This window comes from Pectobacterium peruviense, from assembly GCF_003312355.2.
GTDB lineage: Bacteria > Pseudomonadota > Gammaproteobacteria > Enterobacterales > Enterobacteriaceae > Pectobacterium > Pectobacterium peruviense.
In genome coordinates this window covers 1,843,831-2,305,203 of sequence record NZ_CP161826.1, presented here as the reverse complement: position 1 = coordinate 2,305,203, position 461,373 = coordinate 1,843,831, and the positions used below count along the sequence as shown (strand labels likewise).

Annotated in this window: 404 protein-coding genes, 2 tRNA genes, 1 other RNA gene, 1 pseudogene and 1 riboswitch (1 of these 409 only partly in view); of the genes and pseudogenes, 157 read left to right on the top strand and 251 right to left on the bottom strand. The window is 51.9% G+C overall.

Annotation, left to right across the window (positions count from 1 at the left end):
- Positions 1-794, bottom strand: the 5' portion of a protein-coding gene (ascF, locus tag DUT67_RS10410; protein ID WP_048260028.1) for a PTS cellobiose/arbutin/salicin transporter subunit IIBC. The gene continues 667 nt to the left of window position 1, outside the view; 794 of the gene's 1,461 nt are visible here — the first part of the coding sequence; its start codon is at positions 792-794; its stop codon lies beyond the left edge, outside the window.
- A 485-nt stretch (positions 795-1,279) separates the two neighbouring features.
- On the opposite strand from ascF, the gene DUT67_RS10405 reads away from it, so the two are divergent.
- Entirely contained in the window at positions 1,280-2,293 is a 1,014-nt protein-coding gene (locus DUT67_RS10405) for a LacI family DNA-binding transcriptional regulator (protein ID WP_113628093.1), read from the top strand.
- A gap of 97 nt (positions 2,294-2,390) precedes the next feature.
- On the opposite strand, the gene DUT67_RS10400 is transcribed toward DUT67_RS10405, so the two are convergent.
- The 4 genes from DUT67_RS10400 to DUT67_RS10385 form a co-directional block, all read right to left on the bottom strand.
- Entirely contained in the window at positions 2,391-4,343 is a 1,953-nt protein-coding gene (locus tag DUT67_RS10400) for an autotransporter domain-containing protein (protein WP_113628092.1), read from the bottom strand.
- A 486-nt stretch (positions 4,344-4,829) separates the two neighbouring features.
- Positions 4,830-5,057, bottom strand: coding sequence for a hypothetical protein (locus DUT67_RS10395; RefSeq protein ID WP_048260025.1), 228 nt, complete (start codon positions 5,055-5,057; stop codon positions 4,830-4,832).
- A gap of 173 nt (positions 5,058-5,230) precedes the next feature.
- Complete coding sequence (locus DUT67_RS10390) at positions 5,231-5,737, bottom strand: ClbS/DfsB family four-helix bundle protein (RefSeq protein ID WP_113628091.1); 507 nt, start codon at positions 5,735-5,737, stop codon at positions 5,231-5,233.
- A gap of 110 nt (positions 5,738-5,847) precedes the next feature.
- Complete coding sequence (locus DUT67_RS10385; RefSeq protein ID WP_048260023.1) at positions 5,848-6,828, bottom strand: LLM class flavin-dependent oxidoreductase; 981 nt, start codon at positions 6,826-6,828, stop codon at positions 5,848-5,850.
- Positions 6,829-7,111: 283 nt separating this feature from the next.
- On the opposite strand from DUT67_RS10385, the gene DUT67_RS10380 reads away from it, so the two are divergent.
- Entirely contained in the window at positions 7,112-8,308 is a 1,197-nt protein-coding gene (locus DUT67_RS10380) for a M20 peptidase aminoacylase family protein (RefSeq protein WP_048260022.1), read from the top strand.
- A 260-nt stretch (positions 8,309-8,568) separates the two neighbouring features.
- Here DUT67_RS10380 and DUT67_RS10375 read toward each other — a convergent pair whose 3' ends face one another.
- On the bottom strand, positions 8,569-9,114 hold the full coding sequence (locus tag DUT67_RS10375) for a flavin reductase (protein ID WP_048260021.1): 546 nt from the start codon (positions 9,112-9,114) through the stop codon (positions 8,569-8,571).
- 301 nt (positions 9,115-9,415) lie between these two features.
- Between DUT67_RS10375 and DUT67_RS10370 the strand changes: the two genes are divergently transcribed.
- The 6 genes from DUT67_RS10370 (at position 9,416) to DUT67_RS10345 (ending at position 15,275) form a co-directional block, all read left to right on the top strand.
- Positions 9,416-10,744, top strand: coding sequence for an LLM class flavin-dependent oxidoreductase (locus tag DUT67_RS10370; RefSeq protein ID WP_048260020.1), 1,329 nt, complete (start codon positions 9,416-9,418; stop codon positions 10,742-10,744).
- Between the two features lie 22 nt (positions 10,745-10,766).
- On the top strand, positions 10,767-11,702 hold the full coding sequence (locus tag DUT67_RS10365) for a transporter substrate-binding domain-containing protein (protein WP_113628089.1): 936 nt from the start codon (positions 10,767-10,769) through the stop codon (positions 11,700-11,702).
- A 78-nt stretch (positions 11,703-11,780) separates the two neighbouring features.
- Positions 11,781-12,764: an ABC transporter substrate-binding protein gene (locus tag DUT67_RS10360; protein ID WP_113628088.1), complete on the top strand. Its 984-nt coding sequence runs from the start codon at positions 11,781-11,783 to the stop codon at positions 12,762-12,764.
- A gap of 85 nt (positions 12,765-12,849) precedes the next feature.
- On the top strand, positions 12,850-13,404 hold the full coding sequence (locus tag DUT67_RS10355) for a GNAT family N-acetyltransferase (protein WP_113628087.1): 555 nt from the start codon (positions 12,850-12,852) through the stop codon (positions 13,402-13,404).
- 78 nt (positions 13,405-13,482) lie between these two features.
- Positions 13,483-14,427 (top strand): amino acid ABC transporter permease, encoded by a 945-nt coding sequence (locus tag DUT67_RS10350; protein WP_048260016.1) that lies wholly within the window; start codon positions 13,483-13,485, stop codon positions 14,425-14,427.
- A gap of 23 nt (positions 14,428-14,450) precedes the next feature.
- Entirely contained in the window at positions 14,451-15,275 is an 825-nt protein-coding gene (locus DUT67_RS10345) for an amino acid ABC transporter ATP-binding protein (RefSeq protein WP_113628086.1), read from the top strand.
- A 35-nt stretch (positions 15,276-15,310) separates the two neighbouring features.
- Here DUT67_RS10345 and arsC read toward each other — a convergent pair whose 3' ends face one another.
- The 14 genes from arsC to DUT67_RS10275 all read right to left on the bottom strand — a co-directional run bounded on the left by arsC (position 15,311) and on the right by DUT67_RS10275 (position 33,576).
- Positions 15,311-15,736, bottom strand: coding sequence for a glutaredoxin-dependent arsenate reductase (arsC, locus tag DUT67_RS10340; protein ID WP_048260014.1), 426 nt, complete (start codon positions 15,734-15,736; stop codon positions 15,311-15,313).
- A 12-nt stretch (positions 15,737-15,748) separates the two neighbouring features.
- The gene (locus DUT67_RS10335; protein ID WP_113628085.1) at positions 15,749-17,038 is read right to left on the bottom strand and encodes an arsenic transporter; all 1,290 of its coding nucleotides are present in this window, start codon (positions 17,036-17,038) and stop codon (positions 15,749-15,751) included.
- A 46-nt stretch (positions 17,039-17,084) separates the two neighbouring features.
- Positions 17,085-17,405: a metalloregulator ArsR/SmtB family transcription factor gene (locus DUT67_RS10330; RefSeq protein WP_113628084.1), complete on the bottom strand. Its 321-nt coding sequence runs from the start codon at positions 17,403-17,405 to the stop codon at positions 17,085-17,087.
- A gap of 142 nt (positions 17,406-17,547) precedes the next feature.
- Complete coding sequence (locus DUT67_RS10325; protein WP_113628083.1) at positions 17,548-17,997, bottom strand: hypothetical protein; 450 nt, start codon at positions 17,995-17,997, stop codon at positions 17,548-17,550.
- Positions 17,998-18,125: 128 nt separating this feature from the next.
- Positions 18,126-18,824: an urea ABC transporter ATP-binding subunit UrtE gene (urtE, locus tag DUT67_RS10320; protein ID WP_113628082.1), complete on the bottom strand. Its 699-nt coding sequence runs from the start codon at positions 18,822-18,824 to the stop codon at positions 18,126-18,128.
- Between the two features lies 1 nt (position 18,825).
- Entirely contained in the window at positions 18,826-19,662 is an 837-nt protein-coding gene (gene urtD, locus DUT67_RS10315) for an urea ABC transporter ATP-binding protein UrtD (RefSeq protein WP_048260010.1), read from the bottom strand.
- The gene (gene urtC / locus DUT67_RS10310) at positions 19,655-20,731 is read right to left on the bottom strand and encodes an urea ABC transporter permease subunit UrtC (protein ID WP_048260566.1); all 1,077 of its coding nucleotides are present in this window, start codon (positions 20,729-20,731) and stop codon (positions 19,655-19,657) included. The genes urtD and urtC overlap by 8 nt, the downstream gene beginning before the upstream one ends.
- Before the next feature lie 23 nt (positions 20,732-20,754).
- A complete protein-coding gene (urtB, locus tag DUT67_RS10305) occupies positions 20,755-22,344 on the bottom strand; it encodes an urea ABC transporter permease subunit UrtB (protein WP_048260009.1) in 1,590 nt (529 codons plus the stop codon).
- A 367-nt stretch (positions 22,345-22,711) separates the two neighbouring features.
- On the bottom strand, positions 22,712-23,980 hold the full coding sequence (gene urtA, locus DUT67_RS10300) for an urea ABC transporter substrate-binding protein (protein WP_113628081.1): 1,269 nt from the start codon (positions 23,978-23,980) through the stop codon (positions 22,712-22,714).
- A complete protein-coding gene (locus DUT67_RS10295) occupies positions 23,977-24,750 on the bottom strand; it encodes a GntR family transcriptional regulator (RefSeq protein WP_113632963.1) in 774 nt (257 codons plus the stop codon). The genes urtA and DUT67_RS10295 overlap by 4 nt, the downstream gene beginning before the upstream one ends.
- 73 nt (positions 24,751-24,823) lie before the next feature.
- Positions 24,824-28,438: an urea carboxylase gene (gene uca / locus DUT67_RS10290; protein ID WP_048260006.1), complete on the bottom strand. Its 3,615-nt coding sequence runs from the start codon at positions 28,436-28,438 to the stop codon at positions 24,824-24,826.
- Positions 28,431-30,233, bottom strand: a complete 1,803-nt coding sequence (gene atzF / locus DUT67_RS10285; protein ID WP_113628080.1) for an allophanate hydrolase — start codon at positions 30,231-30,233, stop codon at positions 28,431-28,433. The genes uca (DUT67_RS10290) and atzF overlap by 8 nt, the downstream gene beginning before the upstream one ends.
- 219 nt (positions 30,234-30,452) lie before the next feature.
- A complete protein-coding gene (locus DUT67_RS10280) occupies positions 30,453-32,144 on the bottom strand; it encodes a glycoside hydrolase family 43 protein (protein ID WP_113632962.1) in 1,692 nt (563 codons plus the stop codon).
- A gap of 103 nt (positions 32,145-32,247) precedes the next feature.
- Positions 32,248-33,576, bottom strand: a complete 1,329-nt coding sequence (locus DUT67_RS10275; RefSeq protein ID WP_113632961.1) for a glycoside-pentoside-hexuronide (GPH):cation symporter — start codon at positions 33,574-33,576, stop codon at positions 32,248-32,250.
- A 143-nt stretch (positions 33,577-33,719) separates the two neighbouring features.
- Here DUT67_RS10275 and DUT67_RS10270 point away from each other — a divergent pair, with 143 nt between their 5' ends.
- The gene (locus DUT67_RS10270) at positions 33,720-34,616 is read left to right on the top strand and encodes a helix-turn-helix domain-containing protein (protein WP_223254651.1); all 897 of its coding nucleotides are present in this window, start codon (positions 33,720-33,722) and stop codon (positions 34,614-34,616) included.
- A gap of 21 nt (positions 34,617-34,637) precedes the next feature.
- Here DUT67_RS10270 and DUT67_RS10265 read toward each other — a convergent pair whose 3' ends face one another.
- Positions 34,638-35,645, bottom strand: coding sequence for a Gfo/Idh/MocA family protein (locus tag DUT67_RS10265; RefSeq protein ID WP_113628076.1), 1,008 nt, complete (start codon positions 35,643-35,645; stop codon positions 34,638-34,640).
- Positions 35,646-35,795: 150 nt separating this feature from the next.
- Between DUT67_RS10265 and DUT67_RS10260 the strand changes: the two genes are divergently transcribed.
- The gene (locus DUT67_RS10260; protein ID WP_011093700.1) at positions 35,796-35,972 is read left to right on the top strand and encodes a hypothetical protein; all 177 of its coding nucleotides are present in this window, start codon (positions 35,796-35,798) and stop codon (positions 35,970-35,972) included.
- A gap of 9 nt (positions 35,973-35,981) precedes the next feature.
- Here DUT67_RS10260 and DUT67_RS10255 read toward each other — a convergent pair whose 3' ends face one another.
- Positions 35,982-37,733, bottom strand: a complete 1,752-nt coding sequence (locus DUT67_RS10255; RefSeq protein ID WP_113632960.1) for a type III effector HrpK domain-containing protein — start codon at positions 37,731-37,733, stop codon at positions 35,982-35,984.
- Between the two features lie 684 nt (positions 37,734-38,417).
- On the opposite strand from DUT67_RS10255, the gene DUT67_RS10250 reads away from it, so the two are divergent.
- From DUT67_RS10250 to DUT67_RS10240, 3 genes are all read left to right on the top strand, one after another.
- Positions 38,418-39,236 (top strand): oligogalacturonate-specific porin KdgM family protein, encoded by an 819-nt coding sequence (locus tag DUT67_RS10250; RefSeq protein ID WP_113628074.1) that lies wholly within the window; start codon positions 38,418-38,420, stop codon positions 39,234-39,236.
- A gap of 130 nt (positions 39,237-39,366) precedes the next feature.
- Positions 39,367-40,119: an oligogalacturonate-specific porin KdgM family protein gene (locus DUT67_RS10245; RefSeq protein WP_113628073.1), complete on the top strand. Its 753-nt coding sequence runs from the start codon at positions 39,367-39,369 to the stop codon at positions 40,117-40,119.
- 99 nt (positions 40,120-40,218) lie between these two features.
- Positions 40,219-41,925 (top strand): pectate lyase, encoded by a 1,707-nt coding sequence (locus DUT67_RS10240; RefSeq protein WP_113628072.1) that lies wholly within the window; start codon positions 40,219-40,221, stop codon positions 41,923-41,925.
- Positions 41,926-42,094: 169 nt separating this feature from the next.
- Here the strand turns inward: DUT67_RS10240 and DUT67_RS10235 are convergent, their stop codons facing one another.
- The 3 genes from DUT67_RS10235 to DUT67_RS10225 all read right to left on the bottom strand — a co-directional run bounded on the left by DUT67_RS10235 (position 42,095) and on the right by DUT67_RS10225 (position 45,269).
- Positions 42,095-43,216, bottom strand: coding sequence for an ABC transporter substrate-binding protein (locus DUT67_RS10235; RefSeq protein WP_048259997.1), 1,122 nt, complete (start codon positions 43,214-43,216; stop codon positions 42,095-42,097).
- Between the two features lie 564 nt (positions 43,217-43,780).
- The gene (locus DUT67_RS10230; protein ID WP_113628071.1) at positions 43,781-44,527 is read right to left on the bottom strand and encodes a carbon-nitrogen hydrolase family protein; all 747 of its coding nucleotides are present in this window, start codon (positions 44,525-44,527) and stop codon (positions 43,781-43,783) included.
- Between the two features lie 337 nt (positions 44,528-44,864).
- Positions 44,865-45,269 (bottom strand): DUF4279 domain-containing protein, encoded by a 405-nt coding sequence (locus DUT67_RS10225; protein ID WP_113628070.1) that lies wholly within the window; start codon positions 45,267-45,269, stop codon positions 44,865-44,867.
- Positions 45,270-45,357: 88 nt separating this feature from the next.
- On the opposite strand from DUT67_RS10225, the gene DUT67_RS10220 reads away from it, so the two are divergent.
- Positions 45,358-45,501 carry a SymE family type I addiction module toxin gene (locus tag DUT67_RS10220; RefSeq protein WP_223254650.1) on the top strand — a complete coding sequence of 48 codons (144 nt, stop codon included), beginning with the start codon at positions 45,358-45,360 and terminating at the stop codon, positions 45,499-45,501.
- A 44-nt stretch (positions 45,502-45,545) separates the two neighbouring features.
- Here the strand turns inward: DUT67_RS10220 and DUT67_RS10215 are convergent, their stop codons facing one another.
- From DUT67_RS10215 to DUT67_RS10205, 3 genes are all read right to left on the bottom strand, one after another.
- Complete coding sequence (locus DUT67_RS10215) at positions 45,546-45,935, bottom strand: contact-dependent growth inhibition system immunity protein (protein ID WP_113628068.1); 390 nt, start codon at positions 45,933-45,935, stop codon at positions 45,546-45,548.
- Between the two features lie 78 nt (positions 45,936-46,013).
- The gene (locus DUT67_RS10210) at positions 46,014-47,456 is read right to left on the bottom strand and encodes a VENN motif pre-toxin domain-containing protein (RefSeq protein ID WP_368350129.1); all 1,443 of its coding nucleotides are present in this window, start codon (positions 47,454-47,456) and stop codon (positions 46,014-46,016) included.
- A gap of 435 nt (positions 47,457-47,891) precedes the next feature.
- Positions 47,892-49,109: a VENN motif pre-toxin domain-containing protein gene (locus DUT67_RS10205; protein ID WP_368350128.1), complete on the bottom strand. Its 1,218-nt coding sequence runs from the start codon at positions 49,107-49,109 to the stop codon at positions 47,892-47,894.
- Positions 49,110-49,179: 70 nt separating this feature from the next.
- Here DUT67_RS10205 and DUT67_RS10200 point away from each other — a divergent pair.
- A pseudogene (locus DUT67_RS10200) lies at positions 49,180-49,326 on the top strand (SymE family type I addiction module toxin); the annotation flags it as partial.
- A 62-nt stretch (positions 49,327-49,388) separates the two neighbouring features.
- Here the strand turns inward: DUT67_RS10200 and DUT67_RS10195 are convergent.
- The 15 genes from DUT67_RS10195 to DUT67_RS10125 all read right to left on the bottom strand — a co-directional run bounded on the left by DUT67_RS10195 (position 49,389) and on the right by DUT67_RS10125 (position 58,780).
- A complete protein-coding gene (locus tag DUT67_RS10195) occupies positions 49,389-49,751 on the bottom strand; it encodes a hypothetical protein (RefSeq protein ID WP_113628143.1) in 363 nt (120 codons plus the stop codon).
- Positions 49,752-49,760: 9 nt separating this feature from the next.
- Positions 49,761-51,431 (bottom strand): VENN motif pre-toxin domain-containing protein, encoded by a 1,671-nt coding sequence (locus tag DUT67_RS10190; protein WP_368350127.1) that lies wholly within the window; start codon positions 51,429-51,431, stop codon positions 49,761-49,763.
- 304 nt (positions 51,432-51,735) lie between these two features.
- Positions 51,736-52,761, bottom strand: coding sequence for a VENN motif pre-toxin domain-containing protein (locus tag DUT67_RS10185; protein WP_368350126.1), 1,026 nt, complete (start codon positions 52,759-52,761; stop codon positions 51,736-51,738).
- A gap of 64 nt (positions 52,762-52,825) precedes the next feature.
- The gene (locus DUT67_RS10180) at positions 52,826-53,281 is read right to left on the bottom strand and encodes a hypothetical protein (protein WP_368350125.1); all 456 of its coding nucleotides are present in this window, start codon (positions 53,279-53,281) and stop codon (positions 52,826-52,828) included.
- A gap of 279 nt (positions 53,282-53,560) precedes the next feature.
- A complete protein-coding gene (locus tag DUT67_RS10175) occupies positions 53,561-53,752 on the bottom strand; it encodes a DUF4926 domain-containing protein (RefSeq protein ID WP_113628154.1) in 192 nt (63 codons plus the stop codon).
- Between the two features lie 46 nt (positions 53,753-53,798).
- On the bottom strand, positions 53,799-54,032 hold the full coding sequence (locus DUT67_RS10170; protein ID WP_113628153.1) for a hypothetical protein: 234 nt from the start codon (positions 54,030-54,032) through the stop codon (positions 53,799-53,801).
- Positions 54,022-54,210, bottom strand: a complete 189-nt coding sequence (locus tag DUT67_RS10165; RefSeq protein WP_145962319.1) for a hypothetical protein — start codon at positions 54,208-54,210, stop codon at positions 54,022-54,024. The genes DUT67_RS10170 and DUT67_RS10165 overlap by 11 nt, the downstream gene beginning before the upstream one ends.
- A 292-nt stretch (positions 54,211-54,502) precedes the next feature.
- Complete coding sequence (locus tag DUT67_RS10160; protein ID WP_113628152.1) at positions 54,503-54,964, bottom strand: hypothetical protein; 462 nt, start codon at positions 54,962-54,964, stop codon at positions 54,503-54,505.
- A gap of 4 nt (positions 54,965-54,968) precedes the next feature.
- Positions 54,969-55,442 (bottom strand): polymorphic toxin type 25 domain-containing protein, encoded by a 474-nt coding sequence (locus DUT67_RS10155; RefSeq protein ID WP_113633210.1) that lies wholly within the window; start codon positions 55,440-55,442, stop codon positions 54,969-54,971.
- Positions 55,443-55,510: 68 nt separating this feature from the next.
- Positions 55,511-55,795, bottom strand: coding sequence for a barstar family protein (locus tag DUT67_RS10150; RefSeq protein ID WP_113633209.1), 285 nt, complete (start codon positions 55,793-55,795; stop codon positions 55,511-55,513).
- Between the two features lie 3 nt (positions 55,796-55,798).
- Positions 55,799-56,023, bottom strand: coding sequence for a ribonuclease domain-containing protein (locus tag DUT67_RS10145; protein ID WP_223254666.1), 225 nt, complete (start codon positions 56,021-56,023; stop codon positions 55,799-55,801).
- Between the two features lie 27 nt (positions 56,024-56,050).
- Positions 56,051-56,263 carry a hypothetical protein gene (locus DUT67_RS10140; protein ID WP_223254665.1) on the bottom strand — a complete coding sequence of 71 codons (213 nt, stop codon included), beginning with the start codon at positions 56,261-56,263 and terminating at the stop codon, positions 56,051-56,053.
- Entirely contained in the window at positions 56,241-56,456 is a 216-nt protein-coding gene (locus tag DUT67_RS10135; RefSeq protein WP_145984886.1) for a hypothetical protein, read from the bottom strand. The genes DUT67_RS10140 and DUT67_RS10135 overlap by 23 nt, the downstream gene beginning before the upstream one ends.
- The gene (locus tag DUT67_RS10130; protein WP_368350124.1) at positions 56,414-57,187 is read right to left on the bottom strand and encodes a VENN motif pre-toxin domain-containing protein; all 774 of its coding nucleotides are present in this window, start codon (positions 57,185-57,187) and stop codon (positions 56,414-56,416) included. The genes DUT67_RS10135 and DUT67_RS10130 overlap by 43 nt, the downstream gene beginning before the upstream one ends.
- Before the next feature lie 471 nt (positions 57,188-57,658).
- Positions 57,659-58,780 (bottom strand): VENN motif pre-toxin domain-containing protein, encoded by a 1,122-nt coding sequence (locus DUT67_RS10125; RefSeq protein ID WP_368350123.1) that lies wholly within the window; start codon positions 58,778-58,780, stop codon positions 57,659-57,661.
- On the opposite strand from DUT67_RS10125, the gene DUT67_RS10120 reads away from it, so the two are divergent.
- Positions 58,718-58,906, top strand: a complete 189-nt coding sequence (locus tag DUT67_RS10120; RefSeq protein ID WP_368350140.1) for a SymE family type I addiction module toxin — start codon at positions 58,718-58,720, stop codon at positions 58,904-58,906. The genes DUT67_RS10125 and DUT67_RS10120 overlap by 63 nt on opposite strands.
- Before the next feature lie 40 nt (positions 58,907-58,946).
- Here the strand turns inward: DUT67_RS10120 and DUT67_RS10115 are convergent, their stop codons facing one another.
- The 3 genes from DUT67_RS10115 to DUT67_RS10105 are packed head-to-tail and all read right to left on the bottom strand — an operon-like array spanning position 58,947 to position 78,569.
- Positions 58,947-59,228, bottom strand: coding sequence for a hypothetical protein (locus DUT67_RS10115; RefSeq protein WP_053075308.1), 282 nt, complete (start codon positions 59,226-59,228; stop codon positions 58,947-58,949).
- Positions 59,225-76,852 (bottom strand): hemagglutinin repeat-containing protein, encoded by a 17,628-nt coding sequence (locus tag DUT67_RS10110; RefSeq protein WP_368350122.1) that lies wholly within the window; start codon positions 76,850-76,852, stop codon positions 59,225-59,227. The genes DUT67_RS10115 and DUT67_RS10110 overlap by 4 nt, the downstream gene beginning before the upstream one ends.
- A 43-nt stretch (positions 76,853-76,895) precedes the next feature.
- Positions 76,896-78,569, bottom strand: coding sequence for a ShlB/FhaC/HecB family hemolysin secretion/activation protein (locus DUT67_RS10105; RefSeq protein ID WP_113632356.1), 1,674 nt, complete (start codon positions 78,567-78,569; stop codon positions 76,896-76,898).
- A gap of 338 nt (positions 78,570-78,907) precedes the next feature.
- Between DUT67_RS10105 and DUT67_RS10100 the strand changes: the two genes are divergently transcribed.
- Positions 78,908-79,573 carry a GntR family transcriptional regulator gene (locus tag DUT67_RS10100; protein ID WP_048259990.1) on the top strand — a complete coding sequence of 222 codons (666 nt, stop codon included), beginning with the start codon at positions 78,908-78,910 and terminating at the stop codon, positions 79,571-79,573.
- Between the two features lie 9 nt (positions 79,574-79,582).
- On the opposite strand, the gene DUT67_RS10095 is transcribed toward DUT67_RS10100, so the two are convergent.
- A complete protein-coding gene (locus DUT67_RS10095) occupies positions 79,583-80,005 on the bottom strand; it encodes a type III secretion system chaperone (protein ID WP_101781723.1) in 423 nt (140 codons plus the stop codon).
- Between the two features lie 20 nt (positions 80,006-80,025).
- Entirely contained in the window at positions 80,026-84,921 is a 4,896-nt protein-coding gene (locus tag DUT67_RS10090) for an AvrE-family type 3 secretion system effector (protein ID WP_113632357.1), read from the bottom strand.
- A gap of 176 nt (positions 84,922-85,097) precedes the next feature.
- On the opposite strand from DUT67_RS10090, the gene DUT67_RS10085 reads away from it, so the two are divergent.
- Positions 85,098-86,549: a pectate lyase gene (locus DUT67_RS10085; RefSeq protein WP_113632358.1), complete on the top strand. Its 1,452-nt coding sequence runs from the start codon at positions 85,098-85,100 to the stop codon at positions 86,547-86,549.
- Between the two features lies 1 nt (position 86,550).
- The gene (locus tag DUT67_RS10080; RefSeq protein WP_101781718.1) at positions 86,551-86,874 is read left to right on the top strand and encodes a DNA-binding protein; all 324 of its coding nucleotides are present in this window, start codon (positions 86,551-86,553) and stop codon (positions 86,872-86,874) included.
- A 98-nt stretch (positions 86,875-86,972) separates the two neighbouring features.
- Here DUT67_RS10080 and DUT67_RS10075 read toward each other — a convergent pair whose 3' ends face one another.
- The 18 genes from DUT67_RS10075 to DUT67_RS09990 form a co-directional block, all read right to left on the bottom strand.
- Positions 86,973-87,239: a type VI secretion system PAAR protein gene (locus tag DUT67_RS10075; RefSeq protein WP_048259985.1), complete on the bottom strand. Its 267-nt coding sequence runs from the start codon at positions 87,237-87,239 to the stop codon at positions 86,973-86,975.
- Positions 87,240-87,287: 48 nt separating this feature from the next.
- Entirely contained in the window at positions 87,288-87,998 is a 711-nt protein-coding gene (locus DUT67_RS10070) for a DUF2931 family protein (RefSeq protein WP_368350121.1), read from the bottom strand.
- Between the two features lie 51 nt (positions 87,999-88,049).
- The gene (locus tag DUT67_RS10065) at positions 88,050-88,751 is read right to left on the bottom strand and encodes a DUF2931 family protein (RefSeq protein ID WP_368350120.1); all 702 of its coding nucleotides are present in this window, start codon (positions 88,749-88,751) and stop codon (positions 88,050-88,052) included.
- A gap of 51 nt (positions 88,752-88,802) precedes the next feature.
- Positions 88,803-89,507 (bottom strand): DUF2931 family protein, encoded by a 705-nt coding sequence (locus DUT67_RS10060; protein WP_368350119.1) that lies wholly within the window; start codon positions 89,505-89,507, stop codon positions 88,803-88,805.
- On the bottom strand, positions 89,504-91,498 hold the full coding sequence (locus tag DUT67_RS10055) for a DUF2235 domain-containing protein (protein ID WP_113632359.1): 1,995 nt from the start codon (positions 91,496-91,498) through the stop codon (positions 89,504-89,506). Before DUT67_RS10055 ends, DUT67_RS10060 begins: the two co-directional genes overlap by 4 nt.
- Positions 91,498-92,295, bottom strand: coding sequence for a DUF4123 domain-containing protein (locus DUT67_RS10050; protein ID WP_113632360.1), 798 nt, complete (start codon positions 92,293-92,295; stop codon positions 91,498-91,500). The genes DUT67_RS10055 and DUT67_RS10050 overlap by 1 nt, the downstream gene beginning before the upstream one ends.
- On the bottom strand, positions 92,292-94,319 hold the full coding sequence (locus DUT67_RS10045) for a type VI secretion system tip protein VgrG (protein ID WP_113632361.1): 2,028 nt from the start codon (positions 94,317-94,319) through the stop codon (positions 92,292-92,294). Before DUT67_RS10045 ends, DUT67_RS10050 begins: the two co-directional genes overlap by 4 nt.
- A 465-nt stretch (positions 94,320-94,784) precedes the next feature.
- Positions 94,785-95,888: a harpin HrpZ family protein gene (locus DUT67_RS10040; protein WP_113632362.1), complete on the bottom strand. Its 1,104-nt coding sequence runs from the start codon at positions 95,886-95,888 to the stop codon at positions 94,785-94,787.
- 145 nt (positions 95,889-96,033) lie between these two features.
- Complete coding sequence (locus DUT67_RS10035) at positions 96,034-96,381, bottom strand: type III secretion protein (RefSeq protein WP_113632363.1); 348 nt, start codon at positions 96,379-96,381, stop codon at positions 96,034-96,036.
- Positions 96,374-96,565 carry an HrpT family type III secretion system protein gene (gene hrpT / locus DUT67_RS10030; protein ID WP_113626125.1) on the bottom strand — a complete coding sequence of 64 codons (192 nt, stop codon included), beginning with the start codon at positions 96,563-96,565 and terminating at the stop codon, positions 96,374-96,376. Before hrpT ends, DUT67_RS10035 begins: the two co-directional genes overlap by 8 nt.
- 27 nt (positions 96,566-96,592) lie before the next feature.
- On the bottom strand, positions 96,593-98,662 hold the full coding sequence (gene sctC, locus DUT67_RS10025) for a type III secretion system outer membrane ring subunit SctC (RefSeq protein WP_113632364.1): 2,070 nt from the start codon (positions 98,660-98,662) through the stop codon (positions 96,593-96,595).
- Positions 98,655-99,089 carry a type III secretion system chaperone gene (locus DUT67_RS10020; protein ID WP_113632365.1) on the bottom strand — a complete coding sequence of 145 codons (435 nt, stop codon included), beginning with the start codon at positions 99,087-99,089 and terminating at the stop codon, positions 98,655-98,657. Before DUT67_RS10020 ends, sctC begins: the two co-directional genes overlap by 8 nt.
- Positions 99,076-99,300 (bottom strand): type III secretion protein HrpF, encoded by a 225-nt coding sequence (locus tag DUT67_RS10015; RefSeq protein ID WP_048259974.1) that lies wholly within the window; start codon positions 99,298-99,300, stop codon positions 99,076-99,078. Before DUT67_RS10015 ends, DUT67_RS10020 begins: the two co-directional genes overlap by 14 nt.
- 147 nt (positions 99,301-99,447) lie before the next feature.
- Positions 99,448-100,047, bottom strand: a complete 600-nt coding sequence (gene sctL / locus DUT67_RS10010) for a type III secretion system stator protein SctL (protein WP_113626122.1) — start codon at positions 100,045-100,047, stop codon at positions 99,448-99,450.
- Between the two features lie 36 nt (positions 100,048-100,083).
- A complete protein-coding gene (locus DUT67_RS10005) occupies positions 100,084-100,704 on the bottom strand; it encodes a type III secretion protein (RefSeq protein ID WP_113632397.1) in 621 nt (206 codons plus the stop codon).
- On the bottom strand, positions 100,701-101,468 hold the full coding sequence (sctJ, locus tag DUT67_RS10000) for a type III secretion system inner membrane ring lipoprotein SctJ (protein WP_048259972.1): 768 nt from the start codon (positions 101,466-101,468) through the stop codon (positions 100,701-100,703). Before sctJ ends, DUT67_RS10005 begins: the two co-directional genes overlap by 4 nt.
- 6 nt (positions 101,469-101,474) lie before the next feature.
- Positions 101,475-101,846, bottom strand: a complete 372-nt coding sequence (locus tag DUT67_RS09995; protein WP_048259971.1) for an EscI/YscI/HrpB family type III secretion system inner rod protein — start codon at positions 101,844-101,846, stop codon at positions 101,475-101,477.
- A 67-nt stretch (positions 101,847-101,913) separates the two neighbouring features.
- Positions 101,914-102,120, bottom strand: a complete 207-nt coding sequence (locus DUT67_RS09990; RefSeq protein WP_048259970.1) for a membrane protein — start codon at positions 102,118-102,120, stop codon at positions 101,914-101,916.
- 378 nt (positions 102,121-102,498) lie between these two features.
- Between DUT67_RS09990 and DUT67_RS09985 the strand changes: the two genes are divergently transcribed.
- Positions 102,499-104,079 (top strand): EAL domain-containing protein, encoded by a 1,581-nt coding sequence (locus DUT67_RS09985; RefSeq protein WP_113632398.1) that lies wholly within the window; start codon positions 102,499-102,501, stop codon positions 104,077-104,079.
- A gap of 96 nt (positions 104,080-104,175) precedes the next feature.
- On the opposite strand, the gene DUT67_RS09980 is transcribed toward DUT67_RS09985, so the two are convergent.
- The 4 genes from DUT67_RS09980 to DUT67_RS09965 all read right to left on the bottom strand — a co-directional run bounded on the left by DUT67_RS09980 (position 104,176) and on the right by DUT67_RS09965 (position 108,541).
- A complete protein-coding gene (locus DUT67_RS09980; RefSeq protein ID WP_113632366.1) occupies positions 104,176-105,255 on the bottom strand; it encodes a sigma 54-interacting transcriptional regulator in 1,080 nt (359 codons plus the stop codon).
- A gap of 352 nt (positions 105,256-105,607) precedes the next feature.
- A complete protein-coding gene (locus DUT67_RS09975) occupies positions 105,608-106,249 on the bottom strand; it encodes a response regulator transcription factor (protein ID WP_048259968.1) in 642 nt (213 codons plus the stop codon).
- Between the two features lie 36 nt (positions 106,250-106,285).
- On the bottom strand, positions 106,286-107,755 hold the full coding sequence (locus DUT67_RS09970; protein WP_113632367.1) for a PAS domain S-box protein: 1,470 nt from the start codon (positions 107,753-107,755) through the stop codon (positions 106,286-106,288).
- 240 nt (positions 107,756-107,995) lie between these two features.
- Positions 107,996-108,541, bottom strand: coding sequence for an RNA polymerase sigma factor (locus tag DUT67_RS09965; protein ID WP_048259966.1), 546 nt, complete (start codon positions 108,539-108,541; stop codon positions 107,996-107,998).
- A 327-nt stretch (positions 108,542-108,868) separates the two neighbouring features.
- On the opposite strand from DUT67_RS09965, the gene sctW reads away from it, so the two are divergent.
- Genes sctW through sctU form a run of 11 tightly spaced genes read left to right on the top strand, consistent with a single transcriptional unit; the run spans position 108,869 to position 119,474 of the window.
- The gene (sctW, locus tag DUT67_RS09960; protein WP_113632399.1) at positions 108,869-110,059 is read left to right on the top strand and encodes a type III secretion system gatekeeper subunit SctW; all 1,191 of its coding nucleotides are present in this window, start codon (positions 108,869-108,871) and stop codon (positions 110,057-110,059) included.
- A complete protein-coding gene (sctV, locus tag DUT67_RS09955; RefSeq protein WP_113632368.1) occupies positions 110,056-112,158 on the top strand; it encodes a type III secretion system export apparatus subunit SctV in 2,103 nt (700 codons plus the stop codon). The genes sctW and sctV overlap by 4 nt, the downstream gene beginning before the upstream one ends.
- A gap of 9 nt (positions 112,159-112,167) precedes the next feature.
- On the top strand, positions 112,168-113,100 hold the full coding sequence (locus DUT67_RS09950) for an FHA domain-containing protein (RefSeq protein ID WP_113632369.1): 933 nt from the start codon (positions 112,168-112,170) through the stop codon (positions 113,098-113,100).
- Positions 113,100-114,467 carry a type III secretion system ATPase SctN gene (gene sctN, locus DUT67_RS09945; protein WP_113632370.1) on the top strand — a complete coding sequence of 456 codons (1,368 nt, stop codon included), beginning with the start codon at positions 113,100-113,102 and terminating at the stop codon, positions 114,465-114,467. The genes DUT67_RS09950 and sctN overlap by 1 nt, the downstream gene beginning before the upstream one ends.
- Complete coding sequence (locus tag DUT67_RS09940; protein WP_113632371.1) at positions 114,457-114,894, top strand: type III secretion protein; 438 nt, start codon at positions 114,457-114,459, stop codon at positions 114,892-114,894. The genes sctN and DUT67_RS09940 overlap by 11 nt, the downstream gene beginning before the upstream one ends.
- Complete coding sequence (locus tag DUT67_RS09935) at positions 114,891-115,412, top strand: type III secretion system HrpP C-terminal domain-containing protein (RefSeq protein ID WP_113632372.1); 522 nt, start codon at positions 114,891-114,893, stop codon at positions 115,410-115,412. Before DUT67_RS09940 ends, DUT67_RS09935 begins: the two co-directional genes overlap by 4 nt.
- Positions 115,409-116,656 (top strand): type III secretion system cytoplasmic ring protein SctQ, encoded by a 1,248-nt coding sequence (sctQ, locus tag DUT67_RS09930; protein WP_113632373.1) that lies wholly within the window; start codon positions 115,409-115,411, stop codon positions 116,654-116,656. The genes DUT67_RS09935 and sctQ overlap by 4 nt, the downstream gene beginning before the upstream one ends.
- Positions 116,653-117,306: a type III secretion system export apparatus subunit SctR gene (gene sctR / locus DUT67_RS09925; RefSeq protein WP_048259959.1), complete on the top strand. Its 654-nt coding sequence runs from the start codon at positions 116,653-116,655 to the stop codon at positions 117,304-117,306. The genes sctQ and sctR overlap by 4 nt, the downstream gene beginning before the upstream one ends.
- Before the next feature lie 7 nt (positions 117,307-117,313).
- Positions 117,314-117,574, top strand: coding sequence for a type III secretion system export apparatus subunit SctS (sctS, locus tag DUT67_RS09920; protein WP_009112548.1), 261 nt, complete (start codon positions 117,314-117,316; stop codon positions 117,572-117,574).
- 6 nt (positions 117,575-117,580) lie between these two features.
- On the top strand, positions 117,581-118,381 hold the full coding sequence (sctT, locus tag DUT67_RS09915) for a type III secretion system export apparatus subunit SctT (protein WP_113632374.1): 801 nt from the start codon (positions 117,581-117,583) through the stop codon (positions 118,379-118,381).
- 13 nt (positions 118,382-118,394) lie between these two features.
- Entirely contained in the window at positions 118,395-119,474 is a 1,080-nt protein-coding gene (gene sctU, locus DUT67_RS09910) for a type III secretion system export apparatus subunit SctU (RefSeq protein ID WP_113632375.1), read from the top strand.
- 18 nt (positions 119,475-119,492) lie between these two features.
- Here the strand turns inward: sctU and DUT67_RS09905 are convergent, their stop codons facing one another.
- On the bottom strand, positions 119,493-120,419 hold the full coding sequence (locus DUT67_RS09905) for a LysR family transcriptional regulator (RefSeq protein WP_113632376.1): 927 nt from the start codon (positions 120,417-120,419) through the stop codon (positions 119,493-119,495).
- 144 nt (positions 120,420-120,563) lie between these two features.
- Here DUT67_RS09905 and DUT67_RS09900 point away from each other — a divergent pair, with 144 nt between their 5' ends.
- Complete coding sequence (locus tag DUT67_RS09900) at positions 120,564-121,982, top strand: M20 family metallopeptidase (protein ID WP_113632377.1); 1,419 nt, start codon at positions 120,564-120,566, stop codon at positions 121,980-121,982.
- Positions 121,983-122,082: 100 nt separating this feature from the next.
- Here DUT67_RS09900 and DUT67_RS09895 read toward each other — a convergent pair whose 3' ends face one another.
- From DUT67_RS09895 to DUT67_RS09870, 6 genes are all read right to left on the bottom strand, one after another.
- Positions 122,083-122,403, bottom strand: a complete 321-nt coding sequence (locus DUT67_RS09895) for a DNA-binding transcriptional regulator (RefSeq protein ID WP_113632378.1) — start codon at positions 122,401-122,403, stop codon at positions 122,083-122,085.
- A 3-nt stretch (positions 122,404-122,406) separates the two neighbouring features.
- Positions 122,407-122,784: a type II toxin-antitoxin system RelE/ParE family toxin gene (locus DUT67_RS09890; RefSeq protein WP_113632400.1), complete on the bottom strand. Its 378-nt coding sequence runs from the start codon at positions 122,782-122,784 to the stop codon at positions 122,407-122,409.
- Positions 122,785-122,861: 77 nt separating this feature from the next.
- Complete coding sequence (locus DUT67_RS09885) at positions 122,862-123,683, bottom strand: MetQ/NlpA family ABC transporter substrate-binding protein (protein WP_048259951.1); 822 nt, start codon at positions 123,681-123,683, stop codon at positions 122,862-122,864.
- Positions 123,684-123,965: 282 nt separating this feature from the next.
- Entirely contained in the window at positions 123,966-125,078 is a 1,113-nt protein-coding gene (gene menC / locus DUT67_RS09880; RefSeq protein WP_113632379.1) for an o-succinylbenzoate synthase, read from the bottom strand.
- Between the two features lie 41 nt (positions 125,079-125,119).
- Complete coding sequence (locus DUT67_RS09875; protein ID WP_048259949.1) at positions 125,120-125,779, bottom strand: methionine ABC transporter permease; 660 nt, start codon at positions 125,777-125,779, stop codon at positions 125,120-125,122.
- Entirely contained in the window at positions 125,772-126,794 is a 1,023-nt protein-coding gene (locus DUT67_RS09870) for a methionine ABC transporter ATP-binding protein (RefSeq protein ID WP_113632380.1), read from the bottom strand. The genes DUT67_RS09875 and DUT67_RS09870 overlap by 8 nt, the downstream gene beginning before the upstream one ends.
- 559 nt (positions 126,795-127,353) lie before the next feature.
- Between DUT67_RS09870 and DUT67_RS09865 the strand changes: the two genes are divergently transcribed.
- Together DUT67_RS09865 and DUT67_RS09860 are read left to right on the top strand one after the other, a co-directional pair.
- Positions 127,354-128,661, top strand: a complete 1,308-nt coding sequence (locus DUT67_RS09865; RefSeq protein ID WP_113632381.1) for a phosphatase PAP2 family protein — start codon at positions 127,354-127,356, stop codon at positions 128,659-128,661.
- A gap of 484 nt (positions 128,662-129,145) precedes the next feature.
- A complete protein-coding gene (locus DUT67_RS09860) occupies positions 129,146-130,633 on the top strand; it encodes a methyl-accepting chemotaxis protein (protein ID WP_262983988.1) in 1,488 nt (495 codons plus the stop codon).
- Positions 130,634-130,667: 34 nt separating this feature from the next.
- Here DUT67_RS09860 and DUT67_RS09855 read toward each other — a convergent pair whose 3' ends face one another.
- The 8 genes from DUT67_RS09855 to DUT67_RS09820 all read right to left on the bottom strand — a co-directional run bounded on the left by DUT67_RS09855 (position 130,668) and on the right by DUT67_RS09820 (position 140,591).
- Positions 130,668-131,969, bottom strand: coding sequence for an aspartate aminotransferase family protein (locus DUT67_RS09855; RefSeq protein WP_113632383.1), 1,302 nt, complete (start codon positions 131,967-131,969; stop codon positions 130,668-130,670).
- Entirely contained in the window at positions 131,966-133,090 is a 1,125-nt protein-coding gene (locus DUT67_RS09850; RefSeq protein ID WP_113632384.1) for a phosphotransferase, read from the bottom strand. Before DUT67_RS09850 ends, DUT67_RS09855 begins: the two co-directional genes overlap by 4 nt.
- Positions 133,083-133,817 carry an SDR family NAD(P)-dependent oxidoreductase gene (locus DUT67_RS09845; protein ID WP_113632385.1) on the bottom strand — a complete coding sequence of 245 codons (735 nt, stop codon included), beginning with the start codon at positions 133,815-133,817 and terminating at the stop codon, positions 133,083-133,085. The genes DUT67_RS09850 and DUT67_RS09845 overlap by 8 nt, the downstream gene beginning before the upstream one ends.
- 395 nt (positions 133,818-134,212) lie before the next feature.
- On the bottom strand, positions 134,213-135,031 hold the full coding sequence (locus DUT67_RS09840; RefSeq protein ID WP_011093619.1) for an ABC transporter permease: 819 nt from the start codon (positions 135,029-135,031) through the stop codon (positions 134,213-134,215).
- Positions 135,032-135,068: 37 nt separating this feature from the next.
- Entirely contained in the window at positions 135,069-136,337 is a 1,269-nt protein-coding gene (locus DUT67_RS09835) for an ABC transporter permease (RefSeq protein WP_113632386.1), read from the bottom strand.
- 42 nt (positions 136,338-136,379) lie between these two features.
- Complete coding sequence (locus tag DUT67_RS09830) at positions 136,380-137,459, bottom strand: ABC transporter substrate-binding protein (RefSeq protein ID WP_048259941.1); 1,080 nt, start codon at positions 137,457-137,459, stop codon at positions 136,380-136,382.
- 365 nt (positions 137,460-137,824) lie between these two features.
- Positions 137,825-139,315: an NAD-dependent succinate-semialdehyde dehydrogenase gene (locus DUT67_RS09825; protein ID WP_113632387.1), complete on the bottom strand. Its 1,491-nt coding sequence runs from the start codon at positions 139,313-139,315 to the stop codon at positions 137,825-137,827.
- Between the two features lie 10 nt (positions 139,316-139,325).
- On the bottom strand, positions 139,326-140,591 hold the full coding sequence (locus tag DUT67_RS09820; RefSeq protein ID WP_113632388.1) for a 4-aminobutyrate--2-oxoglutarate transaminase: 1,266 nt from the start codon (positions 140,589-140,591) through the stop codon (positions 139,326-139,328).
- Positions 140,592-140,737: 146 nt separating this feature from the next.
- Between DUT67_RS09820 and DUT67_RS09815 the strand changes: the two genes are divergently transcribed.
- From DUT67_RS09815 to DUT67_RS09780, 8 genes are all read left to right on the top strand, one after another.
- Entirely contained in the window at positions 140,738-142,231 is a 1,494-nt protein-coding gene (locus tag DUT67_RS09815; RefSeq protein ID WP_113632389.1) for a PLP-dependent aminotransferase family protein, read from the top strand.
- A 205-nt stretch (positions 142,232-142,436) separates the two neighbouring features.
- Positions 142,437-143,531: an ABC transporter ATP-binding protein gene (locus DUT67_RS09810; protein WP_113632390.1), complete on the top strand. Its 1,095-nt coding sequence runs from the start codon at positions 142,437-142,439 to the stop codon at positions 143,529-143,531.
- Between the two features lie 402 nt (positions 143,532-143,933).
- Complete coding sequence (locus DUT67_RS09805; RefSeq protein ID WP_113632391.1) at positions 143,934-144,713, top strand: SDR family oxidoreductase; 780 nt, start codon at positions 143,934-143,936, stop codon at positions 144,711-144,713.
- 154 nt (positions 144,714-144,867) lie between these two features.
- The gene (locus tag DUT67_RS09800) at positions 144,868-145,683 is read left to right on the top strand and encodes a TauD/TfdA family dioxygenase (protein ID WP_113632392.1); all 816 of its coding nucleotides are present in this window, start codon (positions 144,868-144,870) and stop codon (positions 145,681-145,683) included.
- A gap of 13 nt (positions 145,684-145,696) precedes the next feature.
- Positions 145,697-146,746 carry a sulfotransferase family protein gene (locus DUT67_RS09795; protein WP_113632393.1) on the top strand — a complete coding sequence of 350 codons (1,050 nt, stop codon included), beginning with the start codon at positions 145,697-145,699 and terminating at the stop codon, positions 146,744-146,746.
- Positions 146,730-147,974 (top strand): aspartate aminotransferase family protein, encoded by a 1,245-nt coding sequence (locus DUT67_RS09790; RefSeq protein WP_113632394.1) that lies wholly within the window; start codon positions 146,730-146,732, stop codon positions 147,972-147,974. The genes DUT67_RS09795 and DUT67_RS09790 overlap by 17 nt, the downstream gene beginning before the upstream one ends.
- Before the next feature lie 74 nt (positions 147,975-148,048).
- Positions 148,049-148,702: a 2OG-Fe(II) oxygenase gene (locus tag DUT67_RS09785; RefSeq protein ID WP_113632395.1), complete on the top strand. Its 654-nt coding sequence runs from the start codon at positions 148,049-148,051 to the stop codon at positions 148,700-148,702.
- Entirely contained in the window at positions 148,699-148,899 is a 201-nt protein-coding gene (locus tag DUT67_RS09780) for an AAA family ATPase (protein ID WP_223254619.1), read from the top strand. Before DUT67_RS09785 ends, DUT67_RS09780 begins: the two co-directional genes overlap by 4 nt.
- Before the next feature lie 12 nt (positions 148,900-148,911).
- Here DUT67_RS09780 and DUT67_RS09775 read toward each other — a convergent pair whose 3' ends face one another.
- Positions 148,912-149,910 carry an IS110 family transposase gene (locus tag DUT67_RS09775; RefSeq protein WP_113628142.1) on the bottom strand — a complete coding sequence of 333 codons (999 nt, stop codon included), beginning with the start codon at positions 149,908-149,910 and terminating at the stop codon, positions 148,912-148,914.
- A 303-nt stretch (positions 149,911-150,213) separates the two neighbouring features.
- Between DUT67_RS09775 and DUT67_RS09770 the strand changes: the two genes are divergently transcribed.
- Positions 150,214-150,462 carry a hypothetical protein gene (locus tag DUT67_RS09770; protein WP_223254657.1) on the top strand — a complete coding sequence of 83 codons (249 nt, stop codon included), beginning with the start codon at positions 150,214-150,216 and terminating at the stop codon, positions 150,460-150,462.
- A 388-nt stretch (positions 150,463-150,850) separates the two neighbouring features.
- On the opposite strand, the gene DUT67_RS09765 is transcribed toward DUT67_RS09770, so the two are convergent.
- On the bottom strand, positions 150,851-151,099 hold the full coding sequence (locus DUT67_RS09765; RefSeq protein WP_113626088.1) for a GlsB/YeaQ/YmgE family stress response membrane protein: 249 nt from the start codon (positions 151,097-151,099) through the stop codon (positions 150,851-150,853).
- Between the two features lie 711 nt (positions 151,100-151,810).
- Here DUT67_RS09765 and DUT67_RS09760 point away from each other — a divergent pair.
- Positions 151,811-152,836: a methyltransferase gene (locus DUT67_RS09760; protein WP_113626087.1), complete on the top strand. Its 1,026-nt coding sequence runs from the start codon at positions 151,811-151,813 to the stop codon at positions 152,834-152,836.
- A 101-nt stretch (positions 152,837-152,937) separates the two neighbouring features.
- Here DUT67_RS09760 and DUT67_RS09755 read toward each other — a convergent pair whose 3' ends face one another.
- Positions 152,938-153,558: a transcriptional regulator gene (locus tag DUT67_RS09755; RefSeq protein WP_113633054.1), complete on the bottom strand. Its 621-nt coding sequence runs from the start codon at positions 153,556-153,558 to the stop codon at positions 152,938-152,940.
- A 261-nt stretch (positions 153,559-153,819) separates the two neighbouring features.
- Between DUT67_RS09755 and DUT67_RS09750 the strand changes: the two genes are divergently transcribed.
- The 3 genes from DUT67_RS09750 to DUT67_RS09740 are packed head-to-tail and all read left to right on the top strand — an operon-like array spanning position 153,820 to position 156,885.
- Positions 153,820-154,794: a threo-3-hydroxy-L-aspartate ammonia-lyase gene (locus tag DUT67_RS09750; RefSeq protein ID WP_113633053.1), complete on the top strand. Its 975-nt coding sequence runs from the start codon at positions 153,820-153,822 to the stop codon at positions 154,792-154,794.
- Positions 154,795-154,804: 10 nt separating this feature from the next.
- Positions 154,805-155,746 carry an ornithine cyclodeaminase family protein gene (locus DUT67_RS09745; protein ID WP_113633052.1) on the top strand — a complete coding sequence of 314 codons (942 nt, stop codon included), beginning with the start codon at positions 154,805-154,807 and terminating at the stop codon, positions 155,744-155,746.
- Complete coding sequence (locus tag DUT67_RS09740; RefSeq protein ID WP_113633051.1) at positions 155,743-156,885, top strand: DSD1 family PLP-dependent enzyme; 1,143 nt, start codon at positions 155,743-155,745, stop codon at positions 156,883-156,885. Before DUT67_RS09745 ends, DUT67_RS09740 begins: the two co-directional genes overlap by 4 nt.
- Before the next feature lie 91 nt (positions 156,886-156,976).
- Here DUT67_RS09740 and DUT67_RS09735 read toward each other — a convergent pair whose 3' ends face one another.
- A complete protein-coding gene (locus DUT67_RS09735) occupies positions 156,977-157,453 on the bottom strand; it encodes an OsmC family protein (protein ID WP_113633050.1) in 477 nt (158 codons plus the stop codon).
- Positions 157,454-157,456: 3 nt separating this feature from the next.
- Positions 157,457-157,984 carry a MarR family winged helix-turn-helix transcriptional regulator gene (locus tag DUT67_RS09730; protein WP_113633049.1) on the bottom strand — a complete coding sequence of 176 codons (528 nt, stop codon included), beginning with the start codon at positions 157,982-157,984 and terminating at the stop codon, positions 157,457-157,459.
- Between the two features lie 62 nt (positions 157,985-158,046).
- Between DUT67_RS09730 and DUT67_RS09725 the strand changes: the two genes are divergently transcribed.
- Positions 158,047-158,919 carry an EamA family transporter gene (locus DUT67_RS09725; protein WP_113633048.1) on the top strand — a complete coding sequence of 291 codons (873 nt, stop codon included), beginning with the start codon at positions 158,047-158,049 and terminating at the stop codon, positions 158,917-158,919.
- 300 nt (positions 158,920-159,219) lie between these two features.
- Here the strand turns inward: DUT67_RS09725 and narI are convergent, their stop codons facing one another.
- Genes narI through DUT67_RS09705 form a run of 4 tightly spaced genes read right to left on the bottom strand, consistent with a single transcriptional unit; the run spans position 159,220 to position 165,962 of the window.
- Positions 159,220-159,909 carry a respiratory nitrate reductase subunit gamma gene (gene narI / locus DUT67_RS09720; protein WP_113633047.1) on the bottom strand — a complete coding sequence of 230 codons (690 nt, stop codon included), beginning with the start codon at positions 159,907-159,909 and terminating at the stop codon, positions 159,220-159,222.
- Positions 159,909-160,628: a nitrate reductase molybdenum cofactor assembly chaperone gene (gene narJ / locus DUT67_RS09715; RefSeq protein ID WP_113633046.1), complete on the bottom strand. Its 720-nt coding sequence runs from the start codon at positions 160,626-160,628 to the stop codon at positions 159,909-159,911. The genes narI and narJ overlap by 1 nt, the downstream gene beginning before the upstream one ends.
- The gene (narH, locus tag DUT67_RS09710; protein WP_113633045.1) at positions 160,621-162,201 is read right to left on the bottom strand and encodes a nitrate reductase subunit beta; all 1,581 of its coding nucleotides are present in this window, start codon (positions 162,199-162,201) and stop codon (positions 160,621-160,623) included. Before narH ends, narJ begins: the two co-directional genes overlap by 8 nt.
- Positions 162,201-165,962, bottom strand: a complete 3,762-nt coding sequence (locus DUT67_RS09705; RefSeq protein ID WP_113633044.1) for a nitrate reductase subunit alpha — start codon at positions 165,960-165,962, stop codon at positions 162,201-162,203. The genes narH and DUT67_RS09705 overlap by 1 nt, the downstream gene beginning before the upstream one ends.
- Before the next feature lie 686 nt (positions 165,963-166,648).
- Here DUT67_RS09705 and DUT67_RS09700 point away from each other — a divergent pair.
- Complete coding sequence (locus tag DUT67_RS09700; RefSeq protein ID WP_113628142.1) at positions 166,649-167,647, top strand: IS110 family transposase; 999 nt, start codon at positions 166,649-166,651, stop codon at positions 167,645-167,647.
- Positions 167,648-167,883: 236 nt separating this feature from the next.
- Here the strand turns inward: DUT67_RS09700 and DUT67_RS09695 are convergent, their stop codons facing one another.
- Positions 167,884-169,272: a NarK family nitrate/nitrite MFS transporter gene (locus DUT67_RS09695; protein ID WP_113631649.1), complete on the bottom strand. Its 1,389-nt coding sequence runs from the start codon at positions 169,270-169,272 to the stop codon at positions 167,884-167,886.
- Positions 169,273-169,609: 337 nt separating this feature from the next.
- Here DUT67_RS09695 and narX point away from each other — a divergent pair, with 337 nt between their 5' ends.
- The 4 genes from narX to DUT67_RS09675 all read left to right on the top strand — a co-directional run bounded on the left by narX (position 169,610) and on the right by DUT67_RS09675 (position 174,938).
- Entirely contained in the window at positions 169,610-171,418 is a 1,809-nt protein-coding gene (gene narX / locus DUT67_RS09690; RefSeq protein ID WP_189339465.1) for a nitrate/nitrite two-component system sensor histidine kinase NarX, read from the top strand.
- Entirely contained in the window at positions 171,411-172,061 is a 651-nt protein-coding gene (gene narL / locus DUT67_RS09685; RefSeq protein WP_010276892.1) for a two-component system response regulator NarL, read from the top strand. Before narX ends, narL begins: the two co-directional genes overlap by 8 nt.
- Before the next feature lie 262 nt (positions 172,062-172,323).
- The gene (locus DUT67_RS09680; RefSeq protein WP_113626076.1) at positions 172,324-173,598 is read left to right on the top strand and encodes an acyltransferase; all 1,275 of its coding nucleotides are present in this window, start codon (positions 172,324-172,326) and stop codon (positions 173,596-173,598) included.
- Positions 173,599-173,897: 299 nt separating this feature from the next.
- A complete protein-coding gene (locus DUT67_RS09675; protein ID WP_048259922.1) occupies positions 173,898-174,938 on the top strand; it encodes a DUF481 domain-containing protein in 1,041 nt (346 codons plus the stop codon).
- 74 nt (positions 174,939-175,012) lie between these two features.
- Here the strand turns inward: DUT67_RS09675 and DUT67_RS09670 are convergent, their stop codons facing one another.
- Positions 175,013-175,699, bottom strand: coding sequence for a gamma-glutamylcyclotransferase (locus tag DUT67_RS09670; RefSeq protein ID WP_113626075.1), 687 nt, complete (start codon positions 175,697-175,699; stop codon positions 175,013-175,015).
- A 572-nt stretch (positions 175,700-176,271) separates the two neighbouring features.
- Between DUT67_RS09670 and DUT67_RS09665 the strand changes: the two genes are divergently transcribed.
- The 3 genes from DUT67_RS09665 (at position 176,272) to dauA (ending at position 180,384) form a co-directional block, all read left to right on the top strand.
- A complete protein-coding gene (locus DUT67_RS09665) occupies positions 176,272-177,075 on the top strand; it encodes a siderophore-interacting protein (protein ID WP_113626074.1) in 804 nt (267 codons plus the stop codon).
- 329 nt (positions 177,076-177,404) lie between these two features.
- Positions 177,405-178,505: a sodium-potassium/proton antiporter ChaA gene (chaA, locus tag DUT67_RS09660; protein ID WP_113626073.1), complete on the top strand. Its 1,101-nt coding sequence runs from the start codon at positions 177,405-177,407 to the stop codon at positions 178,503-178,505.
- Between the two features lie 163 nt (positions 178,506-178,668).
- On the top strand, positions 178,669-180,384 hold the full coding sequence (dauA, locus tag DUT67_RS09655) for a C4-dicarboxylic acid transporter DauA (RefSeq protein ID WP_113626072.1): 1,716 nt from the start codon (positions 178,669-178,671) through the stop codon (positions 180,382-180,384).
- 24 nt (positions 180,385-180,408) lie between these two features.
- On the opposite strand, the gene DUT67_RS09650 is transcribed toward dauA, so the two are convergent.
- The gene (locus DUT67_RS09650; protein WP_113626071.1) at positions 180,409-180,825 is read right to left on the bottom strand and encodes a hypothetical protein; all 417 of its coding nucleotides are present in this window, start codon (positions 180,823-180,825) and stop codon (positions 180,409-180,411) included.
- Between the two features lie 135 nt (positions 180,826-180,960).
- Between DUT67_RS09650 and folM the strand changes: the two genes are divergently transcribed.
- The 3 genes from folM (at position 180,961) to DUT67_RS09635 (ending at position 183,029) form a co-directional block, all read left to right on the top strand.
- Positions 180,961-181,683 (top strand): dihydromonapterin reductase, encoded by a 723-nt coding sequence (folM, locus tag DUT67_RS09645; RefSeq protein ID WP_113626070.1) that lies wholly within the window; start codon positions 180,961-180,963, stop codon positions 181,681-181,683.
- A gap of 78 nt (positions 181,684-181,761) precedes the next feature.
- A complete protein-coding gene (locus DUT67_RS09640; protein WP_241771508.1) occupies positions 181,762-182,229 on the top strand; it encodes a sigma-70 family RNA polymerase sigma factor in 468 nt (155 codons plus the stop codon).
- Positions 182,226-183,029 (top strand): anti-sigma factor, encoded by an 804-nt coding sequence (locus tag DUT67_RS09635; RefSeq protein ID WP_113626068.1) that lies wholly within the window; start codon positions 182,226-182,228, stop codon positions 183,027-183,029. Before DUT67_RS09640 ends, DUT67_RS09635 begins: the two co-directional genes overlap by 4 nt.
- Before the next feature lie 55 nt (positions 183,030-183,084).
- Here DUT67_RS09635 and DUT67_RS09630 read toward each other — a convergent pair whose 3' ends face one another.
- Both DUT67_RS09630 and DUT67_RS09625 read right to left on the bottom strand, forming a co-directional pair.
- On the bottom strand, positions 183,085-183,660 hold the full coding sequence (locus DUT67_RS09630; RefSeq protein ID WP_113626067.1) for a YceI family protein: 576 nt from the start codon (positions 183,658-183,660) through the stop codon (positions 183,085-183,087).
- Positions 183,661-183,805: 145 nt separating this feature from the next.
- A complete protein-coding gene (locus DUT67_RS09625) occupies positions 183,806-185,005 on the bottom strand; it encodes an immunity 26/phosphotriesterase HocA family protein (RefSeq protein ID WP_113626066.1) in 1,200 nt (399 codons plus the stop codon).
- Positions 185,006-185,226: 221 nt separating this feature from the next.
- Between DUT67_RS09625 and rstA the strand changes: the two genes are divergently transcribed.
- The 7 genes from rstA to DUT67_RS09590 all read left to right on the top strand — a co-directional run bounded on the left by rstA (position 185,227) and on the right by DUT67_RS09590 (position 192,935).
- Entirely contained in the window at positions 185,227-185,964 is a 738-nt protein-coding gene (rstA, locus tag DUT67_RS09620) for a two-component system response regulator RstA (RefSeq protein ID WP_011093574.1), read from the top strand.
- On the top strand, positions 185,961-187,274 hold the full coding sequence (rstB, locus tag DUT67_RS09615) for a two-component system sensor histidine kinase RstB (RefSeq protein ID WP_113626065.1): 1,314 nt from the start codon (positions 185,961-185,963) through the stop codon (positions 187,272-187,274). The genes rstA and rstB overlap by 4 nt, the downstream gene beginning before the upstream one ends.
- Positions 187,275-187,452: 178 nt before the next feature.
- Positions 187,453-187,923, top strand: a complete 471-nt coding sequence (asr, locus tag DUT67_RS09610) for an acid resistance repetitive basic protein Asr (RefSeq protein WP_113626064.1) — start codon at positions 187,453-187,455, stop codon at positions 187,921-187,923.
- Between the two features lie 506 nt (positions 187,924-188,429).
- Entirely contained in the window at positions 188,430-188,732 is a 303-nt protein-coding gene (locus DUT67_RS09605; protein ID WP_113626063.1) for a type 1 fimbrial protein, read from the top strand.
- Positions 188,733-188,942: 210 nt separating this feature from the next.
- Positions 188,943-189,800, top strand: coding sequence for a serine protease (locus tag DUT67_RS09600; protein ID WP_113631647.1), 858 nt, complete (start codon positions 188,943-188,945; stop codon positions 189,798-189,800).
- A 470-nt stretch (positions 189,801-190,270) separates the two neighbouring features.
- A complete protein-coding gene (locus tag DUT67_RS09595) occupies positions 190,271-192,049 on the top strand; it encodes an EAL domain-containing protein (protein ID WP_048259906.1) in 1,779 nt (592 codons plus the stop codon).
- A gap of 46 nt (positions 192,050-192,095) precedes the next feature.
- Positions 192,096-192,935 (top strand): EcsC family protein, encoded by an 840-nt coding sequence (locus tag DUT67_RS09590; RefSeq protein WP_113631646.1) that lies wholly within the window; start codon positions 192,096-192,098, stop codon positions 192,933-192,935.
- 15 nt (positions 192,936-192,950) lie between these two features.
- Here the strand turns inward: DUT67_RS09590 and hrpA are convergent, their stop codons facing one another.
- Positions 192,951-196,793: an ATP-dependent RNA helicase HrpA gene (gene hrpA, locus DUT67_RS09585; RefSeq protein WP_368350139.1), complete on the bottom strand. Its 3,843-nt coding sequence runs from the start codon at positions 196,791-196,793 to the stop codon at positions 192,951-192,953.
- 378 nt (positions 196,794-197,171) lie between these two features.
- Between hrpA and DUT67_RS09580 the strand changes: the two genes are divergently transcribed.
- Positions 197,172-197,777, top strand: coding sequence for an FMN-dependent NADH-azoreductase (locus DUT67_RS09580; protein ID WP_113626060.1), 606 nt, complete (start codon positions 197,172-197,174; stop codon positions 197,775-197,777).
- A 48-nt stretch (positions 197,778-197,825) separates the two neighbouring features.
- Here DUT67_RS09580 and DUT67_RS09575 read toward each other — a convergent pair whose 3' ends face one another.
- Together DUT67_RS09575 and DUT67_RS09570 are read right to left on the bottom strand one after the other, a co-directional pair.
- The gene (locus tag DUT67_RS09575) at positions 197,826-198,056 is read right to left on the bottom strand and encodes a YnbE family lipoprotein (protein ID WP_011093566.1); all 231 of its coding nucleotides are present in this window, start codon (positions 198,054-198,056) and stop codon (positions 197,826-197,828) included.
- Between the two features lie 15 nt (positions 198,057-198,071).
- Complete coding sequence (locus DUT67_RS09570) at positions 198,072-200,663, bottom strand: YdbH family protein (protein ID WP_113631644.1); 2,592 nt, start codon at positions 200,661-200,663, stop codon at positions 198,072-198,074.
- Positions 200,664-201,035: 372 nt separating this feature from the next.
- Between DUT67_RS09570 and DUT67_RS09565 the strand changes: the two genes are divergently transcribed.
- The 3 genes from DUT67_RS09565 to DUT67_RS09555 all read left to right on the top strand — a co-directional run bounded on the left by DUT67_RS09565 (position 201,036) and on the right by DUT67_RS09555 (position 205,740).
- Positions 201,036-202,589 (top strand): PAS domain-containing methyl-accepting chemotaxis protein, encoded by a 1,554-nt coding sequence (locus DUT67_RS09565; protein WP_113626057.1) that lies wholly within the window; start codon positions 201,036-201,038, stop codon positions 202,587-202,589.
- A gap of 485 nt (positions 202,590-203,074) precedes the next feature.
- Positions 203,075-204,628, top strand: coding sequence for a PAS domain-containing methyl-accepting chemotaxis protein (locus DUT67_RS09560; protein ID WP_113631643.1), 1,554 nt, complete (start codon positions 203,075-203,077; stop codon positions 204,626-204,628).
- A 119-nt stretch (positions 204,629-204,747) separates the two neighbouring features.
- A complete protein-coding gene (locus DUT67_RS09555) occupies positions 204,748-205,740 on the top strand; it encodes a 2-hydroxyacid dehydrogenase (protein WP_113631642.1) in 993 nt (330 codons plus the stop codon).
- A gap of 32 nt (positions 205,741-205,772) precedes the next feature.
- Here DUT67_RS09555 and DUT67_RS09550 read toward each other — a convergent pair whose 3' ends face one another.
- The gene (locus DUT67_RS09550) at positions 205,773-206,063 is read right to left on the bottom strand and encodes a DUF333 domain-containing protein (protein WP_113631641.1); all 291 of its coding nucleotides are present in this window, start codon (positions 206,061-206,063) and stop codon (positions 205,773-205,775) included.
- 570 nt (positions 206,064-206,633) lie between these two features.
- Between DUT67_RS09550 and DUT67_RS09545 the strand changes: the two genes are divergently transcribed.
- Positions 206,634-206,906 carry a hypothetical protein gene (locus tag DUT67_RS09545; protein ID WP_113626055.1) on the top strand — a complete coding sequence of 91 codons (273 nt, stop codon included), beginning with the start codon at positions 206,634-206,636 and terminating at the stop codon, positions 206,904-206,906.
- Positions 206,907-207,083: 177 nt separating this feature from the next.
- Here DUT67_RS09545 and DUT67_RS09540 read toward each other — a convergent pair whose 3' ends face one another.
- Positions 207,084-207,332, bottom strand: coding sequence for an immunity protein (locus DUT67_RS09540; RefSeq protein WP_223254566.1), 249 nt, complete (start codon positions 207,330-207,332; stop codon positions 207,084-207,086).
- A gap of 367 nt (positions 207,333-207,699) precedes the next feature.
- On the opposite strand from DUT67_RS09540, the gene ttcA reads away from it, so the two are divergent.
- Entirely contained in the window at positions 207,700-208,635 is a 936-nt protein-coding gene (gene ttcA / locus DUT67_RS09535) for a tRNA 2-thiocytidine(32) synthetase TtcA (RefSeq protein WP_113631639.1), read from the top strand.
- A 119-nt stretch (positions 208,636-208,754) separates the two neighbouring features.
- On the opposite strand, the gene DUT67_RS09530 is transcribed toward ttcA, so the two are convergent.
- From DUT67_RS09530 to DUT67_RS09520, 3 genes are all read right to left on the bottom strand, one after another.
- Positions 208,755-208,931, bottom strand: a complete 177-nt coding sequence (locus DUT67_RS09530; protein ID WP_189339464.1) for a hypothetical protein — start codon at positions 208,929-208,931, stop codon at positions 208,755-208,757.
- Between the two features lie 494 nt (positions 208,932-209,425).
- Positions 209,426-210,409 carry a zinc transporter ZntB gene (zntB, locus tag DUT67_RS09525; RefSeq protein ID WP_113631638.1) on the bottom strand — a complete coding sequence of 328 codons (984 nt, stop codon included), beginning with the start codon at positions 210,407-210,409 and terminating at the stop codon, positions 209,426-209,428.
- Between the two features lie 151 nt (positions 210,410-210,560).
- Entirely contained in the window at positions 210,561-212,177 is a 1,617-nt protein-coding gene (locus DUT67_RS09520; RefSeq protein WP_113626051.1) for an ABC transporter substrate-binding protein, read from the bottom strand.
- A gap of 165 nt (positions 212,178-212,342) precedes the next feature.
- Here DUT67_RS09520 and mpaA point away from each other — a divergent pair, with 165 nt between their 5' ends.
- From mpaA to DUT67_RS09500, 4 genes are all read left to right on the top strand, one after another.
- Complete coding sequence (mpaA, locus tag DUT67_RS09515) at positions 212,343-213,062, top strand: murein tripeptide amidase MpaA (protein ID WP_113626050.1); 720 nt, start codon at positions 212,343-212,345, stop codon at positions 213,060-213,062.
- 79 nt (positions 213,063-213,141) lie between these two features.
- Positions 213,142-213,645, top strand: a complete 504-nt coding sequence (tpx, locus tag DUT67_RS09510) for a thiol peroxidase (protein WP_005972398.1) — start codon at positions 213,142-213,144, stop codon at positions 213,643-213,645.
- Between the two features lie 377 nt (positions 213,646-214,022).
- Complete coding sequence (locus tag DUT67_RS09505; RefSeq protein WP_145984872.1) at positions 214,023-214,802, top strand: hypothetical protein; 780 nt, start codon at positions 214,023-214,025, stop codon at positions 214,800-214,802.
- Positions 214,803-214,832: 30 nt separating this feature from the next.
- On the top strand, positions 214,833-216,947 hold the full coding sequence (locus DUT67_RS09500; RefSeq protein WP_113631636.1) for a calcium-binding protein: 2,115 nt from the start codon (positions 214,833-214,835) through the stop codon (positions 216,945-216,947).
- A 55-nt stretch (positions 216,948-217,002) separates the two neighbouring features.
- On the opposite strand, the gene tyrR is transcribed toward DUT67_RS09500, so the two are convergent.
- The 9 genes from tyrR to DUT67_RS09455 all read right to left on the bottom strand — a co-directional run bounded on the left by tyrR (position 217,003) and on the right by DUT67_RS09455 (position 227,251).
- Entirely contained in the window at positions 217,003-218,571 is a 1,569-nt protein-coding gene (tyrR, locus tag DUT67_RS09495) for a transcriptional regulator TyrR (protein ID WP_113631635.1), read from the bottom strand.
- 136 nt (positions 218,572-218,707) lie between these two features.
- The gene (locus DUT67_RS09490; RefSeq protein ID WP_113631634.1) at positions 218,708-220,252 is read right to left on the bottom strand and encodes a M20/M25/M40 family metallo-hydrolase; all 1,545 of its coding nucleotides are present in this window, start codon (positions 220,250-220,252) and stop codon (positions 218,708-218,710) included.
- A 139-nt stretch (positions 220,253-220,391) separates the two neighbouring features.
- Positions 220,392-221,393 carry a LacI family DNA-binding transcriptional regulator gene (locus DUT67_RS09485; protein WP_113631633.1) on the bottom strand — a complete coding sequence of 334 codons (1,002 nt, stop codon included), beginning with the start codon at positions 221,391-221,393 and terminating at the stop codon, positions 220,392-220,394.
- A gap of 72 nt (positions 221,394-221,465) precedes the next feature.
- Positions 221,466-221,771, bottom strand: coding sequence for a PTS lactose/cellobiose transporter subunit IIA (locus tag DUT67_RS09480; protein ID WP_048259887.1), 306 nt, complete (start codon positions 221,769-221,771; stop codon positions 221,466-221,468).
- Positions 221,772-221,803: 32 nt separating this feature from the next.
- On the bottom strand, positions 221,804-223,093 hold the full coding sequence (locus tag DUT67_RS09475) for a PTS sugar transporter subunit IIC (RefSeq protein WP_048259886.1): 1,290 nt from the start codon (positions 223,091-223,093) through the stop codon (positions 221,804-221,806).
- Positions 223,094-223,119: 26 nt separating this feature from the next.
- Complete coding sequence (locus DUT67_RS09470; protein ID WP_048259885.1) at positions 223,120-223,425, bottom strand: PTS sugar transporter subunit IIB; 306 nt, start codon at positions 223,423-223,425, stop codon at positions 223,120-223,122.
- 23 nt (positions 223,426-223,448) lie between these two features.
- Positions 223,449-224,609: a mandelate racemase/muconate lactonizing enzyme family protein gene (locus tag DUT67_RS09465; RefSeq protein WP_113627896.1), complete on the bottom strand. Its 1,161-nt coding sequence runs from the start codon at positions 224,607-224,609 to the stop codon at positions 223,449-223,451.
- Positions 224,610-224,813: 204 nt separating this feature from the next.
- Positions 224,814-225,857: a YcjF family protein gene (locus DUT67_RS09460; RefSeq protein WP_113631632.1), complete on the bottom strand. Its 1,044-nt coding sequence runs from the start codon at positions 225,855-225,857 to the stop codon at positions 224,814-224,816.
- Positions 225,854-227,251, bottom strand: coding sequence for a YcjX family protein (locus DUT67_RS09455; RefSeq protein WP_113627894.1), 1,398 nt, complete (start codon positions 227,249-227,251; stop codon positions 225,854-225,856). The genes DUT67_RS09460 and DUT67_RS09455 overlap by 4 nt, the downstream gene beginning before the upstream one ends.
- Before the next feature lie 33 nt (positions 227,252-227,284).
- On the opposite strand from DUT67_RS09455, the gene DUT67_RS09450 reads away from it, so the two are divergent.
- Positions 227,285-227,419: a hypothetical protein gene (locus tag DUT67_RS09450; RefSeq protein ID WP_262983977.1), complete on the top strand. Its 135-nt coding sequence runs from the start codon at positions 227,285-227,287 to the stop codon at positions 227,417-227,419.
- Positions 227,420-227,433: 14 nt separating this feature from the next.
- On the opposite strand, the gene pspC is transcribed toward DUT67_RS09450, so the two are convergent.
- The 3 genes from pspC to pspA form a co-directional block, all read right to left on the bottom strand.
- On the bottom strand, positions 227,434-227,799 hold the full coding sequence (gene pspC, locus DUT67_RS09445) for an envelope stress response membrane protein PspC (protein ID WP_113631631.1): 366 nt from the start codon (positions 227,797-227,799) through the stop codon (positions 227,434-227,436).
- A complete protein-coding gene (pspB, locus tag DUT67_RS09440; protein WP_113627893.1) occupies positions 227,799-228,023 on the bottom strand; it encodes an envelope stress response membrane protein PspB in 225 nt (74 codons plus the stop codon). The genes pspC and pspB overlap by 1 nt, the downstream gene beginning before the upstream one ends.
- A gap of 100 nt (positions 228,024-228,123) precedes the next feature.
- Positions 228,124-228,789 (bottom strand): phage shock protein PspA, encoded by a 666-nt coding sequence (gene pspA, locus DUT67_RS09435; RefSeq protein ID WP_113631630.1) that lies wholly within the window; start codon positions 228,787-228,789, stop codon positions 228,124-228,126.
- 225 nt (positions 228,790-229,014) lie between these two features.
- Here pspA and pspF point away from each other — a divergent pair, with 225 nt between their 5' ends.
- Positions 229,015-230,004, top strand: coding sequence for a phage shock protein operon transcriptional activator (gene pspF / locus DUT67_RS09430; RefSeq protein WP_113631629.1), 990 nt, complete (start codon positions 229,015-229,017; stop codon positions 230,002-230,004).
- Between the two features lie 71 nt (positions 230,005-230,075).
- Here pspF and DUT67_RS09425 read toward each other — a convergent pair whose 3' ends face one another.
- Positions 230,076-231,593: a cellulase family glycosylhydrolase gene (locus DUT67_RS09425; protein WP_113631628.1), complete on the bottom strand. Its 1,518-nt coding sequence runs from the start codon at positions 231,591-231,593 to the stop codon at positions 230,076-230,078.
- Between the two features lie 548 nt (positions 231,594-232,141).
- Between DUT67_RS09425 and sapA the strand changes: the two genes are divergently transcribed.
- The 7 genes from sapA to DUT67_RS09390 all read left to right on the top strand — a co-directional run bounded on the left by sapA (position 232,142) and on the right by DUT67_RS09390 (position 239,527).
- Positions 232,142-233,830, top strand: coding sequence for an ABC transporter substrate-binding protein SapA (sapA, locus tag DUT67_RS09420; protein ID WP_113631627.1), 1,689 nt, complete (start codon positions 232,142-232,144; stop codon positions 233,828-233,830).
- On the top strand, positions 233,827-234,792 hold the full coding sequence (gene sapB, locus DUT67_RS09415; protein WP_101781561.1) for a putrescine export ABC transporter permease SapB: 966 nt from the start codon (positions 233,827-233,829) through the stop codon (positions 234,790-234,792). The genes sapA and sapB overlap by 4 nt, the downstream gene beginning before the upstream one ends.
- Entirely contained in the window at positions 234,779-235,669 is an 891-nt protein-coding gene (gene sapC, locus DUT67_RS09410; RefSeq protein WP_048259875.1) for a putrescine export ABC transporter permease SapC, read from the top strand. The genes sapB and sapC overlap by 14 nt, the downstream gene beginning before the upstream one ends.
- Before the next feature lie 16 nt (positions 235,670-235,685).
- Positions 235,686-236,678 carry a putrescine export ABC transporter ATP-binding protein SapD gene (gene sapD / locus DUT67_RS09405; protein WP_095994748.1) on the top strand — a complete coding sequence of 331 codons (993 nt, stop codon included), beginning with the start codon at positions 235,686-235,688 and terminating at the stop codon, positions 236,676-236,678.
- Positions 236,678-237,493 carry a putrescine export ABC transporter ATP-binding protein SapF gene (sapF, locus tag DUT67_RS09400; protein WP_048259873.1) on the top strand — a complete coding sequence of 272 codons (816 nt, stop codon included), beginning with the start codon at positions 236,678-236,680 and terminating at the stop codon, positions 237,491-237,493. The genes sapD and sapF overlap by 1 nt, the downstream gene beginning before the upstream one ends.
- 193 nt (positions 237,494-237,686) lie before the next feature.
- On the top strand, positions 237,687-238,475 hold the full coding sequence (gene fabI / locus DUT67_RS09395; RefSeq protein ID WP_048259872.1) for an enoyl-ACP reductase FabI: 789 nt from the start codon (positions 237,687-237,689) through the stop codon (positions 238,473-238,475).
- Between the two features lie 497 nt (positions 238,476-238,972).
- Positions 238,973-239,527, top strand: coding sequence for an inclusion body family protein (locus tag DUT67_RS09390; protein WP_048259871.1), 555 nt, complete (start codon positions 238,973-238,975; stop codon positions 239,525-239,527).
- Between the two features lie 85 nt (positions 239,528-239,612).
- Here the strand turns inward: DUT67_RS09390 and DUT67_RS09385 are convergent, their stop codons facing one another.
- The 4 genes from DUT67_RS09385 to DUT67_RS09370 all read right to left on the bottom strand — a co-directional run bounded on the left by DUT67_RS09385 (position 239,613) and on the right by DUT67_RS09370 (position 247,730).
- The gene (locus DUT67_RS09385; protein ID WP_113631626.1) at positions 239,613-240,584 is read right to left on the bottom strand and encodes an FAD:protein FMN transferase; all 972 of its coding nucleotides are present in this window, start codon (positions 240,582-240,584) and stop codon (positions 239,613-239,615) included.
- 83 nt (positions 240,585-240,667) lie between these two features.
- Complete coding sequence (locus DUT67_RS09380; protein WP_113631625.1) at positions 240,668-243,544, bottom strand: flavocytochrome c; 2,877 nt, start codon at positions 243,542-243,544, stop codon at positions 240,668-240,670.
- Between the two features lie 351 nt (positions 243,545-243,895).
- Complete coding sequence (locus DUT67_RS09375) at positions 243,896-246,262, bottom strand: TIM-barrel domain-containing protein (protein ID WP_113627884.1); 2,367 nt, start codon at positions 246,260-246,262, stop codon at positions 243,896-243,898.
- Between the two features lie 157 nt (positions 246,263-246,419).
- Positions 246,420-247,730 carry an MFS transporter gene (locus tag DUT67_RS09370; RefSeq protein ID WP_113631624.1) on the bottom strand — a complete coding sequence of 437 codons (1,311 nt, stop codon included), beginning with the start codon at positions 247,728-247,730 and terminating at the stop codon, positions 246,420-246,422.
- 321 nt (positions 247,731-248,051) lie between these two features.
- Between DUT67_RS09370 and DUT67_RS09365 the strand changes: the two genes are divergently transcribed.
- On the top strand, positions 248,052-249,122 hold the full coding sequence (locus DUT67_RS09365) for a LacI family DNA-binding transcriptional regulator (protein WP_113627882.1): 1,071 nt from the start codon (positions 248,052-248,054) through the stop codon (positions 249,120-249,122).
- Here the strand turns inward: DUT67_RS09365 and DUT67_RS09360 are convergent.
- Entirely contained in the window at positions 249,113-250,015 is a 903-nt protein-coding gene (locus DUT67_RS09360) for a LysR family transcriptional regulator (protein WP_113627881.1), read from the bottom strand. The two genes, DUT67_RS09365 and DUT67_RS09360, sit on opposite strands and share 10 nt — an antisense overlap.
- A 371-nt stretch (positions 250,016-250,386) precedes the next feature.
- On the opposite strand from DUT67_RS09360, the gene DUT67_RS09355 reads away from it, so the two are divergent.
- The 3 genes from DUT67_RS09355 (at position 250,387) to DUT67_RS09345 (ending at position 255,964) form a co-directional block, all read left to right on the top strand.
- Positions 250,387-252,699 (top strand): FdhF/YdeP family oxidoreductase, encoded by a 2,313-nt coding sequence (locus tag DUT67_RS09355; RefSeq protein ID WP_113627879.1) that lies wholly within the window; start codon positions 250,387-250,389, stop codon positions 252,697-252,699.
- 239 nt (positions 252,700-252,938) lie between these two features.
- A complete protein-coding gene (locus DUT67_RS09350; protein WP_113631623.1) occupies positions 252,939-254,873 on the top strand; it encodes an exoribonuclease II in 1,935 nt (644 codons plus the stop codon).
- Between the two features lie 173 nt (positions 254,874-255,046).
- On the top strand, positions 255,047-255,964 hold the full coding sequence (locus DUT67_RS09345; protein WP_113631622.1) for an aldo/keto reductase family oxidoreductase: 918 nt from the start codon (positions 255,047-255,049) through the stop codon (positions 255,962-255,964).
- Positions 255,965-256,017: 53 nt separating this feature from the next.
- Here the strand turns inward: DUT67_RS09345 and DUT67_RS09340 are convergent, their stop codons facing one another.
- Positions 256,018-256,521, bottom strand: a complete 504-nt coding sequence (locus tag DUT67_RS09340; RefSeq protein WP_113631621.1) for an Lrp/AsnC family transcriptional regulator — start codon at positions 256,519-256,521, stop codon at positions 256,018-256,020.
- A 71-nt stretch (positions 256,522-256,592) separates the two neighbouring features.
- Here DUT67_RS09340 and DUT67_RS09335 point away from each other — a divergent pair, with 71 nt between their 5' ends.
- Both DUT67_RS09335 and DUT67_RS09330 read left to right on the top strand, forming a co-directional pair.
- The gene (locus DUT67_RS09335) at positions 256,593-257,774 is read left to right on the top strand and encodes an MFS transporter (protein ID WP_113631620.1); all 1,182 of its coding nucleotides are present in this window, start codon (positions 256,593-256,595) and stop codon (positions 257,772-257,774) included.
- A 493-nt stretch (positions 257,775-258,267) separates the two neighbouring features.
- On the top strand, positions 258,268-260,331 hold the full coding sequence (locus DUT67_RS09330; RefSeq protein ID WP_113631619.1) for a carbon starvation CstA family protein: 2,064 nt from the start codon (positions 258,268-258,270) through the stop codon (positions 260,329-260,331).
- Positions 260,332-260,505: 174 nt separating this feature from the next.
- Here the strand turns inward: DUT67_RS09330 and araD are convergent, their stop codons facing one another.
- Complete coding sequence (araD, locus tag DUT67_RS09325; RefSeq protein WP_113631618.1) at positions 260,506-261,201, bottom strand: L-ribulose-5-phosphate 4-epimerase; 696 nt, start codon at positions 261,199-261,201, stop codon at positions 260,506-260,508.
- 336 nt (positions 261,202-261,537) lie between these two features.
- Between araD and osmB the strand changes: the two genes are divergently transcribed.
- Positions 261,538-261,753: an osmotically-inducible lipoprotein OsmB gene (gene osmB / locus DUT67_RS09320; RefSeq protein ID WP_048259859.1), complete on the top strand. Its 216-nt coding sequence runs from the start codon at positions 261,538-261,540 to the stop codon at positions 261,751-261,753.
- Positions 261,754-261,811: 58 nt separating this feature from the next.
- On the opposite strand, the gene yciH is transcribed toward osmB, so the two are convergent.
- From yciH to DUT67_RS09300, 4 genes are all read right to left on the bottom strand, one after another.
- Positions 261,812-262,141 carry a stress response translation initiation inhibitor YciH gene (gene yciH, locus DUT67_RS09315; protein WP_113631617.1) on the bottom strand — a complete coding sequence of 110 codons (330 nt, stop codon included), beginning with the start codon at positions 262,139-262,141 and terminating at the stop codon, positions 261,812-261,814.
- Positions 262,138-262,881, bottom strand: a complete 744-nt coding sequence (gene pyrF, locus DUT67_RS09310) for an orotidine-5'-phosphate decarboxylase (protein WP_113631616.1) — start codon at positions 262,879-262,881, stop codon at positions 262,138-262,140. Before pyrF ends, yciH begins: the two co-directional genes overlap by 4 nt.
- A 182-nt stretch (positions 262,882-263,063) precedes the next feature.
- On the bottom strand, positions 263,064-264,233 hold the full coding sequence (gene lapB / locus DUT67_RS09305) for a lipopolysaccharide assembly protein LapB (RefSeq protein WP_113627873.1): 1,170 nt from the start codon (positions 264,231-264,233) through the stop codon (positions 263,064-263,066).
- 12 nt (positions 264,234-264,245) lie between these two features.
- Positions 264,246-264,554, bottom strand: coding sequence for a LapA family protein (locus tag DUT67_RS09300; protein ID WP_113631615.1), 309 nt, complete (start codon positions 264,552-264,554; stop codon positions 264,246-264,248).
- Between the two features lie 184 nt (positions 264,555-264,738).
- Between DUT67_RS09300 and DUT67_RS09295 the strand changes: the two genes are divergently transcribed.
- On the top strand, positions 264,739-265,683 hold the full coding sequence (locus DUT67_RS09295; protein WP_113631614.1) for a sugar-binding transcriptional regulator: 945 nt from the start codon (positions 264,739-264,741) through the stop codon (positions 265,681-265,683).
- 113 nt (positions 265,684-265,796) lie between these two features.
- On the opposite strand, the gene DUT67_RS09290 is transcribed toward DUT67_RS09295, so the two are convergent.
- The 9 genes from DUT67_RS09290 to pgpB all read right to left on the bottom strand — a co-directional run bounded on the left by DUT67_RS09290 (position 265,797) and on the right by pgpB (position 275,744).
- Positions 265,797-266,795, bottom strand: coding sequence for a sugar phosphate isomerase/epimerase (locus DUT67_RS09290; RefSeq protein ID WP_103860499.1), 999 nt, complete (start codon positions 266,793-266,795; stop codon positions 265,797-265,799).
- 98 nt (positions 266,796-266,893) lie between these two features.
- A complete protein-coding gene (locus tag DUT67_RS09285; RefSeq protein ID WP_113631613.1) occupies positions 266,894-268,384 on the bottom strand; it encodes a glycerol kinase in 1,491 nt (496 codons plus the stop codon).
- Positions 268,385-268,386: 2 nt separating this feature from the next.
- The gene (locus tag DUT67_RS09280) at positions 268,387-269,331 is read right to left on the bottom strand and encodes a transketolase family protein (RefSeq protein WP_113631612.1); all 945 of its coding nucleotides are present in this window, start codon (positions 269,329-269,331) and stop codon (positions 268,387-268,389) included.
- The gene (locus DUT67_RS09275; RefSeq protein ID WP_113631611.1) at positions 269,324-270,154 is read right to left on the bottom strand and encodes a transketolase; all 831 of its coding nucleotides are present in this window, start codon (positions 270,152-270,154) and stop codon (positions 269,324-269,326) included. Before DUT67_RS09275 ends, DUT67_RS09280 begins: the two co-directional genes overlap by 8 nt.
- Before the next feature lie 205 nt (positions 270,155-270,359).
- Positions 270,360-271,457, bottom strand: a complete 1,098-nt coding sequence (locus tag DUT67_RS09270; RefSeq protein ID WP_113631610.1) for an ABC transporter permease — start codon at positions 271,455-271,457, stop codon at positions 270,360-270,362.
- A gap of 1 nt (position 271,458) precedes the next feature.
- A complete protein-coding gene (locus DUT67_RS09265; protein ID WP_113631651.1) occupies positions 271,459-273,048 on the bottom strand; it encodes a sugar ABC transporter ATP-binding protein in 1,590 nt (529 codons plus the stop codon).
- Entirely contained in the window at positions 273,048-273,680 is a 633-nt protein-coding gene (locus tag DUT67_RS09260; protein ID WP_113631609.1) for a DUF2291 family protein, read from the bottom strand. The genes DUT67_RS09265 and DUT67_RS09260 overlap by 1 nt, the downstream gene beginning before the upstream one ends.
- A gap of 44 nt (positions 273,681-273,724) precedes the next feature.
- Positions 273,725-274,666, bottom strand: a complete 942-nt coding sequence (locus tag DUT67_RS09255) for a D-ribose ABC transporter substrate-binding protein (protein ID WP_189339463.1) — start codon at positions 274,664-274,666, stop codon at positions 273,725-273,727.
- A gap of 301 nt (positions 274,667-274,967) precedes the next feature.
- Positions 274,968-275,744, bottom strand: a complete 777-nt coding sequence (pgpB, locus tag DUT67_RS09250; protein ID WP_113631608.1) for a phosphatidylglycerophosphatase B — start codon at positions 275,742-275,744, stop codon at positions 274,968-274,970.
- 273 nt (positions 275,745-276,017) lie between these two features.
- On the opposite strand from pgpB, the gene ribA reads away from it, so the two are divergent.
- The gene (gene ribA / locus DUT67_RS09245; protein WP_113631607.1) at positions 276,018-276,611 is read left to right on the top strand and encodes a GTP cyclohydrolase II; all 594 of its coding nucleotides are present in this window, start codon (positions 276,018-276,020) and stop codon (positions 276,609-276,611) included.
- Positions 276,612-276,686: 75 nt separating this feature from the next.
- Here the strand turns inward: ribA and DUT67_RS09240 are convergent, their stop codons facing one another.
- Positions 276,687-278,321: an ABC transporter substrate-binding protein gene (locus DUT67_RS09240; RefSeq protein WP_113631606.1), complete on the bottom strand. Its 1,635-nt coding sequence runs from the start codon at positions 278,319-278,321 to the stop codon at positions 276,687-276,689.
- Between the two features lie 297 nt (positions 278,322-278,618).
- On the opposite strand from DUT67_RS09240, the gene DUT67_RS09235 reads away from it, so the two are divergent.
- The gene (locus tag DUT67_RS09235; protein WP_048259792.1) at positions 278,619-279,149 is read left to right on the top strand and encodes a hypothetical protein; all 531 of its coding nucleotides are present in this window, start codon (positions 278,619-278,621) and stop codon (positions 279,147-279,149) included.
- Between the two features lie 2 nt (positions 279,150-279,151).
- The gene (locus DUT67_RS09230; RefSeq protein WP_113631605.1) at positions 279,152-279,583 is read left to right on the top strand and encodes a putative T6SS immunity periplasmic lipoprotein; all 432 of its coding nucleotides are present in this window, start codon (positions 279,152-279,154) and stop codon (positions 279,581-279,583) included.
- A gap of 107 nt (positions 279,584-279,690) precedes the next feature.
- Here DUT67_RS09230 and acnA read toward each other — a convergent pair whose 3' ends face one another.
- Both acnA and DUT67_RS09220 read right to left on the bottom strand, forming a co-directional pair.
- Positions 279,691-282,363, bottom strand: coding sequence for an aconitate hydratase AcnA (acnA, locus tag DUT67_RS09225; RefSeq protein WP_113631604.1), 2,673 nt, complete (start codon positions 282,361-282,363; stop codon positions 279,691-279,693).
- 495 nt (positions 282,364-282,858) lie between these two features.
- Positions 282,859-284,175 carry a dicarboxylate/amino acid:cation symporter gene (locus tag DUT67_RS09220; protein ID WP_113631603.1) on the bottom strand — a complete coding sequence of 439 codons (1,317 nt, stop codon included), beginning with the start codon at positions 284,173-284,175 and terminating at the stop codon, positions 282,859-282,861.
- Positions 284,176-285,047: 872 nt separating this feature from the next.
- On the opposite strand from DUT67_RS09220, the gene gstA reads away from it, so the two are divergent.
- On the top strand, positions 285,048-285,656 hold the full coding sequence (gstA, locus tag DUT67_RS09215; protein WP_048259789.1) for a glutathione transferase GstA: 609 nt from the start codon (positions 285,048-285,050) through the stop codon (positions 285,654-285,656).
- Positions 285,657-285,718: 62 nt separating this feature from the next.
- Here gstA and pdxY read toward each other — a convergent pair whose 3' ends face one another.
- The 5 genes from pdxY to anmK all read right to left on the bottom strand — a co-directional run bounded on the left by pdxY (position 285,719) and on the right by anmK (position 290,491).
- The gene (pdxY, locus tag DUT67_RS09210; RefSeq protein WP_048259788.1) at positions 285,719-286,579 is read right to left on the bottom strand and encodes a pyridoxal kinase PdxY; all 861 of its coding nucleotides are present in this window, start codon (positions 286,577-286,579) and stop codon (positions 285,719-285,721) included.
- Between the two features lie 84 nt (positions 286,580-286,663).
- On the bottom strand, positions 286,664-287,941 hold the full coding sequence (gene tyrS / locus DUT67_RS09205) for a tyrosine--tRNA ligase (protein WP_048259845.1): 1,278 nt from the start codon (positions 287,939-287,941) through the stop codon (positions 286,664-286,666).
- Positions 287,942-288,174: 233 nt separating this feature from the next.
- On the bottom strand, positions 288,175-288,858 hold the full coding sequence (gene pdxH, locus DUT67_RS09200; RefSeq protein ID WP_113627865.1) for a pyridoxamine 5'-phosphate oxidase: 684 nt from the start codon (positions 288,856-288,858) through the stop codon (positions 288,175-288,177).
- 106 nt (positions 288,859-288,964) lie between these two features.
- Entirely contained in the window at positions 288,965-289,282 is a 318-nt protein-coding gene (locus DUT67_RS09195) for an MliC family protein (protein ID WP_113631602.1), read from the bottom strand.
- A 96-nt stretch (positions 289,283-289,378) separates the two neighbouring features.
- The gene (gene anmK, locus DUT67_RS09190; RefSeq protein ID WP_113627864.1) at positions 289,379-290,491 is read right to left on the bottom strand and encodes an anhydro-N-acetylmuramic acid kinase; all 1,113 of its coding nucleotides are present in this window, start codon (positions 290,489-290,491) and stop codon (positions 289,379-289,381) included.
- Positions 290,492-290,840: 349 nt separating this feature from the next.
- On the opposite strand from anmK, the gene DUT67_RS09185 reads away from it, so the two are divergent.
- The gene (locus DUT67_RS09185) at positions 290,841-291,308 is read left to right on the top strand and encodes a glycine zipper 2TM domain-containing protein (protein ID WP_005972534.1); all 468 of its coding nucleotides are present in this window, start codon (positions 290,841-290,843) and stop codon (positions 291,306-291,308) included.
- Positions 291,309-291,440: 132 nt separating this feature from the next.
- Here the strand turns inward: DUT67_RS09185 and slyA are convergent, their stop codons facing one another.
- Both slyA and DUT67_RS09175 read right to left on the bottom strand, forming a co-directional pair.
- Positions 291,441-291,878 (bottom strand): transcriptional regulator SlyA, encoded by a 438-nt coding sequence (gene slyA / locus DUT67_RS09180; RefSeq protein WP_010276609.1) that lies wholly within the window; start codon positions 291,876-291,878, stop codon positions 291,441-291,443.
- A gap of 230 nt (positions 291,879-292,108) precedes the next feature.
- Positions 292,109-292,348, bottom strand: a complete 240-nt coding sequence (locus DUT67_RS09175; RefSeq protein ID WP_072062016.1) for a DUF1289 domain-containing protein — start codon at positions 292,346-292,348, stop codon at positions 292,109-292,111.
- Positions 292,349-292,636: 288 nt separating this feature from the next.
- On the opposite strand from DUT67_RS09175, the gene gloA reads away from it, so the two are divergent.
- Complete coding sequence (gene gloA / locus DUT67_RS09170; RefSeq protein WP_048259785.1) at positions 292,637-293,044, top strand: lactoylglutathione lyase; 408 nt, start codon at positions 292,637-292,639, stop codon at positions 293,042-293,044.
- Between the two features lie 149 nt (positions 293,045-293,193).
- Entirely contained in the window at positions 293,194-293,865 is a 672-nt protein-coding gene (gene rnt / locus DUT67_RS09165) for a ribonuclease T (protein WP_048259784.1), read from the top strand.
- 111 nt (positions 293,866-293,976) lie between these two features.
- Here the strand turns inward: rnt and DUT67_RS09160 are convergent, their stop codons facing one another.
- On the bottom strand, positions 293,977-294,327 hold the full coding sequence (locus tag DUT67_RS09160; RefSeq protein ID WP_005972539.1) for a Grx4 family monothiol glutaredoxin: 351 nt from the start codon (positions 294,325-294,327) through the stop codon (positions 293,977-293,979).
- Positions 294,328-294,667: 340 nt separating this feature from the next.
- Between DUT67_RS09160 and DUT67_RS09155 the strand changes: the two genes are divergently transcribed.
- Positions 294,668-295,519, top strand: a complete 852-nt coding sequence (locus tag DUT67_RS09155; protein WP_113631601.1) for a C40 family peptidase — start codon at positions 294,668-294,670, stop codon at positions 295,517-295,519.
- A 90-nt stretch (positions 295,520-295,609) separates the two neighbouring features.
- Here the strand turns inward: DUT67_RS09155 and DUT67_RS09150 are convergent, their stop codons facing one another.
- Positions 295,610-295,699 carry a YnhF family membrane protein gene (locus tag DUT67_RS09150; protein ID WP_014915740.1) on the bottom strand — a complete coding sequence of 30 codons (90 nt, stop codon included), beginning with the start codon at positions 295,697-295,699 and terminating at the stop codon, positions 295,610-295,612.
- A gap of 390 nt (positions 295,700-296,089) precedes the next feature.
- Between DUT67_RS09150 and purR the strand changes: the two genes are divergently transcribed.
- Both purR and cfa read left to right on the top strand, forming a co-directional pair.
- On the top strand, positions 296,090-297,115 hold the full coding sequence (purR, locus tag DUT67_RS09145; protein ID WP_048259782.1) for an HTH-type transcriptional repressor PurR: 1,026 nt from the start codon (positions 296,090-296,092) through the stop codon (positions 297,113-297,115).
- Between the two features lie 430 nt (positions 297,116-297,545).
- On the top strand, positions 297,546-298,697 hold the full coding sequence (cfa, locus tag DUT67_RS09140; protein WP_113631600.1) for a cyclopropane fatty acyl phospholipid synthase: 1,152 nt from the start codon (positions 297,546-297,548) through the stop codon (positions 298,695-298,697).
- A 68-nt stretch (positions 298,698-298,765) separates the two neighbouring features.
- On the opposite strand, the gene DUT67_RS09135 is transcribed toward cfa, so the two are convergent.
- Positions 298,766-299,401 (bottom strand): riboflavin synthase subunit alpha, encoded by a 636-nt coding sequence (locus DUT67_RS09135; RefSeq protein WP_113631599.1) that lies wholly within the window; start codon positions 299,399-299,401, stop codon positions 298,766-298,768.
- Positions 299,402-299,649: 248 nt separating this feature from the next.
- Between DUT67_RS09135 and DUT67_RS09130 the strand changes: the two genes are divergently transcribed.
- The 6 genes from DUT67_RS09130 (at position 299,650) to DUT67_RS09105 (ending at position 306,352) form a co-directional block, all read left to right on the top strand.
- Positions 299,650-301,023 carry an MATE family efflux transporter gene (locus DUT67_RS09130; protein ID WP_113631598.1) on the top strand — a complete coding sequence of 458 codons (1,374 nt, stop codon included), beginning with the start codon at positions 299,650-299,652 and terminating at the stop codon, positions 301,021-301,023.
- Positions 301,024-301,522: 499 nt separating this feature from the next.
- Positions 301,523-301,599, top strand: a tRNA-Val gene (locus tag DUT67_RS09125).
- Positions 301,600-301,907: 308 nt separating this feature from the next.
- On the top strand, positions 301,908-303,461 hold the full coding sequence (locus DUT67_RS09120; RefSeq protein WP_113627860.1) for an L-lactate permease: 1,554 nt from the start codon (positions 301,908-301,910) through the stop codon (positions 303,459-303,461).
- A gap of 45 nt (positions 303,462-303,506) precedes the next feature.
- A complete protein-coding gene (locus DUT67_RS09115; RefSeq protein WP_113631597.1) occupies positions 303,507-304,226 on the top strand; it encodes a (Fe-S)-binding protein in 720 nt (239 codons plus the stop codon).
- A gap of 9 nt (positions 304,227-304,235) precedes the next feature.
- Positions 304,236-305,657, top strand: a complete 1,422-nt coding sequence (locus DUT67_RS09110; RefSeq protein ID WP_113631596.1) for a LutB/LldF family L-lactate oxidation iron-sulfur protein — start codon at positions 304,236-304,238, stop codon at positions 305,655-305,657.
- Positions 305,657-306,352 carry a lactate utilization protein C gene (locus tag DUT67_RS09105; RefSeq protein ID WP_113631595.1) on the top strand — a complete coding sequence of 232 codons (696 nt, stop codon included), beginning with the start codon at positions 305,657-305,659 and terminating at the stop codon, positions 306,350-306,352. Before DUT67_RS09110 ends, DUT67_RS09105 begins: the two co-directional genes overlap by 1 nt.
- A gap of 51 nt (positions 306,353-306,403) precedes the next feature.
- Here DUT67_RS09105 and uca (DUT67_RS09100) read toward each other — a convergent pair whose 3' ends face one another.
- The 7 genes from uca (DUT67_RS09100) to DUT67_RS09070 form a co-directional block, all read right to left on the bottom strand.
- Positions 306,404-310,006: an urea carboxylase gene (gene uca / locus DUT67_RS09100; RefSeq protein WP_113631594.1), complete on the bottom strand. Its 3,603-nt coding sequence runs from the start codon at positions 310,004-310,006 to the stop codon at positions 306,404-306,406.
- 242 nt (positions 310,007-310,248) lie between these two features.
- Positions 310,249-310,884, bottom strand: a complete 636-nt coding sequence (locus DUT67_RS09095) for an urea amidolyase associated protein UAAP2 (RefSeq protein WP_048259773.1) — start codon at positions 310,882-310,884, stop codon at positions 310,249-310,251.
- Positions 310,885-310,895: 11 nt separating this feature from the next.
- Positions 310,896-311,642, bottom strand: a complete 747-nt coding sequence (locus DUT67_RS09090) for an urea amidolyase associated protein UAAP1 (protein ID WP_048259772.1) — start codon at positions 311,640-311,642, stop codon at positions 310,896-310,898.
- A 13-nt stretch (positions 311,643-311,655) separates the two neighbouring features.
- Positions 311,656-312,447: an ABC transporter ATP-binding protein gene (locus DUT67_RS09085; protein WP_048259771.1), complete on the bottom strand. Its 792-nt coding sequence runs from the start codon at positions 312,445-312,447 to the stop codon at positions 311,656-311,658.
- Positions 312,444-313,259, bottom strand: a complete 816-nt coding sequence (locus DUT67_RS09080) for an ABC transporter permease (RefSeq protein ID WP_113627852.1) — start codon at positions 313,257-313,259, stop codon at positions 312,444-312,446. Before DUT67_RS09080 ends, DUT67_RS09085 begins: the two co-directional genes overlap by 4 nt.
- Positions 313,260-313,282: 23 nt before the next feature.
- A complete protein-coding gene (locus DUT67_RS09075; RefSeq protein ID WP_113631593.1) occupies positions 313,283-314,341 on the bottom strand; it encodes a putative urea ABC transporter substrate-binding protein in 1,059 nt (352 codons plus the stop codon).
- Between the two features lie 59 nt (positions 314,342-314,400).
- Positions 314,401-314,502, bottom strand: a riboswitch (guanidine-I (ykkC/yxkD leader).
- Positions 314,503-314,687: 185 nt separating this feature from the next.
- Entirely contained in the window at positions 314,688-315,101 is a 414-nt protein-coding gene (locus DUT67_RS09070; RefSeq protein WP_113631592.1) for a MarR family winged helix-turn-helix transcriptional regulator, read from the bottom strand.
- 81 nt (positions 315,102-315,182) lie between these two features.
- Here DUT67_RS09070 and DUT67_RS09065 point away from each other — a divergent pair, with 81 nt between their 5' ends.
- Positions 315,183-315,446 carry a DUF3861 domain-containing protein gene (locus tag DUT67_RS09065; RefSeq protein WP_113631591.1) on the top strand — a complete coding sequence of 88 codons (264 nt, stop codon included), beginning with the start codon at positions 315,183-315,185 and terminating at the stop codon, positions 315,444-315,446.
- Positions 315,447-315,532: 86 nt separating this feature from the next.
- On the opposite strand, the gene katG is transcribed toward DUT67_RS09065, so the two are convergent.
- The gene (gene katG, locus DUT67_RS09060; protein WP_048259766.1) at positions 315,533-317,707 is read right to left on the bottom strand and encodes a catalase/peroxidase HPI; all 2,175 of its coding nucleotides are present in this window, start codon (positions 317,705-317,707) and stop codon (positions 315,533-315,535) included.
- 313 nt (positions 317,708-318,020) lie between these two features.
- Positions 318,021-319,151 carry a metallophosphoesterase gene (locus tag DUT67_RS09055; protein ID WP_113631590.1) on the bottom strand — a complete coding sequence of 377 codons (1,131 nt, stop codon included), beginning with the start codon at positions 319,149-319,151 and terminating at the stop codon, positions 318,021-318,023.
- Between the two features lie 262 nt (positions 319,152-319,413).
- Here DUT67_RS09055 and DUT67_RS09050 point away from each other — a divergent pair, with 262 nt between their 5' ends.
- A complete protein-coding gene (locus DUT67_RS09050) occupies positions 319,414-320,187 on the top strand; it encodes a DeoR/GlpR family DNA-binding transcription regulator (protein WP_113627846.1) in 774 nt (257 codons plus the stop codon).
- A gap of 33 nt (positions 320,188-320,220) precedes the next feature.
- On the opposite strand, the gene DUT67_RS09045 is transcribed toward DUT67_RS09050, so the two are convergent.
- Positions 320,221-321,012, bottom strand: coding sequence for an HAD-IIB family hydrolase (locus tag DUT67_RS09045; RefSeq protein ID WP_113627845.1), 792 nt, complete (start codon positions 321,010-321,012; stop codon positions 320,221-320,223).
- 560 nt (positions 321,013-321,572) lie between these two features.
- Here DUT67_RS09045 and DUT67_RS09040 point away from each other — a divergent pair.
- From DUT67_RS09040 to DUT67_RS09030, 3 genes are all read left to right on the top strand, one after another.
- Positions 321,573-321,649 (top strand) — tRNA-Val (locus DUT67_RS09040).
- 429 nt (positions 321,650-322,078) lie between these two features.
- The gene (locus DUT67_RS09035; protein WP_113627844.1) at positions 322,079-322,867 is read left to right on the top strand and encodes an SDR family oxidoreductase; all 789 of its coding nucleotides are present in this window, start codon (positions 322,079-322,081) and stop codon (positions 322,865-322,867) included.
- 49 nt (positions 322,868-322,916) lie between these two features.
- The gene (locus DUT67_RS09030; RefSeq protein WP_317616495.1) at positions 322,917-323,972 is read left to right on the top strand and encodes an NADP-dependent oxidoreductase; all 1,056 of its coding nucleotides are present in this window, start codon (positions 322,917-322,919) and stop codon (positions 323,970-323,972) included.
- Between the two features lie 176 nt (positions 323,973-324,148).
- On the opposite strand, the gene narP is transcribed toward DUT67_RS09030, so the two are convergent.
- Together narP and narQ are read right to left on the bottom strand one after the other, a co-directional pair.
- Positions 324,149-324,781, bottom strand: coding sequence for a nitrate/nitrite response regulator protein NarP (gene narP, locus DUT67_RS09025; protein ID WP_113627843.1), 633 nt, complete (start codon positions 324,779-324,781; stop codon positions 324,149-324,151).
- Positions 324,782-324,868: 87 nt separating this feature from the next.
- Positions 324,869-326,587, bottom strand: a complete 1,719-nt coding sequence (gene narQ, locus DUT67_RS09020) for a nitrate/nitrite two-component system sensor histidine kinase NarQ (protein WP_113631589.1) — start codon at positions 326,585-326,587, stop codon at positions 324,869-324,871.
- A gap of 355 nt (positions 326,588-326,942) precedes the next feature.
- Here narQ and napF point away from each other — a divergent pair, with 355 nt between their 5' ends.
- Genes napF through napC form a run of 7 tightly spaced genes read left to right on the top strand, consistent with a single transcriptional unit; the run spans position 326,943 to position 332,887 of the window.
- Positions 326,943-327,479, top strand: coding sequence for a ferredoxin-type protein NapF (napF, locus tag DUT67_RS09015; protein WP_048259758.1), 537 nt, complete (start codon positions 326,943-326,945; stop codon positions 327,477-327,479).
- Positions 327,476-327,796: a chaperone NapD gene (gene napD, locus DUT67_RS09010; protein ID WP_048259757.1), complete on the top strand. Its 321-nt coding sequence runs from the start codon at positions 327,476-327,478 to the stop codon at positions 327,794-327,796. Before napF ends, napD begins: the two co-directional genes overlap by 4 nt.
- Positions 327,793-330,279, top strand: coding sequence for a nitrate reductase catalytic subunit NapA (gene napA, locus DUT67_RS09005; RefSeq protein ID WP_113627841.1), 2,487 nt, complete (start codon positions 327,793-327,795; stop codon positions 330,277-330,279). The genes napD and napA overlap by 4 nt, the downstream gene beginning before the upstream one ends.
- The gene (gene napG / locus DUT67_RS09000) at positions 330,276-330,977 is read left to right on the top strand and encodes a ferredoxin-type protein NapG (RefSeq protein ID WP_113627840.1); all 702 of its coding nucleotides are present in this window, start codon (positions 330,276-330,278) and stop codon (positions 330,975-330,977) included. Before napA ends, napG begins: the two co-directional genes overlap by 4 nt.
- Positions 330,964-331,827 carry a quinol dehydrogenase ferredoxin subunit NapH gene (gene napH, locus DUT67_RS08995; protein WP_113627839.1) on the top strand — a complete coding sequence of 288 codons (864 nt, stop codon included), beginning with the start codon at positions 330,964-330,966 and terminating at the stop codon, positions 331,825-331,827. Before napG ends, napH begins: the two co-directional genes overlap by 14 nt.
- Positions 331,824-332,276, top strand: coding sequence for a nitrate reductase cytochrome c-type subunit (napB, locus tag DUT67_RS08990; protein WP_113627838.1), 453 nt, complete (start codon positions 331,824-331,826; stop codon positions 332,274-332,276). Before napH ends, napB begins: the two co-directional genes overlap by 4 nt.
- Positions 332,277-332,284: 8 nt before the next feature.
- On the top strand, positions 332,285-332,887 hold the full coding sequence (gene napC, locus DUT67_RS08985; protein WP_010276503.1) for a cytochrome c-type protein NapC: 603 nt from the start codon (positions 332,285-332,287) through the stop codon (positions 332,885-332,887).
- A gap of 708 nt (positions 332,888-333,595) precedes the next feature.
- Here the strand turns inward: napC and DUT67_RS08980 are convergent.
- The 23 genes from DUT67_RS08980 to licT all read right to left on the bottom strand — a co-directional run bounded on the left by DUT67_RS08980 (position 333,596) and on the right by licT (position 357,784).
- A complete protein-coding gene (locus tag DUT67_RS08980) occupies positions 333,596-334,594 on the bottom strand; it encodes an IS110 family transposase (RefSeq protein ID WP_113628142.1) in 999 nt (332 codons plus the stop codon).
- 347 nt (positions 334,595-334,941) lie between these two features.
- A complete protein-coding gene (gene ccmI / locus DUT67_RS08975) occupies positions 334,942-335,811 on the bottom strand; it encodes a c-type cytochrome biogenesis protein CcmI (RefSeq protein WP_113633111.1) in 870 nt (289 codons plus the stop codon).
- The gene (locus DUT67_RS08970; RefSeq protein WP_113633110.1) at positions 335,808-336,266 is read right to left on the bottom strand and encodes a cytochrome c-type biogenesis protein; all 459 of its coding nucleotides are present in this window, start codon (positions 336,264-336,266) and stop codon (positions 335,808-335,810) included. The genes ccmI and DUT67_RS08970 overlap by 4 nt, the downstream gene beginning before the upstream one ends.
- A complete protein-coding gene (locus DUT67_RS08965) occupies positions 336,263-336,820 on the bottom strand; it encodes a DsbE family thiol:disulfide interchange protein (protein ID WP_113633109.1) in 558 nt (185 codons plus the stop codon). Before DUT67_RS08965 ends, DUT67_RS08970 begins: the two co-directional genes overlap by 4 nt.
- Positions 336,817-338,772 (bottom strand): heme lyase CcmF/NrfE family subunit, encoded by a 1,956-nt coding sequence (locus DUT67_RS08960; RefSeq protein ID WP_113633108.1) that lies wholly within the window; start codon positions 338,770-338,772, stop codon positions 336,817-336,819. The genes DUT67_RS08965 and DUT67_RS08960 overlap by 4 nt, the downstream gene beginning before the upstream one ends.
- On the bottom strand, positions 338,769-339,251 hold the full coding sequence (ccmE, locus tag DUT67_RS08955) for a cytochrome c maturation protein CcmE (RefSeq protein WP_113633107.1): 483 nt from the start codon (positions 339,249-339,251) through the stop codon (positions 338,769-338,771). The genes DUT67_RS08960 and ccmE overlap by 4 nt, the downstream gene beginning before the upstream one ends.
- Positions 339,248-339,466: a heme exporter protein CcmD gene (ccmD, locus tag DUT67_RS08950; RefSeq protein ID WP_113633106.1), complete on the bottom strand. Its 219-nt coding sequence runs from the start codon at positions 339,464-339,466 to the stop codon at positions 339,248-339,250. Before ccmD ends, ccmE begins: the two co-directional genes overlap by 4 nt.
- On the bottom strand, positions 339,463-340,203 hold the full coding sequence (locus DUT67_RS08945; RefSeq protein WP_113633115.1) for a heme ABC transporter permease: 741 nt from the start codon (positions 340,201-340,203) through the stop codon (positions 339,463-339,465). The genes ccmD and DUT67_RS08945 overlap by 4 nt, the downstream gene beginning before the upstream one ends.
- A gap of 68 nt (positions 340,204-340,271) precedes the next feature.
- Positions 340,272-340,928 carry a heme exporter protein CcmB gene (gene ccmB, locus DUT67_RS08940; protein ID WP_005970933.1) on the bottom strand — a complete coding sequence of 219 codons (657 nt, stop codon included), beginning with the start codon at positions 340,926-340,928 and terminating at the stop codon, positions 340,272-340,274.
- A complete protein-coding gene (gene ccmA, locus DUT67_RS08935; RefSeq protein WP_113633105.1) occupies positions 340,928-341,548 on the bottom strand; it encodes a cytochrome c biogenesis heme-transporting ATPase CcmA in 621 nt (206 codons plus the stop codon). Before ccmA ends, ccmB begins: the two co-directional genes overlap by 1 nt.
- Before the next feature lie 190 nt (positions 341,549-341,738).
- On the bottom strand, positions 341,739-342,569 hold the full coding sequence (nrfG, locus tag DUT67_RS08930; RefSeq protein WP_113633104.1) for a heme lyase NrfEFG subunit NrfG: 831 nt from the start codon (positions 342,567-342,569) through the stop codon (positions 341,739-341,741).
- Entirely contained in the window at positions 342,566-342,967 is a 402-nt protein-coding gene (gene nrfF / locus DUT67_RS08925; protein ID WP_113633103.1) for a heme lyase NrfEFG subunit NrfF, read from the bottom strand. The genes nrfG and nrfF overlap by 4 nt, the downstream gene beginning before the upstream one ends.
- Positions 342,960-344,834 (bottom strand): heme lyase CcmF/NrfE family subunit, encoded by a 1,875-nt coding sequence (locus DUT67_RS08920; RefSeq protein ID WP_113633102.1) that lies wholly within the window; start codon positions 344,832-344,834, stop codon positions 342,960-342,962. Before DUT67_RS08920 ends, nrfF begins: the two co-directional genes overlap by 8 nt.
- A 21-nt stretch (positions 344,835-344,855) precedes the next feature.
- Positions 344,856-345,818, bottom strand: coding sequence for a cytochrome c nitrite reductase subunit NrfD (gene nrfD, locus DUT67_RS08915; RefSeq protein ID WP_113633101.1), 963 nt, complete (start codon positions 345,816-345,818; stop codon positions 344,856-344,858).
- Entirely contained in the window at positions 345,815-346,486 is a 672-nt protein-coding gene (gene nrfC, locus DUT67_RS08910) for a cytochrome c nitrite reductase Fe-S protein (protein ID WP_113633100.1), read from the bottom strand. The genes nrfD and nrfC overlap by 4 nt, the downstream gene beginning before the upstream one ends.
- Positions 346,483-347,052 (bottom strand): cytochrome c nitrite reductase pentaheme subunit, encoded by a 570-nt coding sequence (gene nrfB / locus DUT67_RS08905; RefSeq protein WP_113633099.1) that lies wholly within the window; start codon positions 347,050-347,052, stop codon positions 346,483-346,485. The genes nrfC and nrfB overlap by 4 nt, the downstream gene beginning before the upstream one ends.
- A 48-nt stretch (positions 347,053-347,100) precedes the next feature.
- On the bottom strand, positions 347,101-348,474 hold the full coding sequence (gene nrfA / locus DUT67_RS08900; RefSeq protein WP_368350138.1) for an ammonia-forming nitrite reductase cytochrome c552 subunit: 1,374 nt from the start codon (positions 348,472-348,474) through the stop codon (positions 347,101-347,103).
- A gap of 513 nt (positions 348,475-348,987) precedes the next feature.
- A complete protein-coding gene (locus DUT67_RS08895) occupies positions 348,988-350,001 on the bottom strand; it encodes a nucleoside hydrolase (RefSeq protein ID WP_113633097.1) in 1,014 nt (337 codons plus the stop codon).
- A gap of 106 nt (positions 350,002-350,107) precedes the next feature.
- The gene (locus DUT67_RS08890) at positions 350,108-351,298 is read right to left on the bottom strand and encodes an alpha/beta hydrolase-fold protein (RefSeq protein WP_189339560.1); all 1,191 of its coding nucleotides are present in this window, start codon (positions 351,296-351,298) and stop codon (positions 350,108-350,110) included.
- An 86-nt stretch (positions 351,299-351,384) separates the two neighbouring features.
- The gene (locus DUT67_RS08885) at positions 351,385-353,025 is read right to left on the bottom strand and encodes a carbohydrate porin (RefSeq protein WP_113633096.1); all 1,641 of its coding nucleotides are present in this window, start codon (positions 353,023-353,025) and stop codon (positions 351,385-351,387) included.
- Between the two features lie 255 nt (positions 353,026-353,280).
- The gene (locus DUT67_RS08880; protein ID WP_113633095.1) at positions 353,281-354,675 is read right to left on the bottom strand and encodes a glycoside hydrolase family 1 protein; all 1,395 of its coding nucleotides are present in this window, start codon (positions 354,673-354,675) and stop codon (positions 353,281-353,283) included.
- A gap of 35 nt (positions 354,676-354,710) precedes the next feature.
- Positions 354,711-356,612: a PTS beta-glucoside transporter subunit IIABC gene (bglF, locus tag DUT67_RS08875; RefSeq protein ID WP_113633094.1), complete on the bottom strand. Its 1,902-nt coding sequence runs from the start codon at positions 356,610-356,612 to the stop codon at positions 354,711-354,713.
- 308 nt (positions 356,613-356,920) lie between these two features.
- A complete protein-coding gene (licT, locus tag DUT67_RS08870; protein WP_113633093.1) occupies positions 356,921-357,784 on the bottom strand; it encodes a BglG family transcription antiterminator LicT in 864 nt (287 codons plus the stop codon).
- A gap of 645 nt (positions 357,785-358,429) precedes the next feature.
- On the opposite strand from licT, the gene pykF reads away from it, so the two are divergent.
- Together pykF and DUT67_RS08860 are read left to right on the top strand one after the other, a co-directional pair.
- On the top strand, positions 358,430-359,842 hold the full coding sequence (pykF, locus tag DUT67_RS08865) for a pyruvate kinase PykF (RefSeq protein ID WP_048259733.1): 1,413 nt from the start codon (positions 358,430-358,432) through the stop codon (positions 359,840-359,842).
- A 314-nt stretch (positions 359,843-360,156) separates the two neighbouring features.
- Positions 360,157-360,393, top strand: coding sequence for a major outer membrane lipoprotein (locus DUT67_RS08860; RefSeq protein ID WP_005970385.1), 237 nt, complete (start codon positions 360,157-360,159; stop codon positions 360,391-360,393).
- A gap of 191 nt (positions 360,394-360,584) precedes the next feature.
- On the opposite strand, the gene DUT67_RS08855 is transcribed toward DUT67_RS08860, so the two are convergent.
- From DUT67_RS08855 to sufA, 7 genes are all read right to left on the bottom strand, one after another.
- A complete protein-coding gene (locus DUT67_RS08855) occupies positions 360,585-361,607 on the bottom strand; it encodes a L,D-transpeptidase family protein (RefSeq protein WP_113633092.1) in 1,023 nt (340 codons plus the stop codon).
- Between the two features lie 376 nt (positions 361,608-361,983).
- Positions 361,984-362,400, bottom strand: a complete 417-nt coding sequence (gene sufE / locus DUT67_RS08850; RefSeq protein WP_103807807.1) for a cysteine desulfuration protein SufE — start codon at positions 362,398-362,400, stop codon at positions 361,984-361,986.
- Positions 362,401-362,433: 33 nt separating this feature from the next.
- A complete protein-coding gene (gene sufS / locus DUT67_RS08845; RefSeq protein WP_113627817.1) occupies positions 362,434-363,657 on the bottom strand; it encodes a cysteine desulfurase SufS in 1,224 nt (407 codons plus the stop codon).
- Positions 363,657-365,003, bottom strand: a complete 1,347-nt coding sequence (sufD, locus tag DUT67_RS08840; protein WP_113633090.1) for a Fe-S cluster assembly protein SufD — start codon at positions 365,001-365,003, stop codon at positions 363,657-363,659. Before sufD ends, sufS begins: the two co-directional genes overlap by 1 nt.
- On the bottom strand, positions 364,978-365,724 hold the full coding sequence (sufC, locus tag DUT67_RS08835) for a Fe-S cluster assembly ATPase SufC (protein ID WP_005970394.1): 747 nt from the start codon (positions 365,722-365,724) through the stop codon (positions 364,978-364,980). Before sufC ends, sufD begins: the two co-directional genes overlap by 26 nt.
- A gap of 97 nt (positions 365,725-365,821) precedes the next feature.
- Complete coding sequence (sufB, locus tag DUT67_RS08830; RefSeq protein WP_011093431.1) at positions 365,822-367,321, bottom strand: Fe-S cluster assembly protein SufB; 1,500 nt, start codon at positions 367,319-367,321, stop codon at positions 365,822-365,824.
- 13 nt (positions 367,322-367,334) lie between these two features.
- Positions 367,335-367,706: a Fe-S cluster assembly scaffold SufA gene (sufA, locus tag DUT67_RS08825; protein WP_039299022.1), complete on the bottom strand. Its 372-nt coding sequence runs from the start codon at positions 367,704-367,706 to the stop codon at positions 367,335-367,337.
- A 426-nt stretch (positions 367,707-368,132) separates the two neighbouring features.
- Here sufA and DUT67_RS08820 point away from each other — a divergent pair, with 426 nt between their 5' ends.
- The gene (locus DUT67_RS08820) at positions 368,133-368,534 is read left to right on the top strand and encodes a hypothetical protein (protein ID WP_048259728.1); all 402 of its coding nucleotides are present in this window, start codon (positions 368,133-368,135) and stop codon (positions 368,532-368,534) included.
- 67 nt (positions 368,535-368,601) lie between these two features.
- Here the strand turns inward: DUT67_RS08820 and DUT67_RS08815 are convergent, their stop codons facing one another.
- Together DUT67_RS08815 and DUT67_RS08810 are read right to left on the bottom strand one after the other, a co-directional pair.
- Positions 368,602-369,018: a hotdog fold thioesterase gene (locus tag DUT67_RS08815; protein ID WP_048259727.1), complete on the bottom strand. Its 417-nt coding sequence runs from the start codon at positions 369,016-369,018 to the stop codon at positions 368,602-368,604.
- A complete protein-coding gene (locus DUT67_RS08810) occupies positions 369,018-372,071 on the bottom strand; it encodes an FAD-binding and (Fe-S)-binding domain-containing protein (protein WP_113627815.1) in 3,054 nt (1,017 codons plus the stop codon). The genes DUT67_RS08815 and DUT67_RS08810 overlap by 1 nt, the downstream gene beginning before the upstream one ends.
- A 417-nt stretch (positions 372,072-372,488) precedes the next feature.
- Between DUT67_RS08810 and ydiK the strand changes: the two genes are divergently transcribed.
- The 3 genes from ydiK (at position 372,489) to apbE (ending at position 375,137) form a co-directional block, all read left to right on the top strand.
- Positions 372,489-373,607: an AI-2E family transporter YdiK gene (ydiK, locus tag DUT67_RS08805; RefSeq protein WP_113633089.1), complete on the top strand. Its 1,119-nt coding sequence runs from the start codon at positions 372,489-372,491 to the stop codon at positions 373,605-373,607.
- Positions 373,608-373,887: 280 nt separating this feature from the next.
- Positions 373,888-373,999: antisense sRNA RprA (gene rprA, locus DUT67_RS08800), an RNA gene on the top strand.
- A gap of 91 nt (positions 374,000-374,090) precedes the next feature.
- Positions 374,091-375,137, top strand: coding sequence for an FAD:protein FMN transferase ApbE (apbE, locus tag DUT67_RS08795; protein WP_113633088.1), 1,047 nt, complete (start codon positions 374,091-374,093; stop codon positions 375,135-375,137).
- 428 nt (positions 375,138-375,565) lie between these two features.
- Here apbE and ppsA read toward each other — a convergent pair whose 3' ends face one another.
- The gene (gene ppsA / locus DUT67_RS08790; RefSeq protein ID WP_113633086.1) at positions 375,566-377,944 is read right to left on the bottom strand and encodes a phosphoenolpyruvate synthase; all 2,379 of its coding nucleotides are present in this window, start codon (positions 377,942-377,944) and stop codon (positions 375,566-375,568) included.
- A 300-nt stretch (positions 377,945-378,244) separates the two neighbouring features.
- Here ppsA and DUT67_RS08785 point away from each other — a divergent pair, with 300 nt between their 5' ends.
- From DUT67_RS08785 to DUT67_RS08760, 6 genes are all read left to right on the top strand, one after another.
- The gene (locus DUT67_RS08785) at positions 378,245-379,066 is read left to right on the top strand and encodes a pyruvate, water dikinase regulatory protein (RefSeq protein WP_048259723.1); all 822 of its coding nucleotides are present in this window, start codon (positions 378,245-378,247) and stop codon (positions 379,064-379,066) included.
- Between the two features lie 203 nt (positions 379,067-379,269).
- Positions 379,270-380,316, top strand: a complete 1,047-nt coding sequence (locus tag DUT67_RS08780) for a 3-deoxy-7-phosphoheptulonate synthase (protein ID WP_113633113.1) — start codon at positions 379,270-379,272, stop codon at positions 380,314-380,316.
- 221 nt (positions 380,317-380,537) lie between these two features.
- Entirely contained in the window at positions 380,538-381,590 is a 1,053-nt protein-coding gene (locus DUT67_RS08775; protein WP_113633085.1) for a hemin-degrading factor, read from the top strand.
- Entirely contained in the window at positions 381,587-382,405 is an 819-nt protein-coding gene (locus tag DUT67_RS08770) for a hemin ABC transporter substrate-binding protein (protein WP_113633084.1), read from the top strand. Before DUT67_RS08775 ends, DUT67_RS08770 begins: the two co-directional genes overlap by 4 nt.
- On the top strand, positions 382,402-383,406 hold the full coding sequence (locus tag DUT67_RS08765; protein ID WP_113633083.1) for an iron ABC transporter permease: 1,005 nt from the start codon (positions 382,402-382,404) through the stop codon (positions 383,404-383,406). Before DUT67_RS08770 ends, DUT67_RS08765 begins: the two co-directional genes overlap by 4 nt.
- Entirely contained in the window at positions 383,399-384,196 is a 798-nt protein-coding gene (locus DUT67_RS08760; RefSeq protein ID WP_113633082.1) for a heme ABC transporter ATP-binding protein, read from the top strand. The genes DUT67_RS08765 and DUT67_RS08760 overlap by 8 nt, the downstream gene beginning before the upstream one ends.
- A gap of 19 nt (positions 384,197-384,215) precedes the next feature.
- Here DUT67_RS08760 and DUT67_RS08755 read toward each other — a convergent pair whose 3' ends face one another.
- The 10 genes from DUT67_RS08755 to DUT67_RS08710 all read right to left on the bottom strand — a co-directional run bounded on the left by DUT67_RS08755 (position 384,216) and on the right by DUT67_RS08710 (position 392,858).
- On the bottom strand, positions 384,216-385,667 hold the full coding sequence (locus DUT67_RS08755) for a YdiU family protein (RefSeq protein ID WP_113633081.1): 1,452 nt from the start codon (positions 385,665-385,667) through the stop codon (positions 384,216-384,218).
- 185 nt (positions 385,668-385,852) lie between these two features.
- The gene (locus DUT67_RS08750; protein WP_113633080.1) at positions 385,853-386,578 is read right to left on the bottom strand and encodes an EAL domain-containing protein; all 726 of its coding nucleotides are present in this window, start codon (positions 386,576-386,578) and stop codon (positions 385,853-385,855) included.
- Positions 386,579-386,819: 241 nt separating this feature from the next.
- Positions 386,820-387,236 (bottom strand): lysozyme inhibitor LprI family protein, encoded by a 417-nt coding sequence (locus tag DUT67_RS08745; RefSeq protein WP_189339559.1) that lies wholly within the window; start codon positions 387,234-387,236, stop codon positions 386,820-386,822.
- A 43-nt stretch (positions 387,237-387,279) separates the two neighbouring features.
- Positions 387,280-388,302 (bottom strand): lipoate--protein ligase A, encoded by a 1,023-nt coding sequence (locus DUT67_RS08740; RefSeq protein WP_113633112.1) that lies wholly within the window; start codon positions 388,300-388,302, stop codon positions 387,280-387,282.
- Positions 388,303-388,464: 162 nt separating this feature from the next.
- Positions 388,465-388,959, bottom strand: a complete 495-nt coding sequence (locus DUT67_RS08735; RefSeq protein ID WP_113627804.1) for an NlpC/P60 family protein — start codon at positions 388,957-388,959, stop codon at positions 388,465-388,467.
- Between the two features lie 149 nt (positions 388,960-389,108).
- Positions 389,109-389,885, bottom strand: a complete 777-nt coding sequence (btuD, locus tag DUT67_RS08730; protein ID WP_113633078.1) for a vitamin B12 ABC transporter ATP-binding protein BtuD — start codon at positions 389,883-389,885, stop codon at positions 389,109-389,111.
- On the bottom strand, positions 389,886-390,437 hold the full coding sequence (locus tag DUT67_RS08725) for a glutathione peroxidase (RefSeq protein ID WP_048259713.1): 552 nt from the start codon (positions 390,435-390,437) through the stop codon (positions 389,886-389,888).
- A 66-nt stretch (positions 390,438-390,503) separates the two neighbouring features.
- Positions 390,504-391,541, bottom strand: a complete 1,038-nt coding sequence (gene btuC / locus DUT67_RS08720; RefSeq protein WP_113633077.1) for a vitamin B12 ABC transporter permease BtuC — start codon at positions 391,539-391,541, stop codon at positions 390,504-390,506.
- Between the two features lie 172 nt (positions 391,542-391,713).
- Positions 391,714-392,478: a class I SAM-dependent methyltransferase gene (locus DUT67_RS08715; protein ID WP_113633076.1), complete on the bottom strand. Its 765-nt coding sequence runs from the start codon at positions 392,476-392,478 to the stop codon at positions 391,714-391,716.
- Between the two features lie 38 nt (positions 392,479-392,516).
- Positions 392,517-392,858, bottom strand: a complete 342-nt coding sequence (locus DUT67_RS08710; protein ID WP_015730722.1) for a cupin domain-containing protein — start codon at positions 392,856-392,858, stop codon at positions 392,517-392,519.
- A gap of 116 nt (positions 392,859-392,974) precedes the next feature.
- Between DUT67_RS08710 and DUT67_RS08705 the strand changes: the two genes are divergently transcribed.
- Positions 392,975-393,691, top strand: coding sequence for a Crp/Fnr family transcriptional regulator (locus DUT67_RS08705; protein ID WP_113633075.1), 717 nt, complete (start codon positions 392,975-392,977; stop codon positions 393,689-393,691).
- Positions 393,692-394,014: 323 nt separating this feature from the next.
- A complete protein-coding gene (locus DUT67_RS08700; RefSeq protein ID WP_113631652.1) occupies positions 394,015-394,260 on the top strand; it encodes a hypothetical protein in 246 nt (81 codons plus the stop codon).
- 22 nt (positions 394,261-394,282) lie between these two features.
- Here the strand turns inward: DUT67_RS08700 and cobB are convergent, their stop codons facing one another.
- The 5 genes from cobB to lolC form a co-directional block, all read right to left on the bottom strand.
- A complete protein-coding gene (gene cobB, locus DUT67_RS08695) occupies positions 394,283-395,113 on the bottom strand; it encodes a Sir2 family NAD+-dependent deacetylase (protein WP_048259708.1) in 831 nt (276 codons plus the stop codon).
- Positions 395,114-395,124: 11 nt separating this feature from the next.
- Positions 395,125-396,036 carry an N-acetylglucosamine kinase gene (gene nagK, locus DUT67_RS08690; protein ID WP_113627798.1) on the bottom strand — a complete coding sequence of 304 codons (912 nt, stop codon included), beginning with the start codon at positions 396,034-396,036 and terminating at the stop codon, positions 395,125-395,127.
- Between the two features lie 84 nt (positions 396,037-396,120).
- A complete protein-coding gene (gene lolE, locus DUT67_RS08685; protein ID WP_113631653.1) occupies positions 396,121-397,368 on the bottom strand; it encodes a lipoprotein-releasing ABC transporter permease subunit LolE in 1,248 nt (415 codons plus the stop codon).
- Positions 397,365-398,072, bottom strand: coding sequence for a lipoprotein-releasing ABC transporter ATP-binding protein LolD (lolD, locus tag DUT67_RS08680; protein WP_005970460.1), 708 nt, complete (start codon positions 398,070-398,072; stop codon positions 397,365-397,367). The genes lolE and lolD overlap by 4 nt, the downstream gene beginning before the upstream one ends.
- Complete coding sequence (gene lolC / locus DUT67_RS08675) at positions 398,065-399,267, bottom strand: lipoprotein-releasing ABC transporter permease subunit LolC (RefSeq protein WP_113631654.1); 1,203 nt, start codon at positions 399,265-399,267, stop codon at positions 398,065-398,067. Before lolC ends, lolD begins: the two co-directional genes overlap by 8 nt.
- Before the next feature lie 136 nt (positions 399,268-399,403).
- Here lolC and mfd point away from each other — a divergent pair, with 136 nt between their 5' ends.
- Together mfd and yegD are read left to right on the top strand one after the other, a co-directional pair.
- Positions 399,404-402,856, top strand: a complete 3,453-nt coding sequence (gene mfd / locus DUT67_RS08670; RefSeq protein WP_189339466.1) for a transcription-repair coupling factor — start codon at positions 399,404-399,406, stop codon at positions 402,854-402,856.
- Between the two features lie 244 nt (positions 402,857-403,100).
- The gene (gene yegD, locus DUT67_RS08665; protein ID WP_048259836.1) at positions 403,101-404,453 is read left to right on the top strand and encodes a molecular chaperone; all 1,353 of its coding nucleotides are present in this window, start codon (positions 403,101-403,103) and stop codon (positions 404,451-404,453) included.
- A gap of 36 nt (positions 404,454-404,489) precedes the next feature.
- On the opposite strand, the gene DUT67_RS08660 is transcribed toward yegD, so the two are convergent.
- Entirely contained in the window at positions 404,490-405,095 is a 606-nt protein-coding gene (locus DUT67_RS08660) for a TetR/AcrR family transcriptional regulator (protein WP_113631655.1), read from the bottom strand.
- Positions 405,096-405,230: 135 nt separating this feature from the next.
- On the opposite strand from DUT67_RS08660, the gene DUT67_RS08655 reads away from it, so the two are divergent.
- A complete protein-coding gene (locus DUT67_RS08655; RefSeq protein ID WP_113631656.1) occupies positions 405,231-406,439 on the top strand; it encodes an MFS transporter in 1,209 nt (402 codons plus the stop codon).
- Positions 406,440-406,477: 38 nt separating this feature from the next.
- The gene (locus tag DUT67_RS08650; protein WP_113631657.1) at positions 406,478-407,674 is read left to right on the top strand and encodes an MFS transporter; all 1,197 of its coding nucleotides are present in this window, start codon (positions 406,478-406,480) and stop codon (positions 407,672-407,674) included.
- An 82-nt stretch (positions 407,675-407,756) separates the two neighbouring features.
- On the opposite strand, the gene DUT67_RS08645 is transcribed toward DUT67_RS08650, so the two are convergent.
- The 9 genes from DUT67_RS08645 to DUT67_RS08605 form a co-directional block, all read right to left on the bottom strand.
- Entirely contained in the window at positions 407,757-408,296 is a 540-nt protein-coding gene (locus DUT67_RS08645; RefSeq protein WP_005970476.1) for a glycine zipper 2TM domain-containing protein, read from the bottom strand.
- 469 nt (positions 408,297-408,765) lie between these two features.
- Positions 408,766-410,070 (bottom strand): NAD(P)/FAD-dependent oxidoreductase, encoded by a 1,305-nt coding sequence (locus DUT67_RS08640; RefSeq protein WP_048259702.1) that lies wholly within the window; start codon positions 410,068-410,070, stop codon positions 408,766-408,768.
- 369 nt (positions 410,071-410,439) lie between these two features.
- Positions 410,440-410,982, bottom strand: coding sequence for an alpha/beta hydrolase YcfP (ycfP, locus tag DUT67_RS08635; RefSeq protein ID WP_039292423.1), 543 nt, complete (start codon positions 410,980-410,982; stop codon positions 410,440-410,442).
- A gap of 305 nt (positions 410,983-411,287) precedes the next feature.
- Positions 411,288-412,307, bottom strand: coding sequence for a beta-N-acetylhexosaminidase (gene nagZ / locus DUT67_RS08630; protein ID WP_072062014.1), 1,020 nt, complete (start codon positions 412,305-412,307; stop codon positions 411,288-411,290).
- A gap of 62 nt (positions 412,308-412,369) precedes the next feature.
- Positions 412,370-413,263 (bottom strand): thiamine kinase, encoded by an 894-nt coding sequence (gene thiK / locus DUT67_RS08625; RefSeq protein WP_113631658.1) that lies wholly within the window; start codon positions 413,261-413,263, stop codon positions 412,370-412,372.
- Positions 413,244-413,825: a penicillin-binding protein activator LpoB gene (gene lpoB, locus DUT67_RS08620; protein WP_113631659.1), complete on the bottom strand. Its 582-nt coding sequence runs from the start codon at positions 413,823-413,825 to the stop codon at positions 413,244-413,246. Before lpoB ends, thiK begins: the two co-directional genes overlap by 20 nt.
- A gap of 21 nt (positions 413,826-413,846) precedes the next feature.
- Entirely contained in the window at positions 413,847-414,227 is a 381-nt protein-coding gene (locus tag DUT67_RS08615) for a YcfL family protein (protein WP_113631660.1), read from the bottom strand.
- Positions 414,228-414,296: 69 nt separating this feature from the next.
- Positions 414,297-414,647: a purine nucleoside phosphoramidase gene (gene hinT, locus DUT67_RS08610; protein WP_010276226.1), complete on the bottom strand. Its 351-nt coding sequence runs from the start codon at positions 414,645-414,647 to the stop codon at positions 414,297-414,299.
- Between the two features lie 217 nt (positions 414,648-414,864).
- Positions 414,865-416,316: an MFS transporter gene (locus DUT67_RS08605; protein ID WP_113631661.1), complete on the bottom strand. Its 1,452-nt coding sequence runs from the start codon at positions 416,314-416,316 to the stop codon at positions 414,865-414,867.
- 123 nt (positions 416,317-416,439) lie between these two features.
- On the opposite strand from DUT67_RS08605, the gene DUT67_RS08600 reads away from it, so the two are divergent.
- A complete protein-coding gene (locus DUT67_RS08600; protein ID WP_113631662.1) occupies positions 416,440-417,237 on the top strand; it encodes a helix-turn-helix transcriptional regulator in 798 nt (265 codons plus the stop codon).
- A 166-nt stretch (positions 417,238-417,403) separates the two neighbouring features.
- Here the strand turns inward: DUT67_RS08600 and ptsG are convergent, their stop codons facing one another.
- The 14 genes from ptsG to yceD all read right to left on the bottom strand — a co-directional run bounded on the left by ptsG (position 417,404) and on the right by yceD (position 429,743).
- Positions 417,404-418,837 (bottom strand): PTS glucose transporter subunit IIBC, encoded by a 1,434-nt coding sequence (gene ptsG, locus DUT67_RS08595; protein WP_113627786.1) that lies wholly within the window; start codon positions 418,835-418,837, stop codon positions 417,404-417,406.
- Between the two features lie 315 nt (positions 418,838-419,152).
- Positions 419,153-419,950, bottom strand: coding sequence for a metal-dependent hydrolase (locus DUT67_RS08590; RefSeq protein ID WP_113627785.1), 798 nt, complete (start codon positions 419,948-419,950; stop codon positions 419,153-419,155).
- 19 nt (positions 419,951-419,969) lie between these two features.
- The gene (gene holB, locus DUT67_RS08585) at positions 419,970-420,980 is read right to left on the bottom strand and encodes a DNA polymerase III subunit delta' (RefSeq protein WP_113631663.1); all 1,011 of its coding nucleotides are present in this window, start codon (positions 420,978-420,980) and stop codon (positions 419,970-419,972) included.
- Positions 420,980-421,639, bottom strand: a complete 660-nt coding sequence (gene tmk / locus DUT67_RS08580; RefSeq protein WP_113631664.1) for a dTMP kinase — start codon at positions 421,637-421,639, stop codon at positions 420,980-420,982. The genes holB and tmk overlap by 1 nt, the downstream gene beginning before the upstream one ends.
- Complete coding sequence (mltG, locus tag DUT67_RS08575; RefSeq protein ID WP_113631665.1) at positions 421,629-422,648, bottom strand: endolytic transglycosylase MltG; 1,020 nt, start codon at positions 422,646-422,648, stop codon at positions 421,629-421,631. The genes tmk and mltG overlap by 11 nt, the downstream gene beginning before the upstream one ends.
- A gap of 14 nt (positions 422,649-422,662) precedes the next feature.
- Positions 422,663-423,460, bottom strand: coding sequence for an aminodeoxychorismate lyase (pabC, locus tag DUT67_RS08570; RefSeq protein ID WP_113631666.1), 798 nt, complete (start codon positions 423,458-423,460; stop codon positions 422,663-422,665).
- A 128-nt stretch (positions 423,461-423,588) separates the two neighbouring features.
- Entirely contained in the window at positions 423,589-424,830 is a 1,242-nt protein-coding gene (gene fabF, locus DUT67_RS08565; RefSeq protein ID WP_048259690.1) for a beta-ketoacyl-ACP synthase II, read from the bottom strand.
- A gap of 81 nt (positions 424,831-424,911) precedes the next feature.
- The gene (gene acpP, locus DUT67_RS08560; protein WP_005970506.1) at positions 424,912-425,148 is read right to left on the bottom strand and encodes an acyl carrier protein; all 237 of its coding nucleotides are present in this window, start codon (positions 425,146-425,148) and stop codon (positions 424,912-424,914) included.
- A 154-nt stretch (positions 425,149-425,302) separates the two neighbouring features.
- On the bottom strand, positions 425,303-426,037 hold the full coding sequence (gene fabG, locus DUT67_RS08555; RefSeq protein WP_011093373.1) for a 3-oxoacyl-ACP reductase FabG: 735 nt from the start codon (positions 426,035-426,037) through the stop codon (positions 425,303-425,305).
- Positions 426,038-426,051: 14 nt separating this feature from the next.
- Complete coding sequence (fabD, locus tag DUT67_RS08550; protein ID WP_048259689.1) at positions 426,052-426,981, bottom strand: ACP S-malonyltransferase; 930 nt, start codon at positions 426,979-426,981, stop codon at positions 426,052-426,054.
- A gap of 17 nt (positions 426,982-426,998) precedes the next feature.
- A complete protein-coding gene (locus DUT67_RS08545) occupies positions 426,999-427,952 on the bottom strand; it encodes a beta-ketoacyl-ACP synthase III (RefSeq protein ID WP_113627780.1) in 954 nt (317 codons plus the stop codon).
- Between the two features lie 6 nt (positions 427,953-427,958).
- Complete coding sequence (plsX, locus tag DUT67_RS08540) at positions 427,959-429,005, bottom strand: phosphate acyltransferase PlsX (protein ID WP_113627779.1); 1,047 nt, start codon at positions 429,003-429,005, stop codon at positions 427,959-427,961.
- A gap of 29 nt (positions 429,006-429,034) precedes the next feature.
- Complete coding sequence (gene rpmF, locus DUT67_RS08535; protein WP_011093369.1) at positions 429,035-429,205, bottom strand: 50S ribosomal protein L32; 171 nt, start codon at positions 429,203-429,205, stop codon at positions 429,035-429,037.
- A gap of 16 nt (positions 429,206-429,221) precedes the next feature.
- Complete coding sequence (yceD, locus tag DUT67_RS08530) at positions 429,222-429,743, bottom strand: 23S rRNA accumulation protein YceD (RefSeq protein WP_113627778.1); 522 nt, start codon at positions 429,741-429,743, stop codon at positions 429,222-429,224.
- A 140-nt stretch (positions 429,744-429,883) separates the two neighbouring features.
- Between yceD and DUT67_RS08525 the strand changes: the two genes are divergently transcribed.
- A complete protein-coding gene (locus DUT67_RS08525; RefSeq protein ID WP_113627777.1) occupies positions 429,884-430,468 on the top strand; it encodes a nucleoside triphosphate pyrophosphatase in 585 nt (194 codons plus the stop codon).
- 63 nt (positions 430,469-430,531) lie between these two features.
- Here the strand turns inward: DUT67_RS08525 and rluC are convergent, their stop codons facing one another.
- Complete coding sequence (gene rluC, locus DUT67_RS08520) at positions 430,532-431,488, bottom strand: 23S rRNA pseudouridine(955/2504/2580) synthase RluC (protein ID WP_113627776.1); 957 nt, start codon at positions 431,486-431,488, stop codon at positions 430,532-430,534.
- Positions 431,489-432,078: 590 nt separating this feature from the next.
- On the opposite strand from rluC, the gene rne reads away from it, so the two are divergent.
- On the top strand, positions 432,079-435,435 hold the full coding sequence (gene rne, locus DUT67_RS08515; RefSeq protein WP_113631667.1) for a ribonuclease E: 3,357 nt from the start codon (positions 432,079-432,081) through the stop codon (positions 435,433-435,435).
- 62 nt (positions 435,436-435,497) lie between these two features.
- Here the strand turns inward: rne and DUT67_RS08510 are convergent, their stop codons facing one another.
- The gene (locus tag DUT67_RS08510) at positions 435,498-435,785 is read right to left on the bottom strand and encodes a putative quinol monooxygenase (protein ID WP_113627773.1); all 288 of its coding nucleotides are present in this window, start codon (positions 435,783-435,785) and stop codon (positions 435,498-435,500) included.
- Between the two features lie 184 nt (positions 435,786-435,969).
- Between DUT67_RS08510 and pyrC the strand changes: the two genes are divergently transcribed.
- The 7 genes from pyrC (at position 435,970) to DUT67_RS08475 (ending at position 441,185) form a co-directional block, all read left to right on the top strand.
- A complete protein-coding gene (gene pyrC, locus DUT67_RS08505; RefSeq protein WP_113627772.1) occupies positions 435,970-437,013 on the top strand; it encodes a dihydroorotase in 1,044 nt (347 codons plus the stop codon).
- Positions 437,014-437,119: 106 nt separating this feature from the next.
- Positions 437,120-437,359: a DNA damage-inducible protein I gene (gene dinI, locus DUT67_RS08500; RefSeq protein WP_048259675.1), complete on the top strand. Its 240-nt coding sequence runs from the start codon at positions 437,120-437,122 to the stop codon at positions 437,357-437,359.
- A gap of 88 nt (positions 437,360-437,447) precedes the next feature.
- Positions 437,448-437,705: a hypothetical protein gene (locus DUT67_RS08495; RefSeq protein ID WP_048259673.1), complete on the top strand. Its 258-nt coding sequence runs from the start codon at positions 437,448-437,450 to the stop codon at positions 437,703-437,705.
- A 239-nt stretch (positions 437,706-437,944) separates the two neighbouring features.
- On the top strand, positions 437,945-438,199 hold the full coding sequence (gene bssS / locus DUT67_RS08490; RefSeq protein ID WP_005970542.1) for a biofilm formation regulator BssS: 255 nt from the start codon (positions 437,945-437,947) through the stop codon (positions 438,197-438,199).
- A 455-nt stretch (positions 438,200-438,654) separates the two neighbouring features.
- Positions 438,655-439,209 carry a cytochrome b gene (locus tag DUT67_RS08485; protein ID WP_113627771.1) on the top strand — a complete coding sequence of 185 codons (555 nt, stop codon included), beginning with the start codon at positions 438,655-438,657 and terminating at the stop codon, positions 439,207-439,209.
- Between the two features lie 28 nt (positions 439,210-439,237).
- Positions 439,238-439,813: a YceI family protein gene (locus DUT67_RS08480; protein ID WP_101749539.1), complete on the top strand. Its 576-nt coding sequence runs from the start codon at positions 439,238-439,240 to the stop codon at positions 439,811-439,813.
- Positions 439,814-439,929: 116 nt separating this feature from the next.
- Positions 439,930-441,185, top strand: a protein-coding gene (locus tag DUT67_RS08475; RefSeq protein WP_113628139.1) for an IS3 family transposase whose coding sequence is annotated in 2 segments (ribosomal slippage) — positions 439,930-440,281 and positions 440,281-441,185 — 1,257 coding nt in all. Because the reading frame shifts where the segments join, the coding sequence is not laid out codon by codon here.
- Between the two features lie 18 nt (positions 441,186-441,203).
- Here the strand turns inward: DUT67_RS08475 and DUT67_RS08470 are convergent.
- On the bottom strand, positions 441,204-442,271 hold the full coding sequence (locus DUT67_RS08470) for a rhodanese-related sulfurtransferase (protein ID WP_113627770.1): 1,068 nt from the start codon (positions 442,269-442,271) through the stop codon (positions 441,204-441,206).
- A 205-nt stretch (positions 442,272-442,476) separates the two neighbouring features.
- On the opposite strand from DUT67_RS08470, the gene DUT67_RS08465 reads away from it, so the two are divergent.
- Together DUT67_RS08465 and DUT67_RS08460 are read left to right on the top strand one after the other, a co-directional pair.
- Positions 442,477-443,571: an NADH:flavin oxidoreductase/NADH oxidase gene (locus DUT67_RS08465; protein ID WP_113627769.1), complete on the top strand. Its 1,095-nt coding sequence runs from the start codon at positions 442,477-442,479 to the stop codon at positions 443,569-443,571.
- 250 nt (positions 443,572-443,821) lie between these two features.
- Positions 443,822-444,742: a Kdo(2)-lipid IV(A) acyltransferase gene (locus DUT67_RS08460; RefSeq protein ID WP_113627768.1), complete on the top strand. Its 921-nt coding sequence runs from the start codon at positions 443,822-443,824 to the stop codon at positions 444,740-444,742.
- A 126-nt stretch (positions 444,743-444,868) separates the two neighbouring features.
- On the opposite strand, the gene mdoH is transcribed toward DUT67_RS08460, so the two are convergent.
- Both mdoH and DUT67_RS08450 read right to left on the bottom strand, forming a co-directional pair.
- Positions 444,869-447,433 carry a glucans biosynthesis glucosyltransferase MdoH gene (mdoH, locus tag DUT67_RS08455; RefSeq protein WP_113627767.1) on the bottom strand — a complete coding sequence of 855 codons (2,565 nt, stop codon included), beginning with the start codon at positions 447,431-447,433 and terminating at the stop codon, positions 444,869-444,871.
- Positions 447,426-448,928 (bottom strand): glucan biosynthesis protein G, encoded by a 1,503-nt coding sequence (locus tag DUT67_RS08450; RefSeq protein ID WP_101749540.1) that lies wholly within the window; start codon positions 448,926-448,928, stop codon positions 447,426-447,428. Before DUT67_RS08450 ends, mdoH begins: the two co-directional genes overlap by 8 nt.
- 443 nt (positions 448,929-449,371) lie before the next feature.
- Between DUT67_RS08450 and DUT67_RS08445 the strand changes: the two genes are divergently transcribed.
- The 3 genes from DUT67_RS08445 (at position 449,372) to DUT67_RS08435 (ending at position 451,788) form a co-directional block, all read left to right on the top strand.
- Positions 449,372-449,866 (top strand): DUF2946 domain-containing protein, encoded by a 495-nt coding sequence (locus DUT67_RS08445; protein ID WP_072062013.1) that lies wholly within the window; start codon positions 449,372-449,374, stop codon positions 449,864-449,866.
- A gap of 100 nt (positions 449,867-449,966) precedes the next feature.
- Complete coding sequence (locus DUT67_RS08440; protein WP_113632539.1) at positions 449,967-451,493, top strand: PepSY domain-containing protein; 1,527 nt, start codon at positions 449,967-449,969, stop codon at positions 451,491-451,493.
- Between the two features lie 100 nt (positions 451,494-451,593).
- Positions 451,594-451,788 carry a hypothetical protein gene (locus tag DUT67_RS08435; RefSeq protein WP_145984880.1) on the top strand — a complete coding sequence of 65 codons (195 nt, stop codon included), beginning with the start codon at positions 451,594-451,596 and terminating at the stop codon, positions 451,786-451,788.
- A gap of 6 nt (positions 451,789-451,794) precedes the next feature.
- Here DUT67_RS08435 and DUT67_RS08430 read toward each other — a convergent pair whose 3' ends face one another.
- Positions 451,795-452,913, bottom strand: a complete 1,119-nt coding sequence (locus tag DUT67_RS08430; protein ID WP_113627765.1) for an NAD(P)/FAD-dependent oxidoreductase — start codon at positions 452,911-452,913, stop codon at positions 451,795-451,797.
- A 128-nt stretch (positions 452,914-453,041) separates the two neighbouring features.
- On the bottom strand, positions 453,042-453,656 hold the full coding sequence (locus tag DUT67_RS08425; RefSeq protein ID WP_113627764.1) for an FMN-dependent NADH-azoreductase: 615 nt from the start codon (positions 453,654-453,656) through the stop codon (positions 453,042-453,044).
- Between the two features lie 143 nt (positions 453,657-453,799).
- Between DUT67_RS08425 and DUT67_RS08420 the strand changes: the two genes are divergently transcribed.
- Entirely contained in the window at positions 453,800-454,702 is a 903-nt protein-coding gene (locus tag DUT67_RS08420) for a LysR family transcriptional regulator (protein ID WP_113627763.1), read from the top strand.
- Positions 454,703-454,910: 208 nt separating this feature from the next.
- Here the strand turns inward: DUT67_RS08420 and DUT67_RS08415 are convergent, their stop codons facing one another.
- From DUT67_RS08415 to DUT67_RS08405, 3 genes are all read right to left on the bottom strand, one after another.
- Complete coding sequence (locus tag DUT67_RS08415) at positions 454,911-456,575, bottom strand: methyl-accepting chemotaxis protein (RefSeq protein ID WP_113627762.1); 1,665 nt, start codon at positions 456,573-456,575, stop codon at positions 454,911-454,913.
- Between the two features lie 855 nt (positions 456,576-457,430).
- Positions 457,431-457,712: a hypothetical protein gene (locus tag DUT67_RS08410; protein WP_113627761.1), complete on the bottom strand. Its 282-nt coding sequence runs from the start codon at positions 457,710-457,712 to the stop codon at positions 457,431-457,433.
- Positions 457,713-457,869: 157 nt separating this feature from the next.
- Positions 457,870-458,169 carry a hypothetical protein gene (locus tag DUT67_RS08405; RefSeq protein ID WP_113632540.1) on the bottom strand — a complete coding sequence of 100 codons (300 nt, stop codon included), beginning with the start codon at positions 458,167-458,169 and terminating at the stop codon, positions 457,870-457,872.
- A gap of 155 nt (positions 458,170-458,324) precedes the next feature.
- Between DUT67_RS08405 and DUT67_RS08400 the strand changes: the two genes are divergently transcribed.
- Complete coding sequence (locus DUT67_RS08400; RefSeq protein ID WP_113627759.1) at positions 458,325-458,510, top strand: GhoT/OrtT family toxin; 186 nt, start codon at positions 458,325-458,327, stop codon at positions 458,508-458,510.
- A gap of 83 nt (positions 458,511-458,593) precedes the next feature.
- Positions 458,594-459,100, top strand: coding sequence for a DUF523 domain-containing protein (locus DUT67_RS08395; RefSeq protein WP_113632541.1), 507 nt, complete (start codon positions 458,594-458,596; stop codon positions 459,098-459,100).
- A 51-nt stretch (positions 459,101-459,151) separates the two neighbouring features.
- Here the strand turns inward: DUT67_RS08395 and DUT67_RS08390 are convergent, their stop codons facing one another.
- From DUT67_RS08390 to DUT67_RS08375, 4 genes are all read right to left on the bottom strand, one after another.
- Entirely contained in the window at positions 459,152-459,580 is a 429-nt protein-coding gene (locus DUT67_RS08390) for a universal stress protein (RefSeq protein WP_048259649.1), read from the bottom strand.
- A 164-nt stretch (positions 459,581-459,744) separates the two neighbouring features.
- A complete protein-coding gene (locus DUT67_RS08385) occupies positions 459,745-460,200 on the bottom strand; it encodes a GNAT family N-acetyltransferase (protein WP_113632542.1) in 456 nt (151 codons plus the stop codon).
- Positions 460,201-460,204: 4 nt separating this feature from the next.
- The gene (locus tag DUT67_RS08380; protein WP_113632543.1) at positions 460,205-460,729 is read right to left on the bottom strand and encodes an isochorismatase family protein; all 525 of its coding nucleotides are present in this window, start codon (positions 460,727-460,729) and stop codon (positions 460,205-460,207) included.
- Positions 460,730-460,813: 84 nt separating this feature from the next.
- Entirely contained in the window at positions 460,814-461,236 is a 423-nt protein-coding gene (locus DUT67_RS08375; protein WP_113627755.1) for an NUDIX hydrolase, read from the bottom strand.
- Between the last annotated feature and the right edge of the window lie 137 nt (positions 461,237-461,373).

Below are 461,373 nucleotides of genomic sequence, written 5' to 3'. Positions count from 1 at the left end.
ATGGCAATCGGGGATGCAATCAGCACGATTAACATCGGTTTGAGGAAGTTTTTAGTCACGGCTGGCGTAATACGGTCTACCCATTTTTCAATGTAAGACAGAATCCAGGTCATGCACAGCGCCGGAATCACGGTGTAGGTATATTTCACCGCGGTGACCGACAGCCCCATAAACACCACCTGCTGACCCTGTGCTGCTTTTGCCATCAGATCGATGAACGTCGGATGGACCAATACCCCGGCGATAGCAATCGCCAGCGACATATTGGTTTTGAATTTTACCGCCGCAGACGCCGCCACCATGATCGGCAGGAAGAAGAACGCGCCGTCACCAATCACGTTCAGAATCGTGATCGTCGATGCACCCTTCTCAAACAGCCCGGTCATATCCAGAATCATGGCGAGCAGCTTCACCATCGAGCCGCCAATAATCGCCGGAATAAGCGGTGACATCGTACCAATCAGCGCATCCAGAATCCCTGCACCGATGCGTCGCAGCGTAATTTTATTGTTCACCGGCACCGCTTTTTCAGCAGTCGCACCTTCCGGTAACAGCTTCACCACCTCGGCGTAAGCCTGAGAAACGGTATTACCGATGATGACCTGGCACTGGTTATCGTTTTTCACCACACCCAGCACGCCGCCGATCGCCTTCAATTCGGCAACATTCGCAGCATCATTGTCTTTAAGCACAAAACGCAGGCGGGTCATACAATGCGTCACGGCAGCGATGTTATCAGCACCACCGATGGCATCGACGATCGAACGGGATACAGCCGCATAATTCTTTGACATGGATAGACAATCTCTCGTAATCGCGCACGTTACACCCGTTTCAACAAACCGCTCACCGCGAGTTCATTGTTTGGCATACGCACATTTATTATTCAATTTCATACAGTTATGAAAGTATTCATGCCGGTATCCCTGCTCCATGCAACGTGATGAAACGCTGATGGGTAACCGGTTCCACATGATAGTGTTTATATATGAATGTAATTTCAATAATTTTGTTATGAATATTTTTCTTATGTGATCGTGATCGTCATGAATAGCGTGCTATTCCCCTCGATCGCTTCGGTTCTGCACTCATCACCCTGCTACCAGTCCATATCCTAAATAATTCGAGTTTCAGGCAGGCGGCAAGCGAAGGCATTCCGATGAGCTTACTCAAGTAAGTGATTCGGGTGAGTAAGCGTAGCCAACGCACATGCAACTTGAAGTATGACGGATATAAAGTGTGTAAAATGGTGGAAGTACTCAACGTCTCAGGATGTCCCATGTCAACAATGCAGGAAGTGGCGAAGAAAGCAGGCGTATCAAAAGCGACGGTGTCGCGCGTGCTTTCAGGTAAAGGCTATACCAGTGAAGAAACCAAAACGCTGGTCTATCAGGCCATTGAAGAGACGGGATATCAGCCAAATTTACTGGCGCGTAATCTGGCGACCAGCAAGTCAGCCTGCATTGGTTTGGTGGTGACGAATACGCTCTATCACGGCAGCTATTTTAATGAACTACTGTCACAGGCCGCCAAGAAGCTCGAAGACAATGGGCGTCAGTTAATTCTGGTCGACGGTAAACACAGTGCCGCTGAAGAACGCGATGCGATTCAATTCCTGCTCGGTTTACGCTGCGATGCGATTATCATCTACCCTCGTTTTCTCAACGTGGATGAGATGGATGACATCATCGATAAGCACAAGCAGCCGATCATGGTGGTCAACCGTAAACTACGTAAACACCAAAGCCACTGCATCTGCTGCGATCACAAAGGTTCCAGCTATAACGCCACACAGCATCTGATCGCACGCGGTCATAAAGACATCGCGTTTATCACGGGTTCACTGGATTCACCGACCGCTATCGAACGCCTTTCTGGCTATAAAGATGCCCTGACGGCAGCTAACATCGCGGTGAGGGATGAACTGATTGTGAGAGGAAAATGGACGCCGCGCTGTGGATCGCTCGCCATTACTACCCTGCGCGATAGCCAGGTATCGTTCAGCGCCGTGCTTGCCAGTAATGACGATATGGCGATTGGTGCAATAAAAGCGTTGGATGAAGCTGGCGTTGCCGTACCGAACGACGTCTCTGTGGTCGGGTTTGACGATATTCCTACCGCCCCGTTTTTGAAGCCGTCACTCTCCAGCGTAAAAGATCCGGTGAGCGATATGATCAACGAAGTGATTAACCGCTTGGTCGCTATGCTGGATGGCGGCTATTTCTCGAAAGAGAACCTGTTTTTGTCTGAACTTCGGGTCAGGGATTCCATTCAGAACGGGCCATATGGGTAACCAACCTGCCTGATCTCAACTCGGGGTCGTTTCAGACCCCGTTTTAACACCTTATGTCAGCACCAATAGTGATCAAAAATACCCGGTATCAACAGACTCAGAATTGCCACTGTACGCCTACGCTGTAGCGCGTTTGATCGCCATCACGATGACCGAAACGGCTGCCGATTTCGGAGTACAGATTCAGATTCTCTGCCGCAAGCCACTGCACGCCGACCGTCGCCTTGCCGAAATTCTTATCCTGTTCTCCCACCGCAACGCGGCGGTTTGCGCCATCGACATGATCTTTCACGGTAAAGCTGGAATCGAGCCCATCGGCCAATTCACGCACCCACGCCACCGTCGCGTAAGGTTGTAGTGACATCGTGTTGCTGAACTCCACCTTGCCGCGCACGCGCCAGCCCAGACTGGCTTCCAGTGAATCGACATCCTGTTTTTCATACCGCACGCCAGTCCGCAAATTACCCTTGTCATCAAACGCGTTGATGCGATAACGCGCGTAATCCAGCCCAACAACTGGGCCAGTGCGCAGGCCGCTTATCGGGAAGTCATAACCGCCGCTTACGCGGGCACCGATAAACTGCGCTTCGGTATTACCATCCAGCGTGTTGTCCAACAAAACCGGACCGCCCGCAGATTGCAGGTAAACAGAGCGGCGTGACTCAATCGCCGCACGACCCGCCGTCACTTCGCTACCCAGCCAGACGGGCCCGCCCTGATTCAGCAAACCATAGACACCCGCTTGCCAGGTATCGCTTTCAATATGTCCATTGCGCTCCAGCTTATCCTTGCTGCGCAGCAGGCTCAGGCTGCCACCAATAGTGACACCGTCACTTAATTGATAATCCATCAGTGCATAAGCCATCGCCTGCCGAGAGCGCTGCTGCGGTGCGCGATCAAAACCATTTGACGGAATAACATCGCCCTCAACCCCAATCGCCGTATCCAGCGTGCCCACGCTACGAGCGGTATTTTGCAGCAGCAACCAGCGCTGGTTATGTAAATCACTCAATGACTGACGCTGACGCTTCAGACTCTCTTCCATCGCCTGCTGCGTCGCGGCAGCGGAATACGCCGAGTGCAGCAAATCGGTATTGGATATTTCCAGCAGCAGTCGCGTTACCAGTCGTGAAACGTCACGCAGGCGCTGATCGATACGCTCCTGTCCGAACACGCTGGTCAGAAAGGCTTCGTTATCAACGGTGGGATCATGCCATGTCGCGCCGCCCGGCACTGCGGGATTCGTGGTTTGCTCATAGCCATCTTGATCGCCGATATCCCAGTTAGTGGCCTCCATATAAAGCACGGGAATATCAAACGCCGCATTGAAGCTATCGCCGTCGCTGCAACAGCCGGTTCCCGCCGGATAACTCGCATTCAACCCCGGATTGGTAAACAGTTCGATACCCAGTTCATTTGCAATACGCAGCGTCTGTTCACGCAGGCCTGCCTGAGCGGGATTTGCTACGCTGTTATCGCCAGCGTGAGCATAGAGTTTGTCACCAGTGATCATACTGTCCATGTTAATCATGGCCTTAAGATCGCCCGTGTTTCCTTGCGCAATCAGATCGTTAACCATCGCACGCGAACCGCGTAGCCCCTCTTCTTCTGCACCGAAGGCAGCAAAGACCAGCGTTTTTTCCGTCTGGATACCGCTGAAATTACGCGCCACTTCCGTCAGAATGGCGGCACCCGATGCGTTGTCATCCAGCCCTTGCAGCGTTGGCCGCCCAAAGAAGGTATCAAAATGCGCCCCGGTAATGATGTATTCACTGCTCAACCCGACATTAGAGGCCAGCACGTTTTGTGATGAACGCGTCGTACCGCCTGCCGTCCAGGAAAAATCCTGCCTGACCGTGCTATAGCCGGGCGCCATACGCTGCGTCATCCAGTCCGCCGCACCAGCAAAATTTGCCGTATCGCGATAGCGCCCCGGATAATCATTAATGAGCGTATCCACTGTCTCTCGCGCATAGTCACCATAATCATAAGCCCAGGCCGGTACACATAAACACGCCATCCCTACCGCAACAGCTACTTGCTTCAACATACACCCCACTCCCTTTTCTCGTTATATACCCGTAATACGTCAAGCTGCATGTTCGTTGGCTGCGTTCAAATCTGCTCCAGGCAAATTTGTCACCCGAATCACTTACCTGAGATGATCAACAACAGCGCCAGAGGAACCTTATCTAGGTCATGTCTTTGTTAAAGAAAGAAAAATAGCAGCAATATTCATTCCAAGACTATGGGATAGAAGAAAATGTGATGAAATGTGTCAATAAGCAGCAAATCGAAAGGAAATAATCAGAATTGTGTAATGTAGATTAATCATAGGGTTAATTATGAATTAACCTAATTTCATCAGAAGACGAGCGAATGATTAGCAGGGAAGAAAAAAGGTGATGGAAACGCGACAGGTTTGATGAAAATGCGATGAAGAGGCTTTTATGAGGATGCAACAAAGACAAAAAGGGCAAAACACGCACCGAAAACGATCGTTTACAGCACGTGATTACCCATTTTTATAGAAAATTTAAACGTAAACGTTAAGCTGGTTAGTGGCCGTTGGGCGGTTCACCCCATCAGCTATAGGCGGCTTAAAGACTGAACCGCTATTTTCGTACGCTGTCTGCGTCCGGGTAGCGGCGTCCTGATTAGGGTAACCAGACAGTTGCGACGAGCGGGAAATGCCTTGGACATGATCAGGCTTGTCAGGCGCGGCGTAATAGGACACTGGAGAAACTAGGTTGAGACCAATCATTTTCTTTCCCCCTATTCATCTCATCTGCCAAGAAAACTTATCTTGCTTATTACTGAGTATAGAACAGTCAAACAGGGGGAGTATGTAAGGTTTTGTCTGAAAAACCGCCGCTCATGCAGCCCTCATAAGGGGAAAGATAAGACCCAAAATCATTCTGATTTATTATCAAGCCGTTATTTGTTTTTATTCCACGCGCGCAGGCGTCCGGCCGCATTTTTATAAGGCGAGGCGGTATTAAATTGAATCATCCGACCACGCGTCCACTTTCCGTACCAGCATTCGCCATAGAGTTGTTCATCGGTATAGCGTTCAACCAGTGCGATGAGCGACCGTTTATTCGCGGCAAGCAGTGCGACCAGTTCCGCCCAATCGGTAATAGGGGCATAGTCCTGATAGAATTTTTGTGCCAACAGGCCGAGCTGATTCCATTTATAACCAGCCTCTGGAAAATCAATGGTTTTGCCCTGCTCTTCGTGTTCATGCCATTTCAGCACCACATTGCCCCAACCTAGCAAATACGCCACCAGATTTGCCGGGCTCATCAGCGTTCCCTGCGCATGCCCTGCCATTTCTGGCGAAAATGCTCGCTCTGTAGGCACAGCATCGATCTGCTTCATTAATAGCGCAAACTGACTGTTGATCGCCTTAATCAAGGCTTCCTTGCTCTCCGGAACCGCCATCAAATAACCTCATTTTTCTGCTATAGACAGAATCAGGTTACTGCTCACATAGCGGCACAGCGTTGTCATCGCTCACGTTTCTCATCATTGTTCACGCTTCTAGCCGTTGATCAGCGTTGCGCTAACAGCCGAATCGACGCCTCACGTTCACCGGGTGACGTCACGGGCGTATGGATAATGAACTCATCTACGCCAAAGCGCTGATGATAGCTCTCCAAGCGCTGATGAATATCTTCCGGCGTGCCGTAAAGCACATGCCGTGGCTCCTGTTCGATACGGAAATCCGTCACGCCTGCCTGTCTAACGAAATTCTCGGCCTGTTCCTGACTGCCTACCGTTAGCGGCGGCTTGTTTTCAATATAAACCTTATAGTTATGCTGCGTGCTGGCCAGCGCTTCCGCATCCTCATGACGTTCGGCGGCAATCACCGACAGCGACAGCAGCGTTTGTGCACTGGCTGGTTTCAATTCCCGATAGCTCAAGAGTGATTCCGTCAGCAGCGTTTCGCTGGCGTTAATGAACCCAGCGAACACGAAATTCCAGCCCAGCGATGCCGCTAATCTCGCACTCTCCTGACTGGCTCCCAGCAGAAAGCGCTGTGGCTCATGTTCCGGCAGCGGTGTCGCATTCAGGCTATCTGCCGTACCGTCATTGCTATCCAGAAAACGATTGAGCTGATGTAATTTCTCCGTGAAGGCGACCCGCTGCGCCTCACCGATTTCCTGCTGTAACGCCCGTGTCGCCAGCGGCAACCCGCCCGGCGCTTTACCGATACCTAAATCAACACGACCGCCTGCCAACGCGCTGATGACATGGAAATTCTCCGCAACTTTATACGGGCTATAATGCTGTAACATCACGCCGCCGGATCCGATACGCAAAGTTGTCGTATGCGCTAACAGCCAGGTGATTAAAACCTCGGGAGACGACCCCGCCAGCTCATCGGAATTATGATGTTCGGAAACCCAAAAGCGGTAATAGCCAAGCGCTTCAGCCACTTTCGCTAGCGACACGGTTTGTGCCAACGCCTGTGCCGCGCTCATTCCTTCGGCGATAGGGCTTTGATCTAATAAACTGAGCTTATATCCCACGATGTTTCCTTATTTTTATCGGCTATCTGTTAGCGCTATTCATAGCAATAAATAGTCATAACCAAAAAACAGAAATAGCAAAAAACAGAATAAGAAGAATGTTGCATAAAGGTATAAAAAATAAATATCAATAATGAGTTTTGTTAGCAGGAATATTCATAATAAATGAATACAAAAAACACCATCATAAAAAGACATGAAATATAACCAGATGGTATTTATCCATTGAGTTGCTATCGGCTACCTTTATCATGTTTAAATTTTGTTAAGGAGGTGTATTGATATGGCTGAATCTATCCCCTGTTGTGATACGTCATTTGAGCAACAGTTAATTAACTGGCGACGGCACTTGCATCAGTACCCGGAATTGTCCAATCAGGAACACCAAACCACCGCGCACATTACCCGCTGGCTACAAGAGAAAGACATCCGCCTGCTGCCCCTTGCGTTAACCACCGGTGTCGTTGCCGAAATTGGTCACGGCAGTGGACCGACGATTGCGCTACGTGCCGACATTGATGCGTTACCGATTGAAGAGCTGGTCGATGTCGACTTTCGCTCTCAGCACGCTGGCGTCATGCACGCCTGTGGCCACGATTTCCACACCGCCGTGATGCTCGGCGCTGCCTGTCTGCTGAAAAAACGCGAACATGCCTTACCAGGTAAAATCAGGCTATTTTTTCAACCGGCAGAAGAGGTGTCTACCGGTGCCAAACAGCTTATCCGTGCAGGTGCGCTCGCCGATGTTGCCGCCGTTTTTGGCCTGCACAATGCGCCCGAACTCCCCGCGGGCACCTTCGCCACACGTAGCGGCCCGTTTTATGCCAATGTGGATCGCTTCGCTATTCACATTACTGGTAAAGGCGCGCACGCAGCCAAGCCGGAACAGGGTATCGACAGCATCGTGACTGCCTGTAATATCGTCAATGCACTGCAAACACTGCCTAGCCGCAGCTTCAGCTCGCTGGAATCGCTGGTCATCAGCGTCACGCGTATTCAGGGTGGTAACACCTGGAACGTACTACCGCAAACGGTAGAATTGGAAGGTACGGTTCGTACTTACAATGCCGCGATTCGTGCAGAAATACCGGGACGAATTGAACAACTGATTAGCGGGATCGCCCTTGCGCTGGGCGCAAAAGCGGAACTGAAATGGTATCCCGGCCCGCCTGCGGTCGTGAACACCAGCGAATGGGCCGATTTCAGCAAACAAATTGCCCGAGACGCAGGTTATCAGGTGGAAAACGCCGAACTGCAAATGAGCGGCGAGGACTTTGCCCTTTACCTTCAGGAAGTGCCGGGCACGTTCGTCAGTATTGGCTCAAACAGTGAATTTGGCTTGCATCATCCTCAGTTCAATCCAGATGAAAGCGCCATTGCACCCGCATCACGCTACTTTGCACAGCTAGCGGAAGCCGCACTGCATCGCTTGCGCACCACGAAAGTTACCCCACCACAGGCAGTGTTTTCTTCATCTTAATACGTTGATCTACAAATACAATCACCTCCGCTCGATCGATTGGGCGGAGGGGACTATTCCCTAAATCACTCGCGTTGGCAAGCTGGTGAAAAACCTATTTTCAGAACGAAAACGGGGGTAATGGAATAGAAGAGTAAAGCGTCCGCGCCAGGGATGGCGCGGCTCGAGCTTACAGGGAGGTACTTGCAGCGTCTTTACGATCTATCCATTACCACCGCTCAACGCGCGTATATAGTTTAACGTATAGTCAATGTATTTCATTAACCACGAACCGCATGATAACCACGGGAAAAATACACCAGGCCATCGGTACTTTCGCCCTGCTTAATCGCTAACACTCGGCAAATAAAGATATCGTGCGTCGCCGCGCTCACCACTTCCTCAACCCGGCAGTCAAATGCAACCAAGGCATCCTGCAATACGGGTGATCCCGTGTGTAACACGTCCCACTCCGCCGCCGCAAACCGTTCTTCCGTAGACGACCGGCTTCCAAACAGCGACGACAGCGCTTCGTGGTGTGCCGCTAGCGTATTAACGCATAGATGTTCATTCACCTGAAACGTGGGATACACAGATGAACCGCGATTCAGACACACCAGCAGCGTGCCGGGCGTATCACTGACGCTGGACACCGCAGACGCCGTAAACCCAGCCTTACCTGCTGGGCCATCGGTAGTAACGATATTAACCGCCGCGCTCAGCTTTGCCATTGCATCGCGAAACGCCTGCTGGTCAACGGCGGTAACCGTAGCAGAGGGAACGGCGTCATTCACAGTTACGCGTCGTTCAACTGTCAAATCAGACATGAAATTTTATCCTTTAGATACGGCGAGAGGCATAGCCATTAACATCATACTAACAAAATAAGCCGCGCCATCATCTGAATTTTTTGAATTTCATTATACATTTTTGTTGTTTTACATCACTCCTCGCCTCATCAATAGTGAAAACACGCTCTTAACGTCCTATTAACCTTTCATTGAATGCGTGAATATCTATTAATGGTTTTCTCTGTTGATAGCTTGTTGTTGGTTTATTGATAGCCAGCTTATTAATGAATTTTTCACCTTCATGAAAGTATGTTCGATTAATAAAAGGTTTCTCATAATGAGTAAAAAACAAACATCATCAAAACGGCAATTAAGATTAGGTTTAATATTACAAGGCGCGGCGGGGAATATGTCCGCATGGCGACATAAAAACGTCGTCCCCGATGCCAGTATTAATTTTGGTTTTGTTTTAGATGCGGTAAAAAAAGCCGAACAGGGAAAATTCGACTTTGTTTTCGTCGCTGACGGCTTGTATATCAATGAAAAATCCATCCCCCACTTTCTCAACCGTTTCGAGCCGTTAACGCTGCTATCCGCGCTGGCTACCGTCACCAGTCATATTGGTCTGGTCGGCACACTCTCGACGTCGTATTCCGAACCGTTTACCACCGCCCGGCAGTTCGCTAGCCTCGACCATCTCAGCAACGGTCGTGCAGGCTGGAACGTGGTGACATCGCCATTAGAAGGATCGGCAAAAAACTTTTCCCGCGCACAGCACCCGGAACACGCGCTGCGCTACCGCATCGCCGATGAATTCCTTCAGGTGGCGAAAGGTCTGTGGGATTCCTGGGAAGATGATGCCTTTATTCGCGACAAAGCCAGCGGGCAATTCTTCGATTCTGAGAAGTTGCACACGCTGAATCATCAAGGGGAATTCTTCTCGGTACAGGGCCCGCTGAATATTGGCCGCTCTGCGCAGGGTCGCCCGATTGTGTTTCAGGCTGGCGCGTCTGAGGACGGGCAAAAACTTGCCGCTAAACACGCCGATGCCATCTTTACTCATCAACACACGCTGGAAGACTCGCAGCGTTATTACCGCGAAGTGAAGCAGAAGCTAGAAGAAAACGGTCGCCACGCCGATCAACTGCACGTCTTCCAGGGCGTCAGCGTGATTGTCGGCAATGATGCAGAAGACGTCGAGCGCCAGTATCAGGAAACGGCGCAGTTGGTCACGATTAAGGACGCGCTCAATTATCTGGGGCGCTATTTCGAGCACTATGACTTCTCACAACACCCGCTGGATGAGCCCTTCCCTGATATCGGCGAACTGGGGAAAAACAGCTTCCGCAGCACCACCGATGAAATCAAACGCAACGCACAGGAAAAAGGCTTAACGCTGCGACAGGTCGCGCTGGAAGCGGCGTCACCCCGTCCAGTATTCAGCGGCACGCCCGAGCAAGTGGCGGATGGCTTACAGCTCTGGTTTGAAAATGGCGCGGCAGACGGCTTCATCATTCAGGGGGGCACGCCAGATACACTCAATCACTTTGTCGATCGGGTCGTCCCTTTGCTGCAACAGCGCGGCCTATTCCGTCAGGAGTATGCCGGCTACACGCTGCGGGAAAATCTGGCGCTGGATTATCCGGTGAATCAATTCACGCGCTAGTTTGCACCGCAGGAGATTTACCGTGAAACAGACCCCTTTTATCACTGTAACCGTTCTAGCGACGCTACTGAGCGCCACGCTGGCGATAAGTGCACAGGCGCAAGACACGGAATTCGTCAGCCGTATCGATCTCAAGGCCAATCAGGTTCCCATTCGTACTGAGAAAAACGCCGAGGCTATCGCGCAAATCCCGGCTAATTTCAAATTCGTGACGCCGGGTAAGCTGACGATTGCCGTCTCGGCGCTCAGCTCACCACCGCTGTCGTTGTTGGCTGACGATAACAAAACGATTGTCGGCAGCGATGCTGACATCGCGCGGCTGGTGGCCGACAGTCTCGGACTGGAGCTAAAGCTGGTTCCTGCCTCTTGGGAAGATTGGCCGCTGGGCATTACGGCGGGGAAATACGATGCCGCTATTTTTAATATCGCCGTAACGAAGCTGCGCAAAGAGAAGTTCGATTTCGCCACATACCGCATTGATACGCTGGGTTTCTACGTGAAATCGACCAGTAAGATTACCGCAATCAACAAACCGGAAGACGTGGCCGGTCTGAAAGTGATTGTCGGCTCCGGCACCAATCAGGAAAACATTCTTCTGGGCTGGGATCGGCAAAACCGCGCTAACGGCCTCGCCCCCGTACAGCCAGTCTACGTTACCGACGATGCCGCCGCCAATTTGAGCATTCAGTCCGGGCGTGTCGATGCGTTTTTCGGTCCGCACTCCATCGGCGCTTATAAAGCGGCGTTAACAGGCAAAACGCGCATGGTGGGCAAAGGCCCGACGGTCGCTTATGTCGCGGTCACCACGCAAAAAGGTAACGGTTTGGCGCAGCCAATCAGCACCGCCATCAATGGCGCGATCCATAACGGCAGCTATGCGCAAGTGCTAGATCGCTGGGGTGAAGACGATGAAAAGATCACACAGTCCGTGGTGAATCCGCCGGGTATTGGCGATTAATAAAAGAGACATGTCATTAAAAGTGACACGCTCTTAAAAGTGACAATGTCACCATAATAACCTGCAAGGGAAAGATAAATGCAAAAACAGATCGCCTACACCATCGCACATTTGGCCGCGACACCTCGCGTGCTTCCCTCGCTTCTGACAAGGCTACTGACGGGATCGCTGCTGCTCGGCACGCTGTCCGTAACGACTGGCGCACAGGCGGCTATCGACCTGAAAGCCAATCAGCAGCCGATCCATGCGCCGAAGAATCCGGACGCTATCGCACAGATTCCGACTGATTTTAAATTTGTCACGCCGGGAAAATTCACCGTCGCGATTGCTACGTTGGGTTCGTCACCGCCGCTGGCCTTTCTCGCTGACGACAACAAAACCGTAGTCGGCAGTGAACCGGATATCGCCCGACTGGTGGCAGACAGCCTTGGTCTGGAGCTGAACATCGTTCCCACTTCGTGGGAAGACTGGCCGCTCGGCGTGGCCTCCGGTAAATATGACGCCGCCATTATCAATATTACCGTCACCAAAGAGCGTAAAGAAAAGTTCGATTTCGCGACCTATCGTATCGACTCACTCGGCTTCTATGTGAAATCCACCAGTAAAATTCAGTCCATCAAGGAAGCGAAAGACATTGCTGGATTGAAGATTATTGTCGGCTCAGGCACCAATCAGGAAGCCGTGCTGCTGGCGTGGGATAAACAGAATCGCGCTAACGGCCTACCCGCCTTTCAGCCCATTTATGTCACGGACGATGCTGCGGCCAACCTGAGCCTGCAATCCGGTCGTTCTGATGCCTATTTCGGTCCAAACGTGATCGGCGCCTACAAAGCAGAGCTGACTGGAAAGGTTAAGCATGTCGGCACGGTAAATGGCGGTTACCCCAACGTTGCACATATCGCGGTCACCACGCGCAAAGGCAGCGGATTGGTACAGCCGATTAATACGGCGTTGAACGGTGTGATTAAAAGCGGCGAATACGACAAGGTGCTGAACCGCTGGGGAGAAAGCATTGAGCGTATCGAGCGTTCAGAAATCAATCCGCCGGGACTGGGCGATTAATCCCGCCTTATGGCTATCGCGATGCCATAAGCGAAACGCAATGGCTACCGATAGCCCGTATCCCCTAATGAATCAGGAGCATTAAATGTCCGACGATATCTTCATTGTTACCCAGCCAGAAGATCCTATCGTGGCACCCATTATCGACGGCCTGTTCGCGGAGTATGAGCAGCGCTATGGGGATTTTTTCGGTGAGCGGGAAAGCGATCCGCAGGGAATCTACCAGCAGCCACACGGCATTTTTATTGCTCTGCTGCGTCGAGGTATCCCCATCGCCACGGGGGCGTTTAAACGCTACGACAGCACCACCGCCGAGATTAAGCGGGTATGGACGGATAACTCACTGCGCCGTCAGGGACTCGCGGGAAAAGTGATGCAAGAGTTGGAACAACACGCGCGCCGATTAGGCTATGAGCATTTTTTCCTGACCACCGGCTTCCGTCAGCCTGAAGCGGTGCGCTTATACCTGAGCCACGGTTATACGCCTCAGTTCGATACCACCGTCGATCCCGTGACCTATAGTCTTCCACCTTACGACGGGCGTTTACCGTTTAAGAAAGCGCTGTTCGAAACGGCGGCACCACGGGTTGCACGACAAACGGAAGTCGAGCTTATCACCCGCCATTTGAAAGTGTGTTGACCCTTACGCAGCGGTAATAACCCTATGCACTAGCCACAAAACGACATTTTTCAGCATCACATTCAAATGGTATCGATCATGACGCAATCTCTACAAACGTCGTCTCAGCAACCACCACTGAGTCAGGCACAGGAACCACCGTTGAACATTGTTCCGGCGCGTTATCCTTTTCGTTTTGCCGGTGCACTGTTTTCTCTGTTTATTTTTGCCGGGATTATTCAGTCAATCGCGCTGAACCCGCGCTGGGAATGGTCAGTCTTTGCCGAGTGGTTTTTTAATCCGGTCATCCTTGCGGGGCTGGGGCAAACGCTGCTGTTGACCGCGCTGGGTACATTATTCAGCATTTTCTTCGGCACCGCGCTGGCGCTGGCACGGCTTTCACCGTCTTATCTGCTATCCACATTGTCGTGGCTGTATATCTGGCTGTTTCGATCGCTGCCGCTAATTCTGGTACTGATCATTCTCTACAATTTCTCGTATCTCTATGACGAACTGGCGCTGGGGATTCCGTTCACGTCTATCGTCTTCCTGCGCTATCCGACGATTGATCTACTGGATCAATTTTCCGTCGCCGTACTTGGCCTAACGCTGGTGCAGTCCGCGTATACGGCGGAAATTATTCGCGGCGGTATTCTTGGCGTGGATGCGGGTCAGTTTGAAGCCTCCGCTGCGCTCGGCCTGCCCGGAGGTCGTCGTACGGTGCGCATCATTCTGCCGCAAGCGCTGCGTTCGATTCTGCCCACTGGCTTTAACGAGATCATCAGCCTCGCTAAAGGCACCTCGATTGTCTATGTGCTGGCGCTGCCGGAGCTGTTTTACACCGTTCAGGTCATCTACAACCGTACGCAGCAGGTTATTCCTCTGCTGATGGTCGCCACCATCTGGTATCTGCTGATTACCACGGTGCTATCCATCGTCCAATACTACGTGGAGCGCTATGTGTCCCGCGGTGCGGTGCGTGAAATGCCGCTAACGCCGCGCCAGAGACTTGTTCGCGCCCTGACGCGCAAGCGCGCACGTTAACCCCCCGATTCTGGAGATTCACTATGTCTGAAGCTATCGATTATTTTGCTCACGCCCGAACCACCGCACAACCACAGGCAGAAAACGCTCGCGGGCTGATTGAGATCCGCAATGTGGCGAAACATTTTGGTCAGCATAAAGCGCTGGATGATATCAATCTGACGCTAGCACCCGGCTCCGTCACGGTGATCCTAGGTCCGTCTGGTTCGGGAAAATCCACTCTGTTGCGCACCATTAATCATCTTGAACGCGTGGACGACGGTTTTATCCGCATCGACGGCGACTACATCGGCTATCGGCGCAAAGGGAATACGCTCTATGAATTGAAAGAAAAGGACGTGTTACGCCAACGTATCAACGTCGGCTATGTGTTCCAGAATTTCAATCTGTTCCCCCACCTTTCCGTCTTGGAAAATATCATTGAGGCCCCGCTGGCACATAAACTGTACTCCCGTCAGGAAGCCGAAGATGTCGCCTTTACCCTGCTGGAAAGCGTCGGGCTACGCCATAAAGCACAGTCTTATCCACGACACCTGTCCGGTGGTCAGCAACAGCGCGTCGCGATTGCCCGCGCACTAGCGCTCAAACCGAAAGTGATGCTATTTGATGAACCGACATCCGCGCTCGATCCCGAGCTGGTCGGCGAGGTGCTGGATGTGATCAAATCACTCGCCCGCTCCGGCGTGACGCTGGTCGTCGTCACACATGAAATCGGCTTTGCGCGCGAAGTCGCTGATCGTGTGGTGTTTATGGTGGATGGAAAAATTGTCGAAAGCGGCGATTCCTGGCAGGTGCTAAACCATCCCCGTCATCCACGGACAATCAACTTTTTGAATAAGGTGCTGTGAGGAAGCGCATTGAGCCAGATGTCTCCCTTCTGGCTCTATTTCACGCGTTGACCCGATTTATCAGTGACTTTTTCACCATCTTCTTTGGTGAATGCGCCTCGCTGCGGATCGGGGAGAATATCCAGCACCTGCTCTGATGGACGACATAGTCGGGTTCCCAACGGAGTAACGACAATCGGACGGTTTATCAGGATCGGATATTGCAACATGAAATCAATAAGCTGTTCGTCAGTAAAGCTTTCTTCAGCAAGCCCCAGTTGTGTGTAAGGTTCTACGTTTTTGCGCAGCAAGGCTCGAACCGTCATTCCCATGTCACCAATGAGCGTCACCAGTTCATCACGCGAAGGCGGCGTATCAAGATAGTAAATAATCGTGGGTTCTGCGCCGCTATTACGGATCATCTCCAGCGTATTACGCGAGGTACCGCAGTCAGGGTTGTGGTAAATCGTTATTTTGCTCATATCAATATCTCATTACAACGTGATGGATAGCCGCAGTGCCAACGCAACCAGCGTGACAAACAGCACAGGCAGTGTCATGACAATTCCGATACGGAAATAGTATCCCCAACTGATCGTCATGTTTTTCTGTGATAACACATGTAACCAAAGCAGTGTCGCCAGGCTGCCAATAGGAGTAATTTTGGGTCCTAAATCACAACCAATGACGTTGGCATAAATCATTGCGTCTTTAACAACACCAGATGCGGTGCTGCCGTCGATAGATAAGGCACCAATCAACACTGTGGGCATATTGTTCATGATTGAGGAAAGCAGCGCGGCCATAAAGCCAGTGCCAAGTGTGGCAGTCCACAGTCCTTTCTCCGCAAACAGATTCAGAATACTGGAAAGATATTCCGTTAACCCCGCGTTGCGCAGACCATAGACCACTAAATACATACCGAGTGAGAAAATTACGATCTGCCATGGCGCACCACGCAGTACCTTACCCGTATTGATGGCATGACCTTTTTTTGCCACTGCAAGCAAAATAGTTGCGCCCACGGCCGCAATAGCACTGACGGGAATCCCCAAAGGTTCGAGGACGAAAAATCCGGTAAGCAGAAGCACCAAAACAATCCAACCCGCTCTGAACGTTGCCAGATCCTTAATGGCACTTGCCGGTACTTTTAACCGAGATACGTCGTAGGTTGCAGGGATATCCTTCCGAAAAAACAGGTGTAACATAATCAACGTCGCGATAATCGCTGCAATATCGACGGGAACCATAACCGATGCATATTCAGCAAACCCAAGGTTGAAAAAATCGGCAGACACAATGTTAACCAGATTAGAAACAATCAGCGGCAGGCTAGCCGTATCAGCAATAAATCCTGCAGCCATAACGAATGCCAGCGTCGTACCAGTGCTGAACCCCAAAGCCAACAGCATGGCAATCACAATCGGCGTGAGGATCAGCGCGGCGCCGTCGTTGGCAAACAACGCAGAAACGGCAGCGCCCAGTAAAACAATCCAGGTAAACAACAGACGCCCGCGCCCGTTTCCCCATCGGGATACGTGCAATGCCGCCCATTCGAAAAAACCCGATTCATCAAGCAATAGGCTGATGACAATCACCGCAATAAACGTCGCCGTCGCGTTCCAGACAATATTCCAGACAACCGGAATATCATTGAGGTGAATGACCCCGCTGAACAGCGCGAATACGGCCCCGATGCTAGCACTCCATCCGATACTGAGACCTCTGGGTTGCCAAATCACCAGGATCAAGGTCAGTAAAAATATGATTCCTGCCAATAACATATCAAACCTCATCACATATGGAAAAAAGAATATATCTCTTCCTATTTCAGCATGAAGAAGAAGCGGATTTAGCCAGACACCGACGAACGTCATCACGCAGGCATTGCCATGCGGTACTAATCGTTTCTGCGGCCCAAGCAGGCATGTGTGGAGACAATCGATAATGAATCCATTTTCCTTCACGGCGATCAAGAACTAAACCTGATTCACGTAATATTGCCATATGGCGGGAAATTTTAGGCTGAGACTCCGTGGTGGCAGCGCAGATGTCACAGACGCACAATTCTCCCGCATCTCTGAGCAGCAGGATGATGGATAGCCGAGTCTCATCGGAAAGGATTTTGAAAAGTTGGACGGGTTGTAGCATTTTTGGCTCTCAATACACTCCATATACATATATGTTAATTCATATATATTGGAATTAGAATCCTCTAATGCAAAATGTAGTTAAGGAGCAGAAGGAATGACGCTGAAACTTAAGTACAATGGAGCCATTGCGCCTGACATGATTATTTGAGTGGCAATGGCTCACCATACGGGCTGCTATAAACCTGAACCATCACGCTTTTATCGGTATCAAATGTCGCCACCGTCACAACATCATGAGTGCCAACCGCTCGCCAACATTCAGCCTCAACATCGCAACGATCCTGCTTCTCATACCCCACCGAAGTCAGATAGGTGTGAACATTGCGGGTATCGCCAGTGCCATAGAAATTCACCGTCCATACTTTAGCTTCAGGACCTGTTACGTTCGAAAAACTGAAGTCATAACGATCTGTAATACGCGGCATTTTCTTTAGAATATCGGGGGTATAGAACGCATATTCCCTTTTATCCTGTTCGGTATAATGCGCACTGCTGGCAAAATCCATTTTGATATACGGCCATATCGCACCAACCACAACAGCAATAACGATGGTGCCGATCGCAGCAAAAATCTTCAGCGGTTTACTCATCCTTAAGTCTCCTTCCCTTTTTAACTGAAGCTAAACAATGAACTATTTTCTCAAGGTTGTATTTTACACCGCTTGCCTGACCAGTATGAAAATTTTGTACTAACGAAATGAAACCAAGGTCACTGCACTCAAATCGCGACCATTCCCCGTACGTCGTCCTGCTCCATCGTTTCGCCTCGCCCGCGCTGTATGATTTCCCCGCGAGACATCACCAGATAGCTGTCAGCCAGTTCAGCGGCAAAGTCGTAAAATTGCTCAACCAGTAAAATCGCCATGTCGCCACGCTGCGCCAGTTGTCGAATCACTGCGCCGATCTCTTTAATCACCGACGGCTGTATGCCTTCTGTCGGTTCATCCAGAATCAACAGCTGTGGTTTACAGGCCAGCGCACGTCCAATCGCCAGCTGTTGCTGTTGCCCACCGGACAAATCGCCACCGCGCCGCTGTTTCATTTCATCCAATACGGGAAAAAGCTGGTAGATCTCATCCGGTACCTGTCGCGCCTGTTTGCCCGGAAAACGCGACAGCCCCATCAGCAGATTTTCTTCCACCGTCAGACGGGGGAAAATTTCTCGTCCCTGCGGTACATAGGCAATACCTGCTTGCACGCGCTGGTGGGGTTTACGTGTATTAATTGCCTCGCCCTGCCAGCGAATCGTGCCGGACTTCGCCGGAATCAGCCCCATCAGACATTTCAGCAGCGTGGTCTTCCCCACGCCGTTACGCCCTAACAGACAGGTAATCTCGCCGGGATTTACCTCAAACGACAAACCGCGCAGAATGTGGCTGCCGCCGTAATATTGATTCAGTTCTGCAATTTCTAACATGTTAGCGCCCCAGATAAACGTCAATGACCTGCTCATTAGCCTGGACCTCACGCAGCGATCCTTCCGCCAGCACCTGCCCCTGATGCAGCACGGTCACGCGATCGGCAATGCTCTCGACAAATCCCATATCGTGCTCCACCACCATCAGCGAGTGCTTGCCCGCCAGACTGCGGAACAGTTCGGCGGTGTAGGCGGTTTCTGCATCCGTCATCCCGGCGGCGGGTTCATCGAGCAACAGCAGATGCGGTTCCTGAACCAACAGCATGCCAATCTCCAGAAACTGCTTTTGTCCATGCGACAACAACCCTGCTGGTCGCTGCCGTTCGTGACCGAGTCGCAGCAGCGCCAGCGTGTCGTCAATCCGGTCACGTTGCTCGCCGTTCAGCCTGGCACGCAGGCTTGCCCACACCGACTTGTCGGTTTTCAGCGCAATTTCGAGGTTTTCGAACACGGTCAGCGCCTCAAACACGGTCGGCTTTTGGAATTTTCGCCCAATTCCAGCGCGTGCAATGTCCACGGGTGATAACGTCGTCAGATCGGTAAATTGATCGTAAAACACCTTACCGTTATCCGGCCGCGTTTTGCCGGTGATGACATCCATCAGCGTGGTTTTCCCCGCGCCGTTTGGTCCGATGATGCAGCGCAGTTCCCCCACGCCAATCTGCAACGAGAGATCGGTGAGCGCCTGAAAACCGTCAAAACTCACGTTAATCTTGTCGAGTTGCAGCACCGGATCGGTCTGGTGCCGATGGCGATCCGACGGGTGTAGCTGGGCAAACTGGGTCGGTGAAGAAACCGTCAGTGCAGGCACTGACGGTACAGATACAGGTTCAGTCATGTTTCTTCCTCGTCAGCAATCCAATCACACCACGCGGCAAAAACAGCGTGACGAGAATAAACATCAGTCCCAAAAAGAACAGCCAGTATTCAGGAAAGGCCACGGTAAACCAGCTTTTCGCACCGTTGACGATCCCCGCGCCGAGCAATGGCCCAATTAGCGTTCCGCGTCCGCCCAGCGCGACCCAAATAGCGGCTTCGATGGAGTTGGTCGGTGACATTTCACTGGGATTGATGATGCCAACCTGCGGCACATACAGCGCCCCCGCCAGCCCACACAGCACGGCGGAAAGCGTCCAGACAAACAGTTTGAAGCCTTTCGGATCATAGCCGCAGAACATCAGACGGTTTTCCGCATCGCGCACCGCCGTCAACACGCGGCCAAATTTACTGCGCGCCAGCGCAAACCCCGCTAACAGGCTGGCGGTTAGCAGCAGCACGGTGGCGACAAACAGCCCGATACGTGTACCCGTGGCCGTAATGGGGAAGCCCAGCAGCGTAGTAAAACCGGTAAATCCGTTATTCCCACCAAAGCCGGTTTCGTTACGGAAGAACAGCAGCATCCCGGCGTAGGTCAGCGCCTGCGTCATGATCGAGAAATAGACACCCTTGATTTTGGAACGGAACGCGAACCAGCCGAATACAAACGCCAGTATGCCCGGCACCAGTACGATCAGGCACAGCGCCCAGGCGAAATACTGTGTGCCTGCCCAGAACCACGGTAGTTCCGTCCACGACAGGAATGACATAAACGCGGGCATCCCCTCGCCAGCGGCCTGCCGCATCAGATACATGCCCATGGCATAGCCGCCCAGCGCAAAAAACAGACCGTGACCGAGCGATAGCAGCCCCGCGTAGCCCCACACCAGATCCAACGCCACGGCAACAATGGCATAGCACAGAATTTTGCCGATCAGCGTCAGCGTGTAGGTGGAGATAGCCAGCGGGTTCTCTGCGGGCAACAGCGCGAAAAATGGCAGTATCAGCAAGACCAACAGCATGCCCGAACCGAGGCCAAGCATGAGTCGCGGTGCGCGCTGCGTCAGGGTTATCGTCATCGGCTGTTTAATAGAGTGCGTAATAGGTTGCGTCATCAGTCAATCACCCGTCCTTTGAATGCAAACAACCCCTGTGGCCGTTTCTGAATAAACAACACGATCAGTACCAAAATGACGATTTTACCCAGCACTGCGCCGATCTGCGGTTCCAGCACTTTGTTGAGAATGCCGAGGCTAAATGCAGCCACCACTGTCCCTGCAAGCTGTCCGACGCCGCCCAACACAACGACGAGGAAGGAATCGATGATGTAACCCTGTCCCAGTTCCGGCCCGACGTTACCCAACTGAGACAGTGCCACACCACCCAGCCCCGCTATGCCAGATCCGAGACCAAAAGCCAGCATATCGACGCGTCCGGTCGGCACGCCGCAACAGTCCGCCATCGCCCGGTTTTGCGTCACCGCCCGCACATTCATGCCGAGCCGTGTTTTATTGAGTAATAACCAGGTGAGTAACAGCACGCCGAGGACAAACAAGATCACCGCAATACGGTTATACGGCAGCACCAGATTCGGCAACAGGCGCAGCCCGCCGGACAGCCACGCAGGGTTCGCGACTTCCAGATTCTGCGTACCGAACAGCATCCGCACCAGTTGGATCAGCATCAGGCTGATACCCCACGTTGCCAGCAGCGTTTCCAGCGGACGACCATAGAGATGGCGAATCACCGTGCGCTCCAGCGTCATGCCAACACCCGCCGTGATAAAGAAGGCCACAGGCAACGCCAACAGCGGATAATACGGCAGCCAGGCCGGCGCAAACTGCTGGCACAGCGACTGCACCAGCCAAGTCGCGTACGCGCCCAGCATCAACATTTCACCGTGTGCCATGTTGATGACGCCCAATAATCCATAGGTGATCGCCAGCCCCAGCGCCGCCAGCAGCAAAATCGAGCCAAGCGACAGCCCGGTAAACGCCTGCCCTAACAGATCGCCGACGATCAAACTTTGCTTAATCTGATCCAGACTCTCCTGCGCTGCCGCACGCACACCGGTATCTGATTCATTCGGTGCCTGCGTCAACGGCTGTAACAGTGCCTGCATTTGCGGATCGCCGGTCTGTCCTAATCGTTTAACCGCATCAAGACGCACCAGTGGGTCGGCAGCACTTAACTGGCGGGTAGCAATAGCGATATTCAGCGCATCGTGCACCTGTGCGTCTTTCTCTACCTCAAGCCGTTGTACCAATAGCGGCAGTTGCTCCGCACTGCTGTCACCTTGCAATTGCCGCACCGCATTCAGGCGCGTTGCGACCTCATCACTGACTAACTGGTGTGAAGCCAGCGCGGTGGCAATCAGCACGCGCAGACGGTTATTCATAAACAGTTTTTTAGTCGCGCCAGTCGGTTGAGCATGCCCTTCCAGCGGCGTTAACGTGCCTTGCACATCCATAAACGGCTGTTGATTCTGATCGAGTACCACCGATTCGGCGCGCAGTGCCTGTAGCAGCGGCAAGCGCGCAGGCTCCGGCGCAGCGGCCCATTGTTGCAGTAGCTCTGCCTGCTGCGTGCGGCTGGCGGCGGCGAAATCGGCTGCGGGCCCAGCCTGTGCTAACACAGGAAGCATCAGACACAGCGACAGCACAAACGTAGATAATTGACGATTAATCATCGCAATGTCCGCCATATAAGAAAGGGAATATCTATTCGCACCATGTATTTTGCCTTCTATACCCAGCAGTCTCACCACCACACTTTTATGCTGGTGCAGTGAGTATTTCGTGCGCTATAACGCTGCTATTCATATGTAATATCCGTATGCGCGCCCGACGCAGGGCGCTCAGTCGCCGCCGCCCTGCGAACCCAGGCTTCCTGCTAAATTACGCCGCTGCGCGGTGCCATCGGTGTTAATGACCGCTAATCGAGCCGCCAGTGACGCGTTCCCGACGCGGCACTGACTTTCGCGGCATCCATGCCGCTCACTCGGCGGTCATACTTACCGATGCATAATTTTTACGCCGGATAACAAAACGGTTAAGACCTGAAACTCAAATTTACTGCGCTGATTTTATTGGATGATCGGGCTTCTTATCATTGCCGGCGATGTACGGGCTCCACGGTTGGGCGCGAACCGGTTTATCGGTTTGCCAGACCACGTTGAACTGACCATTTTCCTCGATTTCGCCAATCATCACTGGCTTATGCAGATGGTGGTTGGTGCTGTCCATCGTCAGCGTAAAGCCATCCGGTGCGGCAAAGGTTTGACCCGCCATAGCGGCACGTACTTTATCCACGTCCGTGGTGCCCGCTTTCTCTACCGCCTGCGCCCACATGTGAATCCCGACGTAGGTGGCTTCCATCGGATCGTTAGTCACTACCGTGCCCGAATTCGGCAGGTTTTTCGCTTTGGCGTAGGCTTTATAGGCTTCGACGAATTGGGTGTTGGTTGGGTTCTCAACCGATTCAAAGTAGTTCCACGCCGCCAAATGGCCGACTAGCGGTTTGGTATCGATACCGCGCAGTTCCTCTTCACCTACCGAGAACGCGACAACTGGCACATCGGTCGCTTTGATGCCCTGATTCGCCAGCTCTTTATAGAACGGAACGTTGGAATCGCCGTTGATGGTAGAAACTACCGCCGTCTTACCGCCCGTCGAGAATTTCTTGATGTTGGAAACGATGGTCTGATAATCGCTGTGCCCGAACGGCGTATAGACTTCCTCAATATCCTTGTCCTGCACGCCTTTTGAATGCAGGAACGCGCGTAGGATCTTGTTGGTGGTACGCGGATAGACATAATCGGTACCCAGCAGGAAGAAACGCTTCGCTGCCCCACCGTCTTCACTCATCAGATATTCCACGGCAGGGATCGCCTGCTGATTCGGTGCCGCACCGGTATAGAATACGTTCGGCGACATCTCTTCGCCCTCATACTGCACCGGATAGAACAGCAGCCCGTTTAACTCTTCAAACACCGGCAGCACCGATTTACGCGACACCGATGTCCAACAGCCGAAAACCACCGCCGCTTTATCCTGCGTTAGCAACTGACGCGCCTTTTCAGCAAACAGCGGCCAGTTCGACGCGGGATCGACAACTACCGGCTCCAGTTTTTTACCCAACACGCCGCCTTTAGCATTGATCTCATTAATGGCCATCAGTGCCACATCTTTCAGCGGCGTTTCCGAAATCGCCATCGTGCCGGACAGCGAATGCATTACCCCGACTTTGATGGTTTCCGCCGCCTGCACGCTCCAGGTCAACCCCATACCAACCACTGTCGCAGACAGCGCAAAAACTTTTAGCAATGAACGTCTTTTCATTTATTAGCCCTTAAGTCGTGTTGAGTGAGAATGGAATCGTGTGATGCGTCTGGTGAAGCTGGTTCTGTAGTAACTGACTGAGGCCGTGCCTGCTGTAGCATGTGTAAGGTGATCTTCCTGACTTCGGCCTTACTGACCGCAATGTGGTCGGTTAGAATGCGCTGCGCCTCCTCAGTGTGTTGTTGCAATATCGCTAGCAAAATCTGGGCGTGTTCTTTATAGGTCGCGTCGATGCGATCCTCACGGGTGAAATCGAGACGGCGAATAATGCGGATTTTCTCCGTCAGTTCGCCGTGAATCCGAGCCATTTCACTGTTGCCCGCCGCCATAACCAGCCCACGGTGAAACCCTTCGTCGTAGCGGGACACGGTCTTTCCATCATCCAGACGCGGTTCCTCAATCCAGAAGCGTTTCAGATCCGCCAATAACTCGGCGCAGCGCCCCGGCGGCATCCCGCACAGTCGACGAATGGCTTCGCGCTCCAGCACAATGCGGAAGTCATACAGTTCTTCGAAATACTCAAAATCAAAGGGGCGCACCTGCCAGCCGCTGCGAAAATAGACTTCGACATACCCTTCCCGCTCCAACCAGAACAGCGCCTGACGCACCGGCGTGCGGCTAACCGACATCCGCTCGGCAATATCACTTTCACTGAAGCGATCGCCCGGCATCAGACGAAAGTCGAAAATGTCGTTTTTCAGCGTCTGATACACCCGTTCCGCCAACGCTTCCGGGCGATCTTTGTTATTCTTTTGTGTGCCTGTTCGCATGGTTTTCTCCGCCTCGCCGTTTATTACCTGTCGTCCGTTTTATGCAGACTCGTCCCTTTATCCCAACTGGTCCTTATTCCAGCCATAGCAGGGCATCACCGGGACTGACCGGACGCCCCGGCTGACAGCCGATGCGCTTCACCCGGCCTGACTGCGGCGCGCTAATCGTTAGTTCCATTTTCATCGCTTCAACGATGATCAACGGCTGTCCGGCCTCAACCTCATCCCCTACCTTCACCAGCACTTTCCAGATATTGCCGTTCATATCTGCACTGACCTGAAAGGCATCTTCGTCGTTTTCTACAGAAGCGATTAAAACGTCTTCCTGCGGCGTGCTGTCCTCTTCTTGCTGCCACAGCGCCACTTCAGTTTCAAATGCAGAGGCCTGACGCTGGCGAAACGCGGCGATATCGTCGGCCTGTTCGGTTAGAAAACGCGTGTGCTCAGAGAAATCAAATTCGGTTTCTTCGATATGGATCGCGGCGCGTCCTTCGCGGAAATCCTCACGCAGCGCCGTCAGTTCGGCTTCGCTGACCGGATAAAACCGCACCTGATCGAAGAAACGTAGCAGCCACGGTTCACCCGCGATGAACTGATCATTTTTGAGGAACTTGTTCCAGATCGGCAGCGTGCGCCCCACCAGTTGATAGCCGCCCGGTGAATCCATGCCGTAAATGCACATGTACATGCCGCCGATGCCGACCGTGCCTTCGGCAGTGAAGGTGCGCGCCGGATTGTATTTGGAGCTAAGCAGACGGTGACGCGGATCGACCGGCACCGCACAGGGCGCGCCGAGATAAACATCGCCCAGCCCCAGAATCAGGTAACTGGCATCGAAAATGATGTCACGCACGTCATCACGGCTCGATAAACCATTAATACGCTGGATGAAATCGACATTATTCGGCAGCCAGGGCGCACTAGCGCGTACCGTTTCACGGTAGCGTTCAACCGCACCGAGCGTGGCGCTGTCTTCAAACGCCATTGGCAAATGGACGATACGCGACGGCACTGTCATCTGGCTGACATCGCCGAGCTGGCTTTCCAGATTCAGCAGCACGTCCAGCAGCGCACGCTGGCGGATAATCCGGCTGTCATAACGTACCTGTAGCGAACGCACGCCAGGCGATAGCTCTTCTATTCCCGCCGTCGCCGAAGCACGGATCGCAATCATCAGCAGATGAATACGCAGCCGCAGCGCCAGATCGAGCACGTTCTCGCCGTACTCGATCAGAACGTAGTTGTCGCCTGCCTGACGATAGACGGCAACTGGCGTGGTCGCCGTGGCTTGCACGGCAGCCAGCACCGTTGCGGAACCGTGTTCTGTCGTCGCTAACGAAGGAATGTCGAACGCAGGTGCATGTGCTGTACCCAACGTGGAAACACGAGCAGACTGCGCCTGTTCCAGTGCCAGCGCCTCCTCCGCGCTGATAGGATGGAAACGGATGCGGTCACCCGGTTTGACCTGGCCGACTTTCCACAGTTCCGCTTTGGCAATGGTGACCGGACAGACAAATCCGCCCAGACTTGGCCCATCGCGCGTGAGGATCACCGGAAAATCACCAGTAAAATTCACCGCGCCGATGGCGTATTCACAGTCGTGAACGTTGGAAGGATGCAAACCGGCCTCACCGCCGTTCTCTCGCGTCCAACTGGGCTTCGGCCCCACCAGACGCACGCCCAGTCGGTTCGAGTTGTAATGCACCTGCCATTCTGCCGCGAAAAATTCGTCGATTGCCGCGTGGGTAAAGAAGTCCGGCGCACCGTGCGGGCCGTAGAGCACGCCAATGCGCCATTCGTTGCCGTACTGCGGAATCAGCGCGATGTCCACGGCCTGCGGGGCGCTCACCGGCGCAGGCGTAGTGCAGGCAGGTAATGCGGGTTGCGAAATCGCCAGCATATCCGCCACGCGCAGCGTTCGTCCGGCGTGACCGCCAAATTCCCCGAGCGCGAACGTCGAGCGGCTGCCGAGATACTGCGGTACATCAATGCCGTTGCGTACCGCCAGATAGGTACGACAACCGGACTGCGCCCGCCCCAGCGTCAGTGTTTGCCCAGCCGTTACCGTGACGGGCTGCCAATAGGGCACGACGTCTCCATCCAGCGTCGCTGGGCAATCAGCTCCCGTCAGTGCAATCACCGCCGTACTGTGGAAACGCAACGTCGGCCCTTGCAGCGTAAACTCCAGCCCTGCCGCAGCGTCATCATTACCGACAATGCGGTTCGCCAGACGGAACGCGAAATCGTCCATCGGGCCGGACGGCGGCACACCGATATCCCAATAGCCGAGGCGTCCGGGGTAATCCTGCACGCTGCTCCAGGTGCCGGGCTGGATGACTTCAATCACTGGCGCCGACGGCGTAAAGCTATCGAGCATCCTCGTCCATACCGTTCCGCTACGGAACGCGTCGGTGGTGATAATCTGACGCAGATAATCCAGATTGGTGGCAATACCGTGCAAACGCGTAGCATTTAGCGCCTGCTGCATCTTCTCCAGCGCCAGCTCACGGGTTTCTGCGTGAACGATCAGCTTGGCGATCATCGGATCGTAATACGCAGATACCTCGGTGCCAGTGCTTACCCAGCCATCGACCCGCACGCCGTCGGGAAACGCCACTTCAGTCAGCACGCCGGGGCTGGGTTGGAAATTTTTCAGCGGATCTTCCGCATAGAGTCGTACTTCAATCGCCGCGCCACGCGGTCGTTGTGTGAGCTGCGCCCAGTCAAGCGGTTCATCCGCCGCAACGCGCAGCATGCATTCGACCAAATCCAGCCCGGTGACACACTCCGTCACTGGATGTTCAACCTGCAAGCGGGTATTCACTTCGAGGAAAAAGAACGCGTCGCGCTCGGCGTCGTAGATGAATTCCACCGTTCCCGCGCTGCGGTAGCTGACCAGTTCGCCGAGCTTCACTGCCGAAGCCAGCAACGCCGCGCGTGTGGTTTCTGGCAAATGCGGTGCGGGCGTCTCTTCCACCACTTTCTGGTTGCGCCGCTGTAATGAGCAATCACGTTCGCCCAGCGCCACCACACGGCCTTTGCCATCGCCAAAAATCTGTACTTCTACGTGACGCGCCCGATCGATGCAGCGTTCGAGAAAGACACCTGCATCGCTGAAAAACTGCTCGCCCAACCGACGCACGCTTTCCCACGCGGCTTGCAGCGCGGCAGCATCGGCACAGCGCGTCAGGCCAATTCCCCCGCCACCGGCGGTACTTTTCAGCATCACCGGATAGCCGATCTCGTCTGCAGCGACCAGCGCGTCCTCCAACGAGGCCAGCAGCGGCGTTCCCGGCGTCATCGGCACACCGGCAGCCGCAGCCAGTTCACGGGCGCGGTGCTTCAGGCCAAATTCGCCAATTTGCTGCGCGGTTGGCCCAACAAACGCGATACCCGCCTTTTCACACGCGGCAGCAAACGGCAGGCTTTCGGATAGAAAACCGTAGCCCGGCCAGATCGCTTCTGCTCCCGTCTGCTGGGCAGCCGCCAATACCTTATCGATACACAGATAGCTGTCGCTGGCCTTTTCCCCGCCAATCGATACGGCGATATCGGCATCTTTCACATGCTGTGCGTTTTTATCCGCGTCGGAATAAATAGCCACGCTGGTGATACCCAAGCGCTTTAGCGTGCGCATCGCACGGCAGGCGATCTCACCTCGATTAGCAATCAATACGGTCTTAAACATGGGACGCCTCCTGACGGGCGAGCCAATGACGCCAGCCGCCGAACGCGGTGATATCCGTGGCGTCGCTTAACGCAGCCGGTTCGCAAATAAAGCCTTTAACTCGTCGCCCGTCGGCTAACATCAACGTACCGATTCCCAACGGTGCCGGAATCTCTGCGACAAACTCACCAAAACGCGCCAGCGGGATGTCCCATAGTTCGACGATGATCGCCGCGCCATCGGTGCTTTTCGCTAAACCGGGCTTGGCAGGTTGCGTATTCGCCAGCGCATAAAGACGATAGTTTTCCGCGGTGTGCGTCTCTTCTATCCGTACCGCATCACGGTTGGTCAATTGATGGTTGAGCGGCATACCCGTCAGGTGCGCGCCGACAACGGCGAGGCGGACGTGTGAGATGGAAGGCGGTAAGGTGGTTGGTCCTGCAGGCAGCGCTTTTCCTGTCGCGCCCAGCGTAAGCGCCAGCTGTGCCTGCCAGCGCAGGCCAAAACTCGCTAATGCACGGTCGTGCCACGCGGGTGCAATCAGCGTGATACCCGCAGGCAAACCGTCAGCACGGAAAGGCGCAGGCAGTGCCAGCGCCGAAAGATCGGCCAGATTGGTAAAGTTGGTGTAGGTTCCCAACTGGGAATTGTTACGCACCGGCTCCTGCTTCATCGCCTCACGCGTATGAATCGTCGGCGACGTCGGCACCGCTAACGCATCGAACGAGGCCAGCGTCTGCTGAATCTGACGCGCCAGTTCGGCACGCAGGTATTCGGCTTTGAAAGCCTCTACCGCGCTGAAACGCTCACCGCTCGCCACGATACCGTGCACCACCGGATCCATCAGTTCGGGCTGGCGCAGCATATCGCCCACCGCTACCGTGCGTTCCGCCACCCAAGGGCCTTGGTAAAGCTGCTCTGCTAACTGCGTGAATACGCTGAAATCGATGGGATGCAGCGTCGCACCCGTCGCTTCTAATTCGACCAGCGCGAGCTGCCATGCAGCCTGTGCGACGGCATCATCAAAAAAGGTCGGATCGCTGGGAATAGCAACGCGCGGTTTTTCCGGCAACAAGGCTGGCGCACTGCCCGGATGGCTGCGCGAATAAGCATCTGCGGCATCATATCCGCCAGCCAGTTCCGCGACGGTAAACGCATCTTCAACCGTCAACGCAAATACGGAGATCGTGTCATTCAGGCGACAAGCAGGAACGACACCGCTTGCCGATAGCCACCCTTTCGTCGGCTTCAGGCCGACGATATTATTAAACCCCGCGGGAACACGCCCCGATCCGGCGGTGTCGGTGCCTAATGAAAATGCGACCAGCCCCCGCGCCAGCACCGAGGCCGATCCTGAACTGGAACCGCCGCTGATATAGTCCGCATTGAAGGTATTCGGTACTTCACCAAACGGTGAGCGCGTGCCCACCAAGCCAGTGGCGAATTGATCGAGGTTGGTTTTACCGACAACCACCGCGCCTGCCGCTTTTAATTTGGCTACAGCAGTCGCATCCTTGTAGGCCAGATAGGTGAATGCCGGACACGCTGCGCTCGTCGGCCAGCCTGCAACATCAATATTATCTTTGACAGCAAAGGGAACGCCGAACAGCGGTAGCGCGTCTGGATTTTCACGATACAGAGGCAGCAGCGCCGCGATCTGTGCCTCAAGCAGCTCGGGTGTCGCCAGCACGATCCACGCTGGATCGTCCGTCGAGAAGCTGGCGAGCAGCGCACTTAGCGTCTCTCCTACGCTATCAGCCTGCTGTTGGTAATGCTGTTTCCATTCCTGAAGCGTGAGTCCCGTCATTCTTGGCATAGTGTGAATCCCATCTGGTATACAAGATTGAATTCACTAAAGCGAAAACCATGCCAGTTTTCACCGCATTGATTTATATGGAATTAAATAAGTTCGCTTCATTATCATGCACAGAAAAGGAACAACCGTGCGCTATCGCGGAGCACGGTTGTTATAGATAAATTGTTATGGGTTAACGCGTAGACAGTCGTCGCTCCCCACGTTTCCCCCTGACTAAATTTATTCAACGTCTCGGATTTCATCCGCCTGATAATCGAAGAAATCAAACGCGGCAGTATGCTGGTGCAATACGCTGTCTACGCAGGCGATCCCGACAAACGACCCAGTAAATTCACCATGCTGGCTGTATTCATCCGAGAATTTGATCGTTTCATAGACTTTTCCGACCGGTTCATAATGTACATCGTCATACGACCAGGCGAAGGAAATCGACCGCCCTTCAATCGTCAGCCGTAAATACACCGCATCGGCAGTAAGCCGTGCACTGGCGTGCCAGTCTTCCCGCTTCGCGCCATTTTCCATGTGGATAACGGAAAGTGCCGCACACTGATTTCCTTCGTCATCGTGCTTTTGTAAATAGTGTTTTTGTAAATAGAGATAGTTCATGTTGTCGTAATACAACACTAACCCTGCACTATGCTGAAACACCTCTGGGGTAAAGCACATTTTAGTTTTCACTGTCGTGTAAACAGAGGTCAATTTTCTAGCCAGCACGCTGACTTTATTCGTGGAACTCAACGACTCCTGCCCGCGTAAACAGACATGGCTTGCCCGGCTCGTCAGGTCGGTAAATGAATGTGGATGAATGCGCGGAGCGTAGTAATGCAGGGCGAGCGTATCCTCATTAAAATCATCACGCGCAGGCGTCACGAATGACAGCGATTCAGGCAAGGCGCTCGGTTCGACGACGGCTTTTGCGATGTTGTCATCCCCTTCTAACCGCATCCAGCCATCCGCCGTCCAGCACATTTTCTGTATTGCCGATTCGCGCCCTAAAGGGCAGCATAATTCTGGCTGGAAAGGTCGCGCGCAGAGATGGACCAAATACACCTCGCCTTCGGGCGTTTCGACATAGCTGCCATGGCCTGCTTTTTGTATTTGCACCGCTGGGTTAAAACACTCTGGCCGCAGATAGTCTTTCACACCCAAGATAGAAAAATCGGGCTTCTCATATTCCGCGTTATTCTTTTCAAATAGCGCTGGATTCACCGACGTGAGAATCGGGTTACCTGCATCGCTTTCATAAGGGCCCCAGACCTGTTCCGCGCGCGCCATCGTCACGCAATGCCCGTAGCCCGTCCCGCCTTCCGCGCACATCAGGTAATAGTAACGGCCCCGCTTTGTCAGATGCGGCCCTTCCGCACCAATCCCCGTCATCCCCGCCCAGATTCGTTTCGGGTAGCCGATGACTGCCTGCGTTTCTGGTGAATATTCCACCAGAGAAATCGCGCCGTTGTAGCCATCGCGCGTTTCCCAATCGACGGCCACAATCCATTTCCGCCCGTCATCGTCATGCAAAATGGAGGCATCATAACCACCTGAATGCAAATAGACGGGCTCACTCCAGGGACCCGTGATGTCCGGTGCCGTAATCAGATAATTGTCTACATCGAAATATCGGCCATGCATTGAATTCATCACGCCGTAAATGACGTAAAAAAGTTGTTCCTCCTCACACCAGGTGAGGCACGGTGCCCAAATGCCCTTTGCTGAAGGCAGGCGCGTTAAATCGACTGTCTTTTCATCACTCAAAACATGGGTATGCAACGTCCAATTTTTTAAGTCAGTAGAATGGTAAATCGGTATCCCAGGAAACCACTCAAAAGAGGAAACGGCAACGTAATAATCATTATTATGGCGACAAATAGACGGATCGGGATTGAATCCTTTAAAAATGGGATTTTTTATCATAAGGCACTCCGTTATAACCTATTCTTTAATTACATTTCGTCAGACAGCATTATCTGCATAGCCAATGCTATTTGTGGGTTTTCATTTACAGGATGATTTATTTTCAGGTTTTCGTTATTGCCTCAAGTCTGGCATCATTCAAGGTATAATGATTAATGATAATCACCAGACTAAAAACCAATATCGCGGGATAAATAGAAAACAGGAGCGCGACGGTATTGACGGCTTTTTCTGGCTGAATTGGCACGCCGCCAATATAACCACTCCAGGCTAACAACCAACCAATGCATGCACCGCCCAGCGCGATGCCTAATTTAATGGCAAACAAATTAGTGGAAAAAACAATGCCACTTAATTTCCTACCGCTTTCTTTTTCCAACACGTCAACCACATCAGATATCATGCCCCATTGCAATGGCGTTGCAGCACCCTGAATAACATTCACCACCATGACAACACTGAAAATCAACCAGAGTATATCGGGTGAGAGGAGGTAAATAACCGTCAGTAAAATCGCCTCCAGAAACATGGCATATTTAAACCCTTTTACCTTGTCAATATTTTTGAATACGGATGATGAAATGAATGCACCAATGATTCCAGAAACAATCGCGGCTGTTAATAAATACGTGCTGATATCCGGGCGTTTTAATACGTAGTTACAGTAATAGATCGTGCTGCCACCTTTGAATAACACCGCAATCAGGTTGACGACATTTAAGGTGAACATGCTACGCCAGTCACGATTCCCACATAGCGCTTTAAAATCACGCCAAACAGATCCAGAATTTTGTTCTATCGGGGAAATATATCGCTCGCGGGTGTTTGAGAAACAGAGGTAAAAGAACACAACGCTCAGTGCACTAAATACCATCATGGTATAGAAGTAGCCTTCCTGAATATTGCCTTTACCAATGTATTTTACCAGAGGCAACGCGGAGATAGAGACGATCAACCCGCCGATAGCGCTGAGCGAAAACCGCCACGACTGGAGAGAAACCCGCTGGCGGGAATCGTTACTGATATTGTTAATCATCGCGCAGTACGGCACGTTAATGGCGCTGTAGACGATGGACAACAGCAGGTAAGACGCATAAGCGTAAATCAGTTTCCCGGTGTAACTGAAATCAGGCGTATAAAACGTCAATGTGCAAACCACGCCAAACGGAATAGCAAACCAGAGAATATACGGCCTGAACTGGCCAAACCGCGTTCTCGTTCTATCCGCCAGAGCACCGATACCGACGTCAATAACCGCATCAATCGCCCGAACCACTAAAAACATCGTTCCCATATGAGCCGGCGATAGGCCGAAGACATCGGTGTAAAAATACGCCATAAACAACATCACCGTCTGCCAGACCAAATTACAGGCCGTGTCCCCTAATCCATACCCTATTTTTTCTTTAATACTTATTGCAGAATCAGACATAACTCCCCCACATCAATTTGACAGAGTTCAACCCTTTTTGGACTCGGAGTAGGCTTACTCTCTCATCCTCAAAATCAGGTTATTGATTTTCATCGGGGAGATATGTATAAAAAAAAGATAAATATATAATGAAAGTGAACCCTATGAGTGACGAACATCCCATTTACGAAATCATTCCCGTTTTAACTGGGGAGCTTTATACGCTGGTGGAGGATGACATTCTGAAATTTAACGGCTGTGATGTTATCCCCCACTATCACTTCATGAATGAAATTATGTGGTTCAGAAGAGCAGAAGGTTTATTTTCCATTAACGACGACCAGTATAAAATAAAAGACAATACGCTCATCTTCGTCCCTGCCCTCGTCATTCACGATATGTTTCTATCGCCTCAATCAGATCATCTTCGCTATTTATTTCAGTTCGAAGCTGATTTCATCAACGACACTAACCCATCAATTTCCTCGCTAAAAAAGTCAAAGCCGCTTGTCTTCCATATTGATGAAAAAAATGCAGCGAGAATTGATACACTGCTTTCCTGGTGCAATGAGTTATTTATCCACAATAAGTCCTCACTCTTGATAACGAAATTATTAGCTTCATTTATTGAGTTGGTATTTTCTTTTGATAGTCAGGAGGAAAATAAAAGCAGCCACGATGTTACATCCAGCGCATCAACCCTGATAAAATATCTGTACAGCCTGGAAAACAGCACGGAGTCGGAGATCACCACAGCGGAGGCTTCTGCCGCCTGCGGCTGGTCAAAGTCCTATTTTTCTCGACTCTTTAAAAGTTACTTTGGCATGACCTTTAAAAAGTACATGCTATTAAAGAAAATAAAACACGCCATCCGGTTACTTTCCTCGACGGAGTTAAAAATTGCAGATATTGCTGAGAATGCGGGTTTTACGGACAGCGCGTATTTTTGCATGAAATTTAAAATCGTCATGGGCTGTAGCCCAGCCACCTTCCGACACAGGATCTGGGCATCACAAAATTTGGCCGCCCCCGTTCAAATGACGCCGTGTCTGCCGGATTGATAAACAGCGGTCGTGCGATCGTCAGGCGATCTTCTTCGCGGCCTGCTGCGCCAGAATCGACAGCGCTGTTGCCTTGAAGATATGCGACTGAGACATAGCGCTTTCGGTGCGCTCACGGCAGTCACGCAGAAAATCGGGGAAAAAAGTGCGTTCGACGCTACCAGCGGGGGTAAAGCGCTGTTCACTCTTGCCATTCACCAGATAAACGACATTGCTTTCACCACGCGTGAGATCGACATATTTCCTGATTTCGATATAGCCTTCCGTTCCCAAAATGGTCAGCCGACCGTCGCCCCAGACGCTCAACCCATCCGGCGTAAACCAATCACAGCGAAAATAGCCCGTGGCTCCATTGTCGCCCAGCAGCATCGCATCGCCAAAATCCTCAAATTCGGGGTGGTGCGGGTGGTGATAATTCGCCGTCTGGCTGGTTACCACGCGCGCATCGGTGTTGCCGGTAAAATAGAGAAACTGTTCGATTTGATGGATGCCGATATCGCAGAGGATCCCGCCGTACTGACGCTTTTGATAAAACCAGTCAGGCCGCGCGCCGCGTTCACGATGTGGACCGACGCCAATAGTCTGAATCACTCGCCCAATTTCGCCCCGTTGCACCAATTCACCGGCAAACAGTGCGCTATCCACATTGATGCGTTCATTAAAGTACACGGAAAACTTGCGGCCAGTTTCCGCTACCCTACGTTGAACGGCATCCAACTGTTCCAACGTGGTCAGCGGCGGTTTGGCCGTGAAAAAATCCTTGCCCGCATCCAGCGTGCGCAGCGCCAGCTCGGCCCTGTCACAGGGAATCACCGCACAGGCGATGAGATCGATAGACGCATCGGTAATCAGCTGTTCCGCAGAAGCGGCAAAAGGAACGGAAGGGAAAAGCGAGGTAAATTTTGCCCGATTATCTAGGTCAGATTCGAATACGCCAACCAGCTCAGCACCAGCATCAATGAGCTGCTGACACATGTCATAAATGTGGTTGTGAGCTAATCCAATCGCTGCAAACCGAATCTTCTTCATCTTCACCTCTGCCGATCTCGCTATGCCGAATCACTACAATAGAGTGGAAACGGGACTAGCTAAAGACAAAAGCCGAACAACGCGTTAGAATTTTTCCTGTTTTTTTGACATATCCCTACATTTTCTGCAATGCAACCAAGAAAGATAACCATGAAAAGAAAACGTATTCTGATCCCCCTCCTCATTCTGATCCTGTTTGTGCTCTATCTGAATCGCGATGCGTTGAATCCTTTTGCCCCAGACTGCAAAAACCTGCCTGCGAATCAACCAAAGCCAGAAGCGTGCAAAAAGCCGGTGAAAGAAGTTGCACCCGGTTTTGAGATTTAAGCTGACGTTTTAGCGCGGTTTGGGGATATTGAACTGTTCCAGCGCGGGGTTAACCGTCTTGGCAAAATCCTCCCGCCGATGTTTGAGTTTGCTTTTGGCGTTGAAGAAATTTACCAACTCCGCAATCCCCATACCGATACTGAGTGCCCCGCTCACAGCCCAACCGACTGGGCCTGCGGCAGCGCCAACGGCAGAGGCGGCCGCTGCACCCGCGGCTTCACCGGCAATAGCGCCGACTACTTTCCCGGCAATCGCCGCACCCGCTTTACCCGCCAGCCCAATGGCCGTTTTGCTCCCCGCTGCCTTGGTTAAATCCTCTGCATGCAGCGACGATTTAGCAAAATCCATCACGCTGCGTCCGACATCTTTCACCGCCCGTGCATCGCTTTTTGCTTCCGAACCTACGTGAGACGAAGCCGAAAGTGAAGTATCCAGCCCAACAGATCGCGATGCGGTTGGTGACACCGCTGAAAAACGTTGGCTCATCGCCGCCTGCGCTAACAACGGGTCGGACAGTAAAATGGTGTTAATCTCTCGCGGTACCGCTCGCTCAAAATGTTGCATAACATCATCGTCTTTCTGTAGCGCCTCAATACGTTGATTCAGCACCTTCTCCGTTTCTTCCGTGTTCCGGTATTCTCGCCCTGCGACCACCTGTTCCAGCGTCTGTTGCAGTTTGACCAGCGTCGCCGATTTTTGCGCCCCGCTGTATTGCTGCGGTTGGGTAAAAATAGCGTCATTCAGCTTGCTGATATCGGTTTTCGCTGCCAGCCCCAATGCTGCCGCATTGTGCAGCGTATCCGCCGCTTCCTTACGGTTTGTCGGGGCCTGTTCACGAATCCAGCTTTTCATGTCCTTCATCATCAGTTTGCCATCGTGCGAGACACGCGCCAGTTTCTCCCCTTTAACATCAGCATGTTCCAGGATCCCGAATAATCCCGGATTCGACCACAGTTTGGCGGCGGCTTTAAGCTGAGGTGACAGCGTCGGGTTATGAGTCATGATCGCATTCAGATCGGCCAACGTGCTGGTGCGATCGTTCTGTTGTGGGGGAGAATCCGTGTAGGATTTTTTGGGATCGGCAGCATTAAGCAGGGGTTCATTAGCCAGCAAAAGCGCCGAAGATTGCACTAATCGCAGCGATTGTGCATCGGCTGCCGGATTTTTAGCCTGGTATTCCTTCACGGCGTGACTGGCATCGCTGGCGCGCCGTTCCATGTCTTTAGTAAAAGATTTGGTATCGCGATTTGAGATATGTCCGTCGGCTCTGCCACCATCTTTTGCCGTATCCATCGCCGTATAGATGGCAGGATTTTCACGCAGATAGATCAGTGCTTTTTCCGCGTTTACCCCGCCATCCTGTAGCATTTTCGCTGCGGCTAGCGGGCGGTTCAGTTCCTTCGCCGCCTTCTCGCGTTCGTTTTCCGGCAGATCGCTCAGCAGTGTCGACCACTTTTCCAGTGCTTTCGCGTTGCTGTGTTCAGAGCTATCGATCGCCTGAAGATCGACGAGAGGTTTCGGCTCCGCAATCAGTGAGCTATCTGCAATCTGCATGGGGGGCAATGCGCGCACCGGTACCGTCGTTCTCACATCAGAAGGAACCAGCGGCACGCTCGGCAACGCATCGCCAAAATCGATTGAACGCGAACCCGACTGCGCAGCGGGCAATGCTGCATGTTGCCCATGTTGTCTATTGGCTTCTGTGCCATATGCCGGCGTGGCGTTTCCCCAACTGCCTTTGCTTTCAATACGGTTGATCATCAACGTCCCCATTCTGCTGTTATCAGGCTTAATAAACGGATGTCCCGCGTCATTCGAGCACAGAAAGGCCTGCGAACGTGCTGGCCGCAGCATGACGGAGATAGCTAGATATGAGTGGCGTAAAAATGCAGTGGGTTCCCTAAAAATATTCCGGGATATTTGATGGCTGTCGGTTATTTATTCGTTTTATAGGAACGTCACTTCCAGAAAAATATTTTCGGGCATCACTCAGCCTGACAACAACGATCTCCATGACATCCACTCCTTTCCCTTACAATAATCAGACCAAATGATTACAAAAAATTTCAAAGAGTAACCAAATGTGTGATCCACATAAATGAAACAGCGTTTCCTTTTCACCATAATGCCACACAGCCTAATTATCAAGTTTACTGATTAATTAGATTGACCAGTAAAAGGTAGAAATGTTCGACACTCACTCATCAGCATAAGCCATTTCGCTGATTGAAATAGGCATAAGCAAGGCCGTATATAAGGGGTAACCGATGAATTAATAGATCCTGATTTACCAGGGAAAACGCCCTGTCTGACATTATTAATGGCGTCATCATCATTCCTGGTGATTCTATTTTTACGCCCAAAAAATTACATCAACTGTCTGGTTTTAAAGATAGAGACTGCACTCGCCAAAAATATTATTTATTCAAAAAAGAGAAAGATAGAATGAAAATATACACACGTAACCTACTCATCGTTTGTGCCGGATTCGCCCCTTTTCTTGCCCAGGCAGAAACCGATGGCAAAACCACCTTCCAATATGAACATAACTGGAAGACGGAAGACCGCCGCCACTCAGATTCCATCAAGCTCATTCACAAGAAAACAAACGGCTGGTCATACGAAGTCAAATTCAGTACGTCTGCGGGCGGGAACAGCAACTACGACGTCGCCTATGACGATATGCAAGGCGGCTCAGGCGGCATGGTGATTGGTAAAGACTTCAAGCTAAGCAAGGCCGCAACCTTAACACCTAGCTTCGAGTTCTCCATCGGGAACGCCTCCATGATGTATCAGCCGGGGCTAAAATATAACTACCGAATCAACAGTGACTGGTCCACTTATGGCCGCTATCGCTACGAATATAAAAAACCGACTCGTAGTTCACGTTATTCGATCATTTCCACGTCAGACAAATATGGTTACGCAGGGGAATCTTATTTATCAAAATCTGACACCGGGCGCCACCGTCTGGATGCAGGGGTAACCTATTCTGGGTTTGATAATATTAATTTAACTTACGTCTTTAACTACTATATCGGTGATAACACCACCAAATCGTATAAATATAGCAAGGGTGAATTCACAGAAAGAGAATACGCCGTCTATGACAACGGTAAAACGGACTATGAGCATCAGTTCAAAGTTCAATATAAGTTAAACAAACAGCTAACTCCTTACATTGAGTATGATGATATTAGCCAATCCAGCACATCATCAAGCCGTCAGGGGAAAATCAAAGTTGGTTTCAACTACGTTTTCTAAGAAATGCAGAGTTTTATAAAGTAAATACGCTGTATTTCGTATCGCGTTGATGAAAAATAAAGTCATGAATGAATTTTGTCTATCAGCGCACAGTTTTCATAATTAACGACCAATATTAATGGTGCCCATAATGAAAAAACGCTACCTTGTGGCCGGTATTCTCTTTGCCCAAATTTATGCTATTTCCGCCTCGGCTTCTGATACCAAACTCAGCTATGAACATAGTTGGGGAACAATGAATCGCTATCATGGTGATGAAGTCGGCATGCGACATTTTATGGATAATGGCCTGTACGTCGGCGTTGAGCTGAATTTTTATAATAAGAATAAAGATCTGACCATCGATGATGTCGTCTCGAATTCTTATGCTTTTTATACTGGCTATGCCTACAGCTTAACGCCTGAATTAACACTGACGCCCAATCTGGAAGCCCGCTTCTATTCCGGCGGCACCAGCGGTGAAGGTACAGTGGGTAACATCGGCGATAGTCAAACTTCCGGTGCACGCTATACGCCGGGGTTAAAACTGACCTGGGCTGTGACGGATAAGACGGATCTTCATGCGCAATATCGCTATGACCTCAGAAAAATCACTCGCAGCAAGCGTACCAGCACGGATGATGACACCCACCGTCACCGTTATGAAGCAGGCGTTGCCTACAAAGGCTTTGATAACTTCACGCTGGCGTACACCGCTTACTACTATCACGCGGATTACGTGCTGCAAAACAACAAAAAGCATGACTATCAGCAGGACTTTGACCTGTCTTACACCATCAACGACAACTGGACGGCACACGTTGGCGTTGAAGATGTCGCCAGCGGGCGTGATGTGAAATCACGTGAAGGCAAAGGCAAAGTCGGATTTACCTATACGTTCTAACGCCGACTTACTGCTACGCAATGTTTCTCGGGGATCCTGTTAATCAAACGGGATCCCTTTATTACAGCTACGGATTCACACTCGTTACAGGTAGATAATATGAAAAGATTTGCGCTGTCGCTCCTTGCGGGGCTGGTCGCTTTACAGGCCAGCGCGGCTACACCGGACCGTCTCACCATCGTCAATCAGTATGTTGACAACGTGCTGGCGAAAGCCGGTGACCATTATCACGGTCAATCACCTACACCACTACTTGCTGACGGTGTCGATCCGCGTACTGGCAAACAGATGGAGTGGATCTTCCCTGATGGTCGTCAGGCCGTATTATCCAACTTCTCCGCTCAGCAGAACCTGATGCGCGTGCTGGTTGGTCTCAGCAATCTGAGCGGTAATGCCAGCTATAAGCAGCGTGCCGAAGCGATTGTGAAGTACCATTTTCAGCATTATCAGGATGAGAGCGGTCTGCTGATTTGGGGCGGCCACCGCTTTGTTGACTTAAAAACGCTGCAACCGGAAGGTCCGAGCGAAAAAGAGATGGTGCATGAGCTGAAAAATGCCTATCCCTACTACGATTTGATGTTTAGCGTTGATAAAGACGCGACCGCACGCTTTATTCGTGGTTTCTGGAATGCGCACGTTTATGACTGGAAGATTATGGAAACCAGTCGCCACGGTAAATACGGGCAAAAAATAGGTGCACTCTGGCAAAGCCCGTTCGAACAACAGCCGCCCTTCTTCGCCACCAAGGGCCTCAGCTTCCTGAATGCGGGTAACGATCTGATCTATTCCGCATCACTGCTGTATAAATACAATAAGGAAGATGGCGCGCTGGTCTGGGCAAAACGTTTGGCGCAGCAGTATGTGCTACCACGGGATAAGGCTACCGGCCTTGGCGTGTACCAGTTTACGCAAGCGCTGAAACGCGATGAAACCACCGATGATGCGGATACACATTCCAAATACGGCGATCGCGCCCAACGTCAGTTTGGCCCAGAGTTCGGCCCGACCGCGTTGGAAGGCAATATGATGCTGAAAGGACGCACCAGCACGATCTATTCTGAAAACGCGCTCATGCAGATTCAACTGGGCAAAGATTTAGGTGCGGAAGGTAAAGAGTTGCTGACGTGGACAACCGACGGCCTGAAAGCCTTTGCCAAATATGCCTACAACGAATCCGACAACACGTTCCGTCCGATGCTGGCTAACGGCAAAGATCTTTCCAACTACGTTCTGCCGCGTGACGGCTATTACGGTAAAAAAGGCACCGTGCTCAAGCCTTATGCTGCGGATAATTCGTTCCTGCTTTCGTATGCTCGCGCCTATACCGTTTCACCGGACGCCGAGCTGTGGCGTGTTGCACGTGGTATCGCTGGCGCACAGGGGCTGGGTGAATTAGGTTCAGCACCGGGTAAAGACGTCAAAGTTGATCTCGCCACCAAGAACAACGATCCCTATGCCCTGTTCGCGCTGCTGGATCTGTATCAGGCGAGCAAAGTGAAAGACTATTTGTCGCTGGCGGAAAAAGTGGGCGATAACATTATCACCACACGTTATAAAAATGGCTTCTTCATGGCCGATCCCAACAGACAGTATGCCGACGTCGATACCATCGAGCCTTATGCCCTGTTAGCGCTGGAAGCGGCGGTGCGTAATCAGCCACAGTCCGTTGCCCCGTTCTTGAATGGCGCAGGCTTTACCGAAGGCGGCTACCGCATGGAAGACGGTTCAACGCGCGTGTCCACTCGTGATAATGAACTCTTCCTGCTGAACGTTGGTGAAACACTCAAACCCAACAACAAGAAATAAGCATTAATCTTCAACACGCCAATGGTGGTTCGCTGCCATTGGCAATCCCTCTTACTTATCCCACTCAACCATTCACAGAACAAAATAACCATTACACGGTGCACTTATATAACGTAATGCTGGCCACTATTGATGTGACCAGCATAAGTTGACGCAATAATTTCAGGTGTTAGTTAACCAGCGGGACTTCTGGGTGCACACCGAGCCAGCCCGGCGTTGGTTCTCCTTTGGCTTCACCCACATACAAGCTCAGCTGTGCGCGAAAACGTTCTACCGCACCACGGTCGTACATGAAATCAGCAAAAGCCTGAGGACGCGTGTTACGGTATTCCCAGATATGCTTGTAACCCACTGGCGGCTCAACATCGGTACGTACTGACCACATACGTGAGACCTGAGTCTGCGTTTGCGGATCCAGTACCCAGCTCAGATACAGCTTGGCGCTTTCTGGGTGTTTAGCCTGTTTGAAGATGGCTGCACGTTGCGCCCAAGAGACAAACGGATCGGACTTCGGCAGAACAAAGCGGGTTACAGCATCGGCTGCCGGAACGAGTGCGCCGGAACTGGTAAACGTTGCGCTGTATTTTCCTGTCGCGATCTCAGCACCGGGCACGTTGGTGCCACGTACGTAGACGGGATCCTGTTCCTGCAATTTTTTAACAAAATCCCAGCCGTATTTATCTACAGCCAGTTTGTACCAGAACAACACCGCATCATCGTCGTTAGGATAGGCCAGAATCAAATTGCCCCTCAGATTGGGACGAAGGTAGTCATTGACTTCGCGCGGCCAGGATTTTTCATCCAAAAGCTGGGTATTGACCAGATTGCTGAATGCAATGACATAGGCGCCAGTCCAGGCACCATCCGCATCACGAAACTCTGGGTAGATTTTGTCCCAGCCCCGAGCCTTGTAATTCAGCAGCACGCCTTCCTTTTTCCAGCGCGGGAAATTCTGCACCGTTTGCAACTGCACCACATCAGGAATCAGGGTGTCGGTCGCCAGCTGGTTATCGATACGGGCATCATGATATTTGCTGTAATCGACAATCACATTCAGTTTCATGCCAGGAAAACGTGTCTCAAATGCATTCTTGAAGCCAGTCTGCTGCGACTGCACGTCACCACCGGCATAGACCGTGACCGTACCACCTTCTCTCAACGCACTCTGATAGATTTGATCCAGCGAACGCGTCTCAATTTCGACGCCCGCCTGACTTTGTCCGACGCTGAGACCGGCCATCATGGCCAACATCAGCACTGTTTTCTTCAGGTACTTCCCAGTGTATTGCATTGTGATTTCCTTCACTTAATGAATAAAACCCGTGCCGACAAACAACAGATATCAGCCGTTGAAACGGCAACGGTGTGACCAGCGAATCGTGAGTACGCGACGCGCAGGATTGGAGCGGCGATGAGATCGCCAAAACAAAGTCGAAATAAAAAAGTATGAGCCTTCGTTATAATATCTTCCGCGCAAAGGCCAATATCCACATTTCCGCTATGGAATTAAGTCGTGAGTTTACAGGATTAAATAAAAATGCATACGAAGAAAAAGCGAACGATATAGTTAAAAATATTGAATGGATAAGAGAGGCTATTGTTCTATTCAGTGAGAACTAAATAGTGAGGGGTGGGAATCCATAGGGGGAAGAATGAAATCATTTGGTTTTTATAATAATTAAGTATTGTATAGTTTCACTTTGAAATCATACAAATATAATAACATTATAGTTGAAATCACTTACTATTTCAGCCACTAAAAAAAGACTGCAAATAATTACCACTCGATTAACGTTGGGGATTTATATACTCAGCAGCAAATAATATATGGCCGTTATTATCTGCATAATAGCTATCAGGACTGGGATAAATTATTCTTCTCAATTATCGTTACCTTATCGGTTTCAGTATCCAGAATAAGCAAAGCTTCTTGTGTCGCATCAGCTTGTATTAGAAGTTTTCCCTCACGATCCCAAATCGCCGACTGCCCTGCACAGATAAAATTATCAGCATGACCCACCGCATTCGCCATCAGGACAAACATCCCATGCTTCTTGGCGATCGCAGGATAATGCGCATAAGCCTGCATAACGCCATTAGGCGATTTTGCCACACTTGTAGCATAAAGATCGGCACCCAAGTTTGCGGCCTCAAGAGCATGAATCGGCTGCAAAGACTCATAACATATTGCAGGTACAATCAACTTCCCTTCAATACTAACCGTCGTTTGTTGCATGCCTTGCTTAAAAAAAGGCATTTCATCAGGATGAAGTAACTGCTTTGAATAAAATAACGTCTCTTTTTCAGGTTGAAAAACCATCATCGTTATCTTTATTTCATCGCTAAATTTTACGGGATAACCTACCGCAATAGAAATACTATATTCATCACTCATAGACTGAAAGATATCAAAATTACCCCCCTCAGATGGCAATGCTAAATTTTCAGCGAGTGAGGGTTCATAGCCACTTAATGAAAGCTCAGGAAAGAAGATAATATCAACAGAATTTTTCGCCGCTGTAATAATCATGCTCTGATGCCTTTTAATATTCTCATCGACATTACCGGGGGCTGATTCAAGTTGAGCGACGCAAATTTTCATTATGATGCCTTTTTCTTATAGAGAATAATATTACATGGAATTTATATCACGTAATATCAATAATGGAAAATATGAAATTTTTATAGCGACAGGGGATTTAAATGATCCCTGCGTTTAAATAAATGACAAAAAATCTGTGTTTCACGAAGGAAAAAACGGCACCGAATACACTGCAAATATTCTGCAAGGCCCCAGTTCACAGCCGTGGAAAACGTCACTTTCCAGATATTTTCTCGCATCATCAAAAGAAGACAGCAGGCAATGCTCATTGACATCCAGGTTGAGCGCGGCGACAGATCATTGAAACGGAGCTGCGATTCTGAAATTTGCATTTAGTTTAGCTATAAATATATAAATCAATAGAACTTTCGGCCCCAATACGCCCCAAGAAATGGTTCGTTTCTGCTGACCAATATATAGATGGCTTCTCCCCATCCTCTACTTCTATTAAAAGAGAAAAAATGAAAGCAACATCATACTTCTCTTTTATTTCTTGCAAGGAATCAATTTTGCACCTTAATAAATACAGCAATTTCCTTGTTTGCTCATCCACATCATAGGATTCTTCTTTCTCTGTAAAAATTGACCAACTAGTCTCCGAGCTTGGCCTTTTTCTCGTCCCGCTAATAATACCTTTTCGATGAACTTCCATAGGCTCTATCTGTAATAATGCAGTTATCTCTTCGGGTTCAAAAACATCTCCACAAATGGAAAACTCTGCTCTTACTGTTGTCTTATCCATATAACTTCCTTACTTATTAATAAATTCTCCAGTCGGGATACCTTCGCCTTACCCACCCTTTCTAAAAATCCACAATTGCCTATTATCTTTGATTGCCACTGTTACCCAACGCCATAAGCGCCGACGGCACGTTCAGGGCAACTGGCTGGAGGCGGCGGGATTTGCGACCGATACCTCGGTCGTCATCACCGTTGAACAGGAGCAACTGGTGATACGGCCTGTGGCTGAATGACAGACAAAAATTCCGGCCTTTTTAGGGGCCGGGGTTTATGTTATTTAAGGCTTGGATAGCTTTTCTATTTTCTCTATATCCATAACTATCTGACTATCAAAGTTATTTTGATCCAATTGATTTAAAAAACAACTAATTCTCCGAAAGCAAGGTAATGCAACTTTTATCTCATCACTATTTAAAGAAGATATAGACGATATTAATTGCCCGTCATAATCCTCTCCAGCCAAAGGATCTTGCTTTAAAATAGTTTCAGCTTTTGGCAAAACATCGGCTAAGAACAGATCTTGCCTTATTGCCCGAGCAACATCACCAACTTCTAATTCATCAAGAGGAATATCTATAATACTACTAAACCATTCATCCAAAGATGAATTTTCATTCAGCTCATAATTACTATTACTAATCAGTAATAACTCTCTAAATGTTGTCATATTCCGTGTCCCTTTATCGCTGACTCAAGTTTGTTAATAGCATCAGTTGCTCTTCCGTAAGCTGCCTGCGCCTCAGAATTATTGACATTTTTTATGTGTATTAGCATGATTTCTAAGACCATTAAGAGTATCGTTCATTTCCTTCATATGGTTCCAATACTTACCACTACCATCAGGCTTTATTACTGGATTGCTATCCATATCTTTCAGCGTACCGGTGATATCATGATCTTTAATCGAGTTTTTAATCAAATTATCGATCTTCTTAACAGCACTTTCCTGCTTCTGATTGAGTTTTTGAACAGGTTTATCATTCTGCTGTTTAGGATCATTTTCTGGCGGAGGTGGATTACCAGTTCCTGAACCTGTACCACCCAGCTCCGCTTTTTGCTCGTTAGTCAGATCCTTACCTAGATTCGGATTGGAAGCATTTTCAGAACCGTATTTATCCTGAAGCGAGTTCAGGTACTTCACGGTAATCTCATCATTGCCCATCATTTTCAGTCTGACGAGATGCTCCAGTTCCTCCGCCGAGAGGTTATCCGCGATTTCCTTCACAACAATACCGGTAATGCCCGCTTTCACGCCGATTTCAAGTAACTGCTCCGCTACCTTAGTTCGGCATGGTGCTGCTATCGCACATCCTTCAACCAACGCCTTGCCGAATAAGTTATTCTCAACCGCATTACGCCCTGACTGTGCGCCGCTGGCGGCGGAGGCGGTGCTGTTGCTTGCCAGGCCGGATACCAGCCCCGCAGCCAGTGTCGAGAGCGCGCTAACTGACTGTTTCTCCGCTTCCGTCAGGTCGTTCGCCGTTTTGCCGGGGTATTCTTTGGCCATGATGGCACGGGCGGCCAGTTCACCGCTGGAGGCACCTAGCGCCCCCGCTGCCGCATCCTGACCCGACAGTTGTGCAACCACTGCCCCCACCACTGCATGCGCCATCGCATTTGCTGCGATATCGGACGCTGTGGCTTTGCTCTCATCTTTCGGCATCGTGACATCTTTCACCAACTGTGCCAGATACGGTGACGCGCCGCTGGCAATCGCTTTCTGGATATCCCCGCCCGCCAGTGCCTGAATTGCCGCCGTCGCTGCCTGTGCCGCTCGCTGGAAGTCGCTACCCGTGCCGTATTTCTGCATCTCGGCCTTGTAGGTCGGCGATTCCGTCAGCGCCTTTTTATAGTCCTCCCACTGCGCGACCGAGTCACCGTCTTTCGGACGTTCGACTTTGGAATCACCTTTCGCTTCCGCGGCTTTCTGCGCTTTCAGCTCGCCTTCCGTGCGCACGATATCCATCACCTGCGCGCCGATTTCACCAATCAGCTGCGCCTGCTTCAGGCGTTTCTGCTCTTTCTCTTTGTTAAAGATCGGGCTGAGCGCGTTGTTCGCGTGCTCAACATCACGGCTCAGCGTGGCGATATCCTGCACCTGCTTCGCCGTGTCCCGCAACAGCAGGCTGCCGTCACTCACCGCCGCATAGGTGGTGCTGGATGCATTGCCACTGTTACCCAACGCCATCAGCGCCGACGGCAACGATATAACGCGCTATTACAGCCGAAGCCCCAGTCTGCACGGCTAGAAGCCGCAGGATTTGGGACCAATACACCCGTAGTCACCACCGTTGAGAAAGGTCAACTGCTGATTCGTATAGTGGCTGAATGACTGAAAAAATCTCGGCCTTTTTAGGGGCCGGGAGTTTTGTTATAGGATGATTTGGCTGGCTTTTTTCGGGCCTTACGTTCTTCTAGCATGACCTTTATCCATATTCCGACACCTAAAATAAGGCCTCCAATATATCCTGATTCAAAAAAGGATGAAAAAACGTCCAGCCAACTGAATGAAAAAAAATTCTTTTTAAAATAAATAATTAATGATGTAAGAAGTACTGATGCTGTATCAGCAACTAAAAATAAAACCAAGCAACATAATATCAACTTAGATAATCTGATAAGGCTATTTTTTAGCATTGGCATCATCCTTTTTATCGAGAGTATCTTTTACAGCATTTCCTGTTTTCTCACTGATGTAGCCCCCGATAATTGTACCTGTTAAACCAGATATGGCATCTTTTCCAAGTTTTGAGGTGGCCCCTTTTATTACTTCACCTCCGACACCACCAATAACAGTACCTGCTCCAGCACCTGCAACAGCGTTAGTCGGATCTTCCCCCTTAATACTGCTGCCAATTGCTGCGCCGCCCATGTTGATAGGTGTTGAGGCTATAATACCTTTCCCCGTCGTTGCTGCCGCTGTTACTCCTGCCATAATCGCATCAACGTAACTGAACGGATCTTTTCCGGTAAGCTGAACACCTGTATTAACCCCCACACCAATTGCTGCATTAGCCGCCATACCTTTCACAGTAACACCCAGCACACTGCCTACGAATATGGTAGGCGCATCGCCGATGCTGGCATTAGATTTGTGATAGCCCCAAGTGTTCATGATGGTCTGTGCCTTAGACATGGCTTCAGAGTCAGGGTTACGTTTCATGTAATCCTGTCCTGAGAGCAAACCTTTAACCAGTTCCTGCGAAACTGCGGAACCATACTCCTTCTCCATCTCAGACGCATAAACACGCAGATAACCCGCCAGTTCAGCCTGATCAGCACTACTCATCTGTGAAGGGTCTCTGGTAAATTTATCCACCAGAGCATCACTGCGCTTATCGGCGTTTTCCAGCTTAATCAGCTCATTAGCGGTCGCTAATGTCTTATCACCGTTCTTAATTTTTTCAACAGCCTCATCGAGTTTGTCTGAAGATGTTGCGCCGAGTAAGTTATTCTCCACCGCATTACGACCAGACTGTGCGCCGCTGGCGGCGGAGGCGGTACTGTTGCTTGCCAGGCCGGATACCAGCCCCGCAGCCAGTGTCGAGAGTGCGCTGACTGACTGTTTCTCCGCTTCCGTCAGGTCGTTCGCCGTTTTGCCGGGGTATTCTTTGGCCATGATGGCACGGGCGGCCAGTTCACCGCTGGAGGCACCTAGCGCCCCCGCTGCCGCATCCTGACCCGACAGTTGTGCAACCACCGCACCCACCACCGCATGCGCCATCGCGTTTGCTGCAATATCGGACGCTGTGGCTTTGCTCTCCGTGACATCTTTCACCAGCTGTGCCAGATACGGTGACGCGCCGCTGGCAATCGCTTTCTGGATATCCCCGCCTGCCAATGCCTGAATCGCTGCCGTCGCCGCCTGTGCCGCTCGCTGGAAATCGCTACCCCGCGCAACTGAAGTAAAAGAGTCCCAACGGCATTACACTGTCGGTTACGCCCCCAATGGCGGTAAAAAACCGCACAGCCCGCAACTCAAGCTCAGCGGCAAGTGGCTGGAAGAGCTTGGCTTTAAGACCGGACAGCCGGTGATTGTCACCGTTGAGCGCGGGTGACTGGTCATTGAGACGGAACTACGGTTCTGAATCCCGGCGCTAAGGCCGGGATAACTCACCATTTAAATTAGATCTTCACCATTTAGAAGTACAACAATATTCCCTTCCCCTAATTCTCGTCTGAATACATCTGCTATTTCAGAAGTATTCAAATCGGGAAAGGATTTGTTATTGACCGCAACTAAAAAATAGGACTTTGGTTCTTTTAGGCCAAATTCCTCAGCAACTAATAACTTAGTTTCCTGATTGTACTTTTCTATACGATCATCAATCAGTTCAAGTTGTTGGCGGCTTAAAATCACATGCGGCTCAAACATAAGATATGGGCCATCAAAGAGATGACCAGTGTGTTTCCTCGTCATATCTAGCCTTTCCTTCAACTCACCAATATCTATTGATGTGTAACATGTTATGTCAATTGACATTTACGCACCTTACTTAATTTTTATTGGTTTTCCAGACTGGTCAATAACAATAACTTTATCTAGCCCTTTTATAGGCCAATCATGAAATTGTTTTTGCAAATCGCTAACATTTGCTTTCGTATCTGCCAAATTGATAACGACATTATTAGTTTGACCACTATTCACTTTCTCTAAAGCACGATCGTAAATATTACGAACTGAATTTGTTTTAGGAGCAATATTATCAAAAATTTCTCCATTAATTTTATAGTCTGGGTTTTTAGCTCCAAGCGTTACAGGATTCTGCTCAACATGGTAGCCATTTTGGGACAGAATCGCTGCTCCTTCATTTTCTCGTTGCAATGAACGTATATTTTCCGCTGAAGCATTAGGCGGTAATTTAGTTGGTTGACCGCTTAAAGAGCCCGAAACAGCCTTTTCTGTTTTATTAGTGCTTTTCCCTGCTGCTCCAATAATCCCTGCCGCACTCGTTGCCCCTGCTTGAGCAATCGTATTAATTGCAAGCTGAGATGCTTCATCCGAACCGCCCACTGCCTGTGCGTTATGTATGGCCTTTAAACGTCCAGCTTCCAGAGCAGGCGTCACAATGTGCAGATAAGTCCACTCCTCAAGATCTGCACCATTCAAGCGGCCATTGGCCCGAAGTTTTTCCCCCAGTTCCTCAATTCGCTGACCATAATCTGCCTGCAACTCCGCCATTTCTTTGGCTTTTACAACACAAACATCAACGCTAGAACAATTTTCAACACTCTTGATTTGTTCGTCGGAGATTTTCTTGAACTTCTCCGTCACCCCGTCTTTACAGGCGCTATCACTGCCACAGAATGACATTTCACTTAGCCGTTGACGGTTCTCCTCTGTACTGAGGAAGTTATTCTCCACCGCATTACGCCCAGACTGCGCGCCGCTGGCGGCGGAGGCGGTGCTGTTGCTTGCCAGGCCGGATACCAGCCCCGCGGCCAGTGTCGAGAGCGCGCTAACTGACTGTTTCTCCGCTTCCGTCAGGTCGTTCGCCGTTTTGCCGGGGTATTCTTTGGCCATGATGGCACGGGCGGCCAGTTCACCGCTGGAGGCACCTAGCGCCCCCGCTGCCGCATCCTGACCCGACAGTTGTGCAACCACCGCACCCACCACCGCATGCGCCATCGCGTTTGCTGCAATATAGGACGCTGTGGCTTTGCTCTCATCTTTCGGCATCGTGACATCTTTCACCAGCTGTGCCAGATACGGTGACGCGCCGCTGGCAATCGCTTTCTGGATATCCCCGCCCGCCAGTGCCTGAATTGCCGCCGTCGCCGCCTGTGCCGCTCGCTGGAAGTCGCTACCCGTGCCGTATTTCTGCATCTCGGCCTTGTAGGTCGGCGATTCCGTCAGCGCCTTTTTATAGTCCTCCCACTGCGCGACCGAGTCACCGTCTTTCGGACGTTCGACTTTGGAATCACCTTTCGCTTCCGCGGCTTTCTGCGCTTTCAGCTCGCCTTCCGTGCGCACGATATCCATCACCTGCGCGCCGATTTCACCAATCAGCTGCGCCTGCTTCAGGCGTTTCTGCTCTTTCTCTTTGTTAAAGATCGGGCTGAGCGCGTTGTTCGCGTGCTCAACATCACGGCTCAGCGTGGCGATATCCTGCACCTGCTTCGCAGTATCCCGCAGTAGTAGATTTTCGTCACTATCGGTCATCCCTTGCTACATACTGAAATGTTATTTTCCACAATAGTCCATCAATGGATAATTTCTATTCACTGTTTAGTTCCAGAAGAAGGAGGGGGAGTCCTGAACTTATCTATCAAATTAAAAATCAATGTACACAAAGTTATTACCATTCCTGCAATAAATCCAAAAACAATCGCTCTTTTCATTTGTCCATGAGGGATAAGAAAGTAACCATTTTTTATATAAAAAACAAATGACGCCCCCAATCCAAATACAAAACAGAGCGATATACAAAAGAAGCAAGAGTATAATAATAATTTAAGATAAGTCTTCATTTGTCATTTTCCTTTTTCTCTTCTTGTGTTCCATTTTGTGCCGGAGCATTTATTAAATCTTTGGTATATCCTCCTAAAAATTCAGATCCAAGAGAACCAACAACATCAAATACAAATCCAGGAGTTTTGTCGTTTCCCATGATTTTTTCAACTCCAACAGGAGCATATTTCCCAAACGCTCCACCAGCCCAAGAACCTGCAGCCGCACTGCCAATAGCCCCTATGTTTGGCCCATCAGTAAATACTGCGCTTCCCATCGCTATACCGACGTTCGGTAAAATATTACGCCCAGGTGCCAGCCCACCAGTAACTAACGCAGCTGTGGTACTCCAATAATCATAAGTCTTATTTTTATTGTTTGGCTGGCTCAGGTCATACCATTGGTATGCGGCATTCGCACCGCCACTCAGAACAGAACCGACCACAACTTTCCCTAACGCCGCCGCTGGCCCTATATACCACGCACCCGCTATCAACACACCATTTGTATATCCATTCACGATTGCTTTCGAGATATCCTGTCCTTCAGGCATAACACCCGTCACTAACCTATGCATCGCATACTGACGCTCTTCTTCCGTTATCGGATTCAGCACGTTACCGTTTTCATCCAGCAAATTGGTATTGGTATACAACGATGTCATCGACATACCAACATCAGTCATCCCTTTTGGCATGCCATTTGGACCAAAGTAGTTATTCTCCACCGCATTACGACCAGACTGTGCGCCGCTGGCGGCGGAGGCGGTGCTGTTGCTTGCCTGGCCGGATACCAGCCCCGCAGCCAGTGTCGAGAGTGCGCTGACTGACTGTTTCTCCGCTTCCGTCAGGTCGTTCGCCGTTTTGCCGGGGTATTCTTTGGCCATGATGGCACGGGCGGCCAGTTCACCGCTGGAGGCACCTAGCGCCCCCGCTGCCGCATCCTGACCCGACAGTTGTGCAACCACTGCCCCCACCACTGCATGCGCCATCGCATTTGCTGCGATATCGGACGCTGTGGCTTTGCTCTCATCCTTCGGCATCGTGACATCTTTCACCAGCTGTGCCAGATACGGTGACGCGCCGCTGGCAATCGCTTTCTGGATATCACCGCCCGCCAGTGCCTGAATTGCTGCCGTCGCTGCCTGTGCCGTATTTCTGCATCTCGGCCTTGTAGGTCGGCGATTCCGTCAGCGCCTTTTTATAGTCCTCCCACTGCGCGACCGAGTCACCGTCTTTCGGACGTTCGACTTTGGAATCACCTTTCGCTTCCGCGGCTTTCTGCGCTTTCAGCTCGCCTTCCGTGCGCACAATATCCATCACCTGCGCGCCGATTTCACCAATCAGCTGCGCCTGCTTCAGGCGTTTCTGCTCTTTCTCTTTGTTAAAGATCGGGCTGAGCGCGTTGTTCGCGTGCTCAACATCACGGCTCAGCGTGGCGATATCCTGCACCTGCTTCGCCGTGTCCCGCAACAGCAGGCTGCCGTCACTCACCGCCGCATAGGTGGTGCTGGATGCATTGCCACTGTTACCCAACGCCATCATCGCCAACGTCGACAGCATGCTACCGCCCATCGATGGGCTGGCGCTGAAACCTACGCCGCTGTGCTCCGCTTTAAGGTCGCTATATCAGCCGCCGTCACGCCGACCGCAATGATATGATGAGCTATTACAGCCGAAGCCCCAGTCTGCACAGCTAGAAGCCGCAGGATTTGGGACCAATACCTCGGTCGTCGTCACTGTTGAGCACGGCCAACTGCTGATCCGCATTGTGACTGAATGACAGATAAAAAATCCCGGCCTTTTTAGAGGCCGGGATTTATAAGACGGTTACAAAAGTGGTTACTTTAGCGGTTCTATGTCATCAGGATAAACTGTTAACACGTCTAATGTATTACCTTCACTATCAATAAACTCCACCTCATAACCTAATACAGGTTCTTGATATACGATTACAACAGCACCTTTACATCCTTTGAGTATCGTGTCAGACAAGTCTTTTTTTGCCTTAATCACATCATATTCTTTGATCATATAGTGAACACCAAGATATATATTTCTTAGCCGGAAGTATTTTTCATCACATCCTAAATCTGAGCATCAACCAAATTCCTAATGCAGCAACAGGTCCAGTCATGGCTCCCAATGTAAAACAATCCATTGCAGTCCCCCATGTAAAGTTAAATCCCCCTCCCCTAAAAAAACAAAGAAAATCAAACATCAAATTCAACAAAAAAAATAAAAAAAACATTGCCATAATACAAGAAATCATCAGATAGAAAAAAACACTCACGTTTATCTTCTTATTTTTCATTTCTGATATCCTTTACCTTATTCTCAGTATATTTCCCGCCAACTTCAGCACCAACGGAGCCCCCAAGCCCACCAACAGTTCCTGGGATAGGACTTTTAGGCTTACCTGTTGTAATCCAAGGAAATATAACAGGGATATCACCATATTCATCTCGTACATTATTAAAGATCGGCTTCAAAGGTGCTTCTATCAGTTTCCTTGTCCCAAAAGCGCATTGTTCGCATGCTCAACATCACGGCTCAGCATGGCTGATATCCCGCAACAGCAGGCTGCCGTCGCTCGAACATCATTATATGACTAGATTTTAGAAGCAAACTCCAATATCACTTGCTGGACGCCTTGGGATTTGGGACAGATACCCCGGTCGTTATGGCTGTTGAGCACGGGCAACTGGTGATACGACCAGCGGCTGAATTACAGGCAAAAGAATCCCAGCCGCTAAGGGCCGAGATTTTTGTTAGTCACGCAGTCTAATTACCAATGAATACAATTAACCATGTGGTATATAATAGCCTTGATAGCCAAAGAAAAACTGATCCAAAGGATAGATCTAACTTTGTTAAAAAAACCTTAATAAAATAAAACGATTTTTCATCATCAATTAATCCTTGGTAAAAATATTTACCATACAGAGCAAAGAGAAAGAATGATATCCCTCCAGCCAAGTTAGATATTAATAATAAATTATTAAATTCCCTTCGATATTCAGCTATTGCTGCTGTTATATAACCAAGAACAAGAAAAATTAATGCGCAATTTGATAAAATGCTACGTTTGAAGAACATAAAATTAAAATAAAGTAAAGAGTCCTTGCCTACCTTAGGTCCACCAAGGTTTCTATACACAAAAATAAAAAAACACACTCCCCACAATAACAAGAAAAACAGCATCATAAACGATGATAAATTAAGAACAATATCATTTGAAATCATGGTGTTATATTTCCTTAGTAGAATCACCATTCAGATCTATTTTTTCATTATGAGATCCCGTTGAAGATACTGTAAAATCAATACTTGGCTCAACAGAGAAAGAAAAACCAATACCATCTTTCCCAGCAGTCATCCCTAAGGAACCAAGACCAAAACCGAGACTAGTTGAATAATCACGGCTTAAGTCACCAAACATTCCAGGTGCGTATGGACCAAAATCAATACCTACTGAAGCCACAGCCTTAACACCAAACTCTTTCGTATGTCCGGTAGAAACAGAGAAGTAATCATTATTAATCTCAGCCCCTCCTTTCAAAGCAAGTCCCACACCACCTGAAATCTCAAGCTTTCCATTAGGTTTAACTTTATATGTTACCCCCATCGATGGCCCCATTCCATTTGCAATATTATCAAGACCAGCCTGCGTTTGTTCCTGTGTCAAATTATGCTCGACAGCATACTGTGCCCATGATGCCACCGATGCACCATAATTTCTCGCCCCAGTTGACAGATTGAATCCATCTCCCAAAGCGTTATTATCAACTATTATTTAAGCAAATATTCAAATTTACTTATGCATCCTAAAGCGTTATCCATTTCTGCAACATCCTTAAATAGATCTATTATTTTTTCATATCGTGATAAGCGTGATCTGGATATTTCAGAGTTTAACCATACAAGGTTCACTGGCCGTTCAACCATACTTGTCAAAACATCCCACAGCGCATCAAGATTACGACCATACCAAATAGGGAGGTCAAGTTCTTTTGTAATCACATCATGAAAATCATCTTCAGATTCAATTAGTAAACCATCTAATATTACATTCATTAGCTATTTACAAGTGCCCACGGGTATAAAAGAATCATAATGATCCGGCGTTACATACAATAAACCATCACTTGAATACAACAAGCGAGATGTAGGTTGGGAAGCATTACCACGTGACATCGTATTGCTAAGTCCTATATCTGCTTCAAACCATACGCATCCCGGTGCTGATGGCAATAATTCATCGCTATTTCTGAATATATCGCCCCCAGTTTGCCCTCCTGGCACATAGTTATTAACTGCTTTACCTTCCGACTACCCAGATGCATAAGCATTCATTTTATTTACATAATTAGCGGGCAGCTTCCCTGTAGCCTGTAAGCTTTCGATAACTTCATTTGCCGCCTCCGTCGTTTTCAGATCCAATTTAAGACCTGCATAGTTAGCAGCATTGTGGGCGGCATTATTGGTGTTTTTTGCAACATTAGCCGCCACAGCTTCAGCCTTAGCCACCGTTACTTCTGCCAACCCCGATCGCTCCAGCAGCACCCACACCTCCCGGTGTAATCGCTTCCGCTACCTGCAATCCGGCATTGTTCAGACAAATCGTCGGCGCAGCCTTACACCCTTCCAGTGCCGCTTTTGCCGCCGCCACGATTTCCGGCGTGGCTCCCACGATCATTGCACCACCGGCAACGCCTGCCACACCTGCTGATACCACGAGATTACCCCTTTCGCAATCTCCGCCTTACAGGCAACACCACATTCGTCGCTTTTGCCTAACCAGAACCCTAACGCCGTCCCGGCATCTGCACCCAAAGCGTTATTCTCCACCGCATTACGACCAGACTGTGCGCCGCTGGCGGCGGAGGCGGTGCTGTTGCTTGCCAGGCCGGATACCAGACCCGCGGCCAGTGTCGAGAGCGCGCTAACTGACTGTTTCTCCGCTTCCGTCAGGTCGTTCGCCGTTTTGCCGGGGTATTCTTTGGCCATGATGGCACGGGCGGCCAGTTCACCGCTGGAGGCACCTAGCGCCCCCGCTGCCGCATCCTGACCCGACAGTTGTGCAACCACTGCCCCCACCACTGCATGCGCCATCGCATTTGCTGCGATATCGGACACCGTGGCTTTGCTCTCATCCTTCGGCATCGTGACATCTTTCACCAGCTGTGCCAGATACGGTGACGCGCCGCTGGCAATCGCTTTCTGGATATCCCCGCCCGCCAGTGCCTGAATCGCCGCCGTCGCCGCCTGTGCCGCTCGCTGGAAATCGCTACCCGTGCCGTATTTCTGCATCTCGGCCTTGTAGGTCGGCGATTCCGTCAGCGCCTTTTTATAGTCCTCCCACTGCGCGACCGAGTCACCGTCTTTCGGACGTTCGACTTTAGAATCACCTTTCGCTTCCGCGGCCTTCTGCGCTTTCAGCTCGCCTTCTGTGCGCACAATATCCATCACCTGCGCGCCGATTTCACCAATCAGCTGCGCCTGCTTCAGGAGTTTCTGCTCTTTCTCTTTGTTAAAGATCGGGCTGAGCGCCGCATAGGTGGTGACTTGAAAAACTCAGTTTTAATTCCGGCCAGGCCATTATCGTAACCGTTGAGCGAGGCAAACTGGTGTTTGAACCAGAACTGAAACGCTACCTGATAAAAAGAAGATCACGGTTTAAGGCCGAGATCTTTGAACACATTTCATTTCTCTTTATTCGCTTTGATCCAGGACATAATCCAGATTCCTATTCCCAAGGGGACTCCCCCAGATAGACCTTTTCTAGCTGAGTCAATAACTCCGTTCTGCCACGAAAAGTAAAAAAAACCATCCTTAAGAAAGAATACAGATGCGATACCCAATCTAATAAGAAGCATAGTTAAAGCAATGAGCACAGTGAATGACGTGATTAGAACCAAAAGAGTTTTAATCCCTACTTTATTTACCATTTTGATTATTCCTGATTGCATTTACTTGGTTCTCCGCTTCAGAAGTCGCTGCTTCTGAACTCAAAGCACCGACTACCGCCCCTACAGATTCCGCAGCTCTATCTGAAACCATAGGATTTAGCTTATTGCCATAGGTGATTACTTTACCGCCAGCAGCACCAACCGCCGTACCAATCCCCGCAGCAATAGAAGCAGTTAACGGATCTTTATTCTGCAATTTTGCACCCGTATATGCACTGGCAACGCTTACCACTTCTGTAAACCAGAATCCTCTACCTTGCGTTACCGCACCAGCGCCTGTAGCAATCAGCGCATCTGTATAACTGAATGGACTATTTCCCATTAACTGATTACTAATATTTGCTGTACCACTGATGGCTCCACCGCCAATTATTGTGCCCGCACTCAACATACTGGGTAAAAATACTGGAGCGACAACCACAGAAGCTCCAGCTCCCCACGCGATTAAAAGGCCTCGGACAGGATCCTGCCCTTCCGGCATCGTTCCTGTGATCAATTTGTGCATCGCATACTGACGCTCTTCTTCCGTTATCGGATTCAGCACGTTACCGTTTTCATCCAGCAAATTGGTATTGGTATATAACGACGTCATCGACATACCAACATCCTGTAACCCTTTCGGCATACCATTTGGACCGAATAAATTATTCTCTACCGCATTACGCCCTGACTGCGCTCCGCTGGCGGCGGAGGCGGTGCTGTTGCTTGCCAGGCCGGATACCAGCCCCGCGGCCAGTGTCGAGAGCGCGCTAACTGACTGTTTCTCCGCTTCCGTCAGGTCGTTCGCCGTTTTGCCGGGGTATTCTTTGGCCATGATGGCACGGGCGGCCAGTTCACCGCTGGAGGCACCTAGCGCCCCCGCTGCCGCATCCTGACCCGACAGTTGTGCAACCACCGCACCCACCACCGCATGCGCCATCGCGTTTGCTGCAATATCGGATGCTGTGGCTTTGCTCTCATCTTTCGGCATCGTGACATCTTTCACCAACTGTGCCAGATACGGTGACGCGCCGCTGGCAATCGCTTTCTGGATATCCCCGCCCGCCAGTGCCTGAATCGCCGTCTTTCGGACGTTCGACTTTGGAATCACCTTTCGCTTCCGCAGCTTAAACTCAACGGTAAGTGGCTGGAAGACCTCGGTTTTAACACCGGCCAGTCTGTTATCGTCACCGTTGAGCGCGGTAAACTGGTCATTGAGACGGAACTGCGGTTCTGACCGATAAAAACAACGATCCCGGCTCAAGGGCCGGGAGCATTCAAGCGTATGAAACCAAATTGAAAACTTCTGCTCTTAAGCAATCAAACTCTTCATTTTCATCGAATAGAAGAACACCATCCTTGTAGAGTAATAAGTCATTCAATGACCCCATTCCACCATAAAGGCCCAGAAGCTCTGTTCGGACTACATCTGGAGACACAATTAGTCTATTGGATAGTTCAGCAAGCCCATTAGCCCAGTCAGGATAACCACCTATATTCAAAAGTAGTGCCATACGTTTTAATTTACTTTGTATAACTAGCAATCTATCTTGATTCATTTTAATGGTTTCCTCTCAACAACCTCAGCACCTTTAATTTCCCAAGGTTTAATAACTACAATCTGTTGCGTACCACCGACATATAACCCATTTTGGGTTCCAACTTCACCTACATACACTTTTGTACCTGAGGGGATTTTTATCGCAAAAGATGTATCTATTGGTGACGTTCCCCCGCCAGGCCACTTAGGAAGAACAGCTTTATCGATCCTTGTTTGAATAACACCTTGTGGTGCTTCCGAACTAAAGAACTGACCATAAGGTTTATCGGACACCCCTCCACGAAAAAGAATAGTATCTTCTTTCAATACCATTTCTTTATACCTTCCACCACTAAAAGTGGCTGCTAAATCATTATCTAACGGCCCAGGTTTAATTGCTGAATATTCACCAATAACCTTATTTGGGAACGAAACAACACTGTGACTAACAGCAGATTCAACTTTACCCACTACTTTAGCTACCACTCTTTCCGTGAGTGCCGTCCCTGCTTTCGTAACACCTACTCCGCCTGCGATGGCCGCAGCCAAATCAGACACGAGTTTACCAGCTTCAACACCGGCATTGTACGCACCACTTGCGCCAGCCTTCTGATACTCAGACTCCATCAGATTGATACGGTCAATGTAGCTTTGCTTAACCGCATCCGACATCGTAATAAAAATGTCATCGCTCGTTATCAATTGCTTGATTGCATCATAAGCCGCAGCAGGATCACTGATGGATTTCGATAAGCTCTCGACTGAGTCGTAAATCCCTTGAGGAACACCAACCAGCATACCTGCACCGTAGGCAGCATCTTGCCCCAGACTGATGGCATCCCATTTTGCCCCCACTTGCAATTGGCAGGACATATTGCCTTTACAGGCATCAAACTCTTTATCTCTCTCTGAGCGCTGTTGATTGCTCAGATAGTTATTCTCCACCGCATTACGCCCAGACTGTGCGCCGCTGGCGGCGGAGGCGGTGCTGTTGCCTGCCAGACCGGATACCAGACCCGCGGCCAGTGTCGAAAGCGCGCTAACTGACTGTTTTTCCGCTTCCGTCAGGTCATTCGCCGTCTTCCCAGGATATTGATCGGCCATGATGGCACGGGCGATCAGTTCACCGCTGGAGGCACCTAGCGCCCCCGCTGCCGCATCCTGACCCGACAGTTGTGCAACCACCGCACCCACCACCGCATGCGCCATCGCGTTTGCTGCAATATCGGACGCCGTGGCTTTGCTCTCATCTTTCGGCATCGTGACATCTTTCACCAGCTGTGCCAGATACGGTGACGCACCGCTGGCAATCGCTTTCTGGATATCCCCGCCCGCCAGTGCCTGAATTGCTGCCGTCGCTGCCTGTGCCGCTCGCTGGAAATCGCTACCCGTGCCGTATTTCTGCATCTCGGCCTTGTAGGTCGGCGATTCCGTCAGCGCCTTTTTATAGTCCTCCCACTGCGCGACCGAGTCACCGTCTTTCGGACGTTCGACTTTGGAATCACCTTTCGCTTCCGCGGCTTTCTGCGCTTTCAGCTCGCCTTCCGTGCGCACAATATCCATCACCTGCGCGCCGATTTCACCAATCAGCTGCGCCTGCTTCAGGCGTTTCTGCTCTTTCTCTTTGTTAAAGATCGGGCTGAGCGCGTTGTTCGCGTGCTCAACATCACGGCTCAGCGTGGCGATATCCTGCACCTGCTTCGCCGTGTCCCGCAACAGCAGGCTGCCGTCACTCACCGCCGCATAGGTGGTGCTGGATGCATTGCCACTGTTACCCAACGCCATCATCGCCAACGTCGACAGCATGCTACCGCCCATCGATGGGCTGGCGCTGAAACCTGCGCCGCTGTGCTCCACCTTGAATTCGGCTTTATTGTTAAGCCCGCTCCAGCCGAGCGTCCCCGTTTCCAGCCGGTTTTTCTCGGCGCTGGCGGTAGAACCAATCACGGCGGCGTCAAGCTGGGTATGTTCACCAGTTTTTATACCAAATCCGTCTTTACCAGCAAAGAACCCCGTCTGCTGCTGCACACTATCATAATTGCTGTGCATCTTGTCCTTGCTGAGGCTGATGTAGCCGCTGCCGCCACCGCCGCCCCAGGTAAAGCTGCCGCCTGCCGATCCGCTAACCTGTTTGGAATCATAGCGGTCACTATCCTGCTGGCTTTGCAACAGCAGATTACGCCCTGCGTCAACATCAATGCGCTCAGCGTTCACCTGCGCGCCAATCAGTCGCGTGTCGCGATCGCTTTTCAGCGTGACATGGTTACCTGCATCCACCGTGGTTTCTGACCAAGTATTGCCCGTGCCGGTTTCCCGCCCTTTCGCCGCATTAACGTTAGCAAAAATGCTAAGCCCCGCGCTACCGTTGCTCAATCCCAGACTGACACCGATATTGCCGCCGCTGCTGCTGTTTTTGCCACTCAGCGCTTCACTATTACGGGCAGAGATCAGGTGGATATCTTGCGCCGCGTTCATCATGACATCGCCGCCCGCCTTAAGCTGGCTACCCGCAACCGTGATATCTCCCGTGCGCGCGTCAATACCGATATCTCGCGTCGCATTCAGCGTCGAACCAAAGCTCTGCTTCTGTTCACTAGTCTGGCTGGATCGTGAGTTCTGCGCCCCGAGAGAAATACTGACGCCGACGAAAGAGGCTTCCCCTTTGTTGTTCAACTCGGACTGACTGCCCTGATAGGCCTGATACCCAGCCAGCCCCGCCTTCATCCCCTGAAGCAGCGCCAGTCGACCATCACTTTCGCTTTTTGCCGCCTGAATGCTCTGCACCGCGCTGTTGAGCGCAGCCCCAACTACGCCGGAGAGCGCAATAGTCAGGCCTGCACTTTTCTGCTCAAACTCCTGTTGCTGCTTGCGCGTGTCATAACCCGGATCGATCGTGACGTTGTTGCCTTGCAGGAGGATGTCTTTCCCCGCCACTATATCGGTGCCGCTGAGGGTGACATCGTTCCCAGCCTTCACCGTCACTGAGTCTGTCGTACTGCCAAGCGTGCTGATGCTCTGACTCTGCGTTGCGGCCTGATCGCGCAGTTTTTGGCTAGTCGACGTCGATCCGATGGTGAAGCCGATGCCGCCGCCGCTGAACAAGCCGCTTTTTTTCTTGCTGTGCTCTTCATAGTTCTGGTAGTTCTCTACGCTGGCAGCGGTGTTAACGTCATTATTCGCCAGCAGCGTGACCTGCTTGTCGCCGACCACCGAGGAACCTTGCAGATTGATATTCTGATTAGCGGCCATCGTGACACTGTCACCCGACAGCAGGCTGCCCTTCTCATCGGTTTGCAACGTTTCCCGCAACGTATGCGTCACCGTCTTCGAAAAGGCCTTTTTCTTGATTTTTGTTTCTTCAAAGAAGGTGTGCTGCGTTTCGGTTGCCGACAGCAGATTGATGTCGTTGCCCGCCTGTGCCGTCACCGCGCCGCTGGCCACGCCCTGTGCCGCTTGCAGATTGATGTCTCTGCCCGCCTGCAAGTTCAAGCCCTTGCCCGTTGTTAACTCGGTGCTCTGCTGAGTGATGTTTTGCTGCCAGTCGGCATGACGGTTCCACCAGCTGCCGCTGTAGGTTTCTTCCTCTTGAGACAGCAGATTGAGATCGCGTCCAGCCGCCAGTGTCGCATTGCCTTTGGCATTCAGGCTGGCCGCCTCAGACAAGACATCTCGTCCCGCCACCAGAGCCAGGTCGCCGCCGCTCAGTAACTGGCTGTTTGCCACCTCCTGCGTGCGACGCTGCGCCGTGCTACCGCCCTGATACAGCGTCTCTTTTAGCGTGTCCTGCGCGGTGAGGCGAATATCATTACCCGCCGCCAGCGACAGCGCCGAGCCGCCGGAAAGCTGGCTGGCATCGATCTGAATATCCAGACCCGCTACCGCTTTCAGCGCACCGCCCGCATTGACGGCGCTACCTTGCACGGTCGTGTTCAGCGCGGTATTGCTGCTACCCCACCCGATATCCACGCGATTATTGGTCAGCGTCAGCGCCTCAATCGCCACATTGCCTTTGGCGTTCAGCGCCATATCCTGCCCGGCATTCAACGTGGCCGCCACGTTGCGGATATCCTTGCCCGCGCTGAGGGTCAGGCTGTTACCTGCTACAATTTCGGCGGTTTTACCCAATTCGGTGAACGTGAGCGATCCCGTGCCGCTGCGTGAAGCATTCGGCTGCGCGGTCTGAAAATCGCGCGACGCGGTCTGGTTGATGATGTCGCCGTTAATGCTGGCGAGTTGCAGCGTGTTACCTTCAATCCGGCTGCCGCTGTTGGTGATGTTGTTCAATGCCACCAGATTCAGGCCGCCGTCTGACTTGATCAGGCCGCCCTCATGGTTATCAATCTTGTCGCCGCTGGCAATCGCCAACACTTCAACCGCCTTGATCGTGCCGCTGTTGGTGACGCCGCCGCCCGCGTTCAGCTCAACCTTGTTCGCGACAATCGCGCTGCCCTGCAGGTTATTTTTATCCGCCTGCGCCAGATACAGCTTCGGTGCCAGCACAGTCTGACCGTTGACCTCGATATTTTCCCACCAGACCATACTCTGACTGAGGTTGGCTACCTGATCCGGCGTCAAACTCACACCCAGTTGCAGGTTCATGCCTTTCTGCGCCGCCGCGGCGTTATCGAGCAGCATCTGCATCTGTGCCAGATCGGAACCAGCGCCATTCAGGTGACGCTGCCCGCTCTGTTTCAGCACCGCCTGACTGATGTAGCGGGTATCAAACTCCGCATCCCCCAGAAAACGGTAGTCGTGATCCGCATCCAGATTCAGTTTATCCAGTAGATAGGACGACCCCAACACCTTGTCGGCCTGCGTCCACTGTGAGCGCGTTTCGACTGGCACCACCGTTGACGGTTGTTGCCCCAACAGCGTTTGCAGATCGCTGAACAACGCATTGTCGACCTGACCTAACTGTTCCAGTTTCGGGTTGGTGTGGATCAGGTAGCGGCTGTCCGCATTAGGATCGACAACCAGCAGCCCGTTATTACCTGTCGGCAGTGGGTACTCGGCGAGCGGATTGGTACTCAGGTTTTGGAGTCCATTACCGATGGCGCTCAGCAGCTCAGCAGCAGAAAGAGGCTGTGGCACAGAGGGCGTACCCCCACCCGGAAAGTTGTCTGCACTCACCGTCTGCTTCGGTGTTTCCACAACCACCGCGCCCGGTTTCGCCAACGTTACAGGTGCCCCTACCGTGCCCGCTATCGTGACACCTGTCGTCGAATTGTCCACGGTAACGGGCGTCAGACTCTGTCCGGCATCAGGACGTTGGCCTGTCGACGTGAGCGCAACCGCATCAGAATGGACGACAGGGCTGGCGTTGGGATCGGTTAACACTAGCGCATCATCGGTTTTCAGCGTCAGCGGCCCTGCGGCCTGCTGCCCAGGCGTCATTGTCGTAATGTTCTCAGCCTGCGCCGCCGTTTGCAGCGCGGTGCCAGCCTGCTGCGTCAGCGCGACCGAATCAGGGTTGCTGATATGACCGGAAGTAGCAGGTTGTAACACCACCGCGTCGCCGGTATTCAGCGTCAGCGGCTCTGCGGACTGCTGCCCCTGCGTCAACGGTGTAATGTTCTCTGCCTGCGCCGTCGTTTGCAGCGAAGTGCCAGACTGCTGCGTCAGCACCACGGCTTTACCCGTCGCCGCTACGCCTATGGCATTACCCGCCAACGTCGCCTGTCCACTACCTGCTTTTGTGACGTCAACCGCACCCGCGTTAAACGACGAATCCTGGCTGACCAACTGACGCGTGGTCTGTTTCTGCAATGGCGACAGCGCGGTGATGCTATCCAGCACCGGTTTGGTGGAGGCAGGCATAAACCCACCGCTGCCCGGTTGCAGCGTGGTATTACTGATATCCTGTTTAAAGTTGGCGGTAATGGTGCCGCCCGCCTGAATTAACGCGTTATAGCTTTCGCCAACAGTTTTTTCGTAGGTTGGGGTGTTTTTCAAGATATAAGTAAGATATGGGGAAAAATTGGCCAACATGTAATCAAAACTAGATGGTGTATATTTAACTTTTGAAAGCACACCATTTATATAATACTGTGCTGGTTTGTACTTAGCATTTTCATACTGATATGTTAAATATTTTTTTGTAACCCCTGTTTGATATGACTGATTACTTATACTATTTCCAATTAACTCTATTTTTTTTCCTGAAACGATCTGAGAGGCATCATTAATTAGGAGAGTTGAATTTATAGAAATATTATTTCCAGAATAGATTCGGCCATCATAACCTAGTACAGATATATTAATTTCCTTATTTGCTATTATAATATTTTTAATATAAGCATGTTCGTAGGGAACATATAACGAAGATGATGGCTTCATACCATATACTATTGATTCATCACTAGAATATCCATCACCTCTATAAACAGAGATGAAACTTACGACCCCATAATCCTCAGGTTTAAACCATTCGATCGGGATATTAGCCGTCGTTTTACCTACCCAATCCGGCACCGAGTCCCCAGCCAATTCACTCTCCGTCACCACCAACCCTTCACGCTGGTTAGTCAACGTACCAGTATTAATCGTGATATCGCCGGACTGCGTTTCGATAGTACCTGAACTGTTTAACAACGAGGTGCTGGCCGTGCCTTGGTCGTCACGCTGAATGAGCAGGTTATTACCTGCCAGAATGGTGCCAAAGACGTTGGTGAGGGAATCGGACAGCAAGCGCATATTGCCGCCCGCATAGAGCATGCTGCTGTTATGGAGCGTGCCGCCCGCCTGAATCAGCAGATCGCTCGTAGTGCCAATCAGCCCTTTATTATTCAGCGTGTTATCACTGACCAGCGTCAGATTCCCGCCAGCCTGAACGCTGCCCGTTTCCAGTTGTACGATGTCTTTCGCGCTGATACGCGACTCACCGCCGCCCGCCTGAATGTTGCCCTGATTGGTAAGCGTACCAGTACTGGTCAATTGGACGGATTTACCCTGTAACGTCCCGCGCTGATCGAGGTCACCCGCGACGTTTAGCGCTAATTTTTGCCCCGCTGCCATGCTCTGGGTGAAGGTCAGCGGCCCGGTGATATCGGCAGTCAGGTTACCCAGCGCGACCAGTTGCCCGTCCTGTTGCAATGTATTAGTTTTCAGGCGCAAATCCTGCGCGCTGTAGAGCTTCGCGCCCTGACGGTTGATCAGCCGCTGCGTCTGCAGCGCCAGCTGTGTCAAGCCCAGCAGCGTGCCGTGGTTGTCCAGTTCGTCGGCGATGATTTCCAGTTCACCCGCCTGCACCAGCCCGTTATTCACCCACTGCGGGATTTTCAGCGTCAGTTTATCCTGCGCCATCAGGCTGCCCTGCTGGGTAAACTGTGCGGTATTCACGTCCAGCCCACGCCCCTGCAGCCAGCCGTGGTTTTCTACCGCCGCTGATTTCAGCGTCGTGGTGCCGTCGGATAACAGCTGTCCGACCTGTTGGTTGACGATGCGGTCTGTCGTGTCCAACTGTAGCGCAGCGGTGCCCTGCACCGTGCCGCCGTTGGTGACGGTATTGCCCGTCAGCGTGGTGTTGACGGCTTTTATCTCGCCCTGATTATTCAGCGCGACCGCCTGCACGTTAAGCGTGCCGTCGCTGCTTAAACGCGCCTGTGGCGCATTACTGAACTGATTTGAGACTGTCGCGTTAAGCGCGCTATCGCCACGCAGAGTGCCGTGATTCGTGATCTCATCGGCACCCAGCGTCAGCGTGCGGCCCTGAACCTGTCCACGGTTAGTGATGTCATGCGCCGTCAGGCTGAGATCGCCGCCGCTGACAAGTTGGCTACCCTGCGCGCCCTGATATGATCCGGTCAGTTGCAACGTACCACGCTGCACGCCCAGCAGATTTCCCTGTTGATCGAGGTCACTGGTTGTCAGACGCAATTCGTCCGCTTGCCACAGCCCCTGATTGCTCAACACGCCAGTCGTGAGTTCGCCCACGCCGCCGCTGAGTAAACGTCCCGCCGCCAGATTGTCGACGCGATCGGTCAATTGCAGCGTAAAGCCGCCGACACCCGTCAGCGTACCGCTGTTTTCCAGCGTCTTGCCCGTTAACGTCACCGTTCCCTGCGAGAACAGTTCACCCTTATTTGTTAGCGCGTCGCCGTTGAGCGACAAACCGTTCAGCCCCGCTACGGTGCCACTGTTATCGAGCGATTCGCCATTCAACGTCAGCGTACCCGCCTGCCATAAACCGGCGTTTTCTGCCTGTTTAGCATTAAGGGTAGATACGCCTTTGCTGAGCAGTTGACTGCTTTTATCGCCGACATAGCGCAGCACGTCGAGCAAACGCAGTGCGTCGGTGCCCTGAATACGTCCCTGATTATCGATTTCACCAGCCCGCAGTTGCAGGTCGTTAGCCTGTAGCGTGCCCGCGTTGATCAGCGATCCGCTGTCAACACGGCCTGCGCCGTTGGTCAGCAGTTCACCACCGGCGCGGTTAAGTAGCGCATCACGGTTTGTGACCGTCAGGCCATTGCTGCCCAGCACGCGCCCGCCGTTCTCCAACGTACCTGTGGTCAGGCTCAGCGTTCCCGCCGCTATCTCTCCGCTTTGCGTAACACGCTCAGCATTGATAACCGCATTCCCGTCACTCAGTAGGTGGGATAAATCGGTTCCCTGATAGGTGCGCAGTAAATCGAGGCGAAGGCCATCCTGACCGAGCAGCGAACCACCATTAATCAGGTCGTTCGCGGACAGTTCCAGTGTTTTCCCCTGCCAGAATCCGTCGTTAATAACCTCACCTGCCTTCGCCAGCAAGGCGCCACTGGTCAGCAGTTGACCATCGCGACCTACCGTCAAGCCTTCGCGCAATTCCAGCGTGATGCCGCGTTCACCGACTAGCGTACCCTGATTGTTCAGCGCCCCGCCGTTCAGCGCCAGCACTCGGCTTTCCCAGCGTCCGCTGTTGTTCAGTTGATTACCGTGTAGCGTCAGTGTGTCGGCCGTGTGCAGCAGACCTGCGCCCTGATAGTCGCCACGGAGCAACAGTGCGCCGTCAGCAATCAGATTGCCCGCGTTGCGAATATCCGTACTCTGCACGTCCATCTTGCCTACACTGGAGACCGTACCCTGATTGTCGAACTGGCTGGCGCTCAGCCAGCCGTCACCGCCGGAGAGCAGCGTGCCCTGATTGGTTAACACGCTGGCAGGGTTGTTGCTATCCAGCGTGATAGCGAATCCACGATCGCCCTGCATCCGTCCGCGGTTGGTCAGCTGTTGTGCCTCAAACGTCAGGCGTTCTGCCTGCACGTCACCGTCGTTTATCACACTTGCAGCGCGTAAGGCGGCAATGCCCTGTGACAGGAGCGTACCGTTTTGTTGGTTAGTCAGGCTGTGGGTTGTCGTCAGCGACAAGGCATTGATGCCGAAAATCTGCCCACTGTTGGTCAGATCATTGGCCTGAAGCGTGATATCGCCCGCCTGCCACTGCCCGTGGTTGTCGACCTGATCCGCCGTCAGCGTGCTGCGGCCCTGACTCAGCCATTTGCCCTGATTGCGTGCCATCCCCGCAATCGCCAGCGTCAGTGCATCCACACCCAGCATTTTTCCGCGGTTATCCAGCGTCTGGGCGTCCACGGTCAGCGCGCGGGCTTCCAGCGTACCCTGCTGATCGAGGCTTTTCGCGATTACACCCAACGTATTGCTGCCGCTGATAACACCGCGATTATCCAGCTTATTGCGCAAGTTCAGTTGTAGATCGTCCGAACCCAGCATCTGCCCGTGGTTGAGCACGTCCTCCGCGGTTATATCGATACGCTGGCTAGTAAGGTCACCGGTGTTGGTCAAGTCACCACCCAGCGTTAACTGCAGGCTGCGCGTGCCGTTGATCTGGCCATCGTTAGTGAGATCGTTGGCGGTGATGGACAGCGCATGGCTGTTCAGCGCGCCCTGATTGTCGAGATGATTGCCGAGCAGGAACGTTAACCCGTTAACGCCCGTCAGGGTGCCGTGGTTGAATACATCGTTAGCATCAAGGGTCAGCGCATTGCTGCTGATGTCACGCACATTGTTCAGTGTCCCAGTCAGATCCAGGGTCAGGCTGTCCACGCCCGTGATAGCGCCGCTGTTGGTCAGGTCATTCGCATTCAGCGCCAACGCTGCACCGTACAACGCCCCCTGATTATCCAGGCTATCGACGGCGGTCAATTCAAGACGGTCAAGTCCGTTGATTTTCCCGCTATTGACCAGTCTGTCGGTCTGTGCAGTCAGTTGATAGCTGTTCAGCGTGCCATGATTGGTTAACGCATTATCCAGCACCAGTTGCAGACCGTTAACACCAGTGATATTGCCCTCGTTGGTCAGTGTCCGTGCGGCAAGCTCAGCATTTTCACTCCACAGTGTGCCCTTATTGTCTACATCACCGTTTACCAGCGTCGCCTTAAGCGATTTATCGCCCTGAATGTGTCCACGGTTGATCAGGTTTTGTGCGTCCAGCGTCAGGCTATCCGCCTGCCATTCACCGTCATTTTCTACGTTGGTCGCCTGCAATACCGCGAGTCCCTGCGTGAGCAGCTTGCCATTTTGCGTATTGCCCAAACGGTTTTTCGCCGTCAACGACAGCGCAGACAGCCCCAGCAGTTGCCCGGCATTTTCGACGTTATCTGCCGTCAGCGTCAGCGTGTTGCCCTGCCAGAAACCGTCGTTCACGACCATCCCCGCCTGCGCCTGCAGGGCACCGTTGGTAAGCAGTTTGCCGGTGTCGCCGACCGTCAAGCCTTCACGCAATTCCAGCGTGATACCGCGTTCACCGACTAGCGTACCCTGATTGTTCAGCGCCCCGCCGTTCAGCGCCAGCGCTCGGCTTTCCCAGCGTCCGTTGTTGTTCAGTTGATTACCGTGTAGCGTGAGTGTGTCGGCCGTGTGCAACAGACCCGCGCCCTGATAGTCACCACTGAGCGACAGTGCGCCGTCGGCAATCAAATTGCCCGCGTTGCGAATATCCGCACTCTGCACGTCCATCTTGCCTACGCTGGAGATCGTGCCCTGATTGTCGAACAGGCTGGCTTGCAGTTGGTTATCGCCACCGGACATCAAGGTGCCCAAATTGGTTAAACGGCCGGCAGGGTTGTTACTATCCAGCATGACCGCTAACTCGCGATCCCCCTGAATACGCCCACGGTTGCTCAGCTCTTGTGCTTCAAACGTCAGGCGATCAGCCTGTACCTCACCGTCGTTTATCACACTGGCGGCGCGTAAGGCGGCAATGCCTTGTGACAGGAGCGTACCGTTTTGTTGGTTAGTCAGGCCGCGAATTGTCTTCAGCGACAAGGCATTGATGCCGAAAATCTGCCCACTGTTGGTCAGATCGTTGGCCTGCAACGTGATATCACCCGCCTGCCACTGCCCGTGGTTGTCAACTTGATCTGCCGTCAGCGTGCTACTGCCCTGACTCAGCCATTTGCCCTGATTGCGTGCCATCCCCGCAATCGCCAGCGTCAGCGCATCCACGCCCAGCATTTTTCCGCGGTTATCCAGTGTCTGGGCGTCCACGGTCAGCGCGCGGGCTTCCAGCGTACCCTGCTGATCGAGGCTTTTCGCGATGATACCCAACGTATTGCTACCGCTGATAACAGCGCGATTATCCAGCTTATTGCGCAGATCCAATTGCAGATCGTCCGAACCCAGCATCTGCCCATGATTGAGCACATCATTGGCCGTTATCGCTATTTGCTGGCTGGTAAGATCGCCGCGATTGGTCAACGCCTCGTTGAGAGACAGTTGCAGGCTGCGCGTGCCGTTGATCTGGCCATCGTTAGTGAGATCGTTGGCGGTGATGGACAGCGCATGGCTGTTCAGTGCGCCCTGATTGTCGAGATGATTGCCGAGCAGGAACGTTAACCCGTTAACGCCCGTAATCATGCCGTGGTTGAACACATCGTTAGCATCAAGGGTCAGCGCATTGCTGCTGATATCACGCACGTTGTCCAGCGTCCCCTTCAGACTCAGAATCAGGCTGTCCACGCCCGTGATAGCGCCGCTGTTGGTCAGGTCGTTCGCATTGAGCGTCAACACCGTACCGTACAACGCCCCCTGATTATCCAGACTATCGACAGCAGTCAATTCAAGACGGTCAAGGCCGTTGATTTTTCCGCTATTGACCAGTCTGTTGGCCTGTGCGCTGAGCTGGTTGCTGTTCAGCGCACCCTGGTTAGTTAAGGTGTTACCCAGCGTCAGTTGAAGACCGTTAACGCCGGTGATGTTGCCTTCATTAGTCAGTGTTCGGGCGGCAAGCGTGGCGTTTTCGCTCCACAGTGTGCCCTTATTGTCTACATCACCGTTTACCAGCGTCGCCTTAAGCGATTTATCGCCCTGAATGTGCCCACGGTTGATCAGGTTTTGCGCGTCAAGCGTCAGGCTATCCGCCTGCCATTCACCGTCATTTTCTACGTTAGTCGCCTGCAATACCGCGATGCCCTGCGTGAGCAGTTTGCCGTTTTGCGTATTGTCCAGACGGCCCTTCGCCGTCAACGACAGCGCAGACAGCCCCAGCAATTGTCCGGCATTCGCGATCTCGTCTGCCGTCAGCGCCAGCGTGTCCGCCTGCCAGTGTCCGCTGTTTTCCAGCCGATTAGCCGTCAGCGTGCTGGTACCCTGACTCAGCAACTTGCCCTGATTACGTGCGGTATCACGGATGGCAAACGTCAACGCATCCACGCCCAGCATCGTGCCCTGATTGTCGAGTGCGTTTGCCTGCACCTGCAGATCGCGACTTTCCAGCGAACCCCGTTGGTCGATCTGATTAGCGTCAAGCTGCACCCGCTCACTACCGCTAATCAGGCCACGATTGTGCAAGCCGTCTTGCAGCGTCAGATGCAGGTCGTCACCGGAGAGTTCACCCTGATTAAATAGATCGGTCGCTGACAACCGTAGCGTCGCTCCGTAGAGTTCGCCCTGATTCGTCAGGCGATCGTCAAGCGTCAATTGCAACGCGTCAATCCCTGCTATTTCGCCGCCGTTGAACACGTTATCTGCCGTGATATCGATCCGTTGCCCCAGCAACGTGCCCTGATTATCCAGCGTAAGCCCCTTCGCCTGAATGGCATTCGCCCGCCAGTGCCCGGTATTCGCAAGCGTCGTGCCGGACAAGGCCAACAAACCGTCCGTATTGAGCGACCCGCTTCCCTGATAATTCCCCGTCAGCGACAGCGATTTCATTGCCACCACAGCACCGGTATTATCAATCGACTCACCAGTCAAGGTTGCTGCACCGTTGCTGGAGAGCGAGCCTTGGTTGGCTATTTGCGTGGCGCTCAGGTGTACGTCCCCGCCGGACACCAGCGTGCCGCGATTGTCCAGAACACCGCTGTTTTCCCCCGCATACTGAGGTGACACGCTCAGGCTGAGTTGCTGTGCATCTGCCGCCAGCGTTAACGCCATCGCCAGAAAAGACGGCTGACGAAGAGCACGCGTTGGCTCCACGATAATGCCGAGATCGCGATCGGCCTGAATCCGTCCCGTGTTAGTGAAACGCTCGGCCTGCAACGTCAGGTTATCCGCCAGCCATTCACCGTGATTATCCGCCTGAGCGGCCTGCAGAACCGCCGCTCCCTGCGTGAGCAATTTGCCGTTTTGCTGATTGGTCAGCCCATGGTGTGCCGTTATCGACAGCGCCTGAATACCGAGCAATTGCCCTGCATTGGTCACCTCATCCGCTTCCAACGTGAGACTGTCGGCCTGCAGCAGTCCACTATTGTCCAGTTGCTGCGCGGTCACCATCCCGTTGCCCTGCGTCAGCACATTGCCACTGTTTGTGACATTGCCTGCGATGGCGAGCGTCAGCGCATCTACACCCAGAATTTTTCCCTGATTGACCAGCGAGGCAGCGTCCAGCGTGACGGTTTTCCCCTCCAGAGTGCCGAGCTGTTTGACCTCTCCTGCAGTCACTGCCACCGACTGGTTGCCGCTGATGACGCCCGCGTTATCCACTAATCCCGCCACATTCAGTTGCAGGGTATTGATACCCTGAATGTCGCCGCGATTGTTCATGCCTGATGCCGTAAGAGACAGATTGTCGCTGCGCAACTCACCGACGTTATCCAGACGGTCAAACAACGTGATCCCCAGAGAATCACCACCCACAACGCTACCGCGATTCGTCAGACGGTTCGCCGACAGCGTCACGTCATTCCCTAACACCGAGCCCTGATTGGTGAACGACAACCCTTGCAGAGACAGCGCCCGACTTTCCCAGTGCCCGTCGTTAACCAGCGTGTCGCCCTGGAGCGTCAGCGTACCTGCCGTGTTCAGCAGTCCGCTGCCCCGATAGTCGCCGTACAGCGACAGCCCTGTCGCTGCCACCAAACGGCCGTCGTTAATCAACGACATTCCGGTCAGTGCAGTTTGACCCAGACTGGATAGCGTGCCCTGATTATCTATCAGACGCGCAAACAGCGTGGCGTCACCGCCCGTCGTCAATGCGCCACGGTTGATTAACGTGCCCTTGCCTTCAACGGCTGGTAGCGTCAGGGATAAAGCGTCATCCCCCTGAATCTCACCGTCATTGGTTAAATTATTTGCCGTCAGAGTCAGTCGCTGTGCCTGCCATTCTCCGGCATTGACGACATCCGCCGCGGTGAGCACCGCCGCACCCTGAGTAAGTAATTTGCCACTTTGCTGATTGGTCAACCCGTTGGTGGCCGTCAGCGCCAGTGAGGCGATACCGAAGATCTTTCCAGCGTTATCCAGCGAGCCCACCTGAAGTGCAGCGTTTTTTGCCTGTAATAACCCGGTATTATCAAGCTGCTGCGCCGTCACCGTGCTGTCACCGTCACTCAGCAGCGTCCCCTGATTAGACAAGTTGCCAGTTATCGCGAGCGTCAGTGCATCCGTACCGTGAAGCGTGCCCTGATTGGTGAGACGAGCGGCTTCCGCATGAAGCTGGTTGCCCTGCAGCGTACCGGTGTTATCTAGATCTCCGGTGATTGCCAGCATCAGCGCGTCGGTGCCGTAAAACGATCCCTGATTAGTGAGACGAGCGGCTTCCGCGTGAAGTTGGTTGCCCTGTAGCGTGCCGGTATTATCAAGATTGCCGTTTAAGGAGAGTGACAGACTATTGATACCGCTGATGTTGCCGCTGTTGTTAAGCGCGCCACCGACTGTCGTAAGGTTTAACGCCTGTAGCGTGCCTCCGTTCTGAATGTTCGCTGCCTCAATACGCAGCGCATCACCGCTTAACCAGTCGCCGTGGTTGGTAAACGCATCAGCGATAGTCAGGGTTACCGCACCCGGCGCCTGTACCTGCCCGCGGTTCGTGAGCGTATTGGCTTGAAGAGTCAGCGTATTGCCCTGCAACGCGCCGTCATTACTCATGGCATCGCTGACAATCGCCCAGTTCCCTGCCGTCAGCAAACTGCCGCGGTTGTCCAATTGCGCAGCCTTTATCTGTCCGTCGCCGGTAATACTGGTTTTACCTGTATTGAGCCAGCGTTCGGCATTCATCAGGAACTGCTGCGCTTGAATCGCGCCGTCTGTTTCTGCCTGTCCGGCGTTCAGCGTCAGTTCGGTGCCCGCCAGCAGCGTACCGCTGGCAGATTGCGTCAACTGATGCGTAGCATCGAGGAACAACGCGTTATTGGCCTGAAGCGTCCCCTGATTGGTCAGGGTTTCGGTATGCAACTGTAATTCAGGGGCGGTGAGCGTGCCGTCGTTGCTAATGTGCTCGGCGGTCACGTGTAAGGCAGTACCGGCCTTAACCAGACTACGGTTATCCAGCGTTTTCCCCAGCGTCAGCGCCAGTTTTTCTCCCGCGCTGAGCGTGCCGCCATTTACTACACTGCCGCCATGCAGCGCCAACATCTGCTGCGCATTGATGGTGCCGTGGTTTTCTGTCGTCTGATTGGTCAGATCGAGTTCATTAGCCGTCACTTCGCCCTGATTGGTAAACTGACGACTTTGCGCGGTCAGCGCGGTCGCTTGTAGCGTCCCATCGTTGCTGATGCTGTCAGCCAGCAGAAACAGCTGGTTATCCGTCAGGATCTTGCCCTGATTGGCAAGCGCCGTTTGCAGCTCAAGCCTGATATCGTCACGCGCACTGAGTAAGCCAGTATTATCCAGTCGGTTCGCATTGACCGTCAGGCGTTCTGCGGCGGCCAGCGTCCCGCCGTTAGTCAGGTGAGTGCCGCTGAACGTAAACCCCTGTAGCGAAGCGATATCACCCTGATTATCCAGCGAATCGACGGTCAGCGAGATCGTTTTCCCCGCCAGCGTACCACGCTGTACTACCTTCCCACCGTCAACGGTCAGCGCGTTACCTGCGGTTAGATTCCCCTGCCAGTCACCCTGCTGCGTGACGCGCACCGTGGCGTTGTTTTTCGCCTGAAGCTGTGCGCTACCTGCGCCATTGAGGTTTTTCGCCTCAAGACGAATCGTGTCTGCGTCCGCCATTCCCGCCAGCGACACCACGTCCCCACGCACATCAAGTAAGGCATCCGCCTTAATCCCGCTTTTGGCATCCTGCTTCAGCGATTTCCCTGCACCGATCGTGATCTTACCCGCCGCAAGCTGCGCATTAGAGAGTGTGACGCCGTCACTTTTTAGGGATAATTGATTGGCGGATTTGACGGTACCTTGTGCATCCACGCCTGCGCTGATAAGACTGTTCTGCGCAGTCAACTCACCGCCGGACTGGAGATCGATATCCTGCCCAGCACGCAGCCTGGCGTCCTGCAGCGCGATGTCCTGTCTGGCTTTCAGCGTCAGGGCGCTCCCCGCCTGCTGCTTGCCCTGCAACGCTAGCGCGTCAGCATCAGCCTGAATGTTTCCCTGCGCTACCGCATCACCGAGGCTGAGTTTACCGTTGGCAGACAGCGTGATATCACCGCTGCGTGCACTGAGATTGCCGACGTTTACACCCACGCCTTTATCACTGGAAACCAGCTTGATGCGATTGGTGTACATCCCACCGAGTGCGCCAGTATCCAACGCGACTTTTACACCATTAACCGCACCGCCATCCGCCGCCTGCGCCGTCACCTTGCCCGTCGCGTCAACCTGATTGGCACCCAGCACAATCTGCGTGTCATTGGCATTCAGCCCGGCATTAATCTGCGCGGTACGGGAAATCAGGCTAAGGTAGTCGCTCTTGCTCGCATCCAGCCCCTGCCCAGTCAGCGTGATATCGCCGCGTGTCACGTCAATACGTTGCAGATTGCCCTGCGCATCCAACTGGGGTTTCCCAGTGGTCAACGTCACCTGCGGGGTGTTGATAAAACCGCAGCCATCGCAAGTGATGCCGTTCGGGTTGGCAACGATGACGCTAGCCTGTTTACCGCCCACTTCCAGGTAGCCCGCCAGCGTACTGCGGTTGGTCGACACAACTTCGTTGATAATGGCGTCGGCGGCTTTCCCCTTCAGATTGGGGTTGTTCTGGATCAGCCCACCGAGCTGGGTAGGATTGAGCTGTTCTGTGCCGTTATTCAGGATCAGACCAGGCTTGTCGACGTTAAAATCGTGGTACTGGTTGTGGGAGATCCCAGCACTGTTTGGCGTGGCGATGTTGATAACCGGCACGCCGTTGCCAGCCTGATCCAGCGAGGTATTACCCGTTGCGACCTGCACGCCTGCGGCCATTGCTGGCAATAGAGGCTGAAATGCAATGAAGTGGATCAGCGTATACGCCAGCAGGCGCTGTGTGGTTTTTATTGGTTTCATCCCTGATCCCCTGTCTTAACAATAAATAGTTAAAAATTAATAATTAAAAAGAAAGTGCAACGCGATAATAGGCAACAGCGTGATCCGGTTTTAGCCAGTCGGGATGTGCCAACGGCCAACCAACCGTGATTTGCTGTGAGAGATATTGATTAGCAACGCCCATTCCTACTGCCGCGCCCCACAACGTACCCGACGATTCGCTGTCTGCCTGTTGTGAGAAAAGATGCCCACCGTCCACCGCCGCCGTAAGCGTGACACTGCCCAACAGCGGCAACTGCGTCGCCCGCCAGTTGACTTCGTTGCGCCAGTAGCCACCACGATTACCGGAAATGTAGTGCTCTTTGAAACCACGCACGGAGGTTTCTCCGCCCAACGTTACCTGCTCGCTGCCATACAGACGCTGTGGTGAATACTGACCATAGAGGTTGGTGAGGTAATGGAGGTTGTCAGCAATCGGGTAGTAATAACTGGCCGCCAACGTCACCTTATTGAATTCGGCGCGCAGCGCATCGTCAGATTTACCCTCATCGCTTTCTGCGCCAAACCAACGCGTTCCGCGGCTGTAAGCCGGATTGAGTGTCGCCAGCCCGCCCCACAGTTTCTGGCTGTGATTAATGCCGATAATGGCGCTGCTGAGTTTGCGACTACTGGATTGCAGCAGAACATCATTCAGGTAGTTCTGCCCGATACGGTGTGACATGCCCGCCGAGAGGCTGGTTTTCATGTCGCCATTGCGAAACACCACACGTGACAGCGTGGCGCGGTGCGTCTGGCTGTCGCCCGTTGAATGCCAGAGAAAATCTCGGTTAGTGAAATCGTTGCGATAACGACTTTGAGAATAGTCGTAGCTGAGCGTCCAGTAGCCGTAGGGTAATGACACCCCCGCCTGTAAGCTTTCGGCATTGCGGCTATCGCGAAATTCACTGCTGTGCCCACCGTTGATAAACCACTGGTCGGCTAGCCCCAGCACATTATCCGCCCACAGGCCGCCGTTTAGCTGCTGTTCCCCAGTGCTTTTCTGCCCACTATTATCAAAACTGATGTTTGCCGTTAGCGGAATCTGCTTTTTACTGGTGAGGTTCACGATGGAATAGCCAGGCTGGCTACTGGGCTGAATTTCGATACTCACTTGCTGCGTCGGCATGCGGTTGAGCTGTTCCATGCCCTGCTCGATATCGCGGAGATTGAGAATTTCGCCCTCTAACCCCGGAAAGACCTGCTTTAATGCCCGTGTCGATTCATTATTAATATTAATGAATTCGAGGCGCCCTTCCAGAATATCAATCTGTAATATTCCGCTTGAGAGATCTTGCTCGGAAATAAAGGCACGACTGGTAATGTAACCCCGCTCGATATACCAATTACTGACATCATGGATCAGCTGATTTATATTATTAACATTTACACAACGATTAATATAATCTCTGCTTAACGTATTTTTATCTTTTTCACGTAGCAAAGAACTGTTGCGATAATGAATATCCTTAATGAAAAAGCAGTGTTCCGCATCGCTTCCTTCATTAGGTTTTATCGTCGTTTGTGGCTGATTTAACTGTAATAAATCATCGCGCTGCTGCCGAGATTGATCGATCACCTCGGCCTGCCGTTGCTGAATATCAATTCTGTCCGCCGGATTAAGCGGCGCGGAAAATACAGAAAATGACATAGAAGAAAATAACGCAGGCATGATAACAATCAGCCTAAAAAAACCACGCATGGTTTCATCCCTGATGATAATAATTTTTTCGGCATAGTAGAACCGTTAATTACCAAGCTCAATATGTCAGGTAATATATAATTTTATGACAATCGGTTTGCGTTAAGACGCGATAAAATATCTCCCTAAGTCATAATTTTAGGTCGGTTACACTTCCTAATACAATACTGCGTATTTCATGACCTTTTATTGACGATTTTCTGCCAGAGAGTCACCTCCCCCATAGCCTCGTTGATGCATCATATTGTATATTAGCGCCTCATCACCGCGAATCGATTGCGGCATCAATCCCTATTTCAGTCTCATCACGTTGCGCAGCACTTCTCTCTGGGGGAACAGTGAATTATCCAATTGGGCAGATCAATCACAGCTATCTGGGATCCAGCGTTTACACCATGCTGCGTGAAGCGTTAATTACCGGTCAACTCAAACCGGACGATCGCCTGAGAATACGGGAGCTTGCCGCACAGGTTGGCACCAGCGTAACGCCGGTACGAGATGCAATTCTGCAACTGGCGAAAGAGCAGGCTCTGGTGCTCAAGACACCGCGCGATATCCGCGTGCCCCAACTGACTGAAGCCCAGTTTATAGAGATCCGCACATTACGGCTGGCGCTGGAAGGCACGGGCGCCGAACTCGCCGCCGCACACATTACGCCGAAGATGCTGGAACAGATTGAAGAGAATATTCGCCAAAATCGTCTGGCGATTGATGAGAACAATCTACGCGAAGCGCTGCGGTTAAATAGTGAATTTCACCTGTTTCTGGCACAGGCAGCGCGTATGCCGCTATTGACGCAATTTATCGGCAGTTTATGGATGCGCACAGGCCCGCTGATTGCGCAGGCCTATGCGCATTTTTCCGTGCAGATGGCGATCGAACATCACGAAGACGTTCTCGCAGCCCTACAACAACACGATGCCAGCGCCGCCCGGCAGGCCATCCAATCTGACATTCTGGACGGCAGCGAAACAATGCTGGACTTTATTGCCATAGATCAATAGCGTGCGGCGTTAAGCTGCCATGAGTCGCGGTAATAAGCCGCGAATCAGCAATCGGATCTCTTTTGCCTGGCTGATAAACGCGGGCAGCAGCGCGGTAAAACCCGGTTCGTCCAGCGACGTTGCGGTGTGCTGAGTGCACAAACGCAGCGTCGAATTCTCATCCAGCGCCAGCCAGCAACCTTTCATCGCCGCCATTTCAAAGTTGAGCATCAGCATGAGCTGATACACCGCCGTGCTGACCTCCCCCTGAAATCGCATCACCTCACCGTGCAATAGCAGTACGCTGCTGCTGGCGGGGACTTCCAAAACCACCGCTTCCTGCCCGTCTGGTTCGCGCAGTGCACAGATGCCGTCCTGCAAGCCCAGTTGAGTCCGGCTGAGTGCACCATAATGGCGTAATAAGCGGGCAATATGCTGTTGTGTTGGTGTCATGTTGTTCTCCTTAATCACAATTAGCTTTTCAGTTGCAGCCCTTCTTGCTGTAACTGCTGCAAAGCATTGGCCGTGGCAGGATTGGCTTTTGCAATCTCGCCGCTCAGTTTGTAGCTTTGCGGTACGGTTTGATCCTGTCCGTAGCTGAAGCTGACGCTACCCAGCAGTTTATTCATGCTGACACCCGCACTGCTTGAGGCGTTGATGATGACTGCCGGGGTATTGAACCCTTCGCTCTTCTTCACCGTCTGCGAAACATCGATACTGGCGAGACGTAAATTATTGCCATCCTTAAACAGCGCAATGACATCATCCTTACCGTGCGTCTTGTTCTGGATGCCCTTTTCTATCTTCTCCCGCACATCGTCTTTCAGTTCCAGCCCAACCGTTACCGAGGCTCTGTCGCTATCCTGCAAGCGGCTTACGATATCCTTTAGCGCCGGGTTGTCCGCGATCAGTTGATTGATACGGTCGGCATTACTTGGCGGAAGCGAAGAAAATAAATGGTTGCCAATAACCTGAAACAGCCCGTTTTCCGTCAATTTGCTGAGATTGGTGTAGGACGTCGTGTGCTTAACGCTATCCAGCGTTGCCCCATCACGCTGCGCGACATCCTGTCGCACATTCAATTTTTGCAAACTCAGTAGCCCCTGATGCTGATCGTCAGTTTTGGCCGTTTTATCGGCGAAGTGCTCATTCAAAATGGCCAACTGATCGTCCGGTTCCGCGATTTTTTTCACACCATCGATCAACAGTTGACTGGCAGGATCGTTGAATGCGGAGTTCAGCGTCTTGGTCAGCGCGTCAATGTCCTTTTTCTCCAACGGATCGGCTTTCTTCATACCCAAACTAATCGATTGGTTAGTGCGCGAATCTGCCGCAACATTCACCCCAATGCTGGCGGAGGTGAAGAACGGGACGGTACCATCCGGCGTGTTTCTGGCGGCTCCAGCACTGATCGTGGCGTTGGCACCCATCGCCGCTTGATTCATGAAACGCAGGCGGTTGTCGGATTCGGTGTAGGTGGTGGATTTCTCTCCTTGCGCGACGCTGGACGAGCTGGTGCCCGACAGCACGTTGGCGCTCGCCGTCAGGCCGACAGATCCGCGTAATGTGGCGCTGGTGGGTGCCGCGCCTTTTTCTGTCAGGTTTATCCCACCACGCAGTTCCAGTGCCGCATTGCTATCCAGATTGAAGCTGACCGTTTTACCCGCCTTCACGCTGTGCTGCTCGCCTTTATCCAGCAGGGCAAGCGGATTGATCGTGCCGCTCGACAGACCGTCAATAAAACCGGGCAGTTCTTCTTCACTGAGGGTAAAGTTCAGGGCGTTTTGCTGCGCCATTTGCAGGCTGGCGGATACACCGAATGACGCGCGGACATCCGGTGCAAAGCTGTGTTTGCTGTTAATGTTTTGCGTCATCTGCGCCGAGGTTTTTCCGGTCAGGTACTCGCTGACGTCATATCCGCCGGAGTAGCTCACTTTCCCGGTAATCCCGCCCGAACGTTCGAAGGCAACATTAATGCCGTTTTCACCACGGGAAAAACTCAGGTTGTAATTTCTTTCGCCGCTGACACCGCCGCCCGGCACCGGAGGGAAAGGCAGAGGCGTGCCGCTGACGACAAACGACATAGATGCGCCGCCGCCATAAGTCCGGTTAAACGCGATGCTTTCGTTGCTGTCCAACGACAAAACGGTCGCCTTCATTTTATCGATCAGGTCTGTCTGGCTGGCCGCCTGCATCACGGTTTTCGAGGTCACGCTGACGGCATTCTCTTCTTTCCTAAACGCCTTCATAAAGGTTTTAACCGAATCGTAATCCGCCTCCAGCGATTTGTGATTGGTGAACCCCATGTCAGTCATTTTCTTCACCGGATTGTCGCCATAACCCCCCTGCCGTAGCGCATTAAGCTCCTTCATCATCGATGCCAACGCCGCCTCATTCGGCGAGGTGCCTGATAACGCCCCAGCGCGGTCGGCCAGTTTGTGCAAATCGCCCAACACCAGGGTATCCAGCACCAGCCGCGTTTTTGCCAACGACAGGGCATCGCTGGTGTCACGCTGTTGCCCAAACGCCTCGCTATTTGGCTTCTGAGCTATCGGCGTTTTACTGTCTACAAAGGCTTTTATCAGCGTACCGGCGGTACTCGTTTTCGATGACGGGTGGCTCTCCATCGCTGCCAGCAGCACCGGAGCCAGATCTTTTTCTCTGCCGTGCACACTGGCAGGCTTACCTTCTGGGTTCATCACACCGTTATCGCTTACCACGCCCTGCTGCCTGCCGATAAGCAAGGCTGCTTTGGCCGAGCTGTTTTCCAGTTCGGTCTGGAACTGTTTTAACAGGTTTACTAAGGGTTTCCCTTGCTCTCCCAGATCCAGCTTGTCGAGCTTACTCGCCAGATCCATCGCCGTTCCCTGCGGCTGGCTCGTCGTGGCATCCAATTTTTTCAGTAATTCGGTCTGCATGTCGTAAACGGGTTTCAGTCCTTCTCGGCCGCTAATTTGATGCTGAACATGGTCGGCAAAGGTTTTCAGCGGTCGTGGTACTTCCATGGAGAACGAGACAACATGGGCTCTGAGCAAATCTGACAGTTTGCTTTTAACCTGCTGTGACTCTTCACCCGTTTTACCCAGAATCTGAACATCGGCTTTAACTGACACGCCGGTCAGCGGTATCTTCGTCCCTTTTGTCGCCACATCCAGTCGGCCAAACACCGTTTCTGCGGCACGCGCTTCCGAGGGTAATGGCGCTTCTCCTTTCGGCACAGTCGTTTTCCACGCGCTCCCGAGTTGGGTGTGAAGTTCATGATCGTCATGCGCAACCTGCAAATGATGCTGCGCATCCGTACCCAGCGAATTCACTTTGCCCTCTGCTGGCGTCTTAACCGGCTGCCATTGTGCCTTGTCATGGTTCGCGGCATTCTGCCAGTCGTCTTTCGGTAGCTGAAAGAGCTGCCCTTCTTTATTCAGAGCGAACAACGTCTGCTGATGATCCAGCGTGATGTCCTGTATCTCACCGGACAACCCATTTTTAGGCAGTGCCAGCGGCGGCGCGGCGGGCTTATCCGTTCCCAGCTTGATCTGGTGAAAATGCAGATCGCCCTGTTTATCGACGGCAATAAATTTATTGCGGTTGACCACCGCCATCGCCGACACACCATCATCCTTGGCAACACCAGGGAGCGCCGTGCCCGCAGACGGCGTCATACGCACCTGCGACAGCGCAAAAACAGTGTTGTCACCGTGCGTAAACGACTCTGATTTCTGATTGATGGACAGTGGCGTGATTTCGCCGTCTTTCAGCGTGTAAGCCTGATTGTCCAGCCCGCGCTTTAATTGGCTGGCTTCAACACTGGACGCTTCCCAGTTTTTAGTATTGCCATTGTAAAAATGGACTTTGCCATCCTGTAGCCCTATTTGCCCCAGTCGTCCCAGATCTAAGGTGTCTTTCGCTGCTGGTGCCTCTGTGGTCAGACCCAGTTTATTATCCACCACCAGACTGTCGCTCAGGTTCCACCCCGGCGTTGGCGACACCCCATTCGGCCCCAGAGGCGCGACATGTTTTTGTCCCTGACGATCGGTGGCGAGTGCCTGCGTCTGCCCGTGTTCATCGTGGGCAAATCCGGTAATATGGTGGTCCGTCCCCAACGCTGCATTCAGTTCAGACGTGCTGACTGGCGTTAAGGTGGCGTGTTGCTCGCCCGCCTCAGGCAGCGGTGCGTGATAAAGTTTGCCATCATTATCGGCAACCAGTAGATGTTCAGCGGTTAATCCCACCGCTTTCGCATACACCGGTTCATCATTTCCCAGTTTGAGATCCACCGGCTGCGGCGCAGCATCCAGCGCACTCATCAGATGCAATTGTGTCAAATGATCCTGCTCGGTCAGCACGGCCGATTGCCCGTTCTGGTTGGCGGAGAACGCCGTAATCTTATCGCTGAAGGCTGATGACGCCGTCCCCGACGACAAGTTACTCAAGGTGTGATCATCTTTAACCGCGTACAGCTGACCATCTCCTTGCCGCGATAATTGGCTATGGGGGACGTCGCTGTTTTTCTGCCAAACGCCAAATTCGGTATTCAACGAAAACAGCTTGCCGTCATGCAGACGCAATTGCTCGCCCGCGCCTGAAGCCGAGTCGGGCTGCCGGTGGACGCCCGTCAATAGCTCGTGGTTCATCCGTCCAGATAGCGGTACGCTCGTGGATTCACCTGATTTTGTTTGCAGGGAGATATGTTGTGACGTGGATTCCAGCTGTACGTTATCCACACCCAATTTACCCGATGGCATCGCGCTGCGACCGCTGCTGTGGAGTGCAATGTGCTGATTTTCATCACTTTGAATAACGAATAGCCGCCCTGATTTGTCGGCTAACGCATGCTGTTGTTCGCCCACTCGCCCATCTTGATTTTCATGATGGGCAGCGAACGGTTGGCTGTTTTTCCCTATGGTCTGCTGCAACAGTGTAGTCAACGCTTCCGGTAAGCCCTTGCCGAACTGAAGCTTACCGTAGCTGTCCAGCGCGATATCGGCTTTAGCCGCAGGCGTCTGGTTGCCGCTGCCGTTTATTTTTATATCGGCATCTGCGGTGGAAGCAAAACGCGGCAAGCTCTGGATAGGCCCACCTGACGCCAGCGAATCACGCTGCGTGCGCGGTAAGTTCTGACTCATGCCTTCCGATGCAAATAGCTCGCGCAAAGTCGTCGAGCGCGAACCCTGACTCTTCACCTGACTGCTGCTTCCCTGCTCCAATTCAGGCGGTTTGTTTTTATCATGCAAACCTTGCTGAATCAGGGATTGCGCCCCCTTCTGGCTCGCACTGGTACTACTGCCCTGCGATAACGATGTTTTAGCTAGCGCAGCAGGTGCAATTTCCGAAATGGACAGACTGGGCTGAACATGCTGGATTTTCTGCATAACAAGTTCCAAGAGTGATGAAGTGAACGTGCCAGTTAAGTGGTCGTTTTCGCCTTCCGGTTCCCATCATCTTTCTCTTCCTCGCTCGGGGAACCACATCACACCGCGCCTCACTTAATACGCAACAGACGTAAGCCTGTTAATAACCCATCACGATTCACTTTCAAGGAGATGTTATGGCTGATATGACAATTACGCTCAGCATACAACCCGGTGCAGGTCTGTCATCGACAGGCCTGAATTCCCCACTTTCAGGCAGCAACGGCGGGGCGTCACCACGTTCTGGGCAGCAAGATAGCCAACTGATGGAAGCGCTGAGCACATTGTTGAGTGCCCTTCTACCCAATTCACAAGGCAATACGCCCTCATCAACAGACGGCAGTTCGCAGGGTCAGACTGGCGCAGGCAATGCGGGGAATTCAGCGTTAGGGCAAAACGGCAGCCCTGCCGATATGCTGATGAAACTGTTGGAAGCGCTGATCCCCGGTAAAAACGGCCAGGAAGCAGGGAACCCGCTCGCTTCCGGTTCGTCGGGCGCAGCAGGCGGCAACAGCGGTGCCTCACCGTTAACGGGCTCATCTGGTACTGGCGGCGCCGGAGGCACCGGTGCCGCACAAAATCCAGAAGATCTGAGCCGTTCTCTACTGCAAGATTCGGCAGGCAGCGCATTAGATAATGCCATCAGCCCAACAGAGGACGGCGGTGGCCAACTGAGTGGCAACGATCTGTTAAAAGCACTGCTGGAATTGATTGGTAATTTGATGGATTCACAGAAAGGTGAATTTGGTCAGCCACAAGGTAGCGGCCAATCACAAGGTGGCGGATCGCCGTCAACGGGCGCGCCGCAGGCGTCATCTGGTGGTGGAGGCGGTGGTTCACCTGCCGCACCGTCTGCACCATCTTCATCGGTCGGCGGTAGCGGCGGTGCAGCGCCCGCCCCACTAACGGCTGCGCCAACCAGCGTTGATGGCGGTTCGGCCACCTCACCCGCGGCGTCAACAGCAGGTGCTGGCCCGGTATCCTTCCCAACCGCCAGCGGTGATGCCACGGTGGTAAATGACACAATCAAAGTCGGTCCCGGTGAGGTTTTTGACGGCGGCGGCAAAACCTTTACCGCTGGCAGCAAATTAGGTGATGGCGGTCAGGCTGAAGGCCAAAAGCCGATATTTGAACTGGCTCAAGGCGCAACGCTGAAAAACGTGGTGTTTGGGGATAATGCAGCGGACGGCGTACACGTTCGCGGTGATGCCAAAATTGATAACGTGCACTGGACCAACGTCGGCGAAGATGCGCTGACGGTGAAATCAAACAACGGCAAGCCTGCCAACGTTGAAATCACCAACAGCAGTGCTCAAGGCGCTTCCGATAAAATTTTCCAATTGAACGCGGATGCCAACCTGACTATCGATAACTTCAAAGCGAAAGATTTCGGTACGTTCGTGCGCACTAACGGCGGACAACAGGGCGACTGGAATTTGAACCTGAGTAACATTGACGCAGAAAACGGCAAGTTCTCGTTCGTGAAAAGCGACAGTGAAGGGTTGAACGTCAAAGGTAACAATATCAACCTGACGAACGTCAATAATCACTACAAAGTGCCCGACTCTGCCAACTTACAGGTGAATTAAGATGCCAAACACGATGACATCGCCCACGCCGACTCGCTGGGCGGATCTCGCCAGGCAAGGCGGATACATTACGCCCGCTCAGCGTGAATCATTCACCCAGGCTATTCATCTGGTGAGAGCACAGTTGAACACGGTACTGAGTCAGTCAGGAACACGGCGACGGGGTGAGTTCGAGTTCGATAACTTTGTGGATTCTCTGGAACAGGACTTCCTGCATAAGGCTGATATCCATAAGGAAAATGGACTACATAGCGACGTGGCGCAGACCTCGTTCTGGCTCGCTCGTCTGATCGCCGATCGCTGTATTGCAGTGCGCCAAATGTAATACTTGTGCCATACAATACTGGGGAAAAAGCCAGCCTGGGAAACCTGTGCTGGCTTTATTAGGATTTGCGTCGACAGATAGCAGGCGTAAGTAAACCCTTACCCAATGCTTACCGTTCCCCCGCCAATCACCACGCCGCCACAGCTAACCGCATCACCAGTGCGAGCAGCAGGCTTTCCATCAATGAGCACGCTGGATGAACCACCGCTAATACTCCGGTCATGACCGTGAGGAACCAGAGGATCGCCTTGTCGAGCCAACGGCATACCATCAACCTTAACCGTTGATGAGCCCGCCGCGACGGGCGTCGGCGGATAGTTACCGTGTCCCGTATCGCTATCGCCTAATTTAACTGCGTTACCCATATTTAGTCCTTTATTAATCCGTTTATTAAAACACCGAGATAAGTCAGTTTATTTAATAGGCTGCTGGTCCGTTTTAGGCTGCTTAGCACGGTAGGCATCCATTATCGGCGCCCAGTCCATTCCCTGTGGAATTGGGTATTGCTTAAACAGCTCGCCGTATTCTTTGTCAAAGTCTTGGAGCGTCACGGTGTATTGGCTCACACCAATCGGAAATTTTTTATCATACCAATTGTCTGTCACCTCTTCGGCGATACCACGGGCAAGCAACAGATCTGGGCTAACGCCAAGCCCCCGCCCCATCAAAACCACTTCATAATAGCCGCCAGGTGCTAGGCCAAAATACAAACGGTCGCGGCGATCGTATCGCCCCTGAATTTGATAAACCGCTCTCATTCTCTGTTCTAAATCTGCAGGTAAATCAACCTTGATGCGGTAACGCTTGCGATCGTAGAGAGACACCATTTCTATCACCGCGCGGTCGGGAACCGCCATTCCTTCTACAGGTAAACCGCCACCACCGGCCCAATAGTAACGTTTCTCTGTAATCCGTTTTACACTGGCACTAGGTCCTACGCCGCCCCCTGGATAGCCGCCAATTAATGTCTCGCCACGATAAAACTCAACGTTAGTGGTCCACGTTTCATCGATATTACTGCCGGTACCATATCGCCATGAAAAAGCTGAGATCGTTGGAGTCGTCGCACAAGCAGCCAATGAAACGCAAAGCCCCAGCAACACAATACATTGTTTAAACATCATGCCTCCTGATTGCCTATTATGTGCCGACGCTCTTTACTCACGGTGACACAATTACTTCACTGGTTGCTGGTCCGTTTTAGGCTGGTTGGCGCGGTAGGCATCCATGATCGGCGCCCAGTCCATGCCCAATGGGATAGGATGTTGCTTAAACAGTGCGCCGTATTCTTTGTCAAAATCATCAATGCCGTATTGTTCAGCTACAGAGACTTTTTGATCATACCAATCATCCATCACCTCCTCGGCAATACCACGGGCAATCAAGAGGTCTGGTTTGACAAGCAACTTATCGCCTTTCAATAGCACTTCATAATAACCACCGGGTGCCAGTCCAAAATAGAGCCAGCTACGTTGGTCAATGCGTTCGCTAATCTGATAGCGCTGTTGCATTTGCTGGGCTAAATCAGCCGGTAAATCGACCTTGATCCTATAACGCTTCCGATCGTAGAGGGATACCATCTCTATCGAAGCCCTGTCAGGGACGGGAACACCATCGGTAGGTAACCCACCGCCCCCGGCCCAGTAATATTTTCTATCAATGATATCTTTGTACGGTGCGCCTGCGTTACATCCACCACCGGGATAACTGAATACGATTTTACCGTTATGATAGAAAGTGGCTTTCGTCGTACAAAAACTGTCAATATTGCTACCTGAACCATAACTCCAGCTAACCGGAGTTCTTAAATTCGGGCTTGAACAGGCGACCAGCGAGATGCTGAGGCCCACGACCATAATCAAATACCTGAACATCATGCCTCCTGATTGCCTATTATGTGCCGCCGCTCTTTACTCACGGTGACACAATCATTTCACAGGCTGCTGATCCGTTTTAGGCTGCTTAGCACGGTAGGCATCCATGATCGGCGCCCAGTCCATGCCCAATGGGATAGGATGTTGCTTAAACAGTGGGCCGTACTTTTTGTCGAAATCGTCAACGCCGTATTGTTCAGCCACAGATACTTTTTGATCATACCAATCGTCTGTCACCTCCTCAGCAATACCACGGGCAAGCAACAGATCTGGGCTAACGCCAAGCCCCCGCCCCATCAAAACCACTTCATAATAGCCGCCAGGTGCCAGGCCAAAATACAAACGGTCACGGCGATCGTAGCGTTCCTGAATTTGATAAACCGCTCTCATTTTCTGTTCTAAATTTGCCGGTAAATCAACCTTGATGCGATAACGTTTGCGATCGTAGAAGGAAACCATCTCTATCAAAGCCCTGTCAGGAACTGGGACGCCATCGGTAGGTAACCCTCCCCCCCCAGCCCAGTAATAACGCTGGCCTGTGATTCTGTCGCTCAGCAGCCCGCCCGCCCCGCCACCCGCTTCACGGTCGGCGTAAATGAGTTTTCCATCACGGTAAAACTCTGTTCGCGTATTGTTAGTGATATTAATGTTGCTACCCGTGCCATATCGCCATGAAAAATCGGACATCGTGGCCGACGTAGTACAGGCGACTAATGAAACACAAAGCCCCAGTAACACCATTAGTTGTCTATACATCATGCTTCCTCATTCCCTATTACGTGCCGACGCTCTTTACTCACGGTAGTTTCAAATTTGCTTGTATTGGCTGGACTGGCGATACCCTGATTGCTGGCGCTACGATGGACATAATCGCGGCGCAGTGACTGATAAACCTCCGCAGAGAGTTGCTGGCTCAGATTTTTCACTACACCCTGCTCGGTGGCCGCTAATGCCCACATCTCATCTAGTTTAGTCAGATTGACCGCTGGCAGTTTGGCTGAAAGTGGTTCAAGCTGAAGCTGTTTATCTTTTGATCGCCACGCCTTAAACGGCACGCTGGCGGCTCGTCCCGCTTCCACCATCATGTGTAGTGGAATGCGCGAATACTCCCCCTCCACCACGCGGCTCATCACCACCTCCACATACACGGCCTTTTTCGGCCACGTATCATCTTTGCCACGCCGTCGGATAAACGAATAGGGGATCAAACTGATCGCCCCTACAGGAGGAATAGCGGCACGCAGCACATGCGGGTGAAGACGTTCAACCCAGCCTAAAGCAATCTTCTCCTCAGCATAGGCGTGGGCCTGACGATAGGCCTGGCTTTCATCATCCGGCGTGGAGGTCGCTTCTTCACTCATAAAGCGCTCCAGTTCGAGGCACTCGGTCAGCGCCGGATCGCTGTTCGGATTAGGCAGGCTCCAGCGGCTGTAATACCCGCCGCCAAGATCAGAATGCGCGCCCGGAAGCGCCATTTCAGTGAAATGTGGTGGAATGCTAGTGCCAATGGCAGTGGGAGTGACGCGCGTTAAGGGGAAGTGTTTCCGCACCTCATCCAGCGCCGTCAAATGCACCAATCGCTCGACGCTATCCGCATGTAAACGGATGTTCAAACTCGGATGGTAGGATGAGGCGACCGTATCAAAAATCCCGACAAACGTGATCCGTACATCCTCCCTATTGGCCCAGTCAAACCCAGCCTTAAGACGAATTGTAGGTGTTTTAGCCACCGCCAGTACCAGCGGATGATCGGCTTTTTGGTCGATGACATTCACAAAATGGCGTGCCGCCGCCGCTCCACGGCTGAAGCCAAACACATCGAATACAATGCGGTGAATGCAATCGATGTTAGGTAATACGTTCTTCAAATCATCACCAATCGCTTCTGCGATTGATTGTTCACAGGCAAAGTTAACCTTGCCAACGATAGAGGTATTTTCACCGCCAAAATCGAGGTCCAGCCCTTTTGTCAGCATATTGTCCGATCGGTATTCCATCCCCTCCTTGCCAGCGACGGGATCGCGAGTGCCAATGCCGCTGATATAGCTATGGGCGACCAACGGGCCAGCAGTCAGATCGTATTGGTTAAATAGTTTACCCACATTAGTAATATCGTTCGCCGCACTGTCACTCACCGGAAGCCGTCCCATCTGGCAGCCACGCAGTTCTTTCTCTCGCTGCACCGGATCGGAGCAGGTTTCAGCCAGCCATTGCTCCACTTTTTTAAGACCAGACTCGGCATTATACGTGTTATTCCCCGTACCATCGAAGAACACGCCGATGCGCAGCACGTTGATCTGATAACCTTTTACTTCTATAACGTAAGAATGCTTGGTAAAGAAACGGACACTACCGGCTTTGCCTTCCTGATGCGCCTCTGGCAAGGGTTGCTCAGGCGCGGTCAAGCACAGGTCTCCGGTGGTCGCCTTAATATGTTCACGTGGCGTTTCATCATACCCAGCTTTCTCTGCCACATAGGCAGGGACGGCACTTTGCCCGTCCTTCAATATTTCACGCGATTGCGCTGCTTTGAGCCAAGGCAGCGTCTCCAGTTTGACGGCTATCGGGCCTACGGCAAAACCACGTACGACTACAGGCCCTTCTTTGAGGGTGACCGTTTCGGATTTTCCGGTATCGTCGGTCAGTGTCGCTTTCAGCCCCTTGAACGGACGATTGTGTTCATCACGAACCTCAATCTCTATCCAGGTATCGTAACGTTCGCAGGGAATACAGTGGGGATCGGCTGCCATTAGTTATCTCCTATCAACGCGTTATGCTGCACCATCCAGTGGTTGACCTGCGCGAATTCAGCTTCAGTCAGCATCAGCGGCGCTCGAATACTCTCCAGAGGAAGCCCGACCTGCAAGGTCAAAGAGCCAGCCACCACACCATCGAGCACATCGTCCTGAACCCTCTCCGCATTGGCTTGCCTGAGAACGGACAAAATAGTCCCTGCCGGATCGGGATGACGTTCCATCATGCTCGTCATGACCTGCCACAGACGCCGACGAAGAATATAGCCGTGACGTTTTTCATCATACAACGCCGCCATATGGTGTGAGCGGATGTGAAACCAGGGCCTTTTTAACCGGGGATGGAAGGGAATATCAGGGTTACGCGTAAACCCATTGTCGTTGATCCAGAGTCCATTGCAGGGGCCAAGCACGGCATCCCGCTCTTCTGGGCTCATGGCGCAGAACATCGGAAAAAAGATACGAGGTTCAGAGAAACGAAACCAGACAGCCTCTCCTTCACGGATAGCCAATATCAGGCTTTGCCAATGGTTGCGAACGACTTCAAGAGACTGTTCACTGACCAGATAGAATCCACTCAGTGCTGGAGAATTCGCCACGAATACAGGTGAAGGATTAGACAGCAGCCAGGGTCCAAGTGCGGCTTGTTCTTCAAACTCGGTCCCCGCAAAGAGGGGGAAAGCTTCACCTTGGCTGAGTTCATAGAAACGGGCTACTGCCGAGCGATCTACCGCGCCGTCGACAATAGCAAAGAGAGTGCCGCTATGCTGGGCTTGCCACGTATTCAGACTCATGCGTTGCCTCCCTTAGCGAGGGGGCAAGGTTTGACAAGCGGTGACATCGATTCCATGCTTTTATGAATGGCAGGGGCAGGCAATGTCGCGGGTGGTGCAGGAGGGACGGCAACCCCCCCCGGCAGAATGGGGCTCTGTCCTGCCCAACCAGAACCGCTCCCAACACTGCCCCCAGAGTTAATTTTGATAGCCGGGCCCACCACGCTAACGCCGCTGGGATCGATCTTGACGAAGCTTCCCCCGACTTTCAGCGTCAGTTCCGCCCCTGCTTCAATAACCACCTTAGCGCCCGCTTTCACATGCACTTCTTGACCCACCTCGACTAGCAAAGCCTGCCCCAGTTTCTGGTGCATTGAGGCATCGACGTTCAGTGAGTAATCCCCTTTAACATGATCACGTTTCTCGCTCTCAACCGTCAGGTGATCGTTGGCTTTAACGCGAGTTACACGGTCATTATCAATATCCGTATGTGCATCGCGTTTGATATGCCAGACAACATCATTCTCAATCAGCGCATTGAGATCTTTCTGACCGTGAATATAAATCTCTTCCTGCCCTGCCTGATCTTCAAAGCGCAGCTCATTAAATCCTTCGCCCTGATGGGTTTCCGTACGCAGCACGGTGCGCGTCTTGTGCGCAGGCAAGTCGTAAGGAGGACGGTTGGTCGCGTGGAACGTACGCCCGGTGATAATCGGCTGGTCCGGGTCACCCTCGAGGAAGCTAACAATCACTTCATGACTGATGCGTGGGATAGCGATCATGCCGTACTGACCGCCCGCCCAGCCCTGACTGACACGCACCCAGCAGGAGCTCTGGTCGTTGCTCGCACCGTAGCGATCCCACGGGAATTGCAGCTTCACCCGACCGTACTGGTCGCAGTAAATCTCTTCTCCCGCCGGGCCGACGACGGTGGCGATTTGCGGGCCATCGACCATCGGTTTGTATGGTAACTCCGCACGCCAAGTCGTGTTGGCGCTAATGACGTCGAAGCTGTTACTGTAGGTGGTCGGTTCGCCGCCACTTTCCTCCTCCAGCGCCTGCGGTTGCTGCCCGACGTGCGTGATAGCCACCAGTTGCCAGCCGCTGTTCAGCGCCGGATTGGGGTGCTCGGTCAACATGAAACTGCTGCCTGGCATTAACATCGCCGCATTCGATTCACCCGCGCCGGTCACCGCCCCGGAACGTAGCGCATCCAGCCGGTAACCGCTGAACGCCTTGCCGCTCGGTTCTTGTTTATAGCGCCCCGGATAATCGTAGTGCTGATAGCTTTCGCGCTGGTGCGCCAGCTCGTTGCTCATCTTCTTGTGTGACAGCCCGTAAGCCGGGGTTTTGAAGCTGTAGTCCTTCAATTCCACTTCTGCCGTACTCACCCGCTCTGCGTAGTGGAACCGCCGGACATAGTCGCCTTCGCTCAGCCCCTGAACCGCCAGATTGAAGAACAGCTCGGGGCCTTTGGTCAGCGCCCCGGCATCATCAGCAAACACCACACGGTGTTTGCCTTCCTCAAACTCATGGAAGAAGTACAGGCCTTCCTCTGCGGTCAACCGGGTAAGAAACGCCAAATCGCTTTCCCGGTACTGCACGCAGTATTCCCGCACCGTATGGTCATGACGCAACGAAAAGGCATAATCGGTGATCCCCGCTTCTTCCAGCAATATGCTGATAATCGCTTCCGGTTTCTGTGCCTGAAAGATACGGGCGTTGGTGCGAAGCCCCAGTCGCCACAGGGCAGGCCGGACTTCTGCCTGATAGCGCGTGCGGCGAAATCCGGTGTCACCCTGCGTGAATCCACTAATAATCCCGCTGATCCGGCGTTTTAACTCGCCCTCATACCAAATCATCAGTTCGCACGGCTGGTCCAGTACCGCACCAAAATCGACATCCGGCAACGCGCTCGCCAGACTCAGCGACAGGCTGAAAGGCCGGTTCAGCCCCTCATCCAGCCTGAAATCCACCACCGCAAACGTGCCTACCGCCAGCGCGCCGACCTTTACGGTGAATTGCAATCCGGTACTGTTTGCCATCGGTCTTCTCCTTATTATTCTTGTGCTGTTACCACGGCGACCGCACGCCTCGGGTTCCCTCGGCGCGGCACGTCACTATCCTGATTAACAGCAAAACCTGAGTTGTGGTCTGAGTCTGCTCACACCACGACCTAGGTTGATAAAAACATCACACGGGAAAAATATGATTTCAGAGAAAAACGCAGAAAATCAGGGGGAATAGAGATTCGGTGTGTTCACGCCATCGGAGACAAAAAAGATAAGGGGTTGAAGCGGAGTGAAGAATAATGAAAACGTTCCATGTGACATCCTTGGCGCTATTCCTTTTGAGAAAATATAGGTAAAGGATAACAAGATGTTTATAGAGCTAATAGCATAAAGAAAGGACAAAACCTGAGTAAACTAATTGATTTGAATTGCAATAATTTCATTAAAACTAATAACAAGAAAGCAGAGCTTACGCCCTGCTCCCAGTCGTTTTTCGTTTTAGCTTACGAGTTTTTGCAGCCCCATATTGACGATGCGGTCACCGATCATAGCCGCATCAATACCCAGAGAAGCCCCGCCGTTGCCACGAGCATTCAGGTTGGTATTGCCGGTATCACCCGCTACCGCGCTCTTGATCATCCCGACAGCCTTCATAAATTTATCCATGCTGCCTTTGGTCATGCCGTCGTCATCCGGCTTGCTCAACGCCTTGGCCCAGGATTTGTCATCCTGCTTCGCCGTCTGCCAGTTATCTTTCTGGTATTCCGGCTTACCGAAGACTTCAGGATATTGATCCATAAACTGACCAATTTCTTTTGCCATCCCCCGATCTTCTTTATCCACGAAGTAACGGGTCGGGCTGTCATTGTGCGTGCTGATGTTATTCAGCTCCTGCAAACCGGCCTTTTGCCCAACGCTCATCCCCAGCGTGCTACCCAATTGATTGAACGCCCCTGCGCCACTCAAGCCTTGCAGACCGTTGTTACCCAGTTGCAGCGGTGAGTTCTGGCCTTGTGCCTGACTCAGGCCGTTGCCCAAAATCGCGGATAAGGCATCGTTAACACCTTGGGTATACGCCGAAATTTCCGGTGATGCAGGCTGTTTATTGCCAAACAGGCCGCCCTGTTGCTGTGACATACCGCCGCCCAGCAGATCCTCCAGCGCACTAAACAGCAGGCTGCCCATCATCGCTGTAGGATTCATGGCATTCATACCAGCCCCCAGCGCCCCACCTAAACCACCACCGAGTGCACCACCCAATCCGCTGCCAAGGCTGCTCCCGAGACCACCGGCCAGACCGCCGCCAAGGCCTTGTCCCAGCAATCCGCCGCCTAATCCGCCTAGGCTACTTCCCAGACCGCCGAGCGCACCGCCCAAACCGCCCCCCATACCACCGAGGCCACCGCCCATCATGCTCCCCATGAACATCATGGTGGTCATGATATCGGACAGCTGTTCTGCAATATTGCTACGCTGGCCACCAAACCCCGATTGCGATGGCGATGAGCCGTTTTGTGAAGACTGAGATTGAAATAAACCGCCGTTACCGCCCGCTTTGATCGTAATTTGCAAAGAAGTACCGCCACCAAGAGAATTAAGCATAATGTTTCCTCAATGAATAAATGGAGTATGAAAGCGCCAATAGGTTTGCGGTCAGCCCGCGTGATTGTGACACTCCCCCATTAAGTGATTTTCTTGCCTGCGCGGTTCCCGTTTTACACACGAAAACACATGACTTTTTTACGATTCAGCGCGGAGGTAGACCGGCTAAACGCCACAATTCGTCGATCGCCACGACCGAGTCAGTCAACGTGGATAACGAGCGGCGTAACCGCAGAGTGTACTGCTCATCCAGGCTCAGGCTGCATGCAGGTAGCGCGTCAGCGTCCAGAAAGCGGCGTTGTAAAATTTGCCGCAGCATACCGGGATAATGTCGGGCAGGTGCTAACGTTAAGATGAGTTCAACCTGACGCGATGACACTGCCGTAAACCACAACCTGACACCCGGTTGTACTCGCCAACACGCCGTCTGCTTGGTTTCCAGCGCAGAGAGAAAGTCATGCTGATTGTCGAATACTTCCGCTGGCTCACTCATCTACGCTTACCCTGCTGTAATCCGCCGGGCCATTGCGCAGGTCAGGCTGCCACCAGATGATGAGCTGTCGCGTTTCCGGCTGCGGACGACAGGTGACTGAAGCACAGTTAGTCACCTGTCGTGGTGAATTGCAGGCACTCAATAAGAATGCGATGAGCACCACTAACCATGTTTTATGCTTCATAAGCATCTCCTCTAGCGGATAAGGTTATTAATTTGATATCAGCACGTTACGTCGAGCAGGCTGGGGCGTTAGTGCAGGCTGCAAAGCCAGGAACACCTCACTGGATTCCCCCGGTGCCAGCGTCGTTTTCGGCCACACGGCCACCGCCAGCGTGCGGCTACTGGCACAGGCCGCTTCATCAAAACGCTGCGGCTGTGTGCCTCCGTTACGCACCACACCGACACTCAGGCGTACCTGGCCGTTGCCATACCACTGATAGCGCGTGCTGTCATAAATCAGACCCGACTGTGAGCGGCACACCTCTCCCAATCGCGCACCTTTGCTGTCGGCCTGAAACCCAGCGGGAAGCTGGCGACTGGCAAGATCGCGGAATGCGCCTTCAATCAGGCTATAGAGATCCGTTTTACCGTTGCGTTGCGCTACGCGGTTCATGGCGCCGTTCAACTGCTGGCGATTGACGGAGGACACGTAGCGCGTAGGATCGGTTTGATCGCCGACGAGATGCGGCGTAAGAATAAAAAGGCGCTCGCGGCGAGAGACTTCATGACGCGTTGAGGTAAACAATTTTCCCAGCAGCGGAATATCGCCGAGGATCGGAATACGACGATCGCGATCACCGCTCTCCTCGACGTGAAAACCGCCCAACACCAGCGCACGGTTCTCCCCAATCAGCGCCTGCGTGCTGACGGTGCCGCGCTTCACGCCAGAGGCTTCCCCCTCGCGCCCTGTCTCGACCTGACCGTCTTCGATATCGATAACCAGTTGAATGCTGCGCTGTGCGCCTTCCCCGATCACCCGCGGTGTCACTTGCAGACTGGTGCCCGCTGTCACCGGTTGAATGTCCGCAACGCGCTCACCCGTCGCCGTGATGAACGCCGTCCGGCTGAAATCAACAATCGCGGGCTGATTCTCAAGCGTTAGCACGGAAGGATTGGCGACGATGGAGGCGGTTCCTTCACCCTCCAACGCCTGAATATCGGCGAAGAAACGCTTGAAATCACTGACAAACAGCGTGCTTCGCCCCATCATCATCGTGCTGCCCGCACTTACGTTGCCAAGCTGTGCCTGCCAGTTTGCTTCCAACCGCGACAGCGCGGTACGATCCACATCCAGAATAATGGCATCAATGTTGACCAGATTTTGCGGTACATCGATATGCTCGACGAGCTGTTGGTACTCCGCACGACGCTTCTCATCATCCCGAATCAACAGCGCATTATTGCGAACATCAGCAGAAATCTTGCCGCTTAGTGTCGCGCGGCCAGAAGCCTCGCCGCTGCGCCCAGGGCTATTGCGGGTTGCCAACCGCGTCATCAACGAACGCGTACTGTCACGCATGGCGTCCATCCCCGTATCTGGCTGCACGGGCATCGGACCAGATGCGCCCGCCGGTGCGGCTCGCTGACCATCCATCAGTTCATTGAGAATGGTCGCGACGCCCGGAATCGTGATTTTTTGATCGCGGTATTGCAGCGTTCGGTCGGATACAGAGGCATAGCGCAGCGGGAAAATCATCACCTTACGCCGTTCGTCCTGCTTTTCCCGCTGTTGGCTAAAATTACGGATCAGATCGATATACGCCTGCGGTCCAGTAACCAGCACCACGCCCTCTTCAGGTAACTCTCCCCAGCCGAAGCGTGAATCGAGCAGCCCGATACCGCTGAGTGCCTGTTTGATGTCAGGCGCAGCATCCGGCGAGATCTCCAGACGCACCGATGCCTGTTCATCCTGTGGGCTGACATACAGCGCATTGTTATACACGAACCACTGGAAACGATGCTCCAGCGCCAACCTATCGAGAAACAGCGTGGGGTTATCCGCCCGAATTTTCGCCGTCACCTCATTGTCCGCAATATTGCCCATCACCAAATCCACGCCGTGGCTGTTAGCGAAATCCGTCAAGATCGCCGACAGCGGCGTTTGCTCGGCAGAATACGCATACGCCCCTTTATTCCAGTCGGCTGGCGTGGCGGCGTGCGCCAGCGAAATCACCCCGTTCACAGGGATAATCCCAATCAGCACGACCGCCCAGCAAAACCAGCGATAGGCCACCAGCAAAATGCTATACGATCCATTACGCATCAATCCCTTACGCATGTCGTTCTCCTTGCAAAAAAGCCAGCGTGCTCAGATTAAGTGGGGCGGAAATAGGCGCTTTTTCTCGCGATGTGAGCAGGCCCAGCCAGGCGTCCCGTTGATTAAGTAAGGTTTCCAGGCTGCGGCATAACTGCATGACGTCGTCGGCATCGGGCCGCATCCATAGCCAGAACTGCTCATCCTGCGGTGAGAGCGAAAGTACTGCCGTATCCTCCTGAAACTGCGCTCGGGCGGCATCAGCCAACTGTAATGCGCGTGTCAGCATCGACTCATCCGGCACCGTGTGCAGCGGAATAGCCGCACTGCACGTCACGCCCGATGACTGCCGCACCATCGCCACCGCGCCGCCATCGATCTCCAGCTTCAACATCGATGTTCCACCGTTTAGCCAGCGTTCCAGCATCGCGGCTAACTCAGTTGAAGTCATTGATGATGGCCTTTGCCAAACCGTGTTTAACGCTCAACAGTTGCCCGACAGCCCAACTGGCATTGGAATAATCCATACTGGCTTCAAAAAAAGCGTAGCTATCCGCTTGGCTGGCACCGCCTTCGGCAACATTCAGCGCAATATCATCAAGTTGTTGCTGAGAATCGACCAGGTGCGCGTCAAGGCGACGTTGCATGGGGTTAAGGGACATAGCACTCTCTCCTCATAGGGTATTTTCTTCACAAGACAGGTTTCGGTCGTCAACCTGATGTTTGGGTCGCTAACCTAAGGTTTTAGTCATTGACCTGATAGTGAGTGGTTAACCCCAGCGTGCAGTTCCCACCGTTCGAAGGTGATTTCACATCGCGGCGGAATGATCGGGAGGAATGAGCTGCTGTGTCGCCTGCCGCCAGCTCAGCGACATCACGCCATGCGCCGTAATCAGCTTCATGGCATCGTTATCCAAAGCCTCATCGCTGGCGAGACGCCACGCCAAATGCGGATGCGCGTCTAACCAGTTTTGTACATCGGCAAGTTGGCCGGGATGGCAGTACAGCGTTCCCCGGCTCTCCCCTTGCTGTTGCTTCAGCAACTGCCGCAGTAAGGCATGGTGACGCGACGGCGCAGGCGTCTTATCCAGCAAATGTGCCAACGCATCGCGCAGCAGTTGTCCGGCTTGCGTAACGATGGTTTGCTCAAGGTGCAGCCTGTCTTGTCGAACGCCTTGCAGGAGCGTATTTGCCTGCTGCCAGAACGCAGCTTCTGCGTTTTCGACCGCCTGCTCACAGAGCGTTTGAGCACGTTCGTTCGCCTGTGCCACGATCGTATCCGCCTGCGCATTAGCCTCTTCCCAGAGTGTCCGACTACGCCGATGTGCCGCGACCCGCTCCGCCGGAATAATCACCGTTTCATCCCGACTTGCGCCGGGTAATGTCACAAACGTCTTTGTCGTCAGCATGCTTCGTCCTTAGCAAAATGAATAAAAATGAGGAGGTTATACGGATGCTGACGCCTTCCAGATTAAGGCATCGCATAGTGCATTCAGCCGGGAGGCAGGTAATGACATGGCCGGAGCCTGGCAGTGAGCTCCCCAATCACGGGGAAAGAGCAATTGCAGACGCGGCCAGCACGTTTCACCATAGCGAACGCGCAACAGCATCAAGGCGTCTTGATAGCGTGATGTCGAGGACACTGACGTTGATTGAACAGAAAATGCGGCCGATGTCGGTAGCCATAAACCCGGCCGCAGCGCCTTTGCCAATCGCTCACACCATATGGCCTCTGCATCAGCGTGATTCGGTTCACGTAGAGGCTGACACACCCGAGCCATCAGGCGTAACACCGTTTCCCGCTGCGCCGTATCTAGCGCTCCCATTTGTATCAGCGAGGCCAACGGATCCGGCGGCAGCACCAGCGGCAGAGAAAAATAGCGATTAAGCTGTACAGCATTCACATGCAACCAGTCGCGGCGCTGTGGTGAATCAGGCAACATAACGCCATCCGTCCACCAACTGGGATCCGCTTGTAACAGACAGTCCTCTACCCACCAGGTCACCCACGCAAGCGGTGTGATGCCATCCGGTTCGCGCCCTCTGCTTTGCGCTTGTGTTGTCATGGTGACGACGACGCCCTCGCTTTTTTCTGCTGCCATTGTCGCAGGTAAGGTGTGCCAACGCGCCAGCCTAATAGCCCAGCCAGCATCAGGCCAAACAGCCCGGCGCTCCACTGCCAGCGCTTCATCTCATCTGGCGTCAGCGTGAACGGCCCCAGCGTAACAACGGGGATCGTGTCCTGATACGGTTCAGCCGGAACAAAAACGATCGCCAGCTCTTTATCATCCTTACCAGACAGACCGGGAATACTGCTAGCGACCATCCGACGGATACGCTGCTCCATCCCATCCGGTTCCAGTTCGGCACGATATTTAATAAACACCGCCGCTGAGGCGGGCTGAACCGGCTCCCCAGGCGCGATACGCTCGGGCAACACCACATGCACCCGTGCTACCAGCACGCCATCGATCTGCGCCAGCGTGGCTTCCACCTCCTGCGACAGGGCATAGATATAGCGAGCCCGCTCTTCCAACGGCGTCGAGATCACGCCACTTTTCTGAAAGACTTCTCCCAGATTGGTGCGCGACTGCTTCGGTAAGCCCGCCGCATTCAGAATGTTGACGGCGCGCTCCATATTTTTTGCATCAATCACCAGCGTAACGCCGGTTTTGTCTACCCGTTTCTCCGCACCGATCTGATAGCGACCAAGCATTGAAATCGCCTCGTTGGCATCGTTCTCCGACAGCCCGCGATTCAGCTCAATCGGCTCGCCGCAGCCAGCCAATAATCCGATCAGCAGGAGAAACACTCGCTTATCGATTTTCATAGGCCGCTACTGTAAGTTGGTGAGTTTTTCCAGACTTTGCACACTTTTCGCCACCAGCTTGGCGCTCAGCAGGCTCTCCAGATAGAACGACGACAGCGTTCGGGTCGCATCCAGCACGTCCTTGGGATTATTGGAGCGCATCGACTGGCTGATGTCGCGTTCGGCAGATTTGAAGACGCCGTTCAGTCCCTGAGATTTTTCCGCCAGCGCGCCCAGCCACTGACTATTACCGCTCTCTGCCGTCATCGGTGCCGACGACAGCGCCGCACTAAACCAGGAAACATCCTGATCGTTGGCGGAAAAGGAAAAAGACGTGCCGTTGCCCGCCAGCGGAGCATCCCCCGGTTGAGCCAGCGTCGTAGCGTGGTTGATTTTCATGGTGTGGATTCCATCGCGGACGGGATAAAATAAAGCCGGAGCATAGCCCCGGCTCGTTGACTCACGATCAGAACTGGATAGCTTTCGCCGCTTTCTGCCCGGAGTTCATTGATTTGGAAGCAGAATCCATCTGACCATCCAGAATGGAGTTTTCCGTATCCAGCGCAATTTTCTGTGCCTGAGCGCCAGCTGCACGAGTCAGAGAACCTGCCATCGCGGTATCCAGAGTCTGAGACGCCGCCTGAGATGCAACCTGAGAAAGTCCTAAAGCCATGATATATCTCCAAATATGATGAATGTTTACGGTAGTGAACTGTCATGCTGTACATACAGTCATCTTGTTCATTCATTAAGTAGAGATCGGGCTGACGGAGTTCCCGCTGAGAGGTAATTCTTTCAGTAAATTGTATTCGAGGGGAAGAACTAGCCCAGTTTTATCAATCTTTCCGACCGTTAGCTGGCGATCATTTTCCTTTAAAATAGCAAAGACCATGATTGCGCCTGCCGAAAGCGCACGCGTGGTTTTGATTTGTAGGATCGTTTACGCCATTCTTCTGTCCCTGTAATGGCTGATAAACGCTGTACCGTTGGCAAGGATGCGATATCTGAATCTATGCCGCTTTTATTTCCGTCATACTGCCGGATGATCGCTATGCTCGCCTTAACGACGAATACTGGATTGTGGTTCAGACTGGTTTCAATTTCACTTAGCAGCGCACTGCTGGCCCTAGTGCTTGGGCAAGCCATTGTCGCCAGGCTGGAGCAAACACAGCTGCTGAACTATAGCGAGGAGGTACTCAATCAGGGAACTGCCGTCGCGAATGAAGGTCGGGAAACCATCAACCGGGTGCTGACGCTGAATAACGCGCCTTGCTCCAATGCCGATCTAAAAGAATTGCGCCTGCTCTCTTTTTACTCCGTTTATCTACGCGATATCGGGCGTATCAAAAATAACTATCTCATCTGCTCTGCTGGCTGGGGAATACTCAACCCTCCGATTTATTTGCTGCCGCCAAACCTGACGACGCCCGATGGTGTACAACTGTGGACCGCAATGAAAGATGTGGTTGATCCACGTATTACCGCGGATATGGCAAGCCTCAACGGTGTAGTCACCATCACCGCCGCCGCCGCATTTCGCCGTTTAACTCAGCCGCCCGCCCAGCATAGCGCGATGCTACTCACGCGTAATCTGGACCACGTCTATCAAAAATTTGGCGACATAGACCTGCCTGCGTTTAAGCAGACACGGCAACAAAATAACGCGTGGCTGACCATGGGAAAACGCCAAACGTTTTCCTGTGTGTCAAATCGGGATATCTGCGTACTGGCTCAGTTGGATTCTGCGGGTATTCTGTATCATCCTTGGTATGTCATCCTCTCCCTTCTGTTTCTCGGGTCGCTGATTGGTGCTGGCTCTACCTTCTCCTATCAGCTCTACTACGATCGGCATCAGGCTTTGCCATCACAGCTAAAACGCGCGATCAAACACCAACGGTTTCAGGTACATTATCAGCCGCTGATCAGCCTGCCACAGCGTGCCATTATTGGCGTAGAAGCGTTGGCGCGTTGGAAAAACGAGCACGGCGACAACGTATCGCCGGAATATTTCATCAATATCGCAGAAGAAATGGGCTATTTAACGGATCTGACTCGGATCATTACGCGTCAGGCATTGCATGATATGCAGCCATATCTCACGCAGGAAACGCCCTTCCTCCTCAGCATTAATCTGTCGGTAACCGATATTGTTTCACCTGACTATCACCACTTCCTGCAGAATATGTGTGACGAACTGGGGATAGACAGAGCGCGTGTCATGTTAGAACTGACCGAGCGTTCGAGCACATCCCATCAGACGCTGGCCAACGGTCTTGAGGCATTGCGACGCGCAGGCTATAAGGTCGCGCTTGATGATTTCGGCACGGGGTATTCCAATCTGGATTATCTGAGCCACTTATCGTTCGATATGATCAAGATTGACAAGGTTTTCGTCGGTGCCATCGGCACGGACTCGGTCAATGCTGCCATGGCGGACCTGCTCTTCACCTTGGTCAAAAAACTGGACGTCCCTGTGATTATCGAAGGGGTAGAAACACGCGAACAGGCCGCTTACATCCTGCAGCAGTGTCCTTCAGCGATGATACAAGGATGGTATTTCAGTAAAGCGGTAGCATTAGGCGATCTACCGGATATCCGTCACTATCAGTGTCCACCGATAGAAACGGCGTAACCTGAAAGCAGGTCTACCGTCAAAGGTAGACCTACCATAATCGTCCACGGTATCCGGGTGTTTAAACGATCGGTTTACACAGTCGCCATGCGTTTATCATGCCTGACACGTTTCCCCGCCCCCAGCGCACATTTCTCGCACCGTCACGTTAAGCACTTTCAGGCGATGATAGAGCGTTCGTTTGGGGATCCCCAATTCCACAATCACATCGTCAATACAGTGGTCGTGGCGACGCAGCGCATCCTGAATCAGAAATTTTTCAATCCGCTTTAATCGGTCTTTTAGTTGCAAAGGGCGCGGGTGCAGCAGCGGCTGAATTTCAGCCAGCGGTGGCAGCCCCAGCGCCCAGCGATCCGCGGCAGCTTTCAGTTCGCGGATATTGCCCGGCCAGCTGTGGGTCAGCAGTTGTTCGTAAATTTCTGCCGTCATCGATGGCAATGTCATTCGCAGGCGTATCGCCGCTTCCTGACTAAAACGCTGAAACAGCGGCAGAATGAGATCGCTGCGGGAACGCAGGGTCGGCAACTGGATTTTTACCGTATCCAAACGGAAATAGAGATCGCGTCGAAACAACCCTTTTTCTACCAATTGCAGCAGCGGCGTTTGCGTCGCCACAATCACACGCATATCCACGGGAGTGAACTGGGTGCTCCCCAGCCGCTTAACACCACGGCTTTCCAGCACGCGTAGCATCTTGGCTTGTAGCGTCATGGGCATACTGTCGATCTCATCCAGAAACAGGATCCCCTTATCTGCACTTTCCAGATAACCGGCGCGGGAGCGGTTAGCCCCAGTATATGCACCCGATACCACACCAAACAGCTCGCTTTCAGCCAGATTTTCCGGCACGGCGGCACAGTTCACCGCCACCAAAGGGCCGCTGCATTGAGAAATGCGATGGATCCGGTTTGCCAGCGTGTCTTTCCCTGTCCCCGTTTCGCCTTCAAGAACGATGTCGACATTGAGAGGAGCAATAACATTGATGATTGGCAACAGCGATGAGTGAATATCTTCAGCCGTATGCGTGGAATAGCTCGACGGTGACGAGGAATATTCTAGTGATCGGTTTGCTAATGGGGGATTTTCTAATGCTGAATTCTCTGATGATGAATGCCCTAATGATGAATTCCCTGATGATGAATAGTGCTGTCTGTCCTGACGGTAATGATTATTCATTAACTACTCCTGGGCCCAAACGGGCTAACTCACTGCTTTCCATAACATGGGGCGACCACCGCATTTCTCCGCGTAGCGCGCACCGATTCATCACTGGTGGAACATTGACAAGCATTACCGTCATTGAATAATGAAACCATCAGGCATCGCTGAACATCAGGTAGGAATTCCAGAGGGATTTGTAGGGAAATGCCTACAAAAAATCGGCCAAAATGAGTAAAAACAGCCCGTTACTCTTTCAGATAATTCGCAGGAAAACGAAAAGATATTGTCAGGAAATTGTTAGCTTCAGCAAAAGGGATTCACCGACTGTTGAATCCCTTTTATCTGTTATTGCTTCGCGATCCCATTGCTAGGGAATGAGCTTTTTACTAAAGACGTATTTCACGATCTCCACATTGGTACTGAACTGCATTTTTTCCATAAGTCGCGCTTTATGGGTACTGACCGTTTTGTTGCTGATGGCCAGCTCATTGGCGATGGTGTTAATCCCCATCCCCTGCGCAAACATAATCATGATTTGGTGCTCTCTGGCCGTCAGGATATCGTGCTCGGCTCTGCCGCCCTCCGTGTAATTGGAAAATACCAGTTGCTCAGCAATGGTGTGATCGATATAGCGTGCTCCCTGTGCCACACGCCGGATCGCCGCCAGCAGCGCTTCCGGGTCTTTATCTTTGGTGATGTAGCCTCTGGCACCGCTTTTCAGGGCATGCTGTGCAATCTGCGCCTCGCTGTACATGCTGAGCACCAGAATCGGCAGACGCGGATATTGCGCCACCACGCGTGAAATCAGCGCTTCACCGCTGATACCGGGCATCGACATATCCAGCAGCAGCAAATCGGGCGCCACGCTGCGCAACTGCGCCAGCACCTGTGCACCATTTCCTGCTTCAGCGACGACGCTCAGCGAGTCATCCAGCGCGAAGATCTGCTTGAGTCCTTCACGCATGATGACGTGATCGTCGGCGATCATTAAACGTATTTGTTTGCCCATCGCTCATTTCTTCCTTTTGTTATTCTTGTCCCGCGATTAACGGATATAGCCATTTTTAGGAAACGTTAACTGCACCTGCGTACCTTTCCCGGGCGCACTTTCAATGATGACTTCGCCCCCCAGCATGCGACCTCGCTCTTTCATACTCATCAGGCCGAAGGCGTTTTTATTTTTCGCATGGGAATCAAATCCTTTTCCGTTATCCTTGATGCACAGCACGACGCAGTCCTGCTGGTTTTCCAGCGTAATGATTACCTGTGTGGCAGCCGCATAGCGCGCCACGTTAGTCAACGACTCTTGGGCTACGCGAAATGCCGCGGTAGTGCTTTCGTCATTCAGTGCCAACGTTTCCCCCGGCGTTCTCAGCAGGCAGGTTGCGCTATAGTGTCGATTAAATTCGTCGCACAGCCATTCCAGCGCGGGCGTTAGCCCCATGTTTAATACATTCGGCCTGAGTCGCGTCGAGACGTTACGCACCACCTGAATCGTTTGGTCAGCCAGCTGCATCAGCTTTTGCAAATGCGCCTGCATCTCTGGATTTTCCTTGGCAAAACACATGCGCATCAGCGACAGGCTCATGCGGATCGTGGTCAGGTGCTGTCCCAGCTCGTCGTGAATTTCCTGTGCGATATGCTTACGCTCTTCCTCGCGTGAAATCTCACGCTGACGTGCCAGCAAGCGCAGTTGCATATGTGAATCGGCCAGCTTCTTCTCCGCATAGCGAATGGCGGTAATGTCTCGCCCCACGGTCAGAATGGAAACCAGTGCGCCACGCTGGTCGAACTCCGGCACGCAGCGAATATGGTGAATGTTCTGATGACGCTGATCGCCTTTCCCTAGCTCTTCCATCACTTCGCCTTCCGCACTGCTGCGGGTATCAAGAACCTGCTTCACCAGCTGTTCCATGCGGATGGCGCATCCCGCTCCGGGCATCAACTCCGTAATCATTCGCCCCCGAAGCTGCTCTACGGTAAATTCCAAATGTTTCAAACTGGCTGGGTTGGCATACAGGCAATTCAGGCCGGGATCGAAGCGAATAATCAAATCCGGTGAATTTTCTACCAGCGCGCGAAATTCCTGATCCCGCGCGTAAGCCAGCTGTTCGATATGTTTCCGTTCTCTGATATCTCTGACTACACACATGCTGTAGCTGCGTCCTTTATGTTGGAAATGCGTTAGATTAACTTCGACCGGAATCGTCATGCCGTAGCGAGTGAGGTGCCGGGTTTCAAACGTAGTGCCCACGCCAGATTCATACTCCAGCAACCAGTCTGGCGAGCGATGCTCGGCGGCCCAGCAGGGATCGATATCAGCAACGCTCAGATGCATGAATTCCGCGATGCTGTAGCCCAGCGTCTGGCTGGCAGCCTCATTGACATAACAAAAACGCTGATCTGAATTGACGATATAAATCGCGTCCTTGATACGGCTAAACGCAAAATCCACCAGCTCCAGTTCGGGGGCCTTGGTTTGTTCATCGGAACGAAAAGGTTGGGTAAACATCATTGCCATCTCCTTATTTGAATTAAGACATTCGTGCAGCCACCCGCCGTGCAGGTCGCGCAATACGGCGTCTCAACATTCCAGAAGATGGACAGGAAACCCTGCAACGGCTAAATGCGACCTGATATCACGGCGTGCGATCTGTGTCCTGAGCGGCAACCGCCCTATTGAATCAGGCGGTCACCACATCAAGCAGTGAAAAACGGCGGCGGCAGGCACGTCCTTTCGTCCCGTGGGATAGCGTCAGGATTCAACGGCCTGACGGATCACACCTCGGGCACGAGACAGTCGTGACCGCACCGTACCGATGGGGATCCCCAACTGCAACGCGAGATCCTGATAGCTGGCATCGGTGTCCAGCAGTTGCATTAGCATCTGACGGGTATCCTCCGGCAATGAGACGATGGCATCCATCGCGCGTTTCAGGGCTCGCTGGCTTTCGGTAATGGCGCCGGGGTCGAGTTCTATCGCGATATGTTCCAGCATCTCATCGCCCATTTCCTGAGCGCGCTGTCGTGCCTGTTTGAAATAGTTGCGCACCAGATTAAGAGCAATGCCGAACACCCACGTCTCCGGCCGCGATGCCCCCGCAAATTTATCCTGATGTTTGAGCACTTCCAGGTAGGTCATTTGCTGTAAATCCTCAACGTCATCATGGTTGCTGACGCGTTTGCGGATAAAGTTATGCAATTTCTTTCCGTGTTGACGAAACACCTGTTCCCAATCGACAGCTAGCGCCGGGTAAAGCGAAGGGGTCTGTTCGGTGTGTTTCAGGGTAGACATTTCCATTTGCTGACTCTCCGTTGTTGTGCCCTATTGGCAAAAACGGAAGAGCAAGCCTTGTGCCAGCCCGAAATAATTTTTATTCCACTGATTTTTAATCAGTTATTTTTTACTTTGCTTTTTATCGCGCCACTTGTTGCCAACGCCAACGGCGTGAAATTGCAAGTTATTGCAATCAGTAAAACGGCATTTAATCCAATCCGCCATCAAATTCAGCCTGCTCCGATGACTTCACATCGGGGAACCCATCCTTTTCTGCGTCCACACAGCAATACATGCGTATCACTGCACGTTCACACCACGACACGTAGCCGATTCATTCAGGATGACATCATGATCAAAATACCGACGGTTCTCCCCACTAGCAGCGCCCTGCCGCGCCCTGTCGTCGTGGATGACGATCCCGTGCCACAGATTGCGATACAGCAAACAAGTTCGCTACACGCTTCACCCGGTTCTCCGCTTTCGACCTCAATGGAGGAAGTGGCCATGGCGTTTGGCGAGCAGGCCGAACGCAGGAGTAAGTCGCTGAATCGGCGCCAAATCGCCCAGCAGCCAGAAGCGCGCGCCACTGCCAACGTCGAACGGATCGAGAAACTGACGGAACTGTTCAAAATGTTGGAAAATCCGTCACAAAGTACCCTCGATCAGCAGTTGAGCCGCATGCGCGATCTGTTGATGCGACAAGGTTCGCCGTCTCTTGACGCAGTGCTGGAGGCTGCAGGCAACGATCCGGCACGTGGGGATATTCTGCTGCGCCACATCCAGCAGCAATCCGCGCAGCAGCCTGAGCTGGCAACGGCAGCAGACAATGCGCTACAGCAGTTGCATCAAGAGAAAGGACCGGAAGTTCGGGCTGGCCTGAATACGGCAACGGCCATTGCACTGTTCAGTACGCAGCCGGAACAAAAACAGGCGATGCGCGAGCTGTACTACCAGAAAATCGTGCATCAGCAGTCGGCCAGTGCGCTGCTGGATTCCCTGTTGGAACGCTTTGATGCTGCGACATTTTCCATTGGGCTGCGCACGTTGCAGCGCGCATTAGCGGCGGATATTGCCTCACTGACGCCGTCTATTTCAAAAGCCGTTCTCAGTAAGATGCTGAGCAATCTCAACGATTCCCGTCACCTGAGCCACACGCTGTCATCCAGCCAGACGCTGCTCATTCGATTAGCGAACAAAGTGCCCGCATTTACGCTGGGTGCCGTGGAATTGACGCGTCGTTTGATTGTCCTGAGCGCCAACGGTGCCTACGCCCGCGATCTGCATAATCTCGGTCGGGAAGTCGCCGGTACCCAGGTGCAGCATCAAGCCATGTTTTTCAGCGCCCTGCTGCCGCTCGTCAGCGACCTGCCACATCCGCTGTGGCGAGACAGCAAAAATCGGCAAACGGCGCTGCAACTGATACGCGGCATGATTGGCGATATCGCCCAATACGAGAAACAGCAGGCCAAAAGTACTCAGCGTGATGAGCTGGCACAGCCAAAACAGCCCCCGCACACGCCGGATAAGGGGCAGCCATGAATCTGTTGATTATCTGGCTAAATCGCATTGCGCTGAGTGCGATGCAGCGCTCAGAGGTGGTGGGCGCGGTGATCGTCATGTCTATCGTTTTCATGATGATCATCCCGCTGCCTACCGGGCTGATCGATGTGCTGATCGCACTTAATATCTGTGCCTCTTCCTTGCTGATTGTGCTGGCGATGTACCTGCCTAAACCGCTGGCTTTCTCGACGTTTCCGGCTGTACTGCTGCTGACCACCATGTTCCGGCTGGCGATCTCCATTTCCACCACGCGCCAGATCCTACTCCAGCAGGACGGTGGCCATATCGTTGAGGCTTTCGGTAACTACGTGGTGGGCGGGAATCTGGCGGTCGGTCTGGTTATTTTCCTGATTTTGACGGTGGTGAATTTTCTGGTCATCACCAAAGGCTCCGAGCGTGTGGCCGAGGTAGCAGCACGCTTCACGCTCGATGCGATGCCCGGTAAACAGATGTCCATCGATAGCGATCTCCGTGCCGGGTTAATCGAAGCCCATCAGGCACGGCAGCGGCGGGAAAATCTGGCGAAAGAAAGTCAGCTGTTCGGCGCAATGGACGGCGCGATGAAATTCGTTAAAGGCGATGCGATTGCGTCGCTGGTTATCGTGTTCATTAACATGATCGGCGGCTTTGCCATCGGCGTGTTGCAACACAATATGGCCGCGTCCGATGCCATGCACGTCTACTCGGTATTGACCATCGGTGATGGGCTGATCGCCCAGATTCCGGCACTGCTGATTTCACTGACCGCCGGGATGATCATTACTCGCGTCTCGGCCGACGGGCAAAAAGTGGATGCCAATATTGGTCGAGAAATCGCGGAGCAGCTCACCAGCCAGCCCAAGGCATGGATCATTTCGTCTATCGGCATGTTTGGCTTTGCGCTGCTGCCGGGAATGCCAACGCTAGTGTTTGTCGCCATCAGCTTGTCCTCGCTCGGCAGCGGCCTGTTTCAACTCTGGCGCATCAAACAGCAGGGGCAGTTAGATGCCAGCCAGTTGGAAGCGGATAACATGCCTGCCGAACAGAATGGCTATCAGGATCTGCGGCGTTTCAACCCCACACGCGCCTACCTGCTGCTATTTCATCCCGTCTGGCAAGGGCAGCCGACAGCGACGGCGCTGGTGCAAAATATCCGTCGTCTGCGTAACCGGCTGGTCTACCGTTTTGGCTTTACGCTGCCGTCCTTTGATATCGAATTCAGCGACCGTCTGGCGGAAGATGAATTCCAATTTTGCGTCTATGAAATTCCCTATGTTAAAGCCACGTTTGTCACCGATCAGTTGGCGGTTGCCAATGGTGCCATCGAACAGGCTGACGCGACGATCGCCACGCCGGGCCACACGCTACGGGATGAAAGCCAGTGGCTATGGCTGCCACTGGCGCATGTCGCCCAGCAACCGGACGACATACCGCGCTGGACATCAGATGAGCTGATTCTGGCTCGCATGGAACAGGCCATTCACCGCACGGGTTCACAATTCATCGGCTTGCAGGAAACCAAATCCATTCTGGCCTGGCTGGAGAGCGAGCAGCCGGAGTTGGCGCAGGAGCTACAGCGCATCATGCCGCTCTCGCGCTTTGCCAGCGTGCTGCAACGGCTGGCTTCCGAACGTGTACCGCTGCGGTCGGTGCGCCCTATCGCCGAAGCGCTGATTGAAGTTGGTCAACACGAACGGGACACGCTGGCTCTGACCGACTACGTGCGTCTGGCGCTCAAATCACAAATTTGCCACCAGTACAGCGATGAAAACAACCTCGCCGTCTGGCTACTGACGCCGGAAAGCGAAGAACTGCTGCGTGATGCGCTACGCCAGACGCAGAACGAAACTTTCTTCGCCCTGACGCAGGACTACGCCTCAACGTTGCTCAGCCAATTGCGGCAGGCGTTTCCACCGCTCTCGTCACAGAGCAGTCTGGTGCTGGTAGCACAGGATTTACGCAGCCCGCTGCGCACGCTGTTACAGGACGAATTTCACCACGTCCCCGTGCTGTCCTTCACCGAACTGGAATCTACCCTGTCGATCAACGTCATTGGACGCCTTGATCTTTACGACTCCCCTAATCCCTTTAGCGCATAGGAAGACACCATGTTTGAATTACGCGTGCTGACTGGTTTACATCGCGGAGCGGCGCTGCCGCTCTGCGGAAACGCCTGGCGCATCGGTGCAGCCGATGATGCCGACCTCGTGCTCTACGATCCCGGCATTGCGCCTTATCACGGCCAACTGGAGAAAACCGCGGACGGCTGGGCGCTCAGCGCACAGGACGGCACCTTGTGTAATGCGGAAGGCCATACCGTCGAACAGATCGACGTGTTGCCGCCCGGCACGCCGTTTGCGCTGGGGCAGATTTGGCTCTGCATCGTGGCCGCCGATACCCCCTGGCATGATGACCATGAAACCCCTCTGACTGCGGAAGAGGACGTTTCCCCTGCGGATATCCCCGCCGCCGCCCCACCAGCTCAGACCACGCTGGCACCTACGCCGCTACCCGCGCCACGTCTGCCGCTGTGGGCCAAAGCCAGCTACCTGCTGCTTGGCACATTGCTGCTGGTGATGGTGGGCAGTTGGCAACTACAGGAGAGCGTCGCGATGCCTGCCGCTCCACCGCCGCAGGATACCCGCAAGCCGCTCGGCACGCTGCCACAGTTGGAAAGCACGCTGCGCATGATGTTACAGGAACGGGAACTGAGCGCGGCCGTGAAAGTGGCGGCGTATCAGGATCGCCTCACGCTCACCGGGCAATTAACGCCAGACGATCAAAAAAAGCTGGAACGGATGCTCGCCCAACTCCACCAACGTTATAGAACCGCGCTATCCGTTGATAACCGGACACAGCTGAAAACGGAGCAATTGCCGTTTCAGATCGTTCAGGTCACCAGCGGGTCACGCGCCAATGTCGTCACAGCAGATGGCCAGCGCTTTTTCATCGGCGATGAGATCGACAACCTGCGTCTGGTGAGAATTGATGAACACCAGATTGAATTCAGCGGCAGACAACAGATAACGGTGAACTGGTGATGCAGACACAACCTTCCTCTTTTCCGCTGCTCGATCAGTGGGTCGCCGAGCAGCGCCAACATCTGGCGGGTTACGCGCCGGTGGAGAAAAAAGGCCGCGTCATGGCCGTCAGCGGTATTTTGCTGGAGTGCAGCCTGCCGCAGGCACGTATTGGCGATCTGTGCTGGGTGGCGCGTCAGGATGACAGCCAGATGATGGCCGAAATCGTGGGATTCAGCCCGGACAATACCTTTCTCTCCGCACTCGGCGCGCTGGATGGCATCGCACAAGGTGCAACCGTGACGCCGCTGTATCAGCCGCACCGCATTCAGGTGTCGGAACGCTTGCTGGGCAGCGTGTTGGACGGATTTGGTCGGGCATTGGAAGACGGCGGCGAGAGCGCCTTTGTCGAACCGGGTCATGTCATGGGGCGCACGCAGCCGGTGCTGGGTGATGCCCCGCCGCCAACCTCACGACCACGCATTAGCCAGCCGCTTCCCACCGGATTACGCGCCGTCGATGGTCTGCTGACCATAGGCCAGGGTCAGCGCGTCGGCATTTTCGCTGGTGCGGGCTGCGGTAAAACCACGCTACTGGCTGAACTGGCGCGTAATACGCCGTGCGACGCCATCGTTTTCGGGCTGATTGGCGAACGTGGGCGCGAACTACGCGAGTTTCTCGACCACGAACTGGATGACGAGCTGCGCAGCCGCACCGTGTTGGTGTGCTCGACTTCCGACCGTAGCAGCATGGAACGCGCTCGTGCGGCGTTCACCGCCACCGCCATCGCCGAGGCCTACCGCGCCGAAGGCCGTCAGGTGCTGCTGATTCTTGACTCCCTGACACGTTTTGCCCGCGCCCAGCGTGAAATCGGTCTGGCACTAGGGGAACCACAGGGGCGAGGCGGGCTACCGCCGTCGGTCTATACGCTGCTGCCGCGTCTGGTCGAACGGGCCGGACAAACGGAGGACGGTGCCATCACCGCGCTCTATTCCGTTCTAATCGAACAGGATTCCATGAACGATCCGGTTGCTGACGAAGTTCGTTCGTTGATTGACGGACACATCGTGCTCGCCCGACGTCTGGCGGAACAAGGGCATTATCCGGCTATCGACGTGCTAGCCAGCCTGAGTCGTACCATGAGTAACGTCGTGGATACCGATCACACCCGCAATGCGGGCGGCGTACGGCGTCTGATGGCGGCTTACAAGCAGGTTGAGATGCTGATCCGCCTCGGCGAATACCAGCCCGGTCATGACGTGCTGACCGATTCGGCAGTCAACGCCCATTCCGAGATCACACAGTTTCTGCGCCAGTCGATGCGTGAACCGATGCCTTATGGCGTGATTCAACAACAGCTCGCCGGAGTCAGCCGCTATGCCCCATAACACCGAACGCGATGCCGAGTTACAGAGCGTGTTGAACCTGCTAATGCCGATACGCCGCCAGCGTTTAAGCCGCAGTGAGCGCCAGCAGCGGCAGGAGGAACAGCAGCTTATCAGGATTGCGGAACAGCAACGCCATCACCAACAGCAGGTCGAGGCGCTGCGGCAGGCCAGCCACACGCAGCGCGACGCGTTTGCCCGAGAAACCCAGGGACAACGCCAAACGCTGGAACACCTGAAAAAACACCTTGCCGCCGAACAGCGCTTACTCAGCGAGATAGCAACAGAAGCGCAGCAGGTTCAGGCAACACAGCAACAGCACGACGACCAGCAGCGTCAGGTTGATGACGCCCGCAACGCGACCCGCCAATGCCAAAAAGCGGTGGAGAAACTGGAATATCTGCTTACGTTACCTCAGGAGCACGTATGAATAACCGACAGATTGCGTCATCCGAGTCCAAGGCAACACAGAATACACAGGCCGCGCTACACGGCAAATCCTCGCGCGCAGACGATCCGCGACATACCGATTTCTGGGAAGCCTTCACGTTTTCAGACGGCTTTGAAGACGCGTTCTATCAGGAAACGCCTATCGTATTGCCATCGGGCAACCCCATCAGTCCGCCGCTGCTGCTACATAGCGAGGCACCAGAAAACCCACAAAACGTGACACTGTCACAGTGGCTGCCACTCCAATGCGAGCTGATTGAGGCGATGGACAACATTTGCGCGCCACCGTTTTCCTTCAGTCTGCAATTGCCGCAGTTGGGCGACATCGATGCCCGTTTAGCCAATTTGGTGCCACGCGGCTGGGACATCTCGCTGCGCTTTAGCCGGGAAAGTTACCACCAGTTAAAAGATCGGCGTGAAGCCTGCCGTCGTTCAATCGCCACTGCGCTGGACTGTCCGATCAACCTGCGTTTTGACGCCAGAGAGTATGAGCGATGAGCCAGAATTCACCCGACTTCAATTCCCCCTACTTCAACTCGCCGCACGTCAGGCCGCTGGCGCTGCCGACCATGTGCACGCAGCACGCCCGCATCAGATCGACGCTGGCAGCTGGACTATCGCTGCCTTTTGTTCGCGATGGGAGTGCTGGCTGGCTGCATCTTCAACTGGCACATGATCATGAGCGGATAGAGGAAACATCTGTCGCACAGACAAGCGACTGGCGTAGCGATATCGGCAATTTCTCATTGGCCGATCCGTTTCCTGTGCTCAGCCTGCTGTCCGACTGCCCACTATTACCCCTCACCGAAAACGACGACGCGGCACAGGCGTGGTACTGGACGCTCTACAACCAGTCGCTGAACCCCGTGCTGCGGTCGCTGGTGGGAGAAATTTATCCAACGGGAGCGACCTCGGAAGCACGTGATTCAACACAGCAGCACGGCACCCAACAGTACAACACCCAGCAGTGCAGCACCCGACAACACAGCACCAAACAATGCAGCAATGGTGCCGCACTCTGCGCTTGGTTCAGCGTGAACTGGAACGGGATTGTCGTGCGTAGTCGGATGCAGGCCGCTGACGCCGTCTGGCTAACGCTGTTTTCCCGCGTTGACTGGCATCGCCAGCGCCATGCGCTACCCGCAGGAATGACTATCGCTATCCCGCTCACGCTGGCTGACGTCGTGTTGCCGTTTACCGCACTGCATCAATTCCAAACCGGCGACATTGTTCTCCCTAACCGCCCGTGGTTTACGCCATCCGGCGAGGGAACGCTGTCATCTGGCACGCTACGTCTGCACGGCACGCTGCAACTCGCAGAACACGCCCCCTACACCTTTACCGTAACCGACATGGAGACTGTCTCAATGCCCTCGTCAGCTATCGACACAATGCTAACCGCTCCCCACTCAGAGTCATCGGCGCTTGCATTTACGCCCGGGAGTGACAACGTCACTGAAAATTTACCGCCGCTGCCGATTACCTTACAACTTCGCTGCGGCAGCCTGACAATGACGCTGGCGGAATTGCAACACCTTGCCAGCGGTAGCGTACTAACGCTGCGCGATGTGGTGCCGGGGCAAGCCTGGCTGTATCACGGAGGTATTGCGCTGGCGAGCGGCGATCTGGTCGATGTGGAAGGCCGATTGGGGCTACAGATTACCCAGCGCTTTTCCGCACCAACGCATAAGCTGCCAACACAGGATGAAGAACACGCCGCCGCACAGGAGCTGGCACCATGACGTCCGGCGCGTTCGACCCGTTGATGTTTGCGCTCTTTCTGGGCGCACTCTCTTTGATTCCGCTGATGATGATTGTCTGTACCTGCTTTTTGAAGATTGCGATTGTGCTGCTGATTACCCGCAACGCCATCGGGGTACAGCAGGTGCCGCCGAATATGGCGCTGTACGGCATCGCACTTGCGGCGACGATATTTGTCATGGCTCCCGTGTTTCAGGACATCAGCAAACGCGTGCAGGAAAAGCCGCTGGATATGACCGATATCACCTCGCTTCAGGCCAGCGTGACCTACGGGCTGGAGCCGCTGCAAACCTTTATGTCGCGCAATGTTGACCCGGATATCCTCACCCATCTGCATGAGAACAGCCTGCAAATGTGGCCAGCCTCGCTATCCGAGAAGGTGAATACGCAAAACTTGCTGCTAGTGATTCCGGCTTTCGTGCTGTCGGAGCTACAGGCTGGGTTCAAAATCGGCTTCCTGATCTATATCCCGTTCATCGTCATCGACCTCATCGTCTCCAATGTGCTGTTGGCGCTGGGGATGCAGATGGTCGCCCCAATGACGCTCTCGCTGCCGTTAAAGCTGCTGCTGTTTGTGCTGGTCAACGGCTGGACGCGGCTGCTAGACGGCCTGTTCTACAGCTACCTGTGAGGTCGCGATGGAAATAATCACGCTTTTCCGTCAGGCCATGGTGATGGTCGTACTGCTCTCTGCACCGCCGCTACTGGTGGCGGTGATTGTTGGCGTATTGATTTCACTGCTACAGGCGGTGATGCAATTGCAGGATCAGACACTGCCCTTTGCCGTCAAACTGATATCCGTCGGGCTGACGCTCGCGCTTTGCGGGCGCTGGATTGGTGTAGAGCTGATGCAATTAGCCATTACCGCGTTCAACATGATTGCACAGACTGGGGTATAAATCCGCATGATCGCCACCATTCAGCACATTTACGACTTTATCATCGCCATTACGCTCGGTATCGCCCGGCTGTATCCCTGCTTTATTCTGGTGCCGGTTTTTTCACTCAACGTGTTGAAAGGCATGATGCGCAACGCGGTGGTGATTTCCCTGACGCTGCTGCCCGCTCCCATCGTGCAGCAGCAGCTTCTGTTGACGCCGCTCTCCTGGCCGATGCTTCCCGCACTGTTGTTCAAAGAACTCATGGTGGGATTGCTGATTGCACTCATTCTGGCGATGCCTTTCTGGCTATTTGAATCTGTCGGAGCGCTGTTCGATAACCAGCGCGGTGCGTTGATGGGCGGCCAGCTCAACCCCGCGCTGGGTTCGGACGCCACACCGCTCGGCCATTTACTGAAACAGACCCTGATTCTGCTGCTGATTATCGGTATCGGCCTAAAGGGGCTAACCCAGCTGATTTGGGACAGCTACCAGATCTGGCCGGTCCTGTCCTGGCTGCCTGCACCGAGCGAAAAAGGGTTTGAGGTGTATCTCAACCTGCTGACCGACACCTTTACTCATTTGGTGGTGTACGCGGGACCGCTGGTAGCGCTACTGCTGCTGTTGGAGTTCAGTATTGCGTTACTCAGCCTGTATAGCCCGCAGCTTCAAGTGTTCGTCCTGTCGATTCCAGCCAAATGTCTGGTCGGGATGGCATTTTTCATCATTTATATGCCGGTGCTGCAATATTTAGGCGACTACAAACTTCAGGGGCTGCTGGATCTCACGCACCTGATCCCGCTGCTTTTTACGGCATCGAACAGCTAACAAGGCGGAACCGATGAGTGAGAAAACGGAAGAACCCACAGAGAAAAAACTGGAAGACGCGCGTCGCAAAGGGGAAGTGGGACAAAGTCAGGATGTGCCCAAGCTGCTGATCTGCGTCGGTCTACTGGAGTGTGTATTGGCGCTGGCGGACAGCACGATGGGGAAACTGCAAACGCTGGTGCAACTACCGCTACAACGGCTTGGTACACCGTTTGCACAGGTGGCGAAAGAAGTTTTTCATGACGCCGCCGTGCTGGCGGGTACGCTCTGCCTGCTGTCTGCGGCAATTGCCGTGCTGTTACGCATCGCGGGCGGCTGGCTCCAGTATGGCCCACTGTTTGCGCCCGAAGCGCTGAAGCTCGATCTCAATCGACTGAACCCGATCAACCAGTTCAAGCAGATGTTTTCGATGCGCAAGCTGGTGGAAATGTTGACCAATATTCTGAAAGCGGTGGTGATCGGTACGGTTTTTTATAAAGTGGTGGTGCCCGAGTTAGAGGCGTTGGTTGAATTAGCCTATGGCGATCTGCACAGCTTCTGGCAAGGAGTGAAAGCGCTGCTAACGCGCATTACTCGAACAACGCTAACAGCTCTGCTGGTGCTGTCGGCACTGGATTTCGGCATGCAAAAATATTTTTTTCTCAAGCAGCAGCGCATGAGCCATGAGGATTTACGCAACGAGCACAAAGATTCCGAAGGCGATCCGCATATGAAAGGCCACCGCAAATCGCTGGCGCATGAACTGGCGAATGAATCCGCCGCGCCGCGCCCCAAACCGAAAGTGGAAGAGGCCGATATGCTGCTGGTCAACCCGACGCACTATGCGGTGGGACTCTACTATCGCCCCGGCAAAACCCCGCTGCCGCGCATCTTGTTTAAAGGCGAAAACAAAGCAGCGCAGGAGCTTATCGCACAGGCGAAAAAAGCGGACATCCCTGTGATTCGTTTCATCTGGCTGACCCGCACGCTGTATCGCACCACGCCGGAAGGTCATTATATTCCACGCGAAACGCTTCTGGCGGTAGCGCAGGTGTATCGCGCCTTGCGTCAGCTCGAAGATGAGCAAAAACGCGAGATTATCGAGATGGAGTGAAAACACTCCAACGTATATTTAGGATTCAGCGATCTGACTTAAATAATACGCTTCTCCCTGACGCAGTTCCGCCATCATGAAATCCAGAAAAGCCTGCTGCTGAGGCGCATGGGCTTTGCCAGCGAGCGTTTGGATCTGGAGCGAACGCTGGTCGAGCTGTTTGATATTCAGCGGCTTCAGGCGCATCGGTTCCTGTAAGCACTTATACATCACGGAGTAAAAGCTACAGGCCGTGACCGCCCCCGGCGTGCTCATCGCATAGTAATAGAGCGTGGTGAAGTTGTTGCAGCACAGCGTCGGTTCCAGAAAAGTGCCATTCATGCGGCATGAGAGGTCAAACAGCTGCCGCAGCGTAGTCGACGATTCCGGCAGCGCCAGCGGGAAAGGATGCAGATCCGCCAGTTGAATAGACTGGTGCGCCAGCGGATGTTCATCCGACATCAGCAGCATCAGTGGCGCAGGCAGCGCCAGTTCCACATTCACGCCCTGCTCCGGTGCCAGCGCAAACTGGAGCGCGATATCCACTTCGCCATTACGGATCATCTGGGACACCTGCATCGCCGAATCCACTTTCAACCCAAAGGTGGTATCCGGGTCATGTTGGCGGAAGCGCGCAAACAAGGTCGGCAGTAGATCGAATGCCATTCCCTCCGTACAGCCAATCCGTAACAGTGCCCGGCGGCTGGCCTTCAGCCCCTGAATCTCCGCCACGGCAGCATCCATATCCATCATGCTCTTGCGCACATGGTTTTCCAGAATGCGTCCGGCATCATTTAACACCATGCCGCGCGCATGGCGCTCGAACAGCGGCACGCCAATGCGTTCTTCTAACCGCTGAATCTGACGGCTGATAGCAGAAACGGCAACAAACAGGTGTTGACTGGCGGCGCTGAGCGAACCGGTGGTGGCAACCACCAAAAAATAACGAATCTCAGAGCTGTGCATACCGGCCTTCCTTTCAGACAGAGCGAGGGGGATTTTGAGGTTTATATTAAAAGCAAAGCTTAATTGCAATTTTTATTATTGTTGCAAACCTCATTTTTCCTTTAAATATCGGTAACTTCGGCACATTATCCAGCAAGGAAAGGCATGACCAGCGCAGACCTTATTCGTATCGCCTGTGAACGTTTCGATCGCGGAGAATTTAAGCAGACGCTGGCACGGCGTATTGCACACACCAGCGAGAGTCAGAAAACCGATAACCAGCCTGCGCTGAATCGCTATCTGACTGACGAGATCCAGCCCACGTTGCAGGCGATGGGATTCAGCGTAGAACTGATCGCCGCGTCGGATGAACGTCATCCCCCTTTCCTGCTGGCCGAACGCATTGAAGATCCTAGTCTGCCGACCGTGCTGTCTTACGGCCACGGCGACGTGGTGTTCGGTGATGAAGAAAACTGGCGCGATGGGCTCACACCCTGGGAATTAGTGGAAGAAGGCGACCACTGGTACGGACGCGGCAGTGCCGATAACAAAGGCCAGCACAGCATCAACCTGATGGCGCTGGAGCAGGTGTTTCAGGCGCGTGGGCAGCGTCTGGGCTTCAACTGCAAGCTGCTGTTCGAGATGGGTGAAGAAATTGGTTCACCGGGGCTTGCCGAGCTCTGCCAACAGCACAAAGAAGAACTGGCTGCCGATATTTTTATCGCCTCCGACGGGCCGCGCCTTAATGCAGAACGCCCGACGTTATTCCTCGGCTCTCGCGGCTGTGCCAACTTCCGTTTACGCCTCAAGGCACGTGAGCAGGCATACCATTCTGGTAACTGGGGTGGACTGCTGAGCAATCCGGGTACACAGTTAGCGAACGCCGTGGCCAGTCTGGTAGACGGACAAGGACGAATGAAAATCGACGCCCTGCTGCCCCCGCCTCTGACGCCAGCACTGCGGGACATTCTCAGCACGATCGACCCCGCAGGCAGCGAGGGCGATCCAGCGATTGATGAAAACTGGGGTGCAAAGGGACTCACGCCTGCCGAGCGGTTATTTGGCTGGAACACGCTGGAAGTGCTGTCATTCATTACCGGTAACCCAAACAAACCGGTGAATGCGATCCCCGCTGACGCGACTGCCATTTGCCAACTACGCTTCGTGGTCGGCACCGACTGGAAAAATCTGGCACAACATGTACGTCAACACCTCGCCCAGCACGGCTTTGATCAGGTAGACGTTGAGGTGCTTAACACGTCTCCGGCAACGCGGTTTAACCCCGAAGATCCGCTGGTAAACTGGACGCTGGCACTGATGCAGCAAATCAGCGGTAAGCAACCCGCGCTGTTACCGAATCTGGGTGGATCGCTGCCTAATGACGTATTCGCCGACATCCTCGGCCTGCCAACGCTGTGGATCCCCCACTCTTATCCTGCATGCGGCCAGCACGCCGTCAACGAGCACATGCTGAAATCCATCGCCCGAGAAGGATTAGCGATCATGACCGGCCTGTTCTGGGAGCTGGGGGAGCAAGGACATGCGGTGTTAGAAAAACACAGAGAGTATGTACATCGGAAGTGATGTTTAGCGGCTGATCACAACGCGGTATAAACGCAAAAGTGGCCGTATTAGACGGCCACTGAATACTATGGAAAACAGAACGTCTTCCGCAATTACATCATCAGAGAATAGCGCTTAGCCCTTTTCTCTCGATGACCTCAAGTATCCGTAATGCCGCTCCCGTTGGTGAGCTTACCCCGCGTTCCCATTTCTGAACGCTATTGGCCGACATATTAATGATGGCAGCAAGCTGGCTTTGGCTAATTTTTTCACGCTCACGGATGGCTCGTACTCTGCTCGCGTCCATACTGGCGCGTGATTCCGTTTTTTGACTTTCCGCTACCAAGCGATTGATAGCGTCAAGATCGACGTCACTGGCCGTACCTGCGGCATGTTGACGCTGAATCATGCTCTGTATATTTAATAAGCGCTTATCAACCATTTATCACCTCAACAAGCTCTTTGTTTTTAAGGTCCGTTTCAAGATCGGCATCTGATTTGTTTTTAAATACCGATGATGCAATTTTAAAAGCCGCCAATACATCATCGGGAATTTCCTTCCCACGCGTTGATACTGTGTTTTTCTCCCATCCTTCAAAGAAAACACGTTACCTTCTCGATGATAAGCCACTATTGTCCGGGCTCCACCACGTTTACCCAGACCAGTAGAAACCCGTTTCTTATACACACCGCCACCGAGACCTTCTTTATCTGGATGATCAATAATGTCTGCCGCAATATCACATAACTGCTGATCGGTTATGCCCGATTTTCTGCGAGATTTATCGTAGTGACGCGCAACAAAAATCCTTTTTTGTCCCATAAAAATGCCCGATATTACTATGGTATTTATTACCATAGTAATATCGGGCAATCGCGTCAAACAATTCTCAGTATGACTTACTCAGACTTCGCCTTCTTCATCCATTCCGGCTTCTGGAACGCGTGGAACATGGAGTTTTTATCCGCAAAGAATGCGGCGAATTCTGGGGATTGAACGGCAGCTTTTAGATCTTGGGCAAACGGTTTGTCGGCATCTTCCGCACGCACAACGATCATATTTTTCAGATCTTCCGGCAGCACATCTAACTGAATCGCGTCAGACAGATTCAGACCCGCAGAAATCGCGAAATTGGCATTAATCAGCGAACCGGTTACGCCGCCCAGCGCACGCGGTAGCTGTGCCGCTTCCAGCGGTTTAAAGACCAGCCCTTTCGGGTTTTCCGTGATATCACGCAGCGACGCTTTGGTTGGCGTAATGTCTGGATTGATCTTGATCAGGCCATATTTTTGCAGGAAATCCAGCGAACGAGCCAGATTTGATGGATCGTTTGGCAACGTAATGATATCACCCGCTTTCAGTTCATTCAGCGAGCGGACTTTGTTGGAGTAAAAGCCCATGCTGGCCGTCGGCACGGTGATCACTTCCGCCAGTTTCAGCCCTTTATCCGCGCTGAAACGGTCAAGATAGCGGCGATTTTGAAACAGGTTGGCGTCGATACTGTTGTTCGACAGCGCCAAATTCGGCTGGATGTAGTCGCTGAATTCGCGCACTTTCACCTCGTAGCCTTTTTTCACCATTTCCGGTTTGATCGCTTTCGTCACCATATCGCCATACGGGCCCGGCGATACGCCGATGGTGATTTCTTTGCCTGAATCTGCTGCGTAAGCCTGAGAAATGCCCAACGCCAGCATAAGTGGAATAAGTTTTTTCAATCGCATCGTCGCGTTCCTGTCTGTCCGATTTAGTCAGTGTTAGCCGTTTTTCTAACGGCATTGTCGTTATATAGAGCAGCAACACCTGGTTAAGATCGAGATACCGGGAGCGACCACGGTGCGAGGCATCCCTACGGGAACCTCATCACCGTGTTTCTCCCTAAATCCACACTCTTATTCACAGTGCGACATCGCTCATTATTTTTCTCTATTTTTATGACGTTATTCCCTGGTGTTGGATAACGTTTTACTGCCCACTACTTTTGAAACTTATTATCTAACAATTAATTAAAACAAAAAGGTTTCCTGTCCGTAGCAATATTTGTCGTACAGTTCAGGGTTGATATCAAAGCCAATTCCCGGTTTATTTGGCACCGCGACACAGCTGTCGTTGTCTAATTCGACAAACGGCAGCATGAAGTCTTCATGCCAATAGCGGGAAGACGGTGGAATATCGTGCGCGTAGACAAAGTTCGGCAGCGTAGACACCGCAATGTTGTGCGCTTTACCGACCGCCGTATCCAGCATACCGCCGCACCACACCGGAATATTGTGCGCCTGACAGTAGTCATGAATCAGCTTGGTTTCAGTAATACCGCCCACGCGCGCCACTTTGATATTGATGATTTTGGCGCTGCCCAGCTCTATTGCTTTACGAGCATCTTCTACCGACGCAATACTTTCATCCAGACAGATAGGCGTATTCACCGCCGCCTGAAGTGTTCGGTGGTCGATAATATCGTCGTGTGCCAGTGGCTGTTCAATCATCAGCAGATTGAATTTATCGATGCGCTTAAAGAAATCAATATCGTCCAGCGTGTAGGCGGAATTGGCATCCACCATCAGCGTAATATCACCAAACTCCTGACGCAGCGCCGCAATATAGTCGTAATCTTTTCCCGGCTTGATTTTTATTTTGATGCGCTTATAGCCTTCCTTCAGGAAATTATCGACCACGCTGACTAATTTATCGGGCGTTTCCTGAATACCGATACTGACACCTGCTTCGACCTTATCCCGTACGCCACCCAGTAATTGATGCAGCGGTACACCTTTTATCTTTGCGTAAGCATCCCAAATGCCACCTTCGATTGCCGCTTTAGCGCAGTTATTACGCTTTACCGGAGCGAAAATATCGCGAACCTGAGAAGGATGTTCAATATCTCCAGCCTGCTTAATCATCGGGATCAAGAAGTCACGCATAATATGCCAGGCGGTGACGTTGGTTTCTTCGTTATAAAATGGCAGGGAAATAGCGGAACAATCGCCATAACCAATCTGCCCACCTGCGTGAATTTCCGCGATGGAAAAGTGTTTTTCCGTCTGCGTCGCAAAGCTGGTGGTAAATGGCGTTTTGAGCGCCATTTTCATTTTTCGTAATACAATTTTGTCTATTTTCATGACATCTCTCTGCTGTCCTGAATAACGTATTCTGTCGCGGCTTAGCGGCGTTCGCGCTTATTCGCTCTTCGCGAGAGCATATCGCCCAGCGTTTGCACGACTTGTACCAGTACGACCAATGCAATGACCGTCACGACCATGACTTCGGTTTCATAGCGATAATAACCGAAGCGGATCGCCAGATCGCCGACACCGCCGCCGCCCACAATCCCAGCCATCGCCGAGTAACCGATCAGGCTAACCAGCGTGATCGTCAGGCCGCGTAATAAGCCTGCCAGAGCTTCAGGCAACAATACGGTAGCGATGATGCGCGTCGGACTGGCACCAAAGGCTTCCGCCGCTTCCACAATACCCGGATCGACTTCACGCAGTGCGGAATCCACCAGACGGGCATAAAACGCAATCGCCGCTACCGACATCGGCACCGCCGCCGCCACGGGTCCTATCGTGTTCCCCAGCAGCAACTGTGTTAATGGCAACAGCAGCACCAGCAGGATCACAAACGGGATCGAGCGGATAATATTCACCAGAATGGTCGATATCAGATAAATAAAACGGTTCTGCCAAAACAAATGGCGATCGGTCACATAAATCGCGATACCTAATGGCAGGCCGAATATCACCGCACAAAGCGTTGAAATACACACCATCGTGAAGGTTTCACCGAAGGCAAAGACTAATTCACCGAATAACTCAGTCATTGATGACCTCCACCCCGAAGGTATTCTGTCGAATATAAGCAATAGCCGCAGCGAGATTTTCCGCTGCCGGATCGTCACGATATGAAATTTGGGCGATGATATGTCCCAACGCGCGATCGTTAATGTATTCAATATTCCCGTGCAGGATATTCACCGATACTTGGAACTGCTGCGCAACGTCGGATAATATCGGTTGTTCTACCGAATCATCGGCGAAGAGTATTTTCAGCAGGACGCCTTTATTATTTTTCTTAAAGCGTTCAGGTAATTCGACCGGTGTGGTATGGCTAACCAGCTGTTTAGTATAAGCGTGTTGAGGTGCAGAGAAGATCGTAAAAACCTCGCCCTCTTCCACAATATTTCCGCCCGTCATCACCGCCATGCGCTGACAAATACTTTTAATCACGCTCATTTCATGGGAAATCAGCACGATCGTGATACCCAACCGAACATTAATACTTTTCAATAACGCCAGAATAGACGCCGACGTTTCCAGATCCAGCGCCGAAGTAGGTTCATCACACAATAGTACTTCGGGATGGTTGGCAATAGCGCGGGCTATGCCCACACGCTGTTTCTGCCCGCCACTCAACTGCGCCGGATACGAGGTCCCTTTATCCTGCAACCCGACCAGCGCCAGAATTTCCGGCACGCGCGAGGCAATCTCTTCTTTACTCTTGCCCGCGGCACGCAGGCTGAATGCCACGTTGTCATACACATTGCGGGTATGCATTAGATTAAAATGCTGAAAGATCATACCAATACGCTGACGATGCTGGCGCAGTTCGCGGCCAGAAGCATCGCTGATCAGCGTATCGCCAAGAAAAACGCGCCCTTCGGTTGGACGCTGCAATAAATTGATCGTTCGCAGCAGCGTACTTTTTCCCGCGCCGCTGGTGCCAACAATCCCAAAAACTTCACCCTGTTGAATGGTCAGGTTGACGTTGTTCACCGCCCTGGACTGTGCATCTTTACCGGCGGGAAAATCAACGCTCACGTTTTCTAACCGAATCATTACCTGACTCACTCCTGCTGTTACTGACTATTTTAAGAGATATAACGTTGGCATACGCAAGGTAAGCCTGTTTGATGTAGGGAAGCCTGTGTTCGTGGGTAAAATCATTTCGCATTAATGGGCGTTAAACCTATCCCACGGAACTGTTTCACTTGTTATGTTGAACAGAGATAGGCTCTTCATCGCTTTTTGGTATTGAGGAATAACCGGGCTATTTATAGCTGCCATTTTTGTTATAATTAGATTAATTTCTTATAAATCAATAAAATATTGAAAAATATTCGTCTGTTTAAGTTAGAGAGAAATGAGCTTTGCGTCAATGATAAAAAAAGCAAATCACCCTTCTGTTTTTTAGAAACTCTTTTATGTCTTTTTCTTCTATATAGTCACTCGCTGCCTTTGTTTATCCCGTGGACGTTTCCTGCATCACCAAACATAACAAATCATGATAATTCTTTGATAAGTATCTCAAAATATATCCTGAAACATTACCATCACAATCAGCGCCTAGCCTGAGCCTGCACAGACAAACGTTTGTCCTCCCAATAAGGATGCCATCATGCGTTATCGCACGACTATGCTTGCGACGATCAGAGTGTTACCGATTGCCAGTCTTTTTCTGCTACCGCTTTCCGGGATTGCCGCCTCACCCCAGCCGGACAGCGCGACTATCAGCACCATTGTGGATTCCACCACGCAGGCCAGTAGCCGCCCTCACGTTATTGAACTGGAACAAACCATTCAGGCCGCGCTGCGCAAAGCAATCCAAGGCGATGCGCCACAGCTCACTCGTGCGCAGTTAGCACAGGCACAAGAAACACCACAGATGGCGGATATCAACTGGCTGAACGCCAGCGGTTATGATTTCGCAGTCAAAGCCAACCAGCAGGCAGGCATTGCGCTACTGGAATCCTTCTCACACCTTTCTACCGATGTGTTGCAGCAAAACACGGCTATCGTGACACGCATTAACCGTGAAGCCACCACGGGACAACGTGAGCAGGCAGTCGTCGATGCTGAAGGTCAGGGATATCTCTATTATCTGGCGGATGCGCTAGGCCCGAGGCTGGGCAAGATGTTTATCACCGCCTATAACCACGGTGAAATACGGAAGGCCGCCGTGTTACTCAAGCTATCGGGCGTCAGTACGTCCGCTGCCAAGCTGCATTTCAACTATCCTCGCCCTTTTCTACAGCCAAATAACACCATTCATCTGGTGCCGGATACTGCCGTGATCGGCGATAACAAACTCTATACAGCAACCGGTGGCGCGTTTCCGAGCGGCCATACCAACACTGGCTATACCGATGCCCTACTGTTAGCGGAAATGATCCCTGAACGCTTCGTCCCGCTAATCGATCGCGGCGCACGCTATGGCTATTCACGCGTCGTGCTGGGCGTCCATTATCCATTGGACGTGATAGGTTCACGGATGATTGCCGAACGCAACGTGGCCCACTACCTCAACGACCCACAGTATCGTCGGCTGTTTGAACAGGCCAAGACCGAGTTACGCAGCGCGTTAGAGAAAGCCTGTGGCACCACGTTGAGCGCTTGCGCCAAGAATGCCCCGCAGGACGATCCTTACGCGGCACCGCAGATGAAAACGTTTTATCACTACACCATGACATACGGGCTGCCTGCTCAGCCTGGCGTTACGTCTGCGGTTATCGTTCCCGAAGGTGCTGAGGTGCTGCTCGACGCCGTGCTGCCACAGCTTTCTGCCGCCCAACGCAAAGATTTGATGGTGAAAACTGCGCTAGCCGATGGCTACCCACTGTCCGGCGCGCCGGGTGATAACGGTACGCAGAATTTCTGGCAGCGCCTCAATCTCCATGAGGCCGTGCAGTTGGCTCAACATCGTTAACGGTTACCCTTTTCCTTCGCGTTTTCTTACGCGGGGGAAAAGGGGTGTGATTAGGATATAAAAGTTAATAACGGAAATTTATCATCCGCATTATTCTCTTCACCTTCTATATTTTTTCATTTTCCTTAAAAATCAGCCGCCCTGCTTTTTTTAAAAAAGCCATTCTGGCAACAACATCACACCATAATCCTGATTTCATGACGTAATCTTCATAATTATTTCCTTCACTTAGCTGTAACGCTAACTTTCCGGCTAGGATAATATTTTAATTATTATTTATCACTCAGCATAGAATATCGAACGCTTTGTAAAGCAATGTAAGTTACTGCTATCACAAGCCCTCTAATGCCATTTTAAAATTTTAGTTTATCCCGATATAAACATTCTATTTTTCGCGTCGATATAAAAACACCGTCCCTTACCTAGGGATAATTTAGAGGTACTTATGAGCATTAAATTTAAATTAATTTCGGTTATGTTGTTAATGGCATTATTGCTTTTGGTTGTCTCTTTTACCGGCTTGTTTGGCATGAACAATACCAATCAGTCGATGAAAACCCTGTATCAGGATCGACTGATCGCGCTGGGTTACCTGGATAATATAACCAGACAGGTGAATAGCGTGATGTTTGAAATTGCCAGCGTTGATCTCTCGCAGCCAAGCAATGTCAAAGCAGGACTGGCGCACATCGCAGAAGCACAAAAAATTTATGATGCGCAATGGGATTTATACAGTAAGACTTATTTAACTGGCGAAGAAAAAACACTAGAAGAACAGTTTGCCATTTTGTACAAACAGTACAATGAAAAAGCCGTTATTCCCGCCATTAATGCAATACAGAAAAATGACACTGACACATTAGAATTTATTATCAATCACACATTAAAAAGCGAATATGAACCCCTACAAAAAATTGCTGACCAGTTGATTAAATTACAATCTGATGTTGGTCAACAACTCTATTCCGAATCACAGGGTAGTTTCAATAAACTATTATTTTCTGTAGTGATTATCCTTCTGGCGGGAATCGTTATCGTTGCGTTATCAGGCTGGCGGTTGATTATGTCAATTGCCGTACCGATAAAAAATGCCGTGGAGTTAGCAAGAAAAGTAGCGAGTGGCGATCTAACGCATCGCATCGCCATTACCTCGCGCGATGAAATGGGTCAACTGCAAACCGCGCTGCGGGAAATGGTGTTGAATCTGACGGATATTGTAGAGCGCGTACACAGTAACGCCGACATTATTGCGACAGCATCCAGCCAGATTAGCAGCGGCAATATCGACCTCTCTTCTCGAACCGAACAGCAGGCCAGCTCACTGGAAGAGACGGCGGCGTCAATGGAACAGATGACCTCCTCCGTCAAACAGAATGCAATGCATGCCTCTCATGCCAGCCAGTTGGCAACAACCGCCTCACAGCGTGCGGTTGATGGGGGCAAAATGATGGGTGACGTCACATCCGCGATGCAACAGATGGTGTCATCCGCAGAGAAAATCACCAACATTATCGGCGTGATCGACGGCATTGCTTTCCAAACCAACATCCTCGCACTGAACGCCGCGGTGGAAGCTGCTCGCGCGGGAGAGCAAGGCCGAGGCTTTGCCGTCGTCGCGGGAGAAGTCCGCACGCTGGCGCAACGCAGTGCAAACGCCGCCAAAGAGATTAAAAGCCTGATCGGGACGTCCGTCGAACAGGCGAACCTTGGCCACACTATCGTCATTGACGCTGGCAGCACGATTCAAAGCGTGGTGGAGGACATAAAACGCGTCGCGTCGATCGTGACCGAAATTTCCACCGCCAGCAATGAGCAAAGCCTGGGCATTGGGCAGATTAATACCGCCATTTCACAGATGGAAACCGTCACGCAGCAAAACGCCGCACTGGTTAACGAAGCCGCCGCTGCCGCAGGTTCATTGTCCGAACGGGCCGGTGAACTCAGCCATGCCGTGGCAGCGTTTCGTATTTAACGCCCTGTCCTTTTCATGGCACCCGCGCAATCGATTATCTTCGCGTGCGGGTGCCGATTACTGCTAATACGTCACTCAGCGTGGTTAAAAAGACATCCGCGTGTTCTTCCAGAAACACCAGCGGTGGGCGAATTTTCAGTATGTTTGCCGCTGGCCCCGTCGCGCTGATGAGCACGCCGCGTTGACGCATCGCATTCACCACCTGCAACGCGGATTCACTTGCTGGTGCTTTACTTTCGCGATCGCTAACCAGCTCCACGCCAATAAACAGGCCGTAAGCCCGAATATCACCCATCAGCGGGAAATGCTGCGCCAGCTGCTGTAACCCTTGCCGCAGATAATCCCCCACCCGCTGAGCATTCTGCTGCAACTGATCTTCCCGAATCACCCGCAGCACCGCGTGTGCAGCCTGGCAGGAAACAGGATTGCCACCAAAGGTATTGAAATAGCGCACATCGCGACCGAAGGCGTCGAACAGCGCGGAACGCCCAACCAACCCAGCGATAGGATGCCCGTTGCCCATCGGTTTCCCCAGACTCACCAAATCCGGGACGATATTGTGGCGCGCAAAGCCCCACAGTGATTCCCCGGTGCGTCCAAAGCCCGGCTGGACTTCATCCGCAATAAACAGTCCACCCGCCTGACGAATCAACGCCGCCGCCTGCGCCATTTCACCTTCCGGCGCACAGAACACGCCATCGCTGGAAAAAATCGTATCCACCAGCAACGCCGCAGGGCGAATGCCTTCCTGCTGCATCTGCGCCAGCGCCTCACGAATGCTGGTAAGAAATGCACCCGGCTGACGATAAGTGTCCGGCGCGTCGATCAGCTTCACATGGCTACCTCGCGCCACGCCATCCCCCAGCGACGGTGACAGCTCCGCCAGCGCGCTGGTCACCCCGTGATACGCCCAGCGCGTCACCAACACCCCCGTCCCGCCTGTGGCATGCCGTGCAATACGTAAAGCCAGATCGTTAGCCTCACTGCCAGTGCAGGTCAGCATCACATTGTTCAATTCAGCGGGGAATTCGCTCAGTAAATCTTCTGCAAAATCGACAATCGCGTGGTGCAGATAACGCGTGTGGGTATTGAGCTGTGCGCTCTGTCGCGCCATCGCTTCAACCACCGCGGGGTGGCAATGCCCGACCGAAGCTACATTATTGTAGACATCCAGATAACGTTTCCCTTGATGATCGAACAGCCACACGCCCTCACCGCGTGCGACGTGCAGCGGTTCTTCATAAAACAGGCGGTAACCGCTGCCCAGAACCCGCTGACGGCGCGCCAGCAACGCGTCTGTCGCTGTCATTTCAGGCGTCATTCCTTTCTGGTTCATCGTACATTCTCCGGGCAAACCTGCTGTAGACGAGTCAAAAACTGCGCATGGGAATAGGTCGCAATGCGCTGCAAACTGTGCCAACAGCGCGGCACATTACGCAGCAGATACTCCCTATTATCGGGGTAGCGTGATGCACGCCACTGCGCGATGGTCAGGGTCAACGCCATGCGGGTCGCTATCAGATCGGGCAGCAGTGCGATCTCCTCCGGCGCTAATGGAATACGTTGGTGATAGGCCGCAACAAACGGCACAACATGCTCCAACAGATCCGTCCCATCACCAATCTGGTACGCCAGTGCCGTCGCAACTTCGCAGATTAACGGGGCGAATACCGCATCGCCAAAATCGATAATGCCGGTAACCCGCGTCGGCAACGTGCCATCCACTAACACGTTATGCGGATTCAGATCGTTATGAATGACCTGACGGCGTAGCGTCGTCAACAGCGGCGCGACATGGCTGTCATAACGATCAAAAATACGCTGAAGATGCTGATACTGCTGCGGTTCAGAAACGAAATCGAGGTAAGGACGCACCTGCTCAGCACGGCTGATATCCCACAGCAGCGAACGGTTTGCCGCCGGATGTGTAAAGCTGTGAAGTGCGTTATCCAACTGCGCCAGCGTGCTCCCCAACTGCGGCATCAGCGCCGTTGATGGCGAGGCCAGATACTGCGGCATTCCAGCCAGATAGCTCACGAGTCGCACACGCAGCAGTACGCCATCGATCTCAACGCCGGTTTCCGGCTGACCCGCTTTTGTCAGCCTGATACGCGGTACGGGCAGCTCAGGTGCCTGACGCGCAAGATGCAGCAGCAGCGCGGTTTGAAAATCGCTGACGTCGGCGGGTTCTGCCGCGTTGATGACTTTCAACATGTAGCATTCGTCTGGCGTGACCGTCAGACAGAAATTCACATCGCGCTCGCCCTGAAGCAGCGACATCTGCCCGGACAAGCCATATTCTTGCTGCGCAACCGCCAACGCCTGCTGGCAGGAAACCTGCGGTACGTCCTGCGTCATTAATTCGTCGTCGTGCGGCGAAGCCTCGGCAAATACAGGCGGATTAGACGCCGGGAGCGGGAATGTCGGAAAAAGTGCGGTAAGTTGCCCGTCAGACATGCTGCCCTCCATTAACGTGAATTTCCGCGCCGTTGACATAAGAAGCACCGGACGTGCAGAGAAAATAGATCAGGCTGGCCACTTCTTCGGGCTTACCTAAGCGCTGCATCGGTACCTGCCGCTCAATGATGGCGTCTGTACCGGGCGACAGAATCGAGGTTTCAATTTCTCCCGGCGCAATGGCATTCACACGAATGCCGTGCGGACCAAAATCAAACGCCATTTCTCGCGTCAACGCAGACAGCGCCGCTTTTGAGGTGGCATAGGCCACGCCAGCAAAGGGATGAACGCGCGAACCGGCAATCGAGGTCACATTGATGACGCAGCCCTGTGAGGCTTTAAGTTCATCGAACAGGCCGTTTGCCAATAGCGCACAGGAAAACAGGTTAACGTTGAAGACGCGCAGCCAGGTCGCATAGTCCGTATCGCGGACGCCCAGACGTTGGCCGCCTTCCCCTTTTGGCGAAATCCCCGCGTTATCGACCAGCGCATCCAACCGCCCACCCAGCTTTTCCTTAATCAGCGGCAACGTCTGTTGCAGGCTGTCGATATCTTCCAAATCGAGATGAATATGGTTGAGCAACTTTTCTGCCCACGGGCACTCTTCCGCCCAGTTCTGGCGTGAAGCGGTAAAGATCCGCCACCCCGCCGCGTGGAAATGTTTAACGGTAGCATGCCCGATTCCCCGGCTGGCACCGGTCAGCAATAACGTTTTTTGCGCTGTCATACCGAACCTCCTGAACCCTGTTACACAATAATCTTTTTACACAACACACATCAAAATGGTGTTTGATGCATCATCATTTTGGTTTTAAAAAAAGCTGAAAAAATTTTCAGCGAAAAAAACGATTTTTCCCTTGGCGTAGAATGATGCTGAAGAGAAAACGTTTTCCAGGATGAGCAGCATGGATGCTGCGAAAGCCAGTGCCGCGTCGGGAACGCGTCACTGGCGGTCCGTCAGGAAAACGTTATCTCTGAAGGCACCGCGCAGCGGCATCATGTACCGCCAAAAAGCCAGGGTTCCAAGGGCGACGGCAACTGAGCCGCCCTTGGTCGTGCGCTCTCCGATGTAAAGGGAGAATAAAATATCAAAGCGCACGAAACATCACTCACACGCTATGATTACCCCCCACTCCGTAACCGCTCCGAACGGCGACGTAAAATTTCCATCACGATCAGTAGGATAAGCGCCGCACCGACCATCATCGTCGCGGCGGCGGCTATCGTTGGGTCGAGGTTTTCACGAATGCCAGCAAACATCTGTAACGGCAGCGTGCGCTGGCGCGGGCTGGCAAGAAACAGCGTGACAATGACCTCATCAAACGACGTTGCGAAAGCAAAGAGCGCACCGGAAAAGACTCCCGGCGCAATCAGCGGAAATGTCACCTTGCGGAAAGCCAGCAGCGGCGAAGCGCCCAAGCTGGCAGCCGCGCGTGTCAGGTTGTGATCGTAGTTCTTCAATACCGCCGTGACCGTAATCACCACGAACGGCACACCCAGCATCGCATGGGCCAACACCAGTCCCAGATAGCTGTTCAGCAGCGACAGTTTGGCGAAGAAGAAAAACATCCCTACCGCGACAATCACCACCGGCGCAATCATCGGCGAAATCAGTACCGCCATCACCAGCGATTTGCCACGAAATTCACCACGTACCAGCCCGACTGACGCTAATACGCCGAGCACCGTCGCCAACAGCGTCGCCAGCGGTGCAATCAGCAAACTGTTACCCAGCGCCCCCAGCCACTCGCTAGAGTTGAAAAACTCTCGATACCAGCGCAGGGAAAATCCCGTCAACGGATAGCTCAGAAACGACCCCGCATTAAACGAAAGCGGAACAATCACCAGCACAGGGACGATTAAAAACAACAGCATCGCCGCACCGTAGAAATTAAAGAACGTGTTCCACAGTCGGATACCCACTTCACCCTGCTGTCTCATTTGTTATCTCCCCAGAATAAGGTTATGGATATCGTACTTAATGCGCCGCCGCTTCCGCATTGGTGCGCGTCACGCGGATGTAAACCACGTACAGGAGCGTCACGATGATCAACAGTTGCGTACCCAGCGCGGCCGCCATTCCCCAGTTCATGGTGGTATTAGTGAAAAACGCGACAAAGTAGCTCAGCATTTGGTCGCTTGGCCCCCCCAACAGCGCAGGCGTAATGTAGTAGCCAATCGCCATCATGAAGACCAGCAGTGCCCCCGCCGTCACACCCGCGTAAGTTTGCGGCACGTAAACCCGCCAAAACGCAATAAACGGATGCGCACCCAGCGAGATCGCCGCACGCACATAGTTCGGGGAAATGCCTTTCATTACCGCGTACAACGGCAGAATGAAAAACGGCAGCAGGATGTGGGTCATCGAGATATAGACACCGATGCGGTTGAACACCAGCACCAGCGGTTCATCAATAATCCCGGAGCCAATCAGCGAACGGTTGATCAACCCACCGGACTGCAACAGCACAATCCAGCTCGCCGTCCGTACAATCAGCGATGTCCAGAACGGCAGCAAAACCAGAATGAGTAGCAGGTTAGCGCGGTTAGACGGCTGTTTTGCCAGCCAGTACGCCAGCGGATAGCCCAGCCCCACGCACAGTAGCGTCACGACACCCGCCATCAGCAACGTGCGCAGCAGCACATCCACATACAGCGCCTGATCGGCTGGTAGCGGAACGATTTGCTGGGTAGTGGCATCAACTTTATGGTCAAACACCGCCAGCAGGTAATAGCTGGTGAAAGGCCGCGCGGCACGATCGAACGTTTGCCAGGTCGCCAGCTCTCCCCACATCGGCTGTTCACGTATCAGTTGGTCACGCACATCGCTGCTGCCCTCAACGGGCAGCTTACGCAATGTGCGGGTAATCAGCGTGCGATATTCTGACCCTTCATACCCTAACCGTTTAGTGATCGAGCTTAACTTGCCGCTGCTGCGTGCATCACGCAGATCGCCGACCAGCGCCCGAAAGACCGCCTCATCCGGCACATCGTTACCCGACCAGAGCCGCATAGCGGCAATGGTCTGTGGCATGTTGTCGCGCAATTCTGGATTGGAGACGCTTTTCCCCAAAATCGAGGTGATCGGGAAGAGAAAACTCACCACGATAAACAGAAACAGCGGTGCAATCAGCAGCAAAGAGCGTTTCTTATAGGCTTTCTGCGCGATCCACAGTTGCTGCTTCAAGGTTGAATTTTCTTCGTTTCCGCTTGGCGGTACAGCGGCGACGATATCACTCTGGGACATAGGCTCTTTCTCCATCATCACGTACGGTAAATCACTGCAACTTTATTGGGCAGCCCAGGCGTTGAAGCGTTGTTCCAGCTCTTCACCGTGATCGATCCAAAACTCAGTGTCTACTTGCAAGGCCTGTGCCAAATTATCTGGAGCCGTTGGCAGATTGGCGGCAACAGCCGGAGCCAGCAGGCTGGTGGTCTTGACGTGTGTCGGGCCATAAGGAATGTTCTCAGCGAACACCTTCTGGTTTTCCGGCTGGTTGGCAAACGCAATAAACTGCTCCGCCAGTGCCTTATGCTTGGAACCTTTAACAATCGCCCAACTATCCAGATCGTAAATGCTGTCGGCCCAGACAATCTTGAAGTCATGCCCCTCTTTCTGCGCGGCTGAGACGCGACCGTTGTAAGCAGACGTCATCACCACATCGCCCGATACCAGCCATTGCAGTGGCTGCGCACCAGATTCCCACCATTGGATATTCGATTTGATCTGATTCAGTTTCTTAAAGGCGCGCTCGACACCCTCTGGCGTCGCCAGCACCGTGTAGAGATCTTCACGCTTCACGCCATCGGCCAGCAGCGCGATTTCCAGCGTAAATTTGGCGCTTTTACGCAACGCACGCTTGCCGGGATAATCTTTCACATTCCAGAAATCGGCCCAGCTTTTCGGTGCCTGTTTCAGTTTCTCTGCGTTGTAGGTCAAGACGGTCGACCACAGGAAGATCCCCGCGCCGCACTCGGTGACTGCGCCTTTGACAAACTGGGATTGATCGCCCAATTTTGACCAATCCAGCGGCTCGAACAGCCCTTCGCTACAGCCGCGCACCAGTTCAGGGCCTTCGACTTCCACGACGTCCCAGCCCACTTGTCCGGTTTCTACCATCGCCCGGATACGCGCCATTTCACCGTTATACTCACCGGCTTCTACCGTACCTTTGCCCGCCGCGGCGAACGGTTTGTAAAACGCCTTATCTTGCGCATCTTTGTTCAAACCACCAAATGAGATCACCGTGACAGATTCCGCCTGTGCCTGACAGGCCATCGTCACCAGAAAAGCCGTCGCCGCGATTTTTTTCAGCGCCTGACGCGTGAACAGTCCTTTTGCTTTGGAGGAAGTATTGAGTTTGGACATTGCTTTGCTCCTGGAGTGGTAGTCAACGTAAAGGTCAAATGCGAATCACAATTTTGCACACGCTATTTCGCGCATTACACTCTTGATGCATCATGTATCAACATAATCATGCAAAAGAATATGAGCATAAACTGTGCCAATTCAAAAATTTTATTGATGTTTTACTGCTGTGACGGCGGGAACGGCGATGAGGAACATCAGGGGGACGCAATGTTGCTGTATGCCTGACTGTATTTCGCCATTTTTGCCATATTGTGGTGCAATCCATCTTGCCTTGCACCACTCAGACGCATTGCGCGTCTGTTGCACGCGTGCCGACATTAACTGCCGACACGCGCGGCTTACCGACTATCGGGGTGAAAACCTTATCGGGAAAGATCGACGCAAAGGTATTTCATTTCCAGATAGTCTTCGATACCGAAACGTGAGCCCTCACGGCCCAGTCCCGACTGTTTCACCCCACCAAACGGCGCGACTTCATTCGAGATCAATCCGGTATTGATGCCAACCATGCCGTAGTCCAGCGCTTCTGGCACCGTCCACTGGCGTACCGCGTCGCGCGTGTAGACATAGGCTGCCAGACCGAACTCGGTATCGTTCGCCATCGCAATCACCTCGGCTTCATCACTGAAGCGGAACAGCGGTGCGACTGGCCCGAACGTCTCTTCACGCGCAAAACGCATCTCGCGGGTCACGTCGCCGACAATCGTTGGTGTGAAGAACGTGCCGCCCCGTTCGTGGCGTTGGCCGCCCAGCAGCAACGTTGCTCCGTGCGATAACGCATCGGCAATGTGCTGCTCGACTTTGCTGACCGCATCGTTATCAATCAGCGGCCCCTGCGTCACGCCGGGCTGCGTACCGTCGCCTACATTTAATTTACGCACTTCCTCGATCAACCGTTCTACCAGCGTCGGGTAAATCCCGTTCTGCACATAGATCCGGTTAGCACAGACGCAGGTCTGCCCGCTGTTACGGAATTTGGAGGCCAAAATGCCTTTCACTGCCTGATCCACGTCGGCATCATCAAACACGATAAACGGCGCGTTGCCCCCCAGCTCCAGCGACAGTTTTTTCACCGTTGGCGCACTCTGCGCCATCAGGATACGACCAACTTCCGTGGAACCGGTGAAGCTCAGCTTGCGCACCACAGGGCTATCGCACAGCACCTTACCGACAGATTGTGCATCGCCGACAATCACCTGCAACACGCCGCGCGGAATACCCGCCTGCTGCGCCAGCTCCGCCAGCGCCAACGCGGTAAACGGTGTCTGCTCCGCAGGTTTAACGATCATCGTGCAGCCCGCCGCCAACGCGGGGCCGACCTTACGGGTGATCATCGCCGCGGGGAAATTCCACGGCGTAATCGCTGCGCACACGCCGATGGGCTGCTTAATCACCATCAGGCGCTGCTGCCCCTGCGGCGATTGCAGTACGCTGCCTTCAATACGTTTAGCTTCTTCCGCAAACCAGTCGATAAAACTGGTGGCATAGGCAATTTCGCCCCGCGCTTCCGCCAGCGGTTTTCCCTGCTCTGCCGTCAGCAGCACAGCCAGATCGTCCTGATTGTCCATAATCAGGCGCACCCACGCCTGCAATAGCGCGGCACGTTCCTTTCCCGTCTTCTTACGCCATTCAACCAGCGCCTGTTCTGCGGCAGCAATGGCTTGCTCAGTTTGTGACACCGTCACTAGAGGCACTGTACCCAGTACCTCGCCCGTCGCCGGATTGGTGACATTCAGGCGTTCACCGTTTTGGCTATCCAGCCACTCGCCGTCAATCAGGCAGTGTTGACGGAATAAGGTTTGTTGTTTCAGTGAAATAGCGGTTTTCAATGAAGTAGATGATTTCAGTTGCATAGCTTCTCTTCTATCGTGTTAATACGCGCGTCAGGATATTCATCGCCTTGCTGAACTGCTCATCGGGAACCGTCAGCGGATACAGGAAACGAATCACGTTGCCATGCACACCGCAGGTCAGCAACAGCAAGCCTGCTTCTAACGCGCTTTTCTGAAATTGGCGGCTAATCTCTGCCGAGGGTTTACCCGTGTTCGGATCGCTAAATTCAGCCGCGACCATCGACCCTTGTGCACGAATCGCCACCAGTGCTGGACACTGCGCTTTCACTTTCTCCAGCGTTTCTACCAGTGCAGCCCCCAGCCGCTGCGCCCGTTGGCACAATTTTTCTTCTTCAATCACATCCAATACCGCCAGCGCGGACGCGACCGACAGCGGGTTACCCGCATACGTACCGCCCAGTCCACCCGGCGATGGCGCATCCATCACCTCAGCACGGCCGACCACGCCAGAGATCGGGAAACCGCCGCCCAGACTTTTCGCCATGGTGATCAGATCCGCTTTCTCAGCATAATACTCCATCGCAAACAGCTTACCGGTACGCGCAAAGCCCGTCTGCACTTCATCGGCAATCAGCAGGATGCCATGCTCATCGCACAGCTTACGCAGCCCACTGATAAAGGCAGGTGGCGCGACATGAAAACCGCCTTCGCCCTGTACCGGTTCCAGAATAATCGCAGCAACCTGATCGGCAGCGATGTCGGTATGCATCAGACGTTCGACGCTTTCCAGTGCCTGTTCAACGGTGATGCCCGCCTTCTCATTCGGATACAGCGCGTGAAAAATGGAACCAGGAAACGGACCAAATCCCGTGGAGTACGGCGCCACTTTGCCCGTCAGCGTCATGGTCAGCAGCGTGCGACCATGGAACGCCGCGTTGAAAGCGATCACGCCAGGACGCTTGGTGTAAGCACGGGCGATTTTCACCGCGTTTTCCACCGCTTCCGCCCCAGTAGTAAAGAACGTGGTTTTTGCCGCACCTTGAATCGGTGCCAACGCGTTAATACGCTCAGCCAATGTGACATAGCTACCGTAAGGCACAATCTGATAGGCCGTATGGGTAAAGCGATCCAGCTGTTCGCGCACCGCAGCGACAATTTTCGGGTGACGATGCCCGGTGTTCAGCACCGCAATCCCGGCAGCGAAATCGATAAACTCTCGTCCTTCCACATCCCACAGAGTGCTGTTTTCGGCACGCTCAGCATAGAAATCACACATGACACCTACACCACGCGGTGTGGCGGCCAGACGGCGTTGATTCAGTTCGCTATTCTTCATTGTCTGCTCCGGTATCCCAAATACATCTGTTATTAGTTGAAGATGATGAGTTGAACGATGACAGGTCGTTGCAAGATGATGATGTCATTTAGACGCGAGATGGTTCTATAATCCAGTGCCAGTTTTGAATATTTGAAGGATCCACTTTGCGCTCACTCCTGACCGACTTATTGCTTCAGCGTTTAGCCAACCAGCAGGATGGCGCACTGAACAAGCGTTTATACGACAGCATCCGGCTCGCGATTCTTGACGGCGCGATTGCCGCAGGCGTTCGTCTACCGTCGTCACGCGATCTGGCGCAACAACTCGCGCTGTCACGTAATACCGTGCTAACGGCTTACGAACAGCTATTGGCTGAAGGCTATATCGAGGCGCGCAAAGGAAGCGGGACCTTCGTTACGGAACAGTTGCCCGACGGCAACATGCAGCCCGTGAATAGCGACAATGCGGGGGAAATACGGGAGCCTAAGCATGAGCTTTCCCGTCGCGGTATGCATCTGCTGGGTTATGCCGGAGCCTCCGTCCGCCAATGGGGAGCATTTATGCCCGGCATCCCCGATATCGCCAGTTTCCCTCATGATTTATGGCGGCGTATTCAGACGCGGTTGACGCGGCGCGTTCGCCCTGAACAACTTTCTTATTCACCGATTGGCGGCTGTCCCGAACTCCAGTTGGCGCTGGTGGACTACCTGCGAGTCGCTCGTTCCGTGGAGTGTACGCCGGAGCAGATTCTGATTACTGAAGGCACCCATCAGGCGATGGATCTGCTCGCCAAAATGCTGTGCAATCCCGGTGATTTGGCATGGATTGAAGATCCCTGCTATTGGGGGATTCGCAATGTTCTGACGATTAACGGCCTGCGCATTGCGCCTGTCGATGTGGATGAACAAGGGCTGGTGCCGCCGGATACCCTCTCGCCCGATGCCGCACCGCGTTTGATTTGCGTGACACCGTCACATCAATATCCGCTGGGCGCAGTGATGAGCCTGGTACGTCGTCAACGGCTGCTGGCACTGGCACAGGAGCACGGCTGCTGGGTGGTGGAAGATGATTACGATAGCGAGTTTCGCTTTTCTGGCAGCCCAATCCCCGCACTGCAAGGGCTACAGGCGCAATCACCGGTGATCTACATCGGTACATTCAGCAAAACGCTCTACCCCGGCCTGCGCGTCAGTTACATGGTGCTGCCGCCGCTGCTGGCGCAGTCGTTGAAGACGGCACATTCCGAGCTCTATCGGGGAGGACATTGGCTAACGCAGGCAACGCTCGCACAGTTTATCCGTGAGGGACACTACGCCGCGCACATCCGCCGCATGCGCCTGTTGTATGCCAAACGCCGCGCGTTATTGACGTCGTTGATCGAACAGCATCTGGGGGCGGATTACGTCGGAGATAACAGTAATGCCGGTCTGCACATGCTGCTTAGCCTGCCGCCCCACGTTGATGATGTTGTGCTGAGCGCCGCCATCCTACGCCGTGGCGTGATGGTCAAACCGCTTTCAAGCTACTACCTGCAACCGACGCAGCAGCGCGGTTTATTGCTGGGCTACGCCAGCATCGAAGAACCTCAAATGGAGCAGGCTTTCGCTGTGATTGTGGCGTGTATTCGGGCGCTGAATACGCATGATTTGAACACCTGACGGGGTGCATTTTTATAGGGCACAGCGATACAGCATGCTCGCACCGTTAGAGTGCCACCTATCGATGACGCGCCCCATTACAGGGCATTCATCGTAGCAAGCGACGGCATTTTTGCCTGTCGTAGTATGACAATCCTCAACTTTCTCGTATCCGGCATGGTTTATGCATTCTTATGAATAACAGTGACTGCCGGAGAGTGAAAAAATGAGAAATTATGTCAGCTTCAGGAACGTTCAGAAGACCTACGACGGCGACCGCCTGATCGTTAAAAACCTGAATCTGGATATCCGTGAAGGTGAATTTCTGACCCTGCTTGGGCCGTCCGGCTCGGGAAAAACCACCAGTTTGATGATGCTCGCCGGGTTTGAAACCCCAACGCAGGGGGAAATCCTGCTGCGCGATGCACCGTTGCATCATCTCCCGCCGCACCAGCGCGACATCGGCATGGTGTTTCAGAACTACGCGCTGTTTCCACACATGACCGTGGCGGAGAATCTGGCATTCCCGCTGTCCATCCGCCGTCTAAACCGTGCTGATATCAAAGAGAAAGTCGATCGGGTGCTGGATCGCGTGAAGCTGACTAGCCTAGCCGATCGCTATCCCGCGCAGATGTCCGGCGGCCAACAGCAGCGTGTGGCGCTGGCTCGCGCGCTGGTCTTCGAACCGAAACTGGTGCTGATGGATGAACCACTGGGTGCGCTGGATAAGCAACTACGCGAGCATATGCAGTTAGAAATCAAAGAGCTGCATCAATCGCTGGAATTAACCGTGGTCTACGTCACCCATGACCAGAGCGAAGCGATGACGATGTCCAACCGCGTCGCCGTGTTTAACGACGGTGTGATTCAGCAGATGGACAGCCCAAGCGATATCTACGAAAAACCGGAGAACGCGTTTGTGGCGCAGTTTATCGGCGAAAACAATACGCTGCTCGCCACGCGCGCCGAGGCCGAAGGCGCGTTCTATCGGGCGACGCTCGACGACGGTACATCGCTGCGTGCGCTGAAAGTTCGTCCCAGCTCGCCGGGCCGTAAAATCACACTCTGCATTAGACCGGAACGTATTCACGTCAATGCAGCTCATACCGATAACACGATGCAGCATGTCAAAGCACGCATTCAGCAGTTCATCTATCTGGGCGATCACGTCAGGATGATGACGGAAGTCGCAGGCCAGCCGCAGTTTATGGTGAAACTCCCTGCTAACGAGATTCAGCCGCACTGGAAAGCGGGCACCGAAGTCAACCTGTCGTGGCAGCCAGAGCACCTACGCGCGCTGGATAGCATCATCACACATTAATAGCCACGCATTAATAGCCAAGCACTGACGGCATCGAGGATATGCTGAAAAGACAATCAGATAGGAAATAAGAAAGAAAGCACGTTGCCCCTGAACAGGGGCGACGGATAAAAAATTCACGCGATAATAAGAGGAAGAGAAAAATAATTAGCGCCATAGCGAATAAATTTTATTTAGGTAATTAATGGGCGATTAATCACAACTCAAAAATATCTTATTTATTAACGACAGAATATAGCTGGCGTTTTTTATTGATATCTATTTAAACTCATTGCTGTTGTTAGTGCCACCCCTTCACATTTCAAATTGCAGCTCCGTTATTAAATAATAACGGTTACTCTGCAAATCGAATTAGTTAGGGCACATTCTAATGGATAGAGATCTCAATATAAGGGAATCGGTATGGATACGCCGCACTTCTTTGCCCTGTCTGGGAAAACAGCGCTAATCACCGGAGGATCTCGTGGATTGGGGCTACAAATTGCTGAAGCGCTCGGTGTTCAAGGCGCTCATATTATCCTCTCAGCGCGCCACGCCGATGAATTACAGGCCGCACAATCACACCTCGCCTCATTGGGTATTCGTGCCGAATGGGTTATCGCCGACAATACGCAAGATTGCGATATTGAGCGCCTCGCAGGGGAAGCCATCGCTAAAACAGGTCAAATAGATATTCTCGTCAATAATGCTGGTATTGCGCTCGGTGCACCGGCGGAAGACCATGCCATTGCGGACTGGGATCGCGTAATGAACCTGAATATTCGCAGCCTGTTTCTATTAACGCAGAAAATCGGCAAATGCAGCATGATACCCCGCCGCTATGGGAAAATTATCAACGTGGCATCGCTGGCTGGTTTACAAGGCAACCTTCCCGGCTGGCTGGAAGGCATCGCTTACAGCACCAGCAAGGGTGCCGTGGTAAACTTTACCCGAGCACTGGCGGGTGAATGGGGGGAATTTAATATTACCGTCAATGCGCTTGCCCCCGGTTTTTTCCCTTCCACCATGACGCAGAATCTGTTGAGTCGGGTTGGTGTCGATGCGCTGGCTCAAAAATCCCCACTGCGACGTATTGGGGATGATGACGACTTAAAAGGCGCAGCAATCCTATTTGCCTCGGAAGCCAGTAAATATATTACAGGCCAAATACTGTCTATTGACGGCGGCATGAGCGCCATATAAATCCCTTCCACATTATTAGCTATCAATTCATTCCCGCCAACGAGGCTTATGGAGGAGGCACGTAATACAGCCAATAGATGTGCAATGTGAAATAGGACGGATATAAATTTATACACGGTATTTTTCAGTCGAGCTAATTACAGGAGTAATAGCGATGAAAAGTTGCTTTGATGGATGGTCACCACAGGTTATTGATAGTGAAGATAAGACGGCAGTCATTGCGCATATCGAAAAATATCGGTTTGCAATCGTTGCGGGCGAATGGAAATACGATGATTCCGACTTCCAAAAAATGTCAGCGCTTTATTCGCTGGGGGACGTTTACCAATCAGCCTTTAACCGTCAGGAACATAAAGAGGGCGTATCCACATCCGGAGTGAATCAGATTGGCGGGCTCTCACACGGCACACATGTGGTTTTCAATAGTACCTCACACCTTTCTCTTCATACTGATGGTTCTTATATCCCAATCGGGAGCATAAAAACGTCGATCCTTCTTTGTAAACAGCATGCGAGCCAGGGGGGCGGAACCGTCCTGTTCGATAGCGTCTCCGCCTTTCAGCGACTCCAGGCTGAACACCCTGATTTAGCGAATATTCTGCTCGAAGAACAGATTTTCAGACGCCGTTCAACCGGGACACAGTCTGGAAAACAGTATGCCCATATCGGCCCGGTTTTTCGTCCCGATCGGGACGGTGGGTTTATTGGCGGGTTTACACTGGATGTAACCGCTGACTGGGACTACTCCCGCAGCATCAACCCGCGCGTCGTCGAGGCGGTCGAGTACCTGTCGCAACTGGCCACTGAAGGTAGCCGCTATCACCTGACATTCCCGCTCTATCGCGGGCAAGCATTGATTATGCGTAACGACAAAATTTCTCATGGTCGCCATGCCTATACGGACGATCCCGCCCACCCGCGAACCCTGCTGCGAGGCATGTTCACCAGCGCACCCACCCTGATCGCATAATCAAGGAGAGATCATGAACGATCGTTCAACCACGGAATCCGCGTTAGCGGCACGTTGGGATGACTGGCTGACGTGCCCCTCTGAGCATCTTCAAACCCGGATGCAGGATGATTTAGCCGAGACATCGATAGGCGAGAAAACGCGGGCAGCAATGCTGGCATTCGTTCATGAATATCGACTCAGCGGCGTAAACTGGAGCGCTCAGGGCATACGCGGAGACGAAGTTCAGGAACAGCTACAGGATCTTCAACACGACGCGCCGCCCTACTTTGCGTTATTTTGCGAAAAAATCGCCCTTGCTGAAAAATATAAATGGGTTGGCGGCAGCGTAGATGCAGACATTCTGGCAGCACAAACCCGCTATCAGAAATTTGCCATCGTATCCACGCCCAGAGCAGGCACTCACCTGCTCCGCACCCTGCTAGGTTCTCACCCGAATATTGAAATGCACGGTGAAGCATTCAATCGGTTTGGCCAACATTTGCTGCCCTATTCCGTTAAAGACACCGCTATCGAGACAATCCTGCATCGCCACCTGTTCAGGCCCTATTTTGAATACGTTGAAGCGGTCGGTTTCGTGCTGTTTCGAGATCTTGATACCCACTGGGGCGATACGCCTATCTGGCCTTCACTGTTAGCGATCCCTGATCTGAAGCTGATCCTGCTGGAAAGAAGAAGCCGTCTACAGCAATTCGTGTCGTTAAAGAAAAGCCTGCGTGACCGCATCTGGTACGTCGGCCAGCATGATAGCCGTCCGACTTCTAAAGAAAAAATAGCGGTTTCTGCCAATGAATTAACGGCGTTCATCGACAGTAATCTGGAAAATCAGGCCGCATTTTATCAGGCCTTTCAGCACCATGACATCCTCACTCTTGATTACGAAGACGTCATGGCCACATCGGATATCGCTGCCAGAACCGTGCTGTCCTTCCTTGGTATTTCCGATTCCAGGCTCTGTGCTGGCACAGGGAAAAAAGAGACCCGAGCGATTGATTCGATCGTCAGTAACGTTGACGAAATCAGAACCACACTGACAGGGACACAATATGAATCCTACCTCTAACCCCTACTGGCCACCTTACACGGCTCTTGCTGAAAAAGACGAACGGCCGATTATTCACCGTGGCGAAGGGGTTTATCTCTATGATGAGCACGGCCAACGTTACTTTGATGGGATGTCCGGCTGTTATAATCACTGTTTGGGACACTCTCACCCTGAATTTATTGCCGCCCTGCAACAACAATTATCCACACTGATTCATGCCTGCAATATCTATTCAAACACCCAACTCCCCGGCGAACTGGCAGAAAAACTCGCCGCTAAGCTAACCGATACTCATCTTCGCAAGACGTTCATCGTTGGAAGCGGCAGCGAAGGCGTTGAAAGCGCATTAAAAATGGCCTGGCAATATCAGGTCAACCATTCCCGTCCGGCGCGAACGCGAATTGTGGCGATAGACGGCGCGTACCATGGCTGTACGCTCGGCGCGATGATGGCGACAAGACGCCCGTTTATCAACGAGGGCATTCTGCCGTCTATCCTCGCCAGCAATACCATAACGATGCCCCCACCTGAACAGCTCAGCGACATCAGCGCCTGGGAAAGTCTGCTGGAAGAACAGGAATCAACCATCGCCGCCGTCATTATTGAACCGATTATGGCAATGGAGGGCACTCGGCTATTGCCTGAAGGCTTCCTGCAACAGCTCTCGCTGTTAACAAAAAAACACGATATTCCGCTGATCTGTGACGAGGTTTATTGCGGCGTTGGCCGCGCTGGGACGTTCTGTGAATCCGTTTCACGAGGCGCACAGCCTGACATTGTCATTTTCAGTAAGTGTCTGGGCGGTGGCATTCCCATCACTGCCGTGCTTGCCACAGAAGCCATTACAGACAGCTTCAAAGGACAAATGCCGCCGTTTTTCCGTCACGGCCACACGCAATCCGGCAACTTGCTAGGCTGCCGCGCGGCACTATTTGTCATGGATTATCTGGATACGCATCACCTCTATGATGAGGTCACGGCAAAAGGAAGGACGATCCTCAAACTCGCCAAACAAAATCTCCCTCAAACCGAGGGTCTGCTCAGCCTGCAAGGCAAAGGGCTGATGCTATCGATGACATTTTCCTCCCTCGAACAGTGTGGCCGTGCGCAGGCGGCAATACGCCAGCATGGCGTCATTGTAGGTGCAGCAGGTCCATATTTAAAACTGGCACCGGCCTTCACGATTTCAGACAAGGAAATAGAGGAACTGATTCAACGCATGACCACCGCGCTGGGAAGCCTCTGATGGGCGTTAGCCGCCACTATCCGTCAGGTGTAATTAACACCCATCAGATATAATTAACAACAGGGAGTGAAAAGATGTCCCACTATTTTGATCTTGAACGCATCATCCACGGCAATCGACATGAAACCCCTTTCCAGTGGGGCGAATTAACCGAGATATGGCGTAACGGTAATGTCGCCTCAACGCTTGCTAACGAGTTCCCGACCGACGGGTTTAACTATCGAGAACGTAACGGTGGTTATTTTTATCGCCGAACTCTTGTTCCTTTAGCATCCGGCAAGGTGAGCGACACCACGACGCTGTCCAATGCTTGGCAGGGAATGTGCAACGAGCTGGTCTCTGACGACTTTACTGCTGCCCTCTCCGCTTTCTGTGGTGCCGACCTTTCTGAATTCAAAATGGAAGCGGTGGCATTTCGCGGCGGGCGGGACACGCACTACTTACCCCATGTTGACGCGTCCCTGAAGCGCGGATTCCGCCTGATTATTTATTTCAACGCCGAATGGGAAGAAAGCTGGGGTGGTGCCTTTCAGATTCTCAACCCAGAGAACCATGCTGACGTCTGTCATTCCGTTCTCCCGATGATGGGCAACGCCAGTGTCATCATCCGCAACGGGTTTTATGAAACCTGGCATTCGGTCGTGCCGCTAACCGGCGTTTCCGTCAAGACGCGTAATGCACTTAATATTACCTATTACGAACCCGGCACGACGAGTACAGCGCAGTGAAGAGGCTTATTTTCCTCTACGGGCCGCCTGCGGTGGGGAAGCTCACTATCAGTCGCCTGCTGATGGAGAAAATGGGAGCAACGTTATTTCATAATCATCTGACGTATGATTTAGCGATGGCCGTGCTCCCGCCTGATAGTGCATTTATCACCATCAGGCGCTTCGCTTGTCGGCTAAGGCTCTATGCCATCGAGTAACCGTGTTGCCGGTCAAGCATTTTTATGAGTCGTCATCCCATAATTTTTGTCATAGGGCTGCTGCGTATGCAGCACGCCATAACACAGATGCACCAGTTTCCTCATCGCCGCCCCTATCGCCACCATCTTCGCTTTTCCTTTTAGCCGCAATCTTTCATAGAGCGCTCTCACATGACTGTTCCAACTGATAGCCGCTATGGCTCCCATATACAGCTTTGCCCGGATGCCCGGCGGCCCTATTTTAGACAATCTGGCTCTGCCACACACCGAGGTGCCTGAACGTCTCTCTACAGGGATAACCCCCAGATACGCCGCCACCTGTTCCGCACTCCTGAAGTGATTACCCCGGATGATGGCTAACATATTCCACCCGATTTGCTCTCCAACTCCATCAATCGATTGCAGAAGTTTCAGGTCGTTTTTTAGCCTGGGATGCTTATCTATATGCTCCGCTATCAGGCGTTCAATCCTTGCCAGCTCATCCTTTAAATTTCGTTCAATCGACTCCAGCGAGGTCAGGACTTCTTCCGGGGCCACTGTGGATTTCAACGTGCTCAGCCGATTTTCTACGCGTTGTTTATCATCAAGCACGCTATCCCTGTGCTGCAATAATGCCCTGAGTTTTCTTATTTCTTGCGAAGGCGGAACCCAATTTTCTGGTTGTTTCAGGTAGCCATAGCACGCCAGAACATAGGCATCCACTTTATCCGTTTTCGTCAATATCCCCATTCCTTTGGCAAATTCACGCACTCGATGGGGATTTGCCACTGACACAAGAATGTTAGCCAGATGAAGGCCATAAGCGAGGTGTTCGTGATAAATGCCCGTCGCTTCCATGATGATATGAGCTTGGCTCGGTTCACATTTTTGCAGGGTTAACCATTGAGCCAAAGCCTGTGCTGAGTTGGGGCCATTGGGTAACACTTTCGTCTTCCGTTTACCTTTAATGCCATCAACCAATAAGCACACATCGATAAAACGTTTACTGATATCAATGCCGACGTAATACATAATGTCCCCCCTTTCACTGAAGCCATCACGCCCGTTCCGCTTGTACATTCAGAGTCAGTGCTCTGGGTAACCGTTCAATGTTAATGTTGGCGTGAAAGGTGAAACAGAGGGCTTAAACTCAATCGCAAGGTTATAGCCTTGGCGCCCCTTGGAAGCTCACTCTGTTTCATGTAGTGATAGCTAATCACTACATGAGAAAGATACAAGCTGCTCTTTGCAGAGGATCAGCGCGACCTGATCACAACCTTCTGCTATGAGGGAAGCAAAGACGATTGGTACATTGAGGCGATAAAAACGCTGTGCATGGAACATGGCGCTACGCCATATTTCGTTCAGCTCTGTAGCGACGAAGCACATCTCTTAAACCGGGTGGAAAATGCTGACCGACGTCTGTTCGGTAAAGTGAATACACAGGATAAGCTCAAAGAAATTCTCAGGAATTACGACTACGCGGATACGATCAATGCGGCACTGCAGCGTTCACTGCACACGTCTTTGCTGACACCGGATGAAGTTGCTGAGCAATTAATCGACTGGTTTTCTGCATATTAACAACAGGAAGCGTGTTGCCCCTGAACAGGGGCAACAGATGCATACTCTAAATAATTCAAGTTTCAGGACAAAACGCTAGCGTTTTGAACAACGCAAAGCGTTGGCCCGCTAGGGCTAGGCTTATTTATAAGCCTTGTAATACGGCAAGCAAAGGACAAATTCGTCGGGAACGAATTTGACCAGCCAACGGCTGGCCTTCGGTGAGAGACAGGATGTCTCTCATTTCATCCCGATGAGCTTACTCAAGTAAGTGATTCGGGTGACTGACAAACCTGCCAGGGGCAGGTTTGAACGCTGCTTGCAGCGGCCCCTGTGGGGCGAGACACACGCAAGTGAGTCGAATAGCGCAGCCAACGCACATGCAGCTTGAAGTATGACGAATATAGAATTAATCCCGAATCTTGCGGTACACCCACAGCACAACAATCGCGCCGACAATTGCGACGATAAAGCTGCCGAAGTTAAAGCCATCCACTCGACCGAACCCAAAGAAAACGCTGATGTAGCCGCCCACGACCGCACCGACAATCCCGAGCAGCACCGTCAGGATAAAGCCACCGCCGTCTTTACCGGGCATAATCCATTTAGCCAAAATCCCCGCAATCAAGCCAAAAATAACCCAGGACAGAATACCCATACTTACTCCTCGCGTTTTCGTTTCACCACACCCGACTTGCCGTTCGTTAGCAAATCGGGCAGTTAAGCAAGTATAGGTGAGGATTTGGGAAGTGGTGGGTGGGGCACAACTGGATGATAGAAAGCGCATATTGTTTATTAATGAAATTATTTTCAGCCACATCTCTAGATAATACTCTGGCAAGTTCACACCTTCGGATAAATCATCTCGAATTCAGGGCTATACCTTCTTAATTACTGCAACTGTAATAGCAAGAATTTACTTATTCTGCCATCAGAATAAGTAACAAGCAGAAACGATCATGCCGTTTAATTTCACTCGGAAAAAAATATAACCAACCGAAATTATGGATAGCCCATGAATCATTTCAACCGAAATAAAAGTAGAATTACTCCAACCAAAAAAACAATACGATTCATTAACAATCCATTTACCAATGACTAATGTCATGAACGATTATAATAAAAGTCGGCCATCACGGAAAACACCTTTAATCATTAGCAATAACGAACCTTATAAATACAAAAATAATTAACTTATATATCAATGAAATAAGAAAACACACAGCGAGCGCGAACCAATAACAAAAAACCGACTACACTGATAACGACACAACCACTCCCGTAATAAAAAACCAGACAGTAAATAAAAATATAGTTAATAACTGTAATTATAAAGCCAATACAATATTACTCTAGAGGAAATATTAGTATGAAAACCATTACTACTGGCAATACGGAAAACGAAAAAGCTGCAATGTATTTATTGGAGCAAGCGATGGGTTATACCTATCAAGCATCGCTACGCGCAGTGGCACTTCTGGGTGTAGCCGACCACCTCAAAGCAGGGCCACAACACATTGAAACACTAAGTAAAAAACTAAATGTAGATGCTCAAAATTTGCACCGAGTTATGCGTTTACTTGCTACGCGGGATATATTTTCTGAATTAGAACCGGGTCAATTCGCGCTTACACCGGCAGCCGAATGCCTATGTGTCTCCGCAAAACATCCCCTGCGTGACGCCGTGCTTATGCTGACTGATGAAACCTTCTGGCGCCCTTTAGGTGAACTGGTAGAAAACCTACGTGGTCACTCCAGCTTTAAACAGATTTATGATATGTCATTCTTTGAATATTGGTCGAAGGATCATTCCAAGAATTATGACTTCCATTCTGGCATGTCATCGATGTCAGAAGTGGAGAATATATTCCTAGTACGCAGTTATGACTTCCCCGAAGGCGCCACAGTTGTTGATATCGCAGGAGGAATGGGTGGTTTGTTATTACAAGTTTTACAAGCTAACCCGACGCTACACGGAATTCTATTCGATCAGCAGCACGTATTAACTCGGCATCGTCTTGGTGAGCTAGGCGATAATTCTCGCTGGCGGTTGCAGCCAGGCAGTTTCTTTGAATCCTGTCCACCAGCAGATGTTTATTTACTGAAATACATTATGCATGACTGGCCGGACGAAAAAGCCTCTATTATCCTGAACAATTGTCGCAAGGCCATGCATCCAGGCGGAAAAGTATTGGTGATGGATCCAGTACCTCCAGAAGGAAATATCCAGCATTTCGGAAAAGAAATGGATATTTTATTGCTGTCTAGCTTTGACGGTGGCAGAGAGCGTACCGAACGCGAGCTAAAACAGCTGTTTGCCAGCGCTGGTCTTAAAATTAATCGCATTATGGAAACTGGCAGCTTAATCTCGATTGTTGAAGCGATTGCCATTTAATTATCACTAAACCAGAAAGAAGCCCCTTCGGGCTTCTTTCATTAGCGTACCAATAACTTAACGCATCATAGCAATCTGACATTAAACGCTTTCCCCCTTCCCTACTTCGCATACAAATACACCGACGCCCGTGATACGCCGAGGTGCTGTGCGATGGTTTCCATGGATTTTTTGACTTCCAGCAGGCCGTTGTCTTTCAGTTCCTGAAGCAGGACTTTTCTGTCCTGCGCTTTTAGCGCCCGTGGCGTGGTGGCAAGCCGTGCGGCGAAAAGATCGATGTGTTGTCTGATCGCCGCTGCGCCATTTGGTTCTAAATGCTCGGTTACGGAGTCCGAAGCAAGCTGGGTGAATTGCGCCAGCGCATTCTGCATGCCGCGAAATAGCGTCATATCGACATTCAGGCACAGCGCAGCGACATAGTCGCCTTCCGCATTTTTGATGCCGACTGAGGTGCTTTTTACCGGACGCCCATCAGCAAACTGGTTAGCATAGTTCGCTAAAATATTAGGAAATTCAGGTGAAGCGATTCGAGCAAGACCCAGCTCCGTCGCGGGTGCGCCTACCTCCCTGCCAGAGAGGTTATTGTGAATGGAAAGTATCGCGTGTTCCGGGTTCTTCAGATCGTGCACGACCACCTCACAGAATGGCGCAAACGTCTCGCTCAACCCTTTCGCTATGGCATCTAACTGCGTCAGCAGCAGACCTTCTCCAGATGCAGACATATTCCTCTCCAATACCAATACCGACGCAACCGCGTTTTCTGGCGCTGAGTGTACTGTAAGTACATCTGCTTTAGTACCATACGCCGTTCTCGTTTTGCCCTTTCCCCGCAGCACTCGATGCGTCTCACGTAAGCTGAAAATATGAAGATAAATCAAATTAGACAATTTATCTAATTTTATATATTTTGTTTATCAAGCATTCAACAGCATCGAGGACAACAGCCTCGGTATTCACAATCACGACTAGCAGGTGATCCAGATATGAGCGACTTACGCCTCCCAACCTTTGACGATGTGGTAGCCGCAGCGGAACGTATTGCTGGCTATGCCAATAAAACACCAGTCATGACATCGCGCACGGTCAATGACGCATTTGGCGCAGAGGTTTTCTTCAAATGTGAAAACTTTCAGCGCATGGGCGCCTTCAAGTTTCGCGGTGCCATGAACGCGCTGTTACAGTTCTCAGATGAGCAGAAAGCCGCGGGCGTCGTCACCTTTTCTTCCGGTAACCATGCGCAGGCCATTGCCCTTTCCGCCAAATTACTCGGTATTCCGGCAACGATTGTTATGCCGCACGATGCGCCAGCAGCCAAGATCGCAGCAACACGTGGCTATGGCGGGAACGTAGTGCAATATAATCGATATACCGAAGATCGTGAGCAGATCGGTAGAGATCTCGCCGAAAAGCAGGGTCTGACGCTCATTCCCCCTTATGACCACCCGCACGTTATTGCCGGGCAAGGCACAGCCACGAAAGAACTGATGGAAGAAACCGGTGAGCTGGATGCCCTGTTCGTCTGTCTGGGCGGCGGCGGATTATTGTCAGGTTCTGCGCTTTCCGCACGCCAGCTGTCTCCACGTTGCAAAATTTATGGCGTCGAACCTCTCGCAGGCAATGACGGGCAGCAATCCTTCCGTAGCGGCACAATTGTGCATATTGATACACCCAAAACCATCGCCGATGGCGCACAAATTCAGCATCTGGGTAACTATACCTTCTCCGTGATTCGCCAAAACGTTGATGACATTCTGACGGTAACGGATGACGACCTGATTGACGCGATGCGGTTTTACGCCGAGCGAATGAACATCGTCGTGGAGCCAACGGGGTGCCTCAGTTTCGCGGCGGCGCGCAATCTCAGGGAATCACTACGCGGTAAACGCATTGGCATTATTATCAGCGGCGGTAATGTCGATATCAGCCGCTACGGCGCATTTCTGACCGGTAGCGCTTGAGGAAAAAACGATGATCTTTATTTCTGAAGCGGAATCGGCAGCGCTCATCAGCCATGAGCTGGCCTATGATGCCGTTTGCGAAGCCCTGCTCGCGGCCAGTGAACCGGAAGCGCGCAGTTTTCCAGTCGTACACGGACAAGGCTCCGATCCAAGCAATACATTCAGCGTTAAAGCCTCTGCAACCCGTGAGCTTGCGGGGCTAAAAGTGGGTTCATTCTGGCCGGGGAACCCCGCTAACGGCCTGCCCCGCCACAATTCCCTTATTCTGCTGTTCGATCAGCAAATCGGGAAAATGGCTGTGGCCATAGAAGCAGGAAAGGTTAACGCCTTTCGTACCGCCGCCGCCGATGCCGTCGCAGCCGATTTGCTGGCAAGACCCGATGCCTCAGTTTTGGCGGTGTTCGGAACCGGTCATCAGGCTCGTTACGAATGTGCTGCGCTGGCAAGAATACGGCCCATTCGTACCGTACTGATTGTCGGACGCGATAGCAGCAAATCCGCAGAGATGGCGCAAGAGCTCAAGGCTGCGGGGCTGGATGCACAAGTCAGCGATGCCGAAAACGCGTGCCGCGCAGCGGATATCATCGTGACCGCCACGCCATCACGCGCGCCGCTGTTTAACGCCGAGTGGGTCAAGGCAGGAACGCACGTCGTCAGCATGGGATCGGATGCTGCTGGCAAACAGGAACTGCCGCCAGAGCTGTTTGCCACCGGTCGCCTGTTTTGCGATCTGCCTTCCCAATCCAGAACCATTGGTGAGTTTCAACACGCGCCAGCGCATGTGGCACTAACCGCCATCGGCGATGTAATTAGCGAAAACGCCGCGGGGCGGAAAACGCCGGGCGACATTACCATTTTTGACAGTTCTGGCTTGTCCATTCAGGACTTATATATTGGCCAACGCATTCTTGCTGCCTGGCAGGCAGAGAAACAAAATGGAGACATGCAATGAGTAACGTCGAGTGGCTTAACACGCTGGAAACGCCCTTTTTGCTGATTGATGAGTTCCGCTTTCAACGCAATATCGACAGACTTTATCAGCGTACAGAAAATCTAGGCAGCCAGGTTAGACCGCATCTCAAAACGCTACGCTCGATTGAGGCCGGTCGCTATTTGCTCAAAGATTCCGCCTCACCGGCGACGGTTTCGACGCTGGCAGAAGCGGAGGCTTTTGCCGCTGCGGGTTATACCAACCTGCTCTACGCCGTAGGGATCGCCCCGCACAAGCTGGCGCGTATCGCTAACCTCATCCGTAAAGGCGTGAATCTTCATATTCTGCTGGATAGCGTGGAACAAGCGCGGGCGGTGACGGATTATGCTCTCGCCAATAACGTGACATTTTCAGTATTTATCGAGATCGACTGTGACGGACATCGCGGCGGCATCCCGCCAGAAAGCGATGCGCTGCTTGAGCTAGCGAAGCAGATCGATGGCAACGGGGCGACACTCACTGGCCTGCTGGCTCATGCGGGAGAGTCCTACGCCTGCCGCACGGATGAGGCGATCAGAGCAGCCGCGCGTGCCGAATGCGCAGCCATCAACACTGCCGGACAACGTGTACGTGCGCTGGGGATTACCTGCCCCGTGCTCAGCGTCGGTGCCACGCCGACGGCACACTTTGCCGAAGACTTAACCGGCATTACTGAAGTCAGAGCGGGCGTGTTCACTACATTCGATCTGGTGATGAAAAATGTCGGGGTCTGTTCGCTGGATGATATCGCTCTGTCAGTCGTCAGCACGGTGATTGGGCATAACCGCGAAAAAGGCTGGGTGTTTATTGATGCGGGCTGGATGGCACTCTCGCGCGATCGCGGTACGGCTTCTCAGGCAAAAGATTACGGTTACGGGCTGGTTTGCGACCTGCATGGCAGTCCTTACCACGACCTCTGCGTGACCGTCACCAATCAGGAACACGGCATCATCGCGCTACCCGCGGACAGTGGATTCTCAGTCGATAATTTCCCCGTCGGCACGCGGTTGCGGATATTGCCTAACCACGCCTGTGCGACGGCCGCGATGCATCAACACTATCAGGTGCTGAAATCACACCGGCATGAGCAGGAAACCTGGCAGCGCATTACCGGATGGTAAGTGTCATTGTCATATCGCCCGATCTGAACGCATCGGGCGATGTTTTACACATAATTTCCGCAGCTCTCTCAGCGCCGTCAACCTATTAGGTTCAGTTGTTCGTCCCTAACGTCGGCTCGCAGTTGACAGGGAAATTCACCGAGTGAGCAATGTAGCACGCATCATGTGCTAGTTCATGCAAGGTGGCATATTGCTCGGCAGTAGGCTGCTTTTCGCCGCTGAATGTTACCTGCGGGTGCAGCGTGACGTCCAACATCGCCATTTTCCCCGCCGCGTTCACGCCCATTGTTCCCACCGCGTGGTCCTGATAATCATCCACGCAAAACCGCTTTTTGGCCGCAATCGAAAGGAACCACAGCATATGACAGCTCGACAGTGAGGCTACGAGCGCCTCTTCGGGATCGACCGCATCTTCCAGCGAAAAAGGCAGCGGTACGACATGAGGTGACGATGAGGCACGCAGCGTAATACCGCCATCAAACTGCCACTGATGAAGTCGGCTGTAGCGGTTATCAATGAAATCTTGCCCATCGCGCTGCCAGCAGATTGAAGCACGGTATTCAGACATGGCTCAGTTCCCTTTGTTATGGCTTTCCAGCCCGCGCAATAGCGTTGCGAGGTTGGCATCAAGCGCCGCCAGCACCTCGGCAGGTAGCACCGAGAGTACCTGTCGCTCATTCTCAATATGCGCCTCAACGGCACGGTTAATCAGTTCAAGTCCCGTACTGGTGAGCTGCACGAGCGTACTGCGCGCATCCAGTTCGTTCTGCACACGTTCGATAAATCCTCGGGTTTCAAGGCGCTTGAGCCGATGAGTCATGGTTCCTGACGTCACCATCAACGTGGAGAAGAGTTCGGTCGGGCTAAGGCAATGCGGCGCACCTGCACGCCGCAGCGTAGCCAACATATCAAACTCCCAACTGCTCAGATCGAATCTGGAAAAACAGGATTCCAGACGCTGATCCATGAGCACAGCACATCGTCTGAGGCGCCCAATCGGTCCCATGGGGCTGGCATCCAGATCGGGACGTTCGCGCCGCCACTGTTCAAGGATGGCATCTACCGCATCGTAGTCGCGTTCGTTGGTTTGATTTTTCATTTATCTTGACTTCAAGCTAATTGATCAACACTATCATAGTATCTTGAATTGAAGGTAAAGTCATGAATACTCCATCCTCACCACATTATTGGCGTGACGTCATACTCACGGCGCTGGCTCCCGCGATTTGGGGGTCAACCTACATTGTGACATCAGAATTTTTGCCACCGGACCGTCCCTTCACGGCGGCGCTTATCCGCGTACTGCCTGCGGGTCTGCTGCTACTTTTATTCACCCGCGTCTTTCCCGCCCGGCGAGACTGGTGGCGTGTGGTCGTGCTCAGCGCCCTGAATATCGGTGTTTTTCAGGCGCTGCTGTTCGTCGCGGCTTATCGTTTACCCGGCGGATTGGCTGCGGTACTTGGTGCCATCCAACCGCTGCTGGTGATGGTGCTGGTCTGGGTGGTGGATCATCGCGCTCCCCGACTGGCTACGCTGTGGTCGGCGGTAATCGGTGTGGTTGGCATGGCCGTTTTACTGCTGTCGCCGCAGACAATATTTGAGCCCGTGGGAATCGCCGCCGCGCTGCTGGGTGCTGTGTGTATGGCGACGGGAGTCTGGTTGACGCGTCGCTGGCAGCTTGATTTACCCGTACTGCCGCTTACTGGCTGGCAACTTTTCATCGGTGGGTTGATGCTTGCGCCCGTTGCATGGCTAGCCGATGCGCCACTGCCAGCATTGACTCTGTCGCAGTGGGCGGCTTACACCTACCTCTGTCTTGCAGGTGCCGTGCTCGCTTATGGACTCTGGTTTCGCGGCGTATCACGTCTTCCGACGGTTGCCGTTGCATCATTGGGGTTGTTGAGTCCGCTGACTGCCGTGCTGCTGGGCTGGGCGTTACTTTCACAGTCGATGACTGGCACAGCATTCTTAGGTTTGGCGATCGTGTTAGCCAGCGTCTTCGCCGTGCAATGGACGACGTCGCGAAGCAAGTAATCGACTGAACTGTCGATGCTGAGTGCTGTTGGCAACGATAAAAAGTCGAGCGGGAATAGTGGGTAGATCGTAAAGACGCTGCGAGTACATCCATGTAAGCTCGAGCCGCGCAGATATGAATCTCATCCTTGAGATTCACCCTTTCAGGGCCGTCGCAAGCGACGTTCAAAAACGTTCCTGACGTTTTTGTCCCTGGCGCGGACGCTTTACTCTTCTATCCCATTATTCCAGCTCTTATTCTGTAGATAGAGTTTTTAACGATCTTCGGTGTTATATCAACACTGCCGTTTTCTATCATACTTAGCGACGGTTACGCACTAATTGGTAGCGGCGGGTCAGGTACTCAACAGGCGCGCTCCAGATGTGAACCAGACGGCAGAACGGGAACAGAACGAACAGCGTTAGCCCCAGTACGATATGTAGCTTGAAGATCAGCGCGACACCCACCAGATGCGCAGATGCACCGCCCTGGAAGTACGCCACGCTCTGTGCCCAACCGACCAATTTCAGCATTTCGCTGCCGTCCATATGCTGTGCAGAGAACGGGATGGTCAGCACACCTAAACCTGCCTGAATCACCAGCAATGACAGAATAAGAATGTCACCGACGCTGGAAGTCGCACGAATACGTGGGTTAGTCAGACGGCGCTTTAACAACAGCGCGCCACCGACAAACGTCAGCAAACCTGCCGCACCGCCGCCAAACATCGCCATTTTCTGTTTTACATCCATTGGCAGGAAGGCTTCGTACATCCAGTGCGGCGTCAACATACCAAGGAAATGCCCGGCAAATACGCCCAGAATCCCCAGATGGAACAGGTTAGACGCCAGACGCATCCCTTTCTTATCCAGCATTTGGCTCGAACCTGCGCGCCAGCTGTATTGGCCGTAGTCATAGCGTAGCCAACTGCCGATCAGGAAAATAGCCATCGCCAGATAGGGATAGATGTCAAAAAAGAATATATTGAAATAGTTCGTGAAAGCACTCATTAACGTTGCCCCCCCGCCGATGTAGCGTCAAGATTCAGATATTGCGGCACCACCGCGCCAGCAAAGCGGCGTTGGTGTTGCGTTTGTTGGGCCGATGCGCAGCCTTCTTCGCCGAGGAACTTAACCTGTTCCTCTTCCCACACGGCATCCAGCGCCTGCGGCGTGTCGTCGCGCGCTTCGTCAGCGACCTGGTGTGTGACATCGTCACTTTTCAGGTCGCTGCCAGACAGCGCCAACAGCAGATCAAACAGCGCGGCATAGCTGCTGTCACGCTGCTGCAAACGCGCGCCAATCAGCGCCAGAATCGGCGCGATGTCGAGTAAACCCGCGCGACTCTGCGCGGGCTCCAGACGAGAAAGGTACTCAAGATACAGCGGCAGGTAATCCGGCAGCTCACGGCAATCCAGCGCCAGCCCCGCATCTTGATATTGTTGCATGAGATCGACCATCGCCTGACCACGGTCGCGAGACTCACCGTGGACGTGCTCGAACAGCAGCAGCGAGGTCGCCCGACCGCGGTCAAATAGGCCGCTATACTCCGCCTGTTTGTCCAACAAATCCTGCGCGCACAACGTGTTGATGAACTGCATCAGTTGGTGGCTCTCGCGCAGCGGTAAGGCATCTTCCTGCTCTACCGCTTCGATCAATTCAGCCCTGTTTTCCCACAGCTCGCTATCGGGATAGTCCAACAGGCGGGCAATAATCCGCAGACTAATCATGGTTCGTCTCCCGCATGATTTTGCTGTTCATGTCGCGCGTTTTGTTGCTGACATCAATGGCATCAATACGCTTGCTGTTGAACAGGTTGAATTTGGTATCGCTGCCGTGGCAACCATCACCAAAGCTGAAGCCGCAGCCTTTGCTTTCTGGGAAAGCTTCACGCGCCAGTTCACGATGGCTGGATGGGATCACGAAACGGTCTTCGTAGTTAGCAATCGCCAAATAGCGGTACATTTCCTGCGCCTGTGCTTCCGTTAGCCCAACCTGCTCCAGCGCGCTGGTATCGATCTTGCCTTCTACGGTTTCTGCACGTTTGTAGTGACGCATCGCCAACATACGTTTCAACGCTAACAGGACTGGCTCGGTATCCCCTGCGGTCAGCAGGTTCGCCAGGTACTGAACCGGAATACGCAGGCTTTCTACGTCCGGCAGTACGCCAGTGTGCGCCAATTGACCTGCATCCGCTGCAGACTGAATCGGTGACAACGGCGGAACGTACCAGACCATCGGCAGCGTGCGGTATTCAGGGTGCAGCGGCAGCGCCAGCTTCCAGTCCATCGCCATTTTGTAAACCGGCGACTGCTGTGCCGCTTCAATGACGCTGTTTGGAATGCCGTCTTTCAGCGCTTGCTCGATGACTTTCGGGTCATGCGGGTCAAGGAACACATCCAGTTGGCTCTGGTACAGATCTTTCTCGTTTTCCACAGAGGCCGCTTGCTCGATGCGATCGGCATCATAGAGCAGCACGCCCAGATAGCGGATACGTCCAACACAGGTTTCTGAACACAGCGTTGGCTGACCACTTTCGATACGCGGGTAGCAGAAAATACATTTTTCTGATTTGCCGCTCTTCCAGTTGAAGTAAATTTTCTTGTACGGGCAACCGGTTAAACACATGCGCCAGCCGCGGCACTTGTCCTGATCGATCAGGACGATGCCGTCTTCGCCGCGTTTGTAGATCGCGCCGCTCGGACAGGTCGCCACGCACGCCGGGTTCAGGCAGTGTTCGCACAGACGCGGCAAATACATCATGAACGTGTTTTCAAACTGGCCGTACATCTCTTTCTGCACGTCATTGAAATGGACGGGATCGAAGTTTTTGTCCTTCGAACGTTTGCTGAATTCGCCGCCCAGATCGTCTTCCCAGTTCGGACCCATCTCGATTTTCTTCATCCGCTGACCGGTAATCAGCGAGCGCGGACGGGCGACAGGCTGATGCTTACCTTCCGGCGCTTTACGCAGGTTCTGATAGTCGTAATCGAACGGTTCATAGTAGTCGTCGATTTCTGGCACATCAGGGTTAGCAAAAATTTTAGACAACACGCTGATGCGGTTACCCATACGCGGTTCGAGCTTGCCGCTGATCTTACGGATCCAGCCGCCCTTCCACTTTTCCTGATCTTCCCAGGCATGGGGATAGCCCACGCCCGGTTTGGTTTCGACGTTGTTGAACCAGGCGTATTCCATCCCTTCACGGCTAGTCCAGACGTTTTTACAGCTAACGGAGCAGGTGTGACAGCCGATGCATTTGTCCAGATTCAGCACCATGCCCACTTGTGAACGAATTTTCATCAGGCTTTCTCCTGCTGTACCGCTTTCTGAACATAGTCCTGGCCTTCATCATCCAGCCAGTCGATGCGTTTCATTTTACGAACCACGACGAATTCATCTCGGTTTGACCCGACGGTACCGTAGTAGTTAAAGCCATAGGCCAGTTGGGCATAGCCGCCGATCATATGGGTCGGTTTCGGGGTGATACGGGTCACCGAGTTGTGGATACCACCGCGCTGCTGGGTAATTTCCGATCCCGGCAGGTTAATGATGCGTTCCTGCGCGTGGTACATCATGGTCATTCCCGCCGGCACACGCTGACTCACCACCGCACGCGCCGTCAGCGCACCGTTGGCGTTGAACGCTTCTATCCAGTCGTTATCCTCAATACCCAAATCGCTGGCATCCTCTTCGCTCAGCCAGATGATCGGGCCACCGCGACCCAGCGTCAGCATCAACAGGTTGTCGCTGTACGTGGAGTGAATGCCCCATTTCTGGTGCGGCGTCAGGAAGTTCAACGCTTTTTCAGGGTTGCCGTTAGGTTTCTGGTTCATCACCGGTGCCGCAGCACGGGTATCAACCGGCGGACGGTACACCAGCAGGCTTTCACCGAAAGCACGCATCCACTCGTGGTCTTGATACAGCTGTTGGCGGCCTGACAGCGTGCGCCACGGAATCAGCTCGTGAACGTTGGTATAACAGGCGTTATAGGAAACGTGTTCGTCTTCCAGACCAGACCAGGTCGGGCTGGAGATAATCTTGCGCGGCTGTGCCTGAATATCGCGGAAGCGAATTTTCTCGTCTTCTTTATTCAGTGCCAGATGCGAGTGATCGCGACCGGTGAATTTACTCAGCGCTTCCCACGCTTTCACGGCGACCTGACCATTGGTTTCGGGAGCCAGAGACAGAATGACTTCTGCTGCATCGATCGCCGTTTCAATCTTAGGACGACCCGCCGCCGCACCGTCAGCCTTGGTGTAGTTCAGCTTTTTCAGGAAATCGACTTCGGTCTGTGTGTTCCAACCGATGCCTTTACCGCCGTTGCCCAGCTTGTCCATCAACGGACCGAGCGAGGTGAAACGTTCGTATAGGTTCGGGTAATCGCGTTCTACCATCATCAGGTGCGGTGCAGTTTTGCCTGGAATCAGGTCGCATTCGCCTTTTTTCCAGTCATCCACACCGAACGGCTGCGCCATTTCTGCCGGGGAATCGTGTTGAATAGGCAAAGTGACCAGATCGGTTTCCTGACCAAGGTGACCCTGACACACGCGGGAGAAGGTTTTCGCAATGCCTTTGTAGATTTCCCAGTCGCTTTTGGAATCCCACGCGGGATCGACGGCCGCAGACAGCGGGTGAATAAACGGATGCATATCCGAAGTATTCATGTCGTCTTTTTCGTACCAGGTTGCCGTTGGCAGAACGATGTCGGAGTACAGGCAGGTGCTGGACATACGGAAATCGAGCGTCACTACCAGATCCAACTTGCCTTCAACGCCTTGATCGCGCCATTCCACTTCTTCCGGCTTCACGCTGCCTGCGGTACCCAGATCTTGTCCTTGAATACCGTGCTCCGTACCCAGCAGGTACTTCAGCATGTATTCGTGGCCTTTACCGGAAGAACCCAGCAGGTTAGAACGCCAGATGAACAGGTTGCGCGGGTAGTTTTGTGGACTATCCGGCTGTTCAGCGGCAAATTTGATGTCGCCTGACTTCAGCGCGGCAACGGTATATTCCTGCGGCGCCATCCCTGCGGCACGCGCTTTTTCTGCGATATCCAGCGGGTTAACGTTGAGTTGCGGTGCAGATGGCAGCCAGCCCATACGTTCAGCACGCACGTTGAAGTCAATCATGCTGCCGCTAAAGCGGGATTTGTCCGCCAGCGGCGACAGTAATTCTTGCGGCGTGACCGTTTCATAACGCCATTGGCTGGAATGGTTATAGAAGAACGACGTACTGTTCATGTGACGCGGCGGACGCTGCCAGTCCAGACCAAACGCCAGCGGCGTCCAACCCGTTTGCGGACGCAGTTTTTCTTGTCCGACGTAGTGCGCCCACCCGCCACCGCTCTGACCGACACAACCGCAGAAAACCAGCATATTGATAATGCCGCGGTAGTTCATGTCCATGTGATACCAGTGGTTGATACCCGCACCGACGATGATCATGGAACGACCGTGCGTTTTATCGGCGTTATCCGCGAATTCACGCGCAATACGGATGATGTTCTGACGAGAAACGCCCGTAATTTCCTCGGCCCAGGCTGGGCTGTACGCTTTTACATCGTCGTAATCACGCGCGCAGTTGTCGTCACCCAGACCGCGATCCAAACCGTAGTTCGCCATCGTCAGGTCATAAACGCAGGCAACCAACGCTTCGCTTCCGTCAGCCAGCGTCAAACGCTTAACTGGCAGTTTGTGCAGCAGGATTTCTTGCAGTTCGACATTGTTAAAATGTTCGCTAACCGCGCCGCCAAAATACGGGAAGCCGACATCAACCACATCGTCGTGCGACCCCAGCAGGCTCAAGCGCAGTTTAACTTCTTCACCGCTGACGCCGTCGCGCTGCTCCAGGTTCCATTTGCCCTGATCGCCCCAACGATAGCCGATCGACCCTTGCGGTGCCGTCAGGTTGCCACTTTCATCGTCAATCGCGATGGTTTTCCACTGCGGATTGCTATCATGGCCGAGGTTGTCCACCAGATCGGAGGCACGCAGCATACGACCTGCGGCGTAGGAACCGTCTTCACGCGGTTCCAACAACACCAACATCGGTAAGTCTGTGTATTGACGCACGTACTCGCTGAAATACTGGCTCGGTTTGTCGAGGTGGAACTCTTTCAGGATAACGTGACCCATTGCCAGCGCCATCGCGCTGTCGGTGCCTTGTTTTGGATTCAACCACTGATCGCACAGTTTGGCGATTTCAGCGTAGTCCGGCGTAACCGCAACCGTTTTGGTACCTTTGTAGCGAACTTCGGTAAAGAAGTGGGCATCCGGCGTACGGGTCTGTGGAACGTTAGAACCCCAGGCGATGATGTAAGAGGAGTTGTACCAGTCAGCAGACTCCGGTACGTCAGTCTGCTCACCCCAGGTCATCGGTGATGCTGGCGGTAAGTCGCAGTACCAGTCGTAGAAGCTCAGGCACACGCCGCCGAGCAGAGAGAGGTAACGCGCGCCCGCTGCGTAGGACACCATCGACATTGCAGGAATCGGCGAGAAACCGATAACGCGGTCTGGGCCATAGGTTTTGGCGGTGTAAACGTTAGAGGCGGCAATCAGTTCGTTAACTTCGTTCCAGTCAGAACGCACGAAACCACCACGGCCACGAATTTGTTTGTAGTATTTGGTTTTTTCGGGGTCGTTGACGATGGATGCCCAGGCATCCACCGGATCGCTGTGCGCCAGTTTCGCCTCACGCCACAGTTTCATCAGGCGCTTACGCATCATTGGGTATTTCAGGCGATTGGCGCTGTACAGATACCAAGAGTAGCTGGCACCGCGTGGGCAGCCGCGAGGCTCATGGTTAGGCAGGTCTGGGCGGGTACGTGGATAGTCAGTCTGCTGCGTTTCCCACGTCACCAGACCGTTTTTCACATAAATCTTCCAGCTACATGAACCGGTGCAGTTTACCCCGTGGGTAGAACGTACAATCTTGTCGTGCTGCCAGCGACTGCGATAGCCATCTTCCCAGTCACGATTGCTATTGAGGGTCTGCCCGTGACCGTCAGAAAACGGTTCGGCCAGTTGTTTGAAGTAACGTAACCGGTCAAGGAATTTGCTCATCCGGACTCTCCTGCTGCGAAGCCTGTTGGCCCCTGTCGTTATGAAATGCTCGTAGCAGACATCTGTTTTTGCTGACGACACATCGCTCAAATTGGCGCTAGGTTATCCAGCAACCGCGCCGCCAAACTTGATAACGATCAAGAGTGTCCCCCTGTGAAAAACGGAGTACACCGCCAACTACCACCAAAGAATTATCACGCCAAAAATACATAAACAAATGATTTTAAAAGATAAAAATAAAACCACTAACTTTGTGTTTATACTGAATTCATACACACGACTATTTAGAGGTAGTAGTCAGAGGGTGACGAAGAATCGAGCAAATTCAGTAAGGGGTAGCCGGATGCTGAGCGAAAAAAACGCCGCTCCGAAAAGGGCGGCGTCTTAGTGATATTTTCATTCGGATATCAGAGAATGTTTCGTGCGCAATACCACTATTATTTTCATGCTACCTTGTAGCACGCGCACGACAAGGAGCGCTTGTATCTTTCTCATGTAGTGATTAGCTATCACTACATGAAACAGAGTGAGCTTCCAAGGGGCGCCAAGGCTATAACCTTGCGATTGAGTTTAAGCCCTCTGTTTCACCTTTCACGCCAACATTAACATTGAACGGTTACCCAGAGCACTGACTCTGAATGTACAAGCGGAACGGGCGTGATGGCTTCAGTGAAAGGGGGGACATTATGTATTACGTCGGCATTGATATCAGTAAACGTTTTATCGATGTGTGCTTATTGGTTGATGGCATTAAAGGTAAACGGAAGACGAAAGTGTTACCCAATGGCCCCAACTCAGCACAGGCTTTGGCTCAATGGTTAACCCTGCAAAAATGTGAACCGAGCCAAGCTCATATCATCATGGAAGCGACGGGCATTTATCACGAACACCTCGCTTATGGCCTTCATCTGGCTAACATTCTTGTGTCAGTGGCAAATCCCCATCGAGTGCGTGAATTTGCCAAAGGAATGGGGATATTGACGAAAACGGATAAAGTGGATGCCTATGTTCTGGCGTGCTATGGCTACCTGAAACAACCAGAAAATTGGGTTCCGCCTTCGCAAGAAATAAGAAAACTCAGGGCATTATTGCAGCACAGGGATAGCGTGCTTGATGATAAACAACGCGTAGAAAATCGGCTGAGCACGTTGAAATCCACAGTGGCCCCGGAAGAAGTCCTGACCTCGCTGGAGTCGATTGAACGAAATTTAAAGGATGAGCTGGCAAGGATTGAACGCCTGATAGCGGAGCATATAGATAAGCATCCCAGGCTAAAAAACGACCTGAAACTTCTGCAATCGATTGATGGAGTTGGAGAGCAAATCGGGTGGAATATGTTAGCCATCATCCGGGGTAATCACTTCAGGAGTGCGGAACAGGTGGCGGCGTATCTGGGGGTTATCCCTGTAGAGAGACGTTCAGGCACCTCGGTGTGTGGCAGAGCCAGATTGTCTAAAATAGGGCCGCCGGGCATCCGGGCAAAGCTGTATATGGGAGCCATAGCGGCTATCAGTTGGAACAGTCATGTGAGAGCGCTCTATGAAAGATTGCGGCTAAAAGGAAAAGCGAAGATGGTGGCGATAGGGGCGGCGATGAGGAAACTGGTGCATCTGTGTTATGGCGTGCTGCATACGCAGCAGCCCTATGACAAAAATTATGGGATGACGACTCATAAAAATGCTTGACCGGCAACACGGTTACTCAATTGCCGCGCTCCTTGACCTGTGGCTATTTGGCGCTAATTGTGTCGCTACGCGATACCTTCGGCGTTCGTGGCTGCAATCGGGTCACCAGTGACGCGTTCCCGACGCGGCACTGGTTTTCGCGGCATCCATGCCGTTCACTCGGTGCTCATGCCCACCGCTGCATAATTTTTACGCCGGAAAAACGGGGATAGAGAATATTCCGGAACTTTAGACTGCTAATTTTTCTTTCTAGCATAGAACAGCCACGTCACCAGAACACACACCACGTAGCACACCACAAACACTTTCATGGCGCCGGTGGGTGAACCGGTTAACTCAAGCGACATTCCGAAGGCTTGGGGAATGAAGAAGCCGCCGATCGCGCCAATCGCCGAAATAAAGCCCAGTGCCGCTGCGGTATCCGTGGCGGCCGCACGCTGCGCATCAGCATCGCTCCCGCCTTGTGATTTAACGCGATCTCCCGTTAATTTACGGAAAATTACAGCGATCATCTGAAAGGTTGAGCCACTGCCCAGACCGGCAGTTAGGAACAGCATCATGAAGATGCCAAAGAACATCCCGAATGAACCCGCAGAGTTTGCACTCGGCAGAGACAGGAATAACAACACGGAGAAAATCGTCATCAGGATGAAGTTAATCAGCGTGACTTTCACACCGCCAAAACGGTCGGACAGCATGCCGCCAACTGGGCGCGCCAACGCCCCCAGCAGTGGCCCAAAGAACGCGTAGTACAGAATCACGATGTCTGGAAACTGCGTTCTGGACAGCATGCCGAAGCCTGCTGAAAAACCGATAAATGAGCCAAAGGTGGACAGATAGAGGAAACTGAGTACCCACAGGTGCATTTGCTTCAAAACTGGTAACTGCTTGCGTATCGACGCATTGGCCGTCGAAAGATCGTTCATACCAAACCAGGCAGCCGTTGCGGCAATCACCAAAAACGGTACCCACATCCAGGCGGCATGGTGCAACCAAATCTGGTGACCATCAGGCTGCACAACGCCATTGCCGGAGAACCCCAGAATCGGCAGGAAAATCACCACCGGCACCAACAATTGCATCACGCTCACGCCGAGGTTACCCAACCCGCCGTTAATCCCTAACGCACTACCCTGACGTGATTTGGGGAAGAAGAAGCTGATGTTAGCCATGCTGGACGCAAAGTTAGCGCCGGCAAAACCACACAGCAGAGAAATCGTGACGAAAACGCTGTAAGGCGTTTGTGGGTTTTGTACGACAAATCCGAGCCAAATACACGGGATAACCAGAATGATGGTGCTTAACGTCGTCCAACGGCGGCCGCCAACGATTGGAATAACAAAGGAGTAAGGCACGCGTAGCAGCGCGCCGGAAACGGAAGGCAGCGCGGTAAGCAAAAACAGCTGGTCTGTGGTAAAACTAAATCCGACCTTGTTTAGGTTAACGGCCACGGTGCTGAAAATCATCCAGACACAAAACGACAACAGCAGGCACGGTACAGAGATCCAAAGATTACGCTGTGCTATCCGTTGTCCGCCAGATTGCCAAAATTTTGTATCTTCAGGATTCCATTCCCTTATCAGCGTGCTTTGCGATACTTTTTCGGATGATGAAGGCTGCGTCATAAAAAACCTCGATAAATAAAAACGCGGTAGAATTAAGGCGCAACATTAGGGATTACACCGCAGGTAAAGTTGATGCAAATCAACGCGCTGTCAGGTAAAAAAACCGAGTAAAAATAACCACACTCCTTAATGAGTAATAAAAATAGAAAAATAAGCAACGGTAATTCAAGCTGTTATATCGCTATTTTTTCTTACTGTCATATCCCCTTTCAAGGCATGGATATTCAGTGGTACTCACTAGTGGGTATGGGGTTATCTCGTAGGATCGGGAAAAATGCCGAAAGGGTTATCCTTCTCGGTACGGGTTTTCTACTCCTCCAGCAGAGGTCGCTTTATTATGTTGAAACGTTTCCTGCTGCCGCTGTCGCTCGTCAATCAGGTTGCACTATTGATGTTGCTACTCGGTTTGCTGGGTATTGCAGGTATGTCGATTTCCAGTTGGATGTCTCAAAGCATTCAAGGGAACGCGCACGCCATTAATAAGGCGGGCTCGCTGCGTATGCAGAGCTACCGCCTGCTATCGATGGTTCCGCTCTCTGCTGAGAATGAAATTTACCTGCAAGAGTTGGAAGAAGACGAAATCAGCAGTGACTTGCAGCAGGCGGTACGTCGAGAAGGGCTGACTGAGCAATTCGCTGCGCTGCGTGTTTTCTGGCTGGAGAATCTGCAGCCGCATCTGCGACAGGCAACGCACTCTGCCGATGCTTCGGCGGATGTTGCACGCTTCGTAAAACAGCTGGACGATCTGGTTTCCGCCATCGACCATAAAACCGAACAGCGGTTGATGATGGTCACGCTGGTGCAGCGTATCTTCATCGGCATCATGTTCATCCTGTTGATCACGACATTTTTTTATTTGCGTCGCCGCCTGCTAACACCGTGGCAACGTTTAGTTTCGATGGCGCAGGCTATCGGGCAAGGTGATTTCACCCAGCGTGTCACCATCAACGGCCATGATGAAATGAGTAAGCTGGGACAGGTGCTGAACAGCATGTCGGACGAACTTTCCGCCATGTACCACAGTCTGGAACAGCGCGTCGCCGAGAAAACAGCCGATCTGCAACAGAAAAACGATCTGCTCTCTTTCCTTTATCGCGCCAGTCGGCGCCTGCATACTGGCGCACCGCTGTGCAGCCGACTGATGCCAATCCTGAACGAACTGCCGTCGTTGACGCCGCTTCGCAATATTCAACTGCGGCTGTATGAAGACAACAATCAGGAACAGTTTCACCAGTTTAGCGATTGCAGCCAGTCACAGCCGGATCATTGCCCAGATAACAGCTGTCAGAGTTGCGGTATGCAGGTAAAACGTGAAGAACTGCCGGGTGAACCTCACTGTTGGGATCTGCATGACAAGCATGGGCAATATGGCGTCGTGTTAGCCACGCTGCCGGGCAATACCGTGCTGAGTCGCGATCAAAATCAGTTACTGAATACGTTATTGGAACAGTTGACCAGCACGCTGGCGCTGGAGCGTCAATCCAACCATCAACAGCAGTTGATGCTGATGGAAGAACGCGCGACGATAGCCCGTGAACTGCACGACTCTATCGCGCAGTCGCTCTCCTGCCTGAAAATTCAGGTGAGCTGCCTGCAAATGCAGGGCGGCGATTTGCCTCCCGCATCGCAGCAGTTGCTGACAGAAATGCGGGAAGAGTTGAACACTGCGTATCGCCAACTGCGCGAACTGCTGACGACCTTTCGGCTGAAGCTTTCTGAATCGGGCTTACTTGCCGCACTGCGGGCATCGGTCGATGAGTTCGGCAAGCGACTGGGATATCCCATCGAACTGCATTACCGTCTGCCGCCGCAGTCGGTATCCGCTCATCAAGGCATTCACGTTCTGCAAATTGTGCGTGAAGCACTGAGCAACATTTATAAACACGCGCAGGCCACGCAGGTCGATATTACGCTGCAATTACGTCAGGGTTACATCGAGCTCAGCGTGGCCGATAACGGCATCGGTATTCCTGATGATGCCAGCCGCGCCAACCACTATGGACTGATTATCATGCGCGACCGTGCACGAGGTTTGCACGGCGAATGCATTGTTCGACGCCGGCCGTCGGGAGGCACTGAAGTGAATGTCAGTTTCCTCTCCGAATACCGTCACCGGCTGCCATTAACAGGAGAAACACATGATTAACGAAGACGCGGCCACTCTACTGCTGATTGACGACCACCCCATGTTGCGCAATGGCGTTAAGCAACTCATTAGTATGGACCCAGAATTGCAGGTGGCAGGTGAAGCCAGCCACGGCGAACAGGGTGTTGAGCTAGCGGAACAACTGGATCCGGATTTGATTCTGCTCGATTTGAACATGCCTGGTATGAATGGTCTGGAAACGTTGAACCGTCTGCGGGAAAAATCGCTGTCTGGCCGCATTGTCGTCTTTAGCGTATCGAACCATGAAGACGATGTGGTCAATGCATTAAAAAACGGTGCCGATGGTTATCTGTTGAAAGATATGGAGCCGGAAGATTTATTGGCTGCGCTGCATCAGGCCGCGTCAGGGAAAATGGTACTGAGTGAAACGCTAACGCCGATTCTGGCCGCTAGCCTGCGCGAAAGCCGTCACAGCAGCGACCGAGATATTCAACAGCTCACGCCACGCGAACGCGATATTCTGAAATTGCTGGCTCAGGGACTCTCCAATAAAGTGATTGCCCGCAAGCTCACGATTACGGAAAGTACCGTCAAGGTACACGTCAAACACCTGCTGAAAAAAATGAAGCTAAAATCACGGGTTGAAGCGGCCGTTTGGGTATTGCAAGAAAAAGTCATTTAATCAAACGGTAATAATAAGCAGCTATGATCAGCGGTACGGATAAGGCGCTCAGGCGCCCTTCCTATCGAGATTATCCTCGCGCGAGCGAGGATGCCGCAGCAATTGGTGGAAATGCCACCAACCCCTTCCTCAAAGTAAACGGCTGCTAAACAGCATCGGCATTTATAGCCATTATCCTAATTAATGTGACGTTGCTCTCGTCTAAACTAGTTCGTAATCGCATTTTTCGGCTTTTACATCGAGTTTAACGTTGAGGAACAACATGAAGAAGGTCAGTAAAGAGCGATTTATCGGCCTGGAGTGGCTACGATTTTTGCTCGGCTGTTATGTGATGATTTATCACACGGTCCACATTTACCCCCAGCGTGAGCGCATTCCGTTCTTGAGTGAACTCACCAGCATGGGATTCTTCGCGACCAGCACGTTCTTTGTCCTGTCTGGCTTTTTGCTTGCACACGTGTACATTAAGGACGGACGTCTGCGTGAGCCTGTTCGCCAATTCTGGGCCAAACGCTTCTTTAATCTTTACCCTATCCACATCATTGCCCTGCTGTCTTCGATTGCTGTTGTCACGCTGATGCAGTGGCTGGCCGTGCCGCCGGAAGGACAAGTCGCCAGCGCCCGTTTCGTCATTTATGACACCAACGACCCCGCTGCCGATCCTGAAACGCTGCGCCATTACATGACGAATGCACAGTTGGCGTTCAACGGGTTATTGCAGGTACTGATGTTGCAGGCATGGAATCCTTACTTCCTGACCTTCAATGCCCCGTTATGGTCGCTTTCTACGCTGTTCTTTTTCTATCTGGCGTTTCCGCTGTTAGCCCCGCGTCTGTTGAACAGCCGCCATCCGTGGTTGTGGATGGGGATCGTCTGCCTGCTGTATCTGCTGCCACCGATTTGGGTTATTTGGCAGCAGCAGTTCGGCATGCCGTATACAGGACTGTTGCAACGTGGACCGATCTTCCGTTTGCCGGAATTTCTGGCTGGGATTTTGGGCTATGCGCTGTTCCGTCATTATCGCCAGAAAGATCGCTCACCGCTGAGCAAAGGCCAGCGTTACGGCGTCGCCTTCTTCATCGGTGTGAATTTCCTTGTCGCCACATGGCTGTTCACTAAAGGCGAAGCCTATTGGTACTTCCTGCTGCACAACGGTTTGATGCTGCCAGCTCAGGTCGGCTTGGTTTGTCTGAGTGCGCTGGCGCGTGAACCTAACAGCGAATGGCTGCGGCATTGGTCGCCGCGGCTGGGTGCCGCATCGCTCTCCATCTTTGCGCTGCATGTTCCGCTGTTTAATCTGTTCCGCACCTTGGAACAACTGGTGCGCGGTAATCCGATGGCCTGCTTCAGCGATTGGGATCAATGTATTGCCGCTGCGGGTCAGGTGCAGTTGTCCATGACTGGCTACATTATTTTCCTGCTCAGCACCGTGACGCTATGCGTTCTCTTCCAGGAACGGATCGTGTTCCGCGTAAGGACGTTCCTGACCTCGCGCTTCCTTAGCAACAACACATCGCGCACGCAGCGCACCGCGTAGCGCTATAACGGCACTCGATTCTCTGGCCTGAAACAGACTGGGCCAGAGATTCACCACCCCACATCGGCATCCCCCTCTACCGCTAGAAATGTGACAGATATCGCGTTATAGCGGTTAATCATCAATAGCAACTTTTATAACTATTTACATTCTAATCAATTATTGTTTTCGGGTAGAGCATCACCCCGATTCCTGTTAATGTTTGCCGTTCCGGGCTAAACCGGTTCGTTTTTATCGGCTGTACGCCTTTGTCTCTGACGGGCGTCTCACTACATGTCACCACGGTTTATTTGGCAATAATGACACTATCCAAACACGCAATCTCTTCCCTCAGCTTGGTCATCGCCCTCTCCGCAGGCATTACACAAAGCCGCGCTGACACCATTTGGCTGAACAATGGCGACAAGGTCACAGGGAAAATCACGCTGCTTGACGGCGGAAAACTCTTTATCAACACCGACTATGCAGGCTCCATCTCTGTAGCCTGGGATAAGGTGAAAACCTTTGAAAGCGATCATGGCCTGGTGATTCAGGGTGAACGCTACGAGAAAGGCGTACTGTACCCGGCGGTGAAGGCAGGTGAAAACCGCGCTGTCGTCGCGACCCCGTCGCTTTCTAACGAAGCAGCAGGTCCGCAAACATTGCCACTTTCCGAAATCACCTCCATCGTGGCGCAGAAGCCGCTGGTGACCGATTTATCCTGGAAAGGCAACATTGACGCAGGCATGTCGCATAAGAAAAGTTCGACAGAAACCGACAACTACGATGTGACGCTAAACACCAAAGCGCGTCACGATACGTGGCGACACAACCTTGATGCCAGCTACCATTTGGCAAAAGAGGATAAAGTCGAGAGCACCAAGAATGCGGCTGGCGAATATGCGCTGGATAAATTCGTGGATGAAAACTGGTTCTGGCAGGGTCGTTATCAGTACAAACGCGACTGGATTGAAAGTATTAAAATCAACCGTTCTTTCGGTCTTGGTCCCGGTTATCAGTTCTGGGATAACGATTTAGGCGCGTTTTCACTGACATCACTGGTCAACTCCCAAACCTTCGTGTACCGCGATCAGGGCGATGATGATTTCTACTCTGGTGCGATAAAGTGGGCATACAACCGCTATCTATTCAGCAAATCAGTCGAAGCCTTCACCAACGGTGAATTCGGGCGTTCATTTGATGGCACCGCGCCAATCTATCTGAAAGCGGATGCAGGGTTGCGCTTCAAGCTGACCGACTGGTCTTCTATGACCATGAAAGTGTCACGTACCCGTATCGAAAGTAATCAGGGGAATGTTGACGACACGCTGTACACCATGGGTGTTGGTGTCGGCTGGTAATACCATCGTTTCACTGCGTCTCAAGGTGAACGGCGATCTCGCTGTTCACCTCAAATCTCACGCTCGCCGCGTCGTTATTGTCCGCCCCCTGCTGCCGTAGGACACGACTGTTGCAAGGTACGCACTCGTTGCGCCAATTCGCTCACACTTTCATCTTCCGTTCCGTGATTCCTTAGTTCTTGCTCTAGCGCAAACAGATATTGCGCATTGGTACCGAGTGGACCGCTTGCACGGGCAATCAACGGTGCAACACTCTGAATACAGATATCATTTTCGTTCAGGGGATGTTCAGGCTCAGAAACAAACACCAGCGCCGTCAGCGGTGCGCCGTTCTTGCGATGCAGTTCGCACCAGAGCGGACGATAGCAGCCCGTCAGCATTTCACGCTTCCACAGCAGCTCCAAATCTTCACGCAGTGAGGTCTCCGGCAGTCGAAAAGCCAAGCCCGTTGTTTGTCCACCGGGTTGCAGCGCCAGCATCCGCCCCGGCTGTGTTACCGTGCCGCGGCCAATGGTGAGGCGCAGGCAGAAAGCACGCTGCCACCCCGCCAGCGTTGCCAGACAGATTTCTTCGGCATCAAAAACCGGGTTCCACATGAGTGAACCGTAGCCAAATACCCAGACAGGACAGCTATTGGGCCGTAGCGCCAGCATCCTGTCCAACGAATCAGCCCGCTGTTGCGGCGTGAGCAGTAAGGTTTCTTCAATACACCCAAAAGACGTTCTACAATCTGCTTTCTGCAAAAAATCGCGTGTTAACACTACTACCCACCTCCAACCTTACTCTTTTTCTGCTCGTCAGATCGGCTCTCGCCCTGCGTTTAAAAACCTAATTGCTTCATCTGCTTAATTTTACAACACCATAGAACTTGAGGTTATTCATTTATGGCTTTGGGATCAAGTTTGATACTGGTCACAAAACCTGAAAAAGTTCGTGATAATGTTTCATTCATACATGATGCAGCATTAATACCCTAAATAATTCGAGTTTCAGGCAGGCGGCAAGGGAAGGCATCCCGATGAGCTTACTCAGGTAAGTGATTCGGGTGAGTGAACGCAGCCAACGCACATGCAACTTGAAGTATGACGGGTATATCAACTTAATCGGCAACTCATCGCCAGACTTGACGCTTTCCTGACACAAACCTCATTTTTGTGACGTCAGGAGCCTGCCGCAATCCATTCGTTTAATGCAAAAGCGCTAGCCGCGTATTTATTTCGAGAAAAATGTATTTGTTTCGAGAAAAATAACAACAAAGGCACGAAATGATAATAGTTATCATCTCGTGTTATTATCATCACTACACTGGAATTGATTACCACGGAGACACTGAATGGCAACGCCGCGTCAGCCTGTTTTAGTTCAGGTTAAACAGATCCACGATATTTCCCCTCATTTACGCTGCATTACTTTTCATCATGACGCGTTGCGCGATTACCCAACCGAGCGATATGGCGCGCATATCAAACTCTTTCTGCCTCAGGTTGGACAGCAAAAACCGGTTCTACCTACCATTGGTGAGCGCGGCCCGATCTGGCCAGAAGGCGAAGCTCGCCCCATCGTTCGCACCTACAGCGTCCGCGCATTGCGCCCTGAGGATGCGGAACTGGATATGGTTTTCGCGCTGCATGAACACGCGGGGCCTGCGGTCAATTTTGCTCGTCAGGCCAAGCCCGGCGACTGGGTGGGTATTTCGCAGCCCGGTGGCCCACTCCCGATGCTGCCACCTGCAGCCGCTTATTATCTGGCTGCCGATCCGTCGTCGCTTCCTGCGCTGATGGCGCTGCTCGAGAATTTGCCTGACGACGCCCAAGGACATGCCGTAATTCGTGTCGACAGTGAAGCGGATAAACTCAGCATCGCGAAACCCTCACAGCTTCAGCTGCATTGGATCATTGGCGGGACAGACGCGACCGACACGCTGTTAGAGCATTTCCAGACACTTCCTGTGGCTGATAATGCATTTTACTGGTTAGCCGGTGAAGATCGCATCGTGGTTCAGCTTCGTCGCCATGTGCGTCGCGAACGCGGGTGTGAGCGAAATCAGATGTACGCTGTGCCTTATTGGCGAGAAGGGTTAAATGAAGAGGATTATCATCATAAACGCCACGATATCATGGACAATCCTGACGAATAACCACAAAAAACACATTTGATATTATCATCATAGGGAGAAGATACGCAGATTCTCCCTTTTCATTTAAATTTCAATTCAAAGCGTAAAAATCCGTAAAACTTCCCGCATACACACGACAATCTGTTATCATATTGTTCGTTTTATTACGTTATAACTACTTTTTAGTAACCTTTCGCGGTTTATTATTGTGTTACAGCCATGAATAAATGGTTTTATACTTTTAATAAATTGCTTTATGCCCTAAATAATTCGAGTTGCCGGTACGCTGACTTGGAGTATGACGGGGATATTTTGCCGCATCATTCCTCTGGATAAGGAGAACTCCCGCAATGAAGTCTCATGCTGAGGTGGTCAAAACTCGCCATCATGAATACTCACTCGTTTTTCCTGTTATTGCGCTTGCCATACTCTACGTGTGGGGCAGTTCACAAGATTTTGTCGCCATTCTCGGCATTAACGCCCTCGCGCTAGCCGGAATACTTTTCAGCGCATTTAGCGTGGTACGTCACGCCGACGTGCTTGCACACCGCTTGGGTGAACCCTACGGTTCGCTGATCCTCAGCTTGTCAGTCGTCATTCTTGAAGTCAGTCTGATTTCAGCGCTGATGGCTACCGGTGACGCAGGCCCAGATCTGATGCGTGACACCCTCTATTCTATTATCGTCATTGTCACTGGCGGCCTGGTGGGCTTCGCCCTCTTGCTCGGCGGCCGTAAGTTCGCCACGCAGTACGTCAACCTCAGTGGTATCAAACAGTATCTGATGGCGATCTTCCCATTGGCCGTGATTGTGCTGGTTTTCCCCAGCGCCTTGCCCGATGGTAACTTCAGCGTAGCGCAGTCGCTGATTGTTGCCGCGATTTCTGCGGCGATGTACGGCGTTTTTCTGTTGATTCAAACGCGTACGCACCAAAGCCTGTTTGTGTATGAGCATGAAGACGAAGGTGACGGCGACGATCCGCATCATGGTAAACCGTCCGCACACAGCTCACTGTGGCACACTGGCTGGCTGCTGGTTCACCTGATTGCCGTTATTGCGGTAACCAAGATGAATTCCATGCCGCTGGAAACGCTACTGACCGAAATGAACGCACCGACGCAGTTTACGGGCTTCCTGGTCGCACTGTTAATCCTCTCTCCTGAAGGGCTGGGAGCGATCCGCGCCGTCCTGAAAAATCAGGTACAGCGCGCGATGAACCTGTTTTTCGGTTCCGTACTCGCGACGATTTCCCTGACAGTTCCTACCGTCACGATCATCGCCATGATTACTGGCCGCACACTGAACTTCGGTCTGGATATGCCGCATATCGTCGTGATGCTGTCCGTGCTGGTGCTATGCCACATTACGTTCTCCACGGGCAGAACCAATGTGTTGAGCGGCAGCGCACACTTGGCGCTTTTTGCCGCCTATTTGATCACCATCACGCTGTAACCCCTTTGCCGACGCGGTTTTAGCCGCGTCGGCCCCGCCAAACCTCACTTCTCTTGATGTATATCTGGATCTTCTGAGCGCGTCCGGCGTATCGTAAGGCTGTCGTCGACGGACCGGCAGGCCCGCCATGTTGATTTACTTCCTTACTTTGGTTTCTGCTTAGATGAAAACGCACGGAATTAACGGCGTCAGGCCGTTCAGCGCGCTGATTGACGCGTGCTGGCGCGAAAAATATACGCTACAACGTTTTATCCACGACATTATTGCTGGCGTTACCGTCGGCATCATCGCCATCCCGCTGGCAATGGCACTGGCGATTGCCAGCGGCGTTCCTCCGCAGTACGGGCTGTATACCTCAGCCATTGCTGGGATCGTCATCGCCGTCAGCGGTGGTTCACGCTACAGCGTATCGGGCCCGACAGCGGCTTTCGTCGTCATTCTCTATCCCGTGTCGCAGCAGTTTGGGCTATCCGGCCTGCTGGTCGCCACCTTGCTTTCCGGCGTGTTTCTACTGCTGATGGGCCTCTGCCGCTTCGGCCGTCTGATCGAATATATTCCACTTTCCGTCACGCTGGGGTTCACCTCCGGGATCGCCATTACCATCGGTACCATGCAAATCAAGGATTTCTTCGGCTTGCAGATGGCAGTCGTGCCCGAACATTACGTCGAGAAAGTGGCGGCGCTGGCACAGGCACTACCGACTCTGCATTTTGCTGATACGTTGATCGGCGCAACGACGCTGCTGGTGTTGATCGTCTGGCCCAGACTCGGTATCCGCCTGCCTGGGCACTTGCCTGCGCTGCTGGCGGGTGTCGCGGTGATGGGGATCATGTCGCTACTGGGTGAAGATGTGGCCACAATCGGTTCCCGATTCAGCTATATGCTGGCGGACGGTTCGCAAGGGCAAGGGATTCCACCTATCCTGCCGCAACTCGTTTTGCCATGGAACATTCCGTCGCCGGATGGGAAGACGATGACGCTGGATTGGCAAAGCATTTCCGCTCTGCTGCCTGCGGCATTCTCGATGGCGATGCTGGGGGCGATTGAATCGCTGCTGTGCGCCGTTGTGCTGGATGGCATGACAGGCAAAAAACACAACTCCAATGCAGAACTGATGGGACAAGGTTTCGGTAACATCATTGCGCCATTCTTTGGCGGTATTACCGCGACCGCTGCGATTGCCCGTTCCGCCGCCAATGTTCGCGCGGGCGCCAATTCACCGGTTTCCGCCGTGATCCATGCGCTACTGGTGTTGTTGGCGCTGTTAATACTTGCCCCGTGGCTGTCTTATCTGCCGCTGGCCGCGATGGCATCGCTGCTGCTGATCGTCGCTTGGAACATGAGCGAAGCACATAAGGTGGTGGATTTACTACGCCACGGGCCGAAAGACGACATTATTGTGATGCTGCTCTGTATGTCGTTGACCGTACTGTTCGATATGGTGATCGCCATTACCGTTGGTATCGTGCTGGCCTCATTGCTCTTCATGCGTCGCATCGCGCAGATGACACGTCTGAGCGAACTGCCGGACACTAAAATACCGGAGCATCTGGTATTGCGCGTTAACGGTCCGCTGTTTTTCGCCGCAGCGGAACGCATCTTCAACGACCTGACGGTACGCAGTGAAGGCTACCAAAATATCATTTTGCAGTGGGATGCCGTGCCGGTGCTGGATGCAGGCGGACTCAATGCATTCCTACGCTTTAGCGAAACGTTGCCCGAAGGCAAACAGCTCATCATCACCGATATTCCCTTCCAGCCGTTAAAAACGCTGGCACGGGCGAAGGTTCACCCGATTGAAGGTCGACTGAGCTTCTACGGTTCATTGGCGCAGGCCATTGAGGCGACGACGGTGCGTTCAGCGGCAAAAACAGAGTAGAAATAGAGGACAGGCCACGCCGTGCTAGTGCTGCACGGCTGGCATCTTGAACCGGACGGACAAGCGTTCGTCCCGCAGCGTTAAATCCAGCGCCTCGTCACATTCGTTGCTAATGGCGTTCAGTTGCTCATTCGTCAGAGAGTAAGGCAGTTGAATATCAAACGCGCTCAAACCTTGCTGGCGTGCCAGCGTAATCAGTCTGATGATGTTGGTTTCGTCACTCACCTGCGTTGAGAGCACCTGTAACGCCAGTACCTTTAGCCGATCTTTCGGCGTGCTCTGCCGAGCGGATGCCATCTTGGTCACCATGCCAAAAATCGGCATCACGCCATACATCGCATCCACGAAACGCCAACGTTTCTTGCACAGTGCCGCCAAGTAATCCGTGTAGTCCAGACAGAGTGGCTCACTGGAACTTGTAGACTCAGGGGATTTGTCCATACTCCCTTTTCTCCTCTTCGCCAGTGGTTTGCTGCGCACTCCCCTGACGGGTATAAAACCATAAACTGTATAGTGATTTCAGGTATATTGTCACGGTTAGCCCCCTTTTGACTAGCGTGTTGAGGAGACCTAATTGTGACAACTTTTTCTTCTGCTCCCGTGTTAATTACCGGCGGCGCACGACGTATTGGTCTGGCGCTGGCGCGTTCACTTTTAGCTCAGTCGATTCCCGTCATTATCAGCTATCGCACGCCTTATCCTGAATTGGACACGCTAGAGCAAGACGGTGCTGTTTGTCTGGCAGCAGATTTTTCCACCACGGAAAACATCTATGCGTTTGCTGAGAAAATCCGATCACTCACACCACAGCTACGCGCAATTATTCACAACGCCAGCCGCTGGGAGCCAGAAAACCCCACCACGCCACCAGAAAAAACGCTAGCGGACATGCTGCAAATTCATGTCTATACGCCCTATTTACTCAACCAACTGCTCGAACCCTGCCTGCGGGGGCAAGGCATTGCTGGCGCGGATATTATTCATCTAACGGATTACGTGGTTGAAAAAGGCAGCGAGAAGCACATCGCCTATGCTGCCAGCAAAGCGGCGCTGGATAATATGACGCGGTCGTTTGCCCGAAAGCTAGCACCGGAAGTGAAGGTCAACGCCATTGCTCCCAGCTTAATCCTGTTTAAGGAACAGGATGACGACGTATATCGACAACAGGCGCTGGAAAAGTCATTGATGAAAATCGCGCCCGGCGAAGAGGAGATTGTCCGACTGGTGGATTATCTATTCAGCAGCCGCTACATCACTGGGAAAACGTTGGGCGTTGATGGCGGACGGGCATTACGCTAAGGCTTTGAGTCGTCACGTGAGGATAAGAAAATCACTACCAGTGAAGTTCGCCAGCAGCTTACTGCACACCTAACACGCCTGTGGCGCTATGGGCTAGTTCTGTCGCGCAGCCACGAGGTTGCCGAAGAGTTAGTCCAGTCTACCTGCGTTCGTGCGCTTGAAAAGAGTACACAATTTACCCCAGGCACCCGAATCGACAGATGGCTGTTCTCCATTCTCCACTCAATATGGATTTCCGAACTGCGCGCCCGCCGCGTACGTCAGGGGCAAGGATTTATCGAAAGCGAGGAATTGCTGGCTCCAGATACCCATGAGCGGGATAACGATCGTCTGCATTACCAGAAAATAATGCAGCGAGTCAGCGCACTGCCAGAAGCACAACGCAACACCGTATTTTTAGTTTATGTCGAAGGGTTTACCTATCAGGAGGCGGCAGACACGCTGTCAGTACCGATCGGCACTATTATGAGCCGACTGGCCGCCGCACGGGGGACGCTGGCTAAATCAGTGGATACCCCGCCCTCTGCAAAGGAGAAACTGTCTTGAAACCCATGCGTTTTACTCCCCCTTATAGTGACGAAGCCATTGTTGCCTGGTTGGATGGCGAGATGGATGAGGCTGATGCACAAAGATTCAAGACACTACTTGAGGGGGACGAACAGCTTGCTGAGCGCACCGCCGAACTGATGAAAAGCCAGCTTGATTTTGAAGAAGCCTTCGCTCCGTTACTCGATAAAGCGCCTGAGGCGAAGATGCAGGCCAGGCTTGAGGCATTAGTAACGACAGCGCCAATACCCAGCAAACCTTCATCTCACGTGGGAGTCAGTCGCCGCTCGCTGATTGCTGCTTCCCTCAGTTTTCTGGTGATTGGTTCAGGGATAGGCTACTTCGCACGTTCGCCCCAGATTACTCTCAGCGACGGCGAGAAAATTCGCGACCTTGAAGCCCAGTACATGTCTCTTTACAGCGCTAAAACTCTACTCGATGCGGACAGCTCCGCACAGACCTTGCAGAGTGGGCTGTCTCGAACTGCCCAAGACATAGGATTGTCTCTCAATGAACAACAACTGACGCTTCACGACGCAGAGTTGAAAATGGTACGTCTGCTGAGCTATGACAATACGTCAATTGCGCAGATTACCTGGATGCATGCCAAATATGGGCCGATGGCACTGTGTATTTCCCCTGAGCATCAGGCAACTGCCACTGCGCTTAACAATGAGCAACGCCATGATATGCAGGTTGTCTGGTGGCGTGATCGCGGCTATCAGTTCGTATTAATCGGTCGTAGCCCTGTTACGTCGCTAACGGAAAGTGCGCTCAGGTTACAAGCGTCGCTGGCATAAACAGTGAATGCCCTCCACGCACGGACAACTCCGCCTGTGTATGGAGGGCAAATATCTATACGTTGTGTCGGGCTTTCGCCTGAATTTCAATATTAATCGCTACGCGATCGTCCACTACCCCAGTAAACCGATCCATATTAAAAGATGAGCGCGAGATAGCGGTGGTGGCATGAAGAAATAACGCCCCCTCATTGGATGAGGTTCCCCCATGTTCTTCAAGCGTGGCTTCCAAAATTACCGGACGTTGGACGTTTTTTACCGACAGTGAACCAAAAACCCGAAAGTGACCATGACCCAGCGCCACAACCCTGCTGCTGGTGAAAGTAATCGCGGGATAGTGTTCAGCATCAAAAAACAGGCTGCTTTTTAACTGATAGGTCAACAGGCTGTTGGAAGCCTGTAGCGTCGTAATGGGAATTTTGACATCAATACGGTCATTTATTTCCTTTTCAGCATCCAGTGTAATGTTACCCGTCACGCCGTCGAGAGAGGCCTGTGACGGGTGTCCAAATGCTTGCCATGAAAGCCCAATAACCGTGTTATCAGTAGCAACGGTGTAGTTAAGCGGCATAGCGTGCAACAGTGGGCTGATGAGCAGCCCGAAGGCCAGTACAGGAACGATGCGAGTCATAACAGGATTCTCCTCAGAATAGACAACGCGTAAACGCTCCAGAGCATGACTTTATTCGGACACGTTTCACTATTTCTGTTCATTCTGAGGAAAAAGTCTGGCGAGCTTTGCATTAGCAACCCGCTCAACAAAATTGCTGACGCGATTACGACCCTTTTTTCTTCACACGGCCCTTGCGCTGGTAGACTTTATGCTCGACAACATATGTCAGGTAGGCGGCGCGCGTCATCCCGCCAGTATGTTGGGCAAACGCATCGTAAGTCGTCTCAGGTGAAAAACCAAACTCAGCTAATACCTGCTCCCATACTTCACGGTGTTCTGGGTTGAGGAGCGTTTTATCCCAGTCCGGGAACCCGCTATCGACAAAACAGTCGACTGACACGCTGCTATAGGCACCATTGTTCATATAGTTACGCCCAGTTTTCAACGCCGTATCCTGACTGGCTTTACTGATCGAACTCGGTCCCCACGACAGACGATAGTCGCTTTTCTGTGCGCTGATGCTTGAGCCATAGCCAACGGGAAACAGGATGTCCTCTTCCGACAACATTTTCGATCCCACATATTCGTAGTTGCCACGCAGAAAAGGGTTATCCATAACAATCCAGCATTTGTCGGACAAAGGCGAGGCAACAATCTCCGACAACGATGGATTACGCTCGGTCGTGCGGAAAAGGTAAGGCCGAACAAACAGTGGCATCGTCATCACATCATTCCAGATGCTGTGTTCAGCAAACAGCTCGTCCTTTTGCATCTGGCGCAGGTTGCCAATAACCAAAACATAGCCATCGGTATGTAAATCTATTTCCACCCGAAAGATATCGCCTGGAATGGTTTTGTGTTGCTGGTTTTTTGTACGCGCCAACCGTTCCAGCTTATCCGCATAATCAGCGGGTAAACGCTCGTGATAAGATTTCAACCATTCGACAATGTCTTCTTTACGGGTCAAATCGCGGCATTCCGACAGAGGCAGTCGGACAGAATTTCGATAATTACTGACGTTAATATAACCGTGGCTTCCCGAGTTCAGCGTTCTGACACCCGCCGAAAACACAATGCCGTCAGCGATTACGCTGGAAACGCTGGTGTAAGTGAGTTTTTTCTCTTTACCGCGTGCCGTTCTCGGCAGAATAACCTCACGCCCACGCGTCTGAATAATGACATCGTCTTCCTGATAGCTTAACTCGGTGGCCGTAATACGCTTACGGATCGTATCGCCATCGAAACAAATAAAATAGCCGTCACGGACGGTTAAAATATCCCATTCGGCCGATAACGGTTCCAGCCCAAAATAAGGACGTAAGGCTTCCTGCATCCAGCTAGTTATCAGGTCAATTGGTTTCATCTTCAGTACGGTTCCCAGTGAAGTATTCAGTAATGATGTCGTAGCCGTTCTCGGTAAACGACGAGAACCGGGCGTAATACTGCCTAAAAAAGACACGCACCGCAGCTTATCTAATTTTGATAGGTAAACAAATACTTAACACCCATTTACGCTTCCCTTCTCGTTTATCACTTATCATCAAGCTATGCTATGCGTAGTGAGACGGGGATGACGTAGATACCATGCATAAGATTGTTTTTATAGAAGATGATACTGAGGTTGGAAAATTGATTGCCGCCTACCTCGGCAAGCATGACATTGATGTTCAGGTTGAAGCACGAGGCGATCAGGCATTAGCCTTTATTGAGCAACAGCAGCCCGATCTCGTGCTGCTGGACATCATGCTGCCCGGCAAAGACGGGATGACTATCTGCCGTGAATTGCGGCCACAGTACAGCGGCCCGATTGTGCTGCTGACGTCGCTCGACAGCGACATGAATCATATTCTGGCACTGGAAATGGGTGCCGATGATTACATTCTGAAAACCACACCGCCGGCGGTCTTGCTTGCTCGCCTGCGCCTGCATTTGCGGCAATACGCCACGGCACCACAAACGGTGGCAGAAAATGCAGCGCCCGCCGCGTTGCAGGTGCATAAATCGCTACACTTCGGTCTGCTCTGCATCGACCCAGTCAATCGGGAAGTGACATTAGGGCAAGAGCACATCGTGTTATCGACCGCCGATTTCGATCTCCTTTGGCAGTTGGCAACCCATGCTGGCCACATCATGGATCGCGATGCGCTGCTGAAAAATCTGCGCGGCGTGACCTACGACGGCATGGATCGCAGTATTGACGTCGCTATTTCCCGCCTGCGCAAAAAACTGTACGACAACCCGCTAGAGCCGTTCCGTATCAAAACGGTACGCAACAAAGGTTATCTGTTCGCCCCCAATACCTGGGAGAGCGTCACGCTATGAGAAAGCTGTTCGTCCAGTTTTTTCTATTGCTGTTCGCCTGCTTTGTCGTGATGACACTACTGGTCGGGCTGGTTTATAAGGTGACGGCTGAACGCGCCGGACGTCAGTCCATGGATGATCTGATGAAAAGCTCGCTGTATCTCATTCGTAATGAGCTGCGCGCTATTCCGCCCCGCGAGTGGCATAAAACTATCAGCCAGCTCGATTTAAATCTGTCGTTCAAATTGCACATCGAGCCGGTGAGTAAATACGCGCTGAGCCCCAAGAATCGGCAGCGTCTGAATCAGGGGGAAATTATTGCGCTGGACGACGAGTACACCTTTATCCAACGCATCCCTCGCAGCCATTACGTTCTCGCCGTCGGCCCTATTCCTTATTTGTTCTTCCTGCACGAAATGCGGCTGCTGGATTTACTGCTGGTGATGCTCATCGGGCTGTCGCTGGCGTTGCCGGTTTTCCTCTGGATGCGGCCACATTGGCAGGCCATGCTAAAGCTGGAGAACGCCGCGCAGCGTTTAGGGGATGGTCATCTGGAAGAACGTATTCACTTTGATAGCACCTCAAGCCTGTTTCGGCTGGGCATTGCCTTCAACCGGATGGCAGATAACCTGAACCAGCTCATCAACAGTAAAAAGCAACTGATTGACAATATCGCGCACGAACTGCGTACGCCGTTGGTCAGGCTGCGTTATCGACTGGCGATGAGTGACAACCTGACGGAAGACGAGCAACAGGCATTAAATCGCGATATTGGTCAACTTGAAGCGCTGATTGATGAACTGCTGACCTATGCCAGACTCGATCGTCCACAGGTGACGCTGCATCTTACCGATATTGATATTCCTTCGTGGCTACAGGCGAAAGTTGACGATTTTCGGCTTATACATCCTGAGAAGCACATCTCGCTGGACATGCCTCATTCAGCACAGATTGGTGCACTTGATTTGCGTCTAATGGAGCGGGTCCTGAATAACCTGATCGGCAACGGGTTGCGCTTCTGCCATAGCCAATTGCATATCAGCCTGACGTCCGACGCCGACCATATCGCCTGTCTGCAAGTCGAAGATGACGGCCCCGGCATTGCACCCGAAAGCCGGGAAAGCGTTTTTGAACCGTTTGTCCGTTTGGAGGCAGGTATCGAAAACAGCAGCGGTGGATGTGGACTCGGATTGGCGATTGTTCATGCCATCGCGCGGGCTTACGAAGGCAGCATTACCGTGGATGAAAGCCCACTCGGCGGTGCCCGTTTCCGCTTCTGCTGGCCGGTAAAAACCACAATGACACAGGCCGCCATCACCATTCAGCACTAGCGCCGAGACAGCGGTAACCCCGCTGTCTTTCAATGTATCTATCACCCTTCCAGACTTGTACATTAGGTTACACGCCGAAACCAATCACTCACTGAAGCCGCCCTCGGTTTCTCCTATTCTCTCTTCAACGGCCCGCGTGAGGGTCACGAAACGTGAATGAGATAACGAGGAAATGATGATGAATAAAGTATTAGTTATGATCGCAGGTGCGGCACTGGGTCTGTCCTCTGTAGCGTTTGCCGCGGATACCGTAACCAGCGCACCTGTTCAGCCTTCTGCAACCACCACGACCTCTGCTCCGGCTAAAGCCGTTCACCATAAAAAGCAGATGAAGAAAGCGAAACCAGCCGCTGAACAGAAAGCGCAAGCTGCCAAGAAACATGTGAAAAAAGCTAAACCAGCTCCTGCACAGAAAGCACAGGCTGCCAAGAAACACGTGAAGAAAGCTAAACCAGCTCCTGCACAGAAAGCGCAGGCTGCTAAGAAACACGTGAAGAAAGCGAAACCAGCCCCTGCACAGAAAGCGCAGGCTGCCAAGAAACACGTGAAAAAAGCGAAACCAGCTCCTGCACAGAAAGCGCAAGCTGCAAAGAAACACGTGAAGAAAGCTAAAACGGCAAAACCAGCTACTACCACGCCAGCGGCGTAATCGGTTAGCACCCGCTCCTTCCCTCATCGGGAAGGAGTCACTTCTGGTTAGCCCGAGTTTGCATCACGTCACTCAGGGCTTATCGCAGTAGACATTATCAAACACTCGGTTTACCGGGTGTTTATTTCATAGGGGGACGGGAGAATGATGCGGCGTTACTCATTTGAAATTATGTTATCTCTTGTTCTGCTCTGTGGCGTTATTACTCTGAGTTTTTTTCTTTAGTCTGCAGTAGGCATATCACAGTCTTTATTAATCACACGGTTACCATCAAACCGTTATTGAACACCAAGTTCCATACGCAGAGAAAGCGCAATCTCGATATGGCACACCCTTCAATAAACAATTCATGTCATCCCCTTCGAACTCAGTCTGAGTGATATCACCAAATAATAGAACGTCGAAAAAATTAGATATCGATCCAAACAAAAATTTTGGAATAGTAAAGTTTTATCACTCTGCGCCGTTTATATCATTACACTCCGAGCAATACCGAGAACATCATAATGAAAAGAATCCTGCAAATATCTGCCATATTGCTTAGCACTCTGGCTACGACATCGTATACATTCGCGTCCCCCTCTCCGTCAGCCGGTATCATCCGCTTTTCGGGTGCCATCGTCGAACCCGTCTGTGATGTTACAACGCAGTCGAGCAACGTGACCGTCAGCTGCGAACGGCAAGGAAAAGTGCAAACGCTACAAATGAAAAACAGTTCACAATACGCTGCCTTACCACAAGGCATCGGTTCCGTGAGTTCAAAAACGTTGAGTTCAGATGCACGTATCGTGATCGTCAGCTACGAATAAGACTGACGCGCTAAACCGTATGTTGATGCAAAAACGCTACGCCACTTAAGCGTGGTGGCGTAGCGTTCGATGCAGTTATGTCATGTCTATCCTTTTACACTCAATAACATTTTAATTCCCCGCTCCACACCAACAATTACATCTATAGTTAAGGCAACACGCTATATTTAGCGCCTCAAAATGACTTTTATCATAAGGCCCATTGACGACATGCGCATATCAGCCTGTTTGCTATGTTCATTATCCTTTATCGCCCCGTTAAGTTGGGCAGAATCCTCGCCAGCAGACATCGCCGCGCAGAAACAGCAGCAAATCTTATTTTTCAACCACGACGATCGGGATATCGTTCCTGACACGTCTGTCTGGCCGTGGCAGGCAATTGGTCAGTTGGAAACCGCCAGTGGCAACCTCTGCACCGCGACGCTTATCTCTCCGCATCTGGCGCTAACGGCTGGGCATTGCGTGGTCACCCCACCGAAGGGCGAGATAGATAAGCCCGTCGCACTGCGCTTTCTGGCAACAGAAAATGGCTGGCGTTATGAAACAACGGAAATTGAAGCGTTGGCGAATAAAACACTCGCTAAAAAATTAAAAGCCGACGGCGAGGGGTGGATCGTTCCGCCTTCGGCAGCACCGCTGGATTACGCCTTAATTCGGCTGAAACAAACACCGCCAGACATTCGCCCGCTCCCGCTCTGGCAAGGCAGCCGCCAAGAATTGATTCAGGCTTTGAAGGACAATGGTCAACGCGTCACGCAGGCAGGCTACCCAGAAGATCATCAGGAAACACTTTATCGCCATCAGGATTGCTTAATCACCGGCTGGGTTCACCCTGCCGTTATGGCGCACCAATGCGACACGCTGCCTGGCGATAGCGGATCCCCTCTGATGCTGAACTCGGCGGCAGGTTGGGTGCTTATGGGAATTCAAAGCTCAGCACCCGATGCCAGTGAGCGCGATCGGGCCGATAATCGCGCTGTTTCGGTTACCGCCATTCGTCAGCAGTTAGAAACGTTGGCAAAACTTAACTCACCAGAACTAAGCTCACAAAAACTTTCACCAAATTAATGCTAACACCCACTACGCAGAAACCCCTCAGTCAGGTGGAAATCGCGATTAAGCGATACTGCCTGACGCGGGTCGTTTCCCTTCGGCTTCATGGTATAAAAAAATATCTGTTCTATTCTTATCAGAGGTATAGGTTAATCATCCATATTGTCGCCCCGACAGCGGCGCGGCAATTAACCGGACTTTATTTTACGAAAGAGGTTTTTTTATAATTAGGTTTTCATTTATTCGCAGAGCATTTCTTCAGCTAAATCGGTTATCTCTGCTCGCAAGTAATGGGGAATTATCATAAATGCATATCGTACATTGAACACCGAAAACACGGCTTAAGACAAAAAAGCCACTGTCCCTTAACGGGAAGATAAAGGTGATATAATAAGTTACCTCAATTTTTAGCCTCTATGTTATTGTGTCGCCGTTAAATTAAATTGATGTTGTCGCGGTTATTATTGCGAAAAGGAAGAGTCTACATGTTAAAACATTTGAGCCATGACGAAAAAAAACGCATGCAGACTCTCGATGAATTACAAAAAACCGATATATCTCAAGACGATATTCTTCACAAACTCACGAAAATGGCCTGCCAACTGCTCGAAACTCCCACGGCGCTCGTCACACTAACCGGTTCTAAATCTCTGCATGTTAAGGCAAAAAACCATTTTCCTCTGGATGATATGGATAAAATCGGTTCATTCGACCATTTTACCGTACAAACGGGCCAAGCCTTTGTCTGCCCCGATGCCATTCAGGACGACCGTTTTAACGATAGCCCTTATGTAACTGGCAAGCCTTTTATCCGTTTTTATGCTGGTGTTCCGCTTAAGACCAAAGAAGGCTATGCCATCGGTACGTTCAGCATTATCGATTATGTTCCACGCACCTTCACTAAGGTCCAACTGCGGTTATTACACGATTTAGCCGCTATTGCGATGGTGTTAATGGAATACCGCAATGCGATTGGCCTGATTGATGCCGTGACCCTGTTGCCCAATCGCCAGCGACTGATTGATGACATCAGCCACATTACCGACATTCACGAGAATTACCTGCTTATTCTGATTGATACCATCGACATTTCTTACGCTTATGAAATGGGATGTGCGCTAGGTATGCCAACGGTAGAAGGCCTGCTGAAAGATATCGGGGTCTTTTTACGCCTTAGCTTAAATTCATCAGATAATCTTTACTCTGCCGCTGTAGGTCGTTTCGCACTACTGGTGAAGTCGAACAAGAAAGAACAGGTTCTGGCAGAGCTCGACGCTTGTGCCGAACGGATTCATGAAAGTATCGCCAGCCATATTCCGCTCAAGCTGGAGCTTTTTGTCGGCTATACTGAATTTCAGATTCCGGCCAAAGATCCCCATCAGATCCTGCGTGAGTCGATGAGTGCGCTGCGCGCCGCCATCGCCCAGAATATCCGCCAGTTCGCTTACGACACCGAGGCCGATAAGGCGCAACAAATCGCCTTTACCCTACTCAATGAGCTGGCCGATGTGTTACAGAACAATAAGCCGGGTTTGTATCTAGTCTATCAGCCAAAATTAAGCATCAAGACCAATACCGTTATTGGTGCCGAAGCGCTGATTCGGTGGCGTCATCCTACATTAGGTGAGATTTACCCTGACCAGTTTATTCCGCTAGCGGAAGGCACGACGCTAATGCGCCCGCTAACAGACTGGGTCACCCGCGAAGCGGCATGTCAGGTGAAACAATGGCGTCAGGAGGGGTTAACCTTCCCCGTGTCGATTAACGTTTCTGCCCGGAATTTTTCCGAAAATGACTTCATCCCGCGCCTCATCGCCATTCTGGAGAACCACGGCCTTACCCCTCAGGACATTGACATAGAGTGTGTCGAAACGCAGAAAATCATCGAAAGCACGGAAACGCTCGCCACCATCCAAACGCTGCAACAGCTCGGATTTACGATCGCGCTTGATGACTTCGGTACGGGGTATAGCAACTTAAGCTATCTGCGTAACATTCCCTCTACGGTGATAAAGCTAGATAAATCACTGATTAAAGATATAAAAACTGACCACAAAAGCCGCGTTATTGTGCAATCCATTATCAGCATGCTGCACAAGCTGGATTACATTGTACTGGCGGAAGGGGTGGAAAATAAGGAAACGCTCGAACATCTGGCTCAGTTTGGGTGTGATGAAGTACAGGGTTACTATTTCTCCCGACCTATCCCACCCGATGCCTTTACCGCCTGGTTAGCGGCGCGCTCGTCACAAACGTCTGCATAACAGTCCCGTAAAACGGGCCATTCAACAAACGGTATGGAGAACGCACATGACTCTTCTTACTTCAGAGGATGAGCTCGCTGTCAGAAATGCCATGGCTCTGCTGGAAGCCCCTTCCTTTGCAATACAGGCGGCGAATCTGGTTGGAAAACCGATTGAATGGAGCCTATCGAAATTACCGTCCATGGTAAAAAACAAAATACAGAATCTCGTTCACGCCGCGCTACACAAAGCGGTAAATGCCGCACTCTATACGCTGGACGATGCCCCTGCTCGCGAAGCGTCGCCAAAGACACATAAGCTAGCCGTCGCCGCATCCGGTGCGGTCAGCGGTTTTTTTGGTGCTGCCGGCCTGTTGGTTGAACTGCCTATCAGCACCACGATCATGATGCGTTCCGTAGCTGATATTGCCCGCAGCGAAGGATTTTCCCTCACTGATTTTTCCGTCAAAGCCGCCTGTGTAGAAGTTTTCGCGCTCGGCGGTACACAAGAAAGCGACGATGCGGCCGATTCGGCTTATTACGCGTCACGCGCCGTACTTGCTGATATCACAAGGCATGCCACACGAGAGTTGATCGGGATTGCAGGAAAGAAAAGCGCGGAGAAAGCGTCAGCGAGGGTAACCACTGCACAGGCAGGGAAAACACTGGCAAAACTGATTGATGTGGTCGCCACCAGACTGGGTGTCACCATGACGGAAAAAATGGCCGCGCAGATTGTCCCCGTAATCGGAGCCGCCAGCGGCGCTGCCATTAATACGCTTTTTATTCACCACTATCAAAACATGGCGAAAGGTCATTTCATCATAAAACGTCTGGAGCAGCAGTATGGCGAAGAGGCGATCAGGTCGGCTTACCTTGAGCTAAAAAAGCCATCATCGCCGACCTGATGTGATAAAGAGAGATTACCCTTCTACCTGCTCCATCGCTTGTAATACGCGCTTATCCGAGATCGGGAACGGCGTCCCTAGCTGCTGGGCAAAATAGCTGACGCGCAGTTCCTCAAGCATCCAACGCACCGCTTTCACATCGTCGTCGTCACGTCGTTCCGCAGGCAGCTTATTCCACCACTGTTGCCACGCCTGCTGAACCTGTTCCACTTTCAGCATCTGCGCCCTGTCACGGTGGACATCCTGCGCCAGCTTCTCCAAACGTCGCTCTATCGCGTGCAGATAACGCAGCACGTCCGGCAGGCGCTGCCAGCCGTTTTCGGTCACAAAGCCGCGGAACACCAAGCCGCTCATCTGGCTTTTGATATCACTTAACGCCAGCGCCATCGCCATATCGACACGCCCTTTCAAACGCTTGTTAATGGTGAAGACGGCCGTCAGGATTTGCTCAACCAGCTTTGCGATATCAACCACCGTGTCGTTCAGCTCTGCGCGTACTTTCTCATGCAACTGCTGGAAGGCGTCTTCCTGCCAAACGGGGCCACCGGATGACGCAATCAGTTTGTCCACCGAACAGGCGATACAATCATCGATGAGATCCAGCACTTTGCCGTACGGGTTGAAATAGAGGCCGAGTTTCGCCTTATTCGGCAGTTTTTCATGCAGGTATTTGATCGGCGAAGGAATATTCAATAACAACAGACGGCGCAGCCCTTGTCGCATTACCTGCTGCTGCTGGTGCGGCGTGTCAAACAGGCGAATCGCTACGCTATCCTTTTCATCAACCAACGCGGGATAGGCTTTGACAGAATAGCCGCCACGCTTCTGTTCATAACAATCCGGCAGCGAACCAAAACTCCAGACGTGCAGGCCGCGTTGCTCTAAACCGTCATCCACCACGGATGATAGCGTTTGTTGCACTTTATCCTTGAGATGATCTTTCAGCGCGTTCAGGTCTTTACCTTCCCGCTGCGTCCTGTTTTTCTCATCGAGGACGCGGAAAGTGATTTTCAGATGATCGGGCACCTGATCCCACTGCCACGCTTCACGCGGCACCGTGACGCCCGTCATCAGCCGCAGTTCACGTTCCAGCGCATCCAATAACCCTTTTTCCAATGGCGTAGTGCGCGCCAGAAACGCCTCTGCATAATTCGGCGCAGGGACAAAATTACGGCGTAACGGCTTAGGCAACGATTTAATCAGCGCGATCGTCAGTTCGCGACGCACGCCGGGAATCTGCCACTCGAAGCCCTCTTCACGCACCTGATTGAGGATAGGCAACGGAATATGTACCGTCACGCCATCCGCATCCGCACCCGGCTCAAACTGATAGGACAGGCGCAATTTGAGATTGCCCTGATGCCAGAAGTTCGGGTAGTCCAGCGCGCTCACTTTCTCCGCACCGTCTTTGATCAACATGCTCTTTTCAAAATTAAGCAGGTCAGCGTTATCGCGGCTGGTCCCTTTCCACCACTGGTCAAAATGACGCGACGACACAACATCATGCGGCAAACGCTGATCGTAGAAGGCAAACAGCGTTTCGTCGTCTACCATAATGTCGCGACGGCGCGATTTATGCTCTAAATCTTCTACCTCAGCCAGCAGCTTGAGATTAGCGCGGAAAAAGGCGTGATGCGTTTGCCAATCACCTTCCACCAGTGCGTGACGAATGAACATCTCACGCGCCAGCGTCGGATCGATTGGGCTATAGTTCACCTTACGTGCCGCGACAATCGGCAGCCCGAAGAGTGTCACCTTCTCCTGTGCCATCACCGTGCCCTGCGCTTTCTCCCAGTGAGGATCGCTATAGCTCCGTTTAATCAGATGCTGAGCCAGCGGTTCGATCCATTCCGGCTCAATACGCGCGGCAATACGACCCCACAGGCGGCTGGTTTCCACCAGTTCGGCCACCATCGTCCACTTGGGCGGTTTTTTGAATAACCCGGATCCAGGGAAAATAGCAAATCGGGCGTTACGCGCGCCGCTGAACTCTTGTTTCTCAATATCTTTCTGCCCGATATGCGACAGCAAGCCAGTGAGCAATGCACAGTGAATACTCAGGTAATCGGCCGGTTCGCTATTGACCGGTAGCCCCAATTCTTTCACCACCTGACGCAGTTGCGTGTAGATATCTTGCCATTCGCGAACGCGCAGGTAGTTAAGGAAATCCATGCGGCACTGACGACGGAACTGGCTGGAAGACAGCGCCTTCTGCTGCTCACGCAGATAGTCCCACAGATTGACGAAAGCCAGAAAATCCGAGTCTTTATCAGCAAAGCGGCGGTGTTTTTCATCCGATGCCTGCTTCTTATCCATCGGCCTTTCACGCGGATCTTGAATCGACAGCGCGGCAGTGATCACCATGACTTCGCGCACACAGCCCGTTTTACGCGCTTCCAGCACCATGCGTGCCAAACGCGGATCGATCGGCAATTGCGCCAACTGTTGCCCTTGCGGCGTCAGATGGTAGTGCCCATTCTCCGCGAGATGAATCGCACCCAGCTCCTCCAGCAAGCGCACGCCGTCCTGAATGTTGCGCTTATCCGGCGCTTCAACAAACGGGAATGCGGCGATATCACCGAGCCCGAGTGACGTCATTTGCAGAATAACGGAGGCCAGATTGGTGCGAAGAATTTCGGGATCGGTAAATTCGGGCCGCGACAGGAAATCCTGCTCGGAATAGAGGCGGATACACACCCCTGCGGCAACGCGACCACAGCGCCCTTTACGCTGATTCGCCGACGCCTGCGAGACAGGCTCAATCGGCAGACGCTGCACCTTGGTGCGGAAGCTATAGCGGCTGATACGCGCGGTACCCGGGTCGATCACATAGCGAATCCCCGGCACGGTTAGCGACGTTTCCGCCACGTTGGTCGCCAGCACAATGCGACGGCCGTGATGTGACTGAAAGACGCGATTCTGTTCCTGATTCGACAAGCGCGCGTACAGCGGGAGAATCTCGGTATGCGGCAAATCCAGGCGCGTCAACGCCTCTGCCGTATCGCGAATTTCACGTTCTCCGCTCATGAAGACCAGAATGTCACCCGGCCCTTCGCGCGTCAGCTCATCGACTGCATCAAAAATCGCCTGTAGCTGGTCGCGCTCGCTGTCGTCAGCGTCTTCCACCACGGGACGATAGCGCACATCCACCGGATACGTCCGGCCCGACACTTCAATGATCGGCGCATTATTAAAATGGCGGGAGAAGCGCTGCGGATCGATGGTAGCCGACGTAATAATCACTTTTAAATCAGGGCGCTTTGGCAGCAGTTGGCGCAAATAGCCCATAATGAAATCGATATTCAGGCTGCGTTCGTGCGCTTCATCGATAATCAGCGTGTCGTACTGCATCAACAGGCGATCCTGCTGAATTTCAGCCAGCAAAATACCGTCGGTCATCAACTTGACCAGCGTATTGTCACCAACCTGATCGTTAAAACGGACTTTATACCCGACGCTGCCACCCAGCGGCGTTTCCAACTCTGCCGCAATGCGGTCGGCAACGGTTCTGGCAGCCAGACGGCGTGGCTGCGTGTGGCCAATCAAACCATGTACACCGCGCCCCAGTTCGAGACAAATTTTCGGCAACTGCGTGGTCTTACCCGACCCCGTCTCGCCTGCGACGATAATCACCTGATGATGACGCAGCGCCTCCAGTATCTCGTCTTTTTTCTGGCTAACGGGCAGTTGTTCAGGATAGTGAATTGCCGGACAGTTTGCCCGCCGGTTCTCGACTTTCTGGCGTGCGGCGGCGATTTCCCCCTCAATTTCCTGAGCGATGGCGGCCTGAGCTTGTGGGCTGCTGACCTTCGCGGCGCCCTGCAAACGGCGGCGCAAACGTTGCCGATCGCGAAGCATTAGCTCACTTAACTGCGTAGATAATGCACTGAGAGGTGATTTCACGTTGCTCTTCCTTAATCGTTTTCTAATTCTTTTCTCTGTCGGGACGATGATCGCCACCGAATCTGGCTCAACTGAGCCTAACCTGATTTTAAGGCACTGAATTTTTAAGCCGTGGATAGTAGCACATTGTCATAAACGGCTCTAATAGCACCGCCCAGTCTTATAAAGACCGGATTTATGTCAGTACGGTCTTATGCAGGAACTGTCTTATTCAAGAAAATCGAATAAAGACCTCGAATATTTGCACTTTTCACTTTCCAAAGCACCGCATAAGATGTGACACATCAAAGGGCGTTATGTTGTCGCCCACTTCAATCACTAAAGGAATTGGCAATGAGCAAAGTATTGGTTCTGAAATCAAGCATTCTGGCAGGTTATTCTCAGTCAAACCAACTGGCCGACCACTTCACCACCCAGTGGCAGTCTGCACATCCAGACGATAGCATCACCGTACGCGACCTGGCCGCTCAACCGATTCCGGTTCTTGATGGTGAATTAGTCGGCGCACTGCGTCCTTCCGATGCCACTCTGACTCCGCGTCAGCAGGAAGCACTGAAACTGTCCGACGACTTAATCGCTGAATTGCAGGCACACGACGTGATCGTGATCGCTGCGCCAATGTATAACTTCAACATTCCTACCCAGTTGAAGAACTACTTCGACCTGGTGGCACGTGCGGGTGTAACGTTCCGCTACACCGAGCAAGGCCCTGAAGGTCTGGTGAAAGGCAAACGCGCTATCGTATTAACCAGCCGTGGTGGTATCCATAAAGGTACCCCAACCGACCTGCTGGAACCGTACCTGCGTGTGTTCCTTGGCTTCCTCGGCCTGACTGACCTTGAGTTCGTGTTCGCTGAAGGCTATGGCTACGGCCCGGATGTGGCACAGAAAGCGACCGAAGAAGCGAAAACACAGCTGTCCCAACTGGTCACCGCATAACAGATCATTGTTACCGACCTTGCCATTACATTGACTTAATTGGCTTAATTATTGCGCGCCTTCCGGCGCGCTTTTCTTTATCTCATCACCTGCCGCATTGTCGGATCTTTCCAGTAGTTGCGTCGCTTCTTTATCCGCTTTGATGTGAATCTCATGCTCGATCTTCACATTCATATTGATGGTGATCGGTTCTTTGGGCGCGGCAACCTCAATGCGCGGCACACATCCCGTCAGGAAAGCTACCGTGCAACACACCAGCACTGTCTCGCTTTTATTCATTGTTCTGCCTTGAGTTTATTCATTCGCTTGCTGTTCCAGCGTATCCCGCAAATTATCGCCAAAGCGCAGACTGCGCCATAATTGGAAAATATTCTCCTGATGACGATAGTTAAGAGTAACCTGTCGCTTCGCACTGAGCTGCGGGTTTTTCCCCTGCACCCGCGATGTTAATGTCAGCTCACCTTGGTTATTCAGGTCAAGCGTGGCATAAGAGCGCCCGATTTCCAGATAGCGCAACCAACCAATCGCCGCACCGCCCGCCAAACTTTTACTCGCTAACTCATCTGCCAATTGGTTATCCAGTCGCAGCGTCAGGAAACCATCGTTGGTAATTCGTCCACCTGCAATCAGCATGGTCGGGTGATTAAAATTCAGCGGAAGTGTGCCACTTACCCGCCCAGACAGCGCAAGCTGCTTTTGCTTCAACACGGTGATCAGTTCGCTTAGATCGACACTTTTAACGGCAAGCAGTGCCGATTCCCGCTGCGGCCAACGCAGCGTCGACAGGCCGACATGCCCATTCAATACATCCATATCAGCCTGAGACATCACCAAAGGCCGTCGCTCACTGTACGGATAGAAGCCCTGTAGATCGACGCGAATATTACTCATCCGAAACAGGTTATCCAACACGTCGATTCGCAGCGTGACGGGCTGCTTGACGCCCAGTTGCCAGCGCTGATCTTTCAGACGGTAAGGCAGCACAAAATTTACCCCGCTAACTTCGCCATCCTGTAACCACAGCCCGCCATTTTTCACCACCCAATGCCCACCCGCGCTGAATCCCTCTTTACGTGCAGCGGAAAATGCCGCCTGTGCGTAAAACTGTCCAGCGCGGATATTCATTTTCAACAACGGGGAAAGCAGAGGCTGAAACACCTTAAGTGGCTGTGTTGGCCACCATGCGCCACCGCGCAGTCGCTCACCATCCCAGCGTCCGCGCAGCCTGACCGGCCCGATATTCTCAGCCTGTAGCTGCCCCTGTAGCTGAAAGTCATTCGGGCTGCGCCCCTGCATTTCCAGCGTTAACAGTGAAGGCGGTAAATAGCCACCGTTACTGAAGTGCGCTCGCTCGGAGGCCAGTTGCAGCGCCCCTTGAAAATGCTCGCCTGAACGGGCGCGCTGCCAGCGGATCGGCTCAGTAATCGTCAGGCGCGGCTGGTGTACCGTCACAATGCCATAGCCCAGTTGGTCCAACCCACTCGACAGTTGACTCACTTCAAGCAGCGTATCCTGCCAACGACCTCGCCCGGCTACGTCCCACTGTCCTTTCAACGGCGGCAAGTGTCCACTTCCCCAATAGCGCCATTGCCACTGTCCTTGATCCGGCCAGAAATCCTGCGCCTGACCGTCAAGGTGCAGATTAAAGCGCCCCCAGTATTCTTCCCGCGCCTTCACAATCGCCTGTAGCCGCCCATTCACACCCGTCGCACTGACTCTGACGCCAGCCAGCGGCCAACGGGCTTCTTCAAGATAAACTTGTGGTGCGGGCGTTCCCCAGGCACGTAGCAGCGCGCCCGGTAAAAGAGAGAGTTCGGGGTTGAGAATAGAACCCTGCAAAATCCCCGGTAGCGTCGCCGTCAGGGAGAGCGCCGGTAAGTTAGCCTGTCCGGTAAGCTGAAAGCGCAATTCACTGTTGAGCAAACCGATATTGCCCGGCCCCAGCACCAACACAGCATTAGCCTTGCCGTTATGTCCTTGCGTCAGCATATTCAACCGCGCATTAATCGTGGTGGCATCCAGCCCTTGCCGCCAGTGCTGTAATGTCATCGCCAGTTGCCCAGAGAGGGGCTGCTCCGCATAAGGCCAGCGCCAGACGCCGTTAGTGACCTGAATAACGTCATCCGTCAGTTGCCACGGCAGCGAGATTAGCGGCGTCTCATCATTCGCGGCATTCAGCACCAGTTCGCCTTGCTGATTATGCCAATCCAGCAGGAGCGAAAGCGGGTCCGGCGTCTGCCCTGAATCCAACTTTCCGGTGAGCCTCCCTCGCACCGGTGCGGCATCCAGCGTGTCGGACAACGCCATCTCACCACTGACTTGCAGGCGCACAAACCCCGCAGGCGTGGCGAGCATGCTCTCGTGCAGAGTCAAACGTGTGTCATTGAGTTCGGCCTTAAACGCCAACTGATCGCCCTGATAATCGAGCGTTTGTTGCTGTTTGCCATCACTACTGAATCTCACCTGCCCGGCATAATCCTGCCAGGGCTGTAGCGTAAATGTCTTTACCTGAATATCGGCGGCAGGCAGTCTCCGCTGCCACTGCGATAGCTGTGCCGCGGGTTCAGTGCCATTACCTGCTGGCACATGTTGCAGGCAGTCGCTGTTTAACGTCACGGCATCAATATCGGCATGCCACCGCCAGCTATGCCAACGTAACGTCATATTCCGTACGTCAAATAGCGTGCACTCCCCAGCCGTAATACGGAACCCCGCGCTATATAGCCCACCGCCCTGCCAGCTGGGTGCCCCATTCACGGTCAAGGACAGACCCGTCGGTAGCCAGATGTCGGCAAGGCGCGGCAACCACTGCGGCAGTGTTCGCCAGGAAAGAAACAGCAAGGCGACGGATAGAAAAACGATTGGAAGTGCCTGTTTTTTAATCATTAGCAAATATTAAGCATCCCGTTTAATGTCCGTAAAAACCCGTACTGAATTTATCTGTTGATCATTCACTCACAAACAGCTCTTTTTATTAACAAACAACCCTATCCAACTCACATTTCCCCCTATTGTGCGTACAGACTTATAACCCCTTCGTGGTAAAATGTTTAATTGAGGTTATATTTTGTAATGAATCGCGTTATCTCATCATGAACAAAGCGTTTCTGGACGGATATCAGGATTATCTCCTTTTGTCCGAATCGCCTTAAAAGAGCAATGAGCAACCTGAACCATTACCGCTATCCGCTGATTCATTGTCGTGGGTATGCCTCATGTTAAATCAGTAATCGGACACAGCATATCAAGGACTGCTTTATGCGTAATAACACCCCTGTCACCGACCATCAACTCCCTCTTTCTGAAAAAACCAGACTCATGTCGGTCACCACGCCAGAAAGTCATATTACCTACGCAAACAAAGATTTTATTGATGTCAGCGGCTATACCACTGATGAGCTGATGGGGCAGCCCCATAATCTTATCCGACACCCGGATATGCCACCAGCCGCCTTCGCGGATATGTGGAAAACACTGCGCGCGGGCAATATCTGGACGGGGATTGTAAAAAATCGGTGCAAAAATGGCGATTATTACTGGGTGAAATCCAGCACAACGCCGTTGAGAAAAGGCGGTGAGATTACCGGTTATATGTCTGTGCGAACCGCCGCGTCACCCGATGAAATCCGTCAGGCCGAGGCGCTCTATGCCAGTGCGAACGAAGGTAAACTGAAATACCGCACATTCCATCACGGTTTGCTGATTTTTACTGGGCCGTTACGCATCTTGAGTCTTTTTAAAACCATGCCGCTGCGCTGGCGCATCCGCAGCTATTTTCTGCTCTTTAGCCTGATTCCATTAATCGCCGCCTATTCTCTGTTGGCAGGAACGGCATTAGCTTCTGTGCTTTTTCCGCTGCTCATTGCCTGCTGTTTTGTCAGCGGAGAGCTTCTGGTGCACCATGTCGCACGCCCCATCGAACAAATCCTGGCTCAGGCCATGCGTTCCGCTGCCGGACAGGCAGATAATCTAACGCAGCTTAATCGCGTGGATGAGATTGGCATGTTAATGCGCGCGGTAAACCAGTCCGGTATGAATTTCCGCACTTTCGTGGACGATGTGAACACCAATCTGAGCGAGTTGAAAAACGCCTGTAACGAAATCGCGCAAGGCAACCATACGCTGGCACAGTGCTGCGAGGAGACCGAAGAAAGCCTGCAACAAACTGCCGCGTCGGTGGAACAGCTTACCGCAACAATAAAAAGTAATGCAGAAGCCTCGCTTCAAGCGTCTCTCTATACGCAGGATGTGAATCAGGCGGTGAACTCCGGCGAACAGGCCGTCAGCCAGGTCTCCGATACGATGGAGACGATCACCCGCTCCAGCGAACGTATTACGGATATCGTCAGCGTCATGGATAATCTGGCGTTCCAGACCAACATTCTCGCCGTGAACGCCGCCGTCGAAGCCGCACATGCCGGAGAACAAGGTAAGAGTTTTGCGGTGGTCGCCAGTGAAGTTCGCTCGTTGGCACAGCGCAGTGCCTCCTCCTCCAGCGATATTTCGACCATTATTGACGAAACGCTGAATAGCATCCGCACCGGCGAACAGCAAGTCTCACACACGCACAAATCTATGAGCAATATTCTGCTTCAGGTTCAGCACGTCACTAATTTGATGAATGAGATCAGCCTCGCAACGCAGGAACAATCGTTAGGGCTGGAGCAAATTAATGAAGCGGTAAATCGCATTGATGAACTCACGCATCAGAATACCGCATTGGCCAGTCAGTCACATTCCGCTACCGATCACCTGCAACAGCAGATATCGAGCATGGTGCAAGCTGCCTCGGTCTTCAGCCTTTCCCGCTAATCTCATCTTTACGGGTGCTCATATCAGGGTACCCGTCTCTTTCTCTTCATATCATTTCCCGCGGCTCTTCAACATGTGTTCCCCACCGTGCAAATTCGCAAAGGCATAATATACTTAGCAAATGAATGCTTTTGGTCATCAGCATGTGTGTTTGCAGCAAGTCTGGTCGGACAACTACTTTCCGAAAGAAAAAATAACGGAAGAAACTAATGAGAATATATAAATCCCTGAGCTAATTATTTCTCAGAAATTGCCGTTAATTAAATAGCATTAATCGCTTTTCAGTTAGCTAATGGATTTAAAAAATATCACGTTTATACCCTGAATAATTCGAGTTGCAGGACAAAACGCTATCGTTTTTGGCAATGTAAAGCGTCAGTCCGTTAGGTCAAAGCTCACCACGGGCCGAGTACTTAAAGACGTCAACGCACAGGCACCTTGAAGAATGACGGGTTTATGCTTGCTTATACTAAAAGGATCAATAAATGCGTAAGAATTTTCCTGTCAGCGATATTCAGTATTTATTAGATGAAAAAGCCAAGCTAATGTCGGTTACGACCACCGATAGTCATATCACGTATGCAAATGACGATTTTATTGATGCCAGTGGTTACGACTTTGAGGAAATCCTCCACCAACCTCACAATATTGTACGTCACCCAGATATGCCTCCGCAGGCGTTTGCCGACATGTGGGCAACGCTGAAGGCAGGTAAAATCTGGACGGCAGTCGTCAAGAACCGCCGCAAGAGTGGCGATTACTATTGGGTGAAGGCCAGTACGACACCGCTGATGAAGGAAGGGAAAATAACAGGATATATGTCGGTGCGAACGCGTGTTTCTCAGGAAGAGATTCGGCAAGCAGAAGCGCTTTACCATCAAATGAATGAGAGTAAATTAAAAAACCGCCGACTCTTTCAGGGACTCTTGATTTATAAAGGGCCGCTAAAATTCCTTAGCTTATTTAACGTCATTCCCGTACGTTGGCGGATAAGAAGCTACGTTTTCTTTTTTATGCTATTCGCGCTTCTTTTCTTACTGGCTACCCTTCCTCTCACTACACCGCTATTAATTTTTGTTTTAGTGCTGCTCACTGGCGCGATAATAACGAGCGAATTATTAGTTCAACACCTAGCAAAACCACTGGAAAAGATTCTACGCCAAGCCATTAATTCTGCATCTGGCCAGGCGGATAACTCATTTCAACTTAATCGAGTGGATGAAGTGGGCATGTTATTACGCGCCGTTAATCAATCCGGCATGAATTTCCGCACGTTTGTCGATGATGTCAACGGCAAACTAGCCGAGCTACGCCACGCCTGCGGCGAGATTGCTTCCGGGAATTACACGCTCAGCCAACGCTGTGAAGATACCGCGCAAAGTTTGCAATCTACCGCGTCATCAATGGAAGAGTTAACGGCAACGATTCAAAGTAATGCGTCTGCTACACAGTTGGCGACACGCTGTGCGAATGATGCCAATCAGGCCGCCGACGCTGGCGAGAAAGCGGTCAGCCAAGTAACAGAGACGATGGCGACCATGACGCGTTCCAGCAAAGAGATCACCGACATCATCAGCGTGCTGGATAATCTGGCGTTCCAGACCAATATTCTGGCGCTTAATGCGGCAGTAGAAGCAGCTCACGCTGGAGAACAAGGAAAGAGTTTCGCCGTGGTTGCGGGGGAAGTTCGTATTCTGGCACAGCGTAGCGCTGCTGCCGCAAAAGACATCGCGGAGATTATCGACACCACGATTGCGAATATTCACACCAGCGACAAATTGGTCAACCATACCAGCCAGTCAATGCAAAATATTTTAACGCAGGTGCAGCAGGTTACGCAGCTTGTGAATCAGATCAGCCTGGCGACACAAGAGCAATCACAAGGGCTGGGGCAGATTAATTCCGCAGTGAACAACATTGATGAATTGACGCGCCAGAACACCATCTTAGCGACACATTCCAGTTCTGCCATCAACAGCCTGGAACAGCAGATATCTACCATGTCCGAAGCCGTATCGGTCTTCAGCATCCCTCGCTAAATCCGTTCTTATGCAGTTATCACCTCTTATTTTCAAACCGTTACTGTCAGTAAGGTAACGGTTTGTCACCGCCCAATTTTCTGATAGCTTAATCTGAGGATTTTTCGGAGAAACTATCAATGAAACTGGCAATTTACAGCACTAAGCAGTATGACCGTAAATATCTGGAACAGGTCAATCAGCAGTTTGGCTATGAACTGGAGTTTTTTGATTTCATGCTGACATCGCGCACAGCGAAAACAGCCGCGGGCTGTCAGGCCGTCTGCATCTTCGTGAACGATGACGGCAGCCGCGACGTGTTGACCGAACTGGCGGGGTTAGGCATTAAAACACTGGCGCTACGCTGTGCAGGCTTTAACAATGTCGATTTGGAAGCCGCTAAGGAGTTGGGTATCAGCGTGGTACGCGTTCCCGCGTATTCCCCTGAGGCCGTCGCTGAACATGCCGTCGGCTTAATGCTGACGCTTAACCGCCGCATTCACCGCGCCTACCAACGTACCCGTGACGCAAACTTCTCTCTGGAAGGGCTGATTGGATTCAATATGCACAACCGGACGGCAGGCATTATCGGCACCGGTAAAATCGGCATCGCCACCATGCGTATCCTGAAAGGTTTTGGCATGCGTCTGCTGGCCTTCGATCCCTATCCGAATCCGCAGGCGTTAGAATTAGGGGCGGAATATGTCGATCTCAAAACGCTGTACGCCAACGCGGACGTTATTTCTCTGCACTGTCCACTGACGCCAGAGAATCATCACCTGCTGAATCAGGCGGCCTTTGCACAAATGAAGAATGGCGTCATGATTGTCAATACCAGCCGTGGCGGACTGATCGATTCACAGGCCGCGATCGATGCGTTAAAGCAGCAGAAAATTGGCGCGCTGGGTATGGACGTTTATGAAAACGAGCGCGATCTCTTCTTCGCCGATAAATCTAACGATGTAATCCAGGACGATATTTTCCGCCGCCTATCGGCATGCCACAACGTCCTGTTTACCGGACATCAGGCTTTCCTGACCGAAGAAGCGCTGATCAGCATTTCCCAAACCACGCTACAGAACCTAAAAGACATCAGCCAGAATACGCCCTGCGCAAATTTGGTTACTCCTTAAGGTTTTCTGCGGCAGTGCAGACTGCCGCACACTCACCCCGCAGGACAACTTCCATTCATCAGCGATTGTTCGCTACAGCGCTTGCCATTGGCTAACTGGCAGGCTCCCATGCTCGCGCCATCAAGCTGCCGAGAGATCGCCATCGTCCCGCCAATCAATGTACAGCTGACGTCAACCGGAGAACTGCTTTTCAGCAACACGGCGGTACTCTTATCATCATTTAGCGTAGCGTCTTGTTGGGCAGCCGCAGTATTTTCACTATGATTACTGCATCCCGCCAGCAGGAGCGCAGCAGCAGCACATAGCCATGGAAACAATTTCATGTTTTGGCCTCGTATCGGATGGACCATAGATTCTGACGCCACATTGGGCACCAAAATCTGACGAATAGACTTTTCAGACAAAGACTATATCCACCACACCCCACATCGGCAACACATCATGAAGTAAAAGCGGCGTCAATCGCCTAAAATCCGCATCACAGAAAGACGACAACGTCGCCACTTGTCGTTTGGAAAGGTGCTCTGGACTCCGAGTTTTTTCGCAATCGGCACTCTTCCATGTACCGCTTTTTAACGAAAAAAATAACAGACAATATATCGCCAGTTCTCTATTGAAAGAATCAACATGGCGCAATTAATTTCAAATTTAATCATTTCATTTTAAACAATTAAATGATAGAGGATTTATTTTCTTTCTTCATTAAATACAATGTTCACCTTGACAGCCTTTATTTACTTTATCGCTATTTTTTCCTTTTATTCATATAAGCAAGGCAGCAAATTCAATTGATAAACAAAAATGAATGCCATAATCTTATTTTACTGCTCTCCGAAAGACTAATAGAGCATCACAGCAATTAAATTATCAATCAAATTCAATGAGGTGAAATAATGTCAGAACAACTTCTTGGTGGATGGACTGCTTTCCATGATTTGAATGATGCAGATAAAGCGCTTTTTAAATCCACCGTGCATTTACTGGGCGTGACCTACACACCTTTGTTTGTCGCAACACAGGTGGTATCCGGCACGAACTACTCCTTTCTGACGAAAGGCACGGTAGCGTCTCCAGAAGCACCGCTGAAAATTGTCAAAATCCATATATACAAACCGCTAAGCGGCGATGCGCACATTACTAGAATTGAAGAAATTCTGCCGCAATAAACAGTTCATGGAATAAATTTCGCTACGGCTAGTTTATTTACCCTACTAGCCGTAGCACCGTTTTACGGGATATTTTCGACTTACTATAATCGCCTCCTTTCTTACCTTAACTCCACCCAATTTTGACGACGTTCCTCTTGATGTGAAAAATTAAGAAAAAAAGTGACTGACCTTCAACTAAAACCCGTATTTTTTCTCGGTCACAAACTGTGGTTCCTTCCAATTAGGACCTTTTACAACGGTTCCATGTTTATTTTCAAGGACACCGTTGTGGAACAGTTTATTGTATTTATCAGAAAGTTCACCACTGGATACAACATCGAAATTAGTATAGGTATAAAGTCTATCCAATTGTCGATAGTCTGATGTTAATGCGAAAACCGTAAGAACATCATCCAAAGTTTCATTTTTAATAATTTCTTTCATATCAGCCACTTTTCCCTCCTATTGGAAAACACAATGCCCCAGCACTGTTTTAGCGTGCCGCCATCAGGATTCGGTAAAGATCGTAAATCCTGCCTTAATCATGAGGTGATTGAAACAAGCTCTCTCAATTTTCACGGCCTAAGCATCAAACCGTAGCTGACATTACGCGATAACGTTCCTATAAGACGACGAGCACAAAGCAGCAACGCCCCCCACTCATCGTGGTAATTAGGAACACCGCTGTAAAACGATCTGGCATTCGTCGCCGTAATCCGTACCATACACGCCATGATCGTGCAGACCGTGTTGGCGTCTGCGCTGAACCGTTTTCCATCCGCAATGCCTTTTGCAACGAGCACAGATAAAAATGTCAGAAAATCAACAAATTAACCATAAAGAACAATACAACCTCAACAAATTGCAAAAGCGCCTGCGTCGTAACGTCGGCGAAGCTATCGCTGATTTCAATATGATTGAAGAAGGCGACCGCATTATGGTCTGCCTGTCCGGCGGGAAAGATAGCTTCACCATGCTGGAAATTCTGCGCAATCTGCAACAAAGTGCGCCCATTAACTTTTCTCTGGTCGCGGTGAATCTGGATCAGAAGCAGCCAGGATTCCCGGAACATGTTCTGCCGCAATACCTTGATACCATCGGCGTGGAATACAAGATCGTCGAAGAAAATACCTACGGAATTGTGAAAGACAAGATCCCAGAAGGGAAAACGACCTGCTCACTGTGTTCACGTCTGCGCCGCGGGATTTTATACCGCACCGCGACGGAACTCGGCGCAACAAAAATCGCCCTTGGTCACCACCGCGACGATATTTTGCAAACGCTGTTCCTGAATATGTTCTACGGCGGAAAACTGAAAGGTATGCCACCGAAGCTGATGAGCGACGACGGTAAACATATCGTCATCCGCCCTCTTGCCTACTGCCGTGAAAAAGATATCGAACGCTTTGCTGAAGCTCGTCAATATCCGATTATTCCGTGTAACTTGTGCGGTTCGCAGCCCAATCTGCAACGTCAGGTGATTAAAGACATGCTGCGCGACTGGGATAAACGCCACCCTGGCCGTATTGAAACCATGTTCAGCGCTATGCAGAACGTTGTTCCTTCTCATCTCGCCGATCACACGCTGTTTGATTTCAAAAGCATTCGTCAAGGTAGTGACGTCGTGGATGGTGGCGATCTGGCTTTCGACCGCGAAGAACTACCGTTACAGCCTGCTGGCTGGCAACCGGAAGACGATGACGAAATACCGTCAATTACCCGTCTTGACGTGCTGGAAATAAAATAAGCGCGGCTTATCGCCCAAAATGGCATTACCGCTAAGAATAGGGACACGGTGGCAAGAAGCAGCAATTGCTGTTTCACCACCGTGTTTTTTATTTCCGTTTTCCACCGAATACCGTGCCGCTATCTATCTTGCGGTGGTTCAGTAATAGGTTCATGTTCTGGCCCTGTTGGTGACGGGTCAGGAATGGGCGGTGGATCGGGAAACGGATAAGGTGACGGGTCGTTCGGTACAATAGGAATCGGTTCAACCGGAACCGTGTCGGCTTGCAGGTAATCCATCGCGCTTTGAATGCGCATATTTTCCTCCTCGGTGTTGGATAATGTTAAGGCAAATCCAGCTACTGAAGCAGTACAGACATGCGTTACAGCTGGCCGAGCAGCACCAGCGCTTCCCTTTAAGCGTAGTAAGCTAATGAATAAAATGCCAAAGGCATTTTACAACGTCGCCTGCGACGGCCCGAAGGGGAGTGGCGCGTTAGCCCACTATAATAAAATGCCAAAGGCATTTTACAACGTCGCTTGGGGTGAATCAGGAAGGAACAGGATCGGGGGACAAAAAAAAGCCGACAAAACTGTCGGCATGGTGTGAATCAATTGTGCTATGCAGTAATTCAAAAAAGGAAGTAAGACAATATGGAGCGCAACGCCCATCGCTTGACGTTGCATTCACCTGCGGGAATGATAGTGCCGCACAATAAGGTAAAAAATGTTGATATTGCTCAATTTACGCGTGGTTTTTTAGTCGTTCACGACAGTTTGTGATTCTCTGCGCACCCACTCGCCGCAAGTCCCTATAGCCATTTACTGCGTTTTAACCACCATGCAACGCCGCCAACCAATATCACCAACATCAGGCAGAACGTGACAAAGCCAAACGGCGCATCGCCACCGGGAATCCCTCCCAAATTGACGCCAAATAAACCGGTTAAGAACGTTGTCGGCAGAAAAACCATCGCCAAAAGCGACATCGTATAGGTACGACGGTTCATGGCTTCGGTCATCAAGGCGGTAATTTCATCCGAAAGCACCGTGGTGCGAGCAATGCTGGCATCCAAATCCTCCAGCCCTCGCCCTAATCGATCGGCGATCTCCTGCATTCTGCGGCGGTCGTCATCCTGCATCCAGGGCAGCTTCTCGCCGGAAATACGCGAGAAGACATCGCGCTGTGGCGTCATATAGCGGCGTAACACGATAAGCTGTTTGCGAATTAGCGCCAACTCGCCACGCGGTGGAATCTTTTGTTCCAGCAAGTCGTCTTCCAGATCGATGATTTTCTCATGCAAATCATCAATAAACTCGCTGGTATGATCGGTCAACGCTTCCGCAATGGAAACCAGCCAGTTTCCGCTGTCCGTCGGGCCATTGCCTTCCTTCAGGTCGGTAAGAATCTCGTCGATAGCCAGAATCTTGCGGCGTCGGGTAGAGATAATCAGCTTGTCGGTAATGAATACCCGAACGGCCACCAGTTGATCTGGCCGCGCATTGGCATTCAGGTTAATGCTGCGCAGCGTGATCAGCGTACCTTCGCCCAAACGCGTGACTCTGGGGCGGACGCTTTCCCCCGCCAACGCATTACGTACGCTATCAGGTACCACTGTCGTTTTATTCAACCAGCGTGCGCTGGCTGGCAGTGTAGAATCCAGGTGTAGCCAGCAGGGTTTCTCGCTGTTGACAACCTCCTGCTCGCCAATCGGGGTAATCCCCCCCTTTCCGTCCAACTGATACGCATGAACCGCACCGCTGTGTTGCAACTCTTTTCCTGCAAAGGATTCCACGTCTTGCCTCCAACGGTTTTTGCTATCAGTTCTTTACCTATTATTCATTCTTTTACTATACGTTTTTTACTACCCGCTCTGCGTTCTAGCAGCCGGAAGGACCACCATGGCTGCTCCGGCTTTATTGCTACATTATTCAATGTATTCGTACTTAATGCTTTTCAATGTAGAGCATATGACTGTACGCCACATCTTCAGGGTTAGTAATCGGATACCCTTTCACCCACGGCTTAATCAAGCGTCCGTTAGTATATTGATAGATCGGTGCAATCGGTACTTCATCCATCAATATCTGCTCTGCCCGGTTGTAGTCTGTATTCAGCGCCTGCGGGTTAGTCTGGTTACCGGCTTCATCCAGCACACGATCGTAATTCGCACTTTTAAAGCGTGCGATATTCCCGCTGTGGTGCGATGTCATCAGAGAAAGGAACGTCGAGGGTTCGTTATAGTCACCGACCCAGGACGCGCGCACGACGTCAAAATTACCGCTATTGCGACTGTCGATGTAGGTTTGCCACTCTTGATTGGATAAGCGTACGTCTACTCCCAACGTTTTCTTCCACATGGACGCTACGGCAATCGCGATCTTCTGGTGGCTTTCCGAGGTGTTGTACAACAGCGAGAGTTTCAACGGATTATTTGGGCCATAACCTGCGGCCGCCATCAGCGCTTTGGCCTGCGCATCCAACTCATCTTGAGAGTATTGCTGCAACAGGCTTTCCGTCGGTTTGAAGCCTGCGGTGACATCAGGCGTAAAGTGCCAAGCCGGTTTTTCCCCTGTGCCCAGCACTTTTTCGGCAATCACTTTACGGTCGATGGCATAAGACAGTGCTTTTCGTACCCGCACATCACTGGTGGGCGCACGTTGCGTGTTAAACGCGTAGTAATAGGTGCCAAGCTGATCCGGCGTATAAACCTGACCGGGTAAATCTTTCAGCAGCTTCTGATACAGATTTTTAGGGAATGACTCGGTGATATCAATATCCCCGGAAAGATAGCGTTTAGTCGCGTTCGATTCCTGATTGATCGGAACAAATGTCACCTTTGTCAGGCGCGTATTGGCGTTATCCCAATAATATTGATTCTGCGTAAGTACCAGTTTCTCATTAACAACGCGATGATCCAGCTTAAATGCACCATTTCCGACCAGATTTCCCGGCTTCGTCCAGTCGTTCCCGAATTTTTCTACCGTGGCTTGATGGACTGGAAACAGGCTGAAATTTGCCGTCAGGCTGACAAAATAAGGTACTGGCTTGCTGAGTTGTACTTTCAGCGTGTGATCATTAACGGCCGTCACGCCAAGTTGATCGGCGGGCATCTTGCCCGCAAGAATCTGTTCGGCATTCTGAATCCCCGCGAGCCGAGCAAACCAGGCGAATGACGAGCTGTTTTCAGGGGTGACCAAGCGACGCCAACTGTAGACAAAATCGTTTGCCGTAACGGGTTCACCATTAGACCAGCGGGCATTATCACGCAGGGTAAAGATAAACGTACGGTTATCGGTCGTCTGCCAGCGCAGCGCTACGCCTGGGATGATATTTCCTTTGGCATCCTGATTAACTAGCCCTTCAAACAGATCGCGCGCCACCTGTGCTTCCGGCAGCCCCACCGCTTTTATCGGATCGAGAGAAGCGGGTTCATCTTTAATGTGGCGGACGATTTCCTGTTTTTCAGCCAGAACCGTTCCCGCCGGAACCTGCGCCGCGACAGCGTTGCCTGTCATGGCCGCCATCAACGCGGCATAAAATGCAGAATATCCATAGTGCATGATGAGTTGACCTGAAAGCGTAATGAATTGATTGAAGAATATAATAGTCAGAAATCATCGCTATCATCCAGCGATACGCCTGCAATTTGTCAATCCACATCACCGTTTGCGTCTCTGGGGCGATTTTTTTATGATGAAACGCATAGGTAACCACTGGGCGATATCATGGAAAATACAATCATTCCTCTTCAGGCACGTCAGCAACGAGGTAATTTGCCATCGCTGGGCGAACCTTATGGGAAATCGCTACTGGGCGCACCGCTACTCTATTTTCCCGCTGAATTAGCGCCTTCAGAAAGCGGGCTGATTATTGCCGGGACGCACGGTGATGAAACCGCGGCGGTTGTGGCGTTATCTTGCGCGCTTCGTACTCTATTTTCAGGACAGCGCCGCCATCACGTTATTCTTGCGGTCAATCCCGATGGCTGCCAGCTGGGCCTGCGTGCCAATGCTAACGGTGTCGATCTCAATCGCAATTTTCCAGCCAGTAACTGGCAACCGGGAAATACGGTATATCGTTGGAATAGCGCGGCAGATGAACGTGATGTCGAGCTATCGACCGGTGAAACCGCAGGTTCAGAGCCGGAAACGAAAGCCCTTTGCACACTGATTGAGAAACTTAATCCTCGCTGGGTTGTCTCTTTTCATGAGCCGCTCGCGTGTATTGAAGATCCACACGATTCCGAACTGGGTCGATGGTTAGCGCAACAGTGCGAGCTACCATTAGTGTCCAGCATCGGTTACGACACACCGGGCTCTTTCGGAAGCTGGTGCGCCGATCGTTCACTCCATTGCATTACCGCTGAGCTTCCGCCAATCTCGGCAGATGCGGCCAGCGAATGCTACCTCAACGCGATGGTTGCGTTGCTAAGCCAGCAATTTTAATCGTAATTTTTATACCAATGTTGCTAATGTTGCCCTAAACTGAGCAGCGTGTTAATCACCTGTAATTAAGGACGCAAACATGTCACAGAACGTACATTTTCAAGGCAATCCTGTGCCAGTAGCTGGGTCATTCCCGGCCAAAGGAAGCAAAGCGCCAGCATTCACTCTGGTAGCTAAAGACCTGTCAGATGCTTCACTCAGCAACTATGCTGGCAAGCGCAAAATCCTGAACATTTTCCCAAGCATCGATACCGGTGTTTGTGCCGCGTCCGTGCGTAAATTTAACCAGTTGGGTTCTGAACTGGATAACACCGTTGTGCTGTGTATCTCTTCCGACCTGCCGTTTGCACAGTCCCGTTTTTGCGGCGCAGAAGGCCTGAACAACGTGGTTGTACTGTCTACTCTGCGTGGCGGTGAGTTCAAAGAAAGCTACGGCGTTGCTATTGCTGATGGTGCATTGAAGGGTCTGACCGCTCGTGCTGTCGTCGTGCTGGATGAAAACGACAACGTGCTGCATAGCGAACTGGTGAATGAAATCACCACTGAACCTGACTATGACGCCGCATTGGCTGTTTTGAAATAAGCCATACCGTCAGTTATTCATACTGATGATAGTGAAGAAACGGCTGCGCAAGCAGCCGTTTTGTTATTTTACTTTTTATTCATCAAAGCTTTATTCCACAAATAAACATGGGTTATTCCATGTGTTAATTTCTAGCAGATCATGAACTTTTCTTAATACTTTTCTTATCGTTCTTATGATATGAATAGATTCGTTGATATTACTCTGCATAAAATACATGTTGCACTTCCTGTAATATCCATCGAGCCGTTACTTTATAAAAACAAAGGATAAGGATTTCCCTCATATACCCATCATACATCAAGATGCATGCGTGTTGGCTGTAGCTATAACTATTTAGGGTATAGCGGTAGCTTTATTCAAAGGAGTGATTGCTGTTGAAAAAATTATTAATTCCCCTTCAAGTAGTCGTTTTATTTTCTGGCCTCGCTTTTAGCCAAAACAGCGAGGCGGCATTCACGTTTGATCCACAAAAATGCCACGATCCGGATCCAGAGGGCAAAGCTTATGTTGCCTTACGTGATACGGTATTCCATATTTCTATCGATCAGCTCAGTATCCTGCACGATCCTGTTTTACGCGATGGCGAAACTCTGCTACTCCCGCCCGATCCTAGCGAGCCTCTTGGCTGTAAAGGCAATCCGCTAAGCCAGCAAAGTGTATTGTTCAGCCGCAATTTCAACGGAAAGTTGGGCGATCGTCCTGACTGGCCAAAAGTCTGGCCGTTACGGAAACTTCAGCTATTCAGTTCAACGCCGAGTCATTGGGGGCTCCATCTAGACGAGCGCCATGACAAGATGTGTGAAAATCGCTTAAAACAGACAGGTCTGATTCCCAACATGACGGCCTGTTTATTTGAGAAGAATCCTGAACGCCCGGATCGATATGACGTGGAGGAGGCAGGAAGCTGGCTGATTGATCCTGAGGTATATTCTGCTCCGTTTAATAAGAGACTCGCTATTTTTTGTATGTTTGCCATTTCTGGAGGAACCGACTGCGAAGTCGGTTATAAAATTTCCCCTACGGTGAACCTTAGCTATGAGTTTAAACCAACAGAATTACCGCTTACTCAGGTTATTAACTTTGATAAACATCTGAGAGCCGAATTAGAACAGGCGATGGTTAAAGATTATCCCTGGAAGAAGAGCGCCCCCTAATTTAATCTTATATTACATGGAGATAGATATATGGCGATCACCTATGAATATCATTACGGAAATGGCGGATTCATTCTATCTGAACCACAACAGAAAGAGCTTAGAACATTACTTGATAAACAGCTAATCCAATCTGGCACAGGAGAGAAATCGCTCGCTGTTCCGCTATATGATAAAATCCTCAGTTATATTCCTGTACCTAGCATAAATGTTGGTGATTATTTTAAGGTCTATACTTGGTTACAGGGTGCTCGTGAAGTCAATAACGAATCAAGCGTATATTCCGTTTTCATTAGGAATTATACCAAGATACAGTATGAATTACGTTATGGAGAACTGAACGAACTCGAATTAAGTATACTTAATAATAAAATCAATGAGGCATCAAACAATATAGGGTTTGAGTTGGTTAGAAATATACTTAACCACAATGGCTTACTTCCCGGATTAGAGGGGCTAGGCGTATTAGACGGTGGTGAAGCTGCTAGAAAAGTGTTTCAGGGTGATATTTATCCAGAAGGCGACTTTACAGGCTGGGCTGGCACAATGCTTTTCTCTTTCTTAGGCTATGATCGGTTTTATGAAGAGTGGTTATTAACCACAGAGGAAGTTAATGCAGAAATACGGACTGGGAGTGGTATTGTCGATCGCGTCATAAAAGAGCATAGCGGAACTTATGACTTGATTTCCGCACTTCAGGCTAACCAAGAAACCATTGATAGTTATAACTTGCTAGAATCTATTTACGCCGTTATTCGCAGCTTTGAAAACGTCGATAAATCACAGCAAGAAATTATCGAAAAAACCAATAACTTTATTAGTGCAACATACGCACTACCAACCGATCACCCATTTTTAGCTGGTAATAAACTACCTTATGATAAAGTCTTATTTCAAACTACAAATTTAGGCTTTTCATCTGGTAGTCAAGGCGATGACGATTATAAGGACTTTTGGATAGGTGACCGAGCAAACTATCTTAATTACATCGTGCATGCCGGTATAGGAAATGACAACATTCTTGGCGTCCCTACGACCTATCTAGGCCTTATCCCCGGCAGCGCACTTATTGATGGTGGGATGGGTTATGACACGTTATCATATCATGCTACTCGCGATGGTGGAGATAACACCGTACCGCTGAAACTCAGTATTATTTTTGAAGAAATAGACAGTCCTCTGTATAACTGGAGATTCTCTGTCGATAAATCGCCATCTGAAGGGTATAGTATTTATAAAGGTCATGATTATGCTTATAGCATAGAGAAACTCGAAGGGACAAGTAACTCTGACACTATTATTATAAAGGAACGTCCTGTATCTAATGAAAACATCATCGTGGATTTATTAGGCTCTACAACTGGGTATGGCGATACTATTGACCTTTCCCATATTAACCATGGCGTTGATCTTTCATTAGTCGGTAACGAAATAGTCATCCCCTTCGAAGGTGAAGGATCCCTGACAATCAGAAATATAGAGAATATTATTGGCACATCATTTGATGATATCAAATATGGCAATAGTGAAAATAATATTATTATTGGCGGAAGAGGAGATAACATTATTTACGGCAACGGAGGTGCAGATAAATTCGTTATCACTCAGGGTGTGAACACTATCAAAGATGCTGATAGCAATGACAAACTTTACATTAATCTTTCCTCTATAAATCAGTTAACTAACCAAAGAGACCTCGGTATAGAATTAAAAGGTGGATTTATTGTTCGCAGTAATTCGTCAAACCCCGGAGGAGAAGTCGCGCTTCAAGATGGTGATACCGCTGTGTTTTATCCTGCTATCCCTAACCCTATGAATTTTTCGCCTGCGCTTGGGGGAAGCAGGAATATGATTGATGAAACGTTGGGCGATCAATTTATTGTTCGTTATACTTTGTCCGGAACAACGCTGCTCGTATCGGCTTCTTTTGCTAATCTGGATCCCGCAGAAGCCATTATTGAAAACTATGATGCTGGCGATCTTGGATTAAAATTTAAGTCTCTCGTTGTTCCTAACTATTCGAATGCCGCTGCTTCACATGCCAGTAATATGGATCAGCTCGTTGACCAATACGTTCAATTACACTCAGAAATGATTACAGATCGCTTCACGCTCCCTACATCTTCTGATTTGTGGTATGCCTGAATCTACTATCCTCCTTCTCATAACAAAACGGCTGCGCAAGCAGCCGTTTTGTTATTTACTCTTCGTCATCCCCCGCAGGTTTGCGTTGGCTTAGTCCATATTCCCGCAGTTTGTTGGCTATCGCCGTGTGCGACACACCTAGCCGCTTCGCCAGTTTACGTGTGCTTGGATAAGATTGATAAAGACGAGTCAGCACGGAGCGCTCAAAACGCTTGTTGATGTCATCCAGCGAACCATCCAGCAAGGTTTCATCTTGTGGTGCATCAATCGAAAACGCAGGGAGATCGATGTCCTGCATATGCAATTCGCTACCTTCCAACTGCGTCAGCGCGCGATAAATGGTATTTCTCAACTGCCGAACGTTACCCGGCCAACCGTACTGCGGCAGGAAATGTTCCACATCTGCTGCCAGCTTGGGACGAGGAATTCCCTGTTCGTCGGCAAAACGCGCCACAAAGAGTTCAGCCAGCGGCATAATGTCGGCCGGACGTTCACGCAACGGCGGTAACATCAACGTGAGCACGTTGAGGCGATAATAAAGATCCTCACGAAATTCCCCGCGCTGCACCAGTTCCAGAAGATTTTTCTTGGTCGCGCAAATCACCCGCACATCCACATGAACTTCGTGATCTTCGCCCACGCGGCGGAATGTCCCATCATTCAGGAAACGCAGCAGTTTAATCTGCATCTGTGCCGACATTTCACCGACTTCATCCAGCAGAACCGAGCCGCCGTTAGCCTGCTCGAAGAACCCTTTTTTACCTTCCTGCGCATTGAGATACGCGCCGGAAGCATGGCCGAACAGCTCGCTTTCCATTACATCATCGGGCAATGCTGCGCAGTTCAGCGCCAGGAAAGGATTTTTGCCACGCGGCCCACGCAGGTGGCAGGCTCGCGCCAACATATCCTTGCCCGTCCCCGTGTCACCAACGATCAACAGCGGCGCATCCAGCATCGCCAGCTTGCGTGCTTGCTCAACCACCTGACGCATTTTCGGGCTAGCAGCAACGATGTGATCGAATTCATTATCATCGTTTACGACTAGATTCTGTAACTGTCGGCCCATGCGAGCAGCCGATTTCAACATCACCAGTGCGCCTGCCGTTGCCACGTTACCAGCATCATCTTCCAGACGGACGGGCGTCATCTCCAGCAAGAAATCTTGACCACGAATCACCACGCGCTCCGCGACGACCGAGCTGCTCTTCTCCAGCCAGTTGGTGAAATTGAAACCGGGGATCATCGTGGCAATCGTCAATTCGCTGATGGTTTCTGCCGATTGTTCAAACAGCGCCAGCGCGGCCGGATTAAACAGTTCAGGTTTCCCTTTCATATCCAGCGAGAACACTGGCTCAGGCATAGACTCCAGCAGCGCATTCAACGCCCGATGTTCACGTTCAGATGGCATAAACGCCACGGTGCGCACATCGCTGACGCTTTCAATACGGCGGATTTCCGTCATCAGTGGACGGAAATCATCAAAATCGAGGGTGGCAAAATTGAGGTAAATACGGCCAATAGACGCAATTTCGATGCCGCGTAAATCAATATGGCGTGACGCAAGCAGATCTAACAACTCACGGACCATACCAATGCGGTCTTCACAAATAACTTCCAGATGCATCAACGGCTACCTTCTTCAAGAGACACGACATGGCTATTGCTACTGATAATACCCTTTCGTTTGCACCGGATGAAGTAAAGTGGCAGCAAAAGTTGACACATCTGTACGTTTTTTCCACGTCAATAACGAAACGGGGTTAAGACAGCGGCGTGGTTGCCATCGCCACAATGGTCCGGATGCCTTCCAGATAGTTACCGAGACGTAAATTCTCATCAAAACTATGCTGATTATTATCGGCATTAACCAGAGGGACGATCACGTACGGCACTTTCAACACGCTGACCGCACCACTCATCGGCAGCGTACCGCCCATCATCCGGTTCTTCTCCGGAGCGATGCCGCGCGGTGCAGTTGTGGTGGCGACGGCCCAGTGACCCAACGGTGAGTCGATCTCGGTTCTGGCCGCATAGGCGCTACTCGGATAAGCCGTCAGGTGAAGTGAAATCAGATGTGGATACTGCTCGCGTTCTGCCTGTGTAGGCAATTCGCCGGCAATGATATGAAAACCTTTGCTGGCAATGTACTGGCGTAAAAGCGCGTACATATCATCCGGCGGTGTTTCCGGTACAGTGCGGATATTTACACTAGCGGTCGCGGTTGATGGAATAGCATTAGAGGCTTTCTTTCCTGTGTCACCAGCTTTAATGCCGAGAATATCCAGCGAAGGATACTGCACCGCCTCTGCCGCATTGCCTGCAACCTTATCCAACTGCGCGAGGCCAAAGCGTTTTTCCAGTGAGCCAGCAGGTGGTGCCGTCTCCGCTACCTGTTTTTTATCGCTATCGCTGAGCGTAACGCGGTCATAATAACCGGGGATCGTGACCTTGCCGTCCGCATCTTTCATACTGGCCAGTAACGTAACCAAATTTTGCACCGGATTTGGAATGACATTCCCATAGCCTCCGCTGTGGGCTGCGGCATTCGCACCGAAAACCGTCATGTCGATCTGGATTGAGCCACGATTGCCAAAATTGATGCCAGGACGATTGCTGGACGGCATTGCACCATCATAAATCACCATGCCATCGCTTTTCAGCAGCGCCAGATGCTCGGCCATCACCGTCGTCAGGCCGGGTGAACCTTTTTCTTCTTCGGAATCCAGCAACACTTTGATGTTGACGGCGGGTTCCACACCTTTGTCCTTCATCGCATCCATTGCCGCGAGGAACATCACGATCGGCCCTTTATCATCGGCCGATGCCCGGGCGAAAATGCGCCATTCCGAGTTGATATCGCCTTTCAGAAGACGCGACTCAGGCAGCATCTGCCATTTTCCGGCGGCATCTTTTTCTTTTAGCACAGGCTGCCACGGCGGCGTTTTCCACTCGGTCGGGGTCACGGGCTGCCCGTCAAAATGCATGTAGAACAGAACGGTTTTACGATCGGATTTTGGCGTGCCAAACTCAGCATAAACCAGCGGCTTATCACCATTATTCAACTTCTGCGTGGTAAAACCGCGTTTCTGAAACGCCTTTTCCAGCCAGTCGGCATTATGTTCGATATCCGCAGGCACGGCGGCATCATTTTGCAGCGTCAGTAATTCGAGATATTCAGGGAAGCTGTTTTGCGCGTAACGTTCAGCATCGGCAGGTGCCAGTACCAGCTGCGCGCTGGCAGGCAAACAGAGAATGGCTGCCGACAGCGACAGCGCCGCCAGCGTCAATTTTTTACCGAGAATCATAAAAACGTCCTGTTATACAGAAATGAGGAGTATTTATCCTACACACGATTCTGTAACAACGATACTCCCTGCCATACCGGTATTCTGCCTGTTCTCTATTGCCGTTCTCTATAATAACGGACTGTCGATTAACGTACGATTACGGTTCGTCACGTACCTGGCTAATAGATTGCCCTTGGATAAAGGAATGGGGAAACTGTCGCGACTGTATAAGATAATCCTTACGCGTCAACTTCATAAGAATCTCTCTTGCCCCATACTCCGCCATTTCTTTTACCGGATACACTACGCTATCAATATGTGGTGCCAAATATTCAGTGAGCCCAAAGCTATCAAAAGAAATGACCGAAATATCGTCAGGAACAGACAAACCCTGTAAGCGTAGCGTTTTTAATCCGCCCGAACAGGCACGCTCACCACAATAGACAATGGCCGTAATATCTAGCTTCCGCTGTATTAATGTTAATGTTGCTTCTTCACCGAAGACATGATCGTAACTGCCTTGGATATGATATTCGTCTCCCCACGTTTTATTAACCGCTCGGATAGCATCAATGCAGCCTTTTAAACGTTGGGTCGCGCTATGCCGGGATTTCGGCCCACCAATTACGGCGATTTTTTTATGACCTGCCGCAATCAATTTATTTGTAGCATCAAATGCCGATAAATAATGATCGAATGAAACGGAATAAATATCCGCCGAACCAGAAGCATCGAGCAATACTACAGGTTTATTTTCAGTATAGGCTTTAATCGTTTCGGTTGATAAATGGCGGGTGTAGAGAAGAAATCCATCGCAGTTGATTTCATCCAATTTTCTTAATGCATTTTCTTCTTCATCTTGCCCGGCACTTTCCAGCACCATAAGCATTTTGCCTTTGGCATTCACTTCTTTATGCACTGCGCTCATCACTGAACCAAAGAAGCCTGACACGTTGTTAGGAATAAGCATGCCTATCACGCCGCTACTTTTGCTTACCAATGAGCGGGCGCTTAAATTGGGTTTATAGTTCAATAGCTTGATGGCATTCTCGACGCGTAACTTTGTCTCTTCCTTAACTTTTTCCGGCTCGTTAAGTACGCGAGTTACCGTTGCACGCGACACATTTGCCATCCGGGCAACATCGACTATTGTTGACATAGAATTCCATTATAAAGAAAAGCAATGCCTGACTGCGACACTGCTTATTTACTATCAAATTAACTGAAACTATTACACTTTATCGCGGTAGAGTTCAATCATTTCTTTGATTAAGTCATTTGCCAGCATGGATGTCATTAAATGATCCTGTGCATGAACCATAACTAATGTTACAGGAATTTTTCCTTCCCCTTCATCCATGCCGATCAATTTAGTTTGCACTAAATGTGCCCGGCTTGCCGCTTCTCGCGAACGAATCAATGCATTATCGCAGGCTTCCCATTCGCCTTTTTTCGCATGCTGTAATGCGATCATTGCTTCGCTTTTACTTTCTCCCGCATTGGTAATGATCTCCATTATTTCCAATTCAAGATCCATAACGTCACCCTCTTTCAAAATTAAATGATTTTTTACGCTTTAGATTCTGCTTCTTGCGCTAATAGCTGCTTTTCATACGCCTTGTAAAAGGGAAGCCATATCACACAAGAAATAGCGAAATTAGTCAGCACTAAGATGACTGGTCCAATAGACCACCCTGCTGCCCACGGAGCCCCTAAAAGAGAAGGTGTCGTCCAGGGAACAATAGACATCGGCTTATCAACAAACCCTGAACTCAATGCAAACCAGGCTACCGTTGCATTAATTAGCGGCGCACCCACAAAAGGGATCAGCATCAAAGGATTCATGATAATTGGCGAACCAAAAATAACGGGTTCATTGATATTAAAAAAAGAAGGAACAACGCTCAATTTTCCTATCGAACGTAGATGCGCGGAACGGCTACGCAAATACATGATGACGAGCGCAAGCGTGGAGCCACAGCCACCAATAACGATATAGAATCGCCAGAATGGATCAACGAAGCTATGGGGAAGCACCTGCCCCAATTCCAGCGCCGTTTGGTTTGCTGCGATATTTGCCAGCCAGAAGGGTTGCAGTAAATTGGTCACGATAGCCGCACCGTGAATGCCGCAGAACCATAAAAGATGGGAAATCAACACACAGATGAGTATGGCGGTTAAACTGTCGGACGCGGCAACAAAGGGTTTGAAGGCGGCCATAATCACTTCAGGCACCAGCATCCCAGTAAAATGCTGAACCAGCAGTGATAACGGATATAACGTCGCGATCATCACCAACACTGGCACAAGCAATTCAAATGACTGGGCGATTTTTTCAGGCACCTGTTCAGGCAAACGAATAGTCAGGTTTCTAGTTTTTAAAAACCGCATCAGCTCGACTGAATATATCGATGTCATCAATGCCGTAAAAATACCGGTGCCACCCATAAATGCCGCTGGAATACTGCCATTGGTAAAGGGTGCAGCAACAATAAGGAAAGAACAGAGTGACAGTAATCCGCCCATCAGTGGGCTAAGATTATACCCCTGAGAAAGGTTGTACCCGATCCCAACGGCAATATAGATCGTCATTATCCCCATTGTCATGCGGAATGGCATCATGATTGCGTCTTTATTGTTGGTCGCAAACTCCACCCACATCTGTCCTAGCGCGAACGTCGTATCTTTTGAAAAAGGCGGAAACGCCATAATCATCAGAAAACTGCCGACAATCATGAAAGGCATAGCAGAAATAAAGCCATCGCGAACGGCAAGAACATGCCGTTGCCCACCGATGCTCCCGGCTAAGGGCGCTATTTTTCTTTCAATAAAAGAGATCACATTATTATAGATACTCATTATCATCCCCTGGCGTTAGCAAAATATTATGAAAGCAGACCAAGGGCGAATTTAAGTACATTGTCGCCTTTCATCATGCCGTAATCCATTGGATTTATTGTCTCCACTTTTTTGTTTTTCTGTGCAGCAATCTTCTTAAACTCATCCAGTTTATATCTAACCTGAGGCCCCAATAAACACAGATCGTACTGTTCGATTCCTTCGTTAAATTTCTCTAAAGGAAGCGCCGCCAGTTCCACATCAATATTTTCTGCCGCTGCGGCTTCTTTCATTTTTTTTACGAGCATGGATGTGCTCATTCCTGCGTTACAGCAGAGAAATATCTTTTTCATTTTTTCACCTTAGCAAGTTTTATTTATTGGAAAGTGTGTTTTTTAAAGTTTGATAAATAGGAATGATTCAATTCCACTCCCAGACCCGACTTCATTTCACCTACGGTGAAATAACCATTTTTAGCCTGCGGTTCTAACGCATTCTGCACGATGTTGTAGCGTTCATCCTGCCAATAGGGAAACCACTCTTGTATTGGCACATTTGTCGTACTGATATCAAATTGAATACAGGCTGCCGTTAAGATCGGTCCTGATGCATTATGCGGCTGAACCTGGATCTGATGTGTTTCTGCATAAGAGGCAATTTTTTTCATTTCCGTGAATCCGCCAGCCAACCCCATATCAGGTTGAATCAACTCGAACACCCGGTTTTCAATAAAAGGGGCAAAGTCAAAGCGGGTATATAAGCGTTCTCCGCCAGCCAGCGATAAATTAACGCCCGCCTTTACTTCCAGGCTCGAATTGATTAATAACGTATCCGTCGGTTCTTCATAAAAATAAGGGTCAAACTCTTCTAACTTTCGTCCCCATTTAATGGCATCAGAAACATTCAGGCAGCCGTGAAGATCGAGCATAATATCGATGTGTTCACCCACGGCCTCTCTTACTGCTTTAACTCGAGCTACCGCCATGTCACCCCATTCTTTACTAATGGGTCGGGATGGCGTTGATTTCTCACCCGTTGGCGACATTTTAAAAGGATCAAATTTTAATCCGGTATAGCCGTCGTCTATCACCTTCATGGCTTTTTCAGCAAATTCTTCAGGCCGCCAGGCATCAAAATACCAATGGTTGGCATAAAGCCGGATGGTGTCGCGGCATTTTCCTCCCAGCAGTTGGTAAATCGGGACATTTAATAGTTTGCCTTTGATATCCCACAGCGCCATATCTATGGCACTGATCGCACCGTAAATAGCCAGCGAACGCCCTCTTCCCCAATAGGTATTATCAAAACATTGCTGGAAAATTTTCTCAGAATCGAATGGCGATTGCCCGATCAGGAATTTTTTCGTCAGCGCATCCAATATTGGAATGACAGACTTCGCGCCGACGCCATAGCTCATCGCGACTTCGCCGATACCCGTCACGCCCTCATCGGTTTCAATCTCAACCACGATCAGGTTGTGTGCTGGTGCGCGGTGCCTTAGATCAACATCGTAAACATTTAACTGCGTAATTTTCATAGTTCACCCCAAATACAGCCTGCGAGCATTATGTGCACGTTCACATTTCTGTTCAAGACTGAAAAACAGATCAAGATCACAGATAAAGCATAAATGTGAACGTGAACATTTCAGTATTGAGGGAGGTTTACTGTGTGACTGTATAGATAACAAACAAAAGAAAAAGGAAGAGACCCCTCTTCCTCTCAACGAATTTTTTGACCACTAACGCCCTTTTTGCAGCGTTTCTTTTACCTGACTAATCAGTTCACGGCGGAAATCACCGAGGCGCGGTTTGTCATCCAGCCACGGCAGCGGACGGCATAGTTCCATCGCTTTGATGCCCAGACGGGCGGTTAGCAAACCTGCACCAATGCCCTGTGCGGCACGGGTCGATAGCCGTGCCGCAAGATCCTGCGACATCCAGTCCATGCCAATTTCCCGCACTAGCTCCGACGCACCAGCAAACGCAATATTCACCAATACCAGACGGAACAGGCGAATGCGGCTGAAATAGCCGAGTTCGATGCCGTACAGCGCGGCAATACGATTAATAAGTCGTAAATTACGCCAGGCAATAAATGCCATATCCACCAGCGCCAGCGGGCTGACGGCGATCATTAAGGTCGATTCCGCCGCCGAGCGGCTGATTTCACGCCGTGCCTGCGTGTCCAGTACGGGCTGAACCAGACGCGCATACAGTTCCAGCACTTCACGGTCGTTGTGCGTTTCGTGGAGTGAAGCCTGCCAGCGCTGCATCGCCGGATGACCGCTATCCAACCCTGCCTGCCGTGCCAATTTTTCACAGAATTCGCGTCCGCGCCCTACACCGTGGCTGTGCAGCAGATCGCGCGCCACATCGCGCTCTTCCGCGCGTTCTCGCAGGCGATAGAGCCGTCTCCACTCGACGGCCATCGAGCCAACGCCCGCCGCCACAATCAGGCTACCCGCCGTAATACCGCCCAGCGCGATCCAATCTTGTTGCACCCAGGCGTTATGCAGCGACTGAACGCCCTGTGCCAGCGCGCTGATGCCGAACAATGCGACACCGGCCATCACCATACGCCGCCACAGGCTGCGTTTAGGACGTAGCGCCGCACTGATAGCCTCTTCCGCCGCGCCTTCTTCCGGCACTTCTTCTTCGCGGCTAATCGGGGAAAATGGCGTGCCGCTCTGCTCGTCAAATGCCAACCCGGCACGCAGCTGTGGCTGCGGCTCTTGCGGTGAAACATCGTCGAATGTGACGCGTGGTTTTAATGGCTCGTTCATCGCAATTTATCCTTTAGCAGAAAGTCCATGACCGTATCCAGCCGGATATGTGGCAACGGCGTGTCTACCGTCATCTCGCGCGGACGAAATTGATCGAAGTGGAAGCCCTGCGTTTGCCAGAATGCAGCGCCCGGTAAACGCGCGGGCACTTCACCGGGATAAACCGTCAATGGTTGACCATCGCTGAGCCGATGCCCTTTTAGCGCAGGGATTTTCTGACCCTGATGATCGACCACCCCGCTCTGCGTTGATTGAATCGACGCAATACCTTCACAACGCATATCAATGCCTTCAAAGGCCGCATTCTGCCAGGCTTCTTGCACTAATTGCTGAAGTAAAGACACCAGATTGGCGTGCTGATCGGCGGTAATGTGATCGGCTTTACTCGCGGCAAACATCAACTTGTCGATGCAGGGCGAAAACAAACGCCGAAACAGCGTGCGCTTACCGTAGTGAAAACTTTGCATCAGTTGGGTCAGCGCCAGCCGCATATCGTTAAACGCATGAATGCCGCTATTTAGCGGTTGCAGACAGTCGACCAGAACAATCTGTCGGTCGAAGCGTACGAAGTGATCCTTATAAAACCCTTTGACGACCGACTGGCAGTAATAGTCAAAACGCTTGCGCAGCATGCCAATATTGGTTTTCTCATCCGCCTGCGCCAGTTTGGCTTCACCGATGTTATTCACCTGCGGCCAGGGGAAAAATTGCAGCACGGGTGCCCCCGCCAGATCGCCCGGCAGCACAAACCGACCCGGTTGAATAAAGTGCAGCCCTTCCTGTTTGCAGCGGTATAAATAGTCGGTGTAGGCCTGCGCAACTTCGGCTAACTGATTTTCATCCGCCGGTGCCAGTGGATCAATTTTCTCACACAGTGCCAGCCAGGGCTTCGCCCATTCGGTACGGCCCCCTTGCAGCAAGCCGCTCATCTGCTGCGACCAGCTCAGATAGGTTTGCTCCAGCAGCGGCAAATCCAGCAGCCACTCTCCGGGGTAATCGACAATTTCGAGATAGAGTGTCGAGGTGTCTTTAAAGTGGCGCAGCAGTGAATCTTTGGAGCGATAGCGCAACGCCAGACGGATCTCACTCACACCGCGCGTCGGCGTTGGCCAGTCCGGCGGCGACCCATACAGCGCTGCCATGCCTTCATCATAGGCGAAGCGCGGCACGCCCAGATCGCGCTGTGGCACACGCTTCACGCCGAGCAAACGCTCTTCACGCACGGGAGAAAACATCGGCAGATGCGCACCGCTGTGAGTATTCAATAATTGATTGACGAATGCCGTGATAAACGCAGTTTTGCCACTACGGCTCAGCCCAGTAACAGCAATCCTCAGATGGCGATCCACGCCGCGATTGACCAGTGAGTTAATTTCGTTCTGTAGTCGACTCATTGAATGAACCATCACTCCTGTCGTTGAAAAAGCATGTCGTTGCAAAAACATGTCGCAACGAAAGTGCATTCAGGCTACCGCATTGATCGCGGAGAAAAAAGCAGCACGACGCTACCCACTCTCGATGCAAACCGAACGGTGGATAGCGTCTATAGCGAATGGAGGTAATAACCGATAACAAATTACAGGTGGCGAAAGCGGTTCTGAACGCCAAACGTATCCGAGGTGACATAGCGTTCAATGTTGCGCAGATGCTGTTCGCTGGCCTGCAATGTCGCATCTGCATCATTCAGCAGTTGGCTGGGTGTTCGTGCCGCTTTTTCATCCTCAAATCCCATTCCTGCCGGAGCCGGATCGAGCATAAAGGTCAGAATGATGTAAGCCACAATCGTGAAAAAGAACAGGCCGAAAAACATCGACAGCACCGTAATCAGCCGTACGAGCTTCACTGGCACGTCAAAATAACGTGCTAAACCAGCGCAAACCCCTTTCAGCATGCCTTCTTCCGGTAAGCGGTATAATTTTTTACCTGACCACGTATTTTTCATTACGATTTTCTCCAGTCCGGGTGTTCTGCATCCAGAATGTCTTCCAGCGCCCCGATACGCTCGCGCATACGGCTGGATTCTTCCGTTAAGCGTGTCAGACGTTGCATATCGTTTTGTCCCAGTTGAGCACTGTTTTTACGCTGACTGTAATGTAGCCAAAGCCATATCGGTGCCACAAACAACATGAAAATGGTCAGCGGAATGGCAAGAAACAACGCACTCATTGTATCTCCTTAGTATTATTCACACGCCTCAAACAGCGCGGGGCTAAGCGTTGGCTGCCATTTTGCAACGACAGCCCGCCCAATGGCGTTTACGCTTTGATTACTCTGCTGGCTTAACTTTAGCTTTAAGAGCCGCTAGCTGCGCGCTGATTTCATCGTCCGCTTTCAACTCGGCAAACTGCTGATCCAGCGATTTTTGTTTCCCCAGCCCGTGGCTTTCCGCTTCCGCTTCCATCGTGTCGATACGGCGCTCAAACTGATCGAAACGCGCCATGGCTTCATCCAGCTTACCGCTGTCCAGTTGACGGCGCACATCACGCGATGATGCAGCGGCCTGATGGCGTAAGGTCAACGCCTGCTGACGAGCACGGGTTTCGCTTAATTTGTTTTCCAGCTCACCGATTTCACGCTTCATGCGATCCAGCGTTTCATCCACGTTTTCGGCTTCATGCTGCAACACAGCGATCAGGTCGGTCAGCTTCTGCTTTTCAATCAGCGCCGCACGGGCCAAATCGTCTTTATCTTTACGCAGCGCCAGCTCTGCTTTTTCCTGCCACTGCGCTTGCTGACCGTGCGCTTGTTCAATACGGCGGGCAATCTGTTTCTTTTCTGCCAGCGCCCGCGCCGAGGTTGAACGCACTTCAACCAGCGTATCTTCCATTTCCTGAATCATCAGCCGCACCAATTTCTGCGGATCTTCAGCTTTATCCAGCAATGAATTGATGTTGGCGTTCACGATGTCGGCAAAACGAGAAAAAATACCCATAATTACATCCTCTTCATGATTTCCAGCGTCTGATTACGCCTGATTTATCATCGTGACCAGCCGAGCCAGTCACGATCTCGTTCTAGATATATCAATAAGCATGCCAACTTTTAAATCCATTTAACTATCTGAAAATAAAGAGATAGATAATTTTGACTATTTTTTACTTTTCGTTAGATTAGTCAAATACACTAATAGTTAGTAAAAATAACGCGGTGAAATATCATGATTCAGGAAAAAGAGAACCTGCTGGGCGAAGCCAACAGTTTTTTAGAGGTACTGGAACAGGTGTCGCAGTTGGCACAGTTGAATAAACCGGTGCTGGTGATCGGCGAACGCGGTACAGGTAAAGAGCTGATCGCCAGCCGCCTGCACTACCTTTCTCCACGTTGGCAAGGGCCGTTCGTTTCTCTCAACTGTGCGGCGCTCAACGAAAACCTGCTTGATTCCGAGCTATTTGGCCATGAAGCGGGTGCCTTTACCGGAGCGCAGAAACGCCACCTGGGACGCTTCGAACGCGCCGACGGCGGAACCCTGTTTTTGGATGAATTAGCCACTGCGCCAATGTTGGTGCAGGAAAAATTACTACGGGTGATCGAATACGGCATGCTGGAGCGCGTCGGCGGCAGAGATCAGCTACAGGTTGATGTGCGTCTGGTGTGTGCGACTAATGACGATCTGCCTGCGCTGGCCGCCAGCGGCAAATTCCGTGCAGATCTGCTCGATCGTCTGGCCTTTGATGTCGTGCAGCTTCCACCACTGCGGGAACGTCAGCAAGACATCATGTTACTGGCGGAACACTTTGCCATTCAGATGTGCCGAGAGTTGCATCTGCCGCTGTTTCCCGGTTTTACGCCTGCCGCGCGTGCGACGCTGCTGACTTATGACTGGCCGGGCAACATTCGTGAACTGAAAAACGTGGTTGAGCGCTCGGTGTACCGTCATGGCGATAGCGAACAGCCTCTCGATGCCATCATTCTTAACCCCTTCAGCCGATCCACCGCCGTTCAGGAAAAGCCGCAACATACTGTAACCAACCAGCCGGATTTACCGTTAGACATGAAGCCGTGGCTGCTGGAACAAGAGAAAGGGTTGATAGATCGGGCATTAAATCAGGCGAAATTTAACCAGCGCAAGGCCGCTGAACTGCTGGGATTAACCTATCACCAGTTGCGTGGGCTATTGAAGAAACACGATATCGCGGTGAATGAGTGACGATCTGGAAAGAAAATGCGGGCGCATCAACGCCCGCAAGATAGATGAATTAATACGTTAACAACGCACTATTACGGTTCCGCACCCCATACCAGCGTGCCTTTATCATGCACGGTGATCTTGTCCCAGTTGGTATAACTCGTGACGTTAGCGCCGTATGAATAATCATTCGTTTCATTCACGTTGCTCCAGTCACCCGCGTGGATGCGAACCTGCACCTCGCCCGTCTCTGCGCCCGGTTGAAGGGAGCCAGCCCCGCTGCTGAAGGTAACCAGAACATAGCGATTGGCTTTATCGGTGCTAGCAGCTGGCGTCCCCGTGCTGGTCACAATGTTGTTAGGACCGACGTTCGCCCAGTCAACAAAGAGGTTCGCACCAGGTTTACCATCATCATGGAAGTAGTAACGCACTTGCAGATCGCTGAGTTTGATCGGCGTACTTCCGGTGTTTTTGATGTTAAAGGCCATACGAATTGCATCATCGGAAGGGTTGTTATCCACATTACGATATTGCAGTACGACATCACCCGTTGTTCCATTGCCTGGATTGGTCGGTTCTGTTGGCGTGGTCGGCGTATCGCCCCCGCTCAGATCTGCCCCCGCACGAATCTGCTCTCTGACAAATTTGCCTGACGTCGACAGATTCTGCTCCGTCCAGCCACCCGATTTGCTCGCCCCCGGAGCCAGCGCCGCGGACGCCTCTGATTTATCGTTAAGTGACCAGTTCACCCAGCTTACGCCACGGTTATTCAAGAAATCGATCCAGGTCTGCGATTCTGGTAGGAACGGCCCGCCATTGCCGGACGCATCGCTTGTTCCCCACTCGCTGACGAAAATCGCCGCACCGCGGCTTTGTGCATAGTCAATACGATCCCGCAGGGACTGCCCGTGCGTACCAGCATAGAAATGCAGCGCATACAGGGTATTCGGATCGGGCAGCTGATTGTCTGCGGCGTCATTGATATCCTGACTCCAGGTGCCAGTACCGACGATAATGATGTTATCGGGATCTTTGCTACGGATGGTGTCCGTCACTTCCAGGGCATAAGGTCGAATCTGCCCGTTCCATGTCACGCCGCCGTTTGGTTCATTGGCGATTTCATAAATCACGTTCGGCGAGCTGCCATACAGCCCCGCCATTTCGGCAAAGAAGGTTTTTGCCTGCGCTTTATAAGTATTGGGGTCGTTATCCGACAAGATATGCCAGTCGATAATGATGTAGACGCCAAGGCTTTGAGCCGCCGCAACGGCCTCTTTTACCTTATTGGCGATGGACGGGTTAGCAATATAACCATTTTCTGCCGTGTACATGGCGACGCGGAACACGTTAATCCCCCAGTCATCACGCAGCCATTTCATCGAATCTTTGTTAACGTAGTCACCAAACCACTGCAACCCGTGTGAACTGATCCCTCTCAGTTGCACCCGCTTTCCCTGTTCATCCACCAGTCGCCCATTCTCGACGGACAGCTGGCCGTGCGTTTCCACCGGCGTGGCGGATAATGCGGAGAAACTGAGCGACATACCCAGCACCGTTGTTACTACACCTAACGTCAATTTCCTGACGATTTGATTCCTTCTGATCCACATATTCCTTATCTCCATTGTGAACACCCATAATCTTGGGTATAGGCATGATAAGGGAGATTTCCGCTCTCGCAAATAATTTAGGAAATTTCCCAACCAGATTGATTTTATTAATTATTTACAAGGAAATAGAAAGCAAGATAAGTATCTGGCGGCGAGATTTAGCGGGCAAAAAAAAGCCAGCACGTAGGCTGGCTAAAATAATACTGGAAGCAATGTGAGCAATGTCGTGCTCTCCTTCAGTGTCTGCGAGGAGCCACTGCTGAAGTGCGAAAATGATGATAATAGTTATCAGTATCATCTGTAAAGCACTTTGTTGAGAATTTTTCTCATTTCCATACTGACTATAGGGTTCCTGCCGGGCATCGGTTCTGCCGATAACAAACGTAATGCCCCACGGAATAACCCATTAGCATTCATTATAACGTTTTCAATTGCTCACCAAATGGCTTAAACGGTTGGAAAGTCGCCAGACGCACACAACAAGAGTGGGGAGGATGCCAAGAGTGCGATACACTCTCTTTATATACGTATTGACTGAAAAATCCCGTATGTTCGGAAAAACCTGTTTCGCACTGGCATTCACCTGGCTGGCTTTACCTGCACTGGCCGCACCACAGTCCGTGCTAACGCCCCCCGCTCCGCTGGAAAATATTCGCCAGAGCGGTTTTGTCTATTGCGTCAATGATGTCCTGAACACGTTTAACCCGCAGATGGCACGCAGCGGCGTCACCATTGATACGCTGGCGGCGCAGCTTTACGATCGCCTGCTGGACGTCGATCCTTATACCTATCGCCTGATGCCGGAACTAGCTCAGCGCTGGGAAGTATTGGATAACGGTTCGACATACCGTTTCTACCTGCGCCACGATGTACCGTTTCAACGTACCGAGTGGTTCAGCCCCACGCGAAATATGAATGCCGACGACGTGATATTCAGCTTCCAGCGCATGCTGGATAAAAAACATCCGTATCATGATGTCAACGGCGGCGAATATCCCTATTTCGACAGTCTGCAATTTGCCGATTCAGTGCAAAGTATTCGCAAACTTGGCGAATACAGCGTTGAGATCCGCCTAAACAGCCCAGATGCGTCGTTTCTGTGGCATCTGGCTACCCACTACGCCCCGATTCTGTCCGATGAATATGCACAGCGTCTGGCGAAAGAAGATAAGAAAGAACTGCTGGATCGCGAACCGGTCGGCACTGGGCCTTATATGCTCAATGAATACCGTAACGGGCAATATATCCGGCTGACGCGCAACGCCGACTATTGGCGCGGTTTGCCGCGTATGCCGCAGGTGGTTATCGATCTCGGTTCCGGCGGTACGGGTCGTTTATCCAAGCTGTTGACGGGCGAATGTGACGTTCTTGCCTATCCGGCTGCCAGCCAGCTAACCATCCTGCGTAATGACCCGCGTCTGCGCCTCTCGCTACGTCCCGGCATGAACGTCGCCTATTTGGCTTTCAACGTACGAAAAGCACCGTTGGATGACCGCCGCGTGCGGGAAGCTATCGCGCTGGCGATCAATAACGACAGGCTGATGCAGTCGATCTATTACGGTACGGCGGAAACCGCTGCCTCTATTCTGCCCCGCGCCTCGTGGGCGTACGACAATGAATCACAGGTAACGGAATACAATCCGCAGAAAGCGCGACAAATCTTGCAGGAACTGGGGCTCACGAACCTGAATCTGCGCCTGTGGGTGCCCAGCGCCTCACAATCCTACAACCCCAGTCCGCTGAAAACGGCAGAGCTGATACAGGCCGATCTGGCGCAAATTGGCGTCACCGTCACCATCGTGCCGGTAGAAGGCCGCTTTCAGGAAGCACGACTGATGGAACTCAGCCACGATTTAACACTGGCAGGTTGGGCAACGGACAGTAACGACCCGGACAGTTTTTTCCGACCGTTGTTAAGCTGCGCGGCGATTCGTTCTCAGAGCAACTACGCACACTGGTGCGATCCTACCTTTGATGAAGTGCTACAAAACGCGCTCTCGTCACAGCAGCTCTCTAAGCGGATTGACTATTATCAGCAGGCACAGCGCATTCTGGCAGAACAATTACCCGTTCTACCGCTGGCGTCATCATTGAGATTACTCGCCTACCGCTACGACATGAAAGGGCTGGTATTGAGCCCATTCGGCAATGCCTCGTTCGCGGGCGTATTCCGCGAGGATCAACAAGCGCAGCAGAAGCCCCCTGCACCGGAAACCGTGGAGGAAGCACAGCCGTGATTATTTTTACCTTGCGACGTCTGGTGTTATTGTTCGTGACATTGTCACTGCTGACGCTGGTTGGCTTCAGCCTCAGCTACTACACGCCTAACGCCCCGCTCAATGGCGCAGCGCTGTTTGATGCCTATCATTTCTACCTCACCAGCCTGCTTCAGGGCGATTTCGGTCGTTCCAGCATTAACGGGCAGGCCATCAGCGAGCTGCTGAAAGAAGTGTTCCCAGCTACGATCGAGCTTTGTCTGCTGGCGTTTGCGCTCTCGCTGCTGGTCGGTATTCCTCTGGGGATTACCGCAGGCGTGATGCAAAATCGCGGGGCGGACATCGTGATCAGCACACTGGCTCTGATCGGTTTTTCCCTGCCAGTGTTCTGGCTGGCGCTGCTGTTGACACTCTTCTTTTCGCTGCATCTCGGCTGGCTTCCGGTTTCTGGCCGTTTCGATCTGCTCTATCAGGTGAAAACGGTGACCGGCTTTGCGCTGATTGACGCCTGGCTGTCCGATTCACCGCATCGTGGTGAAATGATCGCCAGCGCCATCCGCCACCTGATTCTACCGATTACCGTGCTAGCCGTCGGGCCGACCACCGAGGTGATCCGTCTGATGCGCGTGAGTACTACTGATATTATTAGCAAAAATTACATTAAAGCGGCAGCAACGCGTGGGCTATCCCGCTTCACGATCATTCGTCGCCACCTGATTCACAACGCGCTGCCGCCGATTATCCCCAAGCTAGGGTTACAATTTTCCACCATGCTAACGCTGACGATGATTACCGAAGTGGTCTTTAACTGGCCGGGCGTGGGTCGCTGGCTGGTGAACGCGATTCGCCAACAGGATTTCGCCGCGATCTCTGCGGGCGTCATGGTGGTTGGCGCGATGGTTATCACGGTCAACATCCTGTCTGATATTTGGGGCGCGATGGCAAATCCGTTGAAACATAAGGAATGGTATGCCCTACGATAACGTCTATAGCGAAAAGCGGTTGCCTAGCCGACTGGGCGATACCTGGCGCGCATTCCATCAGGATATGCTGGCGATGGTCGGGTTATACGGTTTTTTGATCCTGATCGGCCTGTGCCTGTTCGGCAAATTTCTTGCGCCTTATGAAGTTGACCAGCAATTTTTGGGCTATCAACTGCTGCCTCCTTCCTGGTCGCACTACGGCGAAGTGTCGTTCTTTCTCGGCACCGATGATTTAGGGCGCGACCAGCTAAGCCGCCTATTGAGCGGTGCAGCCCCCACCGTCGGTGCGTCGCTCATCGTCACCTACGCGGCGGCGCTGTGCGGCATCGTGCTGGGTGTCTTTGCTGGCGTCACGCGCGGGCTGCGCTCTGCGATGCTCAACCATATTTTGGATACGCTGCTGTCGATTCCGTCGCTGTTGCTGGCGATTGTGGTGATTGCCTTTATCGGCCCGAAGCTCGAACACGCAATGCTTGCCGTCTGGCTGGCGCTGTTGCCACGTATGGTGCGTACCATCTACAACGCCGTACACGATGAGATGGACAAAGAGTACGTGATCGCCGCCCGTCTTGACGGAGCCTCCACGTTTTATCTGGTCTGGTACGTTGTCTTACCGAACATTGCCGCGCTGCTGGTTTCAGAATTTACTCGCGCGTTGTCGATCGCCATTTTGGATATCGCCGCGCTGGGCTTTCTCGATTTGGGCGCACAGCTGCCCACCACAGAATGGGGCGCCCTGCTCGGTAACTCGCTGGAGCTGGTTTATGCCGCGCCGTGGACCGTGATGCTGCCCGGTGCAGCGATCGCGCTGAGCGTATTAATCGTCAACCTGCTGGGCGACGGCATCCGCCGCGCGCTCGTCGCGGAAACGGAATAAGAGGCGACGACTCCCTATGCCATTACTTGATATCCGTAACCTGACGATTGAATTTCTGACCGCTGACGGTGCCGTAAAAGCCGTCGATCGCGTCAGTATGACGCTGAGCGAAGGGGAAATCCGCGGGCTGGTGGGCGAATCTGGCTCAGGCAAAAGCCTGATCGCCAAAGCCATCTGCGGGATCACCAAAGAGAACTGGCGCGTCACCGCCGACCGCTTCCGCTTCGATGATATCGACCTGCTGCAACTGTCGTCGCGCGAGCGGCGTAAACTGGTCGGTCATAACGTCTCCATGATTTTTCAGGAACCACAGTCCTGTCTCGATCCCTCCGAAAGTGTGGGTCGGCAGCTGGTGCAGGCGATTCCCGGCTGGACGTATAAAGGCCGCTGGTGGCAGCGATTTAACTGGCGCAAGCGCCGCGCTATCGAACTGCTGCACCGCGTTGGAATTAAAGATCACAAAGACATCATGGGCAGCTATCCCTATGAGCTGAGCGACGGTGAGTGTCAGAAGGTGATGATTGCCATCGCGCTGGCGAACCAGCCGCGTCTGCTGATTGCCGATGAACCGACCAACGCGATGGAATCCACCACGCAGGCACAAATTTTCCGCCTACTATCGCGCCTGAACCAAAACAATAACACCACCATTCTGCTCATCAGCCATGATCTGCAAACCATGAGTAAATGGGCAGACCGGATTAACGTGCTTTACTGCGGACAAACAGTAGAAAGCGCTACCTGTGAAGATTTGATCACCGCACCGCATCATCCTTATACGCAGGCGCTGATCCGCGCAATGCCTGATTTCGGCCGCTCATTGCCGCACAAAAGCCGGTTAAACACTCTGAATGGCGCGATTCCCTCATTGGAGCACCTGCCGATTGGCTGCCGACTCGGCCCGCGCTGCCCTTATTCACAAAAGCAGTGTATGCAAACGCCGCCGCTGCTCTCTGTTAAGAACCACTTATATGCCTGCCACTTCCCGCTCAACATGGAGGAACCGTGATGGTTGAGATGCTACTTGAAGCCCGCAACCTGACCAAGACGTTCCGCTACCGGACCGGGCTGTTTCGTCGTCAGCACGTTGAGGCGGTGAAATCCGTCAGCTTTACGCTACGTGAACGCCAGACGCTCGCCATCATCGGCGAGAACGGTTCGGGGAAATCGACGCTGGCCAAAATGCTGTCAGGCATGATCGCTCCGACGTCCGGTGAACTGGTTATCGATGATCATCCACTGCATTACGGCGATTATGGCTACCGCAGCCAGCGCATCCGCATGATTTTTCAGGATGCGAGCAATGCGCTCAACCCGCGTCAGCGTATCGGGCAACTATTGGATGTTCCGCTGCGGCTAAATACCGACCTCAGCGCCGAAGCACGCGAAAAAGCAATTAATCAGGCGCTACAGCAGGTCGGGTTACGGCCCGATCACGCTTATTACTATCCGCACGCGCTCGCGCCGGGGCAAAAACAGCGCGTCGGCCTAGCGCGCGCACTCATTCTGCAACCGAAAGTGATTGTTGCCGATGAAGCGCTGGCGTCGCTGGATATGTCTATGCGGTCACAGATTATCAATCTGATGCTGGAGTTACAGGAAAAGCACGGTATCTCTTATATTTACGTGACGCAGCATCTGGGCATGATGAAGCACATCAGCGACCAGATTCTGGTGATGCAGGCAGGCGAAGTGGTCGAACGCGGCAGTACCGCCGATGTGTTGTCCGCCCCGCTCCATGACCTGACGAAACGTTTGATTGCCAGCCACTTTGGCGAAGCGCTCAGCGCCGATGCCTGGCGACGAGACGGCGCACAACGTTAATCTTCGCGCACAACGACAGCAATTCCTCTGCGCCCACAGGACTGTGACAAAGGAGGGATACTGCTCGGAGTACCCCTACCGTCCCCAACATGGTAGAATTGCGCGGTTTATTCATCTCGGTCGTCACTTGCCGCGTAGGTTTACAGGCACAGAAGTGGCGATCGCAGCAACAATGATCACAAGGATTACTGCTATGGGTTTTCTTACCGGTAAGCGCATTCTGGTAACAGGCGTTGCCAGCACCCGTTCTATTGCCTACGGTATTGCACAAGCAATGCAACGTGAAGGTGCCGAACTGGCATTCACGTATCAGAACGAAAAATTAAAAGCACGCGTTGAAGGTTTTGCCAGCGAGCTGGGTTCCAGCATCGTTCTGCCGTGTGATGTCGCTGAAGATGCGAGCATCGAAGCACTGTTTACCGAACTGGCTAACGTATGGCCGAACTTTGATGGCTTCGTGCATTCCATTGCTTATGCACCGGGCGACCAACTGGACGGTGACTATGTTGATGCCGTTACCCGTGAAGGCTTCAGCATTTCTCACGACATCAGCTCTTACAGCTTCGTCGCGATGGCGAAAGCCTGCCGCAAGATGCTGAACCCGAACTCTGCGCTGGTTACCCTGTCCTACCTGGGTGCTGAGCGTGCCATCCCTAACTACAACGTGATGGGTCTGGCAAAAGCCTCTCTGGAAGCGAACGTACGTTACATGGCAAATGCCATGGGTGCTCAGGGCGTGCGTGTCAACGCCATCTCTGCAGGCCCGATTCGTACACTGGCTGCATCCGGCATCAAAGACTTCAAGAAAATGCTGTCGCATTGCGAAGCCGTTACGCCAATCCGCCGTGTCGTTACCATTGAAGACGTGGGCAACTCTGCTGCGTTCCTGTGTTCCGATCTGGCAGCCGGTATCTCCGGTGAAGTTCTGCACGTTGACGGCGGCTTCAGCATCGCTGCCATGAACGAGCTGGAACTGAAATAAGTTCTCACCGCTAACGGTGTTTCAACAATGCGCTCTTGAAAAGGAGCGCATTGTTATTCCCCATCCCCAAAAGAAGATCGTCAGTACGATCATCCTTCATAGATAAAATATAATAATTGAATTAACGCATACAAAATAATATGCATAAAAAGTATATTTATGCAGAATAAACCTCCATACAAAAAACAACCCCTAACATTAATAACTGTATATTTAAAAATATTAACTTTTTATCATTTATCCATAAAAAACACATATTCATAATACTCATTAAATAACAAGGGAATATTGAATTAATTACAGATTTATTAAAAAACAAATCCTATCAAATCAAAAGAATGAGAAATAATAGAGCAGAACGCAAAAAACAAATCTTCATCTATTATTTATCTGCGCGCCAGTCGAGCCGTATTTTATTTTTCAAAAAAATTTACATGCTAATTATTTAACGTTTAGTTAAATAATATATTTACCTATCATTTTAAAACGAGGTCATTATGAGTAACGCTGATGCATCTAGTTTCAAATCCAGTAATAGTATTATCAACATCATTGTTGTTATTGATACGGATAGCATTATTGATGATTTTACAGGTAAAAATCCCAGCAAAAATGAAAAAAGCCCGACCCCTATTGGCCATCAATATTCGTATATGGTTGTCGCTTCTGAATCGGCCATTAGTGGTTCAGGCACAGCCGATCTTAATATCAGCGCCAATGTTGGTGATGTGATTCGCTGGACCGGAACATCAGAATCGGGGAACTTTGACTCCAGTGTGTTGATTTATGGTTTACCAAAATTTGGTGGGCAAGATGTATTTACCAGCCCAACCTTTAAAATGTACACAAAGACCTCAATGCTGCCAGCGCAGAACGGTCCTTTTCCAGTAACGTATACCGATCAATCTTACTGGTTCATTCAGGCGGATATCAACCAGAAAGGCAAAGAAAACTATCAAGTGCAATTCGGGTTGTACTATCGCCCAAATGGGGGGGCGCAGGAGCTTTTTGGTTATTTCCAATGGGACCCGACGATCACTGTTAACAATTAAAAATACACATCGATTAATAGTATTACTAAAAATGGATGGCCGATTTTTCTTGGCCATCCATTTGTCTATTTTAGAATAACGATAACTACAACATAGTCACCGAATAATCCTCATCCAGCAATTCAAACCGATAGTGCCGCTGCGAGGAAAAGATTATCTCTTTATTCTTCGTCACAAAAATAGCTTCAATATCTTGCCGGTTTTTTAGAAAGTGAATGCCTGCGCTCACGCCCATGCCATAGAGCAGTGTGGTGTAGATATCACCGTCGAGAGAGTCATTCGAGATAATCGTCACACTGTGCAGCTCATTATCTAGCGGGTAACCCGTCTGGGGATCGAGAATATGATGATAGATACGGTCGTCTACGGTAAAAAAACGCTCATAGACGCCGGATGTCACCACGGATTTGTTCTTCACCTTAATGATGCCAAGCAGGCTATCGCGATCCGCGAAAGGCTTCTGCAACCCGACGCTCCATAGCCCTTGCTCATCCGTCAGTGCGCTGCCGATAGCGAGCACGTTTCCCCCCAGATTGATCAGCGCATCCTGAATCGCATGTTGATGCAGAACGTCCCGGACGATATCGGCAATATAACCTTTCGCAATCGCGCCCAGGTCGATCTCCATTCCAGCGCTTTCTAACAACACGGCGCAGTCCTGCTCTCTGAGAACAATGCGTTCGGGATGCGTTAATGCCAGCGCCCGTTGTATCGACTCGTGGTCAGGCACCGTGCTGCCGCTAAAACCGATTTTCCATAGTTTCACGACGGGGCCAATCGCGACGTTAAAGCCGCTGTTTTCAATCAGACTGACCGCTTTGGCGCGTTTAATCAGCGCAAAGACAATCGGGCTAACCGAAACGTATTCTTTCCCCGCCGCATGGTTGATGCTCATCACTTCCGACTGCGCTCGATTCACGGTTAGCAGATCTTCGAGCTGTTTGATGCGCTGGAAAACCTGCCTGACGGCGGTTTCATCATGGACAAACAGTTTGAGCAGAATGGGGCTGCCCATCAGGTGAACGGAATAGACGTAAGCGTTATCGACAGAAGGCATAGGGTGGTTCCCATGAACGAAGGCGGTACTGAGAGGAAACGGTGAAAAATGGCGAGCGCCTTTCCAGACGCTCGCCAGTCGCGCTATTCTTCTATCATAACAGACTGTTTTTCAGCCGTTTTAGCCGTCGATGTCACAAACTTGGCTTTACGCGCCTTGGCAGGCAAAAAACCGGAATGGCGCGGTGCACGCGCATACGCCGCCGCCTGAATCCCCGCCTGAATGCCGAAGATAATGATATCCGCCACAGCGTTCCCCCCAATGCGGTTCGCACCGTGAATCCCTCCCACCACTTCCCCTGCCGCATAAGCGCCAGAGATCGTCTCTTTGTGGCGGTTCAGCACTTCTGCTTTCGCGTTAATCGTCACACCGCCCATCGTGTGGTGCACGCCCGGAGCCACTTTAATGGCGTAGTAAGGTGCCTGATTCAGCGGATCGCGCATGCCGGTTGAACGACCAAAGTCTTCATCGTGCTTATCAGCAATAAAGATATTGTAGCGATCGAACGTGGCTTGCAGAGCCGCCGGTGGTATGTCGAGTTTCTCGGCCAGTTCAGTCACGCTGCTCGCGCTAACGGTCAGCCCTTGAGCGACATACTCTTCAACCGCCCGATTGCGGTTTCTTACCTGTTCATCGAACAGAATATACGCGTATTCTTCCGGCAAATTAACGATGGCGGACGAGACGTTATCCCGCGTCTCCATTTCGTTAAAGAAACGTTCTCCGCGCTGCGACACCAGAATAGCCCCGCCGCCGCGAATGGATTCGGAGATCAGATAAGAGGTTGTCTGCTCAACCGTTGGGTGAGTTTGAATTTCGCCCATGTCCACCGTATCCGCGCCAATCTGCTCCAGCAGACGAATCCCGCCGCCCGTCGCGCCCTTGTGGTTGGTCGTGACAAAGCCTTTCAGGTCTGGACGGTACGACTCCACCATCGCCTGATTCGCGCTGAAACCGCCCGTAGCAACAATCACCGCTTTTGTCGTAATCAGGCTTTCTTCCCGTTCGTCATTAACGACTTTGACGGCGGTCACTTTGCCCTTCTCTTGAACAATCTCCGTCACCGACGTTTCCAGCAGCACCTCAATATTGTATTTATTGAGATTTTTAATCAGTCCACTGACCAGATAGCCGCCCACCGCAGCGCCGTTGGCTGGTCGATGCGTTCTGTCCACGCTCATGCCGCCCGTCGTCGTGATATCGCTCAACTCAATATCGTTCTGCGCCAGCCAGTTAATCGCATCAGATGCATGATCGACGAAATATTGCACCAGCGTTGGGTTGTTCTTCTGCTTTCCACTTTTCAGGGTTTCGTTATAGAACAGCACGTGGCTATCTTCGATACCTCTGTTTTGCTGGAAGACCGTTCCCGCCGCGTTCATACCAGCAGAGGCCTTGATGGTGTTTCCGCCGATGACTGGCATCTTTTCAATTACGATAACGCGAGCCCCCTCTTCGCTGGCCTGAATCGCCGCCGCTAGCCCCGCGCCGCCGCTGCCAATGACAACAACGTCCGCTTCGCGGCGTGCATTCGGATTACCGCCATCGGCAACAATGGCGTCTTTACTCGATTTCACCATCGCCTTGGTGACGGCTTTTTTGATCGCTTCACTCTGCGCCGTTGCACCCGTTACGGCGTCAACGTGCGGGCTATTGGTATCCAAAATACGTTCACGGATAATTTCAAAACTGATTTTCAGCGAATCATCGATATCACAATTATCCAACGCAATATCGGCGACCCGATTCTGCTCAAAATGGACAGTAATCTGCAATTCGCCACATTCGTCCTGAACGTTTTCTTGATAAACCCCAGATTTGAATTTCTTGCCGGTTAAATTCACGTCCCGAATCATGGCTTCGACTAATGAAAAACGCCACAGCGGCTCGGGGATCATGAGTGCTTCACGTTTATCGCTGGCAATATAAAGATCGAGTTTTTTCTGCTCGGCAATGCAATCCGTCCAATCGGGATAAGCAATACAGGCTCTGCCAACGGCAATCAGGTCATAACCATTTTCTAACGCTGCATCGGCGTCTGCTTGATTGACGATATCGCCTACGCCAATAACCGGAATAGCCGCTAATGTCGCAGAACGACGAGCAACATATTTTTTAATCAGTGGCGTCGGATCGTTTGTCTCGATAATCGACGAGCGCAGGATATTCCCCATAGAGAAGTGGACATAATCCAGCCCGCGCACCGCCAGTTTTTCCAGCAGATAGATCGAATCATCAAAATGAATACCCGGCTCTTCAATCTCCTCTGGTGAGAAGCGATAGCCAATGATAAATGACGGATCGGCGTATTTACCGGCAACCTCGTGGGCGATATCCAGAACAGCAAGCGGAAACGCCGCACGTTTGTCACGGCTGCCGCCCCATTGATCTGAGCGTTGATTAGAGTGGGGAGAATAAAATTGTTGGATCAGGTAGGTGTTGGCTCCGTGAATTTCCACACCATCGAAACCCGCCTGAATGGCGCGATGGACGGCAGCGCCAAACTTCCCGATCATGGCTTCGACTTCATCGCCTGACAACGCGACCGGAACGATGGCACCCGCACGCGGTGCAGCAATGGCGCTAGGCGCAACCGGCGTCGCACCTCCGATAAAACGCGGTTCGACCATACGGCCGCCGTGATAAATTTGCAGGATCGCCGTCGAGCCTTTTTCTTTAATCGCGGCCGCAATTTTGGCCAACCCGGCAATTTTGTCGTCGTTGTCGATCCCTATCGCGCCGGGAAAAGCCAACCCTTTGTCATCAATAAAGCAGCACTCCACAATGACGGTGCCGATACTGCCTGCTCTGGCCTGATAATATTCCACCAGCTCTTTTGTCACGCTCCCATCGTAAAACCCGCTACAGGTGGTCATCGGGGCCATCAGCACCCGATTTTTCAGCGTCGCGCCGTTGGGGAGAGTAAAAGCGGCAAATAAATCATGGTGACTATTCTTCATAGTGAATACTCCACTTAAAATAAAAACTCTGTTCGCAAAGGAATCAGAAGCAGCCATGTTTGTTTTTAATCATTAATTCTTCTGGCTGATAATTCGCGAACTTATTACTTACCAAGTATCTATTTTTTTAACTGTTATAAAACGTTTTTTTACTATTTAAACTATTGTGTAGTTCCGCTATTATTAAGGGTATTCGCACAACTCTTTTTTATATTTAATATTCCATTCACCTCATTAACATTTCCTTATCCTGACAATAACCAATCGAATATTATTCATATTCTGCATAACAAAAAAAACGCCTCGGTAATAAATCCGAGGCGCAACAGGAAGCAATAGATATCGCGGTGACTATTGGTGTTGATAGGTATCCGTGCGAACGCCGTTAATGTACAAATTGCGCTGTTCGCCTACCGGCAAGCGCAGCGTCGCGTACTTCCAGGCGGGCTGATACTGGCCTTCTGACGTAAACGTGACGTCAATCCGCTGGCTATCCGCGCGGATTTCCCAACGTAACCACAGCGCATTTCCTTCACGCCATTGCCACGTTTCCCCATCATCTTCAAACAGCAGTCCACTATCCGTGCCGCCTGCGGTAGGCGGAAAGAGCAGGAATTCGCGCTGTTCGTCTTCATATTGGCTGACATACGCCGTTCGCCCCGACAGTGGGATCATCGCTCCCGCACGGACCATCAGCGGCAGGCGTTCCAGTGGCGCATCCAGCACGATAGTCTGTCCGCCGCTGAACCATTGGCCGGAATAAAAATCGTACCAGCCAGACGTATTCGCAGGCAGGTACACCGTACGCTGACGCTCTTCTGGCTCCACCACGCTGGCGACCAGAATGTCTCGCCCCAGCATGAAATCGTCGGTTTCCTCTAGCGTCGCGCGATCCTGTTCGTGATCGAGGAACGTCGGTCGCAGCATCGGTTCATCGTCCGCACTGGCTTGCCAGAGCAACGTATAAAAATACGGCAGAAGGCGATAGCGGAGTTCAATCGCGCTGCGTATTGCCGCCGTTACCGAGGGATACATCCACGGTTCGTTCACCGTGTGGTCGTCATTCCAGGAATGGATAGTGAAACGCGGATGCATCACACCGTTTTGTACCCAGCGCACAAAAAGCTCAGCGTCCGGTTTATCACCGGAAAAACCGCCGACGTCGTGCCCAACATTAAACAGGCCGGACAGGCTCATCCCAACGCCCATCCTCGTGTTGTAGCGCAGCGTCTGCCAGTTGGTGCGGTTATCGCCGCTCCAGGTCTGCACGTAACGCTGCATTCCCGCACAGCCGGAACGAGAAATTAGATAAGGACGCAACGTCGGGGCGAAGCGCTGCTGTGCTTCCAGCGAGGCGCGCATCATTAACAGCGGCATCAGCGGACGAATATTTTTGATCGCCATCGGTTGGCCGAACCCGTGACAGCGGGCTTCGCCATCCCAGACTTCATACTCGTTGTTGTCATTCCACGTCGAATCGATGCCTTTCTCCAGCAGTTGCCGAGTGACGTTCTCCTGCCACCAGGCCACCGTTGCGGGGTTAGTGAAATCAAGGTGAGAACCTTCGTCGTCCCAAAAGCTGGAACGCTCCGGCGTATCGGATTCGGAATCGCGGATAAACAGCCCCTGCGCCGACACCTCATCATATTTCGGGTGATCTTGCAGTAAACAGGGTTTGATATTGGCCGCCAGCTTGAAGCCCCCATCGTGGAACGCCTGCGACATCACTTCAGGCTGAGGGACTTTGTCGTGGTTCCAGTTAAACACATAACGTTTATTGTTAATCGACGTGTAGCCCGACGAGAGTTGAAACGAATCACACGGAATCTGGTGTTCACGGCACAGCGCAATAAATTTAATCAACTGCTGCTGCGCATCGGGCGCATCGGTGTAATGCATGGTCGAACCGCTGTAGCCTAAGCTCCATTTTGGCCCAAAGAGCGTTTTCCCCGTCAGCCGCACGAAGGATTTTGTCACATCCAGCACGCGCGGCCCGATAAACAGGTAATAATCGAGGTCGCCCGCCTCCGCCTGATAGCGTCGGTACGCCAGATGATAGTTATCGATTTCATTGCCAAGATCGAGCCAGGTCGTGCTCAGGTTATCGTAGAACAGGCCAAAGCTGACATCCTCACGCCGGGTGATGGTGAAAGGAACATGCTTGTACAGCGGATCGGTACTCGCCGCGTTGTAACCCATGGCATCCAGATTACGGAACTCAAATCGGCGGCCAGTACGTTCAAGATCGCCCGCTTTTTCACCCAGACCATAATAACGCTCAGTCGGGAAACGGCGCTGATAGTGCGCAACGCCCTCACCGTGTGGGTTCAGCAGATAAGCGCTGGTGGGGCGGTCGGCGGCAAACGGCTGCCATTCGCCCTGCTCATCCCGATATTCCCACGCTAGCCACAGCGGCTGGTGAATCGTAATGCGCATCCGCGCGGTGCTGATACGCAGCGCGTCGTCCAACTCTTCCAGCGAAAATCCCGGCAGGCTGAAACCGTCGCTACTTTCACGGTTGCGCCCCTCCCAGGGAACATCCTGCTGGGGCGCGATGCTCCAGGTGCGGTTCAGACTCAGTTCGCCATTCTGTTTAATCAGCACGCGGGCCAACATCGGCTCCAGCACGTACAGGCGAAAAACATGTCTGTCGTCCACCAGCAGCTCAACATGATCGGTGCTCTGATGACGAAACACCCAATTTTTCAACGTTTTCATACAGCGTCCTTTTCAGGAAAAAATAAACCAGCCGTTACGCTTAATGCAGGTCACGTAAGCCCATTTTTAGGAGAAACTCGAGGATGAGGTTCCCGTAGGGAAGCCTCGCCCGTGGTCGCTCCATATATCTCGCTTCTTAAACGGCTGTCATAAGCCGTTATGCCTGTGAGCGCGTTTTCCCACGGCGTTCAGCAATAAACGCGATCAGGAAGACGGCACCGATCAGATCGAAGAAGCCCATCGCCACAAACAGCGGGTTAAAGCCAATCTTGTCGGCGGTGACGCCAATCAGCAGCGAGAACAGAAAGCTGGCAATCCACGCAAACGAACCGCGCATCCCGTTCACGGTTGCCATCTGTCCTTTATCGAACGATTCCACAACCAGTGCGCTCAACATGCAGGAAATCACCTGATGGCCGAATCCGCCGATGGAAATCAGCAGAATCGCTACCCACGGATCTTTGCTGATGGCGACCAGTGCCAGCGACAGCATCAGAAACGCGCCCGTTACCGAACTGGCCACAATCGAGTTGACGCGTGAACAGCCGAACCAGCGGGTGTAGAGTCGGGTGAGGTAGCCACTGGCGATGCTGCCCAGATCGGCGGCAAGAAACGGTAGCCACGCAAACATCGCAATTTGCTTCAGATCCATACCGCGTTCATTCGCCAGATAGAGCGGCACCCAGAAGCTGAGCACGGCCCACGCGGGCTCCGCCATAAAGGCTGGAATAGCGATACCGTAAAAGCGTTTGTTTTTTGAAACGGTTTTCAGTGCGGTAAAGAAAGGCAGTTTGACGGGGGGAGCTTCATTGTCCTGACGGATGAAATCCAGCTCCTCACGGCTTAAATTAGGGTGTTCTTCTGGGTTATGGTAGAACAGCCACCACAACACTACCCACATCAGCGCCAGCGCGCCCGTGAACATAAATGCGCCCTGCCAGCCGAGATAGGCATGCGCGACGACGATAATCGGCGGTGCCAGCATCGCACCGATGGAAAAACCGACACCGGCCCAGCCTGCCGCAATCGGTCGCTCTTTCTTAGGAAACCATTCGCCCAGCGTTTTGGCGTTTGCCGGTGTTGCCGCAGCTTCGGACGCCCCCATAAAGAAGCGTAGAATCGCAAGGTGCAGCCAGCTTCCCGCTCCCGCGTGCAAGATGCACATCAACGCCCATATCACCGCACAAATCATAAAGCCCATTTTCAGACCGATGACATCGATCAGCCAGCCGCAAATCGGCTGGAAAATGGTATATGCGAGCTGGAATGCACCCACAATCCAGGAGTATTGCTCGGTGGTGATGCCCATACTGGTTTTCAGTTCTGGGGCCAGAATACCGAGCGAATTACGCGTGATGTAGTTAACGGTAACGCCGAGCAGAAACAGGCTCAGCACCCACCAACGCAGATTTCTGAATGTCCGTTTACCTTTGGTAGCGATGGAAGACGGATTGATGTCGAGACTCATGGTGACTCCTTTACAGGAAAGTAGGGTTACATTGGTCTGATATCTCGAAGGCATTTTTGTATTTATAGCCTATCGAACTACCAAATCATTTTCATATCATTGTATTTATTGACTTAAATCCTATATCTGCCGTATCTAATCACTGAAATTGGTTTACCAAATCGAGAGTAGAACAATTGAAAATCGCGAAACACTCACTTTTTTGAAAACATTTTCATGCTATGGTCAAAATGCAGGCAAAAAAACGGCTATAGCCGCTGATAACAGGCGATAAGTAGTAATGAAAACTTTGTCATTTTCGAAGGTGAACGGGATCACAAAATGAAAGGAAACCTGAAAATACGTGAAATTGCGCAGCGGACAGGCTACTCGATCAGTACGGTTTCACGCGTGCTATCTGGTCAGTCCAATACCAGCGAGCGTGCTAAAGAGGACATTCTCAACTGCGCCCGCCAGTGCGGGGTACTGACCGATCTCGCCAACGGCCGCCTGCTGTTGAACGGGCTGACTATCTTTGCCCCGCCGCGTGCTTTTGATATTCGGTCAGACATTTTCTATCACAAGGTCGTACAAAGCATTATTGACGCCTTGAAACCCCATGATGTGCGAGTGCGATACTGCGGGCTGGAGGAAAATGACAGCGATGTGGCGCTATTTTTAGACAAAATGCGCGATCCGGCCACGGAGGCCGCGCTGCTGATCGGCATCGACGATCCGTATATTCACGCACTGGCGGCGGACAGCGGTAAACCCTGCATATTGATTAACTGCATCGACCGCAAGATGAGGTTACCGGGTGTAGCACCCGCGCATCGGCTAATCGGCGAGTTCTCCGCACACTATCTCTTTGAACAGGGCCACCATACCGTGTTGACGCTGTTATGCCTGCGTCGTTATACGATGGAACTGCGTCTGGACGGTATCCAGGATGCCTATCAATACCACAACCTCCCTTTCACCACCGAAGAGCATTTGCTGGCGTTGAATAATTTCAGCACGGCGGATGCAGAACAGGCGATGACCGATTTTTTAGCCCGCTGTCCGCAGGATAAATGGCCCACGGCTATTCTGGCAGGCGGTGATTTCATCGCGGTTGGGGCGGTGAATGCACTGAACAAGGCGGGATTGCGCGTACCGCAGGATGTCTCGGTGATGAGCATGGATGGCTTCAATCTCTCGGCTATTCACGACGTGCCGCTCACATCGGTACATGTGCCGCGTGAGGCGTTGGGCGAAGAGGCCGTCAGGCTGCTGCAATATCGTCTGATTCGCCCCGACGCCCCCGTGGGCAACCTGCTGCTAAACGGTACGCTGGTGATTCGTCAGTCCGTCAGACGGCTTCGCGCCAGTAAATCGGTTGCCCCAGTGCAGGACAAGAGCCTCTATGACTGAGCCAGCAACCACTGCTGTGCGACGTCAAAGAAATTCTGTGCCAGCGGCGTCGCTCTGCCAGCCTGCGCGATGACGACAGCAGGTTGGCGACGCATCGGGGGAAATTGCAACGGACGCAGCGTTAACGCGGGCGTCATCTCTGGGATCAGGCTACCGTGGGGCACAATCCCACACCCAAGTCCAACATAGACGCTTTGGATTAATTGCAGAACGGAAGCGCTTTCCACCTTTACCCACGGCAAGACGCCCATTTCACGAAAATGGCTATCCAGATAGCGACGAAAATAGCGGCTGGCCTCCGCCAAACAGAGCGGTACGTCGGAAAGCGCATCGAGCGCCAGCGGCGCATCCCCCACCAACTGCGGGAAATGGTGCGGATGGAACAACAGATCAACGCCCTGCTCCGTCAGCGGCGACGCCTGAAAGTGCAGTTCCTCTAGCGTTGAAAACTCAAAAAAGCCGATGCCAACATCCACCGAATGCGCATTCAGCGCTTCCAGCAGTTGATCCGCACTGAACAGCGAGATCTGGAAATCCAACTGTGGATATTCCTCATTCACCGCCGCCAGCAGACTCGACAATGCAATACTGCTTTGCGGCACCGCACCGATGCGCAATACCCCGCTTACGCCACGTTTCAGCGAGGCGACTTCCAGCTTCAATCCCTGATAAACCGAGACGATCTCCCGTGCCCAAGCCAGTACGCGCTCACCTTCAGCCGTAAAACCTTCAAAATTATTACCCCGGTTGATTAACGCCAGATCCAGCTCCCGCTCCAGATTTTTCAACCGCATGGAGAGCGTTGGTTGACTGACAAAACTGGCTTCCGCTGCCCGACCAAAATGGCGCTCTTTTTCCAAATTGCACAAGTATTGCAGCTGTTTAATATCCATCGCCAGACTCTGTAGTGGGTAAGCGACAAGTATACCGATAAACCGCCTCTATCCCACCATAGCCGCATTTGATTAGACGCGATCGCCGACGGCACCTAAACTTCAAAACAAGAGCAAACATTTAAAGTTTTGTTCACATAAAAAAAACAAAACCCTAAATAATTCGAGTTTCAGGCCGGCGGCAACGCAGCGAGTCCCCAAGAGCTTACATAAGTAAGTGACTGTGGTGAGCGACAAATCTGCCAGAGGCGGATTTGAACGCTGCTTGCAGCGGCCCCAACGGGGTGAGGCACACGTAAGTGTGCCGAGTATCGCAGCCAACACACCTGCAACTTGAAGTATGACGGGTTTATTCACCTGCGGAATACGTCATGAAATTCAAACCATCTATCAAGCCATACCGCAGCGCGGCTGGCGGCTGGGGCTCGTTGGAAGCCACCACGCGTTTTGTCCTCGACAGCAAGCAAGCGCTGAAAAATATCCGAAACTTGTTGCGGGTCAATAAATCGAAAGGATTTGACTGCCCAGGCTGTGCCTGGGGTGATGACAACAGCAGCACGTTCAGTTTCTGTGAAAACGGCGCAAAAGCGGTGAGTTGGGAAGCGACGCGCAAAGCGGTCGATCTGGATTTTTTCGCCGCCCACAGCGTTACAACGCTACGCCAGCAAAGTGACTATTTCCTCGAATATCAGGGCCGCTTGACCCACCCGATGCGCTACGACCGCGCCAGCGACCGCTATGTTCCTATCGACTGGGATGCGGCTTTTGCGCTGATCGCTCACCACATCGGTAACATGGCACATACTAATCAGGTGGAGCTTTATACGTCTGGCCGAGCCAGCAATGAAGCGTCTTATCTGTATCAACTTTTTGGCCGAATGCTGGGCACTAACAATTTTCCTGACTGCTCGAATATGTGCCATGAAGCCAGCGGCATCGGCCTGAAACAGAGCATCGGCGTCGGCAAAGGGACTATCCGATTGGATGATTTCGAACACGCTGACGCGATTTTCGTCTTCGGTCAGAACCCCGGCACCAATCATCCGCGTATGCTGCACAGCCTGCGCCACGCTGCCGATCGCGGTGCGCACATCGTTTCCTTCAATACGCTGCGCGAGCGCGGTCTGGAACGGTTTGCCAATCCGCAGAATCCGCTGGAACTGCTCACGCCGCTGTCCGGCACCATTAGCGAAACCTATCTGCAACCCAATCTGGGCGGTGATATGGCTGCCGTGCGCGGCATGGTAAAAGCGCTGCTGGAAACGCATCGTCAGCGTCTGTCTGACGGAGAGTCGGGGTTATTCGATCAGGATTTCCTGTCCACGCATACCCAACAGGTAAACGACTATCTGGCAGTTGTCGATGCGACAAGCTGGCAGAAGATCGAACAGCAGTCCGGCCTGAGCGAAGCACAGTTACGCTATGTGGCGGCAATTTATCAGCAGTCACCGCGCGTGATCTGCACCTGGGCGATGGGCATTACCCAGCACAAGCATTCCGTCGCTACCGTGCGGGAAATCGTCAATCTGCAACTGCTGTTTGGGCAGTTGGGTAAACCGGGTGCGGGACTGTGTCCGGTACGCGGTCATAGTAATGTACAGGGTAACCGCACAATGGGGATCGATGAGAAACCGACTGCCGCGTTTCTCGATCGTCTGGCAGCACATTATGACTTCACGCCACTTTACGCCGCAGGCCACAACACGGTAGAGGCGCTGGAAGCCATGCTGCGCGATGAGATTAAGGTGTTAATCGCACTGGGTGGTAATCTCGCTGCCGCCGCACCGGATTCGGCACGCACCGAAGACGCACTCAGCCGTTGCGATCTGACCGTACACATCAGCACCAAGCTCAACCGCAGTCATCTGGTTACTGGTAAGGTCGATGCGTTGATTCTGCCGACCCTCGGCCGAACCGATCTCGATATGCAGGCCAGCGGTGCACAGTTTATTACCGTCGAGGACTCCTTCAGCATGGTGCACGCCTCACAGGGTGTCGGGCAGCCGCTTTCACCGTTGCAGCGTTCGGAGACGGCCATTGTTTGCGGTATTGCTAACGCGGTTCTCGGCAATGAAAAACTCGACTGGCTGGCGCTAGCAGACGATTATTCACGCATCCGCGATCATATTGCCGCCACCATTCCTGGCTTTACCGATTTCAACGCCAACTGTGACCTGCCGGGCGGTTTTTATCTCGGCAATGCGGCCGCCGAGCTCCGCTTTAATACCCTCAACGAAAAAGCTCAATTCAGCCATGCCACGCTGCCCGATACGCTGTTCCCGCAGCTACAAGGCTACGACGTGCCCTTTACGCTGCAAACCCTGCGTTCGCACGATCAGTACAACACCACGATTTATGGTCTGGATGACCGCTATCGCGGCGTTTATGGTCAGCGGGAAGTGTTATTCATGCACCCCGATGACATTGCTGCACTAGGGCTGGAAGATGGCGACCTGGTCGATATTGAGACGCTGTGGAACGATGGCATTACCCGCATCGTCAACGGTTTCAAATTGGTGAGCTACAATATTCCGCGCGGTAATCTGGCGGCCTATTATCCGGAAACCAACCCGCTGGTGCCGCTGTCCAGCTATGGGGATGAAACGCACACGCCGACCTCTAAGTCGGTGCCCGTTAGCGTTCGTCGCAGTACGCAAGCGGAGTCTCTGCTGCGTATCGCTTAAGGATCTATTCATTAGGGTCTACGTTATAGCGTAAACGCCCCCCCCTGTTGTGTCGCGAAACTAATGGCGCACATGACAGGGGCCTCACGCCAATCAGCATTGACTTTGTTCGAGTTTATTCGCCCTTCTGCTACCGTTATCCGGCCGCGCTATCCCCGATTATTCTTGCCGCCAGCACCTGATTCGAGTAAAACTGTGAACTGCTAATTAAGCCACTCACAATCGTATTTCTGGACGCTATGTTTCAAGATAATCCGCTGCTTGCACAGCTAAAACAGCAACTTCACTCTAAGACACCGCGTGTTGAAGGTGTCGTCAAAGGTACCGATAAGGGATTTGGCTTTCTTGAAGCTGACGGACAAAAAAGCTATTTCATTCCCCCTCCACACATGAAAAAAGTGATGCACGGCGACCGCATTACCGCCACCCTGCATACGGAAAAAGATCGGGAAATTGTCGAGCCAGAAACGCTGATCGAACCTTTCCTTACCCGGTTTGTTGGACGCATTCATAAAAAAGACGATCGCTTATCAATCACGCCTGACCATCCGCTGCTGAAAGAGGCGATTCCCTGCCGCGCCGCGCGTGATGTCACCGACAATTTTCAGGAAGGCGATTGGGCTGTCGCAGAAATGCGTCGTCACCCGCTGAAGGGCGATCGTGGATTTCATGCCGAACTGACGCAATACATCACCACGGGCGATGACCCGCTGGTGCCGTGGTGGGTGACATTGTCACGCCACAATCTGGAGCGCTCTGCCCCAGACGTTGAAACCACTGAACGTCATGATAGCGAGCTCGTCCGTGAGGATTTGACGGCACTGAACTTTGTCACCATCGACAGCGCCAGCACCGAAGATATGGACGATGCGCTGTACGTGCAGGACAACGGTGACGGTTCACTGCAATTAACGATCGCCATTGCCGATCCAACCGCGTATGTAGAGGCAGGTAGCGAGCTGGACAACATTGCCCGCCAGCGCGCTTTCACCAACTATTTGCCTGGTTTCAACATCCCGATGCTGCCACGCGCACTATCGGACGATATCTGTTCCCTACACCCGAACGAGCGTCGCCCTGTCCTCGCCTGCCGCGTGACCATTGCCGCCGACGGCGCGCTGGGTGACGAGATCAACTTCTTTGCCGCCTCGATCGAATCCAAAGCCAAATTAGCGTATGACAACGTCTCTGACTGGTTGGAAAATCAAGGCGAATGGCAGCCGCAGAACGAAGCGATTGCCGAACAAATCCGTTTGCTCCACCGCCTCTGTCTGGCACGCAGCGAATGGCGCACCACACACGCACTGGTGTTTAAAGATCGTCCAGATTACCGCTTCTTGCTGGGTGAAAAAGGCGACGTGTTAGAGATCGTGGTTGAGCACCGCCGCATCGCCAACCGTATCGTTGAAGAATCCATGATTGCAGCCAACGTCTGTGCGGCCATTGTGCTGCGCGATAAGCTGGGCTTCGGTATCTATAACGTGCACAACGGCTTCGATCCTGCCTCGATTGAGCAAGCCGTCGCCGTACTGGACACACATGGTGTTAAGGCCGACGCACAAACGCTGTTGACACTCGATGGCTTCTGTACGCTGCGCCGCGAACTGGATGCCCAGCCGACGCAGTTCCTGGATAGCCGTATTCGTCGCTTCCAGTCTTTTGCAGAAGTCAGCACCACTCCGGGGCCACACTTTGGTCTGGGGCTGGAAGCCTATGCCACCTGGACATCCCCGATCCGTAAATACGGCGATATGGTGAACCACCGTTTGCTGAAAGCGGTTATCACCGGACAGGCTGCGGAAAAACCGCAGGATGACGTTACGGTACAACTGGCCGAACGCCGTCGCCTGAACCGTATGGCTGAACGTGATGTCGGCGACTGGCTGTATGCTCGCTACCTCAAAGACAAAGCTGGCACGGATATTCGCTTCAACGCGGAAATCATTGATGTCACACGCGGTGGCCTGCGTGTTCGCCTGCTGGATAACGGTGCGGTAGCGTTTATTCCGTCCTCCTTTATCCACGCCGTGCGCGATGAACTGGTGTGCAGCCAGGAAATGGGTACCCTCACGGTGAAAGGTGAAGTGCTTTATCGTCAGGGGGATACGCTGGACGTCATCATCGCTGAAGTTCGTTTGGAAAACCGCAGCATCGTGGCAAAGCCTGCAGCATAGTAGTCATACCGCTGCAATACAGCATCTCCGCGCGGGCGTTCATCGTGAACTGACCCGCGCGTCATCATCTTTTATTCCGCTACATGATTTACCAACGATATAGCCGCGTCTGATCCGTTTTAAAAACAAGCAACGACAGGCGGTATCCAACCCTACTAACAGGAGTGTTCCCGATGAAGAAAATAACAATCGGCACATCCGCGATACAGGCTTCCAACATTGCGTTGGGCTGTATGCGAATGGCGAAGAAAAGCACGAATGAAGCTGCTGACATCCTCAATGCTTCCGTTGAGGCTGGCATCGATTTCTTCGATCACGCCGATATCTATGGCTCAGGTTTGTCGGAAGAGGTTTTCGCCGCAGGTTTACAGAAGACGTCCATCAGCCGGGAATCAGTTTTTCTGCAATCCAAATGCGGTATTCGTAAGGGCTTTTTTGATTTTTCCAAAGCGCACATCATCGCGTCCGTTGAAGGCAGCCTGCAACGTTTAAAAACAGACTATCTTGATACACTCCTGCTGCATCGCCCGGATACCTTGTTTGAACCTGACGAAGTGGCTGCTGCATTCGATGAGTTGGAAAATAGCGGGAAAGTTCGCCATTTCGGCGTCAGCAATCAGAACCCGTTGCAGATTGAGTTGCTGAAGAAATCCGTACGCCAGCCGCTGATCGCCAACCAGTTGCAATTCAGCATTATGCACACGGGTATGATTGATGCGGGTTTTAACGTGAATATGACAAACCCAGCATCGGTGAACCACGATGGCGCAATTTTGGAATACAGCCGTCTGAATACGATGACCATTCAGGCCTGGTCGCCTTTCCAATACGGCTTCTTTGAAGGCGTTTTTCTCGATAATGAGAAATTCCCCAAGCTAAACGCGACGATTGATCACATCGCCGAGCACCATAACGTCACCAATACGGCGATCGCCACCGCGTGGATCCTGCGTCACCCTGCCGCCATGCAGGTGGTTATCGGCACCATGAGTCCGGAACGTATTCGTGACATCGCTGCGGCGTCTACGCTGACGCTCAGCCGCGAAGAATGGTACGAGATTTACCGCGCTGCCGGAAACGTCCTGCCTTAATAAACGTTTTTTCTCAAGTGCATTGGCTCTGCGTCTCTGGCAACGGAGACGATCTATAAACTGGGAACAGGGCCGCGTTCAACAAAGGTCGACAGGACAATATAGCTACGTGTACTGTCGACACCTTCAACTTCCTGTAGCTTACCTAACAGTTCTTCTAATCCTTCCGTATCCCGTGCACGAACCTTCAGCATGACGCCACAATCTCCGGCAACGGTATGAAACTCCTCAATTTCCGGTAAATTACTCAATGCAAGTAACCGTTTGGTGCTCACAACATTCTTCGTGTTTACCAGTACAAAGGTTAATAAAGTCCGACCGACCTTACACCCATCAATCTTTGCAATAGTGCCTTTGATGACTCCGTCTTTTTTTAGCCGCTTCACTCGCTCATGCACAGATGGCGCTGAAAGATGTAACGCCTCTCCTAAATCTGCATAGCTCCGACTGCTGTCGGTTGAAAGAAGGGCTAATATTTTTCGGTCTACCTCATCCAGTTTTGCGGGAATATGCTTTTCTTGCCTAAGCACATTCGTTTTTCCTATTTCATTAGTCATTTTATTTCCTTGCCCTAATACCATTAGGCATAATTTATCACATTCAAAAATTGTCAAACATAGGGGATATCATGCCTATTGCTTTATGGGCCTTGGTTATTGGTGCTTTTGGTATTGGAACAACAGAATTCATCATTGCAGGTTTGCTACCTGCAATAGCGACTGATTACGGCGTGACGATTCCTGTGGCGGCATATATGGCCACCAGTTACGCGCTTGGGTTTTTTGTGGGAGCACCGGTGCTTATTATTCTGGGTTCTCGGTTACCCAAAAAAACTATGTTGGTTTTTTTGGCCGGGCTGTTTGTGCTGGGTAATCTGGTCACAGCCCTCGCGCCGTCCATCGGTATTGCTATCGTCGGGAGAGTGATCACTTCTCTGACACACGGTGCATTCTTCGGGATTGGCTCTGTGCTAGCCGCTGAGATGGTGCCCAAAGAGAAGCGCGTCAGTGCCATCGCATTCATGTTCTCCGGTCTTACGGTTGCTAATCTTATTGGGGTTCCAGTGGGGACTTGGATTAGCCATCAGTTTTCCTGGCAAGCAACGTTCTACGCTATTACGGTTATTGGTGTAGCCACTGCGGTAGGTGTACTGATGCTTATCCCTTCAACCCCTAAACCCAAAGCACAACATATTGGACATGAGTTTGCCGCATTCAGAAACTCAAAAGTATTGCTATCAATGGGCATAACTATTCTTGGGCCCGCCGCCTTCTTCACCTCAATTACTTATATCGCGCCCATGATGACGGAAGTCGCTCACTTCTCAGAAGGATCAATTACCTGGCTTTTGATGGTATTTGGTTTGGGTCTATTCGTTGGAAACTGGTTAGGTGGCCGTTTTGCTGACAGAGCATTAATGCCTATGTTGTATATCACGCTGTTTGGACAGGCTGCCATTTTGTTTATCTTCCACTTAACTGCCAGCAGCCAGATTGCCTCGGTATTGTGCATATTTCTTATGGCCGCTTTTGGATTTGCGACCGTCTCTCCCATTCAGAAATTGGTAATGGACAAAGCAAGGGCAGCAGGCGCACCAACACTTGCCTCAGCGGTCAATATTGGTCTCTTTAATCTTGGCAACGCCCTCGGTGCATGGGTTGGAGGTAGCGTTATCGCCAGCGGCTTTGGTTTCACTGCGCCAAACTGGGCTGGTAGCGCTCTGTCACTGAGTGCGCTGCTTCTTGCCATCGTGGTCGGAGCGGTCGATAAGCGAAGCAGCCATTTGACAGAATCTCTAGAATGCAATTGATCGCATGCAGAAATGCACGGTGTTATGTAGCCGCGCCTCTAAGCAATATTGCCATTGCCTGTTTAATCAGATGACTCATCAGGTTGCTCAGCCATAACACCGACAAGTTTTACCATCGGGAGCGTAACCTCTCAAGCGCACAGGCTCTGCCATCCTCTGAATTTCCCTCGGCAGAGCCTGTTATTTTTTCGCGCTAATTTTACTGCACCAACACGTTAGCCATTGTTTAGCCTTTAAGTTTCTTTACAGAAATTCACGTTCGCTCACATTTTCTCATCCATCCGCTTCTCTTCGCCAACAAACCCACTATTGTTAAATTGCATTAACACTCGCGCCATATACCCCAAATAATTCAAGTTGCAGGAAGGCGGCAAACGCATGAATCCTCAGGAGCTTACACAAGTAAGTGACTGGGGTGAGTAAGAGAAGCCAACGCACATGCAGCTTGAAGTATTACGGTATACCCTTTCTGAATAACGAAGGAGCCGTTGTTATGAGTAACGTAAAGAGCATTGTGATCTGGCTGTTAGTCGGTCTGGCGGGCGCCTTTTCGTTCGCCACGCTGGCACTAAGCCGCGGTGAACACGTGAATGCCGTGTGGCTGGTTATCGCCGCGGTATCGTGTTACAGCATCGCCTATCGGTTTTACAGCTTGTTTATCGCCAAAAAAGTGTTTGAGCTCGACGATCGCCGACTGACACCGGCTGAACGTCATAACGACGGTCTGGATTACGTTCCCACCAATAAATGGGTACTGTTCGGCCACCACTTCGCCGCCATCGCTGGGGCGGGTCCGCTGGTTGGGCCAATCCTTGCCGCACAGATGGGATTCCTCCCCGGTACGATCTGGATTTTGGTCGGCGTGATGCTGGCGGGTGCCGTGCAGGATTTCCTGGTACTGTTTATCTCCACGCGTCGAGACGGTCGTTCGCTGGGAGAAATGGCAAAACAGGAGTTGGGTACGTTCGCGGGTATTATCACCATGCTCGGCGCGCTGGGCGTCATGATCATCATTCTTTCGGCGCTGGCACTGGTGGTTGTTAAAGCGCTGGCAGAAAGTCCGTGGGGATTGTTTACCATTGCCGCCACTATCCCTATTGCGCTCTTCATGGGCGTTTACATGCGCTTTTTACGCCCGGGTAAAATCGCTGAAGTGTCCATCATTGGCTTTGTGCTGATGATGTTGGCAATTGTCTACGGCGGCAACATCGCTGCACATCCGTACTGGGGGCCGTTCTTCACACTGAAGGGCACATCACTCACTTGGGTACTGGTCATCTACGGCTTCGTGGCGTCCGTCCTGCCCGTCTGGCTGCTGCTGGCACCGCGAGACTATCTCTCTACGTTCTTAAAAATTGGGGTTATTATCGGGCTGGCCTTCGGTATCGTGTTCGCCATGCCGGAAATGAAAATGCCCGCAGTATCTCGTTTTATTGACGGCAGCGGCCCCGTATTCTCAGGTTCGCTGTTCCCCTTCCTGTTTATTACCATCGCCTGCGGCGCGATTTCCGGCTTCCACGCCCTCGTTTCCAGCGGTACCACACCGAAGCTGGTTGAACGCGAGAGCCATATCCGCTTCATCGGCTATGGTGCGATGCTGATGGAATCCTTCGTGGCTATCATGGCGCTGATTTGCGCCTCGGTTATCGAACCGGGCATCTACTTCGCCATGAACTCACCCGCCGCCTTGATCGGTACCACAGTTGAGAGCGCCTCGTTGGCCATTAACAGCTGGGGGTTTGTGATTACCCCGCAGGAATTGAGCGCCATTGCCAATGACGTCGGCGAAGCCTCTATTCTTTCCCGCGCCGGTGGTGCGCCAACCTTCGCAGTGGGCATGGCCTATATCATCACGGAAATCTTTAACAGCCGGGCGATGATGGCATTCTGGTATCACTTCGCGATTCTGTTTGAAGCGCTGTTCATTCTGACCGCCGTTGACGCCGGGACGCGCGCCTGTCGCTTCATGGTGCAGGATCTGGTCGGTATTGCGATTCCGAGATTAGCTAACAGCCATTCCTGGATGGGGAATTTGGCCGGTACGACCGTTGCTGTAGCCGGTTGGGGATTCTTCGTGTATCAAGGCGTGATCGACCCGTTGGGTGGTATCAACACGCTATGGCCGCTGTTCGGTATCGGTAACCAGATGCTGGCATCGATGGCGCTGATTCTGGGCACCGTCGTGTTGTTTAAGATGAAGAAACAGCGCTATGCATGGGTAACTATCGTCCCTACCGTCTGGCTGTTTATTACGTCGATGACGGCGGGCTGGCAAAAAATCTTCCATGAAAAACCGAGTATCGGTTTTCTGGCTCAGGCGAAACGCTTCGCGGCGGGTATTGAACAAAACACGCTGATCGCGCCAGCCAAATCGATTAAAGACATGGAAACTATCGTCTTCAGCAACCAGATCAACGCCGCACTGTGCGGGTTCTTCATGCTGGTGGCGGTGACAATGCTGGTTTCCGCGTTCTTCGTCATTCGTCGCGCACTAAATAGTAATGTCCCAACGGCAAGGGAGACTCCGATTGTCTTACGGGACGGCGTTCAACCTTAAACGCCGTCGATGTATATTCTTCAATCCCTCCCGCGTGGAGGGATTTTTTTAATCAAAGATAACGTTTTTAGGGAATTAGCGTTGAATTCGTGCAGGTTAGGAGCCGCGACATTTGACTCAAACGACGCAACGGGGTTACGTCGTTAAGGTAAACTGAAGAGGAACTGCTGTGGTTTACTGCCCGTAATATGCGTTCTTGCCGTGTTTACGCAAATAGTGTTTATCCAACAGCGTTTGCTGCATCTCACCCAACTGAGGCGTTAATTGGCGCGAGAAAATCCCCATGTAGGCAAGCTCTTCCAGAACCACAGCATTGTGCACCGCGTTATTGGCATCTTTCCCCCACGCAAAGGGACCGTGAGAATTAACCAATACGGCGGGGACATCTACCGGAGAAATGCCGCGCTGGCGGAAAGTTTCGACGATCACCGTTCCGGTATCCCACTCATAACGGCCGTTGATTTCCTCGTCCGTCATCAAACGAGTACAGGGAATGGGGCCATAAAAATAGTCCGCGTGTGTCGTTCCCCAGGCGGGGATGTCTTTACCGGCCTGCGCCCATATCGTGGCATGGCGGGAGTGGGTATGCACAATACCGCCGATATCAGCAAACTCCAGATACAGCACACGGTGAGTATCGGTATCTGACGACGGCTTCTTCGTCCCCTCGATTACTTTTCCACTTTCCAGCTCAACGACAACCATATCCTCCAGCGTCATGGCCGAATACTCCACGCCGGAAGGTTTGATCACCATCAGGCCGCGCTGCCGATCTACCGCACTGACATTTCCCCAGGTAAACGTCACCAGATGGTGCTGCGGCAAAGCCAGATTGGCTTCCAACACCTGTTTTTTTAGCGTTTCTAACATAATCAGCCTCCCATCGGCGCGATGACACCATTCTCGCGGCCTGAGGAGTTCGTCGCCATGGGCTAAATCGCTAAAGACCTAGCGGTGTTCTGCTATGGGAAAAAGAAAGAGACACGCCACAGAGTTGAGCAAAAAACAGCCAAATTTATCAATTATTGCTATCGTTAAGGTAACGTAGGGGAATTAAGAGTTTTTACCTGTTGCAGTTTTTCCCGATGATTATACTTGTCATCACGCGGTAAAGGGCTCGGTTTCTTTATTTAATACCGTATAAAGCACTTTGTTCGATATTTTCCTCACAAGAAACGTGAGGCCAAGAGCAGAAAGGGGAAGAAAATGAAATTAAACAAACGCGTTGCAACGGCCGCTCTGGCAATTACGCTTGCTGTTACGCTTGCAGGCTGTTCAAACATGTCCAAACGTGACCGCAATACCGCCATTGGCGCTGGTGCGGGGGCGGTAGGTGGGGCTATCTTAACGGATGGCGGAACATTAGGAACGCTGGGCGGTGCCGCTATCGGCGGGCTGATTGGCCGTCAGGTCGATAAATAACGAATTTATAGCAGCAGGTTAACGGGAGTAAACCTGCTGCTCTCATACTCACGATACTTTAGCCGCCAGCGAGCTTGACCTTCATCCCTTTCGCTTCAAGAAGCTGTTTTAGCAGGTCGCGCTTGTCTCCCTGAATTTCGATCACGCCTTCTTTTACGGAGCCGCCGCAGCCGCACTTTTTCTTCAATTCAGCAGCCAGCTTATCCAACGCTGCATCGTCAAGATCGAGACCGCTAACCAGACATACGCCCTTCCCTTTGCGTCCACTCGTCTGACGCTGGATGCGCACGATACCATCGCCTTTCGGCCGAGCGACCTTTTCTTCTTCCGGCGTAATGCGCCCAGTTTCTGTAGAGTAAACCAGTTGGCTGTTCTTATCATGATTCATGATGCAGAACCATTTAACAGCGACGCGCGAATATCACGCAGCGTCTGAGCCGGATCGGACGATTGGGTGATCGGACGCCCAATAACCATATAATCCACGCCTGCCTGTTGCGCCTGAACGGGCGTCATGATGCGGCGCTGATCGCCAACATCACTGCCTGCGGGACGAATTCCCGGCGTGACCAGTTGAAATGCCTGACCACATACCTGCTTCAACCGCTGCGCTTCGTGTGCGGAACACACCACGCCATCCAGCCCGCTGTTATGCGTTAACACAGCCAGCCTTTCCGCCTGCTCAGCCGGGCTGACGGTAATACCAAGTCCGCGCAAATCGTCTTCATCCATGCTGGTTAACACGGTCACGGCGATCAGCAGCGGAGCATCTTTACCAAACGGCACCAGCGCTTCTTTCGCCGCAGTCATCATGCGAGAACCACCACTGGCATGCACATTCACCATCCACACGTCAAGATCGGCCGCTGCCGCCACGGCATGCGCAACGGTGTTCGGAATATCGTGGAATTTCAAATCGAGAAACACATCAAAGCCGCGCTGTTGTAGCGTCTGCACGAATTGTGGACCAAATAAGGTAAACATCTCTTTGCCTACCTTTAAACGGCAATCCTGCGGATCGATACGGTCAACAAACGACAGCGCCGCATCTTGACTGGCATAGTCCAGCGCGACAACAATTGGGGATGATACCGTTTGATTCTTTTGCTGTAGATTCTCGTTTTTCATTCGTCACCCAGTCTCTAGCGAAGCCAAAATTCCCGCCGCATTCTACATCCCCCGCCCGCGAAATCCCAGCCGCCTGAAGAGCAATGCGGTTAAAGACGTCTACTGAAACGGAGATCACACACAATCTTTAGTATGTTGTAACTAAAACACATTAAAAAATAACGACTCGATATAGCAAGAGGCTATTGTCCGTCTAATCCACGGATCGGCTTTACACTGGCCCAGGTACGGCAAGAAGGACATTGCCAATAGAGTGATTGTGACGTGAAGCCGCATTTACGGCAGTTGTAGCGGGGTTTGGTACGAATCTGCTCACCGACCATGTCGCGCAGCACCACAAGGCTTTCTTTTGCTCGGCCGTCTTCCGCTTCATGCAGGTGGAAATCCATCAGGCGATGGAACACACGCATCGTCGGGTGGCGTTGCAGCTGGCGATTGATGTAGACCTGCGCAACCTCAGCCCCCTCTTCCCTTTCGAGAATATCGGCCAGCATCAATTCCGCCGTCGCTCCGGTATTTTCTTCCACGCAGCGTTTGAGGAAATGCGCCCAATCCAGAGTGTTACCTAAATGCTGATAGCACTCCTGTAGCATCGGTAATGTTTCACTGACCAGCTCTTTATCCTGATCGAGAACCTGCCGCAAGGCTTCCACCGCGCGTGAATAATCCTGCTGAGCCATGTAGATGCGCCCCAGCATAATGGACGCACGAGCGCACTGATTGTCCGCCGCAGCCCCTTTCTTCAGGAACGTTAACGCTTTATCCAGATCGTCACTGCCCATCGCCAGCAGCGCTAACTCGCAGTAAAAATGAGCGATGTCCACGCGAAGCTCATCTTTCCCCATCTTGACCAGTTTTTCCGCAACATCTATCGCCGTCTGCCAGTCGCTGGTGGCCTGATGGATCTGCAATAGCTGCTGCAAAGCGCTACGTCGAAAATCTTCTTCATCCACCAGTTGGTTGAAAATCTCTTCGGCACGGTCATACAGCCCAGCAGCCATGTAGTCACGGCCAAGCTGTTGTACCGCCAGCAGGCGTTGTTCAAAGGTTAACGATGCACTTTCGGTCAGCGCCTGATGGATGCGGATCGCGCGGTCAACTTCACCGCGTGAACGAAACAGGTTGCCAAGTGTAAGATGGGCTTCAAAGGTATTGCTGTCGTCCTTGAGCATGTCGAGGAACAGTTCCACAGCCTTATCCTGTTGATTGGACAACAGGAAGTTAACCCCGGTGACATACTCGCGGGACAGGCGGTTGGATTCCTGCTCTTTGTCCTGCTGCGCACTTCTGCGACCCATGTACCAGCCGTACGCGGCGGCCACGGGCAGCAACAGAAACAGCAGTTCTAACATAGAGAGAATTCCTTAGTGGGTGACCGTCTGCACTGGCACCACATTCTCCTCGGTGGTGGAGGTAGAAAGCTGTTGTTCCAGACGCTTGATTTTACGTAGTGCTCGGCCAAGCGCAATGCGTTGACGCAGATAAAACAGACCGCAGATAACCCAGCCAAGGACAAAGCCCAGAGCAAACAGCGTGGCAAGCAGCGTGGAGATTCGATACTCCCCCTGCGCCAGCAGGTAGTTAAATGTCACAACCTGATCGTTGTGCGCACCCAGTGTGACAGAAATGATGAATATCGCTAGCACGAGTAAAAAAATCAGCAAATATTTCACATTTTCCTTCCTGTGATATCCATTAACCGGATGAATTATGCCAAATTTTGGCGACAAACCCCATTAAATTACCATGTCCAGCACAGACAGGGAAATCCAGAACCACACTCCACTGCCGTCTATGCTTGTTATTTATTCTGTACTGAATAAAAATGACAGCAGCGTGCTAGCAAGGGGAAAAGTCATGTCAAAACAGGACGAACAGCGATTATTGGTCAAGATCGCTACGCTCTATTATAGCGAAGGGATGAAACAAGCAGAAATTGCCGCCTCACTCCATTTGTCACAGTCTTTTGTCTCGCGTGCGATCACACGCAGTGTTAAAGAATGTGTGGTCAAAATCAGTGTAATTCAACCCCCGAACATGTTCATGGGGCTGGAGTCTGCCATTCAGAAGCGCTACAGCATCGATCAGGCCATCGTAGTGGACGTCGCCGACAACGCCACGCTGACGCAAATCAAGCAGGCGATTGGTTCCGCTGCGGCGCACTATGTTCAAACCAGTATCCGCCCTGACGATCTGGTCGGTATCTCATCCTGGAGTAGCACACTGCGGGCGATGGTGGACAATCTACATCCACAAAGTGTGAAGGCGCAGGGCGTCATCCAACTGTTGGGTGGCGTGGGACCGAATGGAAATGTGCAGGCGACCATCCTGACACAAACGCTGGCTAACCAATTAAGTTGCCCGGCCTATCTCTTACCGGCACAGAGCATTGAACGTTCGGTGGAAGATCGCGCTCGTTTGGTGACCAGCGATGAAGTTTCCAGCGTAGTCGATAAGTTCAGCGAAGTGAGCCTGGCACTGGTGGGCATCGGCGTGCTGGAACCGTCACAATTGCTGAAAAACTCCGGTAACTATTATCACGAAGCAATGCTGCAACAGTTGGCGGAACGCGGTGCCGTCGGTGATTTATGCCTGCATTACTACAACGCGGAAGGCGAGCCAGTGTTGCAGGATGATGAAGATCCGGTGATTGGCATGGCGTTACCACAGTTGCGTCAGTGCCCACGCGTGGTCGCGTTGGCGGGTGGTGTCGAAAAAAGCGCGGCCATTCGCGGCGCGTTAATCGGCCACTATATTGACGTATTAATTACCGACCGATTAACCGCTGAGACGCTGATCTAACGCATTGCACACCCAGCGATTTGTGACGCTGGGTGTGCGGTATCAATCAACGCTAGTTGGAATGTCAGGCACAGGCGCACCCCCTGCTCCGCGTCTGACAAGCCGTGCCGCTGCTACTCGCTAACGTTAATGGATGACAACAGCGCGTCCTGCACAATCCGCTGCGCCTGTAACGGGTTTTGTGCTTCCTGTGCCGCCTGAAGCGCAGGAATATCCAGCTTGTCCAGTGCACGATAGATGTGCTTCAGGAAACGGATGGACAGTTGCGCCGCCTCAACGTGATTCTCACGGAACGGGAACTGATCGAGCTGCCAGACGCCCTGCCAATTGTTGATTTTCAGCACGTAGAAGAATTCGAAGATCTCGGTCATGTGCACCGTGCCAACCACCAAATCGTCATCCCAGCCGCGCAGGTTGTCGTTCACATCCATGCCGAACAGCCGGCCGCGATCGATAATCAACTGGGCAGAATCGGCTGGTGATTCGCCGCCATACAGCGCATGCCCGAAGTCCAGCAGCACGCCGACGTTATCCAGCCCGATGTCTTCAATACCTAGCAACGTTCTCGCAGCGGAATCCCAAGTCATTTTCACGCGCGGTTCACGCGGCTTGTATTCGATGGCGAATTTCACATCGGGATTAGCTCCCGCCAGATCGCGCATGCCATCAACTGCCAATTTCCACAGATTTTTATGACTGACCTGAAACGGATAATCCCAACCATCCTGTCCCGGCCAGACTTTGACGTAATTCGCGCCGAGTTCACGCACAATGCCAGCAGATTCGTGCATCAGTTCAAATGCCGCAGCCCGCGCGGCCGGATCGGGGTTGGTGAAGGCGCCACGCGACCACTTTTGCAGGTAAATTTCCGGCGTGATGCCAATTGCTTTCAACCCTGCATCCTTCAGCGCATCTTTCACTTCGCTTAGTGTGACGCCCGGCGTGAAGGGATAAGGCAAGTCGACATACGATAGCTCGCCGACCTCTTTCGCTGCTTTGATCTGATCGATCGTGCTCAATGCAGGGCCGTAGCCGTCCACCGCGTAGCGGTCGATATAGTTCGCAAAATGCCACAAACCGGCACCAAATTCAGGGTAGTTATACGTTGCCATAAAAGTCACCTCTTTGATTTATAAGGTATTGATCTGCTTATCTTTCTTGCGTATCGGATAGGTTTTTACGGTTAACCCTTTCTTACTGCTAAAAATGATCATGATTCAGGCCGCAAACGTGCACGCGCCACCGCCGTGCGCCACTGTTGATAGCTCTCAAGAATGGCCTGATTTGTCGTCGACGGTTCGATGACTTCCACCTCTCTCGGCAGTGCGGCGATCTGTTCGTTGTGCTCCCACCATCCCAACATCTTGCCGCCCAGATAGGCCGCTCCCAGCGCCGACACTTCCGCGTTGTGATTGCGAATCAGAGGACGTTGTAATAAATCGGCCTGAAACTGCATCAGCCAGCGGTTTTGCGTCGCACCACCGTCAACACGCAGGGCGGGTAAAGCGGCTTGCGATGCTTGCTCCATAGCGAAAAAAACGTCCGCAATTTGATACGCAATCGCTTCAAGCCCAGCGCGAGCAATGATGGCGGGTGTAGTGGCGTCGCATAAACCACACAGCAGGCCGCGCGCTTGTACGTCCCAATAGGGCGCGCCCAGCCCAGATAAAGCAGGAACAAAGAAGACGCCTTGATTCGATTCGGCGCTAAGCGCCAGTTCGGTGAGTTGCGTAACGGAAGGGACGCCCAGCATCTGACCAATCCAGGCAAATCCCGAGCCGGTATGAGTGATATTGCCTTCCAATGCGTAGCGCAGTTCGCCATCGTGCCAGGCAATGGTGGTGCTGAGCCCTGCGGCATGCTGATGCGGTGTGTTGATGGTGGTCATCAGCGATGAGCCGGTGCCGTATGTCGCCTTGATTTCGCCACTTTGGGTGATGCCTTGACCGTACAGCGCAGCATGGGAATCCCCAATCAGCGCCACAAGCGGTACGCCAGCGGCAAGCCCACTGATGCCCGTCACGCCGGTGTGACCGTGTAACGCCGAGGAAGGCATGACAGCAGGCAGACAAACGCTGGGGATACCGAACAGCGCCAGCAGATCCTCATCCCAGCAGCCGCGGTGAATATTAAACAGTTGGGTTCTCGCCGCGTTGGAATAGTCGGTGGAGAACGCCCGCCCCCCGCTAAACTGCCAGTTAAGCCAGCAATCCACCGTTCCGATGCACAACTCACCTTGCATTGCACGGGCGACACCGTTTGGCAATTCCGCCAGCATGGTATGCAGTTTAGCGGCGGGAAAAAGCGGATCGACTTGCAGCCCGGTACGGGATTCGATCAGACGTGCCTCAGCGCTTCCTTGTAATGCCTGACAGAATTTCTCCGCACGGCGATCTTGCCAACTGACCAATGGCGTCAGCGGCTTTCCGGTTTGCCTTTCCCAAATCAGCACCGACTCACGCTGATTGCTGATGGCAACGCCTACCACCTGAGCGCGGTGTAATGATGACAGGCACGCCTCTGCCGCCTGACAAACCGCACGCCAGATCGCCATCGCATCCTGTTCGGCTCTGCCCGGCTGCGGGTGCGTGACCTGCAAAGCAACCGACGCTTTAGCCAGAATGCGCCCCCGCTCATCGACGGCAATCGCCTTGGCGTTCGTCGTCCCTTCATCGATTGCCAAAATAACCGGCGTAAACATCATCAGCCTCCCGGACAAAGACGCAGTGCCGCGTTGACAATGCCCGTCGCGTCCAGCCCGTGATGCGACCGCATCGCGCTCCGATCGGCAGCAATCGCGTATTGGCCATCAGGAATCCCCAACCGCACCAGAGGAATTCCACTACCTGCTTCCGCCAATACTTCCGCAACCAGACTCCCTGCACCGCCGTTGACGTTATGTTCCTCGACGGTGATGACGCGAGGTGTTTCGCTCAGAATTTCAAGCAATTGCTGAGTATTACACGGCCGGATAGAGGAAAGATTAACCACCGTAGCGGAGAGTCCTTTTTCTGCTAATAATTCAGCAGCCGTCACAATTTCATGTACGGTCGACCCCAATCCGACCAGTGTGATATCACAGCCTTTGCGCAGTACATCGATCTGTCCCGGCACAAAGCGATAGTGCTCATCATGCAAAGCAGGCAGCGGTTTCCCATCAAGGCGAATATAGACTGGCCCCTGATGCGCAAACGCATAATCAATAATCTGGCGACATTCTTCTGGACTGGATGGCGCGTAGATCTCAATATTGCCAAACCCTCTCAGCACCGCGATGTCATCAATACTGTGGTGCGTGCTGGCGAGTGGGCCGTAGCTACAACCCGCATTAAGCCCAAACAGCTTAACGTTGCTGTTGTTGTAGCAAACGTCGACTTTGAGCTGTTCGTTGGCGCGGGAGATCAGGAACGGTGCCGCGTTGCAGGTCACCGCAATCTTGCCGCCGATGGACAGCCCTACCGCCGTTCCCACCATCGTTTGTTCGGCAATCCCCACGTTGACGATGCGGTCGGGGAAACGCTGTATGAACGGTGAAATCTTCGCCGTGGAGGTCGAATCCGCCAACACAGGCACTACATCAATCCCCTGTTCGACGGCCTTAATGAACTGCTCGACCATGACGGTTGCCAGATGCTCTGCGCTACTCATCTTTTAATTCCTCCAACGCCAGTGCAATTTCTTCGCCTTTCGGCACCCGGTGGTGCCATTCAGGCCGCCCCTGAATAAACGATACGCCCGCCCCTTTTTCCGTATTGGCAATCACCACATTCGGCTTGCCATTGCGCGGTAGATTCTCCAACGTCTCCACCACCGAGCGCATGTCATTACCCGCGCATTCCGTCACCTGTAGGCCAAATGCCTGCCACTTTTCCGCCAGCGGATCCGTGTTCATGATGGAGCAGGTCGTTCCCGCGAGTTGCAGCTTGTTCTTGTCATTGATGATGATCAGGTTATCCAACTGGTAATGTGCCGCCGCCAGCGCCGCTTCCCAGTTGCTGCCTTCCGCCAGCTCGCCGTCGCCCGTCAGGACAAACACCCGACGCGGGCTGTTGTCGCGTTTCGCCGCTAGTGCAATGCCGACGGCAACCGGCAGCCCGTGTCCCAACGCCCCCGTGTTCAGCTCAATCCCCGGCGTCTTGTGCTTGACCGGATGCCCCGGCAAATGCGAATCAGGGTGCTGATAGGTTGCCAGCCACGACTCCGGAAAATAGCCCGCTTCTGCCAGGCAACAGTAATAACCGCCAACCGCATGGCCTTTTGACTGGATGTAAATGTCACGCTGCGGATCCTGAAGGCGATCCGGCTCACAGTTCAGAATGCGGAAATACAGCGCCGTCAGAATCTCCACCTGTGACAGATCTGCACCCGTATGTCCGCCAGCCGGACTATTGGCATTCAGATGAATAATGCGGCGACGAATGGCGCGGGCTTTGTGCGTCAGCGCCTCCACCGACAATGAGTACGGATTCATACCTCACCTCGCTTGAATTTTTACTCAAAAACGAATATTTATTCATATCAAATCAAAAAAAATTGCGCTTAAATCAGGCCTCGGTATGTCTACCGACATCGCTCCCGCCACAACCCAACGCCCCGTGCTATCTGCTCTTAAATACACCCACTCTTAAATACATTTACGCTTAAATGCTATCGACACTTAATGCACCTACGCCTGATTAAGCGCCTTCCGCCGCAGCCTTCTGTGACACAATCGCGGCCTTGTGCTGCATACGGTTTTGCATCTGGTCGATAATCACCGCCACAATAATGACGATGCCTTTAATCACCATCTGCCAGAATTCACTCACGCCCATCATCACCAGTCCGTCGGCAAGAATCCCGATGACAAATGCACCAATCAGCGTGCCCAGAATAGTGCCGCGCCCACCCGCCAATGACGTTCCGCCAAGAACCACAGCAGCAATCGCGTTCATTTCAAAAGCGGTGCCCGTCGCCGGATGGCTGGCGACCAGTTGAGAGGACACCACGATGCCCGCGATAGCCGCACAGAAGCCGGAAATGGTGTAAACCCAGACTTTGACCTGGCGAACCTTGACGCCGGAAAGCTCAGCGGCACGTTCGTTATCGCCAATCGCATAGACATGGCGACCAAACGGCAGGCGACGTGCCACGTAGGCAATCACCAGAGCCAGCACCAACATCAGCCAGATGGCGAGCGGCAATCCCAAAACCGTGCCGGAACCAATCAGCTCAAAGCCGGTATTGCCCAACTGCGGATTACCGCCTAAGCCTGGGAACGTTTCTCCACCGGAAATCAGCATCGATGCCCCACGCACGATATACATCGTGCCCAGCGTGCAGATAAAGGGCGCAACGTTATACCGCGTGATAATCCAGCCATTGATGGCACCGATGAGCGCACCAATCAGCAACACGACGGGCACAATGACCCACACACTGGGGAAAATCGCGATGCCAAATATAGGCAGCACAATGCCCTGAGTAATCATGTAACCCGCCACCATGCCGCACAGCCCCAGCGTGGCTCCGATTGACAGGTCAATCCCAGCGGTAATGATCACAAACGTGATCCCTAATGCCAGAAACGCATTGATAGCAATGTGCTTCACCATGATGATCAGGCTGCCTGTCGCCAAAAATCCGGGCACCGTGAAGGCAAAGAACCCCAGAATCAGGAACAGCGCGATAAACGTGCGCAGCCTGAGGATCAACAGCAGAATGCTCTCTCGTGAGCGTACAAACTTACCCGGTGATAGCGCGCCCGACGCTGCCGGAAGGTGAGTCGTTTTCATGTCAGAACCCTTGTGCACTTGCCGAAACCAATGCCGACTCGCTGGCCGACTGACGCACGATATTCGCCGTCAGCTTGCCATTCGACATCACCAAAATACGGTCCGATACCGCCATAATCTCTTTCAGATCCGAGGTGGAAAACAGCACGCCGATGCCCTGTTCGGACAGCCCAACCATCATTTCAAACACATCGGCCTTGGCCCCCACATCAATACCGCGCGTCGGTTCATCCAGTAACAGCACTTTGGGACTGGTCAGCAACGAGCGGCCAATCACCACTTTTTGCTGGTTGCCGCCGCTGAGCGCCTGAATCTCTACCTCAGGTGAAGACACTTTGATCGCTAACCGCCCAATCGTGCTAGCAACCACCTCTTGCTCCTGCCGCTGGAAGATCGCCATGCCGTATTTCAGCCGCCGCCACAGGCTGGCGATGGTGAGATTGGACGCCACCGACGAGAGCGGAAAGATGCCAGTTTTTTTGCGATCTTCCGGCACCAGACTCATTCCCATACGAATGCGCTGCGCGGTAGAAAGCCGCGGGCTAACCGGTTTGCTATCGAGATAAATCTTGCCCAGATAATCATTCTGAATGCCCAATAGACACTCAAAAAGTTCGGTGCGTCCTGCTCCCATCAGCCCGTAAATGCCGACGATTTCCCCTTCACGAACCATCAGCGAGACATCGTTAACGACCTGATGTCCTGCATCATTGAGGCAGGTAAGGTGTTCAGCCTCCAATATCGGCGCACCGAACGTTCTGCCCGGATGCAGGAAACTGGTGACAGGGTCACCGCCGAGCATTTCCCGAACGATCCACGGCACGTCAATGTCGCTGACCGCCGCTTCCGCCTGAAAACAGCCGTCACGCAGGATAGTGATGTAGTCGCCAATCGCCATCAGCTCTTCCAACCGATGCGAAATGTAGATGATGGAAACATTCTGACGAGTCAGCTCGCGGATCACGCGAAACAGAATCTCCACTTCGGTTTTGCTTAGCGCGGAGGTCGGTTCATCCAGAATCAGAATGTCGGCCTGATCCGCCAGCGCCTTGGCGATTTCCACCAACTGCTGCTGGCCGACTTTCAGGCTGGCAACCTCGGTGCGCGGCGAAATGTCCTGATCGAGACGCGCCATCAGCTCAGCCGCAATCCGCTCCTGTCCCAGATAATCGATAGGTGCAACACCCTTTTGCCGTTCCCGCCCCAGGAAGATGTTCTCCGCCACACTCAGATTCTCGGACAGGTTAAGTTCCTGATGCACCATGCCGATGCCTTTCGACGCCGCATCGCGCGTATCCGCGATACGCACCGCGGTGCCATTCAACAGAATCTGGCCAGACGTCGGCTGTTGCACACCAGCCAGAATCTTCATCAACGTCGATTTACCCGCCCCGTTCTCACCAATGATCACGTTGACCTTGCCGCGATAAACGTTGTAATCGACGTTATCCAGTGCTTTGGTGCCGGGAAACAGCATGGTGATGCCTCGGGTCGCCATCACGATGTCGGGTTGGGTAATATTCTTGGATTCGCTAACATTGTCGGGTCGGCTAACCGCGTCTGATTGCATAGCCGCATCTGAACGTTCCATCATGGCGTCCCTCCACTGCTCGCTCCGGTCAGATTTAACGTCATCGGCACGGCATCGCTGATGTCCTGTTTGGTCAACACCAGCGCCGCCAGTACGTTAACGGGTTTACCCTGCACACTTGCATCCAACGCTGGTAACGACGCGATCGCTTTGTTATTCAGCGCGCGTGCCAGTTGGGCAAACTGCACTTGATTCTTGAAGTCATCAAAACGGATAAACCCTGCTGCATCACGAATCGCGTTGCCTTTAACAATGGGCCCTAACTGAAGCGTGACGGCGTCACCTTGCACCTCAAGCGTCAATTTTCCTTCGCGACTTTCCCGGCCAACCCCGCTGACCGTGCCCTGAAGGCGTGCGTAGACGGCTTTACGTGCGGTTCCCTCCAGCGCTGCCTGTGCTTTCTTCAGCTCATCCCAGGATAGCGCCTGCTGCTGTGCCGCTGGGAGCAGTGTGGGTTGCCACAGCGCAGTCGCGATGCTCTCTGGTGTCATGGTGCTATAGCCTGGCGTAGCCGCGGGATCGACCGGAATAATCGGCTTACCGTTCTCATCCAGATCGACCACCGTACAGGCAGACAGCAGCAAGGCGCAGAACCCGACCCAGCAGGCGCGATATCGTTCATCAAACAACATAACGACTCCTCTATCAGCAGGCGCTCACGCGCCCGCTGCCTCGATTACGGTTTCAACGCAAAGGTGTTGAGTTTGTTCGCGTTAGACTCATCGATAAGAATGCAGTCCATCAGCTGTTTTTCATCGTGCTGTGCCTTGCCGTTTTTCAGGTAGTAATCCGCCTGTTCAACCGCCATCTGCGCCTGTTGCCAGCCGGGTTGCAGCACTGTGGCTTTGATATTGCCTTTATTGATGATGGAATCGCGCACGTAGTCGCTGCCGTCAAAGCCCACCACAATCACATCGTGACGCCCCGCCGCTTTCAGCGCCGCTTCTGCACCTAGCGCCATGGTGTCGTTGCCGGAAATCACGCCGGTGATATCGGGGTTCGCCTGCAAGATGGCTTCCATGCGGGTAAACGCTTCCGTCTGACTCCAGTTCGCCGTTTGTCTGGCGACGCGATTCATGTCGCTGTATTGATCGATCACATCGTGGTAGCCCTGCGAACGAACGTGCGCATTGGTGTCCGACTCACGACCAATCAGTTCAACGTACTTGCCTTTCTGGCCCATCAGTGCGACGAATTTCTCCGCGCCGAGCTGCGCGCCCTGATAGTTATTGGAAACGATCTGCGCCACGGCCACGCCGGTTTCATTGATTTCACGGTCAATCAGGAAAGCGGGAATGCCAGCGGCTTTCGCCTTCTTCAACGGGCCAATGGTGGCATCAGCTCCCGCATTATCCAGAATGATAGCTTTCGCCTTGCGGGCAATCGCAGTTTCAATCAGTTGGTTTTGTTTGCTGACGTCATCGTCATGCGACGCCACCAGCGTGGTGTACCCCAGTTCGATGGCTTTAGTTCTGGCACCTTCGGCTTCCGCTTTAAAAAACGGATTATCGTGTGAAGGGGTAATAATGGCGATCAGGCCGTTATCTGCGGCGAACGCGCCAGCAGAGAGGGAAAACATGATGGCTAGCAGGGAGGATTTCAGACGGTAAGGTTTCATTGTTATTCTCCTGTTTGAATATATATTCAATATTGAATTAACATTCAAATGAAGTTTTACAACCAACCGAAAAATTGTCCAACAGCAAAAACAGGAATAGCGAGGCAGCTCACAAATTGTTTACATTTTGCGCGAGGAGATAACGGTGGGGACGGGGAATAAATGAAAACGAGGGAGAAATTTTTAACGTTGCGTCAGCAACGGCCCGCAGGGTGACGGACAAGGGAGTCCGTCATAAAAATGCGGATGAACGATGTCATCCGCAAGGTACGAACTACAGGCGATTACTCACGCCAGAGGGCTACGAGGATTTATTCTCAGCGGCATCTTCTTCCGCCTGTTCTTTAATCTCTTCCTGCTGGAGCGACAGCGGGCCACACCAGCGCTGTGCCAGCCAACTGGCAACCACAACCAGCAGCCAGCTGATTAACGTCGCCACCACCAGATCCTGCGGCCAATGCATACCGAGTACCAGACGGCTGCCCATGACGCCGTTGGCCCAGAGCATTAGGATTACTACCGTTTTATAATGCCGACGTGCCCACAGTAACCCGACGCCCAGCAGCGCCCAGGTCGCGGCAAACATGGTATGCCCCGAAGGGAAAGCAAAACCGGTTTCAAACTGCCAGTGGCTGCGTAGCCACTGCGGAATCTGCGTTTGATCCTGCAACTGCGTTTTAACCAGCTCCGAGCGTTCCTTGCGCGGCAACGAGTAGAAATAGCTATCGTTAACCTGATGATTTTTCTCCAGCCAAACGACATAGGGTCGCGATTCCTGTACCCATTCTTTAATCACCGATTTGATGCCCTGCCCAATCAGCACTGTAATCGCCATAATGACCAACAGACCGAGCGCTGGCTTCAGGCGAAAACGCAGGCACCAGAGAAACCAGATACTTAGCACGATGCTAGTCAGAATGCCCCACGGCGATGTCACTGTCTCGGTGATCCAAAAAAGTACGCGCAACCAGAGTCCACCATACTCCGGCTGCCACTGCCAACCGCTCATCCAGATAATCATTGGCATAATCAGTAATAGCACTGCGCCAATGGTTGTTCGTTTGGCAATTTCGTACATAATTTCTTCCCATAATTCAGCATGATGCTTTGCAACAAAACTTTCACAATTCTATCAGAAAATCCGACATGAACTGTCAGTATGGCGTAAAATAGCGCTCAGTTCTGTCAACGAACCTGAAACCAAACCGCGGTCAGGCCACGTTATAATTCAATTTTTGTGACGTTCTTAGACAGGCTTTTTTGCTGGTCAAGCGCGATAGGTCGCAGTAGGATTCGCCTCAGCACTTTTTGGGACACAGCTTTTTTGGACACAGCTTTTTGGGAGAAAAGTATGCAGCTAAAACGGGTGGCGGAAGCCAAATTACCCACTCCGTGGGGCGATTTTCTGATGGTAGGTTTTGAAGAAATCGCCACGGGTCACGATCACCTTGCTCTGGTCTATGGTGATATTTCCGGTTCAGTTCCCGTACTTGCTCGCGTGCATTCCGAGTGCCTGACGGGGGATGCCCTGTTTAGCCTGCGCTGTGACTGTGGCTTCCAGCTTGAAGCCGCATTAGGCAACATCGCCGAAGAAGGTCGCGGCGTGCTGTTATACCATCGTCAGGAAGGCCGGAATATCGGGCTGCTCAATAAAATCCGCGCTTATGCGTTGCAGGATCTGGGAGCCGATACGGTGGAAGCGAATAACCAGCTTGGGTTCGCCGCCGATGAGCGCGATTTCACGCTATGCGCAGACATGTTCAAGCTGCTGGGTGTCGATGAAGTTCGCCTGCTGACCAACAACCCGCAGAAAGTGAAAATCCTCAACGAGGCAGGCATCAATATCGTCGAACGTGTGCCATTAATCGTCGGACGTAACCCGAAGAATGAGCACTATCTGGCAACCAAAGCCGCCAAAATGGGGCACATGCTGGATATAAAATAACGATCCCACGTTTCGTTCTGAGATCGTTTGCTTCAATGACCACAGCCGGTTTTTCACCGGCTGTTTTATTTTAGATTAGTGCTTAATGATGTAAATATCTTGCGTGTAATAATCGCCGCGAACATTGGGCGAAAAGCCACCGATATACGTCTTAACCATCTGCGGCTGAACATAGTAATAGATGGGTAATAATGGAGTATTGTTATCTAAAATATCCGAGGCCTGTTGATAAATAGCCTCTTTATCATGCTTATCTTTGACCATCAGCGCCTTTTTCAGCAACGCATCATACTGTGCATTACTAAATTTACCGTTGTTGTTGCTGTCGTTGGTTTCCAGCGTATTCAAGAACGTACTGGCTTCATTGTAATCCCCAGTCCAAGACTGTCTGACCACTTCAAAATTACCCGTACGTACGGTATCCAACATGGTCTTCCATTCCTGATTTTGCAGCGTTACTTCCAGACCAAGGTTCTTCTTCCACATTGAACTGGCGGCAATTGCCACGCGCAAATGCGACTCGGACGTGTTGTAAAGCAGATTGAGTTTCAGCGGATGTTTCTCATCAAACCCAGCCTCTTTCAACAATTTCTTCGCCTCGTCGTTACGCTGCTGCTGTGTCCAGCTTGCCCACTCGGGATCCTTACGTTGGAATCCCCCGACATTTTTGGGAATCAAGCTGTAAGCGGGCGTCTGCCCCATGCCTAGCACATTGTTTGCGATGATATCTTTATCCACGCTGAGATCCAGTGCACGGCGAACGCGTGAATCATCAAAAGGCGCTTTCTTCGTATTGAAACGATAGAAATAGGTGCCAATCTGTGGCGCAACCCTCACTTCTTGCGGGTATTCTTTTTTCAATGATGCAAACTGAATGGGCGATAAAAGCCCCGTGACATCAATTTCACCCGATTTATAACGATTCAGCTCCGCCGCCTGCGAGCTGATCGGCAGATACGTGACTTTGTTAATTACGGTATGCGCATCATCCCAATATTGGCTATTGCGCTTGCCAACAATGCGTTCGTTCACCACCCATTCACTCAGCGTATAAGGGCCGCTGCTGACAAAATTCCCAACCTGCGTCCAGTTTTCTGGATGCTTTTCAATGACGGCTTTCGGCAATGGCACCAGAACATGATAAGCCGACATTTCCAGGAAATAAGACAATGGGTGTTCCAGCGTCACTTCAACCGTATGGCTATCCAGCGCCTTTATGCCCAGCGTATCGGGTGCCTTTTTGCCCGCCATAATATCTGCCGCATTCTTCACGTACATACTGGCGACATAGCTGCCGTAAGGTGACAGCGTTTTAGGATCGCCAAGGCGTCGCCAGCTGTAAACCACATCATCCGCAGTAATCGGTGAACCATCGGACCATTTGGCATCGGGACGCAGGTGGAATGTCCACACCGTGTTGTCTTTATTATCCCAGCGCTCGGCCAGTCGCGGCTGGATAATACCGTCATCACCCACGCGCACCAGATTATCGAAGAAGTCATTGATAATGTGACCTTCAACGTCACTTTCTACCTTATGCGGATCCAACGATGCCGGCTCTGATCCATTGCCTCGCACCAGTTCTTGTTTCTCCGCTAGTGCCGTTCCGGCAGGAACCTGTGCCGCAAAAACCGATGTCATTGTTCCCGTCGCGCATAGCGTAAGAAGCAGTAGCGAGTGTTTAAAACGTTTTTTGATTACAGCATTCATATAACCTCCTGTTATATCCCCGTCATTATTCAAACGACGTTGGCGTTGTAGTCGGGGCATGGCTGGGCAATAATTTTTACTTATTCCCCATGTAGTTAGCGTCAATACAACATAACCACAATTTGCCGGAGGATACGAGAATTTCATGTAGGAAAAAGTGCGCTGGCACACCAAGACGAATATCTCGTTCTTCGTTGCCAGAAAGGGAAGCGCTATTATGTCTGGATTAACGCTTCATTTTGAACGAGCAATAGTCCAAGCTATAAACCTACCTAGCTATAACAAATGGAGATTGTTATGGATGATCGAAAAGAAGGAAGTTTACGACTGCTTACGTCTGGTGAAATCAGGCTGGCTAAATCTATTTTTGGCGATTCGATCCACTACCACACAGTCTGGATTCATCACGACAGTTATCTTCCTTTCGGCCTTCAAGATAAAAATACGGCGATGAGCCCGAATGGAGAATTGTACTTTCGGGCATGGTATAGCGACGATTTTTCCCTCACGAGTATGTCCAGCCAACATCTCTTTATTCACGAAATGAGCCATGTCTGGCAGCGTGAGCGAGGTATGAATGTCATAGTTAGAGGCTTAGTTAGCTGGGCCGTCAGTTATCGCTACCAGTTTGGTAACCGCACGTTACGATCCTACCCAATGGAACAGCAGGCACAGATAATCGCTGACTATTTCGTTTTAAAAACCTACGGCTATCAAGCGTGGAAAATGTTGAGAGCGCGCGGCGATGTCACCCTTGATGGCGATATTTCTGAGGCCGTAATACGCCAGCACTATCAAAAAACCATGCAATTCTTTCCCTGGAATTAACGATGACATTTACTGCAAGATTGCCTGCATTTTTGCTTGTATTTAGCACCTTTATTCTTGTTGGCTGCCCCGGTTCAGGTGACCGATTGCAGCCAGATGAATTGACATCTGTCAGGCAAGTTAAAGGTGATATTTGTTTTTCAGTTAATAAGCCTGTGGATTACCAACCCACTCTTATTGTGATTAGTACAAGGCTTGCTCCACCACAGGAATGGGTACTGTATGAAAATCCCAGTGTTATCGTTACACAGGGAGAACTGTGTATTCCCCCTTCCTTTTACCGCTTTTTAGACAACAGAACATACGTCGTCAGGTATATCCTACAATCGAAAAAGCACAGTGATTTGCGAAGAAGCGTTGTGTCTGCGATAGCGATTACGAACAGCAGTGTTCGGAGCGTACCGCTTAGGGAAGATGAAGCCGCTTATTATTGATGTTCGCTTTTTCAGGGATATAGAAAAGAAGCATCAAGAAAAGAGGCATCAAATATAGACGAAGCCACCACGAACAGACTTTCTGCTCATGGTGGCTGAATATAAAATTACAACATATTGCGGATAACGTAATGCAGGATACCGTCGTTCTGGTAATAGGTCAGTTCATTACGAGTGTCGATGCGGCAGCGAGTATTGATCACCTTCGTATTACCATCGGCATCCGTGATGTTTACCTCTACCGTGGCGCCCGGTGCCAGTTGGTTTAATCCCGTAATCGAAATCTGCTCATCCCCCGTTAATTGCAGCGTTTTACGCGTCACTCCGTCGGGAAACTCCAGCGGTAGAATCCCCATCCCAATCAGGTTAGAGCGGTGAATACGCTCGAACGATTCTGCGACGACAACGCGAACACCCAGCAAACGCGGGCCTTTCGCCGCCCAGTCGCGGCTAGAACCTGAACCGTATTCTTTCCCGGCAAACAGCGCAAGCGGGACATTTTCGTCCTTATAACGCATCGCCGCGTCATAAATTGTCATCTCATTCTGTGACGGGATGTGACGGGTATAACCGCCCTCTTTACCCGGCACCATCTCATTACGGATACGGATGTTGGCAAACGTCCCGCGCATCATCACTTCGTGGTTACCGCGCCGTGAACCGTAAGAGTTGAACTCCGTGGTTTCGACACCGCGTTCCAGCAAATATTTCCCAGCCGGGCTATCACGCTTGATGTTGCCTGCCGGTGAGATATGATCGGTTGTGACCGAATCGCCCAGCATCGCCAGAATGCGCGCGTTATGGATATCCTGAACCGGTTCCGGTTCTTTCCCCATATCCAGAAAGAAAGGCGTCTGACGAATATAAGTCGATTCTTCCGGCCACTGATAGGTAGGATTGTCATCGACCTCGATATCTTGCCACTCCTGCGTGCCTTCAAACACCGCAGCATATTGTTTGTGGAACATGCCCGCGCTGACATTCAATACCGCGTCCGCCACCGCTTTCGTCGACGGCCAGATATCCTTCAGATAGACCGCTTTCCCGTCACGATCTTCGCCCAGCGGTTCTTGCGTCAGATCGACATTCATATTCCCCGCTAGCGCGTAGGCGACCACCAGCGGCGGTGATGCCAGCCAGTTCGTCTTCACCAGCGGATGAATACGGCCTTCAAAGTTACGGTTACCTGACAACACGGCACCGACCGTCAGATCGCCTGCTTTTATCGCCGCTTCGATCGCATCCGGCAGTGGACCGGAGTTACCAATACAGGTGGTACAGCCGTAGCCCACCAGATTGAATCCCAACTCGTCGAGATACGGCGTTAATTCCGCTTTAGCATAGTAATCCGTGACGACCCGTGAGCCCGGTGCCAGCGAAGTTTTGACCCACGGTTTGGTTTTCAGACCACGCTCTACGGCATTTTTTGCCAGCAGTCCGGCCGTCATCAGCACGCTAGGGTTGGAGGTATTAGTACAAGAGGTAATTGCCGCGATCACGACCGCCCCCTGATGCAAGCGATGCGTCTCACCTTCCAACGTAAACTCTTCATAGTCAGAGCGGTCCTTCACCGAGCTGACATCCAGTTCCCGGCTGGCTTTAAAAGCTTCCGGCACGCCCGCTAAAGGCACGCGATCCTGTGGACGCTTCGGCCCTGCCAGACTGGTTTCCACCGTTGCCAAATCCAGCGCGAGCTGACTGGTGAATACCGGCTCATCGCCAGCATTACGCCACAGCCCCTGCTGCTTACTATAAGCTTCCACCAGTGCAATCTGTTCTTCCGCACGGTTGGTCAACCGCATGTAATCCAGCGTAATGTTATCGATAGGGAAGAAACCACAGGTGGCACCATATTCCGGTGCCATGTTGGCGATGGTCGCGCGATCCGCCAACGGCAGCGAATCCAGTCCATCGCCGTAAAATTCCACAAATTTTCCAACTACGCCGTGCTTACGCAGCATCTGCGTTACCGTCAGAACCAAATCGGTTGCCGTGATCCCTTCTCGCATTTTGCCGCTGAGTTTTACGCCAACCACATCGGGGATTAGCATCGAAACAGGTTGCCCTAACATCGCGGCTTCGGCTTCTATCCCACCGACACCCCAGCCGAGCACACCCAAGCCGTTAATCATGGTGGTGTGCGAATCAGTTCCTACCAACGTATCAGGGTAGGCAAATTGTTTGTCGCCCTGCTTTTCATACCAGATGGCCTTGGCGAGATACTCCAGATTCACCTGATGGCAAATCCCGGTTCCCGGCGGCACGACGCTGAAGTGGCTAAAGGCATTCTGCCCCCAGCGCAAAAACTCATAACGTTCGCGGTTACGCGCCATTTCCAACTGCGTGTTATCCGTTAGTGCCTGGCGATCGCCAAAGTGATCAACCGTAACCGAGTGGTCAATCACCAGATCGACCGGCGACAGCGGGTTAACCTTGTTAACATCGCCGCCCAGTCGTTTCACTGCCGCACGCATCGCCGCCAGATCGACCACGGCGGGCACACCGGTAAAGTCCTGCATCAGTACGCGCGCTGGGCGATAGGCGATTTCCCGATCGGCGTGGCCAGTTTTCAGCCAGTCCACGACAGCTTGAAGGTCATCCTGCCCAACCGTGTCGCCATCCTGATGACGTAATAAATTTTCCAGCAATACCTTGAGTGACTTCGGTAATTTGTCGATATTACCAAGCGTTTTTGCCGCCTTCGGCAGGCTGTAGTAATGGTAAATCTGCTGTCGTACCGTCAGTGTTTCCAGACAAGTGTCGCGAAGGTGTGATGACATGCTTCCTCCCAAATTAACTTGCTATACCCGTCATACTTCAAGTTGCATGTGCGTTGGCTGCGTTCAAATACTCGGCCCGTCGTGGGCCTCGCCCTAAAGGGCCGCTGCAAGCAGCGTTCAAATTTGCTCCCGGCAAATTTGTCACCCGAATCACTTACTTGAGTAAGCTCATCGGGATGCCTTCTCTTGCCGCCTTCCTGAAACTCGAATTATTTAGGGCATATTTGTTCTTCTGCATCGGGCGATTAATCAATAACCAGCCTGAGCTTGCGGTCTTATTTAAAGATAACACAAACAAAAAATAACGTTTTTGCAACAATGCGATATGAACGCAGCGATAGCCATTAGCTATTGAAAAGAAGCAAATCGGAGTAAATACGCAGGGGATGAAAAAAAATACGTCAACAGACAGAGGATATAGAAAGTAATCGGGAGACAATAATCGAGAAAACGGCCCGAAGGCCGCCTGTCTCAACGTATTAACCTGACGTTAATTTAGACATTCCCAGTTGCCATAACAGGGGCTTCCTCGTCAGGATGCTCATGGTCTCTTTCTTCGTTTATTTCTTCCAGATCATGGTTCCGCTCCAGTTTAGCAACAACCGCAGTAGCCATGCCGTTACCAATCACATTGGTCGCTGTCCGGCCCATATCCAGGAACTGATCGATACCAATAATCAGTAAAATGCCTGCTTCGGGTAAGCTGAACATTGGCAACGTGGCTGCCACCACCACCACAGCGGCACGCGCTACCCCTGCCATGCCTTTACTCGTGATCATTAGCGTCAGCAGAATCAGGGTCTGCTGCGTCAGGCTTAGGTGAATATTGTAAGCCTGCGCGATAAACAGAATGGCAAAAGCCTGATAAATCATGGAGCCGACAAGGTTAAAGGAATACCCCAACGGGAGTACGAAGCTGGTGATTTTTTTAGGAACACCGAATTCGCTCAGTGCCTCCATCGTTTTCGGATAGGCCGCTTCGCTACTTGCGGTAGCAAACGCCAACATACTCGGTTCGCGCAACAGTTTGAGCAGCCCCCAGGTTGCTTTCTTACCCAGGAACAATGCACCAGCACCGAACATCAGCCCCCACAACAGCGCCAATCCAAGGTAGAACTCACCAATAACTTTGCCAAAGTCGAGGAGAAGCCCCAGACCTTCGGTCGTGATGGAAGAGGCTAACGAAGAAAACACCGCCAAAGGCGCTAATCGCATGACATAGTCCGTCACCCGGAACATCACCTTCGCCAGTTCCTCTATCATCGATTCCATCGTGACAGCATGTTTATTTTGACCCTTCACAAAAGCCAGTGCGGAACCGAAAAACATGGAGAACACCAGAATCTGCAATATTTCATTATTCGCCATCGCTTCGACGATGCTGCGCGGAAATATATGGGCAATGAAGCTTTTCAGCGTAAATCCGCCAGTACTCACACCGCTATCTACCTGAATCGGCGTGGTCGGGATGGCGAGATTCATTCCGACACCTGGCTCGAAGATATTTGCTAACAGCATGCCAATAAAAAGGGAGACGATGGAGGAACAAATAAACCACACCATGGCTTTCAGCCCTATTCGGCCGACGGATGAGGAATTCCCCATGCTGGCAAGGCCAGAGACCAATGTTGCGAATACCAATGGCGCAATGATCATTTTTATCAGGCGAAGAAAAACATCGGTCACTAAATTAAAGTAGGACACCACCTCTTTGGCTTCTTTTTCCGTCAATAAAGAATGACAAATCCCGCCGACAATAATCCCGAGAAGAATAGCCAAGGCTATAAAAAATAATAACCTGTTCTTTTTCATAGTAACCTCATGGTAATGAATAGATTCAGACAATACACATTGTGTGTCGCATTATCCGCCTGACTCGTAATCGTAAGCACCTACGGATTAGGCTATTTTTCGGCGTGTTGTCTGTGTCTTGATATGGTGATAATAATGACTCGGGAATATTATTTATTTTTCCATCAAAGATAAAAAATCTCGTGACGAAAACCAGTGGGCATAATTACCCCTCTTTTGTTACATTCGAAAAATAAAGGAGTAGTTTAATCGACATGACAGTGAAACGGTTTCCCTTCATACCCTTTCCTATTTTCATTTTTAAATATTCATTAAACACTCACCTTGGGGAAATAAACTAAATGGACAACATCATGAAAAATACGAAATGTGTCACTAATGAAATTTTTCTTATCAATAAATTTAGTAATGGTTAATTAACATCGATAAACTACGCGTCGAAAAACATCACTGACACAGCTAATTTAAGTGTATTGGCTTAAAAAATCAGCAGTGCCATTTTATTGGGCGCTTTCTTCTGTTCTATCGCCTCTTCCACCTGTGCACCACGATCTCGCTAACCCAGCTATCTCAGCAACCCAGAAACCTCTGAACAATCTGTAACCGCCGCTCTACCACGGCCTGACCCCAGATGTATCATGCGCTACAGAGTTTTGCCTGTAGCCTCGGTTAAAACGCCTAGGTAATACCTCAAAATTTGACTTTGTTCCGTCAAAATCGCCCAAATTTCATGCGTCACTCATACATAAGGAGTATTTTGCAAGAAGCCTCACACTCTATCGTTACGTTTTGTTGTAAAAAAACGACATGTCATCATTCAACAATCATCAGCGCATGTGTTGATGGAAAAATAATAATAGAAAGGGGTTTTCATGAAACTGTTTTACAAGGCTGAAAGCAGTTCTCTTTTTACACACATCGTTTTGATCGAATCCAAATTGGAGTTCAAGCTGGAGAAGGTGAATCTGCGCACGAAAAAGACGGAGCGTGGAACCGACTATACGTTCATCAACCCGAAGGGGATGGTGCCTGCGCTAGAATTGGAGGATGGTTCGATCCTGACGGAAGGGGTTGCCATCGCCGAATACATCGCCGATCTGGTTCCGCACTGTAACCTGATTGCACCCACCGGAAGTATGGCGCGCTATCATACCATTGAATGGCTGAACTACATTTCTGCCGAACTGCACAAAACGTTTACGCCGATTTTTCGCCCCGGCACGCCAGAAACGTATAAAGAGCTGTTAGTTGAATATTTGCAGGTCAAATTCCGTTATATCAATCTGGTATTGAGTGAACAAAACTATCTGGTCGCCAACCGCTTTAGTATCGCCGATGCGTATCTGTTTACCGTGATGCGCTGGGCGCAGTCGTTAAAACTAGATATGTTCCGCTACCCTGCATTGGCAGCCTATCTCGACCATATTGCCGAGCGCCCTTCCGTCGCTACCGCGCTTAAGGTTGAAAGGTTGAAAGGTTGAAAGGTTGAAAGGTTGAAAGGTTAGCATGCAACAACGCCCCGGGTTTCGGGGCGTTGTTCGTTTCACGACAGGCGAACGGCCTGGAAATGATGACGAGGATTGGCAATCCCATCCTGAGCGGCAACCAACTGCAGCTCATACTCATTCATCTCTTTCGTCACCAGCATGACTTCATACACAGCCGCCGTCGTGTGCTCCAACGCTTTATCTAACGCAACGCCTTTCAGCAGGTTCACCAGCAGTAATCCACTGGTCAAATCGCCCACACCTACAGGCTGGCGTTCAAATTCCACCAGCGGGCGGCTGATGTGCCAGGCGTCCGTCGGCGTGACCAGCAGCATTTCGAAGCTGTCTTCGCGACTTGCTGCTCGGCTAAGGTGCTTCACCAGAACGATTTTTGGCCCTTTTTCACACAGCGCACGCGCGGTTTCCACGGCTTCCGCCACGTTATGCACGGTACGGCCACCGAGCAGCTCCAGCTCAGGCAGGTTCGGGGCGATAATATCGGCCGCTAACAGCGACTGCTGGCAGTGAAAATCAGACACGCCGGGCGCGACGATGCAGCCTTTCTCCGGCGTACCCATTACTGGATCGCAAAAGTACAGCGCATCAGGGTTGGCGGCTTTTACCTGCCGAACAATACCCAGTATATGCTCCCCTTGCTCGGCAGAGCCGATATAACCACTCAGCACAGCATTACAGGTCTTCAGCTTGTCGATGTTCGCAATCCCCTGCACCACTTCGGTTAAGTGGCTAGCAGGCATCACACACCCCGTCCAGTGACCATATTGAGTATGGTTCGAGAACTGCACCGTATTCAGAGGCCAAACGTTTGCGCCCATCCGACGCATCGGAAACTCTGCCGCACTGTTACCGGCATGACCAAAAACGACATGTGACTGGATGGAAAGTATATTTTTCATTAGATATGACTCAAATCCTTGCCAGCGCCTGTGCGCCTCAACTTACAAGAAGAAAGGGAGCTGACGCTCCCTTATCGGTAATGCTTATGCTTTCCAGCAGATCAGGCAGTAGTGTTTTTTACCGCGACGCAACAAGGTGTAGCGATCAAATAAACGGTCGGAGGCACTGAAGGTGTACTCAGGATTGGCCTGCTTTTCACCGTTAATCGTTACCGCATTCGAGGAGATCATCGTACGGGCTTGACCGCGTGATGGCACCAGCTCAGCGCTGACCAGCGCCTGTTGCAAATCAGCACTGTTTTCCAGTTCGATGATCGGCATACCATCCTGCGCCAATTGGGCAAAGTCGTCCTGCGTCATATCCTGCAACGCACCAGAGAACAGGCTTTGTGTAATACGACGAGCGGCTTCCAGACCCGATTCACCATGAACCATACGAGTGACTTCTTCCGCCAGCACATATTGCGCGCGCGGCGCTTTGCCGCTGTTCTTGTCTTCTTCTTCCAGTGCATCGATGTCTTCGAGGCTCATGAACGTGAAGAACTTCAGGAACCGGTACACATCGGCATCCGCCGTGTTGATCCAGAACTGGTAGAATTTATAAGGGCTGGTCTTGCTGGCATCCAGCCAGATTGCGCCGCCTTCCGTTTTACCGAATTTCGTGCCATCAGATTTCGTGATCAGCGGAACAGTCAGACCGTAAACCTGCTTCTGATTCATGCGGCGCGTCAAATCGATACCAGACGTGATGTTGCCCCACTGATCAGAGCCACCGATTTGCAGTTCGACATCATGCTGCTTGTTCAGCGAGGCAAAGTCGTATCCCTGCAACAGGTTGTAAGAAAACTCGGTGAACGAAATACCGACGTCATCACGGTTTAAACGCTGTTTGACAGCTTCTTTGCTAATCATCTGGTTAACGGAGAAATGCTTACCGATATCACGCAGAAAATCCAGCACGTTCATGTTGCCAAACCAGTCGTAGTTATTGGCGGCAATCGCGCTGTTTTTACCGCAGTCAAAATCCAGAAACGGAGAGACCTGACGGCGGATTTTTTCTACCCACTCACCCACGGTTTCAGCCGTGTTCAGCTTACGCTCTGTCGCTTTAAAGCTGGGGTCACCGATCAGTCCCGTAGCACCGCCGACCAGCGCAACAGGTTGATGACCAGACAGCTGGAAGCGCTTCAGGCAGAGCAGCGGCACCAGATGCCCCAAATGCAAGCTGTCAGCGGTGGGATCGAAACCGCAATACAGTGCAATTGGCCCTTGCGCCAGCCGCTCTGCTAACGCTTCCTCATCCGTCACCTGGGCAATCAAGCCCCGCTCTTGCAATTGTTTAATCAGGTTACTACTCGCCATCGATAACTCCATTTTCATAAAAAAAGCCGTTACGTTCCCTTTGGGGTTACGCACAAAGCCGTGAAAGATGCGCAGCATACCTGTCTGCTGTCGCATGATGATTTCGCTGCTGCATTACCTTACGCAACAAGCCATGAACGCCGTATCGCCACGCAATGCCCAGTCAACGCGAAACCTCATAGGATAAAGTGCTGATGATAGGAGCGCCAGCGTTTAACACGGATATTTCGCGATTAAGGCGCTAAACGATCAATCTGCCAGCCCTCTTCCTGTCGCTGGTAAAAAAATCGGTCATGTAGGCGATGTTCACCGCCCTGCCAGAACTCAACAGAATCGATAACGACGCGGAAACCGCCCCAGAAACTCGGCAAAGGCACCTCGCCGCTTTGGAATTTTTGCTTCAATTCCAAAAATTTGCTTTCCAGCACGCCGCGCGCGGAGATTCGGCTGGACTGTTTTGATACCCATGCGCCGATTTGACTGTCCTTCGGGCGACTGTGGAAATATTTCAACACCTCAAGCGTCGGCAGCTTCTCTACGCGCCCCAGAACCATCACCTGCCGTTCCAGTGTATGCCACGGAAACAGCAGACTAATGCGTGGATTATTTTCCAGATGATGCGCTTTGCGGCTGCCCATATTGGTATAAAACACCATGCCTTTCTCATCATAGTGTTTAAGCAGAACGATACGCTGGTAAGGTTGTCCTAGCTCATCGACCGTCGCAACAGACATCGCGGTAGGATCGGCTAGTTTCGCTTCACAGGCTTGTTTCAGCCAGCGTTCGAACAAGTCCAGCGGATTAGCGGGAAGATCGCCACGACGAAGCCCACCACGCGTGTATTCACGGCGGATGTCAGCGATATCGGCTGGTTGAATAAGAGGAGTACCGTCAGAGGGGGAACGTTCCTGAGTCATAATATCCTGCTGTCGCAATGTCGGGCCAGAAGCGGGGAAAATCCCATTCTGCTCCCGTACCCGAAAAATCGCAATCAACAGTAACGCCGCAACCGAGCGGCGTCAGTTACATCGGTGCCAGCACACAATCATCGACGATAACCCGTTCACCACGCTGGATAAATGCACGGTCGCCTTTACTCCAGAATGTGTAGGTATCATTGCTGTATCTGACACCAGAAGCGGACACCACCTGAGTCAGACTGAGACGTTCACCGTCCAGTAGGAAGCTCACCTGTGAAGGCGTTTCTCCCCCCTGTTGTAACGTGACGGTTAGCGGCATCGTGCCACATTGATAGTGCAGCGTTTCTACTGTCTGTTTATGACCAAAATAGCTGCATCCGCTCAGCAGAATCAGCGCTGTCCCTGTCAGCAATCGTTTCATTTTTTCTCCTGTCATTCTTGTCAATGGCGGCAACTGACGCTGCCGCTCATGCAAGTTTAACAAGAGGATAACAATGAACCTCTCGGCAAAATCTGATTAATTCACGTTAACTGGATAAATCGCACCTAGCACCGTTTCCTGACTCGCCCCTGTGACAGACGGCAGATTACCCGGCAATCCTGATAACGTACGCGACGCCAGCCAGGCAAATGCTAGCGCCTCCATATCATCACCACTCACACCACATTCATCCGTCGTGCTGACTTCAATGCCCGGCAGCAAGGCCGAAAGACGTGCCATGATGAGTGGATTACGCGCTCCGCCTCCACAAACTAATAAACGCTCACATCCACCAACTAGCAGCACTTGTTCGGCAATGCTTATAGCCGTTAACTCAGCCAGCGTTGCCTGAACATCCTGCGGCGCTATCGGCGGCAATCCAGCCAGCATTCTTTCAAGCCAGCCGAGGTTAAAATATTCACGTCCAGTGCTTTTGGGCGCTCGCAGCGCAAAGTAAGGATCGGTCAACATCCGGCGCAACAGTAATGGGTTCACCTGTCCACTCATCGCCCACACGGCGTCTTTATCATACGGCTGTGCACAGTTCCGCCAGATCCAGGCGTCCAGCAGCATATTCCCAGGCCCGGTATCGTAACCACGCACAGGTGCTCCCGGTACCAGCAGCGACAGATTAGCGATTCCCCCAATGTTAAGCACAATACGACGCTCAACAGGGTTCATTAGCAGCGCATGGTGGAAGGATGGCACAAGCGGAGCACCTTGCCCGCCATAGGCCAAATCGCGGCGTCGAAAATCTCCCACGGTCGTGATGCCGGTTAAGGCAGCAACGCGGTTATTATCACCTATCTGCAACGTACAAGGTGCATCGCCTGTAGGCTCATGCCAGACCGTCTGCCCGTGGCAGCCAATCGCAGTAATATCCTGCGCCCCCAGCCCCGTCTCTTTAAGCAGTGTCAGCACCGCTTCGGCAAACAAGATTCCCAGACGCGTATCCAACTGCCCCAGCGCTGACAGCGTCACCGCCTGCCCCTGACACATTCCCAGGATAGCCATTTTGATATCCTGCGGTATCGGGTGACAGTAGCTAGCCTGTTGAGCCACGGTATGTTCGTCAATCGCGGCTAGCACGACATCCACACCATCAAGACTGGTGCCGGACATCACGCCAATATATCTGCCTGATCTCATTATGTAGTCTTTGCCTCTATGGGATAAAAAGAGAACATCGATAAAAAACGTTATGTCGAAAGTAAAAGTAGCACGTTAACACGCTGAATTATTAAATTTTTTGTGTTTTTTCCACACGGGTTAGGTTTTAGCCAAAAGTGGGTTTTTGATAATATTTGCTACAAAAAAAGCCCTTTCTCGTGTTATTTCCCTCTCTGTTTATACGCAATTTAAGCGCACTATTATATTCTGAAAAAAAGAGTAAAAAGAGTGGCATGCTACACTGAGCCAGACCATAATTTATTGGTATAACACTGCGTCGGCCGAGGCTGAGCCAGCCCGACATATTCGCTATTAAGGAGTTTTTATTATGATGAAGCGTTTGCTTGTGGTTACCCTTGCTGGTATCACGCTGGCTGGTTGTGCTAATACCAGTACGCTTTCCGGTGATGTGTACAGTGCATCTGAAGCTAAACAAGTGCAGACCGTGACTTACGGCACCATCGTTTCTATGCGCCCGGTTCAGATTCAGGCAGGAGAAGATTCTAACGTTATCGGCGCGCTGGGCGGTGCTGTGCTGGGTGGTTTCTTGGGTAACACTATCGGCGGCGGGTCTGGTCGTAGTCTGGCGACAGCGGCGGGTGCCGTAGCGGGTGGTGTCGCGGGTCAAAGCGCAACGGGTGCGTTGAACCGTACACAGGGCGTAGAACTGGAGATCCGTCGTGATGACGGCAGTACCATTATGGTGGTACAGAAACAGGGCGATACGAAATTCAGCGCCGGACAACGCGTTGCTATGGCCAGCAATGGCCGCAGTATCACCGTTTCTCCACGCTAATTGTTGTGTGACGGTCGCCGCTATCAGCAGCGACCGTCACAACGAATAATCAACTCCCGGAATAAATAACCAATAACGGGTATCGGTAATCTTGCCGGGATTTAATTCTCCCTCTGCGTAACCCAAATTTAGCTACGCTTGATTTTCATGTAACGCCAATATATTTTTCTCAAGACGCGAAACTAGCAGCGCTAATTCATCAACCTGCTCCGGCGTAATACCAAATAATACTTCACTACGTGTATGACTAATTACACCATTGACTGCCTGTATTATCGGCTCTGCTGATTCAGTCAGCATAATACGTTTTGCCCGGCGATCGTGGGCGCAAACGTGACGAGTGATTAACCCTTTCTCCTCAAGCTGATCCAATGTTCGGACCAATGAGGGCTGCTCAATACCTATTGCTTTGGCTAGTTGAATCTGCGACTGGCCAGGGGGTAAATGGTATATGTTATGCAACGTAACCCAATGCGTCTGGGTCAGTTCAAGTGGTTTTAATCGATGATCGACCAGCGCACGCCACACGCGCACCAGACGGGCTAAATCAGATCCTAATGGCAATTCCATCACCTCTCCTTATTGTTAGCACACTAAGTTATATCCCTGGATTGCAATCAACTCTGATTTATAAGAATAAAAAAACGATTTTATTATCGTAAAAAATAGAACCCTAACGCAGTGGATTCTATCAAATAAAAGTCTTTTAAAAATGATCTTAGGCTTATTTTATTCAATCGAACGCTCCTGCGTTGCTTAAACAAAATTTCACGTAAATAGATCATCTAAAACAGGATGGCTTAAAACAACGATGGCTGATGGGACTCTGCTGACGCATCGGCTTTCTCTGAACGCTGTAACCGTTTCATTCTCTGCCGACACAAACGCAGCACATCCTGTTTCTGCGCATCACTCATTTGGCCCCAACTAAAGCGCTCATTGCGATTGCGAAAGCAACCACGACAATACCCGCCTTCATCCGTCTGACAAATACCACGGCATGGATTAGGGACAACAAAGAGTTCAAGTTGCTCTGGCACAACACCTCCTGCTACAACTCTATTTATTGAAGCCCTGTTCTTTACTGCTGGCAAGCCCAAACGGACAGTCACAATGAAAATAATTAGGTAACCATTGTAATAACTGATGATTTTTTTACACACAAGGTCGGCTAAAACTGACCCAATGCGCTAATTAGCCCTCCTGATAGTACGTTTTAACACAAACCTAACCGCAGTGTCGCATTTTTAGCATCATCCCAACGGCTTGGACTCAGCAGAGCCACAACGTTATACTTCCCTTTTGTTGCACTTTTTAACGAGGGCACTATGCGTTTACTTCATACCATGCTGCGTGTTGGCGACTTACAACGTTCTATTGATTTCTATACCCAAATTCTGGGAATGCGTGTACTGCGCACCAGCGAGAATACCGAGTACAAATACACGCTGGCTTTCGTCGGTTATACCGAAGAGAGCGAGGGTTCGGTTATCGAGCTGACCTACAACTGGGGCGTCGACAGCTACGATCTGGGCAATGCCTATGGTCATATCGCGTTGGGCGTTGACGATGTTGCCGCAACCTGTGAGCGTATCCGTAAGGCGGGTGGCAATGTGACGCGTGAAGCCGGTCCGGTCAAAGGCGGCACGACCGTTATCGCATTCATCGAAGATCCAGATGGTTATAAAATCGAATTGATCGAAAATGCCCACGCTGGTAACGGCATCGGCCACTAAGATCCTGCGCAATACAGGTGCTACATCGGCACCTGTTCTTCTCTCTTCCTCTACAATCTCCGACGTTTGAAACGGCAACGGGCATGCTGCATCTCCAGTCAAAATTTGCAATAATGCGCGCTGCGTTTTGCTAACAATTTAAGAGACAAATGGCTGATAAAAGTGATCTGAACGCCCTGAGCGGCCGTTTTCGTGGGTTTTACCCGGTAGTGATTGATGTTGAAACCGCCGGATTCAATGCGAAAACCGATGCCTTGCTGGAAGTCGCGGCGGTAACATTAAAAATGGATCAAGACGGTTGGTTGCAGCCAGATGAAACACTACATTTTCATGTTGAGCCATTTGAAGGCGCAATTCTGGAACCTGCTGCACTGGCATTTAACGGCATTGACCCCACCAACCCGCTTCGCGGCGCGGTAAGCGAATACGACGCGCTGCATGAAATTTTCAAAGTCGTGCGTAAAGGGATCAAAGATCAGGGCTGTAACCGCGCGATTATCGTGGCGCATAATGCCACGTTCGATCACAGCTTTATGGCAGCGGCAGCGGAGCGTTGTAGCCTGAAACGTAATCCGTTCCACCCTTTCGCCACCTTCGATACCGCAGCGCTCAGCGGGCTGGTTTTAGGTCAAACGGTTCTTGCTAAAGCCTGTATTACCGCGGGTATTGCGTTTGACTCCAGCCAGGCACACTCCGCGCTGTATGACACAAATCAGACCGCATTATTGTTCTGTGAGCTGGTTAATCGCTGGAAACGTCTGGGCGGATGGCCGCTTGCGTTGGAAGAAGATTCGCTGGAAGACGCATCAGCCGAAGACTGAGTCGGCGGGAAAGACTAAGATCAAAAAACGGGTGCCATAAGGCACCCGCTGGAAAACTTTACTCTAGCAACATAACAACATTACGCGTCGCGATTATGCTTGATAAGAGACTTACTCTTGATCGGCCTGCTGCGCTTTGTATTTGTCTGCCGTTTCTTTGATCAGCTGTTGCAATTCACCGCGCTGAAACATTTCAACCACGATATCACAGCCGCCAACTAATTCGCCGTCAACCCACAGCTGCGGGAATGTCGGCCAGTTTGCGTATTTCGGCAACTCAGCACGAATATCTGGGTTCTGTAAAATATCTACATAAGCAAAACGTTCGCCACATGAAGACAATGCCTGAACGGTCTGTGCGGAAAAACCGCAGCTTGGTAATTTCGGGGAGCCTTTCATGTACAGCAGAATCGGGTTTTCAGCAATTTGGCGCTGAATTTTTTCAATTGTCGGTGTCGTCATCTTCTTGCTTCCTTAAACCTATAGGATGGCTAACGTCCAAAACGCTAGCCATGAGCCGCCGTCAGAAGTATTGCGACAGCGACATTGACTCAATGATATTGTACCGATGCCACTAGCTACAAAAAAACGCCATTTTTTGTAGGGTTATTTTTCTCGTCGCTTTGCGTCGCTGATGAAATCAACGCCAAAAAATGCTGATAAATCAATCGAAAAAACAACTATTAACGTTTTTTCACTATTCTGTATGAATAAAGCGACCGTGCCTACTTTTTTATGACGCCGTTTTCAGGAATACTGTGAGGATTGAGCGAGTTAAGGATTATGTTCGGTCACTTTTATTATGCGCTTATTTATTACTCTTTTTATATTATTTTTCAGTAATCTATGCCTGAACGTCGTTCAGGCTGCGCCGCATACCCCGCATTCGGCACCGAAGAAAAACGTCGTTGAAGAAACGAATAAGAAAAGCCGTCAAACAAAGAGTAATGCTAAATCACCGACGCCGATCAAAAGCAAAAAACCCGAACCTACCGCAGTCAGCACTAAAACCAAACCCCGTAGCGCTAACAAATCGACAGAAAAAAAACCGTCACGGACACAAAGCAGCACGCCCGCGCTAGTAAAGAAAAACCTTAAAAAACTGAAACCTGAAGACGAGAAGCAGACAACTGCACAGGCCAGAGTTAAAACCGGGTTAAAGAAAACCGCACTCAAAGAGAAGGTGGATAAAAACCCGTCTCCCACCGAAAAAGGAATGGCGCTGAGCGCGGCGCATAAAAAACGCTATCAGCATGCCAAAACGACCGCCATGAATAAATTGATGAGCCAAATAGGTAAACCGTACCATTGGGGCGGCTCATCTCCCTTTACCGGATTCGACTGTAGCGGACTGGTTTATTACGCCTATAAAGACGTCGTCAAGATCCAAATCCCGCGTACCGCAAACGAAATGTATCACCTACGTGATGCCGCGCCGATTAAAAAGAGTGAACTAGAAAGTGGCGATTTGGTCTTCTTCCGCATCAATAATCGTGGCGCAGCCGATCACGTTGGGGTTTATCTGGGAGAAGGGAAATTTATCCAGTCGCCGCGTACGGGCTCAGATATTCGCATCAGCAAGCTGAGCGAAGATTATTGGCAGGAGCACTACGTTGGCGCGCGTCGCGTGGTCACGCCACAGACCATTCGTTAAGCAAATTATACCGGTTATACCCTAAATAATTCAGACACGTTTATGCACCACCAACGTGTCTGAATACCAACCAGCGCAGAAGCCGATCGGTTAGTTCAGCACCGCAATAAAGCTAAACGCGATGATCACAGCTAACGAGCCAACGGTTGTCAGTAAAGACATCTTCAGATCTGTATCCATAAACCACTCCTTATTAGCGAACAAGTTTCATCTGAAACTTCATCTAAAAAAAGACACCACCATGTGCAGCAGAACCCGCTTAGACGGTTAAAGCTACAAATAATAGGGTTATTACGATTCTTTCATAATTCTAGCGAAAAATCTCGGACGAATGCATCACTAATAGTATAAATTAGCCCTTTCACTTTCATGATAAATCGGACACAATCCGCTGTTTATGAAAGCGCTGCGTATCAGTCGAAAAACGTCAACCCAGACCCCTTCGGTATAACATTCGGCATTCTCCTTCTGAAATCCTGTTTTTTAGCTTAGAAGAAGAACTTTAAACGTAGGCAAACGATTAACAATATACTTACGTCTGTAACAGGTAAGTTCAGGAGTCATTTTTAGATGGCAACGATTAAAGATGTGGCAAAACGTGCTGGCGTTTCCACCACAACCGTATCGCACGTGATCAATAAAACACGTTTCGTCGCCGAAGAGACTAAGGCAGCCGTCAGGGCGGCAATCAAAGAATTGCACTATTCGCCCAGCGCCGTCGCTCGCAGCCTCAAAGTTAATCACACTAAATCTATTGGTTTGTTGGCCACATCCAGCGAAGCCCCCTACTTTGCCGAGATCATTGAAGCAGTCGAAAACAGCTGTTATGCCAAAGGTTACACGCTGGTGCTGTGTAATTCTCATAACGACATTGGCAAACAGCGCGCTTATCTTTCCATGTTGGCGCAAAAGCGCGTCGACGGCCTGTTGGTGATGTGCGCCGAATACCCGCCGGAGCTATTGGGCATGCTGGAAGATTATCGCAGCATTCCAATGGTCGTCATGGACTGGGGACAGATGCACAGCGATTTTACCGATACGATTATCGATAACGCCTTTGAAGGTGGTTATATGGCGGGTCGCTACCTGATTGAACGCGGTCATCGAGATATCGGCGCGATCCCCGGCATTCAAGAGCGCAACACCGGCAGCGGGCGCTACCTCGGCTTTTTAAAAGCATTGAAGGAAGCCGACATCGCCGTGCGCGACGAATGGGTTGTTCAGGGCGATTTCGAACCGGAATCCGGCTATAAAGCCATGCATCAGATTCTCGCGCAGAAACAGCGACCTACGGCCGTATTCTGTGGTGGCGATATTATGGCGATGGGTGCCATCTGTGCAGCCGACGAACTGGGCCTGCGCGTGCCACAGGATATTTCGGTGATCGGTTATGACAACGTGCGCCATGCGCGCTTCTTTACGCCAGCGCTGACCACCATCCATCAACCGAAAGAACGCCTGGGCCAATCCGCGTTTTCTATGCTGCTGGATCGTATTACCAGTAAGCGAGAAGATGCGCACGTCATTGAAGTACACCCGACGCTGATTGAACGTCGCTCGGTTGCCGATGGTCCATTCCGCGATTATCGCCGTTAATCTCGACGACCAATACAGACGGTTTTTCTATTCCTGCCCGCTTTCCCTCTCTGCTTGCTCCAGCCAATTTTCTTGTATATTGGCTGGAGCAACTCTAAACTGAACCCTGCGTTTCAGTTTCACTGATAAAACCAAAATAGCGATAGCCGCACGTCAGTAAGCAGGTCCGTGCTTTTGCCAATGAGATCCTGTTTACGTGCAAATTTCTTCTTCATTTTTCTCTGGTGACAGCCGATACGTCGGCTGCAGTAAGTGCTGTCCAGGTGTTTTACGATACTTTTACCCCTAAATAATTCGAGTTGCAGGAAGGCGGCAAGAAAAGGAATCCCGATGAGCTTACTCCGGTAAGTGATTCGGGTGACTGAACGCAGCCAACACACATGCAGCTTGAAGTATGACGGGGATACTCGTGAAAAGTTAAGGAGACATGATGGGATTACCTTATGCAGAAAAATGGGATCACGATACCGCGCCTTGGTTCCACATAATGCAAGACACGTTAGCCGCTGCGGATATCGCGATCAACGGTACTCGCCCCTTTGATATCCACGTTACCCATCCCCGCTTTTTTAAACGTGTCTTGCGAGAAGGTTCGTTGGGATTAGGTGAAAGCTATATGGACGGATGGTGGGAGTGCGAACGGCTGGATATGTTCTTCCATCGTGTCCTGCGTGCAGGGCTAGAAAATACACTACCTCGCCGCTTGCACGATCTTACTCGAGTCGCCATTTCCCGCGTCACCAATTTGCAGTCCCGCAGACGTGCTCAGGTTGTCGGCAAAGCACATTACGATTTAGGTAATGATCTCTTTACCCTAATGCTCGATCCCTACATGCAATATTCCTGCGCTTATTGGAAACAGGCGCACACGTTGGAACAAGCGCAGGAAGACAAACTCACCATGATTTGCGAAAAACTCCAGCTAAGATCAGGCATGACGCTGCTGGATATCGGCTGCGGCTGGGGCGGGCTTGCTGAGTTCGCCGCGCGTCGCTACGGTGTCTCCGTTTACGGCATCACCATCTCCAGAGAGCAACAGCGTCTGGCGCAACAGCGCTGTCAGGATCTTGGCGTCACCATTGCGCGACAAGACTACCGCGATCTGAACCAGCAATTCGATAGGATCGTCTCTGTCGGTATGTTTGAACACGTCGGCCCGCGCAACTATGGCGCTTACTTTCGCATGGCAAAACGCAGTCTTAAGCCCGATGGACTGTTCCTGCTGCACACTATCGGCGCCAATAAGACCAACCCGCACATTGATCCCTGGATTCATAAATACATCTTCCCCAACGGCTGTATTCCCTCTATGCAGCACATCGCGCAGGCAAGTGAGCCTTACATGGTAATGGAAGACTGGCACAACTTCGGTGCCGATTACGATCGCACATTACTGGCATGGCATACGCGCTTTCAACAAGGGTGGCCCCAGCTTTCCACACGCTACACCGCCCGTTTTCGTCGGATGTTTAGCTACTATCTGAACGCGTGCGCAGGGGCGTTCAGAGCCAGAGAACTTCAGCTCTGGCAGATCGTATTCAGTATCAATGGGATTGACGGTGGATTACGCGTTTCGCGCTGAGAGAGAAAAGAAAAGAGAAAACCGGATGATGATGTTCATCCGGTTTACAAAAAGATGCTGCGCAGGGATTACTCTTCGCTGACGAGGTCGCTCGCCTGCTTGCTGGCTAACACGCGTTCTACGGTATCGACCACGGCCTGCGTTTGCGGGTCGATTTCAATATTGATGCGATTGCCCAAGCGCTTCTGACCCAGCGTTGTACGGTTCAGCGTTTCTGGAATTAAATGCACGCAGAAACGTCCGCGTGTCACTTCTCCCACCGTCAGACTGATGCCATCAATCCCGACAAAGCCTTTATGCAGCACGTATTTCATCAGCGCTTCATCTGCCAGGCGGAACCAAATCTGATGATTATTTTCTGAAACCTGAATCTTGACCACTTCCGCCGTACACATGATGTGGCCCGACATGACGTGGCCGCCGATCTCATCGCCAAATTTCGCGGCGCGCTCAATATTCACGACATCACCTTCATGAATATCGCCCAGATTCGTTAGCCGCAGCGTTTCTTTCATAAGATCAAAACTGACGCGATCGCCATCAACGGCAGTTACCGTCAGACAGCAGCCGTTGTGCGCCACTGAGGCACCGAGCGTAAGCCCTGGCAGCAGATCAGGGGGGAGTTGAATAACGTGCGTGCGAAAGTTGGATTTTTCTTCAATCGACACCACAGGTGCAGTGCCCTGAACAATACCGGTAAACATGCGGTTTGCCTCTTAAAAACAAAGAAATGACTGTATGCAGTGTGCCCGATATTCCGCGGAAAACCAAACCAGAATACGGAGCGTCAAACGCTATCGAAACCGCAGCGTAACAAAAAGAATATATTCTCTTTCATGCTGGTTTACTTTTATTAAGTCGTTACAATAACGCTCTCATTTTATTCTTGACGTTTTCCATATCCAGATCATTCATCCCGCTAGCAAAATTAAGTCATTCAAGGAAGGTATCCGTGCAACAGTATCTGACAGAAGCGCGTAAATTATCGGCGCTTGCTGTTCCTGTCATTATTGCGCAAGTGTCCCAAACGTCGATGGGTGTGGTTGACACCATCATGGCCGGTGCTTATAGCGCCACCGATATGGCAGCCGTCGCAGTGGGAACCTCTATCTGGCTACCCGCTATTCTTTTTGGTCACGGTCTGCTATTAGCGTTAACACCGGTTGTCGCACAGCTCAACGGTTCCGGCCGTCGCGATCGCATTTCTCATCAGGTGCGACAGTCTTTCTTTCTGGCCGCCATCATTTCTGTACTGACGATGCTGGTGCTGTATCAGGGGGAATACGCGATTAATCTGATGAGTGACGATTCACCTGAACTGGCGGCAAAAGCCATCGGTTATCTGCATGCGTTGCTGTGGGGCGTTCCCGGCTACCTGTTCTATCAGGTGTTACGCTGTCAGTGTGAGGGGCTATCCAAAACCTATCCCGGGATGATGATTGGATTCATCGGGCTATTAATTAACATCCCGATTAACTATATCTTTATTCACGGTAAATTTGGCATGCCCGAACTGGGCGGCGTCGGCTGTGGCGTGGCTACCGCATCGGTTTACTGGATCATGATGCTGTTGATGATGCTCTACACTCGACGAGCTTCCTGGCTACGCGATATCCGCCTCCACCGCCCCGCATTCCGCCCAGATGTTGCCGTGCTGAAACGTCTGTTTGGCCTCGGCTTACCGATTGCGCTGGCACTGCTTTTTGAAGTCACGCTGTTTGCTGTGGTGGCGCTGTTGGTATTACCGCTCGGTGTCGTCGATGTGGCCGGTCACCAGATTGCCCTGAACTTCAGCTCTCTGATGTTCGTTCTCCCGCTCTCGGTTGGCGTCGCTACTACCATTCGCGTCGGGCACCGATTAGGGGAGGGTTCGGTTGAAAACGCCCGCATTGCGGCGCACACAGGTATCATGGCTGGTGTAGCGTTAGCCGGTTGCACAGCCATTTTTACCACGTTGCTACGTGAGCCTATCGCCCTACTCTACAATCAGGATCCGCTGGTGGTTGCAATGGCTTCTCAGCTCATGCTGTTGGCTGCCGTTTATCAAATTTCTGATGCCGTTCAGGCGATCGGCAGTGGCGTACTGCGAGGCTATAAAGACACCCGCGCGATTTTCTATATTACGTTCACCGCGTATTGGGTGTTAGGTTTACCGAGCGGCTACCTACTCGCGTTGACGGATGTTATCGTGCCACGCATGGGGCCTGCGGGTTTCTGGTGTGGTTTCATCATTGGTCTGACAGCGGCAGCAGTCATGATGGTGACGCGAATTCGTTTTCTTCAGCGCCAGCCTGCCGCACGAATCTTAGCGCGGGCAGCACGTTAGATAACGTTTCACTCTGTTTTCTACCCTAAATAATTCGAGTTGCGTGACAAAACGCTAGCGTTTTGAACAACGCCAAAGCGTTGACCCTTTAGGGCAAGGCTCATTTATGGCCTTGTAATGCGGCAACCGAGCGACAAATTCGTCGGGAACGAATTTGACCAGCCAACGGCTGGCCTTCGGTGAGAGACAGGAAGTCTCTCATTTCATCCCCAGGAGCTTACACAAGTAAGTGACTGGGTGACAAATCTGCCGGGAGCGGATTTGAACGCTGCTTGCAGCGGCCCTTTAGGGCGAGGCCCACGACGGGCCGAGTATTTAAGAGCAGCCAACGCACAAGCAGCTTGAAGTATGACGGGTATCGTCGAAAAAAACGGCGGAACGGATACAACCACAGCAATCACGCTGGCAAGAGCACAAAATTGCATTTTTCCTCTTGCCAGTTTTCACCTTGCTCGCTACTATTCGCCTCGCTGTCAGACAGGCAGTTCGTTATCTAAATGCGTTCATAGCTCAGTTGGTTAGAGCACCACCTTGACATGGTGGGGGTCGTTGGTTCGAGTCCAATTGAACGCACCATTTCTTGTATTTTCTTCTCCACTGACTCCTTTTACATTGCCGTTCATCTTCCATCTTCCGCCATTTATGATGAAATAAACGTCGCTATTTTCGACGGTTTATCCGCACACCGGTTTCCCAATAGCCCCACTTAAGCAACTAAATTAACCATTAAGTAACTAATCTCACACCATTTTTGCGCTTCTTTGTTTCATCTGACCCGATTCAGCTAAAATTATTTAATAACCACTCATTATATAAGTGTATATAGCACCACGTTGGTATTCCTTGTTTTTTACTTCTTAAAATCAGGATGTCAGGACACCGCTATGCACGATTATTTATATTTTTTGCTGGGTAGCTTCCCACTGTTGGTCATGATTGTTCTTATTCTCAAAATAAAAATGCCTATCCATCACGCGGTACTCATTACGTTGACGCTAACCGTCGTGATCGCCGCCTTATTCTGGCACACACCACTAAGAACGCTGGGGTTAGCGGCAGGCTATGGCGCACTGAAAGGTTTATGGCCAATTATCATCGTTATTCTGGGGGCGATATACAGCTATAACCTGATGCAAAAAACACGCAGCATGGATGTGCTACGGGATGTTCTTGCCAGTATCAGCGATGATAAACGTATTCAGGTGTTGCTGATTTCATGGTGTTTTGGTGGTTTCCTCGAAGCGGCTGCGGGTTATGGCACCGCCGTTGCGATCCCCATCGGCATCCTTATCGCACTCGGCTTCAACCCGATGAAGGCAGCCATCGCATCACTGGTCGCCAATACCGTCCCTACCGCCTTTGGTGCTGTCGGTATTCCGGTTTCGATTTTAGCGGAACAGGTTCATCTTCCGGTCACCACATTAAGCGCCACGGTTGTACTGCAACTGGCGTTATTCAACATACTGCTTCCCTTTGTCATCGTCGCAATCATTGGCGGCGGTATTAAAGCTATTCGCGGTGTGTTCGCTATTACGCTGGTGTGTGGCGTAACTACGCTGGTGCCGCAGTATATTGTGGCCGTCCATCTTGGAGCCGAATTGCCCGCCTTCGCAGGCAGTTTAGTCAGCCTGATTGCGGTTACGTTAATGGCAAAATGCCGTAAGAAAGAAACCGACACCACCTACCTTATCGACAGCGCTCAGCGCGTGTCCCTATCAGGCTATTCCGGCAGTCAATTGCTACGCGCCTGTGCGATTTACATCCTGATTTTTACCTTTATTCTACTTTGTTCTCCGCTGTTCCCCACCATCAAAGGCACCGTCTCTCAAGTGGCGTCCGTCATTCCCTTCCACCTAACGGAGACACAGGTGCTGAAGTTGAAGATCGACTGGATTGCCACTCCGGGCGTCCTGATCATCATCGCCAGCCTGCTGGGCGGTTTTATACAGGGCGCGAATCTGGGGACCATGCTGCATGTCTTCGCCAGCACGGTAAAACAGCTCAGAAATTCGATTATCGCGATTACCGCCATCGTCGCCATGGCGACGGTAATGGATGTCAGCGGACTGATCGCCACGCTGGCACAAACGATGGTGGACGTCACCGGAGGTGGCTACCTGTTTATTGCTCCCGTGATTGGGGCGTTAGGCACTTTCGTCACCGGCAGCGATACCAATTCCAACGTGCTATTTGGCAAGTTGCAAACTATGGCTGCGGAAAAATTGCATGTTGATCCCGTCTGGCTGGCTGCGGCGAACACCGCTGGGGCCACTGGCGGCAAGATGATATCGCCACAAAGTATTGCGATCGCGGTGTCGGCAACACGCATGGAAGGACAAGGCAGCGCGATTATGTCCGGTACGCTGAAGTATTGCGGCGTCTATATCATCATTCTTGGGCTCAAGGTCGGCCTGGTGTACTACCTGTTTATGGCCTGATATCACAATAAAAAATCCATCTACATTGAGTAATGGGAGTCTGTCGTGAATGTTAATTTTTTTGTTACCTGTATTGGTGACGCCCTTAAATCCCGTATGGCGCGTGATTCCGTAATGCTATTAGAGCAGTTGGGCTGCAACGTGCACTTTCCCGAAAAACAGTCATGTTGCGGGCAGCCTGCCATCAACGGCGGTTATATCAACAGCGCCATTCCCGGTATGAAAAGCGTAATTGCCGCGCTGGAGGACAATGACGACCCGATCATTTCTCCTGCCGGTTCATGTATGAACGCCATCCGCCACTATCCCGAATATCTGGCCGATGAACCTGAATGGGTACTGCGTGCCGAACGTGTTGCCGAACGCATGAAGGATCTGACCTCGTTCATCGTCAATACGCTGGGCGTAACGGACGTCGGCGCACGTTTGTCGGGGACGGCGGTTTATCACCCCTCCTGTAGCCTGTTTCGCAAATTGGGCGTGCGCGAAGAGCCCATCGCGCTGCTCAACCACGTTCAGGATTTGCACTTACTGCCGTTTAAGGCAGAAGAAACCTGTTGCGGCTTCGGCGGCACATTTTCGGTGAAGATGGCAGAAATTTCCGGCGAAATGGTGAAAGAAAAAGTCAGCCATATGATGGAGGTCAAACCCGACTATCTGATTGGCGCCGATGTCAGTTGCCTGCTCAATATCGGTGGCCGAATGCAGCGTGAAGGCCACCCTGTCAAGGTGATGCACATCGCCGAAGTTCTGATGAGCCGCTAAGGAGAGGATATGAGCCTAAAAACCAGCGATGTTAAATTTAAGGATCGTATTCAAACCCAGATTCACGATCCCATCATGCGTAAGGCAGTTGCCAACGCGCAGGAACGTATCGGCGCAAATCGTCAGAAAATGGTCGATGAGTTAGGCCATTGGGAAGCGTGGCGCGATCATGCCGCTCAGATTCGCGAGCATGTACTTAACAATCTCGATGCTTACCTTTATCAGCTATCAGAAAAAGTGACGTACAACGGCGGACAGGTCTATTTCGCCAAAACCAAGGAGGATGCCACCCGTTACATTCTTCAGGTTGCTCAGGCTAACCATGCCAAAAAAGTCGTCAAAGCGAAATCGATGGTCACCGAAGAAATCGGTATGAATCACGTCTTGCAGCAGGCGGGGATTGAGGTTATCGAAACCGATCTGGGCGAATATATTCTGCAACTGGATCAGGATCCGCCTTCGCATGTCGTGGTTCCGGCTATCCACAAAGATCGCTACCAGATCCGCAAGGTACTGCACGAAAAGCTGGGCTATGACGGACCAGAAACCCCAGAAGCCATGACGCTGTTCATTCGTCAGAAGATACGTGAGGATTTTCTCAGTGCGGAAGTTGGCGTGACTGGCTGTAACTTCGCCGTGGCGGAAACTGGCTCGGTCTGTCTGGTCACCAACGAAGGCAATGCGCGAATGTGTACCACGTTGCCAAAAACGCATATTGCGGTGATGGGGATGGAGCGGATTGCGCCGACCTTTGAGGAAGTGGACGTCTTGATCACCATGCTGGCGCGTAGCGCAGTCGGTGCACGCCTAACGGGTTATAACACCTGGCTGACAGGGCCACGGGAAGCGGGACACGTTGATGGGCCGCAGGAATTTCATCTGGTGATTGTCGATAACGGTCGTTCACAGATTCTTGGCTCCGCGTTCCGCGATATTCTGCGCTGTATCCGCTGTGGTGCCTGCATCAACACCTGTCCTGCCTATCGTCATATTGGTGGACACGGTTATGGCTCTATTTATCCTGGTCCGATCGGTGCCGTCATTTCCCCCTTGCTGGGCGGCTATCGAGATTTCAAAGAATTGCCCTATGCCTGCTCACTCTGCACCGCCTGCGATACCGTGTGTCCAGTCCGTATTCCTTTATCGTCGCTGATTCTTAAACACCGGCGTGTCATGGCGGAAAAAGGAATAACACCAAAAGCCGAACAGCGCTTCACGAAACTCTTCAGCTACGTCAACAGTCACCCGATGCTGTGGAAGGTCGGAATGATCGCCGGCGCCCATGCCGCAGGCTGGTTTATTAAAAACGGTAAAACACGCATTGAGATGGGTGCTATCGGTGAATGGACGGAAGCGCGCGACCTGCCAGATGCAGACGGCGAAAGCTTCCGCAGCTGGTTTAAGAAACATCAGGCAAGAGGAAAGAAATAATGGAAAACCGAGATAGTTTTCTGGCCGATATTGCCCGCCAACTCGGACGCAAGGTGCGCCACATTCCCGCTCCGTTGCCAAGGCCTGCCAGCCATCATGCTCGTACTCGATTAACCGATCTGAGCGTACAGCAGCGTTGTAATGCGTTTATCGATGTCGCGACTAACGTCATGCTAGCGCACTGCGAAATCGTCAGCGAAGCCGACGCAGCGCAGGCCGCGCTGCAATTGTGCGATAAATACGGACATGCACCCGTGATCATCAGCGACGATCGGCGTTTAGAGGCATTAGGGATCACCGCATGCTTGCAGCGTGAATGTCAGGCCACCGTATGGGATCCCAGTGTGGGAGAAGAGAACCTGCGGCTGGCGGAACAAGCCAAGGTCGGCGTAGTCTACGCGGAGTATGGCCTAACAGAATCTGGCGGCGTGGTGCTATTTTCCGCACCACAACGAGGACGCGCCGTCAGCCTGTTGCCGGAATCCTCTCTCTTTGTACTGCGCAAAAGCACATTGTTACCTCGTATCGCGCAGTTGGCGCAGCACCTACATCACATGGCGCAACAAGGCGAGCGTATGCCATCGTGCATTAATATTATTGGTGGCCCGAGCTCCACCGCCGATATTGAACTGATCAAAGTGGTCGGCGTGCACGGGCCGATCAACGCAGCCTATCTGATCGTTGAGGACTGTTAACACTCGGGCAGGCGGCCTCATTTCGCCGCCTGCAAAGATCCGGTGCAAGACTTATCCCTGAGACTCAATCACCACCACGCACTGTCCTGCGCGAACGGACGCTCCAGGCTGGCAGCGAATTTCTCGAACCCTGCCGCGCTGCGGCGATAGAATCGGGATCTCCATTTTCATGGATTCGAGGATCATCAGCGTTTCCCCTTCAGCTACCGTCTTACCGACCTCCGTCGCCACCTGCCAGAGGTTGCCGGAAATCGGGCTTTCCACGCCGACCTGCCCCGGTTGGATCGGCGTTTCACTCGTTTCCTCAATCGCGGCGTCCACACTATCCGTCACCGATTGGCCGGCAATACGCCAGCGCTCACGCTCCGTCTCAAACGCTGCCCGCTGGCGCACGCGGAATGTCTCGATGTCTTCCGCTTCCCGCGACAGGAAATCCTGATAGGCGCTTAGCGCCAATTCACTTTGCTCGATCCGCAGCGGATAACGCCCTAGCGGGAAATCCCGTCGGATAGATAACAATTCATCAGCCGACACCGGATAAAAGCGAATTTGGTCGAAGAAGCGCAGCAGCCACGGTTTACCGTCAAAGGCGTCAACGTCGCGATAACGATCCCACATTTGCAGCGTGCGTCCGACAAACTGGTAGCCGCCCGGCCCTTCCATGCCATAAACGCACAGATAAGCGCCGCCAATCCCCACCGAGTTTTCCGCCGTCCAGGTGCGCGCCGGGTTATATTTGGTGGTGACTAAACGGTGACGCGGATCCAGCGGTGTCGCCACCGGTGCACCGAGGTAAACATCACCCAGACCCATCACCAGATAGCTGGCCTCAAATACCGTGCGATAAACCTCATCGAGATTATCCAGTTCGTTAATGCGGCGGATAAATTCAAGGTTGCTTGGGCACCAGGGCGCATCGCTGCGTACCGTGGTCATGTATTTCTGAATCGCCAGTTGGCAGGCAGGATCGTCCCAGGACAGCGGCAGATAAACCACCCGCGATGGCACGGTCAGATTTTGCTGGGCGCAAACGGCCAACCATAGCGAGGAAAGCACCTCCAGCAGAAGCGACAACGCCAGCGTTTCAGGACGATAGTGCACCTGCAACGAGCGAATACCCGGCGTGATATCAATGATGCCATCGAGCGTTTGTTGTTCCAGTGCCAGCATCAGCGCATGAACGCGAAAACGCAGCGCCACGTCCAGCTCCGCCGCCCCCACTTCCAGCAGCAGATGCGTATCGCCGGACAGCCGGGCAACCAGCCGCTTATCCGCGTCACCAATATCCAGCACCACTGGAGAAATGAGCGCGGCAGGCGACCAGTCGATGTTGATCGGCACAAGCTGTTCGACCTCCGCATGACGCGCTAATGCCAGTGAACGCGCCGTGGCAAGATCGACGGGAATAAAGCGCACACGATCGCCAGCATTAAGCTGCCCCAGCGCCCACAGGTCGGCTTCGATCACCGTCACCGGACAGACGAAACCGCCCAGACTCGGGCCATCCGGCCCCAGAATAACCGGCATATCGCCGGTGAAATCCACCGCACCGATAGCATACGGATTGTCGTGAATGTTCGACGGATGCAGCCCCGCCTCTCCGCCGCTGTCGCGAACCCATTCCGGTTTCGGCCCAATCAAGCGCACGCCTGTGCGGCTGGAGTTAAAATGCACTTCCCACTCGGTGGTGAGAAAAGTGTCCATATAGGCAGGCGTAAAATAGTCGGGGGCGGCATGCGGGCCGTAAATCACGCGCAGTTCACGTACCGCAGACAAGGTCGTGCGTAACGCATCCGGCAGGCGGTCGCCAACACGTCTGTCCGCCAGCGCAGCAAGGTGCAAGACATCACCCGCCCGCAGTGCACGTCCAGCATGGCCACCAAACTGCCCCAGCGTGAACGTGCTTTTACTGCCAAGGTAATCTGGCACCTCGATTCCACCACGCAGGCAGAGATAGCTGCGCACGCCCTGTTCCTGCATTGCCCCTAAACGCAACGTGGCACCGGTCGGTATTGCAAATACGCGATCCATCGGGACGGGCTGACCGTCCATCTCAATAGCAATCGCCGCCCCCGTAACAACCGCCACGGCATCCGTGTTAAAGCGCAATGTCGGCCCGTTCATCGTGATCTCCAGCGCGGCCGTTCCCGCCGGATTTCCCACGAGTCGATTCCCTAAACGCAGCGCGCGATCGTCCATCGGACCCGACGGTGGCACGCCGACCGACCAGTATCCGAGACGTCCGGGATAATCCTGTACGGTGGTTTGCGTACCCGCACTCACCACTTCGCAGGTTGTCGCCTTATAAGACAATTTATCTAGGCAGCGCGTCCACGGCTGGCCGCTGGCAAACGGTTCTGCCACCAGAATCTGACGTAAATAGTCACGATTGTGCTCAACGCCGTAGAGTCGCGTCTCTGCCAGCGCGCGATCCAACCCGGCCATCGCCTGCTCACGGGTTGGCGCACAGGCTATGATCTTAGCCAGCATCGGATCGAAGAACGGGGGGATATCGCATCCTGCCGTCACCCAGGTATCGATGCGCAGACTGTGTCCTTCTGACGCGGGGAATTCGACTTCCGTCAATAATCCCGGTGATGGCTGGAACTGTTTGCCCGGATCTTCGGCATACAAACGCGCCTGAATCGCATGACCACGCGGATTCAGTTGGGCTGCCAGTTCACGCAACGGCGGCAGATCCCCTGCGGCCAGTTCAATCATCCAACGCACCAGATCCACACCCCAGACCTGCTCCGTTACGCCGTGCTCGACCTGTAAGCGCGTATTGACTTCAAGAAAATAAAAACGATCGGTCGCACTGTCATAGACGAACTCCACCGTCCCCGCACTGCGGTAATTCACCGCCTGCGCCAGACAGATTGCCGCAGAACACAGCGCGTCAGCGACGCCGTCCGGCAGATTGGGCGCAGGCGTTTCTTCAATGACTTTCTGGTTACGACGCTGTACCGAGCAGTCCCGAACGCCCAGCGCCAGCACGTCGCCCTGACCATCACCAAAAATCTGTACCTCCAGATGCCGGGCACGTTCGATATATTTTTCGATGAAAACGCCCGCGTCGCTGAAATTGTTCTGTCCGAGGCGTTTTACCGTTTCAAACACCTCGGACAGTTCCATGGCGCTATAGCAGACGCGCATCCCAATCCCGCCCCCACCAGCCGTGCTTTTGAGCATGACCGGGTAGCCAATCTTTGCCGCCGCGCACAGAGCGGCATCAATATTTTCCAGCAGCTCAGTGCCTTCCAGCAGCGGAACGTGGTATTTTTTCGCCAGCGCCCGTGCGGTATGTTTTAAACCGAACACACGCAACTGCTGCGGTGTCGGTCCAACAAAAGCAATTTGTGCCGCTTCACAGGCTTCGGCAAACGCCGCATTCTCAGACAGAAAGCCATATCCCGGATGGATGGCCTGCGCACCACTGCGCTGCGCCGCCGATAAAATTTTCGCGACATCCAGATAGGTATGCGCCGCCGCGCCCTCTCCAAGGCTAATAGCTTCATCGGCGTCCTGAATATGCAGGCTACTGATATCGGCATCAGAATAGACCGCGACGCCACAGACGTTCATCTCGCGCAGCGAACGCAGAATACGGCACGCAATCGCACCACGGTTAGCAATCAGAAGTGTATCGAACATACGCTAGACTCATGCAAGGGCAGGTCGTCCCGCCGAAATGCGATCCGCATGATGGTCGTCCATCGCGGTAACGGTCAAAGGATGTAGAAGCGTGCTACCACACCGAAATCATCAGTTTTTGTCCGACGGAGAACGGCTCGTTGACGGCAGAGAATACCGGTTCGCTCTCGCTTCCAATGCACTCACTAGCCACTCTTTCACACGCTGCCATCGCGTGTGTTTTTCACGGTCTCGATCCGGCGTCATTTCCATACCAGCACCTCCGCAGGTGTCGGGTTCCAGCCATTACACGGGTTGTTAAGCTGCGGACAGTTGGAAATCAGCACGACGACGTCCGTTTCGGCGCGTAGCTCCACGTATTTCCCCGGCGCGGAAATACCGTCCTCGAAGGTCAGCCCACCTTCCGCCGTTACCGGCACGTTCATAAAGAAGTTAATGTTCGCGCCAATATCTTGCTTGTTCAGACGACCATCGTGCAGGCAGGCACAGAGAAAGTTGTCACGGCAGCTGTGCATGTAGCGTCGGTCAAGCGCATAGCGCACCGTGTTACTCTCTTGCGCACAGGCACCGCCCAACGTGTCATGTCGACCGCAGGTGTCGGCGACAATCGTCAACAACGGATTGCCAAGGTTGGAATACAGCACGCTACCGGTCGTCAGGTAGACGTTATTCTGACGGCGCAGCGTTCGCTGTGGATCGTAGCGTTCACGTGGGTTATCAACGCGATAGAACAACGTATCCACCGCCTGATTGCCTTCTAAATCCAATAGTCGCAGCGTCTGTCCTTGCTTGACTTCAAACAGATAGGGTTCCCCGGCGGGGATGACATGGCGGAAGACCGCGTCGTCGGCTATTTTATTGCTGGCAATTAACGTCATATCCGGCCTCTTTACAGGTAACCGCGTTCGGTATTGTGAAACGCGCGTGCATTTTCCTCACGGAACTCACGGCAGTATTTGGCGACATCCTCGTCTTCTGCTCGGCTCCAGGTGAGTGCAATTGGACGCGGCGCATACGTCGGGTTGGGATCCATCGGATGTTGCAAGGCCGTCAGCACGACCAGCGTGTCCATCGGCACATACAGCTCGATGTAGTCACCCGCCTGAGAATGACTGGCGTGAAAGTGAAACTGCCCTTGTGTATCCACCGTGACTTTGCTGAACAGGTTGATCGTCATCAGCAGATCTTGCAGATTGAGGTTCCATTTCCCCATTTCGACCAACAGGTTATCCATCCCGTTACGGAAAAAACCGTTGCGTAGTTCCTGATAGCGTCCCTGCCCGTATTTCTCATGCACCTCCTGTGCGTTGAGCACGCCGCCCATGCTGTCGTGCCAGCCGCAGGTGTCGGTAACGATCGCCGCCAGTACCCGTCCCATATCGGAGTAAAGGCAGTGCCCAACCGTTAATTTGGCGGTGTGTTGCCCTTTCAGAGTGTCCGGCAGGTTTAACCGTTCGCTGGTCTGGTGCGCGTTAAACAACAGCAAGCCCACATTGCCGCCGCCTTCCACATCGGTGATCCGCAGAATCTGTCCGCGCTTTAGGATGAAGGAGGTATGGCCTCCGCCCGGCACCGTTTCTTCATCAAACGTTGACCGGCCTGTCGATGTATTTTTCGATGTCTGTATCTCTGTCATCACAGAAAGCTCCTTAAACGGGGGATGTCATCACGCTGACAACAGGAGGCAGCGACGTAAGCGCACGCTGCCGCGTGGCGAGACGCGCCTGATTCAGGGGGATGTCATAAGTAATACGTGCGCCATAGGCTTCCGGCGCATGGGGATCGACGCGAACTTTGTCGAACACCAGCAAACGCGTGCCAAGGTGGAACCCCTCCGGCAAATCGTGGGTAACCATAAAGACCGTTAAGCGGGTTTCCCGCCACAGCTCCAGCAGTAAGGTGTGCATATCGCCGCGAATACCGGGGTCCAGCGCCCCAAACGGTTCATCGAGCAACAGGATGCGCGGCTGGACAATAAACGCCTGAGCAATCGCGAGCCGCTGCTGCATCCCCCCGGAAAGTTGATTGGGATATTTGTTCATCGCATGTCCAAGCCCGACGCGTTCCAGCATGCGAGCAGCACTGTCACGTACCGCCTGCTTGCGCCGCCCAAACAGCCTGCCAAGCCAAGGGGAGCGCGGTATTTCCAGCCCAATCACCACGTTTTCCAGCACGGTTAAATGTGGGAAAACCGAATAGCGCTGAAACACCACACCGCGACTGGCATCCGGCTCGGCGGGCAGCGTTTTCCCTTCTAGCCGCACTTCGCCACGACTGGGCGTTTCCTGCCCCAGCAGCAGGCGCAAAAAGGTGGATTTACCGCAGCCGGATGCCCCGACCATCGTACAGAACTCCCCTTCCTCGACGTTCAGGTTCAATCGTTCCAGCACAACGTGGTCGTCGTACTCCTGCCAGATATTATCGATCTCGATAAAACTCATGCTTTGCTTTCCTCTGACCACGGGAACCAGCGGCGATGCAGCCAGCGCAGTGCCATATCCATCAGCCATGCCAGCAGCGTAATCCACACGACGTAAGGCAGAATCACATCCATCGCCAGATAGCGGCGTACCAGAAAGATGCGGTAGCCCAGCCCGGCCGTTGCCGAAATCGCTTCGGCAGAGATGAGGAACAGCCACGCCGCGCCCAGCAGCAGTCGCAGGGAAATCAACAGCCGTGACAGCAGTTGCGGCAGGATGACGCGCAACACCACCACCCAGCTGTTCGCCCCCAGCGTTTGCGCTTTAATTAGCATTTCCTGTGGGATATTGCGGGCACGCTGTTCGAGATCGCGCGCCAGCATCGGCGTGACGCCAATAACGATCAACATCACTTTCGAGAGTTCATCCAATCCGAAGACGATGAAAAGAATGGGTAAAATCGCCAGCGGTGGGATCATCGACAGCACGGTCATCAACGGCGAGAGCGACGCGCGGAACAGCGGAAAAGCCCCTGCCGCAATCCCAAACAGCAGACTCAACAGGCTGGCGATCCCCAGTCCCAGCGCGAGACGCACCAGACTGGCTTGCGTATCCAGCCAGAACAGGTAGTCGCCGCTACGTTTGTCTTCGGTAAATGCCATGCGCTGAATTGCCTCGGCCATTTGCCCAAGACTTGGCAGCAGTTTGTCATTGGGATTGGCTTCCAGCCGCAGTGCCGACCCCACGAGGTACAGCACCAGCAGCACGGTAAACGGCAGCAGGACAAGCAGCAGCCGTCCGCCTCGGCTGGGGGAGCGATTGATCAAACGCACGATAGTCTCTCCAGTCTGCGAGGTCAGAGTTTGTTCTCTGCGGCCAGACGCACGAAGGTGTCGTCAAAGCGCAGTTTCACATTCGCGCTGTCACCTTGCGTGATCTGCCCAGGGAACGTCATGCCGATAAAATCGGCACTCTGTGCGCCAGTACCGAGCAACCCTTTATCAAAGGAGAAATCCGCAACGCGTTTCATGGTGTTCGGGAGATCGGTGCTGGTCAGAAACGCCAGGTTGTCCTGTGCAGAATAAAACAGATGGGTAGTTTTTAGCTGTGCCTGATAGCCTGCTAAATCGGTACCTGAAGCGGCCGCCATCGACTCCAGCGCAGGTTTGTCGCCCGCCTTCATCAGCGCCATCATTTCAAACCAGGCACCGGCCAGCGCTTTACCCAGCGCCGGATTTTCTTGCAGCGTCTGCGTATTCACGACCATCATGTCGATCAGTTCGCCGGGGATCTGGCCGGACTGAAAGACTTCCGAGGTATCCGGCTGGCTTTTAATCGCGGAAAGCTGCGGGTTCCAGGCGACAGCCGCCTGTACGCTGCGGGTAGCAAAAGCGGCAACAATATCGGCATCCGACGTGTTGACGACGGTGACATCCCGCTCGCGCAATCCGGCCGTTTCCAGACCGCGCACCAGCAGGTAATGAGAAACGGAGAGTTCAGGCAGGTTGACCTTCATCCCACGCAGGTCGCTCAGCGTTTTCCCTTTGCCCTTGAGTACGATGCCGTCATTGCCTTCGGAGAAACTGCCAAGCAGCAGCGCCGTGGTATCCACACCGCCCGCCGCCGGAATGGTCAGCGCATCCATGTTGGTCATGGTGCAGCCGTCAAACTGTCCGGCGGTGTATTGATTGATCGACTCGACGTAGTCGTTAAGCTGGGTAACCTTAATTTTGATGCCGTACTTGTCGGCCCATTTATCGATAATGCCCTGCGTGCCGATGACGCCCCACGGCATCCAGCCAGCATAGATAGTCCAGCACACGTTGAATTGCGTTTTAGGCGCAGCCTGTAAAGGGAAGCTCAGCAGCGCTGAGAGACTGAGGACGCAAACGCCCAGTAAACGAGATAAGTTCATGCCAGACCTCCAGTTGAGTAGGAAAAAAGCGGGAACAGCGCGACACCATGGGTGTTGCTGTCTCCCGGGCTTTTGTCCCGCCGTGTAACCTCAACTGGAGGTCGCCAGCTCTCGGACCAGACATCCATATTGCATGGATCGGAACCCTAGCCAGCTATTCAGGTTGTTCAGCGCCCTATGTGGTGCTGTCCCAAAGAGATAAGAGCAAAATGCGTGCCAGCACCGCAAATGCCGGTACGGCTGGCGTTTGCGGTGCTGGGAAGAACGCTGTTCTCGCGTCATCACGGTGCAGCAGCACGATGAACGCGCCTCACGGCAGTGCAGAGATCTTTAGCTGGCGCAGGATTTAGTATTTCGCATCGCTCGCCGCTATTTTTTCCAGCAGCGCCCTAAACATGGCTTGTTCATCCGGGGACAGAGCCTGAAGCATCTGTGCCTCTATCTGCTTTTCCTGATGCAGAAAAACCTGAGTAAACGCGGCACCCTTATCGGACAAACTGAGCCACACGCTGCGGCCATCATCTGGGTTATCTATTTTGCGGACATAATCACGCTTGACCAACTCTGCCACCATTCGGGTGATTTGCGCCTTATCCCGCCCGACAGTTTTCGCCAGCGACTGAGGCGTAATCCGCCCTTCCATCGCGATGATCTTGCATAGCCGGATGTGCACAACATCCAGACTAATGTCGTGCGCTTTCATCTGTTCCTGCATCTGTACCTTATAGCGTTCTAATAAGGCAAAAAGGGCTTTCATCATGTTTTATTGACTCAGTCAACCAATGATCATATAGTTGATTTTATCAACTATCTATCACGAGTTCAATTTACTGAGGCCACAATGGGAAACGTCTATCAGATTACGGTGGAAGAAAAAGCCGAACAGCAACGCACGCTGTCGTTTGAATTCTCGCTTCACGATGACCTGTTCAAGCTACTGGAAAAAGTCGATGGCAAGATGGACATGACGCCGGAACAAACTCAGGCTTTTATGGTGGGATTGAAGCTGTTTGGAGAGGTGATGATGCAGAAAAGAAAACATCCGTTGTTTAAGGAGTTTTCCGCCCCGTTCAGAGAGTTCATGATGAACCTGAAGAAACAGTGATCGGCACAGACGCACCGAAAATGCATTACAGTAGAAAATGATTCTCCCCACGCGGCACACGCGCCCGCGCAGGGAGTGGTTACATCTTACTCTGCCAGATCGAAGCGATCCGCATTCATCACTTTCACCCAAGCAGCAACAAAGTCATTCACAAACTTCTCTTTGCTGTCGTCCTGTGCGTAAACTTCGGCGTAGGCACGCAGAATGGAGTTGGAACCAAAGACCAGATCCAGACGCGTCGCTGTCCATTTGACTTCACCCGTTTTACGGTCGCGGATTTCATACAGGTCTTTGCGGTAAGGCTTCCACGTGTATTTCATGTCGGTCAGATTGACGAAGAAATCGTTCGTCAGCGCCCCTTCACGATCGGTAAATACGCCGTGCTTCGTACCGCCGTAGTTGGTTCCTAGTACGCGCAGACCGCCCACCAGCACCGTCATTTCATTCGCAGTCAGCCCCATCAGTTGGGTGCGATCGAGCATCAGCTCTTCCACGCTAACGGCATAATCCTTCTTCAGCCAGTTACGGTAGCCGTCATGGATCGGTTCGAGGACATCGAAAGACTCCACATCAGTCAGGGCATCGGTGGTGTCACCACGTCCCGGCGCAAAAGGCACCGTCACCGATACGCCAGCCGCTTTTGCCGCTTTCTCAATCCCCACATTACCGGCGAGTACGATGGTATCGGCCACGCTAGCCCCCGTTGCGGCCGCAATACTTTCCAAAACGACTAATACGCGCGCCAGACGCGCAGGTTCATTCCCTACCCAGTCTTTCTGCGGGGCAAGACGAATACGCGCACCGTTGGCACCGCCGCGCATATCGGAGCCACGGAACGTACGGGCGCTGTCCCAGGCTGTCGACACCAGCTCACTAATGGACAGGCTACTTTCCGCAATGCGTGCTTTGACAATATCGACATCATAGTCGGTACGGCCCGCCGGAACCGGATCCTGCCACAGTAAATCTTCCTGCGGCACATCTGGGCCAACGTAGCGCGCTTTCGGTCCCATATCGCGGTGCGTCAGTTTGAACCACGCTCGGGCAAACACTTCGGAGAAGTAGGCCTGATCCCGAGCGAAGCGCTCGGAAATCTTGCGATATTCAGGGTCAACTTTCAGCGCCATATCGGCATCGGTCATCATCGGGTTGTAGCGAATAGACGGGTCTTCAACGTCAACCGGTTTATCTTCTTCTTTAATGCTGACAGGCTCCCACTGCGACGCGCCCGCTGGACTCTTTCTCAGTTCCCATTCGTGATTCAACAGCATTTGGAAGAAGCCGTTGTCCCATTGTGTCGGATGCGTCGTCCAGGCACCTTCCAGCCCGCTGGTTACGGTATAGCGACCTTTGCCCGATCCCGTCGGGTTATGCCAGCCCAGGCCTTGCTCTTCAACATCGGCACTTTCTGGTGCCGCGCCCAGCAGGCTGGCATCACCGTTACCGTGGGTTTTACCCACCGTGTGTCCGCCCGCCGTCAGAGCGACGGTTTCTTCATCATTCATCGCCATACGAGAAAACGTAACGCGCATGTCTTGTGCAGTACGCAGCGGATCAGACTTGCCGTCAACGCCTTCTGGGTTAACGTAAATCAGCCCCATCTGTACGGCAGCCAGCGGATTTTCCAGCGAGGTACGATCGTCGCTGCCATAGCGTTCGGTACTGTTTGCCAGCCACTCTTTTTCTGCTCCCCAGTAGGTATCTTTTTCCGGTTGCCAGATGTCTTCACGACCAAAAGCAAAGCCGAAAGTTTTCAGCCCCATGGATTCGTAAGCGATATTGCCCGCCAGAATAATCAGGTCTGCCCAACTGAGTTTATTGCCGTATTTTCTTTTGATGGGCCACAGTAAACGGCGCGCTTTATCGAGGCTGACGTTATCCGGCCAGGAATTGAGCGGTGCGAAGCGCTGGTTACCGGTTCCGCCGCCGCCGCGACCGTCGGTTGTGCGGTAGGAGCCTGCCGAGTGCCAGGCCATACGAATCATCAAGCCGCCGTAGTGACCCCAGTCCGCTGGCCACCATTCCTGGCTGTCGGTCATCAGTGCATGCAGGTCTTTTTTGAGGGCATCGACATCGAGGGTTTTAAGGGCTTCACGGTAGCTGAAATCGCTGCCTAACGGGTTGGTCTTGGTATCGTGCTGATGAAGAATGTCGAGATTGAGGGCATTTGGCCACCAGTCCGTGTTTGATGAGCCAGTAGAAGTGTTTCCGCCATGCATAACCGGACACTTGCCGGCTGGTTTCGTTTTATTCTCGTCCATCATTATCTCCCAGTATGTTGCATTGCCTTAATCGCTGCGCCAGAAGGTCGGTCGTTCTCCGATAGCCTTGTCATGTGACAACGGAGCCTTCACCGATTCCCTCTTCTTGATGCAAGACAGTGCCAGAGTCTCCCTATAATTTATAATTGTATATGCTAACTTCTGCGATAGCTTAACCTGATGAAAAGCGGCTCAATCGCACATTTTTCCTATCTGCATCAATAATCTTGCGGATAGAACAGCTTGCGATAATGAGCCTGCTTGTGATCGCGACCTCTTTCAGGAAGCCGCTGATTCAGCTACCACAAAAAAACTACAGCGCAGGCGAACGGAGTATGAACTGGGTAATTTCAGCTCGTTTCCCTAAGCGGATCGGAAAGCCGTTCCATAGACCCGCGCCATTGCTCACGTACAGATGCATGCCATCGACGTCATAACTGCCAGAGACATAGCCTTCATTCGCCAACTGCGTCACCCAGTGCATGCCCAGTACCTGTCCGCCGTGCGTATGGCCGGAAAGCTGTAAATCGGCTCCGGCACGCGCATTATCTTTCGCCCCCGTGGGTCGATGGCTCAGCAGAACGACAGCGCTATCGGGCGATATTCCCTCAAGTGCAGCACGCGTATCCGGCAGCTGTTGTTTAAAATCAGCAGCGGTGCGATCGGTGATACCCGCCAGCACAAACGCGGCATTATCACGGCTAATCGACACATGTTCATTGAGCAACATACGTAAACCCAACGCATTCAGCCGCTGCACCCATTGCTCATATTCCACGTAATATTCATGGTTGCCGACGATGGCAAACACGCCTTGTGGGGCTGTCAGGTTACGCAGCGGCTCCATATCATCGTGACGGGCACTGACGGAGCCATCGGCCAGATCGCCGGTAATCACCGTCAGATCGGGCTTAAGCGCGTTGGTTTTTGCCACTACCGCTTCCATCCAAGGGCGCTGCAACAGACGGCTGGCATGTAAATCCGTTAGCTGCACCAGTCGGAAACCGTCCAGCGCTGGCGGCAGATGTTTCAATTCGACCTCTACCGTACGGACTTCAGGAACACGCACCGCTTCCCACACGCCAATAGCCGCCAGCCCCATCGCCACAGCGGCAATGCCGCCACGCAGCACCATGTTGTTCAGCAGAACATTTCCGGCTGACGGAGATAAAAAACGCCCCACGACGCCGAGAAGATCGACGGCCAACAGTAGGAATGCAGATATCAACAGCGCGCCAAAAGCCCATCCCAGCAGCATCAGGATGAATGCAGGCACTTCAGGCGATGCCATCGTGCCAAAAAAGGTGCGCGTAATCAGATGATGCTGCGAAACCAGCAGCAGTAACACCGCCAGCATACGCTTTACAGGCACCCCGACACGTAAGCGCCAGACCAGACGCCAGATAACATAGAGGGCGATGAGCCCGGTAATGGCATGAAACACGGATGTTTTCTCTCTTTATCGGTGATATCGGTATATTGACGCGGACATTATTTCCCAGAGAAATGTTTATAGTGTCCGCTAAGATCGTGTCAAGACGTTTACCTCGCCGTTCACACATTGCGGATCAACACAGTAGAGGTGTTGTGTTGCCAGAAGGGGCAGATTAACATGGCGCGATTCCCTGCTGTACACGTCACTGACCAGAGTGAAGCCTGCCAGCTGACGGCAGATTGTGCATGATTTTGATTAACCAAGGACATTTATGTTCGATTACACCGACTTTCCCGAACAACGGCAATCCAAAATCAGGCAGATCCTCAGCGAGGAAGGCAAAGTCGTCTGCACGCAGCTCTCGCGTGAATTGAACGTATCCGAGCACACCATACGGCGCGATCTGAAGGAACTGGCGCAATCCGGTGCCTGTAAGCGCGTCTACGGCGGTGCAGTCAGTATGCCACCAGAAGCCATTGATTTTGCCAGTCGGGCAACCATCGACGCAGCCCAGAAAGATCGCATCGCTCAAGCCGTCATCCCGCTGATAAAGCCCAACAGCTGCGTCTTCTTTGACACTGGCACCACCAATCTGGCGGTGGCGAAACAGATCCCTGCGGGTCTGAAGTTTACCGCCGTGTGTAATTCGCCGATTATCGCGGCGGAATTGATGCAACATCACGATGTAGAAGTGATTTTTCTCGGTGGAAGGATCCAGAAGGAAGTCGGCGGCGCGATTGGTATCGACACACTCAGGCAGCTAGAGAAGATGTATTTCGATCAATGCCTGCTGGGAGGCTGTGCCTTTGATGCTAATGAAGGGTTGACCGTTTTTGAATATGACGATGCGGAATTCAAAAAGTGCCTCGTAACCCGCAGCAGCGAAGTGATCGTGGCCCTGACTGCCAATAAAATCTCCGCTCTGGCGCGCTATCGCGTTGCCGCCTGTGATGAGATCACCACGTTGGTGACCGATGACGAAATCCCCCCTGCCTGCCAGAGCGTGTTAAGCGAAAAAAATCTGGATCTGATTATTGCCCGATAATACAACGGTAGCCCCAGCGGCTGCCGGATCCACTCATGAAAGCAGCAGCTTTATCGTTTTTAGTACCCCATCGTCGTCATTACTGCGGGCAATAAAATTCGCTGCCGCTTTGGTTTCCTCAAACGCATTGCGCATCGCAAAGCTGTAAGAGGCGCGGCCCATCAGTTCAATATCATTATAACCATCGCCAAACACCATAGTTTCCTCTGGCGTAATCGCTAATGTGTTCTGAAGAATCTCTACGGTGTGCCCTTTGTGTACGCCAACATTGGCAATGTCGATCCAGGCCGCTTCGGAAACCACGATATAAACATGGTCGTGGAACGCAGCAAGATACTTCGCCGTTTCATGACAATGTCCTGCTGGGTCATAAACCGTGATTTTCACAAAGTCATCGGTAACGGCAGCAAAATTGGGTATCAACGTAACGTTAGCGTACGATTTCTTCACCTTTTCCAGTAAGGCTGGGCTGATGGTTTCCTTTACCATCGCCCCATTTGGGGTACAGCCAATGATCACATGCTGGTCGTCTACGCTTTCCAAAACGCCAATCAGACTCAACGCAAGACGGTTTTTGATGAGCGATTGGTAAACATAATCTCCCTGATGTTTGATGCGCGTCGCACTGTCTCCCAGAATCCAGATATCTTTCGCCTCATCGCCAAAAAGCGCTTCCACCCGTTCGCACTGCTTACCTGTGCAGGCGGCAAACTGTACGCCCTTCTTCTTCATTAACGCATAAACCTCGGCAAACAAGGCTCTGTTGTAATCGCCATCGCTGTGAAGAAACGTGCCGTCCAGATCGGTAATTACCAACTTGATCATTCCACTCCCCTTTCAGATTGTACGTACACAGACAGCCTGCCTGAACAAGGAAAAAAGCGCTTTTGCGCGGTGAGTTAGGCGACTGACGTGATGATTACACGCTAACGCTCGATTTAGCTCGGTGATGTATTTTTTTCGCAAAAAAGCGCAACTTTCGTACGGTAAAAATCATTTTCGCTAAATACGTTGAGATAACACGCGAAAATCAGCATAGCATTTATTGACAATGCGCAACAAGAAGCTAAATCAATCAATAGTGAGCATTATTAGGGGAAGCAGTGGCAGAATCTCGATGAAAAGGGTTCTACCACACGCCAGATGTTCAAATGAAGCCGATACGGGACGAAACCCGTGCTCCGATGAGCCGCAACAGCGCCATATTTGCTGACATAGCGGCTTCATTCGACGAATACGGCTAAACATTCGGCACTTGAAAGAAGATGATAAACAAAGCGCTTGCCACGAACGTCGGAGCCGTCCATAATAGCGCCCATTGCAAAAGCTGGAATGAAGAAAAGCATTCTAATCAAAACGTTACTGATTAAGATGTTATCTCCTGTACGACCGTAGCTCAGTTGGTTAGAGCACCACCTTGACATGGTGGGGGTCGGTGGTTCGAGTCCACTCGGTCGTACCAATTCATGTTCTGAAAATATTACCCTGCGCCCGTAGGTTAATGAATATGAATTGAAATTTCCCTTACTCGTGTCCTGTTAATTTCATCAAAACCTATTCAAATAAGCGTTTTTACGCTCATTTTTAGCCTGATCCTGAGCGCTAATCTAATCCGCACGACAATCCTGTTACCGACTTTGCAACATTAACCATAATTACACACCAATCTCTATTGATGTCACCCATCATCAAAACACTTGACGAAATAGATGATGGCCATCATTATAAAAACAGCTCATTTTCTGTAAAAGAGGATAAGCCATGACTGGCCTCTATCTGACCTTCCCGCCCGCGTCATCGCGGTCAATAGTGAGTAGAAGCTGTCATTTTTCGGCCTCACGTAGGGCCTTAACCATCGTGCCTGTCACGATTTTCCTTCAAGGACAAGACTATGACGACCCGCTCCACCGTTCTCATTACCGGTGCCTCAACCGGAATTGGCGCCACTTATGCTGACCGCTTCGCACGTCGCGGACACGATCTGGTGCTGGTCGCCCGCGATGAAGCACGCCTCAATGCGCTCGCCGATCGCCTACGGAATGCTCACCATATCAATGTTGATGTTCTACAGGCCGACTTGACCCGATCCGAAGATCTGGCAACAGTCGAACGCCGTCTGGTAGACGATTCCGCGATTGACATACTCATCAACAACGCCGGTATCGCACAGTCTGGAGGTATTCTCGATCAAACCGCTGACAGCATTAACCAACTGATCACCTTGAACACGACGGCGCTGACACGACTCGCTGCAGCCATTGCTCCACGGTTAGTTCAGTCCGGTGCGGGGACTATCGTCAATATCAGCTCAGTCGTTGGCTTGGCACCCGAATTCGGCATGTCAGTGTATGGGGCAACCAAAGCCTATGTACTATTTCTTTCTCAGGGGTTGAGCCAGGAACTCGCGCCCAAAGGCATCTATGTACAAGCCGTTCTGCCTGCATCCACACGCACCGAACTCTGGTCTCAGATCGGTATCGATGTCAATTCGTTGCCGGAAGTGATGGAAGTCGGCGAACTGGTGGATGCCGCCCTCGTCGGCTTTGATCAGCGTGAACTCGTAACGATCCCGCCTTTGCATGTCGCTGAGCGCTGGGACATTCTGGATGCAGCACGCCAGGGTCTGCTGTCGGATTTGCGTCAGGCAAATGCGGCGCAGCGCTATCGCCCAGCCAAATAACACACTCGGTTACCTCCGAAGCCTCTGCTAGGCAACATAGGACTACGCCATGAGCGCGGTCCCTATTCAATCGTTATTTATCTCTCTACAGGCAAAGGGTTACATCACCATGAAGGCATTTTTCATCAATCGCTATAAGGACGCGGGCCAGATTGGTCAACTGCCCGACCCCGAGATAGGGCACGACGATGTATTGGTGCAGGTGCATGCCGCCAGCATCAATCTGCTGGACGCCAAGATCCGTAAAGGTGAATTCAAACTCATCCTGCCCTATCGTTTCCCGCTGGTACTGGGTAATGATCTGGCTGGCGTGGTCGTGCGCGTCGGCCGCAATGTTCGTCGGTTTAAGGCTGGCGACGACGTTTATGCCCGTCCCCCAGAGGATCGCATCGGTAGCTTTGCCGAACTGATTGCCGTGAAAGAGGAAGCGCTGGCACTCAAGCCGAGCAATCTCGACATGGAACAAGCCGCCTCCATCCCGCTGGTTGCTCTGACAGCCTGGCAGACGCTGGTCGAGATCGGACAGTTGAAGAAAGGCCAAAGGGTGCTGATTCATGCAGGTTCGGGCGGCGTAGGCACCATCGCCATCCAGTTGGCTAAGCACCTAGGTGCATTTGTCGCGACCACCACCAGCACCCGCAATGTCGAATGGGTGAAAAGTCTGGGTGCCGATGTTGTGATCGACTACAAGACGCAGGCATTTGAAAGCGTGCTGAAAGATTACGATGTCGTCCTCAACAGTCTGAGCAATGATGTGCTCGAAAAATCACTTCAGGTGCTCAAACCCGGCGGTCGACTTATTTCTATCTCTGGGCCGCCGACCCCCACCTTCGCCGAGCAGCAAGGACTATCCTGGTTTCTTAAGCAGGTGATGCGTCTGTTGAGCAGAAGTATCCGCAAAAAAGCGGACAAACACCGTGTACGCTATAGCTTCGTTTTCATGCGTGCAGACGGCGATCAACTGCGAGAAATCACTGCGTTGATCGAATCCGGAGTAATCAAGCCGGTCATTGACCGTACTTTCCCGTTGGAAGCAACCGCAGAAGCACTGGCTTATGTCGAGCAGGGAAGATCGAAAGGCAAGGTAATCATCAGTATTCGATAATTCGGAGTGATTGAGTAACGGGTATTTCTCAGGCGATTTTTGGGTTTTCCGACCAGAAATACCTGAACCCGCCGACGACCTGCGCCTCTGGGATTCAGGGGTAAGGTCTACACAGCTTAAGACACGCCAATGGATCTTTTCGGCGGGCGACAATCCGCCGTTAATGAACTGCGGCCTTACTGGCCGCGAGTTTCCAGATACAGTACCGTGGCGGCAACGCGGGAGCGTACGTTGAGTTTGCGCAGCATGTTGCGAATATGCACTTTTACCGTTTCTTCTGAGATATACAGCACAGCGGCAATTTGCTTGTTGGATAGCCCTGATGCCACTTCCTGAAGCACATCAAGTTCGCGCTCCGTCAATACGGTAAAGGGCGACGGCGTTTCTTTTATAGCAATACGGTGGCGTAAGACATCGCGCACCTGTTCACTGAATGCATCACTGCTGCGAATGGAATCTAATAAGTGTTCTGGGGCGCTGTCTTTAAGCAGATAGCCATCGGCACCCGCATCCATCAGCGCATAGATATCGCTGGGCGCATCGGAAACCGTCAGCACAATCACGCGCGCGCAGATCCCATCACGCCGCAGCGCGTGAAGCGTATCCAGCCCGCTTAATCCTTTCATATTAAGATCGAGCAAAATGATATCGGGAGAATCCCGATTCGCGAGGCTCAGTGCCTCCATGCCATTGCTGGCTTCCCCAATCACGTCAAAGATGGCATCGGTTGCCAATAACTGACGGATTCCCCGACGCATAAGCGGATGATCGTCGACGATCAGCACGCGATAAGATGGTTTTTCTGACATGCCCAGCCCCAATGTAATATGGATCTTATTATTTTTTATTTATGATTTATCCCTGTCATCTTTCAAGCGATGTATACGCCGCTCAAATTATTCAGGGTAGAGATTATTCGTGTTGTCGCGTTCACGCGCTGTCGTCGGCGTCGAAAAACGAACGCTAACTTGCGTCCCTCCTTCAGGGTGGAGGCCAATAGCTAACCGCCCTCCCAACCGTTCGGCGCGTTCCTGCATAATATTTAAACCGTAATGTCCTGCGGGTTCTTCCTGATTGACAATGCCACAGCCGTCATCACGAATATCAACAGAATGGCTCCCGTCCGGCTGCGTACGACAGTTGACGGTAATCGTCGTCGCCTGCGCGTGTTTAATGGCGTTCAGCACCGCTTCGCGAATGATTTGCAGCAGGTGAACCTGCTGTGATGCATCCAGCGCCTGCGTAGGAATTCGGCAATTGATATCAATCGTCGCCGGAGTCTGCGCTCTTAACGGTTCAATCATTTCCTGCATCGCCGCAGGCAAATCAGCCTGTTGCAGCGTCAGTCGGAACGTTCCCAACAATTCCCGCAGTTGGCGGTACGCATCGCTTAACGCCTGTTCGAAATCGGTTATGATCTGCCGAGCCTGCGCATTTTCTTCTGCTACCGCGCGCTTTAATAACGTCATCTGGATATTCAGATAAGAAAGCACCTGAGCCAGCGAGTCATGCAGTTCACGCGCGATAGTGGCACGCTCTTCCATCAAGAGCAGCTGCTGGTAGTGCTTCTGCGCCTGATTAAAATAGAGGCCGCGCCCCAGCATATTGGCGACGCTTTCCATCAGTTGCGCCGACGGCTGCTGCGTTGATGCCTGCCACCGCAGTTGTCCAAACTCGACCTCTTGCAAACGGATAGGCAGCGCCTGCCATGCAGTCTGCTCGTCCGGCTGGCCTTCGCATAACAACCAGTTTTCCCCTACCCGCATTTCCAGACAAACGACCGTTTCATAGCGGTGGACAATTTGCAGAATCTGTTGAAAGCAATGCCTGTCGATCGTGCTGACATTCATCGCCTGAGAACAGTTATACAACACCTTCAGCATGCGGTTCACTTCCTGCAAACGCAGCGTTTTCTGCCGTACCTTGTCTTCCAGAGAGCGATAGAGCTTTTGCAATTCATCAGTCATGCTGCTGAAGGTTTGCGCCAATAATCCCAATTCGTTGGGCAGATTGACATCCAGCCGCGAATGGGTAAAACGCCCCTTCTCAATGGACGCACAGGCCGCCATCAGCTTATTCAGTGGCACGACGACCTGACGACGAATGCGGCGCAGCGTAAAGAAGATCAGTATATAGATAGTGATCGAGCCAATTATTGATGTCACAACCACTATCATCATCTTGCGTTCGGAATAATGCTGCAACGCCAGCACAAAGAGATCGATCTGCGTGACATAGCGAACAATATTGTCCTGATACCACACCCGATCCCCTGCGCTCAGGCGCTCATCCATCGTTTTCCAACTCTGCAACAACGCTGCATAGCGGTCGCGTACATCGCGCGGTACATACCAGCGATCCAACAGGTGAAAAACCGGGGAATCCAACGTTTGCGCATAGAGGTGGCGATGCGCTTCTAACGCTGCGCGATCGCCCTGTAAGTCATACCCCATGCGATAGCTTTGCATACGCATGGAGCCCGCAACGTTGATCGCTTCTGCATCGCGCAAGCCACTGGCTAACGTCAGCAGCGCAATGCCCGTCGTCAGGAATGAGAGCAACGCGATATAAAAAAATGCGCGAGCCAGGCTGGTAGAAACAGGACGTTTGACCATCACAACAAGCAATCCTCTTTAGCATCAGGTAAGTGATTCGGGTGAGTGACAAGTCTGCCAGAGGCAGACTTGTACGCTGCTTGCAGCGGCCCCAACGGGGCGAGGTCCACATAAGTGGGCCGAGTAGCGCAGCCAACGCACATGCAGCTTGAAGTATGACGGGTATCCACTATCACGATCCCCACTCGCTCAGGCAAGCCGATAAGGCGCGAATCCTACATAAGCTTGATCCGGCACCCCCATTTACCTCTAAAGGGTGATTATCGCATACGGCCTAGGGAGCATAGTGTAACCCCTATAAAAACAACGTGTTTTTTATTGGATATTTTACCGAGTGCCAGAGCGACAAACTGCCATGACTAACCTCTCCCGACGTTCCTTACTGACCGGTGGTCTACAGCGTGCAGACAACGCGCTGCGTCCGCCGTGGAGTGGTACTGAAAGCCATTTTCTGAGTCAGTGCACGCGCTGTAATGCCTGCGTTGAGGCTTGCGGAACGAGGATCATCCAGCGCGGTTCAGGGGGCTTTCCCACCATTGATTTCCAGCGCGGCGAATGCACCTTCTGCTATGACTGCGCTCGCGCGTGTCCACAGGCGTTGTTCGCGGAGAGTCACACCGCGCCGTGGGAATACCACCTGACGATTCAGGATGCCTGCTTATCACGGCATCAGGTGGAATGCCGCAGCTGTCAGGATACGTGTGAAACAGGCGCGATACGGTTTCGTCCTACTATCGGACGCGTTGCCGCACCGTCGATCGATGATGACGCCTGTACCACCTGTGGCGCCTGTATCTCTGGGTGCCCCGTCGGTGCCATATCGATGACAAAAATAACAGCGGGATATCACTCCGCGCCAGCGCGTCTCACGACGCAACAGGAAAACCGATGAGCACAGTCTGGCATGTTTGCAGTGTCGTGGTTCACGTCAATACGGAACGTATGGCGGCAGTAGGCGACGCATTGGAAAAATTACCCAATGTGGAGGTAGCCGCCAGCGATAGCGATACCGGAAAAATGGCCGTGGTGCTGGAATCAGATTCAGAAGACACGCTGTTAAAACACATAGCGTCAATACGCGAACTTGCAGGCGTATTGGCGGTTTCGCTGGTTTATCACCAGCTTGATGAACAGTCTTTTGATGAACAATCTTTTGCTTTCGATGAACAACCTCTTGATCAACAAGCTCAGGGTGAGGAAATACCATGAAACTCAGTCGACGACACTTTATGAAGGCGAATGCTGTCGCAGCGGCGGCCGCGGTCGCAGGCATCACCATCCCTATCGCGGTTCGCGCCGCGACCGAGCAATCGGACGCTATCCACTGGGATAAAGCCCCCTGCCGTTTCTGTGGCGTGGGGTGCGGTGTGTTAGTAGGAACGCAAAATGGACGCATCGTCGCCAGTCAGGGCGATCCCGAAGCGCCGGTTAACCGCGGACTAAACTGCATCAAAGGCTATTTCCTGCCCAAAATCATGTACGGACAGGATCGTCTGACCCAGCCGTTACTGCGTATGCGTGATGGTAAATTCGATAAAGAAGGCGAATTTACCCCGATCTCCTGGGACAAAGCGTTTGACATCATGGCGGAGAAATTCAAAACCGCGCTGAAGGAGAAAGGCCCGAACGCAATAGGCATGTTTGGCTCCGGACAATCAACAATTTGGGAAGGCTATGCCTCCGCCAAACTGTTCAAAGCCGGTTTCCGCTCCAACAATATTGACCCCAACGCGCGCCACTGTATGGCATCGGCGGTGGTAGGCTTTATGCGTACCTTCGGTATGGATGAACCCATGGGTTGCTATGACGATATCGAGCAGACCGATGCGTTTGTGCTGTGGGGCTCCAACATGGCGGAGATGCACCCGATTCTCTGGTCGCGTATCACTGACCGCCGCCTATCGAATAGCAATGTCACGGTTGCCGTGCTGTCCACCTATCAGCACCGCAGTTTTGAATTGGCAGATAACGGGATGGTGTTTACGCCGCAAACCGATCTGGCCATTCTCAACTACATCGCCAACTACATTATTCAAAATAACGCGGTGAACGAGGCCTTCTTTACCCGCCACGTGAACCTGCGTAGAGGCGTGACCGATATCGGTTACGGGCTGCGTCCGACGCATCCATTGGAAAAAGCGGCGAAAAATCCCGGTTCCGATGCATCCGAACCGATGAGTTTTGAAGAATACAAAGCCTTTGTCGCCGACTATACGCTGGAAAAAACGGTCGCGATCAGCGGCGTTCCTGCCGATCAGTTGGAAGCGCTGGCAAAACTCTACGCCGATCCGAAGAAGAAAGTGATCTCCTACTGGACGATGGGCTTTAACCAGCACACGCGTGGCGTTTGGGCGAACAATCTGGTTTATAACATCCACCTGCTGACCGGAAAAATCTCTCAGCCAGGCTGCGGGCCGTTCTCATTAACGGGTCAACCTTCTGCCTGCGGCACCGCGCGTGAAGTCGGCACCTTTGCCCACCGCCTGCCAGCAGACATGGTCGTAACCAACGAGAAACACCGTGCGATTGCGGAAAAACTGTGGCAGTTACCGACAGGCACCATCCCTGAAAAAATCGGTCTGCACGCCGTCGCACAAGATCGGGCGCTGAAAGACGGCACTCTGAATGCCTATTGGGTGATGTGTAACAACAATATGCAGGCTGGCCCCAACATCAATCAGGAACGTATGCCGGGCTGGCGCGATCCGCGCAACTTCATTGTCGTTTCCGACCCTTACCCAACCATCAGCGCACTGGCCGCCGACCTGATTTTACCTACCGCGATGTGGGTGGAAAAAGAAGGGGCTTACGGCAACGCCGAACGCCGGACGCAGTTCTGGCGTCAGCAGGTTAAAGCGCCAGGCGAGTCAAAATCGGATCTGTGGCAGGTCGTGAGCTTTGCCAAACGCTTCGCCGTAGAGGACGTGTGGCCGGAAGAACTCCTGGCGCAGAAACCCGCCTACCGCGGCAAGACGCTCTACGACGTGCTGTTTGCTAACGATGTCACCACGCGTTTCCCACTCAGCGAATTAGCAGAAAATCAGTTGAACGACGAATCTCGCGAATTCGGTTTTTATTTGCAGAAAGGTCTATTTGAAGAATACGCCGCGTTTGGCCGTGGGCACGGTCACGATTTAGCACCGTTCGATGCTTATCACAAGGTGCGCGGTCTACGCTGGCCGGTGGTTGACGGTAAGGAAACGCAGTGGCGCTACAGCGAAGGACACGATCCTTACGTCAAAGCGGGAGAAGCCTACCGTTTTTACGGCAAACCGGATGGCAAGGCGGTGATTTTCGCGCTGCCATACGAACCTGCCGCAGAAGCACCGGACGACGAGTACGATCTCTGGTTCTCTACCGGTCGCGTGCTGGAGCACTGGCACACTGGCAGCATGACGCGTCGTGTCCCAGAGCTGCACCGCGCCTTCCCCGAGGCCGTGCTGTTTATCCACCCGCAGGATGCTAAAGCGCGCGATCTACGACGCGGTGAAAAGGTACGCATCATCTCGCGCCGTGGCGAAGTCATCTCCGTGGTTGAGACACGCGGTCGTAATAAACCGCCGCGCGGGCTGGTGTATATGCCGTTCTTCGACGCCGCGCAGATGACCAACGTCCTGACGCTGGATGCAACCGATCCGCTGTCGAAAGAAACGGACTTTAAAAAATGTGCCGTCAAGCTGGCTAAGGTATAGCGAACATGGCACGCCCGGAGAATTCCTCCCCCGCTCGCCGCCGCTTTCTGCGTGACGCCGTTCGTGCCGTTGCGGGTTTATCCGCAGCGGTGACGATACTCGGCATTCAGCAGCGGCGCGCGCAGGCTGACGTACTCCGGCTGCGGCCGCCGGGTGCGCTGCCTGAAGCGGTTTTTTCCGGTGCCTGCATCCGCTGTGGTCAATGTGTTCAGGTCTGTCCTTATGACACGCTGAAGCTGGCGACGCTGGTATCCGGCCCCGCAGCGGGTAGCCCTTACTTTGTCGCACGCGATATCCCGTGTGAGATGTGTGAGGACATTCCCTGCGTGGTCGCTTGCCCCAGCGGTGCCTTACAGCCGCTGGATGCTATCGATGATGCCCGCATGGGATTGGCGGTGTTGTTAGATCAGGAAAACTGCCTGAACTATCAGGGGTTACGCTGCGATGTGTGTTATCGCGTCTGCCCCCTTATTGATAGCGCCATCACACTAGAGCCAGAACGCAATGCCCGCACCGGAAAGCATGCTCGCTTTCTACCTATCGTGCACAGCGATGTCTGTACCGGCTGCGGCAAATGTGAAAAAGCCTGCGTGCTGGAACAGCCAGCGATAAAGGTCTTACCGCGCGCATTAGCAAAAGGCGAGCTCGGGCACCACTACCGTTTCAACTGGCTGGAGGCACGCGATGGCAAATCGTAAGCAAGATGCCGGACGAGAAGCTCAGGCGAAAAAAGGCTGGTGGCGCAGTCACCGCTGGCTAGTTCTGCGCCGTCTGACCCAATCTCTGGTACTGCTCATGTTCCTCAGCGGCCCGCTGTTAGGGTTCTGGATCTTACGCGGTAACTACAGCGCCAGCCGGTTGCTCGACACCGTGCCACTCAGCGATCCGCTGATGGTGCTGCAAAGTCTGGCTAGTGGTCATCTGCCCGCCGCCCTTGCGCTAGTCGGGGCGCTGATTATTGCGCTGAGCTATGCACTGGCGGGTAAGCGCCTGTTCTGTAGCTGGGTCTGCCCTGTGAATCCGCTCACCGATTTAGCCGCCTGGCTGCGCCGCCGTTTCGGCATCACCGCCTCGGCAACACTTCCCCGCAATCTGCGCTATCTGCTGCTGATGCTTATTCTGGCAGGTAGCGCGCTGACGGGTGGGCTGTTGTGGGAATGGGTCAACCCTGTCTCACTGGCGGGTCGTGGGCTAATTTTCGGGTTTGGTGCGGGTATTTGGCTGCTGCTGGCGCTATTTCTGTTTGATTTATTGGTCGTGGAACATGGCTGGTGCGGGCACCTTTGCCCAACCGGTGCGCTGTATGGTGCGCTTGGCAGCAAAGGCGCATTAGCTGTGGATGCCGCCAAACGTGAACGCTGTACGCGCTGCATGGACTGCTTTCATGTCTGTCCAGAGCCGCAGGTATTGCGCGCGCCTTTGCTCGATAAAGACAGTCCGGTACAGGTGACTGACCGAGACTGCATAACATGCGGACGCTGTATTGATGTCTGCGCTGAAGACGTTTTTAAAATAACCCTTAGATGGAAATCGGGAGCAAAGTCATGAAAAGCCTGAGAATGGGATGGTTTCGTTGGATCACCGCCCTAGCGATAATGGGCAGTACAATGATAGGTAGTGCAATAGCCACTGCACAGGTCGATTTAAGCCAATCGCCGGAAGTCGCGGCGGCACAGCCGGGAAACAGCCGGATGCCGAAGCAGCAGGAGCGTATGGCGCTCAATTATGTCAACCAACCGCCGATGATTCCGCATAGCGTAGATGGCTATCAGGTCACCCCAACCTTTAACCGCTGCTTACAGTGCCACGGCGTGGAGAGCTATCGTTCCACCAGCGCCCCACGCGTCAGCCCAACCCACTTTGTCGACAGAGACGGCAAAGTGCTGAGCAATGTGGCACCGGCACGCCATTTCTGCCTGCAATGCCATGTGCCACAGGCGGACAGTTCGCCGATTACTGGCAACACGTTCACCCCTTCTAAAGGCTTTGGACAGTGAGGTTTGCGATGAAACAGCCAGGAAAAGTAGGACGGTTGTTACGCCAGCTATGGCAATGGTGGCGTCGCCCAAGTCGGCTGGCGCTGGGAACGTTGCTGATTATCGGCTTCGCGGGTGGTATTTTCTTTCTGGCGACCTCTCAGAAAGGCATGGAAATGAGCAACAGCGAGGCGTTCTGCATCAGCTGTCATGAAATGCGCAATACCGTCTATCAGGAATATATGGAAACCGCGCACTACAGCAACCGCAGCGGCGTGCGCGCCACCTGCCCGGATTGCCACGTTCCGCATGAGTTTGTGCCGAAAATGGTGCGTAAGATTCAGGCCAGCAAAGAACTGTACGGCAAAATAATGGGCACCATCGATACGCCACAAAAGTTCGAAGCACACCGACTGACGATGGCGCAGAGCGAATGGCGGCGCATGAAAAATAACAATTCTCAGGAATGCCGCAACTGCCACAACTTTGACTATATGGACTTCTCAGGGCAAAAAACGGTCGCAGCAGAGAAACACAGCGAAGCGATAAAACTCGGTCAAACCTGTATCGATTGCCACAAAGGCATCGCACACAAACTGCCGGACATGCACGGCGTCAAAAGCGGGTTATAACCCGCGCCTCCTTGTAACTCACAGGACGGTGTATGCCGTCCTCATCACAAGCGGAAACATCCGCCCTTCCCAAGGTCTGGTTATCGTATTTTTGTAAATACAGTGAGGGTTTCGTGCGCAACAATAGAAACAACAAAAGGGCGAGGTTGCTGACACAGTCCGTAGAGCGGGAGTAACGGATAGATCGTAAAGACGCTGTGAACACATCCCTGTGCGCTCGGCTTGCGCAGATATGAATCTCATCCCTGAGATTCACCCTTTCAGGGCCGTCGCAAGCGACGTTCAAAAACGTTCCTGACGTTTTTGTCCCTGGCGCAAACGCTTTACTCTTCTATTCCGTTACTCCCGTTTTCATTCTGCAAATAGGGTTGTCAACGGTATGAGGACAGCATCCCCTTTGCATGAAGGCTGTGTTCATCACACACCACATCAATCCTTCGCGCAGGCGGAAGAATCCCGTCACAAATAAAGATGTACTCCGTTCAGTCTTTTGATTTTATGGGGTTGGCTCGCGTAAAAAGTTGCGCTGAGGTGTGCATGACCGCCGGATGAGCGGCATGGACGCCGCGAAAGCCTGCGCCGCGTAAGGAACGCGTCGCAGGCGGTCCGAAAAGCGGGCATGAGCTCCGAAGGAACCGCAAAGCGGCGCGATTTCCCGCAAAAAGCCAGGGGTCACGGGGCGACGGCGATGAGTAACCGTGTTGCCGGTCAAGCATTTTTATGAGTCGTCATCCCATAATTTTTGTCATAGGGCTGCTGCGTATGCAGCACGCCATAACACAGATGCACCAGTTTCCTCATCGCCGCCCCTATCGCCACCATCTTCGCTTTTCCTTTTAGCCGCAATCTTTCATAGAGCGCTCTCACATGACTGTTCCAACTGATAGCCGCTATGGCTCCCATATACAGCTTTGCCCGGATGCCCGGCGGCCCTATTTTAGACAATCTGGCTCTGCCACACACCGAGGTGCCTGAACGTCTCTCTACAGGGATAACCCCCAGATACGCCGCCACCTGTTCCGCACTCCTGAAGTGATTACCCCGGATGATGGCTAACATATTCCACCCGATTTGCTCTCCAACTCCATCAATCGATTGCAGAAGTTTCAGGTCGTTTTTTAGCCTGGGATGCTTATCTATATGCTCCGCTATCAGGCGTTCAATCCTTGCCAGCTCATCCTTTAAATTTCGTTCAATCGACTCCAGCGAGGTCAGGACTTCTTCCGGGGCCACTGTGGATTTCAACGTGCTCAGCCGATTTTCTACGCGTTGTTTATCATCAAGCACGCTATCCCTGTGCTGCAATAATGCCCTGAGTTTTCTTATTTCTTGCGAAGGCGGAACCCAATTTTCTGGTTGTTTCAGGTAGCCATAGCACGCCAGAACATAGGCATCCACTTTATCCGTTTTCGTCAATATCCCCATTCCTTTGGCAAATTCACGCACTCGATGGGGATTTGCCACTGACACAAGAATGTTAGCCAGATGAAGGCCATAAGCGAGGTGTTCGTGATAAATGCCCGTCGCTTCCATGATGATATGAGCTTGGCTCGGTTCACATTTTTGCAGGGTTAACCATTGAGCCAAAGCCTGTGCTGAGTTGGGGCCATTGGGTAACACTTTCGTCTTCCGTTTACCTTTAATGCCATCAACCAATAAGCACACATCGATAAAACGTTTACTGATATCAATGCCGACGTAATACATAATGTCCCCCCTTTCACTGAAGCCGTCACGCCCGTTCCGCTTGTACATCCAGAGTCAGTGCTCTAGGTAACCGTTCAATGTTAATGCTGGCGTGAAAGGTGAAACAGAGGGCTTAAACTCAATCGCAAGGTTATAGCCTTGGCGCCCCTTGGAAGCTCACTCTGTTTCATGTAGTGATAGCTAATCACTACATGAGAAAGATACAAGCCGCCCCGTGTCGGGCGCGTGCGACGCGAGTTGCAGAAATTCACGCGGCGTGTTGCGCACGAAACCTCCACCGCAATAACAGAAACAACAAAAGGGCGATATATCGCCCTTTTGCTATTGATGACGAAGATAAAAAGGATTTACTTCCCAGTAACCGCCTGCACCGACAGAGAGGCTTCGGCCTGCGCCACGCTGCGTTCGATAACCGCTCGGCGTGTGTCGTTTTGCGGGAGCAGTTTTAACATCGCTTTCCAGGCCTCAATCGCATCTTGATAGCGCTGGGCTTCATAGGCATTGAAAGCCAACAGGCTCAGTACGCGAACATTGGTCGAGCCGGAATTCATCAGCTCACGCAGCATGTCACCACCGCGCTGGCTATCACGCGGGTCGGTGGATCTCGACAGCAGATCGGCATAGTCCAACGCCAGATCCGTATTTTTCGGATCAAGCTGGAACGCTTTGGCAAACGCCTGCACGGACATGTCATAGTTATTCAGCAAACCCGCGATACGCCCCAGCATCCACCAGTCTTGTGCATTGTCTGGCTGCGTCTCCAGTTGACTGCGCAGCCCCAGACCGAGACGCGCAACCTCCTCAATGGTCAGCGGTTCTGCATCAGCATCCAGCGCTCGCTTCATTAGATCCGGCGTTAACACAACGACCTGCTGCAACTCTTGCACCCGATTAACCGCAGACGTCTTCCAAAACATGCCGAGGCTGACGATGACCAGCAGCAGCACGCCCGGCAGCAAAACCCAATGGCTCAGCGGGCGTTGTTTTACCTTCGTTCCGCTGGGAATATCCTGCAATAACGTATGCTGGAGTTCTTCAACCAGTTGAGCACGTTCCTGCTCATTGGCAACATCCCCATTAAGCTCGCGCAGACGATCGCGATACAGCGTCTGATTGATCGCATCGCGATCGTATTCCCCCCGTGACGACCACGGCGCGAGCAGCAGCGCGGACAGTGCAATCAGCGATAAAACAATGATGGTTGTCAGTAACATCATTCCGATTTCTCCTCACGTCCCAACAACGTCTGCAAGCGCTTTTTATCCTGTTCACTCATCGGTTCTTTAGCACTTTTAATGCGGCGCGTGCGCCGAATAATCATCGCAGCCCCCGCCGTCAGAAACAGCGCAGGCAGCAGCCATAGCAAGATCGTGAAAGGCGTGATCGGTGGTTCATACGTCACAAAATAACCGTAACGATCCACCATATAATCGACAACCTGCTCTTTCGTTTGCCCTTGCTGCATTAGCTCATACACTTTCTGCCGCATATCCGAAGCAATCATCGAGTTGGAATCGGCAATGCTGTTGTTCTGGCATTTCGGGCAGCGCAGTTGCATGGTCAACTCGCGGAACTGTTGCTCCTGGGTATCGTTGTCAAAACGCAATACCTCGGATGACGCCAGCACGCTGAACGACAGCAGCAGTGCACTAAGGAAGCTGAGCACTCTCATGCGCCGCCCTCCTTGCTGTATTTTTCCCACAGCGGTTGCAGCGTGTCTTGCCACACCTGCATGTTGAGATCGCCCGCATGGCGATAGCGAATGATGCCTTGTCCGTCGATCAAGAAGGTTTCCGGCGCGCCGTACACGCCCAGATCCAGCCCCAGCATCCCATCACCATCAAATAAGCTCAGCGCATAGGGGTTACCGAGCGTCTTCAACCATTCGACCGCTTTGGGACGTTCATCTTTATAATTCATGCCCACGACGCGGATTCCCTGCGCCGCTAGCGTGTTGAGAAACTGGTGTTCTGCCCTACACGTTGGGCACCAGGTCGCCCAAACGTTCAGCAGCAACGGTTTCCCATCGCTCAGTTCAGATTGGCTATACACCTTTCCCGGCTGATCCAGAGATTCAAGACGAAACGCAGGGATTGATTTGCCAATCAGGGCAGACTCCAGTCGCATGGGATCATCGCCGTCGCTGTTACGCACCAGTTGCCACAGCAAGGCAACGGCCAGAAGCAAAAACAGGGCGAGCGGGATTAATAAAATCTTACGGCTCATGATGATGCCTCCCTAACAGCACGACGCAGGCGATAGCGAGGGTCAAACATGCACAGGATCCCCCCTAACGCCATCAGCCCCCCGCCGTACCAAATCCAGCGGATAAAGGGTTTGTAATACAGTCGTACCGCCCAGCTATCGTCATCTAATTGTTCGCCCAAGGCCGCATAGAGATCGCGCGTCACACCTGCATCAATAGCGGCTTCCGTCATGACCGCGCCGCTGGTGTTATAGAAGCGTTTTTCCGCTTTCAGGATCGCCTCCGGCTTGCCGTTATGCGTGACCTCAATGGTCCCTTTACCGCTGTGCCAGTTAGGTCCTACGACATCCTGTACGCCTTGAAACGTAAAACGGTAATCATGAATTTGTATGCTGTCGCCTGCCCGCATCCGTACATCGCGTTCGACGCTATAATTCTGGCTGAAGGCAATACCGACCACCGTCACCGCCAGCCCAATATGACCGCACACCATGCCCCACTGGCTCAATGAGAGCTTGGTCAAACCGCGCAGTAAACCGTGACGCTGGGTGGAACTGGTATGCAGCTCGTACACTGTTAAGAAGAATACCCACAGCGCCATCGATAGACCGACCGCCGTCATGGCAACCAGCGAGTCCTGCAACAACCACGGAAGCAGCAGCGACAGCGTCGCCGTTACGGCCAGCGCAACCAGCAGCAGCTTACGCAGCTTTTGCGGCTCGTCGCGCCGCCAGCGAACCAGCGGCCCCACGCCCAACAGCAAGGCAAAAGGCGCCATTAACAGGGTAAACATGGTGTTGAAGAACGGTGCGCCAATGGAAATACTGCCCAACCCCAGTTGCTTATGCACCAACGGCAGCAGCGTTCCCAGCAGCACCACCAGCGTAGCTGCCATCAAGATCAAGTTATTGCCGAGCAGGAACGTCTCACGCGACCAGAGCGAATTCGTCACCCGCGCCCGTACTCTGTTGCCCTTGATGGCGAACAGCAGCAACGAACCGCCGATAACAATGACCAGAAATGCGAGAATAAACATCCCACGCGCCGGATCGGAGGCAAATGCATGCACCGACACCAGTACGCCAGAACGCACCAGAAACGTCCCCAACAGACAGAGCGAGAACGCGCCGATAGCCAACAACACCGTCCAGGCTTTAAAGCTACCGCGTTTTTCAGTGACCGACAGCGAGTGCAGCAGCGCCGTGCCCACCAGCCACGGCATCAGTGAGGCATTTTCTACCGGATCCCAGAACCACCAGCCGCCCCAGCCGAGTTCGTAATACGCCCAACCGGAGCCGAGGACGATACCCAACGTCAGGAACGACCAGGCCGCCTGCGTCCATGGTCGGGACCAGCGTGCCCACGCACTGTCCAGCCGTTCAGCCAGCAGCGAGGCAACTGCAAACGCAAACGCTACGGAAAAACCGACATAGCCCATGTAAAGCAGCGGAGGGTGGAAAATGAGTCCAACATCCTGCAACAGCGGATTGAGATCGCGCCCATCAATCGGATAGTCTGGCAGCGTGCGCGTAAAGGGATTCGACGTCAGGATGATAAACAATAAGAAGCCGACATTAATCATCCCCATGACAGCTAATACCCGGGCGACCGCATCGAGCGACATCCCTCGGCTGAATACCGCCACGGCAAAGGTCCAACCGCTCATCAGCAGAACCCAGAGCAGCAGCGATCCTTCATGTGCGCCCCATGCCGCCGCCACGCGATACCACACTGGCAGCGCACGGTTCGAGTTGTTTGCTACATAAAGGACAGTGAAATCATTGATCACCAGCGCATGTACCAAGACGAGGAAGGAAGCCAAAATGCATGCAAACAGCGCCCAGGCAAGAGGACGCGCCAGCGCCATTAGGCGTTCATCCTGACGTGATGCCCCCCATAGCGGATACACGCTGAGCAGCAATGCAACACCCAGCGCCAGACAGAGCAGATAATTGCCCACTTCAGGCATCATAACCGTTTACCCTCTATGCCAGCCGCAGAGGCGTGACCATTCTGCCCTTCCATAGCCGCTTTGATTTCCGGTGGCGTGTAGTTTTCATCATGTCGGGCAAGCACTTCTTTCGCCGCAATATGATCGTCGGTATCCAGAATGCCCTGCGCCACAACGCCTTGCCCTTCGCGGAACAAATCCGGCAGCATTCCGTTGTAAGTCACGTCCACTGAACCCTGTGCGTCATAAACGGTGAAACGGACTTCCAGACTTTGGCTGTCGCGGCGTACGCTGCCCGGCATCACCATGCCGCCGACGCGCAAACGCTGCCCGATCGCCGGTTTTTCCTGCGTTTCATTTTTGCCGTAGAGAATTTCGCTGGGCGTATAGAAGAGATCGATATTTGAACTCAGCGCATAGAGCGTCAGCGCTATCGTCAGCACCGCGCCACAGACGACGGCCAGAATGGCATACAGGCGAGTTTTACGTGTCGCACTCATTGCACTACCTCCATCGCTGACTGGCGCGCCGTGCTCTTACGCTGATCACGCGCCTGTTGGCGGCGAATATCCCGCAACAGCGCACGACGCCCCAAAAGGGTATGCCCGATCAATGCACTCAGCGGTAGCAGCGTTAGCACCACGGCCAGCCACACGTAAAAGGCATAGCCGCCCATCGCAAAGAAATCTTGCCAACTCGTGAAGGCGATGTTCATCGTGCTACTCCTCCTTTATTGACCAGCGCAGCAACCCACGGTGCGCGGCGCTGCTGCACCAGTATCAAATTACGCAATCGCATGAGTGACAACGTCACGAACAAACTCATAAACCCTAGCATCATGATTCGCAGCGGAAGACGCATAGCAGGATCGATGGTTTTCTGCATTTTTGTCGATGCCTGATGCAGGGTATTCCACCACTCGACCGAGAAATGGATGATGGGTAAATTCACCACGCCAACCAGCACCAAAATGGCCGCGGCACGCCCGGCAAGGCGGCGGTCGTCAAATGCGTTGTAGAGCGCGATGATACCGACGTACAGAAATAACAGGACGAGTTCCGACGTCAGGCGTGCATCCCAAACCCACCAGGTTCCCCACATCGGTTTACCCCAGGTAGCGCCGGTGGTCAGCGCAATAAAGGTAAACACCGCACCAACGGGAGCCATCGCTGCCACGGCAAGCTCCGCCGTTTTTGACTGCCGAATCATCCCGACCAGCGCGAAAATCGCCATCACGGCATAGACCCCCATCGACCACACGGCAGCAGGCACGTGCAGGTAGATGATGCGATACCCTTGCCCTTGCTGAGAATCTACAGGCGCAAACCCGAACCCTAGCAGGCAACCGCCGATCAGCAACGCGACGCTGATCAGTGCCACCCAGGGGATAAGCCTGCCGCAAAGGCCATAAAGGCGATCCGGCTGCGTAAGCTGATAGTTTTTTTTCAACATAATCGTGTGCTCACTTTGCGTAAAACGCATCCCAACGGGACGACGAATGCGATCCTGAGATCGGAAAATTATTGTATGCTCACCCGCAACGCCGCCGCCGTAGCAAACGGGCTTAGGGTCGCGCTACCTGCCAGAAAAGCGCCGAGGATCGCCAGATATCCGCCCACCGGCAGTTGCATCATTGCGGCCTCGACTGCCGCCGTAGCAAAAATCAACAGCGGTATGGTCAGCGGCAATACCAGCAGGCTTAACAGTACGCCGCTGCGGCGCAGCCCGACCGTTAATCCCGCGCCGATAGCGCCGAGAAAACTCAGCGTTGGCGTGCAGAGCAACAGCGTTAACGCCATCACCCACCAGCCGTGGCTGTCCAGCCCAAACAGAAGTGCCGCTAACGGCGAAAGCAGTAGCAGCGGCAGCCCACTGACCATCCAGTGCACCACCACTTTCGCCAGCACCACTAACGGCAGCGGCAACGGCAGCAGCGTCAGTTGTTCTAGCGAACCATCCTGATAGTCATCGCGAAAAAGACGATCCATAGCCAGCAGAGACGCGAGCAATGCCGCCACCCACACCACGCCCGGCGCCACGCGCATCAACAGTTGTGGTTCCGGCCCAATAGCCAAAGGGAATAAGATGATGACGATGAGGAAAAACCACAGCGGGTTGAGAATTTCAGCGTTGTTACGTAACGCGACGCGCAGTTCTCGAGCAATCAATCGCCGCATTATGGCGTGCCCTCACTCGGTGTGAGCTGGATACAGCGGATGCTTTGAGCAAACGGACGTAGCGGCTGATGAGTGGTTAAAATAATAATGCCACCGTGCCCAATATGGTGTTCCATTCGCTGTGTCAGCATTTCGACACCTGCCACGTCAAGCGCGGTCAGCGGTTCATCCAGAATCCACAGCGGCACGTCGGTGAGCCACAAACGCGCCAGCGCAACGCGCCGCTGTTGCCCCGCCGAAAGACGCGCCACGGGCACATCTTCATATCCTGCCAGCCCGACGGCGGCAAGTGCCTGCCAGTGTGCATCCTGATGCAGTTGCGGATAGAAGAAGCGCAGGTTTTCTTCACCAGTCAGGACGCTTTTGATGCCCGGTTGATGGCCTAGCCACAGAAGCTGCTGATTAAAATGCTCGCGGATACGATTGATACGCTGCCCCTGCCAGCAGATTTCCCCCGACTCGGGCGTCGCGAGGCCGCTTAACATACGCAGTAGCGATGTTTTCCCTACCCCGTTAGCACCGGCAATCTGCACCATTTCTCCCGGGCTAGCGGTAAACGACAACGCGCTGAACAGCACATGCTCATCGCGTATGCAAACCACATCGCGCGCTTCTAACATCGGGGTGTACTCCTACTTTCTTCGTGGCTATAGAATAACATGACGTCTTTACTCCCCCCTCTGGGGGCCGTAACCCTAAAGAGTTAATCTTTTTTATTGAGATCAATAAAGTCGGTGATTCCGGTTATCTCCGTCATCATGACGGTGCAAAAAGCGGTGCTGGCATTGCTGAGCCGAAGGAAATCACGCACTATTTCTGGCTATTCTTTAGCAGCGTTGCCGTGTTGATCGCCTCTATCAATTGAGCGCGGTTAACCCGAGGGCTGTATGTATCCAACAGGCGCTGCCAAATCGCGATCGCGCGTGCATAATCGGCCTTCAAGAACGCGTCAGACGCCAGTAGCATCAGCGCCGTCACTTCGTTGGCGTCCAGCGCCAGCGCTTTATCGACCATCTCCTGCATAGGAGGCGTGACAACCTGACCCGACTGGTAATACAGCACCGTCGCCAGCGCCGAATACAGCTCCGCACTGTCACCCTTCAGCGCAATCGCCTGCCGATAAGCACGCAGTGCGTTGTCATAGGCGTTTCGATAAAGATAATATTCACCCAGCTCAGCCCAGAGGACGCTGTTGCTCGGTGTTTTACGAATGCTGTCCTGCAAGACAGCAAGCTGTTTTTCCTGCTGCTGCGCGTCGCTAAAATCGCGTAGCGGATCGGCAAGCCGCTGGCGTTCCACCTGAACGAGCGCACCGCGCGGGCTCAGCGCATAGAGTGCAGCACTGCTCAATAGGATAATGATGACCGCGACCACAACGGCGATAGTGGGCATCGGGCACTGTGCAGAAGAAGAAGATGACGTTAACGGCAGATCGTGAGTTAGTTCGCGCCCCAGCATCTTGGCCTCATGCTCGGATAGATGCTTCACGGCCTGTTCACATTGAAAATGCCAGATGCGTTCCGCTAAACGCGGTAGCTTTCCATCCCCTTCCGTTTTGCGCAGGGGCAATAGCGGCAACAGCAGTCCAGCAGCCAGAGCAAGCATAGCGACAGCGACGATTAACACGTTTAGCAGACTCATAAGCGCGCTCCTCGGTTCTGTCGCCGCATCACTCGCCACGCAATCACCGCGATCGCTAACAGCAAAAACAGCGGCATTAGCCAAAGGATGCCGGTTTGCATTTTCATCGGGGGGTTGTACTGCACAAAATCGCCATAGCGCTGGTTCATAAACGCCATAATTTCTGACTTATCTTTTCCCTGATCCACCATGGAAAAAACCTCATGGCGCATGCTGACCGCGACGGGCGAGTTCGACTCCAGCAGGCTCTGATTCTGGCATTGTGGACAGCGTAACTCTCCAGCAATCGCCATCGCGTCCTGACGCTGTGTCTGACTGGAAAACACCCAGGTATCGACTACCTGCGCCTGCACAGAAAAAGCTAACAGCATGAGAATAAGCGCAAGGTGCTTAGTCATAGACTCTTCTCCCTCGGAACCACCCCAGCAGTGCGCCCGCGACCATCAACATGCCGCCGCCCCACACCCAGCGAACGCCGGTTTGCACATAGAAACGCATCGCATAGCGGTTTTCGCCGGTTTTCTCGCCCATCACGGCATACCATTCCCTGATTGGCCCCCAGGCAATACCCGGTTCAATCATCTGCTGCTTACGTGCGTTGTAATAACGGCGTTCTGGTATGACGCGGGCGATCGGTGAGTCGCCACGATAAATCGCAATCACCGCTTGCTCTGCGGTGTAATTCTGCGCTGCCACTAAATCCAGCTGTAAAAAATGAAACTGATAGTCACCCAACGTGACCTGTTCTCCCTGCCCCACATTGGCGCTGATTTCCTGCTTGCTCCCCGCAGAGAACGCAATCCCCAAGGCAAACAGCGCCACACCCGTATGTGCTAACAGCGCAGGAAGCTGTTGGCGTAACGCCGAGAGCGGCTGTAGCCACTGAGCCGCCATCACCCAGCCGATCAGACCGGAGGCCAGCGCCACAGCGTATCCATAAGGCCATAAGACCAAAGTGATGACGACACCGACTGCCAGCGTCACGCCTAAGCGCTGGGCAGACCATCGCGCGCTACGTTTCCAGTAGCCTCCCGCTGCGACTCCAATGAGCAACAGCATCAAGCCAGCGAAGGGCAAGAGCACACGGTTAAAATAGGGTGCGCCTACTGAGATTTTCCCCCAGCCCGCCAGTCCATAAATCATCGGATAAAGCGTGCCGAGCAGAACCACCAGCGCGACGGCACTGAATAACAACAGCACCAGCAGTATTGCCATTTCCCGTGACCAGCCGGAGAAACGGGCTGCGGAATGGACAAGCTGAGCACGCCAGCCATAAACAGCTAGCGCCATCATGCTTAAACAAGCAAACAGGATAAATAAAGGCACCGCGCGGTCATGTTCGAGGGCGAAGGCATGGACAGAAACCAGTATCCCGGAGCGAACAATCAGCGTGCCTAACAGACATAAAATGAAGGTCAACAGCGCCAATATCAGCGACCAATGGCGGAAGATACCGCGCATTCGCGTGACAGACAGACTGTGGAGCAATGCGCTGGCCGTTAACCACGGGAGCAATGAGGCGTTTTCTACCGGATCCCAGAACCACCATCCTCCCCAGCCCAGCTCGTTATAGGCCCACCACGATCCGAGGATGATACCCAGCGTTAACAGGCTCCAGGCTGGCAGCGTCCAGCGCCAGCAAATCCAGGCGGCCGGAGCCGTAAACTCGCCGTGAATTAGGGCGGCTAACGCCAGTGCTGCACTCACGGTTAAACCACCATAGCCTAGGTAGAGCAACGGTGGATGGAGAATGAGGCCAATATGTTGCAGCATCGGGTTGAGATCCCTCCCCGCTACAGCAGGCGGGAAGAGACGCACAAAAGGATCGGAAAAAAAGACGATGAATACCAGCAACGCGGTCGCAATCACCGCGAGCATCGCCAGCGTCAGCGGGAACAGATCGCTCGTCGCCTTACGATAGCGACAGGCGAACGCGGCGCTCCAGCCGGATAAACACAGCAGCCACAGCAGCAGCGATCCTTCATGCCCGCCCCAGACTGCGGCTATTTTTAGCCCCAGTGGTAAATCACGGTGGCTATGCTGGGCAACGTAATTAACCGAAAAATCATCCTGTACCACGCTCAGCGTCAGCGCGACAAACGCGAACAGCACGAGACCAAACAGCACCAGCGTCCAGCACCGCGCCAGTCGGTAAGTGCCCGACCAGCGCAGAGAGTAGCCTGAAAATGTCAGCAACGCTGTTGCCACACCGACGCAAACCGCCAGTAACAGCGACACATACCCAAACTCTGGCAATAACAACATCAACAGGCCTCTTGCTGGGAACTAGACAACGGTTAACTGCCCCGCATAGAGGATAAAGAAGCGCAGCAGCAAAACGCCCACCAGACTCATACCGCAGACCGCCAGCACGCCGTAGGGTGAATGCTGTCGGTTAGCCCACGACTTGAGCAGTAAGGGAATAACTAATCCAACCCCTACAACGCCCAGCCAGAACCATACGGCCCAGAATCCACCACCCAACGCAGCCACCAGCGCCCGCTGCTTCCCATCATCCCCTAACGCGAGGCCAATAAAGAACGCGAACAGCAAGAAGATCTCTAGCCACACGACAGGCGTTTCGACGCGATGGATAAAGAGCGCCTCTTCGCTATGCGGATTGCGGCGATAGCGGCAAGTCATGGCGATCAGCGCCACTGCGGCACCGGAGGACACGCCAGAAAACAAGAACAATGCAGGCAGAATCGGGTTATTCAGCAGCGGATAGGTCTTCAGCGCGGAGAGTAAGAATCCGGTGTAAGCCCCTAACATCACCGCCAGCAGTAACATCACGATATCCAGCGATTTCTGCATCGGTGCTAGCCAGCCGAGTACCTTGGGGAAGAGAGTCAGCTTCGGCAGCCAGCGCTGTTGCAGCACAATAGCCTGCTCGCTAAAAATATTGACTAGCCAGACTGCCAGCGCCGCCATGTAAACCTGAAACAGCATAACCCCAACGGACATCACGGAGGTAAAGCTGTAATGAAACATGAGCTTCCAGAACGTCCAGGGGCGCGTGAGGTGGAAGACCAGAATCAGCAATCCGAAAATGATGGTGCACGGCGCGAGAATAAGCGTGGTGCGCATTAACGTACTGTCTGCGGTTGCCTGTTCGGGGTGGTAGCGCCGCAGCAAGGCCGACAGCGTCACCAGCCCCGCAGAAATCCCCACCAGGAACAGGTAAATCGCAATCGGCCAGTCCCAGACTAACGAATCAAAATGGAATGCGCTTGAAGACACGGGCGTCATTGATGAACCTCCCCGTATTTAAACGGTACACGATAAACCTTAGGACGGGTGCCGAGCGCGATTTTGTAGCGATAGGTCGGCTGTTGACGAAGCAGGCGAGAAATCTCGCTGTCAGGATCGTCAAGATTACCGAACGTCAGCGCGTTCGTCGGACAAGACAACACACAGGCGGGCAGTTTTCCGGCTTTCAGGTTGGTCTTGCGGCAAAAATCGCACTTATCCGCCGTTTTCGTCTTCGGATGAATAAAGCGCACCTGATAAGGGCAGGCAGCAATACAGTATTGGCACCCGACGCACAGATCGGGATTCACATCCACAATGCCGCTTGCCGCATCACGAAACGACGCCCCAGTAGGACACACGTCAACGCAGGGTGAATTCTCGCAGTGCTGGCAGGAGTGACGGAAAAAGCGATATTTCACGTCTGGGAATGTCCCAATCGGTTCGCTGCGAATGATCGTCAGACGCGATACGCCCTCCGGCACCTGATTGACCTCACGGCAGGCATCCATGCACGCCGTACAGCCGATACAAAGCGATTCATCGTGGATCATGCCGTAGCGGACGCCGTTAACGTTCAGCGTCTGTGCGACGACCTGCCCCGCCGTGCTGGTGATGGCAATCAGCCCGCCCATACGGGCAAGAAATTGACGACGAGAGCAACTCATGGCTGCCTCTTATTACCCAGATGCACTGAGGCTGGGTTGAAATCGGGGTTATTGCGCTGATCGCTATGGCAATCCACACACAGTTTGATGCGGCTCTTGTCGTTCAGCGTCTGCATACTGTCCTGCGTGGGGTGCAGTTGATGACAGCTAGCACACGCCACTTTCGTCACATGCACATCGTGTGGCCAAAACGCTTTCTGCAACTGCTCCGGCGCATGGCATGACATACAGACGCTGTTCTGTTCTTCCACCTTATACATCGGGAAGTTAAAGCGCATGACATCTTTAACGCCTTCGCGGTGCAGCAGCGAGGGCTTGCCGTGACAGTTAGTGCAGGTCAGCTGTTGTTGATTATGCGGGTTGACGGCGGAGGCATGTTTACCCTGCATGCCATCCTCTTCCGGTTTATGGCACTGTAGACAAGCCTCATCGGGATTGCGCTGTGGCATGACTTCCCACCGCTCTCCTTTTTCCGCTTGAGGTGCGGGCTGCGTCAGCCCTGGCAAGGCCCAAAGCATGCCTGATACCAGCACCCCGGCAGTCAATAACGAACGTAATACGCTCATATCCACTCCACTTTATGATCGCCCGCGTCCACGGGCGATGAGGGGTTATTAGTTCAGTCGTCCAGCTTTACGCGCTTGCTCATCCCACTGCGGCACCACCGTGTTCAGGAAATCCTGTTTTTCGGCGTTGATTTGCTGCATGTTGAGACCAATCGCCTGTTGCGCTTTCTCTTTCGTCGAGATATCCGGCAACTTGACTTCCCCTGTCACACCTTTCTGTGCCAATAGGCGCACCAGTTTGGTTCTCGCCTCGGCAGATTTGCTCAGCGAGGTGCCAAGCATCCGTAAGCCTTCATCCGGCGCATGCATGTGAATGCCGTGCGACGCCACCGCCAAATCCCAGCGCCACTGCGCATGGCGGATATCCATCAGAATCGGCTGCATGTCGGCTTCGGTTGCACCGGCATCCCAGGCCGCTTTGGCCTCAAAATGCGCGTGAACCAGTTGCTCTTCTGCTTTCAGTTTTAATTCCTGAATCGCCGTTTTGCGTTCAGCGACAACTGCCTGCATTGCCGCTTTATCCTGCGTATGGCAATTGGTGCAGGTTTCGCCGTAGTTATCGAAGGGGTTACCTATCTTGTGATCGGTGTACAGCTTGCCATCCGCGTTTTTCACTTTCGGCATATGGCAGTCGATACAGGTCACGTTGTTTTTACCGTGGATACCAACGCTCCAAGTTTCATATTCTGGATGTTGGGCTTTCAGCATCGGTGCGCGGGAAAGGGTGTTGGTCCAGTCGGAGAAGGAAATGGCGTCATAGTATTTCTCCATGTCTTCGACTTTCGTGCCGTTATCCCATGGGAATTTCACCGCTTTGTCTTTGCCAGAAAAATAATACTCAACGTGGCATTGCCCACAGACCATGGACTGCTGTCCGAACCGACTGGCGCTATCAAACGGTTTGCCAATCGCCTCCATTGCGCGTTCCGCGTAAGGACGGGACAGCGTCAGCGCGGGTTTGCCCTGAGCAAAATCCGGTGATGCGGTATCATGGCAGTCTGCACAGCCGAGATCGTTAGTAATCTCCGGTCCACCTCGCGCCCATTTGCCTTTGAAGTAGCCCTCCTCGCCCTCCTGTTGGATCAATCGAGCGACGTCCGGGCTTTTACAACTCCAGCACGCCATTGGCAGAGGACCATCTTCTGCCGTCTTCGGTGCACCGGTACGCAGCGTTTCACGCACGTCCGTTATTGCGTAAGCGTGACCGCGCGGCTTGTTATAGTCTCTGGAAAAGGGGTAACCCGCCCAAAGGATCACCATATAGGGATCTTCTGCCAGCGCATCGTGGCGCTCAGACTGTTCGCTGGTCGCTTTCCACGAGTTGAACTGATCGGGGTGTTGATTGATGAATACCGAATTTCTTGCCTCTATCGGGGCGGGAGAAGGAGACGCCGGAACATCCGCCGAATAGGCTGGCATCATGAGAAAGAGACTGGCTACCATGCCCCACAGATAGGAGATTGACATGCTTATCCTGACCATGCGTTTGTGTCCACATTAAGCCGCCTACTGGCGGTCATTTTAGTTATCCATTTGACAGAAACCACAACAACTGTCGTGACATTGCTCGCCCTATGAATACCAAAAAGATGCATTTAAAATATTGTTTTCGATCAAAGGTAAAGAAAAGTAATGAATCGTATCGAAAGTTATATGAGGATTGTCTCAGTCACGGAGTGCTGGGAATCGCCAGAATAAGACAAGGGACTTAAAAATTGCGGGCTTAAAAATTATGAGCTTAAAAATTCAGTACTTAAAACTGCCAGCTTCGGCATCAAGGTATGTGCGCGAGCACTGGGATGAGGTGTTCGTGTCGGAAGTTCATCCCAGTGTGTTTTCTGATAAAACGCGGCGTGAGGTATCCCCGCGGGGATGTATTACCGTGAACGCTCTAAATCCACGCTTGAGTAAGCGGAATTAACTCTTCAGGAGTTTTTATTTTCCCTGACCATAAGCCAACGCCAGCTTGGCGTAGAAATCTTCCAGCGTGAAGCGAGCATCAACCGCGTTATACACCCGAATCTGGCGCGCATTTTCCTGAGGTGCATAGGTCAGATCGTCGTTTAACTGTGGTGCGTTAACCAGCGTGTAGTGATATTCGTGGTCGTCCAGCAACAGAGAAACTGAGGGGTTGTCACCCAAGACCCAAACTTCGCTTTTCGGCCAGGGAACATCTTTAATGGTTTCGGAAATTGCACGATTAAATTCGATCAACTGTTTCCACAGGTATTCCCCAACTTTCCCTTGTGGCTTAACGCGCACCGCAAGTTCAGACAGCGAGACGCGCACGGACATGTAGACATTGTGCGGAACCTGCCACAACGGCACCTGAGATGTGAATACCGTGTTCGCCGCCACCGGATCGTTGAACATATTATATTCCCAGCCGCCTTTCGGATAAGGCATGCCGCCAATCCACACTACCGTCATTTTGCTGGCGATCTTCGGCTCAGCTTGCAGCGCAGCGGCAATATCCGTAATCGGCCCCATGACTAACACAAACAACGGATGCGGATCGTCTTTTAATGCCTCCTTGATCAGCATCTGTGACCCTTCACTCAATACAGGCACACCACCGTCGGCTTTCAAGGCATGCGTCGCACCACGATAAACGGGAATATCCGTCTTTCCCATCACATTCATTAGACGCTGGAGCTCATGATAGCTTTCCATCATGCTGTTTTCGCCATCGCGTTTCATCAGCGGCGCGGTACGAGAGTAATGGGCGGCAATCAGCCCTTTCACCTGCATCGTTGCCGTCAACACCGCATGGGCAACGGCAAAATCATCGTCAGCCTCGTTTTTAGCATCGGCACTGACAATAACGCGGATCTGTTTATGATCGGCTACATCAAAAGGTGAAGTTTGTGCCTGAGCGGTAAACGCACTGAGGAAAGGTAATGCCACGATCAGCATGGCAAACCGAGAAAAGTATCTTTGAATAAACATGATTATCCTTAACTGTGCTGAGCAGTCGTTGATATGGCAGCTCGGCGATTCAAGCTGCCATCAGAGAAAGCGGGTATACGGATATTCAACCCGCAGCACGAAGATGCTATTTAAAAAGCTTCTGAACAAATTCGCTGTAGGCCGGTCGCCAGACATCCATCTCATGACCGAGGTTAGGATAGTGGGTATAGTCAAACCGGATATTTTTCTGCTCTAACACCGTTTTCAAACCCGCAATATCCTTACCGGTGATGTTATCGGTTTCGCCAATCACCACCGTGAAGTTCTTCAGTTGCTGATTAATCTGCTCAGGCCGTTCAAGCTGTGCAGCAACAGCCATGTTTGGCACCGTTTCGGTAGTCACGCCGCTGAACGTTGCCAGCCAACCGAAATGATCCAGATGGCTCATACCTGATACCAGTGCCTGATAGCCGCCTTGAGACAACCCAGCCAGCGCCCTACCATTTGCATCTTGACGAACGTTAAAACGTTTGCCGATCTCGGGGATAATGTCATGAATAAGTTCCCTATCCGCTGCTAACGCGTTACGCGGATAGAACACCTTGCGCCGCTCCTGCGGTGGGTATTCTTCAGGAATAATCCCGGGAACGTCGGTTTCCGTGTCAGGAATGACAACCAGCATCGGCTCAATTTTTTTCTCTGCCAGCAGGTTATCCATCATCTGCGGTACCCGCCCCTGCACCACGGCAGACGCACCCGTGTCGCCAAAGCCATGATAGAAATAGAGCACGGGTAACGGTTTTGACGATTCGCTATAGCCCGGTGGCGTCCAGACATACATCTGACGCTGTGATTTCAACGCGTTAGAGTGATAGGTCAGCGTTCTCAGCTCACCGTGCGGAACCTGGCGCACATCCAGAATGCTCCCCGGCACCAGAATCAGGCTGGTATTCACCTGACGCTGCGGTTTGGTAAACGCCGTGCCAGTATCGATGGTGCGAAAACCATCCACGCTGAAGAAATATTCATACAGGTTCGGCGACAACACCGGCGTTTTGAACGACCACACGCCTGATTCATCTTTCTTCATCGCATGGGACACGATGCTATCGGGCGTCGAACCGGTAAAAACACTGACCTGTTTCGCCGTAGGCGCAAACAGGTGGAAAGTGATGCTACTATCCGCATTAACCGCCGTGACATACTGGCTCACGGGGGCAGTTGCTGCTGGCATAACAGGAAAATCGGCAGGTAGCGCAGACGCGTTGATAGAAACGCCAGCCAGCATACTTAGAGTCAATAATGATAAAGATATTTTCTTCATGTTCATTTGCATAATCCCATCCCGACTATCACGTAATCGAGTCTGTTTTTGCTAAATGTGATGGCACCGCCTCAGCGGTGCCGACGTGATAACAGGTATTACCACCAGACTTCCGCCTGAATACCCAAGGAGAATTGATCGCTCTTGCTGTCGTTAAATGTGGCCTGACTGATGTCGTTATCTTCAATTTTCAGGTAAGAACCATAGAATCGAATCTCTGGACGAGAATTCAAGATACTCGTGTCAACTTTAAGCGCATGGTACAGCGTCGTTTTATAACCGGATTCATGGTAATTCACGCCGTTCGTTTTATTGGTTTGGTTAAAGTACGCCAATTCTACGCCGGTCTGATTGAACTTATCCCAAATATAGGCGGGACGGAGTACGGCACGGATGCTATCAAAGTCAGTATTTGCACCGGTATCATAACTGTAGATATCGTTACCTTTTGAATAGACCAGCGCATTGGCCATAATGACATCATCACGCAAATACATTTCTCCTTGCGAGATCACGCGGAAGGCATTACCAGAATGGTTGCCATAGTAGTCACCATTACGGCTATACGTCGGGTTAGCATCAGATATATTAGCAAAACCGCTGGCAATAGAATTACTCGCACCTTGCACGGTGAATTCATTAAATCCACCGTTATACAATCCTTGACGTAAAATGACACCAGCAGTCCAGGCATCCTTCAACTTATACGATAAACCATCGATTTCATTATTATTCTGTACATTGCTCTTATTGGCTTGTGCATATTTACCAATCAGAGACAATGTTGCATCATCCCACAGCGGAATACCTTTATAGCGGATATCAACCGCATTCGTATTGACCTGATTTTTATCCTTCTTCGGATCATTATATACGAATCGGCGCGCGTTAACGTCTTCACGGTTCAAAGAGACATCAAGCTTACCCACGCCCAACTGCCAGTTCTCAATACCTACACCGCCCGCCGCTTCTGAACGGTGGCTTTTCCAGTCCAGCATCTGAATTTCATAGACTGGCAGGGTATTTTTACCTACCCAAAAATCAGCCTCTGGGGCGAATGGTAAGAACCCTTTTGTATTGACGTACATCTGGGAGAATTGCAGTTTATTTTCATTATCGGCGTCTTCGCCAAACCAGGCGCTGTTGTACTGCATACCCACGTTACCATCCAATTGGATGACGGCGTCGACACGTTTATTCCCTTCTGCATAAACTTTTTGGCTCAGTATGAGATCAAACCAACCACTGTGCTCATTACCAAAACGCCCTAATGAACCGATCGCATACGATTTTGGTGCGCCATGATCGGCCGTTGCCCATCCAGAACGGAAATACCCCGTATAGCTAAAGCCAATATCATCCTTAACGAACTTGCTCACCTCAGCTAACGTTAATGGCTTTTGTGGTGCACTCATAACATCATCAGCCGTATTTGCGGCTGGTTGAGCGACAGGCGCAAGAACAACCTGATTAACCGATGACGTGCCAGAAGAGGTAATAACCAGTGGTTTATCCTTTGTCACAGAGTTTGCTGCCAAGCGTGCTTTATTTTCTGCGTTCGTCTTATATTCACGAAACTCTTTTTTGGTTGACTGCAATTCAGCTTTATTTACTGCCAGTTCTCTCTCCAATAGTTCCAATCTTTCTTCTACGGTCAATTTTGCGGCCATAGCACCATTAGACAAAAACACTGACGACATCAGTAATACCATCATCTTTACAGGGAATTTTTTACGCATGATTATTATCCGAGTAGGGTACATTATTAGATTTAAAACGAAGCCATTCCGACGCCAGCCGATGGTTCGTCTATTTATAAAAAGCTTTTTTGTAAAACCCAAATGATCGTTTCTATAATTTAATGGCTAGCCGCGCCTCCTGTTTCATTTTATTCTCCTGCCATCTTTCCCATGGGTAGTAAAAAATAGAGTTCGCATTCATTCCAGATCTTCTTTCTGAGAATGAATGCGTAAATAACGTATCGATATGCTGGTTTATTTCAACGCTTCACCATTAGAGGAAATAACTTCTTTATACCAGTGGAAACTTTTCTTACGTCGGCGCTCTAACGTACCGTTGCCTTCATCATCGCGATCGACATAGATGAAGCCGTAGCGTTTCGACATTTCGGCTTTTGAGGCGCTAACCAGATCGATAGGCCCCCAACAGGTGTAACCCATTACCTCAACGCCATCTTCCAGCGCTTCACCCACTTGATACAGGTGATCGTTCAGGTATTTGATGCGATAGTCATCGTTAATGCTGCCATCACTCTCAAGTTTGTCTTTGGCACCCAAACCATTTTCCACAATGAACAGCGGTTTTTGGTAACGGTCATAGAGATAGTTCAGGATATAGCGCAGCCCTTCTGGGTCGATCTGCCAACCCCATTCGGAGCTTTCCAAATGCGGATTCGGCACCATATTCAGAATATTGCCACGGGCTTTCTGGTTCACTTCTTCATCTGTGGTCACACAACCCGTCATGTAGTAACTGAAAGAGATGAAATCGATGGTTTCCTTCAGAGACTGACGATCGTCTTCGGTTACCGACAGCGTAATGCCGTGCTCGGCGAAGAAACGTTTCATGTACGCCGGGTAGTATCCTCTGGTTTGTACATCACCGAAGAACAACCAGTCGCGGTTCTGCTGCATCGTTTCCATTACATCCGCAGGCTTGCAGGTTAATGGATAGAACATGGAACCCAGCATCATATTGCCGATTTTGGCATCAGGGATGATTTCATGGCACGCCTTCACCGCTTTAGCGCTGGCAACGAGCTGGTGATGAATCGCCTGATAAATATCCTGCTTACTACTCTCAGTAGGTAAACCAATACCTGTAAATGGTGCATGTAATGCGCAGTTAATTTCGTTAAACGTCAGCCAGTATTTCACTTTGTCTTTATAGCGCTGGAATATCGTGCGGGCATAGCGCTCGAAGAACGTAATCGTTTCACGGCTTCCCCAGCCGCCGTAATTCTTCACCAGACCGTACGGCATTTCATAGTGGGACAGCGTCACCAGCGGTTGAATGCCATACTTTGCCATTTCATCAAACAGGCGATCGTAAAATGCCAGCCCTGCCTCATTCGGCTGGGTTTCATCGCCCTGCGGGAAAATGCGCGTCCAGGCAATCGAGGTTCTCAGACATTTGAAACCCATTTCAGCAAAAAGCGCGATATCTTCGGGATAGCGGTGATAAAAATCGATCGCAGTGTCTTTAGTTCCACTGTCGCCCGGCGTACGCATGACGATCTCGCCGAAAATACCTTGTGGCTGTAAATCGGACGTTGATAGCCCCTTGCCGTCCGTTAAATACGCGCCTTCAACCTGATTGGCTGCAATCGCGCCTCCCCACAAGAATTCTTTCGGAAACTGATGGCTCATTTTTTCTCCTCCCAATTGGGTCATAAATGTCAATTTCAGCGGATTAACGTCAACAGTGCGCCCTGTTCCTGCACGGTGTTTCCGGCAGTAGGCAGAACATCAACGTAATTTTCGCTATTCGTGATAATGACGGGCGTTGTCGTGTCATAACCGGCTTTTTCGATCGCCTGATAATCAAACTCCACCAGAAGATCGCCCTGTTTCACAACATCGCCGGTCTTAATGTGTGCGGTGAAATGCTGACCATCCAACTTCACCGTATCGATACCGACGTGGATAAGCACTTCGGCACCGTCTTCCGATTCGAGGCCGATGGCATGATTGGTTTTAAACAGCGACGCAACCGTGCCATTGACAGGCGAAACCACACGCCCGGCCAGCGGCTTAATCGCGATACCTTTTCCCATTAATCCACTCGCAAACGTTTCATCACCGACCTGCTCAAGCGGCAGCACCGTTCCCTCGATCGGGCTGTTTATCGCTTGTTTACGCGTTGCATCGCTCTGGTTCTGGGTGGCTTGCGGTGCCGCAGTAGCCGCATTTACTGCTGTCGTATTTTCTTGCGACGGAATCCCAAAGGCCCAGGTAGCCACCGCAGCGAAGGTAAAGGCGATTGCCGTACCAATAATGGCGGCCCAGACCGTGTTATCGACACCTGTCGGTGGGATAACCTGAGTAAAGGTGAAGATGCTCGGGAAGCCGAAGGAATAAATGGTGGTATGGAAATACCCCAGAATTGCGGCTCCCATTGCGCCACCAACACAGCCAAAGATGAAAGGACGTTTCAGCGGCAGCGTAACGCCATACACTGCTGGCTCCGTAATACCAAAGATTGCAGCGGAGAAAGCCGAACCAGAAATACCTTTTAACTTCATGTCACGAGTACGCAGCAATACGCCCAGCACCGCGCCCGCCTGCCCTAATACCGCCGGAACCAGAAGAGGCATCATGGTGTCGTGTCCCAACACGCTGAGATTGTTGATCATCAATGGCGTTAACCCCCAGTGAAGACCAAAAATAACAAACACCTGCCACAGCGCCCCCATCAGCGCGCCCGCAATCATGGAGTTCAACCCATAAATCAGTTGGTAACCGCTAGCCAGCATGTGCCCAAGCCAGGTTGCAGCCGGGCCAATCAGCAGGAACGTGACGGGAACAGTGATACAGAGGCAGAACAACGGCGTGAAGAAATTACGGATATTAATATGCAAGATGGCATTCAGCGGCCTTTCCAGACGTGAAGCCAGCCAGGCCGAGAAAATAATCGGAATAACCGAGGAGGCATAATTAATGAAGGTAATCGGAATGCCGAGGAAATAAAGCTGTTGATAACCGGCGTTCTGCATCGCACCAAATTCAGCAATCATTGATGGATGAACTAGCGTTGCGCCAATCACCATGGTAACGAATGGATTGCCGCCAAATTTTTTCCCTGCGGTATAACCTAAAACAATAGGGAAGAAAAAGAAGAGTGCGTCGCTTGCGGCGAATAACACTTTATATGTTCCACTAGTTTCAACCATCCAACCACAGGCCAGACTGAGCGCCAGGAAACCTTTTAAAATACCGGAGGCTGCCATCACGCCAATTAATGGCGTAAATATTCCAGAAATAATATCGATGAAGCGAGAGAAAATATTTCCTTTTTTCTCATCATCTCCCCCATTATTTTCGGCATCACTTTGGTCGGTCAATCCAGAAACATTCAGTAAACTGCGATATACATCACTGACATGATTGCCTACGACGACCTGAAATTGTCCGCCACTTTCAACCACCATGATCACGCCTGAATTATTCTTCAGCGCAGCTGCATCCGCCTTTTTGCTGTCTTTTAGTTTAAAACGCAGTCTGGTTGCACAGTGCATCACGCTAATGACGTTGCTACGTCCACCGACACCATCGAGTATCTCACTTGCTAATGCTTTGTATTCCATCGTCTATCCTTAAATACTTAACAGACATATATATCAATATGTTATGTTTACCAGATCTGTTTAAGACAAAAAAAAACCTAAATCGCTTTTCCCAATAAACATTGAGAAAACGATTTAGGTTTTGCCTGCCCGTCTAGCCTGACAGTAACAATCCTGATTCTTTGTCAGCGCGACTTATGCGCCAACAATAAAAACGTACTTCATCTGATAATTTGCTTTCCACATACTCTATTCTTTCACTTTCATCGTAAGCAAGGCATTTATCTTGCTACGCTGCTATTTTGTGACGAAAAGCAAATTAGCAGAAATTATTCTCCATCGCCTGGTTCTATTTTCTCCAAACCTTCCGTTCGCACACGCTCAATATGAATCGTTAAGAACATTAATTCTTCTTTTGTTAACGTGTAAGCATACTTTTGAACAATATGTGCCTGTATTTTTTCTGCGCAGCGATAAGACAGTTGATATCTTTCCTTTACCACATCATGCAGTGATTCATCATCACTAAATACGGTACTCTTCCCTATTAATCGTTGCGCAAAAAATTTTAAATGCGTAACAAAACGATGATAGCTTAACGCTTGCTCGTTATAATCTAGATTGAGCTGATATTTTACGATATTCAGTATTTCCTGCATGATTTTGGTAATTTGCAAGACTTCTGGCATTTCGCTGTCGAGTTGCGCATTCACCAAATGCAGAGCAATAAACCCAGCTTCATCTTCCGGTAACCGTACGGACAAACGCTGCTCAATAATATCCAGCGCTTCCATCCCTACAGCAAATTCCTTTGGATACAGGCGCTTTATTTCCCATAACAGCACATTGCGGATATCCACGCCTTGCTTGTGGCGCTCTATCGCAAAATGGCAGTGATCCGTTAAAGAGATGTAGACGCTGTTTTGCAGTTTCCCGGGCAACCGCGCTTTTGCCAGCAAAATGATCTTGTCTGCCGTTGTGATGACATCCATCGGAATTTCTGACAGCAGCTCTTGTAGGCGCGAGGTCAGTTCTCCTGATTTCATCACAAAAACACGTTCAATCAGCGTTTCATCCAGCAGATCGCCAGAGTGCTTTTTGAAGCCCAGCCCGCGTCCCATCACAACCGACTCATTATTGTTTTCGTCGATTGCGGTGACGACATTATTGTTGAGTATTTTGGCAATCTTCATTTTTCAAACCCTGGAAACAAAAAAACCAGACACCCGTAACAAGAACGAGCATCTGGTTTTGCCTGCTTACGCAGTAACAATCCGCAATGGTTGGTAAACTACCATCTGCATTCATCTTCTCAAGGAGCATGACACAAAAACGTGATACGGATCGATAGAAAAGCATGTCGCTTACACGCACTTTCTTTATTTATTGTCGGCTGTTACAAGAATCAACAACTTGCCATCACCCGCCGCAATAGCGTATTTCTACGGCGGATTTTTTAGGCAGTTGCGCAACAAAGTTAGGTAAAAACCCCAAATCGCTCAGTTTTTTGCGTAAACGTGACAAAATCTTCAATTTCATACCTTTTGCCACCTTGTTTCTCGTCGCTTAATAACTATAATACGAAACGTCGTTTCAATTGAATGGTTTCAGCTAAACAACGTGCCACTATCAATAATATTATTATCAACGGCATCGCCAACGCGCCCCTCCGCTAATCTCATGCGGCGAGCAGTTGCGCACTTCATTACCCATTCGCTACGACCATCTATACTTACCTCTTTTACACTGTTTCCTCACTCATTCTTTCCAGCGGCTTGTCCTAGAACGCCACTGGTTCACTCGTTTTTTTATCCATCACAACTTGTAGAAACTATCGTATGAAAAAGACAAAAATTGTTTGTACCATCGGGCCGAAAACAGAGTCAGAAGAAATGCTTGGCAACCTGCTGTCTGCCGGCATGAATGTTATGCGCCTGAACTTCTCTCACGGGGATTACGCAGAACATGGCCAACGCATCAAGAACCTGCGTGCCGTCATGGAAAAAACTGGTCAGCAAGCTGCTATCCTGCTTGACACCAAAGGCCCAGAAATCCGCACCATGAAGCTGGAAAACGGCGCTGACGTAACGCTGACCGCCGGTCAAGCGTTCACGTTCACCACCGATCAAAGCATCGTGGGTAACAAAGATCGCGTCGCAGTCACTTACGCTGGATTCACCGAAGACCTCAGCGTGGGTGACACGGTTCTGGTTGATGACGGCTTGATCGGTATGCAGGTTACAGCCGTCAGCGGTAGCGACGTCGTGTGTAAAGTGCTGAACAATGGCGATCTGGGCGAGAACAAAGGCGTTAACCTGCCAGGCGTTTCCATCCAGTTGCCTGCTCTGGCTGAAAAAGACAAACGTGACCTGATTTTCGGTTGCGAACAAGGCGTCGATTTCGTTGCTGCTTCCTTTATCCGTAAACGTTCCGACGTTGAAGAAATTCGCGCACACCTGAAAGCACATGGTGGCGAGCACATCCAGATCATCTCCAAAATCGAAAATCAGGAAGGTCTGAACAATTTCGACGAAATTCTGGAAGCATCTGACGGCATCATGGTTGCTCGTGGCGACTTGGGCGTTGAGATCCCGGTTGAAGAAGTGATCTTCGCACAGAAAATGATGATCGAAAAATGTAACCTGGCACGCAAAGTGGTTATCACCGCGACGCAAATGCTGGATTCAATGATCAAAAACCCACGTCCTACCCGCGCTGAAGCTGGCGACGTGGCGAACGCCATCATCGACGGCACCGATGCCGTTATGCTGTCTGGCGAAAGTGCGAAAGGTAAATACCCGCTGGAATCCGTTACCATTATGGCGACGATCTGTCAGCGTACCGATTCCGTGATGAAAAGCCGTCTGGATACCATTAAGACTCCTCCAGTTCTGCGTATCACTGAAGCCGTCTGCCGTGGCGCGGTAGAAACTGCAGAGAAACTGGATGCACCGCTGATTGTGGTTGCGACCAGTGGCGGTAAGTCTGCAAAATCTATCCGCAAATACTTCCCGAATGCCCGCATTCTGGCGCTGACGACAAATGAAGTCACTGCGCGTCAGCTTCTGCTGAGCAAAGGCATTGATACGCTGCTGGTGAAGGAAATTGCCTCTACCGATGACTTCTACCGCCTCGGTAAAGAAGCAGCGCTGAAGACCGGTCATGCGCAAGCAGGTGATGTTGTGGTGATGGTATCTGGTGCACTGGTTTCCAGCGGCACAACCAACACCGCTTCCGTACATCGTCTCTGATCCCCACTATCAGATCGGTAAAAAGCGCCTTAATGGCGCTTTTTTTATATTCTGAAACGACTTTCTACAGCGCGATAACCTAATTAATGCGTTTGTGTAACACGCCTTTTTAATAGCCTAATGCCTCAGAGTTATCCGATAAAAATAGCGCTGTTTTCCTTACTTTTTTAATTAATAGGTAAAACTCGCTGTTTCTTTGAGCGAACGATCGAAATTAAGCATGTTCTCATCAAAAATTTATTCTCATTAGAAAAAAGTTTGTGTAATACTTGTAACGCTACATGGAGATTAACTCAATCTAGAGGGTATTAATAATGAATCGTACTAAACTGGTACTGGGCGCGGTAATCCTGGGTTCTACTCTGCTTGCTGGTTGTTCAAGCAATGCTAAAATTGATCAGCTGTCTTCTGACGTTCAGACTCTGAACGCTAAAGTTGACCAACTGAGCAACGACGTGAACGCAATCCGCTCTGACGTACAAGCTGCTAAAGATGACGCAGCTCGTGCTAACCAGCGTCTGGACAACCAAGTTCGTACTTACAAAAAGTAATCGAGCTGGTTAAGTAGTGAAAATGGCGCACAGTGTGCGCCATTTTTTTTGCCTTTGTTCTGTCAGCAGTTCTGTTCCATCAACCTTCGCATTCATCCCTTTTACACGTTGTCTGCCGTCACTATCCTTCCATCCGATCCTTGAACCAGCACAGATGCGCCTGAGACGCACCTGACCGGTTTATTTCATGATTAACGAGACGTAGTACTGATGGCGGTAATTGGCGCAACCTGATGCGTCTTAGGCGTTTCTGGAGACGACTCTACCGGTGGTTGGTAGGTATTGATATCCTGACCTACGCTAACCACAATCGGCATGCCGGAACGACGTACAATCGCATCAGAAACGGCTTTACTGTCCGTCTCCGTGTCCTTAACAAACTTCTGCGTCTTCGCCGTCAACGGAATCGTCATGGTTTGTGGATCGTCCTTATCGGTCTTCGACAAAGGCTGATGCACTTCAACATAGCGTTTACCGTCCGGTTCAACGGAGGTTTTAATCGCATCATTAAGAATCTGCACACGCGTACCTACTGGTACGTTGTCAAACAACGCCTTGATGTCATCTGGGCGCAGACGGATACAGCCGGAGCTTACGCGCATGCCGATACCGAAGTCCGCGTTTGTGCCATGCAGCAAATAAACGCCGCCGTGAGCTGACAGACGCAATGCATGTAGCCCCATCGGGTTATCCGGGCCAGCTGGAACGACAGCAGGCAGCTTAATGCCCTGCTCTTCCAGATAATGCTTACGAATGTTCGCCGTTGGCGTCCAGGTTGGATTCTCACGTTTCTCGCTCACGCTGGTCGTCATCAGTGGCGTATTGCGCCCCAATTGACCAATGCCGATCGGGTAAACGATGACGGTGTTTTTCCCTTTCGGATAGTAGTAGAGACGTAATTCCGCCAGATTGACCACAATGCCTTCACGCGGGGTGTCCGGCAGCAGCATTTGTGTTGGGATCGTGAGAGTAGAACCCGGTGTCGGCAGATAAGGATCCGCGCCAGGATTTGCTTCCAACATGCCCAGTAAACCAATCTTGAAATCCGCCGCGATAGCTTCAAGCGGACGGCCATCATTGGGGACCGTATAAGCGATGTTTTCACCGATAAGGCGGCTATTGGGTGGCGGCAGCGGGTATTCCGTCGCTCTAGCGGCGGTGCTGGCCAGGTATGTCGCAAAAGCCATACCAAGTAAAGTTAACGCGCGTTTCATATTAGGTTCCCTACAATCAATAACATCTGGTTGTGTACCCAGAATGCAGTATCCGGCTATACCTCTTGATCTGGTGTCAATGCAGCGGTTGCTGCGCCTCTCCACCGAACGTGGGTATATATTAGCATTGTTGTAACAAAAGAATATTTGATTTAAAAATCAAAGCATTGATATTCAATTCTTTACAAAACAGTGTCAGGATAAAATTTAACGGGAAATAAATATACGGGACGAATTCTGAAATATCAGCGAGTTAATAAATGAACCGAAAAACAATAACGTATCGTTGGTAAAAATGAGTAAATGAAAAAACAAAAAAAACGCTGAACGTTTTTCCGTCACAGCGCTTTTTTTATACTCAGCGAAGCAGAGAGAATTAAAGCAGTGCAGCGGCATGCGCACGAATGGCACGCAGCATCGCCTCAAGTCCCTGAGAGCGGGATGGCGTCAGGTGTTGATTCAACGCCAGCGATTCAAAGAACGGTCGCACATCCAGCTCAACAATCTCCTGCGCTGTCAGCCCCTGATACAGGCTGAAAACTACCGCGATCAGGCCTTTCACAATGGCAGCATCGCTGTCTCCGTGCAAAGCGATAACGCCCTGTTCGTCAGGCTGTGTCACAATCCACACTTGGCTCTGGCACCCCGAAATCAGGTTATCGGGATTACGCCACTCATCGGGCAGTGGGTCAAGACGCTCCCCTAACTCGATGACATACAGATATTTTTCTTCCCAGTCATTACAGCGCGCAAAATTGCGCGCCAGCTTCTGCGGTTCTGGCAGACTCGCCATGGTTTCCTCCCCGAACAGATTCGCGCGCGGCGCTTAACTGCCCAGCAATCGATGGATACGTTGCAATCCGGCAACCAGCCGGTCAATTTCTTCGCGTGTAGTATAAACGGCTAGCGAAGCGCGGCACATACTGGGAACACCATAGTGTTCCATCAGCGGCATCGCGCAATGGTGGCCGGTGCGAATCGCAATACCATATCGATCGAGGAAACTTCCCACATCATAGGCGTGGTGCTGCCCAAGGTTAAACGCAATAACGCCGTGGCGTTCAGCAGGACCGTACAACGTCAGATCGGGCACCTGCGTTAGCGCTTCCAGCGCGTACTGCATTAGCGAAGATTCATAACGCTGAATCTCTTCACGCCCCAGTGCCGTCACATAATCCAGAGCGGCACCTAAGCCCATGATGCCGCCCGTGTTAGGCGATCCGGCTTCAAAGCGCCATGGAGAATCTGCATAGGTGGTACCCGTATGCAGGCTGACCTGACGGATCATCGCCCCGCCGCCTTCCCACGGTGGCATCGCCTGAAGCAGGTCACGTTTGCCATACAGCACACCAATGCCTGAAGGGCCGTAGATCTTATGTCCTGAAAAGACAAAGAAATCGCAATCCAGATCCTGCACATCGACAGGCTGATGCATAATCGACTGCGCACCATCGATCAACACAACAGCGCCCGCTGCTTTTGCCTGTGCAATCATCGCTTTTACTGGATTCAGCGTGCCCAACACGTTGGATATCTGCGTCACCGCCAGCAGACGAGTGCGTTCATCCAACAGCACGGGAAGCTGTGCCACATCCAGCGAACCATCTTCAGCCAGCGGCAATACGCGAACTTCAACGCCACGCGCTTCTGCCAGCATCTGCCAGGGAACAATATTCGCGTGGTGCTCCATCTCGGTGATAATCAGATTATCGCCCGGCTGGATGAAAGTGCGGCCATAGCTGTTAGCCACCAGATTGATGGCCTCCGTCGTACCACGTACAAAGACAATCTCTTCCACTGAGGCGGCATTGATAAAGGACGCCACCTTTTCGCGTACGGCTTCCATCGCGCTGGTCGCCTGCGCGCTCAGCGTATGAATGCCGCGGTGCACAGCGGCGTATTCATGGCGATAGAATTCGGCTTCACGCTCAATCACCGACTGTGGCTTTTGCGCACTCGCGGCGCTATCAAGATAGGCTAACGGCTGGCCGTTAACCTCGCTTGCCAGCAGCGGGAAATCAGCACGAACCCGTTCAATAGGATAACTCATCATACCGCCTTGCCGGCATTCGCCAGCGCGTTAGGCAAACGCTGCGCGATACGTTCCAGAACCGCATCTCGCAGAGACTCGTTTTCAATCGCTTCTGTGACTTCCGCTGCGAAGGCGAAGATGATCATCTGTTGCGCATCCTGCTGCGTAATACCGCGAGAACGCAGATAGAACAGCTGTTCTTCGTCCATACGGCCAATGGTCGCGCCGTGGCTGCATTTCACGTCATCCGCATAGATTTCCAACTGCGGCTTGGTGTCTACCTCGGCCAGTCGACCCAGCAGCAGGTTGTTGTTGGTCATCTGTCCGTCGGTTTTCAGCGCATGTGGCGCAACCTTGATCATGCCGTTAAATACCGCTCGGGCGCGATCGTTGACGATGACTTTATGCAACTGACGACTTTCGCCGTTGCCCTGATTGTGTTCCAGATACGTTCGCGTATCACACACTTCGCTACCGACAGGCAGAATCAGGCTGTTCATGGACAGATTCGTCCCTTCGCCGTTCAACTGAGCACTGGTGTGGTGACGCGTCAGCCCTGCTCCCAGCAGGAAGCTATGGCTGCGAACCCGAGCATCACGAGCCAGAACCAGATCGTTGTGCGCGAAGTGGTAGCTCGCCGCCGCTTCAAATGCCAGCTTATAGTGGCTAACCTGGCTATTCTCCGCTGCATTCACCGTCAGGCGTGCACCAGTAAAGTGCGCATGCTCGTCCAGACTGACATAGTGCTCGATGATTTCCGCACTCGCGCCACGTTCAACGTTCAAATGATGACGATGGTGAACCGTGTTCAACGCCGCAGCCTGGCTGCTGCTGATGTGCAGCAGGTAAAGCGGTTTTTCCGCTTGCTGCCCGGCAGCCAAACGAATCAATGTACTCGTACTCGCCAGACTTTCGGTCAGATGCAGGAACACTTCTGACTGAATCGCCGCAGGCAACACGCCACGCGCATGCGACGCCTGTACGTTAACCTGATACGGTCCCCAGGCGCTGTCGCTTAGTTCTGCGTTGAATACGCCATCGACAAACACCAGACGCCAGCTATCCACCGCGAATGCCAGTGCATCCACCGCCGCACGATCGATCGGGGGTGCCTGGGGTGCGACAAATTCATTACTCAGCAAGCCATCCAGCGGCGTGTATTTCCAGTGCTCGTGCTTACGATGCGGTAAGCCAAGACGCACCACGTCCTGCCAGTGTTTGTTTGCGTCTTCAGAACGACGCGACGCATCGCGTTCAAACAGGCCATGCCATTGTTGCAGCGCCTGTTCTTGTTTCTGTGCGATGCTGGTTTTACCCGCCACGTTATCGCTCGTCACATTATTGCTCGTCGGTAAGCCAGCCATAGCCTTGCTCCTCCAACTGTTTCACCAGCGAGAAATCACCGGATTTCACAATGCGCCCTTGATACAGAACGTGTACGTGATCCGGTTTGATGTAATCAAGAATACGCTGGTAGTGCGTGACGATGATGAACGAACGTTTGCCGTCGCGCAGGGAGTTCACGCCGTTAGAGACGATTTTTAGTGCGTCGATGTCCAAACCAGAGTCGGTTTCATCCAGAATGCACAGATCCGGCTCCAGCGCCGCCATTTGCAGAATGTCGTTACGCTTCTTTTCGCCGCCGGAGAAGCCCACGTTGACCGAGCGGGTCAACAAATCTTCCGGCATATTCAGCAGCTTGATCTTTTCTTCGATAAAGTCGGCGAAGTCAAAGCGATCCAGCGGTTCCTGCTCGCGGTATTTACGCACTGCGTTAACGGAGGTCTGTAGGAAGAACTGGTTGCTCACGCCAGGGATCTCTACCGGATACTGAAACGCCATGAAGACGCCTTCACCTGCGCGATCTTCTGGAGACAGCTCCAGCAAATCTTTTCCTTTGAAGCTCACCGAACCGTCGGTGACTTCATATTCTTCGCGCCCAGCCAGCGTCGCGGAGAGCGTACTTTTTCCTGAGCCATTCGGGCCCATAATCGCGTGAACTTCACCCGGCTTAATGGTGAGATTAAGCCCTTTGATGATCTCTTTGCCTTCTACGCTAACTTTTAAATTTTCGATGCTTAACATGCTTATTCCTTCCAACGCTCAATATGGCGAGCGCTTAATGAATTCCGGGACCGATGATTCTCATTATTCGTCTGTGAAAATCCCGGTAACCGCCGAATTAACCCACGCTGTGTTCCAGGCTAATCGCCAGTAACTTTTGTGCTTCTACCGCGAATTCCAGCGGCAATTCAGAGAAGACGTCCTTACAGAATCCGTTCACGATCATCGAAATAGCGTCATCTTCGCTGATACCACGTTGCAGACAGTAGAACAGCTGATCATCGCCGATTTTCGAGGTCGTCGCTTCATGCTCCAACTGCGCAGTATTGTTGCGCACTTCCACGTACGGGAAGGTGTGCGCGCCGCACTCGCTGCCGATCAGCATGGAGTCACACTGGGTAAAGTTACGGGCGTTGGTCGCGCTCGGCATAATCTTCACCAGACCGCGGTAGGTGTTTTCACTGCGCCCAGCAGAAATCCCTTTGGAGATGATGGTCGAACGGGTGTTTTTGCCGATATGAATCATCTTGGTGCCGGTATCGGCCTGTTGACGACCGTTGGTCAAGGCAACAGAGAAGAATTCACCCACGGAGTAGTCACCGCGCAGAATGACGCTCGGGTATTTCCAGGTGATCGCCGAACCAGTTTCCGACTGTGTCCATGACATTTTTGAATGATCACCCGCACACAACGCGCGCTTGGTCACGAAGTTCAGAATGCCACCTTCAGTGTCATCTTTACCGGAGAACCAGTTTTGCACCGTGGAATATTTCACTTCGGCATTCTTGTTGATGATCACTTCCACCACCGCCGCGTGCAGCTGATAGGTGTCACGAACAGGTGCGGAGCAGCCTTCGATGTAGCTGACGTAGCTGTCGTCATCGGCGATCAGAATCGTACGCTCGAACTGACCGGTTTTTGCCGCATTGATACGGAAATACGTCGACAGTTCCATCGGGCAGCGCACGCCTTTCGGGATGTACACAAACGTGCCGTCAGAAGCGACCGCCGAATTCAGTGCCGCAAAGAAGTTGTCGTTCGCCGGTACAACGGTACCGAGATACTGACGCACCAGATCGGGATGTTCCTGAATCGCCTCGCTGAATGAACAGAAGATAATGCCTTTTTCAGCCAGCTCATGCCGATACGTGGTCGCAACGGATACCGAGTCGAAAATAGCATCGACCGCGACTTTCTGACCTTCACGGACGGGAACGCCCAGCTGATTAAAGGCATTCTCTACTTCGCTGGTCAGGTAATTATTCACGTCCGTAATCCCGGATTGCTGCTTGGCACCGGGCTCAGAGCCACAGCTGTCGTCGCAGTTACCGCAAGAAGGCGCGGAATAATAGCTATAGTCCTGATAGTCGAGTTTCTCGTAATGGGCTTTCAGCCAATGCGGCTCTTCCATCTCCAGCCACGCTTTGTAAGCGTTAAGACGGAATTCCAGCATCCACTCAGGTTCATTACGCTTCGCCGAGATCGCCCGTACGACATCTTCGTTGATGCCGTGCGCCAGCTCATCGGTTTCCAATTGCGTGAAGAAACCTTCTTTATAGCGTCCATCACCCATCCAGATCTGGACATCATCAGGTACATCTACCGTGCTACGTGCCATAATTTTTCATCACTTAAATGCCAAAGCTTTCGCCACATCCACAAGCATGCTGCGCTCTGGGATTATTAAACTTGAATATCTGATTCAGTCCTTCACGGACGAAATCAAGTTCTGTGCCGTCAATGAAAGGCATCGCTTTCAGTGGGACATACAGTTTTGCGCCATCACGCTCGAATACCAGATCGTCGGTTTCAAACTCCTGCACCAAATCCAGCACATAGCCAAACCCAGCACAGCCTGATTGTTTAACGCCAAGCCGCAGTCCTTGCACCGCTTCATCCTGCGTCATCAGATTCTTAATCTGCTTCACGGCGCTATCGGTTAGCGTCAGTCCTTGCCAGACATTTTCATCCAGTGAAAACGTCCCTACATTTTCCGCTTGCATATGGAATACCTCATTGCGTGTGGTACCAGTTTTAGGCTGGTTTCCCCTAATGTTAGTGATAATGAAACTAGCTTCAACCTCTTGTTTTGCAGGGCTATTCGTAACATTTGATTTTTTAGCCTGCCAAGAGTGCTATTTTACATGCCTTAAACGTCCCAGATAACACAGAAAGAAACAACCCAACCTATTGATAATAAATTAATTATTATCAATAGCTCTATCGCTTTCGGTCAGATAAAAATCATCATCTCGTTATCATTATTATAACATTTATCGGTGATACCTATTTATAAAACAGGGAAGGTATATGAAGATTTATGTGATTTCCGATCGTAATTTTAACGTTAAAGCACGTTTTGCCCATTGATCATGGCCTTTTTTATTAATATGATAATGATTATCATTTAATATCCAGGATCGATAACCATGCTTTCCGTGAATGCCTGGCTGCACCACCAGATTGACGAATATAAATTTCAGATTCGCGATGCCACTGTTGATTTCTATATGGCGGAAGCTCGCCTGAACCGTCCGGGAAGTAATATTGATCATTTACGTCGCTTTCATAACGCCTGCATGAACATGGTTGAACTGTGTCTGAAAAATGGCGATGACGACAGTTATCTGCACGCACTGGTCAAGTTGCACAATCGGTTGATTAAAGAGATCAATAATGAAGGACGTTGCCACCTCTTTCGAGTGCAAAGCTACTACTTTGCCCGTAACACGCTGAAGTCGATTTGCCATCAGTTAAGCATGCAAGGCTCATGGGATAAAGCGACCGCGTTTCAGACGGACTTCGTTAAGCGTGTGCCTTTTCTACCCTAAAGATTATCGATTTACCTAAAAAACAACCGAACCAGACCCGCCAGCAGTCTGGTTCAGCGTTTTATGCTTACGGCGTAATCACCGACGTCGTCAGACGCGAAATGCAGCACAGACGATTCTGATTATCAAAAATCTCAATCTGCCACACCTGGCTACGGCGACCGACGTGAAGCGCACGGCATACTCCCCGAACCTCACCTTCACGCACGGCACGCAGGTGATTAGCATTGATTTCCAGCCCCACCACCTGCTGATCGCCCTCAGAACACAGATAGCCAGCGACAGAGCCCAGCGATTCCGCCAGCACGACAGAAGCGCCGCCGTGCAGTAAGCCAAACGGCTGGCGCGTGCGTGAATCCACTGGCATCACCGCCTCCAGATAATCCTCCGCAAGGCAGGTATAACGAATACCGACATGACCAACCATACACGCTTGGCTCTGTTGATTAAGCTGATCAAGCGTAACCTGTCGTTTCCATAGCATCAGAGAATCTCCAGTAGGGCCTGTAGCGGATGGCGTAATGCACTGCCCTCCATGCGTTTTACCTGACTACGGCACGAATAGCCGGTGGTCAGGCAGCGTTTCTGCGGCAACTTCTGTAATACCTGTTGCCAGGAGAGCGCATAGATTCCCTGCGAGTTGGCGAGATTTTTGGTTTCATGGCCGTAGGTTCCCGCCATGCCGCAACACCCAACGCTGACATTTTCCAGTTTTGCGCCAAAGCGCGCGAAGATATCGGCCCATTGCTTAGTGCTGATTGGCAGCGCGGTCGTTTCCGTACAGTGGCCGAGCAAATACCAGGACTCTCCAGTGGCAGGCTGGGGCGTGCTGTCTGCCAACGCCGTTACTAGCCATTCATGCACCAGTTGCACCTGGAAATCACCACGCTTCTCACCCAGAATTTCACGGTATTCATCACGGTAGCAAAGCACCAGTGCCGGATCGACACCCACCATCGGTATTCCCAGTTTGGCAACACGATTCAGGAAATCTGCCGTCTTCGATGCCGTTTTGGCAAAGCGCTGTAAGAAGCCTTTAATGTGCTGCGCCTTTCCGTTTGGCGAGAATGGCAATAGTACCGGTTTCAGCTTCAGTTTTTCGATCAGATGAACGAAATCCGCCACCACCTGCGCATCGTAATAGCTGGTAAACGGATCCTGCACGATGAGCACGTACTGCTGACGCGCCTGCTCCGATAGCTGTTCCAACTGTTCGAGCGTAGTGTTGACTCCACTATGCCCAGCAAACTGCTGACGAAGCGACGGCGATGACAGCAAAGGCAAATCGACCATGCCAATCTGGCTACGGCTCAGGTTATTCAGCAACGGCATTTTCAGGAAGAAGTTAAACGTCTTCGGACTCCGAGCCATCAGCGGTGCATAGCTTTCGACGCCGGCCACCAGATAATCACGAACCGGACGCAGGTAGCGCGTGTGATAAAGCTGTAGGAAGCGGGAACGGAAACCGGGCACGTCGATCTTGATCGGGCACTGCGTTGAACAAGCTTTACACGCCAGACAGCCTGACATCGCCTCTTTGACTTCATGCGAGAAGTCATAATCGCCTTGCTTCGCCTGCCAGGTGTTACGAGTTTTCTGGATAAAGGCGCGCAGACTCAACTTCTGCTGCGGTAAAGCGTTCTCCAATGCAACGGGATCGACGCCCTGTTCTGCCAGCAGGCGTAACCATTCACGTACCAGCGTCGCACGACCTTTCGGGGAGTGAATCCGGTTTCCGCTGATTTTCATCGACGGACACATTGGGCTACGCGCATCAAAGTTGAAGCACAATCCGTTGCCGTTACATTCCATCGCTCCACGGAATGCGGTGCGAACCGTCAGCGGGATCGTACGGTCGAACGTGCCACGCTTGACCGCATCGACTTTCATCATCGGTGCATCAACATCCAGCGGCGCACAAATCTTCCCGGGATTAAGTCGGTTATCAGGGTCGAACGCAGCCTTGATACGGCGCAGCTCAGCATACAGTTCCGGCCCAAAAAATTCAGGGCTGTATTCGGCGCGGAAACCTTTACCGTGTTCGCCCCACAGCAGACCGCCGTATTTGGCCGTCAGCGCGACAATCTGGTCGGAAAGCTGTTTCATCAGCATTTCCTGTTGCGGGTCGCACATGTCCAACGCTGGGCGAACGTGCAGCACCCCGGCATCCACATGGCCGAACATGCCGTACGTCAGATTGTGGCTGTCCAGCAGCGCGCGGAACTCCTCGATGTAATCGGCCAGATGCTGAGGCGGCACGCAGGTATCTTCCGCAAACGGGATAGGCTTGGCCTGTCCTTTGCTATTACCCAGTAGCCCGACAGCTTTCTTGCGCATGGCGTAAATACGTTCGATTCCAGACAGGTCGTTACAGGTTTGATAGCCAATTACCCCGCCTTCTCCGGTAGCCAGCAGTGTGTCCAGCCGCTGACATAGCGACTCCACCTGCCCGTTGATGAGCGCTTCATCATCACCGGCGAATTCAACGATATTCAGGCCAAGCATTTCCTGATTAGGCACATCGGTAATCAGTTCACTAACGGAATGCCAAACGATATCTTCCCGAGCAAGATTTAAGACTTTGGAATCCACCGTTTCGACGGATAACGCCTGCGCTTCCACCATAAATGGCGCATTGCGCAACGCTGAATTGAAGGAGTCGTACTTGATATTTACCAGACGACGGCTCTTCGGCAACGGCGTGATATCGAGTTTCGCTTCGGTGATAAAAGCCAGCGTGCCTTCAGCCCCAGTCAGAATGCGCGTCAGGTCAAAGGTACGCAGATCGTCACTGAACACGTGGCGCAGGTCATAGCCAGTCAAAAAGCGGTTCAGCTTAGGGAATTTGTCGATAATCAACGCGCGCTGTTCGCGACAGTGGTGCAGCACCGTGTGGTAAATGCGGCCGACGGGAGAATCTTCTTCTGCCAGTTGTTCTGCCAGTTCTACCGGCATCGCCTGCGTATCCAGCATCTCGCCGCCTAGCAGCACCGCACGCAGCCCCAGCACATGGTCTGAGGTTTTACCGTACACCAGCGAGCCTTGCCCTGATGCATCGGTATTGATCATGCCTCCCAGCGTCGCGCGGTTACTGGTCGACAGTTCAGGCGCGAAGAAATAGCCATAAGGCTTAAGATACTGGTTGAGCTGGTCTTTAATGACGCCAGCCTCGACGCGCACCCAACCCTGTTCAGGATTGATCTCGAGAATGCGGTTCATATAACGCGACATATCGACCACGATACCGCGATTCAGCGCCTGTCCGTTCGTTCCTGTTCCACCACCGCGTGGGGTAAAGGTCAGCCCTGAAAATCGCGACTCACCCGCCAGCCGCGACAGGATCGCGACATCGGCAGTTGAACGGGGGAATACCACCGCATCCGGTAAGAGTTGATAGATGCTGTTATCCGTCGCCATCGTCAGACGATCGGCATAATTGGTCGCCGTATCGCCCGTGAATCCGTTTTTCTTTAATGCTTCCAGAAAATTAAGTACCGGCTGAACCAGCCCGGGAGATTGCGTGATCTGTGGGATCATTATTTTTTGACCCTGTCCGTACGTGATGTGTTTGCCAATATGTCGTGATATGCCTGTGAAGAGGGGTATATGCCTAATGTCGATCGCTTAAGGATCGAGATACCGGGGCTACCACGGTGTGAGGCATCCCTACGGGAACCTCATCACCGTGTTTCCCCTAAAGCCACGCTTAAGTGACGAGCATTGGTATATAGCCGCCCTTTCATCGGGGACATCACGTTTTATCACATTTCGCAATCGTGTGCGCTCCCAGAACGGCAAAAACATACAGCGTGTTGGCTAACCGCTGTTTCACCAACAAAATGTTCAACAGGCTGTCAAAACACCCTGAAATATCTCATGATGACTGGTGATGAGATCACTTCACCCAAACTACCTCACCTTCAGCCTTTTCTTTTGCTATTGAGGAACGATTCGTTGAGCAAATATTCTCAACCACCACGATTTGACCTGGCCAGAATCCTGTTCAGTCTGGTGTTTATTACCATCATGATTATTGCCTGTTTTTGGGTCGTGCAGCCTTTTATTCTGGGATTCGCCTGGGCATGTATGGTGGTCATTGCCACATGGCCAATGTTGATTAAATTTCAGGCGCTATTATGGGGGCGACGTTCTCTGGCAGTGCTTGTCATGACGCTTCTGCTTATCCTGTTATTTATTGTGCCGATTGCCGTCCTCGTCAGTAGTGTGATCGATAACAGCTCTGCACTAATGAGTTGGGGCGCCAGGCAGGAAAACTTTTCACCGCCGACGCTGGAGTGGCTGACGTCAATTCCCTTAGTCGGGGATAAATTATTCAACAGTTGGCAGGCGCTATTACAAAGCGGCGGCAGCGGCCTGTTCGCCAAGGTACAGCCCTACTTTGGTAAAACCGCAACCTGGCTGGTGGCACAGGCTGCGCATGTCGGCCGCTTTCTGATGCACTGTTCGCTGATGCTTATCTTCAGTGCTCTGCTGTACTACAAAGGTGAAGCAGTTGCAAAAGCCGTGCGACATTTCGCTATACGGCTTGGGCAGGAGCGTGGCGATGCCGCCGTGATTCTGGCAGCGCAGTCAATTCGTGCTGTCGCGCTGGGCGTGGTGGTAACGGCCATCGTGCAATCGGTGTTAGGTGGAATCGGTCTGGGGCTGTCTGGGATTCCCTACACCACACTACTAACCGTTCTGATGTTTCTGTGTTGTCTGGCGCAGTTGGGGCCACTTCTGGTGCTTATTCCAGCCATTATCTGGCTGTATTGGACGGGCGATAATACCTGGGGCACCATCCTGCTAGTCTGGAGTTGCGTCGTTGGAACGATTGATAACGTGATTCGTCCGATGCTAATCAGAATGGGTGCCGATCTTCCTATGCTACTGATTCTTTCCGGCGTGATTGGCGGGTTGCTGGCGTTTGGCATGATTGGACTGTTTATTGGCCCAGTCGTCCTCGCCGTTTCCTATCGTCTGCTGTTTGCCTGGATGCGTGAAATCCCCGAACCACAGAACATCATTTCCGTTAATACGACCAAGACACCGAATAAAGATTCATCGCAGTAATCCCCTTCTTTTCTTCCCGTGGGCGGTGCGCCGCTCACGTATTTCCCGCTTTCAGCATCGCGTCCTCCTCACTATCATTCCCTCATTTTTCCAATAGGTAAAAATAGCTAATGATTAACCCTCTATTCTTAGGGATTAGTCCTAAAAATTTTGGTATCATTTCTCTAATGCATCAATATTATTGACAATATAAAAACCCTGAGAGGCCGATCCTTAAAAGATAATTAACTATTAGGATGATTCTTAATGACTGAATAGGACATAATCCATAGGATTAATACCGGAGCTAGTATTAACCTACTGTTTGTCAATGAGGTTTCCTCCTCGTCAGAGTTAGTAACGAATTGCTGTGTGTAGTCTTTGCCCATCCCCTGAGATGGGCCTTTTTTTTCCTTTCATTTCTCTTCCATTCAATTACGCTGCATTCCTTTTTTGCTACTCTCCTGTCTGCCACCCTCGGTTCAGCTTTTTCAGGAGTTTTTCATGACGCCTCTCGCCGCGAAGAGATTACTACTCTGTGGCTTATTCAGCCTTCTGACAGCCTGCGATAACCCGACACCTACCGCACAGCGCCCTTTGTTGACCATTGAAGGCAAGACAATGGGGACGTTCTACAGCGTAAAAATTAGCGGCGACGTCACTGAAGATAAAACACAGTTACAACGGGAAATTGATGCTCTGTTGGAGCAGGCCAATAACGATATTTCCACCTACCGTGACGATTCAGTGCTATCTCGCTTTAATCAGTATCGGGGAACGGATCCGCAGCCTATCAGCAATGGCATGGCCGATATTATTCTGGCCGCACTGCGTATCGGTAAAGCCACTCACGGTGCGATGGATATCACCGTCGGCCCATTGGTTAACCTCTGGGGGTTCGGCCCACAGAAGCAACCGACACGCATTCCCAGCCAACAACAGATCGATTTAGCACGGCAAAACGTCGGGCTACGCCACCTGAAACTGATCGGTGACGAAAAAGGAGAATGGATTCAGAAAGATCTCCCGGATTTGTACGTCGATCTTTCCACGCTAGGCGAAGGTTACGGCGCAGACGTTCTCGCACAGTTGATGACGCGTAAAGGGATCACCAATTATCTGGTTTCCGTCGGCGGTGCAATTTCCAGCCGTGGCATAAATGCCGAAGGAACGCCATGGCGTGTGGCGATTCAGAAACCAACCGATCAGGAAAATGCAGCGCAGGCGGCGGTGAATTTGCAGGGTTACGCGATTAGCACGTCCGGCAGCTACCGAAATTATTTTGAGGAGGACAGCAAGCGCTATTCTCACGTTATCGACCCTGAGACGGGCAGACCGATTAATCATCAGCTGGTTTCAGCCACTGTGATTGCGCCTACCGCGCTGGAAGCGGATGGCTGGGATACGGGTTTGATGGTGTTGGGAACGGAGAAAGCGTTGAAGCTGGCTGAGCAGCAAGGATTGGCGGTTTATCTGATTACCAAAACGGATAAAGGCTTTAGCGCGGTAATGACGCCACAATTTAAATCATTCCTGATTGCGGCACCGTAAAAGATGCCAGGACTACTGGCAACCCATCGTGATAAGAACGAGATACACGGGCGACCACGGAGTGAGGCATCCCTGCAAATTGAGAGTTCCCCCCACAAATCCGGGAAATAAATTTCTGTAGCCACAGTGAAAATTTCGTGCGCACTAACTTCAGTCAATTTTTTCAACTGTCGCAGCATGCGCCCGACATGGGGCGGTTCAATCGCCACCGCCCCATGACCCCAGGCTTTTCGCGAAATCGTGTCGCTACGCGATACCTTCGGCGTTAGTGACCGCAACTCGGGCCGCCAGTGACGCGCTCCCAGCGCGGCACTGGCTTTCGCGGCGTCCTTGCCGCTCACCCGGCAGTCACTCCCACCTCAGCACGATTATTACGCGACTAAAAATTTTAAAAACAATACATTGATATCTAAAAATTCATCGCAGAACTAGTTGTGCTCAGCCAGATTCAGCCAGGTTTGCACCACGGTGTCTGGGTTGAGCGACAGGCTATCGATGCCCTGTTCCATCAGCCAGATCGCGAAATCTTCGTGGTCTGATGGGCCCTGCCCGCAAATACCGACGTATTTACCCTGCTTCTTAGCGGCTTTAATCGCCATCGACAGCAGCGCTTTCACCGCATCGTTGCGTTCATCAAACAGCGCTGATACCACACCGGAGTCGCGATCCAGACCCAGCGCCAGCTGCGTCATGTCATTTGAGCCGATGGAGAAGCCATCAAAGTGTTGCAGGAATTCATCAGCCAACAGCGCGTTGGACGGAATCTCGCACATCATGATGATTTTCAGGCCGTCTTCGCCACGGCGCAGCCCCTGATTCGCCAGCTCAGCAATCACCGCTTCCGCTTGCGCCACGGTACGAACAAACGGGATCATAATTTCTACGTTCTTCAGACCCATCACGTTGCGCACACGTTTAACCGCTTCACATTCCAGCGCGAAACAAGCTTTGAAGTCTGGTGATACGTAGCGACCTGCGCCACGGAAGCCCAGCATCGGGTTTTCTTCTTGCGGCTCATAGCGCTCGCCACCGACCAGATTGGCGTATTCGTTCGATTTAAAATCGGACAGACGAACGATGACGCGCTTCGGCGAGAATGCAGCAGCCAGCGTCGCAATCCCTTCCGTCAGGCGACCTACATAAAACTCGATCGGATCGTCGAAGCCCTGCATCAGCGTTTTGATTTCACGTTGCAGTTCTGGGGTTTGTTGGTCGAATTCCAGCAACGCACGCGGGTGCACACCAATCATGCGGTTGATGATGAATTCCAGACGCGCCAGACCGACGCCATCGTTTGGCAAGCAGGCAAAATCAAACGCGCGGTCAGGGTTACCTACGTTCATCATGATTTTCAGCGGCAGTGCAGGCATTTCATCAATCTGTGAACTCTTCACGGAGAAGTCCAGCAGATCCTGATACACATAGCCTGTGTCGCCTTCCGCACAGGAGACCGTCACCTTCTGCCCCTTGCGCAAACGCTCGGTCGCATCGCCGCAGCCCACAACAGCCGGAATGCCAAGCTCGCGCGCAATAATCGCCGCATGGCAGGTACGTCCACCGCGATTGGTAACAATCGCTGCCGCTTTCTTCATGATCGGCTCCCAATCTGGGTCGGTCATGTCGGTCACCAGCACATCGCCCGCGTTGATCAGGTGCATCTCGCTGATGTCCTGAATCACTTTCACCTCGCCCGCACCGATGCGGTGGCCGATCGCACGGCCTTCCACCAGCACCGTACCGCTGGCTGGCAGGTGGTAACGTTCCATAACCTGGCCGTTGGAACGTACCGTTTCCGGGCGAGCCTGAACGATATAAAGTTTGCCGGTATGGCCATCTTTCGCCCATTCGATGTCCATCGGGCGACCGTAGTGTTTCTCAATCAGCAGTGCCTGACGCGCGAGCGCCTGCACTTCGTCATCCGTCAGGCTGAAACGCGTCGTTTGTTCTGTCGGTACGTCTTCAATCCGCACCTGCTTGCCATGCTCTTGGCTCGCGGCATACACCATCCGGATTTTTTTCGATCCCATGTTACGGCGCACAATTGCAGGTTTGTTGTTCTGCAAGGTCGGCTTGTGAACATAGAACTCATCTGGGTTCACCGCCCCCTGTACCACCATTTCGCCCAAACCGTAAGCGGAAGTAATGAACACCACCTGATCAAAACCGGATTCGGTATCAATGGTAAACATCACACCCGCGGAAGCCAGATCGGAGCGCACCATGCGCTGCACACCCGCCGACAGCGCCACGCCACGGTGGTCATAACCCTGATGCACGCGATAGGAGATAGCGCGATCGTTAAACAGCGATGCAAATACGTGCTTCACCGCGACCATCACCGCATCAATGCCCTGCACGTTCAGGAAGGTTTCCTGTTGACCAGCAAAAGACGCATCCGGCATATCTTCCGCCGTGGCGGAAGAACGCACGGCAAACGAGGCCTCTTTTTCGCCATCGGCCAGTTGCTGATAAGCATCACTGATCGCTTGCTCCAGCTCTGGCTGGAACGGCGTATCAATAATCCACTGGCGAATCTGCGCACCGGCGCTGGTCAGTTGGCTCAGGTCGTCAATATCGGTGCGATCGAGCAGCTCATAAATGCGCTGGTTAATCCCGCTTTGATTAAGAAAATCATTAAACGCCTGCGCCGTTGTCGCAAAACCGTTGGGAACGGCTACGCCCAAATCTGAAAGGTTGGTGATCATTTCACCCAGAGAGGCATTTTTGCCCCCCACCCTTTCAACATCGTGCATACCGAGCTGGTTATACCAAAGGACATTACGCAAATCAGGGCCGTTATTGGACATCGAAAATAATCCTTTCTGCATACAATTAGGGTATGAAAGAGTTCGGTTGAGAATCGCCTCAACGCAATCAGGTTAGCATAGCGTTTTGATGAACATGGACAGGTGAATCGATCAACCTATGAAAAAAAACTGATTTCACGGCAAATGATTGCTTAACGCAGTAAAAATCCAATATCGTAGAAGATTAGCATTCTTTATCATGAAGATAATGAAATAGCGTTTTAATAAAAGTATTATTGAAATGCATTTTTTGACGAGGTTAACGTGTTCGAGCGGTCGGAAATATCACAAGGGGGTTATGTGGAAAGAAGCGTGTTTTATGTCTCAGACGGTACGGCCATTACGGCAGAAGTATTGGGTCATGCGGTGCTGTCCCAGTTCCCCGTAAACACCGTTAGCTATACCTTACCTTTCGTCGAAAGTGAAGCCCGCGCCAAAGCCGTGTGTGAGCAAATCAATACGTTGTATCAGCAAACGGGCGTACGCCCGCTGGTGTTTTACTCCATCGTCACACCGACCGTTCGTAACATTATTATCAGCAGCGAAGGATTTTGCCAGGATATCGTACAGGCGTTAGTGGCGCCCTTGCAGGAAGAGTTGAACACGCCGCCGACGCCAATTGCTAACCGCACTCACGGTTTGACGGCCAATAACCTGAGTAAATACGACGCCCGTATCGCCGCTATCGACTACACGCTGGCACACGATGACGGTATTTCGCTGCGCAATCTCGATCAGGCTCAGGTTATTTTGCTGGGCGTATCACGCTGTGGCAAAACGCCGACCAGCCTGTATCTGGCAATGCAGTTTGGTATCCGCGCCGCTAACTATCCTTTCATCGCCGATGATATGGACAACCTGCGCCTGCCCGATGCGCTGAAACCCTTCCAGCACAAGCTATTCGGGCTCACCATTGATGCCGAACGACTGGCAGCAATTCGTGAAGAGCGCCGAGGCAATAGTCGCTATGCTTCCCTGCGCCAGTGCCGTATGGAACTTAACGAAGTCGAAGCGCTATTTCGCAAACATCAGATTAAATATCTCAATACCACTAATTATTCCGTTGAGGAAATCTCTGCCAAAATCATCGACATTCTCGGCATGAGCCGAAGAATGTACTAGTACATGATAGATTTTTTGTCCTAATACGGTTGTAATGTGTGTCATTTCGTTTATTGTGTGCACCATCACTTCCCGGCATTTCGCCGCTGCGAAGCAACCTTTTAGTTGAAAACACAGCTTGAAAACAGGGTCTGAAATACTTTCAGGTCAACGCTTTTTCGGTGATGACACGTTTTCAACTTGACCGTATTCAGAGACAAAACATGCTACAAACAGATGAACTGCGGAGCGCGCGCATCGAGAGTCTGGTTACGCCCCAAACGCTACTTTCCAGACTCCCGATTACCCCCGCCATTGCCGAAAATGTCACCTCGTCACGTAAAAAAATTGAAGCCATTCTTTCCGGCCACGATCCACGCTTACTCGTCGTGGTTGGACCGTGCTCGATTCATGATACCGATAGCGCCTTGGATTATGCGCGTCGTCTGGCTGCGCTACGCACGCAGTATCAGGATCGGCTGGAAATTGTCATGCGCACTTATTTTGAAAAACCGCGCACGGTGGTCGGTTGGAAGGGGCTGATTTCCGATCCCGCACTCAATGGTACGTTTCAGGTAAACGAAGGGCTGGAGATCGCTCGCCGTCTGCTGTTGGACATCAATCAACTTGGATTGCCGACCGCAACGGAATTCCTCGATATGGTCACTGGTCAATATATTGCCGACCTGATTAGCTGGGGTGCGATTGGCGCGAGAACCACTGAAAGCCAAATCCACCGCGAAATGGCCTCCGCGCTGTCTTGCCCTGTCGGTTTTAAAAATGGGACGGACGGCAATACGCGCATCGCCGTCGATGCGATCCGTGCCGCACGCGCTCAGCACATGTTTCTCTCGCCAGACAAACAAGGTTTCATGTCGGTTTACAAAACGCAGGGCAATCCGTTTGGGCACATTATTATGCGCGGCGGGAAAAAGCCGAATTACCATGCGGAAGATATCGCCACCGCCTGTGCGCATCTCAGCGAGTTTTCTCTGCCCGAGCATCTGGTGATCGATTTCAGTCATGCCAACTGTCAGAAACAGCATCGTCGCCAGCTTGATGTTGCCGATGATATCTGCCAGCAAATTCGCGGCGGTTCACGCGCCATCGCGGGCATCATGGCGGAAAGTTTCTTAATCGAAGGGAGTCAGCCCGCAATCAACCCTCTGGCGTTGACGTATGGTCAATCCATTACCGATCCTTGCCTGAGCTGGCAGGATACTGAAACGCTACTGGCGCGTCTGGCAAGCGCCATCGATAGCCGTTTTTAATCCGATACTTGCTGGCACACTCTCCTTCCACAGAGTTGTGCCAGCCGTTTTTCTTCGTTTCTGCCACTTTTCTCGTTATCTCGCCGCACGTAAATTCCTCTCTCGATTTCTCTTATTCCACTTATTAAGAAAACTTCACTTGAGGTTGCGTTTTTGTTACATGAAAATGATTCTCATTCATTGCTATAATCTCTACGACAACGATTAAGGGAACGAACGAGATGCAGACCTCCATTTACCAACAGTACCTTCAGGCTAAAGTTGAACACCCGCGTAAATACGCACGCGATCTGGCTGCGCTGCTCAGCATCAGCGAAGCAGAACTGACTCATGCCCGCGTCGGACACGATGCGCAGCGCCTACAGGGTGACGCCAAAGTTTGGTTAAGTGCGCTGGAGCAGGTTGGTAATACCAAGTCGATCACTCGCAACGAATACGCCGTGCATGAGCATACCGGTTACTACCAAAATCAGACGCTTGATGGGCATGCCGGTCTTATCCTCAACCCACGCGAGTTGGATCTGCGTTTGTTCCTTTCTCAATGGGCTTCCGCCTTTGCGCTGCGTGAGAACACCGCGCGCGGTGAGCGTCAGAGTATTCAATTCTTCGATCATCAGGGTGATGCCATTCTGAAGGTCTACACGACCGACACCACGGACATGGCCGCCTGGCAGCTATTCGTTGAGAAATTTACCAGCAGCGAAAACCCGGCGTTGGCGTTTCGTCCAGCAGGTAACAATGCAGCCGCCGAGCAGGCCATTGACCATAATCCTCAGTTTGAAGCAGACTGGCGTGCGATGACGGATGTGCATGATTTTTTCATTCTGCTGAGACGCTATAACCTGACGCGCCAGCAGGCGTTTAACTCAGTCGCTGACGATTTAGCCTACCGCGTAGAAAACGATGCGTTGTCACAAATTCTGTTTGCTGCGCGTGAAGATCAGAACGAGATTATGGTGTTCGTCGGTAACCGTGGCTGTGTACAAATCTTCACCGGCACGCTTGAACGTGTAGAACGCATGGAGCAACATGCCGAATGGATTAATATCTTTAATAAAGATTTTACTCTGCACCTGATCGAAGGCGCGATTGCCGAAAGTTGGATCACACGTAAACCGACGGCCGACGGTATCGTGACCAGTCTCGAACTGTATGCCGCAGACGGTTCTCAAATTGCACAGCTCTTCGGGCAACGTACCGAAGGGACGCCGGAACAACAACAGTGGCGCGACCAGATCGACGCCCTGAAACCGCGTAAGGATCTTGCCGCATGAAAAACTGGCTATTCCCCCTGTTATTGACACTCCCGCTAGGGGTGTCCGCTGCCGAACGTGTCGTTTCTATCGGTGGCGACGTTACGGAAATCATCTACGCGTTGGGCGCAGAGAAAGATCTGGTTGCACGCGACAGCACCAGTCTGCACCCGGAAGCCGTGAAAAAGCTGCCTGATGTGGGCTACATGCGTCAGCTCAACACCGAAGGCATTCTGGCAATGAAACCTTCTCTGGTTGTCGCCAGCGATCTGTCTCAGCCATCGCTCACCTTGCAACAGGTTGCGGAGAGCGGAACCAAAGTGGTTCATGTGACCGCCGAGCCATCGCTGGATGCCGTGCCGAAGAAAATCGGTGCTATCGCCCAGACGCTAGGAAAAGAAGCAGAAGGTAAAAAACTGGCGGAAGCCTATCAGCAGAAATTAGCGGCAGTAAAAACATCACCGCTGCCGGTTAACGTGCTGTTCATTCTCAGCCACGGCGGCATGACCGCGCTGGCTGCGGGTAAAAATACCCCGCCAGACACCATTATCCGCAGTGCTGGATTGAAAAATGCCATGCAAAACGTTGAACGCTATCAGCCGCTGTCGCAGGAAGGCGTGATTGCCAGCGCGCCAGATCTGATTCTGATCTCCAGTCAGGGGCTGAAAACACTGGGTGGTGAAGCACAGGTCTGGAAATTACCCGGTCTGGAACTGACCCCTGCCGGTAAAAACAAGCGTCTGTTAGTCGTCGATGACATGGCGATGCTCGGCTTTACGCTCGAAACCCCAGCGCTAATGGCAACGCTGCGTCAGACAGCCGAAGCGATAAAATGACGTCACGGTTTCACCCGCGCTCTTGGTTGATCGCACTGCTGTTACTGATGGTGGCACTGATGGTGGGTGCCGCCAACATGGGCGCACTGAGTCTATCGCTCAACCTGCTCTGGCACACGCCGTTTGACGATCCCATCTGGCATATTTGGCTGAATATTCGCGTTCCCCGCGTGCTGCTGGCGATACTCGTCGGCGGCGCTCTGGCCTGTTCCGGCGCGATTATGCAAGGGCTGTTTCGTAATCCGCTCGCTGACCCCGGCCTGCTGGGTATCAGCAGCGGTGCCGCCCTCTGCGTAGCGCTGACTATCGTGCTACCGCTCGGCCTGCCTCCGCTGTTGGCGCTTTATGGTCCGATGTTCGCCGCCTTCGCGGGGAGTCTGGCGATTACGGCCATCATCTTTATTCTCAGCCGTTCAGAACAGGGTGGATTAACACGACTGCTGCTAGCAGGCATCGCGCTCAATGCCCTGTGCCTTGCCCTCATCGGCGTCTTGACCTACCTCAGTACCGATCAGCAGTTGCGCCAGTTCTCGCTGTGGGGCATGGGGAGTCTCGGACAAGCACAGTGGCCCATGTTGCTCGTCGCCAGCACGTTGGTCATTCCTGCGATGATCGCCACCTTATATTACGCGCGCCGTCTGAACCTATTGCAGTTAGGGGATGAAGAAGCACACTACCTCGGCGTTAACGTGAAACGCACCAAATACACGCTACTGTTGCTGAGTTCGCTACTGGTTGGCGTGGCGGTGGCGGTTAGCGGCGTAATCGGGTTTATCGGGCTTATCATCCCGCACCTGATGCGCATGCATCTGGGTGCCGATCACCGCTGGCTCCTTCCCGGTTCTATCCTCGGCGGTGCCTGCCTGCTGTTGTTTGCCGATACGCTGGCACGCACGCTGCTTTCTCCGGCAGAAATGCCCGTTGGCCTGCTAAGCAGCCTGATTGGCGGCCCCTATTTCTTATGGCTGATCGTTCAGCATAAAGGACGCGGCAATGACTGACTTAGCGCTCGATCGGACCTTAGCCGCCCGCAATCTGCGCTTTCAGACCAACGGACGCTACCTGACCGATGATGTTTCTCTGGAGCTGAACTGTGGGGAGATCGTCGCAATTATTGGTCCTAACGGCGCGGGGAAATCTACCCTGCTCCGTTTACTGACCGGTTATTTGACGCCCGATGAAGGTGAGTGCCTGTTAGCCGGCCAACCTTTTTCGCACTGGCAGCCCGGCGCACTGGCAAAAACGCGAGCGGTGATGCGTCAGTATAGCGGCATGGCGTTTGCGTTTAGCGTGCAGGATGTCGTCGCTATGGGGCGTTCTCCGCATGGGCGCTACCCGAAAAATGATGACGTGGTTCAACAGGTCATGGCGCAAACGGGCTGTCTGGAACTGGCGACGCGCGACTATCGCCATCTTTCCGGCGGGGAGCAACAGCGGGTGCAACTGGCTCGTGTGCTGGCGCAGCTGTGGCATCCCGAACCGACGCCAGGCTGGTTATTTCTCGATGAGCCGACCTCGGCGCTGGATCTGTACCATCAGCAGCATCTGTTGCGACTGCTCAAGCAATTGACGCGTGAACAGCCCCTAGCTGTATGCTGTGTACTGCACGATCTGAATCTGGCGGCACTGTATGCCGACCGCATTCTGCTGCTGCACGAAGGCAAACTGGTCGCACAAGGCTCGCCTGCGGACGTACTACAGGCAGAGACGCTGGCACACTGGTATCGCGCCGATCTTAGCGTGGGATCGCATCCTGACTACGCCATCCCACAGGTTTATCTGCGCCAATAGTCTCCCCCCCTGCTCCGGCTTAGCTAGAGCAGGATATCTCCAGATGCTTGCCCCACTCTGGCGGTAACGCCGCCAAATCGTTGTTATCCGGTTGTTCATCAAACGGCCGACACAGTGCCTGATGCAGACGTGCCAGCACGCTGATGTCATCATTTTCCGCGCGTTCAATCGCCATTTGTGCCAGATAATTACGCAGAATATATTTCGGGTTCGTCGCATTCATCAGACGACGACGTTCCTCATCACCCTGATCTTCCTGCATCAATCTCTGGCGATAGGTCAAAAACCAGCTATCGAATGCCACTCTGTCGATAAACTCATCACGCAGCGGCGAGCGCGATGCCTGCTTCTCGCTGTCTGCCAGTAGACGGAATGTGCGGGTGTAATCGCTGCCTTCCTGCTGCATCAGGCGCAACAGCCCAACCAGCACGTCATTGTCTTCAGAACTGGCGCTAAATAAGCCCAGTTTGGCGCGCATCAGCGTGCCATAGTGCTGCATCAGTGCCGGTTCATAGCGCGCAAGCGCACGTTCCAACGTGTCGGTATCCATCAGCCCCGACAACGCCTGTGCCAACCGATGCAAATTCCACAATCCCACGGCAGGCTGATTATCAAACGCGTAACGCCCACGGTGGTCAGAGTGATTGCAAATAAAGCCCGGCTGATAAGCATCTAAAAAACCATAAGGGCCATAGTCGATAGTCAGCCCCAGAATCGACATGTTGTCCGTATTCATTACACCGTGCGAAAAACCAACCGCCTGCCAATGCGTAATCAGCCGTGCGGTACGCTCTACCACATCGCCAAACCACAGCTCATAACGATGTTCATCGTTTCCCCACTGCGGCCAATGACGGGCAATCACATATTCCGCCAGCTGACGCACTTTTTCCGGTTCACGACGATAGTAGAAGTGCTCAAAATGACCGAAGCGCACATGGCTTTCCGCCACGCGCAGCAGCATTGCGCCCTTCTCTTCCTGCTCACGCTGCACCGGATGTTCGCTGGTGACAATCGTCAGCGCCCGTGTAGTGGGAATCCCCAGATGGTGCATCGCTTCCGAGGCCAGAAATTCGCGTATTGCCGAACGCAGCACAGCACGGCCATCGCCCATACGCGAATATGGCGTTAGCCCCGCACCTTTCAGGTGCCAGTCCATGCTGCGGCCATCCGCCAGTTGTTGTTCCCCCAGCAAGATGCCACGCCCGTCACCTAATTGACCGGCCCACGCGCCAAACTGATGGCCGCTATACACCTGCGCCAACGGCTCCATTCCCGGCAGCAAACGCGCACCGCTCCAGACGTCATCCTGTTCTGGCGTAAACCAGTCGGAAGATAAACCAAGCTCTGCGGCCAATCCTTCGCTGTGATAAAGCAGACGAGCACCATGCAACGGCGTTGGCTGTAGCGCGGTATAGAACCCTGGTAGTTGATGAAAGTAGTGATTTTTGAATAACGGTATTTGCTGCATTCTGTCTCCCTAGGACCACCCTGTTCAGGTGAAGAGAGCCATACGCTCACTACACAACGACTAACGGGTATGCAGAAAGTGTAGAGGGATGGCAATGAAATTAACACGGAGGAAACACAGGGGTATTATTTTCACAACGTATACTCAGGAGAAACCATCGACCCGAACTCGGTGAATCTATTGAATTAGCCGATAATCACCGTACGCGGCTCAAGCTGTTCGAAATGCACGGCAGGCCACATTTGCCCTTGAACGGCATCAATATTCAGTTGCCCGATTTTATTCAAGATCGCCACATTATTAATCTCCTTGGCGATAATACTGATGCCTGAATAACTGTTTTTAATCGTCCGTAATAACGGCTCCATCATCAGCGTATTCGTTGGCCGCAATAAAAGCTGCCCGATAAACTGACGATCCAGCTTTACACCGCGCACTAACCCGTCGTGCAACGGTTTAAGCGTGGCCTTTCCAGAACCAAAATTATCCAGCCATAAAGGAATGGATTGACTCAAGTTCAGCAGAGCCGCGTTTTCTTTTCCCTGCGATAATTGCGGAAAAAGCTCATTAATCTCCAAAAAAACAAAATTGAGGTGTTTGATCTCGCCGCGCAGTACGTCGGATTTAATCAACATCTCGGTTATCTGACGTCCAGCCTTCAACACCAACTGAATGTGGTTATCGATAAACCATGCGGACTTCTCTTTGATAAAAACAAGCTGTTCATGAATAAAATCATATTGTTGTTGCGGACTTAACTGCATGAAGAGAATATCGGCAGGCATGCTCAACTTACCCGCAAGACCGTTAAAATGGCTGATCATTTCAACGGCCAACAGCGTTCCATCCAACCTGAATATCGGCCAAAAAACGTAGTCACTGGTGTAATCAACAGCAAGATGGATGCGCATGATCCTGCACTACACAGAATGAATAATAATCACATTACGTTATTATTATAGGCAAATCCACCACGCTTGCTCACACTAAGCACGAAAAGCGCCTTTCTGTGATGTAGTCAGTTTATTCAGAGCCCTACTTCACGATCTAACGCAAGCTTTGCGCCAGCCAATCAGCTAGTTCCTGTAGTTCGTTTTGCTGTTACGATTTTTATAAGTGCTGAGATCACCCAAATTCTAGTACTTAGCCCTATCAACCTTCCAAGTCTGTACTGGTACGCAGTTTGTATAACTCAATGGCTTTATCGCGTGTCACTCGTAACTTGGCATGTGACATGACGATCCCCCAGATTGTACCATCTTGCTGCATATAGAAGCTCCGCATGGCTTCAAGGTATGAATCGCGGTACTTGATCCATGCAACCTGTGATTTCTTCAAGTTGGCTTTGAAATCTTCTGATTGGTCGGCTAAGAGTAACTTGTATTGCTTGTTTAACTCGGTGTCCCATGCCTTCAAGCCGATGTTGAAACAGTCATTTGTGGCTAAGGTGTTTTCAGCTTTGTTAGTACAGGCCGTTAGTCGGTCATCTAAGGCCTTACCAAAATCATCGTTGGCGTAGGTAGCCGTCGTAACGGCTAATAGCAACGCGGTAACGAGTGTTTTCTTCAATGCATATACCCTTATTCTACTAGAGGAGCGCGGCCCTATCGCGTTAACGCAAGCTTTGCGCCAGCCAATCGGACAGTTCCTGCAATTCGTTTTGCTGTTCGGGGAAAGCAGTAATCAGTGCCTGACACGCGGCCGCCAAGGCTTCTGGGCGATATGCCGTTCCCTGTAATGCGGACGCCAGTGCTTCTAACGGTGCCGGATTCAGGCTATCGGTATAAATTTGCGCACGAACAATCACGCCGCGTTCCACATCGAAATGTAATTCAACACCGCCCCAGGTAAACCGGTTATCCAGTAAATGCGAGAAATCCGGTGCCTGACCGAAGTTCCATTCCCAGCTACTTTGACGTGCAAACTGTTCGCTGAATCCCGGTAAATCTGGGTAGGCGGAAGGCGAGATGATTTCCGGTTCGCACTGTTCGCCAAAATAATCAAAGAAAGCCTGCGTTACGGCCTGACAAATCACCCGATGATCGACAGAAGGCAGTAATTCCACCAGATTGGCGACGCGAGAACGCACGGATGTAATCCCTTTCGCCTGTAACTTTTTAATATCTGGGTTCAAATAATCCGCTAAACGATTGAGATCTGCGTTCAACAGCAGTGTGCCGTGATGGAAACCGCGATCTTTCGTTTCGCGATACGCAGAACCGGACACCTTGCGCACGCCGTCAGCAGTTTCCACCACCAGATCGTTACGACCAGACGCACTGGCCTTTAACCCGAGCGAGCTGAGTGCATCCAGAACGATCTGCGTTGAGACGCTTTTATCGTATTCCGGTTTACCCGCCATGAAGGTAAAGCAGGTATTGCCGAGATCGTGAAAAACTGCCCCGCCGCCGCTACTTCGACGCGCCAGCTTGATGCCATCCTCTTCCATCCGCCGCGTATTACACTCTTTCCACGGATTCTGGGCGCGGCCAATGACTACGGTTTCAGCATTCCGCCATAAAAACAGCACCCGCTGCGTGGTGGGCATCTGGCGAAAGATGCACTCCTCAACGGCTAGATTAAACCAGGGGTCGTAAGAGTCGGAGATGAGTAAACGCAAAGAGGACGAGGACATGAGCAGCTCCAATGCTATCCCCGTCATACTTCGAACTGCTTGTGCGTTGGCTTCCTTTACTCACCCCAGTCACTTACCTGAGTAAGCTCCTGGGGATTCGTGCAGTTGCCGCCTTCACGCAATTCGAATTATCTAGGGTATATAAGTAAAATAAGGAAGGCGTTAGATACGGCGGGCCTGCCAGTAAGCCCGTTTCCAATATACGTTATCCAGTGACGAACGGATGACACCCTGACTGGTAGACGCGTGAATGAACTGGTCGTCTTTATCATAAATACCGACATGCAGCCCACTGCTGCCACTGCCCGTTTTGAAAAAAACCAAATCTCCCGGCAGCAGATTATCGCGGTCAATACGTTCACCCAGCTCGGTTTGTTCTTCCGTGGTACGCGGCAACTGCATGCCAAACTTATCGCGAAACGTCAGATAGACGAAACCGGAGCAATCGACGCCGTTACGATCCAGACCGCCATAGCGATAAGGCGTTCGATACCATTGTCCAAGTTGATCGTTTAGCTGCACCATCACCATGATCGAATCGCTCAGACGCGCATTCGGCGGCGGGTTATTATGCCGACTACTGCTACAGCCGACCAAAATCAGGCTGGCGAGGAGCAAACTGTATCGTAGGATCAAACCAGATCGTAAACGTATCATGCGCGATTACCATAAAACCGCTGAGGCCATAAACCTCTCGCGTTTGAAAATGCTAGGTATTGGATTAATTTAGCGTTTAATCGGGGTGACTGGCAAGTAAAGGCGATTTTTCCTATTTTCTGGCAGCACCTATTTTCTAACGATAAAGGTTAGGCGCTGCGAGTGATGATCCAATTTCTGCCATCAACCACGTGCCGCTGAAACGCGACACCGAACACAGGCGATAATACCTCCGGCAGCATGACATCCTCCGTTTCACCCTGTGCCACCAGCACGCCTGCCGACAGCAGCCACACGCGATCCGCATGGTGGGCGCTGTGGTTGAGATCGTGTGCGCAAACCACGACGGCAATCCCTAAGCGACAGAGTTCACTCAGTAACGAGTCTAGTGCCACCTGCTGAGCCACATCCAGACTGTTGGTGGGTTCGTCCAGCAGCAACAGGCGTGCGTGCGGGTTGATCGTCGGCCAAATCTGCAATAGCGCCGCCACCAGCCGAACACGCTGCCATTCGCCTCCCGATAGCTGAGTGAGCGGGCGTGCCAGCTTGTCGGTTAACATCAGGCGTTCCGCCAGAAAATGCACCACCTTTTCAACCGCGTATTCCTGCGCCAGCGCCGGTTGATGTAGTTGCCAATACTGAAACACTGGCATCAGCGCCAACGGTGGTTGCTGCTGTGCCAGATAGGCGCGCCGCACGGCTAAATCCGCTGCCGTATACTGCGACAGCGGCGTACCCGCCAAACAGACTTCCCCTTCTCCTGCCAATAAGCCAGCCGCTCTTGCCAGCAAGGTGCTCTTTCCCGCACCATTCGGGCCAATGATGTGTAGCAGTTCACCGCGACGGCATTCTGCAGTCGTTGGCGACAAACGCGGCAAGACACTGGCCTGCCGCAGTTGCAATACCAGGGAAGTCTGCTGCGTCAATTATTTTGCCAACGCCGCTTCTATCGCTTTCACGATGGTGTCATGGTCAGGCGACATATCTGGCGCAAAGCGCTCAATCACGCGCCCTTCGCGATCGACCAGAAACTTCTCGAAGTTCCACAGGATATCTTCCGGGTTCTTGGGCTTACGGCCTTTATTGACCAAACGTGCAAAAAAATCACTTTTCCAGGTGCCGTTGGCCTCCGGCTGCTGGCGAATCAACAGTTGGTACAGCGGGTGACGGTTCTCACCGTTCACTTCAATCTTGCTGAACATCGGGAACTGAACGCCAAATGTCCCACGGCAGAATGCCTGGATCTCTTCTTCCGAGCCCGGTTCTTGACCTGCAAATTCATTTGATGGGAATCCCAGTACGACTAAGCCTTTGTCACGATAGGTTTCGTAGAGTTTTTCTAATGCGTCATATTGTTTAGTCAGGCCGCATTGAGAAGCGACATTGACGACTAAAGCAACCTGCCCTTTAAACGCTTCGAACGTTGTCGCTTTCCCATCGATAGTGGTCAGTGGAATAGCATAGATTTCAGTGCTCATCGTTTTGCTCCCTTCAGTGATAAAACAGCGTTGATCAAACAAGAGTGGGTAACACAAGACGTATCGCTACAGTCGATTACGTAATAATAGCCAGATAAACCATGGCGATCCCAGCGTAGCGGTAACCACGCCTATCGGCAACTCGGCAGAACTCAGCGCAATGCGCGCGACCGTATCTGCCAGCAGCAGAACACCGCCACCGGCTAACGCACATCCTGTCAATAAATAACGCTGATCGGTCAGTCCGCACAATCGCAACATGTGCGGAATCACCAAGCCAATAAACGCGATGATACCGGCTAGTGCCACGCTCAACCCAACCTGCACGCCCATGACCAGCACGAGAATCGTCCGCCAACGGTAAATTGGGATGCCCAATTGACGCGCCTGAATTTCGCCCAGCGCCAGTCCATTCAACACCGCGCCCTGACGACTTAGCCACAGCAACAGCGGCAAGAGCGTCAACATCAACCAGCCGTGTCGCCAGTCAATACCGCTGAAGCCACCCATCATCCAGTACATTAACTGGCGTAAATCGAGACTGGTACTGAAATAGACCGCCCAGGTCATCACCGCGCTACAGATAATGCCGAGCGCAATGCCGATGAGTAGTAAACGAGTATTGGAAATATGACGACGGGCAAAATGGAGTAACAGAAAGGTAATCAACAGCGCACCGGCAATGGCGCTCAGGCTTAACACCCAGACAGGTAAGAGGCCCTGCCCCAGCAGTACCGTTAGCACCAAGGCTACGCCTGCGCCGTTCGCGACACCCAGCAGCCCCGGTTCAGCCAACGGATTATCAAAGACGGCCTGCATGACAGTGCCAGACATGGCCAGACTGGCACCCACCAGCATCACGGCCAACGTTCTGGGTAACCGCAGTTGCCAGACAAAGAGTTGCTGCGCATCATCCAGCCAGGCTGTCGGCCAAATCCAGCGCTCCCCCGCACACAGGCTTACAACCAGCGTGAGCACGAGAAACGCCAACAGCAGTGCCAGACTCCGACGATCGCGTCTGCATTGCTGTTGTTTTAGCTGGCTGTAATGGGGCAATTGCATCGCGTGTTTTAGCGTGATATCGCCCAGCGGTAATGGCTGCATTGTTCACCGTAACAAGGAGTTCTGCGCAAGAAAAAGAGCGCAATAAGAGCATGTGCCATAACGGTTCAACCGCACGAAACATCTCTAAACGTTGTCACGTATGTTAAACGATTTCACCTACCTTACACGCTTTTTCCTTGCTACCGCGACGCATTCAAAATGCATGCAGCCATTACTTGGTGCTGCATACCGCAATATAGTTAAGCTGGTTTCGATTACGGCGGAAGGTATGAAACATGTTGAAGAACATGCTGCGGTTTTCTTTTTTCAGCGCATTTTTTACGATACGCGCCGCACCGGCCACGCCTTCATCATAAATCAGCCCTTGTGGCGTCAGCAGCGTCATCGCGCCGTTAGCATAGTTGACCTTGCTAAAGCCAGACTCCTGAAACAGCGTAACCCAGCGCTCACGCAGTATCGGCTGAGCGTGTACGTTGATAGCCTTATGCATCTGTTCCACCGCCTGCAATGCTCCGGTGTCCTTCTCGGAAAGCAGCATGATATCGTGGGTAATCAGGCGACCACCCGGTTTCAGCACGCGATAATATTCGGCAATAATGCGGCTCTTGGCCTTGTCAGCGTACATCGTCAGCATGGCTTCATTAATCACCACGTCAAAGTGATTATCGGGAAACGGCAGTTCCAGCGCATTCGCCTGCATAATCGTGACCTGCGACGCCAGACCGTTCGCTGCGACATTTTCCTGCGCCTTCTGTAGCGCCGCTTTATCCATATCCGCGCCGATGACCTGGCAGCCAAAACGCCGCGCGATTTCCATCGCCGTGGTGCCCATATTGCAGGCCACTTCCAGCACCACGCTGTCCGGCCGGAATCCCGCCTGGCTGAGGAGCCACTCCGTTGCTTTTCTGCCACCGGGCCGCAGACGTTTTTTCCCCAATCGGGCTAGAAATTTATGTCCTGCTTCATGATCGCTCATACTGTCACTCCTTAATTCTGTGTTATCGCCGTAGCCGTTTACTGAGTTTTCAGCGTCTTCAACATGGTCAGCAACATACGTGATGACTGCTGCGCATCAACGGCATGAGGGATATTGGCAGGCATACGCACCAGCGTGCCGGGCTGTGCGACGACAGGTTCACCCCCGATCGTCAGCAATAATTCACCTTCAAGTACCATAACCAGTGCATCATAAGGCGCACTGTGTTCGCTCAACCCCTGCCCTTGATCGAAGGCAAACAGCGTAACATTGCCGCCGTCGGTACGTGCCAATACGCGGCTGGCAATACCGTGTTCGGTTGGGGTAATCAATTCGTGGAGAACCAGCGCCTGTGCCGCCGGAAGGGTATTGTCTTTCATGGAAACGCTCCGCTATTTTCGATTCAGCGTGCCGTGATTTTGCTTGCTGAATTTATGCAAGTGATTATTATTTTCATTTACTAGCTTGATGGTAATACCAGCCTCTGGGAGGGCAAATGACATTTGTCAAAAAGGCGCTATCGCCCGATGAATACGGCGATGTGCTGTTTCAGCATGACTGGATGCGCGGCGAACCCAGCGACGTGGTGTGTGAACTATTAGCCAAAAGCGAGCGCCTGTTCTTCCAGCAGGATGACGTACTGTTTCGCGAAGGCGACAAAATGCAGCACTGTTTGCTGGTTGAAGCAGGGAAATTGCAGGCTTTTCGCCATACCTATGGCGGAGACGAGAAAATTTTCGGGCAGTTTGAACGCGGTGAGTTTGTCGCCATCGCCGCCGTATTTATGGATCACGGCCGCTTCCCGATGAATATCCGTGCGCTGAGCGACGGCCACACGCTGATGATTCCGCGACAGGATATTCATCAGTTTTGTCTGCAACGCCCAGAGCTAGCGCTGCGTCTGCTCAACTATCTGGGCAAAAAGCTCTACTCGACGATCAACCAAATCGATTGGCTGACCTCCAGCTCAGCGCCACAGCGTCTGGCAGATTACCTGCTACGGCAGCATCACATTCAGCAAACTCAACACCTGACATTGCCGGTGAGCCGCGGCCAGCTCGCTACGTCATTGGGGATGCGCGGTGAAACATTGAGTCGATTAATGTCAGACTGGAAGCGGCAAGGCCACATTACCTATCGGGGCCATCAGGTAGAATTGTGCGATCTGAATTATCTGAAAGAGCTGGCTGCCGAGGCAAGAAGGACATTCTGACGGGGATAACCGGTGATGCTAAGGCTTTGTAGGCTCAGTCACGGCGGGTGAATAGAACAACATTAGTTATACTCTAAATAATTCAAGTTTCAGGAAGGCGGCAAGGGAAGGAATCCCGATGAGCTTACTCAAGTAAGTGATTCGGGTGACTGAACGCAGCCAACGCACATGCAACTTGAAGTATGACGAGTATATGTATTTTGACAATTGTCATTCCCCCATCATTGAATTATCAACTACGCTTAGCTTACATTTATGAGAATAATTCTCATTAACATAATTATCTCATTCCTATCGTGATGAGATACCGTGAGGGTAACGCTATGCTAGGCTTTTTCCGACGAACCTTATCTCTTCATGGAGCATGGTCACGCCATGCACTATCACACAATGACAGCCAACAGCCGCCGCAGGCGGTCTCGCCGACAGAAACCGCTGCGCGTACTCGCTGTAGCGAGAGTGAATATTGTTTCTTTAATCACGCCGCCATGTTGCCTTTCGATCAGCTTGACGAATGTTGTTACGGCAACGATCGGCAAGAGAAAACGCCATCTTCATACGATTCATGACGTTTTCACGTTTTGCTGACGGTTAAAATTTGATGCTTTTGCCACGCGTCAGCCAGGCGCCGACAAACTCGGGCACGACGGTGCTCGCGGGACCGTAAATTTTTTCATCAAACTGGCTTTCTACCTGGCTAGGCTCAAGATTCAGCTCCAGCGTGTAGGCTCCATGCGAGTGAGCTTCATGAACAAAACCTGCGGCGGGATAGACATGCCCCGACGTACCAATCGCAATAAAGTAGTCCGCCTGCGACAGCGCATGGTAAATCTTGTCCATGTGCAGCGGCATTTCGCCAAACCACACGACATGCGGGCGTAACGGCGCGGGAAATTGACAGCAGTGGCAGCGTTCACCGACGGCGAGATCGTCCGTCCACTCAAAAATCTGTCCACTCTGGCTACAGCGTATTTTCAGTAGCTCACCATGCATATGAATCACACGCTGGCTCCCAGCTCGCTCATGCAGGTTATCGATGTTCTGTGTGATCAGTTGGAAATTGTCTTCCAGCATCGCTTCCAGATTCGCCAAGGCCAGATGCGCGGCATTCGGCACAATTTCCGGCTGCTGTAATTGACGACGACGGGCGTTATAAAATTCCTGCACCAGTTCGGGATTACGTTGAAAGCCTTCAGGCGTCGCGACATCCTCAACGCGGTGCTCTTCCCACAGACCATCGGCTGCGCGAAAAGTACGAATACCCGATTCCGCTGAAATGCCTGCGCCCGTCAGTACCACAACGCGCGGCTTTTTCACTTCGCTTGCAGCCAGATAGTCACGATGGAAAATACGCGCCCGAAGACGCTGTTGCCGCATACGCTTTCCCTTATGAAAACGCCCTAATCGTTGACGCGTATACATACTTTCTCCAGCTAGTTATCCATTAAGTGTAGCAATGCCGCGCCACGTACGCCGCCCGCATCGCCATGACGCGCTTTCTCTATACGTGGCAGTTTCGCAATCGGTAAAAGTCGCGAAGGGAGACGCGTCGGCAGAATTTGATAAATTTCGTCAAAATTCGACAAGCCGCCGCCCAATACCAACAAGTGCGGATCGAACAAGGTTAGTAAATTGCCCAGACAGGCCGCCAGCAAATCCATAAAACGGTCAACAAATTCCAGCGCTTTTTCTTCTCCGCCACGATAGTGCCGAATGATAGTTACCGCTGGCAGGGCTTCGCCATACAGATGTTCGTATAACCATTCAAAACCGCGACCGGAAATATAGTTTTCGATACAGCCGAATTGCCCACAGCCGCATTTCACGCGGGGAATATCCACGCCGATGATATCCAACGCGTCTGACGGCAGGCGGAAATGGCCAAACTCACCGGCGATGCCGTTGCGCCCCTCCACCGGCCGCCCGTTAATCACCAGTCCACCACCCAGTCCCGTGCCCAGAATCAATCCTAACACGACAGGATAGGAACGAAATTCCGCGTCCCAAGCCTCAGACAGTACAAAACAGTTGGCGTCGTTGCTAATGCGAACGTCGCGCTGCAAGCGCTGTGACAAGTCAATCCGCAGCGGTTTTCCCATCGTCGCAGGCAGGTTAGCGGTGAATAACGCCCCGCTTTCATTCTGGATGCCCGGCACGCCGATGCCCACACTCCCCAACACGCCAACCTGTGCGTCGACTTCATGCACCAGATCGACCAGCGTAGTGAGCAAATCATCATAATTATTGCGCGGGGTCGGCACCCGCTTTTGCCACACCTTATTCAACTCAGCGTCGAACACGCCCAGCTCAATTTTCGTGCCGCCCATGTCAAAACCGTAGTACATGACTGCTCCTTAGGGTGTGTTCGCATTGCCACACGATAGGGAATATCCCCGTCATCTCTCAAGCCGCATGTGCGTTGGCTTGTCTTACTGTCCGCTCAACACGCGGGCTGGGTCAATCCGACTGGCGCGCCGTGCTGGATACCAGCTGGCAATCAGGCTTAGCACCAGCGATGTACCCAATACAATAAACACATCCATCAGATGTAATTCCGACGGCAAGAAATCAATAAAATAGATATCGCCGGACAGCAGTTTATGGCCGATGAGTGCTTCAATACCGCGAATAATCGGCGTCAGTTGCAAGGTGGCGATCACGCCAACCACAGCGCCTATCACACTGCCCAACAGCCCGGCCAATAGCCCGTACCAAATAAAGATAGCCCGAATCAGCCCATCTGACGCACCCAACGTACGCAGGACGGCGATATCGCCACTTTTATCCTTCACCGCCATCACCAGCGTTGAAACAATATTAAAACAGGCCACGCCGATCACCAGGATCATCGCCAGATACATGATGGTTCTCACCATCTGGATGTCCCGATACATATAACCATAGGTACCAATCCAACTGCGAATGTGGACATAGAGATTCGAGGCTTTGCCTGCATCGCGCACCAGTTTATTGGCAGAGAACACGTCGTTGGCCTTGATGGCAATCCCCGTTATGCTCTGCCCCATATCCAGATACTGCTGGGCATCCGCAAGCGGAATCAGCGCTAAGCTATGATCGAGCTGACCACTCAGTTGCAAAATACCGCTGACGTGGAGCCGAATGCGTTTAGGCTGCATCAGCTTCATTTCCGGGTCGCTGTTCGGGATCATCACCGTGACCCAATCCCCTTGGGAAACATTCAGCGTTTTTGCCACGCCTTGACCAATAATGACCTGCTGCTCACCTGGGCGAAACTGCTGCCAGGCATCATTGAGAACGTACTTAGGCAACGCACTGAGGTGTGTTTCTTGTTGCGGATCGACGCCTTTTACCTGAATTGCCTGAAGTTTAGCGCCGTTCTCTAACAGCCCGGTGAAATTGATATAAGGCGCGGCGGCAGCGACACCGGGCACCTGCTCGATGGTAGGCAGGATGTCCTGCCAACCATCAAAGGGCTGATTAACTGGCTCGATCTCGCCATGTGGCACCACCGCAAGAATGCGGTTATTCAGTTCACGCTCAAACCCATTCATCGCACTCAGGCCGAGAATCAACACCGCCACGCCAAGGGCGATACCCAGCGTCGAAATGACTGAAATCAGCGAAACCATGCCGCCACGCCGACGGCCGCGGCTAAATCGCAGGCCAATCTGCAACGAGAGCGGAGGAAAGGTCATTGCCGCGCTCCCATCAGGGTCAGTTCCTGCTGCAATTGACCGTCACGCATTTCCAGTTGGCGGTTCAGTCGACCAGCCAATTGCAAGTCATGCGTCACCACCAGAAACGCAGTCCCCTGCCGAACGTTCAGTTCTCCCAGCAGTTCAAAGATGGTATCGGCCGTACGCTGATCGAGATTACCGGTCGGTTCATCCGCCAGCACCAGCGACGGGCTGTTAACCAACGCTCTGGCAATAGCTACACGCTGCCGCTCACCGCCGGACAGTTCCGACGAACGGTGGTGACTACGCGCTTCCAGTCCGACGGCAGCCAACATTTCACGCGCTTTATCCTGCGCCTGTGAAGTCGGCACTTTGCCAATCAGCAACGGCATCGCCACGTTTTCCAGCGCGGTGAAATCCGGCAGAAGGTGATGGAATTGATAAATAAAACCCAGTTCACGATTGCGCAAATCTGCTTTTGCTGCCGCTGAGAGCGTGCTCAACGGTTGACCTTTAAAGATAACCTCGCCCGACGTCGGCGTATCTAATCCGCCCAGCACATGCAGCAGCGTACTTTTGCCCGAGCCAGAACTCCCGACTATCGCCATCATCTCGCCGCTGCTCATCTCAAAAGAAACATCGCGCAGCACGTCGGTAGACAGCTTGCCGTCCTGATAACGCTTGGACAGATTAGTACACTGCAATAATGATAAATCACTCATAACGTAAAGCCTCAGCGGGTTGAACGGTGGCAGCGCGCCATGATGGGTAAAGTGTCGATAAGAGGGCAATCACCATCGCAGAAACGGCGATCGTCACCACCTGCATGGGATCAATATCCACTGGCAACGCGGCACCATCCAGTAACACGCCCAGCACTGGCATCAGCGTATTCAGTTGGCTGGCCAATAATGCCCCCAGCAATGCCCCTAACAACGCGCCAACAATGCCAGCGCTGCCCCCCTGCACCATAAACACCGCCATCACCTGACGTTGAGTCAGCCCCTGCGTTTGCAGAATGGCGACTTCTCCCTGTTTTTCCATCACCAGTAAACCCAGCGAGGTAATAATATTGAATGCGGCCACGGCCACGATCAGGCTGAGCAGCAGCCCCATCATGTTTTTCTCCATGCGCACGGCCTGAAACAGCTCACCTTTACGCTCACGCCAGTCTTTCCAGACCGTGCCTTCCGGCAGCGTTTGCGTACTCAACGTATCGACCGACAGCGGCTTTTCCAGCCACAAACGCCAACCGGTAATGTGATTCGCAGGGTAGCGCATCAGCCGTGAGGCATCTTGTTGGTTTACCAACAGTTGGTAGCTATCTACTTCGCTGTTGGCGGCAAAGGTTCCAGCAACGATGAAGATACGCTGGCTGGGAATACGCCCCATCGGCGTCAGTTGGCTAGCGCTCGTCACCATCATGCGGATTTGATCGCCAGCGTTAACACCCAGTTGATCGGCCAGTTTCTCACCCAAAATGGCTTGATACTGACCAGGTTGAAGCTGCTGCTGTTTGACGTTGACCAGATAGCGTGACAGCGGTTCCTTCTCGTCAGGGTCAATCCCTAGCATCACGCCGACCGCGACGCTGCGGGCGCTTTGCAGCACCACATCGCCCGTCGTCAGCGGCGCAACACGCGTCACGCCGTCCAGCGAGTCTAAAGAGGAAGCAGGAATTAAGGCCGGGTTCAGCGAACCTTGCGGCGTAGAGATCACCGCTTGAGGCATCACGCCCAGAATATTGCCTTCCAGTTCGCGCTCGAAGCCGTTCATGACGGAAAGCACGGTGACCAGCGCCATCACGCCCAGCGTGATGCCAATGGCGGATAACCAGGAGACAAACCGGCCAAAGCGGTCTGATGCACGCCCACGCATATAACGCAGGCCAATAAATAAAGCGACAGGTTGATACATGAAATCCGTCTGGATAAGGTTGCCAAAGCAAAGTGATCAAGGATAATAAAGGGTAGTACTGCTTTATGGAACCCTAACACCCTCACTCTACGGCTTTTTCTTGGCTGGATGCAGGGAGGCGAGACCCGATAATCAGATGATGCCTGAAAATTACCGTTATTCGTTGCCACCCAAAGCGGGCGAGCAACGCCTGTTGGGCGAGTTAACCGGCGCAGCCTGCGCCGTTGAATGTGCAGAGATTGTTGAACGCCACACCGGACTGGTGGTGCTTATCGCACCCGATATGCAAAACGCCCTGCGATTGCGCGATGAAATTCAACAATTTACTGACCAGCACGTCACCACCCTGTCTGACTGGGAAACACTGCCTTACGATAGTTTTTCTCCGCATCAGGAAATTATTTCGACTCGCCTTTCCACGCTCTATCAATTGCCCAACATGACGCGCGGCGTCTTGATTCTGCCGGTCAATACGCTGATGCAACGTGTTTGTCCGCACAGTTTCTTGCACGGTCATGCGCTAGTGTTGAAGAAAGGCCAGCGCCTCTCTCGCGACAAACTGCGCTCACAGTTGGAACAGGCGGGCTACCGTAGCGTCGATCAGGTGATGGAGCATGGCGAATATGCCACGCGCGGCGCGCTGCTGGATCTATTCCCGATGGGGAGCGAAGAACCCTACCGTATCGATTTCTTTGACGATGAAATCGACAGCCTGCGCCTGTTCGATGTGGATACACAGCGAACGCTGAATGAAGTGCCGCACATTAATCTGCTGCCCGCACATGAATTCCCGACCGACAAAACCGCAATCGAACTTTTCCGCAGCCAGTGGCGTGAACAGTTCGAGGTACGGCGCGATGCTGAGCACATTTATCAGCAGGTCAGCAAAGGCGTCTGGCCCGCAGGGATCGAGTACTGGCAGCCGCTATTCTTCAGTGAGCCGCTGCCATCACTGTTCAGCTACTTCCCGAACAACACGCTGATCGTTAACACGGGCGATATCGAGCAAAGCGCCGAGCGTTTCTGGCAGGATATTCAGCAGCGTTTTGAAAGCCGCCGCGTCGATCCGATGCGACCACTGTTGCCATCGGACTCACTCTGGCTGCGTGTAGACGGTCTGTTCTCGGAGCTAAAAGCGTGGCCGCGTGTACAGTTGAAAACCGATACGCTGCCGGAAAAAGCGGCCAACGTGAATCTGGCCTATCTGCCGCTGCCGGATCTGGCGATTCAACATCAGCAAAAATCACCGCTGGATGCATTGCGCCGTTTTATCGAACAGTTCGACGGTCAGATCATTTTCTCCGTCGAGAGCGAAGGCCGCCGCGAAACGCTACAAGAACTGCTGGCACGCATCAAACTGAACCCTAAGCTCATCAATACGCTAGAGCAGGCACAGGGGCGTGGCACTTATCTGATCATCGGTGCCAGCGAACACGGCTTTATCGACACCCTACGCCAGCGCGCCTTAATCTGCGAAAGCGATCTGCTGGGTGAGAGGGTCAGCCGTCGCCGTCAGGATAGTCGCCGCACGATTAATACCGATACGCTGATCCGCAATCTGGCAGAGCTGCGGCCGGGACAGCCCGTCGTTCATCTCGAACACGGCGTTGGTCGCTATGTCGGGCTGACCACGCTGGAAGCGGGTGGCATCAAAGCCGAATACCTGATTTTGACCTATGCGGGTGAAGACAAGCTGTACGTCCCTGTTTCTTCGCTGCATTTGATCAGCCGCTACGCGGGTGGTGCCGATGAGAATGCGCCGCTGCATAAACTGGGTGGTGAAGCCTGGTCGCGCGCGCGGCAAAAAGCGGCGGAAAGGGTGCGTGATGTCGCCGCCGAACTGCTGGATATTTATGCCCAGCGTGCGGCGAAGAGCGGTTTTGCCTTTAAACATGACAAAACGCAGTACCAGCTTTTCTGCGAAAGTTTCCCTTTCGAAACCACGCCCGATCAGGCGCAGGCCATCAACGCCGTACTGAGCGACATGTGCCAACCTCTGGCGATGGATCGTTTGGTGTGTGGTGATGTCGGCTTTGGTAAAACCGAAGTGGCAATGCGCGCCGCGTTTTTAGCGGTTGAAAACCATAAGCAGGTTGCCGTTCTGGTGCCGACAACGCTGTTGGCACAGCAGCATTTTGACAACTTCCGCGATCGCTTTGCCAATTGGCCAGTGAAGATTGAGATGATCTCCCGCTTCCGCAGCGCGCGTGAACAAACCCAGATTCTTGAGGAAACGCAGGAAGGCAAAGTCGATATTCTGATCGGTACCCATAAACTGTTGCAGAGCGACGTGCGCTGGCGTGATTTAGGGCTGCTGATTGTCGACGAAGAACACCGCTTCGGCGTGCGTCACAAAGAACGCATCAAAGCGATGCGAGCGGATGTCGATATCCTGACGCTGACCGCTACGCCGATTCCACGAACGCTCAATATGGCAATGAGTGGGATGCGCGATCTGTCGATCATCGCCACGCCTCCAGCCCGCCGCTTAGCCGTGAAAACGTTCGTGCGCGAGTATGACAATCTGATGGTGCGTGAAGCCATCCTGCGTGAAATTCTGCGCGGTGGACAAGTGTACTATCTGTATAACGACGTGGAAAATATCGAGAAAGCCACCCAGCGATTGGCAGAGTTGGTGCCAGAAGCACGTATCGCTATCGGTCACGGTCAGATGCGCGAACGCGAACTGGAACGGGTGATGAACGACTTCCATCACCAGCGTTTTAACGTGCTGGTGTGTACCACCATCATCGAAACGGGGATCGATATCCCGAGCGCCAACACGATTATCATTGAGCGTGCCGATCACTTCGGTCTGGCACAACTGCACCAGTTGCGCGGTCGCGTGGGGCGTTCCCACCATCAAGCTTACGCCTATCTACTGACGCCGAATCCCAAAGCGATGAGCACCGACGCACAGAAACGTCTGGAAGCGATCGCGTCATTGGAAGACCTCGGCGCAGGTTTTGCGCTGGCAACGCACGATCTGGAAATTCGCGGCGCGGGCGAGTTGCTCGGAGACGATCAGAGTGGACAAATGACCAGCGTCGGTTTCTCACTGTATATGGAACTGTTAGAAAGTGCCGTAGACGCCCTGAAAGCAGGCCGAGAGCCGTCGCTGGAGGATTTGATCAACAGCCAGACTGACGTCGAGCTGCGGTTACCCGCTCTACTGCCTGACGATTTCATCCCCGACGTCAATACGCGCCTGTCGCTCTATAAACGTATTGCCAGTGCGAAAAACACGGCCGAACTGGATGAGTTGAAAGTCGAGCTGATCGATCGCTTCGGTCTCCTTCCTGATGCAAGCCGCCATCTGTTGCAGATAGCTGCCCTGCGCCAGCAAGCGCAAGCGCTGGGCATTCGCCGTATTGAAGGCAACGAAAAAGGCGGGTTTATCGAATTCGGCGAGCAAAATCGCGTCGATCCGTCCCACCTTATCGGCCTGTTGCAGCGCGATCCGAGCACTTATCGTCTGGATGGTCCGACTCGTCTGAAATTTATGAAGGATTTAAGCGACCGTCCGCAACGCATCGAGTTTATCGGTTCACTGCTGGGGAACATGGCGCAACATACGCTGGCGGCGTAATCCGCTTTCACAATAAAAAACGGGAACCTTCGGGTTCCCGTGAGGTTGCTGACAACGGCCGCCGTTCAGGAAATAGGTTTGTCATCAGTCTTCCGTTGCATCCACCTTTACAAGCACTGCCGTAACGCAGTAAAGTCGCCAACCTTTTTTATGGCTCGCCATCCTTGGCGGCCCCCCTTCCGGGCCGTCGCTAGTGCGACGTTAAAAGTTTCTCCCGGAAATTTTCATGGCATGGGGCCTAACTATGTTTATCGGTTTTGACTACGGTACCGCCAACTGTTCCGTGGCAGTTATGGATGCAGGGACACCACGGCTCCTGTCGCTGGAAAATGGCTCGCCTTATCTTTCTTCCCTGCTGTGCGCGCCCGTGCGTGAAGCGGTGAGCGAGTGGTTGTGGCGACATCATCAGGTCAATGCCGAGGGCGAGAACGCACTGCTGCTGAAGCGCGCCATCAGCTACAACCGCGAAGAAGATATTCGCGTACAGCCCGATAGCGTGAAATTTGGGCGCGATGCGTTACGCCACTATATGGATGATCCAGAAGAGACATGGTTCGTTAAATCGCCGAAGTCCTTCCTCGGTGCCGTCGGACTGAAAGCACAGCAGATCGCGCTGTTTGAAGATCTGGTTTGCTCCATGATGCTGCATATCCGCACACAAGCAGAAACCCAGCTTGACCAGCCTATTCGTCAGGCGGTTATCGGTCGCCCGATTAACTTTCAAAGTATCGGCGGCGAAGAAGCCAACCAACAGGCACAAGGGATTTTAGATCGTGCCGCACACCGTGCAGGGTTTGAAGACGTCGTCTTTCAGTTTGAACCCGTGGCTGCTGGGCTGGATTTTGAATCTACGCTGACGAAAGAAACGCGCGTGCTAGTTGTAGATATCGGCGGCGGAACCACCGACTGCTCCATGCTACTGATGGGGCCGAAGTGGCATAAGCAGCATGAACGTTCGCAAAGTTTGCTAGGACACAGCGGCTGCCGTATTGGCGGTAACGATCTGGACATTATGCTCGCGTTCAAACAGCTAATGCCGCTGCTTGGCATGAATAGCGAGTCGGAAAAAGGCATCGCCCTACCGATCATGACCTGGTGGAATGCGGTCGCGATTAACGATATTCCGGCACAAAAAGAGTTTCATAGCACCGCCAGTCGCGCGTTAATCAACGAAATGATCCGTGATGCTCGCCAGCCCGAATTAGTGAAAAGATTGCTGACCGTGTGGCAGCAGCGCCTGAGCTACCGTCTGATTCAACTGGCGGAAGAGAGCAAAATAGCGCTTTCCAACCAATCGGAAACGGCAGCCGATTTGCACTTTATCGAATCAGGTCTGGCAACGCGCATTCATGCTGATGAACTTAACGCCGCGATTGATAATCCGCTCACGCGCATTCAGCAGCAGGTAACGCTGGCGTTAGAAACCAGTCAGACCCGACCAGAAGTGATCTACCTGACTGGCGGTAGCGCAAAATCTCCTCTGCTGCGTCAGGCCATTCAGCAGTTGCTGCCTGATATTCCTATCGCCAGCGGCAACGATTTTGGCTCCGTTACCGCCGGACTGGCTCGCTGGGCAGAGATAGTTTTCCGCCGTTAAGTCAAATACGGGACGTAAGCCATGCGTCCCGTCAGACTATGGTTTTATTAACTGCGGTGGCTTGACCAACAATCCACGCAGCAGCAACTCCAGCGCGGCAACGCCTTGTGCCAGCCGCGCAGTACCATCCTCTCCTTCTGCGATCCAAAACGCCGCTTCGGCCAGACTGCCGTAGATCAACGATGCCAGCGCCTGTGGAGCGGCTTCAGCCACCACGCCTTGGCGTATGAGGTTGTCGATCAGCCGCTGCATCGACTCAACGCAATGCCGTTGTGAATCCGGCGATGCACCACCCAGTGCAGCCCGCGCATCACGCAGCACGATACGCTGAATCTCAGGCTCCAGCGCCATTTCCAGATAAGCGCGACAGCGACAACGGAAACCTTCCCAGTCATCTTCGGCGGCATCGGAGATCGCTTGCAGTCGCTCATCCATCTCGGCATCGATCTGCTCTACCACCGCCGCCAACAATCCTTTCTTGTCACCGAAGTGATGATAAAGCGCCCCTCGGGTCAGGCTCGCCTGCGCAGTGAGATCGTCCATTGAAGTGTCGGCATAGCCACGTTCGCTGAAGACCTTACGAGCGGTCGCCAGCAGTGTAGCGCGAGTTTCTTCCATTTCAGCACGGGTACGACGAACCATCGACACATCCTTACATACACATCGTATGATTATTTACATTCACTCCGTATGAATATATGCTTTTATTCATACGTTCTGTATGTATTGTCGCTGTGCCGCGAGAGGGTGGCAAGTGGATTCACTTTGGAGAACAAGATGATCAACCCTTATCGAGAACTTTTCGCCGCTCCTGGTACCAGAGGCTTTGCGTTGGCAGGCCTGTTGGCACGGGTTCCGCTGCCCATGACAGGCATCGGCATTATCACCATGCTGTCGCAACTGCGCGGCAGCTATGCGCTGGCAGGAGCGGTATCTGCCACTTTTGTACTGACCTATGCCCTGCTATCACCACAGGTCTCCCGTCTGGTTGATCGACATGGGCAAGGTCGCGTACTGCCACTGGCAACGCTAATCAGCGCGATCGGCATGCTACTTCTTCTTGCTAGTGCATGGTGGCAGGCACCTGACTGGACCTTATTCATCGGTGCTTTGCTGGCCGGTTTCATGCCCAGTATGTCAGCGATGGTGAGAGCACGCTGGACGGCCATCTATCGCGGCCAGCCTCGCTTGCAAACGGCTTACTCGCTGGAGACGGTACTCGATGAAGTCACCTTTATTGCCGGACCTCCGCTGGCTGTCGGTCTGTCCGTAGCTGTGTTTCCTCAGGCTGGCCCACTGGCAGCGGCACTCTTGCTGATTATTGGTGTGTTTGCACTGGTTACACAACGCGGCACCGAACCACCGGTAGAAAAACAGGATGTCAGTACGGGTCGCTCAAGAGCGGTGATCAAACAGGCGAACATGCGTTTGCTTACGCTGTTGATGGTGGCGATGGGCGTCATCGTTGGCACCGTTGATATCGTCAGTGTGGCCTTCGCCGAACAGCGTGGCCAACCGGCAGCGGCCAGCCTGATCTTGTCAGCTTATGCGGTAGGTTCCTGTCTGGCCGGCCTGCTGTTCGGTGCCCTCAAGCTACGCACTGCACTGCATCACCTGCTATTGCTAGGCGGTGTGGCAACGGCGGCAACCACACTACCTCTGCTGCTGGTTGGCAGCATTCCCACATTGGCTGCAGCCGTACTGATCGCGGGACTGTTCTTCGCTCCCACTATGATCGTGGCAATGTCGCTGGTCGAACGTTTGGTGCCTGAACATCGCTTAACCGAAGGCATGACCTGGTTGTTGGCAGGGCTAAACATCGGTGTGGCGCTGGGCGCTGCGGTATCGGGTCACGTCGTGGATGAGGGTGGCGCGCGTACTGGGTTCGCCGTTGCGCTGGGCGCTGGCGTTTTGGTGCTGCTGGTCGCGATTTGGGTACATCAGCATTTGCGAACACATGCCTCCTCTCTTCCCCATGCCGCTTGACGGTCACACAATCGACTTCCTATGCTAAGGATTGAACCATGAATACATCTTCATCTATCGCTATAGGCACAACGGCACAGCATCCTTGGCTGGCCGTCGCCGCCGTCGGTCTTGCGACTTTCTCTGTTGTCACAACGGAAATGCTTCCGGTCGGTCTGCTGACCCCTATTGCCGACACGCTACATACCTCTACCGGAACCGCAGGGCTGATGATTTCACTCCCTGCACTCTTAGCCGCGTTATTCGCCCCATTGGTAGTGATCGCATCCGGTGGTATGGATAGGCGCAGGATTTTATGCGGCCTGCTAGCGTTGCTGGTTATCGCCAACATTGCCTCGGCACTGGCACCAGACATCGGCTGGATGCTAGCCGCACGTGTGCTTGTCGGCTTCTGTATGGGTGGCATCTGGGCGATTGCTGGTGGTCTGGCTGCACGACTCGTTTCCGAGCCCTCCATTGGTCTGGCGACATCGATTATCTTCGGCGGCGTCGCGGCGGCGTCCGTACTGGGTGTACCGTTCGGTGCCCTGATCGGCGACATCGCCGGATGGCGCTGGGCGTTTGGCTGCATGGCAGTGCTTAGTGGACTGGTACTGATGCTTCACCTCGCGGTGATTCCGGCACTGCCCGTTGCCCGCTCAACCACCGTACGCCAGTTCGGTGAGCAACTGATCAACCGTAAGCTGCAAGTCGGACTGATTCTGACGCTATTACTGGTGGCAGGGCATTTCATAGCCTTTACCTTCGTTCGTCCGCTGCTGCTATCCGTGTCGGGATTCGACACACCATGGATTAGCGCATTGCTGTTCGCCTATGGCATAGCAGGCATCGTTGGCAATTTTCTGGCAGGTATCATCGCGGCGCAGCGTACGACGTTAGCCTTGACGGCAATTGCTTTAGGGCTGCTGTTAACCCCGCTCCTGTTCCTCACCATCGGAGGTTCGCATGTAGGCGGCGGCGTGGCGCTGCTGGTTTGGGGGCTGGCCTACGGCGGTGTATCCGTTGGTTTGATGACATGGATGATGAAAGCCGCATCGCGCGCCGTGGAGATCGCTTCCGCACTGTATGTTGGCGTTTTCAATGTTGGTATCGCGCTTGGGTCCTGGGTAGGCGGCCAAATAGTGGATAATTCAGGCCTGAACGCAACGCTTTGGCTGGCAGGTGGATTCGCCGCGGTCGCCTTACTGTTATCCCTGAGCATTGGGTTGACTGAACGCCGGAAGATCATCGAATGAAAAAAGCCGCGAGCACCTTATTCAGGCGTCTCGCGGCTTTTAGAGATGGTGTCAGCGCAAAAAACGTAGACGTTGAGGTAAATCAGCTCTGTTGATTCAAGACTAATTGACCGTTTCTGTCCACTGGAATCTGTGTACCCGGATCGCGATCCATGCGGATTTTGCCCTGCTGGTCGCCGATTTTATAGGTGACATCATAACCTAGAACTTTTTGTGATTTATCGTACACCGTCTGACAACGCTGCTGCTGTGTCGTGTACGTATCATTTTCCTGCATGCCGCTTTGTACACGGTTACCCGCGTAGCCGCCTGCCAGTGCACCCGCTACCGTCGCGACATCTTTACCACGTCCGCCACCGAACTGATGCCCCAGAACACCACCCGCCACGGCACCCAGTACCGATCCGGCTATCTGGTTTTCATCCTGCACCGGACGACGATGTGTCACATTTACGTTACGGCACTCTTGGCGAGGCGTTTTGACCGTTTCTTTAATAGGTGTTGCCGTTAGCACCTGTGCATACTGAGGTTTAGAGGAAAAGACATCCATACTCGCCACCGCCGCCACACCCAATGCCGCAGCCACACCAATACCTACACCCGCTAACATTGATTTGTTCACAGGATACCTCCCGAATCTATTCTCACGCATTCCCCATCTGCAATTCTGCCGTAATCTTGTTTTACGTCAGCTCGCGTTTAACGCGATGAATCCGATGGTTCCTTCTGAATAATCGCATTCAGAATTTTCGGCGTGCGTGCTACGCCTTCTGTAAACAGTGGAAAGTCTGCACAATGTTTCACACTCTCGCAATAAGACTAACTAACCAAAAGTGTCAGATTCGTAACATAAAACTGTCATTTGGGAATTATCTTAACCGGAATTGCTAATAGGACGATATTTTATACTGTTATTTCAGGGCGATGCTCAGTGGCATGACGAACGGAGGTGCGGCTTAGGGGGGAATATTGTCAATACATTGACGGGAAGGCACGTCTTTTCCAGAGAACCAGAGCAGACCGATAAGAAAAAGAATACGGGCGCGAAATTGCGTTCACGCCCGTATCAGAAGGATGTCAGTCGTTGCGGATTAATGCAGTTTGAGACGCGGGCGTATCACCCGGTTGATGCCACCGACCAGCATCATCAAACCCGTTTTAACATAGCCGTGCAGCGCAACTTGGTGCATACGATAGAGGGAGATGTAAACGAAGCGAGCAATCCGCCCTTCTACCATCACTGAACCCCGCATCAGGTTCCCCATCAGGCTACCTACCGTACTGAATTTAGACAGCGAAACTAGCGAGCCGTGATCTTTGTAGACGTAAGACTTCAGCGCCTGTCCGTTCAACAACGCGATGATGTTGCTGTGACAGCGTGATGCCATCTGGTGAGCCGCCTGCGCACGCGGTGGCACGAAACCGCCGCCTTCCTGCGGGCAGGATGCACAGTCGCCGATGGCGAAAATGTTAGGATCGCGTGTCGTCTGCAACGTAGGTTCAACGACAAGCTGATTGATCCGGTTGGTTTCCAGACCGGCAATGTCTTTCATTGCATCCGGCGCTTTGATTCCTGCCGCCCAAACCATCAGGTCGGCTTCGATAAATTCGCCGTCCTTCGTATTCAGGCCGCCGCTTTCCGCGCTGGTTACCATGGTTTTCGTCAGCACGCGGACGCCAATATTATTCAGCTCATGGTGTGCTGCCGCTGAAATGCGAGGCGGAAGCGCTGGCAAAATACGTTCGCCCGCTTCAACCAGCGTCACATTCAGTGTTTGGTTATCCAGTCCGTCAAAACCATAGCTGTGCAGCTGTTTCACCGCGTTATGCAATTCCGCAGACAGCTCGACGCCAGTCGCTCCACCGCCCACAATCGCAATATTTACTCGCTCTTTTTCGTCCTGATTTGCTGTGAATTTCAGGAACAAATTCAGCATTTCATTATGGAAGCGACGGGCTTGTTTTGGATTATCCAGGAAAATACAGTGATCTTTCACGCCCGGCGTGCCGAAGTCATTTGAAGCGCTGCCTAAGGCAACTACCAAAATGTCATACGGAATGCGGCGCGCCGCAACCAGTACGTCGCCTTGATCATCACACACTTCGGCCAGTTGAATCTGCTGCTGTTCACGATCGATATCCGTCAGCATCCCCAGTTGGAACTGGAAATGGTGATTGCGGGCGTGCGCCAGGTAGCTCAGCGCATCCATATCGTCGTCCAGCGAACCGGTCGCGACTTCGTGCAGCAATGGTTTCCACAGGTGGCTGTGGTTACGATCCACCAGCGTAATGTCCGCTTTTTTCTTGCGTCCTAACTTGTGGCCCAAACTCGTTGCGAGTTCAAGTCCGCCAGCTCCCCCGCCGACAATGACAATTTTTTTGGTTGGTGATGTCAAAATGACCCCCTAAAATGTGAACCAATCGTTAATAAAGAGTAAAAAATAATATCCTTATATAACATAGGGTTCGCGTAAGTTAAGCCTGATATCTGCTGCAAGAATAGCACGCTAGGTTATTTGGTCATACCAAAATTGATATATATCAATTTATTTTACGGCGCGGGTTTTTGCCGAGAAAATTCCATCTTTATTTCAGTGAATTAGCGGAAGTCTGTCTGAAGGGAAAATGCTGAATCGTGCACTTATGCGAGTCTGTACGAACTAAGGAAAGTAAATAAACGGTGTCATTCCTCCTGATATACCACTCAAAAAGGGACATCAGAAGGAACGCCAGCAGCGATTAACAAATCATCGTGGATAACAGGCTTAACCGAGCGTTTTGAAGGCTTTTATACGCTGTAAATGGGGAGAAATACTTTTGAATTTATGCGTCTGGATATCGTCCCAAACAATCTCATAATATTCTCCCAGCGCTTGCGCACTGCGCTGGCTGTCGAGCATCTCATCCTGACGGGAAAGCATGACCATGCAGCGATCGCGGTTTTTTTCACGAAAATTCGCGACACACTTCGTGGCGATATCCAGATATTCTTCCGGTCGATCGATTTTCCCGCTCATGTTTTCCTGCGGGAAAAGGTTCGGATTGACAATAACTTGTCGTATATCACACAGAAAACCGACCCGTTCAGCCCAAAAACCGCCCAACCCCACGCCACAAATCAGCGCACGATCGTCATTTGAATGCTGAATCATCTTATCCACCTGTTTTAGCAGGTGTTGCATATCATGACGCGGATGCAGCGTGCTGTAGCTAATCAGCCGTACATCTTCATCGATAAACTGAAGCTGCAAGACTTTTTCATGGTTACCGGGGCTGGTCGAGTCAAAACCGTGTAAATAGATAATCATCTTTTATCCTCACCACTGACTAGGTTGCCTATTTCTCACCATTTTTATATCCGTCATACTTCAAGCTGCTTGTGCGTTGGCAATACTCGGCTCATCTCTGAGCCTCGCCCTGAAGGGCCGCCGCAAGCGGCGTTCAAATTGGCTAAGCCAATTTGTCCTTACTCACCCCAGTCACTTACCTAAGTAAGCTCCAGGGGATTCGCGCAGTTGCCGCGTTACAAGGCCCATAAATGAGCCTCGCCCTAGAGGGCCAACGCTTTGGCGTTGTTCAAAACGCTAGCGTTTTGTCACGCAACTCGAATTATTTAGGATATATGCGCCTGCCAGCGCTCACTGAGTGAGGTGAGCGCCTGATTTGCCTGCTTCCAACGCGACGAATCCAGCAGTTCCCGACGAGAAAACGAACCCTGATGATATAAGCGCGTTAGTTGCTCCGCTTTGACCGGGGACAGGTTATCCAGCACGCTGACCGCTCCTTCACGATGATTGCAAACCAGAATCATGTCACATCCCGCCTGCAACGCGGCCTGCGCCCGCTCTGGGTAACTTCCCATTACAGCCGCACCTTCCATCGACAGATCGTCGGAGAAAATGATGCCATCAAAGCCTAACTCTTCACGCAGTACTGTTTTAAGCCAGTAGGGAGAACCGCTGGCGGGACGCGGATCGGCCTCGGTGTAAATCACATGGGCAGGCATGATCGCATCCAACTGCTGGCGTTGGATCAGCTCTTTAAAAATCAGCATATCGTGTGCGCGAATCTCCGCAAGCGGACGCGGATCGCGCGGTGTTTCTTTATGTGAATCGGCGCTGACCGCACCGTGACCGGGGAAATGCTTACCCGTGACTTTCATGCCTGCACTGTGCATACCGCGAATAAAGCTCTGCGCTACAGCCAACGCAGTGTCTGGCTGTTCGTGAAACGAACGCTCGCCAATCGCCGCACTCTGGTGACCGATATCCAGCACGGGTGCAAAGCTAATGTCGATATCCATCGCGATCATTTCTGCCGCCATCAACCAGCCGCCCTCTTCCGCCAACCGTTGGGCTTCTGGCATGCTATTTAATGCAGCAAACGCCTGCGCGGCAGGCAAACGGGTAAATCCATCACGAAAACGCTGAACGCGCCCGCCTTCCTGATCCACAGAAACCACGAGACGCTCGCGCGACGCCGCGCGGATTTGGCGCACTAATTCACGTAACTGCGCCGCATCATGAAAATTACGTGTGAACAGAATAACGCCGCCAACGAGCGGGTGTTCCAGCACTTCACGATCTTCTGCATCCAGCTCATAGCTGGCGACATCTAACATTACCGGACCCACAAAAACCTCATTCTTTAATAGTACTGCTGAGTAAAATGACCACGACCACAAAAACCATACCGTCAGCCTGACTGTAGCCCATGGCCCAGTTGTAACCGATGATAGAGTGCGGGAATTTCCGCTAAAAATTCGGGGTTCTTCGTTTGTTGCCAGCGTATTTCAAACCACATCAATACCAGATAATCGACCCAAGGGAACCACTGCATCATCTGTTGCTGAAGACGGCTCACGGAAAACCCTCGCCGATGCTGCTGGTAGCTCTGTAGAAAGTGCGTTTGCGCCATGCTTTCCATCTGACTGGCTCGGACAATGAACGCTAGCTCAAAGGCGATATCGCCATCTGAGGCGTATTCCCAGTCGATCAGCATGGTTCCTTGCGGCGTAATCAGTAGGTTCTCAGCATGTACATCCAAATGGAGGGGACCTAACGCCAAAGGCGTAGGTAACGCAGCACGTTGAAAATGATGGTGGGCACGTAACAACGCAGGCGAACGACGAGACGGATCCATCAGTTGCCAATGTTGAGCAAATAATATTTTGAGATTGAGGGGATGACCGCTACGCGGCTGACGATGGAGCTGAGACAATACACGCGTCACTTCGCCATTAGCCAGCATCATCAGGAACTCATCTGAGGTGGCAATGCGCCCCGGCACCCACTCGACAATTAACCAGCCGTCACGCCACAGCAGCGGCCGTGGCGCGAGTCCTATCGCCGACGTTTGTCGCAGCAGAGCGAACTCTCGCTGACGGTCGACGCCCATTTTTCGCTCAACTGGCGACTGCCGGCGTGCAAGCCACTCAATACCCGGCCCACGAATACGCCAGCTTTTACTACTTAGCCCCCCCACCAGCTCAAAACGAATATCCGCCATCTCCACGGTTGGGAAATGTTTCTGGATCGTCGCCGTCAGCTGTTGCCGGATGCCCGCCGATTTAATGCTGAACGGCGCCATTGCCTGACCAAACAATTTCGCCAGTCTGCACCAGCATCAATTGCATGTCGATTTGCGGTGATTTCACATCACCACTGACGTCGCTATATAGCACATACTGCGCGCTGACATAACGCGCCAGACCAATCGCCTTGCTGCGCGATCCTAAGCTGTCATCAACTGACAGACCTAGCGTTTGTTTCGCAGCAGCCAGTTGCTCACGTGGCACCAGCGTAAAGGTCTTACCGGAGGATAACGCGTTGTACAACGCACTTGTCGCTTTCGCTATTGGCAGTGAACCATTGGTGTTATTTTTCACGCTATCCACCAGCAGTATGCTGCCCGGCGTAACGCCATCAGCTTGCAGCATCTGTGCCACCAACGGATTGATGCTGGATTCCCAGTTCAACGTCTGGATTTTAGGCGGTTGCGGTACAGATTCCCCCGGCGGCGGCGTTGGCGTGGTTGGCACTTGAGGCTCAACCGGCTCAATGGTCGCAGGCGGTTCAGTCGGTTCCGGCGGACGGCTTGGGCACCCTGTCAGTACCAACGCTGCCAGTATCACCCCTAGATACTTTTTCATATTTTCTCTCTCAGCACACCATTACAAAAACAGATGAAGACGAACCTGACGCGCATTAGGATTGCTACGCGTTGAAAAAACCGTCATTTCCGTCTGTGGCGGGATTTCAATGGACTGCACCTCTTCAAACGGCAGCACGTCCAGCCCGTTTTCATCATACCAATAGAAACGGTAATGCACGGTCACCGCATGTGAAGCATCGTTGCTGACAGCGGAAGAAGCCCGCAGTCTGCCATTTTCCGAATCCAGCGACGGATTCCCCGCCGTAATGCCAGCGGATAGCACGGGAGCATCCAATACCAGCGTTTGTCGCTCATTGATAGTCAGCACCTTTGGCGCACTACAGCCCGCTATCAATCCCAGCATCAGACACGCAAACAGAAAAAGCGTCGGGTTACGCATGGTTTACTCGCATGATGGTTTTCTCACCTGATTGTCTAACCATGGCCATCGAACTTAGCTCTACAGGATCTAGTTCGCCAGCAAAGGCCCTAATGCACGGCCACCAAGTAGGTGCATATGGATGTGATAAACTTCCTGCCCACCGTGTCGGTTGCAGTTAATAATCAGGCGATAGCCGTCTTCTGCAATGCCTTCCTGCTGCGCAATTTTACCCGCGACCGTCACCATACGTCCCAGCGCCGCTTCATGCTCTGGCGCCGTGTCGTTAACGGTTGGGATTAATACATTCGGGATAATCAGAATATGGGTTGGCGTGCGGGGCGCGATATCACGGAAAGCGGTGACCAGTTCATCCTGATACACGATATCGGCAGGAATTTCCCGGCGGATGATTTTACTAAAGATGGTTTCTTCAGCCATGATTGATTTCCTTGTTAAAGCTGGCGTTGAACGACGTCATGTAGGCAGTATGAGTGACATATTCCATTTCTTTCAACCTTCTTCGTCTATTTCTGGTGCAGGTGGTCAAAATACGACACGCAGAAAAAATCTGTCTGTACCGAACACTGCCACGCTATCACCACGGCGGCAAGGGTTTGACGCCGCTTAGCGAATGCCCATCGCGTCCCTTCCTTTGTCAGTTAACCGACTGCGGCGTTCTCACCAACATTAACAACAGGATGCAAACCAGCAAAGCCGCGCCTAAGTTGTAGAGCATTCCCACGACAAAGGCAGAAACGTATTGATCCGCTTGTGTAACAGCGTCATCGCCTGTCGCCAGCGCGGTGCCAAACAAGATGCCAACCACTGCCACACCCAACGCCGCCCCAACCTGCTGAACCGTCGAGATCACGCCCGATGCCATACCGGCCTTAGCTTCATTTACAAAGCCCAAAACCAGATTCAGTAGCGGCGTCATGATAAAACCTTGACCTGCACCCAGCACCACCAGCACAGGAATCAGCCATGCGGCCACCAGATTCGCCCCCGCTAGCTGCACTTGCATAATCAACAGCCCGATGGAAATGGCATAAACTAACGCCCCCGCGACGATGGCTGGCATACCCCAGCGGGCAACCAGGCGCGGTGCAGCCAGCGACGCCAGAACGAAGCCCACGCTACAAGGCGCGAAAATACTACCGGCAAGAAAGGGGTCGAGCCCCAACCCGACTTGCACCAGCAGAGCAAAACACAAGAAAAATGAGCTGGATGTGGAATACACCAGCAGCACCAGCAACACGCCCAACAGGAACCGACGCTGCACGAGCAGACGCATATCAACCAGCGGAAGATGCCCCGCTAGTTGTCGCCGTTCCTGCTGGTGATAAAAAACTGTCAGCAGGACAGCCGCAGCGGCCAGCATCCACAGACTCCATGCAGGCCAGCCTTGTCCCGGTCCTTCGATCAGCGGCACCAGCAGCAACGTCAACCCAATGCTAACCAGCGCCACACCCGCCCAATCCAGCGAAGGGCGTAGCGGCGTACGGGATTCAGGAATAAATCGAGCTGCCGCGATAGCCAACAGACCAATAGGAACATTAATAAGAAAGATGCTACGCCAGCTCAGCCCGAATAGGTTGGCATGCACCAGCCATCCTCCCAGTACCTGACCCGCGATAGCGGCTAGCCCCAGCGTCATCCCCAGCAGACCGAAGGCACGGCGACTATCGTTCCCATCGAAATTGACGCGGATAGAGGCGTAAACCTGTGGGAACAGTAGCGCGGCCGCGAGTCCCTGCAAGATGCGTGCGCTAATCAGAAATTCTGCGCTGGGCGCTAAGCCACACAGCGCAGAAGCAATCGTAAATCCAGCCATGCCCACGACAAACAGGCGGCGTCGCCCAAATATATCTCCCAATCGGCCACCCGTAATCAGCAGCACACCGAAAGCCAGTTCGTAACCCGCAACGATAAAGCCGATCTGCGCGAAGCTGGCACCCAAGTCAGCCTGCATGCTAGGGATGGCAACATTGACCACGAACAGATCGAAGATCGTGACAAAGCCCGCCATGAGCAGCACAGACAGACCGAGCCAAGGCGGACTATTGGCCGTCGTCGTTACAGCCGAAGAACGATAAGTTGAGTTCATGTTGTCTATCCTTGTGTATCGCGAATTTATGTATCAAGAGCCATCACGCCATCATTCTCAAACCTCTTTTAAACGATTACAATTTAACTACTTATGCTATTACTAAAAGCAATGCGGTAAACGATGAGAACATTGGAGAGAACTCGCCACGATCTGGCTGACTTTTTGCGCGCGCGCCGCGAACGGGTGTCACCCGCTGATGTAGGTTTGCCTAGCGGTGGAAGACGGCGCACGCCGGGGCTGCGACGCGAAGAAGTGGCCGCACTGGCCGGGGTCGGGCTGACCTGGTACACCTGGCTCGAACAAGGGCGCGATATCGGTGTGTCAGCAGCCTTTCTGGACAGCCTGGCACGGGTGCTCAAACTTGATGCGGCCGAACGTCGCCATCTGTACCTGCTGGCACATGAACGACCACCTGTCGAGCCGGGTAAGACGTGGTGCGTGGTTCCACCACTGGTACGGCGTCTAATGCACGATCTGGCCCCGCATTCAGCTTACATACTCAATCTGCGCTGGGACGTACTGGCCTTTAATGAGCCGGCGAACCAGTTTTTCGGCTTTGACGCACATCCCTCCGAGAGACTTAACCTACTCTGGCTCTTGTTTACCGATCCGTTGTTGCATGAGCGATTTGTCGGCTGGGAGGAACAAGCACCACAAATGTTGTCGAGTTTTCGCCGCGATTTCACTCGCGCAACGCAGGAGACTGATATTCATGAACTGGTGGACGAACTGGAGCAAGTGTCGCCAGACTTCAAAATGTGGTGGCGTCAGCATGATGTGCATGCTCCGTGCAGTGGGGTTCGCCAACTGATGATTGAGGGCAAGCCTGAAACCTTCGAGCACACGTCGCTGACCATCGATGAAGATCGGCATCTGCGCTTGGTGGTTTATGCTCGGCAATCTCAGGGAGAGGAATGATGTGACACTGGTGCGACACCAGTAAACCAGTTATGCGGCAGGATTACTCGCGTTACAGAAGCAGATTAAAGCCCCGTCGTTCAGCGCAAGTTTTCTTGAAAATGACTCAACACTGACCATAAAAAAAAGGGGCTTTCGCCCCTTTCTGCAACTCCCCAATGACTCATCAGTGGTTACGGATGTAGTCGTCCATATCGGTTTTCAGGTTATCGGATTTCGTACCGAAAATGGCCTGAACGCCGGAACCTGCCACAACCACACCTGCTGCACCCAGTTTTTTCAGGCCAGCCTGATCAACTTTAGCCACATCACCTACGCTAACGCGCAGACGGGTGATGCATGCATCCAGGTTAGTGATGTTTTCTTTACCACCAAACGCGCTAACCAGAGCGGCAGCCATTTCGGTGCTGTCCTGCGACGTTTGCTCAGATGAGCTATCTTCACGACCCGGCGTTTTCAGGTTCAGCTTGGCAATCAGAACGCGGAAGATGGTGTAGTAAATCAACGCATAGCACAGACCCACAATCGGGAACAGCCACAGGTTGCTACCGTTACCACTTAGTACCACGAAGTCGATCAGGCCGTGAGAGAAGCTTGTACCATCACGCATACCCAACAAGATACAGATTGGGAACGCCAGACCCGCCAGAATCGCATGGATCACATACAGGATTGGCGCAACAAACATGAATGAGAACTCAATTGGCTCAGTGATACCCGTCAGGAACGAGGTTAACGCCGCAGAGATCATGATACCGCCCACTTTCGCGCGGTTTTCTGGTTTAGCCGAATGCCAGATAGCAATAGCAGCAGCTGGCAGACCGTACATTTTAAACAGGAAGCCGCCAGACAATTTACCCGCAGTCGGGTCACCAGCAATGTAACGCGGGATATCGCCGTGGAAAACCTGACCAGCAGCATTGGTGAACTCACCCACTTGCATTTGGAAAGGTACGTTCCAAATATGGTGCAAGCCAAACGGCACCAGAGAACGTTCAACAACCCCGTAGATACCGAATGCCAACATCGGGTTCTCATTCGCTGCCCAGTGAGAGAATACCTGGATAGCGCTACCAACCGGTGGCCATATGAAAGATAACACCGTGCCGATAATGATTGCCGTCAAGCCGGAAATAATCGGCACAAAGCGTTTACCGGCAAAGAAGCCCAGATACTCAGGCAGTTGAATGCGGTAGAAACGGTTAAACATATACGCGGCAATCGCACCGGCAATGATCCCGCCCAGAACACCAGTATCCGCCAGATGCTTCGCAGTAATCTCGGCAGCCGGTAGATTAAGAACCAGCGGCGCAATTGCGGCCATGGTTTTCACCATGATGCCATAAGCCACTACCGCCGCCAGTGCGGAAACACCGTCGTTATTAGTGAAGCCCAGGGCAACACCGATAGCAAAAATCAGCGGCATGTTGGCAAACACCGAATCACCGGCCTGTGCCATGACGCTTGAGACAATTGTAGGCAACCAGCTAAAATTGGCCGAACCGACACCTAGCAGAATACCTGCGATAGGGAGTACGGATACGGGCAGCATTAGCGACTTACCTACTTTTTGCAGGTTTGCGAATGCATTCTTGAACATAATTGAGTGTGCTCCTGAGTAATAGTGCTTTTACTTCTGATACTTCATCTATAAGCAAAGGTGGGGAGGATGGCCTTTGCGAGTTGGGGTGTCTTAGCCCCCTTTAATTTTTACGCAGAGTAAAATAAATAGCGTTCACAATGTTTGATTGCTATCACGTTTCCACAAGCCAACAGGCTGAGAACGAACAGATATTGCACTTTTTTGTGATATATCGCTAAAAAACACGGCCCCCTGAAGAGGAAAAACCTGGTCAAGGGGATTATCGGGCGCTATTAATTACACGGGTAAAAAAAACTCGGCTATTCTCAGCCACTATTGTGCTGCGGTCAACCGAGCCGGATCGATGTGAAACAGGCGGGAAAAGTTTTCTGTCGTGGCAGCTGCGAGGGTTTCCAGCGATGTACCTTTCACTACGGCAAGATATTCCGCTACATCACGCACATACGCAGGCTGGTTTTCCTGACCTCGGAACGGGACAGGTGCTAACCAAGGGGAATCTGTCTCAATCAACATCCGATCCAGCGGCACATAACGTGCTACGTCACGTAATTCCTCTGCATTACGAAACGTCACGATCCCAGAAAACGAGATGTAGAATCCCATATCCAGCAAGGCTTTTGCCGTGATCAAATCTTCCGTAAAGCAGTGCAGCACACCACTGCATTTCTCCGCGTGTTCGTCACGCAAAATTGCCAGCGTATCTTCACGGGCAGAACGCGTATGCACGATAACGGGCTTATTCAGGTCATTACCAATACGAATATGTTCACGAAACGATTCCTGCTGCTGGGCTTTCGTCTCCTGCTGATAGAAATAATCCAGCCCCGTTTCCCCCATCGCCACCACACGGCTAGCACTGGCTAACTCACGCAGTTCGGCATAATCATAAGGGACTTCCTGATTGAGGGGATGAACACCGCAGGAAAACGCCACGTTATCGCGCTCGCCGATTAACTCCACCATGGCACGATAGCCGGGCAGCGTTGTCGCCACCGCCAGAAGGAAACCGACATCACGGAGTTTCGCTTTCTCCAACACATCGGAGACATCTTTATGCAATGACTGATAATCCAGACCGTCAAGATGACAGTGGGAATCCACTAACAACATGATATTTACTCGATAGTAATTAAACAGAAAAGGGATGGCTGTCGCGCTTAACCGACGAGGCAAGCGTGCGTTCACCATCAAGCAGGCGTTCCGTCAGCAGCAGTTCGCGATTCACACCGGTGACGGTCAGTAATTTTTGTCGGCAAGCCAGCCACTGTTGCAGCTCATACTGTAAATGCGCAGACGGTTCGCGCGCCAGACGCTCAACCAGTTCGATCTGATCTAGACTCACCAAATGTTCGCTAGCACCCTGTTGCCATTTCATGGCATCCAGCAGTAACGCGGACAGCCAGTGAATTCTCACATCCGCATCATCATGATTCAGTTGCGATATCAATGAAAGCTGATCCCGTGAAGTCATCGCAGCAGAAAATGCCTGGCACAGCCCGCTACGCTGCTTCCAGCGTTCTGGCTGCAATAATGCTTCTGCCGCAAGCGGTGCGCCCGATTGCAATCTCAATGCCGTACGCAATGCCTTACTATCATGACGATGGCGCGTATTCAGCCACAGGATACTCTGCGTCTCATTCGGCACATCCAGATAGTGATACAGGCAGCGACTGCGTAAAGTAGCTAACAACCGAGCAGGCTCACGGCAGCCCAATAAAAAAAAGGTATTTTTTGGGGGTTCTTCCAGCGTTTTCAGCAGGGCATTCGCTGCCGCTTCTGTCAGTTGCTCAGCGGAAGCCAGCCAGATCACTTTTGCTCCGCCCTGTCGGGAATGTTGGTACACCTTTTCCACGACGTCACGCACCGGATCGACGCCCAGACTCTGTTTGCCTTTCTCCGGGCTCAGCACATGCCAATCTGGGTGTGTTCCCGCCGTCATCAAATTACAAGAGTGGCACTGGCCGCAGCTTTTCATGCCGTCAGGTCGCTGGCAGATCAACCAGCGACTAAGCGCATAAATAAGCGATTCATCGCCCATGCCCGGCAGCGCATGCAGCAACACCGCATGGTGGCCTCTGCCCGCCTGATATTGACCGATAAGCTGCCGATAAGAGGCATTCAGCCACGGATACCAATCCATCAGAGCGGTCCTTGCACGACAGGCGGCAATCCTTGTTGCTGCAACCACTGTTGTAGCGTGGCCTGAATATCCGCACTAACGGCATCAATAGATTGTGATGCATCGATCGTCAGGATGCGGTCATCCTCCGCAGCCAATTCCTGATAGCGGGAGCGGGTACGATCAAAGAAAGCCAGCGATTCCTGCTCGATTCTATCCAGCTCGCCGCGTTGACGCGCGCGCTGCAAACCGATGGCTGGCGGTAAATCAAGATAGAGCGTTAGGTCAGGGCGAAAATCGCCCAGCACGGTGTCACGCAGCGAGCGCAGCAGTTGCTGATCGATCCCACGTCCACCGCCTTGATAAGCCTGTGAAGAGAGATCGTGACGATCGCCGATAACCCATTTTCCATCTGCCAGCGCAGGTTTGATGACATTATCTACCAGTTGCACTCTGGCCGCGTAGAGCATCAAAACTTCCGCTTTGTCGGTGACCTTTTCATCGGCCATACCTTGCTTGATGAGTTCACGTAGCTTCTCAGCCAGCGGCGTGCCGCCAGGCTCTCGAGTGAACACGACCTCTTTCACACCATGTGACCGCAGCGTTTCTACAACAATATTGCGCGCACTGGTTTTCCCTGCGCCTTCCAATCCTTCAATGACGATAAATTTACTGTTCATCCCGTTCCTTTAACGCTGAGCGGTATACCTTTACAGCACGATTATGGTCTGCAAGGTTAGTGGTAAAACTGTGTCCGCCTTTTCCATCCGCCACGAAATACAGATACGACGTTTTGGCTGGATGCGCAGCCGCATCCAATGACGCTTTCCCTGGCATTGCGATCGGCGTCGGCGGCAAGCCGGAGATGACATACGTATTGTAAGGCGTCGGCGTATCTAATGCTTTACGGGTTATCACGCCTTTATAGTCATCCCCCATGCCATAAATCACAGTGGGATCAGTTTGCAGCCGCATACCAAGCCGTAAGCGATTGATAAAAACAGAAGCGACCTGCGTACGTTCTTCATTGATTGCCGTTTCTTTTTCAATGATTGACGCCATCGTCAGCAACTCGTCTGGTGTCTTATACGGTAAGCCTTCTTCACGCCCTTTCCATACGTCATCCACCGTTTTTTTCATACGCTGGTGCGCACGCTGTAACAGAGCGCTATCGCTCGTACCGGCCGTGTATGAATAGGTGTCAGGATAAAACCAACCTTCCGGGTTCGCCTTATCGTTGATTTCCAACTGGGTGACGATGTCCTGTTCCGTTTTATCGGCCAGTACATGCTTGATATAAGGTGCCTGCTGCAATGTGACGATCCACTCTTTTAGACGGGAACCTTCGACAAAGCGGATGGTGAATTGCGCTTCCTTTCCGCTGGACAGTAAGGCCAACATCTCGCGGACGCTCATTCCTGTTGTAAAGCGATACGTCCCTGCCTTGAATTTTGCTAATTCAGGTTCGATACGCAGCAGCCACGGAAAAAACGCGCCATCGGTCATAATTTTTTGATCGAGAAGTAGCGTTTCCAGCCCTTCTCTTCCCGTACCGGCAGGAAGCGTGAAAATAGTTTCTTTTTCGATAGCCAATGGAGAACCAGCAAAACGCTGCATTCTCTGCCACGCTACCAGCAACATCAGGACAACAGCGGCGATAATCAGCAAACCAATTTTCTTTTTCTTCATAAATAAACCATCTACTAGCAGTCAGAACTCAGGAATTGATAAAGAGCTCGGGAGTGGTAACGCCAGACGTGCGCCTGATTCACGGGGACTATCGGCATTAATGCATTACAAATCAGCACTTCATCCGCATCTGCCAGTGTAGTAACAGGCTCACTGACGATCTGTAGCTCGAAGTCAGACTCTGCCAGTAAGGCAATAATATGCTGTCGAGTAACACCATCCACACCTGACTGAGATAAATCCGGCGTATAGACCCGATGTCCCTTACGCCAGAATAAATTAGCGGCACAGCATTCCACTAGCGCACCTGAGGTGTCAAGCACGAGGGTCTCATCGGCTGAGGTCTGGTCAAGATGCGCACGAATCAACACTTGTTCAAGCCGATTCAAATGTTTTACTCCCGCCAACAGCGGGTTTCTCGCTAACGTCACAGGGCTCAAACTCAGGCTAATCCCCTGCTCACGCCAGACGGCATACTGTGCAGGATAATCTGCCTGCATGACAATTCGGGTTGGTTGCACACAACCTTGCGCACTATAGCCACGCCCGCCGACGCCACGCGTTAGCATGACTTTCACTACGCCGCTCGATCGTCCCTGCGCTGCCCCTACCATTTCAACGTGCAGATCTTCCCAGTCAACGGCAGGAAATAATAGGCGTGTAGCAGCCTGTTGCAACCGTGCGATATGTCGATCGAGCCAGACAATCTCGCCATCGCATACTCTGGCAGTCGTAAAACAGCCGTCACCATACTGTGTACCCCGATCGAGTACCGAGAGCTGTTCCTGTAACTGACCATTAATCCACAGCATAATAAGCTCCGCGTCATTCATCGCCGTCAGCTTGCCAGTAAAGCGGCATCGCACACAAGCAGGTGTGTCTGATTTTATTCAGGCAAAAAAAAACCCGGAAACCGGGTTTTTTATAGACGCTATTGCAATCAAACTTTACGGAAGATCAGAGAACCGTTGGTTCCACCGAAACCGAAAGAGTTGCAGAGTACGTATTCCAGATCGCTGACCTGACGCGCCTCATGAGGCACAAAATCCAGATCGCAGCCTTCATCTGGGTTATCCAGATTGAGCGTTGGCGGAACAGCCTGATCGCGCAGAGCAAGAATACTGAAGATGGACTCCACTGCGCCTGCCGCACCGAGCAAGTGACCCGTCATGGATTTTGTCGAACTAACCAGTACACGACTGGCGTCTGCACCAAATACGGATTTCACTGCCTGTGTTTCAGCTTTATCACCCGCCGGCGTAGAGGTGCCATGCGCGTTGATATAACCGATCTGACTCGTTGACACTCCAGCATCACGCAGTGCGTTTTCCATCGCCAGCGCTGCGCCTGAACCATCCTCCGGCGGAGACGTCATATGATACGCGTCGCTGCTCATGCCAAATCCAACAATTTCTGCATAGATTTTCGCACCGCGCTTTTTCGCGTGCTCATATTCTTCCAGCACCATGAGGCCAGCACCGTCGCCCAGCACAAATCCATCACGATCTTTATCCCACGGACGGCTTGCCGCCTGAGGATTATCATTACGTGTTGACAGCGCACGAGCAGCACCGAATCCACCAACGCCTAATGGCGTACTGGCTTTTTCTGCACCACCGGCCAACATCACATCTGCATCATTGTAGGCAATGATACGTGCTGCCTGGCCAATATTGTGCACGCCAGACGTACAGGCCGTAGCGATAGAGATACTCGGGCCACGCAGTCCGAACATGATAGTAAGATGCCCAGCTACCATATTAACGATGGTTGATGGCACGAAGAACGGACTGATTTTACGAGGGCCGCCGTTCACCAGCGCAGTGTGGTTATCTTCAATAAGACCCAGACCGCCGATGCCGGAACCAATCGCCGCACCGATGCGCGGTGCGTTTTCTTCCGTTACTTCCAAACCAGAGTCCTGCATAGCCTGAACGCCAGCAGCAACACCGTATTGAATAAAGGCATCCATTTTGCGTGCTTCTTTACGCGAAATGAATTCCTCAGAATTAAAATTCTTTACTAAGCCAGCAAAACGCGTTGCGTAGGCACTAGTATCGAAATGGTCGATCAGGCTGATACCACTCTGACCGGCAAGAAGAGCACTCCAGGTAGACTCAACTGTATTGCCGACAGGAGATAACATGCCCAGTCCGGTCACAACTACTCGACGCTTAGACACGCTTATCCTCCAGGGAGGGAAAAAAAGACACTGCGGGACAAAAAAACTTAGGCGGTCGAATGACCGCCTAGATATGTTCGCTTACTGCTGGTTAGCCTGAATGAAATCAATGGCTGCTTGAACAGTCGTGATTTTTTCAGCTTCTTCGTCTGGAATCTCAGTATCAAATTCTTCTTCCAGAGCCATTACCAGCTCAACAGTGTCAAGAGAATCAGCGCCGAGGTCATCAACGAAAGAAGCATTGTTTACGACTTCTTCCTGCTTAACACCAAGCTGTTCAACGATGATTTTCTTAACGCGTTCTTCGATAGTGCTCATACTCTTAAATTTCCTATCAAAACTCGCTTTCGCGATGGTTTTCGTAGTGTATAAAATGTTTGAAAAGATGCAACAAAATCTCGGCTGGTCGAACCACGATTTTGTGCTATTTTGCGGTTATCACCGCAAATAAAGCAAATAGTTTTCGAGCTTTTTAGATCATATACATGCCGCCGTTGACATGCAATGTTTCGCCAGTAATGTAAGCAGCTTCATCAGAGGCTAAAAATACAACAGCACTGGCGATTTCTTTAGCATCACCGAGTCGGTTAGCTGGAACCGACGTCAAAATGCCTGCTCGCTGTTCTTCTGTCAATGCCTGAGTCATATCTGTTTCGATAAAACCAGGCGCGACCACGTTAACCGTAATACCACGAGAAGCTACTTCACGCGCGAGGGATTTGCTGAACCCAATCAGCCCCGCCTTCGCTGCAGCATAGTTAGCTTGTCCTGCATTGCCCATCGTTCCCACAACGGAACCGATAGTAATGATACGGCCAAAACGTTTCTTCATCATGGCACGCATAACCGCCTTAGACATACGGAATACCGAGGTCAAATTGGTATCCAGAATATCGTGCCATTCATCATCTTTCATACGCATCAGCAGGTTATCACGGGTGATACCGGCGTTATTGATAAGAATATCAATTTCCCCGAATTCCGCGCGAATTTCGGCTAACACGCTTTCTACTGACGCTGCATCAGCAACATTCAGCATATAACCTTTACCGTTCTCACCCAGCCAACTGCTGATAGCTTCAGCACCTTTTTCGCTGGTTGCGGTACCAATGACTTTTGCCCCGCGGGCAACCAACGTCTCGGCGATGGCACGCCCTATACCACGGCTTGCACCGGTAACCAGTGCAATTTTCCCTTCAAAACTCATTGTCTTCTCCGTTCTTATTTCTCAATCGCCGCTGATAGAGAAGCAGGATCGTTCACCGCTGCTGCTGTCAGAGTATCGACGATTCGTTTGGTTAAGCCAGTCAATACTTTACCCGGCCCGACTTCTAACAGTGATTCAACGCCCTGAGAAGCCATGAATGCAACACAGTCAGTCCAGCGCACTGGGCAATAAAGTTGGCGTACCAATGCATCACGAATGGCTTCTGGTGTGGTTTCGATGCTTGCATCGACATTATTTACCACTGGGATGACCGGAGAATTAAAGGTCACGGATTCCAGCGCCACAGCAAGTTTCTTCGCAGCGGGTTCCATCAACGCGCAGTGTGACGGAACGCTGACAGGCAACGGCAGAGCGCGCTTCGCACCTGCCGCTTTACACGCAGCACCAGCACGCTCAACGGCGTCTTTATTACCTGCAATCACGACCTGACCCGGTGAGTTGAAGTTTACCGGCGATACCACCTGCCCCTGTGCGGATTCTTCACACGCTTTGGCAATCGCATCGTTATCAAGGCCGATAATGGCATACATAGCGCCAGTGCCTTCCGGCACCGCTTCTTGCATCAGTTTGCCACGCAATTCAACCAGACGAACAGCCTGTTGGAAATCCAGAACACCCGCGCAAACCAGTGCAGAATACTCACCGAGGCTATGGCCAGACATCAACGCAGGCGTTTTTCCTCCCTGCTGCTGCCAGGCACGCCAGATAGCAACAGAAGCAGTCAGTAATGCAGGCTGTGTCTGCCAGGTTTTATTCAACTCTTCAGCTGGCCCTTGCTGGGTAAGCTGCCACAAGTCATAACCTAACACTTCAGAAGCCTGAGCAAACGTTTCGGTGACGATCGGGTGTTCTGCCGCAAGTTCAGCCAACATTCCTACCGTCTGCGATCCCTGACCGGGAAACACCATTGCAAATTGCGTCATATCACAATCCTGTTTAATTAAAAACGAACCAGCGCGGAACCCCAGGTAAAGCCGCCACCGAAGGCTTCAAGCAGCACCAACTGCCCTGGTTTAATACGCCCATCGCGCACGGCTTCATCAAGCGCTGAAGGTACAGAAGCAGCGGAGGTATTACCATGACGATCGAGCGTCACAACCACCTTGTCCATCCCCATACCCAGCTTTTTCGCCGTGGCACTGATGATGCGCAGGTTAGCCTGATGAGGCACCAGCCAGTCTAATTCACTTTTGTCCAGTTGAGCCGCTTGCAGCGTTTCTTCAACAATGTGTGCCAGTTCAGTCACGGCCACTTTGAAGACTTCATTACCAGCCATCGTCAGGTAAGCAGGCGTATCCTTGTGGTTACGATCCTGATGTGGCAACGTCAGTAAATCGCCATAGCGGCCATCGGCATGAAGATGGGTGGAAAGAATACCCGGCTGCTCTGATGTTGTTAACAACACGGCACCCGCGCCGTCACCAAACAGAATCAGCGTACCGCGATCTTCAGGATCCAATGTACGAGACAATGTGTCGGAACCGATCACCAGTGCGTATTTCACCGCACCACTTTTAACGTATTGATCGGCAACGCTCAGCGCATAGGTAAAACCTGCACAGGCCGCGGCCAGATCGAAAGCAATGGTATCTTTGATCCCTAATAACTGCTGAACCTGACAGGCTGAGCTAGGGAAAGCATGACTTGATGATGTTGTAGCAACGATCAGAAGGCCGACCTCAGAAGCATCGACATTCGCCATTTCCAGCGCTTTCTGCGCGGCACGGTATCCCATGGTCGCAACGTTTTCATCCGGCGCAGCAATACGGCGCTCACGGATTCCAGTACGTGTGACGATCCATTCGTCCGTCGTTTCCACCATCTTTTCTAAATCAGCGTTTGTCCTGATTTCTTCAGGCAGGTAGCTGCCCGTTCCGATTATTTTTGTATACATGTACGCTTAGTCACTCTTGGGTAATACCGCTTCTAGACGAGCGGCAATCCGCTCGGGAAGCTGCCGCCGTACCGTCTGCATTGCCTGTTCAATAGCAACCGCAAACGCTCTCTGGTTTGCTGCACCATGGCTTTTGATTACAGTTCCCCGTAATCCTAGCAGGCATGCGCCATTATATTGATCGGGATTCAAATGACCGAAACGCTTTGATAAGCGTTTTTGTAACAAACGCCCCAGCCATTTCAACCACCAGGACCGCTTTTGTTTTTGCTCTGGGCCTAAAGCCGGAGACTTCAGGAGTGACAGGAACATCCTTACCACGCCTTCCACTGTTTTCAGTGTGACATTACCCACAAAGCCGTCACAGACCATCACATCCGTTTTCCCCGTCAGCAGATCGTTGCCTTCCAGGTAACCGATATAATTTATTGATGGTGCCTCTTTTAGCTGTGCCGCTGCTTCACGGATAGTGCTCAGCCCTTTGCTTTCTTCTTCACCGATATTCAACAACGCGACCCGAGGGTTAGTCAGTCCCAGCACTTCTTCTGCCATCACAGATCCCATCACGGCAAACTGGACCAGCATCGTACTATCACAGTCAACATTCGCTCCCAGATCCAACACGACTGTTTTTCCGTGTTGCTGGTGAGGTAATACTGACACCAACGCGGGTCGCTCAATTCCGTCCAGTGGCTTAATCAGGAGCTTAGCCAGCCCCATGAGTGCCCCTGTGTTGCCCGCGCTCACGCAGGCCTGTGCCCTACCGTCTTTAATCAACTCAAGCGCGATGCGCATTGAGGTACCACGGCTCGCACGAATAGCCTGCGACGGCCTCGCATCACTAGCAATAACCGACTCCGCCGGAACAACTTCTAAGCGGGAGAGTAAATCAGAATCGACTTTGGCAAGTAATGGAGTGATCGCAGCAGGATCGCCGACTAATAACAAATTGAGAGCTGGATTAGAAGCCAGTGCCTGCAATGCAGCAGGCACTGTTACGCAGGGACCAAAATCCCCGCCCATCGCATCTAACGCCAGAGTTAGGCGTGTCAAGGTATTGCCTTGCAAATAATTCGCAAGAATTACTTAGCAATAACCTTGCGACCGCGGTAGTAACCATCCGCAGTGATGTGGTGACGCAGGTGAGTTTCGCCAGAAACTTTATCTACGGATACAGAAGAGGTAGTCAGCGCATCATGTGAACGACGCATACCACGTTTGGAACGGCTAGGTTTGTTTTGTTGTACGGCCATGGACCTTACTCCTTAATTACTTACGCTTTAAACTGGCTAATACGGCAAATGGATTTGGTTTTTCCGCCTCTGCAGGCAGTTGACCAAAAACCATGTCCGCTTCGGACACTTCACAGTGTTCAGAATCATGCACCGGGGCGATAGGCAACATCAGAATAATTTCATCTTCAATCATTGCCAGCAGATCGACTTCACCAAACTCACTAACGCCGATCGGCTCATACGCTTCCGGTAACGCTTCGGCCTGCTCATCATTGACGACCGGGCTGAAACAGAATGTCGCATGGACTTGATGTTCAAACGGCTTCCCGCAACGCTGACACATCAGTGTGACCGTAACGTCAGCGTTACCGTCAATCACCGCCAGACGCTGATTATCAATATTGAAAGATAAAGAGGCCTGAACATCACTATCCACACTCACCACTGACTCGGCAACACGCTCTACTTGTTCAGCCGAATAGATACCAACGTAATCTAAACGCTTCTGAGCAGTGCGGACCGCATCAAGGGTTAGGGGTAATTTTACCTTTTGCATAGGGCGCGCATATTAACGTCGTAACGACATAGAGTCAAAGAAAAAGGCAGTGATGCACCGCCTTTCACCAATATTCGCTTCCAGAGCGGCGCATAGTTTAAAATGCCTTTCATCATTACGCTACGGTTTATCAAAAAATTATGCAGCAGATCGTTCTTGCCTCAACCTCACCTTACCGCCGAGCCTTATTGGAAAAGCTGACAGTACCCTTTGTCTGCGCGTCGCCAGACATCGATGAAACCCCTCGCGTAGGCGAAGATGCCATCGATCTCGTGATCCGCCTTGCTGAAAGTAAAGCGCGAGCATTGGCCGCACACTACCCCAATCACCTGATTATTGGTTCCGATCAAGTGTGCGTATTGGGGAATTCTATTACGGGAAAACCGCATAATAAGATTAACGCAACACGGCAACTACAGCAGGCCAGCGGAAAATGCGTTTCCTTCTTTACCGGTTTAGCACTGTTTAATAGCGCAACTCAGTTAATGCAGAGCATCGCAGAACCCTTTGATGTACATTTTCGTACACTAACGGAAGCAGAAATTGACGGCTATCTGGAGAAAGAGCAGCCATGGAACTGCGCAGGGAGTTTTAAAAGCGAAGGATTGGGCATTACCCTTTTTGAACGGTTATCTGGGCGAGATCCTAATACATTGATTGGATTGCCGCTGATCGCGCTGACGCAGATGCTACAAAAGGAAGGCGTGAATCCATTGACGGTGTGAAATGAATCGGGATAGCTCAATGAAGCACTATCCCGATAGATAAAACATGCACGATATGAGTCGTTAGATCTTTGTCTTACGCAAAACCTGTAGGCAGCGGCGTAACCTATCATCCAACGGTGCTTCTACTCTCAACGTCTCGCCAGTATTTGGGTGCTCAAAACGCAGCGCCTGTGCATGTAGAAATAGACGTTTTAAACCCGTACCTGTCAGTTGCTGATCGAACTCACGATCGCCGTAACGGTCATCAAACGCGATCGGATGTCCGGCATACTGGGCGTGTACACGAATTTGATGTGTACGTCCGGTAACAGGGCTTGCCCTCACCAGCGTCGCGTGTTCAAAACGTTCTTCTATCTTAAAACGTGTTTCTGACGGTTTACCTTCGCTGCTTACCCGTACGATGCGTTCACCGCTTTGCAGGATATTTTTCAAAAGCGGCGCCTGAACGACCTTGCAGTGGGACTGCCACTGGCCGCGAACCAACGCCAGATAGTCTTTTTGCATACCTTTCAACCGCAGCTGTTCATGCAGAGAACGCAACGCCGAACGTTTTTTAGCTACCAGCAAAACACCAGAAGTATCGCGGTCGAGGCGGTGTACTAGCTCCAAAAAACGCGCTTCCGGGCGTAAAGCGCGCAGCCCTTCAATCACGCCGAAGCTTAGACCACTGCCGCCGTGCACCGCAGTGCCTGAAGGCTTATTCAGCACCAACAGGTAGTCATCTTCATAAATAATACATTCGGCCAGCGCCGCCACTTTGCCAAGACTGGCAGAAACAGGAGTTTCATCGCGTTCTGCCTGTCGAACCGGCGGAATACGGATAACATCACCGTCGAGTAATTTATACTCCGGCTTGACCCGTTTCTTATTTATCCTTACCTCACCTTTTCGCAAGATTCGGTAAACCATGCTTTTAGGCACACCCTTTAAGTGGGTATGCAAAAAATTGTCGATACGTTGCCCCGCTTCATCTGCGGAGATCGTCACAAATTGTACTGAAGGATTATCTGTTTTCATGATGCGCGATTCTAATTAGAGCAACCCGATAGCGCCACTTCTTTTTCTGTGCTTAACTGTGTGTCTGACTTATGAAGATATTGTTGCACTATCGGATGAGTAACGGGTGAGTGCGCTGTAGCATCAAACCCCGTCCGTTTGGTGATAACAACAGAACTATCTTTATACAGACAGGCAAAGTCATCTTGCTATAACGGTATCGGCAGTGGAATAATGCTTTTGCGTTTCCCACGCGGATTTCCGATAAACAAGGGGAAATTGCGAAGTTATTAAGTTTGCCTGATGACGCACACACGCAGCAATGGCGTAAGACGTAATGCGAAATCAAGCAGTTAGCGGGCTGCGGATTGCAGCTTGGCCGGCAAATGGAATCAGATCTGGCGACATTATTCAGAAGCTGTTCCCTCAGTAAATGCGCTGTTTTCCATCAGGAAACACAGGCTACCGAAACATGCGTCTCTATGCAGGCGACAACCGGGAGGTTGACGTCCCTGCGATAAGCCACGAGGCCATCGGTTCACTCCGGTCATGCGGTTCTTTTGTCCGCAGCTCTATCAATAATGCAAGTAAAAATAACGAGTAAGTTGAAGATGAAAAGAATGTTAATTAACGCAACTCAGCAGGAAGAGTTGCGTGTTGCCTTGGTTGATGGTCAACGGCTGTATGATTTGGATATAGAAAGTCCAGGTCATGAGCAGAAGAAAGCAAATATCTACAAAGGTAAAATCACTCGTATCGAACCCAGTCTTGAAGCGGCTTTTGTTGATTACGGCGCTGAAAGGCACGGTTTCCTCCCTCTTAAAGAAATCGCCCGCGAATACTTCCCAAGCAACTATGCTTCCCATGGCCGTCCTAACATTAAAGACGTGTTACGTGAAGGTCAGGAAGTTATTGTTCAGGTAGACAAAGAAGAGCGTGGCAACAAAGGCGCAGCGCTGACCACGTTTATCAGCCTGGCTGGTAGCTATCTGGTCTTAATGCCGAATAACCCTCGCGCAGGTGGTATTTCACGCCGGATCGAAGGTGACGATCGTACTGAACTCAAAGAAGCGCTGGGATCGTTACAGTTACCTGATGGCATGGGACTCATTGTTCGTACGGCTGGTGTGGGTAAATCCGCTGAAGCACTGCAATGGGATCTGGCTTTCCGTCTGAAACACTGGGACGCGATAAAAAAAGCCGCGGAAGGTCGTCAGGCACCATTCCTGATTCATCAGGAAAGTAACGTGATCGTCCGTGCTTTCCGTGATTATCTGCGCCCAGACATTGGCGAGATTCTGATCGACAATCCAAAAATTCTCGACCTGGCGAAAGAACACATTTCTGCGCTGGGCCGCCCCGATTTCAGCAGTAAAATCAAATTGTATAGTGGTGAAATCCCGCTTTTCAGCCACTATCAGATCGAATCGCAGATTGAATCGGCTTTCCAACGTGAAGTTCGCCTGCCGTCCGGCGGCTCTATCGTTATCGATACGACCGAAGCGTTGACGGCCATTGATATCAACTCCGCCCGCGCAACACGCGGTGGTGACATTGAAGAAACGGCGTTTAACACCAACCTTGAAGCCGCTGACGAAATTGCTCGCCAATTACGCCTGCGTGACCTCGGTGGCCTGATCGTCATCGACTTCATCGATATGACCCCAGTTCGTCACCAGCGTGAAGTTGAAAACCGCCTGCGCGATTCAGTACGCCAAGATCGTGCACGTATTCAGATCGGTCGGATCTCCCGCTTTGGTCTGCTGGAAATGTCACGTCAGCGTCTGAGTCCTTCACTGGGCGAATCCAGCCATCATGTTTGTCCACGCTGTACTGGGACAGGCACGATTCGTGACAATGAATCACTTTCGCTGTCCATTCTTCGTCTGATTGAAGAAGAAGCGCTGAAAGAAAACACCAAAGAAGTTCACGCTATTGTTCCAGTCCAGATTGCATCCTATCTGCTGAACGAGAAACGTGATGCCGTTAACGCCATTGAGACACGTCAGGGTGGTGTACGCGCCATCATCGTGCCACATGACGGCATGCAAACACCGCACTACTCCGTGGTCCGTGTCCGTAAAGGCGAAGAAAAGCCGACGCTCAGCTATTTGTTGCCTCAGCGTTTGGAAACGGAAACGCAGCAGTTGCAAGACGAGCAAACCATCGAACGTAAACAGCCTGAGCAACCAGCTTTAGCAACGTTCAGCATGGTTGAAATGCCAGAGGAAACCACGCCATCGGTGGCCAAAGCGACGCCTGTTGTAGCAAAAGCCGCAGAAGAAGCTCAACCGGGTCTCATTAGCCGTTTCTTCAGTGCCTTAAAAGGCGTTTTTGCTTCTGAACCAACCGCAAAAGCAGCGGATAACGTTGACGAGAAGAAAGTCGAAGAAGAGAAATCTACTGAAGGCCAACGCACTGACCGTCGGAATTCACGCCGTCAAAGTAATAATCGCCGTGACCGTGGCTCTCGTGACAATCGTGACAATCGTGACAATCGTGACAATCGTGACAATCGTGAACAGCGTGATGATCAGCGCCGTAATAAGCGACAAACCGAAGAAGTGGTCGTGGAAACTCGCGTTGCGGAAAATGTGGAGAAAGTCGGTTCAGAAGAACAGCCGCGCCGTGAACCACGTGCTGAACGTCAGCGTCGCCGTCAGGACGAACGCCGCCAAGCTCCGACAGAGGAAAAAATTCAGCCAACTGTTGATGAGTCAGATGACAATGCAGCCGAGCAGGATAAACCGACTCAGGTTATGCAACGTCGCCAACGCCGTCAGTTAACGCAGAAAGTTCGTGTCCAGTCTGAAGCTCAGCAGGTCACCCTCTCTGAGAACACGGCACCGGTTGCTGAAGCACCTGAACTGGCTCAAGCTTACGTCAAGCCAAACGATGTTGCGGTAGACCATAACGAGAGCGATAACGAACAAAACGATGCAAATCGTGCCAATGGCGAAAATGGCGGTATGCCACGTCGTTCACGTCGTTCGCCTCGCCACCTGCGCGTCAGCGGCCAGCGCCGTCGTCGCTATCGTGATGAGCGTTACCCGTCCCAGTCGCCGATGCAGTTGGAGTTTGCCGCTGCGTCACCGGAGATGGCATCAGGGAAAGTGTGGGTCAGCTACCCTGTCGCACAGCCACAGCAGGCTGAAACCCAACAGCAGGAAGAGAACGTAGCGGCTATCGAAACACCGCTGTTACCAGCCGTTGTCGACGTTGCCCTGACGGAACAAGCCGATACCGTTGAATCCAACGCGATTGAAAACGTTGCGATTACTGAAGCAGTCGTTCAGGAAGATGCCGTTGTAACAGCAACAGCACAATCTGCGGACGTCGTTCAGGACAGCAATGTAGCGGATGTCGAAGTGAGTGCTGCTGACGAAGACACTGTCGTTGAGCCCATCACCGAGAACACAGCGATCGATGATGCCATCGCTGCAATTGCCGTGAGTGCGGTTGAAGAAGCAAAAGCTGTTGAGGTTGATGATACTGCTTCGACACAGGTAACTGAAAACGCACAGACAGTTGAAGCTACTGTTGCTGTTGAAACTGCTGTTGCTGAAGAAAAACCGGCAGATGATATCGCTGACACGACCGAGACAGCAGATGTGACAGAACCGGTTTCTACCCCGGTGATTTCCGCAGTACAGGAAATCAGCCAGCCACAAATCGTTCAGGATGAGCCTGTAGTCGCTACCAGCGCACAGCCGGTTGTGGAAGAGCCTGTATCGAGCGTAGCAAAACCAGCGGCTGTTGTTGGTGTTATTGAACAGCCTAGCTATAAGCTTCATGCAACGGCACCAATGACTAAAGCTCCGGCTCCGGCATACAACGCTGAGCCTGCTCAACACAGTGATTGGGTCCGTCCAGCCTATCCGTTCTCAGGAAAAGGCTCGGCAGGCGGTCATTCCGCAGTTAACCAGTCAACTGCGCCAGCAACCAAGCCTACGCCAGTTAACGAGTAATACTGACTTTTATAGACAAATACCCGCCAATTGGCGGGTATTTTTTTGCGTACAATCTTTTGCTAACCTAAAAAATTCAATAGTTTGATATCTACACTGTCCGTTTTGCCATCCAGTTCGGCCAGAAAACTTTTAAAGTGAACACTCTGTTCATGTGATGCCAAAGCATCACGATCCTTCCAGCGCTCGAAGAACACAAACGAACCGGGTTTATCCACAACTTCATGCAGATCATATTGCACATTGCCCGCTTCCTGTCGGCTAGGTGATACCACACGTTTTAGCGTTGCGGTAACATCAGCGATGAACTCTGCCTTTGCCTGAATAGTGGCGACAATACGAATTTCCATATACATCCCTTATTTATCAATGAAAAGATAATGCTATCAGATGCCAATCTGCGCTTAATTTCAAGCATTCATCAACAAACTGATGCATTCAAATGGCTTTACGCTTATCCTCATTCCCCGCCGTATCAGTCCCAAAACCAACCGAAAGACGATGTTTTTCTACTGACCGCCGGAGCGCAATTCCATGACCGCACAGCCTACTATTCTTAAAATCCGTCGCCCTGACGATTGGCACATTCATCTGCGTGACGATCGGATGCTGGAAACCGTTCTACCCTATACCAGCCGTTTCTTTGGCCGTGCGATTGTTATGCCGAATCTGACGCCACCGATTACCAGCGTAGCCAGCGCTATCGCGTATCGTCAGCGTATTTTAGCCGCTGTCCCGCAAGGCGATGACTTCCATCCTCTGATGACGTGCTACCTGACCGATGCCTTAGATGCCAATGAAATCGTAAGTGGCTTTGAGCAAGGCGTCTTTACCGCTGCCAAACTCTATCCAGCCAATGCCACAACGAACTCCAGCCATGGCGTAACCAGCGTCTCCAATATCTCCGGGATTCTGGAGAAAATGCAAAAAATGGGTATGCCGTTACTCATTCACGGTGAAGTCACCGATCCTGCTATTGATATTTTCGATCGGGAAGCTCGCTTCATCGAAACTATTCTGGAACCGTTACGCCAGGATTTCCCTGAACTGAAAGTCGTTCTCGAACACATTACGACGAAAGAAGCAGCGGAATATGTTGTTGCAGGCAATGATTATCTCGCTGCAACTATCACTCCCCAGCACTTGATGTTTAATCGTAATCATATGCTCGTCGGTGGCGTTCGCCCTCATTTGTATTGTCTACCGATCTTAAAACGCAACACACATCAACAAGCATTGCGTGAAGCCGTCGCCAGCGGCTGCGACCGACTTTTCCTCGGTACAGATTCCGCACCACATGCCAAGCACAGGAAAGAATCCAGCTGTGGCTGTGCTGGCGTGTTCAATGCTCAGGCTGCATTAAGTACCTACGCCACCGTTTTTGAAGAAATGAACGCACTCGATAAACTCGAAGCATTCTGCTCCCTGAATGGCCCACAGTTTTATGGTCTGCCAGTGAACGACAGCTGGGTTGAGCTTCATCGTGAAACAGTCACGTTCCCTGAAGAAATCTCGCTCGGCGACGAGTCACTCATCCCCTTCCTTGCCGGACAAAGCCTCAACTGGTCAGTTCGTTAATCGACAAGCCCATCTGCATTATGCCGATGGGCTAAATTTTATTATGCACCTTGTTCTTCTTCTTTAATGACTGTATAAATAAACAGTTAAAAAATTGGAGGTCAGCATGCGCGTAGAAATCACTCTTGCAAAGACAGCGCCTTTACCCGCCGGTGCCATCGAAGCGCTCAGGCATGAGCTGGAAAAACGTATTCACAAAATTTATCCCGATACGCCCATTCAGGTTCGTTATGCATCCGCAAATAACCTGACAGTGATGGGAGCGGGTAAAGACGACAAAGATCGTATCTCTGAAATTTTGCAGGAAACGTGGGAAAGTGCCGATGACTGGTTTACAGCAGAGTAATCTAAAGCTTGAAAGATAACGAAGATATAGGCTGTAATGGCAGTTACAAGCGGCATTTCGCCATGTGCTATGACCGAGGATATCTGTGATGACGGTAGAAAAACCAGAAGAGGCAATGACATTCGGGGAGTTGCTGGAGCTAATTGGCGAGCAACAACGCAAGATCGATGCTCTGGAACTTGCCTTTTCATCCCTGGCATTCTGCCTCGATGAGAAAGCAAACACACTGATGATTCACAATCTGACATTGGAATCTCAAAATGAGAATCGGGATCCCGCGATGAAGAAATACCTTGCCCGACTTGCTGCCGCATTAGAGAAAAACGCAGGGCCGGCTCCGGAATAATGTTCTACTGCACCTATAAGAGTACCTTCGGGATGAAGGCCTATTCGTCCCGATATTTTATTTGATACATCGTTTATCCCTTCAACATACCCGCCTGTGTAATGTTTTTTTCGAAAAATTGAAAATATTTCCCATAAATTAAATAAGCCACAGTATACTCATAATGCTCGTTTAAAATAATGAGCCACCTGAAGCCTCGTTAGTCACTCATGTTAGTAACTAGTCAATAAGGGGTATTTATGGATAGAAAAAATGAAGTTATTCAGACACATCCTCTTGTAGGTTGGGACATCAGCACCGTTGACAGTTATGACGCCATGATGATCCGTTTACACTACTTATCCACCTCGGATCAAGCACCAGATGAAGCACATGTAGACCGTACGCTGTGGCTAACAACCGATGTAGCAAGGCAGTTGATACACATACTTGAAGCTGGCATTGCGAAAATCGAATCAACAGACTGTGACGTCAGTGATTATCGAAAACATTAGTAATTGATAACGTTATTAATATTATATTCAATACCCAATGATTTGCTTTAATGACATTTGCTTTAGTAACAACACCGCCCTATCGGCGGTGTTGTTATTTTAGGTCTATTCTCATTTCTTTTTATACCCGCGAATCAATTAAACCAAGTCACCTTCCTTTATACCAATAATCACCCACTAGATAGTTATTCAACTAATAGAGCATTTCCCATTCCTTTAATTTATTTCGTTATTGTATTTATTCATCTTCCACCTGAAAACAAGTATCAAAAATATCTATTTCAATTAAAGAACTTCCATAACCAAATTGAATAAATTATGAATTTAAATTCAAAAAATCTGCTCATGTTTATGATAATGTTGCAATTTGAAAGTTTATATTGCTTTTATGTTTCTTCCTGTTAAATTTTTTTCCGGATTGACCACGTTACCGATCTGATTAAGGAACTATCACTATGCTTTGGCGTAATACCTCTTCCCGTTATGGCCATATCAGCATTCTTTTGCATTGGATTGCAGCGTTGACTGTTTATGGCATGTTTGCTTTAGGACTGTGGATGGTCACATTAGGGTACTACAACATCTGGTACCACCGTGCCCCAGAGATCCACAGAGCCATTGGTGTACTGCTCTTTGCCATCATTATCTTCCGCGTGGTATGGCGTTTTATCTCTCCGCCGCCACCTCCGTTGAAAAGTTACTCCACATTGACCCGCGTCAGCGCGACGCTAGCGCATATTGCACTTTATGTCATTCTTTTCGCCATTCTCATTAGTGGATATCTCATTTCCACTGCGGAAGGGCATCCAATCTCAGTTTTTGGCTGGTTTTCTATTCCGGCCATTGTCAGCGGCTTGACGGATCAGGCCGATATAGCAGGCGACGTGCATCTTTATCTTGCATGGGCGGTGGTTGCCTTATCAGCACTGCACGGTTTAGCCGCATTAAAACACCACTTTATCGATGGTGATAACACGTTGAAACGGATGTTGGGTCGCAACGTTCCTTAACTTTCTGGATTTATGGAGAAAATCAATGCTGAAGAAAACACTACTGAGCCTGACGGCAATATCCATGCTTGCTTCTGCCGGTTCTGCACTGGCGGCAGAGTACAAGTTCGATAAAGAAGGCCAGCACGCGTTTATTGAATTCCGCATTAAACACCTCGGCTACAGCTGGCTTTACGGCAGCTTTAACGATTTCGACGGCACTTTTGCCTTTGATGAGAAAAATCCATCATCGGATAAAGTGAATGTCACTATCAACACCAACAGCGTTGACACTAATCACGCTGAACGTGACAAGCACCTTCGCAGTGCAGAATTCTTAAACGTGTCCAAGCATCCGCAGGCAACGTTTACCTCAACGGAAGTGAAGAAAGACGGCGAGGATTACGATATTACCGGTAATTTGACCTTAAATGGCGTGACCAAGCCTGTTAAGCTGGATGCCAAACTCATCGGTCAGGGCGATGACCCATGGGGTAACTATCGCGCAGGATTTCAGGCCGAAGGGACAATCAAGCTGAAAGATTTCGACATTACGACCGATTTGGGTCCCGCTTCACAGGATGTAGAACTGATTATTGCCGTTGAAGGCGTTCGCCAGAAATAAGCTTCCGTAATGTCATTAGCAGCAAAAAGCCCTTTCCTTTGGAAAGGGCTTTTTATATTGACGTGATCCGTCCTGAATAGCGTTGACACGTCCCTGACTTAAATACGGAGAACGTGATGATGACTGAGTTCAAACGTACCCAACGTGATTATCCTCTATCCTTTAAAATAGCCGTCGTTGAACAGGTCGAAAAAGGCGAGATGACCTATAAACAGGCCCAGCAGCGATATGGCATTCAGGGGCGCTCCACCGTTCTTGTCTGGCTGCGTAAATATGGCCAGCTTGACTGGAGTCCCGGACTTCCTGACCTGATGAAAAGGAAACTGCTTGTGGCTCAGACAAATACCCCACTTACACCCGAGCAAAGAATCAAAGAACTTGAAGAGCAGCTTAAGCTGGCGAATCAGAAAGCTGAGTTTTTTGAATCTGTTATCAACGTCCTGAAAAATGATTACGGGGTAAGTGTCGTAAAAAAGCGGCCCGGCAAGTCCTTGCGCAGAGTCAGGCCCCAAAAGTCACCGTGACACGCGCATGCCAGCTCCTGGGGCACAGCAGACAGGCATGGTACCAGCATAATGCAAGGTGCAATAAACGACATGAACACAATAGTCAGGTTCTTGATTTTATTGCCCGAGTTCGGTGCCGTCAGCCACGTATAGGCACACGCAAACTCCACTCTCTGTTGAACCGTCAGGCAGGTGAAACACTCAATATCGGGCGTGACCGCCTGTTTAGCCTACTGGGTAAACACCGGCTTCTGGTACCCGTAAAGCGGGCATACCACAAAACGACCAACAGCCATCATCGTTTTTACCGGCATCCGAACTTGCTGAAGTCTGGCCCCGAACAGGTTACTGTCCTTCAGCCGGAGCAAGTCTGGGTCGCCGATATTACTTATCTACCAGTACGCAGTGGCACGGTCTATCTGAGTTTGGTCACGGATGCCTGTTCCAGAAAAATCATGGGTTACCATGTAGGGGATAATCTGCAAACTGAAAATGTGGTAAAAGCCTTCAAACGTGCGTTACGACAAAGAAAAACAAAAGGGCCGTTGATACACCACTCTGACAGAGGGCTACAATACTGTTCAGCGCTTTACCAGTCGGTACATGAGAGAAATGGGATAACCTGTTCAATGACAGATGGTTATGACTGCTATCAGAATGCGCTGGCTGAACGGATAAACGGCATCCTGAAAAATGAGTTTTTACTCTCTCGCCCAGCTAATCTGGCACAAGCGAGGAAAATGGTAAAAGAATCTGTGGCGATTTATAACCATGAGCGGCCACATCAGGCCCTGAAATACAAAACGCCCGATGAGGTTCATCAGGCGTTTTACAGGCAGAAAACTGTCAACCCATATCAGGACTAGTCAACGAGTGGCAGTGAGTTATTCCGCGTTGTCTTTCGCTACAGGTGCCGGAATATGTAACGTTGACTGCAATAATCCTTTGGATTTATTGAAGATCTTCATTCCATTTTCACGCCCGCTGCGTATTGCTCTTTGTTCTTCTAACGGCAATTTTATTTCATCCTGACACTGCGTGCTGCAACAACCTTCGTATTTTGCGGCACAGCTCGGACATTGGATAAATAGAAGATGGCAACCTTCATTACGGCAGTTCGTGTGACTATCACACGAAGCACCACACTGATGGCAATGCGCGATAACGTCATCAGAGATACGCTCACCCATCCGTTCATCAAACACGAAATTCTTGCCGATAAACTTCAGCGGTAGCCCTTGTGCTTTGGCCTGGCGCGCATATTCAATAATACCGCCCTCTACGTGATACACATTTTTAAAGCCATGATGCAACATGTAGGCACTGGCCTTCTCGCAGCGAATGCCACCGGTACAGTACATCACAATATTTTTATCACGCACATCATCAAGCATATCCACAGCCATCGGCAACTGCTCACGAAAGGTATCCGACGGCACTTCCAGTGCATTTTCGAAATGTCCGACTTCATATTCGTAGTGGTTGCGCATATCGACGAATACGGTATCAGGGTCGTCGGCCATAGCATTAACCTGATCGGCCTTCAGATAGTGCCCAACATTCGCTGGATTAAACGTAGGATCATCAATGCCATCGGCAACAATCCGTTCACGTACTTTCATACGCAATACCCAGAACGATTTTCCGTCATCTTCCAGAGCGATATTTAAGCGAATCTGATCGAGTGCTGGGTGCGCACTGAACAACCCAGCTTTAAAGGCATCGAATTGATTATTGGGTACGCTGATTTGGGCGTTAATCCCTTCAGCTGCAATATAAATACGCCCGAAGACCTTATATTGCTCAAGCTGAACATACAGGCGATCGCGAAATGCTTTTGGATCGTCAATCGTAAAATATTTATAGAAGGAAACTGTGGTACGCGGCTCGGTTTCCGCAAGCATACGCGCCTTCAGTTCCTCATTGGAAACTCGGTTATGTAACACTGGCATGGTGTACGTTCCTGTCTTCATTGAGGTTAGCGTGTGACGTTCATTGCCGGGCCATCGCCCACGCTCGGCATCATACCTGATAGCACCGAAGCTGTCAGGGCATGAAATGCATAGCGAAACGATAAAGAGTGATCTACCGTAAACAGATAGCTTCAGGGATTCACTTTCGCTTTAATGAAGTATCATCATCGAAGGATCTGTCATTATGAGTCAGCTTTTCTCCCCCATATCTCTTGGTAAACTCGAACTGCCCAACCGAATCATTATCGCGCCAATGTGCCAATACTCGGCAGAGGACGGCAAGGCGACAGCCTGGCATACCATGCATTTAGGTAGCCTGTCACATTCCGGAGCAGGACTGCTCATTATCGAGGCCACGGCGGTCTCACCAGAAGGCAGGATTTCCCCGCACGATCTTGGCCTGTGGGATGACACAACCGAACAAGCCCTTGCCAGGGTGATTCAATCGGTCAAAACCTATTCTGCCATGCCGCTTGGCATACAGCTGGGGCACGCCGGTCGTAAAGCCTCGACGGGCGTTCCGTGGAGCGGGCGGGCATTTCTGCGCCCGGAACAGGGAGGATGGCAGACTATTGCGCCATCAGCGGTTCCTTACAACGCCAGCGATGCCGAGCCACTAGCAATGTCGGAACAGCACATTCGTACATTAATTGATGCGTTCGTCGACTCAGCTAAACGTGCAGATCGTCTGGGTTTTGACCTGATAGAAATTCATGCTGCTCACGGCTATTTACTGCACCAGTTTCTTTCTCCACTGACAAATCAGCGCACGGATAACTACGGTGGTTCGCTTCAAAATCGGATGCGTCTGGTCGTTGAAATTTATCGCGCAATACGTGAAGTGTTCCCTACAGATAAAGCCGTCGGCGTACGCATTTCTGCGACAGATGGTGTTGAGGGAGGTTGGGATCTGGAGCAGTCGGTGCAACTCAGTAAGACATTGCACGAATTAGGCTGCGATTTCATCCATGTTTCCAGCGGTGGGCTATCACCATTACAGCAGATTCATCCTGCACCAAATTATCAGGTGCCCTATGCACAGCGAATTAAACAAGAAGTTGGTATCACCACCATCGCCGTAGGGCTGATAACCGAACCAGAACAGGCAGAAGCGATCGTTGCAACGGGCGAGGCAGATGCTATTGGGCTGGCTCGTGCCATTCTTTTCGACCCACGCTGGCCATGGCATGCCGCCGCCAGACTAGGTGCTCAGGTATCTGCCCCCGCTCAGTACTGGCGTAGCGAGCCACGTTACGCCAGAGGTATTTTCAAGCAATAGCGATAGACAGGCGATCCTATCCGGGTCGCCTCTGCCCCACGCAACCACACAGTATGCCACCAAAGGTCAAAACTCATTTTTGGGGGATGATACGATTAAGACCATTTTTTGCATAAAAATCAGTCAATAAGATGGCAATAATTTGTTTTATTGGCAAAGCACGCAATAATCTATCTTGCAGTTAACAACTAACTCGATTCTTTTTAACGGTTCGCGTGCTGACCAGCACCAAAATATTGATACTGAGGCCATGACACAAATCCCTTCCTTTAATCGTTCATTGCTACATCCGCGCTACTGGCTCACCTGGTTGGGTATCGGCATCCTTTACCTTATCGTTTTGCTGCCCTATCCCGTTATTTATCGTATCGGTACTGCTCTCGGCCATCTGGCTATGCGCCTGTTGCCACAGCGCGTCAAGATCGCTGCACGCAATCTTGAGCTGTGTTTCCCAGATATATCGCAGGCCGAGCGTAATACGCTACTCAGGAAGAATTTTGAATCTGTCGGCATGGGCGTGGTTGAAACAGGTATGGCTTGGTTTTGGCCTAATTGGCGTCTTGAACGCTGGTTTACGGTAAAAGGCCTCGAGCACATACTTCCCGAGAACGAACGGGAGCAAGGAGTCTTACTCATCGGACTGCATTTTTTAACATTGGAACTCGGTGCACGCGTTTTTGGTATGCACAATCCGGGGATCGGCGTGTATCGCCCGAATGATAACAAACTGATTGACTGGCTACAGACGTGGGGCAGACTGCGGTCCAACAAATCCATGTTGGACCGGAAAGATCTTAAGGGAATGATACGCGCCCTCAAGCAAGGTGACATCATCTGGTATGCGCCAGATCATGATTATGGCCCACACAGCAGTGTGTTCGCTCCTCTGTTTGCCGTAGACACAGCGGCAACAACTCGCGGAAGCTATATGCTGATAAAAACGGCACACCCGGCAGTTATCCCGTTTGTGCCGCGCCGTTTGCCAGAAGGAAAAGGTTATGAACTACTGATTCAGCCTGCTGAGCAAGATGCGCCTGTAGATAACGAAACCTTAACCGCCGCCTGGATGAATAAGGTTGTTGAAAAGAATATTCTGCTCGCACCGGATCAATACATGTGGCTGCATCGCCGTTTCAAAACCCGCCCAGAAGGCGAACCGTCCCTTTATTAATTCATCACTCACACGTTCAGGTTACTCATTTCAGAAACTGCGGCACCTTGTGACAGACGAAAAAAAAGCAACGGCGACTGCCGTTGCTTTATCTTTCACACTAACAATTTTTCACACTACAGACTGCTAGCTTTTGATATGAGGTGCAGGCAGTTTTTGGTAAGACTCAACCCACGCCGCATAGGCTTCCGGTTTTTGCCACACATGGTAGTGCAAGCGCGATATGGTAACGGGATCGCTAAGCAGCGCCAGGCGCTGATTATTACTCACGTCTTCCGGCTTACGATTCAAGGCATCACGCACATTCTGCTCGCGTACATCCTCGATCGCTCGGCTGAAGCGATGACGCGCCGTCGCCATTGCACTAGCAAGGGCATTCACGGACGGATCGAAAACAGCCTGCATAAACCCGTTATCGAGTCTACGCTGGTGGTTCAGTCGGCAATATTCATCCGTAGCAACCAGTTCACGCGGCGGATTGAATTCTTCCGGTATCAGCAGCAGCTTCGCACGTTTACAACCCAGCCCTAATGCTGCACGGCTCGAATAAACCGACACAACCGGCGACAAAATCAGTGAGAAGACAATCGGTGATAGCCACCACAAGAAGCGCAGATCCAACCATGCCATGCCAATCGCCCAGACCAGTCCCAGAACTAACTGAGAACCGTGGCGCACAAATGCTTCACTCCACGGCGTCGCATCGTCGTCACGCTGTGGAGAATTCCACTGCACCGACCAACCAAGGAACGCGCTGACAACAAACACTGTGTGGAACAACATACGAACCGGTGCCAGCAGAACCGAGAACAGCATTTCCAGCAACAGAGAAAGGAATACGCGCAAAGCACCACCGTATTCTTTTGCACCTTTCGCCCACACCAGAATCACACTCAACAATTTTGGCAAAAACAGCAGAACCAATGTCGTCGAGAAGAGGGCGATAGCGAGTTCAGGCCGCCACTGTGGCCAGACGGGGAACAGCTGTCGGGGCTGCAAGAAATACTGGGGTTCCATCAGCGTATGCACAACCTGCAACGCGGTAGAGAGCACTAGGAACATAAACCACAACGGTGCAGACAGATAGGACATCACGCCAGTCAGGAAAACGGCACGGTGAACCGGATGCATGCCTTTAACCAGGAACAACCGGAAATTCATCAGGTTACCATGGCACCAGCGGCGGTCACGTTTCAGTTCATCCAACAGGTTAGGCGGCAGCTCTTCATAACTTCCTGGGAGATCATAGGCAATCCACACACCCCATCCGGCACGGCGCATCAACGCAGCTTCAACGAAGTCGTGAGAAAGAATCGCACCCGCGAACGAACCTTCACCCGGCAGCGGTGCCAGTGCGCAATGCTCAATGAACGGTTTAACACGAATAATCGCGTTATGTCCCCAGTAATGCGACTCACCAAGCTGCCAAAAATGCAGGCCTGCGGTGAACAGTGGGCCATAAACACGCGTCGCAAACTGCTGACAGCGCGCATACAGCGTATCCATGCCAGACGCTTTCGGCGAAGACTGGATGATACCCGCGTTAGGGTTCGCTTCCATCAGTCTGACCAGAGATGTCAGACATTCGCCACTCATGACGCTATCGGCATCCAGAATCACCATATAGCTATACTGGTTACCCCAGCGGCGGCAGAAGTCATCGATATTGCCGCTCTTACGTTTGACGCGGCGACGGCGACGGCGATAGAAAATACGCCCTGCTCCACCGACATCACGACACAACTCCATCCAGGCTTTTTGCTCTGCCACACAGATATCGGGATCGTTACTGTCGCTCAGGACGTAAATATCAAAATGCTCAAGATTGCCCGTCGCTTCAACCGATTCGTACGTCGCACGTAGTCCCGCAAACACACGTTCTACGTCTTCGTTACAAATAGGCATGATTAACGCCGTGCGATGCTCAGGATTCAGAGCCTCGTCACCGACTGTCGTGGAAGAGATACTGTATTTATCTCGACCAATAAGCAGTTGCAGGAACCCCATCAGCGCGGTCCAGAACCCAGCCGATACCCAGCAGAACAACACCGCAAACAAAACGAGTATCCCGCTTTGCAGCACATAAGGCAGCAACTGCATCAGTGAGCGAGTCCAAGGCTGGCCCGCCATTTCAAACGGATCGATCAGCGCCCAGCCCTGATAAGGCAGGATGGTTTTCATGTACCACGTTGCGATCGCAGTCTGGAACAGCGTCAGCGCCAGCAGGATATAACGGCGGATTGTTCCCACTAAACGCCAGCGGTTCTCGGAAATTTTCTCTTCCGGGCTGTAATGAGGACGAGGCGGTGCGGTACGCCCCAGCAGGCTTTCCCACCAGCGAATCAATGGGTTCGTCCGCCAAACATCAGGGAACATCGAAGCGCGGGTAATGACAGGCATCGCTTTTAATGCCGTCCGCCCTTCTCTGTCTGTGCCGAGTTGCTTACCGTTGTCCAGACCATCAGCCCAAGCCATTTCAAGACGTGCCTGCACCGAATGCAACGCAGCATCGTCTTCAGACTGAACATTTATCTGGTTACCTTCAGGCTGACTACCTTCAGACAGAGCCTGATGCAAAACGGCCTGATCGTTCCAGGCCGCTTGCGGTAATTTTTCGCGAAGAACCTCTGCCTGCTCGGCAGGCAGAGGTAGTTTCTCAATGTAATCGAGAGAAGAAGTTGACTTATTCATTAGCAGGCAGCTGATTGCTCCAGGTTTCAGTCAATGTCGTCTCGCCATTAACCAACGCAGCTCTCATTTCAGTCGGCTGTTTCGCATCTTTCACACGCACACGCAGCGTCAGACGCCAACCATGAGTTACTGGGTTATAGCGAACATTATTTTCTACAATCTCGCCGTTATCGCCGATGCTGACCTGAGAGGCTACCGGAGCGTTCTCATCCAACTCTTTCAAATTCGGTCCAATGAAGTCAACAATATAAGCGATCGTGCCGTCAGGCTGGCGGATCAAGTTTGATTGTTTAACATCACCGGCAGAACGACGAGTCTGTTGAACATAAGCAATATTCGGGGAATGTAATTGATCTTCATCGCGCGTAAAGTGCAGACGATATTTAACATCCAGTGGTTTGCCCGTTTCTGGCAACACATCCGGCGTCCAGAAAGCAACGATATTGTCGTTGGTTTCATCTGCGGTAGGGATTTCAACCAGCTCAACCTTCCCTTTACCCCACTCGCCTTTCGGCTCAATCCAACCGCTTGGACGCAGATCGTAACGGTCGTCAAGATCTTCATAGGAGGTAAAATCACGTCCGCGTTGCAGCAGACCAAATCCTTTAGGATTCTCTACCGCATAGGTGCTCACGGACAGGTGCTTCGGATTATTCAGCGGACGCCAAATCCATTCGCCATTACCGGCATGAATTGACAGGCCATTAGAGTCGTTCAGCGCCGGACGATAGTTCAGCGTTGGAGACGGCTGGTTCGGTCCGAACAGATACATACTGGTCAGCGGCGCAATACCCAGTTTGCCCACTTTATCACGCAGGAAGACTTTAGCCTGAACGTCTACTACGCTGTCACGCCCCGGATAAACAGTAAAGCGGTAAGCCCCTGCGGCACGTGGAGAATCCAGCAGCGCATAAATAACCAAGTGTTTATCATTTGGTTTGGGACGTTCGATCCAGAACTCACGGAAACGAGGGAATTCTTCGCCGGAAGGCAATGCGGTATCGATGGCAAGACCACGGGCGGACAAGCCATAAATCTGGCCTTTCCCTACCACACGGAAATAGCTGGCGCCCAGCATGCTGACGATTTCATCGTTCTTATCGGCTTTATTGATCGGATAGAGAACTTTAAAACCAGCAAAGCCGAGATTTTTAACCGACTCAGGATCGTGGTTGACGGAACCGAAATCAAAGAACTCAGGAGAGTATTTAATCTCATCAACCGTTGTCGCCGTGACTTCATTAATTTTCACCGGAGTATCGAAATACATCCCCTGATGGTAAAACTGGAGTTTGAATGGCGTCTGTACATTATTCCAGTATGATTTATCGTTATTGAAACGAATTTGCTGATAGTCAGCAAATTTCATATCACGGAATTGCGCAGGAAGATTACTTTTCGGCGCTTCAAAACCCTTTTGTGCCAGCTTTTCAGCCTGCTGTGCCACATCATCAATAGAGAATGCCCAAGCAGGCACTGCGCTTACAGACAGCATAATGGCGGCGGACAGCCAGCGAAGGCTAGCAACCCGCTGTTTAAACCCAAATTTATTATCCAGCACAGCTCCCCCTGTTGGTGTGCTTCAATCAACTAAAATCCATATTAATGGATAAGTTAGCCTTCCTACAACTTGATAAAGATATTGTTCATCATAATAGGTCAGCGTTTAAACAACGAGAACGCTAAAGCATGATAAACCGGGTTGTAAAAATGGAAAACAGCCACGGACTATAGCGAATATCGACCTACGCGGGCGTAGGATTATTCCGTTTACGCCTGCCTCATCTCTTATTACCCCGCCGATAAAAACCCTGACGGATAGTGATATCGGCGCACATACCGCTTTAAGCATGGCAGAGATAAACATTTGTGTAACAATGCAGGGACAAGTAAAGTACACGTTCCTACTGAACCCAGTATTGTTAAATTAAGACTGCTATGCTTTTGTCCGCATTACGACGGCGAAGTTTCCCAGCCTGGGTCGGCATCTTCGCTATTTTGACCATCTTCATTGCCCCAGTGATTTCACAAACACTGGCGCTTCACGAGCATGGGCTTTATGAAGAGGGTACAACCACAAGCAGTGCAGCCACCGCACATAGTACGACTCGTGCTACCGCGCATGATACCACTGCGCACGGTAGTCACAGCGGCAGTATAGCTGAACCGCATCATAATCATACTGCCCACGCGATGCCCGAGCATCACGCGGCGCAATTACACCATTCTCCCTCATCGCCGTCCATGATGATGGATCATGCGGCATGTGGATACTGTGTACTTTTTTCGTATACGCCAGCACTGTTCGCAACAGGCTCCCCCAATCCCATACTGACGTCATCGTTATCTGAAGCGTTGGTTATTCATTTTATTTCTCGCATTGTCCTTCCTGAACGCTACGCCTCCCCTATCGTGCGCGCCCCACCTTTCTGAACGATGCAGCATCATGCCTGCGGGCATTTATCACGCATCGCGCTATACCTTTCCGGTATAGCGTTCGATCATTTCTTGCTAAATGATTTCAGAGGGTTTTATGTCACACCCTAATCAGGCATCAGCCACTGCTGCCTCCAGCGCGCGCACAGATAGAGAAACGGCGAGCGAAAAACACGTAATGGATAAGGTATCGCCACGTGCTGCGATCGTGGCCCTGTTCATCCGGCTTCATTTCTACATCGGTATTTTTGTCAGCCCTTTTATTTTCGTCGCTGCTCTGACTGGAACGCTGTACGTATTGACGCCACAAATTGAAAATCAACTGTATTCGCACCTGCTTTTCACTGAAAGCCAAGGTACGCCACATTCACTGGCCGAACAAATTCGAGTGGCACAGGAGGGACTCGCACACTCACAGGATGCCAAGCTGCTAGCGATACGCCCTGCGTCCGTCACCGGAGAAACCACTCGCGTCATGTTTGCTTTGCCAGAATTAGGGCCATCGGAAAGCCGTGCTGTTTTCGTCGATCCCGTTTCGCTGGAAAATCGCGGCAGTGAGATTGTTTACGGCACCAGCGGTATCCTGCCATTTCGTACCTGGCTTGATTACCTGCACCGCGGACTGCTGTTAGGTGATATCGGGCGTAATTACAGCGAGCTGGCAGCGTCCTGGCTGTGGATCGCAGCATTGGGTGGCGTTGTCATCTGGTGGTCGACCCGGCATCTGTCGTCAGCAACCAAGCGGCGGAAATTGAAAAATAGCCAGACGACGGCGGCAAAAACGCAGCGCCTGCGTCACTGGCACGCCACAATGGGGCTCAGTCTTCTACTTGGTTTGCTCTTTTTCTCCGCGACGGGGTTAACCTGGTCGCAATGGGCAGGAAGCAACATCGCTGTCGCACGCTCCGCGCTAGGGTGGCAAACCCCATCGGTGAAAACCCAATTACCCGCACCGATGTCTCACCATGACATGATGCACGGTCATGATATGACGATGACGACGGATGAACACGCAGAACACCATGCGTCAATGCCAATGCCGATGGAGGATGTCGAAACCTATTCACCAGCGTTATTTGATGAGGTGCTGGCTGCCGCACGTCACGCCGGGATTGATGCCAATAAAATCGAAATTCGCCCCGCGACCAAGCCACACCGCGCTTGGACCGTTAGTGAGATCGATCGCTCATGGCCAACACAGGTTGATGCCGTATCGGTTAATCCAGACACATTGGATATTGTGGACAAAACCGATTTCAATACCTTCCCGCTAGCCGCCAAACTCACCCGCTGGGGGGTCGATGCGCACATGGGTGTGTTATTCGGTTTGCCAAATCAGCTGATTCTCGCGGCATTTGGCCTAGGGCTCTGTGCGATGATCGTGTGGGGTTATCGGATGTGGTGGATACGTCGTCCAAAATCGCGTCATGACGTGAATCCAGTCAATACGCTAACAGCGGCATTGTTACAGATTCCTGTTTTTCACAGAGTACTGATTGCACTCATTACGCTGTTGCTGGCAGTGAGTCTGCCTGTTATGGGAATCAGCCTTCTCATCTTCCTGCTGATTGACGTTGTTCGGTGGCATATAAACCATCCAAAGCAGGCTATCGTCAAACGCTGATTTCTTCACGGGAATCCTCGTTCAATCGACAATAAAAAATTGGCGGCGTCGAGTCATTTATGAAAATGGCTCGACGGCTGGTAGTTATGTATCCCCATCGATGATCACCTCCACGCCGAAGAACGCGCAGCGTCGGGCTGGGCGTTCGAGGGTGATTACCAGCGGAAACGCGCCTCATCAGCTTGGCTTAAGCGGTGCCGCAAATAGCGTGCACATGCCAGATGAACAGATTGAGGCGGTACCAACCCAGCTTGAGCGGCGCAGCCATTGCCCGGGACTTGACTACGCCATATAGGAGTGACTACTTAAGTCCAACTGCTTTTCTCGACATCCCAACCAACAGATCGTGTGACTTGATCTTGCGAGCCAAGAATGAGGCGCGGAATTGCCCGAAGGGCAAAGAGGTCAGGCCATCAGTGCGCCCGAGAGACACGATCATCAGTTTTCCGATACCTTTACCAGGCAAGGCTGGCTTGTAAGCTTTCAGCTTTGTCTGCGAAGGAGTCTCAGCCGCGATAAGACGTTTCAAGTTTCCTACGACCGACTTGACATGAAGCCCAGCAACGATCGCCAACCTGTTCTCTGGAAGATTGGTCACATCCCCAACGGCGAAAATCGTCGAATGACCGACCACGCGCAAATATGGATCAACCCTAACCAGCCCATTAGGCTGAACCACGTCCGACCAAGAGTTGGCAACGAAGGTTGTCACTGGGCGAGTACCGGCGGCCCAAATAACTACTTCGGCCTGCAACACTCGTCCAGAGCTAGTCACCACGCGGCCATCCTCAGGTTGTGTGCTAATCGACGGGCTTGTCACGGTCTCACCCAATACCAGCTTAACCCCCTTGCCGCTAAGATATTTCTCCGCCCAGTCTGCGAACTTGCTGGGTGCCTTTGCTAGTGCTCGATTCTCGCCGTGGACAAGTGTGACATCCACATGTGGAAGCCATTCGCGCAGCTCAGCAGCGGTCTCGACACCAACCGGGCCAGCACCAACAATCACGACCGAACGGGCAGTGCGAAGCCTCGTATTCATTGCTTTCAACTCCGCTGCGCGCTCTGCCTCGGTGGATGCCTGAGCCTTGATAATCGGGTCGAGCGAGGCGGAACCTGACGCAATTACTGCGTAGTCGAAGGCGACCTCTTTTTCAAGGTCGTCGGACAACTTCACTTTGGCGTGGCTATCCGTCAGTGCCGTGACTCGCCCCTGAATATGCTCGGAATTGTTTAGAAAGCTTGCATAAGGAATTCGAGCGGCTAACGCATCCGATTCCACCAGCAAGCGCGGGACCGCCATGGGGATTTCCCAATAGGTCTTAGGGTCCACCAGCGTGACCTTGGCGACATCGCGCAGTTGGTAGGCAATCTGGTGTCCGGCTGCGCCGCCGCCAATCACGAGAATCAATTTTTTAGGCATGTTTTTCTTTCCTTTAAGAGCCTGAGCGTGACCATCAACGGCAACCCCGCTGCACCGACACGAACGGAAGACTTGGTGTGCCGCCCAGACCAGCAGCAACGGCCGTGGGCGCGGGGCGGCGGTAGTGGTTAGGCTGAAATCGCGGCGATGGTGCTCTTAGCCTGAGCGATGGCCGCCCCTTTGGCATCATCACCAAGAGCAAGACCTTCAGCACGAACAACGGTCACATCAGTCAGACCGATAAAGTGGAGCGCCGCTATCAACAGACTTTCCTGGTGATCGAGGCCAGCCACTGGGCTTGCACCCGTGTAGATGCCACCTCGGGTCGAAGCAATGAACACCTTTTTGCCCTTGGGAAGCAGCCCCTCGGGACCGTGCTCGGTATAACGGAAGGTACGGCCCGCAACGAGTACGCGGTCCAGCCATCCCTTGAGCTGGCTGGGGATCGAGAAGTTGTACATGGGTGAACCAATGACGATGATATTGGCGGCGAGCAGTTCGTCGATATAGCCGCCGCCCTGCGCGATGTCTTGGCCGAGTTCTGGAGAGGGCTGCGCTGCGCCCTGGAAGACGGCGAGATGGCTGGGGCTGAGGTGCAACAAGGCATCCTCCACGAGGTCGCGGCGGAGGACTGTCGCACCAGGATGGAGTGCAAGTTGTTTATCGACGATTTCCGCCGTGAGACTTCGACTGACGGAATAGTCACCAAGGATGCTGGAATCGATGTGCAGAATGGTTGTCATGAGATTTCTCCAGTGAGAGATGGCATTCCCGAGCATAGGCAGTTCGGGCACTGACATAATTCCATGCTGCGAAACATCTGAATAGACGTTATATTCCTATACATACTATCTTAAATTCAGATGCTTTCGTATGTGGAGGCTTTATGCTGGAAGGCGTGTCACTTGACCAACTCAGAACGTTCGTGGCTGCAGTCGACGAAGGTAGCTTCTCAGCGGCCGGTCGTCGTTTGGGCCGAGCGCAATCAGCCATCAGCGAGCTAGTTCGCGGTCTGGAGGAACAACTAGGTGTACCGTTGTTCGATCGCACTGGCCGCTATCCACGGTTGACTGCCGCAGGCACGGCTCTCCTTGGGAATACGCGGGAAATCTTGGCAGGAGTCAATTTGATGAAGTCGCGTGCCAAAGGTATGGCTGCAGGACTGGAGCCAGAGTTGTCAGTGGTAGTGGATGTCTTCTTCCCCATAGAAGCACTTGCAGCCGTGGCCTGGGAATTTCGCGAGCAGTTCCCGGCAGTTCCCTTACGCGTATACGTGGAAGCGTTGGGAGCAACCTTCAAACCAGTGCTTGAACGGCAGGCCAGCGTGGGCATCGTCGGTTTTGTGCCATTAACGCCGCCCGGTATCGTAACCGAACCTCTGGTGAACATCGCCTTCGCCATGGTAGCCGCCGCCGATCACCCCCTATCCGCCCATCAGGGTGTTATTTCTCACAGCGAACTTGCTAAGCACGTCCAATTGGTGCTTACAGACCGATCTGACCTGTCGAAAGGTCGTGATTTCGGCGTGTTTTCCCCCAATACCTGGAAGCTCGCCGATCTATTCGCCAAGCGCGCATTCCTACTCAATGGACTGGGCTGGGGAGGTATGCCGCTGCACACGGTCCAGGCGGATCTGGATAGCGGGAAGCTGGTGCGACTTCGCATTGAGGAAGAGCCCGCTGGCGGAGTCAGTATGTTGATGTCTGCTGTCTATAGGATTGATGCACCACCTGGCCCTGCAGGACGTTGGCTCATCGAACGAATCCTGGCCTGCTCCAAGCATCATTAGCAGTCTTTCGAACTTACTTATCAATCTGCGCCCGACGACATGGAGCCATCAACAAACGCGCTACCTATCACGATTCCGATGACTTGGGGCCAAATTCATCAAACCACACCCAGCGAAACTCGGGGCTGGAGTCAGCGTGAAATAAAAAAAACCGCCATTGTGCAACACAATGGCGGTTAATCAGCAATACACAATTAGCGACAAGGGATTAGAACGTAGTCCAGTCTGCTAACTCACCTTTAGCAGACGTTTTTTCTGCACGGTTATTTTTAGGTGCCGCAAGCGCAGGCGTTTCCGTTTTTCTATTTACCACAGCACTTTTATAAGATGCACCAAGGTTGAATACGCTGACCGTACGCGCGAGGCTATTTGCCTGATCCTGCAAAGAAAGGGCCGCGGCGGCAGACTCTTCAACCAACGCCGCATTTTGCTGGGTTGTGGTATCAATCTGCCCAACAGCTAGGTTGATTTGGTTGATTCCATCACTTTGCTCACGACTGGCCTGCGCAATTTCACTGATAATTCCTGTTACGCCCTGCACGTTCGTCACCAGAGAATTCATCGTAACGCCAGTTTCTTCTACCAGCCCCATGCCGTCCTGTACTTTCTTGAACGAGTCATCGATAAGTTCTTTGATTTCTTTTGCCGCCGTAGCGCTTCGCTGAGCCAGCGCTCGCACTTCACTGGCGACAACAGCAAATCCGCGACCCTGCTCACCAGCACGCGCAGCCTCAACGGCCGCATTCAGCGCCAGAATGTTAGTTTGGAAAGCAATGCCATCAATCACGCCGATAATTTCCGACATACGCCGTGACGAATCGCGGATGCCACGCATTTCCTGCGTTACCGTTTCCATCATCGCGCCGCTTTTCTTCACCGTTTCAGACGCGCTTGCCGCAAGGTCTGTCGCCTGCGTCGTATTATCTGCAGTATTTCTTATCGTTGACGTCAACTGTTCCATTGATGACGCTGTTTCTTCCAGCGAACTGGCCTGTTCTTCTGTTCTGGCGGATAAATCCTGATTCCCTGCAGCAATTTGCGATGCGGCGCTGGAGATCGTCTCGGCACCATCACGTACCTGGCTAACAATCTGTCTCAGGTTACCGTTCATATTATTTAAGGCAGATAACAACTGACCGGTTTCATCTCTACGATCGGTATAGATTTCAGAGGTTAAATCGCCTTTTGCGACATTTTCAGCAATCCCCAGCGCTTCCTGTAGCGGCCGGGTTACGCTGCGGGTAATCAATGAAGCAATAATCAATCCAGCCAGCGCACTGATGATAATGATCGTGGCGAGAACCATCAGCGCATTTTTATAGCTTTCACCCACTTCTTGCGCTGAAGCGGACATCTTATCATCCTGTATATCAATGAACTCATTGACCTTACTGGTGTATTTTGCTTGTGTAACACGCGTTACATTGAAATATTCTTCGGCAGCGGCGTCAGTGCTCCCTGCCGAGATCAGTGAAGAAAGCTTATTCGCTGACCCAAGGAAATCGCGTCGGATGTCGCCAATATCACGCAGTACCGCAACAGACCTATCGTCATTTACGGACTGATTTAAATACTCCATGAGTTCAGATATCTTTCCTGAACGTTCTTTGTTCAACGCCAACTGTTTATTGATTTCGCTTTCTGATTTAAGTAATAACAACAGTTGTTGATTATTGAGGTATCCATTTAGCTCATCAATGAGCCTATTGCTTTTGACAGTTAATGGGTAATTTTGCGAAACAATATCATCCATTTTTTCGTGAAAATCACTTAGTTTTGAAATTGCAACGCTGCCAATTACCAAAAGCATTAATACTAGAAAAGAAAAACCCGCCCCTAATCGATATCCTATACGCCAGTTGGACAAACTCATTTACATCTCCTTAATTAATTTTCTCTATCTGCATAAAAATATATAATTTAAAAATTAATATTTATTTAATAAATACAGATAGCTCCAATATTCTTTTTCATAACAAAAAATACACATCTCTAGACAGACCATTTATATGCCCTGGTGAGAAACATAAACAATATGCAGGTAGACATGCTCATCAAACCACATTCATCATGGCGTAGTCGAATTGGTCTAACCAGATACAGCGTACGGGTGCCAGACTTCTGCACATGCTGGTAGTAAAAACACGTCATCCTTTACACCTCACCTTACATCGCATTTTTCCGTACCATAACCTGGTTTTTTACATTCTCCAGGCCCATAAAACTCAAGAGAATTACCGTCACTAAAATTATGGTTTAATAGCAGCGATAAGGAAATCATACAAGCCAGGACAAATCCTCCTAACGCCGAAGGCGGTATCGGCCTTTTGTAGATAATCTTTATATTTTCTAACTTACGGTATCAATATCTATTTAATCGATCATTTTTTTAAAATCTATCTATTTATAAGATGAATCTATTTTATAGAAGTAAATATTGTATTTAGGATGTAACAATAAACCCAAAAACAAATAATAACAATTTGTTATACATTTAAATAAATACTATCTGGATTTATGTTATGCCGTGTGCAGGGAATAGAGAGATATATGGGATTAAACAAATAGCGTGAGGAGGCCTTCTTTCCAGAGGTTTTCACTTTCTACACGAATGTGAGTCATTGAGCAAAAAAGGCTCACCCAGCCACCTTGTCATCAAGATGTCTGGGTGATTTAATTTTGTTATCTATTCTTTGGATCAATCAGAGATGCTGAATCTCATCCAGCATTACTTTTTCTTGGAAGTCACTTTGGATTTGCCTTTCAGCAATTCCCGGAGTTTTTTGAGTTCTTTTTGCGTCAATGGCGCTTCTGCACCCACTTCTTGCGTACCCTGACTATCCACCGATTCAGGAGACAGTTCTGAAGATTGCTGGCTTTCATCAAAGCTTTTCAGCAACCGGGCGCTGACTTCTGCACTGAGGGATACTTCGTTTTCTAAGGCAGCGGCTTTGATTTTTTCTTTCAGCTCTGGGGAAATTTTCAGGGACAGGCTAGATATCTCACTCATTTTATTACCTTTCTCATGGGGTAAAATAGTAAGCTATGACAGCCAGCCTACAATGTCCATACTGAAATAAAAATTTAATATTTCTGTCACATAAATAGTGTAATTAATTTATTAGCAAAGAGATTATTATTTCGCTACTTTATTCCCTTGTCGAAGGTTATTTATTTCCACTTTTCATTCTCCAGTCGTCAATCATTTTTCTGGTTACATCGTCTTTGTAACAAATTGGCGAATAGCCGCCAGCTCTGCTCCACGCGCTACGCTTACCGCATTTGCTACCATTACGTGCTGAATTATAAGGGCACGGACAATTACCGGAATAAGACGAAATCGATTCCTGAATAATCTTTTCTTTGATCTGCTCATCAGAAATCCAAGAATTTTTCGCCATACTAAGCGTAGAAACAGAAAGTAGAGCCGTAGCACACACCATCGCAACAGCCAGCGTTGTTTTCATACCGAAGGTCTCATTTTAACCAGAGGATACTCACTGTAGTATAAAATACGCACCGCAGAACGGCGCTTCCCGACTACCCATTATGGGTTAAAAAATTGATCATAAAATATTAACAACATAAAATGCAGGCGCTTCGAGGATAAAAGGAAACAAACGTGCCACATCACTCCTTCTGGGAACTCATTAAATTTACCTACATGATCGGTTTTTTTGTTGCCCTGATCGTTACTTTCTTGTTGAGTAAAGACAAATCCCTGCTCATCCGATTCTTTGCTTCGTTAATGGTAGGTCTAACCTGGCCGTTGAGTTTCCCTGTCGTCCTGCTGTTCTCCATTTTTTGATGCCGTGCTTCTCTTCCAGACAACATGCTTTATGACTTAATGCAGCAACGCCTATGCTCGCCTTTTAGAGGAAATGCCCCACGATGAGTAATATTCTGATCAGCGCCTGTCTTTCCGGCTTTCCCGTTCGTTATAACGGTACTGAAAAGAAATCTGTCGGCGACTATCTCGCCCAGTGGCGTCAACAAGCGAGACTTATTACGTTTTGTCCGGAATTGGCAGCGGGTTTCCCAACGCCCAGACCTTCAGCAGAGATTATTCCGGCCTTCGGTGGCAATTCGGTTATCAAGGCTGGAGCCAAAGTTGTTGAAGCCACCGGCAGCGATGTGACCGAGCGTTATATTCTGGGAGCTTGGCTAACGCTGCAAATGGCACAACAGCATAACTGCCGCTTCGCTCTCCTTACGGAAGGAAGCCCATCCTGTGGCAGCAACATCATATACAGCGGACGATTTGATGGCTCACAAACGGCAGGCAATGGTGTTACGGCAGAGTTGCTGCGCCACCACGACATAGAAGTGTTTTCCGATCGCGAGATCGAACAGTTGATTGAACGTGTTGAATACTACGATCGCCATACTGACGCATAGTGTCACATAGCGTCGCTGCTGCCCCAAAACGCAGCAGCAGCGTTATAAAAACTAACGGACAACGAGCACTGACATTTTTGCATGGCGAACAATAGCAGCAGCATTTGAGCCAAGCAGATAGGTTTTCACATCCGGTCGGCGTGAACCGATTACGATCAAATCCGCATTAATCTCCTCCGCCAGCGATAACACTTCGTCTCTCGCCGATCCGAAGCTGACGCTGCATGACAACCGTGATGCAGGCAGATCGATTGTTTTCATCAGTGATTTAAGTTTGTCATTCGCTTTCACCACAGCCTCATTCTCAAACTCTTTTATGCCAAAAGAATAAGCAGATAAAAATGCTGACGCATCAGGGAGGGAATGAAAGAGGTGTATTGCAGCACCCGACATTTTGGCCAACCTGACTGCATGCGTAAGCGCGTGTTTAGTGAGTTCATCTTCTTCTATATCTACTGGCACCAGAATGCTCGTGTACATAATCACCTCTCCCCAACGTGGATAACTGATTACCTGTCAGTATGTAAGAAGCGTAGTCTGCTCATCAGCAGCAGAATATGATCCCGTTCACTTTTACGCATGTTGCCTGCAATTTTTAACCAGATAGACGCATAACCGAGCACCATTAACTCATCAATTTACGTTTAAAGCGAGCGGGTATAAATGCGTGACGACTCACCCCAAGGGTGATAACCCATCCCAGTTAAGTGGAACCCATAGCGTTCATAAAAATCGAGCAGTTCAGTGCATAAGTGCAGCTTAGAAAAACCAGCGCGGTGGGTTTGCTGAACAACGTATTCGATCAACTGCCCCGCATAACCCTTGCCACGATGACTCTCTTCAACATAAAGCGCGCACAGCCACGGGTAAAGATCCATACGGCTGATGAAATCATTGGTAATTAATCCTGCACCTCCAATGATATCCCCCTCTTTTTCCATCAAATACCAATCAGGCAATGGATTTTCAGCATCAATGCAGTGGCTGATACAATCCTCATAAAGCATCAATGTTTCATCCGACGCCCAGTGGCGTTGGAAATAGTGGATCGCCCGGTCTTTGTATTCGGGGCGATTTCTGACAGAAATAATATTCAACATAGGGCTAGCGGCTCGCATTCCATGAAGCAATGATGTTTTCCGTTGTTTCTACCGTAATCGTGTTACCCGGAATAATAAAATCCCGCCACACATTATTGTAATGCGTAACTAATTGCTCTGCTTTCAGTTCACCGCGATTGGCCGTCGTGTGCGCATCAGAAGCAATCGTCAGCGCATAGCCTCGGCTGGCCGCATTTTTAATGGTTGCATCAACACAGTAATCCGTCGCACATCCGCAAATCGTCAGGTGGTTAACACCCAGATCAGCCAACACATCGGCTAACGACGTGCGGTAAAACGCATCGCACGCTGTTTTCGTTATCGACAAGCTATCCTCTGGCTGGTGCAGCTCAGGTAATAACTGCCATCCCTCGCTGCCTGACAGCATACCGTCGCCTTCGTGCTGAATAAAAATCGTCCGACCTGCTGCACCTGAAAGCTGGTTTATCAATGCGACTATCTGCGCCTGTCGCGCTCTTGGCATAGCAAACACGGCATTTTGCATATCAATGACCATCAAAACCTGCATCTTTTTTTCCTTATTTCGGGCGCTTAACTTCATCATCACGGAGGCAACCGTCTACTATCACCTACCCCAGCCATTCGACTGCGGTTAGATCATGTCCACTATACCATGAGGATAAAACTTGATTTCCCCAGAACGCAGCAAATCAATATCAAACCAACGAGTCACGATCGGAACACCGTTGGTCTCTATGCCATGGATGATATCTTGCTGATAAAGCAACTCATCCTGAAAGCGCGCTTCATAGACAAAGACAATTTCATGCCCTGACTTGCCATTGTAGGAAAAGATATTCTCTGAAACGCCCAGCAGCGAAAAGTCCTTGGTCGCTGCGCTAATTTCCTCTTGAACTTCCCTCTCCGCCGCCGCCTGCGACGATTCACCAAATTCGATACCACCACCGAGAGGCAAGACATAGTGCTCATCTTTTATGGGATCATATCCTTCTGCTAACAGAATTTGGCCATTATTGCGAAAAAGACAAACTGCTTTTGCTCTGATCTTTTGCATGTCAACGCTCCTAAACTAGGGTGCTATTTTCGATAAATAGGTTTTGATAAAAAACATTTTTTGATAAACCGCATGTGCCACAGAAAAATGTCATCTCCTTGAGCAGATCAAAAACCTATATACCCGTAATACTTCAA

What these genes read in the sequence shown, in the direction of transcription:
- DUT67_RS10405 (WP_113628093.1), top strand. Translation starts at nt 1,280, where the DNA reads ATGTCAACAATGCAGGAAGTGGCGAAGAAAGCAGGCGTATCAAAAGCG.
- DUT67_RS10400 (WP_113628092.1), bottom strand. Translation starts at nt 4,343, where the DNA reads ATGTTGAAGCAAGTAGCTGTTGCGGTAGGGATGGCGTGTTTATGTGTA.
- DUT67_RS10395 (WP_048260025.1), bottom strand. Translation starts at nt 5,057, where the DNA reads ATGATTGGTCTCAACCTAGTTTCTCCAGTGTCCTATTACGCCGCGCCT.
- DUT67_RS10390 (WP_113628091.1), bottom strand. Translation starts at nt 5,737, where the DNA reads ATGGCGGTTCCGGAGAGCAAGGAAGCCTTGATTAAGGCGATCAACAGT.
- DUT67_RS10380 (WP_048260022.1), top strand. Translation starts at nt 7,112, where the DNA reads ATGGCTGAATCTATCCCCTGTTGTGATACGTCATTTGAGCAACAGTTA.
- DUT67_RS10375 (WP_048260021.1), bottom strand. Translation starts at nt 9,114, where the DNA reads ATGTCTGATTTGACAGTTGAACGACGCGTAACTGTGAATGACGCCGTT.
- DUT67_RS10370 (WP_048260020.1), top strand. Translation starts at nt 9,416, where the DNA reads ATGAGTAAAAAACAAACATCATCAAAACGGCAATTAAGATTAGGTTTA.
- DUT67_RS10360 (WP_113628088.1), top strand. Translation starts at nt 11,781, where the DNA reads ATGCAAAAACAGATCGCCTACACCATCGCACATTTGGCCGCGACACCT.
- DUT67_RS10355 (WP_113628087.1), top strand. Translation starts at nt 12,850, where the DNA reads ATGTCCGACGATATCTTCATTGTTACCCAGCCAGAAGATCCTATCGTG.
- DUT67_RS10350 (WP_048260016.1), top strand. Translation starts at nt 13,483, where the DNA reads ATGACGCAATCTCTACAAACGTCGTCTCAGCAACCACCACTGAGTCAG.
- DUT67_RS10345 (WP_113628086.1), top strand. Translation starts at nt 14,451, where the DNA reads ATGTCTGAAGCTATCGATTATTTTGCTCACGCCCGAACCACCGCACAA.
- arsC (WP_048260014.1), bottom strand. Translation starts at nt 15,736, where the DNA reads ATGAGCAAAATAACGATTTACCACAACCCTGACTGCGGTACCTCGCGT.
- DUT67_RS10335 (WP_113628085.1), bottom strand. Translation starts at nt 17,038, where the DNA reads ATGTTATTGGCAGGAATCATATTTTTACTGACCTTGATCCTGGTGATT.
- DUT67_RS10330 (WP_113628084.1), bottom strand. Translation starts at nt 17,405, where the DNA reads ATGCTACAACCCGTCCAACTTTTCAAAATCCTTTCCGATGAGACTCGG.
- DUT67_RS10325 (WP_113628083.1), bottom strand. Translation starts at nt 17,997, where the DNA reads ATGAGTAAACCGCTGAAGATTTTTGCTGCGATCGGCACCATCGTTATT.
- urtE (WP_113628082.1), bottom strand. Translation starts at nt 18,824, where the DNA reads ATGTTAGAAATTGCAGAACTGAATCAATATTACGGCGGCAGCCACATT.
- urtD (WP_048260010.1), bottom strand. Translation starts at nt 19,662, where the DNA reads ATGACTGAACCTGTATCTGTACCGTCAGTGCCTGCACTGACGGTTTCT.
- urtB (WP_048260009.1), bottom strand. Translation starts at nt 22,344, where the DNA reads ATGGCGGACATTGCGATGATTAATCGTCAATTATCTACGTTTGTGCTG.
- urtA (WP_113628081.1), bottom strand. Translation starts at nt 23,980, where the DNA reads ATGAAAAGACGTTCATTGCTAAAAGTTTTTGCGCTGTCTGCGACAGTG.
- DUT67_RS10295 (WP_113632963.1), bottom strand. Translation starts at nt 24,750, where the DNA reads ATGCGAACAGGCACACAAAAGAATAACAAAGATCGCCCGGAAGCGTTG.
- uca (WP_048260006.1), bottom strand. Translation starts at nt 28,438, where the DNA reads ATGTTTAAGACCGTATTGATTGCTAATCGAGGTGAGATCGCCTGCCGT.
- atzF (WP_113628080.1), bottom strand. Translation starts at nt 30,233, where the DNA reads ATGCCAAGAATGACGGGACTCACGCTTCAGGAATGGAAACAGCATTAC.
- DUT67_RS10280 (WP_113632962.1), bottom strand. Translation starts at nt 32,144, where the DNA reads ATGATAAAAAATCCCATTTTTAAAGGATTCAATCCCGATCCGTCTATT.
- DUT67_RS10275 (WP_113632961.1), bottom strand. Translation starts at nt 33,576, where the DNA reads ATGTCTGATTCTGCAATAAGTATTAAAGAAAAAATAGGGTATGGATTA.
- DUT67_RS10270 (WP_223254651.1), top strand. Translation starts at nt 33,720, where the DNA reads ATGAGTGACGAACATCCCATTTACGAAATCATTCCCGTTTTAACTGGG.
- DUT67_RS10265 (WP_113628076.1), bottom strand. Translation starts at nt 35,645, where the DNA reads ATGAAGAAGATTCGGTTTGCAGCGATTGGATTAGCTCACAACCACATT.
- DUT67_RS10260 (WP_011093700.1), top strand. Translation starts at nt 35,796, where the DNA reads ATGAAAAGAAAACGTATTCTGATCCCCCTCCTCATTCTGATCCTGTTT.
- DUT67_RS10255 (WP_113632960.1), bottom strand. Translation starts at nt 37,733, where the DNA reads ATGATCAACCGTATTGAAAGCAAAGGCAGTTGGGGAAACGCCACGCCG.
- DUT67_RS10250 (WP_113628074.1), top strand. Translation starts at nt 38,418, where the DNA reads ATGAAAATATACACACGTAACCTACTCATCGTTTGTGCCGGATTCGCC.
- DUT67_RS10245 (WP_113628073.1), top strand. Translation starts at nt 39,367, where the DNA reads ATGAAAAAACGCTACCTTGTGGCCGGTATTCTCTTTGCCCAAATTTAT.
- DUT67_RS10240 (WP_113628072.1), top strand. Translation starts at nt 40,219, where the DNA reads ATGAAAAGATTTGCGCTGTCGCTCCTTGCGGGGCTGGTCGCTTTACAG.
- DUT67_RS10235 (WP_048259997.1), bottom strand. Translation starts at nt 43,216, where the DNA reads ATGCAATACACTGGGAAGTACCTGAAGAAAACAGTGCTGATGTTGGCC.
- DUT67_RS10230 (WP_113628071.1), bottom strand. Translation starts at nt 44,527, where the DNA reads ATGAAAATTTGCGTCGCTCAACTTGAATCAGCCCCCGGTAATGTCGAT.
- DUT67_RS10225 (WP_113628070.1), bottom strand. Translation starts at nt 45,269, where the DNA reads ATGGATAAGACAACAGTAAGAGCAGAGTTTTCCATTTGTGGAGATGTT.
- DUT67_RS10215 (WP_113628068.1), bottom strand. Translation starts at nt 45,935, where the DNA reads ATGACAACATTTAGAGAGTTATTACTGATTAGTAATAGTAATTATGAG.
- DUT67_RS10210 (WP_368350129.1), bottom strand. Translation starts at nt 47,456, where the DNA reads ATGGCGTTGGGTAACAGTGGCAATGCATCCAGCACCACCTATGCGGCG.
- DUT67_RS10195 (WP_113628143.1), bottom strand. Translation starts at nt 49,751, where the DNA reads ATGTCAATTGACATAACATGTTACACATCAATAGATATTGGTGAGTTG.
- DUT67_RS10190 (WP_368350127.1), bottom strand. Translation starts at nt 51,431, where the DNA reads ATGACCGATAGTGACGAAAATCTACTACTGCGGGATACTGCGAAGCAG.
- DUT67_RS10185 (WP_368350126.1), bottom strand. Translation starts at nt 52,761, where the DNA reads ATGCCGAAGGATGAGAGCAAAGCCACAGCGTCCGATATCGCAGCAAAT.
- DUT67_RS10180 (WP_368350125.1), bottom strand. Translation starts at nt 53,281, where the DNA reads ATGCTGTCGACGTTGGCGATGATGGCGTTGGGTAACAGTGGCAATGCA.
- DUT67_RS10175 (WP_113628154.1), bottom strand. Translation starts at nt 53,752, where the DNA reads ATGATCAAAGAATATGATGTGATTAAGGCAAAAAAAGACTTGTCTGAC.
- DUT67_RS10170 (WP_113628153.1), bottom strand. Translation starts at nt 54,032, where the DNA reads ATGAAAAATAAGAAGATAAACGTGAGTGTTTTTTTCTATCTGATGATT.
- DUT67_RS10160 (WP_113628152.1), bottom strand. Translation starts at nt 54,964, where the DNA reads ATGATTTCAAATGATATTGTTCTTAATTTATCATCGTTTATGATGCTG.
- DUT67_RS10150 (WP_113633209.1), bottom strand. Translation starts at nt 55,795, where the DNA reads ATGAATGTAATATTAGATGGTTTACTAATTGAATCTGAAGATGATTTT.
- DUT67_RS10130 (WP_368350124.1), bottom strand. Translation starts at nt 57,187, where the DNA reads ATGGATATTGTGCGCACAGAAGGCGAGCTGAAAGCGCAGAAGGCCGCG.
- DUT67_RS10115 (WP_053075308.1), bottom strand. Translation starts at nt 59,228, where the DNA reads ATGAATCAAGATAGATTGCTAGTTATACAAAGTAAATTAAAACGTATG.
- DUT67_RS10110 (WP_368350122.1), bottom strand. Translation starts at nt 76,852, where the DNA reads ATGAAACCAATAAAAACCACACAGCGCCTGCTGGCGTATACGCTGATC.
- DUT67_RS10105 (WP_113632356.1), bottom strand. Translation starts at nt 78,569, where the DNA reads ATGCGTGGTTTTTTTAGGCTGATTGTTATCATGCCTGCGTTATTTTCT.
- DUT67_RS10095 (WP_101781723.1), bottom strand. Translation starts at nt 80,005, where the DNA reads ATGACACCAACACAACAGCATATTGCCCGCTTATTACGCCATTATGGT.
- DUT67_RS10090 (WP_113632357.1), bottom strand. Translation starts at nt 84,921, where the DNA reads ATGCAGAAAATCCAGCATGTTCAGCCCAGTCTGTCCATTTCGGAAATT.
- DUT67_RS10085 (WP_113632358.1), top strand. Translation starts at nt 85,098, where the DNA reads ATGGCTGATATGACAATTACGCTCAGCATACAACCCGGTGCAGGTCTG.
- DUT67_RS10080 (WP_101781718.1), top strand. Translation starts at nt 86,551, where the DNA reads ATGCCAAACACGATGACATCGCCCACGCCGACTCGCTGGGCGGATCTC.
- DUT67_RS10075 (WP_048259985.1), bottom strand. Translation starts at nt 87,239, where the DNA reads ATGGGTAACGCAGTTAAATTAGGCGATAGCGATACGGGACACGGTAAC.
- DUT67_RS10070 (WP_368350121.1), bottom strand. Translation starts at nt 87,998, where the DNA reads ATGATGTTTAAACAATGTATTGTGTTGCTGGGGCTTTGCGTTTCATTG.
- DUT67_RS10065 (WP_368350120.1), bottom strand. Translation starts at nt 88,751, where the DNA reads ATGATGTTCAGGTATTTGATTATGGTCGTGGGCCTCAGCATCTCGCTG.
- DUT67_RS10060 (WP_368350119.1), bottom strand. Translation starts at nt 89,507, where the DNA reads ATGATGTATAGACAACTAATGGTGTTACTGGGGCTTTGTGTTTCATTA.
- DUT67_RS10055 (WP_113632359.1), bottom strand. Translation starts at nt 91,498, where the DNA reads ATGGCAGCCGATCCCCACTGTATTCCCTGCGAACGTTACGATACCTGG.
- DUT67_RS10050 (WP_113632360.1), bottom strand. Translation starts at nt 92,295, where the DNA reads ATGAGTCTGAATACGTGGCAAGCCCAGCATAGCGGCACTCTCTTTGCT.
- DUT67_RS10045 (WP_113632361.1), bottom strand. Translation starts at nt 94,319, where the DNA reads ATGGCAAACAGTACCGGATTGCAATTCACCGTAAAGGTCGGCGCGCTG.
- DUT67_RS10040 (WP_113632362.1), bottom strand. Translation starts at nt 95,888, where the DNA reads ATGCTTAATTCTCTTGGTGGCGGTACTTCTTTGCAAATTACGATCAAA.
- DUT67_RS10035 (WP_113632363.1), bottom strand. Translation starts at nt 96,381, where the DNA reads ATGAGTGAGCCAGCGGAAGTATTCGACAATCAGCATGACTTTCTCTCT.
- hrpT (WP_113626125.1), bottom strand. Translation starts at nt 96,565, where the DNA reads ATGAAGCATAAAACATGGTTAGTGGTGCTCATCGCATTCTTATTGAGT.
- sctC (WP_113632364.1), bottom strand. Translation starts at nt 98,662, where the DNA reads ATGCGTAAGGGATTGATGCGTAATGGATCGTATAGCATTTTGCTGGTG.
- DUT67_RS10020 (WP_113632365.1), bottom strand. Translation starts at nt 99,089, where the DNA reads ATGACTTCAACTGAGTTAGCCGCGATGCTGGAACGCTGGCTAAACGGT.
- DUT67_RS10015 (WP_048259974.1), bottom strand. Translation starts at nt 99,300, where the DNA reads ATGTCCCTTAACCCCATGCAACGTCGCCTTGACGCGCACCTGGTCGAT.
- sctL (WP_113626122.1), bottom strand. Translation starts at nt 100,047, where the DNA reads ATGCTGACGACAAAGACGTTTGTGACATTACCCGGCGCAAGTCGGGAT.
- DUT67_RS10005 (WP_113632397.1), bottom strand. Translation starts at nt 100,704, where the DNA reads ATGACAACACAAGCGCAAAGCAGAGGGCGCGAACCGGATGGCATCACA.
- sctJ (WP_048259972.1), bottom strand. Translation starts at nt 101,468, where the DNA reads ATGAAAATCGATAAGCGAGTGTTTCTCCTGCTGATCGGATTATTGGCT.
- DUT67_RS09995 (WP_048259971.1), bottom strand. Translation starts at nt 101,846, where the DNA reads ATGAAAATCAACCACGCTACGACGCTGGCTCAACCGGGGGATGCTCCG.
- DUT67_RS09990 (WP_048259970.1), bottom strand. Translation starts at nt 102,120, where the DNA reads ATGGCTTTAGGACTTTCTCAGGTTGCATCTCAGGCGGCGTCTCAGACT.
- DUT67_RS09985 (WP_113632398.1), top strand. Translation starts at nt 102,499, where the DNA reads ATGCTCGCCTTAACGACGAATACTGGATTGTGGTTCAGACTGGTTTCA.
- DUT67_RS09980 (WP_113632366.1), bottom strand. Translation starts at nt 105,255, where the DNA reads ATGAATAATCATTACCGTCAGGACAGACAGCACTATTCATCATCAGGG.
- DUT67_RS09975 (WP_048259968.1), bottom strand. Translation starts at nt 106,249, where the DNA reads ATGGGCAAACAAATACGTTTAATGATCGCCGACGATCACGTCATCATG.
- DUT67_RS09970 (WP_113632367.1), bottom strand. Translation starts at nt 107,755, where the DNA reads ATGATGTTTACCCAACCTTTTCGTTCCGATGAACAAACCAAGGCCCCC.
- DUT67_RS09965 (WP_048259966.1), bottom strand. Translation starts at nt 108,541, where the DNA reads ATGGAAATGTCTACCCTGAAACACACCGAACAGACCCCTTCGCTTTAC.
- sctW (WP_113632399.1), top strand. Translation starts at nt 108,869, where the DNA reads ATGATCAAAATACCGACGGTTCTCCCCACTAGCAGCGCCCTGCCGCGC.
- sctV (WP_113632368.1), top strand. Translation starts at nt 110,056, where the DNA reads ATGAATCTGTTGATTATCTGGCTAAATCGCATTGCGCTGAGTGCGATG.
- DUT67_RS09950 (WP_113632369.1), top strand. Translation starts at nt 112,168, where the DNA reads ATGTTTGAATTACGCGTGCTGACTGGTTTACATCGCGGAGCGGCGCTG.
- sctN (WP_113632370.1), top strand. Translation starts at nt 113,100, where the DNA reads ATGCAGACACAACCTTCCTCTTTTCCGCTGCTCGATCAGTGGGTCGCC.
- DUT67_RS09940 (WP_113632371.1), top strand. Translation starts at nt 114,457, where the DNA reads ATGCCCCATAACACCGAACGCGATGCCGAGTTACAGAGCGTGTTGAAC.
- DUT67_RS09935 (WP_113632372.1), top strand. Translation starts at nt 114,891, where the DNA reads ATGAATAACCGACAGATTGCGTCATCCGAGTCCAAGGCAACACAGAAT.
- sctQ (WP_113632373.1), top strand. Translation starts at nt 115,409, where the DNA reads ATGAGCCAGAATTCACCCGACTTCAATTCCCCCTACTTCAACTCGCCG.
- sctR (WP_048259959.1), top strand. Translation starts at nt 116,653, where the DNA reads ATGACGTCCGGCGCGTTCGACCCGTTGATGTTTGCGCTCTTTCTGGGC.
- sctS (WP_009112548.1), top strand. Translation starts at nt 117,314, where the DNA reads ATGGAAATAATCACGCTTTTCCGTCAGGCCATGGTGATGGTCGTACTG.
- sctT (WP_113632374.1), top strand. Translation starts at nt 117,581, where the DNA reads ATGATCGCCACCATTCAGCACATTTACGACTTTATCATCGCCATTACG.
- sctU (WP_113632375.1), top strand. Translation starts at nt 118,395, where the DNA reads ATGAGTGAGAAAACGGAAGAACCCACAGAGAAAAAACTGGAAGACGCG.
- DUT67_RS09905 (WP_113632376.1), bottom strand. Translation starts at nt 120,419, where the DNA reads ATGCACAGCTCTGAGATTCGTTATTTTTTGGTGGTTGCCACCACCGGT.
- DUT67_RS09900 (WP_113632377.1), top strand. Translation starts at nt 120,564, where the DNA reads ATGACCAGCGCAGACCTTATTCGTATCGCCTGTGAACGTTTCGATCGC.
- DUT67_RS09895 (WP_113632378.1), bottom strand. Translation starts at nt 122,403, where the DNA reads ATGGTTGATAAGCGCTTATTAAATATACAGAGCATGATTCAGCGTCAA.
- DUT67_RS09890 (WP_113632400.1), bottom strand. Translation starts at nt 122,784, where the DNA reads ATGGGACAAAAAAGGATTTTTGTTGCGCGTCACTACGATAAATCTCGC.
- DUT67_RS09885 (WP_048259951.1), bottom strand. Translation starts at nt 123,683, where the DNA reads ATGCGATTGAAAAAACTTATTCCACTTATGCTGGCGTTGGGCATTTCT.
- menC (WP_113632379.1), bottom strand. Translation starts at nt 125,078, where the DNA reads ATGAAAATAGACAAAATTGTATTACGAAAAATGAAAATGGCGCTCAAA.
- DUT67_RS09875 (WP_048259949.1), bottom strand. Translation starts at nt 125,779, where the DNA reads ATGACTGAGTTATTCGGTGAATTAGTCTTTGCCTTCGGTGAAACCTTC.
- DUT67_RS09870 (WP_113632380.1), bottom strand. Translation starts at nt 126,794, where the DNA reads ATGATTCGGTTAGAAAACGTGAGCGTTGATTTTCCCGCCGGTAAAGAT.
- DUT67_RS09865 (WP_113632381.1), top strand. Translation starts at nt 127,354, where the DNA reads ATGCGTTATCGCACGACTATGCTTGCGACGATCAGAGTGTTACCGATT.
- DUT67_RS09860 (WP_262983988.1), top strand. Translation starts at nt 129,146, where the DNA reads ATGGCATTATTGCTTTTGGTTGTCTCTTTTACCGGCTTGTTTGGCATG.
- DUT67_RS09855 (WP_113632383.1), bottom strand. Translation starts at nt 131,969, where the DNA reads ATGAACCAGAAAGGAATGACGCCTGAAATGACAGCGACAGACGCGTTG.
- DUT67_RS09850 (WP_113632384.1), bottom strand. Translation starts at nt 133,090, where the DNA reads ATGTCTGACGGGCAACTTACCGCACTTTTTCCGACATTCCCGCTCCCG.
- DUT67_RS09845 (WP_113632385.1), bottom strand. Translation starts at nt 133,817, where the DNA reads ATGACAGCGCAAAAAACGTTATTGCTGACCGGTGCCAGCCGGGGAATC.
- DUT67_RS09840 (WP_011093619.1), bottom strand. Translation starts at nt 135,031, where the DNA reads ATGAGACAGCAGGGTGAAGTGGGTATCCGACTGTGGAACACGTTCTTT.
- DUT67_RS09835 (WP_113632386.1), bottom strand. Translation starts at nt 136,337, where the DNA reads ATGTCCCAGAGTGATATCGTCGCCGCTGTACCGCCAAGCGGAAACGAA.
- DUT67_RS09830 (WP_048259941.1), bottom strand. Translation starts at nt 137,459, where the DNA reads ATGTCCAAACTCAATACTTCCTCCAAAGCAAAAGGACTGTTCACGCGT.
- DUT67_RS09825 (WP_113632387.1), bottom strand. Translation starts at nt 139,315, where the DNA reads ATGCAACTGAAATCATCTACTTCATTGAAAACCGCTATTTCACTGAAA.
- DUT67_RS09820 (WP_113632388.1), bottom strand. Translation starts at nt 140,591, where the DNA reads ATGAAGAATAGCGAACTGAATCAACGCCGTCTGGCCGCCACACCGCGT.
- DUT67_RS09810 (WP_113632390.1), top strand. Translation starts at nt 142,437, where the DNA reads ATGAGAAATTATGTCAGCTTCAGGAACGTTCAGAAGACCTACGACGGC.
- DUT67_RS09805 (WP_113632391.1), top strand. Translation starts at nt 143,934, where the DNA reads ATGGATACGCCGCACTTCTTTGCCCTGTCTGGGAAAACAGCGCTAATC.
- DUT67_RS09800 (WP_113632392.1), top strand. Translation starts at nt 144,868, where the DNA reads ATGAAAAGTTGCTTTGATGGATGGTCACCACAGGTTATTGATAGTGAA.
- DUT67_RS09795 (WP_113632393.1), top strand. Translation starts at nt 145,697, where the DNA reads ATGAACGATCGTTCAACCACGGAATCCGCGTTAGCGGCACGTTGGGAT.
- DUT67_RS09790 (WP_113632394.1), top strand. Translation starts at nt 146,730, where the DNA reads ATGAATCCTACCTCTAACCCCTACTGGCCACCTTACACGGCTCTTGCT.
- DUT67_RS09785 (WP_113632395.1), top strand. Translation starts at nt 148,049, where the DNA reads ATGTCCCACTATTTTGATCTTGAACGCATCATCCACGGCAATCGACAT.
- DUT67_RS09775 (WP_113628142.1), bottom strand. Translation starts at nt 149,910, where the DNA reads ATGTATTACGTCGGCATTGATATCAGTAAACGTTTTATCGATGTGTGC.
- DUT67_RS09770 (WP_223254657.1), top strand. Translation starts at nt 150,214, where the DNA reads ATGGAACATGGCGCTACGCCATATTTCGTTCAGCTCTGTAGCGACGAA.
- DUT67_RS09765 (WP_113626088.1), bottom strand. Translation starts at nt 151,099, where the DNA reads ATGGGTATTCTGTCCTGGGTTATTTTTGGCTTGATTGCGGGGATTTTG.
- DUT67_RS09760 (WP_113626087.1), top strand. Translation starts at nt 151,811, where the DNA reads ATGAAAACCATTACTACTGGCAATACGGAAAACGAAAAAGCTGCAATG.
- DUT67_RS09755 (WP_113633054.1), bottom strand. Translation starts at nt 153,558, where the DNA reads ATGTCTGCATCTGGAGAAGGTCTGCTGCTGACGCAGTTAGATGCCATA.
- DUT67_RS09750 (WP_113633053.1), top strand. Translation starts at nt 153,820, where the DNA reads ATGAGCGACTTACGCCTCCCAACCTTTGACGATGTGGTAGCCGCAGCG.
- DUT67_RS09745 (WP_113633052.1), top strand. Translation starts at nt 154,805, where the DNA reads ATGATCTTTATTTCTGAAGCGGAATCGGCAGCGCTCATCAGCCATGAG.
- DUT67_RS09740 (WP_113633051.1), top strand. Translation starts at nt 155,743, where the DNA reads ATGAGTAACGTCGAGTGGCTTAACACGCTGGAAACGCCCTTTTTGCTG.
- DUT67_RS09735 (WP_113633050.1), bottom strand. Translation starts at nt 157,453, where the DNA reads ATGTCTGAATACCGTGCTTCAATCTGCTGGCAGCGCGATGGGCAAGAT.
- DUT67_RS09730 (WP_113633049.1), bottom strand. Translation starts at nt 157,984, where the DNA reads ATGAAAAATCAAACCAACGAACGCGACTACGATGCGGTAGATGCCATC.
- DUT67_RS09725 (WP_113633048.1), top strand. Translation starts at nt 158,047, where the DNA reads ATGAATACTCCATCCTCACCACATTATTGGCGTGACGTCATACTCACG.
- narI (WP_113633047.1), bottom strand. Translation starts at nt 159,909, where the DNA reads ATGAGTGCTTTCACGAACTATTTCAATATATTCTTTTTTGACATCTAT.
- narJ (WP_113633046.1), bottom strand. Translation starts at nt 160,628, where the DNA reads ATGATTAGTCTGCGGATTATTGCCCGCCTGTTGGACTATCCCGATAGC.
- narH (WP_113633045.1), bottom strand. Translation starts at nt 162,201, where the DNA reads ATGAAAATTCGTTCACAAGTGGGCATGGTGCTGAATCTGGACAAATGC.
- DUT67_RS09705 (WP_113633044.1), bottom strand. Translation starts at nt 165,962, where the DNA reads ATGAGCAAATTCCTTGACCGGTTACGTTACTTCAAACAACTGGCCGAA.
- DUT67_RS09700 (WP_113628142.1), top strand. Translation starts at nt 166,649, where the DNA reads ATGTATTACGTCGGCATTGATATCAGTAAACGTTTTATCGATGTGTGC.
- DUT67_RS09695 (WP_113631649.1), bottom strand. Translation starts at nt 169,272, where the DNA reads ATGACGCAGCCTTCATCATCCGAAAAAGTATCGCAAAGCACGCTGATA.
- narX (WP_189339465.1), top strand. Translation starts at nt 169,610, where the DNA reads ATGTTGAAACGTTTCCTGCTGCCGCTGTCGCTCGTCAATCAGGTTGCA.
- narL (WP_010276892.1), top strand. Translation starts at nt 171,411, where the DNA reads ATGATTAACGAAGACGCGGCCACTCTACTGCTGATTGACGACCACCCC.
- DUT67_RS09680 (WP_113626076.1), top strand. Translation starts at nt 172,324, where the DNA reads ATGAAGAAGGTCAGTAAAGAGCGATTTATCGGCCTGGAGTGGCTACGA.
- DUT67_RS09675 (WP_048259922.1), top strand. Translation starts at nt 173,898, where the DNA reads ATGACACTATCCAAACACGCAATCTCTTCCCTCAGCTTGGTCATCGCC.
- DUT67_RS09665 (WP_113626074.1), top strand. Translation starts at nt 176,272, where the DNA reads ATGGCAACGCCGCGTCAGCCTGTTTTAGTTCAGGTTAAACAGATCCAC.
- chaA (WP_113626073.1), top strand. Translation starts at nt 177,405, where the DNA reads ATGAAGTCTCATGCTGAGGTGGTCAAAACTCGCCATCATGAATACTCA.
- dauA (WP_113626072.1), top strand. Translation starts at nt 178,669, where the DNA reads ATGAAAACGCACGGAATTAACGGCGTCAGGCCGTTCAGCGCGCTGATT.
- DUT67_RS09650 (WP_113626071.1), bottom strand. Translation starts at nt 180,825, where the DNA reads ATGGACAAATCCCCTGAGTCTACAAGTTCCAGTGAGCCACTCTGTCTG.
- DUT67_RS09630 (WP_113626067.1), bottom strand. Translation starts at nt 183,660, where the DNA reads ATGACTCGCATCGTTCCTGTACTGGCCTTCGGGCTGCTCATCAGCCCA.
- DUT67_RS09625 (WP_113626066.1), bottom strand. Translation starts at nt 185,005, where the DNA reads ATGAAACCAATTGACCTGATAACTAGCTGGATGCAGGAAGCCTTACGT.
- rstA (WP_011093574.1), top strand. Translation starts at nt 185,227, where the DNA reads ATGCATAAGATTGTTTTTATAGAAGATGATACTGAGGTTGGAAAATTG.
- rstB (WP_113626065.1), top strand. Translation starts at nt 185,961, where the DNA reads ATGAGAAAGCTGTTCGTCCAGTTTTTTCTATTGCTGTTCGCCTGCTTT.
- asr (WP_113626064.1), top strand. Translation starts at nt 187,453, where the DNA reads ATGAATAAAGTATTAGTTATGATCGCAGGTGCGGCACTGGGTCTGTCC.
- DUT67_RS09605 (WP_113626063.1), top strand. Translation starts at nt 188,430, where the DNA reads ATGAAAAGAATCCTGCAAATATCTGCCATATTGCTTAGCACTCTGGCT.
- DUT67_RS09600 (WP_113631647.1), top strand. Translation starts at nt 188,943, where the DNA reads ATGCGCATATCAGCCTGTTTGCTATGTTCATTATCCTTTATCGCCCCG.
- DUT67_RS09595 (WP_048259906.1), top strand. Translation starts at nt 190,271, where the DNA reads ATGTTAAAACATTTGAGCCATGACGAAAAAAAACGCATGCAGACTCTC.
- DUT67_RS09590 (WP_113631646.1), top strand. Translation starts at nt 192,096, where the DNA reads ATGACTCTTCTTACTTCAGAGGATGAGCTCGCTGTCAGAAATGCCATG.
- hrpA (WP_368350139.1), bottom strand. Translation starts at nt 196,793, where the DNA reads ATGCTTCGCGATCGGCAACGTTTGCGCCGCCGTTTGCAGGGCGCCGCG.
- DUT67_RS09580 (WP_113626060.1), top strand. Translation starts at nt 197,172, where the DNA reads ATGAGCAAAGTATTGGTTCTGAAATCAAGCATTCTGGCAGGTTATTCT.
- DUT67_RS09575 (WP_011093566.1), bottom strand. Translation starts at nt 198,056, where the DNA reads ATGAATAAAAGCGAGACAGTGCTGGTGTGTTGCACGGTAGCTTTCCTG.
- DUT67_RS09570 (WP_113631644.1), bottom strand. Translation starts at nt 200,663, where the DNA reads ATGATTAAAAAACAGGCACTTCCAATCGTTTTTCTATCCGTCGCCTTG.
- DUT67_RS09565 (WP_113626057.1), top strand. Translation starts at nt 201,036, where the DNA reads ATGCGTAATAACACCCCTGTCACCGACCATCAACTCCCTCTTTCTGAA.
- DUT67_RS09560 (WP_113631643.1), top strand. Translation starts at nt 203,075, where the DNA reads ATGCGTAAGAATTTTCCTGTCAGCGATATTCAGTATTTATTAGATGAA.
- DUT67_RS09555 (WP_113631642.1), top strand. Translation starts at nt 204,748, where the DNA reads ATGAAACTGGCAATTTACAGCACTAAGCAGTATGACCGTAAATATCTG.
- DUT67_RS09550 (WP_113631641.1), bottom strand. Translation starts at nt 206,063, where the DNA reads ATGAAATTGTTTCCATGGCTATGTGCTGCTGCTGCGCTCCTGCTGGCG.
- DUT67_RS09545 (WP_113626055.1), top strand. Translation starts at nt 206,634, where the DNA reads ATGTCAGAACAACTTCTTGGTGGATGGACTGCTTTCCATGATTTGAAT.
- DUT67_RS09540 (WP_223254566.1), bottom strand. Translation starts at nt 207,332, where the DNA reads ATGAAAGAAATTATTAAAAATGAAACTTTGGATGATGTTCTTACGGTT.
- ttcA (WP_113631639.1), top strand. Translation starts at nt 207,700, where the DNA reads ATGTCAGAAAATCAACAAATTAACCATAAAGAACAATACAACCTCAAC.
- DUT67_RS09530 (WP_189339464.1), bottom strand. Translation starts at nt 208,931, where the DNA reads ATGCGCATTCAAAGCGCGATGGATTACCTGCAAGCCGACACGGTTCCG.
- DUT67_RS09520 (WP_113626051.1), bottom strand. Translation starts at nt 212,177, where the DNA reads ATGCACTATGGATATTCTGCATTTTATGCCGCGTTGATGGCGGCCATG.
- mpaA (WP_113626050.1), top strand. Translation starts at nt 212,343, where the DNA reads ATGGAAAATACAATCATTCCTCTTCAGGCACGTCAGCAACGAGGTAAT.
- tpx (WP_005972398.1), top strand. Translation starts at nt 213,142, where the DNA reads ATGTCACAGAACGTACATTTTCAAGGCAATCCTGTGCCAGTAGCTGGG.
- DUT67_RS09500 (WP_113631636.1), top strand. Translation starts at nt 214,833, where the DNA reads ATGGCGATCACCTATGAATATCATTACGGAAATGGCGGATTCATTCTA.
- tyrR (WP_113631635.1), bottom strand. Translation starts at nt 218,571, where the DNA reads ATGCATCTGGAAGTTATTTGTGAAGACCGCATTGGTATGGTCCGTGAG.
- DUT67_RS09490 (WP_113631634.1), bottom strand. Translation starts at nt 220,252, where the DNA reads ATGATTCTCGGTAAAAAATTGACGCTGGCGGCGCTGTCGCTGTCGGCA.
- DUT67_RS09485 (WP_113631633.1), bottom strand. Translation starts at nt 221,393, where the DNA reads ATGTCAACAATAGTCGATGTTGCCCGGATGGCAAATGTGTCGCGTGCA.
- DUT67_RS09480 (WP_048259887.1), bottom strand. Translation starts at nt 221,771, where the DNA reads ATGGATCTTGAATTGGAAATAATGGAGATCATTACCAATGCGGGAGAA.
- DUT67_RS09475 (WP_048259886.1), bottom strand. Translation starts at nt 223,093, where the DNA reads ATGAGTATCTATAATAATGTGATCTCTTTTATTGAAAGAAAAATAGCG.
- DUT67_RS09470 (WP_048259885.1), bottom strand. Translation starts at nt 223,425, where the DNA reads ATGAAAAAGATATTTCTCTGCTGTAACGCAGGAATGAGCACATCCATG.
- DUT67_RS09465 (WP_113627896.1), bottom strand. Translation starts at nt 224,609, where the DNA reads ATGAAAATTACGCAGTTAAATGTTTACGATGTTGATCTAAGGCACCGC.
- DUT67_RS09460 (WP_113631632.1), bottom strand. Translation starts at nt 225,857, where the DNA reads ATGAACGAGCCATTAAAACCACGCGTCACATTCGACGATGTTTCACCG.
- DUT67_RS09455 (WP_113627894.1), bottom strand. Translation starts at nt 227,251, where the DNA reads ATGAGTCGACTACAGAACGAAATTAACTCACTGGTCAATCGCGGCGTG.
- DUT67_RS09450 (WP_262983977.1), top strand. Translation starts at nt 227,285, where the DNA reads ATGTCGTTGCAAAAACATGTCGCAACGAAAGTGCATTCAGGCTACCGC.
- pspC (WP_113631631.1), bottom strand. Translation starts at nt 227,799, where the DNA reads ATGAAAAATACGTGGTCAGGTAAAAAATTATACCGCTTACCGGAAGAA.
- pspB (WP_113627893.1), bottom strand. Translation starts at nt 228,023, where the DNA reads ATGAGTGCGTTGTTTCTTGCCATTCCGCTGACCATTTTCATGTTGTTT.
- pspA (WP_113631630.1), bottom strand. Translation starts at nt 228,789, where the DNA reads ATGGGTATTTTTTCTCGTTTTGCCGACATCGTGAACGCCAACATCAAT.
- pspF (WP_113631629.1), top strand. Translation starts at nt 229,015, where the DNA reads ATGATTCAGGAAAAAGAGAACCTGCTGGGCGAAGCCAACAGTTTTTTA.
- DUT67_RS09425 (WP_113631628.1), bottom strand. Translation starts at nt 231,593, where the DNA reads ATGTGGATCAGAAGGAATCAAATCGTCAGGAAATTGACGTTAGGTGTA.
- sapA (WP_113631627.1), top strand. Translation starts at nt 232,142, where the DNA reads ATGTTCGGAAAAACCTGTTTCGCACTGGCATTCACCTGGCTGGCTTTA.
- sapC (WP_048259875.1), top strand. Translation starts at nt 234,779, where the DNA reads ATGCCCTACGATAACGTCTATAGCGAAAAGCGGTTGCCTAGCCGACTG.
- sapD (WP_095994748.1), top strand. Translation starts at nt 235,686, where the DNA reads ATGCCATTACTTGATATCCGTAACCTGACGATTGAATTTCTGACCGCT.
- sapF (WP_048259873.1), top strand. Translation starts at nt 236,678, where the DNA reads ATGGTTGAGATGCTACTTGAAGCCCGCAACCTGACCAAGACGTTCCGC.
- fabI (WP_048259872.1), top strand. Translation starts at nt 237,687, where the DNA reads ATGGGTTTTCTTACCGGTAAGCGCATTCTGGTAACAGGCGTTGCCAGC.
- DUT67_RS09390 (WP_048259871.1), top strand. Translation starts at nt 238,973, where the DNA reads ATGAGTAACGCTGATGCATCTAGTTTCAAATCCAGTAATAGTATTATC.
- DUT67_RS09385 (WP_113631626.1), bottom strand. Translation starts at nt 240,584, where the DNA reads ATGCCTTCTGTCGATAACGCTTACGTCTATTCCGTTCACCTGATGGGC.
- DUT67_RS09380 (WP_113631625.1), bottom strand. Translation starts at nt 243,544, where the DNA reads ATGAAGAATAGTCACCATGATTTATTTGCCGCTTTTACTCTCCCCAAC.
- DUT67_RS09375 (WP_113627884.1), bottom strand. Translation starts at nt 246,262, where the DNA reads ATGAAAACGTTGAAAAATTGGGTGTTTCGTCATCAGAGCACCGATCAT.
- DUT67_RS09370 (WP_113631624.1), bottom strand. Translation starts at nt 247,730, where the DNA reads ATGAGTCTCGACATCAATCCGTCTTCCATCGCTACCAAAGGTAAACGG.
- DUT67_RS09365 (WP_113627882.1), top strand. Translation starts at nt 248,052, where the DNA reads ATGAAAGGAAACCTGAAAATACGTGAAATTGCGCAGCGGACAGGCTAC.
- DUT67_RS09360 (WP_113627881.1), bottom strand. Translation starts at nt 250,015, where the DNA reads ATGGATATTAAACAGCTGCAATACTTGTGCAATTTGGAAAAAGAGCGC.
- DUT67_RS09355 (WP_113627879.1), top strand. Translation starts at nt 250,387, where the DNA reads ATGAAATTCAAACCATCTATCAAGCCATACCGCAGCGCGGCTGGCGGC.
- DUT67_RS09350 (WP_113631623.1), top strand. Translation starts at nt 252,939, where the DNA reads ATGTTTCAAGATAATCCGCTGCTTGCACAGCTAAAACAGCAACTTCAC.
- DUT67_RS09345 (WP_113631622.1), top strand. Translation starts at nt 255,047, where the DNA reads ATGAAGAAAATAACAATCGGCACATCCGCGATACAGGCTTCCAACATT.
- DUT67_RS09340 (WP_113631621.1), bottom strand. Translation starts at nt 256,521, where the DNA reads ATGACTAATGAAATAGGAAAAACGAATGTGCTTAGGCAAGAAAAGCAT.
- DUT67_RS09335 (WP_113631620.1), top strand. Translation starts at nt 256,593, where the DNA reads ATGCCTATTGCTTTATGGGCCTTGGTTATTGGTGCTTTTGGTATTGGA.
- DUT67_RS09330 (WP_113631619.1), top strand. Translation starts at nt 258,268, where the DNA reads ATGAGTAACGTAAAGAGCATTGTGATCTGGCTGTTAGTCGGTCTGGCG.
- araD (WP_113631618.1), bottom strand. Translation starts at nt 261,201, where the DNA reads ATGTTAGAAACGCTAAAAAAACAGGTGTTGGAAGCCAATCTGGCTTTG.
- osmB (WP_048259859.1), top strand. Translation starts at nt 261,538, where the DNA reads ATGAAATTAAACAAACGCGTTGCAACGGCCGCTCTGGCAATTACGCTT.
- yciH (WP_113631617.1), bottom strand. Translation starts at nt 262,141, where the DNA reads ATGAATCATGATAAGAACAGCCAACTGGTTTACTCTACAGAAACTGGG.
- pyrF (WP_113631616.1), bottom strand. Translation starts at nt 262,881, where the DNA reads ATGAAAAACGAGAATCTACAGCAAAAGAATCAAACGGTATCATCCCCA.
- lapB (WP_113627873.1), bottom strand. Translation starts at nt 264,233, where the DNA reads ATGTTAGAACTGCTGTTTCTGTTGCTGCCCGTGGCCGCCGCGTACGGC.
- DUT67_RS09295 (WP_113631614.1), top strand. Translation starts at nt 264,739, where the DNA reads ATGTCAAAACAGGACGAACAGCGATTATTGGTCAAGATCGCTACGCTC.
- DUT67_RS09290 (WP_103860499.1), bottom strand. Translation starts at nt 266,795, where the DNA reads ATGGCAACGTATAACTACCCTGAATTTGGTGCCGGTTTGTGGCATTTT.
- DUT67_RS09285 (WP_113631613.1), bottom strand. Translation starts at nt 268,384, where the DNA reads ATGTTTACGCCGGTTATTTTGGCAATCGATGAAGGGACGACGAACGCC.
- DUT67_RS09280 (WP_113631612.1), bottom strand. Translation starts at nt 269,331, where the DNA reads ATGAGTAGCGCAGAGCATCTGGCAACCGTCATGGTCGAGCAGTTCATT.
- DUT67_RS09275 (WP_113631611.1), bottom strand. Translation starts at nt 270,154, where the DNA reads ATGAATCCGTACTCATTGTCGGTGGAGGCGCTGACGCACAAAGCCCGC.
- DUT67_RS09270 (WP_113631610.1), bottom strand. Translation starts at nt 271,457, where the DNA reads ATGAAAACGACTCACCTTCCGGCAGCGTCGGGCGCGCTATCACCGGGT.
- DUT67_RS09265 (WP_113631651.1), bottom strand. Translation starts at nt 273,048, where the DNA reads ATGGAACGTTCAGATGCGGCTATGCAATCAGACGCGGTTAGCCGACCC.
- DUT67_RS09260 (WP_113631609.1), bottom strand. Translation starts at nt 273,680, where the DNA reads ATGTTGTTTGATGAACGATATCGCGCCTGCTGGGTCGGGTTCTGCGCC.
- DUT67_RS09255 (WP_189339463.1), bottom strand. Translation starts at nt 274,666, where the DNA reads ATGAAACCTTACCGTCTGAAATCCTCCCTGCTAGCCATCATGTTTTCC.
- pgpB (WP_113631608.1), bottom strand. Translation starts at nt 275,744, where the DNA reads ATGTACGAAATTGCCAAACGAACAACCATTGGCGCAGTGCTATTACTG.
- ribA (WP_113631607.1), top strand. Translation starts at nt 276,018, where the DNA reads ATGCAGCTAAAACGGGTGGCGGAAGCCAAATTACCCACTCCGTGGGGC.
- DUT67_RS09240 (WP_113631606.1), bottom strand. Translation starts at nt 278,321, where the DNA reads ATGAATGCTGTAATCAAAAAACGTTTTAAACACTCGCTACTGCTTCTT.
- DUT67_RS09235 (WP_048259792.1), top strand. Translation starts at nt 278,619, where the DNA reads ATGGATGATCGAAAAGAAGGAAGTTTACGACTGCTTACGTCTGGTGAA.
- DUT67_RS09230 (WP_113631605.1), top strand. Translation starts at nt 279,152, where the DNA reads ATGACATTTACTGCAAGATTGCCTGCATTTTTGCTTGTATTTAGCACC.
- acnA (WP_113631604.1), bottom strand. Translation starts at nt 282,363, where the DNA reads ATGTCATCACACCTTCGCGACACTTGTCTGGAAACACTGACGGTACGA.
- DUT67_RS09220 (WP_113631603.1), bottom strand. Translation starts at nt 284,175, where the DNA reads ATGAAAAAGAACAGGTTATTATTTTTTATAGCCTTGGCTATTCTTCTC.
- gstA (WP_048259789.1), top strand. Translation starts at nt 285,048, where the DNA reads ATGAAACTGTTTTACAAGGCTGAAAGCAGTTCTCTTTTTACACACATC.
- pdxY (WP_048259788.1), bottom strand. Translation starts at nt 286,579, where the DNA reads ATGAAAAATATACTTTCCATCCAGTCACATGTCGTTTTTGGTCATGCC.
- tyrS (WP_048259845.1), bottom strand. Translation starts at nt 287,941, where the DNA reads ATGGCGAGTAGTAACCTGATTAAACAATTGCAAGAGCGGGGCTTGATT.
- pdxH (WP_113627865.1), bottom strand. Translation starts at nt 288,858, where the DNA reads ATGACTCAGGAACGTTCCCCCTCTGACGGTACTCCTCTTATTCAACCA.
- DUT67_RS09195 (WP_113631602.1), bottom strand. Translation starts at nt 289,282, where the DNA reads ATGAAACGATTGCTGACAGGGACAGCGCTGATTCTGCTGAGCGGATGC.
- anmK (WP_113627864.1), bottom strand. Translation starts at nt 290,491, where the DNA reads ATGAGATCAGGCAGATATATTGGCGTGATGTCCGGCACCAGTCTTGAT.
- DUT67_RS09185 (WP_005972534.1), top strand. Translation starts at nt 290,841, where the DNA reads ATGATGAAGCGTTTGCTTGTGGTTACCCTTGCTGGTATCACGCTGGCT.
- slyA (WP_010276609.1), bottom strand. Translation starts at nt 291,878, where the DNA reads ATGGAATTGCCATTAGGATCTGATTTAGCCCGTCTGGTGCGCGTGTGG.
- gloA (WP_048259785.1), top strand. Translation starts at nt 292,637, where the DNA reads ATGCGTTTACTTCATACCATGCTGCGTGTTGGCGACTTACAACGTTCT.
- rnt (WP_048259784.1), top strand. Translation starts at nt 293,194, where the DNA reads ATGGCTGATAAAAGTGATCTGAACGCCCTGAGCGGCCGTTTTCGTGGG.
- DUT67_RS09160 (WP_005972539.1), bottom strand. Translation starts at nt 294,327, where the DNA reads ATGACGACACCGACAATTGAAAAAATTCAGCGCCAAATTGCTGAAAAC.
- DUT67_RS09155 (WP_113631601.1), top strand. Translation starts at nt 294,668, where the DNA reads ATGCGCTTATTTATTACTCTTTTTATATTATTTTTCAGTAATCTATGC.
- DUT67_RS09150 (WP_014915740.1), bottom strand. Translation starts at nt 295,699, where the DNA reads ATGGATACAGATCTGAAGATGTCTTTACTGACAACCGTTGGCTCGTTA.
- purR (WP_048259782.1), top strand. Translation starts at nt 296,090, where the DNA reads ATGGCAACGATTAAAGATGTGGCAAAACGTGCTGGCGTTTCCACCACA.
- cfa (WP_113631600.1), top strand. Translation starts at nt 297,546, where the DNA reads ATGGGATTACCTTATGCAGAAAAATGGGATCACGATACCGCGCCTTGG.
- DUT67_RS09135 (WP_113631599.1), bottom strand. Translation starts at nt 299,401, where the DNA reads ATGTTTACCGGTATTGTTCAGGGCACTGCACCTGTGGTGTCGATTGAA.
- DUT67_RS09120 (WP_113627860.1), top strand. Translation starts at nt 301,908, where the DNA reads ATGCACGATTATTTATATTTTTTGCTGGGTAGCTTCCCACTGTTGGTC.
- DUT67_RS09110 (WP_113631596.1), top strand. Translation starts at nt 304,236, where the DNA reads ATGAGCCTAAAAACCAGCGATGTTAAATTTAAGGATCGTATTCAAACC.
- DUT67_RS09105 (WP_113631595.1), top strand. Translation starts at nt 305,657, where the DNA reads ATGGAAAACCGAGATAGTTTTCTGGCCGATATTGCCCGCCAACTCGGA.
- uca (WP_113631594.1), bottom strand. Translation starts at nt 310,006, where the DNA reads ATGTTCGATACACTTCTGATTGCTAACCGTGGTGCGATTGCGTGCCGT.
- DUT67_RS09095 (WP_048259773.1), bottom strand. Translation starts at nt 310,884, where the DNA reads ATGACGTTAATTGCCAGCAATAAAATAGCCGACGACGCGGTCTTCCGC.
- DUT67_RS09090 (WP_048259772.1), bottom strand. Translation starts at nt 311,642, where the DNA reads ATGACAGAGATACAGACATCGAAAAATACATCGACAGGCCGGTCAACG.
- DUT67_RS09085 (WP_048259771.1), bottom strand. Translation starts at nt 312,447, where the DNA reads ATGAGTTTTATCGAGATCGATAATATCTGGCAGGAGTACGACGACCAC.
- DUT67_RS09075 (WP_113631593.1), bottom strand. Translation starts at nt 314,341, where the DNA reads ATGAACTTATCTCGTTTACTGGGCGTTTGCGTCCTCAGTCTCTCAGCG.
- DUT67_RS09070 (WP_113631592.1), bottom strand. Translation starts at nt 315,101, where the DNA reads ATGATGAAAGCCCTTTTTGCCTTATTAGAACGCTATAAGGTACAGATG.
- DUT67_RS09065 (WP_113631591.1), top strand. Translation starts at nt 315,183, where the DNA reads ATGGGAAACGTCTATCAGATTACGGTGGAAGAAAAAGCCGAACAGCAA.
- katG (WP_048259766.1), bottom strand. Translation starts at nt 317,707, where the DNA reads ATGGACGAGAATAAAACGAAACCAGCCGGCAAGTGTCCGGTTATGCAT.
- DUT67_RS09050 (WP_113627846.1), top strand. Translation starts at nt 319,414, where the DNA reads ATGTTCGATTACACCGACTTTCCCGAACAACGGCAATCCAAAATCAGG.
- DUT67_RS09045 (WP_113627845.1), bottom strand. Translation starts at nt 321,012, where the DNA reads ATGATCAAGTTGGTAATTACCGATCTGGACGGCACGTTTCTTCACAGC.
- DUT67_RS09035 (WP_113627844.1), top strand. Translation starts at nt 322,079, where the DNA reads ATGACGACCCGCTCCACCGTTCTCATTACCGGTGCCTCAACCGGAATT.
- DUT67_RS09030 (WP_317616495.1), top strand. Translation starts at nt 322,917, where the DNA reads ATGAGCGCGGTCCCTATTCAATCGTTATTTATCTCTCTACAGGCAAAG.
- narP (WP_113627843.1), bottom strand. Translation starts at nt 324,781, where the DNA reads ATGTCAGAAAAACCATCTTATCGCGTGCTGATCGTCGACGATCATCCG.
- narQ (WP_113631589.1), bottom strand. Translation starts at nt 326,587, where the DNA reads ATGGTCAAACGTCCTGTTTCTACCAGCCTGGCTCGCGCATTTTTTTAT.
- napF (WP_048259758.1), top strand. Translation starts at nt 326,943, where the DNA reads ATGACTAACCTCTCCCGACGTTCCTTACTGACCGGTGGTCTACAGCGT.
- napD (WP_048259757.1), top strand. Translation starts at nt 327,476, where the DNA reads ATGAGCACAGTCTGGCATGTTTGCAGTGTCGTGGTTCACGTCAATACG.
- napA (WP_113627841.1), top strand. Translation starts at nt 327,793, where the DNA reads ATGAAACTCAGTCGACGACACTTTATGAAGGCGAATGCTGTCGCAGCG.
- napH (WP_113627839.1), top strand. Translation starts at nt 330,964, where the DNA reads ATGGCAAATCGTAAGCAAGATGCCGGACGAGAAGCTCAGGCGAAAAAA.
- napB (WP_113627838.1), top strand. Translation starts at nt 331,824, where the DNA reads ATGAAAAGCCTGAGAATGGGATGGTTTCGTTGGATCACCGCCCTAGCG.
- napC (WP_010276503.1), top strand. Translation starts at nt 332,285, where the DNA reads ATGAAACAGCCAGGAAAAGTAGGACGGTTGTTACGCCAGCTATGGCAA.
- DUT67_RS08980 (WP_113628142.1), bottom strand. Translation starts at nt 334,594, where the DNA reads ATGTATTACGTCGGCATTGATATCAGTAAACGTTTTATCGATGTGTGC.
- ccmI (WP_113633111.1), bottom strand. Translation starts at nt 335,811, where the DNA reads ATGATGTTACTGACAACCATCATTGTTTTATCGCTGATTGCACTGTCC.
- DUT67_RS08970 (WP_113633110.1), bottom strand. Translation starts at nt 336,266, where the DNA reads ATGAGAGTGCTCAGCTTCCTTAGTGCACTGCTGCTGTCGTTCAGCGTG.
- DUT67_RS08965 (WP_113633109.1), bottom strand. Translation starts at nt 336,820, where the DNA reads ATGAGCCGTAAGATTTTATTAATCCCGCTCGCCCTGTTTTTGCTTCTG.
- DUT67_RS08960 (WP_113633108.1), bottom strand. Translation starts at nt 338,772, where the DNA reads ATGATGCCTGAAGTGGGCAATTATCTGCTCTGTCTGGCGCTGGGTGTT.
- ccmE (WP_113633107.1), bottom strand. Translation starts at nt 339,251, where the DNA reads ATGAGTGCGACACGTAAAACTCGCCTGTATGCCATTCTGGCCGTCGTC.
- ccmD (WP_113633106.1), bottom strand. Translation starts at nt 339,466, where the DNA reads ATGAACATCGCCTTCACGAGTTGGCAAGATTTCTTTGCGATGGGCGGC.
- DUT67_RS08945 (WP_113633115.1), bottom strand. Translation starts at nt 340,203, where the DNA reads ATGTTGAAAAAAAACTATCAGCTTACGCAGCCGGATCGCCTTTATGGC.
- ccmB (WP_005970933.1), bottom strand. Translation starts at nt 340,928, where the DNA reads ATGCGGCGATTGATTGCTCGAGAACTGCGCGTCGCGTTACGTAACAAC.
- ccmA (WP_113633105.1), bottom strand. Translation starts at nt 341,548, where the DNA reads ATGTTAGAAGCGCGCGATGTGGTTTGCATACGCGATGAGCATGTGCTG.
- nrfG (WP_113633104.1), bottom strand. Translation starts at nt 342,569, where the DNA reads ATGAGTCTGCTAAACGTGTTAATCGTCGCTGTCGCTATGCTTGCTCTG.
- nrfF (WP_113633103.1), bottom strand. Translation starts at nt 342,967, where the DNA reads ATGACTAAGCACCTTGCGCTTATTCTCATGCTGTTAGCTTTTTCTGTG.
- DUT67_RS08920 (WP_113633102.1), bottom strand. Translation starts at nt 344,834, where the DNA reads ATGTTGTTATTGCCAGAGTTTGGGTATGTGTCGCTGTTACTGGCGGTT.
- nrfD (WP_113633101.1), bottom strand. Translation starts at nt 345,818, where the DNA reads ATGACGCCCGTGTCTTCAAGCGCATTCCATTTTGATTCGTTAGTCTGG.
- nrfC (WP_113633100.1), bottom strand. Translation starts at nt 346,486, where the DNA reads ATGAGTTGCTCTCGTCGTCAATTTCTTGCCCGTATGGGCGGGCTGATT.
- nrfB (WP_113633099.1), bottom strand. Translation starts at nt 347,052, where the DNA reads ATGAGCGTATTACGTTCGTTATTGACTGCCGGGGTGCTGGTATCAGGC.
- nrfA (WP_368350138.1), bottom strand. Translation starts at nt 348,474, where the DNA reads ATGATGCCAGCCTATTCGGCGGATGTTCCGGCGTCTCCTTCTCCCGCC.
- DUT67_RS08895 (WP_113633097.1), bottom strand. Translation starts at nt 350,001, where the DNA reads ATGTTTATTCAAAGATACTTTTCTCGGTTTGCCATGCTGATCGTGGCA.
- DUT67_RS08890 (WP_189339560.1), bottom strand. Translation starts at nt 351,298, where the DNA reads ATGCAAATGAACATGAAGAAAATATCTTTATCATTATTGACTCTAAGT.
- DUT67_RS08885 (WP_113633096.1), bottom strand. Translation starts at nt 353,025, where the DNA reads ATGCGTAAAAAATTCCCTGTAAAGATGATGGTATTACTGATGTCGTCA.
- DUT67_RS08880 (WP_113633095.1), bottom strand. Translation starts at nt 354,675, where the DNA reads ATGAGCCATCAGTTTCCGAAAGAATTCTTGTGGGGAGGCGCGATTGCA.
- bglF (WP_113633094.1), bottom strand. Translation starts at nt 356,612, where the DNA reads ATGGAATACAAAGCATTAGCAAGTGAGATACTCGATGGTGTCGGTGGA.
- licT (WP_113633093.1), bottom strand. Translation starts at nt 357,784, where the DNA reads ATGAAGATTGCCAAAATACTCAACAATAATGTCGTCACCGCAATCGAC.
- pykF (WP_048259733.1), top strand. Translation starts at nt 358,430, where the DNA reads ATGAAAAAGACAAAAATTGTTTGTACCATCGGGCCGAAAACAGAGTCA.
- DUT67_RS08860 (WP_005970385.1), top strand. Translation starts at nt 360,157, where the DNA reads ATGAATCGTACTAAACTGGTACTGGGCGCGGTAATCCTGGGTTCTACT.
- DUT67_RS08855 (WP_113633092.1), bottom strand. Translation starts at nt 361,607, where the DNA reads ATGAAACGCGCGTTAACTTTACTTGGTATGGCTTTTGCGACATACCTG.
- sufE (WP_103807807.1), bottom strand. Translation starts at nt 362,400, where the DNA reads ATGGCGAGTCTGCCAGAACCGCAGAAGCTGGCGCGCAATTTTGCGCGC.
- sufS (WP_113627817.1), bottom strand. Translation starts at nt 363,657, where the DNA reads ATGAGTTATCCTATTGAACGGGTTCGTGCTGATTTCCCGCTGCTGGCA.
- sufD (WP_113633090.1), bottom strand. Translation starts at nt 365,003, where the DNA reads ATGGCTGGCTTACCGACGAGCAATAATGTGACGAGCGATAACGTGGCG.
- sufC (WP_005970394.1), bottom strand. Translation starts at nt 365,724, where the DNA reads ATGTTAAGCATCGAAAATTTAAAAGTTAGCGTAGAAGGCAAAGAGATC.
- sufB (WP_011093431.1), bottom strand. Translation starts at nt 367,321, where the DNA reads ATGGCACGTAGCACGGTAGATGTACCTGATGATGTCCAGATCTGGATG.
- sufA (WP_039299022.1), bottom strand. Translation starts at nt 367,706, where the DNA reads ATGCAAGCGGAAAATGTAGGGACGTTTTCACTGGATGAAAATGTCTGG.
- DUT67_RS08820 (WP_048259728.1), top strand. Translation starts at nt 368,133, where the DNA reads ATGCTTTCCGTGAATGCCTGGCTGCACCACCAGATTGACGAATATAAA.
- DUT67_RS08815 (WP_048259727.1), bottom strand. Translation starts at nt 369,018, where the DNA reads ATGCTATGGAAACGACAGGTTACGCTTGATCAGCTTAATCAACAGAGC.
- DUT67_RS08810 (WP_113627815.1), bottom strand. Translation starts at nt 372,071, where the DNA reads ATGATCCCACAGATCACGCAATCTCCCGGGCTGGTTCAGCCGGTACTT.
- apbE (WP_113633088.1), top strand. Translation starts at nt 374,091, where the DNA reads ATGACGCCTCTCGCCGCGAAGAGATTACTACTCTGTGGCTTATTCAGC.
- ppsA (WP_113633086.1), bottom strand. Translation starts at nt 377,944, where the DNA reads ATGTCCAATAACGGCCCTGATTTGCGTAATGTCCTTTGGTATAACCAG.
- DUT67_RS08780 (WP_113633113.1), top strand. Translation starts at nt 379,270, where the DNA reads ATGCTACAAACAGATGAACTGCGGAGCGCGCGCATCGAGAGTCTGGTT.
- DUT67_RS08775 (WP_113633085.1), top strand. Translation starts at nt 380,538, where the DNA reads ATGCAGACCTCCATTTACCAACAGTACCTTCAGGCTAAAGTTGAACAC.
- DUT67_RS08770 (WP_113633084.1), top strand. Translation starts at nt 381,587, where the DNA reads ATGAAAAACTGGCTATTCCCCCTGTTATTGACACTCCCGCTAGGGGTG.
- DUT67_RS08765 (WP_113633083.1), top strand. Translation starts at nt 382,402, where the DNA reads ATGACGTCACGGTTTCACCCGCGCTCTTGGTTGATCGCACTGCTGTTA.
- DUT67_RS08760 (WP_113633082.1), top strand. Translation starts at nt 383,399, where the DNA reads ATGACTGACTTAGCGCTCGATCGGACCTTAGCCGCCCGCAATCTGCGC.
- DUT67_RS08755 (WP_113633081.1), bottom strand. Translation starts at nt 385,667, where the DNA reads ATGCAGCAAATACCGTTATTCAAAAATCACTACTTTCATCAACTACCA.
- DUT67_RS08750 (WP_113633080.1), bottom strand. Translation starts at nt 386,578, where the DNA reads ATGCGCATCCATCTTGCTGTTGATTACACCAGTGACTACGTTTTTTGG.
- DUT67_RS08740 (WP_113633112.1), bottom strand. Translation starts at nt 388,302, where the DNA reads ATGTCCTCGTCCTCTTTGCGTTTACTCATCTCCGACTCTTACGACCCC.
- DUT67_RS08735 (WP_113627804.1), bottom strand. Translation starts at nt 388,959, where the DNA reads ATGATACGTTTACGATCTGGTTTGATCCTACGATACAGTTTGCTCCTC.
- DUT67_RS08725 (WP_048259713.1), bottom strand. Translation starts at nt 390,437, where the DNA reads ATGAGCACTGAAATCTATGCTATTCCACTGACCACTATCGATGGGAAA.
- btuC (WP_113633077.1), bottom strand. Translation starts at nt 391,541, where the DNA reads ATGCAGCCATTACCGCTGGGCGATATCACGCTAAAACACGCGATGCAA.
- DUT67_RS08715 (WP_113633076.1), bottom strand. Translation starts at nt 392,478, where the DNA reads ATGAGCGATCATGAAGCAGGACATAAATTTCTAGCCCGATTGGGGAAA.
- DUT67_RS08710 (WP_015730722.1), bottom strand. Translation starts at nt 392,858, where the DNA reads ATGAAAGACAATACCCTTCCGGCGGCACAGGCGCTGGTTCTCCACGAA.
- DUT67_RS08705 (WP_113633075.1), top strand. Translation starts at nt 392,975, where the DNA reads ATGACATTTGTCAAAAAGGCGCTATCGCCCGATGAATACGGCGATGTG.
- DUT67_RS08700 (WP_113631652.1), top strand. Translation starts at nt 394,015, where the DNA reads ATGCTAGGCTTTTTCCGACGAACCTTATCTCTTCATGGAGCATGGTCA.
- cobB (WP_048259708.1), bottom strand. Translation starts at nt 395,113, where the DNA reads ATGTATACGCGTCAACGATTAGGGCGTTTTCATAAGGGAAAGCGTATG.
- nagK (WP_113627798.1), bottom strand. Translation starts at nt 396,036, where the DNA reads ATGTACTACGGTTTTGACATGGGCGGCACGAAAATTGAGCTGGGCGTG.
- lolE (WP_113631653.1), bottom strand. Translation starts at nt 397,368, where the DNA reads ATGACCTTTCCTCCGCTCTCGTTGCAGATTGGCCTGCGATTTAGCCGC.
- lolD (WP_005970460.1), bottom strand. Translation starts at nt 398,072, where the DNA reads ATGAGTGATTTATCATTATTGCAGTGTACTAATCTGTCCAAGCGTTAT.
- lolC (WP_113631654.1), bottom strand. Translation starts at nt 399,267, where the DNA reads ATGTATCAACCTGTCGCTTTATTTATTGGCCTGCGTTATATGCGTGGG.
- mfd (WP_189339466.1), top strand. Translation starts at nt 399,404, where the DNA reads ATGATGCCTGAAAATTACCGTTATTCGTTGCCACCCAAAGCGGGCGAG.
- yegD (WP_048259836.1), top strand. Translation starts at nt 403,101, where the DNA reads ATGTTTATCGGTTTTGACTACGGTACCGCCAACTGTTCCGTGGCAGTT.
- DUT67_RS08660 (WP_113631655.1), bottom strand. Translation starts at nt 405,095, where the DNA reads ATGGTTCGTCGTACCCGTGCTGAAATGGAAGAAACTCGCGCTACACTG.
- DUT67_RS08655 (WP_113631656.1), top strand. Translation starts at nt 405,231, where the DNA reads ATGATCAACCCTTATCGAGAACTTTTCGCCGCTCCTGGTACCAGAGGC.
- DUT67_RS08650 (WP_113631657.1), top strand. Translation starts at nt 406,478, where the DNA reads ATGAATACATCTTCATCTATCGCTATAGGCACAACGGCACAGCATCCT.
- ycfP (WP_039292423.1), bottom strand. Translation starts at nt 410,982, where the DNA reads ATGATTATCTATTTACACGGTTTTGACTCGACCAGCCCCGGTAACCAT.
- thiK (WP_113631658.1), bottom strand. Translation starts at nt 413,263, where the DNA reads ATGGCGCCGTTCAGCATTAAATCGGCGGGCATCCGGCAACAGCTGACG.
- lpoB (WP_113631659.1), bottom strand. Translation starts at nt 413,825, where the DNA reads ATGAAAAAGTATCTAGGGGTGATACTGGCAGCGTTGGTACTGACAGGG.
- DUT67_RS08615 (WP_113631660.1), bottom strand. Translation starts at nt 414,227, where the DNA reads ATGCGTAACCCGACGCTTTTTCTGTTTGCGTGTCTGATGCTGGGATTG.
- hinT (WP_010276226.1), bottom strand. Translation starts at nt 414,647, where the DNA reads ATGGCTGAAGAAACCATCTTTAGTAAAATCATCCGCCGGGAAATTCCT.
- DUT67_RS08605 (WP_113631661.1), bottom strand. Translation starts at nt 416,316, where the DNA reads ATGAACTCAACTTATCGTTCTTCGGCTGTAACGACGACGGCCAATAGT.
- DUT67_RS08600 (WP_113631662.1), top strand. Translation starts at nt 416,440, where the DNA reads ATGAGAACATTGGAGAGAACTCGCCACGATCTGGCTGACTTTTTGCGC.
- ptsG (WP_113627786.1), bottom strand. Translation starts at nt 418,837, where the DNA reads ATGTTCAAGAATGCATTCGCAAACCTGCAAAAAGTAGGTAAGTCGCTA.
- DUT67_RS08590 (WP_113627785.1), bottom strand. Translation starts at nt 419,950, where the DNA reads ATGTTGTTAGTGGATTCCCACTGTCATCTTGACGGTCTGGATTATCAG.
- holB (WP_113631663.1), bottom strand. Translation starts at nt 420,980, where the DNA reads ATGGATTGGTATCCGTGGCTGAATGCCTCTTATCGGCAGCTTATCGGT.
- tmk (WP_113631664.1), bottom strand. Translation starts at nt 421,639, where the DNA reads ATGAACAGTAAATTTATCGTCATTGAAGGATTGGAAGGCGCAGGGAAA.
- mltG (WP_113631665.1), bottom strand. Translation starts at nt 422,648, where the DNA reads ATGAAGAAAAAGAAAATTGGTTTGCTGATTATCGCCGCTGTTGTCCTG.
- pabC (WP_113631666.1), bottom strand. Translation starts at nt 423,460, where the DNA reads ATGCTGTGGATTAATGGTCAGTTACAGGAACAGCTCTCGGTACTCGAT.
- acpP (WP_005970506.1), bottom strand. Translation starts at nt 425,148, where the DNA reads ATGAGCACTATCGAAGAACGCGTTAAGAAAATCATCGTTGAACAGCTT.
- fabG (WP_011093373.1), bottom strand. Translation starts at nt 426,037, where the DNA reads ATGAGTTTTGAAGGGAAAATTGCACTGGTTACCGGTGCAAGCCGTGGT.
- fabD (WP_048259689.1), bottom strand. Translation starts at nt 426,981, where the DNA reads ATGACGCAATTTGCAATGGTGTTTCCCGGTCAGGGATCGCAGACGGTA.
- DUT67_RS08545 (WP_113627780.1), bottom strand. Translation starts at nt 427,952, where the DNA reads ATGTATACAAAAATAATCGGAACGGGCAGCTACCTGCCTGAAGAAATC.
- rpmF (WP_011093369.1), bottom strand. Translation starts at nt 429,205, where the DNA reads ATGGCCGTACAACAAAACAAACCTAGCCGTTCCAAACGTGGTATGCGT.
- yceD (WP_113627778.1), bottom strand. Translation starts at nt 429,743, where the DNA reads ATGCAAAAGGTAAAATTACCCCTAACCCTTGATGCGGTCCGCACTGCT.
- DUT67_RS08525 (WP_113627777.1), top strand. Translation starts at nt 429,884, where the DNA reads ATGCAGCAGATCGTTCTTGCCTCAACCTCACCTTACCGCCGAGCCTTA.
- rluC (WP_113627776.1), bottom strand. Translation starts at nt 431,488, where the DNA reads ATGAAAACAGATAATCCTTCAGTACAATTTGTGACGATCTCCGCAGAT.
- rne (WP_113631667.1), top strand. Translation starts at nt 432,079, where the DNA reads ATGAAAAGAATGTTAATTAACGCAACTCAGCAGGAAGAGTTGCGTGTT.
- DUT67_RS08510 (WP_113627773.1), bottom strand. Translation starts at nt 435,785, where the DNA reads ATGGAAATTCGTATTGTCGCCACTATTCAGGCAAAGGCAGAGTTCATC.
- pyrC (WP_113627772.1), top strand. Translation starts at nt 435,970, where the DNA reads ATGACCGCACAGCCTACTATTCTTAAAATCCGTCGCCCTGACGATTGG.
- dinI (WP_048259675.1), top strand. Translation starts at nt 437,120, where the DNA reads ATGCGCGTAGAAATCACTCTTGCAAAGACAGCGCCTTTACCCGCCGGT.
- DUT67_RS08495 (WP_048259673.1), top strand. Translation starts at nt 437,448, where the DNA reads ATGACGGTAGAAAAACCAGAAGAGGCAATGACATTCGGGGAGTTGCTG.
- bssS (WP_005970542.1), top strand. Translation starts at nt 437,945, where the DNA reads ATGGATAGAAAAAATGAAGTTATTCAGACACATCCTCTTGTAGGTTGG.
- DUT67_RS08485 (WP_113627771.1), top strand. Translation starts at nt 438,655, where the DNA reads ATGCTTTGGCGTAATACCTCTTCCCGTTATGGCCATATCAGCATTCTT.
- DUT67_RS08470 (WP_113627770.1), bottom strand. Translation starts at nt 442,271, where the DNA reads ATGCCAGTGTTACATAACCGAGTTTCCAATGAGGAACTGAAGGCGCGT.
- DUT67_RS08465 (WP_113627769.1), top strand. Translation starts at nt 442,477, where the DNA reads ATGAGTCAGCTTTTCTCCCCCATATCTCTTGGTAAACTCGAACTGCCC.
- DUT67_RS08460 (WP_113627768.1), top strand. Translation starts at nt 443,822, where the DNA reads ATGACACAAATCCCTTCCTTTAATCGTTCATTGCTACATCCGCGCTAC.
- mdoH (WP_113627767.1), bottom strand. Translation starts at nt 447,433, where the DNA reads ATGAATAAGTCAACTTCTTCTCTCGATTACATTGAGAAACTACCTCTG.
- DUT67_RS08450 (WP_101749540.1), bottom strand. Translation starts at nt 448,928, where the DNA reads ATGCTGTCTGTAAGCGCAGTGCCTGCTTGGGCATTCTCTATTGATGAT.
- DUT67_RS08445 (WP_072062013.1), top strand. Translation starts at nt 449,372, where the DNA reads ATGCTTTTGTCCGCATTACGACGGCGAAGTTTCCCAGCCTGGGTCGGC.
- DUT67_RS08440 (WP_113632539.1), top strand. Translation starts at nt 449,967, where the DNA reads ATGTCACACCCTAATCAGGCATCAGCCACTGCTGCCTCCAGCGCGCGC.
- DUT67_RS08435 (WP_145984880.1), top strand. Translation starts at nt 451,594, where the DNA reads ATGATCACCTCCACGCCGAAGAACGCGCAGCGTCGGGCTGGGCGTTCG.
- DUT67_RS08430 (WP_113627765.1), bottom strand. Translation starts at nt 452,913, where the DNA reads ATGCCTAAAAAATTGATTCTCGTGATTGGCGGCGGCGCAGCCGGACAC.
- DUT67_RS08425 (WP_113627764.1), bottom strand. Translation starts at nt 453,656, where the DNA reads ATGACAACCATTCTGCACATCGATTCCAGCATCCTTGGTGACTATTCC.
- DUT67_RS08420 (WP_113627763.1), top strand. Translation starts at nt 453,800, where the DNA reads ATGCTGGAAGGCGTGTCACTTGACCAACTCAGAACGTTCGTGGCTGCA.
- DUT67_RS08415 (WP_113627762.1), bottom strand. Translation starts at nt 456,575, where the DNA reads ATGAGTTTGTCCAACTGGCGTATAGGATATCGATTAGGGGCGGGTTTT.
- DUT67_RS08410 (WP_113627761.1), bottom strand. Translation starts at nt 457,712, where the DNA reads ATGAGTGAGATATCTAGCCTGTCCCTGAAAATTTCCCCAGAGCTGAAA.
- DUT67_RS08405 (WP_113632540.1), bottom strand. Translation starts at nt 458,169, where the DNA reads ATGAAAACAACGCTGGCTGTTGCGATGGTGTGTGCTACGGCTCTACTT.
- DUT67_RS08395 (WP_113632541.1), top strand. Translation starts at nt 458,594, where the DNA reads ATGAGTAATATTCTGATCAGCGCCTGTCTTTCCGGCTTTCCCGTTCGT.
- DUT67_RS08390 (WP_048259649.1), bottom strand. Translation starts at nt 459,580, where the DNA reads ATGTACACGAGCATTCTGGTGCCAGTAGATATAGAAGAAGATGAACTC.
- DUT67_RS08385 (WP_113632542.1), bottom strand. Translation starts at nt 460,200, where the DNA reads ATGTTGAATATTATTTCTGTCAGAAATCGCCCCGAATACAAAGACCGG.
- DUT67_RS08380 (WP_113632543.1), bottom strand. Translation starts at nt 460,729, where the DNA reads ATGCAGGTTTTGATGGTCATTGATATGCAAAATGCCGTGTTTGCTATG.
- DUT67_RS08375 (WP_113627755.1), bottom strand. Translation starts at nt 461,236, where the DNA reads ATGCAAAAGATCAGAGCAAAAGCAGTTTGTCTTTTTCGCAATAATGGC.